The sequence below is a fragment of the Pseudomonas sp. 8209 genome (assembly GCF_028682105.1).
Classification (GTDB): Bacteria; Pseudomonadota; Gammaproteobacteria; order Pseudomonadales; family Pseudomonadaceae; genus Aquipseudomonas; species Aquipseudomonas palmensis.
In genome coordinates, this window is record NZ_JANIAH010000001.1 from 396,122 (window position 1) to 790,605 (window position 394,484).

Genomic DNA, 394,484 nt, shown 5'->3' on the forward strand with positions numbered 1-394,484 from the left:
ACTCGGCGGACACACCGGCCAAGGCGATAAAGCCGACCCCGGTGGCGACCGATAGGTTGAATCCCAGCAGATAGAGGAACCATGCTCCGCCCGTAAGTGCGAATGGCAGCGTGGCCATGATCAGCAGAGCCTCATCGAAGCGGGCGAACGTCAGATAGAGCAGCACGAAGATGATCAGCAGCGTGGCAGGCACCACCAGCTTGAGTCGTGCGTTGGCCCTTTCGAGAAATTCAAACTGTCCTGAATAGCTCAGGCTCATTCCGGGCTGCAACTTGACCTGCTCACTGACGATTCGGCGCAGATCGGCGACCACCGAGGCAATGTCTCGACCACGCACATCGATGTATACCCAACCCGAAGGTCGTGCGTTTTCGCTCTTGAGCATCGGTGGGCCATCCGTGACCTTGACCTTCGCCACTATGCCGAGGGTGATCTGGCTCCCTAGCGGGGTATAGATCGGCAATTGCTCCAAGGCGCCGACCGAATCACGCCACTCCCGTGGGTAGCGCACGCTGATCGGAAAACGGGCGAGCCCTTCAATGGTCTCCCCGACGTTTTCACCACCGATAGCACCGGCCACGATGGACTGCACATCGGCAATATTCAGCCCGTAGCGCGCGGCGGCTTTGCGGTCGATATCCACGTCGATGTAACGGCCACCGGTCAGGCGCTCAGCCAGAGCTGAACTGACACCAGGCACACCCTTGGCAACGCGCTCTACCGCCTGAGTAGCGGCGTCGATCTCCGTCAGGTTGGTGCCGGCAACTTTCACCCCGATGGGACTCTTGATCCCAGTGGCCAGCATGTCGATACGGTTGCGAATCGGTGGTATCCAGATATTCGTCAGTCCAGGGACTCGCACCACTCGATCCAGTTCTTCCACCAGTTTTTCCTGGGTCATGCCTGCACGCCATAGCTCGTGCGGTTTGAATTGAATGGTGGTTTCGAACATCTCTAGCGGCGCGGGGTCGGTGGCAGTTTCCGCGCGTCCCGCTTTACCGAAGACATGTTCGACTTCGGGCACGGTTTTGATCAGGCGGTCGGTCTGTTGCAGCAATTGCGCTGCTTTCTGTGCCGACAAGCCCGGCAAAGCCGAAGGCATATAGAGCAGATCACCCTCGTCCAGCGGCGGAAGAAACTCACCACCCAAGCGCGACATTGGCCATAGCGCACTGACAAAAATCAGTAGCGCCAACAGCAATGTGATCTTAGGTCGACGCAAGACCATATCCAAAGCCGGCTGATAGATTCGGATCAGCCAACGGTTTAACGGGTTCTGCTGCTCATTGGGTATTCGCCCTCGAATCCAGTAGCCCATCAGCACGGGCACCAGAGTCACAGACAATCCCGCCGCTGCGGCCATGGCGTAGGTCTTGGTGAACGCCAATGGGCCAAACAGCCGTCCTTCCTGAGCCTCAAGGGTGAATACCGGAATGAACGACAAGGTGATGATCAATAGGCAGAAGAAAAGTGCCGGGCCTACCTCTGCCGCTGCTTCAGTCATCACATGCCAATGACGCTCCCCCGTTAGCTCCTCATCCGGATTGGCTGCGTGCCAGGCCTCGATTTTCTTGTGGGCGTTTTCTATCATCACTACGGCAGCATCGACCATGGCACCAATGGCGATGGCTATTCCGCCCAAGGACATGATGTTGGCGTTGATACCCTGGTAACGCATAACGATGAAGGCAATCAATACACCAACCGGTAACGAGATAATCGCCACCAGGGATGAGCGCAGGTGCCAGAGGAAGATCCCGCACACCAAGGCGACGACGATGAACTCCTCGATCAGCTTGTGACTGAGATTATCGACAGCGCGGTCGATCAGCTTGCTGCGGTCGTAGGTGGTGACGATTTCCACACCAGCCGGCAGACTGCTTTTCAGTTCATCGAGCTTGGTCTTGACCGCTGCAATGGTTTCGCGAGCATTCTTGCCGCTACGCAAAATCACCACACCACCGACGGTCTCACCTTCGCCGTCGAGTTCGGAGATGCCCCTGCGCATTTCCGGCCCTAACTGAATCGTGGCGACATCACCCAGGGTAACCGGCACACCGCCTGAACCCAACTTAAGCGGGATCGCTCGAAAGTCATTAAGTGTCTTTAAATAGCCCGACGCCCGCACGATGAACTCGGTCTCTGCCATCTCCAACACGGCACCACCGGTTTCCTGGTTAGCTTTGCCGATAGCCTCGCTCACCTCGACTTGCGTGATGCCGAGGCTGGCCAGTTTGAGCGGATCGAGCTGCACCTGGTACTGCTTTACCATGCCTCCCACGGTAGCCACTTCCGCAACGTTGGGCAAAGTCTTGAGTTCGAACTTGAGGAACCAGTCCTGAAGAGCGCGAAGCTGTGCCAGGTCGTGTCCGCCACTGCGATCTACCAGTGCATATTGATAGATCCACCCCACCCCTGTCGCATCCGGCCCCAACGCCGGCTTGGCACTGGCAGGCAATCGACTTTGTATTTGGCTCAGGTATTCCAGCACCCGCGAACGGGCCCAATACAAGTCAGTGCCGTCTTCGAACAACACGTAAACGAAGCTATCACCAAAGAAGGAGTAACCACGTACCGTCTTGGCACCCGGCACCGAGAGCATGGTGGTGGCTAACGGATAGGTGACCTGGTTCTCGACAATCTGCGGCGCCTGGCCTGCGTAAGGTGTACGGATGATTACCTGTACATCAGAGAGATCGGGCAGCGCGTCTATAGGGGTGCTCTGCACCGACCAAATGCCCCAAGCCGTAACGAACAGTGTCGCCAGTAGCACTAGGATACGGTTGGCCACTGACCAACGAATCAGGGCCGCGATCATGGCTGGCTCCCCGATTTATCCAAGCGATCCACACGCAAACCATCATCGGTTTGAGTAACTCCGATACGAACCTTGTCACCCGTTTCAAGTCCCTGCATCAGTGCCGGTTTGGCAAGCGGGAAAGTCATCGTCATACCAGGCATGCCCAACGTCTTGAAAGGGCCATGGGCAAGAGTGACCTCTTTGTCGTTGATCTCAACAATCTGCCCATCCGCTTCATGTAAGCTGGAGCCTGCTGCACCTGGTGGTGACTCGTCCTCCGCCCCTATGACAACGCCCTTAAGGCTGGCCTCCGAGTCGAGCAGGAATTGGCCAGACGTAACCACCTTCTGACCTTCTTCCAAGCCCTTCAGGATCGCCGTTCTACCATCGCTTTCCTGCCCAAGTTGGATCTCCACAGGACGGTAGCGACCCGCGCCTGCGGCGAGCATCACCAGAGCACGTCGACCAGTGCGAATGACGGCCTCGCTTGGCACCCACAGGACACTCTGCTCGGTCGAGCGGTTCAGACGTACCTCCGCCGACAGACCTGGTCTCAGGTGACCGTCAGGATTGGGCAGCTCCACCCGCACACGAATTGTGCGACTGTCCGAGTTGGTCTCGGGCAAAATCGCGCTGACCTTGCCATTGAGTGTTGTTCCCGGAAAGGCAGGCAGGCGCGCTTCGACGGTCTGTCCTACGGTGAGAGTTCCGGCTTCCGATTCTGGAATGGCCACGGCCAGCCAGATACTGCTCAAGCCGTTCACACGTGCCAGAGTATCGCCAATCGCCACGGTCATGCCTGCACGAACATTCAATTCTTGCAGCACACCACCTATAGGGCTGGTGAGCGTCAAGTAAGGCTGAACCTTGCCACTACGCCCGACCTGAGTGATCAGTGCCGCTGGCATTCCCGTGAGCAGTAATCGTTGGCGGGCCGCAGCCAGTAGCTCAGCATCCCCGCTGCGTTTCAGGGCAAGGAACTCCGTCTGGGCGGCTGCCCACTCTGGCACTAGGATATCCGCCAATGCCGCGTTGGCCTTGAGCACGTCACCGGGAGCATGGGCGTAGACCCGCTCCACAAAACCACTGGTGCGAGCCTGAATCACCGCGACATCACGCTCGTTGAACGCCAGGATGCCTGTCACATTGAGGCTGGAATCCAGGACACCACGGGTGACGGTCGCAAAACGCAGCCCGAGATTTTGAGTCAAGCTCGGATCAATACTCACAGTTGCCCGATCCCCTGCACCGCTGGCGTACTGGGGAACCAACTGCATGTCCATGAAGGGGGATTTACCCGGCTTGTCGAATTTTTGTTGCGGGTACATGGGATCGTACCAATACAGGGCTTTCCGCTCGTTTGGAGAATTGAGGCTCTGCTCTGGAACGGTACTTGGCACTTCGCTCATGCGCAGATGAGCGAACCAGTACCCACCGGCTACACCCAATGCCAACGAGATGCCTATCACCAATGACCCACTCCATTTTTTTAGGCTCATTGGCTGGTCTCCCCATAAGCGAAATACAGGCGCGCACTGGTCAGCGCTCGTTGCTCCTCCACGTCGATCTGTTTGAGGCGCGCTTCGACGAGTTCACGTCGGGCGGCAACCACGGCGCTCAAATCGCCTTTGCCCGACCGATAACTCGCCATACTGAGTTCGACCTTTTCCTTGGCCAGAGGCAACAGGCTTTCCTGATTTCGACGTACCGCACGATTCAGGCGCTCATAGTCGGCCAGTTCGCTCTCCAATTGCTGAGTGTGCTCGCGTGACAGGGCTTCGCGCTCGGCCTCGAGCTGGCTGAGTTCAGCCTGCTTGGCAGCGATTTTGGGGGTTTGGCGCGAGTCAGGAAACAGAGGTAAATCCCAAGAAAATTGCACGCTGACCATATCGCCGAACTCACGGCCACGATGCTGGTAATCCACTTCCCAGCTCCAGTCCGACTGCTTCTCTGATACGGCTTCCCGAACCTTGGCCTGCGCTTCGCGGGTCATCGGTGCAAACGCAGCCAACTCGGGATGGTGTTGCAGCCTATGGGAGTAGCCTGAGGTGTCGACCGGCCATTCAGGAAAACTACCCACAGGCTTGTCGTTAGCGGCAGAACCAATCCAGCGTTTGAGAGCCGCTTGTGCTTGCGCTCTTTGGAGAGTCAGATCGTCCTGTTGTTCTGCCAGTTTGGCTGCTTCTTGTTTGGGTGTCACCGCGTCAGCAGGTTGAGCGCGGCCACCGGCAATCTGAGCCCGTACAGTATCGGCTAGCAGGAGATTTTCTTTGTAGAAGTCCTGAAACAGTGCATCTTTGCGCTCAACCGAGTAACTACTGATCCAGGCCAATGCCGTGGACTGGCGTACCTTCAGACGTTCGACTCGACGCTCCGCAGAGGCGCGATCAATAGCTGCATCGGCGACCTCAATCCGCGCTTTGCGCTTGTCGCTGTTGGGCATCTCCTGTCTGACCCCGACCATTTGCATGGTCATGAAGTCTTGGTCGATGCTCCAGCGATCCGGGCCCCCAATGGGATAGTTCTGCACGCCCATCAGCAGCTTGGGATCAGGTAATTCACCGGCTGGAATAGCTGCACTGCTGGCAGCTTGAATTTTGGCATCTTGTGCGGTCAGCGACGGCGCATTGTTTTCGGCCAGACGCAGAGCTTCATCGAGCGTCAATGGCGCAGCGAAGCTCGGCAATGCCAGCACGCTTGCCGCCAAGCCGGCCATAAGAGACCAGCCTGTGCAATTGCACTTGGAGTTCATGTTTACGATTCCTGTGATCATCCACTGCACGCGAAAAAATGGAACGCGCGCAGCTAGTCCATCCCGCTAATGCGGAATGAGGCTTAATGTTGGAAAGGAATCAAACGCGTGGCGGTCGCCATACCCCGGACGGGGTCTGTACAGGCAGAGAATCGCTGATGAGGGAAAGCACTACGGGGCTGAACACGGTCACAGGAGGCTTGAAGATTGAGACTTGCAACATACCGCCCGACTTGCACTCCTGGCCCGGCTTGCAAGGTTTGCCGTGTTCGACAGGGCTTTTCATGTCGTTGCAACAATCCATGCCCATGTCGTCCATCATAGCCATACCCATGGTCTTCATCGGGCAAGGTTCTGTCGGTGCCTGAACCCCCGCCATCCCACTGAGGGGAAGCGCCAGGCTGATCAAGAAGATGAGACAAAACCGCAGGTAGCGTTTCATGGTCTGGAGTGTATTCGCTGAAAATGGCTCTTACAATTGGGCACTGATCATCAAAAAAATGTCGTCAACCTCCAAAGCAGGCAATCAAGCCTTTTAAAAATTAAGCCAGTATTACGCGAAAAAAATTAACAATTTGGCCGAGACAGGCATTGCGAGGCAGTTCCGTAAGGGCTCTCTTGGAATCACGCCCCCCTATTGTCTGGGGTAGATGCCTGGAACAAGAGTTTTCGCTTCAGGCAGGGCCTCCCTATTCAAGGCTCGCTCGATAGTCCGCGTTGAGTATTTTCACTGAGGCACCTATGTGTATGCCTGTGCCTGCAGCTTGACCCCACCGCACACGTCAAGCCCGCTGGCGATATCCGGTAATGAGCAGCACTACACCAGGCACCAGAAAGCCGACCGCGGTGTAGCCAAAAGCAGCTTGCCCAGAGGCGCCGACTGCGGCGAACGCAGCGCCGATCGCAATCAGTGGCGCCGCAGCGTAGTAGAACGGTTTGGCTTTATTGGCCATATCTAACCTCCTGTTTGACATACTTTTTTATAACACATCAGTCCGCCGAAAGGCGCGGGCCTGGAGAGCTGTTGCCGTGGCAAACGAAGAACTGGCCGGGCCGCTGCGGCGGCGTGCAAGGACGACGGCAGTAGCGGCCCGCAGACAAGCATGCGGGCAAAAAGGAAGAAACCCGGGGATGAGCACGCTGGGGAGCAACAGGCCGTGGTACCGGGTTTGCGCAAAATGGCATCGAAATCAGCCACTCCCACCAGTCCTTTTGTGTTCCAGCCGGGTAAAGGCGGGATGTAGATCAGGCAGGCAGGTGTTACAATCAGGCACTTCAAGCTCGCGCTCAAGGCGCTGGGCATCCGTGAACGTCGGCAGTACGACACGCGCCACACCTACGCAACCATGTGCCTAATGGCTGGGATGAACCCTGCGTTCATCGCGAACCAACTCGGCCACAGCGTCGAGATGTTGCTCTCTACCTACGCAAAATGGATCAGCTCCTCCTCGGATTGGAAGGAGCTGGAGAAGCTGCCGTCCCGTATCTGACGGGCCCGAAATCGGCCCCAAAAGGTCGGCGGCACCTAAACACACCTCTGGACACCCCGCAGGATAAGCACTTGATTTCTACCGCTAACATCACCATGCAGTTTGGCGCCAAGCCCTTGTTCGAGAACGTCTCGGTCAAGTTCAACAATGGCAACCGCTACGGCCTGATCGGCGCCAACGGCTGTGGCAAGTCGACCTTCATGAAAATCCTCGGCGGCGACCTGGAGCCGTCGGCCGGCCAGGTGATGCTCGAGCCGAACGTGCGCCTGGGCAAGCTGCGCCAGGACCAGTTCGCCTACGAAGAATTCACCGTGATCGATACCGTGATCATGGGCCACGAGGAACTGTGGCGGGTCAAGGCCGAGCGCGATCGTATCTACTCGCTGCCGGAAATGACCGAAGACGACGGCATGGCCGTCGCCGAGCTGGAAACCGAATTCGCCGAGATGGACGGCTACACCGCCGAATCCCGCGCCGGTGAACTGCTGCTGGGCCTGGGTATTCCCCTCGAACAGCATTTCGGCCCCATGACCGAAGTCGCCCCAGGCTGGAAACTGCGTGTGCTGCTGGCCCAGGCACTGTTCTCCGACCCTGAAGTGCTGCTGCTCGACGAGCCGACCAACCACCTGGACATCAACACCATCCGCTGGCTGGAAAGCATCCTCACGGCGCGTAACAGCACCATGATCATCATTTCCCACGACCGTCACTTCCTCAACAGCGTGTGCACCCACATGGCTGACCTGGACTACGGCGAGCTGCGTCTGTTCCCGGGCAACTACGACGAGTACATGACCGCCGCCACCCAGTCGCGCGAGCAACTGCTGTCGGACAACGCCAAGAAGAAGGCCCAGATCGCCGAGCTGCAGACCTTCGTCAGCCGCTTCTCGGCCAACGCATCCAAGGCCAAGCAGGCCACCTCGCGCGCCAAGCAGATCGACAAGATCCAGCTGGCCGAGGTCAAGCCATCGAGCCGCGTCAGCCCGTTCATCCGCTTCGAGCAGACCAAGAAACTGCACCGCCAGGCCGTGACCATCGAGAAGATGTCCAAGGGCTTCGACGGCAAGACCCTGTTCAAGAACTTCAGCTTCACCGTCGAAGCCGGCGAGCGCGTGGCGATCATCGGCCCCAACGGTATCGGCAAGACCACCCTGCTGCGCACCCTGGTCGGCGAGCTGACCCCGGATGCCGGCGAGGTGAAATGGACCGAAAGCGCCGAAGTGGGCTACTACGCCCAGGACCACGCCCACGATTTCGAAGAGGACCTGAGCCTGTTCGACTGGATGGGCCAGTGGACGCAGGGCGAGCAGATCATCCGCGGCACTCTGGGGCGCATGCTGTTCTCCAACGACGAGATCCTCAAGTCGGTGAAGGTGATCTCCGGTGGCGAGCAAGGCCGCATGCTGTTCGGCAAGCTGATTCTGCAAAAGCCCAACGTACTGGTGATGGACGAACCGACCAACCACCTGGACATGGAATCGATCGAGGCGCTCAACCTGGCGCTGGAAAACTACCCGGGCACGCTGCTGTTCGTCAGCCACGATCGCGAGTTCGTGTCCTCGCTGGCCACCCGCATCATCGAGCTGAGCCCCAGCGGCGTGATCGACTTCAGCGGTACCTATGACGACTACCTGCGCAGCCAGGGTGTGTTGATCTAAACGTCGTACACAAGCTTCGCCGGCAAGGCCGGCTCCTGCAGGGTGCGTGGTTTTCGCGACCCGGGTGGGGGCCGGCCTTGCTGGCCACAGCTTGTTCGTTAGCCTGCTTTCTTTTCCTGCCCGCTCCCGCCATCATGGTCGCCTCCAACCGCTTGCCTGCGAACGAGCCCCATGTCTGCCCCGCCCCCTTCTGCTGCACTTAGTAACGAGTCGGTTACCCGACAGATACTGTCGATCGTCTTCTACACCTTCATCGCCTTCCTCTGCATCGGCCTGCCGATCGCGGTGCTGCCCAGCCACGTGCATGACACCCTGGGGTTCAGCGCGGTCATCGCCGGCATCACCATCGGCCTGCAATACCTGTCCACCCTGCTCAGCCGCCCCATGGCCGGACGCCTGGCCGACAGCCTGGGGACCAAGCGCGCGATCATCTACGGGCTGCTGGGCATCGCGCTGAGCGGCGTGCTGACCTGGGCATCGGCACTGGCCGTGCACCTGCCAGTGATGAGCCTGGCGGTGCTGCTGGCTGCACGGGTGGCCCTGGGCATCGCGCAGGGCCTGATTGGCGTGGGCACCCTGAGCTGGGGCATCGGCCAGGTGGGCGCCGAACACACCGCGCGGGTGATTTCCTGGAACGGTATCGCCTCCTATGGCGCCATCGCCATCGGTGCACCGCTGGGGGTGATCGTGGCCAGCGAACTGAACTTCGCCACCCTGGGCCTGAGCCTGACCGCGCTGGCGGCAGCGGCGCTACTGGTGATACGCAACAAGCCCTCGGTGCCGGTGGTGCGTGGCGTGCGCCTGCCGTTCTGGGCCGCCTTCGCGCGGGTGGCACCGTGCGGCGTGGGCCTTACCCTGGCCTCCATCGGCTATGGCACGCTGACCACCTTCGTCACGCTCTTCTATATAGAACGCGGCTGGAGCGGCGCCGCCCTGTGCCTGAGCGCCTTCGGCGTGTGCTTCATCCTGTCGCGGCTGATGTTCGTGAACGCGGTCAACCAGTGGGGCGGCTACCGCGTGGCAATTGCCTGCATGGGCGTCGAGGCCCTGGGGCTGGCATTGTTGTGGCTGGCGCCGTCACCGCTGCTGGCGTTGGTCGGCGCGGGGCTGAGCGGCTTCGGCCTGTCACTGGTGTACCCGGCACTGGGGGTCGAGGCGATCAAGCAGGTGCCCAGTTCCAGCCGCGGCGCCGGGCTGGGGGCCTACGCGGTGTTCTTCGACCTGGCCCTGGCGATTGCCGGCCCGGTGATGGGCGCCATCGCTGCGCACCTGGGCTACGCCTCGATCTTCTGTGTGGCGGCGCTGCTGTCACTGGCCGGCGTGGGCCTGACCCTGGTGCTGTTGCGCCGCGCCACGGCTCAGTGATCGACCGCACTCAGGCCGACACGCTCGGCGCCCCCCAGGGTGCGGGTGAAGAAGCGCGTGGCTTCGGCCTGCAACGACAGGTGTATGCCGGCGCGGTCCACCCCTTCGGCATCGGTGCACAGCGTGGCCATGTGCTGCAGCTGGGATGCGTCGCACGGGGCCATGAACACGAAGTGCCCGGCACCCGCCAGCAGTCGGTAGTTGGGGGTGATCGGCAGTTTGCGCGCCAGTGCCTGGGCATTCTTGTCGATGGCCAGCAACTGGTCGCGGTCGCCGCTGTAGATCAGCGCGGGCACCTTCACATCGGCCAGCGCGTGGCGTCCGAACATCAGGCTCAACGGCGCCATCAGCAGCAATGAACGCACCCTGGGGTCGGCGTGGGGCAGCAGGTCGTCACGGTCTGCCACCAGCACCCCGTGAGCCTTGCAGGCATCGGCGTCCAGCGGGTTCTGCTGGCAGTAGCGGCGCAGGCGTTGCAGGTCTGGTCGGGCACCGGACAGGATCAACGCCGTCTCGCCACCGGCCGAGTAACCGATCATGCCTACCTGCCCGTCGCTGACGTAAGGTGCAAGCAACGGATCGGCAAGGGTCGCGGTCAAGGCGGCACTGATCTGCAGGGGCCGGCCATAGAGGTTGCTCAGGGTGCCAAGCCGGCTGTGATCGCGGGCGTTGTCTCCCGGGTGCACCACCGCCACCACCACGAAGCCCCGGCGTGCCAGGGCGCTGGCCAGGTCATGCAGCGCCAGTGGCGTGCCGGTATTGCCATGGGACAACATCAGCAACGGGAAGCGGCCCATTACCACCGCGCCTTCTTCGGCCACGTGGACCCGATAGCCGTCGACCTGATGCCACCGGGCGGCGTCGCTGGATGGGTAGAACGCCAGCGCCTGCATCGGCTGGCCGTCCACCGGGTCGGTCACAGCCATGCGATGCAAGCCGACTCTCCAGTGCTGCGCGGGCTCGGCCTGCACCAGCAGGCAGCAGCCCCACAGCACCAGCATCAAAAATGTTCGAACCCACCGCATCGTTGCTCACCCTGCCCGGCCCGCACCTGTGACCGGTACTGGCAAGCATAGAGCGGGCCAGGCCGGGCTGGATGAAAGGTGCATGAAAAAGCCGACTTGCGGGGTGACCGCAAGTCGGCTTTTCGACAGGGGCTCAGGCAGCCGCGAACAGCTCGCTGTCGATCTGCGCCTGGGCGGCCTGCATGGCATTGCTGCGGTGCTCGTCGCCGTAGGCCAGGCCATGGGCGCGAACGAACTCGACGTCGGTGACGCCGATAAAGCCCAGGAACACCTTGAGGAATTCCTCGTGGGCCACACCGGTCGGCTGGCCGACGTGCAGGCCGCCGGAGGTCGACACCACGATCACCTTCTTGTTGCCGCACAGGCCTTCAGGCCCGGCTTCGGTGTAGCGGAAGGTCTGGCCGGCGACGGCAATGCGGTCGATCCAGGCCTTGAGCTGGGTCGGAACGGTGAAGTTGTACATGGGCGCCGCGATCACCACCGCATCGGCCGCCAGAAACTCCTGGAGGGTTTCACTGCTGAGCCTGGCTTCATGTTGCTGCGCCGCATCGCGCAGTTCGTCAGGCGTGCCGGCGGCAACCAGGGTCGCGGCCGAGAAATGGCTGATGGCATCGGCGGCCAGGTCCCGGTAGACCACCTGCGCCGAAGGTTCTGCCGCTTGCCAGGCGGCGACCACGCGCTGGCTGAGCTGGCGAGAAGCGGAGTTGTCGCCGAGGATGCTGGAATCGATGTGCAACAGTTTCATGGGGCTCTCCTGAATTAGGATCGGCTGGCGATCACGATGGGGAGGATGCTACCGGGATAGCCAATAGCTGATAAGATCGCAAATTCGCACTTCTTCGTCCCACTGGCAGGACAATGCCCATGACCGGCATGCAAGACCTCAACGATCTGTTCTATTTCGCCCGCGTGGTGGAGGCCGGCGGCTTCGCGGCGGCCGGGCGTCTGCTCGGTGTGCCCAAATCCAGGCTGTCGCGGCGCATTGCCGAACTGGAGGAGCGCCTGGGCACGCGTCTGCTGCAGCGCACCACCCGGCAACTCAAGCTCACCGCCGTGGGCGAGCGCTACCTGCGCCATTGCCAGGCCATGCTGCTGGAGGCCGAGATGGCCGACGAGGCGGTGGCCAGCATGACCAGCGAACCGCGCGGGCGCTTGCGGGTGTCGTGCCCGGTGGGCCTGGCCCATGAGTTCCTGCCCGGCGTGATCAGCGCATTTTTGCAGCAGTACCCGCAGGTACAGCTGGACATGGTGCTGCTCAACCGCCGCGTCGACCTGATCACCGAGGGCATCGACGTAGCCCTGCGTGTGCGCGACCTGGGCGACGAAGACCCGGCGCTGGTCACCCGTCGCCTGCGCCAGGCGCAGATGCTGCTGGTGGCCGCACCTGAGTTTGCCGCCCGGCACCCTGTCAGCTCCCCTGCCGACCTGGCCAGGGTGCCGGTACTGGGCGCGGTCGAGGCCGACCGCCTGGTGCACCTGCGCCTGCTCGACGAGCAGGGCCACAAGCAGGACCTGACCCTGGAAGCGCGCCTGGCCATCGACGACTTCGTGGTGCGCAAGGCCGCCACCCTGGCGGGCCTGGGCTTCACCACGCTGCCTATCATGCACTGCGAGGCCGAACTGCAGCGCGGCGAACTGGTACGCCTGCTGCCGGGCTGGTCACTGCCGGGCGGTTACCTGCAGGCGGTGTACCCGCACCGGCGCGGCGTGCTGCCGGCGGTCAGGGCGTGGATCGATCACCTGGTAGCCTCGTTCGAGGAATGCGGAGAGCGTTATGTCTGAGCGAAAAATGACCGAGGCACAGGTGGCGGCATTCTGCCTGGGCCTGCCCGGTGTGCAGGAAGATTACAAATGGGGTGGCGTGCGGGTGTTCTCGGTGGCCGGCAACAAGATGTTCGCGGTGATGGACCTGGCGGGTGCAGGCTTGTCGTTCAAGGTCGACACCGAGCTGTTCCTGGGCTACGTGGACCGCCCCGGGGTGCGACCGGCGCCGTACCTGGCGCGGGCACACTGGATCAGTGTGGCGCAGCCTTATGCGATGGGGCGTGGGGAACTGGAAGAGTTGCTGCGCCGCTCGCATCAACTGGTGGTGCGGCGATTGCCCAAGCGCGTACAGGTCGGGCTGCTGCTCTGAGGCCGATGGCTTTCGCCGGCAAGGCCGGCCCCTGAAGGCGCCGACCTTGCCGGCGAAAGCGCTCTAGAACCCGAACAATCGCCCGGCAAGAAACAGGTAGTCGGCCCAGAACACCTGATGCCCCAGCACGATCACCCAGAACACCAGCTGATAGGACAACTTGCGTGTCTTGTGCCGGAACACCTGCTGCGCCAGCAGCGCGCCTGGCCAGCCACCGACCAGTTCGCAGGCATGCAGCACCTTCTCGGGGGTACGCTGCCCCTGGCCGCGCGCCTGACGCTTGTCGTAGCCATACAGCCCGAAACAGCCAAGGCTCGCCAGCCCATAGGCCGCCAGCCACAACCAGTTGCCTGTGCCCACACCCAGCTTCAGTGCGCCCAGCACCGGCAGCAGGCACAGGGCCACGAATGCCAGCAACTTGAGGCGCAGGTGGCGCATGGGCGGGCGCGTTTCGATGCGGGCCATCTCAGCCGTGCGCCACGGCCCAGTCGACCCAGCCGAACTGCCAGGTCGCCAGGATCACCAGGCCAAATGCGATACGGTACCAGGCAAACACCGCGTAGCTGTGGCTGGCGATGAACTTGAGCAAGCCGCGCACCGCAATCATCGCGAAGATGAACGACACCACAAAGCCGATGGCGAACACCGGGAAGTCATCCGGCTGGAACAGGTCACGGTACTTGTAGCCCGAGAACACCGCCGCCCCGACCATGGTCGGCATCGCCAGAAAGAACGAGAACTCGGTGGCGGCCTTGCGCGACAGGCCGAACAACAGCCCGCCGATGATCGTCGAGCCCGACCGCGAAGTCCCTGGAATCATTGCCAGGCACTGCGCGCAGCCGATCTTCAGCGCATCGGTCCAGCGCATGTCATCGACCTCCTCGGCACGCACCACGTGCTGGCGGCGCTCGGCCCACAGCATGATCACCCCGCCCACCACCAGGGCCACCGCCACCGTGATCGGGTTGAACAGGTACTCATGGATCAGGTCGGCGAACAGCACGCCCAGCACCACGGCGGGCATGAAGGCGATCAGCAGGTTGAGGGTGAAGCGCTGGGCCCGGGCCTGGCGGGGCAGGCCCACCACCACGTCCAGGATCTTGCGGCGAAATTCCCACACCACCGCCAGGATCGCGCCCAGCTGGATGATGATGTTGAACGCCATCGCGCGTTCGCCGCCAAAGTCGATCAGGTCGGCGACCACGATCTGGTGACCGGTACTCGAAATGGGCAAAAATTCCGTCAGACCCTCGACGATGCCGAGAATCACAGCCTGCATGGCGGTCCAAAAATCCATCATTCCCCCGTAAGACATTGCCGCTGGCAGGTCTCATCATTCGTTATTTGATTGCCCGAAACCGGGCATATTACGGCGACACTCCGTCGCAAAACCGAAGGAAATGCTACCCCGGCCTTCAGAACTGCCCCGTGAAGGCCGAAATCCTAACAGAGCGCTCGTGCAAACGCTGCCGCTCGACGCGACAGCGCTCTACTAATCAATCACTTAGCCCTTGGTCGAGTAGGTTGTTTCGGTAAAGCGTGGTTGGATGCGGACAATAACAAGAACATAGGGTGACCTTCATGAAGACTTTACGCAGTATGTCGATCAGCCGTCGGCTGTGGCTCATCCTGGTGGTGGCGGTACTGATGCTGGTGACCCTGGGGCTGCTGATGCTGCGTCAGATCCACGGTGACCTGTACCAGGCAAAGGCCGAAAAGACCCGGCACGTGGTCGAAACCGCAGCCGGCGTGCTGGCCTATTACCAAGGGCTGGAAGCCAGCGGTACCCTTACCCGCGAGGCCGCCCAGCAACAGGCGCTGAGTGCGGTGCGCGGGTTGCGTTATGACCAGGACGACTACTTCTGGATCAACGACCTGGGCCCGAAGATGATCATGCACCCCATGAACCTCAAGCTCGAAGGCCAGGACCTCTCCGGCATTCGCGACCCGGACGGCTATGCGCTGTTCAACGAAATGGTCGCGTTGGCCAAGGCCCAGGGCGCCGGCAGCATCGACTACCGCTGGCCCAAGCCCGGTGCCAGCGAGCCGGTGGAAAAAACCTCGTACATCCAGCTGTTCAAACCCTGGGGCTGGGTGATCGGCTCTGGCGTGTACATCGACGACATGCACGCCGAGTTCGTGCGCCAGCTTCGCGACGCATCGCTGCTGGGGGTGGTCATCGCGGTGATAATGGCACTGGTGGTCATGCTGATCGCCCGCAGTATCACCCGCCCCTTGCAGGAAGCCGTGGATGCCATGGGCAACATCGCCAGCGGCGAAAGCGACCTGACCCGTCGCCTCGACACCCATGGGCAGGATGAAGTCACCCAGCTGGGCCTGCACTTCAACACCTTCACCGCCAAGCTGCAGCAGGTGGTGACCCAGTTGCAGGGCGCCGCCCAGGCCCTGGGCCATTCGGCCGGGGACGTAGGCAGCAACGCCGGCCAGGCGCACCAGCGCAGCGAACAACAGTCGCAGCAGATGGAACAGGTGGCCACCGCAATCAACGAGGTCAGTTATGCGGTGCAGGACGTGGCCAGGAACGCCGAGCACGCCTCCAGCGAGATGCAGGACGCCCAGCAGCGGGCCGAACAGGGCCGGCAAAGCATTCATGGCAGCCTGCTGAAAATCGACGAGCTGTCGGGCACCATCGACCAGGCGGTGCAGGTGATCCAGGCCCTGGCGGGCCAGAGCACGCGTATCGGCAGCGTGCTGGAGGTGATCCGTTCGATTGCCGAGCAGACCAACCTGCTGGCACTCAACGCCGCCATCGAGGCCGCGCGGGCGGGTGAACAGGGTCGCGGGTTCGCCGTGGTGGCCGACGAAGTGCGCCTGCTGGCGCAACGCACCCAGCAGTCGACGGCCGAGATCCAGCAGATGATCGAGCACCTTCAGGGCCAGTCCGAGGCTGCGGTCAAGGCGATCGATGCCAGCAGCCTGGCCTCGCGCGAGACGGTCGAACAGGCCAGCGAGGCCGGTGCCAGCCTGGATGCCATCAGCCAGGCACTGCACAACCTCAGCGCGCTGAATGCCTCGATTGCCAGTGCCACGCTGCAGCAGTCGCATGTGGTGGAAGAGATCAACCACAACGTCACCCAGACGGCCGAGCTGTCGCGTCAGACGGCCGTGGCGGCGCACCAGTCGAGCAGTGCCGGGGCCGCATTGAACCAGTTGAGCGAACAGCTGGGGCAGTTGCTGAGGCAGTTCCGGGTCTGACCGCAGCCTGCACCTCGCCGGCGGCCGACTTCTGCAAGGCTCGACATTGCCTCAGCAGGAGCCGGCCTTGGCGGCGAAGTGCTCACCCAAGGCTGGCACCTGACGTGCCACAAGGTACAATCGCCGCCCTGCCCCCCTTCAAGGAACGCCGATGTCCGGCCTGGAACTGTACGCTGCCGTGCTGGGCGTCATCGCTGTATGGCTCACGACCCGCCAGAACCCCTGGTGCTGGCCCATCGGCCTGCTGGTGGTGCTGCTCTACAGCTGGATCTTCTTCGACTTCAAGCTGTATTCGAACATGCTGCTGCAACTGGCGTTTGCCGTGTTCCAGCTCTATGGGTGGTGGCAGTGGACACGCCCCGGCGAGGATCGCCCGATCCGGCAGGTGACCTACCTGGGTACCGCGCCGCTGCTGTCGGGCCTGGGCGTGGGCCTGCTGGCCAGCCTGGCCCTCGGTGCGGCCATGGCGACCTGGACCGATGCTGCAGAGCCCTGGCTGGACGCCACCCTCACCGCCTTCAGCCTGGTGGCGCAGTTCTGGATGGCGCAAAAGCGCGTGCAATGCTGGCCGTTGTGGATGGTGCTGGACGTGATCTTCGTCGGCCTGTTCCTCTACAAAGGCATGTACATCACCGCCGCGCTGTATGCGCTGTTCACCCTGATCGCCCTGCAGGGCTGGCATAGCTGGCGACGTGACCCGGCCTTGGCCAGCCCATGAAGGTCCTGGTACTGGCGGGCCCGGAGTCCAGTGGCAAGAGCTGGCTGGGCGGCGAAATCCAGGCGCATTTCGGTGGCGAACTGGTAGGCGAGTACGTGCGCCACTTCATCGACGAGCAGCGACGCGACACCTGCTACGCCGACATCGACCCCATCGCCCGCGGGCAGCTGGTATGGGAGGATGCGGCCCGCGCGCGCCAGCCCGAGCTGCTGATACTCGATACGCACCTGCTGAGCAACATGCTGTGGAGCCGCGTACTGTTCAACGACTGCCCGGCGTGGCTGGAACAGGCGCTGCTGGCACGGCGCTACGACCTGCACCTGTTGCTCAGCCCCGCAGGCGTGCCCTGGGTCGGCGACGGCCAGCGCTGTCAGCCACGGCTGGAGGAGCGCCAGGCGTTCTTCGAGGCCAGCCGCCAATGGCTGCAACGGCATGGCCAACCCATGCAGGTCATCGAGGGCGATTGGGCATACCGCCAATCGACGGTACTGGCGGCCGTACAGGCACTGCTGGAAGGCAAGCCCCCGGCCTGCGCCACCGAGTGTTAACCCGGCGTTACACACCCGGCCACCTCAACCGCCGATCCAGAGCACTTGCGCCCAACACGCGGTGACGTGTTAAGCCAGTGATACACCCACCCTCGGGGCACGGCGGGCATCTGCGCTGCTGCAAGTCCTGCAAAAAGGACCAGCGGTTGTATCACCGGTGATACAGGTTTTCCGACCAGCCCCCGCCCCGTGCGCTATGCCCTTGATTCGCTGGCACAAAGCAAAAGCGGCACAGCTTCTGCTCTCCTTCTCGCAACGCTGATAGGGCCAGCGCACCGAAGAAGGAATCGCTGCCGTGGGGAATCACACCAACAAGCTGCTGAGTCTTTTCGTCATGGGCTGTGCGCTGGGCGCCAGCACCCTGAGCCTGCCGATACTGGCCGCCGGCGACGGCACCATCATCATCCAGCGCCAGGTTCAGCCGCGTTCGGCCGTTCGCCCGACCGGCACCCCCGACCCCCGCCCCATGACCGTCAATGCCAATCAGTCGCCACGCATCCTGAGCCAGACCAACGAGCTCAGCGATGGCGACTTTGCCGGTGTGGCCAGCGGTGCCAGTGTAAACCGGGTGTTGATGCCCGACGCGTCCGGCAACATCCGCGGCATGGGGGCGGTGCCCACCAGCCTGCCGGGCCTGCGTGGCGGCTCCGGCCCTGGCGCAGGGGGCGCCAACAGCATCTCCAATTCGGTCAACCAGAACGTGCAGCGTGGCCTTGCGCCGCTGCAGATCCTGACCGGGGGCCGTTGAGATGAACCACTCACTGCTGTTTCTGGCGCTGGCCTGCAGCGCGTCGGCCCTGGCGGCCCAACCGGTCAATGACAACGCCACCATCAACGCCAGCGGCCAGGGCTACAAGGGCAACGTGACCATCAACCAGGCGGCTGGCGACCAGCAGCAACAGAACAACAGCCGCGCCATCGCCATCAACCCCGATGCCACCGCCACCACCCAGGTGCGCCAGCGCATCGACACCCCTGCCAGCAGCGCGATCAATGCCCGCGCCAGCATCGGTGGCAACGCCTTCACCAACGGTAACGGGATGATTGGGATCAACCAGTCGGCCGGTGCCAACACACAACAAGTCAATGCCGTGCGGGTAAGCATCAGTGCCACCGCGCAGAGCATCGACGACAGCGTCCTCGACCAGCAGAACGTGGCGCTGTCAAACGGCTCAGGCTCGACAGGTCAAACCCCCGGCAGTCGCCAGGTCGCTACCAGCGATCAGGCCTTCACCGGCAGCCGTGGGGTGATCCAGTTGAACCAGAGCGCCGGGGTCGGGAACCGAATGGCCAACACCCTGAGCGTACGGGTTGCAGATTGACCCGAGCAGTTCACAACGCAGCACAACACAACACTTAACAACTAAAAACAATGCGGAGAAACACCATGAAACCCACAATGGCACTCAAGCCTCTGGTATTCGCACTCGCAGCGGTCATGGCAGTTGCTGCACAAGCGGGCGGAAACAACGGTGGTCACAACGGCGGACACAATGGCGGCAATAACGGCGGCAACAACAATTCCAGCGCGCTGCTCGCCCTGCTGGTAAACGCCGGCGCTGGCGCCACCGTGATCGATACCCAGGGCAATGGTGGTAACGGTGTGCTCAACGAGAACACCCGCAACAACGGCACCATGGACAACTCGGCAAACGGCTCTCAAGGCAACCTGGGCGCCAACGTGGCAGCCGGTGACGGCAACCAGCAAGACAACGTTGCCGCCATCGCCACCGCCGACGAACGCTTCATCTTCGGCAGTGCGGTTGCTGTTTCCAGCGCCACCCAGACCAACACCAGCAACATCGTCAACAACTTCTCTACCCAGAACAACGCCAATCTCACCAATTCGGCGAACAACAGCTCCGGCAACATCGGTGTCAACGTGACCGCCGGCGACTTCAACCAACAGAAAAACAACTTGGCAATCGCCGTGTCCGGCGGCCGTGTGGCCGTGGCCAGCGCAGCCGCCAACCAGTCCACCTCCGGCCTGAGCGTCAACAACAAGGCCGACCGTACCTACACCAAGGAAACCCTCGGTGGCGCCTTTGCCGCCTATGGCCAGTACGAAGGCGAAGGCCACGGCTACGTGGAACGCAAAGACGACAAACCCGGGCACAACGGTGGCTGGGATGATCGTGGCGGCAACAAACCACAGAAAGACAAGCTTACCTTCACCGAAGAAGGCAGCTTCGTACTCGGTGGCGTCTACACCTACCAGGTGCTCAAACCTACCGGCTGGGCCAACCCTGTGGTCAACAACGCCAACATGAGCAACTCGCTCAATGGCGTGTCGGGCAACGTGGGCGCCAACGTGTCGGCCGGCTCGGGCAACCAGCAGAGCAACTCGCTGTCCATCGCAGCAGGCTGCCGCGCCTGCCTGTAAGCTGAAAAAGGACGGGGCCCCCAGGGGCCCCTTTCCTGCCATCTACACGGTGCGAAGACCATGCGCATTGCCCTGCTTGCCGCATTGCTGTTTCTGGCCAGCCTGGCCGAGGCCGCACAGATGCCCATCGCTGCCCTGCCGGGCGGCAATGTCATTTACAAGCCCATCCAGAGCATTCGCGAACGACGCTTCGCCGACCTTGTACAACAGAAAACCGACTTCAGTTGCGGCGCCGCCGCCCTGGCCACCGTCCTCAAGCAAGCCTACTGGCTGGACGTCGACGAAGAACACATCATCGACGGCATGCTCGCCCACGCCGACCAGCAAGTGGTCAAGACCCAGGGCTTCTCCATGCTGGACATGAAGAAATACGTGGAAAGCATCGGCATGCGTGCCCGGGGCTATCGGATCCCGCCCGAGAGCCTGCAAAGCGTCACCATTCCGGTGGTGGTGCTGATGGACATTCGCGGCTACAAGCACTTCGTGGTGCTGCAACGCACCGAAAAGGACTGGGTGTACATCGGTGACCCGGTTCTGGGCCACAAACGCTACAAGTTCGATGATTTCGTCAAAGGCTGGAACGGCATCATCTTTGCCGTCATCGGCCCTGGCTATGACAAGGCCAACGCATTGCTCGACCCGCCACAACCCTTGACTGCAAAAAACAAGATCAACGGGTTCAGCCCGGTAGACGATGCGCAGTTGATGGATTTTGGTTTCATACAAAGTGATTTCTTCTAATCAGAAGGGGCATGAAGCTCCGGGGAGCACCCGATGAAGACTTCAACCTGGCTGGTTGCCGCCTGCCTGGCCGCCAGCTTGCCTGCCCATGCGCAGTTCAAGCCCATCGAGATCAAGGACCAGGAACTGTCCGAGCTGCGCGGACGCTATGTGATGCCAGGGCGCATCATCAGCTTTGGCGTGGTGATGAGCAGCACCTGGCAGAACGCCCGCGGCGACAGCATCGGCGCCACCGCCAGCATGCAAGTGCAGCAGTCCTCGTTCAAGCCGCAGTTCTATGTCTCGCTCGACACGCGCGATGGCAACGGCGCCCCGGTAACCCAGGGCAACGGTACCGTCACCGGCGGGGCCGGCCTTGGCACGACCCAGGGCGTTACCCAGTCGGTACGCGCGGCGGGCGACTACAACACGGCCTACAACAATGTCTCGATCAACGTGAAGGAAGCCAACAGTGCCCCGGCGGCGGGCCAGCCACAGGGTCAGTTGCTGGGTAGCGGGCAGACCATCACCGGCAGCAATGGCGCCGGCACGCTGAGCGTTTCCTCCACCGGCAAGGGCATCCAGCTGGGTATCCAGGCCAACAACAACCAGGGCAATACGGTGCAGCGCCTGGCCCAGGGCGGGCTGCTGCAGGCCACCACGCTCCTGGGCGGCAACAACGCCGTCAACAACATCACCCAGCTCAATGTGGTACTGCGCAACAACCTGCCTACTGCCGGGGCCTTGAACTGCAACCTGGATCAACTCAAGGGCCTTCGTATTTCCGGATATTGATCTACGCTCTGTCTCAATTCACCGCAGTTGGAAGGGACGGCTAACCCATGCATCGATCGTTTTCGTTGAAGGCAGTGGTCTGTGTGAGCACTCTGGCGTCTTCAGCGCTGCTGCAAGCGGCGCCAGATCCGCAAGTTGAGGCCCTGAAACAGGAGTTGCAGGCACTCAAGCAACGTTATGAATCCCAGCAGCAGGCACTGATGGTGCTCGAGCAGCGGGTCCGTCAGGTTGAAGATCAACCCGCGGCACCTCCTCAGCGCCTGACCCGCTCGCCAGCGGCCCCCACCCGGTCAGGCCAGGTGGCTACCGCATCCGGGGCGGCCCCCGGCACCGGCAGTTCCTACGGCGAAGCGCTCAAGGGCGACTCGGAACCTGCGCAGAGCGTGTCCAACCTGTACGACGAGGCCAGCGGCTTCTTCGGTGGCGGCAAGTTCAGCGTCGAGACCGGCATCACCTACGCCCGCTACGACACCCGCCAACTGATCCTCAACGGTTTCCTCGCGCTGGACTCGATTTTCCTGGGCAACATCAACCTGGACCGCATCAAGGCCGACAACTGGACCCTGGACCTGACTGCCCGCTACAACCTCGACCAGCGTTGGCAGTTCGATATCAACGCCCCCATCGTCTACCGCGAGTCCACCTACCAGTCCGGGGGCGCCGGCAACAACGCCCAGGGCGTGACCGAACAGACCGTCACCCGCGACCCGACCCTGGGGGATGTCAACTTCGGGGTGGCCTACAAGTTCCTCGACGAATCGGAAAACAGCCCCGATGCGGTGCTCACCCTGCGGGTCAAGGCGCCCACCGGCAAGGACCCGTTCGGCATCAAGCTGATCCAGGACCCGAACAACGACAGCCTCGCCTACCCCGAAGACCTGCCCACCGGCAACGGCGTATGGTCCATCAGCCCGGGCATCTCGCTGGTCAAGACGTTCGACCCGGCAGTACTGTTCGGCAGCCTGTCCTATACCCATACCCTGGAAGAGTCGTTCAGTGACGTCAGCTCCACGTCCGGGGTCAAGGTGCCGGGCAAGGTCAAGCTGGGCGACAGCTTCCAGATCGGCGCCGGTATCGCCTTTGCGCTGAACGAGAAGATGAGCATGTCGTTCTCGGTGTCCGACCTGATCGCGCGCAAATCCAAGATCAAGTCGGCCGAAACCGGCGACAGCTGGACCTCGGTGCCCAGCAGTGATGCCAACGCCGCCTATTTCAACGTGGGCATGACCCTGGCCGCCACCGACAACCTGACCATAGTGCCCAACCTGTCGATCGGCCTGACCGACGATGCGCCGGACTTCACCTTCAGCCTCAAATTCCCTTACTACTTCTGATCTGCGCCGACGCCATTCGCCAGCAAGGCTGGCTCCTACCTTCGGGTAGGAGCCAGCCTTGCTGGCGAATGGACGTAGCGTGGGATCTTCAGCGAATCTGATGCTTGTGCAGCAACCGGTAGAACGTAGGCCGCGACACCCCAAGCACCTTGGCCGCAATGCTGAGGTTGTCACTGTGACGATTGAGCACGTCACACAGCGCCTGGCGCTCGGCGCGGTGCTTGTAGTCTTCCAGGGTACCCATCGGCGTCATCTCGACCTGCGCGCCCTGCAACCCGAGGTCCTGGGCCTCGATCTGCCGCCCTTCGGCCAGCACCAGGCCGCGACGCACGCGGTTGGCCAGTTCGCGCACATTACCCGGCCAATCATGCTTGCCCATCGCCATCAGCGCGTCTTCGCTGAAGGTGCGCGGGCGCCGGCCGGTCTCCTGGCTGTAGAAACGCGAAAAGTGGCTGGCCAGCATCGACAGGTCGCCATGCCGGTCACGCAGCGGTGCTGTCACCACCTGCAGCACGTTGAGCCGGTAATACAGGTCTTCGCGAAAACGCCCGCTGGTGATCGCGCTCTCCAGGTCGACATGGGTGGCAGCCAGCACGCGCACGTCCACCGCAATCGGCTGGCTGCCGCCCACCCGTTCGATATGCTTTTCCTGCAGAAAACGCAGCAGGTTGGCCTGCAGTTCCAGCGGCAGGTCGCCGATCTCGTCGAGAAACAGCGTGCCGCCGTTGGCAGCCTCGATGCGCCCGACCTTGCGCTGGTGCGCGCCGGTGAAGGCGCCCTTTTCGTGGCCGAACAGCTCGGACTGGATCAGGTGTTCGGGAATCGCCCCGCAGTTGATCGCCACGAACGGTTTGTCGTGGCGCTGCGACTGCCGGTGCAGGGTGCGCGCCACCAGTTCCTTGCCGGTACCGCTCTCGCCTCGAATCAGCACCGGTGACTCGGTGGGCGCCAGCTTGCTCAGCAACTTGCGCAGTTCGCGGATCGGGCGGCTGTCACCCAGCAGTTCGTGCTCGGGCTCATCCACATGCAGGTTGCCCTTGCCGCGCAGGCGTGCCATGCCGAATGCGCGACCCAGGGTCACCTGCACGCGGGAGACATCGAATGGCAACGTATGGAAGTCAAAAAACCACTCGCACACAAAATCACCCACGTTCTGCGCGCGCAGCTCCTCGGCGCTGAGCACCGCGATCCACTCGGTACCGCTGCGGCTGATCAGGTCCTTGACCGCATCGGGGTGCTGCAGGTGGCTGGCGTGCAGGCGCAGCAACCCCACATCGCAAGGGTGCTCCAGGGCAGTGGCAAGGGTGCAGGTGCGCACGTCCCAACCTACGCTGCGCAGGCCTGGCAACAAGCGGTGGCAATCGTCACAAGGGTCAACGATCAGCAAGCGGCGGTTCGGTACCGGTTCCAGCATGACCTTTCCTTGGCGCCAATTATTGGAAATGTTAGTAGAAACAGCATGTTGTATGGCCCGTCTGTAACAGTAGCAACCAACGTCAGAATGCCCACTACCGTCCGTCTGCAAATACGGCCTTGCTTTCGGCTCGGTAGAATTTTCCTGTTAATTCAACGTCCCAGATGTTGCCAATGAATGCAGATTGTCAGCACCGATTAAAAAAACATTACTTGCAGTGTGACCTGACCCACTACTGCGTGCATCAGTACAAGTAACCTGCCGCAGGGAACACACCTTGCCGCAACTTTTTCAATGTTTGGGACCACAGAGAGACCGAACCCATGAACGCCCCGCTCCGTGTCAACGAAGCACTGCTGATTGCCGACCACGCCTTCGAACCTTTCCAGTGCGTCGCCTGGGATGTGCCTAACGGCACTGGCGAACTCAGCCTGGCGGTAATCGACCGGACCAGCACCCGTATCGGCAGCAAGCAAGTTCCAAGCAGCACCTATTCCGACCCGCAGCAATTGGCACACCTGATCGAGGAAGTGCGCGCCGAGTTGAGCCAGAAAGGTTATGACTTGCAGCCGTGGAGCATGCCGAAGTAACTTTCCGGCCTGCCCCGTTCATGCAAAAGTGCACCCACCGGGTGCACTTTTTTTGTTTGTGAAGTGTGCGCCGGCGGCTGCGGCAGTTGGCCGCAGTTTACGGCCCAAGTACTTGTTTCAACGCAAGTTGAACTGTTCCAGGTGTTGGTATTGCGCACCCAGTTCCAGCGCCATTTGCCTGGCGCGGCCCAGGCGAACCGGTGCGCTTTCCATGTCCACCAGCAGGCTGCTGCACGGCAGTGCCTCCAGCGCCGGCCAGGCCTTGAGCCGGCCATCGGTGAGGATCAGGCAGTGCTGCACCTCATTGGGGTAGCGCCGCTGGCGTTGGGTCAGCCATTGCCGGGCCTGCTGCAGTGCCTCGAGCAGTGGCGTGCCTCCGCCGGCGCCAAGCTCCGCCAGCCAGGGCTGCAGCGCAGCAGAGGCCTTCAGGCCGTGGCGCTGCCAGCGCGGTTCGCGGCCGCTGGCCGTTAGCAGGGCGAGCCTGGCGCGGGCCCGGTAGGCCTGGTCGAACAGTTCGGCCAGCAAACCCTTGGCCTTGCTCAATGCCTGGTAACGCCGGGTAGACGCCGACGCATCCACAATCACCAGCCAGAGCTGCGCCGGCGCTGCGGTGCGCTGCGCCCAGCACAGCTCGTCGCGCTGGCGCGGGCGGCCCTTGAGCAGGGTGGCAGGCCAGGCCACGCTGCCCTGCCCGGCTGCCCGGGCACGCCCGCGCGGGCCCCGGTCGAGCTTGCCTGCACGGGGCCTGGCATCCGCCGCCGGGTGCGAGCGCGGGCGGATGCTCAAGGCTTTTTTGGCCAGCGCGGTACCTCGCGCCGAGCGCCCACAGCCACCGGCTGGCCTGGCAGCTCACCCCACTGGCCACTGCCCTGGGGCTCGCTCGACGGGCTCGATTGCCCCTGGGGCTGAGCGTCGGGGCGAGGCGGTTGCTCGGCGGGCCGGTCATGGCGCCGATGGCGCAAGGCAAACTCTGCCACCGCCTCGATATCCTCGGCCTCGATGCCCGGTGCACTGCGCCAGGCCGCATGGGCACGGGCGGCACGCAACCAGACCAGGTCGGCGCGCAGGCCGTCGACCCCGGCCTCGAAGCAGCGCTGGGTGATCTGCGCCAGGGCCTGGTCATCCAGGGCAATCTGTTCCAGGCGTTCGCGTGCCTGCTGGCAGCGCTGGCGCAGCTCGGCCTGGGCATCGGCCCACTGCGCGCAGAACGCCTGCGGGTCGCTGTCGAAGTCCAGCCGGCGGCGGATGATCTGGCCTCGCGCCTCGGGCAGCGGCTGGCCCTGCAGGGCCACATTCAGGCCGAAACGGTCGAGCAACTGCGGACGCAGCTCGCCCTCCTCCGGGTTCATGGTGCCGATCAGCACGAAGCGCGCACTGTGCCGATGGGAAATGCCATCGCGCTCTACCCGGTTGGTGCCGCTGGCAGCCACATCCAGCAGCAGGTCGACCAGGTGATCGGGCAGCAGGTTGACCTCGTCGACGTACAGCACGCCGCCATCAGCCTTGGCCAGCACACCCGGCGAGAACTGCGCGCGGCCCTGCCCAAGCGCAGCATCCAGGTCCAGGGTGCCGACCAGGCGCTCCTCGGTGGCGCCCAGCGGCAAGGTCACGAAGGGCCCCTCGCCCAGCAGGTCGGCCAGGCCCCGGGCCAGGGTGCTCTTGGCCATGCCGCGCGGGCCTTCGATCAGCACGCCGCCGATCCTGGGGTCGATGGCCGTCAGGCACAGCGCCAGCTTCAGGTCGTGGGCGCCGACCACGGCGGCCAGCGGAAAATGTACGGGTTCGCTCATGTCTGGCTTATTCCTCTGCGTCCAGCAGTTGCTCTTCCAGGGCCTGGCGATACTCGCCCGGTGCCTGCCACAGCCCGCGCTGCTGGGCCTCCAGCAAACGTTCGGTGATGTCGCGCAGGGCCTCGGGGTTGTGCTGGCGGATAAACTCGCGGGTCGCGGCATCGAGCACATAGGCCTCGGCCAGCGACTGGTAATGATGATCGTCGATCAGGTGCGTGGTGGCATCGAAGGCGAACAGGTTGTCGACCGTCGCGGCCATCTCGAACGCGCCCTTGTAGCCATGGCGCTTGACCCCGTCGATCCACTTGGGGTTGAGCGCACGCGCACGGATCACCCGGTTCAGTTCTTCCTTGAGGGTGCGAATGCGCGGGCGATCCGGCTGGCTGTGATCGCCGTGGTAACTGGCAACGCCGGCGCCGGCCAGGCTTTCTGCCGCCGCGAGCATGCCGCCCTGGAACTGGTAGTAGTCATTGGAATCGAGCAGGTCGTGCTCATGGTTGTCCTGGTTCTGCAGCACCGCCTGCACCTGGCTCAGGCGCCGGGCAAAGGGTTCGCGCGCGGCGGTGCCGTCGTCCGAGGCGCCATAGGCATACGCGCCATGGTTGATGTAGACCTCGGCAAGGTCTTCACGGCTGTGCCACAGACGGCCGTCAATGGCGTTCTGCACCCCGGCGCCGTAGGCACCGGGCTTGGAGCCGAACACCCGCCAGCCCGCCTGGCGCTCGGCCTGCTCGGGGCTCAGACCAGCGGCCAGCAGTTCGGCACGCTCGCTGCGCACCTTGGCCGCCAGGGGGTTGAGGTCATCCGGCTCATCCAGTGCCGCCACGGCCTGCACCGCCGCGTCGAACAGCTTGATCAGGTTGCCGAACGCATCGCGGAAGAACCCCGAAACGCGCAGGGTCACGTCTACCCGTGGGCGATCCAGCAGGCTCACCGGCAGGATCTCGAAGTCGTCCACCCGCTGGCTGCCGCTGGCCCATACCGGTCGTACGCCGAGCAGGGCCATGGCCTGGGCGATGTCGTCGCCGCCGGTGCGCATGGTGGCCGTGCCCCATACCGACAGGCCGAGCTGGCGCAGGTGGTCGCCGTGGTCCTGCAGGTGGCGTTCCAGAATCAGGTTGGCCGAGGCGAAACCGATGCGCCATGCCGTGGCGGTGGGCAGGTTGCGCACATCCACGGTGTAGAAGTTGCGGCCGGTGGGCAGCACGTCCAGGCGCCCGCGGCTGGGCGCCCCGCTCGGCCCCGCCGGCACGAAACGCCCGTCCAGCGCCGCCAGCAGGCCCTGCATTTCGGCCGGGCCGCAGGCATCCAGCTGCGGCGCCACCTGGGCCCGCAGCGCCTGCAGCACGGCCTCGACGTCGGCGCTGTGCTGGTGGCTGGCCGGCGCCCCGTCGAGGGTCTGCTCGATCAGGCGGGCGGCATACAGTTCAAGCCGCTCGCGGGTGTCGCCGTTGGTCCGCCAGGCCTCGCTGCTCACCTGTGCCAGGCTCGGCGGCCGTGGCCCTTCCCAGGCAAGGCCCAGGTCGCAGTCCAGCGGGTCGAAGCCCAGCCCCAGGCCGCGGGCCAGGGCGCGCAGCAGGCTGGCATTGGGGCCGCGCCCATCACCACGTTCCACCCGCAGCAGGGCCAGCAGCGTGTCGATCCGCAGGCGACCGTCCGGCGATTGGCCGAACACATGCAGGCCGTCGCGAATCTGCGACTCCTTGAGGTCGCACAGATAGGTGTCCAGGCGCGGCAGCCACACCGCCGCATCGTCCAGCGCGCCTTCCAGTTGCAGCTCGCGGTCGATGTGGTTGTCGCGCACCAGGTTGAGGATGTCGCGCTGCAGTTCACGGGCCCGGCGCGGGTCCAGCAGTTGCGCCTCGTAGTACTCGTCGGCCAGCAGTTCCAGGTCGCGCAACGGCCCGTAGGTTTCGGCGCGGGTCAACGGCGGCATCAGGTGGTCGATGATCACCGCCTGGGTGCGGCGCTTGGCCTGTGCGCCCTCGCCCGGGTCGTTGACGATGAACGGGTAGATGTTCGGCAGCGGCCCCAGCAACGCGTCCGGCCAGCACCCGCCTGACAGGCCGACGCCCTTGCCCGGCAGCCACTCCAGGTTGCCGTGCTTGCCCACGTGGATCAGCGCATCGGCGGCATAGGCGTGGCGCAGCCAGAAGTAGAACGCCAGGTAGCCATGCGGCGGCACCAGGTCGGGGTCGTGGTACACCGCACTGGGGTCGACCTGATAACCGCGCGCCGGCTGGATACCGACGAAGGTCAGGCCAAGGCGCAGGCCGGCGACCATCATGCGCCCGCTGCGGAACATCGGGTCCTGCTCCGGCTCGCCCCAGCGCTCGCGCACCGCCTGCTGGTTGGCCTGGGGCAACAGGGCGAAGGCGGCGCGGTAATCGTCCAGCGCCATGCTCTGCGCACAAGGGCGCTGGTCGAGCGTGTCGAGGTCGTTGCTGACCCCGCCGAGCAGGGCCTGGATCAGCGCCGTGCCACTGTCTGGCAACGGCCCCACCGGGTAGCCCTGGGCCTGCATGGCGCGCAGGATGTTGAGCGCCGCCGCCGGGGTGTCCAGCCCCACACCGTTGCCGATGCGCCCGTCGCGGGTCGGGTAGTTGGCCAGAATCAGCGCAACGCGTTTTTGCGGGTTGCCCAGGCGCGCCAGCTCGCACCAGCGCCGGGCCAGTTCCGCAACAAAATCCATGCGCTCCAGGTGCGGCTTGTAGCACACCACGTCCGACTGGCTGCGTTCGCTGCGCCAGGCCAGGTCCTTGAAGCTGATCGGTCGGCTGATGATGCGTCCGTCCAGTTCCGGCAGGGCAATGTGCATGGCCAGGTCGCGGGCCCCCAGGCCCTGTTCGCTGGCCTCCCAGGCCGGCTGGTTGTCCTGTGCGCAGATGGCCTGCAGCACCGGGATGTCGCGCCGGAACGGGCGCAAATGCGGCTGCTGCGGGCTGGACTGGGCGAAGCCTGTGGTGTTGATGATCAGGGCCGCGTCGACCTGGTCCAGCCATTGCTCGACCTGGTCCAGGCAGGCTGCCTCCTTGAGGCTGGCCACGGCAATCGGCAGCGGGTTGAGCCCCGCGCCTTGCAGACGCTCGCAAAACGCATCGATGAACCCCGTGTTGGCGGCCTGCAGGTGCGAGCGGTAGAAGATGATCGGCGTCACGGGCTGGCCGGGCTGCCACAGGGCACGCCAGCTGTCCACGCTCGCCTGGGGGTGTTGCGGGTGATAGACACTGGTGCGCGGCAACTGCTGCGGCTCGTCCCAGTGGTAGTCGCGGCCCAGCCATTGGCTGGCCAGGCACTGGAACAGGTTCAGCGCATTGGCCTTGCCGCCCTGGCGCAGGTAGTGCCACAACCGTTCGGCCTGGGCAGGGGGCACCGTGCTCAGGCTGGTCAGCTCAGGGTCCGGGCGGTCGTCGCCCGGCACCAGGATCAGTTGCACGCCCCGCCCCGCCAGCGCCACCAGTTGCTCCACGCCATAGCGCCAGTAACCGATGCCGCCGTGCAGCGACACCAGGATGACCTTGGCATGGCGCAGCACTTCGTCCACATACAGGTCGACCGAAGCATGGTTCTGCACCTGCATCGGGTTGGCCAGGCGCAGGCTGGGGTAGTCGTCCGGCAACTGCTGGGCGGTTTCGGCCAGCAGTGCCAGGTGCGAATCACCGCTGCAGAGAATCACCAGGTCGGCGGGGGTCTGGCCGAGGTCGGCGATGCTGTCGTCCGGCACAAAGCCGCCGGGCTGGGTCCGCAGCAGGTGCATGGGTCAGGCGCCCAGTGCGGCGCGCAGGCTGGCTTCGAGTTGCACGGCGTCAAGGTCCTGGCCGATCAGCACCAGGCGCGTGGTACGTGGCTCGTCGCTGCGCCAGGCGCGGTCGAAGTGCTTGTCGAAGCGCGTACCCACGCCCTGCACCAGCAGACGCATCGGCTTGCCCGGAATGGCCGCGAAGCCCTTCACGCGCAGGATGCCGTGCTGCACCACCAGTTGGGTCAGGGCATCGAGCAGCAGGCTTTCGTCAGCCTGGGGCAACTCGATGGAGATGGAGTCGAAGGCATCATGGTCGTGATCGTCGTGGTCGTCATCGCCGTCATGGTGCGAATCGTGGTGGGTACGACGCGCGTCGATGTGCTGCTCGGACTCGGCACCCAGGCCCAGCAATACGTCCAACGGCAGGCGGCCGCTGCTGGCCTCCACCACCTTGACCGCAGGCGGCAGTTCCTCGGCCACCTCGGCGCGCACCCTGGCCAGGTCGTCGGCAGCGATCAGGTCAGCCTTGTTCAGCACCACCAGGTCGGCGCTGGCCAGCTGGTCGGCAAACAGTTCGTGCAGTGGGGACTCGTGGTCCAGGTTCGGGTCGAGCTTGCGCTGGGCGTCCACCTGGTCGGGGTAGGCAGCGAAGGTGCCGGCGGCCACGGCCGGGCTGTCGACCACGGTGATCACCGCATCGACTGTGCAGGCGTTGCGGATTTCCGGCCACTGGAAGGCTTGCACCAGCGGCTTGGGCAGCGCCAGGCCGCTGGTTTCGATGAGGATATGGTCCAGGTCGCCACGGCGCGCCACCAGCTCGCGCATCACCGGGAAGAACTCTTCCTGAACGGTGCAGCACAGGCAGCCGTTGGCCAGCTCGTAGACGCGCCCGCTGGCTTCTTCCTCGGTGCAGCCGATGCTGCACTGCTTGAGGATCTCGCCATCGATGCCCAGCTCGCCGAACTCGTTGACGATCACCGCGATGCGGCGGCCCTGGGCGTTGTCGAGCATGTGCCGCAGCAAGGTGGTCTTGCCCGAGCCGAGGAAGCCGGTAACGATGGTGACGGGGAGTTTGGCCAGTGTTTTCATGGGGGTGCCCTTGGCAGGATGGCGGGCATGCAGGACGAGAGCCGCAGGAGCCTTGCTGCCTGAGCGCATTCGCCACCGGATCACCCCGCCCGGTTGAAAGTCGGAAACTGTTCGAGGCAGGTCTCCTGGCTCGCGCTGTGCCGGCACGCCTGCCGGCAGCATCGACGCCTTCCCGCCCGGGGCAGTGGCACGGCCGATGCCGTTAACGCTTACAGTTGCGGGGGCAGCCACGGCTTGAACCGTATTCCCGTCTTAGCTGCAGCCAGGGCCGCAGAACCTCGAAGCGGCTAGGCTACGCAGTGGTCCGGGGCAGGTCAACCGCTGTATTGACGGATGCCGGCGCGCATGATTTGCTAGCCGCATTCGTTCGGGTGCCTTTTTACAAGGTGAAACGGGAAACCGGTGCGTCAGCCGCTTCTGCAAAGAAGCAGCGACAAATCCGGTGCTGCCCCCGCAACGGTAAGCGAGGAAAGCGTCTTTACCACTGTGCCAGCTGTGCGGCATGGGAAGGTGACGCCCTCAGGCTGAGCATGCTGCCAGCCCTCGCAAGCCCGGAGACCGGCCCGATACAGTCATGACAAACCCGCGGTGGGCGGGCGCTGTTGAACCCCTGGGCGAGCCTCGCGCAGGGGTTGGCCGCGCTTGCCTGTTGCCGATAGCCCCGACGACACGACAACAGCAAAAAGGAACGCGCCATGCCCATCAGTACCGCCAGCCAGCCCCTCGTCACCCCCACTACCCTCAGCCAGCGCCTGGCCGTCGCCATCGGTGCCTCGCTGCTGGGCCTTTGCCTGGTCTACTTCGCCGGCTTCTCGCACATCGAGGCGGTGCACAACGCTGCCCACGATACCCGCCACAGCGCCGCGTTCCCTTGCCATTGAGACCTGCCCCGATGATCAAGCGCATTGCCCGCACCGCAGGCTTTACCGGCCTGCTCGCCGCCCTGCTGCTGACCCTGCTGCAAAGCTTCTGGGTCGCACCGCTGATTCTGCAGGCCGAAACCTACGAGAACCCGGCACCGGCCGCCCAAGCCCATGAGCATGCCGACGCCGCGGGTGAAGGCCACCACCACGATGCCGAGGCCTGGTCGCCTGAAGACGGCTGGCAGCGCGTGCTGTCGACCACCGGTGGCAACCTGGTGGTGGCGGTCGGCTTTGCCCTGATCCTGGCTGCGCTGTACACCCTGCGTGCGCCGGGCCGTACCGCCACCGGCGCAGCCTGGGGGCTTGCCGGGTTCGCGGTATTCTGCCTGGCGCCCACCCTCGGGCTGCCGCCAGAGCTGCCGGGCACTGCCGCCGCAGACCTGGCGCAGCGTCAACTGTGGTGGGTGGGCGCCGCGGCTGCCACTGCTGCCGGCCTGGCCCTGATCGTGTTTGCCCACAACTGGCTGCTCAAGGCACTGGGTGTGGCATTGCTGGTTGTTCCGCACGTGATCGGTGCGCCGCAGCCGGAGGTGCACGAGAGCCTGGCGCCGCAAGCACTGGAGGCGCAGTTCAAGGTGGCGTCGCTGTTGACCAATGCCGCGTTCTGGCTGGCCCTGGGCCTGCTCAGTGCCTGGCTGTACCGTCGCCAGCCAGCCTGATGCAGTTGTATGCCGGGCTGGGCTGTCGTCGCGGCTGCCCGGCCCGCGAACTGGCCGCCCTGCTCCAGCAGACCCTGTTCGCCCATCACCTGCCCGCCTCTGCCCTCGCCGGGCTGGCCAGCATCGACCTCAAGGCCGACGAACCCGGCCTGCATGAACTGGCCAGGCAACTGGGGTTGCCGCTGGTGTTCTTTTCGGCCGCGCAACTGGCCCCCTTCGAAAGCCGCCTGAGCCACCGTTCGCCCACGGCGTTCGCCCTCAGCGGCTGCCATGGGGTGGCCGAAAGCGCCGCGCTGGCCCTGGCCGAGCAACGCGGCGGCGCCAATGCCGCACTGCGCCTGCCACGCACCGTGCAAGGCGCCGCCACCCTGGCATTGGCCTGGGCCCCGCCGTTTGACGGATAATGCCGCGCAATCTTTCCAAGGATTCATCATGACCGTCTATTTCATCGGTGCCGGCCCGGGCGACCCCGAGCTGATCACCGTCAAGGGCCAGCGCCTGATCCACAGCTGCCCGGTGATCATCTATGCCGGCTCGCTGGTGCCCGCCGCCGTGCTCGAAGGCCACCGCGCCGAAACCGTGATCAACAGCGCCGAACTGCACCTGGGGCAGATCATCGAGCTGATGCGCACGGCCCACGCCAACGGCCAGGATGTGGCCCGCGTACACAGCGGCGACCCTGGGCTGTACGGTGCGATCGGCGAACAGATCCGCCACCTGCGTGAACTGGGTATCCCGTTCCAGATCATCCCCGGCGTGACCGCCGTGGCTGCCAGTGCCGCCCTGCTCGAATGCGAGCTGACCCTGCCGGACATCGCCCAGAGCGTGATCCTGACGCGCTACGGCGATACCTCGCCGATGCCGCCGGGCGAATCGCTGGGGAGCCTGGCCAGCCACCAGGCAACCCTGGCCATTCACCTGGGGGTCAAGCACCTGGCCAGAATCGTCGAGGAACTGCGCCCGCATTACGGCAGCGACTGCCCGATCGCCGTGGTGCACCGCGCCACCTGGCCAGATCAGGATTGGGTGCTGGGCAGCCTGGACGACATCGTGCAACGGGTGCAGGCCAAGGGCTTTCGACGCACCGCACTGATCCTGGTGGGCCGGGTATTGGGCAGCGATACCTTCAGCGAGTCGGCGCTCTACCGCGCCGGGCATGCGCACCTGTACCGACCTTGACGGCCATTGACGGCGGCCCTCCCGGCCCGATGCCCGGCGCGTTCCCATGGGCGCGCCTGCCAATTCAACAGCCCCTGCAGGCGACAACCGGCCCAGACGATAGGAAATCGGCTACAGAACTTTCGAGCGCCTTGTAAGAAAAATCCTCTAATCGAACTGATTTCTTCCTCACTTCTATACTGGACGTACTCCTGCTGAGCGTTTCCACGTATCTTGGCCGCCTTGCCAGAGCCTGGGCAGGCGTCGCCCCGAACGGTTCGGGGCCTGGATCACCTCTCTGACAAGGAGTTGCGCGATGCCCAAAGTCTTGATCGTTGATGACCACACCACCATCCTCTTCGCCATCCGCACCCTGCTGGAGCGCGATGGCTACAACATCGTCGGTGAAGCCCGAGACGGCGCCAGTGCCGTCGAACTGGCGCGCAAGCTGCAGCCTGACGTGGTGATCCTCGATCTGGGGCTGCCACGCCTGGATGGCCTGAGCGTGCTGGAGCGGCTCAGCCAGTTGACCAACCCGCCACGTATCCTGGTACTGACCGGCCGCCCACCCCGGCTGTTCGCCCGCCGTTGCATCGAGTCCGGTGCTTCGGCATTCGTGCGCAAGGACGAAGACCTCGATATCCTGAGCGCCGCCCTCAAGGCCGTGCTCAACGGTTACTCCTACCTGCCCGATGCGTCACGCTTCAATGACCGGTCAAGCTCGGAACTCCAGCGCCTGGACAAGCTGTCCAACCGTGAGTTCGAGGTGCTGCGCCAGTTGGCCAAGGGCGCCAGCAACGGCGAAATCGCTACGGCGATGATCCTCAGCGCCAAGACCATCAGCACCTACAAGACCCGCATCATGGAAAAGCTCGGGGTGGTATCGCTGGTTGAGTTGATCGATGTGGCCAACCGCAACGCACTGACCTGAGCCGCCCATGACCAAGCGTTGCCTGCCTGCCCTGCTGCTCGCCTGCCTGGTGCAGTGGCTGGCGATAAGCGCCATGGCACAGGAGCCGGGGGTTGCCCGGCAACTGCTCGGGCGCTCGGTCAGCAGCAGTGCGCCACCCTCGCTGACCCTCGCCGAACGTCGGTGGCTCAAGCACAAGCAGGTGCTGCGCCTGGGCACCTCGGCGCCGGACTACCCGCCCTTCGACATCAATGTGAGCCAGCACGACTATGAAGGGGTCAGCGCCGACTTCGCCGGCCTGATCGGCGAGCAGTTGAAGATCCCGGTGCAGGTGCTGCAGTTCCCGAACCGTATCCAGGCCATCGCCGCCCTGCACAGTGGCCAGATCGACCTGCTGGGCAGCGCCAACGGCTACGAAGCCGCCGACAGCGCACTGGTGATGAGCCAGCCCTACGCCGACGACCAGCCGATCATCGCAACCCCCGTCGGCGTGACCCATGACCCTGACGACCCGCTCGACGGGCTGACGCTGTCGATGGTCGAACACTACCTGCCACCGTCGCTGGTACGCCAGCTCTACCCCCGGGCGAACCTGCAACTGTACGCCTCGACCATGTCGGCCCTGTCGGCGGTGGCACTGGGCCAGGCCGATGCATTCATCGGCGACGCGATCAGTTCCGACTACCTGATCGGCAAGAACTACCGCGAAAGCCTGCAGATCTCCCACTACGTCAAACCCCAGCGCTCTTCCTTCGGCTTTGCCCTGGTGCGCGAGAACACCGCGTTGCTGGACCTGGTGAACAAGGCATTGGGCAGCATCACCGACAGCGACCGGCTGAACGTGATGCGCCGCTGGACCAGCGGCGTGAGCAGCATCCTGCTCAACCGGGCGGACATCGCGCTGACCGACGAAGAGCGACACTGGATCGCGCAGCATCCCAGCGTGCGCGTGGTCATCAACAAGTACTTCGCGCCCCTGAGCTTCTTCGACGAAAACCAGCACTTTCGCGGCATCACCGCCGACGTGCTGGCGCAGATCAGCCTGCGCAGCGGGCTGAAGTTCCAGATCATCGAGACCGACTCGGTGCCCACCATGATCAGCATGGTCGAACAGGGCGAAGCCGAGGTCGTCGGCGCGCTCAACTATGGTGAGCAGCGCGCCAGAACCCTGGCCTTCACCCGGCCCTACCTGGCCAACCCGCGGGTGCTGGTGACCAGCGTGCGCGATACATCGATCCGCCACCCCGACCAGCTCGACGGCAAGCGCCTGGCGATCATTCGCGGTACACCGGTGAGCGCCGAACTGCGCCAGCGCTATCCCGCCATCAGCCTGATCGAAGTCGACGACCCGCTGGCACTGATGGAGTACGTGGCCCAGGGCCGCGCGGACGCGGCGCTCAGTTCGCAGATCAACGCCGCCTACTTCATCAGCCGCATGTTCAAGGACCGCCTGCGCATCGCCACCCTGCTGGACGACACCCCGGCCCTCGCCGCCTTCGCCACCGAACGTTCTTCGCCACTGCATGCGATATTGGAAAAATCCCTGCTCAGCATCCCGCCCGAGCAGATGACCCAGCTGGTCAATCGCTGGCGCATCAACGCCCTGATCAGCGACACGCCCTGGCGCAACTACCGCTCGCTGGTGCTGCAGATTCTGGGCATCGCGGTAGCGCTGGTGCTTGCCATAGCGTTGTGGAACCGTTACCTGCGCAAGCTGATGCAGCAACGCGCCGAGGCCGAGCAGGCCCTGCAACTGCAGCTGCGCATCAGCGAACACCTGCTCGAAGAGCTGCATGTGGCCAAGGAACAGGCCGACAGCGCCAACCACGCCAAGAGCACCTTCCTGACCACCATGAGCCACGAGATCCGCACCCCCATGAATGCGGTGATCGGCCTGCTCGAGCTTGCCCTGAAGGATGCCGCACAGGGCCGCACCGACGAGCACTCCCTGCAGGTGGCATTCGATTCGGCCAGCAGCCTGCTGGAGCTGATCGGCGACGTGCTGGACATCGCCCGCATCGAATCCGGACACATGAGCCTGGCGCCACAACCCACCGACCTGGGTGCGCTGGTACGCAGCACCGTGCAGGTGTTCGAAAGCAGCGCCCGTCTCAAGGACATCAGCCTGACCCAGGACCTGCAGCCCCCCGCCGCCCTGGTGGAGATCGACCCGCTGCGTTTTCGCCAGATCCTGTCCAACCTGCTGGGCAATGCCATCAAGTTCACCGAGCGCGGCGGCGTCAACGTGCGCCTGCAGTGCCAGCCCACACCGTGCGGCAAGCAGGTGCACATGCACCTGGCCGTCGAGGACAGCGGCATCGGCATCAGCCAGCCGGACCAGCAGCGCCTGTTCCACCCCTTCATCCAGGCCGGCAGCCAGCCGGCTCGCCAGGGCACCGGCCTGGGCCTGGTGATCAGCCGGACCCTGTGCGAACTGATGCAGGGCAGCCTGGAGCTGCACAGCACCCCGGGCCATGGCACCCAGGTCACGGTCAGCCTGCCGCTGATGCTGGCCAGCACTGCCAGTCAACCCGAGGAACCGGCCCAGGAGCCAACGGCGCAGGCCAGCCAGCGGCTGAACATCCTGGTGGTCGACGACTACCCCGCCAACCTCATGCTGCTGGAAAAGCAGCTGAGCGTGCTGGGCCATCGGGTGACCCAGGCCAGCGACGGCGCGGGCGGCCTGCAAGCCTGGCAGGCCGGGCGCTTCGACGCCGTGATCACCGACTGCAACATGCCCGGCATGGACGGCCACCAGCTGGCGCGCGAGATTCGTGCCCAGGAAGCCCAGGCGAATCGCCCGCCCTGCCTGATCCTGGGCCTGACCGCCAACGCCCAGGCCGACGAACGCGAGCGCTGCCTGGCGTCGGGCATGGATGACTGCCTGTTCAAGCCGATCGGCCTGGGCGCCTTGAGCCGTCACCTGTCGGGGGTGGATACCCCCGAGCCGCAGGCGCCACCCGAGCCCCGCGCCGAGGACAACAGCGGTTTCAACATCGACAACCTCAAGCACCTGACCCTGGGTGACCCACGGCTGATCAAGCGTCTGCTGACGGAGCTGGAGCGCAGCAGCGCCGAAGACCTCGAGGCGTTGCGTGCACTGGGCTCAGGCGCGAGTCGACAGCAACTGCGCAGCCTGTCGCACCGCATCAAGGGCGGCGCCAAGATGCTCAAGGCCCATGGCCTGGTGGGGCACTGCGATGCGCTGGAGCAGGCCTGTACCGGCAAGGCCCCGGACAAGGCCATCGAGGCGTTGCTGGCGGCACTGGAACAGAGCCTGAAGGATCTGCATGAACACCTGCAGCGATCCATTGCCGCCGGCTGAGATGAGGCTCAGTGCAGTTGCAGGGTCGAGTTGATCTGGCTGATGGCGTCCACCACGTGCTGCGAACCCTGCTGGATTTCCAGGATCACTTCCCCCGCCTCATTGGCCAGTTCCACCCCCAGCCCGGTGCGGCTGAGGCTCGACTGCATGCTGGCCACCGCATTGAGTGAAAGGTCGTGGTTCTGGCGCACCACATCGACGATCTCCAGGGTCGCCTTGCTGGTGCGTGCCGCCAGGCTGCGCACCTCGTCGGCCACCACGGCAAAGCCGCGGCCGTGCTCACCTGCCCGCGCCGCCTCGATGGCGGCGTTCAGGGCCAGCAGGTTGGTCTGGTCGGCAATGCTGCGGATGGTCTGCACGATCTGCCCGATCAGTTCCGACTGCTTGCTCACCGCATCGATGCTGCGGGCTGCGGCATTGAGCTCGCGGGAGATCTCCTCGATCACCTGCACCGTATGCTGCACCACCTCCGAGCCCTTGCGCGCGCAGGCATCGTTCTGCACCGAGGTGGCGTGGGCCGCTTCGGCCGCCGTCTGCTGGGTACACACCTGGTGGGTGATGTCGCTGGCGAACTTGACCACCTTGTACAGGCGACCACGGGTATCGAAGATCGGGTTGTAGGAAGCTTCCAGGTACACCATCTGCCCGAGTTTGTTCTTGCGCTCGAAACGATGGGAATGGTACTCGCCGCGATTGAGCGAGGCCCAGAATGCCTTGTAGGCGCTCGACTCGCTTTCGCTGCGGTGGCAGAACAGGCTGTGGTGCTGGCCAATGACCTCCTCGGCCCGGTAATGCATGGTCTTGAGGAAGTTCTCGTTGGCACGGATCACATTGCCTTCGGGGGTGAACTCGACCATCGCCATGGAACGGCTGATGGCATTGATCAGGCTGTCGCTCTCATGCTCCTCGACCACCCGCCGGGTGATGTCGGAGGCGACCTTGATCACGCTGGTGACCTGCTGGTTGGCGCCGAACACCGGCATGTAGCTGGCCTCCAGCCACACATCGTGCCCGGCCTTGTCGCGCCGCAGAAAGGTACCGCTGTGGGCCTCGCCCCGCGCCAGGTCGCGCCACAGGGTGCGGTACTCATCGCTCTTGACGTAGTCGGGCTCGCAGAAAATGCGGTGGTGCTTGCCGATGATCTCCTCGGCGGCATAGCCCAGGGTGGAGCAGAAACGCTCGTTGGCTTCGAGAATCACCCCGTCGGGGCTGAACTCGATCATGGCCATCGAGCGACCTATGGCCGCAAGCTTGGCATTGGAGTGGTGTAACGCTTGGGTGCAACGCTCGATTTCAGCCAGGTCAGACTTGCGATGGGCGTTAAACATTGGTTACCACTCCATTGGCGGTTTTTGCTCAGCATAGATGCACTTCTGTACCCTGCAAGCCAACTGCCATCACCGTTTATCACCCCACGTCAACTGCTTTCGCGCACCATCAGTTCGAAGCCCAGGTCCTGGGTGCGCGGCTGCCCGCCCTTGCCGTCGAGCAACGCCAGCAGCGCCTGCGCAGCCTGCCGCCCCACGGCAGCGCGCGGGGTGCGAATGGAGGTCAGGCGCGGTACCAGGTGAGCCGATGCCGGCAGGTCGTTGAAGCCCACCATCGCCACCTGCCCCGGCACCTCGATGCCCTGGCGCAAGGCCTGCAGAATCGCGCCCTGGGCCAGGTCGTCGTTGCAGAAGAACAGCCCGTCCACCTCCGGGTGACGCTCGAGCAACTGGCTGAACAGCTCGCCGCCCAGGCCGATGGATGACGGCTGCGGTGCGAGCATTTCCAGCGCCGGGTCATACAGCCCTGCATCGTCGAGCGCCTGGCGGAACCCGTCGGCGCGTTGCATCACCCGCGGATCGAGCTGCGCGGCAATGAAGCCCAGGCGCCGCCGTCCGCGTTCGATCAGGTGTCGGGCGGCCGCGCGCCCGGCCTGCTGCTGGGAAAACCCGACCGAAGTGGCCGTGTCCGGCCCACCCAGCTCCATCATGTGCACGCAGGGCACACCACTGGCGGCCAGCATCTGCTGCGACGCCTCGGTGCGGTCAAAACCGGTGAGCAGCATGCCGCACGGCTGGTAGGCCAGGTAGTTGCGAATCAGGTTCTCCTCTTCGGCCACGTCGTAGTGGAAGTTGCCGATCAGCACTTCAAGGCCGCGCGGGCGCATCACGTCGTGGATGGCTTCGAGGGTTTCGATGAACAGCTGGTTGGACAGCGACGGAATCAGCACCACCACCGACTGGCTCTGTGCCGACGCCAACGCGCGGGCTGCCGGGTTGGCGACATAGCCCAGCGCTGCGGCAGCATCCTTGACCTTCTGCACCAGTTCCGGGGCAACCGTGCTGATGCCGCGCAGGGCGCGCGAGGCGGTGATCGGGGAAACCCCGGAAAGCCTGGCCACTTCAGCCAGGGTGGGACGACCGGTAGTACGGGAGCCAATGCGGGTCATGGGGGCTTTTATTTTTCGGCTTGCAAAGAGAAGGGAACGGGCACTAAGGTAGCGCTGTCTCAGACGTCAGGCAATGCATAACTGCAGGTGCACGGCGATGAGCGCCCAGACTGCTTTTACAAAACCAATAACAACCGGGTGGGAAGCCGCCGAGGCGTTGTCAGCCTCGGCCAAAGATAGCGCTATCTCGCCCCGCAGGAGGTACCGATGAACTCTCCCCTGTCCGCTATTGTGGTGATGGGCGTGGCTGGCTGCGGCAAGAGCTGCGTCGGTTCTGCCATCGCCGATTGCAGCGGCGGCCGCCTGATCGAAGGCGATGCCTTTCACCCTGCCGCCAACATCCAGAAGATGAGCGCCGGCATTCCCCTTGACGATGACGACCGCGCTGGCTGGCTGATCCGCCTGGGCGAAGAGCTACAGGCCACCCTCAAGGCCGGCGAACGGCCGATCCTCACCTGCTCGGCGCTGAAAAAGCGCTACCGCGACGCCCTGCGCCACGCCGTACCCGACCTGGGCTTCGTGTTCCTCGAACTGACGCCCCAGGAAGCCGAACGCCGCGTGCTGGCACGCCCCGGCCACTTCATGCCAGCAAGCCTGATCGACAGCCAGTTCGCCGCCCTGGAGTCGCCGCGCGGCGAAACCCTGACCCTGACCCTGGACGCCACCCAACCCATCGCCCAGCTGGCCCGTCAGGTAGACACCTGGCTAAAGCCCTGCGGTGAGTCGGCACTGGCGCGAACTGCCTGATTTTCCGGCAGTTTTCCGGCTCACCAAAGATAGCGCTGTCTCGACTGCTGCACGCTGTAAAAGTTCCGCCCACAACAATGACAATACGAGGCACTGAACCATGTTCGGTCTGGCAACTGATACCTACCTCTTGCTTGATGCACTGGTGACCATCATCGGCCTGGTGCTGCTGATCACCCACTTCAAGGTGCACCCTTTCGTGGCGCTGACCCTGGCCGCGGGCTTTCTGGGCCTGACCTCCGGCATGCCGGTAGCCAAAGTGATGAAGTCGTTCCAGGACGGCTTCGGGGGCGTACTCGGCTTTGTCGGGATCGTGCTGGCACTGGGCACCATGCTCGGCAAGCTGATGGCCGATTCCGGCGGCGCCGACCAGATCGCGCAAACCCTGATTCGCGCCTTCGGCAAGCAGAAGGTGCACTGGGCCATGATGTTCGCCGCCTTCCTGGTGGGCATCCCGCTGTTCTTCGAAATCGGCTTCGTGCTGCTGATACCCCTGGTGTTCATCGTGGCCCGGCGCACCGGCGTATCGCTGATCAAGATCGGCATTCCACTGCTGGCCGGGCTGTCGGTGGTGCACGGGCTGGTGCCGCCGCACCCGGGCCCGCTGCTGGCCATCGGCGTGTTCGGCGCCGACATCGGCAAGACCATCTTCTACGGGCTGATCGTGGCGTTGCCCACGGCGATCATCGCCGGGCCGCTGTACGGCACGTTCATTTCGCGGTACATCCCCGGCTCGCCGTCCCAGGAGCTGATGGACCAGATCGCCCGCGAAGCCGAGCGCACGCAACTGCCCAGCTTCGCCATCACGCTGGTAACCATCCTGCTGCCGGTGTTCCTTATGCTGCTCAAGACCTTCGCCGACGTGGTACTGCCGGCCGAGCACATCTTTCGCCAGTGGATGGACCTGATCGGGCACCCGATCACGGCGCTGCTGGCCGCCCTGCTGCTGGCCTTCTACACCTTCGGCTCGGCCCAGGGCTTCAGCCGCCAGCAGATCATGAAGATGCTCGACCAGAGCCTGGCGCCTACGGCGGCAATCGTGCTGATCGTGGGGGCTGGGGGCGGCTTCAAGCAGATGCTGGTGGATACCGGTGTGGGCAACGTGATCGGTCAGATGGCGGTGCAGGCGCAGATCTCGCCGATCATGCTGGCCTGGCTGGTGGCGGCGGTGATTCGCATCGCCACGGGCTCGGCGACGGTGGCGACCATTACCGGTGCGGGTATCGTGGCCCCGGTGATCGGCATGATACCGGGCGTGAACCGCGAGCTGCTGGTGCTGGCCACGGGGGCCGGCTCACTGATCCTGTCGCATGTCAACGATGCGGGCTTCTGGCTGGTCAAGCAGTACTTCAACATGACCGTGGCCGAAACCTTCAAGACCTGGAGCATGATGGAAACCATCCTGTCGGTGGTGGGCATCATCTTCATCATGCTGTTGTCGCTGGTGGTCTGACGGCATCGCCGCAAAGCCAGCCCACAGGTTCTGGCTGTACCGCAGAACCCTGTGGAAGCTGGCTTGCCAGCGAAGATGCGCTAGAAGGCTGCCTTGAAGATCGCCTCGATCTCGGCCTGGCTGGCCCGCCGCGGGTTGGTCAGGCCGCAGGCATCCTTGAGCGCGTTGGCCGCCAGGGTCGGCACATCTGCCACCCGCGCACCCAGCACCTCCAGCCCCGGCGGGATCTCGATATCGTCGCTCAGTTGCACGATGGCCTGGATCGCCGCATCGGCACCCTGCGCCGCGTTCAGCCCCTCCACCGCCACGCCCATCGCCTGTGCCACATCACGCAGGCGCGCCGCGCTCACCGCCGCATTGAACCGCTGCACATGGGGCAGCAGCACCGCGTTGCACACCCCGTGCGGCAGGTCGTAGAAGCCACCGAGCTGATGCGCCATCGCATGCACGAACCCCAGCGAAGCATTGTTGAACGCCATGCCGGCGAGGAACTGCGCATAGGCCATGTTCTCCCGCGCGGTCAGGTCCTGCCCGTCGATCACCGCCTGGCGCAGGTTGCGGCTGATCAGCTCGATGGCCTTGAGTGCGCAGGCGTCGGTGATCGGCGTGGCCGCCGTGGATACATAGGCCTCGATGGCGTGGGTCAGTGCATCCATACCGGTGGCCGCCGTCAGCGACCTGGGCATGCCGACCATCAGCGCCGGGTCGTTCACCGACAGCAACGGGGTGACGTTGCGGTCGACGATGGCCATTTTCACGTGGCGCGCCTCGTCGGTGATGATGCAGAAGCGCGTCATCTCGCTGGCCGTACCGGCCGTGGTATTGATCGCGATCAGCGGCAATTGCGGCTTGGCGGAGCGGTCGACCCCTTCGTAGTCGCCGATGTGCCCGCCATTGGTGGCACACAGGGCAATGCCCTTGGCGCAGTCGTGGGGTGAACCGCCGCCCAGCGAAATCACGCAGTCGCAGTGCTCGCGCTTGAGCATCGCCAGGCCCTGCTCCACGTTGGCGATGCTCGGGTTGGGCTTGGCGCCGTCGAACACCACCGAGTCGATGTCACGCATCGCCAGCTGCTCGGCGATTCGCTGTGCCACGCCGGCCTTGGCCAGCCCGGTATCGGTGACGATCAACGCCTTGGCAAAGCCATAGCCGACAATGGCGGTCATGGCTTCGTCCAGGCAGTCGATGCCCATGATGTTGACGGCTGGGATGAAAAACGTGCTGCTCATGGCGGTATTCCTCAGGCTTTATATCTCTGCCTCAAGGATCCGCCCGTGGGCCGCAGGGCATGTTGATCCAGCGCAAAGTCAGCCAAGAAACAGCCGATAGGCCGGGTTGTCGGTCTCGTCCCAGTAGCGATAGCCCATGCCGTCTAGGGTGCCTGGCAACTGCGCCAGCTCATCGTCCGGCACCTGCAGCGCCACGAACACCCGCGCCTCGGCAGCCCCGTGGTTGCGGTAGTGGAACAGGCTGATGTTCCAGCGCTTGCCCAGGCGCTCCAGAAAGCCCAGCAAGGCGCCAGGACGCTCCGGGAACTCGAAGCGCAGCACCCGCTCGTCGAGCGAGGGGGCCGAGTGGCCGCCCACGGTGTGGCGGATATGCAACTTGGCCAGCTCGTTCTCGGTCAGGTCCAGCACCTCGTAGCCCTGCCCGGCCAGGCTGGCCAGCAACTGCGCGCGCGGGTCGGTGTGCGGATGGGTCTGCACGCCGACGAACAGGCGGGCCTCCTTGCCGGGCTGGTAGCGGTAGTTGAACTCGGTGATCTGGCGCTGGCCCAGGGCCTGGCAGAAGGCACGGAAGCTGCCCGGCTGCTCGGGGATGGTCACCGCGATGACCGCCTCGCGCTGCTCGCCCAGTTCGGCGCGTTCGGCCACATGGCGCAGGCGGTCGAAGTTGACGTTGGCACCGGAGTCGATTGCCACCAGGGTCTGGCCCGTCACGCCGCGGCTGGCCACGTACTTCTTGATCCCGGCCACCGCCAGCGCACCGGAAGGCTCGGTGATCGAGCGGGTGTCGTCGTAGATGTCCTTGATGGCCGCGCACAGCTCGTCGCTGCTGACCGTGACCACTTCGTCCACGTAATGCCGGCACACCTCGAAGCAATGCGCGCCGATCTGCGCCACCGCCACGCCGTCGGCGAAGGTGCCGACCTGGGGCAGCACCACCCTCTCGCCAGCGGCCAGCGCGGCCTGCAGGCAGTTAGAGTCATGCGGCTCGACGCCGATCACCTTTACCTGCGGGCGCAGGTACTTGACGTAGGCGGCGATGCCGGCGATCAGGCCGCCGCCGCCCACCGGCACGAAGATCGCGTCCAGCTCGCCCGGTTGCTGGCGCAGGATCTCCATGGCCACGGTGCCCTGCCCTGCAATCACGTCCGGGTCGTCGAACGGTGGCACGAACGTGGCGCCTTCGCTCTGGGCCAGTTGCAGCGCATGGGTCAGCGCCCGCGGGAAGCTGTCACCGTGCAGCACCACATTGCCGCCGCGCGAGCGCACCCCTTCGATCTTCAGCGCCGGAGTGGTGGTGGGCATCACGATGGTGGCGCGCATGCCCAGTTCACGGGCGGCCAGCGCCACGCCCTGGGCATGGTTGCCGGCGGACGCGGTGATCACCCCGCGCTCGCGCTGCTCGGTGCTCAGGCGACTGAGGCGGGTGTAGGCCCCGCGGATCTTGAAGGAAAAGGTCGGCTGCAGGTCTTCGCGCTTGAGCAGCACGTTGTTGCCCAGGGCCTCGGACAGTGCCCGGGCGGGCTGCAGGGGCGTCTCGATGGCCAGGTCATATACCGGTGCGGCAAGAATCCTTCGCACGTAGTCCGACAGCAGGCTGGTGGCGCTGGTCGAGGTGCTGGGGCAGACGGTAAGGCTGGTCATCGGTGACTCCTGGTTTTTTTTGAAGTGCCCAGGAGTCAGAAAGGAAAAACCCGCCTCCAAGGCGGGTTAGGTGCAAGGTGCTCGCTAGCCCGCCAATCTGATAATGGCGGTAATAATGCTGTGCGAAGGCAACGCTGCGAATAAGGTCATGGCAGCGAAACTAGCCCAGGGCCTTTTTCAAGTCAATCATTCATTTTGCGCTCGTGCAGGCTTGCACGCCGCGTTCGTGCGCCGATTCGGGCACGCCGAACACCCGGTCGAAGCCCCACTGGAACACGAAGGCGTACACGAAGAAGAACACGAACAGCGCAAGGTTGGTGCCCAGTGCCGCCCACAGGCTGATGTCCAGCCACCAGGCCACCACCGGCAGCAGGATCAGCACCAGCCCGCCCTCGAAGCCGATGGCATGCAGCAGGCGCCGTACGAAGGTGCGGCTGCGTCGGGCCTGACGTGCCTCCCAGAACTCGAACAGGTAGTTGTAGAGCATGTTCCAGCCCAGGGCCATGCCCGACATGATCACCGACAGCACGGTGGAATGGGCCATGCCCTCATCGAAGGCCAACGCCAGGGCCGGTGCGACACAGGCCACCGCGATGACTTCGTACAGAATGGCCTGGGTGATCTTGCGGGTAACGCCTTGCATGACGGGCTCCTTTCAACGGTATGCCGCGCAGGCTAGGCTGATTGAAGCCGGGTTTCAATGCTGAAGCGGTCAACTGTCGTCGGCCCGCTGGGGCCGGCAGACCGGCCAACACGCTGCCAGGCCATTGCGAGGCTCCCCGAATGGCCTGGCACAGGGCTCAATGGCCCTTGAGCTTGAGGTAGGACTGGTGCAGGTCGGACGCCCAGCCATCGAGCACTGCCTTCACATCGTCGGCCTTCATCACCTGGCTGTCGTTTTCCAGCGGCTTGCCACTGCCCTTGCGCACCACCTGGGCGAGCACCTTGTTGTTGCCGCCATCCAGAAACTGCGCCTCGGTGGCGATATCGGTCTCCTGGTCGCGGATGCCCGAGGCCGTGCTCACCGCTGCCGCCACCAGCGCCACCGGAATCACTTCGTATGCCTTCAGGCCCTCGGTCTTGCTGCTGACGGCCGTGATCGCCGGGCGTACCACGATCACCCCCGGGCCAGGGCCGGTGGCCAGCGGCAACGACTTGCCCAGCTCGCGCTTGAGCGCCTGGTCGTAGTAGTGGGTGATGCCTTGCAGGGTGCTCTGCGGAATCCGCGCGGTAGGCTGCGGCTTGGGATACAGCTGGCTGGGCTCGATGTATACGCTGGTGTAGCGGTCGAGCTTGAGGTTCGGGTCGATCCAGCGCATCACCGTGGCACCGGAGGGCGAGGTGGTCTGCTTGAGACGGCTGTAGTCCTTGAGGAACCCGGAGTACTCGTCGGGCTGCACGGTGCTGCTCGAACAACCGGCCAGGCCCAGCCCGGCCAGGCACAAGGTGCCGATGATCAATGCGTGTTTCATGCGGTCGCTCCAGTGGCGCCTGAAGAAAGGCTTCCTAGGTATAGGCTACAGTTGGCGGTGCATCCATCGACGTGAGGCAACATGGCATTCCACAAACTGGCCCATACCCACCCGCGCCTCAGCGCCGCCGCACTGGTCGGCTGCCTGGGCGGCGTGTTCATCCCGGCAGACAACCTGGTGCAACACATCCTGGCGGGCTGGAACCTCGGGGTCTGGCTGTACCTGCTGCTGGTGTTCTGGCTGACCCTGCGGGCAAAACCGGGCCAGGTGCGCAAGGTGGCCTGCATCGAGGACGAAAATGCCGGGCTGGTGCTGTTTACCGTGAGTATCGCGGCCATCGCCAGCCTTGCCGCAGTCACCCTGCAACTGGCCAGCAGCAAGGGCCTGACCGGCAGCACCCAGGCCCTGCACTACCTGTACACCGGCCTCACCGTGGCCGGCTCGTGGCTGCTGATCGGCACCATCTTCAGCCTGCACTATGCGCGCCTGTTCTACACCAGCACCGCCAAGCAGCCGCTGCTGCGCTTTCCAGACGAGGAGCGCAACCCCGATTACTGGGACTTCCACTACTTCTCGTTCACCCTCAGCGTCGCGGTGCAAACCTCCGATGTGGGCGTCGCCGGGCGTGAACTGCGCCGGGTGGTGCTGGCCCACTCGGTGATCGGTTTCGTGTTCAACACCGCGATTCTGGGTTTCACCATCAACATCGCCGCCGGCCTGCTCAGCTGAGCCCGCCGCTGGTCTGAAATACCCGTGGCGCCACCCTGCCCGCTTCAGCGGCCATGACAGCCTCACCCGCCGCAATGCGGACCACGCAAACGCTTGCGCAACCCACACATAGCAAAAAGCCATTGTGACGCAGGTCAAACATCCTGCAACGGGGCGCAAACAAGCGGCGGACAGCGGCCGCATCGGTGCTATGGTTAGGGTCTTGGCCTTCCCTGGGCAGCGTGTCCCGGGTACAGGCATGCTCAGCGAATCGGGGTCAGCTGTAAAAGGAGGCCGGCATGAACAAGCTCACGTTTCCCAACGCCTGCCAGATGATGCGCTGGCACTTCCATCCCCTGGGCTTTGAAGCCAGCATGGATGCACCGCGCAGCATGGTGGCGCGCGTGTTCGACCGCGCCACCGGCGAAACCCTGCTGGCGATTGCCGGCATTCCGTGCGCCACACTGATGGCGGCGTCGGATGTGGAGCGCATCATCGAAGCGGTGGAAGACGAGCTTGAAGCGTTCCAGCCCTCGTGTGCGCTGCGCTCGGCCTGACGCTGGCGCTCAGGCCTGCCCCACCGCCAGTCTCTCGATATCAGCCATGAAACGCTCGGCCGGCAGCGGCTGACCGAGCAGGTACCCTTGCAGCGAATCACACCCCAGACGGGTCAGGAAGTCCTGCTGGCGGTCGGTTTCCACCCCTTCGGCAACAATCCTCAACCCCAGTGCCTGCCCCAGCGCCACGATGGCCGACACGATCGCGGCATCGTCGCTGTCCTGTTCCAGGTCGCGCACGAAGCCACGGTCTATCTTCAGCTCGTTGGCCGGCAGGCGCTTCAAGTACATCAGGCTTGAGTAGCCGGTACCGAAATCGTCGATGGACAGGTCCACGCCCATGTCCGACAGGCGCTGCAACACCATCAGGCTCGCATCGGCGTCGTGCATGGCGGTGGTTTCGGTGATCTCCAGGGTCAGGCTGTTGGCCGGCAGGCGATGACGCTGCAAGGCCGACGCCACGCTGTCAACCAGCCCGGCATGGCAGAACTGGATGGCCGACAGGTTCACTGCAACCCGCCAGTTTTCATAGCCCTGGTCCATCCAGCTGCGCATCTGGCGGCAGGCCTCGTCCAGCACCCACTCGCCGATCGGGATGATCAACCCGGTTTTTTCCGCCAGCTGGATGAAGCGATCGGGCAGCAACATGCCGTGCTGCGGGTGCTCCCAGCGCAGCAGGGCCTCGGCACCGATAGGCTGGCGCCCCACCGCATCGAACTTGGGCTGGTAGAACAGGCGCAACTGGCGCTGCTCCAGCGCCATGCGCAGGTCCTGCAGCAACTGCAGCTGCAGGCGCGCGTTGCTGTTCATCGACACATCGAAAAAGCTGTAGGCGTTCTTGCCGGCGCTCTTGGCGTGGTACATGGCCGCGTCGGCATTGCGCAGCAGCTCCATCTGGTCTGCGCCGTTGCCGGGGTACAACACGATGCCGACGCTGGCGGAGATCTGCAGGCTCTGCTCGGCCACCCGGAACGGGCGCGACACCAGGTTGACCTGCTTGGCGGCCACCCCCACCGCGTCTTCAGGCTCGTCCAGTTCCACCAGCAGCACGAACTCGTCACCGCCGATGCGCGCCAGGGTGTCCTGGCTGTGCAGGTGGCCACGCAGGCGCATCGCCACCTCCTTGAGCAACTGGTCGCCGGTGTGATGGCCGAACGCGTCGTTGACCGGCTTGAACCCGTCCAGGTCGATGAACATCAGCGCAAAGCAGCCGCCCTGCTCGGCCACCTTGGCGATGGCCTGCTCGATGCGGTCGGTCAGCAGGCTGCGGTTGGGCAGCCCGGTGAGGGTGTCGTGCAGCGCCAGCTGGGTCAGCTCCTGGTTGGCCAGGGTCAGCGATTGCGCCAGCTCCGCAGTGCGCGCCTCCAGGCGTGCATCCAGCACCGAGGTCAGCAGCGCCACCGCCAGCACCGCCAGGGTGGTGATCAGCACCAGGTAGTCCAGGCCACTGCCGCTGAGCCCACCGTCCAGCGCGCCACAGAAGCTGCCGTCGGCAAAATTGGCCGCTGCCATGCCGGTGTAGTGCATGCCGACGATGGCAATGCCCATCACCACGGCGGCGCCGCCGCGAATCTGGCGTACATACGGGGTATTGCGGCGCAGGCGGAAGGCGATCCACAGTGCGGCCACCGACGCGCCTACTGCAATCAACAGCGAGGCGGCGAACAGCAGCGGGTCGTAGTCGATGCCCGGTTGCATCTGCATGGCGGCCATGCCGGTGTAATGCATGCTGCTGATGCCCGCGCCCATGATCAGCGCCCCCAGCGCCAACACGCGGCCCGGCAGGCTCGGCTGGCTCACCAGCCACAGTGCGAAGCCCGACGAAAGCACCGAGATCACCAGCGACAGCGCGGTGAGGCTCAGGTCGTAGCCCAGCTCGATGGGCAGGCTGAAGGCAAGCATGCCGATGAAGTGCATCGACCAGATCCCGGTGCCCAGGGCCAGAGCACCGCCGACCATCCACAGGTACGCGGCACGGCCCTTGGCGGTGGCGATGCGCCCGGTCAGGTCCAGCGCCGTGTAGGACGCCAGAATCGCCACGCACAGCGAAATCAGGACCAGCGAGGAGGAATAACTACCGTTGAGCATGAAGGTTCCAAGGCCCGGTTGACGGGCGCTGTCCCGGCCCGGTGAAAAACCGATGATTGTACTCAACCTTTAGCGAAACGCACGGAGTTTCCGAGGGATGGCGGGATGTTTTTGGCGAATGGCCATCAGGCTTTGGAACCGCGTCGCGGCCTTCGCCAGCAAGGCTGGCTCCTACAATCACACCGCGGCCTGTAGGCGCCGGCCTTGCCGGCGAACGCCTCGACGCACACTACCTGCCGATCGCGGTACGGTCTTCAGCAGCAAGGCTGGCTGCCTCCCAGCCACCCCCCAACGCCGCAATCAACTGCACGCTGGCCACCAGCCGGCCCTGCAGCAGGTTCAGCACGCTGCGTTCATTGCTCAACGCGGTGGTCTGCACGTTCACCACGTCCAGGTACCCGATCAGGCCCGCCTTGTACTGGTTCTCGGTCAGGCGCAGCGACTCGCGCGCCGACGCCAGCGCCTCATCGCGCACCTGCGCCTCATCGGCATACACCTTCAGCTGCACCAGGTAGTTTTCCACCTCCTGGAAGCCATCCAGCACGCTCTGACGGTACTGCGCCACAGTCTGGTCATACACGGCCTTGGTACGGTCGACCTCGGCCGAGCGCTTGCCGGCATCGAACAGGGTCACGGCCAACTGCGGCCCCACCGACCAGAATCGGTTCGGCAAGCTGATCCAGTCGCTGAAGCTGCTACTGCTGTAGCCACCGCTCATGCTCAGGGTCAGGTCCGGGAAGTACGCCGCCCGCGCCACGCCGATATTGGCGTTGGCCGCCATCACCTTGCGCTCGGCCGAGGCAATGTCGGGGCGGCGCTCCAGCAGCTGCGACGGCAGCGCCAGCGGGATCTGCGGCAAGGCCGGTATGGTGGTGCTCGGCGCCAGGGCAAATTCGGCCGGCGCCTTGCCCATCAGCACGGCAATCGCATTCTCGAACTGCGCCCGCTGCCAGATCAGGTCGATCAGGTCGGCCTGGGTGCTCTTGAGCTGGGTCTGTGCCTGGGCCACCGCGTCCTTGCCCGAAACCCCGGCGCGGTACTGGTTCTGGGTCATGGTCAGCGAACGCTGATAGGCCGCCAGCGTGGCCTCGAGCAGGCGCTTCTGCTCATCGATCACACGCAGCTGCAGGTAGTTCTGCACCAGCTCCGACTGCAGGCTCAGGCGTATCGCCGCCAGGTCCGCCAGGCTCGCCTCGGCACTTGCCTCGTTGGCGTTCAGGCCCTCACGCAGCTTGCCCCACAGGTCGGCTTCCCAGCTCACGCCCAGCTGGGCGCTGTACGTGTCGCGGATACCGCTGCTGTTGTTGCTCAGGCTCGAACTGCTGCTGCCGGTGCCCTGGCTGGAGCGGGTCTTGCCGGCGCTCAGGTCGAGGCTGGGAAACAGCGAAGCCCGGGCGCTGCGCACCAGGGTCTGGGCCTGGCGGTATTGCGCCTCGTACTGGGCCACCGTCTGGTTGTTGGCATTGAGCTGCTCGACCAGACCGTTGAGCTGCGCATCGCCGTACAGCTCCCACCAGGCGCCGCGCGCCAGGGCGTCGGAGGGGTTGGCCTGGGTCCAGCCCTCGGCGTACTTGAACGCCACCGGCTCCGGCGCCTGTGGCCGGTGGTAGTCGGGGCTCAGGGTACAGGCGCTGAGCATCGCCAGGCACAGGGCCGAGGTCAGCAGGCGCGAACCACGGGCCGCCAGCACGCGCTGCAGGGAAGGTGGACAAACATCGGCAGGTCGGGTCATAGCGGGGTTTCCAAAGCAGCGTCGGTACGCACGCCGCGCCAGTGATTGAAGCGATGGCGCAAGCGGTCCAGATAGAGGTAGACCACCGGGGTGGTGTAAAGCGTGAGGATCTGGCTGAACACCAGCCCGCCAATGATGGTCAGGCCCAGCGGCTGGCGCATCTCGGCGCCCTCGGCGGTGCTCAGCAGCAACGGCAAGGCGCCCAGGATCGCCGCCAGGGTGGTCATCAGGATCGGCCGCAGACGCAGCAGGCAGGCCCGACGAATCGACTCCTGCGGGCTGAGCCCTTCATGGCGCTCCAGCTGCAGGGCCAGGTCGATCATCAGAATCGCGTTCTTCTTCACCACCCCGATCAGCAGGAACAGCCCCAGCAGCGAGATCAGGCTGAATTCGCTGCCGACCACGTACAGCGTCAGCAGCGCCCCTACCCCGGCCGACGGCAGGGTCGAGAGGATGGTCAGCGGGTGAATGTAGCTTTCATACAGAATCCCCAGCACCAGGTACACCGCCAGCAAGGCGCCGAGGATCATCCAGGGCTGGCCCTCCTGGCTCTTGGTGAAGGCATCGCCGGTACCGCCAAGCTTGGCGATCACGTCCTCGGGCAGGCCGACCTTGGCCACCGCGCGCTCCACCGCGGCCAGCGCCACGTCCTGGCTGACGCCTTCTGCGAGGTCGAACGAGATGTCCTCGGAGGCGAACTGCCCCTCGTGGCTGACACGGTCCTCGGCCAGGCTGTTCTCGTAATGGGCAAAGGTCGACAGCGGCACGCGCGCGCCGTCGGCGGTGATCACCTGGACCTGCTCCAGGGTGCGCGGGTCCTGCGCATACTTGGGGTTGACCTCCATCACCACCTGGTACTGGTTGAGGCTGTCGTAGATGGTCGAGATCTGGCGCTGGCTGTAGGCGTTGTTGAGCACGGCGGTGACCATGTTCATGTCGATGCCCAGGCGCTTGGCCTGCTCGCGATCGACCACCAGGGTCACCTGCTGGGTGCCGCTGCCTTCGCGGGCGTCGATGGCCGTCAGCTCCGGCAGCGCCTTGAACGCCGCCACCACCTTCGGGTACCACTCGCGCAACGCCGTCAGCTCGCCACTTTGCAGGGTGTAGAGAAACTGCGAGCTGCTCTGCTCGCGGCCACCGCCAAACTGCAGGTCCTGGTCGGCCATCAGGAACAGCCGCCCGCCGGGTACCTTGGGCATCTCCTTGCGCAGGCGCTCGATGATCTTCTGCGCCGACTCCTTGCGCTCCTTGATCGGCTTGAGGCGCACCAGCACCATGGCGTTGTTGATGCCGCTGTTGCCGCCGATGAAACCGGCCACGCTCTGCACGGCCGGGTCCTTGAGCAAGGCGCGCCGGTAGATTTCCATCTTCGGCTGCATCACCGCGAACGACAGCCCGTCGTCACCCCGCACAAAGCCCATCAGCTGGCCGGTGTCCTGCTGCGGCATCAGGGTCTTGGGCACCACCACGTACAGCGCCACGTTGACCACGATGGTCACCAGCAGGCTCAGCAGCGTCAGGCGGCGATGGCGCAGCGCCCAGCCCAGGCTGCGGTCGTAGCCGGCCATCATGCGCTGGTTGAGACGCTCGCTCCAGCGCTGCAGGCGGGTCTGCTCGCCGGGGGCGTGAGGTTTGAGCCAGCGCGCGCAGAGCATCGGCGTGAGCGTCAGCGACACCACCAGCGACACCAGGATGGCCGCCGCCAGGGTGATGGAGAACTCGCGGAACAACGACTCGACGATGCCGCCCATGAACAGGATCGAGACGAACACCGCCACCAGCGAGGCGTTCATCGCCAGCAGCGTGAAGCCCACCTCCTTGGCGCCGAGGAAGGCCGCGGCCAGCGGCGCGACGCCTTCGTCGATATGCCGCGAGATGTTCTCCAGCACCACGATGGCGTCGTCCACCACCAGGCCGGTGGCCAGAATCAGCGCCATCAGCGACAGGTTGTTGAGCGAGAACCCGCACAGGTACATCACCGCGAAGGTGCCCACCAGCGACACCGGCACCGCCAGGGTCGGGATCAGCGAGGCGCGCAGGTTGCCCAGGAACAGGAACACCACCAGGATCACCAGCGCCACGGCGATCAGCAGCGTGTGTTCGGCCTCCTTGAGGGTGGCCTTGATCACCGGCGAGCGGTCCATGGCCACGTTCAGTTGCACGCTGGCCGGCATCAGGTCCTGCAACGCCGGCAACTGCTCCTTGATGCTCTCGATGGTCTTGATGATGTTGGCGCCGGTCTGGCGGTTGATCACCAGCAGCACCGCGTCCTTGTCATTGAAGAAGCCGCTGTTGTAGCGGTTCTCCACGCCATCGGTGACCTTGGACACGTGGCTCAGGCGCAGCACCGAGCCGTCCTGGTAGCGAATCACCAGCGGGCCGTAGTCCTTGGCTTTCTCCAGTTGATCGTTGGCCTGTACCTGCCAGCTGCGCTGGGTGTCCTCGATGAAGCCCTTGGGCCGGCGCACGTTGGCGTTGGCGATGGTCTGGCGCACATCGTCCAGGCTCACGCCGTACTGGTTGAGCAGTTGCGGCTCAAGCTCGATACGCACCGCCGGCAGCGAACTGCCGCCGATCTGCACCTCGCCCACACCCGGCACCTGGGACAGGCTCTGGGACAGGATGGTGGAGGCCAGGTCGTAGAGCTGGCCCTTCTGCAGTACATCGGAGGTCAGCGACAGCACCATGATCGGTGCCTGGGCCGGGTTGAACTTGTTGTAGGTGGGCATGCTCTTCATGCCGCTGGGCAGCAGGTTGCGCGTGGCATTGATGGCCGCCTGCACCTCGCGTGCGGCGCCATCGATGTCGCGCCCCATGTCGAAGCCCAGGATCACCCGCGTGGAGCCCTGGCTGGAACGGCTGGTCAGGGTGTTGACCCCGGCGATGCTGCCCAGCGAGCGTTCCAGCGGGGTTGCCACGGTGGAGGCCATCACCTCGGGGCTGGCCCCGGGCAGGCTGGCCGACACCACGATCACCGGGAAGTCCATCTGCGGCAGCGGCGCCACCGGCAGCAGGCCGAAGCTGACCCCGCCCAGCAGCATGATGGCCAGGCTCAGCAGCATGGTCGCCACCGGGCGACGGATAAACGGGCCGGAGAGGTTCATGCGTCGGCCTGTTGCGGGTCAGGCTGACGGCGCCAGCGACGCGCCAGGCGGTCGAAGTACAGGTAGATCACCGGCGTGGTGAACAGCGTCAGCACCTGGCTCACCAGCAGCCCGCCCACCATCACCAGCCCCAGCGGCTGGCGCAGCTCGGCGCCCGAGCCGGTGGCGAGCATCAGCGGGATGGCCCCGAACAGCGCCGCCAGGGTGGTCATCAGGATCGGCCGGAAGCGCAGCAGCGCCGCCTGGTAGATCGCCGTCTGCGGGTCCATGCCCTGGTTGCGTTCGGCCTCCAGGGCAAAGTCGATCATCATGATCGCGTTCTTCTTGACGATACCGATCAGCAGGATGATGCCGATGATCGCGATCATGCCCAGGTCGTTGCCACTGATCATCAAGGCCAGCAGCGCGCCCACTGCAGCCGAGGGCAGGGTCGAAAGGATGGTCACCGGGTGGATGTAGCTCTCGTAGAGCACGCCGAGCACGATATACATGGTCACCACCGCCGCCAGAATCAGCAGCAGGGTGCTCGACAGCGACGCCTGGAAGGCTTCGGCCGCGCCCTGGAAGCGGGTCTGCACGCCCAGCGGCATGCCGATCTGCTGCTGCACCTGTTCGATGACCTTGACGCCCTCGCCCAGCGACACGCCTTCGGCCAGGTTGAACGACATCATCACCGCCGGGAACTGGCCGATGTGGGCAATGGCCAGTTGCGCCTGGCGCTGCTCCACATGGGCCAGGCTCGACAGGCGCACCTGCGCGCCATCGGTGGTCTTGACGTAGATCTGGTCGAGCACCTTGGGCCCAAGGTCGGCCGCCGCAGCGGCCTGCAGCACCACGCGGTACTGGCTGGCCTGGGTATAGATGGTGGAGATCTGGCGCTGGCCGAAGGCGTCGTACAGCGCGTTGGTGATTTCCGACACGTTGATGCCCAGACGGCTGGCGGCGTCGCGGTCGATCACCAGAAACACCTGCAGGCCCTTGTCCTGCAGGTCGCTGGCCACATCGGTCAGCTCGGGGCGATCATGCAACGCATCCACCAGCTTGCCGCTCCACTGCGCGAGCAGGTCGGCATCCGGCGACGACAGGCTGAACTGGTACTGGGTGCGGCTGACGCGGTCTTCGATGCTCAGGTCCTGCACCGGCTGCATGAACAGGCGAATGCCCACCAGCTTGTCCAGTTGCGGTTGCAAACGGGTGATGACCTGCGAGGCAGTGATGTCGCGCTCGCCGTGGGGCTTGAGGTTGATCAGCAACCGGCCGCTGTTGAGCGTGGCGTTGTCGCCGTCGACGCCGATGTACGACGACAGGCTCTGCACGGCCGGGTCCTGCAGGATCACCGCGCTCAGTTCCTGCTGGCGCTGGCTCATGGCGGCGAACGAGATCGATTGCGGGGCTTCGGAAATACCCTGGATCACCCCGGTGTCCTGCACCGGGAAAAAGCCCTTAGGCACCGCCAGGTACAGCAGCACGGTCAGGCCCAGGGTCGCCACCGCCACCAGCAGGGTCAGCGGCTGGTGGCGCAGCACCCACTGCAGGCCGCGACCATAGTGGGCGATCATCCAGTCGATCCAGGCACCGCTGGCGCGGTAGAAGCGCCCCTGTTCCTCTTCCCTGGGCTCGCGCTTGAGCAGGCGCGCGCACATCATCGGCGTGAGGGTCAGCGACACCACCAGCGAGATCAGGATCGCCACCGCCAGGGTGATGGCGAACTCGCGGAACAACCGCCCCACCACGTCGGCCATGAACAGCAGCGGGATCAGTACCGCGATCAGCGAGAAGGTCAGCGAGATCAGGGTGAAGCCGATCTGCCGGGCGCCCTTGAGCGCGGCCTGCATCGGCGTCTCGCCCTCCTCGATATGCCGCGAGATGTTCTCCAGCATCACGATGGCATCGTCCACCACGAAGCCGGTGGCGATGGTCAGGGCCATCAGCGTGAGGTTGTTGATCGAGAACCCGGCCAGGTACATCACGCCGAAGGTGCCGATCAGCGACAGTGGCACGGCGATCGACGGGATGAGGGTGGCGCTGGCCCGGCGCAGGAACAGGAAGGTCACCAGCACCACCAGCACGATGGCGATCAGCAGCTCGTGCTGCACATCCTTGACCGAAGCACGGATGGTCTGGGTGCGGTCGGTGAGCACCACCACGTCCAGCCCCGCCGGCAGGTTGTCGGTGATCGACGGCAGCAGCGCCTTGATCCGGTCGACCACCTCGATGACGTTGGCCCCAGGCTGGCGCTGGATGTTCAGCAGCACTGCCTGGCTCTGGTTGGCCCAGGCCGCCAGGCGCTCGTTCTCGGCGCCGTCGACGATCTCGGCAACGTCCTTCAGGCGCAGCGGCGCACCGTTCTTGTAGGCCAGGATCAGGTTGGCGTATTCCTCGGGGGAGCGCAGCTGGTCGTTGGCGTCGAGCATCGAGACCCGCGTGGGGCCGTCGAAGTTGCCCTTGGGCTGGTTGACGTTGGAGGCGCCGATCAGGGTGCGCACGTCGGCCAGGTTCAGCCCGGCCGAGGCCAGCGCGTCAGGGTTGACCTTGATGCGTACCGCCTGGCGCTGGCCACCGGCGATGCTGACCATGCCCACACCGCTGATCTGTGCGATCTTCTGCGCCATGCGCGTGTCGACCAGGTCGTTGAGCTTGGGCAGCAGCATGGTCTTGCTGGTGATGGCCAGGGTCAGTACCGGGGTATCGGCCGGGTTGACCTTGTTGTACACCGGCGGCGCCGGCAGGTCGCTGGGCAACAGGTTGCTGGCCGCGTTGATCGCCGCCTGCACCTGCTGCTCGGCGACGTCCATGTTCATTTCGAGGCTGAAGCGCAGGGTCAGTACCGAGGCACCGCCCGAACTGGTCGAGGCCATCTGGGTAAGCCCGGGCATCTGCCCGAACTGGCGCTCCAGCGGCGCGGTGACCGCGCTGGTCATCACCTGCGGGCTGGCACCGGGGTACAGGGTAATGACCCGGATGGTCGGGTAATCGACCTGGGGCAAAGCCGCCACGGGCAGCAACGTGTAGGCGATCAGGCCGGCCAGCACGATGGCAAGCATGCTCAGCGTGGTGGCGACCGGGCGCAGGATGAACAGCCGCGAAAGGTTCATGCGCCAGCCTTGCCCTGCTCGCCCGGCGTGGCCGAGAGGTCTTTCTTGTCCTGGCCCTGCAGGTGCTGGCCTGGGGTGGCGGGCACGTCGCTGCTGTCGTTGACCACTTCCACCTCGCTGCCGTCACGCAGGCGGTCGGTGCCTTCGAGCACCACGCGCTCGCCTTTGGCCAGGCCTTCCTTGACCACCGTGAGGTCGCCGTCGCTGGCGCCGAGCTTGAGGCTGCGGATGGTCACCTTGTTGTCGCCGTCCATCACGTAGGCGAAGGTGCCGTTGGTGCCGAACTGCATCGCGGCCGATGGCGCCAGCACCACGTCCTTCAAGGTGTCGGCCAGCAGGCGCACGTTGACGAACTGGTTGGGGAACAGCATTTCATCCTGGTTTTCGAACCCGGCCTTGAACTTCAGGGTGCCGGTGGTGGTGTCGATCTGGTTGTCCAGGCTGCTCAGCACGCCCACCGAGAGCTGCTGGGTGTCGCCGCGGTCCCACGCCTGCACCGGCAGCTGGGCCCCGCTGCGGTAGCGCGACAGCACGGTGCTCAGCTCGGTTTCCGGCAGGGTGAAGACCACGGTGATCGGCTGGGTCTGGGTGATCACCACCAGTGCCGTGGTGTCGTTGGCCGCCACCAGGTTGCCGACGTCCAGCTGGCGCAGGCCCAGGCGCCCGCTGATGGGGGCACGAATCCTGGTGAAGTCGAGGTTGAGCCTGGCATCGCCCACCGCCGCCTGGTTGGTCTTGATGGTGCCCTGGTACTGGGCTACCAGCGCGGCCTGGGTATCGAGGGTCTGCTTGGCGATGCTGTCTTCGGCGAACAGGCCCTTGTAGCGCTCAAGGTCGATCTGGGCGTTTTTCAGCTGCGCCTGGTTCTGTGCCAGGGTGCCTTCGGCCTGCTGCAGGGCGATCTGGTAGCTGCGCGGGTCGATCTCTGCCAGCAGGTCGCCGGCCTTGACCCGCTGGCCTTCCTTGAAGTTGATCTTGACCAGCTCGCCGCCCACGCGGCTGCGCACGTTGACCGTGTTGGTCGCGGTCACGGTGCCCAGGGCCTTGTAGTACAGCGGGAAGTCGCCCACGGTGGCCGGCGCCACACGCACCGGTACCGGCCCGCCGAACGCGCCGAAACCTGGCCGCCCGCCCCCCGGCTTGCCTGCGCCCGGGGCCTTGGTCGCCGGCGATGAGGGCCAGAATACCCAGCACAGGCCGGCAATCAGCAGCAGGACCAGCAGGCTCAGCAGCCAGCGACGGGAGTGACGAGGACGGGCGGTTTGCATCGGTTGATCGGCCATTGTGCGGAAAGACTTCTCTTGAGGAGGCTGAACGATAAGCAGTAGAGCGGTTTTAGCAAAGCGCCTTTACCGGCTATTTACCTAGAGCTGACGTTGGCAAAGTGCTGAACTATAAATAAAAACGGCCTGGGCTAAGGCCAGGCCGTTACAACTTTTTTCAAATAACCTTTCTATTTCAGCACCGCCCCCCTGTGGGAGCTGGCTTGCCAGCGAAGGCATCCATGCGGTGCATGAAAACTCGCGGTGCCTGAATACGTTACTTCAGTACCGCCAGCGCCGCGTCGTAGTTCGGCTCTTCGGCGATTTCCTTGACCAGTTCGGCGTGCAGCACCTTGTCGTTTTCGTCCAGTACCACGACTGCACGGGCAGTCAGGCCCTTGAGCGGGCCGTCGGCGATGGCCACGCCGTAGTTCTGGATGAATTCGGCACCACGCAGGGTGGACAGGTTCTTGACGTTCTCCAGGCCTTCGGCGCCGCAGAAGCGTGCCTGGGCGAACGGCAGGTCGGCCGAGATGCACAGTACCACGGTGTTGGCCAGTTCGTTGGCCTTGGCGTTGAACTGACGCACCGAGGTGGCGCAGGTCGGGGTGTCGACGCTCGGGAAGATGTTCAGCACTTTACGCTTGCCGGCGAAGGAAGCCAGGGTCACGTCGGACAGGTCGCCCGCCACCAGGGAAAACGCAGGTGCCTGGGCACCGACTTTCGGCAGTTCGCCGTTGACCTGAACCGGGTTGCCTTTGAGAGTCACTTGAGCCATGAAAGAAGTCCTTATGCGGGGGTGAGTAAAGGACCAGAGTTAAGCATGAAAGTGCCCCGACACCTATGGGGCAGCGATAAATTGTTGAATATCCAGAGAGTTTTTGTGGACAAAGAGCGAGCAAGGGTGTGCACCCCTGCCCGCCCCCGGCCTCAGCCGACCAGCGAGTAGACGATGGCGCTGATGGCCACCAGGCCCACCACGACCACGAACACGTTGGACAGCGCGCCACTGTACTTGCGCATCGCCGGCACGCGGCGGATGGCGTACATCGGCATCAGGAACAGGATCGCCGCGATCACCGGGCCGCCGAACGACTCGATCATGCTCAGGATGCTGGGGTTGAGCGTGGCCACCACCCAGCAGATCACCAGCATGAAGGCTGCGGTGAACCGGTCCAGGGCCTTGGCGCCCGGCCGCTTGCCCGTCTTGAGCACCAGGCCCTTGAGGCCTTCGCTGGCACCGATGTAATGGCCCAGGAACGACTTGGCGATGGCGATGAAGGCAATCAGCGGTGCAGCGAACTCGATGGTCGGGTTGCTGAAGTGGTTGGCCAGGTACGACAGGATCGACAGGTTCTGCGCCTTGGCCTCGGCCAGTTGCGCCGGGTTCAGGGTGAGCACGCAGCTGAACACGAAGAACATCACCATCGCCACCATCAGCAGGTGCGCGCGCCGCAGGATCTGCCCGCTGCGCTCGTCGGCGTGCTCGCCGTAGCGGCGTTTCTGGTCCACGGCAAAGGCCGAAATGATCGGCGAGTGGTTGAACGAGAACACCATCACCGGAATCGCCAGCCACAGGGTGTGCACGAATGCCGACCCCGATGGCAGCTCGGTGGCGGTCGTGAGGATGCCGCCGTTCCAGTGCGGTATCAGGAACACCGCCAGCAATGCCAGGGCCACGATGAAGGGGTACACCAGCAGGCTCATGACCTTGACGGTGGCCTGCTCGCCGCAGCGCACGATGACCAGCAGGCCCAGGATCAGCACGAACGACAGCAGCACCCGCGGCGGCGGCGCCATGTGCAGTTGATGCTCCATGAAGCTGCTGACCGTGTTGGTCAGGGCCACGCTGTAGATCAGCAGGATGGGGAAGATGGCCAGGAAGTACAGCAAGGTGATGCAGGCGCCGGCGCTGAGGCCGAAATGCTCCTCCACCACTTCGGTGATGTCGGCACCGTCACGCCCCGAGAGCACGAAGCGGGTCAGGCCACGGTGTGCGTAGTAGGTCATCGGGAAGGCCAGCAGCGCGAGGATCAGCAGCGGCCAGAAGCCGCCGAGGCCGGCGTTGATTGGCAGGAACAGCGTGCCGGCACCGATGGCGGTACCGAACAGGCCCAGCATCCAGGTGGTGTCCTGCCGGGCCCAGCTACCTAGGGCGGCGGGGGTCGATTCGAAGCGTTGATCAACGCTCGGGGCCTGCTCATTCATCCGGGTGCAACTCCGCTCGCAAGACTGCAACATCGCTGGGAGTGGCCAAACAGACGCATCGGCGCACCCCAGCTGTAAAAGAGGGGCGCGATTGTGCGCGCTTTGGTTGCACTTGCAAAGCCCTTGCCGAGGAGTGGTTGCACCTGCCGGCAACGCAGCGCCGGTCAAGGCCGCCCCCACAAGGCCATCACTGTACGTGTGGGAGCGGGCTTGAGCCGCGACTGGTCGTTATGCGGTCTTGTGCACCGCCGCGAACGCTTCGGCCACCTGCTGCAGGTTGTCCGGGCGCACGCCCGACATGCACACCCGGCCGCTGTCGATCAGGTACACGCCGAACTCGTCACGCAGCCGGCGTACCTGCTCCACGCTGAAGCCGGTGTAGCTGAACATGCCGCGCTGGCTCAGGAAGAAGTCGAAGTTCTGACCCGGCAGCAGCACCGCCAGTGCATCCACCAGCGCCTGGCGCATGTCCAGGATACGCAGGCGCATCCCCTCCACTTCAGCCTGCCACTGGGCATTCAGGCCGGCATCGCCAAGCACCGTCGCAACCAGTTGCGCACCGAAGTTGGGCGGGCTGGAGTAGTTGCGGCGCACGGTCGCCTTGAGCTGGCCCAGCACGCTCTGCGCGGTGGCGCTGTCGTCACAGACCACCGACAGGCCGCCAACCCGCTCGCCATACAGCGAGAAGATCTTGGAGAACGAGTTGCTGACCAGGCACGGCACGCCGGCGCGGGCAAACTCGCGAATGGCGTAGGCGTCGGCGTCCAGGCCTTCACCGAAGCCCTGGTAGGCGATGTCGAGGAACGGAATCAGCTCGCGCGCCTTGACCACCTCGATCACCTGCTGCCATTGCGCCTGGTTCAGGTCGACCCCGGTCGGGTTGTGGCAGCACGGGTGCAGCAGCACGATGCTGTTGGCCGGCAGGGTCTGCAGGGTGGCGAGCATGCCGTCGAAGTCCAGGCCACGGGTGGCCGGGTCGAAGTACGGGTAGGTGTTGACCTTGAACCCGGCGCCTTCGAAGATCGCGCGGTGGTTGTCCCAGGTCGGGTCGCTGACCCATACCTGCGAGTCGGCGAAATAGCGCTTGAGGAAGTCGGCACCGACCTTCAGCGCACCCGAGCCGCCCACGGTCTGCACGGTGGCCACACGTGCGCCACCCACGGCCGGGTGATCGGCGCCGAACAGCAGCGCCTGGATCGCCTGGCGGTAGCTGCCCAGGCCTTCCATCGGCAGGTACAGCGAGGCTTCATGGGGCTGGTCGGCCAGGCGTTTTTCCGCCTCGCCCACTGCCGCCAGCTGTGGCACCACACCGGCGGCGTCGTAATACAGGCCGATGCTCAGGTTGACCTTGTTGGCACGCGGATCGGCCTTGAAGGTCTCCATCAGGGAGAGAATCGGATCGCCGGCATAGGCATCGACATGTTTGAACACAGCGTGCAGCTCCTTGGGTCTGGGCAAATCGTGAAAGACGCTGCCGAGGATACCTGTAGCCGCCGATTTGTGACATGACCCTGGATGCAACTGATCAGTGCAGCTGCGCATGCATCCGCCGGCGAAAAGGCCGCGGGTCACCCCTTGGCCAACACCTGCAACTGCTCGAACTCCTGCGCCGTCACGCTCACCCCGTCCCGCGCCGACGCCTCGCGCTCACGCAAGCGCCGCTCGCCGGGCATGCGGGTCAGGCCTACCGCCTGCATCTGTTCCACCAGTTCACGGCTGCGCTCGGCAAAACGGCTGCCTTCGGCCTTGGTCGGGTCGATCACGATCACCAGTTGCCCGGTCCACGGGGTCTTGGCGCCCGGGTGCTGCGACCAGTCGAACTCGAACGAGAAGTTGCCGCCGGTCAGCGCCGCGGCCAGCAACTCGACCATCATCGACAGCGCCGAGCCCTTGTGCCCGCCAAAGGGCAGCAAGGCACCGCCGTCGAGAATCGCCTGCGGATCGCAGGTCGGCTGCCCGTCGCGGTCCACGCCCATGCCTTCGGGCAACTGCTCGCCCTTGCGCGCGGCAATCTGCACGTCACCATGGGCCATGGCGCTGGTGGCCATGTCGAACACGATCGGCGCATGCCCGGCACAGGGTGCGGCGAACGCGATGGGGTTGGTACCGAACAGTGGCTTGCGCGCGCCGTGCGGCACCACGCAGGTCATGCTGTTGACCACGCTCAGGGCCACCAGGCCTTCTTCGGCAAAGGGCTCGACATCCGGCCACAGGGCCGCGAAGTGATGCGAGTTGTGTATCGCCAGCACAGCAATGCCGGCACTGCGGGCCTTTTCCACCAGCAGCGCCCGCGCCGCCTCGAGCGCCGGCTGGGCAAAACCGCCCCCGGCATCGACCCGTACGTAGCCGCTGGCCACGTCCTGCACCTGGGGCACCGCCGTGCCGTTGACCCAGCCACTGGCCAGGGTCGACACATAGGCGGGGATCCGGAATACCCCGTGGCTATGGGCGCCGTCGCGCTGGGCGCTGGCGCAGTTGGCGGCCAGCGTGCGGGCAACCGATTCGCTGGTGCCGTGGCGCACGAAAATCTGCTGCAACAGGCGCTCGAGGTCGGCCTGGGGCAAGTGGTGAACAGCTGCGGACATCTGAAGCTCCCTTGTTGGAATTGGTATGGGCGACAGCAGTGAGCGATAGCGGACTTTCCTCCGATTGACAGCAAACTGTCAAATATTGACTTGATGACAGAAAACATTCATTTTCTATTCCCAGCGCAACCGCCGTCGAGAATCGTCCGTGAGCCAACCGATCAAGCAACGCCTGGAAAACAGCCTGCAACATGCGGCGGCCTCGGGTCGCAAGATCGCCACGTACATGCTCGCCCATTTCACCGACCTGCCCTTCGAGACCTCGGCCAGCCTGGCGGCAAAAATCGGCGTCAGCGAATCGAGTGTCGGGCGTTTCTGCCGCTCGCTCGGCTACGAGCACCTCAAGGCCCTCAAGCACGATCTCAAGGACGACCTGGGCGATGGCCCATGGCTGGTCGGTGATCGGTTGCAAGAATTTCGCCAACAACAGGGCAAGGACGACATCGACCGCGCGCGCAGCCTCGAGCTGGAGGTCGCCGCCCTGGTGCGGGTCTACGAGTACAGCCGCACCGAGGCCTGGCACACCGTGGCCCGGCGCCTGGCCGAACGGCGTCGGGTATTCATTGCCGGGTTCCAGACCGAGCGCGGTATCGCCCAGTGCATGAGCCACCTGCTGCAATACCTGCGCGATGGCGTGCAGGTGGTGGACGGCAGCGCCGGGCACTTCGGCGAAGTGCTGCTCAGCGCCTCGCACGACTGCGCGCTGGTGGTGTTCGAGGCGCGCCGCTACTCGCGCCACGCCCTGGTGCTGTGTCGCAAGGCACGCGAAGCGGGCATCCCGGTAACACTGGTTACCGACACCTTCTGTGACTGGGCCGATGCCAACGCCGACGAGGTGTTTCGCATACCCACCGAATTCAATCTGTTCTGGGAGTCCACCGCGACGATGCTGTCGTGGGTACACCTGATGGTCAACGAGGTCTGCAAGAAGCTCGGGCCGGATGTTGAAAAACGCTTGGAAGCAACTGCCGCTCTACACAACGAATTCGTTGGCTACACGTCAACGAGCAAACAATAGCAAGAGTGCAATCAACCACGAGGTGTTTCATGAAACCCGTCCTCCGCTTTGCAGGCGCATGCGCGCTGCTGTTCGCCGGCATCACCTCGGCCCAGGCCGAAACCCTGAAGATCGCCACCGAAGGCGCCTACCCGCCGTTCAACTACGTCGACTCCAAGAACCAGCTGCACGGCTTTGACGTGGACATCGCCAAGGCCCTGTGCGAACAGATGAAGGTCGAGTGCACCGTGGTGGCCCAGGACTGGGAAGGCATCATCCCGGCGCTGATGGCCAAGAAGTACGACGCCGTGGTGGCCTCGATGATCAACACCGAAGAGCGCCGCAAGAAAATCGCCTTCACCAACCACTACTACAAGACGCCGCTGTCGGTCGCAGTGCCCAAGGACAGCGAGATCACCGACGCGCAGACCGACTTCAAGGGCTACACGGTGGGCGCGCAGTCCTCCTCCACCCAGGCGATCTACGCCGAAGACGTGTATGGCAAGGCCGGTGCCGACGTCAAGCTGTACCCGACCCTGGACGAAGCCAACGCGGACCTCGCCGCCGGGCGCCTGGACGGGGTGATTGCCGACAAGTTCCCGCTGCTCGAATGGCTGGGCAAGGCAGGCAAGGACTGCTGCAAGATCCTGGGTGACGTCAAGGGCACCACCGCCGATGCCTCGATCGCCGTGCGCAAGGAAGACGAGGCGCTGCGCGAGCGCCTGAACAAGGCCCTGGACGAGATCGTCGCCAACGGGACTTACCAGAAGATCTCCAGCAAATACTTCGACTTCGATATCTACCAGTAAGACCGCATTCGCTGGCAAGCCAGCTCCCACAGGGTTTTGCGTCAACCGCGACGCTGTGGGAGCCGGCTTGCCGGCGAAGAGGCCCTGTTGTCTTGCCGAGGGTTCGCGCATGATCGAACAACTGTCCCTGTTATCCTTTGCCAGCGGTGGCTGGGGCCAGGCCCTGCTGGCCGGCGCCCTGGTGACCATTTCCCTGGCCCTGGCCTGCCTGCCCATCGGCCTGCCGCTGGGCCTGGGCGTGGCGCTGGCCGCCCGCTCGAAAAAACGCTTTCCGCGCGCCTGGGCCACCGTGTTCTCCACGGTATTTCGCGGCCTGCCCGAACTGCTCACGCTGCTGATCATCTATTACGGCTGCCAGATCGCCGCGCAGAAGATCCTCACCGCCATGGGCTACGAGGGCGAGGTAATGATCAATACCTTCCTCGCCGCCATGATCGCCTTCAGCCTGGTGTTCGCCGCGTTTTCCAGTGAAATCTGGCTGGGCGCGTTCAAGACCATTCCCAAGGGCCAGTACGAGGCCTCGGCCGCGCTGGGCCTGAGCAAAACCACCACCTTCCGCAAGGTGGTGTTCCCGCAGCTGGTGCGCATCGCCCTGCCGGGCCTGTCGAACAACTGGCTGTCGCTGCTCAAGGACACCTCGCTGGTGTCGACCATCTCGCTGGTCGACCTGATGCGCCAGACCAACCTGGCCGTCAGCGTGACCAAGGAGCCGATGTTCTTCTACACCGTCGCCTGCCTGGGCTACCTGCTGTTCTCGGCGCTGTCGGGCCGGGTCTTCGCCTATATCGAACGCCACACCAGCCGTCACCTGCGGAGTGCACGCACATGAATCTCGATGCCCTGCTGGCGTTCTTCGTCGACCCCGACCTGCTCGAACGCTACGGCCCGCGCTTTATCGACGGGCTGCTGGTCACCGGCAAACTGGTGGCCATCTCCTTCACCCTGGGCGCCCTGCTGGGCCTGCTGCTGGCGCTGGCGCGGCTGTCGAACAACGTGCTGCTGCAACGCCTGAGCGCCGGCTACATCTACTTCTTCCGGGGCTCGCCGCTGCTGGCGCAGCTGTTTCTGCTGTACTACGGGTTGGGCTCGCTCAAGAGCTTCTGGCAGGACGTCGGCATGTGGTGGTTCTTCCGCGAAGCCTGGTACTGCACCCTGCTGGCCTTCACCCTGAACACCGCCGCCTACCAGGCCGAGATCTTTCGCGGCAGCCTGATGGCCGTGGCCCCAGGGCAATACGAGGCGGCCAGGGCACTGAGCCTGAAGCGCTCGACCACCTTCTTCAAGGTGATCCTGCCGCAGTCGCTGATCGTGGCCATCGGCCCGCTGGGCAACGAGCTGATTCTGATGATCAAGGCCAGTGCAATCGCCTCGCTGGTGACCATCTACGACCTGATGGGCGTGACCAAGCTGGCCTTCTCGCGCAGTTTCGACTTCCAGATCTACCTGTGGGCCGCGGTGCTCTACCTGCTGATCGTGGAGATCGTGCGCCGCAGCCTCAAACACATAGAAGCCCGACTGGGCCGCCACCTGCGCTGAACCGTAGCCGTAGAGGATTTTTTCATGCATTGCCAAACCATCGTTCTGGGCGCCGGTATCGTCGGTGTTTCCACGGCCCTGCACCTGCAAGCACGCGGGCGCAAGGTGATCCTGATCGACCGTGACGAACCGGGCAGCGGCACCAGCCACGGCAATGCCGGCCTGATCGAGCGCTCCAGCGTGATCCCCTATGCCTTCCCGCGCGAGCTGTCCAAGCTGCTGCGCTACGGCCTCAACCGCCAGCCCGACGTGCGCTACAGCTTCAGCTACCTGCCCAAGGCCGCGCCCTGGTTGCTGCAGTACTGGAAGAACTCTGCCCCGGCGCCCCTGGCCGAGGCCACCCGCGCCATGCTGCCGCTGGTGCAGCGCTGCGTCGAGGAACACGACGCACTGATCGAGGCCGCCGAACTGGGCGCCATGGTGCAGGCCAAGGGCTGGATCGAGGTGTACCGCACCCAGCCTGCCCTGGCCCAGGCCGTGGCCGATGCCCAGGCGCTCAAGCCCTACGGCCTGCAGTTCGAGATTCTCGACAAGCAGCAACTGCACGAGCGCGAACCGGACCTGAGCGCCAACGCCGTGGGCGGCATCCACTGGCTCGACCCCAAGACCGTGAGCAACCCCGGCGGCCTCACCCGCGGCTACGCGGCGCTGTTCGTCAAGCGCGGCGGGCAGTTCATCCAGGGCGATGCGCGCACCCTGCGCCAGGTGGCCAGCGAATGGCAGGTCGACACCCGCCAGGGCCCGGTCACTGCACCGGAGGCGGTGATCGCGCTGGGCCCGCAGGCCGGCGAGCTGTTCCGCCCGCTGGGCTACGACATCCCGCTGGAGGTCAAGCGCGGCTATCACGTACATTTTCATACCAAGGCCGGTGCTGCGCTCAAGCATTCACTGTGCGACGTGCAGGGCGGCTTCGTGCTGGCACCGATGGCCCAGGGCATTCGCCTGACCACCGGCATCGAGTTCGCCGCCAGCGACGATGCGGCCAACGAGGTCCAGTTGCAGCGCTGCGAAGCCATCGCCCGCCAGCTGTTCCCGCTGGGCGAGCGCACCCAGGACGCGCCGTGGCTGGGCCGACGCCCCTGCCTGCCGGACATGCGCCCGGTGATCGGCCCGGCGCCGCGGCACAAGGGCCTGTGGTTCAACTTCGGCCACGCCCACCACGGCCTCACCCTGGGCCCGGTATGCGGGCGCCTGCTGGCAGAAATGATCACCGGCGAAAACACCTTTACCGACCCGACGCCCTATGGCGCCGACCGCTTCGAACACTGAGATCGCGGAGAACAACAACATGACCGCACCACTGAGCCTTGCCGCTGCACGCCCCGACACGCACCCCGACCCGCGCAAGGTCGTGGTGAGCATCGACGGGCTGAACAAGTTCTATGGCGACTTTCACGTACTGCGCGACGTCGACCTCAAGGTGCGTGAAGGTGAGCGCATCGTGCTGTGCGGGCCGTCCGGCTCGGGCAAGTCGACGCTGATCCGCTGCATCAACCGCCTGGAGATCGCCGAAAAAGGCACCCTGCTGGTCAACGACACCGACCTGGCACTGACCACGCGCCAGGCCGCCGAGGTGCGCAGCGAGATCGGCATGGTGTTCCAGCACTTCAACCTGTTCCCGCACATGAGCGTGCTCGACAACTGCACCCTGGCGCCGATGAGCGTGCGCGGCCTGTCGCGCAAGGAGGCCGAGGAGCGGGCACGGTTCTACCTGAACAAGGTGGGCATCGAGAGCCAGGCGGGCAAGTATCCCAGCCAGCTGTCGGGCGGGCAGCAGCAGCGCGTGGCAATCGCCCGGGCGCTGTGCATGAAGCCAAAGATCATGCTGTTCGACGAGCCGACCTCGGCACTGGACCCGGAGATGGTCGCCGAAGTGCTGGATGTGCTGGTCAAGCTTGCCGACACCGGCATGACCATGCTGTGCGTGACACACGAAATGGGCTTTGCGCGACAGGTAGCCGAGCGCGTGCTGTTTCTGGACGGCGGGCAGATCATCGAGGATGCCCCGCCCGAGGCGTTCTTCAACAACCCGCAGAGTGATCGGGCCAAGGGCTTCCTGGCGCAGATTCTACACTGAAGCCGCTGGCCTTTCGCGGGTCACGCCCGCTCCCACAGGGGCTCACGCCGGCCTTGAGGGAGCGGGCTTGCCCCGCGAAGAGCCCACCAAGTACTACGCCTAGCGCGCCTGCATCTTCGACTTGATAAACCCGGCCACGAACGTCAGCACCGCGCCGCCGGCACCACCGCCGACAATGCTGCTGATGATCGCCGCCATGTCCAGCGACCCGCCAGCCCCCATGGCGGCCCCGGGCTCACCGGTGATCGCGGCCAGTATCTGGCCCACGATCACCCCGCCCACCCCGCCGAAGATCGAATTGAGCAACGGCCCCATGCTCTGCTTGCTCATGCCGGCGGCATTGCCGCCTACCACACCACTGATGACCTGAATGACCAGACTCACGATGTCCATGGCTATACCCCTGCGCAGCGCTGATTGAGTGACGGCTCAGCTGCGACTACGACTACAGGCACTACCGGCGGCATCGAGACGTCTCGATCCGATCAACGACAGCCAGCTGTTGCGGATACGCGAAGTATAGGACAGGTACACGCCCTGCCCTTGCCCCCTCACACGTCGAAGTTCATGCGCCGCAGCCGCGCATCGATGGCCGGCGCGTTGAGCGCGCGGTTGAACACCAGGGCCAGCAGCAGCGACAGCGGCACCAGCGTGGGCAAGGCCCCCAGCATGCCGACCAGCGCATTGGGCAGCATGTGCTGCAGGCGTGGCCCGTCCCGCAGCAGGGCGATCGGCGTGTCCGGGAACAACGCCAGCAGCGGCATCAGGCAGAAGGCCAGCACCACGGCGGCCAGCAGCCGATTGCCCGGGCCCTTGCCCATGAAGCGGTTCATGCGGTGCCACAGCATGTCCTTGAACAGCCAGGTGCACAGCAGCCCCACGCCCACCAGCATCACCCCGTTGATCGGGCTGGTGAACGGCAGCACCAGGTAATGCTTGAACATGGCCCACACCGTGGCCGGGCCATCGGCCCTGAACAGCACCTGCGGCCCACCGAACTTCACTTCCAGAAGCTTGCCCGCGCTGAAAAAGAACAGCACCAGCATCAGCAGGCTCAGCCGCCAGAGGTAACCCAGCGCGCGGCGCAGCACCAGCCTGGGCTCCAATTTGCTGCGCAGGGCCGTCTGCTGGTCCGAGGCGTTCTTGCGCAGCGCGAAGAAGCGATTGGCCTGCTCGGGGCTGACCGTGCCGTTTTTCACGTCCGACAGCTGGCTGACGTAATTCACGTGTCCAGACTCCTCGATCATGCGCCGGGCCACCGAACGCTCGCTGGCCAGGGCCACCTGTTCGATGTCTGCCGGGTTTTCCAACTGCTCGATCACCCTGTCGAAGTAGCTGGCGGCCAGCCCGTCATCGAATACCACATGCCGGTAGCGGCCAAGCATGTTGCAACGGATGCTGCGCCGTCCGGCACGCACCTGGGCCTGGCTGTAATAGCAGGTGCCGTCCACGCTCAGTACCAGGTCGCCCTTCTCGGGTGTGTTGTCCGGGTAATAGGGCGCGGCGAACCCTTCGGCAGCCCGCTCGATGGTTTCGGGCTCATCCCCCCACTCGTCGACGTAAGGCTTGAGCCAGGTATCGTTGGACTTCAGGTGCACCGAATTGCCGACCGCCTTGGCCGACACCTCCAGGGTGTAGCGGGTGCAGATGAACTTGTCGCCCAAACAGCCGCCGCAGGTCACCTGCCCCCCCATGCAGCCGCACGCCACAGAGCCGCCCACACAACTGGGGCAGTTGTCGCCGCCTGCGCCCATGCAGTAGGCACAACTGCCACTGCCGGTGCGGCCGGAGCCGCCACAGCCCCAGCACTGCGTGCGGCCCTTGCCGCTGCAACTGCTGCATCTTAGCTTGCAACTGCCGTTGCACGCGGTGCAGCGCTGCTTGCCGTAACCGCTGCAGGTGCCGCAGGTATGGCTGGTGTAGAGCGGGTCCAGGGCAAACAGCTTCACCTGCTGGCTGCGCAGAAAATGCGCGGGATTGCTGCCCAGCCCCTTGAGCACACGGTTCTTGTAATGCGCCGCGCCCCTGCCCAGCAGCACTTGACGCTGCTCGGCCATCGACTGCTCGAGCTGGTGTTCGCTCACCGAATTGATCCGCAGCCCCACCGAAGCCGACTCGCGGCGCACTTCGGTCACCAGGCTCCAGCGCCGGCTCACGCTCACCGCGCGCCCCTTGTCCTCGACCTGCTGCACGGTCAGCTCGAGATCGGAGGTGTCATAGCCGCATCCCTGCAGGCGGCTGCGCAGTGCTTGCTCCACGGTGCGGGTGAATGCCTGGGTCATCGTCTACTCCGTCTCAATGCGCGCGTCCTGTTTTCGCCTGCTGGCGTAACGCCACAGAATGCCACGCCGCCCCTGGCGTGCGCTACGCGTCACGTTTCGGTTATCAGCAATTCTTGTAGGAAACTGCCCAATATGTAGCCCTGTGCTACCATCCCGCGCAGCGGGTCACGCGCGCCATCAGTACAGGGAAGCACTCTTTGAAACACCACACCCCCTCACGTTTCAGCGCACTCGCCCTGGCCTGCTGGCTAATGGCCGGGCTCGCCTTCCAGGCATCCGGCGCGCTGGCCGACCAGTTGATCGGCACCCACCCCTCGGCTGCCGGCCCGATCAACCACATGGAAACCCCGCAGGGGAACGCCTACCTCACGCTGCCCCAGCGCAAGCTGCAGTTGCAGCTGCCAGCGCAGTGGCGCGAAACCAATGTGGAGGGCACCTACGACCTGCAGGGCGAAACCGCCGTGGTGCTCAGCTACCGCACGCCGCAATGCGACTCGCAAAGCGCGCTGGTGGTGTTGTCCGGCACCTCGGCGTGGGGGCCTTACCGCCTGGGCGGCTGTTCCGACATGCTGGCCTTGCAGCGCGCCGAAGACGGCAAAAGCCTGGTGGCGATGCAGCTCAACGGCACGCAGTCGGCGGCCTGGACCTACTCATCGCTCGACCGGCAGTTCCGCGGCCCGCTGCGGGTCGACCTGCCGAACCTGCTCAAGGGCCTGGCCAAGGCGACACCAGCCCCTGCCAGGGCCGCAGCGCCACGCCCTGCACCCGTCCAGCACGCCGTGGCCCCGACGCCCCCGCCGCAACCCAGGCCCGCGCCCGCGGTGGCCAGGGTCGAAGCCAAACCGCCAAAGCCTGCCCCGGCAGCAGCGCCATCGGCCGCGCCGCAGGTCACGCCCCAGGTCGCCACTGAAGTGGTCGACCGCGCCAAAACCGCAGCGCCGGCCCAGCGCCGGGTGACGCTCGACCTGACCTCCGAGCTGGAACACTAGCCGTGAACAGCCGCCTGTCGCCCGACCTGACGGGCCGGCCATGGCGCGGGTGGCTGCGCCGGCCTGTCGTGGCACGAGCGTCAACGCCCCGCCAGCAGCAACGCTTCGTGGACCGCCTGATGCTGGGGCTGACGCTGTGTTACCTGCTCGTCGAGATGGGCTTCAACGCACGCCTGCTGGATGTGGTGGGCGGGCTGGCCAGCCCCGCGCAGGTCGAGTCGATCGAAGTCTACGGACGCCTGATCGCCGGCACCGCCGTGGCCCTTCTGGGCCTGGGCTGGGTACTGAAAAAGGCCTGCAGCCAGTACTGGAGCCTGGGCCGCACGCTGGCCTGGTCTGCGCTGACGGTGGGCAGCTGCCTGCTGGTGGTGTTTTATGCGCAATTGGCCCTGATCAACCACCTGGTCGCCACCTCCACCCCGCAGGAGCGTGCCCGCGCCGTGCTGGGCGTGCCCATCAGCTACCTGTTGGTGCATCGCGAGTTCGGCCTGAAGGGGCTGGAGCTGGGCACCGACGACTACAAGCGCCCCGAGGGCAAGACCCTGCTGGCCACCCTGCCGATCCTGCTGCAGTCGGTCGATCGCCTCGAAGAGCGGGTGCGCCAGCAGGGCCTGGCCTTCTTCGAACTGTTCGCCGAAACCCGCCGCGGCCCGCTGGCCGACAACTACCAGCGTTACCGCGAGGCCCTGGCCGAGCTGGACGAGCTGTACGGCAACTACCGCCAGGGCAGCCAGCGCTACCTGGACGCCACCAGCCCGGCCGCCATCGCCCGGCATCAGCAGCAGGCCTGGGACGATTACGTGCAGACCCTCAAGCAGCGCAATCGCCGCCTGACCCCAGGCAACGTGCCGCGCCGGCACTGGCCGCAGGTGCGCCGCATGCTGGATGACAAGGGCATTCAGGTGAGTGACAACTGGCAACCCGGCGACCGCGCCGGCTTCAACCTGGCCGTGGCCAAGCGCGTGCAGGGCCATGCCAGCGGCGCCTACGGCACCGAGCTGTTCAAGCATATCCAGGGCGACTGGATCAAACCCGGCCTGTCGCGCCAGGGGTTCTTCGCCGACCCGGCGATCCAGCAGCGCTGGCGTAGCGCGCTGTACCTGCCCGACAGCCTGTCACTCAAGCCCGACTGGTCGCTCGACGCCTATGAACAGGCGATCTACCGCCCGACCCTACGCCTGGATGCCCAGCAACTGCTCGACGAACGCCTGGTCGAGCCGGCCCGCTATGGCGAGCGCAACGACAAGGCCGACATCGGCCGCGACAGCTACCGCGCCCTGATCGTGCCGATGATCGCCCTGCTGTTCTCGTTGCTGGGGGCCTTCACCCACCTGTTCAAATGCACCCTGTTCGCCCTGCGCGCCGTGCGCCCGGTGCCGCGTCGCGCCTACTGGGGTGCGCTGGCGGTGTACGCGGTGGTGGTGCTGGCGCTGCCGATGCCGTTCAGCAACAAGGTCACCGAACAGCCGCTGTTTCTCACCCTCAAGCAGCGAGGCGCCAGCACCCTGGGCGCCATGGGCTGGGTGATCGCCCACGGTGCGCAGTGGACCGCCCAGGTGCAGCCGCTGTTCTACCCGCTCAACGAAGCGATACGCCTGCACCTGCTGCAAGGCCTGAGCTACGGCTACCACGACAACGACTGATGACAGCGCCCCGCCACGGCCTGAAAGGAGCCCCACCTTGACCCGCTCGACCACCCTTACCCTTGTACTACTGGCTGGCAGCGTGCTGCTCGGCGGCTGCCAGAACTCGCAGATGGGCAGCACCGCACTGGGCGGTGCTGCCGGCTGCCTGGGCGGCGCGATCATTGCGGTCGGCACCGGCGGCAAGCCCGGTGTGGGCTGCGCCATTGGTGCCGCGCTGGGCGCCCCCAGTGGCTACTACATCGGCCGCCAGAAAGACCTGCAGCAGGCCCGGCAGGTGCAGGCCGACATCGAGCGCCAGTCTGCCGACGTAGCCGCCGTGCAGGTCAGTACCCGCCAGGTCGCGGTGCCGGCCGACGAACGCAATGCGGTGGGCGCCGCCAGCATCGATGCCGTCGACTCCATGCAGGTGAACGTACCCCAGGCCCTGGTCAACAAGCGCGACAAGCGCCTCAAGGAGCCCCTGGGCCGTGTCGGCAGCTACGTGTCCGGTGCCCGCAGCAAGGCCAATGTGGTGGTCACCACCCGCAGCAAGGGCGACTTCAACTACATCGTCAGAACCATCAAGAGCGGCTACAACGGCAAGGTCGCCACCGACAAGGTCACCTACCAGTACCGCGAGCAGACCCGCGGCACCCAGTCGGCGATTCAGGTCATGCACGACGCCCAGGCTTAAGCCTTCCAACTCCAGTGGAGAACAGCAAGCATGCAGGATTTCAAGATTCAACGCCCCGACCCGGATGGCCGCGCAAAGCCGCAGAGCAAGCCCCAAAGCCAACCGCAGCAGCCCGACAGCACCGACCACACGGCCTACTACAAGCCCCGCCACCGCCAGGCGCAGCAGAACCAGAGCACCTACACCCGCAGCAGCGACAACGGCCCGATGCTGGTCTACGTGCTGTACCTCATCAGCCTGCTGGTGGTGGTCACCGCGCCTGCCGGGCTGGTCTACGCCTACCAGAGCCGCGCTGGCGCCAATGACCTGGACCGCAGCCACTACACCTTCCAGATCCGCATGTTCTGGATCGGCCTGTTGCTGCTGGGGGTGGGCGTCATCGGCATACCCTTCGTGTTCGGCTGGTTCGTGCTGGTCGGCTGGGCTGTCTGGCTGCTGTACGCAATCACCACCGGCATGCGGCGCTGGCGCAAGGGCCAGCCGGCCAGCTGAGGCCTGGTTGCCTACGCCGAAAGTCGTACGTTAAATATAATGAACTACCAAGCACGCTAACAATTGACATTAATCCTTATAAAACAAGGTATTGGGTTGTATTCCTAGAAACAACATAAGTAAATTAGCCTGCCACAGGGTAAAGCCGTTTGACATATTTAACGGCTCTGGCAAGCTATGTCACAGGTTTCGACCGGGAGTCGTCCTTCCAGGCGCTCTCGGCAGTGCTCGAAACCTCAGGTAGCGTCAGCGGTTCCCGATGCGCCTGCACAACAATGACAGGCCGAGCCTGTCCCAAGGTGACATATGCCCAACAGCAACATTGGCAATAAGAATCAGACCCTGCGCAAGCCTGTCGTACTCATGACCATGGGTGCCCAGGAACGCAAGGGCCATGCCTACCAGGTAATGACCCACAAATACATCCAACCCCTGGTCGACCATGCCGGATGCGTGCCGGTTCTGGTTCCGACCTGCTGCGGTACCGAAGACCTCGAGCAGTACCTGGACATGGCCGACGGCGTGTACCTGACCGGTGCCGGCAGCAACATCGACCCGGCGCTGTATGGCCAGGAGAACGAAACCCCGGGCAAGGCCCAGGACCGCGACCGCGACCTGTTCGACCTGCCGCTGGTGCAACTGGCCATCGCCCGTGGCCTGCCTATCTTCGGTATCTGCCGCGGCATGCAGGAAATCAACGTGGCACTGGGCGGCGACATCTACCAGAAGGTCTATGCCGAGCCAGGCTTCAACGATCACCGGGAGAACCCCGATGATCCGGTTGATGTGCAGTACAGCCAGGTTCACAGCGTGCGCCTGGAAGCCGGCAGCTGGCTGCGCGAACTGCTGCAGAGCGATGAAATCCGCGTCAACTCGCTGCATGGCCAGGGCCTGAAGACCCTGGGTGAAGGCCTCGAGCCACTGGCACGTGCCGAAGACGGGCTGGTGGAAGCGATCCATGCACCAAGCCTGTCGCCGTTCCTGTTCGCGGTGCAATGGCACCCGGAATGGCAGGCGGCGCAGAACCCGGACTCGGTGAAGATGTTCGAAGCCTTCGGCCAGGCCTGCCGCCAGCAGGCAGCCAAGGGTCAGGCGGCGAAGAAGGTCGGCTCTACGGCCTGATTCGCGCCAACCGTTTCGCCGGCAAGGCCGGCTCCTGCCGCAGGAGCCGGCCTTGCCGGCGACGGGCCCGGCCTGTCACCTCACACCCCCAGCGCCTCGATCAGCAACTGCGCCGGCACCGGCAGTTCCACCCCCTTGCGCGTGACCACCTCATAGGGCTCGCTGCGCGAGTTCAATTCCAGCGGCAGTTGCGCCAGCATCCCATGCTCGAGCGCGATCCTGGCCGAGTCCCACGGCATCACCGCCACCAGCCCACGGTCCTGCAACAGCAACGTGAGCGTGGTAAAAGTTGATGAAGTTTCAATGGGATACAGCGGAAAGCTCAAACCCGCCTCACGAAATTCACGCTCCAGCGTCAAGCGCATCGGCATGTTCACCGGGAACACCACCCAGCGTGAATCGGCCAACGCCTCGAGCCTCAACTCGGCACACCCCACCAGCGGGTGCTGCAGATTGGCCACCACCACCAATTGCTCCTGATGCCTGGCCCGGCTCACATAGGCGCCCGGTCGCGGGCTCACGCTGGTTCGGCAGATCACCACATCCAGACGGCCCTGATCGAGCAAGCTGAGCAGGCGGTCGCTGGTGTCCTCGACGATCGATACCGACAGGTCCGGCTGGCTCTCGCGCAGACGCGCCAGGCCCTCCACCAGCATCGGTACCGCCCCCATGATCGACCCCACCGACAGCCGCCCGCCGTGGCCCTGCAGAATACCGATCATCTCTTCGCGCAGGTGCGCCAGGTCGGTATTGATCAGGCGCGCATAACGCACCACGCAGCGCCCCAGGTCATTGGCCTCCAGCCCCTTGCTGGTGCGCTCGAACAGCACCGCGCCCAGGGTCGATTCGATTTCATTGAGGGCCTTGGTCGCGCCCGGCTGGGTAATCGACAGGGCCTGGGCGGCCTTGTGGATCGAGCCCAGCTCGTCGAGGCTGATCAGCAGGCGCAACTGGCGCATGCGCAGGCGCGAAGCCATGGTAGTCAGGGGTGGCAGCATAGGTGATTACTTTTGGTTATCCCTCGGTCAACAGCTGTCATTAGGCAGCAAAGCCACGCAAATTTAAAGTGTCGGACAACAGCCCTCCCCACAAGAACAATCAGGAGTCAGCATGCGTCTGATCCAATTCGAAACCCCTGCAGCCGCGCGTCACGTCGGCGTCATCGAAGGCGACCTGATCCAGGTGGTACGCAATACCCGCACCATGCGTGAACTGGCCCTGGCCGCGATTCGCAACGCCCGCAGCCTGTGCGACGAAGTGCTCGCCCGCGGCCTGGACGCCACCGCCCACAGTTACGCCCAGGCCCTGGCCGACTGCCGGGTGCTGCCGCCGCTGGACCACGATGACCCCGCCCACTGCCTGATCAGCGGCACCGGCCTGACCCACCTGGGCAGCGCCTCGACCCGCGACAAGATGCACCAGCAGAAAATCGACGACAGCACCGCCCTGACCGACACCGCCCGCATCTTCCAGTGGGGCATCGAAGGCGGTCGCCCGCCCTCCGGCACCGCCGGTGTGCAGCCGGAATGGTTCTACAAGGGCGACGGCTCGATCGTGGTACGCCCCGGCCAGCCGTTCCAGAGCCCCGCCTTTGCCGAAGACAGCGGCGAAGAGCCCGAGCTGGCCGGCCTGTACGTGATCGGCGATGACGGCCAGCCCTACCGGGTAGGCTTCGCCATCGGCAACGAGTTCTCCGACCATGTGATGGAGCGGCGCAACTACCTGTACCTGGCCCACTCCAAGCTGCGCAACTGCTCCTACGGCCCCGAGTTGCGGGTCGGCGAGCTGCCCGCTCACCTGGGCGGCGTCAGCCGTATCCACCGCGGTGATAACCTGCTGTGGGAAAAGGAATTCCTCAGTGGCGAGGACAACATGTGCCATTCGCTGGAGAACCTGGAGTACCACCACTTCAAGTACACCCAGTTCCTGCGTCCGGGCGATGTGCACGTGCACTTCTTCGGCACCGCGACCCTGTCGTTCGCCGACCAGGTCAAGGCCGCGCCCGGCGACGTGTTCGAAATCAGCCTGCCCGAGTTCGGCGCCCCGCTGCGCAATGGCATCAGCGTGACGCCTTCGGCCATCTCACCCGGCGAGGTGAAAGCGCTCTGAACCGCAGGCGGCGCCCCGCGCGCCGCCGCGGCATTTCATAACAACCATAAGAGTGAGATGAGCATGAAAGACACCTCCTTGCAGGCCGCCCCGGCACCTGCCCTGGCTGCCACCGATGCCCAGCGGCCCACCACCGTGCGCTGGCGCATCTTCCTGATCCTGCTGTTGCTGGCCGCGATCAACTACATCGACCGCGCCTCGCTGTCGGTGGCGCTGCCGCTGATCTCGGCGGAATTCGAACTGACCCCGGCCATGGAAGGCCTGATTCTCAGCGCGTTCTTCTGGTCGTACGCACTGATGCAGATCCCCAGCGGCATGCTGCTGGACCGTTTCCAGGTGCGCAACATCATCGGTGCCGCCACCATTGGCTGGGGCGCCTTCCAGGCACTGGCCGGCGGCGCGCACAACTGGATCACCCTGCTGATCACCCGCGTCGGCCTGGGTGTGGCCGAATCGCCGATCATGCCGGCCGGGGCCAAGCTCAACGGCGCCTGGCTGACCCCCAACGAGCGTGGGCGTGGCGCCACCCTGGTGGACGGCGGCGCGCCGCTGGGCACCGCATTCGGTGCGATCATCATCGCCGGCCTGATCACCTGGTTCGACTCCTGGCGCATCGCCTTCGTGATCGCCGGGGTGGGCACCATCGTGGTCGGCATCTGGGCCTGGTGGTACATCCGCAACCACCCTTGCGAGCACCCCAAGGTCAACGCCGCCGAGCTGGACTACATCAACCAGGCCAACGCGGTGGCCAGCGACGGCAACGGGCGCAAGGCGATCCTCAAGGAGCTGCTCAAGAGCCGCTCGGTACTGGCCATGTTCGCCGGCTATGCCTGCTACAACAGCGTGTTCTACGGCCTGCTGACCTGGATGCCGAGCTACCTGCACCAGGCCCACAACCTGGACATCAAGGCCATGGGCGGCGCCACCTTCCTGATCTTCATGTGCGGCTTCGTCGGCGAGCTGATCGGCGGCTGGATCGCCGACAAGTGGAAAGCCAGCGGCGGCCAGCCCAACACCGTGATGCGCAGCATGTTCGCAGGCTCCGCCGCCGTGGCTGCCCTGTGCATCCTGCTGGTGGCCTACACCCCGGATGCCGCGCGGGTCATCGCCCTGCTGTGCGTCGCGCTGTTCTTCATCCGTTGGTGCGGCATGTACTGGTGCCTGCCGGCGATCCTGGGCGGCAAGTCCAAGGCCGGCATCCTGGGCGGCAGCATGAACTTCTGCGGCAACATGGTCGGCGTACTGGTGCCGATCCTGATCGGCCTGATCGTGCAGTTCACCGGCTCCTACTTCCTGGCCCTGATCTTCTTCGTGGTCATGGCCTTCGGCCTGATGCTGTTCTCCGGCCTGATCGACTATCGCGAGCGCGGCCTGGCGTAAGCCCGGCCCACGCCTCTGGAGATGACTGAGATGCAACTCATTACAACAACAGGCAGCGACAGCGCCGCCAATGCCGTGATCCGCCTCAACCCGCTGGACGACGTGCTGATCGCCCGCCAGCCCCTGCCCAAGGGCCTGCACCTGCAGGCCGAGCACATCGAGGTGCTGCAGGCCATCCCGGCCGGGCACAAGGTGGCGGTGCGCGCCATCGCCCCCGGCCAGCCGCTGCGCCGCTACGGGCAGATCATCGGCTTTGCCAGCCAGCCCATCGCCGCCGGCGAGCATGTGCACGTGCACAACCTGGCCATGGGCGACTTTGCCCGCGACTACGCCTTCGGCGTGGACGCCAGGGGCACACCGGCCACCACCGACGATACCTTCATGGGCATCGTGCGCGCCGACGGCCGGGTGGCCACGCGCAACTACATCGGCATCCTCACCTCGGTGAACTGCTCGGCCACCGTGGCACGCGCCATCGCCGACCATTTTCGCCGCGACATCCACCCCGAGGCGCTCGCGCCCTACCCCAACGTGGACGGCGTGGTGGCCCTGACCCACGGCGTGGGCTGCGCGGTCGACCCCGGCGGCGAGGCGCTGGCGATGCTGCAGCGCACCCTGGGCGGGTACGCGCTGCATGCCAACTTCGCCTCGGTGCTGATGATCGGCCTGGGCTGCGAGACCAACCAGATCCCCGACCTGCTGGCCGCCCAGGGCCTGAACAGCAGCCACACCCTGCGCACCTTCACCATCCAGGGCACCGGCGGCACCACGCGCACCATTGCCAGCGGCATCGCCCAGGTCAAGTCGCTGCTGGCCGAAGCCGATCAGGTGCGTCGCGAGCCGGTCAGCGTCAGGCACCTGACCGTCGGCCTGCAATGTGGCGGCTCCGACGGCTATTCGGGCATCACCGCCAACCCGGCACTGGGCAATGCGGTGGATCGCCTGGTGGCGGCCGGTGGCACCGCGATACTGTCCGAAACCCCGGAAATCTACGGCGCCGAGCACCTGCTCACGCGCCGTGCGGTCAGCCGCGAAGTGGGCGAAAAGCTGATCGCGCGCATCCACTGGTGGGAAGCCTACTGCGAGCGCATGGGCGCCGAACTGAACAACAACCCCTCGGCCGGCAACAAGGCCGGCGGGCTCACCACCATTCTCGAAAAATCCCTGGGCGCCGTGGCCAAGGCCGGCTCCAGCGACCTGATGGACGTCTACGAATACGCCGAACCGGTGCGTGCCCACGGCCTGGTGTTCATGGACACCCCCGGCTACGACCCGATCTCGGCCACCGGCCAGGTCGCCGGCGGCGCCAACCTGATCGCTTTCACCACCGGGCGCGGTTCGGCCTACGGCTGCGCACCGTCGCCCTCGATCAAGCTGGCCACCAACACCCGCCTGTGGGAAACCCAGGAAGACGACATGGACGTGAACTGCGGCGGCATCGCCGACGCCAGCACCACCATCGAGGAACGCGGCGAACACATCTACCGCCTGATGCTGCGCATTGCCTCGGGCGAGCGCAGCAAGAGCGAACAACATGGCTACGGCCAGAACGAATTCGTGCCCTGGCAGATCGGCGCCATCACCTGAGCCCCTGCCCTCAACCGACAAGGACCCCGCAATGACCTCTGTTCTCGGCCACAACTACATCGCCGGCCAGCGCAGCGCTGCCGGCACCACCGTATTGCAGAGCCTGGATGCGAGCACCGGCCAAGCGCTGGCGTGCACCTTCATCCAGGCCACTGCCGAAGAAGTGGACGCCGCCGCCAAGGCTGCCGCCAGCGCCTACCCGCAGTTCCGTACGCTGCCTGCGACGCGGCGCGCCGAATTTCTTGATGCCATCGCCGACGAGCTGGACGGCCTGGGCGATGACTTCATCGCCACGGTATGCCGCGAAACCGCCCTGCCCGCTGCACGCATCCAGGGCGAACGCGGGCGCACCAGCGGGCAGCTGCGCCTGTTCGCCAACGTGCTGCGCCGTGGCGACTTCCACGGGGCTCGCATCGACCGCGCGCTGCCCGAGCGCCAGCCACTGCCGCGCCCGGACCTGCGCCAGTACCGTATCGGCCTGGGGCCGGTGGCGGTGTTCGGCGCCAGCAACTTTCCGCTGGCCTTCTCCACGGCCGGCGGCGATACCGCCTCGGCGCTGGCCGCCGGCTGCCCGGTAGTGTTCAAGGCTCACAGCGGGCACATGGCCACCGCCGAATGGGTGGCCGATGCGATCCTGCGCGCTGCACAGCGCACCGGCATGCCGGCGGGGGTATTCAACATGATCTATGGCGCAGGCGTGGGGGAATGGCTGGTGCGCCACCCGGCGATCCAGGCGGTGGGCTTCACCGGCTCGCTCAAGGGCGGCAACGCCCTGTGCAAAATGGCCGCCGAGCGCCCGCAGCCGATCCCGGTGTTCGCCGAGATGTCGAGCATCAACCCCGTCATCCTGCTGCCACAGGCGCTACAGGTGCGTGGGGCGGCCATCGCCCGCGAGCTGACCGGTTCGGTGACCCTGGGCTGCGGGCAGTTCTGCACCAACCCCGGCCTGATCATCGGCGTGCGCTCGCCGGCGTTCAGTGACTTTGTGCACGCCTTCGTCGCACAGATGGCCGAACAGCCTGCACAGACCATGCTCAATGCCGGGGCACTGGCCAGTTATGCCAAGGGGCTGGAGCACCTGCACCGCCATCCTGGCCTCACGCACCTGGCAGGGGCCGCGCAGAACGGGCGCCAGGCGCAACCCCAGCTGTTCAAGGCCGATGTTAACTTGTTGCTGCAAGGTGATGATTTTCTTCAGGAAGAAGTGTTCGGCCCAGCCACCGTCGTTATCGAGGTAGAAGACGATGCGCAGCTGGCGCTGGCATTGCAAGGGCTGCGCGGACAACTGACCGCCACCCTGATCGGCGAGCAGGCCGAGTTGCTCGAATACCGCTGGCTGGGTGAGTTGCTGGTGGAAAAGGTCGGGCGGGTTCTGCTCAATGGCTATCCGACGGGGGTCGAGGTGTGCGATGCGATGGTGCATGGCGGACCGTACCCGGCCACGTCCGATGCCCGGGGCACCTCGGTGGGTTCACTGGCGATCGACCGGTTCCTGCGCCCGGTGTGCTTGCAGAACTACCCCGATGCACTGCTGCCCGAAGCGTTGCAGAATGCCAATCCGCTGGGAATCCAGCGGCTGGTCGATGGCGTCATGAGCCGCGAGGCTGTCGGCGCCTGATGCGGGCGCCTTCGCCGGCAAGGCCGGCTCCTGCACCTGCAGGGGCCAGCCTTCCCGGCGACTGGGGTCAACCCTTGTTGGCAGCCAGGCTGTCAACCAGCATTGCGCTCTGCGCATCGCTGGCTTCGATCATCAGCTGCTTCAGGCTCTTGTCGAAGCCCGGGAACGGCGCTTCGAAGTTGAACGTGGACTTGCCCAGCAGCCCGCCCACGTACTGGATACGCGCCGCGTCCCAGCTCACCTGCTTCTGACGGCCCAGGCGCGGGTCGCGCAGGAACACCAGTTGCACCGGGGTAACGCCCGAATAGTCCGCCTTGTCCAGATCGGCACCGGCCGCGATCAGCGCATTGGCCACGGTCTTGTCACGCTGCGTGATGCAGTAGTGCAAGGCAGTCTGGCCCGCGTAGTTCACCGCGTTGATGTCCTGGCTGGCGATCAGGCGCTGGCCCAGTTCCGGGCGCTCCTTGGTCAGGCTGTTGCTCTTGCACAGCTCGTGCAGCGGCGTGTTGCCGAACAGGTTGGCCGTCTTGGCATTGGACAAGGCCAGCAGCTGGTCGAAGTGCGCGTCCGAGCAATCGCGCCACGCGTTCTTCAGGCACATCATCAGCCGGGTATTGCCCTCTGCGGTGGTCTTGAGCGGGTCGGCGCCCAGGCTCACCAGCATGTCGTAGGCATTCTCGGCCACATAGTGGACCGGCAGCTCGGCTTCGGCGACCAGCGGCTTGTTCAGGTCGATGTCAGAGGCCTGCAGCAGGTACTTGAGCGACTCCACATCGGCCACGTAGCCGTCACGGGTAGACTTGCCGGCCAGCGCTTCCTTGAGCTTGTAGTGGTTGGGCGGCACGTCCTGGTACGGCACCAGCACCTGTACATCCAGCTCGCGGTAGATCACGGTCTTGCCGGTGTCCTGCCCCGCCGCGTAGGTTTCGCGTTTTTCGACGGTCTTTTCCGGCCAGTCGGGCGAGGCGAAGTACTGGATCGAATCGCCATCGCGCTGGCCATCCTTGTAGGCAGTGACCTTACGCAGACGGTAGGTGCCGTCGTCGAGCAGCACGAACTCCTCCTGCAGGCCCTCCAGCTTGCCCTGGTTGTAGTGCTTGCGCTCCTGCACCTGGCCGGTCGGGTAGAAGGTTTCCTGCACGCCATCGAGCTGGCCGCTGCCGTCCTTGTCATAGTTGGCGACCACGGCCGGCACCTGCTCGCCATTGACCACGCGCCAGGCCGATTGGGCCAGGGTGCGACCGTTCTGCTTGCTGCCCTCTTCGTGCACCGTGACCTGTTCGCGGGTCTGCAGGCCGCTGGCGCAGTCGAACTGGCTATCGGTCTGCTTCTTGCCGGCGATGACGATGCGCTGCTGCGGCTTTTTCTCGCCGCCGCTGCAATACACGGTCGTGGTGCCGGTCAGCTGGCCGTCATCGAGTTGCGCCTCGATGGCCACCGAGCCGTCGGCATTGTGGGTAACCCAGTCGCCCTGGACCTTGCCGTTCTTGACCTTGAACTCGGAGATCAGCGTGTCGCCTTCCTTCCAGATGATGGTGCCGGACACCGGCTCCTTGGTCTTCTTGTCCACATAGATGGCAGTGGGCTTGCCCTTGCTGCCCTTGGAGGTGGTGACCTCGTCCCACTGGTAACTCGACCCGCAGCCAGCCAGCAACGCGGCAATGCCTGATACAGCCAGTACTTTTTTCACAGAACGTCCTTGGAGTTGAATGTGGCGTGGGGAGTTACTTGATGCGGGTCAGGGTCATGCTGACCAGCTCACCGCCGTCCAGCACCACCAGGCGGTTGCCGTTGTCTTCGACGCGCGCGTTCATCACCGCGGTGCCGTTCTTGTCGCGGGCGACGACGGTGTCACCGTCACGCTTCCACTCGTCGATCTCGTACTTGTCGCCCAGCAGGGTGATGTAGTCCTCGTCCAGCTCTGCGGTACCCACGTTGCTCTTGAAGCCCATCACGCTGGCCTGCACGTTGAACTTGCCTTCGATGGCATCGCTGCCGCAGCCGGCCAGGGCGGCGAACAGCGAGGTGAGCACCAGCGTCTTGATGATTTTCATTAACCGAGTCCTTAGCACGTATCTGTCTTGTGGGTTGCACGCTGGCACTTTCATATCAACCTGCCAGCATGAGCAACCTATGACCCTGTCCTACAATTTAAGTTCACTTCATAAACAACTTTAGATTATTTACCTAACTATCTGTTTTAAAACAAAAGATTATGAAAATAGCCTGGGAACCCGGTGATTTGTTTGCTACGCAGATGAGCCCCGCCATGGCCTATGCTCATCAGCTTGACCCGGATCAACAGCCCGCCGCCCGTGCAGGTGCACCCTGCCCCATGAAGTTGCGCGTGTACCCCCTTGAGGAGAAACGACCATGGCCCGCATGAAAGCTGCAATCTTTGTCGAAAAGAACCGCATCGTGCTCGATGAAAAACCGATCCCCGAGGTCGGCCCCTCGGACGCCCTGATCCGCATCACCACCACCACCCTGTGCGGCACCGACGTGCATATCCTGCGCGGCGAGTACCCGGTGGAAAAGGGCCTGACCATCGGCCATGAACCGGTCGGCATCATCGAAAAGCTCGGCGCCCAGGTTAAGGGCTTCACCGAGGGCCAGCGCGTCATCGCCGGCGCCATCACCCCCAGCGGCCACAGCTATGCCTGCCTGTGTGGCTGTTCGTCCCAGGACGGCCCCGGCACGCCGCACGGTTTCAAGCCGGCCGGCGGCTGGAAGTTCGGCAACACCATCGACGGCTGCCAGGCCGAATACGTGCTGGTGCCGGACGCCATGGCCAACCTCTCGCCGATCCCGGACGGGCTGAGTGACGAACAGGTACTGATGTGCCCCGACATCATGTCTACCGGGTTCTCCGGGGCCGAGCGCGGCGGCGTGCGTATCGGCGACACGGTGGCAGTGTTCGCCCTGGGGCCGATCGGCCTGTGCGCGGTGGCCGGGGCCAAGCTGATGGGCGCCACCACCATCATCGGCGTCGACACCGTGCCCGCGCGTCTTTCGGTAGCCCGCCAGCTGGGCGCCACCCATGTGGTGGACTTCAAGCAGGGCAACGTGGTGGACCAGATCATGGCCCTCACCCACGGCCGTGGCGTAGACGTGAGCATCGAGGCGCTGGGCACCCAGTCGACCTTCGAGTCGGCGCTGCGCATCCTGCGCCCGGGCGGCACGCTGTCGAGCCTGGGGGTGTATTCCTCCGACCTGACCATTCCGCTGTCGGCCTTTGGCGCCGGGCTTGGCGACTACAGCATCGTCAGCACCCTGTGCCCCGGCGGCAAGGAGCGCATGCGCCGCCTGATGGAGGTGGTGGCCAGCGGCAGCGTCGACCTCAAGCCGCTGGTGACCCACCGCTACAAGCTCGACGACATCGAGGCGGCCTACGAACTGTTCGCGCACCAGCGCGACGGCGTGATGAAAGTCGCGATCACTCCATGAGCACCGCCATCAGGGCTGCATCGCCGGCAAGCCGCTGCTGAGCACCAGGCTGTCGCGGATCTGCCCCGACAGCGCATTGACCCCCGCCATCACCCCGGTGGCGGGGTTCTGCATCAGGCCCTGCCATTCCTCGTTGAGCGCCACATTGAGGATTACCCGCAGCTGCTCGACCATGGCCGGGCGCTCGCTTTCGTGCATCATCGCGCCGATGCCCGCCGAGGCCACCGAGATCAGCGCCCCCACCGCCTTGCCCACCGCAGCCGCCACCGCGCTGGCCGCGCCGCGCGGCACCAGCGTTGCTTCGAGCTGGGCGCTGGCGCGCTTGGCCACCGACGACAGGCCCGTGTCGGACGGCGCCTGGCCTGCCGCCACCGCAGCCTTCTGGATCTGCTCGTTCAACGCCAGGTAGGCCGGCAGGCTCAGCAGTGGCTGGGCCGTGATCAGCTGATGCACCGAGGCGTCGCGTGCGGCCGGCGGGCCGAGGGCGATGGCGGGAATGCGGTTCAGGTGCAGGGCGAACTGGTCGGGGGCGGCGCGGTAGCGCTGGCCGATACCTTGCAGCTGCTGGCCGAGCAGTTGCACGTACAGTTGGGTGGCGCGCTCGCGGATCAGCTGCGGGTTGATTTCCCTGGCCACCGGCTCCAGCACCCGTTCGCGGTACTGCTCCTGCAGGTAGAGCGCCAGGCGGTCCTCGCCGGGCGCGGTCTGCTGGTTCTTGCTGACCTTGTACCAGGCCACCTTGAGGGTCAGCCACTGCTGGGTCCAGTAGCCGGTGAACCACGGAATGAAGTCCGCCTCGGTACGCGCGTGCACTGCGTCTTTCCATACCTTCATGGAGCGTCGCGCATAGTCCTGGGCGGAACGGCTGGCGCCCTCGGAGGCATCGATGATGTCCCAATCGACACGTTGCCAGGCGGCCTGGGACAGCACCACCGGGGGTTGCGGCGCTGGTGTCGGCCGGGACCGGGCGCAACCGCCGATGGCCAGCAACAGTGCAAGGGTGCACAGGGCGAGCAGGATGCGCTGGTTCAAGGTCGGCCCCCCGGTGCAGTGAAGCGCTTGCCTGGAGTATAGCGAGCGGCACGGGAACCACGGCTGGCCTTGGTCGGCGCTGCTCGGTACCCTGTCGGCACCTGCACACATTCAAGGGAGCTTCCATGCGAGGTGAACTGCGAACCCCGGGCGAGCCGTTCAAGCGCCTGTTCATCGCCCTGCCCTGTACCGAGCAGCAATGCCGGGCCATCGGCAAATGGCGCAGCACACTGGGGATCACCCGTGGTCGTCCGGTGCCTGCGGCCAATTTTCACCTGACGCTGATGTTCCTTGGGGAAGTCGGCGTCTCGCGCCTGCCTGCGCTGTGCGACGCCATGGCGGCGGTGCCGCGCCCCGAAGGCCCGCTGCGCCTGGAGCTGGACCGGCTGGTCGCATGGCACCGCGCCGATGCACTGGTGCTGGAGCCCACGCAGACGCCGGTGGCCTTGCGTCAATGGGTGTATGCCCTGCAGCAGGCGTTGCTGCCGCTGGGCGTGGAAGACAGCGTGCGTGAGTTTCGTGCGCACCTGACGCTGGTGCGCGACTACCCGGGTGATGTACCGGAGACGCCGGAGCCACCGGCGTTCAGATTGAACATCGACGATTTCGTGTTGTTCGAGTCCAGTGGCGGCCGCTACAAGCCGATAGCGCAGTGGCCGCTGGCGTGAACCCCTGCCGACCGTGGTGTCGGCGCTGACTGGCAAGGAAGAGCATGTATTACTGGAACAAGGACAATTTCGAAGGCCTCAGGCGCATTGGCGAGGTCTATGCCTCCCGTGAAGGCTTTGCCGGTTTCTCGCGGTATTGCCTGCTGCGCGAACAGGGCCTGAAAAAGCCGGCGCTCAAGGCGCTGGACGAGTTTCTCGACGGTGCGCGTCAGCGGGAGGTGGGCCAGCAGCGGGCGATTGTCTGCGAGATTGCCGACCTTGCCTTCAGCAACAGTGGCGCGCATCAGTTGTTGTCGCATGCCTTGACCCGCTACCTCAGGCAGGTGCTGCGAGCCTGGTGCGACGAGGGCCCGGCGTTGGCCGAGCCTTATCGCTGGATGGGCAAGCTGACGGGCGAGTCGGCGTGGCTCCAGGCGGCACTGGCGCACGACCCGCAGGATCAGGTGGCGTTGCGGCAGTTGGCGCTGGATGAGCTGGGCGAGGTTGATTTCATGGTTCATCACCTGCATGAGTCGGTGTTTCTGGGTGACGTTACCGTTGCGGCGACGAAGCTTGCGCGTGCCAGTGCGCTGGCGCGGTTGATCGAGGCCGAGACGACCCGCAGTTACATTGATGGTGAAGTGTGCAGCCTGCGTGAAATGCTCGAGGCCTGGGCGCAGTATCAGGCGGGTGATCGGGCGGTGGGGTTTGCCCAGTGGTGCGAGGCGCAGGCGCATGAGTTCCGGTTCTTGAAGAGCTACTACTACACCGAATGAGGAGTGGCCCACCTCTATTGTAGGAGCCGGCCTTGCCGGCGAACGAGCGCCACGCGCTCGCCTCCCTAGAGATAAGCCTGCTCCCGCCCCGGGCTGCGCTCGAAATGCCGCTTGTACTCGCGGCTGAACTGCGACGTGCTCTGATACCCCACCCGATGCGCCACCTGCGCCACACCCAACCCCTCGCCTATCAACATCTGCTGCGCCTTGAGCAAACGCAACCGCTTGAGGTACTGGATCGGCGACAGCAACGTGCAGCGCTTGAAGTGCTCATGAAACGTCGAGGTACTCATGTTCGCCCGCCCCGCCAACGCCTCCACGCTCAACGGCTCGGCGTAATGCTCGCGCAAATGGCTGAGGGCTGCAGCGATGCGCGCAAAATGCCCCTGCTGCTCCACCAGCGCCCGCAGCACCCCGGCCTGCGGCCCGCGCAAGGCCACGTACAACACCTCGCGCACTCGCGCCGCCCCCATCACCCGGCTTTCCAGCGGGTCGTGCAGGCATCGCAGCAGCCGCTCCACGCTTTCGCGCATCGGCGCATCCAGCGCCGCTGATGTCATGGACTCGGGCGTCTGCGCCGCCACCACCTGGCCAGCCCCCAGCCCCATGCTCTGCACCAGTTCGCTCAGCACCGTGCGGTCGATCGCCACCGACACGCCCAGCAGGGGTTCATCTTCGGTGGCGAAGGTTTCGCACATGAACGGCACCGACAGTGCCTGCACCAGGTAGTGGCCAGCCCCATATTCCAGGGTGCGCGGCCCCAGCCGGGCCAGTTTGCTGCCCTGGGCCAGGATCATCAGGCTCGGTTCGTAGATCTGCGGGCTGCTCGCCACGTAGTGGCTCCAGGACAACACCTGCACCTGCGGCAGGTGGGTGTCGACCGGGCCCGGGCGGGTGGCAAGGGGTTGGATCAGGGCGCAAAGCGTGGCATTGGCATCGGCGTGGCAGGTGAGCTGCATGGGGTACCGCATCAGAGGATCAGACACGCGCATCATCGCAGATTCGCTGCCCACCGCCACTACCGCACGCCCGATCCCGGAGGATCAGGCATGACTATCGGAGCATTAACCCAGGATCAGGTAGGTCTTGCGTACCGTCTGGCGCACGTCCCAGGTGCCCTGGCTGTTGGCGGCAAAGTACAGCGCATCGCCGGCACCGAACGGGATAGGTTCGCCACCCTCGGGGGTGAAGCTGCCCTCGCCGCTGATGATGTAGCTGTACTCGGCCTGCACCACCTGGCGCCGGAAGCGCCCCGGCGTGCATTCCCACAAGCCGGTGCTGGCGCCCTGCCCGGCCAGCTCCTGGTGCAACGCGGTACGCGCCATGGCTACCGGCTCGCCCAGGGGGGCGCCGACTGCCGCGCTGGGGCCGAAGGCCGTGTCGTCTTCAAGGTGAATCAGTACAGGGTTCATGTGCAGTCCTCAGGATTTGTCTTCAAGCCCGGCCGGGGCCAGGCGGGCCAGCATGCAATCGAGACGGCCGGCGGTGTGGCCGGCCATTTCGGCGCGCTCCTTGCGTATCACGGCGTTGCGCACCAGCGAACCGCCCACATAACGCAGCGGCTCCGGCGGGAAGGCCTTGCAGTTGCGCCCCACCAGCGCACAGGTGCTCCAGGCATCCTTGCGCCCCAGGGCCAGGCTGGCCAGGATGCGCCCGCCCAGGCGGCTGGGGCCCACGCCGTTGCCGCTCCAGCCGATGCCGTAGTGGATGTTGCCCTGCTCGCCCAGGCCGCCGAAGGTCGGCAGGCTGTCGTAGGTGCGGTCGATGGGCCCCGACCAGGTATGGGTGATGCGCACGTCATCGAGCATCGGGTAGGTACGGCGCAGGTCGGCCTCGGTCAGCGCGATGCTGCCCGGGTCGTGGCTGAACACCGGCCCGATCCTGCCGCCGTAGGCTATCGCCCCGGTGCCCTTGCCGAAGGCGATACGGCCATCCACGGTGGTGCGGTAGTAGTCGACCATCAGTTGCGAATCGGTGATCGACTCGGCGCCGGTCCAGCCCATCTGTTCCAGGCGGGTCGCCACCGGCTCGGTGAGCACGATGGAACTGTTGACCGGGGTGATCAGGCGCGCCAGTTGCGGCAAGGCAGCCGCCCAGGCATTGGTGGCCAGCACCACCGAGCCGGCACGGATGCGCGCCTGCGGGGTCAGCACCTGCACCGGTGTGCCGGGCTGGATATCGCTGACCGCAGTACCCTCGGCAATCACCACCCCCGCCTCCAGCGCCACCCGGCGCATGCCGCGCACCAGGGCGCCGGGTTGCACGGTGGCGTTGCTGCGCTCGAACACGCCGGCCAGGTGCACCTTCGAGCCACAACGGCGCGCCACCTCGGCAGCCGGCACCCGCTCGAACGGCGTTACCCCAAGGCGGGCACAGGCGGCCAGCGTGGCGTTCCAGGTGTCGATGTGCGCGGGGCTGGTGGCCGTCCACAGCCAGCCCTTCTGGCGAAAGTGCGCGTCGATCTGGTGCTGCTGGCAGAACTCGCCCAGCTCGCTGATCGCGCGCTCGGCGCTGTGCCCCAGAAACAGCGCCTGCTCCGGGGTGCAGAAGCTCGCCAGGGTGCCCACCTTGGGCCACCACGACATCACGAAGCCGCCGTTGCGCCCCGAGGCGCCCCCGCCGCACACGTCCTGTTCCAGCACCATCACGCGGATATCCGGCTCATGCTCCTTGAGGGTCAGGGCGGTCCACAGGCCGACGAAGCCGCCACCGACGATCACCACATCGGCGTCGTGCTCACCCTGCAGCGCCGGGCCGGGTTTGAGGCTGGGCTCGGCGCTTTCCAGCCAGTAGCTGCGTTTGAGCGGTGCGCTGGGGGTCAGTTTCATGAGCGTGCCGCCCAGGCGTTGAAGCGCTGTTCGAGCAGTTCGCCGTGGTCGGCCCAGAAGCTTGCGTTCATCGGCAACTGGCCTTGCAGGTTGGGGCTGCCGGTGGGCAGCTCGCTGACCCGCTGCTCGCTCAGCAGGCCCAAGGCCTCGCGGTTGACCGGCCCGTAGGCGATCTGTTCGGCGTAGCCCTTCTGCTGCTCGGCCTTGAGGGTGTGGTTGATGAACTTCAGTGCTTCGTCGCGCTTCTTGGCCCCACGCGGAATGGCCCAGGCGTCCATGTCATAGATGCCGCCATTCCACACGATGCGCAGCGGGGTCTGGCTCTGCACCGCGCTGATCCGGCCGCTGTAGGCCGAGCTCATCACCACGTCGCCCGAGGCCAGGTATTGCGGCGGCTGGGCGCCGGCCTCCCACCACTGGATGCTCGACTTGATCTGGTCGAGCTTGGCGAAGGCGCGGTCCTGGCCTTCACGGGTGGCCAGCAGGGTGTAGACATCGGCCGCCGGCACGCCGTCGGCCAGCAGGGCGAATTCCAGGGTATACATGGCGCCCTTGCGCAGCCCGCGCTTGCCGGGGAATTTCTCCAGGTTCCAGAAGTCGTCCCAGCTGGTGGGGGCCACCTTGAGCTTGTCGGCGTTGTAGGCGATCACCGTCGACCACACGAAAAAGCCCACGCCGCACGGCTGTACCGCACCGGGCAGCAGTTGCGCGGCCACGGCCGGGTCCGGGGCGAACTCTTCGAGCAGGCCTTCTTCACAGGCGCGTGCCAGCTCGGGCATCTCCATCTCGACCACGTCCCACGAGACGCTGCCGGTATCGACCATCACCTTGACCTTGGCCATCTCGCCATTGAACTCGCCGGCCACGATGCGGGTGCCGGTCTGTGCCTGGTAGGTGTCATAGAAGGCCGCCACCTGTGCGGCCTTGTTGGCCCCGCCGTGGGACACCACGGTGAGGTCGGCCAGCGCCGATGTGCTGCACGCAGCGGCAGCGATCAGGGTGAGCGAAAAGGCCAGATTCTTGTGCATTGTTATGTTCTCCGGGTCGGGATGGCTCAGTAGGCCAAGTGTCGAGCCGCAGCCGGGTCGCCACAATCAGACGCAAACAAGATTCAGCCGCGCACCTTCATACGTTCGTACAAAGCCGTTCAAAGGCGTGCCATGCCCGGTTACACTGGCCGTCACCCTGCCCCGGAAGCTGCCCCATGGCCCTGTCTGTCAGCGACATCATCGCCCTGCCCGAACTGCGCACCCGCGTCATCAGCGGTGCCGGAGGGCTGGGCAAGCCGGTGCGCTGGGCCCACGTGTGCGAACTGGCCGACCCCAGCGAATGGCTGGGCGACGCCGACCTGCTGATGACCACCGGCATCGGCATACCCGCCGATGCCGATGCCCAGCGCGCGTACGTGGAAAACCTCGCGGCCGCTGGCCTGGCGGGCATGATGATCGGCGAGAACATGCAGGCCCCGGCCAACCTCGAGGCCTTGATGGAGCGGGCCGACGCCCTGGACTTTGCGGTGATGTTCACCCACTACGGCGTGCCCTTCGCCGCCGTCACGCGGGCCATCGTCGATGCCGGCCAGCAGGAGGAGCAGGCGCGCCGCAATGCCATCACCCGGGTCTACGAAAGTGCCCGCATGAGCATTCAGGGGCTGGGCCTGGGCGCACTGCTCAAGCGCCTGGAAAAGGACGTGCAGGCGCGCCTGACCCTGCTCGACGCCGCGTCGCTCGCGCCCTGGCGCGACGCACTGGGCGGCCTGCCGACAAGCCAGCGCCAATGGCTGGCAGCCCGCCAGCGCGACACCTCGGGCAACCGGCCGGTGGTGCAGCGCCATGCGCTGGAGGCGGGCGAGCTGCTGGTGATGGCGCTGCCGTCCCAGGCCGACTGCCTGCTGGTGGCCGAAGGTGACGGGCTGCTCGACTACGGCCTGTTGCACCATGTGGTGGCGGTGCTGGGCATCGAGCTGGAGCGCCTGCGGGTCGACAACGAGCGCAACCTGCGCCTGGGCTCCGAGCTGCTGGACGATCTGTTGCAGCAGCGTCTGCCGGCGCATCAGGCACAACAGCGCCTGGCCGCCTTCGACATCGGCGCCGAACAGGCCTGCCTGCTGCTCGGCCGCGCCGCCGGGGTGTCACCGGCGGCCTGCGACGAAGCCCTGCAACGCCAGGGTCGTCGCGTGCTGATTCGGGTTCAGGGCGATGACCTGATCGTGCTCGGCGCCGCCGAGTGCATCCCGCAGCTGCAGGCGCAACTGCAGGTGCCGCTGGGGGTGAGCAACCCGCTGGGCCACGCCGGGCGCAGTGTCGAGGCGCTGCGCGAGGCGCGCCTGGCACTGGCCCACACCAGCGCCGCGCAACCGCTGGTGACCTACGCCCAGGCCGGCGCCAGCGTACCGTGGCTGGCGCAGAGCCTGGATGAAGCCGAACGTACCTTCCGCAACGTACTGGGCCCGCTGGCCGACTACGACAGCCAGCAGAACACCCAGCTGCTGCACACCCTGCAGGTGTTTCTGCAACACAACCGCTCGTGGCTGGCGGCGGCCGCGCAGCTGCACGTGCACAAGCAGACGCTGGTGTACCGCATGCGCCGCATCGAAGAGATCACCGGCCGCTCGCTGGACAGTACCGAGGACGTGGCCACGCTGTGGTTCGCCCTGCGCGCGGCGCGCATGGCGGGGCTGGCCTGAGGGCTAGGCGGCAGACGCCCCAGCGTGCTGCCATGGCGCCCCCTTGGCAAAGGCCGCCTCCATCCAGTGCTTGAACGCCAGGGTAGTGGCCGTGGTGAAGCGCGCCGAAGGCCGCATCAGGTAGATGCCCGACGCCGAGTCCAGCTGCCACTGGGGCAGCACGCGCACCAGGCGCCCCTCGGCCAGGTCCTGGTGCATCATCCAGTCGCCACCGGCCAGAATCCCCACGCCGCAGCGCGCCGCCACCAGCAGTGCCTCGTTGTCATTGCTGATCAGGCTGCCCTGCACCCGCACCGTCTGCTGCCCGCCCTGCCCGTTCAGGCGCCAGTCGGGGAACGAACGCAAGCCGCTGAAACCCAGGCAATTGTGCCCGGCCAGGTCGGATGGCCGTTGCGGTGCGCCGTGACGATGCAGGTAGGCCGGCGCAGCACACAGGATGCGCGTGTGCTCGCACAGCTTGCGCGCCACCAGCCGGTTGTCGGCCAGCTCGCCGACGCGCACGGCCACGTCGAAGCCTTCGCCCACGATATCGACGAAGCGGTCGGCATAGTCGACGTCGACGGTCACCTCGGGGTAGGCCAGGGAAAACCCGGCCACCAGCGGGCTCAGCCAGCGCCGGCCCATCGCCCCCGGCAGCGCCACGCGTAGCCGCCCGCGCACCTGCGCCGCACCGTTGCAGGCCTCGAGTTCGGCCGTGCTGATCAGGCTGGCGGCATGCTGCAGGCGCTCCACCAGCCGCGTGCCCTCGTCGGTGAAGCGCAGTTGCCGGGTGGTTCGCTCCACCAGGCGGATACCCAGGCGCTGCTCCAGAGCCGCCAGGCGCTTGGACAGCACCGAGGCATGGCGTTGCAGCACCCGGCCGGCGGCAGCGAACGAGCCGTGCTCGTGCAGCGCCAGCAAGGTGGCAAATTCATCGGCCTGACGGCTGTCGAAAGGGTCCATCGGTGAGGTCGGCCTCGTGCGGGTCGGTCAGGGGATCAGCACGACCGCCCCCTGGGACCGGCCTTGCTCGATGGCAGCATGGGCGCTGGCCACGTCGGCCAGGGGGTAGCGTTGCCATATGTGCGGCTGGATGATACCCGCCGCCAGTGCATCCAGCACATCCTGCGCGCGCTGCTGGTACTCCTGGGGGCTGGCGGTATGTGCCGCCAGTGACGGCCGGGTGAGGAACAGCGAGCCCTTGGCGTTCAGCGTGCCCACCTCGACCGCAGGGGGCGCGCCGCTGGTGGCGCCGAACGACACCAGCGTGCCGCGCGGGCGCAGGCTGTCCAGCGACGCCTCCCAGCTCACCCGGCCGACCGAGTCGTAAACCACATCGACCTTGTGGCCCTGGGTCAGCTCGCTCACCTGGGCCGCCAACGTGGCCGCGTCAAACACCAGCACCGCATTGCAGCCGGCCGCCTTGGCGCGCTCGACGCTTTGCGCCCTGGACACCACACCAATCACATGGGCGCCCAGGTGCCTGGCCCACGGCACCATGATCTGCCCTACCGCCCCCGCCGCACCGTAGATCAGCACACGCGTGCCGGGGCCTACCGGGTAGCTCGCCTTGAGCAGGTACTGGGCGGTGATGCCCTTGAACAGCACGGCAGCCGCGTCTTCGAACGACACGGCAGCGGGCAGCCTGACCAGGCGCTCGGCCGGGTACAGGCGTGCACTGGCATAGCCACCCAGCGGCCCGGTGGCATAGGCCACACGGTCGCCCACGGCCACCTCGGTCACGCCCGCCCCCAGCGCCCGCACGGTGCCGGCACCTTCCAGGCCCAGCGCGGACGGCAAGGCAATCGGCACGGTGCCCTTGCGCTGGTTGATGTCCAGCGGGTTGACGCCGATCGCGGCCTGTTCAAGCCACACCTGGCCCGGGCCTGGCGCTTGCACGGCGCCGGCCTGAAGCTGCATCACCTCGGGGGCGCCTACCGCCTGGAGCGTGATTGAAGTCACCATGATGTTGCCTCTTGCAGTGGTTGAAGGTCTGCAAAGGCTAATTAGCGCACCCGCAAACGACAATACAGCGCCATTGCCGAACATATGTGCACCTGATGCAGCAATGCCAGGTGCCCTTCGCCCCCTACAGCGCCCGCACCAGCGCCGCTGCCACAATGCCTGCCGCAATCGCCGGCAGCGGCTTTTTCACCAGCAGCATCACCACCGCCGTGCTCAGCAGCGCCAGGCGTGCGCCGTTGTCGCCGTTCACCGCCAACGGCGTCAGCACCGCCACCAGCACCGAGCCGGACATCGCGCTGATGAACTGCTGCACGCGGTAGTTGATGGGCACGAACGACATCACGAACACACCCCCCCAACGGGTGGCCAGGGTCACCAGGCCCATGATCACCACCAGCAGCAGCGTGCCGGCGCCTGCAGTTTCAACGTTCATGCTTGTTCTCCATCCACACCACACCCAGAATGCCGCCCGCCAGCGCGCCCACCACCACGTGGCTGTTCTCCGGCAGGTACCAGTAGGCCAGCAGCGACGAACCGGCCGCCACGATCCAGATCATCAGCATGCGCAGGCTCTTGTGCCCGCCCAGCACCATCGCCAGCAGAAAGCAGCCCATCACCATGTCCAGGCCCAGGCTGACCGGGTCGTGGATCGCATTGCCGAAATGCAGCCCCAGCCAACTGCCCAGGCACCACGCCGACCACAGCGCGATACCGCCGCCCAGCACCAGGCCCAGGCCCGGCTTGCCGGCGTTCAATGCCTGCATGGCCATCGCCCAGTTGGCGTCGGACACCACCAGCATCACGCCGTAGCGCCGAGCGGTGGGCAGCTCGCGCAGCCAGGGGTACAGCGTGGCGCCCATCAGCAGGTGACGGGCATTGATGGCGAACACGGTGATAATCAGCGGCACCAGCGGTACCTGCTCGCCCCACAGTTCCAGCGCGGCGAACTGCGAGGCGCCGGCGAACACCAGTGCGCTCATCAGCAGGGTCGCCGCGTCCCCCAGCCCGGTCTGGGCTGCAGCGAGGCCGAAGGCCACACCGAACACCACGACGAACAGGGAAATCGGCAAGAGTTGCTTGAAGCCAGCCCAGACGTCGCTCCACGCAAGCCTGGATAGATGCTTCTCTACGGTTGACAAGGCACAGCCTCCTTCGTGTGGCGATCTTGTCATGCACCGGCCCGAAGGGGCGCATGCCGAACCGCTCGTTTTATAGTGACGCACGCGCGCGCTGGCGTGCGGGCGCTACTATGCCCGTACACACGCGCGTCACAAAGCCTGTTGTGCAGTTGTCGGCGAATTTACTCTCGCGTCGGTGCCTGGGGGCGCAAGGCGGCCTCGATGGCGGCGATGTCTATCTTGTCCATCTGCATCATCGCGTCGAAGGCACGCTTGGCCGCAGCCGGGTCGGGGTGAGTGATCGCGGCGGTCAGCGCGCGCGGGGTGATCTGCCACGACAGCCCCCACTTGTCCTTGCACCAGCCGCACACGCTGGCCTGGCCGCCGTTGCCGATGATCGCCTGCCACAGGCGGTCGGTCTCGGCCTGGTCGTCGGTGGCCACCTGGAACGAGAACGCCTCGCTGTGATGGAAGGCCGAGCCGCCATTGAGGCCCAGGCACGGGATGCCCATGACCGTGAATTCCACGGTCAGCACATCGCCCTGCTTGCCGGCAGGGAAGTCGCCGGGGGCACGGTGCACGGCGCCCACCGCGCTGTCGGGAAAGATGCTGGCGTAAAAGGTGGCAGCCTCCAGCGCCGCGCCGTCGTACCAGAGGCAGATCGTGTTCTTGCTGTTCATCGTGGTTCTCCACAGAAAAGCGACAGACCTCTGCAGTCTAGTCGCCCGCGGCGCAACCCTTGAGCCAGTCGATCAGTACCTGCACCCGCCGGGGCAACGGGTCGCGCGGCGGGTGAACCAGAAAGTAGTCATAGCGCCCCGGCTGGGAAAACCCGCCGAACGGCAGCACCAGCTCGCCCTGGTCGATACGCGCCTGCACCAGGCGCTGGCGGCCGATGGCGATACCGGCGTGGTGGATGGCCGCCGTCACGCACAGGTCCGACCGATCGAAGGTCAGGCCGCGCTGCGGCAAGGCGTCCAGCAGCCCCTGCTGGCCAGCCCACAGTTGCCACTCGGCATCGAACACCGCGTTCTCCCAGGCCAGTGCATCGTGCAGCAAGGTGCACTGGCGCAGATTGGCAGGGTTGTCGAACAGCTGGTGCAGCTCGGCATAGCGCGGGCTGCACACCGGGGCGATGGTCTCGCTCATCAGCGCATGGCTGACCAGGCCGGGAAACTCGCCATTGGCGTACAGCAGCGCCAGGTCGATGTTGTGCGTGCGAAAGTCGACCGCATCGTTGCCCACCCGCACGTCCAGCGCGATGTTCGGGTAGCGCTGGTGGAAGTCGGCCAGGCGCGGCACCAGCCAGCATTGCGCTGCGGACGGGCGCGCATACAACGCCACCGCCCCGCGCAGCTCGGCCTCGGGCGATGGCTCCAGGGCATCGCCCAGCTGCTCCATCACCCCCTGCAGTATCGCGAACACCCGCTCGCCCTCGGCTGTCAGGCGTATGCGCCGGGTCAGCCGCTCGAACAGGCGCAGCGCCAGGGCCTGCTCCAGGCGGGCGATACGGTGGCTCACCGCACTGGGGGTCAGGCACAGCTCCTCGGCTGCCTGGGCAAAGCTCAGGTGCCGCGCCGCCACCAGAAAGGTGTGCAGGTTGGCAAATTGCGAGCTGTTCAGGCGTGCGCTCAAACGCGGGGGCAGGTTCAGCATCGGGGCAGGTTCCGCTAGTGTCCGGCCAGCAGTGTACGGCCCTGCGCCAGATACGCCTGCATTTCATCGTCCGGCACCATGCTGCCTCCGGTGCCCCACACCAGGTGCGTGGCATTGGCCAGGCGCTGCGCGCTCAGGCCCAGGCGCTGGCGATAGCCCTGCCGTTCCCCGGTCACCCGCAGGAACCCCGGCAGCCCGGCCAGCGCCGAGGGTTCCAGGCGATGGCCCTCGATGGCTTCGAGTTGCGCCAGTTGCCGATACAGCTGCTCGTCGGGAACGGTGTAATAGCCGTCGATCAGGCGCTGCATGGAGCGCCCGACAAACCCGGACGGGCGCCCCACCGCCAGGCCGTCGGCGGCGGTGCGGTTGTCGATGCCGAAGTCGTACACGCTGACCTGCTCGTGCAGCCCGGTGTACACCCCCAGCAGCATGCAGGGCGAATGGGTCGGCTCGGCGAACACGCAGTGCACTGCGTCGGCGAAGATCTGCTTCAGACCGAATGCCACCCCGCCAGGGCCGCCACCAACGCCGCATGGCAGGTAGACGAACAGCGGGTGCTCGGCATCCACCCTAATGCCCGCCGCTTCAACCTGGCGTTGCAGGCGACGCGCCGCCACCGCGTAGCCGAGGAACAGGTTGATGGAGTTTTCGTCATCGACGAAATGGCAGCGCGGGTCGGCCTCGGCCTGCTGGCGCCCCTGCTCCACCGCCACGCTGTAGTCGGACGCATACTCGATCACCTCCACCCCACAACTGCGCAAGCGGTCCTTCTTCCACTGCCGGGCGTCGGCCGACATGTGCACGCTGGCCTTGAAGCCCAGGCGCGCACTCATGATGCCGATGGACAGGCCCAGGTTGCCGGTGGAGCCGACCGCCACGCTGTACTGGCCGAAAAATGCCCGCGCGCGGTCGCTGTCGAGGCTCGCGTAGTCATCCCCAGGCTGCAGGATGCCCGCCGCCAATGCGAGGTCTTCGGCGTGCTTGAGCACCTCGTAGATACCGCCACGCGCCTTGATCGAGCCGGAGATCGGCAGCAGGTTGTCGGCCTTGAGCCACAGCGCGCCCTGCACGGGTACCTGCGCTTCGGCGCACAGCGCGGCCTGCACCTGCGCCAACGGCAGCAGGGGCGACTCGATGATGCCCTTGCTCACCGCCGTCTGCGGGAAGGCCGAGGCAATGTAGCTGGCAAAACGTTCCAGCCGCGCGCTGGCGTCGTCCACATCGGCCAGGGTCAGCGGCACGTCGCCCAGCGCCTGCGCTGTCGGGGCCAGGCCCGGGTTGAACCAGGTGGTCGGTTGCAGGCGCACCAGGTCGGCGATCAAGGGGTGGCTGTGCTGCCACTGGTCCAGGGTCTTGTCGTGAATCATGCGGTTCTCCAGAAAAGTGACGGTAGTACGGGCAGGCTCATACCCAGTGCGACAGCAGCAGGGTCATGCCCAGGGCCACGACCGAAGCCAGCAGTGTCGCGGCAGTGAATTTTTTGAGCGCCTCGCCCAGCGACACGCCCAGGTATTCCTTGACCACCCAGAACGCCGAGTCGGTGACGGTAGTCCAGCCAATCGCGCCGGCGCCAATGGCAATGATCACGATCTCGCGGTTCTGCCCCGGCATCGCGTCCAGCAGCGGCAGCACCATGCCGGCGGCGCTGACCATTGCCACGGTGGCCGAGCCGACCGCCAGGTGCATCAGCCCGGCGACGAACCAGGCCAGCAGGATCGGGTTCAGGTCCCACTGCGACAGGGTGCTGGCCAGCACCTTGCCGACCCCGCTGTCGATCAGTACGCCATTGAAGGCACCGCCGGCACCGATGATCAACAGGATACTGGCCAGCGGGGTGAAGGAGCCGGCAGTCAGCGCCTGCAACCGCGCCATGCCCAGGCCACGGCGCAGGCCCAGCGCCCAGTAGGCGAAGCACACCGCGATGGCCAGGGCAGTGAGCGGGTTGCCGAGGAACATCATCAGCCGGTACAGCCCGGCCTCGGGCGCCAGGGTCATGCTGGCCAGGGTCTTGCCCACCATCAGCAGCAGCGGCAGCAGAATCACCAGCAGGGTCAGGCCCAGGCCCGGCATCGACTGGCCAGCGGCTGGCGTGGCGGCAGGCTCTGCCGCAGCCTGCGCGTCGGGCGCCGCGTGCCGCGGGCACACCAGCGTGGCCCATACCGGGCCGGCAATCACCGCGGTCGGCAGGCCGACGATCAGCCCGTACAGGATCACCTTGCCCACGTCGCCCCCCAGCAGCTGGGTGATGGCCATTGCCGCCGGGTGCGGCGGCAGCATGCAGTGCACGGTCATCAGCGATACGGCCAGTGGCAGGCCGACGTAGAGGATGTTGAGCCGGGTCTGGCGGGCCACCACGTAGATCAGTGGTATCAGCAACACGAAACCGACTTCGAAAAACACCGGTATGCCCACCACGAAGCCCACCAGCATCATGGCCCACGCCGTGCGCTGTTCACCCAGGGCGTCGAGCAGCGAGCGCGCAATGCGTTCGGCGCCGCCCGACACCTCCAGCAGTTTGCCCAGGATGCTGCCCAGGCCGATCACCGCCGCAAGAAAACCCAGGGTGCCGCCCATGCCCTTCTCGAACGAATCGGCGATGGCCGGCAGCGGCATGCCGGCCCCGGCGCCCACCACAAAACTGGCCAGCATCAGGGCCAGGAACGAGTGCACCCGAAACCTGACCACCAGCACCACGATCAGGCCGATGGCCGCCATCAATATCAGTAACAAACCTGCGTCTTCGTGCATGACTTCGCCTTTATTTGTTTTAGTGAGCGATTGCCGCGCAGGGCGCGGTCGGAGGCGATTAGGCGGCACGCAGGCAGGCCTTTACAAAGGATGGTTTTTCAGCGCACAGGTGATCTGAGGTCATCTGCCAGGGCCCTCGCCGGGCGGACACCTGAACCTTAAACCGCTATGATTCCCGCCATCACTCATGACCCCTTTGGCCGCTGGTAACCACCGCATGATCGAAGTCACCGAAGTTTCCATTGCGCAGCTGCGCGCCGCCCTCGAATCGGGCCAGACCACCTCGGTCGAGCTGGTGAAGGCCTACCTCGCCCGCATCGATGCCTACGACGGCGCAGACACGCCCACCGCGCTCAATGCGGTGGTGGTACGCAACCCCGAAGCCCTGCGCGAAGCCCAGGCATCCGACGAGCGTCGTGCCCAGGGCAAGCCCCTCGGCCCGCTCGACGGCATCCCCTACACCGCCAAGGACAGTTACCTGGTCAAGGGCATGACCGCCGCCTCCGGCAGCCCGGCCTTCGCCAACCTGGTGGCCTACCGCGACGCCTTCACCATCGAGCGCCTGCGCGGCGCCGGGGCGATCTGCCTGGGCAAGACCAACATGCCGCCCATGGCCAACGGCGGCATGCAGCGCGGCGTGTATGGCCGGGCCGAAAGCCCGTACAACGCCGCCTACCTCACCGCACCCTTCGCCTCGGGCTCGTCCAACGGCGCGGGCACGGCCACGGCGGCCAGCTTCGCCGCGTTCGGCCTGGCAGAGGAAACCTGGTCCAGCGGCCGCGGCCCGGCCTCCAACAATGGCCTGTGCGCCTACACCCCTTCGCGCGGGGTGATCTCGGTGCGCGGCAACTGGCCGCTGACGCCGACCATGGACGTGGTGGTGCCCTTCGCCCGCACCATGGCCGACCTGCTCGAAGTGCTCGACGTGGTGGTGGCCGAAGACCCCGATACCCGTGGCGACCTGTGGCGCCTGCAGCCCTGGGTGCCGATCCCCAGCGTGGCCTCGGTGCGCCCCGCCGCCTACCCGCAACTGGCGGCGGACAGCGCGGCGCTGGCCGGCAAGCGCTTCGGCATCCCGCGCATGTACATCAACAAGGACCCGGATGCCGGCACCTCGGACAGCCCCGGCATCGGCGGCCCGACCGGCCAGCGCATCAACACGCGGCCTTCGGTGATCGCACTGTGGGAGGCGGCGCGCAAGGCACTGGAAGCGGCCGGCGCCGAGGTGCTCGAAGTGGATTTCCCGCTGGTATCGAACTGCGAGGGCGACCGCCCAGGTGCCCCCACCGTGTTCAATCGGGGCCTGGTGTCCAAAGCATTCCTGCACCATGAACTGTGGGACCTGACGGCCTGGGCCTTCGACGACTTCCTGCAGGCCAACGGCGACCCGCAGCTCAACCGCCTGGTGGACGTGGACGGGCCGAAGATCTTCCCCCACGACCCCGGCACCCTGCCCAACCGCGAGGGCGACCTGGCGGCGGGCATGGACGAGTATGTGCGCATGGCCGAGCGCGGCATCACGCCGTGGGACCAGATCGCCACCCTGCCCGATGGCCTGCGCGGGCTGGAGCAGACGCGGCGCATCGACCTGGAAGACTGGATGGACAGGCTGGGGCTGGATGCGGTGCTGTTCCCGACGGTGGCCGATGTGGCCCCGGCCGATGCCGATGTGAACCCGGCCTCGGCGGATATTGCCTGGAGCAACGGGGTGTGGGTGGCCAACGGCAACCTGGCGATCCGTCACCTTGGGGTGCCGACGGTGACGGTGCCGATGGGGGTGATGGCGGACATCGGCATGCCGGTGGGGCTGACCTTCGCCGGGCGGGCGTATGATGACTCGGCGTTGCTGCGCCTGGCCTCGGCGTTCGAGGCTACGGGTTCAAAGCGCTTGATACCGCCGCGAACCCCGATGCTGGTGGGTGGCCGTTTATCTTGAGTTGATTGGTCTGGCCTCTTCGCCAGCAACGCTGGCTCCTACGGGTTTGGTAGGTCTGTAGGAGCCAGCCTTGCTGGCGAAGGGCACAACACAAAAAAGGGGGACGCCATCACGGCGCCCCCCTTTTTTGTCAGCCTGAACCCATCAGTTCCAGGGACGATCGCCGTTCTCGTCCTTGATGCGGGTCGGCAGGCCCATCACGTCCAGCGCCTTCAGGAACGGCTCGGCCGGCAGTTCCTCGACGTTGGCCATGCGCTGCACGTCCCACTCGCCACGGGCCACCAGCAGGGCCGCCGCCACCGGCGGCACGCCCGCGGTGTAGGAGATGCCCTGGCTGTCGGTCTCGGCATAGGCCTCTTCGTGATCAGCCACGTTGTAGATGAACACTTCGCGTGGCTGGCCGTCCTTGGTGCCCTTGACCAGGTCGCCAATGCAGGTCTTGCCGGTGTAGCCCGGCGCCAGCGAAGACGGATCCGGCAGCACGGCCTTGACCACCTTGAGCGGCACCACTTCCAGGCCCTCGGCGGTCTTCACCGGTTGCTCGGACAGCAGGCCCAGGTTCTTCAGTACGGTGAACACATTGATGTAGTGCTCGCCGAAGCTCATCCAGAAACGCACGTTCGGCACGTCGAGGTTCTTGGACAGCGAGTGCACTTCGTCATGGCCGGTCAGGTACAGGTTCTGCGAACCCACCACCGGCAGGTCGTCGGTACGCTTGACTTCGAACATGGTGTTGCTGGTCCACTGGCTGTTCTGCCAGCTCCACACCTGTCCGGTGAATTCACGGAAATTGATTTCCGGGTCGAAATTGGTGGCGAAGTACTTGCCATGGGAGCCGGCATTGACGTCGAGAATGTCGATCGAATCAATGCGGTCGAAATACTGTTGTTGCGCCAGTGCTGCATAGGCATTGACCACACCCGGGTCGAAGCCCACGCCAAGAATGGCGGTGATGTTCTTCTGCTGGCATTCCTCGAGGTGCTTCCACTCGTAGTTGCCATACCAGGGCGGCGTCTCGCAGATCTTGCCCGGTTCTTCGTGAATGGCGGTGTCCAGGTAGGCCACGCCGGTATCGATGCAGGCACGCAGCACCGACATGTTGAGGAAGGCGGAACCGACGTTGATCACGATCTGCGATTCGGTTTCGCGGATCAGCGCCTTGGTTGCCTCGACATCCAGTGCATTGAGCGAAAAGGCCGTGATGTCGGCGGGTACCTTCAGGCTACCCTTGGCCTTGACGCTGTCGATGATGGCCTGGCATTTGGAGATGTTGCGTGACGCGATGGCAATACGACCGAGTTCGTCGTTGTGCTGCGCGCACTTGTGGGCCACCACCTTGGCGACACCTCCTGCACCAATGATAAGAACGTTTTTCTTCAATTTCTTTATCTCTCCTTTCCGCCAGCTTACGAGAGGCTGGACAGGTAGTCGTCAAAACCAAATTCGCGAACCACCTCGACAGTACCGTCAAGTTGTTTCACTACGATGGATGGCATCTTCAAACCGTTGAACCAGTTTTTCTTGACCATGGTGTAGCCTGCCGCGTCGATGAACGACAGCCGATCGCCGATGGCCAGCGGACGATCGAATTGATACTCGCCGAAGATGTCCCCGGCCAGGCAGGATTTGCCGCATACCATGTAGGTGTGCTCACCCTCGCTGGGCGCCAGCTTGGCGTTGAGGCGATAGATCAGCAGGTCGAGCATGTGCGCCTCGATGGAGCTGTCGACCACGGCCAGGTGCTTGCCGTTGTACAGGGTGTCGAGCACGGTCACTTCCAGCGAAGCGCTCTGGGTGATCGCCGCTTCGCCCGGCTCCAGGTACACCTGCACGCCGTACTTCTGCGAGAACGCCTTCAGGCGCGCGCAGAATGCATCCAGTGCATAGTCTTCGCCGGTGAAGTGGATACCGCCGCCCAGGCTCACCCACTCGACCTTGTGCAGCAGCTCGCCGAAGCGCTCTTCGATGGTGTTGAGCATCTGGTCGAACAGGCCGAAATCGCCGTTCTCGCAGTTGTTGTGGAACATGAAGCCGGAGATCTGCGACATGACCGCATCGATCTTGACCGGGTCCCATTCGCCCAGGCGGCTGAACGGGCGCGCCGGGTCGGCCAGCAGGTAGTCCGAGCTGCTCACCTGCGGGTTGACGCGCAGGCCGCGCACCTTGCCTTCGGTGGCCTGGGCATAGCGCTGCAGCTGGCCGATGGAGTTGAAGATGATCTTGTCGCAGTTCTCGATCATCTCGTCGATTTCATCGTCGGCCCAGGCCACGCTGTAGGCGTGGGTCTCGCCTTCGAACTTCTGGCGGCCGAGCTTGAGCTCGTAGAGCGAGGACGAGGTGGTGCCGTCCATGTACTGCTGCATCAGGTCGAACACCGACCAGGTGGCGAAGCACTTGAGCGCCAGCAGGGCCTTGGCCCCGGACTGTTCGCGCACATAGGCGATCTTCTGCATGTTGTGCAGCAGCTTGGTTTTGTCGATGAGGTAGTACGGCGTCTTGATCATTTCGAGGCCCCCGGCAAGGCCGGCCAAAAAAAGGACACGCATTGTGCCTTCACTGCACGGGAATCGAAAGCTCGGAAGTGATTTTTGCCCGACGCGGATTTTTCGGGTGCACCCATCGCAGGTCGAACCCGCCCCCACACGGGAGCGGGCCTGGACGTCAGAAGTCCCAGCGAGTGCTGAACATCACGTTGCGCGGGTCACCGTAGTACGAGGAGTTATAGAAGCCGATGTTGGTGTAGTAGTACTTGTCGAACAGGTTGTAGACGTTGACCGACGCCGACAGGTGCTCGGTGAACTGGTAGCGCGCCATCAGGTCGACCAGCCAGTACGGGGTCTGGGTGAAGGTGTCATTGGTGCCCTTGGCGTAGTTGTTGAGGACCTGCCAGCCCTTGCCCTGCCAGCGTGCCCCACCACCCACCGTGAGCTTGTCGAGGCGCCCGCCAAGTTTGTAGGTGGTGTAGAGGTTGAGCTGATCTTCGGGCTCCCAGGTAGCTACCTTGGCCCCGCCCTGGTCGCGGCTGACCTTGTGCGTGTAGCCGGCCTGCACCTGCCAGCCGGGTGCCAGCTCCCCGGACACCTCTGCCTCGTAGCCCTTGGTTCTGGACTTGATGCCCATGTAGGCGTAGTCGATGTCGGGGTTGGTTGGCCTGGCGTTGTAGAACGTGTCGGCCTGCGGGCGGTTATCTTCGTGCACTTCGAAGTAGGCCAGGCTGGTGTTCAGGCGACCGTCGTAGAACTCACCCTTGATGCCCACCTCGTAGTTCTGGCCCTCGTTGGGCTCGAGCATCCTGTTGCGGCTGTCACGGTAGGCCGTCTGCGGCAGGAAGATATCGGTGTAGCTGGCATACGCAGAGAAGTTGCTATTGAGGTCGTACACCACCCCGGCATAGGGCACCAGCCGTCCGCTCTCCTGGCTGTCGCTGGTGCCGGTGACCTGAAAGTTTGCCAGGCGGCTGCCCAGCAGCAGCGAAAGGTCATCGGTGACACTGAAGCGCGCAGTCAGGTAGCCGCCACTTTGCCGGGTGGTTTCGTCGTTGCGCTTTGTCACCGAGCCCCAGTCCGGCTCGATGGCCTGGCCGTGCCAGCTCTCCAGATCGTATTCGTTGTCGAAGTAGGTGACGTTGTTGTAGTTGTCGCCCTTCCAGTGCGAGCTGGACACCGAGCCACCCACCACCAGTTGGTGTTCGCGCCCGAACAGGCTGAACGGCCCGGTGGCGTAGAGGTCGCCGCTGTCGCTGGTGGTTTCGCCGGTGTACTTGCGCGAATAGATCGACGACACGGTCGGGGTGTCGGGCGACACCGAACCCAGTGGCGCGTCATAACCATTGATCTGGTGGTTGTACTGCCCCTTGATGACCCAGTCATTGGCCAGGCGATGCTCCAGGGTGGCGAACAGCGTGCGCGAGTACTGCTCCCAACTGCTCCACTTGGCGCCATTGTTGAACGAACGCGGCAGGCTGATGGGGTTGCCCTGGGAGTCGTACACCGGACGGCTGCCCGACCAGCCCGAGCCCCTGGGGTCGCTGTCCTGGTAGTCGGCGCCCAGGGTCAGCAGGGTGTCTTCGTCCAGGTCCACTTCCAGGATGCCGTAGTACACGCTGGTCTTGCGCTCGTAATGGTCCATGAACGAGTGCTTGTCCTGATAGGCGGCCACCGCCCGGCCCCGCACGTTGCCACTGTCGGTCAGCGGGCCGCTGAGGTCGATCTCCGAGCGGTAGTTGTCCCAGGAGCCGGCGCCCAGGTCCACATGCCCCCTGAAGTCGGCCGTCGGCTTCTTGCGGATCAGGTTGATCGTGCCACCGGGGCCGCCCGCGCCGGTGAGCAGGCCGGTGGCGCCCTTGAGCACCTCGACCCGGTCATAGATCGCCATGTCGGTAAGGGTCTGCCCGGCCGAGTACTGCGCGTCACGCAGGGTCGGGATGCCGTCGTACTGGAAGTTGACGATGGAGAAGCCGCGCGAATAGTAGTTGGTACGTTCACTGTCGTAGGTCGACACGGTGATGCCGGGGGTGTGGCGCATCACATCGTCGATGGCGTTCAGGCCGAAATCGTCCATGGCCTGGCGCGTGACCACCGAGATCGACTGCGGGGTTTCCCGCGGGGTCAGCACCATGCGCGTGGCGGTGGCGATGGTGCCCGGCGTGTAGGAGCCGGTGCCTTCGGTGATGGTGCCCAGCTGGTTGGCGCTGACTTCGGTGGCCTGCAGCTCCAGCTGCGCACTGCCGGTGGCCAGCCTTGGCATTACCCGGTAGCCCTCGCCTTCGGGCATCGCCTGCAGGCCCTGGGGCGCGAGCAGTCGCTCCAGGCCCTCGGCGATGGCGTAGCTGCCGTCCAGGCCGCTGCTGTGGATGCCTTGGGTCAGGGCCGAGTCGACCGCTATCATCACCCCGGCCTGCTGGCCGAATGCGCCGAGCACGCGATCGAGGTTGCCGGCGTCGATATGGAAGGCGTGGGTGGCGTGGGCATCGGCGCCGGCCAGTACGCCCTGGCTGGCGCACACGAGGGAAAGCCCGAGGATGGCCGTGCGCAAGGCACCGGCAAGCGGAGTGAGGCGGCTGTGCATAAACAATTCCATGGGTTGAGGGTGTTGGCGATGCGCTGTTTTTCAGCGTCTTCCCTGGTCTTGATGCATGAGATGGAAAAAACTGCCGCCGCTGTTAAAAATAATCGTTCTCAGGCCACGACCACGTTTGCCCAGTAGCCGAACACCCGCTGTACCCGTATCGGCAACACACTGGCCAGCAGGTCGAGGCTGGCATCGGGCCGATCGAGGGAGAACGAACCCGACACCTGCAAGGCCGCCACCGCCGGATCGCAGCGCAGTACGCCGCGCCGGTAGCGGTCGAGATGGGCCAACACCCGGCCCAGTGGCATGCGCTCGGCAATCAGCAGGCCGTCAACCCAGGCCTGGGCGCCCGCGTCGAGGGGTTCGACACTGCCGACCTGCTGCCCGAACGCCACCTGCTGGCCGGCGCTCAAGGTCATGCGGGTGCTGCCGGGCCAGGCGATCGAGGCACTGCCTGCCAGCACCTGCACCTGGGTACCCGACACCCCGGGCAGGCCCTGGCTGACCACCAGCCGCGAGGCGGGCTCGGGGCGTACCCAGCCATTGGCGGTGCGCACCGCCAGCGAAGCACCTTGCCCCAGGGTGAGCATGACCCGCCCCAGGTTGAGCGCCAGCACGTCTGCGTGCGCATCCACGCCGGTGCGGGTATCCAGGGTCAGCTCCACCTCGCCAGACAACGCCACGTGATGACGCTCGCCGGTGGTGGTGCGGTAGTCACTGAACAGTTCCGGCAGCAGCACCCGCTCACGCACGCTCAGGCCAGCCGCCAGTACCACCCCCAGCCCGGCGAAGCCCTTGAGCACATTGCGCCGCGACGCAGTGCCACGTGCCTGCAGCAATCCGCGCGCGCCGGCGGCCGGTAACGTCCTGGTGCCCTGGCGCAGGTCATGGGTGAGCCCGGCAAGACGCTGCCAGGCCAGTTCATGCTGGGGGTTTTCATCGCGCCAGTGCTGGCAGGCCTGCTGCTCGGCCAGGCTGCTGACACCCGACTGCAGGGTGACCATCCACAGCATGGCCTGCTCTACCACGCCGGGGTCCAGCGGCTGGTTGTCGATCCGGGCGAAGCGGCTCATGCGCCGTAGACCGCCGCATAGCAGTGGCGGTAGGCCTTGAGCATGGCCTTTTGCACCACGTTCACCGTCAGGCCCTGGTGTTCGGCGATCTGCGCGTAGGTCAGGCCGTCAAGCTGTGACAGCAGGAAGATCTCGCGCACCTTGCTGCCCAGCCCATCGAGCACCTGGCCCACCGCATCCAGCGCCTCGAGCACCAGCAGGCGAGTTTCCGGGGACGGCACCAGCGCTGGTTCAAGATGGGCCAGCGACTCCATGTAGGCCTTCTCCAGCGCATGGCGCCGAAAGTACTGGATGCACAGGCGGCTGGCCACGGTGGTGAGGTAGGCGCGCGGCTCGCGGTACACCGGCGGTGCCTCGCTGCGCAGGATGCGCACGAAGGTGTCCTGCGCCAGGTCCAGCGCCTGCTCCCGGTTGCCCAGCTTGCGGCGCAGCATCTGCGTCAACCAGCTGTGGTGTTGAACGTAGAGTTCGCCCACCGCATGGTGGGTGCTGGAAAGTGGATGCATCGGCAGGGTTCCGGGACGCAGGCTGACGGGAGTCGTGCATGGTAATACTTCTCATTAGCTTGCGGTGGATTTTTATGATTGCCGCCGAAACAACCTGCTTCACCGACACTGGCAGGCCGGCGCTCAGGTGCAGTACTGTGCGAGGCAGCCAAAGGGAGGGCTGCATATGGATCAAGCGACACTCACCACCTTGTTGACCAAGCTCCGCAATTGCGACCTCGAGGGCGCGGCCGCCGACCTGCAGGCCCAGGCAGTGGCACTGGCGGCCCGAGGGGAAGAGGCACTGTCCGACTTCCTCGCCCGCTATGCCTTCCGCTCGTTGCAGGGCAAGCACAGCCCGGACAAGACATCGCCGGCGCTGGCCCAGGCACTGCACGACAGCGAACAGCACCTGCAGCGGCTTCACGACGAGCGCAAGGCGCTGCTCGACGACATCCACACCTACTTTCTGGAATTCGAGAAGATTGCCGTCAACCTGACCCCGGCACTGATCGAACCGGCGACCTTCAGTGAGCAGAACCGCGACAACCTGCCGTTCATCGAGGACTACCTGAGCGGTCGTCGCGAGGTGGTGGACGATCTCAACCTGCAGAGCGTGCTGAAAAAGCAGATCAAGTTCTACCTCAACCTCAACCTGCACGATGAACGCCCCACGTTGCAGGTCAGCTATCGCAAGACCCACATCCAGCCGGGCAAATCCTGGCGGTTCGTGGAGCTGAGCCAGCAGGCCGGGCAACGCAGCGAACAGTTGAACCGGCTGGTGCAACTGGATACCGAGTGCGATGCGGTGCAGCGCCAGGTATCACGCCTGAAATGGGAGCTGCGCTGCAACGAGGACACCGGCAACCAGCAGGTGGCCGACTTCCAGAAGAAACTGGGGTTGTTCATGGCCAGTGTGGCTGCACAGGCCTGAGGCCGACCGGGTGGCGGCACCGGCCCGGCGCCCCCGCCCGGCCATTCGCGGATCAGCCCAGGCGGCCCCAGACCTGCACCAGCCCCACCAGGTGCACCACCCCGAACCCCAGGCACACCAGCGAGCTCACCACGATGAAGCGCTGGCTGCGCCCGGTATTGGCCAGCACGAAGGGCCCGGCGATACCGCGCAGCAGGTACACCAGCGTGATCGCGCACAACGCCGGCAGCAGCAACGGCAGCGGCGCGATCACGCCCGCCCCCGACAATGCAAAGGCCGCCCAGCTCAGCAGCACCAGCGCAATCGCTGCCGTGACCACCGCCGGAAAGGTCCGGCCCGCCTCCGCCGCCCGGATGAAGCGCTCACCCGCCCCGAACAGGCGATACCAGGACGGCCCCGCGATGATCGTACCCACGTGCAGCACGGCCGCCAGCGCGCTGAGCGCCGCGGCAATCACCAGCGCCAGATTGTATTCACCTGCCATAACGGTTCTTCCTTGTAGGAGCCGGCGTTGCCGGCGAAGCGGGCAACGCGTTACTTGGCCGAACCCTGCATGTACGTCGCAAAGTTGTTGATATGGTCGTCCAGGTTGTCTTCGAGCATCATCCGGTACTGGTCGCAGAAGTACGTGAGCATCGCCTCGCGTGCCTGCGCCATTTCTTCCCCCGACTTGAAGTTGCGCGCACTCACCCAGGCATTGAACCGGGTGGTGCCGAACATCATCGAGGCACTCACCTTGCCCAGGTCCTGGACCTGCCCGAGCTGCTCGTTGGACAGCTCTATATGGGCGTCGGCGCGGTCGTAGAACGAGTCGTCAGCATTTTGCGGCATTGCGTGTCCCTTTCTCATCACGTCTGGTTATTGCAGCCCCCTCCTGCCGTCCGGCCAACCGTCGGCGAGTGGATATCTGCGCGAAGCTGATTATGCTTCAAACGAGCGGGCAGCGCTGCGAGGTGTCTGTGCGCATTGCGTAGTCCGATGACATCAGCCCCAGGGCTTGGGTGAAGTGGCAGTGGGTGTTCCGGCCTACAACAACAATCCGGAGAAAACTCATGGCGACAATCGACAGCACTTCCACAGGCAGTGCGCCCAGGCGCGGGATCACCAAAGAGGAACGCAAGGTCATCTTTGCCTCGTCCCTGGGCACCGTGTTCGAGTGGTACGACTTCTATCTGTATGGCTCCCTGGCGGCGATCATCGCCAAGCACTTCTTTGCCGGGGTCAACGAAACCACTGCCTTCATCTTCGCCCTGCTCGCCTTCGCCGCCGGGTTTGCGGTAAGGCCGTTCGGCGCCATCGTGTTCGGCCGCCTGGGCGACATGATCGGACGCAAGCACACCTTCCTCATCACCATCGTGATCATGGGCGTGTCCACCGCGGTGGTGGGCCTGTTGCCCAGCTACTCGAGCATCGGCGTGGCGGCCCCGGTGATCCTGATCACCCTGCGCCTGCTGCAAGGCCTGGCGCTGGGCGGTGAATACGGCGGCGCCGCCACCTACGTGGCCGAGCACGCACCGCCCGGCAAGCGCGGCTTCTTCACCTCGTGGATCCAGACCACCGCCACGCTGGGGCTGTTCCTGTCGCTGCTGGTGATTCTGGCGTGCCGTACCGTGCTGGGCACCGAGGCGTTCGAGGCGTGGGGCTGGCGCATACCATTCCTGCTGTCGATTCTGCTGCTGATCGTGTCGGTGTACATCCGCCTGCAACTGAGCGAGTCGCCGGTATTCAACCGGATGAAGGCCGAAGGCAAGGCATCCAAGGCACCGCTGACCGAGTCGTTCGCACGCTGGGACAACCTCAAGGTGGTGATCATGTCGCTGCTCGGCGGTACCGCCGGCCAGGCGGTGGTGTGGTACACCGGGCAGTTCTATGCGCTGTTCTTTCTGTTGCAGACGCTCAAGATCGACCCGCAGACCGCCAACCTGCTGATTGCCGGTTCGCTGCTGATCGGCACGCCGTTCTTCGTCATCTTCGGCAGCCTGTCCGACCGCATCGGGCGCAAGGGCATCATCATGGCCGGCTGCATCCTGGCGGCGCTGACCTACTTCCCGATCTTTCATGCGCTGACCCAGTACGGCAACCCCGACGTGTTCAGTGCCCAGGCACGCAACCCGGTGACGGTGGTCGCCGACCCGGCGCAGTGTTCGTTCCAGTTCGACCCGGTGGGCAAGGCGCGCTTCACCAGTTCGTGCGACGTGGCCAAGAGCGTGCTGGCCAAGCGCGCGACCCCCTACGTGAACGAAAAGGCCGAGCCCGGCAGCGTGGCGCAGGTGCGCATCGGCAGCACGGTGGTGCCCAGCTTCGACGGCAGCCGCCTGCCGGCCGCCGACTTCAAGACGCAGAACGATGCCTTCGCCGCCACCCTGGGCGCGGCCCTGAAGGACGCCGGCTACCCGGAAAAGGCCGACCCGAACAAGACCAACTACCCCATGGTGCTGTTGCTGCTGACCATCCTGGTGATCTACGTGACCATGGTCTACGGGCCGATCGCCGCGTGGCTGGTGGAGCTGTTCCCGGCGCGTATCCGCTACACCTCGATGTCGCTGCCCTACCATATCGGCAACGGCTGGTTCGGCGGCTTCCTGCCCACGGTGGCGTTCGCCATGGTCGCGGCCACGGGGGATATCTACTACGGGCTGTGGTACCCGATCGTGATCGCGGTGATGACCGCCATCCTGGGTACCTTCTTCCTGCCCGAGACCAAGGACCGCGACATCAACCACAGCTGAAACCGCCCGCCCTCCCGGGTGCCGGGAGGGCGCGGTGCAGCCTACTGCGAGAGGTGCCGGATCATCGCCACCGTCAGGTACAGGCGCGGCGCGATGCTGGACAGATCGATGTATTCATCGTCGGCGTGCAACCCGGCCCCGACCACGCCCATGGTTTCGAGCACCGCCGGCGTGGCGCTGCCGGGCACATAGGCATAGCCGGCGTCGGTGCCAAAACGCATGGCGATGGGTTCCAGGCTGCGATCGATCTGGCCATACAGCTGCTGGGCAGTGCTGGCCAGGGCGGCGGAGCCTTCATTTCTGGCCAGCGGCGGGCGCCCCTTGCGCAGGGTCAGCGTGACCTGCGTGTCGGCGATGAGCCGGGCCTGGCTGATACGTTGCGCGTCGGCCAGCACGCGGTCGCTTTCGGACAGGTCGGCATAGCGCATGTCGGCTTCGGCGGTGGCCAGCGCCGGGATGATGTTGGCTTTCTCGCCGGCCTTGGCCAGGGTCCAGTTGACCGTGGTGCCTTTGGCCGGGTCGCCCAGGTCCTTGAGCTGCACCACCTGGTGCGCCAGCTCGGTCAAGGCGTTGCGCCCGTCTTCAGGGGCGGAGCCGGCGTGTGCCGAGCGACCGCGCACTTCCAGCAGCAGCTGGTTGATGCCGTTGGTGGCCACCGTCACCGCGTCCTTGTTCGGGGGCTCGTAGGAGAAGACGTAGTCATGCTTGCGCGCAAGCTCAGCAATGATCTGCCGGGAGCCGAGCGAGCCCATTTCTTCATCGGGGTTGAACAGCACGGTCAGGGTGGCGTAATCGTTGAAGCGCACATCCTGCAGCAGCTTGATCGCATGCAGGATCATCGCCACCCCGCCCTTCGCGTCGGCCACCCCGGGGCCATAGGCACGCTCGCCCTCGATGAGAAACGGGCGCCTGGCGGCGGTGCCGGGGCCGAACACGGTGTCGTAATGCACCATCAGCATGAAGCGCTTGCTGCCGCTGCCCTTGAAGGTGCCGACGATGTTGTTGCCCACCGAGGGCGTGGCGGCGCTGGTCTGCACCGTGGCGCCCAGGGCTTCCAGGCGCTTGACCAGCAATGCGCCGATGTCGGTGAGGCCTTGCTGGGTGCCGGTACCGGTGTCCACCGATACCAGGGTTTTGAGGGTATCCAGGTAGCTCGACTGCTCGGCCTTGGCTTTTTCCAGCAGGTCCTGGGCGGGGGAAGCGATGGCGCCGGTACAGGCGAAGGACAGGCAGAGCGCCAGGGCGCTGGCGTAGGGAGGGCGAAACAACGGCATAGGGCGGGGCCTCGGTGCAGGGTGGCAAAAGGGTGTGTTGCATGACGGGCAAGGGATCAGCTTAGACTGTCGGCCCTGTATTGCGAGCAACCGGGTTGGACCTTCCATGACACACCAGTACCAGGGCAGCTGCCTGTGCGGCGCCATCCGTTATCAGCTCAGCGCGCCCCTCAAGGCGGTTTCGCACTGCCATTGCAGCCAGTGCCGCAAGGGCCACGGGGCGGCGTTCGCCAGCTACGCCAGCGTCAGGCGCGACGACCTGCAACTGCTGCAGGGAGGCGAGCGGCTCAAGTCGTACGCATCGTCCGAGTCGGTGGCGCGCCAGTTCTGTGGCGACTGCGGTTCATCGCTGTTCTGGTCGCGCTCACAGGGGGACCATGCCGACTGGATCTCGGTTGCGCTGGGCACCCTGGACTCACCCCTGACGTTCGACAGGCAGCGCCATGTGGAGGTGGCTTCGAAGGCGCCGTGGTACGTAATCGAGGACCATTGGCCACAGGGTCGATAGGGTCTTTTGCACTGCCCGCGACAGGCTGGCCCAGGTTTGCGACAGCCGGCTGAAACGCTTCGCGCAAGCACTGCGAAAAACCGATTCAAACGCTTACAATCGCCGCTTTCCGTGCACTTCATGCAGGCCCGCTCGCCATGGCGCTAGACCCACCCACGATGCTCACCATCACGATCGCCCTCGCCGCGGCCGCCGCGCTGTACCTGGCGATCGAGTGGCGCAGCGTGCGTGAACCCTCGCTGCTGTTCTGGAGCGCCGGGTTCGCCACCATCACCGTGGGCTGTACCCTCGCGCTGCTGCGCAGCAGCGGCCTGCTGCTGATCGGTATCTGGTTCGCCAATGGCCTGCTGGTGACGGCGCACTGGCTGTTCCTGCTGGGTGTCGGGCGTTTCACGCAAACCCAGCTGTCGCGGGGCTGGTACCTGGTCTTCGTGGTATGGCTCGCGCTGCTGGTGGTACCCGAGGAGCCGCAATGGTCCAAGCTGATGCTGCTGGTCAACTCGCTGCTGGTGGCGCTGCTGGCGCTCAAGGCCAGTGCACTGCTGCGCCCGCATGGCAAGTCGTTGAGCGTGGGGGCGGTGCAACTGCGCTACGTGCTGCTGATGCACGGCCTGTTCTACGTGGCCAAGGCGATCACGGCGGTGGGGCCCGGCACGCTGATCGACCTGGCGGCGTTCCGCGGCCAGATCATCCAGATCTCGCTGGTGGAAGGCGCCATGGCAATCATGCTGATTGCGCTGTCGATGACCGGCACCGAGCGCTACCGGCGAGAAAAACGCATCGCCCGCCTGGCCGCCCGTGACCCGCTGACGGCCCTGTACAACCGCCGCGCCCTGGAAGTCCGTGCGCCGCGCCTGCTCGAAGACGTGTCGGCCACGCGGCCCGGAGCGTTGCTGCTGATTGATATCGACAACTTCAAGCTGGTCAACGACCTGTTCGGGCATAGCGCCGGTGACCGCCTGCTGGTCGACCTAAGCGAGATGATCCGCGCGGTGCTGCCCACCGGCGCCCTGGCGGCGCGACTGGGTGGCGATGAGTTCGTGATTCTGCTCAACAACGCCCCCACCGAACGTATCCTGGCGCTGGGCGGCGCCTTGCGCGAGCAGTTCCGGCAGGCCGCCGCGCAGCTGTTCCCCACGCCTGCGCCAGTGACCCTGAGCATCGGCGCCAACCTGTTCGACCAGCCGCCGGGCAGCCTCACTGCCCTGATCGAACAAAGCGACAGCGCGCTCTACGCCTCCAAGCGCGGTGGACGTGACAGTATTCGCGTGGTGGACCGCACCGCAGCCGCTGGCGAATCCCTGCACACGCCTTGAGGCCGAACCAATGGATAAGGTGAACAGCAGCATGATCGCCACAACAGCACTCGAACCCTCGCACTGGCCGCTGTACCGCGACCTGCGCCTGCAGTCACTGCAGGACTCGCCGGATGCGTTCGGCAGCACCTACGGCTCGGAGGCCACGCGCACCGATGAAGACTGGTCGGCGCGCTTGCAGGCGGCGGCAAGCTCCGGCCAGGGCCGTGCGTTTGTTGCGCTGGAGGGCGAAGCGCCCTGTGGGCTGGTGTGGTGCAAGCTGGCCGGTGCAGGGCCCGGCGTTGCCGAGATATTCCAGATGTGGGTCGACCCGGCCTGCCGCGGGCGCGGCGCCGGACGGGCACTGCTGCAGGCAGCGCTGGACTGGGCCCGCCGCCACGACATGCAGCGGGTACGGCTGGGGGTCACGATTCAGGACAGCCCTGCCATGCACCTGTACACCGCGCTGGGCTTCAAGCCGATTGGGCCACCCGAACCGCTGCGCGCGGGCAGCGCGCTGATGTCCCAGGGCATGGAGCTGGTACTGGATACCGTGCAGGCCCGCAACGACTGACACCGCGCGCCCCTGGCAGAACAGGACCCCGAAACCTAATCGGCAGCAAACAGCTGCTGTTGCCGCGCATACGCCACCAGGCGCTCCTCCAGCTGGTCGGGGTCGAGGTAGAAGCGACTGTCCAGTGCATCCAGCGCGGCCTCGCAGGCCAGGTCGGGCTCATCGGCATAGGTGGGCATGCGCAACTGACGCTCGCCCTGCTCGGCAGGCACTGCCTGGGCGCCGAACAACAGGCCCTTGGCCTCCTCCAGCAGCGCGAGGGTCTGCAACGCGCCGAGTTCGCGTAGCCCCGCGCACGCGCTGGCGTAGTGATCGCCCGAGGAGTTGCCGAAGTACTGGTCGAAACCGCCGTTGTACACCTCGCCCTGCAGCACGTTGACCGCGTAATAGTGCTGCTCGGCCAGTGCCAGCCCGGCAAAGCCCTGGGGCGTGCGGAACACCCGGTCGACCAGCGCAGACCAGTACAGCGCCTGCGGGCTGGCCAGGTACTGCTTGCGCTCCTGGGCGTAGCGCTTGCCGTTCTCGATGTTCTCCCGGTAGCCGCCCTTGCAGGGCATGCACAACCCGCCGGTGCGCGCTGCGGTGCTTGCCAGGATCACGTTGCCGCAGACGCGGCAGGGTTGGTTGTCGCTCATGCGCACCCCATGGTCATTGCGTGGTGAGGGCGCGCCCCTTGCGCGTCGCGCCCAACGTGGCGCACATGCTACAGCGTGCCGGCCTGCGCGATCCAATCGCCTTGGCGCATGGGTTTGGTTTACCCTCGGTGCCGACACCTTGCCCACCCTCGCCCACCCCATGCATTACCGCTTCGAGGCCAAGATGAACCGCATCCCTACCTTCACCACCGCGCGCCTGCAGCTCACGCCCCTGCAATTGAGCGACGCTGCGGCGATCCAGCAACTATTCCCGCAGTGGGAGGTGGTGCGTTATCTCGACAGCCGCGTGCCTTGGCCGTACCCGGACGACGGCGCACTGACGTATGTGCGCGACCTGGCGCTGCCCGCCATGGCGCGTGGCGAGGAATGGCACTGGATGATCCGCCTGGTGCAGAACCCGCTGCAGTGCATCGGCAGCGTGTCGCTGCACGATACCCCCGGCAACCACCGCGGTTTCTGGCTGGCGCCGCAGTGGCAAGGCAAGGGCTACATGCGCGAGGTGTGCGAGGTGATCAACCGCTTCTGGTTCGACACCTTGAATCGCCCGACCCTGCAGGTGCCCAAGGCCGTGAGCAACCTGGCGTCACGGCGCATATCGCTGCGCGAGGGCATGCACCTGCTGCACGTGCAGCCCGGCAATTTCGTCAGTGGGCCGATGCCCCAGGAAACCTGGGAGCTGACGCAGGATGAATGGCGCAAGCGCCGCGGCGACGCCAGCCCCGCAACGCAACCCGCTGGCGAGCTGGAAGCCACCCTGCACTACCTGGAGCAACGCCTGCTGCAGCAGGACGTACGCAGCAACACGGCCTTGCTGTCGACGCTGCTGGCCGATGACTTCATGGAGATTGGCGCCAGCGGCAAGGCCTGGCACAAGGCGGATGTGCTCTCCAGCCTGCCCGTCCAGGCATTCAGGGTGCGCACGATCAGCGATTTTCAGGTACGCCCCCTGGCGCCGGACGTTGCGCTGGTGACCTATACCTGCCACAGCGACACCGCGTCGCTGCGCAGCTCGGTATGGCGCAGGCTCGATGGCCATTGGCAGATGACCTTTCATCAAGGCACCCCGGCCGCGTAATGCCGCAAACGGTGCGGCCCCACCCGCGCCGTTTGCCTGCGGCGCCCATGCGCGGCATCATCTGCCGCCCCTGTACAGCGAGCCACCTCGATGACCGATTACCGCGGGCTGATGCTCGAAGACACCCGGCAAGGCGCCAGCGACGCTGCGCTTGCACAGCTGGAGGCCAGCCTTGGCGCGCCCCTGCCGGCTGACTACCGTGAATTTCTCACGACCTGCAACGGCGCCTACCTCGAGTACGACGTGGCGGTCACCCTGGCCAGCGGCGAACGCGAGCTGATGAGCTTCTCGCTGTACGGGCTGGACCTGGACGGCGAATGGGAGTCGAACCCCTACGAGCTGGAACGCGCACGCCAGCGCCCTGGCTACCCTGCCCACGGCCTGCTGCCGATCGGGCGTGACGGCGGCGCCAGCCTGTTGCTGCTGGACCTGCGCGAGGGGCGCCAGCAGGTGGCCGCGATGGTCGCCGCCCTGCCCGCCTGGACCGGCCGCCGCCAGCAAGGCGACGAATACGTGGTGCTGGCCGAAAGTTTCAACGACTACCTGGCCCTGCTGCATGTGGCCGAAGAGACCATCGTCAACCATATCGACAGCTTCATCATCAGCCAGGACAGTGTGCAGGCCACCCTCGCCTGGCTCGATTCCGGCAGCCGCGGCTGGCGCGAACGCCACCGTGAGCGCTGGAACGCACGGGTAAGCGACTGGCCAATATGACTCCCAGGGAAACACCGCAATGAAGCTGACCAGTCAGATCCGCCCCTACGACAACCAATGGCCCGAGCGCTACCTGGCCGCCAGGGCAGGCATCGCCCAGGGTTTTGGCAGTGAACTGATCGACATCCATCATGTGGGCAGCACGGGCGTACCCGGCCTTGCCGCCAAGCCGGAGATCGACGTGCTGGTGGTGGTCCAGGCGCATCGGGAAACCGCAGCACGCCACGCCCACATGCAGGCTCTGGGGTACGTGCGCGGCTCCGACCTGTCGCCGGGCCACCACTTCTACCGTCGTGATGTCGACGGTATCCGTACCCACAAGGTGCACGTGTGTGCCCAGGGCCACCCACAGATTGCCTGGATGCTGCGCTTTCGCGACCTGCTGCGCAGCGATGACGACCTTCGCCAGCGCTACCAGGCGTTGAAGCTTGAGCTTGAAGCAACCAATCGTGACGGTATCGGCGAGTACCTGGCCGGCAAGGCGCCATTCATCGAGGCCGCGATGCGTGGCCAGGTGCCGTCGCAGGGCGGCGTCTAACGGGCATATCCGCAATCAGTGGCTATGCTTTGCGCGTGATCCACGCACGTTGCGTCATGCGTTGTTCCGCTCATTCAGCCATTACATGGAATGCAGGCTTATGAAATCGATTCGCTCCCTCGCCCACGCCGTTGCCCTCGCCTCACTCATGACCACTGCCAGCTTTGCGGCCCACGCCGCCGAACTGCCGCTGGGCAGCGAAGCACTGCAAGACCACATCAGCACCCAGGTGCTGGCCGTGGACCCGGGCAACTACCGGGTCACGATCGAAGGCCCGAACAACAGCCAGGTGCCTATCCAGCTAAGCGACCAGGCAAAGGACCTGCACAACCTGAAGGTGGGCGACAAGGTCGACATCACGGTGACCCGTGCCGTGGCCTATGTGCTCAACACCAGTGAGGGCGGCGCGCCGAAGGTCACCGACGAGGCCGGCACCGTGCGCGCCACCAAGGACAACCCCAACCCGGGCGGCGAAGCTTTCCGCCAGGTGCGCGTCACCTCCAAGATCACCGCCATCGACCTCGACGCCCATGAAGTGACCCTGCTGCCGCCCCAGGGCAAGGTGAAGGTGGTGAAGGTCGAGGACCCCGAACTGCAGGCGCGCATGAAGAACCTCAAGGTCGGCCAGACGGTCGACGTGGTGTACACCGAAGTGCTGACCGTGAAAACCTCGCGCCCGTGAGGTATGCTCGCCGAGTCGACTGACTCGAACGGCTCTGGCGCGCCGTTCCCGGCCGGATTTCCCCGGCCAGGAACGCACCGCCCACCACCCGATGGCCAGCCGCGCCTGCCACGGGTATTCCATTGGAACACCCCCCTTTTTCACGTCGCTTGACCGTTGCACAGGGGAACCGGGATGAACGCAAAAACAGTGCCTGGCCGCTTGTCATGGGGCCTGCCCTGCCTGCTTGCATTCGCCCTGCTGCTGACCGGCGGCTGCGCCGGCAAGACGGCCGCCAATCGCTATGCCGCCCAGGGTTCCAACTGCTACGCAAAGGCGGTGCCCAGCACTGGCGAAGGCGGCCTGGCCTGGGGCTCGACCCTGGGCCAGGCCCGCAAGAAATCCATGGACAACTGCATGCGCTACGCCAGCCGCTCCGGTGGCACGCCCAGGACCTGCCAGGTGGTACTGGCCCAGTGCAAGGGCCAGTAACGCATCGGCAAGGCGAACCTGTTTGAACGGACGACGCCCCATCGCACCACGTCTTCACTGCTAGGCTGGATTGATACCCACTGCCCAGGTCAGCCCCATGCCCTACTCCCCCGCCGCATTGCAGATGCTCGAACAGCTCGGCATACCGTTGAACGCGGTGATCGAGCGCCATCTGCAGGAGTTCGTCGAAGCCAGCCTGCTGCAGTGGGCCGAGACCGGCCAGGACAACCGAAAGCACGAACTGATCGCCGTGGGCGCTCAGGCCTGGCGCCAGTTGAAAGCGGCTGCCGGTGCCGAGGGCGTGGCGCTTTACCTGGTGTCGGCCTTCAGAAGCGTCGAACGGCAGAAGAGCATCATCCAGCGCAAGCTGGACAAGGGGCAGAGCATCGAGCAGATCCTTGCGGTCTCGGCCCCGCCGTTCTTCAGCGAGCATCACACCGGGCGTGCCGTCGACATAGGCACCCCCGGCTGCACCGACCTGGAGCCCGAATTCGAAGCGACACCGGCATTCAGATGGTTGACCCGCAACGCAGCGACCTATGGCTTCGAGCTGTCGTACCCGCCCGACAATGGCGCAGGCTACGTGTATGAGCCCTGGCACTGGCGCCATGTAGCCAGCTGATTCAGGCGGGCTGCGACGTCGCCGCCCGTGCAACCAGGCGCCGGTGGGCCCACACAGCCACCAGCAGCACCAGGGCACCGGCCACCAGCGCCACACCGAAGCCGGCCCGTGCACCGCTGCCATCCACCACCGGCCCCGATACCGCCGCCCCCACGGCCACACCGATGTTCAAGCCGGCCAGCAGCCAGGTCATGCCCTCGGTCAGACGATGTTCGGGCACCAGCCGCTCGACCAGGGTCATGGCCACGATCAGGGTCGGCGCAAAGAACAGCCCCGCCACCAGCACCGCCACACCCAGGCCCGGCAGGCTGGCGACCAGCAACAGCGGCAGGGTCGTGGCAGCGGTTGCCAGCCCACCCAGCAACAGCAGGCGCGGCAAGGGCACCTGCAGCTTGAGCGCACCGAACAGCAGCCCCGCCACGCACGACCCCACGGCATAGGCCGACAGCACCAGGCTGGCCGCCGCCGGCTGGCCGCGTTGCTCGGCAAAGGCCACGCTGACGATATCCACGGTGCCGACGATCATGCCCATCGCCACCATCAGCAGGGTCAGCAGGCGCACGTTGGCCAGGCGGATCACCGAGCCCGAACGATCCCCGGCAGCTTCCCGGGGCTGGATCGGCGGCTCGGTACTGCGCTGGACGACCAGGGCGAACACACCCAGCACCAGCAACAGTGCGGCCGCAAGCAGGCCCGCCTGGGGCAGTACCACCACCGCCAGGCCCACCGACAGCGGCGGCCCGGCAATGAAGCTGACCTCATCGAACACCGTCTCCAGCGAATACGCCGTCTGCAACTGCGGCTGGCCACGGTACAGGGCCGTCCAGCGCGCGCGCACCATCGCCGACACGCTCGGCATGCACCCTGCCAGCACCGCCCCGATGAACAGCGCCCAGTCGCCAGCCCGTTGCCAGGTGCTGGCCAGCACCAGCAGCAGGCCGAGGAGGCTGATGGCGGTGGCCGCAGGCAACACGCGGCGTTGCCCGAGGCGATCCACCAGGCGCGATACCTGTGGCGACAACAGCGCATAGCTCAGCACGAAGGCCGCCGCCACTGCCCCGGCCAGTGCGTAGCTGCCACGCAATTGCGACAGCAAGGTGATGATGCCGATGCCTGTCATCGGCAGTGCGGTACGCGCCAGCAGCCCGGCCAGGGCAAAGCCCAGGGCGCCCGGCGCGGCAAAAAGGTCTCGATAAGGGTTGGCCATCTGATGCTCCAGGGCGGTGAATTGGCCGCTGACACGGCAGCGCGACAAGTTACATACGGAATGTATGTATAAAAAGCGTATATTCATACGCACCGAATGTAAATAATCATACGCACCGTATGTAAGGAGACACGCCCATGGCTCGCCGCACCCGTGCCGAAATGGAAGAAACCCGCGCCACCTTGATCGCCACCGCCCGCAGCGTGTTCAGCGAACGCGGCTATGCCGATACCTCGATGGATGACCTGACCGCCCAGGCCGGGCTGACCCGCGGCGCGTTGTATCACCACTTCGGCGACAAGCAGGGGCTGCTGGCGGCCGTGGTGGCGTCGATCGACGCCGAGATGGATGCACGCCTGCAGGCGCTCTCCGACACTGCCCAGACGCCCTGGGAAGGCTTTCGCCAGCGGTGCCGGGCCTATCTGGAAATGGCGCTGGAGCCGGATTACCAGCGCATCGTGCTGCGCGATGCCCCAGCCGTGCTGGGGGGCACCTCGACGGACGCGCAACGCCATTGCATCGCGTCGATCCAGGCACTGCTGGAACGGTTGATCGAACAAGGCGTGGTGGCCGAGGCCGACCCGCAGGCCCTGGCCTCGCTGGTCTACGGCAGCCTGGCCGAGGCTGCGGTGTGGATCGCCCAGGGTGATGACGGCGATGCGCGACTGGCGCGCAGCACCGGCGCACTGGAACTGCTGCTGCGCGGGCTGCTGGCCAAACCATAGGGCATCAAGGCCACGCGAGGGTGGCCCGATTGGGGTGACAGCGGCGCACTAGCCCCACTGCAGGTTGAACACCATGAAGTTAAGCACCACCCACACCACCAGCGCCAGATGAGTGAGCTGCAGGCCCTCCTGGCGTATCCAGTAGCCGAACCACAGCCCCCCGAGCAGCATGGCGAAAAGAAAGCCCAGGGCTGCGCTAAGCGCCAGGTTCAACCAGGGCCGGGCTGCGTCCAGGCCGCTGCCCAGCAGCAGGTGGTAGCAGCCCGCCCAGGCGGCCAGCACCGCCCCCGCCTGCAGCAGCACGACGACCATCAATGCCGCCCGGTGCACGGCGGGCGAGTGGATGGCCCGCGAGCACAGGGGCAGGTCGATCGCCGGTGCCTGGCGCAGGGGCGCCATCGACAGCGTGCCCCCGACGGCCGCCGCCGAACTGGCAAAGGCCTGCAGGTTGTTGACCAGGGCGATGCTCAACCACAGGGTGAACCCTGCGGCCAGTACCATCTGAAACATCAGCAGTGAAGTTGCAGTATCCACGAAGCGGTCCTCATCAGTTGTTCAGGGTGTTTGCGCTCAGCGTCCTGCCGGCAGGCGCGCGCCAGGCCAGGGCCTTGTACAGGTCCACGGCGTTGCCATAGGAGGCGGCCTGTGCCCGCGCGATGTCCTGGCGCAGACGCAACAGGTCGCGCTGGCTGTCCTTGACCGCCAGGTAGCTGCCCGAACCTGCGCCATAGCGCTGCTGGGCGATGGCGAACGCCGCCTCGCCATGCCGCGCCGCCTGCACCAGGCCGAGCAGGTGGCGCTGGTGCTCGGCCAACTGCGTGACTGCGCCCTCCACCTCTTCCACCGCCACCAGCAGCACCTGTTCGAAGTGCGCCGCCTCGCCCTGGGCCAGCGCCTGGGTACCGCGAAGGCGCGCCCGCACCGAGCCCAGGTCGAACGCTGGCCAGGTCAGGCCGGGCGTCAGCTCGAACGCCCGCGCCGCACTGCCCAGGTCGCCGTCACGCAAGGCAAAGAAGCCGATGAACCCACCCAGGTTCAAACGTGGGTACAGGTCGGCAGTGGCAGCGCCCACATCCTGCACACGGGCAGCCAGCAGCCGTTCGGCCTGGACCACATCGGGCCGGTTGCGGATCAGCTGATCCACATCCCCCAGTGGCAGCTGGCGCGCCAATGGCATCGGCGGCATGTCACCCAGCGCGATGGCAAAGCTGCCGGGGCGCTGGCCTGTGAGCACCTGCAGCCGGTACAGGCGCCGCTGCAACTGGCTGCGCAGTGGCGCCACAGTCGATTGCGCCAGCAGCAGGTTGCTCTGCGCGCTCTCCAGCGCTTCGGGCAGGCCGGCGCCGGCGTGCAACTGCGCCTGGGTCAACTGCACGGTCTCCTGCCAGCTGCGCACCGCTTCTTCGGCCAGCAGCCCTTGCTGGCGTAGCCCCTGGGCCTCGAAGTAGGCCTGGGCCACCTGGGCCGCGATGCTCAACTGCACCTGCTCCAGGTCGGCCGCGGAGGCCTGCGCACGGGATTGGGCGGCGCGCTCCAGGTGATCGAGGCGGCCGAACAGGTCAAGCTCCCACTGCAGGTCCAGCCCCGCCCGCCACGATTCGGACAGGCTGCGGGCCGGCGGCTGCCCCTGCCTGGCCTGCTGAGCCAGGCTGCGCTGGTAGCTCGCGCTGCTGGTCACCGTCGGCAGGCGCTCCAGCGCCTGTTCATCCACATGGGCACGGGCCAGCAGCAGGCTGGCACGCGCCTGCTCGATGGCGTGGTTGTGGGCCAGGGCGGTTGCGATCAGGCGTTCCAGCTGCGGGTCGTCGAAAAAGGTCCACCAGGCTGACGTCGGCTGCACCGGCGTCGCAGCGAAGGCCTGCGCCTGCGGGCTGACCACATGAATGGGCGCCACCTCGGGGGCGTGATATTGCGGCCCGACGCTACAGGCGGCCTGCAACGCCACGGCGCCCAGCAACAGCGGATAACGGCTGAACCCCTTCATGGCCTTGCCTCCCTGTGCCCAAGCGCAAGGCCCTGCTCGGCCTCCTCCAGTTGCTGCTTGCGCGGGCTGTGCACGCGATGGTCACGGGCCAGCCAGGCATACACCGTGGGCAGCACGAACAAGGTGAACAGCGTGCCTATCAACATGCCGCAGACAATGACCACACCCAGGCCGAAACGGCTGTTGGCACCGGCGCCGCTGGCGAACAGCAGCGGCATCACGCCGAAGGTCATCGCGGCGGTGGTCATCAGTACCGGGCGCAGGCGAATCTGCGCGGCGCGGATGATCGCCCCGGCACGGTCGAGGTTCTCGCGCAGCTGGATCTCGTTGGCGAACTCCACCATCAGAATGCCGTGCTTGCTGATCAGCCCGATCAGGGTCACCAGCCCGATCTGCGTGTAGATATTCAGGGTGGCCCAGCCCAGTGCGAGCGGCAGCAGTGCGCCGCAGATCGACAGCGGCACGGTGACCAGGATGATCAGCGGGTCCACCAGGCTTTCGTACTGGGCCGCGAGCACCAGGTAGATGACCACCATCGCGGCGAGAAACGCCAGCACCAGTGCATTGCCTTCCTGCACATACTGGCGCGACTCGGACTGCCAGTCATGGCTGAACTCCGGCGGCAGTTCGCTGGCCAGCGCCTGCAGAAACGCCACCGCCTGCCCCTGGGAAACCCCCGGTGCCGGGATGGCCTGCAGCGTGCTCGCATTCTGCTGGTCGAACTGCAGCAGCCGGTTGGGCTCGACCGTCATCTGCAGCCGCACCACGGCAGACAACGGCACCAGTTGCCCCGCTTCGCTGCGCACATACTGGCGCTCGAGGGCCTGGGGCGTCAGGCGCTGATCCTGGGTGCTCTGCGGGATCACGTCATACGAGCGGCCATACAGCGCGAAGCGGTTGATGTACTGCTCGCCCACCAGCACGGCCAGGGAGTCGCCGAGGGCCTGCATGCCGATGCCCAGGCTGGCGGCCTTGGCGCGGTCGACCGTCACCTTGACCACCGGGTTGTTGTAGTCCAGGTCGCTGTCCACCACCGCGAACAGGCCGCTGTCGCGGGCACGCTGCTTGAGGGTTTCCATGGTCTGGTACAGCACCGGGTAGTCCTGCGCGCTGCGCAGCACCATCTGCACCGGCAAGCCACCGCTGGAGCCTGGCAGCGAGGCCACCTGGAAGGCAAAGATGCTGCTGCCCTCCACTTCGCTCACGGCCTGCTGCAGGTCGGCCTGGACCTGATCGGCCGAGCGCTCGCGGGCCTGCCACAGGCTGAGGTTGATACCGCCGAAGCTGCTGGCCGGCCCGTCGGTGCCGTTGATGATCCAGGTGTCGGTGGTTTCCGGCAGGCTGTGCATCACCTGGTCGAGCTTGCTGGCGAAGCGCTCGGCATAGTCGAGGCTGGCGTACTGCGGCGACTTGATGGCGGTGAGCACGGCGGCCTGGTCCTCGGGTGGCGCCAGCTCGCGTTGCGGCTGCAGGTACAGCCACGGCAGGCTCAGGCACACCAGCAAGGCGACGCCGCCGCTGACCCAGCGACGCGACAGCGAGTGCGCCAGTGCCCGCCCGTAGGCGCTGGCCAGCCCGCCGAACACCTTCTCGGCAAGCCTGGCCATGCGCCCCTCCTGCTGGCCGGGCTTGAGCAGCAGCGAGCTCATCACCGGCGACAGGGTCAGGGCCACCACCCCCGAGACGATCACCGCCCCGGCCAGGGTCAGGGCGAACTCGCGAAACAGCGTGCCGGTGAGCCCGCCGATCAGGCCGATAGGGGCATACACGGCGGCCAGCGTGAGGGTCATGGCGATCACCGGCCCGGCGATCTCGCGGGCACCGACCAGCGCGGCGGCCACCGGCGTCTGGCCCTCCTCGATATGGCGGTGCACGTTCTCCACCACCACGATCGCGTCGTCCACCACCAGCCCGATGGCCAGCACCATCGCCAGCAGGGTCAGCAGGTTGAGGCTGAAGCCGAACGCCAGCATCAGCCCGGCCGCGCCGAGCATCGACAGCGGGATCGCCAGCACCGGGATGGCCACGCTGCGCAACGAGCCCAGGCACAGCCAGATCACCAGCACCACGATCACGATCGCCTCGACCAGCGTGTGCAGCACTTCCTGGATCGAGGCCTCGATAAAGCGTGCAGTCTCGTAGGCCAGCGCCACGTTGACCCCTGGCGGCAGGGTCTGCTGGATCTGTGGCAGCAGCTTGCGAATGCCGTCGACGATCACCAGCGGGTTGCCCGCAGGCGTCGGGAACAGGCCCAGGTGCACCGCCGGGCGGCCATCCATGGTGGCGCTGGTCTGGGTGGCCGCGGCGCCCAGTTCGACCGTGCCCACATCGCGCAGGCGCACCAGCGCCGTGCCGTCATTGCGAATCACCAGGTCGCGAAAGGCCTCGACACTGGTCAGGTCGGTATCGATGCGTATGTCGGCCAGCACGAACTGGCCGCGTACCTGCCCGGGCGTGGCCTGGTAGTTGTTGCTGCGCACGGCATCGGCCACCTCGGCGGCGGTCACGCCGCGCCCGGCCATGCGTTCGCTGTCCAGCCACAGGCGCATGGCCAGGGTCTGGCCACCGAAGGTCTGGATCTTGGCCACGCCGTCGATGCCGGAAAGCTGCGGCTCGACCACTCGCGACAGGTAGTCGCTGAGTTCGGGAATCGACAGCGTGTCGCTGGCAAAACCCACATAGGCCACGGCGGTGGAATCCCCGGCCGACAGCTCGACCACCGGGTCGTAGGCCTTGTCCGGCAGGCGGTAGCGCACCTGGTTGACCTTGGCCATGGTCTCGCTCAGCGCCTGGGTCGAGTCGCGGTTCAGCTCCATGCGCAGGGTCACCAGGCTGCGGCCCTGCACCGACGACGAAGACAGGTAGTCGATGCCTTCCACCGACGACACCGCCTGGGTGATCGGCTGGGTCACGAAGCCCTGCATCAGTTCGGCCGATGCACCCGGGTATTCGGTGCTGACGGTAATGGTGGCGGTTTCCAGCAACGGGTACTGGCGGATGGGCAGCTTGCCCAGGGCGAACAGGCCGGCCAGCACGATCAGGCTGCTGACCACCAGGGCCAGCACCGGGCGACGCACAAAACTGTCGGTGAACCTCATGAGGCGTCGCCCCCGTCGGCGTTGTGCAGCGTGTCATTGGCCACCTGCTCCACCTGCATGCCGTCACTGAGCTTGAGCTGGCCCGAGACCACCACGCGGTCGCCCGCCTTGAGCCCGGAGGTGACTTCCACCTGGCCCTTCCAGCGCTCGCCGGTGGTCACCTGCACGCGGTGCACGCTCAGGCCGCGTTCCGGGTCGTGGGTGGCAATGAACACGGTCTGGCCGTAGGCGGTATAGGTGATGGCGGTTTCCGGCACGGCCATCACCCGGGTCGGCTGCGCCGCCGCGAGCTGCACGCTGGCGTACATGCCGGCCTGCAACTGCCCGTCCGGGTTGGCCAGGGTGGCCTGCACCCATACTGCGCGCGCCTTGCCCACCATCGGGTCGATGGCGTTGATGCGCGCCGCAAAGGTCTTTTGCGGCAGTGCATCCACCGCCAGGGCTGCGGTCTGCCCCACCTGCAAGCCCGGGGCGGCATGCTCGGCCAGCGAGAAGTTCACCCGCAGTTGCGTGGCGTCCACCAGGCTGGCCACGGCGTCACCGGCATTCAGGTACTGGCCTTGATGCACGCGACGGATGCCCAGCTTGCCGGCAAAGGGGGCCCGGATCGCCTTCTGCGCAATCCGTGCATCGACCTGCTGCAGTTCGCCCTCGGCCATCTGCACGGCGGCGGTGGCGTTGTCGAGTTGCTCCTGGGTAGTGACATTGGCGGTGCGCAGCTTGCCGATGCGCTGATGCAGGGTGCGGGCATTGCGCAGCTGTGCGCTCAGGCGCACCCTGTCGGCCTGCTCGGGGGCATCGTTGAGCTGCACCAGCAGTTGCCCGGCCTTGACCCTTTGCCCCGACTCGAAGGCGATGCGCGTGATGCGCCCGGTGGTTTCCGCGGCCACCTGCACCTGGTGGGCGGCTTCCAGCTCGCCGGCCGCGAAGGTCTGGCGGGGCGCCTCACGCGAGGTGACGGTGGCCAGCGCGACCTTGGTCACCGGCCACGCCGCAGTGGCGTGCGCCGTCGAGTCCTTTCTGGTCAGCAGCATGACGACGGCCAGCACGCACACAACAGCGGCGCCCCCTCCCAACAGCATCCTCTTGCCCATCTTTGCTCCGCTCATCGGTGTGGTGTGTTCGCTGCACAGCGCATCCCGTGCCGACGGCTGGCATCGGCACGGCAAAGCGGTTGCAGGAAAGATCGGGCCGGACTATAAAACCTCAACTTAACTTGAGGTCAACACACGTGGCGGCAGAAAAGACGATGGATGGTGCGCGCTCGCTCACCATCGGCGAGGTGGCCAGGCGCAGTGGCGTGCCGATTTCCACCTTGCACTTCTACGAGTCCAAGGGGTTGATCGCCAGCACGCGCAATGCCGGCAACCAGCGGCGATTTCCAGCGTTGGTGCTGCGCAGCATCGCGATCATCAAGGTGGCGCAGCGCACCGGGATTCCGCTGGAAGAGATCAAGCACGCGATGAGCCGCTACCCACCCAACAGCAAATTGACGGCGGCGCAGTGGGGTGAGATGTCATCGGCCTGGCGCGAGAACCTGAATGCGCGCATCCGGACGCTGGAGGCATTGAGAGACAGCCTGGACAACTGCATCGGTTGTGGCTGCCTGTCGCTGGATGATTGCCCGTTGCGCAACCCGGGGGATGCGCTGGGGCAGGATGGACCGGGGCCGAGGATTCTGGAAGGGGCTGCCGGGGGGTAGGCGCAAGGGTTGCGGGTGGTGTGGCTGATGCACCGTGCACGCAGGTTCTGCGACCGCTTCGCGCTCGTTCGCCAGCAATGCTGGCTCCTACAGCCCTGGGGCTTCTGCCCGAAGGGCGTAGGAGCGGGCCTTGCCCGCGAACTGGCGCGCAGCGCCAGCAAAACCTGCGAACGCGATCTGGCTGATGCATCGCACACGCAGGTTCTGCGACCGCTTCGCGCTCGTTCGCCAGCAATGCTGGCTCCTACAGCCCTGTGGCTTCTGCCCGAAGGGCGTAGGAGCGGGCCTTGCCCGCGAACTGGCGCGCAGCGCCAGCAAAACCTGCAAACGCGATCTGGCTGATGCATCGCGCACGATCGTCGGCCAGCAGCAGCCCACCTGCACGCCTGTGGTTTCAAACGGAGCGACAGCGCTCCATCAATCGATCCATATGGAGCGCAGTCACTCCATATAACCAAGCCCCGCTGCGGCCAGTTTCGCCACCTCAAGGGTGCCGCCCGGCGGTTGATGGTCTTCGAGCAGCCAGCTGACCGACAGGCCCGTCCACGCGAGCACCCACTGCAACAACCGACGAGGTTCCATGCCGCTGGCCTTGGCGACGATCTCGACCCGGTGCGCGAAGCGCCCCGGTACCAGCGCCTGCTCACCATCGGGATTGCAGAAAATGTTCGCGTAATCGAAGCCCCGCTCGCCATACAGCCCCTTGGGGTCGATGGCGAGCCAGCCGGCTGCGCCGAAATCGAGCACGTTGCCGTGGTGGATGTCGCCATGCAGTACCCCCACATCGCGCGGCGCGGCCAGCAGTTCGCGGGCGGTGCTGGCGCAGTGCAGCAGAAGACCGCCGTGCCTGTCGGCCCCGTGCCACAACCCCTCGAACCACTGCTCCAGTGGCACCAGAGCGGGCATGGGCGTGGCGCGCGGTGCGTGCAGGCGGGCGGCAACCGCGCAAAGAATGCGCGTGGCCTGCTCGTCGTGCCCGTCCTTGACCATCTGCGTCAGTGCATCCGTACCTTGCGCGCGCACCATAAGAAGGGCTTGGCCGTCGTGAGCCAGTACCGGCGCTGCCCCCTCGCCCTGCCACCACGCCATGAGCAGGCTGCCCGCCTGTTCTTCGGCAACGTGCGAAATCTTCAGCATCGCTGGCCTGCCCTGCTGGCGCACCGGCAGCAGGGTGCCGTTCAGCGAGTCGAACGGCTCGCCATCAACAGTCAGTTGCCAGCGCTTGAGATAGTCGTCAAACATGCCGTGGCCTGGGTAGCGAGGCGATCATCTGGTCAAAGGCCTCCAGCGCATAGCGCCCTTCCAGGCGCTGCAACGTGGGCAACTGCGCGGGCAAACCGAATTGCACCCTGCCGGGCAGCACCTGCTCGATGGCGCCGTACCAGTTCAGCACTGCTTCCTGCAGGCGCACGTGCAGCTCGAACCTGCTGCGCCGACGCGTGCTGTCGGCCCGGGCCCGCTCCCGTGCCAGCTGTGGGTCGATGCGCGCAACCAGGTAGGCGTCGGCAAAGCCGATGCGCCCTTGAGCGAAGGTCTGGCGGGTGGCGTCCAGTTCCACCTGCCAGTCGCGCTCACTGGCCTCGCCGATCTGCCACAGGCTCCAGATGTAATGCAGCTTGAGCGGGTCGCTGTCGCATACGGCCCGCGAACGGCGCTGCTCCATGGCCAGCGCCGCCTGCCAGCGATCGACGTTGCGTTCGGCCCAGAACCCAGCCGCCCCGAGCGGATCTGCCGCGCGATCGGGCTCGTTCTCAAAACGCCCGTTTTCGGCAATCAACTGTTGCTCGGCGTGACTTGTGCACCAGGTGGTCTTGCCACTGGCGCTGATACCTTCGACTACCACAATCATTGCAACTGCCACTCCGTTGAACAGGGCTTGCTGCAAAGCCCAAAACCGGCCGACATCATACAAGCCGCCGAGCGTGTGCAATACACAGGTGCGTGCACCACCCCATCCGCAGGATAAGAAGAACTGATAAGGCATGAGGCCTAATCATTGGATCTGATACGGCTCACCGTTCAAGAATGCGCACCTGTTCTGCTCCCCCTGCCTTCTGGAGAAATACATGTCGTTTGTCGTGCCTGTTCTTGACCCGCAGATTGCAGAGATAGCACCGGGGTTCCGTGCCATGAGCATCTGCGTCAAAGCCACGCCGATCACCCGGCCCGAGGTGGCGACCAACGCCCTGACGCAGGCCTGTGAGGCGGTCACAGCCGGCGCCCCGGACTGGGCAGAGGCGCACCTTGCGGCATGGGCAAACACCTTCCGGCTGTTCGGCGCCAAGCCGCAGCGCACGCCGTGCTCGGCCGAGGCACTGCGCAAGCGCGTGCTGCGCGACGCCGTGCTGCCGAGCATCGACCCCATTGTCGACCTGTACAACGCCATCAGCCTCAGGTTCGCCGTGCCGGTCGGCGGCGAGAATTTCGCTGCCTACATAGGTGTGCCGCGTTTGACCGTTGCCACCGGTACGGAGCTGTTCGACACCATCAAGGACGGCAGCGCCGCCAACGAATCGCCCGACAAGGGTGAAGTGATCTGGCGCGACGACCTGGGTGTGACGTGTCGGCGCTGGAACTGGCGCCAGGGAACCCGAACGCGCCTGGACGCCGATGCAGAACAGATGTGGTTCATCCTCGAAAGCCTGCCTGCAATGCCCCTGGAGGCACTGCAAGCCGCGGCTGACGAACTGGGCACCGGGCTTTTGCAGATGATGCCGGGTGCCACGATCGACCGGCAGTTGATCGAACTCTACTGAGTTGTGCGCGCCGAGGGTCAGAGCCGGTGAACCCTGATCTCGACCCCCTCCTCGGGGTCGGGCACCCGAAAGTGGCTGGTGATCAGATCGAACTCGGCGTCGGTCGCGGCGAACTCATGCTCGGCGCGGCCGTTGCGAAGGTGCAGCCTGGCCCGGCAAGTTTCATCGCTTGCCTCGATGTAGTGAACGCAGTGCGGCACCTGTGCGGCGTCGGCCAGGGCGCGCAGCCATTGGCGATCGGCAGGCGTGTTGGCCGGAAAGTCCAGCACCACGCTGGTGCCCGCCCTGAGCATGTCGGTAACCAGCGGCCCCATCACCGCCCGCACCTGGCGGGCAAGGCGCACGTAGTCGGCCACCGAGTGGATCTGCTGCGGGTACAGCCTGGAGAGCCAGTGATCCTCGCTCAGCAAGATCGCCGCGTGTTCGGTTGCCAGGGCCTTGGCCAGTGTCGACTTGCCGGAGGCGATCTTGCCGCACATCAGATGAAGCGTCGGGGTGGCCATGGCGTTGTCCTGATTGATGAGCCGCCATGATGCCGTGCCGGCGCTTGCCCCCACAACAGTGGAACGCGCTCAGAGGTTCATGCCGATGGCCAGCCGGTTGAACGCATTCATCAACGCCACGGCCAAGGTCAGGTCGGAAATCTCGACGTCGGAAAAATGGGCTTTCAAGGGCTCGTACAACGCATCGGGTGCGCCCTTTTCGCTGACGTGGGTCAGCGTCTCGGCCCAGGCCAGTGCGGCGCGCTCGCGCTCGTTGAACAGCCCACTGATGCGCCAGCCGGCCAGGCAATCGAGCTTGGCTTGCGCCACCTCGCTGTCACGCAGGGTTTGCGAATGCTTGCCCAGGCAGAAGGCGCAGCCGTTGATCTGCGAAATGCGCAGGTACACCAGTTCGATCAATGGCAGGCCCAGGGAACTGGCGGCCAGTGCGTTGTTGGTGGCGAGCAGGCCTTGGTAGGCCTCAGGCGACAGGGAAGCGAACGGCAGTCTGAGTTGGCTCATGGTGAAACTCCAGTGAAGTGAAAGGGATCAGGCGCAAACCTGTGGGTTGAACAAGGGCTCCAGCGCCAGGCGAGCGCGGCCGGCGTCGATTGCGCTACGCACCGCCTGCTCGCTGCCCACCAGGCCCTGCAGGTAGGTGAAGTGCAGGTCGAACAGCCCGAGGGTGTTGAGTACATGGCGCAGGTACGGCGTGAGAAAGTCTGGTTGGCGCGCCGCCTCGCCCTGGTGAATGCCACCGGAGCCCACCAGCACGTACACCGGGCGGTCGCGCAGCAAACCGACCTTGCCCTGCGGGCCGGCACTGAAGGTGCGGTGAATGCGCAGCACGTAGTCGATCCACAGCTTGAGCGCGGCCGGCAGCATGAAGTTGTGCATGGGCGTTGCAATCAGCAGCACATCGCTGCGCTCCAGTTCCTGGATCAACGCCTCGGACACCGCGAAAGTGGGTGCGTCGAATGGCGTGCGGGTGGTCAGGGCGCGGGCGTAATCGGTATCGAGCGGGGGCAGCGGGCTCGCGCCCAGATCACGCTCGATCAGTTGCAGCCCGGGGTGGCGCCGGCGCAAGGTGGCCACCAGCTCCAGCGCCAGTTGATTGGCATGGGACACCGCCCCCTGCGGGCTGGCGTTGAGCAGCAGTATGTTGTTCATTGCGGGCTCCCCGGCTTAAGGCTTTGGGTAAAGTGCATGCCACGGGCCAGCAACCCCTGGCGAAAATAGAAGCGCTGGGCCAGCGGCATGTGCAGGCCGGTATCCAGCACGAAGTGATCGCAACCGCGCTGCAGCGCCTCGTCACGCACGGCGCTCAGCAACTGCGCGCCCAGGCCGCCGCGTTGCAGGTCGGGGCTTACCACCAGGTCATCGACATAGATGAAGCGCCCGTACAACAGGTTTTCCAGCGGGCGGTAGCCTGCCAGGCCCACCACCTGTTCACCCTCCCATGCTGCCAGCAAGCGATAGCCTTGGGCGGCCTGGCGCTGCAGTTGCGCCACATAGGCGGCCAGGTCAGTGAGGTGCGGGCGCAGTACACGCATCAGTTCAAAGCTGGCTTCAAAGGCTGCGTGGCTTTCGAGGTGTTGAAGGGTGTAGGCCATGGTCGTCGTCCGCTTTTCAAGAGCGCCCACTTTAAGCAAGCAATGGCTTAAGCTACAGGGCCGAAAAATGAATAAACGACTAGGCCAAGATGCTTTCCTTCGAACTGGACCGCAGCCAGCAGGCGCCGATCTATCGCCAGCTCTACCAGCGCTTTCGCGAATCCATCGCCGACGGCCGCCTGCGCCCAGGTGATCGCGTGCCGGCCGTTCGCGCCCTGGCCGCCGAGCTGAACCTGGCGCGGGGCACCGTGGAGGCGGCCTACCAGTTGTTGATCGGCGAAGGCTACCTGATGGCGCGCGGCGCCGCCGGCACGGTGGTCACCCCGCAACTGACCCCGGTTGCCCCACCCCAGCTAGGCCATGGCCTGGCCGCCAGCACCTACCCGACCACCCATTCCGGCGAGCTGCCACTGCCCTTGCAGATGGGCCTGCCGGCCCTGGACGCCTTCCCGCGCAAGCTGTGGACCCGGCTGGCCGGCCGGCAACTGCGTCAAGGCGGCCTGGAAAGCCTGGTGTACCCGGACCCACGCGGCCACGCACCGCTACGGGCGGCGATTGCCACTTACCTGGGCATCTCGCGGGGCATCACCTGCCGCCCCGAGCAGGTGTTCGTGTGCGCCGGCTATCGCGCCTGCCTCGACCTGATTTGCCATACGCTGATGCAGCCGGGCGACCGCTGCTGGCTCGAGGAACCCGGCTACTTCATGGCCCGCAACGCCCTGCAGGAAGCCGGCGCGCAGCTGGTGCCCGTCAGCGTGGACGACCAGGGCCTGGATGTGGAACAGGGCATCGCCCGCGCGGTGGATGCGCGCTTTGCCGTGGTCACCCCCACCCACCAGAGCCCGCTGGGCGTGTCGCTGTCGCTGCCGCGCCGGCTGGCGCTGCTGGCGTGGGCCAACCGGCAAGGCAGCTGGATCATCGAGGACGACTACGACAGCGAATACCGTTATCGCGGCAAGCCCCTGCCCGCCCTCAAGAGCCTCGACCAGCAGGGCCGCGTGCTCTACACCGGCACCTTCAGCAAGGTGCTGTTCCCCGGATTGCGTCTGGCCTACCTGGTGGTGCCGGCGCAGCAATGCGAGGCCTTCGCCCGCCAGGCCGACCGGCTGCACAACCACTGCCCTCACCTGCTGCAGGCCACCGCGGCGGCGTTTATCAACGAAGGCCACTTTGCGCGGCACCTGAACAAGATGCGCAATCTGTACGCCCGGCGCCGGCAATGGCTGATCGAGGCATTGCAGCAGCAGTTGGGCGAGCGTTTGCTGATCGATACCCAGGCAGGCGGCATGCACCTGGTAGCCGGTTTGCCCGGCGTGGACGATGTAAAACTGGCCAAGCGCGCACGGGCCGCCGGGCTGGCGGTGGAGCCGCTATCGCAGTGGTACCTGGCAGGTGCGCCCAGGCACGGGCTGGTAATGGGGTTTACCAATGTTGCCAGTGCGCAGCAGGCGGCGATGGTGGCGCGGGAACTGGCTCGGCTTGCATAGGGGCAGCAACCCCTATCAGAGCAAACCCGGCTAGGCACGACGAGGGGGCAAAGGCGGATGCTATTGCTCACCGCATCTTCAGGAGGTTTTGTTCGGTGACCGACTCAAGCAACAGCCATGCCTACGCAAAACGGTTCGACGCCGTACTCGCCTATATAGATACCTGCCTCGAGGGCGATCTCTCGGTGAATGCACTGAGCCGCGTCGCCAACTTCTCGGTGTTTCATTTTCACCGGCAATTCACGGCGTATGTAGGCGTGCCGGTTGCACAGTATGTGCAGTTGATGAGGCTTCGGCGCGCTGCGCATCAACTGGTCGGTTCACCGGGTCAGTCCGTGCTGGAGACAGCACTGGGTGCTGGCTTCGAAAGCCCCGAGGCCTTTTCAAGGGCGTTCAGGCGCGCCTTTGGCATGGCGCCGAGTGCGTTCGCCAAGGCACCGAGCTGGCAGGTCTGGAATGCGGTCTTCGTTGTCCCTCACTTTTCCAGGAGTATCACCATGCAGATCCGTATCGTGACGTTCGCCGAAACCCGCGTGGCGGCGCTTGAACATTGCGGGGCGCCCGGCCTCGTCAGTCAAAGCGTCAGTCGTTTTCGTCAGTGGCGCATGCAGAGCGGTCAGTCGCCAGTGGCCGTGAGCCGCTCGTTTGGCATCCCCTATGACAATCCCGATACCACGCCCGCAGAGGCCTTCAGGTTCGCGATTTGCGGCGAGATAGGCGAGGCCGTGCTGCCCAATGAATTCGGCGTGCATGAACGGGTCATCCCGGCAGGGCGTTGCGCCGTGATTCGCCATACGGGGTCGCCTGACTACATCGGAGAATCCATCTACCCGCTTTACCGCGACTGGCTACCCTCCAGTAACGAAGAGCTTCGGGATCACCCATTGTTCTTCCATTACCTGAGCGTGTTTCCCGAAACACCGCAGGATCAATGGCAGACGGATATCTACGTTCCGTTGAAATAGGCGAAGCTGGCATGTGAAACGGGTTGCCGTTCGGTGGGTGAGTTGCCGGCCGAGCGGCAGTGGTGCCAAAAGCGGACCGTGCGAGCCGATGTCTGAGCCACCGGCCTTCGAAAGTCGTAAATCATCAAACCGGCAGGATGCGCGTCCAGTAACGGGTAATCTGCTGAATTCGGATGGGTAACGAACGGGCGATAGTGTTCAATGTCAGCTCGATGTTGCCAAGCGAGTACGAGCCCGACACCCGCAAGTGGCTGACCTCCGAGGCGCAGCCCAGATAGCCGGGGCAATAGCGCTGCAACTCGTTGATGAGTGTATCCAGCCTCCAGCCCTCCACTACCAGCCGCCCCTGAGCCCAGGCCTCTTCGCCTTTTTTCAATGGCTGCGTGGCAAACAGTCGCTGACGATCAAATGTCACCGATTGCCCTTGCTCGATCACGACCTCGCCTTCAGCCTGCTCAGGACGGACCGCAACGGCATGCTGGTAGACGCTGAGACGTGTCAGCCCGTCGAGTTGGCGCACGGCGAAGCGAGTGCCCAATGCGCGCAGATCACCCTGTGCACTGCGCACCAGCAACGGACGTGAGTCCTTGCCGGTGGTTACATGGACCTCCCCCGCCCGAAGCACCAGCAAGCGCGTGCTGGCATTGAACAGTACATCCAGCGCGGTATCGGTATCCAATACCAGCAGGGTGCCGTCGGCAAGAGCCGCTTGGCGCTGTTCTCCGGTGCGCGTTCTGAGGTCGGCCATCCATCTGGGCGCAACGTCATATCCCTGCCATGCCAATGAACTGGCGCCGGCGCCCAGCAACAGCCCCTTGAGTAGCGTGCGGCGATTCGGGCCGCTTTCGCGCAGCGTGGACTTTTCCATGACGTTCCAGGCCAACTGCTGCGGCATGCCGCCCAGGCGCGCCTGCAATTCGGTCAACTGCTGCCATGCCCATTCATGCTCCGCCCTCCGGCAGTGCCAGCGTTGCCACTGCGCGCGCAGCGCCGCGTCTTCAGGGTTCGCGCACAGCTGCGCGAACCACTGCGCCGCATGGCGAAGTGCTTGGCGCTGGGCGTCGGTGGTCACCACGGATTGTCCACCAGGTACAGGAGGCAGCGTTCGGTGGCCCGGGCCATGTACTTGGTTACCGAGCTGGCGGACACCTGCAGGTGCTCGGCGATTTGAGGGTAGGTCAGCCCTTGCACTTGCGACATCAGGAACGCCGTTTTGGCCTTCACGCCCAGGCCGTCAAGCATGCGATCCAGCTCCAGAAGTGTCTGGAGCAACGAAAGCTGTTCTTCGGCAGAAATCTCGAACGACTCGGGCTGCGCGGCGAGCACTTCCAGATAGGCACGCTCCACCGACTGACGGCGAAAACTGTCGATCATTACCCGCTTGGCGATGGTTACCAGAAAATGCCGAGGCTCATTGAGCATGGCCGCCCGGGGTTCACGGCGCTCGGCGAGCAGCACGCGAACAAAGGTGTCCTGGGCGAAGTCTGCCGCCGCCTGGGAACACCCGGTACGCTTGCGCAGCCAACTGATGAGCCAGGGTTGATGGTCGTTGTAGAGGGTCGCGATAAGGTTGCCAGACGGCATATCCAGGCCAAACAGTGAATAAGAATTAATCGCAATATAGTGAAATGATGGCCTGAGAGCAATCGACTTCTGGCCGTGAAAATCAGGCCAGGAAAAAATTTCGAAACGCGTTGTCACTTTCCTCTCGGCTACGCGACTCCTTTTGCAGACACCTCACAAAATGCCAACAACCGCATCAGGAGTAAGCATGCAGCATCCCCTTCCAGGCTTCTGCACCGCCACGTTGAACACCCCAAGCGCGCTATGCCTTGCCCTACTTGGCGCATCGTTGTTGATGGCCACTCCAGCACTTGGCCACGCGGCTGAAGGCCAGGTAACAGCCCGTACGCTGCATCAGCAGGAATTTGCCATTGAAGCCGGGGCGCTGGCCACTGTGCTGAACAGCTTTGCCACCGAAGCAGGCGTGGTGCTGTCGTTCGACAACGGGCTGACCGAAGGCAAGCAGAGCCGGGGCATCAATGGCCGCTACAGCATCGACCAGGGCTTTGCCGTGTTGCTGAGCGGGTCCGGGTTGCAGGCGGTTGCAGGTGGGGACAACAGCTATGTGCTGCTGCCGGCTGCACCGTCGGGTTCATTGCAATTGGACGCGACCAACGTGACAGGCTCGGGGCTGGGCGCCATCACCGAGGATTCGGGGTCGTACACCACAGGTAACACCACCACAGCGACGCGGATGAATCTCTCGCTGCGCGAAACGCCGCAGTCGATCAGCGTCGTCACGCGTCAGCAGATGGACGACCAGAACATGCAGTCCCTGGAAGACGTTGCAAGGGCAGCCACGGGCATCAGCACGGTCAAGGGGTTCGGCACTGAGCGTCCGCTTTACTACTCGCGAGGGTTCCAGGTCGACGACCTGCAATTCGACGGCCTGCCGAGCAGCGTCACGGAAAGCTTCTCGATGGACGTCATGTCGGTGAACAACATGGCCATGTATGACCGGGTGGAGATTGTCCGAGGCGCAAATGGCCTGATGCAAGGGGCAGGTAATCCGTCTGCGGCCATCAACATGGTTCGCAAGCGACCGACACGTGAATACCGGCTCAAGGCAGAGATCGGTGCTGGCTCGTGGGACAACTACCGCACGCAACTCGACGTTGGCGGCCCCTTGAACGCAGAGGGCACCGTGCGTGGCCGTACGGTCCTGATGTACAACAGTCGAAACAGCTATCAGGACTACGCTGACAAGGACAACCAACTGTTCTACGCCATCGGCGAAGTCGACCTGAATGACTCGACCACGGTTGCAGTGGGGGCGTCCTTCCAGCAGGACAACAGTGGCGGCTACGATTGGGGCGGTTTGCCTACCCACCTGGATGGCAGCTCATACAACTTCTCGCGGTCGAAGTCGTTCGCTGGAAAGTGGGCGTACCTGGACAAGATCAACCGCAACGTCTTTGCCGATATCAAGCACAGCTTCAATGAGGACTGGAACCTCACCGTCGCCACCAACCTGATTTGGTCCAATTCGGATTTTCTCGCTCAGGTTGGGTACCACACCAGGGACACCGACTCGACGATGCAGTACTGGCCGAACAGCGCCCGCTACGATGATGAACAGATCAATCTCGACGCGGCGCTCAACGGTGCGTTCAACCTGCTGGGGCGCAAGCATGAGGTGGTGATCGGTACCAACTTGCGGCGTGACAGGCTGCAATACGTCACAGGCTCGTCCAGCGTGAACCCTATCGTCGACATTCTGGACTTCGATACCTCCACATTCCCGAAACCGCAGATAGTCGGCAGCCTGACGCCCAGTCGACATGTGCGCAAGGACAAGGGGATCTATGCAGCCACTCGCCTGAACCCATTCGATGATCTGCACGTGATTCTGGGCAGCCGCTTGAGTTGGGTCGACTACGACACCCAGGGCCCGTGGGAGACGGACCGCTTCAGGGAAAACCGCAAGATCATCCCCTACGGCGGCATCGTCTACGACGTCAATGACACTACCTCGGTGTATGCCAGCTATACCGAGATCTACAAGATGCAGAGCAACTACAGCGTCGACAACAAACTGCTCGAACCCACAACGGGCAGCAACTACGAAGTGGGCGTAAAAAACGAACTGTTCGATGGCAGGCTCAATACCTCCCTGGCGCTGTTCCAGGTGGATCAGACAGGCCTTGCGCAGGTCGTGCCCGAGGCTGGGCGCGTGTGTGGGCCCACGCGCGATTCGCGGTGCTACACCGAGGGCGCCAAAGTACGAAACCGCGGGTTCGATGCCGAGGTCTCGGGCGAGTTGATGCCCGGGTGGAATGCCTCCATGGGCTACACCTACAGCCATCCAGAATACGTGGCGGGTAGCAGGAAGGGTGACACCTATGGCACAGAGAACTCGCCACAGCGACTGTTCAAGGCCGCCACCACCTACCAGTTGCCAGGTAGCCTGGACCAATGGCGAGTCGGAACCAGCGTGTACCATCAGAGCAAGCTGTACCTGAACAGTATTTCGCAGAGTGCCTACAACCTTGTGGACTTGAATGCCAACTTCCGGATCGACCAGAACCTGAGCGTTCAGTTGAACCTCAACAACGTTTTCGACGAGAAGTACTACACCGCGATTTTCAGCCAGGACACCGGAAACTATTACGGCGAACCCCGCAACTTTGCCGTCACGCTGCGCTACGAGAACTAGCCGTGAGCAGTGGTCGATAGGGCGATTTCAAGCGGCTGTAACGGCCGCTTGGACGGACCCTGTGCTCACCAGTATCTTCATGTTGAACGGCCAGGGAGTTCGTGCGGGGTGAGCCGGGTGGTGGGCGAGCGAAGTAACAGCTCCCCACGACCAGTCGCTTGCATCGAACTGGATCAGAAAGCCACCGAACGCTGACAGGCCGACGTCGCCACGATCTTCCCGCGCTTTAGCACCATCAACCGTGTGGGCAGGTCGAGAATCACGTCACCCACCGAATGCGTCTCCAGCAACACCACGTCAGCAGGCGCACCCGGCACCAACCCATAATCCTTCAACCCCAGCGCTTTCGCCGGATGGGTAGTGAGCATCGACAGTACCGTGGCCTGGTCATCCGCCCCGCCCAGGTGACAGGCCGGAATCGCCAATTGCGCGATGTTGAGCAAGTCGCCGGTGCCAAACGGGGTGAATGCGTTGCGAATATTGTTGGTGGCAAGGCACACATTCACGCCGCCATCACGCAGGGCCCGCACCGGCGTCAGGGTACGGCGCACGTCATGGCTGTCGCCGCGCGCACCGAGGTGCAAGTCGGTGGCGGGCAGGCACATGACGCTGATGCCAGCCTCGCGAATCAAGGCAATGATCTCCCGCTGTTTGTGCGGCGCCACGGCACCCAGGCTGGTCAGGTGACCGACGCATACGCGCCCTTGATAGCCTTGCTCGATGGTCTTGCGCGCCAGGTACTCAATGGTCATGTGTTCGGCGTTGTCGGCGAAGTCCTGATGGAAGTCGATGTCCTTGCCGTAGCGCCTGGCCAGGTTGAATACATAGTCGATGTGGTCATGGGCCGAGTCGTCGTTGTAGGGAATGCCGCCCACTACATCTGCGCCCTTCTCCATGGCCTCAACCATCATTGCCTGCATGCCCGGTAGTTTCAGTATTCCCTCCTGCGGGAAGGCCACCACCTGGATGTCGATGACGTCGCGCAGCTTGTCGCGCAGTTCCAGCACCACATCAAAGCCGGTGAAGCCTTGCACCGGGTCGAATTCGGCGTGGGCGCGTACGTGGGTAGTGCCGGACTGCACCAACGCACGTAGTGCTTGAGTGGAGCGCGCGAGAATGTCGTCGCGAGTCAACGTGGGTTTGAGCTCGGCGGTAACCGCTATCGCCTCCTTCAACGTGCCGGAGCGATTGGCCTTGCGGTGCATGATGTTGGCTTTTTCCAGGTGCAGGTGCCCTTCGACAAAGCCCGGGATCAGTACGTTGCCGTGGCCCTGGATTTCCTGCACGGCCTGCACTGAAATTGTCGGCGCGATCTCGACAATCTTGCCGTGGTGCACCGCTACGTCCATCAGCGGTTTTGTATCGTCGATGCGCACATTGCGAAAGATCAGATCCATGACGTTGGCCCTCTATGATGCTGCCCCAGGGCGCATCGGTAAAAAACGAACCATGGGCAGTTCAACCGTTGGAACAGCCGTTACCCATCACTCGGTATTCAAGAATGTGTTTCTGGCCCTTGGAGTCTTCATACGTCATGAGCACAGGTACCACGGCGCAGACGTGCGCGACTTCGCTGATGGAAATGACGCGGGCGATGTCCAGGTGCTGGGCGTAGCTGTATTGCTCAACCGGTATCGGTTCGTCGGCCATCGTCGCAGCACAGAAAAAGCCCGCTATCAGTACAGGTAACGCCTTCATGTTCAGAGGCCCTTCTCCACATTTTCAAGAACATGGAGCCCGGCAGCCATGCAGCGCCGGGTCCATCGGTGGGGTGATCAGAACGGTTTGGTCGGCAGGTACTTGCCATCCAGGGTGATCACCGCGCGGGAGCCGCCGTCTGGGTCATCGACCTTCTTGACGTCCAGTTTGAAGTTGATGGCGCTGATGATGCCGTCGCCGAACTTCTCGTGAACCAGCGCCTTGAGCGTGGTGCCGTAGACCTGAATCATTTCGTAGAAGCGGTAGATGGTTGGGTCGGTAGGAATGCCGTTGCCGATGCTGCCGCGCAGCGGGATGCTTTGCAGCAGGAGCACGGCATCGGCGTCGAGGCCCAGGGTGTCGGCAACCACCTGGGCTGCGTTGGCCGGCAGCGGGTGCTGACCAAGCAAGGCGGCGGTGACAAAAGCTTCGTGCAGGCCGGTGCCTTCGGCAATCTGAGCGAACGACAGGTCTTTGCGGGCCTTGGCCAACAGGATGACGTCGGTCAGGGCAAGGCGAGTGTCTTGGCTGATTTGTGATTGGATCATGGGGATATCTCCGTGGGTAGAAACGAGGGCTAGTGGGTAGCAACGCAAGCGCTAGGGCTTTCGGCCAGCGACACGAACTTGCCGGTGCGGCTGTCGAAGGCCTGGATGCAGCCGCTTTCGATGTCGTAGACCCAGCCATGCAACGTCACGCGCTTTTCTTCCAGCGCGAGGCGTACCGAGGGGTGTGTCTGGATATTGGCCAACTGCGCGATGACGTTTTCACGCACCATCGAGGCGACCTTGGCATGCTGGTCGACATGCTGGCGGGCCTCGTTGACCACCCGACCGGAATCGGCGTAGCGCAACCAGCCGGCCACGGCGGGCATGTTGTCCAGGCATTTGCAGGTGGCGATGGCGGTCATGGCGCCGCAGTCGGAATGCCCACAGATCACGATGTCGCTGACTTTCAAGGCTGCGACCGCGTACTCCACCGAGGCGGACACACCGCCTGGCTCAGGGCCGTAGGACGGCACGATGTTGCCCGCATTGCGGATGACGAACAGGTCGCCCGGCTCACGCTGTGTGACCAGCTCCGGCACCAGCCGGCTGTCGGAGCAGGAGATGAACAGCGCCCGCGGGCTCTGCTGGTTGGCCAGGTCTTTGAACAGGCCGGCACGTTCAGGAAAGGCATTGCGCTGGAATTTAAGGAAACCGTCGATGATGTCTTGCATGGTTGACTCCGTTGGTTCGCGATGCGATGAGGCAAAGGTTACGGAGGCCGTTCAATAAGGTAAAAGTCTCATATATGATTATCTTCATCAGATAAACTTATAGGCACAGGCATGCTGGCGCGCCATATTCAGTATTTTCTTGCGGTCGCCGAACATCAGGGCTTTACCAGTGCCGCGGCGGCACTGCATGTTTCGCAGCCCGCGCTGTCGCAGCAAGTGCGCCAGCTGGAGGAAAGCCTCGGGGCGCAGTTGTTCGATCGCTCAGGGCGCAAAACACGCCTGACCGATGCCGGGCAGGTGTACCTGCGTTATGCATTGCGGGCGGCGCAGGAGCTGCGCGAAGGCAAGCGGGCGATGCATGATGTGGGCGATCTCAGTCGAGGAACGCTGCGCATAGCGGTGACGCCAACCTTCACGACCTACCTGGTCGGGCCGTTGGTGGAAGCCTTTCACAGCCGTTACCCGAACATCACGCTGAACGTGCATGAACTGGCCCAGGAGCAGATGGAGAACCTGCTGCTGAGGGACGAACTGGATGTGGGGATTGCGTTTGATGAGGTGCATGCGCCAGACATCGAAGCCTATCCGCTGCTGGTTGAAACGCTTGCCCTGGTCGTTGGTAGCCGACATCCGCTGGCCGGGGCGCGGGCTGTCGGCCTGGAGACGCTGAATGCGCAGTCGCTGATTCTGCTCAGCAAAGCGTTCGCCACCCGCGAACAGATCGACCGCTATTGCAACCAGCACGGCATTCGCCCGCGCGTGGTGATGGAGGCCAATGTAATTGGTGCGTTGATTGAGGTAGTGCGCAGAACCACGCTGTCGACCTTGCTGCCCGCCGCCATAGCGCAGGAGCACCCAGAGTTGGTGTCTGTCGAGTTGGGGCCGCATCGGCTAGAGCGCACAGCGGTCTTGATGCAGCGCAAGAATGTCTATCAATCCGCGGCTGCCCGGGCGTTTATGGCGCTGGCCAAGGAAGTGGCCGGTGATCTGACGACCAAGACAGATGAGTAGCAGAATACGAAGGGCTTTCAGCGTGCCCGCAACCTCTTCCATGTCGCAATGTACCAACGCCTGGCTCGGTACGCAGTACTTGCCCTGCCAGGGCTGCTAAAGTGGCTTATCCATAGGGTTCCGAGGGCTATCGTGTATGTCCGATGCAAGCGAGCTTGTCAATGACAGTGAGGTGTACAGAACCCTTCTGGAGTCGACCAAGGCGATTCCCTGGAAGATTGACTGGGCCTCAATGAAGTTCACCTACATCGGCCCTCAGATCGAGGCGTTGCTGGGCTGGAGCCCTGAAAGTTGGGTGAGCGTGGAAGACTGGGCCATGCGCATGCATGCAGAAGATCGCGAGCATGTGGTGAACTTCTGCGTGACGCAATCCAAGGCTGGTGTGGACCACGAGGCGGACTACCGAGCGCTGACCAAGGACAACGGCTATGTGTGGATCCGCGACGTTGTGCACGTGGTGCGCAATGACAGGGGCGAAGTCGAAGCACTGATCGGCTTCATGTTCGACATCAGCGAACGCAAGAAGACCGAAGACCAGTTGCTGAGTTTGCAGAAGGAACTGGAGGTGCTCTCGTTCAAGGACGGCCTGACGAATATCGCCAACCGTCGTCGCTTCGACAGCTGTTTCGAGTTGGAGTGGGAACGTGCGCGCCGCGAGCGCCGGCCATTGTCGCTGCTGTTGTTGGACGTCGATTTTTTCAAGCAGTACAACGATTTGTACGGCCATATTCAAGGCGACAAATGTTTGATAGCGATTGCCCAGACGCTGAGTTTGGCGTTGGATGGCCCACGCGACCTTGTGGCTCGCTATGGCGGCGAAGAATTTATCGTGCTGCTGCCCGAAGCCGATGCCGAGGTGGCGCGTAAAGTGGCTGAGCGCTGCCAGCGGTTGATCCAAAAGCAGTCCATCGTGCATGCGCTATCGCCACATGACCACCGCCTGACTGTCAGCATAGGCGCGGGTTCGATGGCGCCAGGCGAGTGGGACAGGCCTACAGACTTCATCAAAGCCGTGGACCAGCAGCTCTATGCGGCTAAAAACAACGGACGGCACCGCATTGAGTATGTGCAGTTGGAGGGGTTGTCGGGCTGTTCAGCAGTTGAAGGTGCAGAAGAACAAACAACTGCCCGTCCTTCATAGAGGGTCATCAGCAGCCACGGTGATGCTGGAGAAAACGCAGCGGCGAGTGCGATTCGAGATTACTGGGCAAACACGGTCTCGGCCGTCGCTAACGGACCCAAGGCTGCCGGTGGTTAACGGCAGCAATTGGCCATAAGCGGACTGTAGACAGATAGCTGGCATTCCTACGCTGGCATTCTAGTAATCTCACAACGCTAAAAAGGAACATTCATGTTGGTCATTCAAATTGATCGGGATAGCGTGCATGCAGGGGATGATCTGGAAAGTCACAGGACATCAATCAGGCTTGATCCTGCAGTAACACTGCGCGCTTTGTTCGAAGCGATCCAAGGTATGGGTTACCTGCCTGACATCAGTGGAGGCAAGGCGACGTGGATTATTTGTTCGTCTGGCAAACACATAGGTGTTTTAGCTCAGCAATGGCCAGAAACTAAATTGTTAATCCCCGCCGAGAGCCTCCTGAGTCAGTATTTTGGGGATACCGAACCTCGCCTTCTGTTCAGATATTGGTGCCAGGCAGATCCAGACCATGTCTTTTCACAGATCAAAGCTGGAAATGAACCGCCGTCTCGATTTTAGGACTGGCGGAGGCTACCTACTGATCCAGAAGCTAATATGCCTGCTTTGGGTTGTGGCGGTCTGTTGCAAAGGTGGGCACCGATCTATAGCTGCATCCTTTCGGGTTTGCTAGCCCGAGTACCTTAGGACGTGCAAGCGTCCATCCGTCTCAGCTGACACCTTTTTGCACCCGCTGTTTCGTTTTATGACGGCTGTACGCAGGGCGCATTCGTGCGCGCTGGGTTCCTGGAGTCCCGGTCTACCATCCTGCTTACGGCCGTCACCCTTTGTCGTCGGGTGTTATGGCGACTGTACGCGGGGCGCATTCATGCGCGCCGGGGTCCTTGATCCCTGGTCTGCTAACCCGCGTACAGCTGCCTCCCTTTCGTTCCACGGGCCGCACACGCGGCCTACCGACCGTCCCCATTGTTACTGTTTCCCCAACAATGCTTTTCGACCTTGAGCATTTATCCGCCCCGCCTCGCCCGCCTAAACTGGCCACCGTTTTCAGGCAGCCCTACCGCGCCGACTCCGCAAAGGCCACCCCAACGCCAACACCCTTTCCCAGAGCCTTCGGCGCCCCCCGTATCGAATGATCGCGCACGCCCTTGCGCGCTGATCGCCACGCCCCACGGGTTCGACCTTTACCGCTGCCGACTGAATGCCTTGACCCCTGCGCAGAGCCTGCGTGCACTTTCCATTGACTAACGGAACGTATGAAAAAAATGACGGATGACCATCAACCGCAAACTCGGAAGTTTGCACTCGGCACCACCGCAAGGGTGCTGTTTGCCCTGCTGGTGCTGCTCGTATCGCTGGCGATGATCTACGGCGGCTTCAAACTGGTAGCACTCGATGGCTCGCCTTACTACCTGATCGCAGGCGTTGCATACCTGCTGCTGGCAGCGCTGATGTTCCTGCGCAAAAGCGCCAGCATCGCCCTTTCGGTAGCCATCGCCCTGGCAACCTGTGTGTGGGCATTCTACGAAGTCGGCCAGTTCAGCTACTGGGAGCTGCTGCCACGCCTGGTAGTACCGGCAATCATCCTGACCCTCAGCCTGTGGGTCGGCGCAGCCTTGCCCGGTACCTCGGCAAGCACCCGACGCCTGGCCAACCGCTTCGGCTTTGCGGTGTTCGCGGGGCTGATCGCGACCTTCGTGGCGGCGTTCTATCCGCACGGTGCAATCTCCACCCCGCTCGCCTCCACGGCCAAGCCTGCGCCAACCGAAGCCCCCGCCGCGCCGGAAAACTGGGAGTTCTTCGGCCGCAACGCCTCGGGCACGCGCTTTGCGCCGTTCAGCCAGATCACCCCGGCGAACGTCAAGGACCTGCAAGTGGCCTGGATCTACCGCACCGGCCGCAGAACCACGGGCGCCGGTGCCGGCGTGGACGAGAACACCCCGCTGCAGATCGGCAACGTGCTGTATTCATGCACGCCAGAAAACCTGATCACCGCCCTCGACGCCGACACGGGCAAGCCGATCTGGAAGTTCGACCCGCACGCGCGCAGCGCCGAGCACGTGACGTGCCGCGGCGTGGGCTACCACGACATCGACAAGGACGACAGCCTGAGCACCGAGGTCAAGGCCTCGTATGGCGAGCAGCAGTGCCGCCAGCGCATCCTGGTGTCGTCGGTCGACGCCCGCCTGTTTGCCCTGGACGCACACACCGGCACCCTGTGCCCGAGCTTTGGCGACAACGGTTATGTCGACCTGAAAAAAGGCATGGGCCCCACCGAGAACAGCAAGCGCTACCACCCCACCTCCCTGCCCGTGGTAATGGGCCACCTCACCGTGGTCGGCGGCTGGGTGCGCGACATCGTCGCCAAGGAGCCGTCGGGCGCCGTGCGTGCCTTCGACGTGGTGACCGGTGCGCTGGTGTGGGCCTGGGACATCGGTGCGCCTGAAGGCCAGGACGCAACCGCCAGCGACCACCAGTTCACCCTGGAAACCCCCAACGTGTGGACCGTGCCCACCTACGACAAGGCACTGAACCTGGTGTACCTGCCCACCGGCAACGGCCCGCCCGACTACTGGGGTGGCGACCGCAACCAGGCCAAGGAAAAGTACGGCTCGGCCGTGGTGGCCGTCGATGCCTCGACCGGCAAGGCCAAGTGGGTGTACCAGACTGTGCACCACGACGTGTGGGACTACGACCTGCCCTCGCAACCGGTGCTGTACGACATCAAGAACGCCCAGGGCGAAAAGACCCCGGTGCTGATCCAGACCACCAAGACCGGCAACATCTTCGTGCTGGACCGCCGCACCGGCCAGCCGGTGACTGAAGTTCAGGAGCTGCCCGTACCGACATCCCCCGCCGCCGAAGGCGAACACCTGGCACCGACCCAACCGCACTCGGTGGGCATGCCGGTGATTGGTGCCGAGCCCCTGACCGAGAAGTCCATGTGGGGCGTGAGCACCTTCGACCAGCTGTACTGCCGCATCATGTTCAAGGACTCGGTGTATGTGGGCCCCTTCACCCCGCCGACCGAAAAGCCCTACATCGAATGGCCGGGCCTGCTGGGTGGCATGAACTGGGGTGGCATCTCCATCGACGAAAACACCGGCATGATGTTCGTCAACGACATGCGCGTACCGCTGCGCATGGCGCTGGTCACCAAGGAAAACACCAGCAAGTTCAAGGTTTCCACCGATGAGGTGCCGGGCTTCATGGGTACGATTCGCCCACAAGTGGCGGGCATCTATGGCGGGGTAAAAATCGACATCCTGCAATCCCCCCTGGGCGTGCCGTGCAACACCCCGCCGTTCGGCAGCATGAGCGCCATCGACCTGAACACCCAGAAACTGGTGTGGCAGGTACCGCTGGGCACCGTGCAGGACACCGGCCCCCTGGGCCTCAAGACCCACCTGCCGATCCCGCTGGGCATGCCGACGCTGGGCGGCCCTACCTCGACCGCCTCGGGGCTGGTGTTCTTAGCCGGCACCCAGGACTACTACCTGCGGGCTCTGGACTCGGCCACCGGCAAGGAGGTGTGGAAAGCCCGCCTGCCGGTAGGTGCAGTGGCAGCGCCGTTGATCTACCAGTCGCCGGCGACCGGCAAGCAGTATGTGGTGATCTCGGCGGGCGGCATGAGCCATTCGCCTGATGTGGGCGACTACATCATTGCCTATGCGTTGCCCGACGGTACTGGACAGCAGTAACACGCTGGTGGAAGCCGTATGAAAATAATCCCCGGTTTCGGGGATTATTTTTGCCTGATGGAACGCTAGAGAGAGGCGCCGTCGCACGGCTGCCGGGCCTGCGCGCAGACTTCCCAGCCACCACCCAGCGCCTTGTAGATGCCCACAACCGCCAGGCGTTGTCGGGTACGTGCAGCGGTCAGGGCGCGTCGGCTGGCGTAATCGGCGCGCTCGGCCTCAAGCACATCCAGGTAGACGCCCTCGCCCTCCGAGAACCGCGCCCGGGCAAGCCGCGCCGCCTCGCCGTTGGCCGCCGATTCGAGCAATCGCAGCCTCAGGGTATTGCTCGCAGCCCCGTGGGCCTTGAAGGCATCATCGGTTTCCTGCAACGCGCGCAATACCGTCTGGTCGTACACGATCAACGCCTCCCTGGCGCGTGCCTCGCTGGCGGCAATGCGGGCACGTACACGCCCGGTGTCCAGCAGCGACCAGCGAATCATCGGGCCGATAAAGCTCGACAACGCGCCCGCGCCACTCATCCCGTCGAGGCTTCCGGTGACCACACCGATGGAGCCCTGCACCTGCACCTCAGGATAGAGGCCCGCCGTCTCGACCCCGATTTGCGCCGTGGCGGCCGCAAGGGCGCGTTCTGCCGCGGCAATGTCGGAGCGTCTCCAGAGCAACGCAGTGGGCTCGCCGACGGCGATCGTGCGCAGGGCCAGCGCCTGCTCCCCAGGCTCGGCGGCCGGTGGTGTGAACCGCTGCGGCGGCTCGCCCAGCAGGATCGCCAGGGCGTTGACCGAGGCATCACGCCGACGCTCCAGCTCGGGCACGCTCACCTCGACCGAGCGCAACAGGGCCTCGGCCCGCAGCCGGTCGAACTCGGTGGCCGCCCCGGCGTTCACCTGGCGTTCGACCATGCTCAGGCTGTCGCGCTGGCTTTGGCGGGTATCGGCGGCAACCGCCAACTCGGCCTCGATGCCCCGCAGCTCGAACCAGGTGGCCGCCACCTCGGCCGCCACACTCGCCTGCACCCCGCGCAGCAACGCCTCGCGCGAACCGGCCTGGGCGCGTGCGGCCTCCACCGAGCGGCGCACGCGGCCGAACAGGTCGATTTCCCAGGACGCATCGACCGCCCCCCGATAGGTTTCGTTCTGCCGCGACTGGCCAGCCGGTGTCTGCACTTCGCTCCAGCGGCGGTTCTCGTAGCTGAGCGCAGGGCCGCCACGCGGAAGGAAACCCTGGCGGCTTTCGCGCAACATCGCCCTGGCTTCTTCGAGCCGCACGGCTGCAATCGCGATGTCATGGTTGGCGGCAAGCGCCCGCTGCACCAGCCCGGTCAATGCGGGCTCGTCAAAGGCACCCCACCACCGGGCCTCGACGCTGCCGGGGCCAAGCCCGGCAGGCAGCTCATCGAAGCGTGCGGGAAGCTGCGCTGCCGGCAGCGACGGCGCAACGTAGTCGGGGCCCACTGCAGCACACCCGGCCAGCAGCATGAGGGTGGCCAGGGGCGCCAGAACAGCTCGATAGCAAAGGCTCATGAACGGCGCTCCTCCAGGGCAGGCTGGGCTGTGGGCGTGTGCCGCTCGAAGCGGGCCGCCAGGCCACGGATCACCACATAGAAAACAGGGGTCAGGAACAACCCGAACAGCGTCACCCCGAGCATGCCGGCAAACACCGCCACCCCCATGGCCTGGCGCATCTCGGCACCTGCGCCGCTGGCAAGCACCAGCGGCACGACGCCAGCGACGAAGGCCAGGGACGTCATCACGATCGGGCGCAGGCGCAACCGGCATGCCTCCACAACCGCCTCCAGCACACTCGCCCCCCGCGCTTCCAGGGTGCGGGCGAACTCGACGATGAGGATCGCGTTCTTGGCGGCCAGGCCCACCAGCACGATCAACCCGATCTGCACGAACACGTTGTTGTCGCCCTCCATCAGCCACACCCCGATGATCGCGCTCAACAGGCACATCGGCACAATCAGCAGCACCGCCAGGGGCAGCAGCCAGCTGTTGTACTGCGCCGCTAGAATCAGGTAGGCCAGCAACACACACAGCGGGAAGATGAACAGCGCCGAATCGCCGGCCAGCTTCTGCTGGTAGGTCAGGTCCGTCCATTCGAAGGTCATGCCTTCAGGCAGCATTTCCCCAGCCAGACGCTCCATCAGCGCAACCGCCTGCCCTGAACTCACGCCCGGCATCGCGCCCCCCGAAATGTCCGCCGAGGGGTAGCCGTTGTAGTGAATCACCCGGTCCGGGCCGGAGCTTGGCGTAACGCTGACAAACGCCGACAACGGCAGCATGGCCCCGGCCGCATTGCGCACCTGCAGGCGGCCGATGGCTTCGGCCTGCATGCGGTGGTCCGTGTCGGCCTGCGCCGTGACCTTGTAGGTGCGGCCAAAGCGGTTGAAGTCGTTGACGTACAGCGAACCCAGGTACACCTGCAGCGCCTCGAACACATCGGTCAGGCGCACGCCCTGGCTCTTGACCTGGGCCCGGTCGATGACCACGTCGAGCTGCGGTGCATTGATATCGAGGCTGGTCATCAGCCCGGCCAACTGCCCCGACTCGGTGGCCTTCATCATCAGGATGCGGGTGTGCTGCACCAGGGCCTCCAGCCCCGCGCCGCTGCGGTCCTCGACCTGCATCTTGAAGCCGCCGGTGGCACCCAGGCCCGGCACCGGGGGTGGCGGGAACACCCCAAGAAAACCATCGGGAATACCCGCGAACCTGGCCTGCAGGCGCCCGGCGATGGCGGTTGCAGCCAGGTCCGGCGAGGCACGCTCCTTGAACGGGTCGAGCATGATGAACATCACCGCGGCGTTGGGCACGTTGACGAAACCGTTGATCGAAAGCCCCGGGAACGCCACCACGCTTTCGACGCCCGGCTCGGCCAGGGCCAGCTGTGACATCTGCCTGGCCACCGCTTCGGTGCGGTCCAGCGACGACGCGTTGGGCAACTGGGCGATGGCCACCAGGTAGTACTTGTCCTGCATCGGTACAAAGCCCGGTGGCACGGCATTGAAGCCGAACGCGGTCAACCCCAGCAGGCCGACGTACACCACAAGCACCAGGCCGCTGAGCCGGACCACCTTGCGCACCGTGTTGCCATAGGCCTGCGGTGCACGCTGGAACGGCCGGCCGAGGGTGCCGAGCAACCGCCGGGCACGCCCGCGCAGGCTGCGGGGGTCGGGCGTATCGCCGTGCTGGCGTGGCTGCAGCAGCAACCCGGCGAGTGCGGGGCTGAGGGTCAGCGAATTGACCGCCGACAGAATCGTCGAGATGGCAATGGTGAGCGCGAACTGGCGATAGAACTCGCCCTGCAGGCCGCTGAGGAACGCCGTGGGGATGAACACCGCAGCCAGCACCGAGGTGATCGCGATGATGGGCCCGGTCACCTCGTCCATGGCAAGCCTGGCGGCCTGGGCCGGCGCCTCGCCGTTCTCGATATGACGCTCGACGTTCTCCACCACCACGATGGCATCGTCCACCACAATCCCGATCGATAGCACCAGGCCGAACAACGACAGGGTGTTGAGCGAAAAGCCCATCAGGTGCATGACCGCAAAGGTGCCCACCAGCGACACCGGCACCGCCATCAGCGGGATGAGCGACGCGCGCCAGTTGTGCAGAAACAGCACCACCACGATCACCACCAGCATGATCGCCTCCAGCAAGGTGATGGCCACCGACTCCAGCGAGGCCTGCACGAACACCGTGGGGTCATAGGCAATGCGCGAGGTGAGCCCCGCCGGGAAGTTCGCCTCCAGCCGCTGCATGGTTTCGCGCACCGCCTGGGCAACGTCCAGGGCATTGGCGCCCGGGCTCTGGATGATCTGCAGCGCAACGGCCGGTTCGCCATCGAGCAGGCTGCGTAGTGCGTAAGAGTCGGCGCCCATCTCGATGCGGGCCACATCGCGCAGGCGCGTGACCTGACCGTCGTCGCCGGTGCGAATGATGATGTCGCCAAACTGCTGCTCATCGGTCAGCCGCCCCAGGGTGTTCACGGTTACCTGGAACGCGGCGGTGGCGTTGGGCGCCTGGCCGACCGACCCCGCCGCCACCTGCACGTTCTGCTCGCGCACCGCTTCGATCACCTCGCCTGCGGTGAGCCCGCGCGCGGCGATCAGGTCCGGGTCGAGCCACAGCCGCATGCTGTACTCCCCGGCGCCCCACACCAGCACATCGCTGATGCCGGGCAGGCGCGACAGTTCATCACGCACCTGAAGGTAGGCGTAGTTGGACATGTAGAGCGGGTCGTAGCGTTTGTCGGGAGACAGCAGGTGAACCACCATCAGCATGTCCGGCGAGGTCTTCTGGGTGACCACGCCCTGGTGCTGCACCTCTGCCGGCAGGCGCGGCAGAACCCGCGAAACGCGGTTCTGCACCTGGATCTGCGCAATATCGGCATTGGTGCCCTGGGCGAAAGTGATGGTCAGTACCATCCGGCCATCGGTGGCAGACTGCGACGCCATGTACAGCATGCCCTCGACCCCGGTAATCGCCTGCTCCAGTGGCGCGGCCACGGTTTGTGCGATTACCTGGGGGTTGGCCCCCGGATAGGACGCCGTCACCTGCACGGTCGGCGGCGTGACCGCCGGGTACTCGCTCAGCGGTAGCTGGAAGAAGGCGACGATGCCGGCAATCATCATCAGTATCGAGAGGACGATGGCAAAAATGGGACGATCGATGAAGAAGCGCGGGAATGTCATTGCGCCGCCCCCAGGGTTTGCTGCGCCTTGACGGGCGAACCCTCGATCGAGGTGGGCTGCGGCGTAACCTGCATGTCCGGGCGCACCAGGCCCTTGACCACGATGCGCTCGCCGGGCTGCAGGCCTTTTTCGATCACGCGCAGGCCCTCCACCATCGGGCCGAGTTCGACCGGGCGGTACTGGGTCTTGTCGTCCTTGCCCACTACCAGTACGTAGCGGCGGCCCTGATCGGTCGAAATCGATTGGTCCGAGATCAGCACCCTGGCCTGTGGCGTGCCGGTCTCAAGCTTCACCTTGGCAAACAAACCGGGCGTCAGCTGCCCGTCGGGGTTGTCGACCACCGCGCGAACACGCAGCGTGCCGGTGTTGCGATCGGCGGCGTTGGCCAGAAAATCGACGCGGCCGGGCCGCGCGTACTGCTTGTCGGTGGTCAGCGCCACACTCACCTTCGCCGCCTGCGCGCCCGCGCCAGGCCGGCTTGATGCGAGCGAGCGCAGGTACGTGCGCTCGTCCACATCGAAGTACACATGCAGGGGGTCGACAGAGACGATGGTGGTCAGTGGCGTCACCCCATTGGTGACGTAGTTGCCTTCGGTGACCAGGGTTTGCCCTACACGCCCACTGATCGGTGCGGTGACCCGCGTGAAGCTCAGGTCGAGCTTTGCAGCGTCCAGCGCGGCCTTTGCGGCATCGACCTGGGCCTGGCCCGCATCGAGCGCCGCAATCGCGCTGTCGAGCCGGTCCCGCGCAACGACCTTTTGCGCATACAGTTGCCGGGCTCGGGCATGGTCTGCCTGGGCCAGCAGCCACGCCGCCCGGGCCTCCTGCAGGCGTGCGGTGGCGGCGTCGAGCGCGGCCTGGAAGGGCCGTGGATCGATGACAAAGAGCTGGCTGCCCTTCTCTACCATGCGGCCCTCGGGCACGCTCACCGCCTGAATATAGCCGGCCACCCGCGGGCGCAGTTCGACCCGCTTGATCGCGGTCAGCGACCCGGTGAATTCGGCATGGGGCGTTACCGGGCGCACGATCACCTCGGCTACCGGAACACTGGGAGGCTTGGCGGGTTCAGTCGCGGGTGCCGTCTCCTTGCACCCGACGCTGGTGAGCGCGACGCTTAGCGCCGCAGTGAAAAGGGTTACGCGTTTGACGTTCATCACATGGCCTTTCGCACGAGTGTCGACCTGCTTTGCGGGGGCAAAGCAACGTTCGCGTACTTATCCGACTTGCCACGTCTGGAAGGTCAAGGGTTTTCTGACATTGGCCATACCCTGGCGTCAGAGCCACACAATCCGGTCCTTACCCATGCTCTTGGCCACGTACAGGGCACGATCGGCCCGTTTCAAGGTGTCCTCGTAAGCGTGGTCCTCGGGCAGCATGGCCGTTGCGCCAATGCTCACGGTGACCACCGTGTCGCCTGCCCAATAGCGGCTCAGCTCTTTGCGAAAGCGCTCATGCAGACGCTCGGCAAGCTGCAGCGCCTGCTCGCGCTCGGTATTGGGCAGGCCCACCACAAACTCGTCGCCACCCAGGCGGCAGGCGAAATCCGTTGCGCGCAGCGCGCAACGACATATCTCGGCCACCGCCTGGATGATCTGATCGCCGGCGTGGTGCCCCTGGGTATCATTGATTTTCTTGAGGTTGTCCAGATCGAACAGGAACACCGACGTCGGCACGCGATAGCGTGTCAGGGACTCGTGGTGCAGTTTCAGGTCATGTTCGAGCTTTCTGCGGTTGAACAGACCGGTGAGCTGGTCGGTATCGCTCAGTTCCCTGAGCCTGACTTCCAGTGTGTGCCGTTCGGAGATATTGCTGGCGACCCACAGCACGACCTCCTCTTCGTCCACCCTGAAGTTCAGGGCCTGGATGCGCCCTTCGAACCATATGGGATGTTTGGGGCCCTCATCGGGCAGGCCCTTCACGTCCCTGTTGCTCAGCTCGTACTCGGCGACCAGCAGGTTTCCCGTGGCCAGTGCCCGGGCAATCTGCTCCAGAAACCAGTTCGCCTTGTCGGCATTGATCAGGTCTGAAATATACAGGCCGATCAGGCCGGACCCATCGTGGTAATAACGCGCGTCGCGGCCACCAAACACCGCAACGTACTTGCCACTGCGCGACAGAATGAAGGCAGGGTCGGGCAGCGCATCAAGAATCAGGGCCATCTGTGCGGTGTCGATCATGAAGCACTTCTTCTGTGCCGATTGATGAATGGCGTAACGGTAGCCAACAATACCATTACGCCATCATCCGCAACATGGGCCTTGCGGATGCCACCAACGCCGCACGGCGCTTGCGACAGAAACGTTATCGCGTGTGCTGTGCCAAGCGTTTCCGGCCCCCTGCCCTACCTACAGCCCCTAGATCGACACCAACACATCGCACTGCGATTCGCTCAGCACGTGCTTGGTGACGCTGCCCACCAGCAGCTCTTCCAGCGCGCTTTCGCCCTGCTTGCCGACCACGATCAGGTCGCAGTCCAGCTCCTGCTCGGTTTCCACGATCCGCCAGGCTGCGTCGCCGTGTGCAATGATCTGCCGAGCATTGGGCAGGCCGGCGGCTTCGCTCAGGGCCGCAAGTTGCTCCACGGCATCCTTCTTGATGGCGTTGCGGTAGTGCGTGAGGGTGTCCTGGTCGATGTAGGCAAAGCGCATGCTGCCCTCGAAGGGCGCTTCGAACGCGTGCATCAGAATGATTTCGGCCTGCGGGGCCACGGCTTTTGCCAGCTCGATGGCACGCAGCGACGAAGGCGAAAAATCAACCGGCACCAGCACGCGGCGGTACGCCTCGCGCGGGGCCTGTTTGACCACCAGCATCGGGCAGTGCATGCGGCTCAGCATGCGCTGCACGGTGGAGCCCAGCAGGCGGCGCGCCAGGTTCTGCCCCTTGGCCCCGCATACCAGCAGGTTGGTGTGTTTGTCTTGCACCACACGGGTGATTTCGGTAGCCACCGAACCGGGCGCGACCTGTGTGCCAGCGGAGATGGCGTAGCGGTGGAACAGCATGGCAGCCACTGCACGCAGGTTTTCGCCGGCACTTTCCAGCACGCGATTCAACAGGTTGTCATCGGGTACCACAACCTGCTTGAGGCGCTCGTAAGGCGCGGGGTTGGCAACGTAGAGCAGGTCCAGCGCGGCATGCTGCACCTGGCTCAGGAGTGCGGCCCGCTCTGCTGCGTTGCGCGCAGAAGTGGACAAATCGGTGGCAACCAGTACGTGCTTCAACGGGCTCATGTGGGGCTCCTTATGCAATGTGGCGCAAGCGGATCGAGGCGTTGGCCTGCTGTCGATCCGCTCCTTTCGTGCCGCCATGGTCTCCCGAACCCCATAGGCAGCAGCTTGATTTGCGTCAACCTCAAGGCCAGGCATCTGGCTGCGGCAACAAACTGCAACATGTGGGCAGGGTTCATCAGTGTGCAGCCTGGTTTGTCCTGAACTTGGGAGGGAGGCAAAAACCCGGCAGAGCCGGATGGATGCTTTAAGATCGTGCAGTGTTGAAGGCAGCTGACATCGTTCAGCTTTCGACGCGCTCAACACTCAACAGCAATGAGCCAAGGGGAGAACAACATGGCAGTGGATAAAGCTTGCCCGGTGGTGCTGCGCAGCCGTGAAACGTTGGAGGTTCTGGCGTTCGCGCATCCGTTGGCGGGCCTGCAGTTGGTCAAGGGAAGTGTGGAGCCAGGTGAGCCGAGTGAAGACGCTGCTGTACGAGAACTGTTCGAGGAAGCCGGAATTAATGGCACGGTGGGACGAAATCTTGGCGTGTGGCGCGCTGAGGTAACCGGGCATGTGTGGGCATTTCATGAGTGTCACGTCACCCACGAGCTTCCCGACACCTGGGTTCACTTTACCCAGGATGACGGAGGGCACGCGTTCAGGTTTTTCTGGCATCCACTCCATAGCGAGCCATCCGACGCATGGCACCCACTCTACAAGGATGCATTGAGCTTCCTTCGACTTGGCCTCACTGAAGCACCCGTGCCCGGCTAGGCGCCATGTCGGCTATTGGCCGAGCACAAACGGGCGGTAGACACGCTGATGGCAAAGTAAACAACGTCAACTACGCTGCTCGCAGTTGCCGCGTAATAGCCGGATCGAGTCCATCTTGTGGCGCCCTGCTACTTCAAACGTCGGCACCTTGGGAGGATTGATGAGTTGCTTACCCCGTCACGGCAGAGTCTCCTGCTCGCGTTGCCACACCGAGAGTGCGCCAGCATTCGATGTAGCCACTCGCACCGAGGGCGAGTGGCGTATTACGGCAAACCCGCTGGCATGGGGCAGTACTACGCCAGAGGTGGTTGTGCTGGGCTTCTCCAAGGGCCCCACTCAGGCGGGGGCACTTGCCAGCACACCTCACGACGACATCGCCTACAAGGGCAGTCGTCTCAATGTGGGCAAGATTCTGGCCCACGTGGGCCTTATCCCCGCCGCCCCGCCTGACAGGCTCAAGCAACAGGTGGACCGCCTTATTGCGGACAACAACGGGCGCTTTCATTTCGCATCGCTCATCCGTTGCACCGTAGAGCGCCACGACCGCAAGGCTGGTACCTGGAAAGGATCAGGCGGCGGGATGCTGGACAAGTTCATTGCCAGCCCGTTCGGCAAGTCGGTGGCCAGCAACTGTACAACGGCCTTTCTTCGCGACCTGCCGCAAGAGACCCGACTGATCGTGATGTTCGGCCTGGGCACGGGGATGAACTATGTCGCGTCTGCCTACGCGCTGTTGCGCCATGCCCGCCCCGGCGCATGGAAGATGATCAACGCCGTGGCCTACACAGACGGCAGAATCACCGTGGTGCATGTCGAGCACTTTGCGGCGCAAGGCGCCTTGATCCCCAACTGGCTTGGGGAAAGGGATCACCCGAGAAGCAGGCTTGGCCTGCTCTCGAAAGCGGCTGTTCAAGCATCAGGGGTCGGCAACTTCAGCGGGGGGAATGGGCATGGCTGATCAACCGGTGCTGGCGGGCAAACACTTCCAGGCGATTCTGGCAAGCGCACCGCTGAACCAGGCGACGTTCCTTTGCCAGGGTTCGAGCAGCATGCTGTTCGAGCACGGTACCAGGCTCTATCGCCTCACGCTCGAAGGTTGCGGCCACAATTTTCTTGCCCGGCAGTGGGCCCAGGGCAACCGTAATGTCGTCGAGGTCATTCACGACTATGGCGCCGTGGGTCCCTCTGACGCTTCACTCAGGGGAAGCGAAAACGAGTTCTACTGGCTGGCCGAAGTGGAAAGGTTGATAAGCGTGGATGAGGCCAGCGAGCCGTTACTTGCCAGCCTGCTGTCGGGGTTGCTCGACGACAATGATGATCTGCCGGCCAACGCCGTGCTTGCTGAACAGTGCCTGGCCTTGGCCGGTGAGCATCCCGCGCTGGCGGGGGTGTTGATCACACTCGCCAGGGCGGCGGAATTTGCGCAGCGCCATGAATGTGACGTGGATGCCAAGCTCGACAACCTGATGCGCCGCCCCGCTACCGGGGAGCTGGTGTGGACTGACCCGCTGGGCGGGTGTTTCTATGCGCCGTAGATCAGCAATGAAGTGCTGATTTGGGCTATCGAATCTCAGCGATCTGCAAGGCCGCACACGCGGCCCCCTCAAGATTGACGTCAGCCCATGCGCCGGGCTGCTAGCAAGGCTGAACCGCCATTCGGTTACTGACCTTGCGCCCCAGCACCAGCACCGTGACAAACCCGCAGCCCACCAGTGCCGTGGCCAGGCTCAGCAGCACCGAGCTGCCCATCTGGTCGACGATGCGCCCGCCAAAGAACGACCCCAGCGCAATGATCACCTGAAACAAAGCCACGAACAGCGGCATGCCACGCTCGACATCCTTGGGCGCCACCACGAACATCCAGATGCTGGCGCAGGCCGGAAAGGCACCGAAGGCAAAGCCCCACAGCGCGATCAGCATCACCGCACCGGTCATGCCGGTGGCGAAGTAAGGGAACAGCGCCGTGCTGACGGCAATCATCAGCGCCACCAGCATCAGCGTGTAACGCACGCTGCGGTTGGCGGCAAACCCGGCGAAGACATTCCCCAGCACCCCGGCCACGCCATACAGCAACAGCAGCGAGCCAATGGTCGGCCCATCGAAGCCGGCGCTTTGCTTGAAAAACGGTGCCACGTAGGTGTACGCGGCAAAGTGCGCCAGGCCGATCAGCAACACCGCAATCAGGCCGACCCGGGCTTGCGGATTGATGAACAGTGCCGGCAGGTCACTGATGCGAATGGCCTTGTCGGGGTTGAGCCGCGGCAGCAGGAACACCTGGGCCAGCAGCACCGGTACACCCACCAGCGCGGTCACCAGGAAGGTCATGCGCCAGCCCATCAGGCCGCTGAGCCAGGTGCCGACGGGCACGCCCAGCACGGTGGCCAGGGTCACACCCACCATGATGATCGAGGTGGCCTGGGCTACCCCAACACCCTTGGGGGCCAGGCGGCCGCTGAGGGCGATGGCCGTGGCCCAGAACCCGCCGATGCTCACCCCCAGCAGCACACGGCCGAACAGCAGCAGGCTGAAGTCGGTGGCGTAGGCCACCACCGCATTGGCGATGATCATGATCAGGGTCAGGCCGATCAGCAGGTAGCGCCGGTCCATCGCGCCGATGCCCACCGACAGCAAGGGCGCGGCGAGTGCGGCCATGATGCCGGGCAGCGTCACCATCAGGCCGGCATGACCGGCACTGATGCCCAGGTCGCTGGCGACATCGTTGAGTACGCCCACCGGCAGAAATTCGCTGGTCACCAGGGCAAAGGCGCCCACCGCGACCGAGAGAATCGCCAGCCACTGCTGTTTGACGCTCTGTTGATTGTGTTCGGGAAGGCCGCTAGGGGCCTGGCTTGCGCTTGGCATGGTGCTGGGTTCCATGGGGGAAATGACGCCTTGAGCAGGCGCGGGAAGCGGGGAAAAATCGAAGGCGATTATACAAGCGGGTTTTGCCGCGCCGACAGGCGGGCCCTTTGATAGTAATCATCAGCGCTATCGATGAAAGGCCCGTAGTAGAGCAACTGCTGCAGGCCCATGCAAGCTTGGCCCAGCTTGCCGGGCATGCCAAGCCCCGGTACCTGACGCAACATCCGCCAAGGCCCTGCCCAGCGCCTCAAATAATTTGAACCGCCTCTGGGCGAACTCGCCTAATGATCAGCATGTGGATGATCCCACAGGCAACGTGCCAATACCGGCAAGCGCTATCAGAGGTGGTCAACGTGGCTAAGGACGAGAAGAAAAGCAAAGACGGGTCTTCAAAAGCCAGCAAGGATTTGAAAGACAAGAAGTCATCATCGGCAAAGAAATCAGCTGCGGCATCGGCTCTTTCCAAAGCCTCTGAAAAGAAAGAAAAGAAAGACAAGAAAAAAGATGCCGAACCCAAGAAATCTGCAAAAAAATCGGACAGCAAGCCAGAGAAGGCCAAGAAGTCGGACAAGGCAGATAAACCTGCGAAAAAGAAAAAGTGACGGTTGCGATTGGCCAGGGCTTCATGCCCTGGCCTTCTCACGCTGAATCGCGCTCCCGTCACTGAGAGATGATCGCCTTGGGTCCAGCGCCCTACAGCGACTCAAGAAACGCCCGAATCGCCGCCCGTTCCTTCGCCCCCAGCGTTACATAGCGCTGCCGGGCCACTTGCGCTTCACCTCCATGCCACACGATGGCTTCCTCCAGCGTGCGCGCTCGGCCGTCGTGCAGGTAGCCACTGCCGGGGTTGATCCGCTCACCCAACCCAAGCCCCCACAGCGCAGGGGTGCGCCACTCGCGGCCATTGGCGAGAAAGTCCTCACGGCCATCGGCCAACCCCTCGCCCATGTCGTGCAACAACAAATCGGTGTACGGCGCGATCCGTTGCTGGCTCAGCGCCGGGTACAGCGGGTGTGTGCCCGTGACCAGTTCGGGCCGGTGACAGGCCGTGCAGCCAATCGCGGCAAACAGTTTTTTACCCTGCACAACCGCAGGCTCGGCCTGCTGCCGGCGCGCAGGCACGGCCAGGTGGGCGAGGTAGAAATGCAGGTCACCAAGCTGCATCGCGTCCAGCTCCGGCTCGCCGCCGTGGGGCGCCTGCGCGCAGGCCTGTTGGGCAGGGGTGCAGTTCTGCTCAGGAGCCAGCGTGGAGGTGATGCCCAGGTCGCCCAGCATGGCGTGGGCGATCTGTTGGCGCAGGTCGGGCTGGTTGGCCTTGAGGCCAAAGCGGCCCGCCTCGGCACGCTGTCGCTCCACACTCCACACCTGATTGACGCGCCCGGTCACGCCGTCGGGCTTGGCTTCAGCCGCCATGGCCTGCAGCGTGCTGGCCTCGATGGCCTCCAGCAAACCGAGGCCGAATACCGGCGAGCCCACCCGCGCCGAGGTCAACACCCCGTCCAGTGGCCCATAGGCCAGCTCGCGCAGTTCGACACGCGGCGTGCGCAGCATCACGGTTTCGCCATCGCCCAGCGGCACCGCGTGTTCCTGCCAGTACACATGGGCCCGCCCTTCCCCCGGCACGCCGGGCACACCTTGGTCGTTGAGCTGGTCGCCATACACAGGATGAGGCTTCGGCCCGCCGTGGGCATCGCGGCCCGGCACGGACAGGCGCAGCAACAGGCTGCGCATCGCCTCCCCCTGCTGCGGCGCCTGGCCACGACCGTTCTTGGGGTGGCAGGCGATGCACGACACCCGGTTGTACAACGGCCCGAGCCCATCCACCGCTTCATCGCGAGACGGTGCGACCACCCACGCCTGCCGGAACAGGCTGCGCCCTCGAAAGAAGCGCTCCAGCTGGCCTTCGTCCAGCCCGGCGAAGGGCTGGGCGTAGGCTTCACGGTTGACCGCGGTGTGGGTGACATCGGCGCTGGCGAGCGCGCTCACCAGCAAACCGATCGACAGCCCGGCGATGCGCACAACGGTCACTGACCCAGCCCCTCCAGCAACCGCGCCGCCTCTGCCCGCTGCAGCGCGGCCTGGAACTGCCAGGTGATCTCGGTACGGCCCAATGCATCCTGGTCGGTTGCCGGCTCGTGGGCCATGCCCTTGTCCTGACGTGCCGCGAACAGGCCCAGCAACGGCTTGGCCTCGGCTTGCCCGGCAGTCAGTGGCGGCGCGGTCAACAACTGACGTATGGCGGCTACGTCATGCCCCGCCGCTTCGGCCGCGTGCAGCCGCGTCCAGAGTTCGTTCAGCGCCTCGTGGGGCAGGCCCAGCCATTGGGTGAACAGCGAACTGATCAGCGCCAGGCGTTCGCGCGAGCTGCCGTTGCCGTAGTCATAGGCGCCGTGCCCTGCGGCAACGAACGGGTCGTGGTACTGCGCGGGCAGCTGCGCATACACGCTCGGGCGCACCGGCAGCTTGCGAATGTCGGCATCGGCCAGCAGCGCCTGCCCGGCGTCGGACAACACGTACCGTGCGAACGCCCGGGCACCGGCCGGCGCCTGGGTGCTTGCGGTAATGGCGATGAATGCCGGGTTGAGCCCACCGTGGGCCGGGTACACGAAGTCCACCGGCTCGCCGTTGGCCTTGGCCGAAGCGACGAAGAAGTCGATCGACAAGCCAACCGCTGCCCGCCCGCTGGTGACCTCGTCACTCACCAGCGTACCGCCGCGCGTGACCAGCCGCGCCTGCCCGGCCAGTTCGCTCCACAGCGCCCAGCCGCGCTCCCAGCCATAGGCGCGCAGCACGATATCCAGCAGCACCGGGGCAAACCCTACCCGGCCCGGGTCGGGCAGCGCCACCCGCCCGCGCAAGCGAGCGTCGAGCAGGTCGGGCCAGTCCTTGGGCGTGGGCACGCCCAGCTCGGCCAGCGACGCGGTGTTGATGGCAAAGCCGTAACCTGCCAGCTCGGTCGCCTGGTACAGGTTTTTTTGATCACGCAACGCCAGGCCGCCGATCTGCGCCGGCAGGCCCTCCAGGCTGATACCCAGCGGCTGCCAACTGCCCGCCTTCGCCAGCCGGGTGAAGTTGCCCGGCGACGGCGCCCAGTACACATCCACCCCGCCCTGTCTGGCTTGCAGCAGGTAGGGCAAGGCATCGAAGCCCTGGCGCCAGAGGACCTGCACGCGATACTCCGGGTGGGCCTGGGCGAAGCCATCCTCCACCCGCGTCATCACCTCCTCGGGGTAGCTGGTCATCACCACCACGCTTTGCGGGGCCGCGCTCAGCAGGCCGCTGAACGCCAGCAGCAGGCCCGCCAGCCAGCAGTTACAGCGGCACATTGAATTGCACGAAGTATTGACGGCCCATTTCCGGGTAGCCCTCGCTGTACTCGTACAGGCGGTCGAACAGGTTGCGCACGCCGCCCTCGATCAGCACGTCGTTGCTGAAGCGGTAGCCGGTCTTGAGGTTGTACACCGCGTAGCCCGGTGCCATCTGGGTGGCGTCGGAGGTGTTGTAGCGACGCGAGGCCGCCTCCACGCTGGCGGTGTGCTTCCAGGCGTCGAGGTTCCACGAGGCCGAGCCGAACAGGCTGTGGCGCGGGGTGTCGGTGGGGTGCAGGTCGCGGTCGCTGCGGTTCTCGCGGTCGAGGAAGGTGTAGTTGGCTGCCAGCTCCCACTCGCCCAGGTCGCCGTTGATGCCCAGCTCCACCCCCTGGTTGCGCGCCTTGGCGATGTTCTGGAACTGGCCGCAGGGCGCGGCGCAGTTGTCCTGCGCGGGCACAGTGACCTTCTGGATGGAGTCTTCGATATTGGCCACGAACAGCGCCGCGTCCAGCTGCCATTGCGGGGCAACCTGGCCGCTGTAGCCGAACTCGTAGTGCGTGGCGCGTTCGGACTTCAGGTCCGGGCTGGGGATGACCGTACCGAAGCGGGTCGAGTAGCGGTCCTTGATGGTCGCAAAGCGGCTTTTGCGCGCCACGGTGAGGCGCAGTTGGCCGTTGTCATCGGTGCCCAGCAGCGGGTTGGTGTTGGCGAACAGGCCGAGCTGCGCGTTGACCGCGTCGTTGCTGCCGGTGGGTTCGTCGTACAGCACGGCCTGCTTGGGCGAGCTGGCGGTGGTGCCGTAGTTTTCGGCATCCAGGCTCTTGCGGTAGTTGTAGGAAACGCCGCCCACCACGCTGAAAATCTCGTTCAGGCGCAGGGTGTCTTCCAGGGCAATCGACTGGGTCTGGTCGCGAAAGTGGGTTTGCGGGCTGTCGCCATCGCGGGAGCGGTGCACGTCATCCTTGAAGTGGTAGGCGATGCCCAGGCGGTTGTTTTCGGTCAGGGCCAGGTCGGCTTCCACCGAGAAGCCGGTGCTCTCGTCGTCGTACTTGCTCGGGAAGCCCTTCTGCAGGTTACCCACCACGCCGTTGCGGTAGGCGAAGCTTTCCAGCGAGTTCTTGAAGGTGTCGTGGTACACGCGGGTTTTCAGAAAGTGCTCGCCAAAGCCGGTTTTGGTGGCGATGAACACACTGGTGTTGTCCGAGCGCGGCCACTCCCACCAGCGTGCGCGCTGGCCGGTCGGCGGCAGCTTGCCGGCATAGGTGGGCTGGCCCTTTCTGCCCTCCTGCTGAACGTAGCCGAGCACGTATTCATCGGTTTCGTTGGGGGTGAAGCCCAGCTTGAAGCTGAACTTGGTGTCGCGGTGGTCGCTGTTCTCGCGCCGGCCGGTGCCTTGCTGGTTGTTGGTGGGTTTGAAGTCGTCGGGCAGCAGGGTGTAGTCGTAATCCACATACGACACCCCGCCCTGCATCCACCACGCGCCCTGGTTGGAACCCACGTTGGCGTAGGTGCGGTAGGCGTTCACGTTGCCGTGATCGGTCAGCTCAAGCCCCCCGCCCACTTCGCCTTCGAATTCCTGCACCGGGCGCCGGGTAACCAGGTTGATCGCCCCGCCCAGGGTGTTGGGGCCGTACAGCAGCGAGGCAAAGCCCTTGTCCACCTGGATGCGCGACAGGTCGTAGGTGGTGAAGCGGCCCAGGTCGATGTTGCCGTCATAGGGCACGTAGGTGGGGATGCCGTCGATATACACCGGCACCTGCAGGCGGTCGAAGCCGCGCACGAACACCACCTGCTCGGCGCGACCGCCGATATAGCCTAGGTTGACGCCGGGGGCCAGGGTGAGCGCGCTGGCGACGGTTTCGCGGTCGTGCAGGCGAATGTCCTTCAGGTCGATGACCGAGCCACCGGTGGACAGGGTTTCGTCCTGGGGCGCGGAGATCTGGATTTCACCGAGGGTGAAGGTGTTTTTCTGCTCCGCGAGGGCGGATTCACCTCCCAGGGCTGCGACGGCAACCATCAGGGCGTGCGGTGTTAGCGGCTTCATTGCTGCTCCTGTGTCGGCCTTGACGTAGGCGGCGCCCGGGCGACGTTGTGTATTATTTTATATAGCGACCGACGGTTTTTCTGATCACGACCTCCCCAGGAGGTGATCAGCCGGTGGGTGCTATAGGGGGAAAGCGGGATGGCGGGTGGGCCAAACGGCAGGAATGCTAGCGTTGTTCACAGGACGTTACAACGCTGTACACAAAAATATATAGCGAATTGACCAACCCAGAAGCGGGGCTTCTAGCGGCTTTGCGCTCGACGGCAAGGTGTCAGCGGAGTGCCGGCAAGCGCATCGAACCCCTACCCCTCAGGCACGCGCTACATCGTCTGTCGAGGGATGGCATAAATACGTACAAGTTCCTCGTTGCAGGCGTGGTCAAGGAACCTGCTCTCTAGAAAAAGGAAGCTCTCAACGAAGCCGCAGGTCGTGAACAGCTGCTTGACCTTGGTCATTTCCATTGAGTCCGTTTCAGGTTGATTCTTGATAAGCGTTTGGCGAAGTGCGCCGGCTGCAGTACTTGGGTATATGAAGAGTTGGGGCACCAACGTGGAGCCACCGCTGGCATCGAAGCGTGTGAAGGTGATGGCAGTCAGCTCTAACTGCCTTTGATTGCTGCGGGCGAGTGCACGTACGGTATTCAATACGAAAACAGCAAGCCCCAACAGAAAATCCGAGATGTCTTTTTTCTCGAGTTTTCTTTGTAATTTTTTTAATCTGCTGTCCCGTGAAATGATGGGGTATTCTTCAAAATCGTCGAACGCGCCCGCCATGGAACGCAGATCATTGTAGGCTTCTTTTTTTATTATCTTTGCGTACAACCCGTGTAACTTCATCTATTTGAATCTCAGCATATGTATTTTTAATGTAAAACACCGGGGCGCGGCATTGCATATTCAATCCACGCGAACAACTAATCGGGCTCTGCCCACTAAATCGCCCTACCACGGATCATAGTACCGATACCGGTTATAATGCAGCCTGGCCTCACGGTCGTAACCAACGAAAACTGCCACACGTTCTATTTAGTGTTGATTGAGGATTTGATTTTTTGCCTAGAAGCCTCCACGTCCCCAAAAACCGGATCGACAATAGAAACTCCTTCTTCAGCAAGGAACCTATCGACTTCACGATCAATAATCCCTAAAAAAACACGATAACTAGCTTCGGCAAAAAAACGACCCTGATAAAAAATAGAAAGCCTTTCTCCTTTAATCTTAAATAATAACGCAAAAGATGAATCAACTCCGATAAATTCAAAAGATTTTGTGCTTTTCAATTTCACCAAGCCATCAATTAAGGAGGTAATTGACAAATATATCATCATCCGAAGTCTTGAATCATCCTTGGAGTCTATACCTTGATCGCCAGAGGAAAGCCTTATATCCCCCATGTCAAATCCTTCTGGCTCACCGCCCTCTTCGGATCTCGAAATGTAGAACTCCATAACTATTAGCCTCCTCTAACAGGAAAAACCGTAATTGCCCTATTTCCATCATGAGAGTCGAATACACCTCGAACCCGGAGCGCTTGGTTCAGCTTGCCATTGTCGGCATAGGCAAAGCGCTCGTTCTGCGACTGGTCACCCTGACTGGCGGTATGCGCGCCAGCCGTCCCATGGGGTCAAAACGCGGATCATCACAACACTGGCCACCCTACCAACAGGGCATTTTTCGCATATTTTCGATGAACACTAGGCGCCCTTCATCGCCTACTAAGCTTTTTAGCTTGTTCAAGAAACCATCCATATCTCTCGCGATCAAATCGAAGGCACCCCGCCCATGCTCTCCCGAGCGCTGCAAAATCCCAAAATATTCGCAAGAAGATAATAGCTCTTCATACAATGGGCGTTCAATCCACTTATCATCAGGTAAGAATAACGACAAAGCTGAGGGTGATGGTTTCTCAATACTTCTGTGCCGAGAAATAACAATATATTTTTTTAAAGCTACAATATAGCTTTCATGCTTCATTACCATTTCACAAAAAGCACCCCCGCTGTCCTTAAAAAAGAAATTTGGCAGCCCTCCATTTCTCCTTTGCCTTGGGGGATAAATGGTATCCGGAGAGTTAAAACAATAGCATTCATCAAGCAGCGAATTTAGTACTTTTCGCGATGCAGCATCTGCATTAAACCCTAACGCCCCACTCATGCCACGCGCCATAACAACTGAAAACTCATCATCTTCATTTGCTGGCAGCGAAGATATAAGTTCGTTGGCTCCTTTCTTGAAGTCCTTGAACCTTGACCGATGCACCAAAACCTCAAACATCTTATTCACCCTGGATAAGTAAACACTATAGTTTGCCCTTTCTTATTTCGCGCATGCACATGCGGTCCATCATGATGATCGGGAAACCTTTCCCCCACCATGTCAGGATGCCCATCTGGGTGGGCAAAACTAGTGATTCATCATATTTTCCTTCGCGCCCCAACGTAGTTCCTTTAACGCACAGGCATGTGTAGTTTTTACCTTTACTCGTATCCTTAAACCGGGTAACCGGAATGTTCTCTGCTTGCTGCAACTGCCTGCCTAACAATAGGGTGATCGTCGCCCGACAGCTTGATAAACACACTTTCCTCTGCCTCTCTCTTCATTGCGACACTATGTCTCGTGTTGCAATTCTTGCTGCGGGACAAAAAACCAATCAGCCAAAAAGAAATTGTACTGCCCTAAATTATGCATCCTTCATAACCTGGATATTTATTGGCAACGTCCGGCCAGACTTCATGATTCGCCTATTCGATCACACCCCTACTGTTACCAATAGCAACAGAACTTTCAACTAGACCAATAAATTCTTCTGCAGAACTAATCATTTTCGATCCTGGTATTTGAGTAATACTTAGGTCGATAGAGCGCCCAATTGGGCTCTTTGTGCTTCCCTCTCATCACACTTCCATGCTCGTCAAGATCGTGATCGCTCCAAATACCAGCAGCACTTGCTGAAGGACAACTACCGCACCGTTACGCGCTTAAAAAACCTACAGAAATTATGCAATTTTTATCTCATTGGTTTGCGCTACGCAGTGGTTGAGAAAGTCCTTCCATACATCACCTAGGGATTCGATTAATTTCGATGACGTACACACCCCTATTGCTGCATAGATATAATGCAACATCTAACCGCAGCCATATGCTGCCTACCTGCTCTAAAACCCTAAACCACTAAATGCATTTCAATAACCACTAGTCAGATTTTCTCTATCTTAGGGAACATTGAACTATACCAATAGCAGCCTGGACTTTTTAGCCATCCACCATGCCTCCCCTTTGATAACACCGCCAAAGGCACAAGATCAACACCATAGCGATAAAGCAATGCAATCAACTCTCGAACATTGTTGACGGTGATTTTTCTACCATCCAGTTTTATATTTAAATTTCGACCGTCCCCTACGCACCCCTTGAAGGCCTGAACATCTTTCAACCCGTAGAAAAAACGATCTTCATCATTTCTGGACAAGAATTTCGGAAGAGCAATTTCAACAATCATTAAGTTAGCGCCTTTTACCGCCTGGATAGACGTTTTCATAACCGCCATTAGGCATCTGAAGATCCCAATGAGGCCCACCATGCGCGCTAGAACCTCGGCCTGTAGGAACCCATACGTTTTCATCTTTGTCTAGCCACCCAGAACCTCGTCCATCATCAAGCCTTACCCACGTTTCTCCTCGTTTGCACTCGCAAAACCCCTCCCGTTCCCCTGGCTTCCCTGGTGCTTTCGAGCCTTCGAAATCGTGCGCATCGTTTGGAGGCTTCCGAACTTGATACTTGTTCTTCGCCAGTCCCAGCGAATCCATCCAACCCACTGGATTTGGCGCATATTGATAGAGATTGAGTCCACCCAAGTAACTAATCGGGTCTTGGCTAAGGAATCGCCCAAACCCCGGATCATAGTACCGATACCGGTTGTAGTGCAGGCCAGTCTCCCGGTCGTGATACTGCCCCTGAAACCGTATTGGGTTACTTAGCCCAACCTGCCTTGCCCAGCCCGACCGCTCCTCATGCACCTCCCCCCACGCCTTGTACTGCCCCGCCCACGCCACCGCCCCATGGTGGTCAGTCAGTTCCATCGGCGTGCCCAGGTGATCGCACTGGTACCACGCAATCGCATCAAACGCCTGCGGCTGCATGTGCGTGTGCCACAACGGGTCCTGGTCGAAGTCGTAACTGCGCTGGCTCCAGTCCGGCTGCTTGTGCAGCCGCACCGGCCCCCTGCGCAGGGCCTGGGCCACCGGCACAAAGCTTCCCGGCTCATACAGGTAATGCACCGTGCGGCCCGTATCGCCTTCATCACGCGGCGGGGAGCTTTCCCACGCCAGTGTGTCGCCGTCCCAGCCAAACAGCGTGAAGCCACAGTCCAGCTCACGCTGGCGCTTGGCCCGTTCAAGCTGATTCCAGCCCGTGCCGGCCTGCGGCTTGTTCGAATAATGCGCAACCGAGTGTTTGTGCAATCGCCGCCCGAGGGCGTCATAGCTGTACTCGACCTTGAGCTTGTCGTCACTGTGGCTATCGTGGATATCGGTCAGTTGCCCGGCAGCATCGGGCTAACCGTCCGGCCGGGTTCCAGGCCTGGGTCTGCATTAGCCTGTTGCCCTGATGGCGCACCACTTCACGGTGCAGGTCATCGCACTCGTAGCTGAGTATTTCGTGATGGTCGAGCTTCATGACCGTGCGATCGTAGGCAAGCTCTCGGCTGCGACTAATCAGTCAGGTGAGTCGTACGTTCGGCCAGTCACGCAGGTCAATATTGCGTTGACCGCACTACCAACAAGGCATATCCCGCATATTTTCGATAAACACTAGACGCCCATGATCACCCACCAAGCGTTCTAATCTGTTAAGAAAATAATCCATATCATGGGAAATCAAATCAAACGCCCCCCACCCGTGCTCTTCCGAGTGCTGTAAAATCCCAAAGTACTCGCACGAAGACAGCAAGTGTTTATATAGTTCATTTTCGAGGCGACCACCATCCCTCATAAACTCAGCCAGCATGGAAGGCAGAGGCACTTCAATATGCTTATGCCGGGAAATGATATTATATTTTTTTAAACTCAATACATAGCGCTCATGCTCCACCAACAAACCATTGAACGCACCACCTTTATCTTTGAAAAAATAATCTGGCATTCCACCCTCACGCCGTTCTCTTGGGTGGAAAATGGTATCAGGAGCATCAAGGCAATAGCACTCGAAAACTAACGCATTCAGGATACTTCGCGCCACTGGACTAACGTTAAATCCCAACAACCCATTTGCACCACGAGCCATAACAACAGCAAACTCATCCTCATCACTCGCTGGCAAAAAAGATATAAGATCACTGCCTCCTTTCTTGAAATATTTTAATTTCGATCTGTGAACCAAGATATCCAACATTTTCCCAATCACCCTGGATAAGTAATCACTAACGTTCAGATTACCCGCTTCTTCATGGAACCACTGCAGCTTGCTTGCCGAGTTGATCGCCTGGATCAGCTTGCCATTGCCGTCATAGGCAAAGCGCTCGGTCTGCTACTGATCACTTAGCCGGTCAGCCAGCTAATCGGGTAGAAGCAACCCGTTAAGGCGTACCAATGAGCCCATACCGAACGCTTTCAACACGCACCCAATCACAAATTAATTTAAGTCGACTATTATTCTCGCAGTGTATCGTTACAGCTGCGACATCATCCACGACATCAAATGAAATTTCACAAACTACGTTTGCATGCCCCCACTCACTAAAGCTCACGCACCTACTCCCTATAAATGACAGCTCAATGCAGACCTGATCGTACTTCTCCGGCCACTTGGCTGGACTTTTTCTAAGTTTATTTTGAGTAAGAAACTTAACTGAGACCCTTGGCTCATCTCGCTTAAAGTTAATCTCAGAAATCTCTGAACCTGCAAAATCTGGCACCTCCCCATACATTGAGGTCAAGGCTTGCGGATTCATTACTTTAGAATAATTCATTTTATTTATTATTCCGACAGCCAAAATAATAGTAGTCATCCATGCCCTCTACAGCTCCTGTTCGAGTGTCACTTGCAGATCGCACATTGTGATGGGACGGCTGATCCCCTACACCTCCTGCACCATAATTGTGACCTGCCGAATGATCCTGAATAACGAAATCCTTTCCATTCACCCGATAAGTTAGTTCTCTAGTCATAATTGGTTTTTATCTTCGCTTAAAACCCACTTACCATTTGAGTCGGTAAGCGGCACCATTTTTGGCCGGCTGGATGCTGGTTTTTAGGAATGCCTAACTGTCGACGCACTTCCCGCAAACTCGCACGTCTGGTATGAGCGCATGCAAGACCCAGTGGATCATCGTAGCTAACTGGATTTAAAGCATACTGGTGGAGATTGATCCCGCCTGCATAGCTAATAGGATCTTGGCTAAGAAATCGCCCAACCCCCGGATCATAGTACCGATACCGGTTGTAATTGCAGCCCAGTCTCCCGGTCGTGATACTGCCCCTCAAACCGTATCGGATTGCTCAGCCCAATCTGCCTTGCCCACCCCGAGCGCTCCTCTATTACCTCCCCCCACGCCTTGTACTGCCCCGCCCACGCCATCTCGCCATTGTGGTCGGTCAGCTCCATTGGCGTGCCCAGGTGATCGCACTGGTACCACGCAAGCGCGTCAAACGCCTGCGGCGGCATGTGCGTTTGCCACAGCGGGTCCTGGTCGAAGTCGTAACTGCGCTGGCTCCAGTCCGGCTGCTTGTGCAGGCGCACCGGCCCCCTGCGCAGGGCCTGGGCCACCGGCACAAAGCTGCCCGGCTCATACAGGTAATGCACCGTGCGGCCCGTATCGCCTTCATCACGCGGCGGGGAGCTTTCCCACGCCAGTGTGTCGCTGGTTCCAGCCCGTGCCGGCCTGCGGCTTGTTCGAATAATGCGCAACCGAATGTATATACTGAGACTAAGGTTTTTCGGTCAATCAACCTCTACCCAGCAAGCAGTATCAAGAACCGATAGTGACGAATACCTCTCCAGTGCCCTCATCATATATACGCCGCGCCACTGCATACTCCGCACCAAACTCTTTCAATATCTTTGAGTTCCAGCTTTCAGAAACTATCAGCGCAACCTCCATAGCTTGCTCCTGAGAAAGCTCATCAAAAACGCCTGTTATCTCAAGCAGATTCATCCAAAATTGAGCTTTTTCTAAGCTTTTGCTCCTGCGCAAGTGACCCTGATATATCTCAAAATCAAATAATTCTTCAACAAACACCTTTCCATCAAAAAGCTTGAAAGATGGCCAAAAAAATCGTGCAAACCAAACAATGAAATCTGATTCCAGACTGTGGCTTACATAAATTGCCCGCAGGTAATCGACCCCTGTTACAACACGATCTTCATTAGCTTTTACGAAAGACGCATAATCAAAAGATGTAATGTTATTCACTTTGTCTTCCCTTTAGGGTATTCGTCTGGTTCAGGATCGCGTACGCGCCCCTTATCTATAAATACACGACCGTCTTGTCTAGTATTTTTTGTTGCTTCTTTAATATTCGGCCTAGGAATATTCCCGTGATCTTTGCCCGAGCCACGGTACTGCTTCCACGTACCGTCCCCGTAGTGTGTCGTGTACTGGCCATCAACACCCGGACGCTCAATAATCGAGTGTGGCCTTCCTTCTGCTGCTTCCATTGGCCGCGGCGGTTTGTTTCGAGACTTACATGCCTTTTCACAACCTTCCAACCCCAATGGGTCTACCCAACCCACAGGGTTTGGCGCGTACTGGTGCAGATTCAGCCCACCCGCATAACTAATCGGGTCGTTGCTAACAAACCGCCCAACCCCCGGATCATAGTACCGGTACCGGTTGTAATGCAGCCCAGTCTCCCGGTCGTGATACTGGCCCTGAAACCGTAGCGGGTTACTCAGCCCTACCTGCCTTGCCCAGCCCGACCGCTCCTCACGCACCTCCCCCCACGCCTTGTACTGCCCCGCCCACGCCATCTCGCCATTGTGGTCGGTCAGCTCCATTGGCGTGCCCAGGTGATCGCACTGGTACCACGCAAGCGCATCAAACCCCTGCGGCTGCATGTGCGTTTGCCACAACGGGTCCTGGTCGAAGTCGTAGTGGCGGCCGCTCCAGTCCGGCTGCTTGTGCAGCCGCACCGGCCCCCTGCGCAGGGCCTGGGCCACCGGCACAAAGCTGCCCGGCTCATACAGGTAATGCACCGTGCGGCCCGTATCGCCTTCATCACGCGGCGGGGCGCTTTCCCACGCCAGTGTGTCGCCGTCCCAGCCAAACAGCGTGAAGCCACAGTCCAGCTCACGCTGGCGCTTGGCCCGTTCAAGCTGATTCCAGCCCGTGCCGGCCTGCGGCTTGTTCGAATAATGCGCAACCGAGTGTTTGTGCAGTCGCCGGCCGAGTGCGTCATAGCTGTACTCGACCTTGAGCTTGTCGTCGCTGTAGCTCTGCAGCCGATCGAACAGGTCCCAGTTGAACTGCGCACGCACGCCGTTGTGCAGCCGTTCGGCCAGGTTGCCGCGCGCGTCGTAGGTATAATGGATGCCGGCGTACTCGCGCAGCAGGTTGTCCATCAACCTGTTGCGTTTCGGGGCCTGGTCCAGCGGGCGGTTGAGCTGCTGCGTCTTCTCGTCCAGCAGGTTACCCGCCGGGTCGAAGGCGAATGTCTCCACCCCCAGGCGACTGGTGGCCTGCAACAGGCGACCGACAGGGTCGTATTGGTAGGCCAACTGACCACGTCGGCTGTCTTGAATGTCGGTGAGTTGCCCGGCGCCATCGTACTGGTACTGACGCTTGAGCAACGTGGACTTGCCGTCGTGGCTGCCTAGCAGTTGCTCCTGCAGCCGTCCGGCCGGGTCCCAGGCCTGGGTCTGCATCAGCTTGTTGCCCTGACGGCGCGCCACTTCACGGTGCAGGTCATCGCGCTCGTAGCTGAGCATGTCGTGCTGGTCGAGCTTCATGCCCAGCAGGTGGCCGCTGCCGTAGGTCAGCCAACTGACCGTGTGGCCATCGGGGCGTACGGTCGCGATGCGCTGGTTGAGCACGTCGTACTCGTGCGTCCACACCGCCACCACCGGCTGCTGCAACCCCAGGTAATGCTGATGCTCGCGGGTCAGATTGCCCGCCTCGTCATGGAACCACTGCAACTGGCTTGCCGCGTTGATCGCCTGGATCAGCCTGCCGTTGCCGTCATAGGCAAAGCGCTCGGTCTGGGACTGATCGCCCAGCCTGGCGGTACGCTCGGCCAGCCGCCCCATGGGGTCGAAACGCAGGTCGATGCGGCGCTGGCCGACCTGGGTCGAGGCCAGGCGACCGCTGTACGGGTGGTATTGATAACGGGTGGTCAGGCCATCGAAGCCGGTCTCCTGCAACAGGCGACCGACCGGGTCGTACACGAAGCTCGCCTGGCTGGTGTTTTCGTTTTCCAGGCCGATCAGCCGGCCCAGTTTGTCCCAGCGGTAGCGCAGGGTGTGCTCGTTGGCGTCGACGCGCTCGGCCAGAAGCCCGGCGCCGGAATAGGTCCAGGTGGTGCAGCGGTCGAGCGCGTCGAGGTACGCCAGCAGACGGCCTTCGGCATCACGCTCGAAGCGCTCTTCGGTGTTGTCGGGGTGGGTGACCCTGGACAGTTGCCCGGCCTTGTACTCATAGGCGGTCTTGTTGCCCGCTGCGTCGGCGAACTGCACCAGCTGGCCGAAGTCGTTGTAGGCCCACTGGCTGGCTTTGCCGGAGCAGTCGGTGTATTCGAGCAACTGCCCGGCGTCGTTGTAGGCCAGCGCCTTCTGGTTGCCGTTGGCGTCCTTGATCGCACTTACCAGGCCGCTTGGGGTGTAGGCAAATTCGGTCTTGTTGCCCAGCGGGTCGACCGTCTCTACCAGGTTACCGCGCTCGTCGTAGTCGCGCAGCCAAAGGCCACCCTCGGCATCGCGGATCTTAATCAGCTGGTCATGGTCGTCGTAGGCGTAATGCAGCGTGCTGTGGTCGGGACGGATGTGCTGCAGCAGGTTGCTACGCTCATCAAAGCTGTAGCGGTCCTGGCTACCGTCGGGGTGCACGTGGCGGATGATGTTCTTGCGTGCATCACGGAACAGCCATTGCTCGCGGCCATCGGGATGTACGACGCGGTAGGTATAGCCAAGGGTGTCGTAGTAGTACCAGGTTTCCTGGCCGTGGGCGTCGGTGACGTAGGTCAGGCGGATGTTCGGGTCCCACGCCAGACGGGTCTCGAAGCTGCCGTCATCCGCCCATTCATGAATCGCCTTGGCGTGCGGGCCTGTGCCATCCCACTCGAGGTTGAGGCCACGGTCGGTGCGGTCGGTGTAACGGGTGATCAGATGATGCTGGTACTCATAGTGCCAAGCGGCACCGTTTTCATCCTGAGCCGCTACCAGGTCACCCGCGCCGTCGTAGTGATAGGCGCACAGTTGGCGCAGCGGCTTGCCATCGACCACCTGCCACACGCCCTGGATATGCCCCTGCTCATTCAGCAGGGTGCCCAGTTGCAGGTGCACCTTGCTCGGGTCGTCGTCCTGGTAGGTGTTGATATCGGACAGCACCGGCTGGCCGTTGTGGCGATGCTCGTAATGCAGCATGGCACCGGCACCGCTGCGCAGGCGAATGTGGGTCAGGTAAAAGCGCTCGCCGACCTGGGCATAGGTTTCGAACCGATCCTGGCCCCGCACCAGGGTCAGCTGCTGTGCACGGGTGCGCTTGAGGGTCAGGTATTCGATGGGGTCGTGGTGCCAGGTGTCGACCTCGAGCCACGGGAAGTCGTGGCTGCGTCCATCGCTGTCATGCAGCACCAGCCCCTTGTCGACCACATCGATGCAGGTGGTGAACTCGGTGATCCAGCGTGCGCCTATGGTGCCGCTATCCAGCGCGTCGAGCCGCGAGTTGTAGACCCGGGCCCAATCCACCGGGAACGGGCCGGACAACGCGAAGTCCTGATGAACGACGGTCTCGTCGCCGAGCACATGGCCGATGCTGTGGCCGGTACAGGGACAGATACCATTCTTGTCGGTATTGGGGGCCTTTTTGGCCCTGACCTGGCGGCTGACCACCTCGGTCGGGCCTTCACTGTGGATGTGCCGCGCCTGCTGGGTGACCCCGGGGCGAATGCTGGTGGCAACGCCGCGCCTGGCGGGGTGTGCCAGCACGGTTTCCAGCAGGCGGCTCAGCAACCAGGCAATGCTGTTTTGCATGTCAGGGGCGCCCAGGGCTTCGAGGCGATCCGGCACCGACGCGGCCAACCCGTCGAGCGTGTGTACCAGCGGGCGCAGCAGGCTTTCCAGCGCCTCGCCGAAGTGGCTGGCGACATGGTTGTAGGCCGCCTTGAGGTTGCCCTCGGAGGCATTGGCCAAGGCCGACAGCGCCAGGCGCCAGGCGTCAGTGCTCAGCAGCGAGTCGTACAGCGCCGCCTGGGTCATCTGGGTGCGTGACAACTGGTGGCTGGCTGCGGCGTCGAGCTGGCCCCGGGCAGCGGCTTCTATGGCCCTGGCCAGCGTGGTGAACAACAGGCGCGCGGTGTCGGCGGCCTCGCCGAGCATGGCCGGCAACTGGGCCAGCGCCTCGCGTACGTAGTGTTCCAGGGCGCCGCGGATGTTGGCATGCAGGTGGCCGTCGATGATCTCCAGGATCACCGCGCCGATGTTCGCCCCCGGGCGACGGCGCAGGGTCTGGCGGGTCAATTGCAGCACCGGGCGCAGCACCATGCGCGCCTTGGTCAGGCCTGGGGGAAACGGCACTACGCCGATCAGGTTGATGCCCAGGCTGACCCAGTCGAGCGGGTCGGGGGACGGGCTTTCCAGCAGCGTGAGAATGTCGATCAGTACATCCACACCGGCCAGGGCATTACAGACCACCGGCACATTTTCGCCGGCCTGGCGCAGCAGTTGCAGGTTCACGAGGCCGTAGGTGATCTCGCGCAGCCAGTGGTCGACAGAGGCGGCGGCAGCGCCGAGGTCTTCACTGAGCAGGGTTTCGAGTGGGGCAATCGCAATCTGGATCTCACGCTCGCTGGGCGTGGACGCTGTGGGGGAAGCAGACATCGGGAATAGCCTTCCTAGGCAGGGGCGAAGCGCCCTGGGTGGTCCATGAAGGCAAAAGGGTACGAGGGCAAGGAATGCTCAGATATGGAGAAACTTCCTGGAGTTGTGTGGGATGTGTCACATAAAGATGTAGATGCCGCGGATATACACTGGCACCGGCAGGCGGTCGAAGCCGCGCACGAACACTACCTGCTTGGCGCGACCGCCGATGTAGCCCAGGTTGACGCCGGGGGCCCGGGTGAACGTGCTGGCGACAGTTAAGACAGTACTTTTCGTACAGTGCCTAGAGCGCCCCATCCAGCACGTCACCTACTTCCCATTGACTTGCGTTGCCTACCTCCAATGTTTGGAACTTATGTGGCAGGTGCTGACAGCTCGAGCGCTGCATTTATCGTCACTTCAGTTTTCTACAAAGCCAAGCTCCCCATTGCGCGGCTATGTGCGTTTCCGATCTGGCATCTCGCCCACATACCAGTGGCCTCCATTGGGGAAGTCCAACGTCACAGACTGTTTGGACAACACTGGCCTCTGTCTATACTTTGTCTTGTAGGCGGGTTGCTCCGTAGGATTGTCTGAGTTGAGCCATTTCTTAATGGAAGCGTCGGTAGAATTCAGCTCAATCAGACAGAAGTCAAAATCTGAATTATTTGTCAATTTGAATAGAAGATTTTTTGGATCTTCAGGTGGCGCAGTTAAGGAATCGGCGGTCGTCGCTATAAACCTTCCGCCGGGGTAGAGAACGAAGTCATAAATGGTTTGGGGCGAATTCAATGGGGATTTTGTACCCGTGGTGGGGTCGTTGAATTTTTGGTAGTGAAAATAATTGATCTTACCCTCCATTTCGTTTTGGAGTTGTACGCTGTAGGATGTTGCGCTGGAGATTTTTGCACTCATGATCGATGCTCCCAGGATAGCCACGCGGCTTTGTGTTCCTGGATAGCTTGCTACGTCATTTTGCTTGTCACAACTGTCAACTTTGCCAGTTGCATCGAGCCGATCCAGCCTTGCTGCCTTAGCAATAATGCAAAGCATCCGGCCCCCGCTTCAGGGGCGTTGCGCATGGGGGTGTAGAGCGTGCTGAAGCCCACCCCCGTGAACCTTGCGAGCTCGCAGGCAATCCAGCGAACGGGCCTCGCGCACTGCTACTGCGCCACCCGAACATCAGATGGCAGCTCCACTCAAAAAGGGAGGGTGTTGCAACGGCAATCACCCTCCTCTGTTCGACGCATGCACTACTTAAAAATGCTGACGACGCGAGAGCTGAACTAGGGTCATTTGAGTTCTGTACAGCACCCAAGCTCCCCGTTGCGCTGCCAGGGGAAAAGGTCAGTCTTCGCTTTTTGCTACGCTCACCGCCCATACGCTTCCATCGATTACCGCCACACTAGTTGACCTTCCTGGACGTAGCAGCCATGCGTACCATTTAGAGGGGTCGCCACGGCGAGGTTCGTAGTCGATCCAGCGCCGTAGTACCCCCCCTGGAAACTGCTTCGGTCCTGTATTCACCTCCCCAACCATTTGGTTGTATCTATCGATTATTGACTCGCGCTGAGATTGAACGTCTTTGTCACTTTCGTCCCCCGGAATGTCCTCCAGCGCGGCTATTACCCAGTCGGGATAAGGGGGCTCACCGTATACGCGGAGCAACCCGACAGGAAAACCTGAATTATTTGTAAATTTGAATCGAAGAAGTTTTGGATCTTCAAGCTGCGTTTGGTAGGACTCGGCGGTCGTCGCTATAAACTTTCCGCCGGGGTAGAGATTGAAGTCATAAGTAGTTTGGGGCGATGTTAATGCGGATTTTGTACCCGAGGCGGGGTCGCCGAACTTTTGGTAGTGGAAATAATTGATCTTACCTTCCATTTCGTTTTGGAGTTGTACGCTGAAGGATGTTGCACTCATGATCGATGCTCCCAGGAAAGGCACTCGGCTATGTGCTCCTGGATAGCTTGCTACGTCATTTTGCTTGTCACAACTGTCAACTTTGCCAGTTGCATCGAGCGGATCCAGCCTTGCTGCCTGAGCAATAATGCACAAGCATCCGGCTCCCGCTTCATGGGGGGTGCGCATACCGCTGTAGAACGCCTTGAATCCCCACCCCAACCCCGCTAATCTTGCGACGTCGCTGTCAATCCAGCGACCGGGCGTCGCGGCCCGCTAATGCAAAAGGCGCAACTGCGCCACCTGAACATCAGATGGCGGTTCCACTCAAAAAGGGAGCTGCACAATGGTCAAAACCGTCTCCAATCCCCCGCTTACTACTCAACCCCGCAAACGCATCTACACCGCCTTCGGCTGTTGCAACGGTAATCACCCGCCCCTGTTTTCCGTCTGCGAAGGCATCGAGCTGGAAGACGCCCTGGTTCACCTGTCGCTCCAGATCCAATGCGCCAAGGACACCACCGCCCAAGCCTGCGAACGCGCCGACGAGCAGTTCAAGACGCTGCTGATCGCCGCACAGCAATCGCTGGAAATGAGCACCGTACTGATCGACACCGTGCTGGACGGCATGGAAGCAAACGCGGCACCCGAGTAACGACGCAACACACGGGCCGCACACGCGGCCTACCGAGCTCGCTCCGCCCACCAAAACCCCACCTGCCCCCCACATCACGCACTCTCCCCTTGCTGTCCACGGCCCTCTGGCACTAGGATGCGACAAATTCTCAAATGCACCTGGCTATCATGCTGAGGTTTTCCGTGTCGTCGCCATCCACTTCCCGCACCCCTCATGCCGATGTTCGTGCGCTGTACATCAACCATCACGCCTGGTTGCTGGGCTGGTTGCGCAAGCGCATGCGCCACGGCGACCACGCGGCGGACCTGGCCCACGACATCTTCGTGCACATCCTCGGCAAGCCGGAGCAGCTGCAGCAGTTGCGTCAGCCGCGTGCCTGGTTGAGCACCGTGGCCCACGGGCTGCTGGTGGATCGCGTGCGCCGCCAGCGGGTCGAGCGGGCGTATCTGGAGGCCATCGCACACCTGCCCGAAGCCGAGGTGCCGTCGCCCGAGTCGCAGCTGATACTGCTGGAAACCCTGGCCCGTGTGGACGCCTTGCTCAACGGCCTGCCGCCCAAGGTGCGCATGGCCTTTCTGCTGTCGCGCCTGGAGGGCCTGAGCTACAAGGAGATCGCCGAGCGCCTGGCGGTAAGCCTGAGTTCGGTGGAGAAGTACATGGCCAGCGCCATTCGCCATTGCTACCTGGCCCAGCGATGAGCCGCCCGCCATTGCCCGAACTCCCCGACAACGTGCTGGACCAGGCCATCGGCTGGCTGGTGCGCATCGAGTCCGACGGCGCCAACCCGCAACTGCTGGAGGCCTGCCAACGCTGGCGTCAGGCGCACGCGCTGCATGAGGTGGCCTGGCAAGCGCTGCAGAAAAGCGATGCCACCTTCCAGGGCCTGGCCGCATTGCCCGGCTCGGTGGCGCGGGACACGCTGCAACGCCTGCAAGGCGGTCGTCACAGCCGACGCCAGGCGCTCAAGCTGCTGGGCGTGGGGCTGCTGGCCAGCGGCGTTACCGGCTGGTCGATGCGTGACAGCACGCTGGTGCCCTGGGGCGCGGACTACGCCACCGAGGTGGGCGAGCGCCGTCAGTTCGTGCTGGATGACGGCACCCGCCTGCAACTGAACACAGCCAGTGCAGTGGACGTGCAGTTCACCGCCCAGCGCCGGTTGATCGTGCTGCGGCGCGGCGAAATCTTTATCGACACCGGCAAGGACGCCGCCACGGCGGGCGGGCGTCGCAGCTTCTGGGTCAGCACGCGGCATGCACAGTTGCAGGCCATCGGTACGGCCTTTGCGGTGCGTGATGAAGCCAGCGGCACGCGGTTGCGGGTCGAGGATGGGGTGGTGGCGATTCAGGGCAAGGGCCAGCCGGTGATGGTTGCCGCCGGGGAGCAATACCTGATCGATGCAAACGGCAGCCAGCGGGTCGAAACCAGCCCCCTCAATGCCAGCGCCTGGGCGCGCGGGCAACTGGTGGCCAAGCGCATGCAACTGCGCGAGCTGACCGCAGAACTGGCGCGCTATCGCCACGGCTGGCTGCGCTGCGACCCGGCCATCGCGCACCTGGAGGTGTCGGGCGTGTTCCAGCTCGATGACATCGACCAGGCCCTCAGCGCCCTGAGCGATTCGCTGCCGGTGCGGGTGGAACGCTTTACCCCGTTATGGACCCGTATCGTCGCCCGGTAAGGCTGATGAGAAGAAATCTCAAAAACTTTTACGGGTTTTGCCACCCTCTTCGACAGACAGGCAATACACCTCGTCATTCGAAAGGAGCACGCCGTCCATGTCTTCTGCTTTTATCCCCACCCGGCCTTTGCAGCGCAGCGTGCTGGCACTGACCCTGCGCAGTATGTTGCTGGCCGGTGCCACCAGCGTGTCGCTGGCCAGTGCGGCCGCGCAGGCCGCCGAGGCAAGCAGCCGCCACTACGAGCTGGCGGCAGGCCCGCTGGAAGAGTCGCTCAACAGCTTTGCCCAGGTGGCCGGCATCAGCCTGCCGTTCGACCCGGCGCTGGTGCAGGGCAAGCGCGCCCCGGCACTGCGTGGGGACTATGCCGTGCAGGATGGCCTCGAACGCCTGCTGGCCGGCAGCGGCCTCACGGTTACCCGCACCGCCAGCGGCAATTACCTGCTGATTGCCCGTAGCCAAAGCGCAGATGCCCTGGAACTGGGCGCCACCACCATCAGCGGCCTGGGCCTGGGCTCGACCACGGAGCACAGCGGTTCGTACACCACCGGCGCCATGCAGACCGCCACCAAGCTGCCGCTGTCGCTGCGCGAAACACCGCAGTCGGTCACGGTGATTACCCGCCAGCGCATGGACGACCAGGGCATGCGCAGCCTCGACGACGTGGTGCAGGCCACGCCCGGGCTGCGCCTGTCGGCCGCGCGCCCGGCCAACAGCGAGTTCTTCGCCCGCGGCTTCCCCATCACCAACCTGATGTTCGACGGCCTACCCACCACCTACAACGCAGACTGGGTGGCCACCGCCGACCTGGCCCCCTATGACCGCGTCGAAGTGGTGCGCGGCGCCACCGGCATGATGCAAGGGGCCGGCAACCCGTCGGCCGCCATCAACATGGTGCGCAAGCGCCCTACCCAGGCGTTCCAGGCCAGCGTGACCGGCAGCGCCGGCAGCTGGGACAACTACCGCAGCGAGCTGGATGTGTCCGGCCCGCTGAACGACAGCGCCAGCGTGCGTGGCCGCATCGTCGGCGCGTACAACGACAAGGGCAGCTATCAGGATTACGCCGGGCGCGAGCGCGGGGTGTTCTACGGCATCAGCGAGTTCGACCTCACCGACAGCACCACCCTGACCGTGGGCGCGTCCGACCAGAACGACAATAACAACCTCAACTGGGGCGGCCTGCCGGTGAACCCCGATGGCAGCCACATGGGCTTTTCTCGCTCCAAGACCTTCGGCTACAGCTGGTCGCACCAGGACGTCGAGAACAAGACGGTGTTCGTCGAGCTCGACCAGCGCTACGACAACGACTGGCGCCTTCACCTGGGCGCGTCGAAAAACTGGTCCGAATTCAAGATGATGGGCGGCGTGCTGGAGCGCAACAACGACGCCACCTACCGCCAGCGCATCTTCAACCAGAACCGCGACTTCGATCAGTTCACCTACGATGTCTACGCCACAGGCCCGTTCACACTGCTGGGGCGCGAGCATGAACTGGTGGTCGGCGCCAGCAAGCGCCAGCTCAAGACCGAAGCCACCGGCGGCACGGTGTTCGTCGATGTGCCGGACATCAACCGCTTCAACCCGGGCGGGCTGGCCAGACCGAACGTGCCGGACATCTACTCCATCGACGACAAAGTCGATCAGGAAGGCCTCTACCTCACCACGCGCTGGAACCTGGCCGACCCGCTGAAGGTGATACTCGGTGCGCGCCTGGACTGGTACGACGCCACGGCCATCTATGACCAGATCAACGACCAGTACTACACCTCGGGCAAGACCAAGGTGGTGCGCAACGTCACCCGTTATGCCGGGGTTATCTATGACCTGGACGACAACCATTCGGTGTATGCCAGCTACACCGATATCTTTCAGCCGCAGACCGAGAAGGACGGCCAAGGCAAAGGCATCGAGCCTATTACCGGCGAAAACTACGAAGTGGGTATCAAGGGTGAGTATTTTGGCGGCGCGCTGAATGCCAGTGCTTCGCTGTTCCAGATCGACCAGCTCAACCGCGCGGCCGAGGTGGCGGATGCAAGCCTGTGCAAGGTCATCCCGGTGGGTAGCTACGGGTGCTATGAAGCGGCCGGCAAGGTGCGCAGCCAGGGCATCGAGTTCGAGATCAATGGTGCGCTGACGCCCAACTGGCAAGTGGGCGCCGGCTATACGTTCGCCCAGGCCAAGTACGAGAAGGATGCCGACAAGGCCAAGGAAGGCCGGCTGTTCGACACCGACCTGCCGCGTCATATGTTCAAGGCCAGTACCACGTACCAGTTGCAGGGTGATCTGAAGCAGTGGCGTGTGGGGGCCAACCTCTATAGCCAGAGCGCGACCTTCAACAAGGGCAGCAATGTGTTCGGCAACTACCATGTCGAGCAGGAGGCGTATGCGCTGGTCGGGTTGATGGCGGGTTACCAGGTCAACAAGCATCTGGACACGCAGTTGAACATCAACAACGTGTTCGACAAGAAGTACTACCAGGGCATCGCCAGCAACTCCACATGGAGCCCATATGACGTGTTTGGCGACCCGCGCAACTTGATGGTTACGGCGAAGTACAGCTTCTGATGATGCGCCGGGGTCAGCGTGATTGCCGGCGTATGCAGATTGACTGATGCACCGTGCATTCAGGCGTTGCGACCGCTTCGCGCTCGATTCGCGGGTCAAGCCCGCTCCCACGCCCTGCGGGCAGAAGCGGATTATGCATGGCTCGATGATCTGTTTCGGGCCGCCAGGCCGTAGGAGCGGGCCTTGCCCCGCGATCTGGTGCGTAGCACCAGCAAAACCTGCACATGCGGTTCGCCTGACACACCGCGTACTCAGGCCTTGCGACCGCTTTGCGCTCGTTCGCCGGCAACGCCGGCTCCTACACCCTGCGGGCAGATTCTGCCTCTGGTCGCCAGGGCGTAGGAGCGGGCCTTGCCCCGCGATCTGGTGCGCAGCGCCAGTAAAACCTGCACGTGCGGTTTGCCTGATACACCGCGCACTCAGGCGTTGCGACCGCTTCGCGCTCGTTCGCCGGCAACGCCGGCTCCTACGCCCTTCGGGCAGACTCCGCCTCTGGCCGCCAGGCCGTAGGAGCAGACTTGACCCGCGATCTGGCGCGCAGTGCCAGCAAAACCTGCACATGCAGTTTGCCTGATACACCGCGTACTCAGGCCTTGCGACCGCTTCGCGCTCGTTCGCCGGCAACGCCGGCTCCTACGCCCTTCGGGCAGACTCCGCCTCTGGCCGCCAGGCCGTAGGAGCGGGCCTTGACCCGCGATCTGGTGCGTAGCGCCAGCAAAACCTGCACATGCAGTTCGCCTGATACACCGCGCACTCAGGCGTTGCGCTCGATTCGCGGGTCAAGGCCCGCTCCCACGCCCTGCGGGCAGAAGCGGATTATGCATGGCTCGATGATCTGTTTCGGGCCGCCAGGCCGTGGGAGCGGGCCTTGCCCCGCGATCTGGTGCGTAGCGCCAGCAAAACCTGCACATGCGGTCTGCCTGATACACCGCGCCCTCAGGCGTTGCGACCGCGTTGTGCTCGTTCGCCGGCAACGCCGGCTCCTACGGCCTGCGGGCAGACTCCGCTTCTGGCCGCCAGGCCGTGGGAGCGGGCTTGACCCGCGATCTGGCGCGCAGCGCCAGCAAAATTTGCACATGCAGTTCGCGTGATACACCGTGCATGTAGGCCTCGGGCAGACTCCGCCTCTGACCGCCAGGCCGTAGGAGCGGGCCTTGACCCGCGATCTGGTGCGCAGCACCAGCAAAACCTGCACATGCAGTTCGCGTGATACACCGTGCATGTAGACCTCGGGCAGACTCCGCCTCTGGCCGCCAGGCCGTAGGAGCGGGCCTTGACCCGCGATCTGGTGCGCAGCACCAGCAAAACCTGTGCACGCGCCCTCAAAGCCTCCCCACGCACAACGCTCACGCTTGCAGCGCAACCTTTAGTAAACTCGCCCCACCGGCAATACCGGCAAGGCTCTGCAGAACACCTGCAACCTCCCCGCCACCGCACCGCTTTCAAGCATCTACAGGCCCAGCAGAACCATGAACCGCCAAAAGAAGATCAAGCAGATACTCAAGGCCAACGCCAAGAAGGCCAGCGCCAAGCTGGCCCCCAAAAGCAAACCCAAATACATCTGCAAGGCCGACCGACTGAAGCTGGCTGCAGAAGCCGCCGAAACCCCGACCCCCGCCGCCGAAAGCTGAGCCACACCTGTCACGCAGCGCCCGCCTGCTGCGTTATCCACTCGATGAACGCCTGCACCTGCGCCCGCTTCAAGGCCTCTTTGCGCGTTACCAGGTAGTACGCAAATCGCGACGGCCACGGCCTGTCCAGCGCCACCACCAGCCTGCCGTTGTGCAGATCTTCCTGGGCATGGTTGTCCTGCACCAAGGCAATGCCCTGCCCGCTCGCCGCCGCGCGCAGCAGCAACAGGTCTTCATCGTAACTGGCACCGCGCTGGCTACGGCTGTCAGCCTCCACGCCATGCGCTTGCAGCCACAGCGGCCAATCCGCTCGCTCGGTGTCGTGCAGCAACGGGTAGTTCAGGCAATCCTGCGGGCTGTTGATCGGCGGCCCCTCGGCCAGCAGCCGAGGGCTGGCCACCGGTAGCAGCACCGGCGCCATCAGCGGGATCGACTCCAGCCCCGGGTACTGGCCCAGGCCATGGCGCAGCGCAATGTCGATGCGCTCGCGCTGGAAATCCACCAGCCTTGCCGACGCCTCCACCCGCACTTCGATGTCAGGATGCCGGGCACTGAAGTCACCCAGGCGCGGCACCAGCCAGGTGGACGCGAACGACGGCACGGTGCTGATGGTAAGCGTTTGCTCGTGGGTGAACGACTCAAGTTCGAGTAGCGCGTTCTCGATCTGCCCAAAGCCCCGCGACAACCCGGGGAAAAGACGTGCGCCGGCATCGCTGAGCTGCACCCCATGCCGCCCCCGCACCAGCAGCGTGACGCCCAGGCGGTCTTCCAGCTGGCGGATCTGCTGGCTGATGGCGCCGGGGGTGACGCCCATGTGCTCGGCCGCCGCCTTGAGGCTGCACAGCCGTGCAGCTTCGGTAAAGGCGCGCAGCGCCAGCAAGGGTAGAACGGCGCCCATGGCGTATTCCTTGGTTTAGAAAATCTAACGTCAAAGCGCAGGACTAATCGTTTTTGTCCCAGGCAATCACTCACTAGCATGGCACCCACACCACGCAACAAGCATTAGTCTGCCTGAGGTATGTGCCCTGTGTCCGATCCTGATCTGATTCTCTACACCGACAGTTCGCCAAACGGCTTCAAGATCACCATCGCCCTGGAAGAAATGGGCCTGCCCTACAGCCTGCGCCATGTGCGCATCGATGAGGGCGAGCACCAGCGGCCCGAGTTTCTTGCGCTCAACCCGCACGGTCGCATTCCGGTGCTGATCGACCGCGCCACCGGCATCACCCTGTTCGAGTCCGCCGCCATCCTGCTGTACCTGGCGGACAAGAGCGGCCAGTTGCTTGGCCACGACGCTCCCGAGCGCTGGGCATGCATCACCTGGCTGATGTTTCACAGCGCCAGCATGGGGCCGTTGCTGGGCCAGCGCGTGCACTTCGAATGCTTCGACAGCGTGCCCAACCCTGCCGCCATCCAGCGTTACAGGACCCTCACCGAAGCCACCTTCGTCACCCTCGATCAGCATCTGGCGCAGGTAGAGCAGCGCCCTGCGGTGCAACGCGGCATTCGCCTGCCCGCCCCTGCCACCGGCCCATGACCCCCGACACCAAGGAACAGGCATGAACACCATGACCCACCCCACTGCACCCGTCGTCACCTGCGGCGCGAACGCCGAAGCCTTCGCCCACCACCCCGGCTACCGGCGCATGTTCGCCGCCGATCACCTGACACTGGGCATCTTTCTGCCACTGCGCTTCTACCAGGGCGACATGGCGGTGCTTCACGCCCAGGCGCAGCATGTGAGCGAGATCGAGCGCCTGGGCTTTGCTGCCGTATGGGTGCGCGACGTGCCCTTGTTCGACCCGGCCTTCGGCGATGCCGGCCAGGTGTTCGACCCCTTCGTGTACCTGGGCTACCTGGCCGCCCATACCCGGCACATCGCGCTGGTCACCGGCAGCGCCATCTTCACCTTGCGCCACCCCATCGACCTGGCCAAGTCTGCCGCCAGCCTCGATCGCCTGTCGGGCGGCCGGTTGGTGATGGGCATCGCGTCGGGGGACAGGGCCGTGGAGTTCCCCGCCTACGGCCTGGCCCATGACCAGCGCGGTGAGCGCTTTGCCCACAGCGTGGACTACTTTCGGCAATTGCTGGCGCAGGGCCCTGCGACCATCCGCTCGCCGCTGGGCCAGATGAACGGCACGCAGCTACTGCCACAACCGGTCACCGGGCGCATTCCGCTGATCGTGACGGGGTCGTCGCGTCAATCCCTGCAGTGGCTGGGTGAGCAGGCCGATGGCTGGCTGACCTACCCGGACGCCACCCACACGGCGCAGGGCCCGCTTCGCCTGGCAGAAAAGGTTCGGGCGTGGCGCTCGCAGATCCCCAACGGCGGGTTTCGCCCGCACATGACCAACGAGTGGATCGATCTGGACGAAGACCCCGACTTCCCGCGCACGCCGTTGCAAGGTGGGTATGTGCTCAAGACCGGGCGCAACGGGCTGATCGCGTTGCTTGGCGAATGGAAGGCAGCGGGCGTCAATCATGCGGCGCTGGGCATTCAGATGGCCCGGCGGCCGGTTGACGAGGTCATTCAGGAATTGGCCGAAGAAGTGTTGCCGCTGTTCCCCACCTTGCAAGGGCCAGCGCCGCTGGCCCAGGGGTGGTAGCACTTATCTGGCGCAGGGGTAGCCCGTTTCGACAGCCGAGGCCACCGCCTCGGCAAAGTCCAGTTGCGGGTTGAGCGCGGCCACCAGGTCGGCGGTCAACGGGGTGTGGTCGTAGAGTTGCTGCACCGCCGCCAATGGCACGGCCTGCTCGTAGTACCACTGGGCAAACTCCACGTAGCCACTGGCCGGTTCGATCAACAGCGCCAGAAACTCCACCGAGCCATCGTCGAGGTGGTCCGTTGTGACGTTCGGCGCTGCCACCTTCTGCCAGGCTGCGTCGTCAGGGCTTCTCCAGTAGCAGTAGCTCAGCCAGTCCATGCTGAAGGCCGCTTCGTTGAGAAAGGCGGCAAAGGCCGGCGGCACTTGTTGCTGTACGGCCTCGACGAGACGGCTGTCGCCGGCTAACGGGGATTCATGCGCAATCCCCTTGATGGCCGCGCCGAACGGCCCGAAGTGCACAAACCATTCATCGCCCGAGCCATTGCGCATCGACGCCATTTCCTCACCGTCGAACCAGCTCGCGTTGTAGCTGAAATAGCGGTACTCCCATTCGGGGGAGACGATGGCATCGAGCATGGCCAGGGCCTTGGCGCGCTGGCGCAGCGTGGCGATGTCCGGGAGTGTTGCGGGGTCAAGGGGAATCAAGGCGGGCATGAGTGCTTCCGAAGGTCGACGAATTGGGGTGGCGATGGTGATTCAAGCCAGGCTGACAGTGCCCGCTTCTCCCGTGCGTGTGTCATATGCGACCAGGGCTTGCCGGGTGGCGTCGGCAGTGCAAACGCGCTCGCCATTCGGGTTCCAGACCGCGGACTGGCCTGCACCGATGAAGTTGTCGGCGGGGCCTACGCAGTTGGCCATGATCACGGTCATGCCATGCTTGCGGGCCATTGCCGGGTAATGGTTGCAGGCCAGGTCCACGCCCTTCTGCGACTTGGCCACGCTGGCCAGGTACACCTGGGCATCTGCCGCGGCGGCCTGGTCTGCATGGGCGGGTTGCAAGGATTCATAGCAGATCGCGGGCACCAGAACATGCCCGCCCTGGCGGAACACCTGCTGCTGGGTACCAGGCGTGAAGAATGGCAGTTCATCGGCGTGCAGAAGCTGCTTGGAGTACACCGCGCGTGGCAGCCCTGGCTGGAAGGCGATCATGCTGATCTGGGTGCCCTCCCTCCCCTGGGTTGGCGCACCCACAGCGATGAGCAGGGTGTAGCGATCACTCAAGGCCTGGAATGCATCGAGGCGGCTGTCGGTGGGCGCCATCGCCAGGGCACCGGCCAGTTCGGGTTCGTAGCCGGTCAGCGAAAGTTCGGGGAAGACCACCGCATCGGCTCCCTGGCTTGCGGCGGCGTGGATAGCGTCGATGTGTTGGGCGAGGTTCTTTTCGACATCGCCCGGGGTGGCCGAGATTTGCGCAGCGATCAGCTTCATTCGAGTCTCATGTCCCTTTGTCGACGCGGGCCTATGCTGCACCAACATCGTTACCTTGGAAAGTGTGCGGTGTCGCATCGCAGGTTCTGCTGGCACTGCGCGCCAGATCGCGGGGCAAGGCCCGCTCCTACAGGCTGGGCACCTGCAACCCGACCTTCACCCGGTCCAGCGCCACAATGGTCTTGAACCAGGTGACATTGGCGTTCTCGGCAAACAACCGCCGCGCCAACGCCTGGTACTCCTGCATGCTGGCCACGGTCAGCACCAGCACGAAATCCACCTCGCCAGTGACGTAGTAGCACTGCTGCACTTCAGGCACCGCAAAGTGCGCCTTCATGGCCTCCAGCGCATCGAGGCTGGTGCGCTCGGCCATCACCTCCACGATGATGGTGATCGGCCGACCCACCGCAGTAGGGTCGACGACGGCGACATTGGCGGTGATGACGCCCCGCTCCTCCATGCGCTTGATGCGCCGTTGCACCGCCGCGGTGGACAGGTTGACCTGCTCGGCCACCAACCGTAGCGGCACGGTGTTGTCGCGCTGCACCAGGTCAAGAATGGCGCGGTCGAACTTGTCCAGCGGCTCAGCCGCTACATCGTGAATGGACATGGAAACCCTGCGAGAAATTTTCTCGAAAACTACCAGAAATCCGCGCCCCTTTATCTGACAGCGAGAAATATTATCGAGCCCCAGCCTGCAGCCGCAGCCCTGGTCGGGACTCACACAGGATATTGCTCGCATGCTCGCACTGTTTCATCTGTCGCCCGTGCTGCTGGTCACGGCGATGCTGGTGGTGCTGCGCCGCCCACCCGTGCACGCCGCCATCGCCGGTACGCTACTGGTAATGGTGCTGTGGCTGGTCGGTGCTGCCGATACGTGGCGCCTGGGCAGCCTGGTGGCGGCGGCTCAGGACACTGCCGTGCTGTTTGCCAGCACCGCGTTCGTGATCGTACCGGGGCTGGCCTTCGTGATCTTCATCGAGCGCCTGGGCGTGAACCTGGCATTCAGCCAGTGGGTACGCTCGCTCGGGCTCGGGCGCGGCGACCAGGTGGTGTTCATCGTGCTCGGGCTGGCCCCGTTGCTCGAAGCAATGACCGGCTTTGGCGTGTCGTTGATCGCCACCGTGCCGCTGCTGCTCAGCCTGTTCGACCGCCGGGTGGCGCTGCGTATCGCGTTGGCCGGCATGGCGATCATGCCGTGGGGCACGCTGGGCCTGGCATCGGTGATCGGCGCTTCCCTGGCCCATCTGGACGCTGCGGCGCTGGCAGCCACCTCGGCACTGACCAGCGCACCGGTGTTTCTCGCGCTCGGGGCGATGGCACTGTACCTGGCCGAGGTTCGCACCTTGCGCGAATGGATGGTGCTGGGCGCTGGCTGGCTGGTATTCGTGGGGGTGCTCTATAGCAGCAGCCGCGGGTTGGGGCCGGAGGTAGCCGGCGTGGCGGCGGGCCTGGTGAGCGCAGCCGTCGTACTGGCCAGCGGGCTGTGGCGCCTGCACAACCACGGCGGCACACGCGGGGCGCGACAATGGCCGCGCCAGGCGTGGCCTTACCTGGTGCTGATCACCAGCATCGTCGCACTCAAGGCGCTGTGGGCCATCACCGGCTGGCAGAACCTGTGGGTCGTCCAGGGCGCGCAGGTCACCTGGAAGCCGCTCGCCTCGCCGGGCGTGGCACTGATCCTGGTGCTGGTGGGCCTGGGGTTTCACGCGCGAAGCGCACCGTCCCTGCCGGTGCCGGGCACCCGCATCGGCACCGCACTGCTGGCCCGGGCGAAGCGGCCCCTGCTGACGATCTTCTTTTTTCTCGCCATGTCGCAGTTGATGGTCAAGGCCGGCTTTCTGGCGGGCCTGATGCAGCTGCTGACCGGCCTGGCACCGGCCGCCGCCTCGTTGCTGGTCGCCCTGCTGGGCGGGTTGTCCGGCTACATGACCGGCTCGAACGTGGGCGGCAATGCGATCTTCATGCCCGCCATCGCCATGCTGCCCGAACACGGCCGCCTGTTGCTCGCGGCGGTGCAGAACAGCGCGGCGGGGCATGCGGCGCTGGGCTCGCTGTCGATCGTGATGCTGATCCTGGGCCTGGCCAGAACCAGCGCCAGTGAAGAAGGCGAACTGGTGCGCTTCGGCTTTGCGCTGGTGTGCCTCAACACCGCACTGGTCGCGCTGGCTGCGGTGTTGCTGAGCGTCTGGCTGGGCTAGTCAGGCAACCACCATCACCACCAGCACCACCCCCAGCAGGGCCAGGTAGCACTTCACATGCAGCGCGTCGGGCATGCGCCCGATCCACGGCGCGGCCAGGCGAATGCCGCACCACGAGCCCAGCACCAGCACGGCCAGGGCACGCACATCGATATAGCCGGCAAACCAGGGCCCCAGCACTTCGGTGCGCCACGCAAGCACGGCGTAGGCGGCAGTACCGGCAATCGCCATCGGCAGCGACAGCGGGTTGGCCGACGCCGTCGCCACGGCCATGCTCGCCCCACGCCTGCGCATCAGCGGCACGCTCATCACGCTGCCGCCTACACCCAGGAATGCGGCCACGGCGCCCATGCCGACACCGATCACGGCGCTGGCTCGACGGCCCAGCGGGCGCATGCCATCGCTTGTGCTCACGGTAAACCCCGGGCGCAACACGGCATCAAGAATGGTCAGGCCAAGGTAGCCGATGAACAGCCAGCGTATCCACGCCCCTTGCACCTGCGTGGCGGCCCATGCGCCCAGCACTGCACCCAGCGCAACGTAACCCAGCAACGGCCGCACCACAGGCCACTGCAAGGTGCGCGCACGGGCATGGCGCAAGGTCGAAAGGCCTGCGCCGAAGATCATCGCCGCCGTGGAGGTGGCCACGGCGATATGCATCGCGGCCTCGCCGATGGCCGACCCCGGCGCATGGCTCACACTGATAAGGGTGAACAGCAGCGGCACCGCCACAAAGCCGCCACCAAAGCCGAACAGCACAGTCGTCACACCGGCTACCACACCGAACGCACACAGCAGAAACCAGAACATGCATCGCTTCCAACACAAGGGGGGAGCCACACGTTAACGGCCAGACATGTGGCCAGCCCTCGCGAATTGGCCAATAATCCTCGCGTTCCGGCCAAGGTGCTTCACATGCTCAATATTCCGCTCGCCAGCGTCGACGCCGTCGCCCGCCCGGTGCTCGCCATCGGTACCGACTACCCGCCCGACACACTGCTGCCCACCCATGTGCATCGGCGCGCACAGTTTCTGTATGGCATGAGTGGCCTGATGGAGGTCCAAACCCAGGACGGCAGCTGGGTGATTCCGCCCGGTAGCGGGGTGTGGATACCCGCCGGCAAGCCGCACCAGGTGCTGATGCGCGGGGTGAGCACCCGCAGCCTGTACATAGAGCCGGCGCAGCCGGTGCGTGATACCTCGCAGTGCCAGGCCCTGGTGGTCTCGCCCCTGCTCCACCACCTGTTGCTGGCCACGGCGCACGTACCCGCACTGTATGAAACACGCGGTCGCGACGGGCATCTGATTCAGTTGGTACTGCACGAGCTGCGCAGCGCGCCGAGCCTGGCGCTGTTCGCACCCTTGCCAAACGACCCGCGGCTGGCCGAACTATGTCGCAACTTCCTGCGCCAACCCCGCATCGACACCAGCGCCGAGTCCTGGGCAAGTGCCCTGCATTGCAGTGCAAGAACCTTCAGCCGCCTGTTCCGCCAGCAAACCGGGCTTTCATTCGGCACCTGGCGCCAGCAGGCCTGCCTGATGGCTGCCGTCACCCGCCTGGCGGCCGGCGCCTCGGTCACACGGGTCGCGCTGGAGCTGGGCTACGACAGCCCCAGCGCCTTTTCCAGCATGTTCCACCGTCAATTGGGCGCCCCGCCCAGTGTTTACCTGGCCACGCTCGACCAGTGCGGCCCAGGGCACGCGGTGGTCTAACTCAGGTATTCAGGGCCGGCTTTGGGCCCAGGCGCCAGCCCAGGTTCATGCCGGCCGCCGCCAGCAATATGGCCAGCGCCCCGGCTGCCTGCAGCGCGCTGAGGGGGTGATCGAAGGCCAGCCAGTCGACCAGGATGGCCACCGCCGGGTACAGAAACGACAGGGCGCCGATCAGCGCCGTGGGCAGTTTCTGGATGGCGCCGTACAGCAGGGTCGACATCAGCCCGGTATGCACCGCGCCAATGGTCAGCAGGTAGGCCCAGGCCTGGGGCTGTGCGGTCATGTCCGGCACCTGCGCCCAGGGCCAGAGCATGGCCGCGCCCACCAGCAGTTGCACCAGCACGATCAGGTGCGGCGGCACGCCCTGCAGGCGCTTGGCGATGATCGCCGCAATCGCGTACAGCAAGGCCGACGCCAGCGCGAGCATCACACCTATCAGGTAGTTTTCCCCGGCCGCCCCCGTCTTGGCCGTCACAATCAGCAGCATGCCGACAAACGCCAGGCCCAACCAGCCGGCACCACTGGCCGAAATCCGCTCGCCGAACAGCAGCACGCCCAGCCCCACCAGCATGAAGGGTTGCGTGTGGTAGACCACCGTGGCCACCGCGATGGAGGCCTGGCTGTAGGCGCTGAACAGCAGCAGCCAGTTGCAGGCCAGCGCAACGCCACCCAGCAGCATCCACCCCCACTGCGCGCGGGTCGGGCGCAGCGTGCCAAACACCCCCAGCGCCCAGCACGCCAGGGCCATCACGGCGGCGCCGAACAGGCAGCGCCAGAACACCATCGACGAAGGCGACTGGCCCGACTGCACCACGAACCAGCCGACAGTGCCAGAAATGCACATGGCGGTGACCATTTCGAGGGTGCCGCGTGAACGTGCATTCATGGCGCGCGGTGTCCCGTCGAGGTAAAAACAGAAGGCTGTGTCATCGAACAAAATCCATCAAAACGAACGAGTGGGTGCCATAATGTCCGCCGCCCTCTCTCCCAGTCAATTTATAACGAACAAATGACCATTATATCGAACGATGCGCCGATCATGATTCTGGCCCAGGCCATCAGGCGCGAGCGCTTGCAGTCGGGGATGTCCGTCAGCGATCTGGCGCGCCGCGCCGGCGTGGCCAAATCCACGCTGTCGCAGCTGGAGTCCGGCCTTGGCAACCCCAGCATCGAGACCCTGTGGGCGCTGGCCACGGCACTGGGCATTCAGGTCACGCGGTTCTTCGAGCAGCCGGCGCAGACGGTCACGGTGATTCGCGCAGGCGAAGGTGCGGCGCTCAAGGCCGACGACGCCGACTACGCGGCGACCCTGCTCGCCGACTGCCCGCCCGGCATACGCCGGGACCTGTACCGCGTGCATGCCCAGCCCGGGCAGCCGCACCATTCCCAGGCGCACCCGGCGGGCACTTTCGAGCATGTATTCGTGTGCCAGGGGGCCGCCAGCGCAGGCCCGGCCAGTGCACCGGTGCTGTTGCATGCCGGCGACTACCTGCGCTACCCGGCCAACCAGCCCCATGTGTTCGAAGCCTTGGAGCCCGATACCGTTGCTGTCATGCTGATCGAGCACAGCTGAAGCAACTGCCTGCCCTATCCCTCAGGACCCCCACCCCCATGACCAACCACAGAATCGAGCTGTCAAACGGATGGATCGCCGAGTTTGCCAACCAGGGCGAGTTCCGCATGGATGCCGAAGGCTGGAACCTGGTGCTGCACGGGCCGCAGGGGCAATCCATCCAGTACTTCAATGACCAGATCGTGCTGGTGAACGATGACGACGGCACGCAGGCCAAGGCGTGCCTGCAGCTGTCGGAGGACGGCGTCTACGGTTACCTGAGCACCTCGGTGGGCACCGGCTGGGTGATCGACTTTGCCCGCGGCATGCTTGCCCCGCACCGGGTGGATATTCGTCACTATCACGACGGCTACGACGAGAGCATCGCATTGACCGAGCAGCCGGCCTTCCAGCGTGCACGCCAGTACATTCAGGTGAAGGGGCGATTCGTGTACCTCACCTTCCCGTTCATCCGCGAGGCGGAGTTCCCCAAGGTGTGGGAGCAGTATGTGGCGATCCGTCGGCGCCAGCTGGACGAGCTGTACTTTCGCAATTGAACCCTGCCGCGTGCCGGCGCCTTAGGCACCTGCCGCAGCCAGGTTGCCGGGGTCGCCCTCGGCCAACAGCTGCGCCATGCGTTCACGCGCCGCTGCGTTCGGCAACACCCCGGTGGTCATGCCTTCCAGCACGGTTTCGCCCTGCGCGTTGACGATGCTCAACTGCGCCCGCCCATGCCCGCGCTCGTCCTTGTCCACGATCAGCCAGTGGCAGGTGATTGCATCGCCGGCATACACCGGCCGCTTGAACTCGAAGCTCATGCTGGTCGCCAGCCAGCCGATCTGCCCGCCGATCTCGGTCACCAGGCTGGCCGTCAGCAGGCCATGGGAAATGATCGACCTGAACCTGCGCAGTTCGGCCGAGGCGGCATCGTAGTGCACGGGGTTGTAGTCCCGCGAAAGCTGCGCAAAGCAGCGGATGTCCTCATCGGTGAAGCACCGGCTCACGCTCAGTTGCGCCCCCACCTCCAGGCCCTGTACGGCCCGTGCTCTCAAGCTCTTCATGGCACTCCCCCTGTTCGATTGCCGCGTACATTCTGCCTACCTGGGTAGCTGCCCGCCCAGCAGCACCAGCGCGATGATGACCATCGCCGCCCCCGACACCCGGCTGACCCACAGCGCCGCCGCAGGCCGCGCGCCCAGCACGGCCTGCGATCCAAAGCCCACCAGCAGGTAGATCACCCCGCAGCTGAGCGCATGCACCAGCCCCAGCGCCACGATCTGCAGCGGTACCGGCCACGGCGCCGTGGCGTCGGTGAACTGTGGCAGCAATGCCAGAAACAGCAGGAACACCTTGGGGTTCAGGCCGCTCACACACAGGCCCTTCACCGCCCAGCGCTGCCACGCACCGGCTACCTGCACCTGGTCCGCCTGGGGCACAGTCGGGTGGCGCAGCATGCCGATGCCCAACCATAGCAGGTACCCGGCCCCGGCCACCGTCAGCACCGACAGCGCAAACGGATGCCCCGCCACCAGCGTGCCCACCCCGGCGGCGACGATCAGTGTCGCGATCAGATGCCCCGACAACAGCCCGGCCACGGCGGGCAATACCACCCGCCCCTTCAGCCCGGCCGATATCGCATAGGCCCAGTCCGCACCCGGCGTGATGATGAACAACATCGACACCGCCCAGAACGCCACGAAAACACTCAGGGTCATGGCGCTACCCACGCCAGGGGTTGATCCACGGTTGGCTGCATCGTCCTGCTCCACAAGCAAATTGGTGCAGGGAACAATAATGAAATCTTGCTAGAATTTTCTTTCGAAGATAATCGCGACATAGGCCAATAGGGGAAGATCCTTCCAGATGGACCGCATCGACCGGAACATTCTTGCCGAACTGCAAAAAGACGGGCGCCTTTCGATCACCGAACTGGCCGAGCGGGTGGGGTTGAGCCTCTCCCCCTGCCACCGACGGGTGCGTGCCCTGGAAGAATCGGGGGTGCTGCTGGGCTATCGGGCGAAACTGGACCCCATTGCCCTGGGCCTGACCTTTTCCGCCATGGTCTTCGTCACCCTTCGCGAGGGCGATCGCACGGCGGTCGAGGCGTTCGAGAACGCGCTGGTGACGTTGCCACAGGTGGTGGATGCGCAGCGCCTGTTCGGCGAGCCGGACTACCTGCTGCACGTGATCACCCAGGACCTGCCGGCCTTCCAGCGGCTCTATGATGAAAGCCTGTCGTCGCTGCCCAACGTGCAGCGGCTCACCTCCACCCTGGTGATGAAGCGCGTGGTGCAGGACCGGCCCTTGCCGTTGTAACCTCGCCGCCCGCCTTCACCCTCACTCAGGAGCACCACTATCCACCGCGCACCCAACGAACCCTGGCAAGGCGACCTGTGGCTGGCCACCGACTACTGCCTGGTGGCCGGGCAGGTCGGGCAAACCCAGGCCCACGCCCACTATGCCCACCAGGTACTGATCGCCTGCGCTGCCCCGGTGCAGGCGTCGATCCAGGGCCAGGTCGAGTGCGGGCCGCTGCTGCTCATTGCCTCCGGGCAGCCGCATGCGATTCTCAGCGAGCAACCGGCGATCACGCTGTTTGCCGAGCCATTGGCTTTCGAACTGCCGGTGCTGCGCCAGCTCTGCGAAGACGCCGGCGCAGACCTGGAGGGCCTGAACCAACGCTTGCGCGCCCTGCCCCGGCGCCCTTTGCATCCGCGCCTGGCCACCGCCTTGCAACGGGTACGTGCACTGGATGAAAACACCCTGCCCGCCGCGCAGCTGGCCAGTGAGGCGGCGCTGTCGCTCAGCCAGCTGGAGCGCCTGTTCAGCGGTCAACTGGGGCTGTCGGTGCGCCGCCTGGTGTTGTGGCAACGCCTGCGCGTGGCCTTGCAGCTGGCACTGGGCGGTAGCAGCCTGACCGAGGCAGCCACCTGCGCAGGCTTTGCCGACTCGGCCCACCTGTCACGCAGCGTGCGCCAGCAGTTCGGCATCCGTGCCGACCGTACCCTGCGCCACCTGCGCCTAAGGCTGCTGGACTAGCGCACGGCTCAGGGCATCGGGCAGTACGGCAGGTGGATGCTCGGGCTGGTCGCGGCGAAAGGGTTGGCGCAACTGCGCGCCGTAGCCCACCGGGTAGTCCGGAAAGTCGCCGATACCCAGGTCGTCGTCCGCCAGGTGATAGTGCGGCAGGTGCAAGGCGGTACCCAGCAGGCGGTCCCAAACGCTGAAGAACAGCGCGAAGTTCACATCCCCCGTGGTGCCGTACTTGAGGTGATGCAGCCGGTGCACCGGCGCCCAGGCAAACACATGGCGCAGCCAGCCGATGCGCATGTCGACGTTACTGTGCTGCAACAGCAGCTGGATGGATATGCTGAACGCCAGCAAGGCCGCCACATCCAGCGGCAACCCGCACAGCAGCAAGGGCAAGGTGCCGCCCAGCGCTTCGAGCATCTGGTGCAGCGGGTGCTTCATCAGCCCGTTGAAGCCGTACATTCGGGTCACGCTGTGATGCACGGCGTGCAGGCGCCACAGCAACGGCAGGCGGTGGCTGGCGTAATGCACCAGGGTGATGCCCAGGTCTGCCACCGGCAACGCCAGCAACAGCTGCAGCGCCAGCGGCCAGTCGCTCGGCCACAGGCCGGTATCGGGCAGCACCAGGGCAATCAGGGGGATGGCGGCAATGCCGGCCACGTTGAGCGCCTCGTTCACCCCCGCGTGAATCACGTCCCGGGTGCCATCGCCCTGGCTTACATTCCAACGCTCGCGATAGGGCCACAGCCGCTCGCACAGCAGCGACACGCCAATCGCCAGCAACAGCAGAACCGGCAACCAGCCAAGGCTTGCGCCCTCGTCCAGCAGCCACACGGCCGAGCCGATGAATCCAAGGAAAAATACAGGGGCGTACAGGGTTCGCATCGTGAAACTCCAGGCAGGTCAGAGCCTGGAGTTTCGTGTAGCCGCAGCCTGCTCCGCTTGAACAAACGGCGCATCTTCAGCCTGGGGGGAAAGGCCGCTCAGCCCTGGCAGAAGCGAATGCGATTGCCGAACGGGTCGTACACCTCAAGCACCTTGCCCCAGCCCTGCTCGACGATGTCCGGGCGGCCATAGCCGTAGCGCTTGGCAAGCAGCTCGTCGCGCAATTGCTCGATGTTGTGCATGGGGATGAACACCGTCGAGCCAGGGCTCGCGTCGCCGTGGTGCTCGGACAGGTGCAGTTGCAGCCCATTGCGTACGATGCCCAGGTACAGCGGTAGGTCGGCTTCGAAGCGGTGTTCGAACTCCACGCTGAAGCCCAGGAAGTCGAGGTAGAACTCGCGCGCCTTGGCTTCGTCGAACATGCGCAGGATGGGGATAGGCTTGTCGAAGCTCACTTCGCTTGCAGGGGTGGCGGGGGCAAGCAGGGCCGAGGCGGTGTTCCAGTCCTTGTAGCCCAACTGCTGCGCCACCAGCTCCAGTGCGCCGGAGTGGGTCAGCGGCGGGTTCTGCGCCTGCAGGGCGGTACGCAGACGCTTGGCCATCTGTTTGGCCTGTTCGATCGAGATCATCATGTGCTCCTGGTGCCGAGGCAGTGTGGGGCTCGCGTTGCCAGGCCTCGACGTTCAAGAGAATGATCGCGTCAGGGGTAACTGCAATGCTTTCACCTTTCCCAACGGGAGCGAGCGGCGGGCAGCATCGGCCCGCGCCGATCATACACAGCCAGGGTGGCACATGGAAAGGCGGCCCTCAGCGCGTTGGCGATTCCCCGCGCCCGATGCGCTTGCCGCCCTGCTGCCCCACCTCCTGCGCCTGGCCGTCGCGCTGCTTGCCCTGGCGCGCCTGGCCCACCAGCCGCGCGATCAGCGGGCCTTCGGGCAAATGACGCCAGAAGCGCCCCGGCATGTGCTGGCGCATGGCATCGGGGTTGACCCGTGCCGGGTTGAAGGTGTGCCGGTAATAGGTGCGCCACAGCTCGGCGCCAGGGTCGTCGGCGTGGCAGGCCCACTGGCGCCATTGCTCGGGGCAGTGCCGTCGGTAGTCCAGGGTGCTGCCATCGAAACGGATGCCATCGCGTGGCGTCGCGATCAGCCAGCGCTGGCGGCCCAGCCGGTCGGCAAAGTGGCCGCTGGCGCTTTGCAGAATGTCGTGGGCCGGTTCATGGAAGGCCACCAGGTCCAGTTGCAGTTGCTCGGCCAGTGCCGCCGGCAATGGCACGAAGCGCACGAAGGCATGCAGGTGATGGGCCTCGCGGCTGACCTGCTTGATGCGCCGCTGCAGCTCGCTGCCCAGCCGGTCGCCCGCCAGCATGGCGGTGCGGTCGCCATGGGCCACGCGCCACAGCACTTCATACAGCAGGTTCCAGCGCTGCTCGCCACGGTAGCGGGCGGCCTGCTCAAGTTGATCCAGCAAGGCGGCCGGCACCCGTGTGCGAAACGGCCCGGGGCCCTGCGGCAATACCGCCGGCACCGCCAGCAGATCGTGCACCGGGCCGTGCGCCCACACCACCTCGGTGGGGTCGATGCCGTGGCCCAGCAGCACGCGGGCCTGGTCGCGCCAGGTGTCGAAGTGCTCGTCGCAGTCCAGCGCGATCATCCCCACAACCCCATCTGCACCGGTGCCTGCGGCTCGCGCAGGCGTTCGCGCAGCAGGCCGCTGCGGGTTTCCGACTGGGGCGGGCGGTAGTCGCTGGTGACGATGAACGGGCGCGCCTTGTCCAGCACGCAGCGCAGCTGGATCAGGTCGTCATAGCGAATGCGCCGTTCACGGCGCAGCGCCACCAGGCGTTGCACGCTGCGCAGCCCGATGCCGGGAATGCGCGCCAGCAGCGCCGGTTCGGCGCGGTTCACATCCAGCGGAAACACCTCGCGGTTGGCCAGGGCCCAGGCCAGCTTGGGGTCGATGTCCAGCGCCAGGTTGCCCGCGCCGCCCAGCAGTTCGCCGGCCTTGTAGCCATAGCCGCGCATGAGAAAGTCCGCCTGGTACAGGCGGTGCTCGCGCAGCAGCGGCGGCGCGGCCAGGGGTACGCTGGTGGGGCTGTCGGGGATCGGGCTGAACGCCGAGTAATACACACGCCGCAGGCCATAACCCTGGTACAGCGATTCGGCATTGCCCAGGATGGTGTGGTCGTCGGTGGCATCGGCGCCCACGATCATCTGGGTGCTCTGCCCGGCAGGGGTGAAGCGCGGTGCGTTGACTTCACCGGCCACCGCCTGCTGGCCGTGGTGGATGGTGCCCATGGCCTGGCGAATGGTACGCACCTGCTTCTCCGGCGCCAGGCGCTGCAGGCTGGCTTCGGTGGGCAGCTCGATGTTCACGCTGAGGCGGTCGGCCAGCCGCCCGGCCTGCTCGATCAGCAGCGGGTCGGCGTCGGGGATGGTCTTGAGGTGGATGTAGCCGCGAAAGTTGTGCTCTTCGCGCAGCAGCTGCGCCACGCGAATCAACTGTTCCATGGTGTAGTCGGCGGAGCGGATGATGCCCGAGCTGAGGAACAGCCCGCTGATGCAGTTGCGCCGGTAGAAATCCAGGGTCAGGCGCACCACCTCCTCAGGCGTGAAGCGTGCCCGCGGCACGTTGCTGGAGCGGCGGTTGACGCAGTACTGGCAGTCGTACAGGCAGAAGTTGGTCAGCAGCACCTTGAGCAGCGACACGCAGCGCCCGTCGGGGGTGTAGCTGTGGCAGATGCCCATGCCATCGGTGGCGCCCAGGCCGTCGCGACCGCGCGAGCTGCGCTTGGGGGCGCCGCTGCTGGCGCACGAGGCGTCGTACTTGGCGGCATCGGCCAGGATGCCGAGCTTGGCGATGAGCTGCATGGGGTCCACCTCGATACTGATTATCCATACAGTATTCGCAGATCGCCACGCATGCAAGCGCAGCCTGTCGACCGGGCCGCTGCGGCCTTCATGAAAAAATCTTCATGAACGCTGCACCCCGCTAACCGGGGAACCTCGGCGCACCCTCGCCCGCCTGCGGACAACCGGCCTTGAGGCACCGCAGCAGCTTGCGTAGGATCGCCGTTCATTCACGCCATCGCGCCCGTTCACTGCCTGCTCCCAGGCCGGTGGTGTATCCGTTTTCCGCAAGAGCCTGCACATGCCCCAGCCTATCCCCCTCAAGGACCACGAGAAAGAAACGCACCTGGTCAACCGCAGGCTGATCGCGTGTGCGCTGCTGGTACTGGTGCTGGTGGCGGTGCTGGTGGGGCGGCTGTACGTGCTGCAGGTGGTGCAGCACGACTACCATGCCGCCGTGTCGCAGAACAACCGCGTGCACGTGCTGCCCATCGCCCCCGAGCGCGGGCTGATCTACGACCGCAACGGCGAGGTGCTGGCCGACAACAAGCCCAGCTTCAACCTCACCATGACCCGCGAGCGTGCTGGCGACACGCCCAGGGTGCTCGACAGCCTGGTGCAGATCCTGGGCCTGGGCGAGGAGGACCGCCAGGGCTTCGAGAAGGACCTGCGCCGTGGCCGCAAGCCGTTCGAGCCGGTGACGCTGATGTTCGGCCTGAGCGAAGAGCAGATCGCCCTGATCGCGGTCAACCAGTTCCGTCTGCCGGGGCTGGACGTGGAGCCGCAGTTCATTCGTGAATACCCCATGGGCGCGCACTTTGCCCACTCGGTGGGCTACGTGGGGCGCATCAACGAGAAAGAAGCCAAGAACCTCGATGCCACCGAGTACCGTGGCACCCAGTCCATCGGCAAGACCGGCATCGAGCACTTCTACGAGGCCCAGCTGCACGGCCAGGTGGGCTACGAAGAGGTCGAGACCAACGCCCAGGGCCGCATCATGCGCGTGCTGCGCCACCACGACCCGGTGCCCGGCAAGAACATCACCCTGAGCCTGGACGCGCACCTGCAGCTGGCCGCCGAAAAGGCCCTGGGCGATCGCCGTGGTTCGGTGGTGGCGCTGGACCCGGCCACCGGCGAGGTGCTGGCGATGGTCAGCAACCCCAGCTTCGATCCCAACCTGTTCGTCAAGGGCATCAGCTTCAGGCAGTACGCCGAGCTGCGCGATTCCATCGACCGGCCGCTGTTCAACCGCGTGCTGCGCGGCCTGTACGCCCCGGGCTCGACGATCAAGCCCGAGGTGGCCATCGCCGGCCTCGACAGCGGCGTGATCACCCCGGCCAGCCGGGTGTTCGACCCCGGCTACTACGAGCTGCCCAACTACGACCACAAGTACCGCAACTGGAACCGCAGCGGCGACGGCTGGGTGGACATGTACAGCGCCATCATGCGTTCCAACGACACCTACTTCTACGACCTGGCGCACAAGCTGGGGGTCGAGCGCCTGCACGACTACATGAGCGAATTCGGCCTGGGCCAGAAGGTCTCGCTGGACATGTTCGAAGAGTCACCCGGCCTGATGCCCTCACCCGCCTGGAAGCGCGCCAACCGGCGCCAGGCCTGGTACCCCGGCGAAACCCTGATCCTGGGCATCGGCCAGGGCTACATGCAGGTCACCCCGCTGCAACTGGCGCAGGCCACCAGCCTGCTGGCCAGCAAGGGCGTGTGGCACCGCCCGCACCTGGCCATGAGCATCGGCGACGAGCCGCCGGTAGACCCCAACCCCATGCCCGACATCGTGCTGCATGACCGCCACGCCTGGGACCAGGTCAACCAGGGCATGCAGATGGTCATGCACGCCCCGCGCGGCATCGCCCGCGCCGCCGCTGCCGGGGCGCAGTACCGCATCGCCGGCAAGAGCGGCACCGCGCAGGTGGTGGCGATCAAGCAGGGGGAACGCTACAACCGCGACAAGACCCTGGAGCGCCACCGCGACAACGCGTTGTTCGTGGGCTTTGCCCCCGCCGACCACCCGAGCATCGCCATCGCGGTGATGATCGAGAACGGCGAGGCCGGTGGGCGCGTGGCCGGGCCGGTGGTCCGGGAAATCATGGACGCCTACCTGCTGGACGAACAAGGCCACCTCAAGCCCCAGTACGCCGGCAACGCAGCACCCGCCGCGGTGCCCCATACCTGAAAGCGCAGCGCCCTGATCGTGCCGACAGCATCTGATTGCATTTGCAATCAGATTGCAGTATCCCTTGCGCTTCTGCCAAGGACCGATCATGGAGCTGCCCCGTGGATTCACTGCCTGCCATCCCCCCTGCCCGACTGGCCGCCCACGCCTGCATTCGCAGCATCGAGGCCGGCCTGCCGTCGACCGGCGCAGCGTCGCACTCGCCACTGTTGCAGATTTTGCAGACCGTGCACCGCATCGAGCACGACCCGGCCGTGGCGGGCAACCTGTGGGTGATCAATGATCGCGCCGACAGCGCGAGCGAGGTGGTCAGCCCCTGGGGCATCTGGTTTCGCCAGCAGGCGCCCAGCCGCGAACGCCCGCTGATCTACCTCACCCAGTCGCCGAGCTCGGCCCGCGTGTCGATGCTGGCCGAGCAGATCGGCCACCGCGGCATCGTGTTCAACGACCTGGAATCGGCCGCCTCGCGCTGGCCCAAGGGCGCGCACCCGTGGCTGCCGTTGTGGCTGTCGGCCAACGCCCAGTGCCGCCCGTACGACCCCGCCAGCGCTGCCGAGGCCCAGGCCATCCTGCTGGCGGCGCTGGACGAGCTGTACGTACAGGGGCGCCACGGCTTCTACTACATGACCCTGCACGACCAGCCGCCGGCAGCCGATGAACCGGCACACGACGATTGCAGCGATGCATTCCTGGGCATGTACCCGTTGCAGCCCACCAGCGCTGCCCGCCCCCAGGTACGCCTGCTGGGCGCCGGCGCCATGCTCCGGGAGGTACGCGCCGCCGCGGTGCTGCTCGACACGCACTGGGGCATCGCCAGCCAGTTGTGGAGTTGCCCCAGCTACACGCGCCTGGCCCGTGACAGCGACGATGCCGCGCGCTGGAACCGCCTGCACCCCGAGGCCGCGCCACGCAAGAGCTACCTGCAGTACTGCCTGATGTCGGCCAGCACGCCGGTGATCGCCGTGACCGGCTATGCCCAGCACATCGCCGACCAGCTTGCCCCGCATGTCACGGCGCCCTTCACCGCACTGGGCGCCGACAGCCTGGCGCCGGGCAACTGCCTGGATCGGCGCTGGATAGCCTTCAGCGCGTTGCAGGCACTGGCCGGCCAGGGCCTGTTCGACACCCAGGCGCTACCCGCCGCACAGGCCCGGCTGGGCCTAGGCGAATGACGCCCGGGCCTTGAAGCTCGACTGTTCCAGCGCCTGGGCGAACAGCGCCTGTTGCTCGGGCGTGAACTGGCTCAGAAACAGCTCGTCCACTGCCTGCTTGTACACCGCCCACATGCGCTTGCGCAGCGCCTTGCCGCTGTCGGTGATGCACGCCAGGGCGCCGCGCCCGTCGCCCGCGACCTTCTTGCGCACCACATGCCCTTCGGCCTCCAGACGGTCGACCAGTCGGGTCAGGTTGTAACGCTCGATGGCCATCACATCGGCCAGCTCGTGCATGCGCCGGCAGCCATCTGGGCCGCTCTCGATGCCCCACAGCGCGTCATACCAGGCGTACACGGGCAGGCCCTGGTCGGCCAGGCGGCGTTCGATTTCGCGAATCAGGTTGCGGTGGGCGCGAATGAAGCTGAACCAGAGGTCAGCGGTGGGTGCAGCCATGAGGGTTCCTCGGATCAAAGTTATTGCATTTGCAATCATACGGGGCGCACACCTAGAATCAATTGCAAATGCAACTACTACCCGGCAGGCCTGCCGGCACTGCCCGCCACAACCCCGCAGGAGGATTACCGATGCAACAGCAGCCCACTCTGTTGAACGACCCAGATCCCGAGCAGACCCAGGAATGGCTTGAGTCCCTGGCCACCGTTGTCGAGGTGGAGGGGCGCTCGCGTGCGCACTTCCTGATCGACCAGATGCTGGACCTGGACGTGTCGCTGCACGGCGACTTTCGTGGCCGCGTCAACACCCCCTACGTCAACACCATCGGCCCCGAGCGCGAACTGCCCTACCCCGGCGACCTGGCCACCGAGCAGCGCCTGAATGCCTATATCCGCTGGAACGCACTGGCCATGGTGCTGCGCGCCGGCAAGCATTCGGGGGTGGGCGGGCATATCGCCACCTACGCCTCGGCGGCGGTGCTGTATGACGTGGGCTTCGATCATTTCTTTCGCGGGCGCACCGCGCAGTTTGCCGGCGACATGGTGTACATCCAGGGCCACTCGGCGCCGGGTATCTATGGCCGGGCCTACCTCGAAGGGCGCCTGAGCGAGGCGCAGCTGGACAACTTTCGCCGCGAGACCGACCGCGATGGCGTGTCGTCCTACCCGCACCCGCGGCTGATGCCCGAGTTCTGGCAGTTTCCCACCGTGTCCATGGGCCTGGGGCCGATCACCGCGGCCTACCAGGCGCGCTTCATGCGCTACCTCGAAGACCGCGACCTCACCCCACGCCAGGGCCGCAAGGTGTGGGCGTTTCTCGGTGACGGCGAAATGGATCAGCCCGAGTCGCTGGCGGCCATCTCGCTGGCCGGGCGCGAAAAACTCGACAACCTGATCTTCGTGGTCAACTGCAACCTGCAGCGCCTGGACGGCCCGGTACGTGGCAACGCCAAGGTGATCCAGGAGTTCGAGAGCCTGTACCGTGCTGCCGGCTGGAACGTGATCAAGGTGGTGTGGGGCAGCGGCTGGGATGCGCTGCTGGCCAGGGATAGCAGCGGCATCCTGCGCCAGCGCATGATGGAGTGCGTGGACGGCGAGTATCAGACCTACAAGTCGCAGAACGGCGCCTACGTGCGCGAGCACTTCTTCGGCAAGTACCCGGAACTGCTGGCGATGGTCAGCGACCTGAGCGATGACGACATCTGGAAGCTGGCTCGCGGCGGGCACGACCCGGTCAAGGTGTACAACGCCTACGCGGCGGCCGTGCGTCACACGGGGCGGCCAACGGTGATCCTGGCCAAGACCGTCAAGGGCTTCGGCATGGGCGAAGCCGGCGAAGGCCAGAACATCAACCACCAGTTGAAGAAGATGGGCGACGAGGCGGTCAAGGCCTTCCGCGACCGCTTCGGCCTGGACCTGAGTGATGAGCGCCTCGGCGAGATCCCCTACCTCAAGCCCGCCCCCGACAGCGCCGATGCGCGCTACCTGCAGGTGGCCCGTGATCGCCTGGGCGGGCATGTGCCGGCGCGCCAGGCCAGGGTCGAGCCGTTGCAGGTGCCGGCCCTGGAGGCCTTCGACAGCCAGCTCAAGGGCACCGGTGACCGTGCCATCTCCACCACCATGGCGTTCGTGCGCATTCTCGGCACCCTGCTCAAGGACCCGCAGGTCGGCCGCCTCGTCGTACCGATCGTGCCCGACGAATCACGCACCTTCGGCATGGAGGGGCTGTTCCGCCAGATCGGCATCCACTCCCATGTGGGCCAGCTGTACACGCCGCAGGATGCCGGCACGCTCAGCTACTACAAGGAGAGCACCGACGGCCAGATCATGCAGGAAGGGCTCAACGAGTCCGGCGCCACCTCGTCGTGGATTGCCGCCAGCACCGCCTACGCCAACCATGGCGTGATGACCCTGCCGTTCTACATCTTCTATTCGATGTTCGGCTTCCAGCGAGTGGGCGACCTGCTGTGGGCGGCGGGCGATGCGCGCGCACGGGGGTTTCTGCTGGGCGCCACCAGCGGGCGTACCACGTTGATGGGCGAAGGCTTGCAGCATGACGACGGGCACAGCCACGTGATGTCGGCCACCGTGCCCTGCTGCGTCTCCTACGACCCCACCTATGCCTACGAACTGGCGGTAATCATCCAGGACGGCATGCGCCGCATGTATGCCGAGCAGGAGGACGTGTACTACTACATCACCGTGCTCAACGAGAACTACGCCCACCCCGCCATGCCCGAAGGCGCCGAGCAAGGCATTCTCAAGGGACTGTACCGCCTGCCGGTGGAAAAACCGCCGCAGGGCGAGCGGCATGTGCAGTTGATGGGCAGCGGTTCGATTCTGAATGAGGTGCTGGCGGCGGCGGAGATTCTGCAGCGTGATTTCGGCGTCAGCAGCGAGGTGTGGAGCGCCACCAGCCTGACCGAGGTGCGGCGCGAGGCGCAGGCGGTGGAGCGCTGGAACCTGCTGCACCCGCTGCAGGCGCCGAAGACGCCATACATCGAAACGCTGCTGCAGGGGCATGCGGGGCCGGTGGTGGTGGCCACGGACTACATGAAGATCCATGCCGACCAGATCCGGCCGTGGGTGAGCGGGAGGCGTTTCGTGGCGTTGGGCACCGACGGCTTCGGCCAGTCGGACACACGCGAGGCGCTGCGCCGGCATTTCGAGGTGGACCGCCAGTTCATCGTGCTGGCGGCGCTGAATGCGCTGGCGGCGGACGGGGTGATCGAGCGCGAGGTGGTGGCCGGCGCGATCGAAGCGCTGGGCATCGACCCTGGCAAGGTTGATCCGGCTTCAGTCTGATAGATCGCGGCGTGCCCATCGCGGGTCAAGCCCGCTCCCACAAAGGCCATGAAGATCCCTGTGGGAGCGGGCTTGACCCGCGATGGGCTCACCTTGCCTGCGGCGCCTTACTGCCCCGCCCCCAGCTCATCCTGGGTCAGTATCGCCTTGGCCAGGTCTTCGTCACTGGCCTGCAACCCAGGGTTCTGCTGACGGATACGCTGCAGCATCGACTCCAGGTACACACCGCGAATTTCGCCGCCGCTGGCGATGAACGTCGAAGCATCATCGCGCGCCGGAATCACCAGCTTGTCGTCCTTGAAGGTCGAGTACAACGAGGCGGAAACCCCGGCGGAGGTGGCGACATCGCGACCATCCACACGGGCCAGGGCCGTGCCCAAAGGCAGGCAGAGCACAAGGGAAGAAACCAGCAGTAAACGGCGCATGACGATGCCTCCGTGATGGGGGGAACCTACATTCATTAGGATAGGCCCCCCAGGCCAAGAGTTCCCGCCAATATCCCTACCCGCCCACCGAAGCCCGCCATGCTGGCTATATTGAAACCCTGGTCCCCATTCCCGAGCGTGACGAGAGGTGAACATGTACACCATTGGCTATGCAGCGCAGCACCGCGAAGCACCGCTGGCACCCTTCAAGTTCGAACGCCGCGCCCTGCGCCCCAACGACGTGGCGATGCAGATCTTGTACTGCGGCGTATGCCACTCCGACCTGCACCAGGCCCGCGACGACTGGGGTTTCAGCCGCTACCCGATCGTGCCCGGCCACGAGATCGTCGGGCGCGTGACCGAGGTTGGCAGCCAGGTCACCCGCTACAAGGTCGGTGACGCCGTGGCGGTGGGCTGCATGGTCGACTCCTGCCAGCAGTGCGACCAGTGCCGCAAGGGCGAGGAACAGCTGTGCCGCGAGAACAACACGCAAACCTACAACAGCCTGGACCGCATCACCCGCGAACCCACCTACGGCGGCTATTCCAAGCACCTTGTAGTGCGCGAGGAGTTCGTGCTGCGCGTGCCCGACGGCCTAGACCTGGCCAAGGCCGCGCCGCTGCTGTGCGCCGGCATCACCACCTATTCGCCGCTGCGCACCTGGAATGCCGGGCCCGGCAGCCGCGTCGCGGTCATCGGCCTGGGCGGGCTGGGGCACATGGCGGTGAAGCTGGCGGCGGGCCTGGGTGCCGACGTCACGGTGCTCAGCCGCACCCCCGACAAACTCGATGATGCGCGGGCGCTGGGCGCCGACAAGCTGCTGGTGTCGTCCGACGCCAAGGCCATGGCCGCCGCGCGCTCCAGCTTCGACCTGATCATCGACACGGTGCCGGTGCGCCATGACGTGTCGCCCTACATGTCGCTGCTGGACGTGGACGGCACCCTGGTGATCGTCGGCCAGGTGGGGCCGATCGACGAACAACTGACCGTGCCGTTCATCCTCGGCCGGCGGCGCCTGGCCGGCTCGCCGATTGGCGGGATTGCGCAAACCCAGGAGATGCTCGACTTCTGCGCGAAGAAGAACATTCTGCCGGAGTGTGAAATGATCCGCATGGACCAGATCAACGAGGCGTTCGAACGCATGCAGCGCTCCGATGTGCGCTACCGCTTCGTGATCGACATGGCCTCGCTCGACGACACCACCGGCGCCTGACGCGCCTCACTCCCCTACCGAACCACAAGGGCCTCCCATGCTGCAGATACTCGGCAAAGCTTCCTCCATCAATGTACGCAAGGTGCTATGGGCCTGCACCGAGCTGGGTATCGCCTTCGAGCGCGAGGACTGGGGCTCGGGCTTCAGGTCCACCTTCAGCCCGCAGTTCCTGGCCCTCAACCCCAACGCCATGGTGCCGGTGATCAAGGACGGCGACTTCGTGCTGTGGGAGTCCAACAGCATCCTGCGCTACTTGGCCAACCAGTACCACGGGCAGCACCTCTACCCCGCCGAGCCCCGGGTGCGCGCACGGGTGGACCAGTGGATGGACTGGCAGGCCACCGACCTCAACAAGTCCTGGACCTACCCCTTCCTGTCGCTGGTGCGCCATTCCCCCGACCATCAGGACCCCGAGGCACTGGCGGCGGCATGCAGGCAGTGGACCACCAACCTGCAGATCCTCGACCGCCAGCTCGAATCGACCGGCGCCTACGTCAGTGGCCAGGACTTTTCACTGGCGGACATCGCCATCGGCCTGTCGGTCAATCGCTGGTTCGAAACCCCGCTGGAGCATCCGGATTTTGCAGCGGTTCGGGCATACTACGAGCGTCTGACCGAACGCGAAGGGTTTGTCATCCATGGAAGAAACGGTACCCCGTAACGCCACCGTCACCACCGAAACCTCGGTGCGCCGCCGCTCGCTGCTGGCCGGCTGCAGCGCCCACGCGGTGCACGACGGGCTCACCGACGTGATCTACGTGCTGCTGCCGCTGTGGCAGGCGCAGTTCGGCCTCAGCCTGGCCCAGGTGGGCCTGTTGCGCGGGGCCTATTCCGGGATGATGGCCGGTTTTCAGCTGCTGGCCAGCCGCGCGGCCCGGCGCTTTGGCCGCGAGCGCCTGCTGGTGGGCGGCACGCTGCTGGCCGGCGTGGCCTACCTGGTCGCCGGCCAGGCCACCGGCCTGGGTGTGCTGCTGGTGGCGCTGATGCTGGGCGGGCTGGGCGCCAGTACCCAGCACCCGCTGGCCTCCTCGATGATCACCGACAGCCACGCGGCGGGCGGCGGGGTCAAGCAGGCGCTGTCGCACTACAACTTCGCGGGCGATATCGGCAAGGCGGTCATTCCGGGCCTGATGGGCGTGCTGCTGGTGGCCGTCAGCTGGCGTACCGGTGCAACGCTGCTGGGCGTGCTGGGTGTGGCTGCGGCGGTATTGCTGTGGTGGCTGATCCCCTCCCGGGCCCAGGCCCTGGCGGCGGGCGGCAAGGCGCCGAAGCTGGCCACAGGAAACGGCTCGCCGGGCGGCCTGCGTGCCCTGCTGATGCTGGGCATGCTCGACAGCGCGGTGCGCATGGGGTTTCTGACCTTCCTGCCGTTTCTGCTCAGGCTCAAGGGCGCCGGCACCGCCGGTATCGGCCTGGCGCTGACGCTGCTGTTCGTGGGCGGAGCCTTCGGCAAGCTGCTGTGCGGCTACCTGGGCGCACGCATCGGCCTGCTGAAAACCGTCTCGCTCACCGAAGCGGGGACTGCACTGTTGATCGTGCTGGCGGTGGTGCTGCCGTATTCGGCCACGCTGGTGATGCTGCCGTTGCTGGGCCTGGCGCTGAACGGCACCTCGTCGGTGCTGTATGGCGTGGTGCCGGAGCTGGCGGCTGCCGGCAAGCACGAGCAGGCCTTCGCGCTGTTCTACACCGGCACCATCGGTGGCGGCGCGCTGGCACCGGTGGTGTTCGGGCGGCTGGGGGACGTTACCGGGGTGCCCACGGCGGTGGTGGTGCTGGCGGCCACGCTGCTGCTCACGCTGCCGCTGGCGTGGCGGGTGAACAAGGGCTTGGTGGCAGAATAGAAAAGAAGGCGCGGGAGTCTCGGCGCCTTCCTGGTTCTGTGCGGGGTGTGGCGGGGGTTACAGGGGGGAGATGGTACCCAGTGCTCCGATTGCGAAGGCCAATACCAGAAAGCCGAATACAAAAATTGCCATCTTGCCCATGGGAGCTCCTAACTGAGGGGGTGCGGCTGTCGAAGGCCACATTGTCTGCCCCCTTCTGATCTGGAAACAGATGCAGCTAGCGAGGCAAAAAGCGGATCAGATGAGTTCGGCTCAAAAGCCCAGGCTGGGCGCAACCGTCTACCGCGCCCACCGCCTCGCCCCCGCCACACACAGGATCACCCCCACCGTCACCCCCAGCATACCCGGGCTGACCTGCTCGCCCAGCAACCCCGCCGCCAAGGCCAGGCCAAAGAACGGCTGCAGCAGCTGCAACTGCCCCACCGCCGCAATCCCGCCCTGGGCCAGGCCGCGGTACCAGAACACGAAACCGATCAGCATGCTGAACAGCGACACATACCCCAGGCTCACCCACGCCGGCAGGCTGATACCCGCGAACGTCGACGGCGCCAGGTACCAGGTCAGCACCAGCATCACCGGCAACGACACCAGCAGCGCCCAGCAGATCACCTGCCAACCGCCCAGCGCCCGCGACAACCGCGCCCCCTCGGCATAACCCAGGCCGCACACCACCACCGCCAGCAGCATCAGCAGGTCACCCTGGGGCGACGCCGCCAAGCCCTGCGACAACGCAAAGCCCACCACCATCAAGCACCCCAGCACCGAAAACAGCCAGAACACCGGGCGCGGGCGCTCGCCCCCGCGCAGCACGCCAAACACCGCGGTGGCCAGCGGCAGCATGCCGATGAACACGATCGAATGCGCCGAGGTCACGTACTGCAAGGCCAGCGCGGTCAGCAGCGGAAACCCCACCACCACCCCAAGCGACACCACGATCAAGGGCATTACCTGAGCCCGGGTCGGGCGCGGTTGCCTGAGCAGCATCAGCAAGGCCAGCGCCAGTACACCGGCAATGGCGGCACGCGCCACGGTGAGGAACACCGGGTCGAATTCCAGCACCGCCAGGCGCGTGGCCGGCAAGGAGCCGCTGAAAATCACCACGCCGATCAGGCCGTTGATCCAGCCACGGGTGGCGTCGTCCAGGGTACGAGGTTTGAGAGTCTGTTCCATTGAAGTCACGCTCGACAGGTTGCAGGGGTAAGGGCACGCTTGCCAAAAACCATGCTAGGGCCGACGATCAGCACAATCAAAAAATCGTCATGGATACATCTGCACATGCCTCGTTCGCGCTACAAGGCCCTGGTCGACACCTTTGCCGCCGACATTCGTGACGGCAGGCTCGCCCCTGGCACCCGCCTGCCCACCCACCGTCACCTGGCCGCGACCCATGGCCTGGCCCTGGTCACCGCGTCACGGGTTTATGCCGAACTCGAGCAGATGGGCCTGGTGAGCGGCGAGACCGGGCGCGGCACCTTCGTGCGCGAAACCTCGCTGCCGCCCGACCTGGGCGTCGACCAGCAGGTGGTGGCCGCCGGCATGGCCGACCTGAACTTCAACTACCCGGCATTGCCCGGCCAGGCCGACCTGCTGCGCAGCGGCTTGCGCCAGCTGGCACTGAGCGGCGACCTGGAAGCGCTGCTGCGCTACCAGCCCCATGCCGGGCGCGCCCATGAACGCGCCTGCATCGCCCGGCACCTGCTCGGTTGCGGGCTAGAGGTGAATCCAGAGCAGGTACTGATCGTCAGCGGCGCCCAGCATGGGTTGGCCGTGGTGCTGATGGCCCTGCTGCAGCCCGGCGACGTGATCGCGGTCGACGCCCTCACCTACTCCGGGTTCAAGGTGCTGGCCGAGGCGTTGCGCCTCGAGATGCTGCCGATTCCGGTCACGCCCCACGGGCCGGACCTCGGCGCCCTGCAGCGGCTGTGCCGCAGCCGCCCGGTACGCGCGGTGTACAGCATGCCCACGCTGCACAACCCGCTGGGCTGGGTGATGAGCCTGGAGCAGCGCGAACAACTGGTGTCGATTGCCCGCACCCACAACCTGCACCTGATCGAGGACGCCGCCTACGCCTTCCTGGCCGACGACGCGCCGCCGCCCCTGGCCCAGCTGGCACCGGAGCGCACGCTGTACGTGTCAGGCCTGTCGAAGAACATCGCCACCGGCCTGCGCGTGGGCTTCATTGCCGCGCCGCCGCACCAGGTTGCCGCGCTGGAGCGCTCCATTCGCGCCACCACCTGGAACACCCCCGGGGTGATGACCGCCATTGCCTGCGCCTGGATCGAAGACGGCACGGTGGAGCGCCTGGAAGCCGAGAAGCGCGCCGATGCCCAGGCCCGGCAGGCCATCGCCCGCGAAGTACTGGCGGGCATGCCCTGCGTCACCCACCCCACTTCGTACTTTCTGTGGCTACCGCTGGCCGATGACGGCCGCGCCGAACAGATCGCCGCCGCCCTGATGCGCGAACAGGTGGCGGTGTCCACCGCGCAGCCCTTCGCCACCACCAGTCACGTGCCGCGTGCACTCAGGCTGGCGCTGGGCTCGGTGGACCTGGACACGCTGCGCGCGGCGCTGGCGAAGGTACGCTGGGTGGTGCAGGCGTACTCCTGAAGCCCACGCCTCAGAAGTCGTAGCGTGCACTCATGCCCAGGGTGCGCGGCGTACCCAGCACCCCGGTGTAGGCGCCGTTGGGCGAGTTCCATAGGGTGGTGTAGTAGGTCTTGTCGAAGGCGTTCTTCAGCCACAGCGACACGTCCCACTGGCCCTGGCCCCAGTCGCCGCGCACCCCCGCCGACAGGTTGACCAGCGCATACCCCGGCAACTGCGCCAGGCGCGAATCGTCCACCGTGCCCACCGCCTGCGAGCGCCAGGCGTAGTTGCCGTTCACGTAGGGTTGCAGGCCGTTGTCCAGGCCCCACTGGTAGCTGGCGCTGGTGTTGGCAATCCATTTGGCCGCGCCCACCACGTTATGCCCGCTGAGGTCGCAGGCGGCCGGGGCGCCGGGGCGCAAGGCCACCTCCGCCGGGCATGGGGCGTTGTCGTAGGACAGGTAGCGCACATCGTTCCACGAGCCGTTCAGGCTCAGGGTCAGGCCACGGCTCACCCGCCAGGTACTGTCCAGCTCAAGGCCACGGCTGCGCACGCTGCCGGCGTTGGTCAGGTAGCTGGTGAGGTTGGCGTCGTCGTAGGCGTTGGTCTGGTAGCCGTGCACAATCGTCCAGAACAGGTTGGCATTGAGTTGCAGGCGCTGGCCCAGCAGCGTGGTCTTGATGCCCAGTTCGGCGTCGTTGGCCCGTTCGCTGCCGATCAGCAGCGAGTCGGCGCCGGCCACCGGGGCGCTGGCCACGCTGAGGTTGACCCCGCCGGACTTCTCCCCGTGGGACAACGAGCCATACGCCAGCACCTGGTCGTTCACCCGCCAGGCCAGGCTGGCCAGCGCCGACGGGCTGAAGCTGTAAAGGCTCAGGTCGCCCGAATCATAGGCGCCGACACGCCCCTGCCTTACCGCTGCCGCCGCGCCCGTCACGCTCGCGCCACCCACCGGGGCATCGCGCGTCACCCTGGCCTGCTTGCGCTCGTAGGTACCGCGCAGGCCCAGGCTCAGGTCCAGGCGCGGGGTCAGGTGCCAGGTGCCCTGGGCAAAGGTGGCGAAGCTGTCGGTGTCGATGCTGCCGTGGCCCACGCTGTTCACATCGTTCAATGCGCCCTGCGGGGTGCCGTTCCAGGTGTCGGCCAGCGGCCCGTATTCGGTGAACACGCGGTTTCGCATCTGCTGGCCGAAGTAATAGCCGCCCACCACGTAATCGAACCGCTCACCCAGCGGCGAGGCCAGGCGCAGCTCTTGCGAATACTGCTTGTCGCGGGCCGACTGGCCGACGTTGTGCATCACGTCCACGTTCAGTTCGTCGTCGTTGCGCGGGGTGAAGTCCCACCAGCGGTAGGCGCTGATCGACGTCAGCGTGAAGCCATCGGCCAGCCCCCAGTTCGCCTCCAGCGAGGTGCCGCCCTGGAACACCGTGACACGCTGGTCGGCATCGAGGTTGACCCTGCGCCCGTCGACCAGCGTCGCGCCCACCGCCTGGGCCCGCTGTTCATAGCGGTTGACCCCGTTGATGGTCGGCCCGGTGCTGAACAGCGAGCGCGTGCCGGCGCTGGAGTGCTCCTCGTTGTAGTCGCCGATCCAGCGCAGGCTGAAGTCTTCCTGCGGCTTGAACAGCAACTGCCCGCGAAAGCCCTGGCGTCGGCCGCCGCCCAGGGTGTCGCCGTCGAACCGGTTCTCCACGTAGCCGTTCTCGTCGGTGCGGTAGGCCGCCACCCGCCCGGCCAGCGTGTCGGTCAACGGCCCCGACACACCGCCCTGCACCTGCCGGTAGCCGTCCTCGCCCAGCGACGTCGACACGTTGCCCTGCGGGGTGAAGGTGGGCTGGCGGGTGGCGATGTTGAGCACCCCGGCCGTGGTGTTCTTGCCGAACAGGGTGCCTTGCGGGCCGCGCAGCAAGGCGATCTGCTCGATGTCCAGCAGGTCGAACACGGCCATGCCGGGGCGGCCCAGGTAGACGTTGTCGAGGTAGATCCCGGCGCTGCCCTCCAGGCCGTCACTGGCCGGGTTGTTCCCCAGCCCGCGAATCGACAGGCTCGACTGGCGCGGGTTCATGAACGCCACGTTGACGCTGGGCATGGCCTGTTGCAGGTCCTGCAGGCGATACAGGCGCTGCGCCTCCAGGGCCTGGGCGCCCAGCACGCTCATGGGGGTGGGCACGTGCTGCGCCTCTTCGCTGCGCCGGCGCGCCTCGACCGTCACCGGGGCAAGGGTCGGGGCGTCGGTGGGGGTAGGTTCAGTGGCTGACGCAGGCAGTGACAGCAGGCCCAGTGCGGCCAGGCACAGGGGGCGTGGATAAGGCAGCTTCATCATCGATTCCTTTGGGGGTATGGCGGTACCTCGCTGCGCGTGGTGTGCGTGAGCGTGAGGGTGGGTGCTGGTGCGCTGTGTTCAGGCTTTCAGCCAGGGAATGTCGTCGCGCTGGTAACGGTGCGCGCGGAAGATCGCGTTGTTCTCGCCCGGCAGGTAGCGGCGCGAGGCCGCATCGGGGTAGGCGGCAAAATGCGGGTTGATGTACTCCCACACCACCTCGCCGGCCGGCGTCACTTCGAACAGGCGGCCGAAGTTGGCCTCGGTGATCAGCGTGTTGCCATTGTGCAGGCGCTGCGCACCGCCCATGAACGGGGTGAAGAAGGCGTAGCCGGGGGTATCGGCGTACTGCCATTCGATGCGCCGGGTCAGCGGGTCGATCTCCAGGATGCGCGAGTGCGGCATCGACACGTGGGGCCGCGAAATACCGTTGTCGAACACCAGGATGCGGCCGTTCTCCAGCTCGCTAGGGCAATGCTGCTGCGCCACCAGATCGTGGCCCAGACGCCACAGCACCTCGCCGCTGCCGCGTTGCACGGCGATCACCGACGACACGCTGCGCAGGCTGAGGATCACCTTGCCATCGCGACCCGGGGTCACCGCGTTGGTCATGGGCCAGTGGTAGCGCTCGAAGGTGTCGTGCAGCGGGTAGTCCTCGGGGCGCAGGTGCTCCCAGCTGCGCCACTCCCACACCACCTGGCCCTGGCGATCCACCTCCTTGACCACATCGGCATAGATCACCCCGCCCGCCGCCTCGCTGCCGGGAATACCGCCCACCACGCGGCTGGCCAGCTCGGGGCTCAGGGGCTCGACCGTGGTGTACAGCAGGTGGCCGTTGTCCAGCCACTGGGCATCGTGGTGGTGCAGCAGGTCGGTGTGCTGCCACACCACCTCGCCTTGCGCGGTGACTTCACTGAAGGCGCCGCCGTGCCACACCGACCAGCCGGGGAACAGCTCGGGGGAGTCGGGGTGGTTGCCGTTGTAGCCCAGGTTGCCGTTGGGCAGTATCACCGCGTCGCGACCGGGGCGCTGGGGCAGCTTCCAGCGGTGTACCACTTCGCCGTCCAGGTCGATCAGGAACACGTTGCCGTCGGCGGTCTGCGGTGCGAACAGGGTATAACCCCCGGCGCTGCGGGCGTGGTCCACGGCAACCAGGCCGGTCCTGTGGCGTTTGAGGGTCGGGGTGTGCAGGGCAGTCATGACGTTTCTCCGGGTGAGTGATGCCCTGCCGACGGCAGGTCGGCATGGCAGGTCGAGTTGAGGTGTTTAGTCAGGTTGTGGCAGCAAACTGTTGAAACGGCTATCGAATACCTGTTCAACCTGCAGCGGTTTTGGGATCAGGCGCTCGGCGGCGAAGGCATCGGCCAGGCGTTGCTGCAAGGCGATGATCGAAGGGTCGATGGGCACATAGCGCAGGTGCTGGTGCGCCAGCATCTCGCGCACCAGCTCAAGGGGCAGACGCGTGCTGCCTGCCAGCGCCTGGGCCCAGGCATCCGGGTGGGCGGTGGCCCAGGCCTGCGCCCTGGCCAGGCGCACCATCAGCTCGCCCAGCTGTCGAGCACGCTGCGGGTCGGCCAGGGCCTGGCCGCTGGCGACCGTGAAGTTAAGGCCGGTCTCGGGCCAGGCCGAGCCGTCCACCAGCACCCGGGCGCCGTGGGCGGTGGCCTGCCCGACAAAGGGGTACCACACCGCCCAGGCGTCCAGATGGTCACTGGCAAAGGCGTTTTGCGCATCGATGGGGCTGGCGTAGGCGATCTTCACCTCGCGAGGGCTCAGCCCGGCCTGGCGCAGCGCGGCCAGCAGCAGGTAGTGGCCGCTGGAGCCCTTGGCCACCGCCACGCGCCGGCCCTTGAGGTCGGCCACCTGTTGCACCGTCGAGCCTTGTGGCAGCAGCAGCGCATTGTTGTTCTGGGCGCCGTCGGCCACGCCGATGATACGGATGTCGAAACCGCCGGCCTGGGCAAACACCGGCGGCGCATTGCCCACCACCCCCACATCCACCGCCCCGGCACTCAGCGCCTCGAGCAAGGCCGGGCCGGCCGGGAACGGGTGCCAGCTCAGGGGCAAGGTAGGAGTCTGGGCCTCCCCGGCGGCCTGCAGCAGGGTTTGTACCAGCCCGCTCTGGTCGCCGACCCGCAGCGCGGCAGGTGCGGCGCTGACGGCCTGGGCCAGCACCATGCCGGCGCACAGCGCCACGGCGCGCAAGGTGGTGCAGCGGGCGTGCAGGTGCTTGGCAGCAGCAGCGAATAACGGCATTGTCGTCCCCTTGTTTCGTGTTGAACCCAGTATGTCGAGGCCCCCCGTGCAACTCCATGCCAAACACCCCTCCTTTGCTGCCACGCCACCCGCGCCCCGCGCGGTGGTGGTGCTGGGTTTCGACGATGCGTTGCTGCTCAATGCGGCCGGCCCGCTGGAGGTGTTCGGCGCCGTGCCGCGCCTGCTGGCCGGCGCGTTCGCACAGCACCCGCCCTATCGCCTGGTACTGGCCTCGCCCGAGGGCGGCCTGATCAGCACGGTGTCGGGCATCGAGGTGATGACCCGTTCACTGGCGCAGCTGGACCTGGAGCTGCGCGACATCGACACCCTGATCGTGGCCGGCGGCCCTGGGGTGGCCGCACTGGAAGCAGACCCGCGCGCGTGCGACTGGCTGCGCCGGCGCCATGGGCAGATTCGCCGGCTGTGCTCGGTGGGCACCGGCACCTTCGCGCTGGCGGCTGCGGGCCTGCTCGATGGCCGTCGGGTGGTGACCCACTGGAAGTTCAATGACGAGTTGCAGGCGCGCTACCCCAGCGTGCAGTGCCAGCCCGACGCGCTGTACCTGAACGACGCCAACCTGTGGACCTGCGGCGGCGCCACGGCGGGCATCGACCTGGCGCTGGCACTGGTGGAGCAGGACCTGGGCCCCCACGCGGCCCTGGCGCTGGCACGCTACTTCACGGTGTTTCTGTGGCGCTCGGCCGGGCAACCGCAGCTCAGTGCCTCGTTGCAGGCACAGTCCAACGCGCTGCGCACCGCACCGGATGTGCGCCTGGCCCGGCTGCATGCCTGGATCGCCGCCAACCTGGATGGCGACCTGCGGGTGGAGCGCCTGGCCGAGCAGTTCGGCATGAGCCCGCGGCATTTTGCCCGGGCCTATGTGGCGGCCACGGGTGACACGCCGGCCCAGGCGGTGGAAACATTGCGCCTTGAAGCGGCGTGCCGCCTGCTGGAGACCACCCGCGAGCCGATCAAGCGCATTGCCGAAACCGTCGGCTTCGGCCGCGAAGAACGCATGCGCCGGGTGTTTCAGAAAGAGCTGGGCACCAGCCCGCTGGGTTATCGTACCCAGGCCAGGGCCCCGCAACCGGGCGTGCCCGTGCCGGTGGCCGGCCAGACCGGCTACCGCCATGTGGAGCGGCCGGGCATCGCGCTGGAGCATCTGGCGCAGTAGATTCGGATTGTCGAGAACGGAGTGATCATGAAAGTTCTGTATACCCTGCTTGCCCTGCTGGCGTTGAGCGGACTGGGTGGCACCGCCTATGCCAAGGCACCGGCCGCAGAGGCGGCGCGCGAGTTCGTGGTCAAGAGCCAGGCCGGGGCCAACCTGGGGCCGATTGCGCTGTCGGCGGCCATGCGCACCAACACCTACGGCCTGCTGACTGCGCAGGTCGGCAGCCAGCAAGCGGAAAAGAGCGTGACGGCAGCCATCAAGGGGCTGCTGCCCAAGTACCAGCCGCAGTGGGACCAGCACCTGGTCGAGGCCTACAGCCAGTCGTTTTCGGCGAAGGAGCTGGCGTCACTGGCCAGCGAAGGTCGCGAATCCAAGTATGCCGACAAGGTGATGACCAAGCAGCCAGACATCGGCAAGGCCATGCAGGCCAGTGCCAGGCCGGTGCTGATCGAGCTGGTGACCGAGGCGTTGAAGGTGGCGGTGGCGGCGCATCCGGTGAAGTGAGGGGCGTAGTTGCCTGCTGGTGCTGCGCACCCGATCGCGGGTCAAGCCCGCTCCCACAGGTTTGCGCTGCTTCTGTGGGAGCGGGCTTGGCCCGCGATCGAGCGCAAAGCGCTCGCATGGCTCAAATCACACGGGTAGTGCCCCTTCCAACCATAGGCCCCTCATCGCAACGCCTCACGCACACATTCAATGGCTTCACCTACCGAGCGCCCCTGCACCGCTGGCGGGTCTTCGCGCTCACCGAACTCGCGCCACACGAACAGGGTCAGCTCCGCGCCATCGGTGAGCGACTGGCAGCCGGCCCCGGCATAGGTCTGCAGCAGCCGATAGCGCTCATCCTTCCAGAACAGCGCCTCCACCCAGTCGTACACCGGGATGAAGTGAAAGTGAATCGGGTACCCCGGCATATGCCCGTACCGGCTGATATACAGCCACTTGGGCTGCAACTGGCGCTCCATCACCGCCTGCGTCCTGGCCATCAGCCCGCCCATCTCAGCCAGCGCCGCGTCGGGCAGTTGCGCCAGTGAATCGACCGACTGGCGCGACCCCAACATCAGATAACCCGGCAACGCCGAAGACAGATGGTGGTTGAGTACCCAGTGCGCGGTTTCGTGAACGATGAACTCAGCGGGGATCTTCAACGCGCCTTCACCTCGGCCAGCGCCTCGCGCAGTGCCTGTGCATCGGCCAATTCCTGCTTGGCCGTCACGCGCCCGTGCTCCAGTTGCAGCAACAGCACCGTGCCCTCGGCGCCCGGGTAACGCGAGGCCACCCGCCCCTCGCGGTCCAGCAGCACGCGGTAGCTGTAGTCGCGCATGGCCGGGATGGCGAACAGCTTGGCGATCAGCGCCGGCATGCGCTGCACGTCGGCGACAAACACACCCTTGCGCGCCTCCAGGTAGCCCTTGGGCTGCCCCTCCAGCACCGCCTTGACCAGCTTGCCACCCTCCATGCTGCGCGCCACCAGCACCAGGGCAGTGTCGTCGTTGAGGGTATACGGCTGCTCGAACTGGTCGAGCAGGGTCCACGGGGCCACGCGCTCGCCCACCTCAAGCGCCTGGGCAACGATGGGCATCAGGCCCAGCAACAGCACGATCAGCACTCTCACACCACACCTCGTTCATTGGGCTTCGACAAGCCGGCGACTATAGCGCGACTCAGGCAGGCGAAGACATCGCCCGCGCCACCGCATAAAGTGACGCTTTTTTCCGGGAGGTATGGATGAACGCGCCCACTGACCACCCCCTCACCGCCCGCGAGGTGTGCCAGCAGCTACGTGACGCCGCCCTGGGGCTGGCCAGCGTGCAGTACCTGCAGGCGCAACCGGCCAGTGGCGTGATGCAGGTGCAGATCGACGGCTGGCAGTTGAGCCTGGATGTCGAACACGGCCACCTGCACCACTGCCAGCGCTGCCAGAGCCCGGATGGCCGGGTGTACGAGCCTGGCCTGCGCTACGGCACCGACCCGGTCTACCTGCTCAGCACCTGGGAACTGGCCCGGATCGAGCGCCTGCTCGGCGCCTAGCGCTGCGCCATCGCATGGCGCGCGCACTGTTCGTAGTAGGTCTGCTTGATGGCTGGCGGCTTGAGCCGCGAGCGGCTGTTGTAGGTCTGTTCGGTAATGCCCATGGCCGTCATGCGCATCCACGGCTTGGGGAACTTGCGCGATTGCAGACGCTTGCGCGCGGCATACAGCGTGACCCCGGACAGCTTGGACTGCTGCGCACCGGCGGCAATCTCCGAACCCCAGCTGCACACGAAGCGATCATTCTTGTTCAGCGCCTTGGCGTGCGTCGCCAGCGAGAAGGTGGCCAGTGCGCACACGGCCACGGTCATCACGAAACCTCGCATGAAGTCATCCTAACCCGTTGAAAGGCGGCGAGTTTGCCAAGGATGAAAAGGCGCCGGGGCCAGCAAATTGCCTTATGTGTCCTCCAGCAGTTGCAGCAGGCCCAGTGCATCGCCTACCGCAGCGCCGCTGGCGGTGTTGTCGAAGATGCACCAGCACTCCACGCCGGTCTGCAGGGCTTGGCGTATGTCCTGGGCCAGCAGTGCCAGGCGTTCGTGCCCATAGGCGCTGTGATAGAGGCGTGGCGAGCCGTGCAGGCGCCAATAGCGCAAACCGGCCCAGCCACCTGGCTGCACGGCACCGATGGGGCTGGGGTCGGCCCCCACCTGGGCAATGCGCCAGCGGTCGAGCAGCGCCCCGGCGTCGGCCCAGGAGGCATGGCGCGGCTCGAACGCCACGGCGCCGGCGTAGCGCTCACGCAGTGCACCGAAGAACGCCTGCGCCACCTGCGGCTCGCAGGCCAGCGATGGCGGGGTCTGCACCAGCAGGCATCCCAGGCGCTCGCCCAGCTGCGTGCACTGCTGCACAAACGCATCCAGCAACCCGGCGCAGTCATGCAGGCGTTGCACATGGGTGATCTGCTTGGGCACCTTGACCGAGAATGCGAAGCCTGGCGGTACCGCCTGAGCCCAGCGCGCATAGGTGGCGGGCTGGTGCGGGCGGTAGAACGAGCTGTTGATTTCCACGGCCGGCAGGCGCGACGCATAACGCTGCAGGTGCGTGCCCTGCTCGGCGAACGCCGGCCAGTACGCGCGCGGCAGACTCCAGCCGGCACAGCCGATGCGTAACAAGGGGCTCATCGAGCGGCCTTGAGTTCGATCCAGGTGGGTGCATGGTCGCTGGCATGCGCTTCGTTGCGCACCCAGGCGTCGACCCCGGCGTTTTTCAGGCGCCTGGCCAGCGGCGGGTTGAGCAGCAGGTGGTCGATGCGCAGCCCCGAGTTCTTCTGCCAGTGCTGGCGAAAATAGTCCCAGAAGGTGTACACCCGCTCGTCCGGGTACAGGTGGCGGATCGCGTCCGTCCAGCCCTGGGCCAGCAGGCGCTGGTAGCATTCGCGGCTTTCGGGCTGCAGCAGCGCGTCCTTGAGCCAGGAGCGCGGGTTGTAGATATCCAGGTCGGTGGGCACCACATTGAAGTCGCCGGCCAGCAGCACCGGGTGCTCGCTGTTCACCAGGCCCTGGGCGTGGGCGATCAGGCGTTCGAACCAGGCCAGCTTGTAGTCGAACTTGGGCCCCGGTTGCGGGTTGCCATTGGGCAGGTACAGGCAGCCGACCTGAATGCCCAGCACCGCCGCTTCGAGATACCGGCTTTGCGTATCGTCCTCGCTTCCCGGCAAGCCGCGGCGCACCTCCAGCGGTTGCGCGTCACGGGCCAGAATCGCCACGCCGTTCCACGACGCCTGGCCATGGTGCAGGCAGCCATAGCCGAGGGCTTCGAAGTCAGCCACAGGGAACGCGCTGTCTACCGCCTTGAGCTCCTGCAGGCAGGCGATGTCGGGCTGTTCCCGCTCCAGCCAGGCCAGCAGGTTGGGCAGCCGCGCCCGCAGGCCGTTGATGTTGAATGTGGCGATCTTCAGCGTTTTCATCCGCACCTCCCTGGCGATCAGGTATCCGGGTCGTCGACCTTGGCCTCCACGGCCGCTTCGATGGCGTGCGTGTTCGCCTCGTCGGCCATGGCCTTGAGCGCCAGCCAGTCGTCCCATTCGATGGCACCGTCGTCCAGCAGTGCCTGGGCCAGGCTGACCAGGGCCTGGTGGTAGGCATCCGGCGATTCCAGCCGGTAACTCTGATCGTCCAGCACGGCATACCAGGCTTTGAGTTCAGGCGTATTGCGGTCAACCGACATGGCATTGTCCTCTGGGTCACTCAGCTCTAGTGAGTGCAGGGCGTGGCCGAACGTTCAGTTGCAGTGCACAGGCGGTCAGTCGGCCGCCACCACCTGATTGCGCCCCTGGGCCTTGGCACGGTACATCGCCTGGTCGGCGCTGTTGAGCAGGGTGTGCAGGTCGCTGTGCGCCGCACTGGCCACCGCCACGCCGAAGCTGGCCGTCATGCCCTGGCGACCATCGCTGTGGTGCACGAACTGCAATTGGGCGATGGCTTGCGCCAACTGTTCGGCGATGCCCAGCGCCGTGTCCATCGGGGTGTCGGCCAGCAGCACCGCGAACTCCTCGCCGCCCAGCCGACCGTACACGTCGGTGTCGCGGAACGAGGCCTTGATCACCCCGCCGATCTGGCGCAGCACCTCGTCGCCGACCTGATGACCGTAGGTGTCGTTGATGCGCTTGAAGTGGTCGATGTCCAGCATCAGTGCGCACAGCGGGCGCTGCTCGCGCTGGCTGTGGGAGTACAACTGCTGGGCATGTTCGAAGAACGCCCGGCGGTTCTTCAGGCCGGTCAGCTCATCGGTTTGCGCCGCGCTGCTGGCGATGTGGTGCGCGCGTTCCATCTCGTGGGTCAGGCATAACGCCTTCTCCAGCGCCGCGCAGAGCTTGCCGGTGGCACGCAGCATGAACGAGGAAAACACCAGCACCGCCAGGGCCATGCCGGTCTGCAGCTGCGAAGGCTGAAACAGCAGCCACAGCGTGCAGGGCAGCAGCACCAGGCCGATGGCGGCCAGGGTCATCGAGCGGTAGGCGTAATAGCAGGATACCGCGCTGCCCGACATGCCCACGGCGAACAACAGCACGATCGCCTGGGCCAGCAGGCTGTCGTGCGGCATCACCGCCAGCGCCCCCAGGCCCCACACGCCGGCACTGAACACCAGGGTGACCCAGTATCTGCGTTCCCAGCGCGATGGGGTATGGCTGGTCTCGGGGCTGCGGTAGTAAGCGGTGAACAGCACGATGCGCGACAGGGTCGCCACGCTCAGCACGCCGATCCAGCTCAACGCGACGTTGTGTTCGATGTAGTCCCAGCACAGCCAGCACAGCATCACTGCGCCAAGAAAGCTGCCGTATACCGCGGTCAGCGACTGACGGAACAGCAACTGCAAACGGTCGGTACGGGCCAGTTGCGCCACAGTGGCATCAGGGTGCGAAAAGGGATGATCCATTGGCTATGCCCGCTATGGTGAAGCGCTGGTAAGCCGCATTGTGGCACTGTGCGATCATCTCGAACAGCCGGCTGTCGGCTGGGGCGCGCACGTGCGATTGAATGTTCAGAGGGTCGAGGATAGCCTGTGCGCACGGCGGCCATGCCGACGTCTGACGCCAGGAGTGCACCATTGGTCTTGAACCTCGATATTCGCAGCTATCAGGCTGAAAGCGCTCATCACCAGCATGACTTCACGCAACTGGTGCTGCCCATCTGCGGGCGCATGGAAATCGACGTGGATGGCCGTGGCGGCAGCATCGACAATGCCCTGGCGGCGCTGGTGCGACCCGGTTCGCAGCACGCGCAGCTGGCGCAGCCCGGCAGTCGCTTCCTGGTGCTCGACTGTGCCCCCGATGCACTGCACGGCCAGCCGTTCACGGCGCTGGCGCAACGCACCTACGTCGCCATCCCGCCCGCCACCCGGCGCCTGATCGAATATGCCGAGCTCATCGGCCGTGACCAGCTGGCGGCCACTGCAACGCACCTGGCGCCCTTGCTGCTGGCGTCGCTGGCCGCCCTGCCGGTGCAGCCGAACCCCGGCCTCAACCGCCTGATTGCCCAGGTACACGCCCAACCAGCCGCCGCCTGGAGCAACGAACGCATGGCCCATGTCGCGGGCATGAGCCTCAGCCAACTGCATCAGCGCTTTCGCGAGCTGCATGACTGCACCCCGCAGGGCTGGCTGACCCGCGTAAGGATCGAGCAGGCGCAGCGCTGGCTGGGCGACAGCCACCTGCCGATTGCCGAGATCGCCCTGCGCAGCGGCTTCAGCGACCAGGCCGCCCTTACCCGCGCCATGCAGCGGGTGGGCGGCATCACCCCCGCCGCCTACCGCAGGCGCCAGCAACAGCCTGGGTAAAAAAACCCGCAGTCGGCGCCAATACCACCACTGGCAAAACCCGCATGCTGGGCACCTTTCACGGCAGGGGTGGTGCGATGTTCGCTGATCGTTCGTTGGTAAAGGGGCTTGGCTACGGCGTGGCGGCCGGGGTGTGCTGGGGCGTGATCTTCCTGGGCCCCGAACTCACCCCAGGGTTGAGCGGGGTGCAGTTCGCGGTACTGCGGTTCCTGTGTTACGGGCTGTTTTCGCTGGTGCTGCTGATGCCGCGCCTGCACCGGGTATGCGCGCAGCTCACCCGTGCCGACTGGGTCTCGCTGTTCTGGCTGAGCCTGGTGGGCAACCTGGTGTACTACTCGCTGGTGGGCAGCGGCGTGCAACTGGTCGGCATCGCCACCACCTCGTTGATCGTCGGTCTGATCCCGGTGCTGGTGACCCTGGCGGGGCGCCATGACGCCAACGCGGTGCCTGTGCGGCGGCTGATCCCCTCGCTGACGCTGGCGATGGCCGGAGTGGCCCTGATCTGCCTCGATGCGTTGCACAGCGGCGCCGACACCCGCACCAGCAGCGGCCAGGTGATAGCCGGCCTGCTGTGCGCCGTGGGCGCGCTGGTGAGCTGGAGCTGGTACGCGGTGGCCAATGCCCGTCGGCTGGCCCTGGTCGGCGGCGTGTCCTCCCACGACTGGGCCTTGCTCACGGGCCTGATGACCGGCGCACAGGCGCTGGTGCTGGCGATTCCGGTGCTGGACCCTGAAGTGGCGGCCCATGGCGCGGCAACCTGGGTTCACTTCGTGCTGGTGGCCGCGGGCGTGGCGCTGCTATCGTCGGTGGTCGGCGGCGCCTTCTGGAACCAGGCCAGCCGGCTGCTGCCGCTGGCGCTCAGCGGCCAGGTGCTGGTGGTGGAAACCCTGGCGGCGCTGCTGTTCGGCTTTCTGTGGGAACAGCGGCTGCCCGGTGCGCTGGAGCTGGTTGCTATTGCGCTGCTGGTCGGTGGCGTGGTCTGGTGCCTGAACTGCCACCGCAGTGATACTGCCAGTGCCACCGCAACCTCCTCCTGAACCAATGGACTGTGAAATGCTCACCATCAGACCCGCTACCAGCGCCGATGCCCAAGTGGCCTACGACATACGTCGGGAGGCAGTCCGTCATCACTGCATCGGGGCCTACCCGGCAGAACAGATGCTGGCCTGGACGGCGGGCACGGCCGAGGATGGCTACGCCAGCCTTATGGCCAGTCACTTCTACATGGGGTGCATCGAAGGTGAGCCGGTGGCAACCGGCATGCTGGATGTGAATGCCCATGAAATCGGGGCGATCTTCGTGTTGCCGGGGTACATGCAGCAAGGCCTGGGCAAACAGATGCTGGCGTTTCTTGAAGCGCTGGCGCGCAACCTGGGGCTGGCGCAGGTGAACCTGGACGCCACGCTGAACGCAGCAGCCTTCTATCGACAGTGTGGTTATGTGGGCGAAGCGACAGCGCTCTATCACTCACCCCGGGGCATCGACCTGGCGTGTGTGCCCATGACCAAGGTACTGGTGTAGGTCGGCGCCGGCCTCTCGCGGGTCAAGCCCCCTCCCACAAGGATGGCGGTGTGCCTTGTGGGAGCGGGCTTGACCCGCGATGCTGTCACTTCGTCCCGAACATCGCCGTCCAGTAGATCCCCGCATCGCTCTTGGGGTCCACCGCATAAGCCGCGCCCAGCTCCTTGAACTGCGGGTTCATCAGGTTGGCGCAATGCCCGGCACTGGCCAGCCAGCCATCGACCACCTTGCGCACGTTGTCCTGCCCGGCGGCAATGTTTTCCCCGATCAGCTGATAGCTGTAGCCCTGCAACTCGGCGCGGTCGCCCGGCATGCGCCCGTCACGGTCGCGGTGGTCGAAGAAATTGCCGTTGGCCATGGCCCGCGTATGGCCCTGTGAGGCCTCTGCCAGGGTGGTATTCCAGGCCAGCGGCGCGCTGGCCGCATAGGCCTGGGCGCCGCACTGGCGCGGCTGGGCCCGCGCACTGTTGATCGCGTCGAGCAGCTTCTGCCCCTCCACCTGCGACTCCGCCAGCTTGGCACTGAGCAGTGGGCGCGCCAGCACGATGCGCCAGTCACGCCCTTCGCGGCTCACGCCCACATCGACGAACTGCGGGTCGAGCACCACCTTGCAGAAGCTCTCCTGGATCGCCTTCATCGCTGCCGCTGCATCGCGCGGCCCCGACAGGCTGATGGCCTGCACGCTGACCATCGGGTACGAGGCCTTCACCAGCGCCTGTTGCAAGTCACCGACACCGTTGGCCGGGAGCACCAGGCGCGGGTCGCTGGCCAGCGGCGGCAGCTCCAGCGACACCTGCTCGGCACAACGTTGCGACTGGCTGCGATAGCCATTGATCGACTCGACCAGTTGCGTCTCGTCGCTCGCCACCGCCAGCGTGGTGACAAGCATACCCAGCGCCAACGCGCCCAGACGCAGCCTGGATGATAAGTCGTGCATGTAACTCTCCCTTGAACAAACTGCGCCCATGATGCGGGATTTTGTGTTGCTTTCGTAGCACCACGGGATGCGACGCATTATCAATACCTGCCTGTGCGCCGCTATCGAGCTTGGATGCGCAGTGCCGGCCGGCGTTCCTTGCCCTGCGCACAAATCCACCGGTTGACGCCCCTACCCTCACACCAGCCGCAGGCTGGCAGCGGCTTGCGCGCCCGTGTCGCCAAGGCGCTGCTGCACGAATGCCCTGGCCTGGCGGGTGAGTTGATCCAGATGACGGTCGCGCTGCTTTTCGGCGTCCACCATGGCCCGCTTGCCGTGCTGCTTGAGCAGGTAGGCGTGAATCTGCTGGACCTCAAGGGTGCGGTAGATCGGCGCCACGTCGAGCACCGCCAGCAGCCCCTCGGTGGCGTGATCGCGGGTGTTCATCAATACCTGCGGCCCGCGTGCCCCCAGCACCTGAAAGCCCATCGCCTCGAAATACGCCACCTTGCCCACGGCGCAGGCCAGCTCCACGTGCGGGTAGCGCTCGCGCACCTGCCCCAGCAGGGCCCGGGCGATGCCCTGGCGCCGATGCCCGGCCAGTACCGCCATGTACGCCACCGCACAGGCCTGGGGGTCGTCCTGCACCGGCAGGTACAGCACGAACCCCAGCAGCCGCGAGGGGTCCTGCTCGTCGGTGGCCACCAGCAACTCCACCGGGATGCCGCGCGCGCCACTCAGGGCCTCCAGGTACAGGTGCACCTCATAGCCGATGCCGTACTGGTAGAGGCTGTACAGCGGGTTGCTCGGCGGCAGGGCCACGCTGCTGATGTCGGTCAGGTAGTCGACCACCATCTGCAGGATCTGGCCCTTGATCGGTTCGTCGGGGGGTGTTTGCAGCAGGGTGATGACAGGCATGCGGCGTCTGGCTCCGGAAACAGGGTGACCTTGCGGTCCTGGCGGGGATTCTACAGGTCTGCGCGGCCCCGCCCTACCCCGCGCTCAAGCCCCACAGCACATGCAACACATGGCCGGTGGCACGCTCCACCTCGCCGCTGCGGTGCGCGATGCCCAGCTGGCGCCACAGCAGCGGCTGCAACGGGCGCATCACGATGCGCGCATCGGCCAGCGGCGTGGAGCCCTCGTTGGGCAGCAGGGTGGCGCCGTAGCCGGCAGCCACCAGGCTCTTGATCGCATCGTTGTAGTTGAGCTGGATGCGCGGCGCCGGCTGCTGGCCGGCCGCGTTGAACCACTCCGAGGTCAGGCGTGACAGCCCGGTGCTGCTGTCGTTGAGAATCAGCGGCTGGGTCGCCAGCCACTCGGGCGTGACCTGCGCCGGGCAGTCCCAGCGTGCCGGCAGGTACGCCATGACCGGGTCGCGCCGCCAGGGCTCGATGCTCAGCCCCTTCACCGGGCTTTGCGGCAGGGCCACCAGGCCGATGTCCAGCGAGCCCTCGGCGAGCTTGTTGAGCGTTTCGCGCGAGGTCAGCACCGCCACCTGCACATCGATGCCGGGGTGTGCATGGCCCAGGGTTTCCAGCGCCTGGGGCATCAGTTGCGCAATCGCCCCGGTGGACGCCCCCAATCGCACGCGCCCGGCCAGGCCCAGCACCTGGCGCTGCACATCGTCCAGTGCCTGCTGCGCGTCGGCCAGCAGGCGGCGGGCGCGCTCCACCAGGGTTTCGCCGATGGCGGTGGGCTGCACGTTGCCACGGGTGCGCGAAAGCAGGGTGCCGCCCACCCGTGCTTCAAGCTCGGCGACATGCAGGCTGACCGTGGGCGGCGCCAGGTTGAGCACCCGCGCGGCTTCGGCGAACGACCCCAGGTCGGCAATCGCCACCAGGGTACGCAAACGGTCCAGGCTGATTTCACGCATGGGTGTTGCTCCTTCAGTAAAACTGAACCTGACATTTGCCAAATTCAACTTTTCCTATCTTAACCGCGCATCGAAGATAAGCCCTGACCTTTTTCACGTGCGAGCACACTCATGGCCACACCCGTTGTATTCATCGATGGCGACCAGGGCACCACCGGGTTGCAGATCCACCAGCGCCTGCAGGGCCGAACCGACCTGCAGTTGCTGACCCTGCCCGCCGAACACAGAAAGAGCCCGCAGCACCGCGCCGAGGCGATCAACGCCTGCGACATCGCCATGCTGTGCCTGCCCGACGATGCCGCGCGCGAAGCGGTGGCCAGCATCCGCAACCCGGCGGTGCGGGTGATCGACGCCAGTTCCGCGCACCGTACCCACCCGGAGTGGGTCTATGGTTTCGCCCAGATGAGCCCGCAGCAGGCCGAGCGCATTGCATCAGCCAAGCGGGTGAGCAACCCCGGGTGCTACCCGACCGGGGCCATCGGCCTGCTCAAGCCGTTGATCGATGCCGGCCTGTTGCCGCAGGACTACCCTGCCAGCCTGCATGCCGTGTCGGGCTACTCGGGCACCGGGCGCGCCGGTGTCGAGCTGTACGAGGGGCCGGATGCGGCCGGGGCGCCGGCATACCAGGCGTATGGGCTGGGGCTTGCGCACAAGCACGTGCCGGAGATCCAGCAGTACAGCGGGCTGGGCCAGCGGCCGATGTTCATGCCGGCCTATGGTGCGTTCCGCCAGGGCATCGTGCTGACCATCCCGGTGCAACTGCGGCTGCTGGCCCCGGGTGTTACCGGGGAGCGCTTGCATGTGTGCCTGGCCGAGCACTATGCGCAATTGCAGCACGTCGAGGTGCTTTCGTTGCAGCAGGCCAAGGCGCTGACGTACCTGGACCCGCAGGTGATGAACGGCACCGACGACCTGCGCCTGATGGTGTTCGAGAATGGCGAGCAGGTGCTGTTGGCGGCGGTGTTCGACAACCTGGGCAAGGGCGCGGCGGGGGCGGCGGTGCAGAATCTGGACCTGATGATGGGGGGTGAGTGAGGGGCACTTCCCTGGCGATTGGCGCGGTGGCCTCGCAGCAAAAGCCTGCATTGTGCATGTAGGCCCTGCGACCGCTTCGCGCTCGTTCGCCGGCAACGCCGGCTCCTACGCCCTGCGGGCAGACTCCGCTTCTCGCCGCCAGGCCGTAGGAGCGGGCCTTGCCCCGCGATCTGGTGCGCAACGCCAGTAAAACTGAACACGCGATCTGCCTGATACATCGTGCATTCAGGCGCTGCGACCGCTTCGCGCTCGATTCGCGGGTCAAGCCCGCTCCCACGCCCTGCGGGCAGATGCTGCCTCTGGCCGCCAGGCCGTGGGAGCGGGCCTTGCCCGCGATCTGGTGCGCAGCGCCAGTAAAACCTGCACACGCGGTTCGCCTGACACACCGCGCACTCAGGCGTTGCGACCGCTTCGCGCTCGCTCGCCGGCAACGCCGGCTCCTACGCCCTGCGGGCAGACTCCGCCTCTGGCCGCCAGGCCGTGGGAGCGGGCTTGACCCGCGATCTGGTGCGCAGCGCCAGCAAAACCTGCCCACGCGGTTTTTCTGCCCACTCCGTTGCCAACCTCGCCCCACCAAGGCACTCTGCCATCGCTCGGCTGTTGCGCACCCTCGGCAATAAGGACCATTGCAATGACCTCACCCGATTTTCGGCCCAAGCCCGTCCACCAGCTGATCAGGGAGGACAGGCAAAGCCCGGTCAATCGCTTCTGGATCCCCGCCTACCAGCGCGGCTACCGCTGGAAACCCGAGCAGGTGCAGCAACTGCTGGAAGACATCCTCGAGTTCGCCTACCGCAAGAACCCGCAGAACGACGACTTCTACTGCCTGCAGCCGCTGGTGCTCAAGGCCCGCGACAACGGCCAGTATGAAGTGGTCGACGGCCAGCAGCGCCTCACCACGCTGCTGCTGATTCTGCGTTTCTTCAACCAGCGGCTCACCGAAAGACACCGCGCACCGGTGTTCGAACTCAGCTACGAAACCCGCCCGCACCTGCCGGATTTTCTGGTCGAGCCCTCGGCCGAGCAGGCCCGCGGCAATGTCGATTTCTTCCACCTGTACCAGGCCATGCACAGCATCGAGCACTGGTTCGATCAGCACGACAACGAAGTCGACGACTTCAAGTCCACCCTGCTCAACCGCACCAAGGTCATCTGGTACGAGCTGGCCGCCAGCGAGAACCCGGTGGACGCCTTCACGCGCCTGAACATCGGCAAGATCCCCCTGACCGACGACGAGCTGATCCGTGCGCTGTTTCTCAAGCGCAACGCCGACGACGCCTCGGGCGAAACGCCCCAGCAACTGCGCATCGCCCACGAATGGGATCAACTCGAAAAGGCCCTGCAGAACGACGCGCTCTGGTACTTCCTGAACGAGCAGCCAAGCACCGGGCAGAACCGCATCGGCTTCCTGTTCCAGCTGGTAGCCCGGCTGGAAGGCGCAAGCGCGCCAGCCCGACAGCGCTACTCCGTGTTCCATCACTACAGTCGCCGGCTGGCTGCCCCCGACGCCTCGGCGCAACCGCTATGGCAGCAGGTCAAGAACACCTGCATGCTGCTGGAGGAATGGTTCGAGGACCGCCGGCTCTACCACATCATCGGTTTTCTGGTGCAGCAGGGTGTCGCCGTGGCCGAGCTGTTCGCACTGTCGCAAGGCCTGCCCAAGAGCCAGTTCGAACAGCGCCTGCGCCAGCGCGTGTTCATGCAACTGACCGGCTCGCCCCTGCCCCAGCCGGCTACCCGCGACGCCATTACCGATGCGCTCTCGCCATTCCTCGCCGGCCTGGACTACTCACAGCGGGACAGATCGGCCATTCGCGCGACCCTGCTGCTGTTCAACCTCGCCAGCCTGCTGCAGAACCCGCAATCGAACGTGCGCTTCCAGTTCGACAGCTTCAAGAAGGAGCGCTGGGACATCGAACATGTGCGCTCGGTCACCGCCCACCGCTTCAACGGCGCCGAGGAAAAACAGCAATGGCTGCAGCGCTGCCTGCCGCACCTGCCGGACAAGACCGAAACCCGGCCTCTGCGCGAGGCCCTGGAGGCATTCATTGGCGACCCCAAGGGTGCAGACGATGAAGCTTTCAACGCGCTCCACCAGGCAGTGCTGGAGGCGTTCGGCGAAAACCAGGAGGTCGACGACAGCATCGGCAACCTCACGCTGCTCGACCAGAAGACCAACCGCAGCTACAAGAACGCGATCTTCGCGGTCAAGCGCGAGCGCCTGCTGGCCCTGGACCAGGGCGGCGTGTTCGTGCCGCTGTGCACGCGCAACCTGTTCCTCAAATGCTACAGCCCTGACGTCAAGCACCTGCTGTTCTGGGGCGAACAGGACCGCAAGGGCTACGCGCTTGCGCTCTTGCACACCCTGATAGCCTTCTTCGCCGACCCGCAGGAGCAGCACGCATGAGCGCCAACAGCCAGATCATCTTCGGCCAGCTGTTCGAGCGCTACGCCGGCACCCGCATCCCGCTGATCCAGCGCGACTACGCCCAGGGCAGGGCCGATACCGAAGAGGTGCGCAGCGAGTTCCTCGGTGCCCTGGCCCGCGCCCTGGCACTGCCGCCCGACGACCCGAGCCTGCCGCTGAACCTGGACTTCGTCTACGGCACGCTGAACCCCCAGCGCCAGTTCGTCCCGCTCGACGGCCAGCAGCGCCTGACCACACTGTTTCTGCTGCACTGGTACCTGGCGCAACGCGACGGTGAGCTGGCAGCCTTCACCCAGCTGTTCTGCAACGCCAACGGCAGCGCCCGATTCGCCTACAGCGTCAGGCCCAGCAGCAGCGAGTTCTTCGACGCCCTCAGCCAGCATGCGCCCTCGCCCGCGCTGGGTGCCGACGACTCGCTGATCGAGCACCTCACCGACCAGCACTGGTACTTTCGCCACTGGCGCCTGGACCCCACCATCCAGTCATGCCTGACCATGCTGCAGGCCATCCACGAGCGCTTTCACAACGCCGCCACCGCCCGTTTTGCCCGCCTGATCGATGTGCAGCGGCCGGTGATCAGCTTCCAGATCCTCGACCTGGACGACTTCGGCCTGGCCGACGACCTGTACATCAAGATGAACGCCCGCGGCATGCCGCTGACCGCCTTCGAGACGTTCAAGGCGCGCTATGAACGGCACCTGCACACCCAGTTCGACGGTCACACCCGGCAGATGCACGGCAAGCCGGTCAGCACCGCGACCTTCTTCGCCTGGCGCATGGACACGCGTTGGGCGGATTTTTTCTGGAACTTCAGCAACGCCCGCAATGACGCCACGGCCCCCGCGACCATGCGCCTGTTCGACCAGGCGGTGATGAACCTGTTGCAGATGGTCGCCGCGGCCACCCGCGCGCCCGAGGCGCCGGGCTACGAAGCCGACCTGCTCAAGCTGCGCAACCGCCAGCAGCGCCTGAGCTACCAGGTATACGAGGACAACGGCTGGCTCGATGATGCGTTTTCCGAAACCCTGATGCTGCTGCTCGAAGCCTGGAGCGAGGGGCCCGGCAGTTTCGCCACCCAGTTGCCCACGGCGCACTACTTCGACGAGGTCGCCTTCTTCAACCACGCCATCAGCGACCAGCCACTGAACTACACCCGCCTGGTGCAGTTCTGCGGCTATGCGATGTTCCTGCGCCGCCATGGCAGCAGCCAACCGCAGGCATTTGGCGAGTGGATGCGACTGGTGGTCAACCTGTCGGTCAATGCCAGCTACGACGGGCCGGACGATGTAAAGCGCAGCGTCAGCGGGCTCGGCGAAATGCTGGAGCAGGCGCTGGACATCCTCGCGCACTTTGCCAGCGTCGACAGGCCCGTCAGCGGCTTTCGCGGTACCCAGGTGCGCGAGGAAATCACCAAGGCGAAACTGATCGTCGCCGACAGCCAATGGCGGCCGCTGCTCGAACACGCCGAGCAGCACGGCTACTTCCAGGGCCAGATCGATTTTCTGCTCGACCACAGCAGCGCCGCCTGGGCGCTGCAAAGCCACGCGCATGCCACCTGGCAGGAACACTTTGCCAGCAGCCTTGCGCTGGCCGAGCAGATGTTCGACGACCACGGCCTACGCGCAATCGACGACTTCCTCTGGGAGCGCGCGCTGTTGAGCGAGGGTGATTACCTGCTCAAACGCGGCTACAACCATTCGTTCCTTGGCGACGGTCTCACGGGCCCTGGCACCTGGAAACGCCTGCTGGCCAATGAAGACGGCATGCGCGTGACGCTATTCTGCCTCTGGAACCGACTGGACGAAACCCGCCCGCTGCCGGCCCAGTTGCAACGCATCATCGACCAGGCCCGGGTGCGGGAGCCGTGGCGCCAGGTGCTGATCCAGACCCCCTCGGCCCTCGGGTATTGCGCGTTGCGCCAACTGCGCTTCGAACGCGACCAGGTGTACCTGCTGGCCAGGGAACGCATGAGTGGCAGCCATGCCGAGCTGTTCAGCTTCGCCCTGCATCAACGGCTGCAAACCCCGCAGCGGCTGGCGCAACTGGCACCGCTGTCGGTCGAAGGCTACGTGCCGGTTTCCGGCAGTGCCGACGAACCCTACTTCTACCTGCTGCACAGGCACAGCCCGCAGGTGCACACCCATCTCTATGTCACCTCCACGCCGCATGGCTTCCTGCTGCAGATCGATGTCGATGAACTGCTCGGGCGCGACGCCCTGGCCCATGCCCTGCAGCAGGACTTCGACTTTGTCGTCGAGGCCGGCTACCTGCAGAGCCACTGCCCCCGCGACACGGTCGAACAGCGGCTGGTCGCGCTGGCCGGCGTGTTGGCAGCCTGAGGCACGCGGACTGCCCGCCGCCCTCCAAGTGGTCGGTTGATGCCCGCGCCCTGCCCCTATGCTTGGGCAGGTCGCGAGGCATGCAGCCTTGCCATCAACGAGGACCATCAGCGATGACCAGCAGTACCGCATCACTCGCCATCCGCCCCATCCAGCCCACCGACTTCGAGGCCTGGCTGCCGCTCTGGCTGGCCTATCAGGACTTCTACCAGGTCGACCTGGGCGAAGCCGTCAACGCCACCACCTTCAAGCGCTTTCTGGACCCCGACGAGCCCGTGTTCGCCGCAGTGGCCGAGTACGACGGCGAGCTGGTCGGCATGGTCACCTGGGTCATCCACCGCTCCACCTGGTCGACCACCCACTACTGCTACCTCGAAGACCTCTACGTCGCCCCGCAGATGCGCGGCCAGGGTACCGGCGAGCACCTGATCGCCTGGGTCAAGGCCGCCGCCGACCAGCAGCAGTGCACACGCCTGTACTGGCACACCCACCAGACCAACCATCGCGCCCAGCAGCTGTACAACCGTGTGGCCGTCAACCCCGGCACGATCCTCTACCAGATCGCGCTGTAACCTTCCCCCGTTCAAGGGCAGGCATGGACAGCCGGGCCCTGGCAGGTCAGCATGCCGGCCTGCCCTTCTTCACTGCACAGACGTCATGGCCCACAGTTTTCAACTCGACACCCTGAAGATCCGCCTGGCCGCCGCCGAGCTGGCCCCGCTGGAGCTGCGCGTGCGGGTACAGCGCGCCCTGCGCGAACTCATTCTTGCCGGCGAACTGCCGCCGGGTTGCCGCCTGCCCGCCACCCGCACCCTGGCCAGTTCCCTGGGACTGTCTCGCGACACCGTGGAGATGGCCTATGTGCAACTGCAGCTGGAGGGCTGCATCTGCCGCCGCCCAGGCTCGGGCAGCTATGTGGCCGAGCACCTGGGGCCGCGTCTGCTGGGTGCACGCCCCCCGCGCACCGGCGCGCCGCAGCACGCGCCTGCCACCGTCGGCCTCAGCGCCCGTGGCGCGGCGATCCTGGCCAGCGGCGGGGTCAGCGACCAGCAGCAGGTCAAGGCCTTCGCCACCGGCCTGCCCGAGACGCGCAACTTCCCCCTCGACACCTGGGACCGCCTGCAACGCCAGGCCCAGAAGGACTACCGCGCCCAGGTGCTGCTGCATGGCGACCCGCTGGGTGCCGCGCCGCTGCGCCAGGCCATCGCCCGCTACCTGAACCTGGAACGCGGCGCCAGGGTGCACGCCGACCAGGTGCTGGTGCTGAGCAGCGCGCGCCAGGCGCTGTACCTGTGCGCGCAGGTGCTGGCCGACCCCGGCGGGCCGATCCTGCTCGAAGACCCGGGTTACTTTGGCGCGCGCAAGGCCTTCGAGATGGCCCAACTGCAGGTGGTGCCCGTGGCCGTGGATGAGCACGGCCTGCGCACCGACCTGCTGCGTGCCGACCGCAGCGGCGCCAACACCGTCTACGTCACCCCGTCGCACCAGTACCCCACCGGCGTCACCCTGGCCCTGGAGCGCCGCCTGGACCTGATTGCCTGGGCCGCCGAGCGCAACGGCTGGATCATCGAGGACGACTACGACAGCCAGTTCCACTACGACGGCCTGCCCACCGCCTGCGTGCAGGGCCTGGACAACGCGCAGCGCACGATCTACCTGGGCACCTTCGCCAAGTCGCTGTACCCCGGCCTGCGCATGGGTTTCATGGTGCTGCCGCCGGCCCTGGTCGCGCCCATGAGCCACGCGCGCAGCATGCTCGACGGGCACACCCCGCAGCTGGCCCAGTTGACCCTGGCGCGGTTTATCGAAGACGGCCATTTCGCCGCGCACATTCGCGCCATGCGCACGCTGTATGCCGTGCGCCGCGAGGCCATGGCCCAGGCCCTGCACCAGCACCTGGGCGGCATCGCCAGCGCGCAGCTGCCACCGGGCGGCCTGCAGATGCTGTGCCGCCTGGAGCATGGCTGGAGCGAGGCCGAGACGATCCGCCAGGCCGCGCGGGCGGGCATCCACCTGCCCGGCCTCAGCCGCCTGTACGCCACGCCGCCGGCACAGGGCGGCTGGCTGCTGGGCTTCGCAGCGCTCACCCCGCACCAGATCGGCAGTGCCGTGGCACGCCTGGCCAAGGCCCTGCGCCCCGGCGTGCGCAGCGGTCTGGCGCAGGCCAGCGAGGTGGACTGATCGGGCCACCCCTGGCGCGGATACGCTCGGCACCCCAGCCCATCCCGCAAGGACCTGCCCATGAACCGAACCGCTTCGCGCCTGCACCCGCGTGACCTCGTCTCACCCACCCTGGCCGCCCTGATCAGCGTCATGGTCAACTATGGCGGCACCTTCGTGCTGGTGTTCCAGGCCGCGCAACTGGGCAACCTGACCGCCGCGCAAACCGCCTCGTGGGTGTGGTCGGTGAGCATCGGCGTGGGCCTGACCGGGGCCTGGCTGAGCTGGCGCTACCGCGCGCCGATCATCACCGCCTGGTCCACCCCGGGCGTGGCGTTCCTGGCCACGGTCATGCCGTTCACACCCTATGGCGAGGTGATCGGCGCTTACGTGCTGTGCGCCATCGGCTTCATCCTGCTGGGGCTGTCGGGGGTGTTCGAGCGGCTGGTGCGCTGGATACCGGCCGGCATCGCCGCCGGGCTGCTGGCAGGCATCCTGCTGCAGTTCGGGGTCAACGCCTTCGGCGGGGCCAGCGCCGACCCGCTGCTGGTGATCGTGCTGGTGCTCACCTACGCCGTGCTGCGCCGCTTCACCTCGCGCTTTGCCGTGGTCGGGGTGCTGGTGGCGGGCCTGGCCATGCTGCTGGCCCAGCAGCGCCTGGACCTGCACGGCGTGCACCTGAGCATGGCGCTGCCGGTGTTCGAAACCCCGCAGCTCAGCCTTGGCGCGCTGTTCGGCGTGGCGCTGCCGCTGTTCGTCATCACCCTCACCGGGCAGTACATGCCGGGCATGCTGCTGCTGCGCAACGACGGCTACACCACCAGCGCCAACCCGATCATCACGGTCACCGGGCTGGGGTCGCTGCTGATGGCGCCGTTTGGCGCCCATGCGTTCAACGTGGCCGCCATCACCGCAGCCATCTGCACCGGCAAGGACGCGCACCCCGACCCGGCCAGACGCTACCTCGCCGGCATCGCCTGCGGGGTGTTCTACGTCACCGTGGGGGTTTTCGGCGTGACCCTGGCCAGCCTGTTCATGGTGCTGCCGCGCACCTTCGTCACCACCCTCGCCGGGCTGGCCCTGCTGGGCGCCATCGGTGGCAGCCTGGCCAGCGCGATGGGCGATGCGCGTACCCGCGAGACCGCGCTGATCACCTTTCTGGCCACCGCCGCCAATGTCACCCTGCTGGGTATCGGCGGCGCGTTCTGGGGGTTGCTGACCGGCCTGCTGGTGCATGCGCTGATGCACGCCGGCCGCCCGCTCAGCCCAGCCGTGGCGAGTGCGCCAGCAGCCCCTGGGTGTACGCAGCCTGGGGGTGGTCCAGTACATCCTGCGCCGGCCCCTGCTCGACAATCCGCCCTTCCCTGACCACCACCACGCGGTCGGCGATGGCGCGCACCACGCCCAGGTCGTGGGTGACGAACAGCAGGGTCATGCCCTCGCCCTGCAACTGCTTGAGCAGCGCCAGGATCGCCGCCTGCACCGACACGTCCAGGGCCGAGGTCACCTCGTCGCAGATCAGCACCGAAGGCTCGCACACCAGCGCGCGGGCAATCGCCACGCGCTGGCGCTCGCCACCCGACAGATGATGCGGGTACTTGTGCGCCGCATCCGGGGGCAGCGCGACCCGTGCCAGCGCCGCGTCGATACGCGCCCGGCAGGCCGCGCCCTTGAGGCCGAAGAAGTGCTCCAGGGGCGCTTGCAGGCACTGCGCCACGGTCTGGCGCGGGTTCAGGGCGCGGTACGGGTTCTGGAAGATGTACTGGATACGGTGGCGCGTGACCGCAGGCCGCTGGCGCGCCAGCAGGCTCAGCGGCTGCCCGTCGAAGGTCAGCTCGGCCTGGGCGGTATCGCCCAGCCCCGCCAGGGTGCGCGCCAGGCTGGTCTTGCCCGAGCCCGACTCGCCCACCACCGCCAGGCATTCGCCCTTGTACAGGTCCAGCGACAGGTCGAACAGCACCTGGCGGTCGTAGCTCAGGTTGAGGTCGCGCAGGCTCAGCAGCGGCGTGTCAGCGCAGCTGAGCACCGTTGCCGGCACCACCGCCGGCGCGGCCACGGCGGTCAGTTGCGGGTGCAGGCAGGCGACCTGCTGCGCGCTGTCCAGCGCATTCAGCGAAGGCTCCAGCGGGGTGCAGGCAGCGCTGCGGCGCGCGCACCGCGGGGCGAAGGCGCAGCCTTGCGGGCGCTGGCCGGGCGCCGGGGCATGGCCGGCAATCGCCTGCAACGGGCGCTGGCGGGCCACGTCCGGAATCGCCGCCAGCAGGCCCAGGGTGTACGGGTGCGCGGGCCGCGCGAACAGGCGTTCGCGCTGCGCCACCTCGACGATGCGCCCGGCGTACATCACCATCACGCGGTCGACCAGGTCCTTGATCACGGCCAGGTCGTGGGACACGTACACCGCCGCCACCCCCTGCTCCTTGCACAGCCTGCGCAGGGTTTGCAGGATGTGCGCCTGGGTGCCGACGTCGAGGGCGGTGGTGGGTTCGTCGAGCACGATCAGGCGCGGGCGCAGCACGAAGGCCAGGGCCAGCATCACCCGTTGCTGCTGGCCGCCGGACAGTTGATGGGGGAAGCGCCTGAGAAACTCGCGATCGCCGGGCAGGCCGACGTCCACCAGGGTCTGCTGCAGGCGGTCGGCCTGGGCCGCGCGGGCAAGCAGGGGCTCGTGGGCCAGCAGGGTTTCGCGCAGCAGGTTGCCGATGCGCAGCGCCGGGTTGAGGGCCATGGCCGGGTCTTGCGCAACATAGCCGATCAGCCCGCCGCGGGCACGGCGCAGGGCATCGCCCTTGAGCTCGAGCAGCGAGGCGCCGGCAATGTCGATGCGCCCGCCGGCAATCTGCGCACCGCGCCGGGCATGGGCCAGCAGCGCGGTGGCCAGGGTGGTCTTGCCCGAGCCGGACTCGCCGACAAGGCCGAGGATTTCACCGGGGGCCAGGCTGAAGTGGATGTGGTCGATGATATCGGCGCCGCTGACGAGTTCGACCCGCAGGTTCTCGACCCGCAACGCTTCGCCGGCAACGCCGGCTCCTACAGACGGTGCAAAACCTGTAGGCGCCGGCGTTGCCGGCGAAGAGGCCATCAAGGCATGCGCATTCATTTGCGTTCTCCCGCACTGTGCCGGGCAATGCCCTCGGCCAGAATATTGGTGCCGTAGGCGAACACCCCGATCAGCAGCGCCGGTGCCAGCACCGCCCACGGCTGCACCAGCAGCCCGGCCTGGTTCTCGTTGATCATCAGCCCCCAGTCCGCCGCCGGCGGCGCCACGCCGTAACCCAGAAAGCTCAGGCCCGACAACATGCCCACGCCCCAGGTCAGCATGTTGCCAAAGTGCACCAGCAGCGGCGTGAGCACGTTGGGCAGGATCTCGCGAAGCAGAATCCGCGTGCGCGAAAAGCCCATCATCTGCGCCGCCTCCACGAACTCCTGGCTGGCCACCGCCACCGCACTGCCGCGCGCCAGGCGGATCACGCCGGGGGTAAAGGCAATCGCCACGGTCATCACGATCAGCCACGGCGCGCGGCCCAGCATCGACACGATCAGCAGCACCAGGATCAGGTCCGGAAACGCCAGCCACACATCTGCCAGCCAGGTGATGGCCTGGTCCAGGCGCTGGCGCGACAACCCGGCCAGCAGCCCCAGCGCCGTGCCCAGCACCAGCGCAATGGCAGCGGCCGCCAGCGACATCCACAGGATCGACACACCGCCACCGAGCAACCGCGACACCACGTCGTGGCCCAGAAAATCATGCCCCAACGGCGCCTCGCCGCTGGGCGGCCCGTACACCCCGCCAACCATGTCGGTAGGCGCATGCGGCGCCAGCCACGGGCCCAGCAGCGCCAGCAGCACGATGGCCAGGGTCACCAGCCCACCCCGACGAATTTGCGGCTCACGCCAGACACTTGCACTGAACATGCTCTCTTCCTCTCAAGGGGCCTTGGCTGCCGGGCGTCGCCACCAACTCTGGATGCCGCGACGGTTGCGCTGGATCAGCGTGGCCCGCCGCGCGGTGCGCAGCCTGGGGGTCAGCAGCACGGTGAGCAGGTCGGCCAGCAGGTTGATCGCCACCACGCCCAGGGTGATCACCAGCACCACGCCCTGGATCAGCGGCAGGTCGCGCATCTGGATCGCGGTGTTGAGCTGGGTGCCGATGCCGGGGTAGCTGAAGATCACCTCGGCCAGCAGCGCGCCGCCGATCAGGGTGCGCAAGGTCAGGGCCACGCCCTGCACTGCCGGCACCAGCGCGTTGGGCAAGGTGTGGCGCCACACGATGCGCCATTCGGGCACCCCGCGCAGGCGCGCCGCACTCACGTAGTCGGATTCCAGCGCCTCGATCATCGAGGCGCGTACCAGCCGCGCCAGGTACGGCAGCGACGACAGGCTCAGGGCCAGGATCGGCAGCAGCAGAAACTCCAGCTGCTGCCACAGGTGCTTGTCCGGGTCGAGGATCGACACCGCCGGCAGCAGGCTGAACTGCGGCATGGAAAACAGCAGCACCAGCCCGATGGCCAGCAGAAAACCCGGGGTGGCCTTGAGAAAGATCAGCGCCGACAGCGCCCAGCGGTCCAGGCGGCTGTCACGCCGCAGCGCCAGGCTCACGCCGATGCTCAACGCCAGCGGCACCACCACCAGCAGCACGCCGCCCAGCAGCGCCAGGGTATTGCCAAAGCGCGCGAGAATGATGCCGGCCACCGGTTGGTTCGAATCCAGCGAGATGCCCAGGTCGCCGTGCAGCACCTGCCCCAGCCAGCTCAGGTACTGCAGCAGGATCGGCCGGTTCAGGCCCAGTTGCTCGCGCAGGGTCTGGATGCTCTCCAGCGGCGCGTCGGGGCCCAGGATCACCCGCGCCGGGTCCGAGGGCAGCGCCTGGGTGGCGATGAACACCACCAGGCTGATGACCCAGGCGGTGAGCAGGCCGTAGCCCAGGCGCCCGATGAACCAGGGCAGCCAGGCCGGCAGTCGATGAGAGGTTGCGCACGGTTCAGGCATGGTTCAACCACAGGCTGTCAAAGCGCCAGGAGGCGAAGGTGGTCTGTTCGCCGTGCAGGCCGCCGACCTTGTTCGAGGCGGCGTCCAGCACGTCGGTGAAGCCCCAGATCAGCAGGCCGCCGCGCTGGTGCTGAATGGCCTGCGCCTCGTGCACCAGCTGCTTGCGCTGCGCCAGATCCGGCTGGCCGAGGGCCTGGGTGAACAGCGCACTGAAGCGCTCGTCACGGAAGTTGCTGCGGTTGTAGATCGCCAGCGGTGCATCGTTGTGCAGGCCGGTGGCCAGAAAGCCGCGGGCCGGTGTCGAGCCGGGCGACATCAGCCACTGCTCCTTCTGCGGGCCGTTGAATACCGAGGCGTCCACCGGCGTGACCTTGACCTGGACCCCGGCCTTCTTCGCCTGCTGGGCGAACACCAGGGCAGCGTTGATTTCGTTGGCGGTGGTGGTCAGCTCTATGCGCAGGTCGGTCTGCCCGGCCTGGCGCAGCAGCGAACGGGCCTGGTCCAGATCGAAGGGGCGCTGGGCGATGGCATGGTTGTAGGTGGGGTCGGTTGGCGAATACAGGTCGTTGGCGATGCGCCCGAAACCGTTGAGGCCACGGCCCACCAGCTCCTGGCGGTCGGCCAGCAGGCGGAAGGCCTGGCGCACCCGCTCGTCCTGGAACGGCGCCTTGGCGGTGTTGAGGTTGAAGCCACTGAACGAGGTGGTGGGCGACACCACCAGTTGCAGGCGCGGGTCGGCCTTGAGCAAGGCACTGTGCTCGGCCTGCACGCCGCTGGCGATGTCGATCTGCCCGGCACGCAGGGCGGCCACGCGCGATACCTGGTCCTTGAATTCGATGATCTCCAGCTCGTCGGCATATGGCTGGTTGGGCTTGTAGTAGTTTTCGAAACGGCTGAACAGCGCACGCTGGCCCGGCACGAAACGTTTGAGCCGGTACGGGCCGGCGCCCACCGGGTTGCTGACCGGGTCGTAGTCGGTGGGCACGATGCCGCCGAAGGCAATCAGGGTCTCGTCCAGCGGGAAGAAGCTGCGGCCCTGCTTGAAGCGGATCTCGATGGTGCGCTCGTCGAGCTTGCGCAGCGCCTGGCGGTCGATGGCGCCCACCAGCCCGGCAAATGGCGAGGCAAGTTTCGGGTCGGTCAGGCGCAGGATCGAGAACAGCATGTCGTCGGCGCCGATGCTCTTGCCGTGGTGGAACTCCAGCCCCGGCTTGATGCGAATGGTCCAGGCGCTGGCATCGGCATTGGGCTCGGCAAATTCGGCCAGGCCCAGGCGCGTGCTGACGTCGTCGTTCCATTCCCAGAACTTGCTGTACAGCGCCCAGCCGCGAATGATCCCGCCACCGGAAGGCTTGTGTGCATCCAGGTTGCCGGCCTGGTCGCCGTCGATGATGCCGACGCGCAGGCGCCCGCCGTGCACCGGGGTGCCCGGGCGTGCGCTGGCCGCCGCGCTGCTGGCAGGCCCGCCGGCATCGCAGCCGCCCAGCAGGCTGGAGGCCAGCAGCAGGCCGCCGCCGACGGCCAGGCTGTTGCCGAGGAAGATCCGGCGCGAGAATTCATGAGGCATGGGCAGCTCCTTAGGCCGGCTCGGCAGCGGTGCGCGCACCCAGGCGCGGGATCTCGAACCCGTGGTCCAGTTCCAGCAGCGGGAACAGCAGGTCGGCCACCCGGTGCGCTTCATCGATCAGCGGAAAGCCCGAGAGAATGAACGCCGAGGTGCCCTGCTGCTGGTACTCGCGAATGCGCTCGGCCACCTGCTCGGCACTGCCCACCAGGTAGGTGCCGGACGACGGGCCGAGGATGTCGAAGCCGAACAGGCTGGGGCCGGTCCACACGTTGGGGTAGATCTCAAGCTCGCGCGCAGTGGGCAGGCGCCCGTCGCGGATGCTCTGCACGTTGCGCTGCACCTGCGGGTTGTCGCTGTGGAAGGTGTCCAGGGTCTGGCCCGGCGGCAGGCGGCGCTCGATGGCGGCGCGGGCGGTGGCCAGGGAGGTCTGTTGCAGCAGCTTCTCGGCATGCGCCCAGGCTTGGGCCTCGGTCTCGCGCACGATGACCTGCAGGCGCGTGCCGTAGGTCAGTTCGCGGCCGAACTTCGCCGCCTCGGCGGCCACGCGGCGGAACTTGTCGCCCAGCCGGGGCGGGGTGTCGGCAAAGCTCAGGTACACGTCCAGCAGTTGCACCGAATGCGCCACGCCCACGTCCGAGGTGCCGGCGCCCCACAGGGGTACCGCCAGGCGCTGCGGCGGGTGCCAGCCGCCCAGCGGATGGCGCGCCGCCGCAGCCGGGCGTGGCGCGAGCTTCACGTACTGGCCGTCGAAACCGGCGGTGTCGCCGGCATAGATGCGCTGGAAGGCGCGCCAGTATTCCAGGCTGAACTGGTAGCGCTCATCGTGCGGGTAATGCACACCCAGGGTGGCCAGGCCCGCGTCGCTGCCATTGACCACGTTGAACAGCAGGCGGCCGTTGGAGAACTCGTCGAAGGTCAGCGCCCACTTGGCCAGCACCGCCGGCGACAGCTCGCCCGGGTGCTGCGCCACCAGAAAGCGCAGGCGCTCGGTGGCATCGATCAGTGCCGCCGACACCGCCAGGCTCTCGTTGGGGCTTGAACCCAGCAGGGCGCCGTAGAACCCCAGGCGGTCACTGGCCACCGCCAGTTGCCTGAGGTGGGCGAAATCGGTTTTCCAGCGCCCCTGGGGCTCCCACGGGTAGGGGCCGTCGGGGCTGGTGAGGTACCACAGGATCTTGATGGCCATGGCAGGTTCCTCAGGCGCGTGGGCGGTCGATGGCCGGGACCAGGCCCAGCGCGTGGGCGCGGTCGATCAGCTTGCTCATGTTCCATTGCTGGGTGAGCACGCCGGGGCCGTAGGGGCGCGAGCCGCCGATGGACTCGGCCAGCAGTTGCAGTTGCGCGCCCTCCTCCAGCAGCAGGATGAATTCGGCAGTGGCGCGCAGGCCCTGGCGCCCCCACACGGTCGCACCGCCGTTGGCTTCGAGAATCGCCGGGGTGTAGGGGTTCTCGGCCAGGCGCTCGAGAATGAAGTCGACCTCGTCCTGGCGCCGGTCGATGTACACCGGCAGCTCGCGGGCCAGCTGGTAGCGCTGCACCGGCACGTAGTGGAACGGCAGGCTGCGCTGGGTCTGCGCCCAGGCGCCCAGGTACGGGGTGTGCACGTGGGACACCGTGGTGATGCCGGCGTCTTCGCGAAAAAGCCGGGTGTAGCGGCCCAGCCCGCCCTTGCCCTGGCCATGCACCAGGTTGCCGGCAAAGTCGCTGACCGTGGCCTGCAGCGGCTTGCGGTAGTCCCACGGGCCTGGGTAGTTGACCGACACCAGCAGCTCGCGGCCCGGTACGCGCTCGATGAAGCCCACGGTGCCGGCGGCGGTGATGGTGTTGGTTTCGCGGAACACGGTGAAGGCCTGTTCGGCCTCGTGCAGCACCTGCTCGATGAAGGCCTTGAGGTCGGCGTCGATCAGGTGCTCGGTGGTCAGTACGGTCATGGCGGACTCCTTGGGTCAGGCGCGGGCGCGCCGGGCCAGCAGTTGATGGGCAGCTTGCAGTGGACGCGGGTCGACCCAGTCGGCGAGGTTGAAATCGGCTTCGAGAAAGCCATGCAGGTTGAGGAAGGTCTTCTGGATGTCCAGGTAGCCCAGGCGCTGGGCCGAGAGGTCCGGGGCCAGGGTGGTGTGGAAGTCGCCACGGTAGGCTTCGTCCACGCCCTGGGCGCCGGCGCGGGTCTCGTCCTGCAGGATGCGCAGTAGTGCCTCGCGGTTGTGGCTGGCCCAGTCGGCGGCGCGCAGGGTCTGCGCGAGGAAGCGCACCACCAGCTCGAAGTGGTTGTCCAGCAGGCTCTGGTGCACGGTGATCGGCCGTGGCGTGCCGTTGTTGATGCGGTAACGCGGGTCGCTGATCTGGTCCAGGTCGATGCCCACCACCAGGCCCAGGCGGCGCGCTGCATCGGCAGCGGCGGCGCCCTTGACGTACACCGCGTCGACCTCGCCACGGGCCAGGTAGTCCAGCCCCGACCACAGGCGCTGCAGGCCCTGCTCGGGGGTGGGGGCGTCGTCCTGGTTGTGCAGCGCCACTTCCACCAGTTCGACATCGTCGAAGCTCAGGCCGGCCAGGCTCAGCGCGCCCTTGTAGCCATGCAGGCTCATGGCGCGGGCGATGCTGCCCGGGCGGTTGTCGCCCCAGGCCGGCAGCGCCAGGCGCTTGCCCTTGAGGTCCCGGGCGCTGCGGATGCCGGAGTCGGGGCGTACCAGGACGGTCTGCCATTCCTCGATCCAGGTCAGGCCGATCAGGCGGCTGGGCGAACCGGCGGCGCGGGCGGCCAAGGCCGGCACGTTGCCGCCCTCGCGAAACAGCCCGGGCAACTGGTGATCGTAGTGGTGATGGCCGAGCTGGCGGGCCTCCTGCAGGGTCTCCACCGGCAGGCCGTCGGCGGCGAATTCCTCGCCCAGCCAGCCCAGGGTGTAGGCGATGCCGGAGGCGGTCGGCACCGGGCAGCGGGTGAACCAGATCTGTTCGAGGGCCGGTGCGGCAGGCAACGGCAAGGTAGCGGCGATTGACATGGGCATGTTCCATCAAGCGAAGGTAGCCATGCCATTGCAGCGCCCGTGCCAACTCACCAACTCATTGTTTTTGTTGGTTTTTTAGAGACCTTCTGAACACCGGCTGCTGGCCTGGCAGCAGTGTTGCAGCTGCCCTGCTGCTGCCAGAGCAACAATCGGCGCCCCGCTGCTGCCCCAGCAGCACCCCGCCGCCCGTACCTGGCCGCAGTCCTTGTGGCACAAGGCTTTGCGGCGTGTGGCACAGAACCTGCTCAAGGGTCTGAAACCTGTTCATTCAAGGAAGCCCCCGCATGAGTACCCCGCCCCGCCGCCTGGAAAGCGCCGCCCAGGCCATCTCCGCCGCCCATGAAATCGCCGGCCAGATCGCCGAGCTGGCCCGCGACCGGCACAACAACCGCCAGTTGCCGCGTCGCCAGGCCCAGCTGCTGTCCGACAGCGGCCTGACCGCCATCGGCGTGCCCGCGCAGTTCGGCGGGCTGGGCGCTTCGGTACAGACCATCGTCGAGACCGTGCGCATCGTGTCCGCCGCCGATGGCGGTGTCGGGCAACTGCTGCAGATTCACAACGTGATGCTGCGCGGTGTGCTCAGCGGCTACCCGGATGAAGTGCGCGAGCGCCTGATCGCCGACCTGCTCGCCGGCAAGCGCCTGGGCAACGCCCTGGCCGAGGTCGGCGGCAAGAACAAGTTCGCCCTCAAGACCCGCATCGAGCGCCGCGAAGACGGCAAGCTGGTGCTCAACGGCAGCAAGTTCTACTCCACCGGCTCGTACCTGGCCGAATGGATCTCACTGACCGCCGCCAGCGACGACGGCGGCGCCGGGGTGCTGCTGCACCGCGACACGCCGGGCCTGACCCTGCTCGACGACTGGGACGCCTTCGGCCAGAACAACTCGGTGAGCGGCACGGTGCAGTTCGACAACATCGAGCTGGACGAGCGCTATGTGCTGCGCCGCCAGGGCCCGATGAAGCGCACCGGGCTGACCTTCCCGCAGATACTGCACGCGGCCATCGACACCGGCATCGCCGCCGGCGCCCTGCAGGCCGGCATCGACTACCTCAACCAGCACGCGCGCCCGTGGGTGGAGAGCGAGGTGGAGCGCGCCAGCGAAGAGCCGCACATCATCCGCCAGGTCGGTGAATACGCCGTGGCCCTGCGCGCCGCCGAATCGCTGCTGCGCGATGCCGCACGGACCTTCGATGCGCACGAGTTGGCCCCCGACGACAAGGCCCTGCAGGACGAGCTGATTCTCTCGGTAGCCACCGCGCGGGCGCACTCGGATGCCGCCTCGCTGAAGATCTCCAGCGACATCTTCTCGCTGCTGGGGGCCAGCGCCTCGCTGAGCAAATGGAACCTGGACCGCTTCTGGCGCAATGCGCGGGTGCACACCACCCACGACCCGATCCGCTGGCGCCTGCACCACGTGGGCAACTACTACCTCAACGGCATCGACCCGGGCGAATACACCGCCATTCTCGCCGCCAGGCAGAGCGCGGGCGCCAGCCGCTGAACACCGGGCGCGGGGCCTGCCCTGCGCCTGCTTTCCCCTTTGCCTCGAGTTTTCCATGAGCCCTCGACACCCGCTGCTGCGCAGCCTGGCGATCTACCGCGAAATGCCCTGGCGTTTCGCCCTGGTCGCCGGGCTGTTCGTTTTCATCAACCTGGGGCTGGTCTGGCAGCAATGGCTGATCGGCCATGCGCTGAACGACGTGAGTGCCGGCGCCGCCGTGGTGCGCCTGGCCGATGGCAGCCTGGATGCACGCCTGGCCTGGCACTGGTTCTGGCTGATAGGCGCGGTGGCGCTGGGCCGCGCGGTGTTGCAGTACGCCGCGGCCATCGGCTCGCTGGTGCTCGGCCAGGCGCTGCTCACGCGCCTGCGCGAGCGCCTGCTGGCCCAGGTGCAGGCCCTGCACCTGGGCTACCACTGGCAGCACGGCATGGGCGAGATGGTCACCCGCACCACCCGCGATGCGGACAAGGTGCGCGATGCCCTGATCAGCTTCTGGCGCCAACTGGTGGAAACCCCGTTGGTGGTGCTGGCCACCGTCGGCCTGCTGGCCTGGTACGACCCGTGGCTGGCCCTGGGGCCGCTGCTGCTGACCGTGCTCGGGCTGGGCATCTTCGTGCACCAGACCGAGCGCCTGGTGGCACTGGACCGTGCCGTGGGCGCCGCCTACGACCGGGTCAACCAGGACCTGGCCGAAGGCATCGGCGCGGTACGGGTGATCAAGTCGTTCGGCCTGCAGGCCCAGCGCATCCAGGGCTTTGCCGCGCAGGTGCAGGTGTTTGCCGGGCATGCACGCCAGGCGCTGGCCTACGCCAGCTCGCGCATACCGCTGCCGCAGGCGGTGGTGGCGCTGGGGCATGTGTGGATCCTGGTGGTCGGTGCGCAGCTGGTGGCCCAGGGGCGCATCGGCATCGGCGAGCTGGTGACCTCGCTGCTGATCGCCACCACCCTGGTGTTTCGCATCGAAGGCATCGGCCGGGTGATGCAGACCTTCGCCGACGCGCGCGCCTCGGCCGAGCGTATCTGGCAGTTGCTCGATGCGCCGGTACACATCGTCAGCGGTCAGCAGTCGCTGCCCCCGGGGCCGCTGGGCCTGAAGCTGGAGGCTGTCGGCGTGGCAGCGCCCGGCGGTGGGCAGGCGGTGCTCAGCCAGTGCTCGTTGCAGATAGAACCCGGCGAGGTGGTCGCGCTGGTGGGCGCCACCGGCACCGGCAAGAGCCTGCTGGCCAGCCTGCTGCCGCGCCTGACCGAGGCCGACCAGGGCCGCGTGCTGCTGGGCAGCGCTGCACGGGGCTGGCACGACGTGCGCACCCTGGCGCTGGATGAACTGCGCCGGCGCGTGCATGTGCTGCCCCAGGAGAGCTTTCTGTTCGCCGACAGCCTGGCTGCCAACCTGCGCCTGGGTGCGCCCACGGCCAGCGACGCGCAACTGCTCGATGCACTGCGCCAGGCCAGCGCCGAGGACGTGCTGGCGCGCCTGCCCCAGGGCCTGGACACGCCGCTGGGCGACCGTGGCGTGACCCTCTCGGGCGGCCAGCGCCAGCGCCTGTGCCTGGCCCGCGCCCTGCTGGCGGCCCCCGACATCCTGTGCCTGGACGACGCCACCAGCGCGCTGGACGCGATCAGTGAACAGCGTGTGCTCGACACCCTGCGCCAGCGCCGCAGCGATGGGCATGCGCCGACCCTGCTGCTGATCGCCAGCAAGCTGAGCACCGTGCAACTGGCCGACCGCGTGCTGCTGCTGAGCAGTACCGGCATTGCCGACAGCGGCAGCCATACGCAGCTGCTGCACCGCAACCCGACCTACCGTGAACTGCTGGGGATCGAGCATGGCTAAGCCGCAAGCGGGCACTGCCCTGAGCGATATCGAGATAGAAGAATTGCTGGCAAGAAAGGCCCTGGACCGCAGCATGTTCCGGCGCCTGCTGCCCCTGCTGCGCCCGGTGCGCCGGCAGATCGGCTGGGTGATCGGCCTGGAACTGGTGCTGGTGTTCACCGTGTTCCTGCGCCCGTGGTTCGTGCGCGAGCTGCTCGATCACGGGCTGATCCATGACGGCAACGCCTGGCTGCTGGACCCGCCGCTGGTGCTGTGGCTGGGCGCGGGCCTGGCGGCAAGCTGGCTGGGGCGCTTCGTGCTGGCGGGGCTGTCGCAGTACATCGCCGGCAGCGCCGCGATCAGCGTGCTCAACGACCTGCGCGTGCGGGTGTTTGCGCACGTGCAGGCGCTGAGCGTGGGCTACTTCGACCGCACCCGCGCCGGGCGCATCATTTCGCGGGCCGACCGCGACGTGGACGCGCTTGAGCCGCTGCTGATCCAGGGCCCGCCCGAGCTGCTCGGCGCCCTGCTGCGCTGCAGCCTGGCGGCGGTGATGCTGTGGCTGATCGAGCCGCTGTTCTTCTTCAGCCTGATCGGCAGCGTGCCGTTGCTGCTGCTCGCCACCTGGGGCTTCAAGCGTATCGCCCAGCGCAACTGGGCGAAGGTCGCGGAAAACCGCAGCCGCTTCACCGCCCACCTGGTGGAGAGCGTCAGCGGCGTGCGCCTGCTGCAGCAGACCGGCCGGCAGCAGACCAACCTGCAGCGTTACCAGGGCCTGCTGGACGACTTCAACCGCGCGCTGATTCTGGGCAGCCTGCGCTCGGGCTGGTTCGCGCCGTTCACCGCGCTGCTGGCCGCGATGGGCATGGCGGTGCTGGTGCTGGTGGGTGGCTACGGGCTGGCCGAGGGTTCGGTGACGGTAGGCCAGGTGGGTGAAAGCCTGTTCTACGTGATGCTGTTTCTGGGGCCGTTGCAGGAGCTGACCGACCTGTTCGAGCGCTATGCCACCGGTTCGGCTTCGGCGCAGCGGATCTTTCTGCTGCTGGACACCGCGCCGCAGATTCTCGACCCGCAGGTGCCCGTGGCGTTGCCCAGGGCGCGTGGCGAGGTGCGCTTCGAGCAGGTGCGCTTTGCCTATGAGCGTCAGGCGCCAACGCCGGTGATCGACGGGCTGGACCTGCACATACGGGCGGGCGAGGTGCTGGCATTGGTCGGGCCGTCGGGGCATGGCAAGAGCACGCTGGTGCAGTTGCTCACGCGCTTCTATGACGTGGACGGCGGCGCGGTGAAGCTCGATGGCATCGATGTTCGCCAGTTGAGCCAGCAGCAGTTGCGCCGGCACGTGGGTGTGGTGCTGCAGGACAACGTGCTGTTTGCCGGCAGCATCCTCGACAACCTGCGCCTGGCAGCACCGGGGGCGGACGATGCGACGCTGATCGCTGCGGCCCGCGAGCTGGGCGCCGATGAAGTGCTGGAGCGCCTGCCGCACCAGTACGCGACCCAGGTGGGGGCGCTGGGCGCGCACCTGAGCCATGGGCAGCGTCAGCTGGTGTGCCTGGTGCGGGCGTACCTGGCAGACCCCGCGGTGCTGGTGCTGGACGAAGCCACCTCGGCGGTGGACGTGCATACCGAGCGGCGTATCCAGCGGGCGTTGCGTCGGCTGTGCGAGGGGCGCACGGCGATCATCATCGCGCATCGGCTGGCGACCATTCGCGAGGCGGACCGCATCGTGGTGATCGGCCAGGGCCGCCTGGTGGAGCAAGGGCCGCATGCGCAGTTGCTGGCCAGGGGTGGGGCGTATGCGGCGCTGCATCGCAGCTATGCGCGGGCCGGTTAGGGCCAATCGCGGGTCAAGCCCGCTCCCACAGGGGGGGCATTGCTCTGGTGCTGCAACCGCCGCACCCACTGCTGCTGCACTGCTGCCCTGGCAGCAGTGCAGCAGCCCACCCCCCGCAAAATCGGGCCCGCACCGCGTGGCATGACGGTTGCACCACCTCTGGCACATTCACCGAGGAACAGCCATGAGCACCGAATTCTTCTGGCGCCTACCCCTGGGCACCGACGGGCCGCAATTGAGCACCGACCGGCACAACCGTGGCAGCTTCAGCCACCAGCACGGCCATATCGCACCCGGCCGGCTGGCAGACGGCCGCCCCGACGGCTTCACCTATATCGACTACATCGCACAGGTGGCCAAGGCTGCCGAACTGGCCGGCTTCGAAGGCGCCCTGCTGCCCACCGGCCCCGAACCCTGGATCGTGGCCGCCGCACTGGCCCGCGAAACCCGCCGCCTGCGCTTTCTGATCGCCTTCCAGGCCGCCTGGACCCTGCCCGCCTACGCCGCACAGCAGGCCGCCATCCTGCAGCACCTGAGCCACGACCGCCTGGACTGGAACATCATCACCGGCGGCAACCCCGCCAGCCAGCGCGCCCAGGGCGACTTTCTCGACCACGACCAGCGCTACCGGCGCACCGGCGAATTTCTCGACATCATCGACGGCCTGTGGCGCAACGAGCACTTCAGCTACCAGGGCGAGGTCTATCAACTGGACGACGGCGCCCTGCCCGAGCACCTGGGCCATGTGCGCAAGCCGGGGGTGTACTTCTCCGGCTTCTCCGACCCGGCCCTGGACGTGGCTGCACGCCACGCCGATGTGTACCTGAACTGGGCCGAGCCGATCGAGCAGCTCAAGCCGCACATCGAGCGCGTGCGCGAGCTGGCCGACAGGCAGGGCCGCACGGTGCGCTTCGGCCTGCGCGTGGACCTGTTCGCCCGCGAAACCGAAGAGGCAGCCTGGCGCGACCTGCGCCGCCAGTTCGACAGGCTCGACGGCAGGCCCAGCGCCCTCTCCAGCACCTTCAGCACTGCCAGCGACTCGGTCGGCGGCGCCCGCCAGAGCGCCTATCACCAGAACATCCAGCGCTTCGACGACCTGATTCTGGGGCCAAACCTGTGGGCCGGTTTCGCCAAGGCCAAGCCCGGCCCCACCGTGGGCCTGGTGGGCAGCCACCAGAACATCGCCGAACGCCTGGCCGAGTACCGCGACGCCGGCTTCTCGACCTTCATCCTGGCCGGCAACCCGCACCTGGAAGAAGCCCTGCGCATCGGCCAGGAAGTGCTGCCGCTGGTGCAACAACAACCCATCAAGGACCCGATGCCCCTATGACCACCCCTCTCGATACCCTCTGGTACACCCACAGCCCGGTGCCGACCGGCCTTGGCATCGCCGTGCAGACCGGGCGCCTGGCCGAGGCGTTCCAGCCGCTGGGCACCTCGATCCAGTCGCTGCGCGAGTCCAGCGAGCGCGAAGTGCGCGAAGCCCACTACGACCATCACCTGCCCAACTCGGTGCGCCACGGCGGCAACATTCCGGCGATCTGGGCCTACGCCAGCGGCGTGCAGACCCGCGTGCTGGGGCTGAGCTGGGCCGATGAGGTGCAGTTGATCCTGACCACCGAGGACAGCGGCGTGAAAAGCGTGCGCGACCTCAAGAACCGCCGCTTCGGCCTGCCCAAGTGGGCCAACGTGCAGATCGACTTCACCCGCGCCCAGGCCCTGCGCGGGCTGGAAAACGCGCTCAGGCTCGAAGGCCTGGACGTGGCCGATGTGGAACTGGTGGACTACCCCTACGGCGGCACCCACAGCGACGAGCAGGTCACCCATGTGCATGGCGCCACGGTGACCCTGGGCATGAACCGGGTGAGCCGGCGCAACAACGAACTGATCGGGCTGCTGCGCGGCGACATCGACGCGATCTTCCTCAAGGGGGCCTCGGCCTTGCAACTGGCCCACGAGTTCGGCCTGCGGGTGGTGATCGACACCGGCTCGCACCCCGACCCGCTGATCCGTTCCAACAACGGCACGCCGCGCACCCTGACTGTTGACCTGAACCTGCTGCAACAGCATTTCGGCGCGTGCACGCGCATCGTCGACGTGGTGCTGCGTACCGAGCAGTGGGCCTGGGCCAACCCCGATGAAACCCGGCGCTACCTGGCGCGCGAGCTCAACACCAGCGAGTACTGGGTGGCGGCGGCGTATGGCGAGGACGCGCACCGGCGCCTGCGGACCACGCTGGACAGTCGCTCGATCGAGGCGCTGCAGGATTTCACCGATTTTCTGCATCGGTGGCATTTCATTGCGCGGCGCTTCGATGTGCGCGACTGGATCGATTTCAGTGTGCTGGAGGCGGTGATCGGGTCGACGTCGCGGGTGGCCACCTGAAAATAGTGTCGCCCCATTCGCCAGCAAGGCTGGCTCCTACATAGGCCTCGCCCCCTGTAGGAGCCAGCCTTGCTGGCGAAGCTTTTCAAACCGGTTGCTGCTGCAGCAGCAGGCATTCCACAGCCCCCTGCTGCACCGCTAGCAACCCACTCCGAAACATCCGATAAAACCCATGTAAATCAACAGCTTGCAAACATGGCACAAACCCTGCTCTAGCCCCGTATCAGCCACACTCGGGGAGCCACACCATGCATCAGCTTCATCCACTGGCCAGGGGCATCGGCCTGGGCCTGCTGCTCGCAGGCACCAGCACCGCCCACGCCGACGACAGCACCACGCCGGCACTCAAGACCGTCACCGTCACCGCACAACACCGCGAAGAAACCCTGCAGGAAGTGCCGGTGGCGGTCAGCGCGGTCCAGGGCACCAGCATCACCGCCGACGGCGTGCGCGCCATGGGCGACATCACCACCTTCATCCCCAACGCCTCGGCCAAGAACCCCGATGGCGATGGCCGCCCGCGCTGGTACATCCGCGGCCTGGGCACCGGCGACACCGGCGCCGCCACGGTCTACCCGGTGGGCATCTATGCCGACGACGTCTACCTCAACGCCCCCGTCGCCGGCGGCGGCCCGCTGTTCGACCTGGAGCGCATCGAGGTGCTGCGCGGCCCTCAGGGCACCCTGTACGGCAAGAACACCACGGCGGGGGCAGTCAACGTGATCTCGAAAAAGCCCACCTTCGACACCGACGGCTTCGGCACCATCGGCTTTGGCAGCAAGAACGAACGCATCCTCAACGGCGCCCTGGGCGGCACCCTGGTGGACGAACGCCTGGCCGGCCGGGTGTCGCTGTATTCCGAGGAGCGCGACGGCTTCACCCACAACCTGACCAACGACCAGACCTATGGCGACGTCAACAAGAAGGCCGTGCGCGTGCAGTTCCTGGCCAGGCTCAACCCGGACCTGGAGGCGCTGTGGAAGCTCCACGGGCGCCAGTTCAAGGGCGATGGCAGCAGCGGTTCGCTGCCGCTGGGCACCTATTACAACGTCGGCTACCAGCGCCCCCAGGGGCGGCGCATCGAGCTGAACGTGGACGAGCACTCCAAACTCGACCACGACGGCACCTCGCTGACCCTGAACTGGGACATCGGCGACTACCGGCTGACCTCCATCACCGCCTACGACTCTATCCGCCAGCAGTCGCTGACCGACGCCGACTACACCCCCTACGAGGTCAACGGCGCGAGCGACACCGACAACCGCTACGAGCAGTACTCGCAGGAATTTCGCCTGGCCTCCCCGCAGCAGGAAACCCTGCGCTGGATGCTCGGCACCCATTACTTTCACGAAACCCTCGACAGCACCGACCGGCGTTTCGTGACCCCGGGCCCGACGCCCAACGGCAGCGGCTCCAACCAGATCGGCGGGGTCGACCTGAGCAGCCTCGACTACACCCACAAGACCGACAGCTACGCGCTGTTCGGCAACCTGGCCTATGACCTGAGCGACAACTTCACCGTGACCGGCGGGCTGCGCTGGACCACCGAGAAAAAGAGCATCGACCTGGACCTGGCCCAGCTCACCCGCACCAGCGCCAACGGCCCGCTGGTGCCGCTGGGCGCTGCGGGCGCCAACGGCAACCGCGACGAGAGCAAGCGCTGGGACGCCTGGACCTACGATGTGACGCCCGAGTACCGCATCAACGACAACCTGCGGGTGTTCTTTCGCTATGCCCACGGCTTTCGCTCCGGCGGCTTCAACACCGGCCTGTCGAGCAACCTGGCGCAGCTGACCACGGTCGACCCGGAACAGCTCGATGCCTACGAGCTGGGCCTGAAATCGGAGTGGTTCGACCACCGCCTGACGGTCAACGCCAACCTGTTCTACTACGACTACCAGGACATCCAGGTCAACCTGCTGACGGTCAACAGCGGCGTGCTCACCACCGCGCTCACCAACGGTGCCAAGGGCAAGGTCAAGGGCGCGGAGCTGGAGATCGAGGGCCAGCCCACCGACTACCTGCACCTGCGCGCGGCGGTGTCGTTCCTGGACACCGAGTACACCGACTTCAAGAACGTCAACCCCACCACCGGCGAGGTGACCGCCGACTACAGCGGCAACAGCTTCGTGCGCTCGCCGCGCAACGTGGTGTCGCTGGGCGCCGACTACACCATCCCGCTGGCGATCGGCGGCAAGCTGGTGGCCGGCGCCGACGTGAGTTTTCGCGACAAGGAGTACTTTCTGGCCAACCGCCAGAGCAGCGCCGAGCCGACCCTCAGCCAGCCCCACTACACCCTGGCCAACAGCCGCCTGACCTGGTTCAGCGCGGATGAAAAGCTCAGCGTGACCGGCTTCGTCAACAACCTCACCGACCGCCGCTACCAGGTGCACGGCCGGCCCAACGGCCCCCAGGGCCAGTACGTGCTGACCTACGGCGACCCGCGCACGGTCGGCGTCAGCGTCACCAGCCGATTCTGATCGACCGCGCCGGCGGCAGGCTGCCGGCGCACTTCAACTGCCTTGCAAGGAGTACACCCCATGTTGCGTCCCACCCCCTTGGCCGGCGCCATCGCGCTGGTCATCGGCAGCGTTGCCGTGCCCGAATGCTCTGCCCAGGCCGCACCCGGCGCGGATGACAAGCTCGATACCGTGGTCGTGGTCGGCACCCGCCGCAGCGACGTCACCGCGCTGCAAAGCGCAGCCCCGGTGGATGTGCTGAGCGCCGAGAAGCTGCAGGACACCGGCGCCAGCGACCTGTCCGGTGCGCTGACCGCCCTGTCGCCCTCGTTCAGCTTCCCGCAATCGCCCCAGGGCGCGTTCGCCGGCTCCATCGCCCAGGGCGCCTCGCTGCGCGGCCTGGCGTCGGACCAGGTGCTGGTGCTGGTCAACGGCAAGCGCCGCCATACCAGCGCCAACGTGACCCGCCAGGGCCTGGCCAACGGGCGTGGCGCAGCGGCCGTGGACCTGAGCCTGATCCCGCTCAGCGCGGTGTCGCGGGTGGAGATCCTGCGCGACGGCGCCGCCGCCCAGTACGGCTCGGACGCCATCGCCGGGGTGATCAACATCGTGCTCAAGGAGAACGACGACGGCGGCAACGTGGGCTATCGCTTCGGCGGCTACGACAAGGGCGACGGCCTGCAGCGCAAGCTCAGCGGCTGGAAGGGCCTGGCCCTGCCCAACGATGGCTTCCTGACCCTGAGCTTCGATGCCGGCAGCCAGGACCCGGCCAGCGACACCAACCCCGACAACCGGATCTTCTACCCCGGCAGCACTAGCACCGATACCCCGCGCGAGCAGAACAACCGCTACCGCACCTGGCGCTGGGGCTCGGGCAATGTCTCGGACCAGTACAACCTGGTGGCCAACAGCGAAATCGGCCTGGGCGAAGGACTGACCGCCTATGGCTTTGCCACCTATGCGCACAAGAACACCGACGCCGACGGCTTCTTCGACCCGCCCACCACCCTGGCCCGCAACTACGGCAGCGATGCGCTGCGCCGCTACCCGGACGGGCGCCTGCCGGTCACCCGCTACAACCTGCAAGACTATGCCGTGACCGGCGGCCTGCGCTGGGAGGACGAAACCCTGGGCACGTTCGACCTGGCTGCCAACTACGGCAACGACACGTTGAAGTCCACCGACCGCAACGCCATCAACCCCAGCTGGGGCACGGCCAGCCCGTCGAGCATCTACACCGGCGAGCGCGAGAACCAACAGACCAACCTGACCCTGGACTGGGTGCGCGACTTCCCCACCGACCTGCTGGCCAGGCCGCTGACCCTATCGGCGGGCCTGGCCTGGCGCAAGGAGAACTACCACCTGGGCGCCGGCGAGGCGGCCGGCTGGCAGAACGGGCCGCTGTTCGGCAGCCTGGACCCGGTCAGCGGGCGGCCGATCCCCGGTTACTACTCGGGCATCACCAACGTCGATGCCGCGTCGCTGGAGCGCAAGGTGTTCGGCGCCTATGTCGACCTCGAAGGGCAGCTCACCGACAAGTTCCAGGCCGGCGTGGCGCTGCGCTCGGAGCATTACTCGGACTTTGGCGACACCACCAACGGCAAGCTGTCGCTGCGCTACGACTTCACCCCGCAGATCGCCGCACGCGGCAGCCTCAGCACCGGCTACCGCGCCCCCTCGCTGGTGCAGAGCGGGCTGTCCTCGTTCAGCGTGCAGGTGGTGGAGCAGCCACCTGGCAGCGGCAACTGGGTCGAGGTGCAGCAGCGCACCCTGCGTGCCGACAGCCCCGAGGCCGCGCTGCTGGGCGGGCGCGCGCTCAAGCCCGAAGAGTCGACCAACTACTCCCTGGGCCTGGTGTGGCGCCCGCTGGCCAACGCCTCGGTGACTGTGGACGCCTACCGCATCGACATCGACAACCGCATCACCCTGTCCGACCAGTTGCCGGCCAGCGTGGTGGGGCCGATCTTCGCCGGTACGCCGTATGCCAACATCCAGAGTGCGGCGTTCTATACCAACATTGCCGACACCCGCACCGACGGCATCGAGCTGGCCGGCCAGTACCAGTGGGACCTGGCGCAGTACGGCCGGCTGGACCTGAACGCCGGCTTCGCCAAGACCCGCACGCGCATCACCGAACTGCGCGATGCCGGCGGCATTGCCGGCAACCAGATCGTCGGGCGCGCCACCCAGGGCCTGATCGAGCACGGCACCCCCGACACCAAGCTGACCCTCAGCGCCAACTGGCTGTACCAGAACTGGGGCGTGACCCTGACCCAGCGCCGCTACGGTGAATGGCAGAGCCTCAATGCCAGCAACCCCGACCTGGACCAGACCTTCAGCGCGCAGTGGATCACCGACCTGGACCTGAGCTACCGCTTCGACCAGGGGCTGAAGGTCTCGGTGGGTGCGATCAACCTGTTCGACAGCCACCCCGACAAACTCGAAGGCCAGACCCTGTACGGGGTGCAGAAGTACTCGATCACCTCGCCCGAGGGCGCCCAGGGCGCGTTCTACTACACCAGCCTGAGTTACGACTTCTGAGTTTTGTCCGACAATAAAATTGAGCTGGATCAACGTTTGGCGTGATGTATGGCACTTGGCCTTCATCCACTGCGACAGCGCTTCTATAGTGTGGCGGGAACCACGTTCCCCCCACTCTAAGGAGCGTTCATGCTGCGCGTACTTTCACTGGAAAACCTCACCGTCACCCGCAAACTGGCACTGGGCTTCGGGCTGATGCTGGCCCTGGCGGTGTGGTTGGCCGCCACCGGCCTCAAGGGGTTGCACAACGACAAGACTTCGTTCGAGCGGATCAACCGACTGAGCACCCTGTTCGACGAAACGGTGTTTGCCCGCGAGGCCAACTACCAGTACGCGCTGGCGCCCCAGGCCGCCCACCTGGACACCCACCAGACCCACCAGCAGGCCTTGCACAGCGCACTGAACGCGGTGCTCGAGGACGTGCAGCGCGGCGCCTGGCCCGCCGAAGACCTGCAGACCGTGCAGCAACTGGCCGACGGCCTGCAGGGCTACATCACCACCCACCAGGCCGCCCTGGCCCTGGACCCGCCCGACAGCGCCCGGGTGGTGCAGGCCAACGCCCTGCTGGCCGACCTGCAGGGCAGCATCAACGTGCTGTACAAGAAGGAAGAGGAGCGCGCTGCCGCCAGCGTGGCCACGGTGGTCTCGATTCTACTGGGCGTGACCGTCGCGACCCTGGTGCTGGGCACCCTGATCGCCTGGCTGATCGGCCGGCAGATCGTGCGCCCGCTGCGCCAGAGCCTGGAGGCGGCCGAGCGCATCGCCCACGGCGACCTCACCGTGCAGCTGGACAGCCATCGGCGTGACGAACTGGGCCAGCTGCTGCGCGCCATCGGCGACATGAGCCAGCGTCTGCGCGAGGTGATCACGCGCATTGGTCACGGCTCCTCGCAACTGGCGGTATCGGCCAGCCAGCTGGCCACCATCACCACCCAGACCCAGGCCGGCACCGACAGCCAGCGCAGCGACACCGACCGGGTCGCCACCGCCATGAACCAGATGACCTCGATGGTGCAGGCCGTGGCGCGCAACTCCGAAGACGCGGCCCAGGCGGCCCGCCAGGCCGACGAGGAAGCCAGCGGCGCCTCGGGCATCTCGCGCAATGCCATCGTGCAGATCGAGGCGCTGGCCGGCGAGGTCGGGGTGTCGGCCGAGTCGATGAGCCGCCTGCACCAGGAAATCGACCGTATCGCCAGCGTGCTCGGGGTGATCAAGGCCGTGGCCGGGCAGACCAACCTGCTGGCGCTCAATGCCGCCATCGAGGCGGCGCGTGCCGGCGAGGCCGGGCGCGGCTTCGCAGTGGTGGCCGACGAGGTGCGCAGCCTGGCCCAGCGTACCCAGCAGTCTTCCGAGGAGATCGAGCACCTGATCGGCGAGTTGCAGCGCATTGCCAACGAGAGTACGCAGATCATGCAGTCCAGCGTGGAGCAGACCCAGTCGACCGTGACCGGGGTGCGCAACACCGGCGATGCGCTGGCGGCGATCACCCGGCAGGTCTCGGACATCCAGCAGATGAGCCTGCGCATCGCCAGCGCCGCCGAAGAACAGACCACGGTGGTCGAGGAAATCACCCGCAACGTGCTGCATGTGCGCGAAACCGCCGACCAGTCGGCACTGGCCAGCAGCGAGATCGCCAGCTCCAGCGTCGAACTGGCGCGCCTGGGCAGCGACCTGCAGAGCCTGGTGGTGCATTTTCGCACCTGACGGCTCGCGGCACGGGCTGCGGCGCAGGGCGCGGGCAGGTGAAGGGGGAAAACGGATTGACTCCGTTTCCTGGCTGACCCAAGCTTGCCCCACCCCGCCTGCCCGGATGCCGCATGTCAAAACCGCGCCTCTATACACTGCTCAGCCTGCTCGTGCTGCTCGTCATCGGGCTGGGCTACGGCTGGCTGGGTGACGCCCCGGCCCCCGCGCCGGCCCCCAGCCATGGCTACACCAAGGCGCTGACCATGGCCCATGAAGGGCAGCCGGGGGCGGCGCGGGTGCTGTACCAGCAACTGGCGCGCGCCGACCTGTCGGGCATTCGCCGCGCCAGCCTGCATGCCGAGCTGCCCAACTACCCTTCGCCGCTGGCGCTGAAGCTGGCCGACCAGGACCTGAGCCACGACGACCCGCTGGTGCGCCGCGCGGCGATCGCCAGCATCAGCGCGCTGGTGCCGGCGCCGCAGCGCAGCGTGCTGCTGGGGCCGATGCTCGAAGACCCCGAGCAGAGCGTGCGCTTTGCCGCGGTCGATGCGCTGCTGGGGCTGGGCCCGGACGATGTCGGCCTGTACTACGGCCCGCTGCAGCAGGCACTGGAGCAGTACCAGCAGGCCTTGCTCAAGCAGCTCGACGATGCCGCCGCCCAGGTGCACCTGGCCCGGCTGTACGTGCACGAGGGCCATGACGACGAGGCGGCGCAGGCACTGGAGCGAGCGCTGGCGCTGGCCCCCGACGACCTCGAGGCACTGGCGGCCAAGGTGCGCCTGCTCGACAGCCAGGGCCACGCCGATGCCTCCCGCGAGCTGCTGGCCCAGGCGCTCAAGCGCCACCCCGACTCGGCCTTCCTGCAACACGAGCTGGGCCTGTGGCTGATGCGCCACGACCAGCACGAATACGCGCTGCTGGCGTTCGACCGGGCCCTGGCGCTGGACCCGGACAACGCCGAGTATCGCTATACCCTGGCGTTGACCCTGCACAGCCTGGAGCAGGTCGAGGTGGCGCAGAAGCAGCTCGAAACCCTGCTCGCCCGCCAGCCGGCCAACCGCAAGGCGCGGGTGCTGCTGATCGGCTACTGGAAAGAGACCGGCCAGCTGCAGAACGTGCAGGTGCTGCTGGCCCAGCTGGAGCAGCAGAACCCGGACGATCCGCTGGTGCAGCAAGGCCTCTGAGGCCCCTCGTCCGGGCTCCCGCAAGCGTTTTGAACCCCGCCGAAAGTGGCGTGTCCAGTGATAGTGCATGGATAAAAAGGCAATCGCCTGGCTGTGCGTTATCAAAGGAGATCGCCCGTGAACAATTCGGTGCCAAACGGCGAACGCGCACTGATACTTGCCCCGCCCACCCTCAGCCGCCTGGCGCTGAACCTGTTCGACGAAGCCGGCATACAGGCGCTGGCCACCCGCGACCTGGACGAGATGGCCGATGCCCTGGGCCAGGGCGCGGGGCTGGCCATCATCGCCGACGAGTCCCTGGGCGGCTTCGTGCAGTCGCCCGTGCACAACTACCTGCGTACCCAGCCCGCCTGGTCGGACCTGCCGGTGGTGCTGCTGACCAGCCCGGCCCGGGCGCCGGACGCCGACCTGCACACGGCGCTGGGCAACCTGTTCCTGCTGGCATGCCCGTTCCAGCCCAGCGGCCTGCTGGCCCTGACCCGCGCTTCGCTGCGCGCCCGCCGTCGCCAGTACCAGGCCCAGTACAGCGCGGCCCGCCTGCAGGACCTGGAGCAACGGGTGGAAGAGCAACTGCGCCACCTGCGCGAAGACGAACAACAGCTGCGCCACACGCAGAAGATGGAAGCCATCGGCCAGTTGGCCGGCGGTGTAGCCCACGACTTCAACAACCTGCTTACCGGCATCGGCGGCAGCGTGGAGCTGATCCGCCGGCGCCTTGCCCAGGGCCGCCAGGAAGACCTGCCCAAGCTTATCGACATGAGCCTGGGGGCGGTGCAGCGCGCCGCCAGCATGACCCACCGGCTGCTGGCATTCTCCAGCCGTCAGCCGCTGGATGCGGGCCCGGTCAGCCTGGCCAGCCTGCTGGACGGCGACCAGCTGCGCGCCCTGCTGACCCCACAGATCGACCTGCAGGTCAGCCTCGACGCCGACCTGTGGCACATCGAGGTGGACGCGCAGCAGTTGCGCGAAGCCATCGACAACCTGCTGAGCAACGCCCGTGATGCCATGCCCAACGGCGGTGAGCTGCGCATCCACGCCGGCAACCGCCGCCAGGGCAAGCCGTTGCCTGGCGGGCATCCGCTGGCCAGCGGCGACTATGTGCTGCTGAGCGTGCACGACAACGGCTGCGGCATGCCGCAAAGCAGCGTGGACCGCGCCTTCGACCCCTTCTTCACCACCAAGCCCATCGGCCAGGGCACCGGGCTGGGCCTGTCGATGGTGTATGGCTTCAGTCGCCAGTCACAGGGGCACGTGGCGCTGTACAGCAGCATCGGCCATGGCACCCAGGTCGAGCTCTACCTGCCGCGTCATGTGGGGGATGTACAGGGCGCGCCAGCGCCCGCCCCCGGCCCGCCGCCGGAGGCCAATGGCAGCAACCGCGTGCTGATCGTGGAGGACGACCACACGGTGCGCCAGCTGGTCCACGAGACCCTCGCCGAGCAGGGCTACCAGTGCTGCGAGGTGGCCGACGCCAGCCTGGCACTGTCGGTTCTGCGCTCCGACCGGCCGATCGACCTGCTGATCAGCGATGTGGGGCTGCCGGGGATGAACGGGCGCCAGCTGGCGGAGATCGCGCGCAAGCTGCGCCCGGGGCTGAAGGTGCTGTTCATCACCGGCTACGCCGAAAACGCCACCTCGTGCCGGGGCTTTCTCGACCCGGGCATGCAGATGATCAACAAGCCATTCAAGTTCACCCAGCTGACGCGCAAGGTGGCGCAGATGCTCGGCCCGGGCAACGCCCCATGAGCCTGCCCCAGCCCCCGCCGGTGGCCGGCCGGCAGGTCACCGAGCACGCCGTGCGGGTGCTTACGGTGAATGTGCACAAGGGCTTCAGCGCGTTCAACCGGCGTTATGTGCTGCCCGAGCTACGCGAGGCCGTGCGCAGCCAGGACGCCGACCTGGTGTTTCTGCAGGAGGTGCTGGGCAGCCACCGTGGCCATGCCAGCCGCCACCCGGACTGGTCCCACGTGCCGCAGTACGAGTTCCTGGCCGACAGCCTGTGGCCGCAGTACGCCTACGGGCGCAACGCGGTGTACCCGGACGGCGAGCACGGCAATGCGCTGCTGTCCAAGTTCGCCATCCGGCATTACGAAAACCTCGATGTGAGCGTGACCGGCAGCGAGCGCCGCGGCCTGCTCCACGCCGTGCTCGATGTACCCGGCCAGCGTCCGCTGCACACCGTGTGTGCGCACCTGGGGCTGGACGAGCGCCAGCGCGTCAAGCAGTTGCGCCTGCTGTGCCGGCTGCTGGACAGCCTGCCCGCCGAAGCGCCGGTGATCGTGGCGGGCGACTTCAATGACTGGCGCCAGCGCGCCGACCAGCACCTGGCCGGCTGCGGCCTGGTGGAGGTGTTCACCCAGGCCCACGGGCGCCCCGCACGCAGCTTTCCGGCGCGCTGGCCGCTGCTGTGCCTGGACCGTATCTATGTGCGCAACGTCCAGGCCCGGCAACCCCGGGTGATGGGGCGCAAACCCTGGTCGCACCTGTCAGACCACTTGCCGCTGTTCGTGGAGGTACTGCTATGAAGGCCGACTGGCGCGAGGATAACGAGGTGCAATTGCTGATCAATGGCGAGGCGTACTTCCCGGCCGCCTTCGAGGCGATTGCCAATGCCAGGGAGCAGGTGCTGCTGGAGACCTTCATCATTTTCGAAGACAAGGTCGGCAAGCAGCTGCAACAGGTATTGATCGAGGCAGCGCAACGCGGCGTGCAGGTGGAGGTGCTGGTGGACGGTTATGGCACCGCCGACCTGAGCAACGCCTTTCTGCTGGCGCTGAGCCAGGCCGGTGTGCACCTGCAGGCGTTCGACCCGAGCCCGCGGCGGCTGGGGCTGCGCACCAACCTGTTCCGCCGCCTGCACCGCAAGATCCTGGTGATCGACGGGCACACTGCCTTTGTCGGCGGAATCAACTACAGCGCCGACCACCTGGCCGACTTCGGGCCGATGGCCAAGCAGGACTACGCCGTGCGGGTACGGGGGCCGATCGTGGCCGACCTGCAGCAGGCCACCCTGACCCTGCTCGACGCCCAGCGCGCCCGCCCTGTGCGGCCCCGGGGCTGGTGGCGCCGGGCGCCGCCGATCAGTGCCGACAGCGTGCAGGCGCGCATGTGCCTGTGCATCCGCGACAACGCCGAGCACCCCACCGACATCGAGCAGCACTACATGCGCGCCATCGTCACCGCGCGCGAACGGATCATCATCGCCAACGCCTATTTCTTCCCCGGCTACCGGATGCTGCGGGCCCTGCGCAATGCGGCCCGGCGTGGCGTGGACGTCACCCTGATCCTGCAGGGCATGCCCGACATGCCGCTGGTGCGGCTGTGCTCGCGCATGCTCTACAACTACCTGCTGCGCGACGGCGTGCGCATTCACGAGTACTGCGAGCGCCCGCTGCACGGCAAGGTCGCGGTGGTGGACCGCGAGTGGTCCACGGTTGGGTCGAGCAACCTCGACCCGCTGAGCCTGTCGCTGAACCTCGAGGCCAACCTGGTGATCCGCGACCAGGCCTTCAACCAGCTGCTGGGCGAGCACCTGCAGGCGCTGGCCCACAGCCAATGCAAGCCGGTGACCCTGCAACGGGTGCTGCGCGGCTACTGGTGGCGCGCGCCGCTGATCTTCATGGCGTTCCACTTCACCCGGCTGTTCCCGGCCATCGTCGGCTGGCTGCCTGCGCACCAGCCCCGGCTCAAGCCGCTGCAGCCGCCAGCGGCGCTCCAGGAGCCGCTGTCATGAAGCTTTCCGGCACACACTGGCAATGGGCGCGCCGGGCCCTGACCCTGGCGTTCTTCATCCTGATACCGACATTGCTGTTCATGTTGCTGCGCAACCAGGACTGGGGCGAGGTGCGTCACGCCCTGGTGTCCTACCCGCCCGGGGTGTTGCTGCTGGGCGGGGCGATTGCGGCGTGCAGCTTCGTGCTGTTCAGCTGCTATGACCTGCTGGGGCGGCGCTACACCGGCCACCAGCTGCCGGCGCGCCAGGTCGTGCCGCTGGCCTTCGTGTGCTACGCGTTCAACCTGAACCTGAGTGCCTGGGTGGGCGGGGTTGCCCTGCGCTATCGCCTGTATTCGCGCCTGGGCCTGGATGTACCGACCATCAGCCGCCTGCTCGGGCTGGGCCTGGTGACCAACTGGCTGGGCTACCTGCTGGTGGCCGGCAGCCTGTTCGCCTGTGGCCTGCCGCGCCTGCCGGCGGGGATGGAGATCGGCACCGGCGGGCTGCGCGTGATCGGTGTGCTGATGCTGCTGGCCGCTGCGGCCTACCTGGGCGCCTGCGCGTTCGCCAGGCGCCGCAGCTGGCAGGTGCGCGGGCAGGTGCTCACGCTGCCGGGCATCCGCCTGGCACTGCTGCAGGCCGTCATGGGGGCATGCAACTGGCTGCTGATGGGGCTGGTGATCTACACCCTGCTGCCGGACATGGTGGGCTACCCGAGCATCGTCGGGGTGCTGATGATCAGCAGCATTGCCGGGGTGATCACGCATATTCCGGCAGGCCTGGGGGTGCTGGAGACGGTGTTCATCACCCTGCTGCAGGGCCAGTACGCCAAGGGCACCCTGCTGGCGGCGCTGATTGCCTACCGCGTACTGTACTTTCTGCTGCCGCTGCTGGTGGCCTGCGTCGTCTACCTGCTGCTGGAGCGCGTGGCCAGTCAGGGCGCCGGCGTGCCGGCCCCCGGCCCGCGCGACTCGGCGCGCTGAAGCATGGCCTTGACCTTGCGCTGCAGGCGGTCCAGCGGGAACGGCTTGGTCAGCAGTTCCACCCCCGCCTCGAGGGTGTCGCGCTGGGCGATGGCTTCGTCGGTGTAGCCGGTGATGAACAGTATGTTCTGCTGCGGGTTGTGCCGGCGCACCTCGCTGGCCACCTGGCGCCCACTGAAACCGCCGGGCAGGCCGATGTCGGTGATCAGCAGGTCGACCGGCGGGCCGGCCAGGCACGCCGCCAGGCCTGAACGGCCATCCACGGCCTCGATCACGTCGTAGCCTTCCTGTTGCAGCACCTCCTTGATCAGCATGCGCAGGGTCGGTTCGTCATCGATCAGCAGGATCCGCCCCTTGCCCGGCACGCTGGCCTTGGCCGGCACCGGTACGCTGGCCGCAGACTGGCTGTCGGCGCCACAGTAGCGTGGCAGCACCAGCCTGATGCGGGTGCCGCCGGTATCGGACGCCTCGATCCACACCCGCCCGCCCGACTGACGCACGAAACCGTACACCATCGACAGGCCCAGGCCGGTGCCCTGGCCCACGGGCTTGGTGGTGAAGAAGGGTTCGAAGGCGCGCTCCATCACCTGGGGGCTCATGCCCTGGCCATCGTCCTCGACCGTCAGCGAGCAGTAGTCGCCAGGGGGCAGGCCGTCCCTGCCTGCGACCCGGGCATCGTAGCGTTCGTTGCCGGTACTGATGGTCAGGCGCCCGCCGGCGCGCATCGCATCGCGTGCGTTGATGCACAGGTTGAGCAAGGCGTTTTCCAGCTGGTTGGCGTCCACCAGGGTGCGCCACAGCTGCGGCTCGACCTTCAGCTGCAGGGCGATGTCCGGGCCCAGGGTCTGGCGGATCAGGGCGTCCATGCCGTGCACCAGGGCATTGAGGTCTGCCGGGCGCGGGTCGAGGGGCTGGCGCCGGGCGAACGCCAGCAGGCGGTGGGTGAGCACCGCCGCGCGCTGGGACGCCTCCTTGGCGGCGGCGATGTAGCGATCCAGGCCGTCCAGCTGGCCACTGCCGATACGCCGCTCGATCATTTCCAGGCTGCCGCTGATACCGGTCAGCAGGTTGTTGAAGTCGTGCGCCATGCCGGCGGTCAACTGGCCCACGGCATCCATCTTCTGGCTCTGGCGCAGCAGTTCCTCGGCTTGCACCAGGGCCGCGGCGCGCTCCTGGTCCAGGGTGATGTCGTGGCCGATGGCGGTATAGATGCCGGTGCTGGGCACGATCGACCAGTTGAACCAGCGGTAGTGGCCGTCGCGGTGACGGTAGCGGCACTTGAAGCCCTGCACGGTCTGCCCGGCCCGCAGTTGCTGGTGCACCGCTTCGATGCCCGGCCGGTCGTCGACATGGCACAGCTCCAGCACCGGCCTGCCGATGAACGAATCGTCCCAGCCCAGCAGCTCGCGACCGCAGGCATTGATGGCGTAGATCTGCAGGTCTTCGCGCACCAGCATCATGATGTCGCTGGACAGCTCCCAGATGCGCTCGTGGTCTGCGGTCTGCTCCATGATCTTCTGTTCGAAGGCATCGGCGCGTTCGCGCCACACCTGCTCGTTTCTGACCGTCTCGGTGGTTTCGAACACGGTGTTCAGAAAGCCCGCCACCTGGCCGGACTCGTCGCGCACCGGGCTGTAGCAGAAGGTGAAGTACGCCCGCTCCACGTCCCCGTTGCGGTCGGTATCGAGCGCGAAGTTTTCCATGAACACCGCTTCGCCGGCGTAGGCCCGCTGCGCCAGGGCGCTGATATCGTCCCACACGTCGCTCCAGATCACGCTCAGCGGCTTGCCCAGCGGCGCCGGCTTGGCGCCGAGCAAGGGCACGAACGCGTCGTTGTGGATGCTGATCAGCTCGGGGCCCCACACCAGGCAACCCGGAAACTTGGAAGCCAGCAGCATGTCCACGGCGATGCGCAGCGAAGCCTGCCATTGCGGCGCCGGCCCCAGGGCGGTGCGGCTCCAGTCGAACTGGCGTACCGCATCGCTCATGCCGCCCGACAGGTTCGGGGCCGCTTCAGAGTGGGGGGTGTGCATGATCGGGTGCGCTTCCTTGGGGCTCAAGGCTCGGACTGCTCGCCGATATCTTCGTTCCAGAGCTGGGGGTGGTCCTCGATGAATCTGCGCATCAGGCCGGTGCAGGTGGCGTCATGCAGCACCTGCAGGTTCACGCCACGGCTCTGCAGCAGGTCCTCCTCGCCCAGGAAGGTGTGGTGCTCGCCGATCACCACCTGCTTGATGCCGTACAGCAGGATGGCGCCGCTGCACATGGCGCAGGGTGACAGGGTGGTATAGAGGGTGGCGTCGGCGTACACGCTGGCCGGCTGGCGCCCGGCATCTTCGAGCGCGCTCATTTCACCATGCAGTATCGCGCTGCCCTGTTGCACCCGTCGGTTGTGGCCGCGTCCGATGATCCTGCCCTGGTGCACGATCACCGAGCCGATGGGAATGCCACCTTCTGCCAGGCTCTTCTGCGCTTCGTCGATGGCGGCCTGCATGAACGGGTCGGTGTGTGTGGACATGATGACGGTGACTCCTGTGACAGCGGCTGTATGGGTGGAAACTAGCACAACGCCCTGGGCGATGGCGGGTTTTGCGGCCGCGACTATGCTCTATAGGTTTGCTTCGCCCCACCCCTCCCCGCGCCCGATCACCAGAGGAACGCTGCAATGAGCAAGAAAGTACTGGTAGTGCTGACCAATACCGCCAGGTATCCGAGCCTCAAGCGCGCCACCGGGCTGTGGCTGGGCGAAGCCGTGCACTTCGTTGCGGTGATCGAGAAGGCCGGCTACAAGGTGGACTATGTGAGCCCCGCCGGCGGCTACGTGCCGATCGACCCGCACAGCCTGAGCATGGCCCCGGACCTGGATTGGCAGTGGTACGACGACAAGGCGTTCATGAACCGCCTGGGCGCCACCCTGGCCCCTGACCAGGTCAAGGCGCAGGACTACCACGCGATCTATTTCACCGGCGGCCACGGGGTGATCTGGGACTTCCCCGACAACACGGCATTGCAGGGCCTGGCGCGCCAGATCTTCGAGGCCGGCGGCGTGGTGGCCTCGGTGTGCCATGGCGCGGTCGGCCTGCTCAACATCAAGCTCAGTGACAACACCCTGCTGCTCAAGGACCGCGAGGTTACCGGGTTCTCCAACGTCGAGGAACAACTGGTCGAACTGGACAAGGTGGTGCCGTTTCTGACCGAGAACGAACTGGCCGCGCGCGGTGGCCTGTACAGCAAGGCCGAGGACCCCTGGCAGGAATACGTGGTGCGCGACCAGCGCGAGGGGCGCCTGATCACCGGGCAGAACCCCGCCTCCTCGGCCGCTGTCGCACGCCAGGTGCTGGCAGTACTGGCCGCATCGAAGGCAGGCTAGCCCCCCGGAGCGTCGACGAATAGCACGGCCAATGTCGTCGCGTCTTACAAGGGCAAACTACGCCCCTCACTTATGCTGAACGGCATCCGCTCAAGATGCCCGCGCGCCCCTGCGGCCCGCTCTGTCAACATAGGTGAATCATGCCCCGTCACAAATTTCGCGCTGGCCGTGTGCTGCTGGAACTGCTGGTCATCCTGTTGATCGGCCTGACCCCTGTGGGGTGCGGCCTGTTGATCATGAGCTGGCAGGTGGAAAAGATGCTGGCCGAGTCGACCCTGGTCTCGATCCAGCACACCCAGCAGGACATCGATCGCATCCTCGACTCGCTGCACAATGCCAGCAACAAGGTGCTCAACCTGGCGGACTTCCCCTGCCCGCGGGCCCTGCCCAGCCTGCGTACCGAAGTGGTGATGCGCCCCGAGCTGCGCTCGCTGGTGCTGGTGCGCGAGAACCGGGCCTACTGCAGCACGGTGCACGGCGAATACCAGCTACTGGTCGACCCGGGCAGCTTCTTCAACCAGCGCCTGCGCCTGGAGCCGGGCAACGATGTGACCCCGGACTCGGCCATCCTGTATTACCGCCTGCAGGAGTACCCGCTCGGCGTGCTGGCCCTGGTCGACGCCAAGACCCTGCAAGCCACGATGCAGCGGGTAAAGGCCAGCGCCAATCTGGTGCTGCAGTTCGGTGACGATTACCTGTGGAGCGAGGGCAGCACCTTCGACGACGTGCTGCCCGATCACTCCGAACAGCATGTCCGCGTGCTGTCCGCCAGTTACGGGTACACCATCCATGGCGGCTACCCGGACGGCCATATCTGGCAGGCGATGCTGTCCAACGCCCAGGCCATCATCCCGTCGTTGCTGCTGGTGGGCGTCATGACCTCGGCAGCGGTGTACTGGACGCTGTTTCGCAACCGCCGCGCGCCATCGGTGCGTCGTTACGGTTGAGGCCGGCGCAGGCACAAAAAAAGGCCATCGAGGCATGCTCGATGGCCTTTTTGCATACGCGCCGCGTTTACTCGGCGGTCAGTACACCGCGGCGAACCTGGTCGCGCTCGATGGATTCGAACAGGGCCTTGAAGTTACCCTCGCCGAAGCCGTCGTCACCCTTGCGCTGGATGAACTCGAAGAACACCGGGCCCATCAGGGTTTCGGAGAAGATCTGCAGCAGCAGGCGCTTGTCGCCCGCCTCGGACGAGCCGTCCAGCAGAATGCCCCGCGACTGCAGCTCGCCCACCGGCTCGCCGTGGTTCGGCAGACGGCCTTCGAGCATTTCGTAGTAGGTATCCGGCGGCGCGGTCATGAAACGCATGCCGAGCTTTTTCAGCGCGTCCCAGCTCTTGATCAGGTCGTCGGTGAGGAAGGCGACGTGCTGGATGCCCTCGCCGTTGAACTGCATCAGGAACTCTTCGATCTGGCCGGCGCCCTTGGAGGACTCCTCGTTCAGCGGGATACGGATCATCGCGTCGGGGGCGGTCATGGCCTTGGAGGTCAGGCCGGTGTACTCACCCTTGATGTCGAAGTAGCGGATCTCGCGGAAGTTGAACAGCTTCTCGTAGAAGCCGGCCCAGTAGGCCATGCGCCCGCGATACACGTTGTGGGTCAGGTGGTCGATGATCTTGAGGCCGGCGCCGACCGGGTTGCGGTCCACGCCTTCGATCCACTTGAAGTCGATGTCGTAGATCGAGCTGCCTTCCTCGAAACGGTCGATCAGGTACAGCGGCGCGCCGCCGATACCCTTGATCGCCGGCAGGCGCAGTTCCATCGGCCCGGTCTCGATCTCGACCGGCTGGGCACCCAGCTCCAGGGCACGAGCATAGGCTTCATGGGCATTGCGCACACGGAAGGCCATGCCGCACACCGACGGACCATGCTCGGCGGCAAAGTAGGACGCCACGCTCTTGGGTTCGTTGTTCAGGATCAGGTTGATGCCGCCCTGACGGTACAGGTGCACGTCCTTGGAGCGGTGGCTGGCGACCTTGGTGAAGCCCATGATCTGGAAGATCGGCTCCAGGGTACCCGGGACAGGTGCGGCCAGTTCAATGAACTCGAAGCCCATCAGGCCCATCGGGTTTTCGAAGATATCTGCCATGTTCGTTTCCTCATCATCAAAGCGTTCAAATCACAGGGGTAGCTTGCTGTCGATGTGGAGCGAACGTGGCGGCGCGCAGGAGATGCCCCTCACACTGCGGGCGAGGTAGTCACCATAAATCAGTTTGAACCCATGACACTTCATATGGGACCTATTCTCGGCCGTCTGATCCTCCAGTGGCGAAGGACCTTATTATTGTATGCGTAACGCGATTCTACAGGGCGTAAGAAAAATTGTAAGTACTTTAGTGCCCGGGCCTGCCGACAGCGGCAGCCTCCCCTGCAGTACATCAGGCTGACGCCTCAGCTGTATACGGGCCGATGAACGGCTATGCTGTGCGCTCAGGGGTACCAGGGAAACCCTGCCCTTGAAATCATCCGCGCTCATCCCGCACAGGTAGCCACCATGCCCCTCACGAAAAAACGCCCCGGTCGCTGGACCCTGCGAGCCCTGCTGCCATGGCTGGTGGGGGCGATACCGGTGGTGTCCGGCGTGCTGATCATGCACTGGCAGGCACAGCGTGAGCTCGAGGCCAGGGCCGTGAACACGGCCGCCCTGGTCACCGGGCACTTCGAACGCATCCTCGACAACATCGCCGGCGCCGCCCAGGCCCTGCTGCCCCTGACCCGCCAACCCTGCGCAGAGGCCACGCTGGCGCTGCGCGAACAGGTGACACGCGGCTCGTTCGTACGCTCCAGCAACCTGTTTCGTGACAATGACCTGTACTGCAGTTCGCTATTTGGCAACTTCAGCGAGCCGGTGGATGCCAAGGACTATGTCGATGGCAGCCTGTGGCTGATGAACGGCAACTCGGTGACGCCCGGCCATGCACTGCTGGCCTACCGGCTCAGCAAGGGCAACGACGGCGCCATCACCACCGTCGATGGCGACCACCTGAGCAGCGCCCTGGAGCTGCTCGACCAGGGCACCACCCTGGTGCTGCAGGTAGGCCCCAACTGGATGGGCGAAGACGGCGTGGTGCACCAGGGCCCGCCCCCGGTGTTTGCCGTGGCGCCGACGCAGCAGGCCTCGCAGCGCTATCGTTTTTCGGTGCACAGCGGTTATGCCGCTGGCGAGCCCTGGCGCCTGATGCGCGCCGAGTACCCGGGGCTGTTCGGCCTGGTAACCCTGCTGGGCGTGATGGCCGGCGCGGCCTGCCGCTGGCAGCTGCGCAGGGCCAGTTCGCCACGGGTGGAGCTGCAACGGGCACTGGAGGCCGACGAGTTCATCCCGTACTTCCAGCCGGTGGTGCGCGAGGGTGACTACCGCTGGGCCGGCGCCGAGGTGCTGATGCGCTGGCAGCACCCGCGCGAAGGCATGGTGCGCCCTGACCTGTTCATTCCCTATGCCGAGCACAGCGGCCAGATCGTGCCCATGACCCGGCGCCTGATGCAGCGCGTGGCCGAAGGCCTGGCGCCCCACGCCGAGACCTTTGGCGACGGCTTTCATGTGGGCATCAACATCACTGCCGATCACTGCCAGGACATGGCCCTGTATGACGACTGCCGCGATTTTCTCGCCGCCTTCCCGCCTGGCCGGGTGATCCTGACCCTGGAACTGACCGAGCGCAAGCTGGTGGTACCCAGCGACACCACCGAGCAACTGTTCGCAAGGCTGCAGGCCCTGGGGGTGATGATCGCCATCGATGATTTCGGCACCGGCCAGTCGAGCCTGGGCTACCTGCGCCAGTTCAAGGTCGACTACCTGAAGATCGACCAGAGCTTCGTGGCCATGATCGGCGTCGATGCCCTGTCGCTGCATATCCTCGACAGCATCATCGAGCTGTCGGGCAAGCTGGGCCTGGGCATCGTCGCCGAGGGCGTGGAGACCATCGCCCAGCGCGACTACCTGGCCCGGCACCGGGTGGACTTCCAGCAGGGCTACCTGTTCGCCCGGCCGATGCCGTTGGCCGAGTTCGTGGCTGCATTGGGCACACAGCCGGTTGCCCAGGTGACGCGCCCCTGAGATCATGCGCGCTCACCACTTCCCTACCCCTTCGTGCTCCCGAGGCCCCCTTGTCCAGAGGCATCGTTTCATCGGTCATGGCGTCGTGTCTGTTCGCCCTGATGTACTACTACACCTCCCTGCTCACCCCCCTCGACGGCGAGGAAATCTTCGGTTGGCGCATGCTGCTGACCCTGCCGTGCATCACGCTGTTCATGCTGCTGTCCAAGGACTGGCCACTGGCAATCGGCGTACTGCAGCGCATCCGGCGCAAACCGCTGCTGTTGCTGGGGCTGGTGGGTACCTCGACATTGATGGGGCTGCAGCTGTGGGTGTTCCTGTGGGCACCGCTGCACGGGCGCAGCATGGAGGTGTCGCTGGGGTACTTCCTGCTGCCGCTGACCATGGTGCTGACCGGGCGGGTGGTGTACGGCGAGCGCCTGTCACGCCTGCAGAAGGTCGCCGTGGCCTGCGCCGTGGTGGGGGTGGGGCATGAACTGATACGCCATGGCTCGTTCGCCTGGGAAACCCTGCTGGTGGCCGGCGGCTACCCGTTCTACTTCATCTTGCGGCGCAAGTTGCGCACCGATCACCTGGGCGGGCTGTGGGCCGACATGTGCCTGATGATGCCGCCCTCGGTGTACTTCATCGTGCAGGGCCCGCTGAGCGCAGCCGACCTGCTGGCCCACCCGCAGCTCTATGTGCTGATCCCGATCCTGGGCGTGATCAGCGCCCTGGCGCTGGTCACCTACGTGATGGCCAGCCGTCTGCTGGCGTTCAGCCTGTTCGGCCTGCTCAGCTATGTGGAACCGGTGCTGCTGGTGGCGGTGGCCCTGATCCTGGGCGAGAGCATCGCCCCGGATCAGTGGCTGACCTACCTGCCGATCTGGCTGGCAGTGGTGGTGCTGGTGCTCGAGGGGGTCAGGCACCTGCTGCGTCAGCGGCGGCGTTCGGTGTAAGCCGTACCTGCCGCACCCGGCGCTCCTGCACGGCCTCGACGGTCATCAGCCAGTCGCCCCAGGTCAGTTGATCGCCCACCCGCGGCAGGCGGTCGAGCAGGCTCATGACCAGGCCGGCGAGGGTCTGGTAGTCCTCGGTGGGCTTGGCCGCAAAGCCGATCTGCGCCTGGATCTGGCGCAGGTTCAGCGCGCCGTTGACCAGGTAGCCGTCCGGCGCCTGCACGATGCCCGGCCCTTCGACTTCACTGGCATCGGGCAGCTCGCCGGCGATGGACTCGAGGATATCGGTCATGGTCAGCACGCCGGTGAAGTCGCCGAATTCGTTGACCACGAAGGCGATGTGGGTCGACTGGCTGCGCATCTGCTCCAGCGCGTTGAGGATGCTGAAACTCTCCAGCAGGTTCAGCGGCGTGCGCGCCAGGCGCTCCAGGTCCGGCTCGTGACCGGCCAGCAGCTCCCTGAGCAGCTCCTTCTTGTGCACGAAGCCCAGCGGCTCCTCCACCCGCCCCTGGCGAATCAGCGGCAGGCGCGAGTAGGACGAATGCATCAGCGCGGTACGGATCGCCTCCGGCGGTTGCGCCAGGTCGATGAAGTCGACTTTGGCGCGCACCGTCATCAGCGTTCTGATGGGGCGTTCGGCCAGGTTCAGCACGCCGCTGATCATCACCCGTTCGCGGCGGTCGAACAGCACCTGTTCATCGCCATCCTCGACCAGGTCGGCGATGTCCTCACCCACCTCGTCGGCCTGCAACCGGCGCCCGCCCAGCATGCGCATCACCGCGTGGGCGGTGCGCTCGCGCAATGGCCGGTGCTGTTGCAGGCTGCGCTTGCGCCGGGCGCGGGCCAGCTGGTTGAACAGCTCGATCAGGATCGAGAAGCCGATTGCCGCGTACAGGTACCCCTTGGGTATATGAAAGCCCAGGCCCTCGGCGGTGAGGCTGAAGCCGATCATCATCAGAAAGCCCAGGCACAGCATGATCACAGTGGGGTGGGCGTTGACGAAGCGGGTCAGCGGCTTGCTCGCGACGATCATGATGCCGATGGAGAAGATCACCGCGATCATCATGATCGACAGGTGCTCGACCATGCCCACGGCGGTAATCACCGCGTCCAGCGAGAACACTGCATCGAGTACCACGATCTGCGCCACGATCGGCCAGAACGCCGAATGGCGCGCCGGGCCCTGATGGTGGGCGACATGCCCTTCGAGACGCTCGTGCAACTCCATGGTGGCCTTGAACAGCAGGAACACACCGCCGAACAGCATGATCAGGTCACGGCCCGAGAAGCTCTTGTCGAACACCTCGAACAGCGGCGCGGTCAGCGTCACCATCCACGAGATGCTGGCCAGCAGGCCCAGGCGCATGATCAGCGCCAGCGACAGGCCGATCACCCGCGCGCGGTCGCGCTGATGGGGCGGCAGCTTGTCGGCGAGAATCGCGATGAACACCAGGTTGTCGATACCCAGTACCAGCTCGAGCACGATCAGCGTGGCAAGGCCCAGCCAGGCCGTGGGGTCGGCTAGCCATTCCATGGGCAGGTACTCAGGCGGGAAACGTCACGGGGACGGGAAAGGGAGGATGGCCAGGACGGCCGGGTACTGGGAGGCTCCGAGAACGAAGTCATATCAACCTTGGGTCAATTAGGGACGGTGATCCTACAATTTCAGCTGACTTTTCTCACAGCGTGAAATTATTTCAATCTGTGGCAAAACACGCGCTGCGGCACAGGGCAATTTCCTTCAATACCCCACCGACCTTCCCGCCTACCCTCGCTGCACCCTCCCCCTCAAGGATCTGCCGCATGAGCCTCAGCCTTTCCATGGCCGCCTTCGCCCTGGCCGCCTCCATTTCCCCTGGCCCGGTCAACATCGTTGCCCTGGGCGCCGGCGCACGGCATGGCTTGCGCCCGGCCATGCGCCACGTTACCGGCGCCACCCTGGGGTTCATACTGCTGCTGGTACTGATCGGCCTGGGCCTGCACGAGGTGCTGCGCCACTGGCCAGGCCTTGCCGTTGCCCTGCACTGGGCCGGGGTGCTGTTTCTGCTGTACATGGCATGGAAACTGGCCCGCGACGACGGCGCGCTCGGTGAAGGGCGTGATACCCACGCACCCAGCCTGCTGCGCGGCGCTGCCATGCAATGGCTCAACCCCAAGGCCTGGCTGGCCTGCGTGGCGGGCATCGGCGCCTTCGTGGGCCAGGGCGAAACCGCCCTGCTGGGCCAGTTCAGCCTGATCTACCTGGTGATCTGCTACCTCTCGCTGGGCAGCTGGGCGCTGGCCGGCAGCCTGATCCGCAGCTACCTCGACAACCCGCGGCGCCTGCGCCTGTTCAATCGCAGCCTGGCCGCCCTGCTGGTGCTGAGTGCGCTGTACCTGATGCAGGGGTCTGTATGAAAAAGACGAAGGTCAGGCTGTTTTCAACGCAGCATCACCGAGTATCAAGGCTTTTCGTACAGCGCCTAGGCTGAGCGGTAATGCCCGGGCGTCGCAGCCAGGTGCTGCTTGAATGCCCGTTGCAGATGCGCCTGGTCGGCAAACCCGGCCTCCAGCGCCACCTCGGCGATCAGCCGGCCCTGGCGCAACTGGGCGCGGGCGTACTGCACGCGGCAGTCCAGCACAAAGCCGTGCGGGGTCAGGCCGTAATGCTGCTTGAAGGTGCGGATCAGATACGAGGTGGACAAGCCGGCCGCCTGGCTGATGTCTTCGAGCTTGAGCGGTTCGGTGCAATGTGCGCGAATGAATGCCGCCGCCCGCTCCAGTCGCGCATCCGGCCTGGCCAGCGGCGGTGGCGCTGCCTCCAGCTGCTGGCGCAGGTCGCCGAAGAACGCTTCGGCAGCCGCCGCCTTGCACGCCGCGCCACGCTGGTTGTCGATGAGCACGTCGTACAACTGCAACAGGGCCTCGAACAGGGCCGGGGCGGTACTCAGGGTGGCAGCGACTGGTGCGAAGCCAAGCCGGGTCAGCCACGGCATGTCCACGTAAAGCATCAGGTACGACCACGGCTGGTCGGCGATCGGGTTGCAGGCGTGCACCACACCAGGGTTCATCATCACCACCGTGCCGGTCTCGACCTCGCGCCAGGTGTGCCCGCTGAGGTAGGAGCTACGCCCGGCAGTGATCGCACCGATGGAAAACCCGGCATGGGAATGGCGCGCATAGCAGACCTTGCGACCGTCTGCGACCCCGCGCGCCTCGATGAAGGGCAACGCCGGGTCACGCCAGAAATACGAGGTGGTGGTCATCGCGTGCGGGCCTGTGGGCAGTGGAACAACGCGCACTCTATCAGGCTTCAGGGCGTGCCACTGCCCCTTGCGCACCGCTCGTCGCCGCTTGCGCGCCCTGATAAGCTGCCGCGCAGACCGTTCAAGGAAGACCCGCATGAGCAGCAAGCACTTCACCGAAACCAGCAAATTTCTCAGCTACGTGCTGCGTCACGCCCCCGAATCCATCGATCTGCAACTGGACAGCGAAGGCTGGGGCGATGTCGATGCACTGATTGCCGGCGCCGCTCGCCAGGGCCGCGCGCTGGACCTGGCGCACCTGCAGGCGGTGGCGGCCAGCAGCGACAAGAAACGCTTCGGCCTGTCGGACGATGGCCGCAGGATTCGCGCCGTACAGGGGCACTCGACAGCGACGGTCGAGCTCCAGTACGCGCCCAAGGCGCCGCCTGCCGAGCTGTACCACGGTACGGCAACGCGCTTTCTCGACTCGATTGCCCAACAGGGCCTGATCGCCGGCAACCGTCACCACGTGCACCTGTCCCACGACCCCGCCACGGCCATTGCGGTCGGCCAGCGTTACGGCTCACCGGTACTGCTGCACATCGATGCAGCGGCAATGCACGCCCAGGGCCTGGCGTTCTTCCAGGCCGACAATGGCGTATGGCTGACGGCCCACGTGCCGGTGGCGTTCATTCGACAGCCCGGTTAAACCGGCGAGTCGGCGTCGTGCACCACCACCAGCAACTGCGCCTGCACCGCCCCGACCGAGCGTAGCCGGTGCGGTGTCTGGGCATTGAAGTGCAGCGCATCGCCGCGCTCGAGCAACACCCGCTCGTGCATGAAGTCCACTTCCACCTGCCCTTCGTGCACGAACAGGAACTCTTCGCCCAGGTGCTCCTTGAACGTCGAGTCGCTGAAGTCCGCCGGCGGGCAGATGATGAACGGCAGCAGGCTGCGCTGGCCGATATGCTGGGCCAGCACCGCGTAGCCCGGCCCTTCGGCGCTGCCGGACAACGCCTGGCGCTCACCCCGGCGTACCAGGCTGTAGCGCGCCTGCGCAGGCTGGTCTTCGGCGAACAGTTCTTCCACGTTCACGTTCAACGCCCGCGCCAGTTTCAGCGCCGCCGCAATCGAAGGGGTGTTCAGACCCCGCTCCACCTTGGACAGGTAGCTCTTGGTCATGGCCGTTTTCTCGGCCAGCGTCTCAAGCGTCAGCCCAAGTTTTTTTCTTAATACTTTCAATCGGATAGACATTTAACGCCGCTATTCCCGGTGCAATGGGCAACCTTTCCCTTGCCAATGACACTTTGTGTCATATAGCCTTGTTTGTGTCATGAGGTTGACCACCCCGCTCACCTTCCAAGCAACCGGGGCAGGCCAGCCCTGACGTCCGATCCGCCACCGAGGAAACCCCAATGGCCAAGACATTAGCACTCCCCAAGGACCAACTGGTCAAGCAGGCCCTGGAACAGATGCAGGGCTCGCTTGCCGATAATACGTGGACTGTGCGTGAAAAGCTGGCGCTGACCTGCCGAATCCTGTTCGACAACGGCCACGACTCCGGCCTGGCCGGGCAGATCAGTGCCCGCGGCCCGCAACCGGGCACCTTCTACACCCAGCAACTGGGGCTGGGCTTCGATGAAATCACCGCCAGCAACCTGCTATTGGTCAACGAGGACCTGGAGGTGCTCGAAGGCAGCGGCATGCCCAACCCGGCCAATCGCTTTCACAGCTGGGTGTACCGCGCACGCCCGGATGTGAACTGCATCATCCACACCCACCCGACCCACATCGCCGCATTGTCGATGCTCGAGGTACCGTTGCAGGTGTCGCACATGGACCTCTGCCCGCTGTACGAAGACTGCGCGTTTCTCGAAGGCTGGCCCGGGGTGCCGGTGGGCAACGAGGAAGGCGAGCTGATCAGCGCGGCGCTGGGCGACAAGCGCGCCATCCTGCTCTCGCACCACGGCCAGCTGTCGACCGGCGCCAGCATCGAGGAAGCCTGTGTGATCGCGCAGTTGATCGAGCGCGCGGCGCGCCTGCAGTTGCTGGCGATGTCAGCCGGCCAGATCAAGCCCATCGAGCCGGTGCTGGGGCGCGAAGCGCACGACTGGATCGCCCGCCCCAAGCGCCACGGTGCGGCGTTCGCCTACTATGCCCGGCAGTGCCTGCGTCAGCATGCCGATTGCCTGAACTGAACCTGTTTTCTGCGGAGTGTTTTTTCATGTCCACGACTTTTCACGGCATCATCGGCTACACCATCACCCCGTTCAGCGCCGACGGCACCCAGCTTGACCTGGCGGCCCTGGGCCGCTCCATCGATCGGCTGATCGAAGGTGGGGTACAGGCCATCGCACCCCTGGGCAGCACGGGCGAAGGCGCCTACCTGAGCGACCGCGAGTGGGACCAGGTGGCCGAGTTCAGCCTGGCGCACATTGGCGGGCGGGTACCGACCATTGTCAGCGTCTCGGACCTGACCACCGCCAGTGCCATGCGCCGTGCGCGCTTTGCCGAGGCCCATGGGGCAGATGCGGTGATGGTATTGCCGGCGGCCTACTGGAAGCTGAGCGAAGCCGAGATCCTGCAGCACTACCAGAGCATCGGCGACTGCATCGGCGTGCCGATCATGCTCTACAACAACCCGGCCACCAGCGGCACCGACCTGTCGGTGGAGCTGATCATGCGCATCGTGCGCCAGGTCGAGAACGTGACCATGGTCAAGGAGAGTACCGGCGACATCCAGCGCATGCACAAACTGCAGCAGTTGGGCGAAGGCCAGGTGCCGTTCTACAACGGCTGCAACCCGTTGGCCCTGGAAGCGTTCGTGGCCGGTGCCACGGGCTGGTGCACGGCGGCAGCCAACCTGATTCCGGCGCTCAACCAGCAGCTGTACCAGGCCGTGCTGGGTAACGACCTTGAGGCGGCGCGGGCGCTGTTCTACCGGCAGTTGCCATTGCTGGAGTTCATCCTCAAGGGCGGCTTGCCGGCGACGGTGAAGGCAGGGTTGGCGTTGACCGGGCTGGAGGTGGGCGAGCCGCGCAGGCCGGTGTTCGGGCTGGATGACACCGGGCGTGAGCGGTTGCGCGGGTTGCTCGAACAGATGGGGTAAGGCCTTCTCACGGCCTCGGCGCACGGTATCGCCACGGCCAACAGGGCATGCATCGTCAGCCCTGTTGGCTCGGCTTCAGGGCGCTACAACCGCCAATCCAGGCTCACCGTCAGCGTGCGCGGATCACCCCAGTACACCCCGTTGTAGAACCCCACGTTGTTGTAGTACCTGGTATCCAGCAGGTTCTTCACGTTCAAGGACGCCGACAGGTGTTCGTCGAACTCGTAACGGGACATCAACCCCACCACCGTGTAGGACCGCTGGCGAATGTCAGCCGCCGCCGTGATGATCCGGCCATCGCTGCCTCGCCCCACCGGACGATTGCCGCTGCGGTAGATGTCGCTCTGCCAATCCACCGACCCACCCACGGTCAACCTGTCCATCACCCTGTAGGTGCTGTTCCAGCGCACCATGTTCAACGGCTGGGTGGTGTTGCGCCGCTTGTGCTCGGCATCCAGCGAGTGGGTGTAGCTGTAGCCCAGGGTCATGTTCCACCCCGCCATCACCTCGCCAGCGACCTCTGCCTCGAAGCCCTCCACGGTATTGCCCTTGCCGCCGGACTTGTAATACTGCTCGCCGTTGGGCCCTACCGGAATGGAATCGTCCACCTCGGCCACGTTGTCCTGCTTGCTGCGAAACACCGCCGTCGACAGGTTCAGGCGCTCGTCCAGCAGGCTGCCCTTCAGGCCCACCTCGTAGTTGCTGCCCACCACCGGTTCCAGGTACTTGTCGTCGACATCCTTGTAGTTCTGCGGCTTGAAGATGTCGGTGTAGCTGGCGTACACGGTGTATTGGTCGGTGATGTCGTACAGAACGCCCGCATAGGGTGTCCACACGTCATTGTGGGTGCGGCTGGAGCGCGGGTTCTCCACCACCTGCCCCGCCGCATCGAATGCCCATGAGCGCCCCGTGACCTTCCAGCTGCCGTAGCGGCTGCCCAGCACCAGGTGCAGTGCATCGGTGACGTTCAGCCGGGTGGCGACATAGCCGGCCTTCTGCTGCGTGGTATCGCGCGAACCATCCAGGTTGGTCACGGTATCGGCGAACTTGTCTACCCCGCCCAGGTACTTCCAGTCGGGGATGGTCGTGTAGCCGGGCGGCAGGTCCAGGGGCCGCTTGAGCGGCGCGCTGTTGCGCCGCTGCGACTCGCCATAGCCGATCATGAATTCGTGCTCGCGCCCCAGCAGCGCAAAGGGCCCACCCAGGTTGAGGTCGGCAGCGCTCATTTTCTCGTCGCCGATGAAGTGGCTGACCCAGGCATTCATGCCGCTGCGGTCGGCCTCGGGGAAGCCCTGGCCACCGAAGTACACCTTGCCGTCGGTTTCGCTCTGGCGGTAGGTGTAGGCCGCCTTGAGGTGCCAGTCGCCGCCCAGGCGCTGGTCGAGGGTGGCGAACACGGTCTCGTCCTTGAGCGGCCACGAACTCCACGGCGCCGAGATGTTGTTCGAACGCGGCAGCTTGGCCTTGCCACCGGAGGCGTTCCAGTACGGCACGGTGCCCCACGAGGCACCCTGTACATGCTTGTTCTGGTAGTCGTACCCCACCGCCAGCACGGTGTCGTCGCTCAGGTCGCCCTCGAGAATGCCGTAGGCCACCTCGCGCTGGGTCTGGTAGCGGTCGCGAAACGAATGGGCATCGCGGTAGGCCAGCACGCTGCGCCCGCGCAGACGGCCGTCGAAGGCCAGCGGCCCGCCCACGTCGACATAGCTGTAGTAGTTGTCGTAGCTGCCGCCACGCAGGCCGGTTTTCACCGCCAGTTCATGGGTGGGGCGCTTGCGCATCATGTTGATGGTGCCCGACGGGTCGCCGGCGCCGGTGGTCAGCCCGGTGGCGCCACGCACCACTTCGATGCGGTCGTAGATGATGGTGTCCGAGTCGGACTTGAGCCCCGAGAAGGTGTTGAGCATGCCGTCGATCTGGAAGTTGTCGATGGCATAGCCGCGCGAGTTGTAGGTGGGGCGCTCGGAGTCGTTGCGCTGCACCACCACGCCCGTCACCTGGCCCATGGCTTCGGAAAGGTTGTCGAGCTGGAAGTCGTCCAGCTGCTGGCGGGTCAGCACCGACATCGACTGCGGGGTGTCCTTGATCGACAGGTTCAGGCGGGTGGCGGTGCTCATGCTGCCGGTGGTGTAGGCCCCGGTGTTTTCGGTGGTGCTGCCCAGGCCCTGGGCATTCACGTTGGTCGAACCCAGCTCCAGCGCCTGGGGGGCGGCGTCGGGCAGAGGTTCGTTGTCAGCCAGTGCGACGGCGCTGCAGGCGGTGCCGCACAGGCCCAGTGTCAACGTCATGGAACGGGTAATCGGCGCGAACATCGCGGCCTTCTCCTTGTTTACGACGGGAAATTCCGTTTAGAAGTACACAGCGGGACATCATCGGATCACCCTTAATACGAATGCTTATCGATTTAATTTAGGCATGAAAAAGGCGATCCGAAGATCGCCTTTTTTACCCGCCGGATGCGCTACGGCATCACAGGTGGCGTGTACTGCAACGTGGTGCCCAGCGCCCAGAGCAAGAACAGCACCAGCGGCACGTGCACCAGCAACTGCACGAACGAGAAGCCGATCAGGTCGCGCGCCTTGAGCCCCAGCACGCCCAGCAGCGGCAGCATGTAGAACGGGTTGATCAGGTTGGGCAGCGCCTCGGCGGCGTTGTAGATCTGCACCGCCCAGCCCAGGTGGTACTGCAGGTCGTTGGCCACCAGCATCACGTAGGGCGCCTCGATGATCCACTTGCCGCCACCGGAGGGAATGAAGAAGCCCAGCACCGCAGAGTACACGCCCATCAGCAAGGCGTAGGTGTCATGCGAGGCGATCTGCACGAAGAAGGTGGAGATATGGTGCGCCAGGGTTTGCGCGTCCACGCCCTTGACCTGGGTGAGGATGGCCGCGATCGAGCCGTACAGCGGGAACTGGATCAGTACCCCGGTGGTGGTCGGCACCGCACGGCCCACCGCATCCAGGAAGCTGCGCGGGCGCCAGTGCAGCAAGGCGCCGAGCATGATGAACAGAAAGTTGTAGGTATTGAGCCCCGAGATCGCGGTGATGGCCGGCTTGGTCGAGAACTCGTGGTACAGCCAGCCAGCCGCCAGGGCCACCAGCAGCAGGGTCAGCACCGGGCTGTATTCCAGCCATTCACCTGGGCGCGTGCGCTGCGCCGGTGGTGGTGCGCTGAAGCTGGGGTCGATGCCACAGGCCTGGGCATCGCGGGCACTCTGCGGGCCGGGTGCAGTGGCGTAGGCCACGATCAGCGACACGATGACCAGCGCCGCCAGCATCACGCCCGACTGCCAGAGGAAGATGGTTTCGGTGAACGGGATCACCCCGGTGATCGCCAGGATCGACGGCGGCAGGCTGGCCGGGTTGGCTTGCAGCTGCGCGGCCGACGAGGACAGGCCCAGCGCCCATACGGCGCCCAGGCCCAGGTAGGCGGCGGCACCGGCGGCGCGGTAGTCCATCTTCAGGTCGGTACGGCGCGCCAGGGCGCGTACCAGCAGGCCGCCGAACACCAGCGACAGGCCCCAGTTGAGCAGCGAGGCGACCATCGAGATCAGCGCCACCCAGCACACGGCCGAACGGCCGTTCTTCGGAATGCGCGCCAGGCGGTCGATGAGTTTCACCGCCGGCGGCGAGCTGGCCACCACATAGCCGCCGATGACCACGAAGGCCATCTGCATGGTGAAGGGGATCAGGCTCCAGAACCCGTCACCGAAGGCGGTGGCGGTATCGAGGGGTTTGGCGCCCATGGCCAGGGCGGCCAGTGACACCAGCACCACGGCCAGGGCGGCGAACACCCAGGAGTCGGGGAACCAGCGTTCGGCCCAGTTGGAGCAACGCAGGGCAAAGCGGGCGGAGCGGCTGTCTTGGAGTTCGGCGGCCACGGGATTTTCCTTCTTATTGATTTTTTTTGAACGGCTGAAGGCCCCTTCGCCGGCAAGGCCGGCTCCTGCACAGGAATGCGTGGTTCCCTGCAGGAGCCGGCCTTGCCGGCGAAGAGGCCAGCACAGGCAAGGCGGTTATCAGCCTAGAACGTCATCTCTTTCACATCATCGGCCACGATCAGCTTGCCGGCGGTCTTGGCGACGATCTCTTCCACGCTCACCCCCGGCGCTGTCTCGCGCAGGATGAACGCGCCATTCTCGATCTCAAGATAGGCCAGGTCGGTCAGCACCTTGCGGATGCAGCCGGCACCGGTCAGCGGCAGGCTGCAACGCGACAGCAGCTTGGACTCGCCGTCCTTGGAGGCATGGGTCATGGTGACGATGATGTTCTCGGCACCAGCCACCAGGTCCATCGCCCCGCCCATGCCCTTGACCAGTTTGCCCGGGATCATCCAGGAGGCGATGTTGCCCTCCACGTCCACCTCGAACGCCCCCAGCACGGTGAGGTCGACATGGCCGCCACGGATCATCGCGAAGGACTCGGCCGAGTTGAAGATCGACGCGCCGGTGCGGGCGGTCACGGTCTGCTTGCCGGCGTTGATCATGTCGGCGTCCAGCTGCGCTTCGGTGGGGAATTCCCCCATGCCCAGCAGGCCGTTCTCCGATTGCAGCATCACGTCCATATCCGCCGGGACGTAGTTGGCCACCAGGGTCGGGATGCCGATGCCAAGGTTGACGTAGTAGCCGTCCTTGAGTTCACGGGCGACACGTTGTGCCATTTGTTCGCGGGTAAGTGCCATGCTCAGGTTCTCTTTGTTGTTCTGCGCGGGGTCGGGTCAGGCTTTGACGGTGCGTTTTTCGATACGCTTCTCGAACGTGCCGACGATGACCCGGTCGACGTAGATGCCCGGGGTATGGATCTCGGTAGGCAGCAGCACGCCTGGCTCGACGATCTCCTCGACCTCCACCACGGTGATCTTGCCGGCGGTGGCGGCCAGCGGGTTGAAGTTCTGCGCGGTGTTGCGGTACACCACGTTGCCGTAGTGGTCGGCCTTCCAGCCCTTGACGATGGCGAAGTCACCGGTGATGGCTTCTTCGAGGATGTACTTGCGCCCGTTGAATTCGCGCACTTCCTTGCCTTCGGCCACCGGGGTGCCGTAGCCGGTGGCGGTGAAGAAGGCCGGGATGCCGGCGCCGCCGGCGCGCATCTTCTCGGCCAGGGTGCCTTGCGGGGTAAGTTCCACTTCCAGCTCGCCGCTGAGCAGCTGACGCTCGAACTCGGCATTTTCGCCCACATACGAGGCGACCATCTTGCGGATCTGGTGGTCTTCGAGCAGCACGCCCAGGCCAAAGCCGTCGACGCCACAGTTGTTGGACACCACGGTCAGGCCGCGCACGCCGCGGCGCTTGATCTCGGCAATGAGGTTTTCAGGGATGCCGCACAGGCCGAAGCCGCCTGCCAGTACGGTCATGTTGTCGGCAAGGCCTTCGAGGGCCTCTTCATAGGTCGCTACGCGCTTGTCCAGTCCGGCCATGCTGATTCGCCTTTTGTAGTTGTAGAACCGACGAGGGTCGTCGGAGAGCGTCTGGGGCCATCTTCACCCTTGGCCACTCATTTGTTAATTTTGTTTTTTTGATGGATTGATTGGTTATTCAAATCAATGTCGACGCGGGTAGGCTTGACCCGCCACAAAACCCTAAAGGACAGTAGACCACCCTCCCCACTTTGCAGGAGCCTTCCATGCGTACGCTCGAACTCGGCGACTCCACCGTACCCGTCATCGGCCAGGGCACCTGGTACATGGGCGAAGACCCCGGCCAGCAGAAAGCCGAGGTCGCCGCCCTGCAGCACGGCATCGACCTGGGCCTGACGTTGATCGACACCGCCGAAATGTATGCCGAGGGCGGCGCCGAGCGGGTGGTGGGCCAGGCCATCCAGGGGCGTCGCGAGCAGGTCTGCGTGGTCAGCAAGGTGTACCCGCACAACGCCAGCCGCAGCGGCATCCCCGCCGCCTGCGAGCGCAGCCTGCAGCGCCTGGGCACCGACCATATCGACCTGTACCTGCTGCACTGGCGCGGCCAGTACCCGCTGGAGGAAACCGTCGAAGCCTTCGAGCGCCTGCGCGAGGCCGGCAAGATCCGGCGCTGGGGCGTGTCCAACTTCGATACCGATGACCTGCGCGAGCTGGACAACCCGGCCTGCGCCACCAACCAGGTGCTGTACAACCCCGAGCAGCGCGGCATCGAGTTCGACCTGCTGCCCTACAGCCACAAGCGCCACTTGCCAACCATGGCCTACTGCCCGCTGGCCCAGGCCGGACGCCTGCTCAAAAACGCGACCCTCAACCAGATCGCCGAACGCCATGGCGCCACCGCGGCCCAGGTGGCGCTGGCCTGGGTAACCCGTGAAGACGGCGTGATCGCGATCCCCAAGGCGGTGGACAAGCGCCATGTGCAGCTCAATGCCGCCGCGGCCAGCCTGACCTTGAGCAGCGAAGACCTGCGCGCCATCGACCGCGCCTTCCCGCCGCCCACCCGCAAGCAGCGCCTGGCGATGGTGTGATCAGCGAAAGTCGCGGCTGCGCACATCCAGCCCGTGCAACAGCGGGCTGAGGTCTTCCAGGCGCTTCGCGATCAGGTGGCGCACGCCGTCGGCGCATTCGAGCGTACCCATCACCCGCAGCAGCTGCGAGCCCACCAGCACCCGGCGCTGACGCTCGGCCAGCTCGCGCCACACCACCACGTTGACCATGCCGAACTCATCCTCCAGGGTCACGAAGGTCACGCCGCTGGCAGTGCCTGGCCGCTGGCGCCCGGTGACCAGCCCCGCCACGCTCACCGCATCGCCGTGTTCGGCCCCCTCCAGGGCCTGCGAACTGCGACAGCCCAGGCCATTCAGGCGTCGGCGCAGCAGGCTCAGCGGGTGCGGGCCCAATGTGGTGCCGACGCTGGCATAGTCGGCAAACAGGTCCTCGCCCACGCTGGGCACCGGCAGGTTCACCGGCGCTTCACGGGGCGGCTCCACCCCGGCGAACAGCGGCAGTTGCGCCTGCACCGCCGCCACTTCCCAGCGTGCCTGATAACGGTGCCCGGCCAGGGCGCCCAGGGCCCCGGCATCGGCCAGCAGCGCCCGCGCCCGCGCATCCAGGCCGGCACGCAGGCACAGGTCGGCCACATCGCCGAACGCCCGCTGCGCCCTGGCCTGTGCCAGGCGCAGGGCATCGTCCTGGCGAAAGCCGCGCACCTGGCGCAGGCCAAGGCGCAGCGCCAGTTCATCGCCGCCCACCGGCTCCAGGCTGCAGTCCCACTGGCTGTGCTGCACATCCACCGGGCGAATCTGGATGCGGTGGCGGCGCGCGTCCTGCAGGATCTGGTCCGGGCTGTAGAAGCCCATCGGCCAGCTGTTGATCAGCGCACAGGCGAAGATCGCCGGCTCGTGGCACTTGAGCCAGCAACTGGCGTAGGTCAGCAAGGCAAAGCTGGCCGCGTGGGACTCGGGGAACCCGTAGCTGCCAAAGCCCTTGATCTGCTCGAAGATGCGCTCGGCGAACTCGACGCTGTAGCCGTTGTTCAGCATGCCCCGGGTCAGCCGCTCGCGGTGTGGCTCCAGGCCGCCGTGACGTTTCCAGGCGGCCATCGAACGGCGCAACTGGTCGGCCTCGCCCGCCGTATAGTCGGCAGCCACCATGGCCAGCTCCATCACCTGTTCCTGAAACAGCGGCACACCCAGGGTGCGCTCGAACACCTTCTTCAGCGCATCCGACGGGTAGGTCACCTGCTCCTGCTTGTTACGCCGGCGCAGGTACGGGTGCACCATGTCGCCCTGGATCGGCCCGGGGCGCACGATGGCCACCTCGATCACCAGGTCGTAGAACTCGCGTGGCTTGAGCCGCGGCAGCATGGCCATCTGCGCCCGTGACTCGATCTGGAACACCCCCACGGTATCGGCACGGCCGATCATGTCGTAGGTGGGGACATCGTCCGGCGGCAGGGTCGCGATGGTCAGCTCGCGCCCGCGGTGGTAGCGCACCAGGTCGAAGCAGCGGCGCAAGGCGCTGAGCATGCCCAGGGCCAGGATATCGACCTTGAGCAGGCCGACCATGTCCAGGTCGTCCTTGTCCCACTGGATCACCGTGCGTTCGTCCATGGCGGCGTTTTCCACCGGCACCAGGGTGTCCAGTGGCTGCTCGGAAATCACGAAGCCACCAGGGTGCTGCGACAGGTGCCGGGGGAAGCCGATCAGCTCGCCGGTCAAGGTCAGCACCCGGTGCAGCAGCGGGCTGTCGGGGTCGAAACCGGCTTCGCGCAACCGCTCCGGCGGCGGGATGCGGTCGGTCCAGCGCCCGCAGCAATCGGCCAGGGCGTTGATCTGGTCGGGCGGCAGCCCCAGCACCCGGGCAATGTCGCGCACCGCCCCGGCGGCATGGTAGGTGCTGGCCACGGCCGTCAGGGCGGCGCGGTGGCGGCCATAGCGGTTGAACACGTATTGCAGCACCTCTTCGCGCCGTTCGTGCTCGAAGTCCACGTCGATGTCCGGCGGCTCGTCGCGCTCACGCGATAAAAAGCGCTCGAACAGCAGGTGCGTGCGGGTCGGGTCCAGCTCGGTGATGCCCAGCACGAAGCACACCACCGAGTTGGCTGCCGAGCCCCGGCCCTGGCACAGGATGCCCTGGCCACGGGCAAAATGAACGATGTCGTAGACGGTCAGGAAGTAGCTCTCGTAACCCAGCTCGGCGATCAGTGCCAGTTCGTGTTCGAGGGTCTGGCGCACGGCCGGCTCGATTCCCCCCGGCCAGCGCCACGGCACCTGGCGTTCGCACAGCGTGCGCAGCCAGCCGGTCGGCGTGTACCCCTCGGGCACTACTTCGCGCGGGTACTGGTAGCGCAACTGGCCGAGGTCGAAGGTGCAGCGCCGGGCAATCTCCAGGGTGGCCTCAAGCAGGTGGGCCGGGTACAGCTCGGCCAGCTGCGCCAGGGGCCGCAGGTGCCGCTCGCCATTGGCGAACAGGTGCTGCCCGGCACCGGCCACGGTGCTGTGATGGCGCAGCGCGCTCATGCAGTCCTGCAGCGCGCGCCGCCCACGCGCATGCATGTGCACGTCGCCACAGGCCACGGTGCGCAGGTTCAGGCTCGCGGCCAACCCCTGCAGTTGTTGCAGGCGCTGATGGTCGTCGGCACCGCGATGCAGTTGCACCGCCAGCCACAGGCGCTCGCCGAACACCTCGCGCAGCCACAGGCCGGGGCCGGCCTGCAACGGCTCGTCCGGCACCCACAGCGCCAGCAGGCCGTGCAACGGGCCGGCGAAGTCTTCGCGCAGCAGCTGGTATTCGCCCTTTTTCGCCCGGCGCCGCGCCAGGGTGATGAGCCGACACAGGTGCTGGTAGCCGCTCAGGTTTTCGACCAGCAGCACCAGCCTGGGGCCGTCGTGCACCCGCACCTCGCTGCCGACGATCAGCTTGAGGCCCGTCTCCCTGGCTGCCTGCCAGGCGCGCACGATACCGGCCAGGGTGCATTCGTCGGTGATCGCCAGGGCCTGGTAGCCCTGCTGGTGCGCCCGCTCGAACAGCTCGCGGGCACTCGAGGCCCCGCGCTGGAAGGTGAAGTTCGACAGGCAGTGCAGCTCGGCATAGCCCACGCTCATGCGAACCAGCCCTGCAGCCACAACGGCCCGCCTTCGCCCAGTGGCCGGTAGGCCCAGCCGCGCTGGCCAGCCGGGGTTTCGACCAGGTAGTAGTCACGCCGCACATCGCCGCCATCCCACCAGCCAGATTCGATCCGCTCGGGCCCGGCCAGCAGGCGCAGGCCCTCGGGCGCCAAGGCCTGCGGCTCGGCCAGCAGCCAGCCCGGGCGCGGCGGCCCGCCCGGCGCACGGGCCAGCGGCGGGGCGCCGCCTGCCGCCTGCCAGGCGCACTCGGGGCGGTGGTCGGCAAAAGCCTGCACAGCCCGCACGCTCTCATCGCCCAGGCGTGCACGCAAACGCTCGCGCAACTGCTCCCAGCCCTGTTGCTGCTGGGGCCGCGCATTGAACAGCTCGCCCGGTTGCGGCACGAACGCCGGCAGGTCGTCGGCCACCAGGCGCACGCTGCGCACCGGTGCGGGCAGGCTCAACTGCTCCAGGCGCCCGCGTGCCAGCTCGAACAGCATGCCCGCCTCGCGTTCGGCGGCCAGCAGGCCGACCACCACCGGCGTGGCGACGCCCCGGGCATGTTCCAGGTGCAGGGTAAAACGCTGCACGCCGCCGTCACGGCTGGCCAGGAATGCCGCCAGGTCGGCAATCAGCCGGCGCAACGGAAACAACAGCGCCTGGTGCGACTCCACATCGAAGTTGAGTTCCAGCCGCGCCTCGAACCGGTCCGGCGGTCGGTAGCACGCCAGCGCCATGGGGCGCAGGCCCAGCAGGCGATCCAGGTGCACCTGCACGCTGGCGGCAAAACGCCTGGCCAGGGTATCGCGCGGCAACCCCAGCACCTGCCCAAGGTCGCGCAGGCCCATGCGCGACAAGGCCGTGGCGGCCTCCACCGGCAGGCCGATGCGGTCCACGGGCATCTGCGCAAGGGCGGCGCGGGTGGCCTGGGGGTCGTTCAGTGCCAGCCCGTCATGGGCGTTGGCCAGCATGCGCGCCGCCACCGGGTTGCTGGCCAGCACGATGCGATGACGCAGCCCCAGCTCGCCCAGCTCCTTGCGCAGGCGGGCCTCGAACAGCGGCCAGGGCCCGAACAGGCCCAGGCTGGATTCGACTTCGAGCAACACGGTGCGTGGGTAATGCAGGCTGACCTGCGAACTGAACTGGTAGGCCCAGGCGGCCAGCAATTGCTGCAACTGCTCGACCGCCGCCGGGTCATGCTCGACGCAGGTAAAACTGCTGGCCAGCGCCTGCGCGGTGCTCAGGCTCTGCCCGGCGCGCAGCCCCAGGGCCCGGGCCGCCGGGTTGACCGCCTGCAACACGCGCCGCTGCGCCGGGCCGCTGAGCAGCACCAGCGGCGCCTGGGGGTCGTCGCGACCGCGCAGCACGCTGTCGAGTGCCAGTTGCGGCAGCAGGATGCAGGCCCACAGCATCGCCCATCACCCTCGCCCGGCCATGGCGATCGGGGTGGCCGGGGCCAGCCCGCCACGGCACTTGAGCACCCGCCACTGCGCCGGGTGCAGGTCGACGGCAATGCGCAGCGCGGCCGGCGACGGGTTGAGTGCCGCCTGCTGCGGGCGGCAGGCAAAGGCCAGGGTCTGGCCGGTTTCGGCAGCCACCTGCAGGCGGCGCAGGGCGCGGTCGTCGACCTGCTGCGGCCAGCACAGCACCGCGCCGCAACTGCCCGAGCGCAGGCACTGCTCGGCGGCCCACAGGGCCTCGACGCGGGAGGCCTGGATCAGCGACAGCCAGCGCAGGTCGACACCGGCTGCCAGCCAGGCGGGCGGGTACGGAATGAACGGCGGCGCCACCAGCACCACCCGTTCGCCGCTGGCAGTCAGGCGCGCCAGGCTCGGCCAGAGCAGGTGCAGCTCGCCGGCGCCCTCGGCAGCCAGCAGCAGTTCGCTGAGCGCACCCGGTGGCCAGCCGCCGCCGGGCAGCACCGCGTCCAGCGCGGCATGCCCGGTGGGTTGCAGGCCCCGGGGCTGGGCCAGCGGGCGCCCCTTCCAGACCCGACGCTCGTCGAGCAGCCCGTCGAGGCTGACCACCGCGCCCATCAGTCGCGCCTCAACAGGCCGCAGAACACCCCTTCGATCACGAAGTCGCGTTCGGGCCCCACGTCTATCGGTGCATAGGCCGGGTTGCGCGGCAGCAGGCGGTAGTGCGCGCCTGCGCGCTGGAAGCGCTTGATGGTGACCTCCCCATCGAGCCGGGCCACCACGATCTGCCCGTCGCGGGCATCGGGCTGCTGGTGAATGCCCACCAGGTCGCCGTCGAAGATACCGTCGTCGATCATCGAGTCGCCGCGCACCTTCAGCAGGTAGGTGGGGGTACGGCTGAACAGGTGCGCATCGAGCATCAGCTGTTCGTGGATGTCCACGTCGGGCCCGATCGGGCGGCCGGCGGCCACCTGGCCCAGTACCGGGATCTCCAGCACCTCGGGGCGGCGCAGCGCACCGGCCAGGCGGATGCTGCGCGCCTGGTTGGGGGTGACCTCGATCAAGCCGGCCTCGCACAGCGCCTGGATGTGCTTGCGCGCCACGCTGCGCGAGGCAAAACCGAAGGCCTGGGCGATGTCGGCCAGGCTCGGGGGCTGCCCTTGCTGCGCGATGCGGTCGCGGATGAAGGTCAGGATGGCGGCACGTTTGGGCGATAGTCTGTTCATGGAGCACATTTGTACTCTTTTCGGGTTTATCTGACCAGCCCCGCTGATCGCCACGGCAAAATGGTTATGATGGCCCGCCGTGCAATGGAAACCGCGCCCCATGCTTGAAGCCCTGCTGTTCGACCTCGATGGCACCCTGACCGACACCGATACCCTGCATTTGCAGGCACTGCAGCAGTTGCTGCGTGAGCAGGGCCGCGAACTGAGCGAGGCCGAGTTCGACGCCCACGTCAGTGGCCGGGCCAACGCCGACATGTGCCGCTACCTGTTCCCCGGGCGCCCGGTGGCCGAGCATGAGGCATTCGCCGACCGCAAGGAGGCGCGCTTTCGTGCGCTGTCGCCGACCTTGCAGCCCACTGCCGGCCTCGAACGCCTGCTGGCGCATGCCGAGCGCCGTGGCATCGGCATGGCCGTGGTCACCAATGCGCCACGGGCCAATGCGCAGCACATGCTGGTAGCCATGGGCCTGGCCGAGCGCTTCGAGCATGTGCTGGTGGCCGAGGAACTGGCACGGGCCAAGCCCGATCCCCTGCCCTACCTCACCGGCCTGGAGCGCCTGGGGGCCAGGGCAGACCATGCGCTGGCGTTCGAGGATTCGGTGCCGGGCGTGACGGCAGCGAGCCGCGCGGGGATCCTTACCGTGGGCCTGTCGACCAGCCAGGCGCCACAGCTGCTGCTGGAGGCCGGTGCGCAGCTGGTGGTGAAGAACTTCGACGATGAGCGCCTGTGGCAACTGATTGCGCAGATGAGCGGCTGAAGCCACCCACCGCGCCGGTTTCGCCAGCCAGGCTGGCACGCGCACCATCGGGGGTCACCTTCGAGCGGTGCACGCTCGCTGTCGGTGCACCCCTGTGCCGGCCAATTCACAAAACATGACCAACGGGTCACATTTATCCCGCCCCTCTCCTACACTGTTCAATCGACCTGATACCGTCCGGAAAACTCGATCGAAAATAGTCGAAACTTCTGCAAACCCGGTAGGTCAGCAACTAAGTAGGCCAACGACTCTGGTTACCCAGGCGCAGCCCACCCCCCACTCGTCAGCACGCCATCGGCAGGAGCGCCGGCTGGCGTAGCGCTTGCACGTGTGTCCGGGGCGTTTCACCGCATCACATGACATAGCGAGAACAACAGTACAGACATGCAGCGGGTGGGATACGCCCGCAGAACAAGGGACGGAGACAAGTATGATCAGCGCCGCTGTCGAACCTCATGCAGAGCATTTCAACCCGGATACCAGCGCGCAGGTGCGTGCTGCCCAGATCGTCACGACAGCCAAGGCCCCTGCCCTCGATACCCGGCGCAACCCGAACAAGCGCAAGGTGCTGTTCGTGACCTCGGAAATCGCCGACCTGGTCAAGACCGGCGGCCTGGGCGACGTCTCCGCCGCCCTGCCCCGCGCCATGCGCCACCTGCACGATGTACGCGTGCTGATCCCCGGCTACCCGCAGGTACTCGAAAGCGACAACCCGATCCACCTGGTGGGCGAGCTGGGCGGCCATGCCGCACTGCCCCCGTGCAAGATCGGGCGCATGGACCTGGCCGACGGCCTGGTCATCTATGTACTGATCTGCCCCGAGCTGTACCAGCGCGAAGGCACCCCCTACGGCGCCAACAATGGCCGTGACTGGCCCGACAACCATATCCGCTTCGCCCGCCTGGGCCTGGCCGCCGCTGAAATCGCCGCGGGCGAGGGCATGGTGCACTGGAAGCCCGATCTGGTGCACGCCCACGACTGGCCTGCCGGCCTGGCCCCGGCCTACATGCACTGGCGCGGCCTGAACACCCCCACCCTGTTCACCATCCACAACCTGGCCTACCAGGGTGTGGTCAGCCGCGGCTGCTGCCCGGAACTGGCGATTCCCGAACACGCCCTGCAACAGGAAGGCATGGAGTTCTACGGAAAGCTGTCGTTTCTCAAGGCCGGCCTGGCCTACTCCAGCCACATCACCACGGTCAGCGCCACCTATGCCCGGGAAATCACCACCCCGGCCTTCGGCTGCGGGCTCGACGGTTTTCTTGGCAGCAAGGCGCAGCAGGGCCTGCTCAGCGGCATCCCCAACGGCATCGACGAAAGCTGGGATTCGGCCACCGACACCCACCTGACCCACCGCTTCAGCATCAACGACTGGGAAGGCAAGGCGGCCAACAGCAGCCAGGTGCGCGAGCTGTTCGAGCTGGAGCCCTCCACCGGCCCGCTGTTCGCCGTGGTCTCGCGCCTGGTGTACCAGAAGGGCCTGGACCTGACCCTGGGGGTGGCCGAGTACATCGTCGAACAGGGCGGCCAGATCGCCATCATCGGCCGCGGTGAACCGGAGGAAGAACAAGCCATGCGCGAGCTGGCCAGCCGCTTCCCGGGCCGCGTGGGGGTGCGCATCGGCTTCAACGAGACCGACGCACGGCGCATGTTCGCCGGCAGCGACTTTCTGCTGATGCCCTCGCGCTACGAGCCCTGCGGCCTGAGCCAGATGTACGCGCAGCGCTTCGGCTCGCTGCCGGTGGCGCGCAACACCGGCGGCCTGGCCGACACCATCGAGAATGGCGTCACCGGCTTTCTGTTCGACGAATCGAGCGTGGAGAGCTACCGCGAAGCACTCTCGCGGGCCTTCTACGTATACGGCAAGAAACACCTGCTCAATGCCATGCGCTGCCTGGCCATGACCCAGCCATTCAACTGGTGTCAGGCCGTGGAACCCTATGCCCACCTGTACGAGGAACTGGTGACGCGCGCCACGCTCAACGCAGGCTGAGGAGAACTGCCGTATGCCCTTCAGGTCACAGGAACACGCGACCCACGGGGCCGTGATGCTGGACAGCCACACCACCCGCTTCGCCCTCTGGGCGCCCGATGCCCGGCAGGTGGAGGTGGAATGTGAAAACGCCGCCCCGCAACCCATGCAGCGCAGTGACGACGGCTGGTTCGTGCTGCGCCTGCCCTGCCCGGCCGGTACGCGCTATCGCTACCGTATCGACGGCGACCTGTCGGTCGCCGACCCGGCCAGCCGTGCCCAGCCCGACGGCGTGCACGGCCCCAGCCAGGTGCTGGGCACCGAATATGCCTGGCAACACCCCGACTGGCAGGGCCGCCCGTGGCACGAGGCAGTCATCTATGAAGTGCACGTGGGCCTGCTGGGCGGTTACGCCGGCGTGGCCAGGCACCTGCCGCGCCTGGCCGCGCTGGGCGTGACCGCCATCGAGCTGATGCCCATCGGGCAGTTTCCCGGCCAGCGCAACTGGGGCTATGACGGCGTGCTGCCGTTCGCCCCGCAAGCGAGCTATGGCACCGCGCAGCAACTCAAGGCGCTGATCGACCAGGCCCACGCGCTGGGGCTGATGGTGCTGCTGGATGTGGTGTACAACCACTTCGGCCCCGACGGCAATTACCTGCACCGTTATGCCCAGGGCTTCTTTCGCGAAGACCGGCATACGCCCTGGGGCGCGGCCATCGATTTTCGTCGCCGCCAGGTGCGCGACTTCTTCATCGAGAACGCCCTGATGTGGCTGCACGACTACCGCTTCGACGGCCTGCGCCTGGATGCGGTGCACGCCATCGACGACCCTGACTTTCTGCATGAACTGGCCCGCCGCGTGCGCGCCAGCACCGCACCGGGCCGGCAGGTGTGGCTCACCCTCGAGAACGAGCGCAACCAGGCGCACCTGCTTCAGGAGGGCTACGACGCCCAGTGGAACGACGATGGCCACAACGCCCTGCACGTGCTGCTGACCGGCGAGCAGGAAGGCTACTACGTCGATTACCGCGAGGCGCCGCTGAACAAGCTGGCGCGTTGCCTGAGCCAGGGGTTCGTGTTCCAGGGCCAGCCGGACCGCAACGGCGAGCCGCGTGGCGAAGCCAGCGGCCACCTGCCGCCCAGTGCCTTCGTGCTGTTTCTGCAGAACCATGACCAGATCGGCAACCGCGCGCTGGGCGAGCGGCTCGAGCGCCTGTGCCCGCCCCAGGCCCTGCGCGCCGCCACCGGGCTGCTGTTGCTGGCACCGATGATCCCGCTGCTGTTCATGGGCGATGACTGGGGGTGCCGCCAGCCCTTCCTGTTCTTCACCGATCACCACGACGACCTTGCCACCGCCGTGCGCGAAGGCCGACGCGCCGAGTTCAAGGGGTTCAAGGCCTTCGCCGACCCCGAGCAACGGGCGCGCATCCCCGACCCGAACGCCGCCCAGACCTTCCTCGACTCGCAACCGCAATGGGGCGAGGACAGCGAGCAATGGGTGGCGCTGTACCGTCGCCTGCTGTACCTGCGCCACCAGCACATCATCCCGCGCCTGCCGGGCACCCGCGCCCTGGGCGCCCAGGTGGTCGACGGCCAGGGCGTGAGCGCCCGCTGGCAACTGGGCGATGGCAGCGAGCTGCGCATCGACCTCAACCTCGGCCAGCAGCCACTGGCCCTGGACCTGCCGGCCCGCGAGCGGCACCTGTTCGAAAGTTGCGAACTGCCCCCGGGCCCACCCTGCCTGCCGCCGTTGAGCTGCGTGGTGAGCCTGACCCCTTTCTGCCCCACGGAGCCTGTGCATGCCTGACCTACCCTTGCTGCAACTGGCCGAACGCGCTGGCCTGGCGGTGGACTGGATCGACGCCAACGGGCGCGCCCAGCGTGTCAGCGAACCGGTCCTGCGGCGCATCCTGGCCGCCCTTGGCCACCCGGCCGCCGACGACATCGCCATCGCCAACAGCCTCAAGGCCCTGGAAAAAGCCCACGATTCCCGTCACCTGCCGCCACTGCTGACGGTCGACCAGCACCAGCCGCTGGACCTGTCGCGCTACTTCGCGGCCAACAGCCGCTGCGAGGTGCAGCACGAGGACGGCACCCGCCAGCAGCTGCAGCTGGATGCCCAGGCCCTGCTGCCGCCAGGGCTGCCACTGGGGTATCACCAGCTGCATATCGACGCCACCACCTTCACCCTGGCCGTGGCCCCGGCGCAGTGCTACAGCCTGGCCGATGCGCTGGGCACCCCGCACCCACGGTGCTGGGGCCTGAGTGCCCAGCTGTACAGCCTGCGCCGCCCGGGCGACGGCGGGCTGGGCGACTGCCTGGCACTGGAGGGCCTGGCACGCAGCGCCGCCGAGCGTGGCGCCACGGCCCTGGCCATCAGCCCGGTGCACGCCATGTTCACCCGCAACCACCCCAGCTACAGCCCCTATTCGCCGTCCAGCCGGCTGTTTCTGAACAGCCTGTATGCCAGCCCCCAGGCGGTGATCGACGAGCGCACGGTGCGCATCACGGTCCAGGCCCTGGGCCTTGAGGCCCAGCTCGAACAGCTCGAAGGCCTGCCGTTGATCGACTGGCCACGGGCGGCCGGGGCACGCCAGCAGATATTGCAGGCGCTGTACCAGGGCTTTATCAAGGGCGAGCAACCGCAGCGCGCCGACTTCGACAGCTTTCGCCGCGCCGGCGGCCAGGCGCTGGAAGACCACTGCCGCTTCGAAGCGCTGCTCGATGCCGCCGCCGAACGCGGCGAAAGCCAGGACTGGCGCCAGTGGCCGGCCGCCTGGCTCGACCCGCGCAGCGCCGAGATTGCCGCGTTTGCCGCCGACCACGTCGAGCAGATCGGCTTCTATGCCTTCTGCCAGTGGCTGATCGCGCGCAGCCTGGAGCGTGCCCAGGAAGCGGCGCGCGGCAGCGGCATGGCGGTGGGCCTGATCGCCGACCTGGCAGTGGGGGCCGACGGTACCGGCAGCCAGGCCTGGAGCCGCCAGGACGAGCTGCTGGCCGAGCTGCACGTCGGCGCCCCGCCCGACATCCTCAACCGATCAGGGCAAAGCTGGGGCATCTGCGCGTTCTCCCCCGAGGGCCTGCGCCGCAACGGCTACCGCGCCTTCATCGAGATGCTGCGGGCCAACTTCGCCCACGCCGGGGGCCTGCGCATCGACCATGTGATGGGCCTGCAGCGCCTGTGGCTGATCCCCCAGGGCGCCGCCCCCAGCGAAGGCGCCTACCTGCACTACCCACTGGACGACCTGCTGCGCCTGCTGGCCCTGGAGTCGGTGCGCCACAAGGCCATCGTGCTCGGCGAAGACCTGGGCACGGTGCCCGAAGGCCTGCGCGAAAAGCTCGCGACCCGCGCGATCCTGGGCATGCGTGTGCTGCTGTTCGAGCAGGACCCGCCCGGGCAGTTCACCCCCATCCTCGACTGGCCCGACAATGCCCTGGCCACCACCAGCACCCACGACCTGCCCCCGCTGGCAGGCTGGCTGCAGGCCCGCGACATCGACTGGGGCCAACGCCTGGGGGCGATCGACGCGATCACCGAGCGCGACTGGCGCGACAGCCGCCAGCATGAAATCCAGGGCCTGCGTCGCCTGCTGCACAGCAGCTACGGCGACACCAGCAGCGAAGCCGACACCCTGATCGACGCCAGCCTGCGCCTGCTCGGGCATACCCGCGCGCCGCTGGTGCTGGTACCGCTGGAAGACCTGCTGGGCGTGGACGAACAACCCAACCTGCCCGGCACCGTCGACACCCACCCCAACTGGCGCCGCCGCTTCGCGTTGCCCGCCGCACAGCTGCTGGACGACAGCGATGCGGCGCGACGCCTCGAGCTGCTGGCCCAGGCCCGTGAACAAGCCTTCGAGCGTGACCGATGAACAGCCTCACCGCCACACTGCGCCTGCAATTTCATGCCGACTTCAGCCTCGACGATGCGGTGCCGCTGGTGCCCTACTTCGCCCGGCTGGGCATCAGCCACCTGTACGCCTCGCCCCTGTTGCAGGCGCGGCCCGGTTCGCGCCACGGCTACGACGTGGTCGACCCGACCCGGGTGAGCCCCGAACTGGGCGGCGAGGCGGCGCTGGAACGCCTGGTGGCCGCGCTACGCCAGCACGGCATGGGCCTGATCCTGGACATCGTGTCCAACCACATGGCCGTGGGCGGCGCACACAACCCCTGGTGGCAGGACCTGCTGGCCTGGGGCCGGCGCAGCCCCTACGCCGAGTTCTTCGACATCCAGTGGCATTCGCCCGACCCGTTGCTCAAAGGCCAGTTGCTGTTGCCGTTCCTGGCCAGCGACTATGGCGCAGTGCTGCAGGCCGGGGAAATCCCGCTGCGTTTCGACGCCCGCCACGGGCGCTTTCACATCGAGCACCACGAACACCGCTTCCCGATCAGCCCGCCGGACTATGCGCGCATCCTGTGCGTCAGCGGCCACCCCGAGCTGAGCGAGCTGGGGGCACGCTTTGCCGCCTTCGAGGGCCAGCGCCACGCCCCGGCCAACGTCGAGGCGGTGCACCAGGCCCTGGCCGAACTGGCCCGCGAGCCGCGCATCGGCCAGGCCATCGAACAGGTGCTGGCCGCCTTCGACGGGCGCACCCCCAGCGGTTTCGAGCACCTGCATCAACTGCTCGAACAGCAGCACTACCGCCTGGCCAGCTGGCGCACCGCCGGTGACGACATCAACTGGCGGCGCTTTTTCGACGTCAACGAGCTGGGCGGCCTGCGCGTGGAGCGCCCGGCGGTGTTCGAGGCCACCCATGCCAAGGTGTTCGAGCTGATCGAGCGCGGCCTGGTCGACGGCCTGCGCATCGACCACATCGATGGCCTGGCCGACCCGCGCGGTTACTGCCGCAAGCTGCGCCGACGCGTCGACGGCCTGCTCTCACGCCGGCCGCTGAGCGCTGCGCTCGAGCACTTTCCGATCTACGTGGAGAAGATCCTCGGCCCCGGCGAGCGCCTGCACGACGACTGGCGGGTGGACGGCAGCACCGGCTACGAATTCATGAACCAGGTCTCGCTGCTGCAGCATGACCCGCAGGGCGAAGCCGAACTGACCGCGCTGTGGCACGACCTGAGCGAGCGCCCGGCGTTCGTCGAGGAACTGCGCCTGGCCCGCCAGCTGGTGCTCAATGCCAGCCTGGCCGGCGACTTCGAATCGGTGGCCCAGGCCCTGCTGCAGGTGGCGCGCAACGACATCATGAGCCGCGACCTGACCCTGGGCGCCATCCGCCGCGCGTTGCAGGCGCTGGTGGAGCACTACCCGGTATACCGCACCTACATCAATGCCTGCGGGCGCCCGGCGATGGACGAGGGGTTCTTCCAGCAGGCCCTGGCCGATGCGCGTTCGAGCCTGGGCGAAGCCGACTGGCCGCTGCTGGACCACCTGCAGCGCTGGCTGGGCGGCCAGCCCTGGCGCGAGCTGGGCCCGGGGCGGGCGCGCAAGCAGTTGCGCCACGCCTGCGTGCGCTTCCAGCAGCTGACCTCGCCCACCGCTGCCAAGGCCGTCGAAGACACCGCCTTCTATCGCTCGGCGGTGCTGTTGTCGCGCAACGACGTGGGCTTCGACGCCGAGCGCTTCAGCGCGCCGGCCGAGGCCTTCCATGCCAGTTGCCAGCAACGCCTGGCGCACTTCCCCGACAACCTGCTGGCCACCGCCACCCATGACCACAAGCGTGGCGAAGATTGCCGCGCACGCCTGGCGGTGATCAGCGAACGCAGCCACTGGTTCTGCCAGCGCGTGGAGCTGTGGCGTGAACTGGCCTCGCCCCTGCGCACACAACTGGCCGATGGCGTGGCACCGAGTGCCGGCGATGAACTGCTGCTGTACCAGACCCTGCTCAGCAGTTGGCCGATGACGCTGCGCTGCGATGACACCCAGGCCTTGCGCGGCTACGCCGAACGCCTGCGCCAATGGCAGCGCAAAGCCCTGCGCGAGGCCAAGCTGCGCAGCAGCTGGAGCGCCCCCAACGAGGCCTACGAGCAGGCCTGCGCACGCTTCATCGACGCCCTGCTGCTGGAGCCGCAATGTCAGCAGCTGCGCCAGTCGGTGGCCGAGGCGGCGCAGGCCCTGGCCTGCCCGGGCGCGCTCAACAGCCTGGTGCAGAGCCTGCTGCGCATGACCGTGCCGGGGGTGCCCGACCTGTACCAGGGCAACGAATTCTGGGACCTGAGCCTGGTCGACCCGGACAACCGCCGCGCGGTGGACTACGCCGCGCGCCGCCAGGCCCTGGACGACAGCCTGCCCCCCGCCGAACTGCTCGGGCACTGGCAGGACGGGCGGGTCAAGCAGGCCCTGATCGCCCAGGTGCTGGAGCAGCGCCGGGCCTACCCAGAGCTGTTTCGCCACGGCCGCTACCAACCCCTGGAGGTACGCGGCAAACACGCCGAGCGGGTGCTCGCCTTTGCCCGTATCGGCGAGGCGCAACGCGCGGTGGTGGTGGTGCCGCGGCTGGCCTCGGGCCTGCTGGGCAACGCCACGCAACCCTTGATCCCGGCACAGAACTGGGACGATACCCGTGTGCTTTTACCGTTCGCCTTGTGCGCTGCCAATTGCACGGGACTTTTCGCCCAGGGCGCAGTCACACCCTCTAACGAGCTGTGGCTGAGCACTGCGCTCAAAGCCTTCCCCGTCAATCTCTTCATAGAACAGACTGAGTCATCAGGAGCGTCGAGATGAGTGCTGAGGAAAAACGTATCCGCGAATTCGCCTACCAGATCTGGGAGTCGGAAGGTAAACCCGAAGGCCAGGAGGAGCGCCACTGGGAGATGGCGCGCAAGTTGGCCGAAGCCGAGGCCATTGCGCCCAAGGCCGCCCCGCGCAAGCCCCGTACCACCCCGCCAGGCGCACCGCCGGTAGCCCCTGGCGCCAAGCCAAAGCCCGGCGCCGCCGCGTCCAAGGCCAAGCCACCGGCCCCTGCGGCCAAGCCCGACCCGGCAAAGAAGCCGCGTACCGCGAAGAAGCCCGCCACGCCCTGACGCCGCCGTACCTTGCGTCACTACCGCCCCGGGGCAGCGCAACGCTGCCCCGGCGCCCAGTGCGTCGCCTTTCGCCCCCCAAGGATCGCTACAAGGATTGCCATGACCCAGCCCAAGTCCAAACACAACACCCAGCCCGACGCCATTGAACCTTCGCGCATCCGCGAGGGCCTGCCCTTCCCCCTGGGCGCCACCTGGGACGGCCTGGGTGTGAACTTCGCACTGTTTTCGGCCAACGCCACCAAGGTCGAACTGTGCCTGTTCGACGCCAGCGGCGAACATGAGCTCGAGCGCATCGAACTGCCCGAGTACACCGACGAGATCTACCACGGCTACCTGCCCGACGCGCACCCGGGGCAGATCTACGGCTATCGCGTGTACGGCCCCTACGAGCCGCAGAACGGGCACCGTTTCAACCCCAACAAGCTGCTGATCGACCCGTATGCCAAGCAGCTGGTCGGCGAGCTGCGCTGGTCCGAGGCGTTGTTCGGCTACACCATCGGCCACCCCGATGGCGACCTCAGTTTCGACGAGCGCGACAGTGCGCCGTTCGTGCCCAAGTGCAAGGTCATCGACCCGGCCTACACCTGGGGCCGCGACCAGCGCGTGGGCGTGCCGTGGGACCGTACCGTGTTCTACGAAGCGCACGTGCGCGGCATCAGCATGCGTCACCCGGCGGTGCCGGAAGCGGCGCGCGGTACCTTCGCCGGGCTGATGAACGACGAGCTGCTGGGGCACATCAAGGGCCTGGGCGTCAGCTCCATCGAGCTGCTGCCGATCCACGCCTTCGTCAACGACCAGCACCTGCTGCAAAAGGGCCTGAACAACTACTGGGGCTACAACAGCATCGCCTTCTTCGCGCCCCACCCGCGCTACCTGGCCAACGGCAAGATCGCCGAGTTCAAGGAGATGGTCGCGCACCTGCACGACGCCGGCCTGGAGGTGATTCTGGACGTGGTCTACAACCACACCGCCGAAGGCAACGAGCAGGGCCCCACGCTGTCGATGCGCGGTATCGACAACGCCTCGTACTACCGCCTGATGCCCGACGACAAGCGCTACTACATCAACGACTCGGGCACCGGCAACACCCTGGACCTGAGCCACCCCTGCGTACTGCAACTGGTCACCGACTCGCTGCGCTACTGGGCAGGCGAGATGCACGTTGATGGCTTTCGCTTCGACCTGGCGACCATCCTGGGCCGCTACCACGAAGGCTTCGACGAGCGGCACAGCTTTCTGGTGGCCTGTCGCCAGGACCCGCTGCTGAGCCAGGTCAAGCTGATTGCCGAACCCTGGGACTGCGGCCCCGGTGGCTACCAGGTGGGCAACTTCGCGCCGGGCTGGGCCGAATGGAACGACCGCTTTCGCGACACCGTGCGCGCCTTCTGGAAAGGCGACGAAGGCCAGCTGGCCGACTTTGCCGCGCGCATGACCGCCTCCGGCGAGTTGTTCAACCGCCGCGGCCGGCGCCCCTATGCCTCGGTCAACTTCATCACCGCCCACGACGGCTTCACCCTGCGCGACCTGGTGTCGTACAACGACAAGCACAACGAGGACAACGACGAGAACAACCAGGACGGCAGCAACAACAACATCTCCTGGAACCACGGGGTCGAGGGGCCCACCGACGACCCCGAGATCAACAGCCTGCGCCAGCGCCAGATGCGCAACTTCTTCGCCACCCTGCTGCTGGCCCAGGGCACGCCGATGATCGTGGCCGGCGACGAGTTCAGCCGCACCCAGCACGGCAACAACAACGCCTACTGCCAGGACAGCGAGATCGGCTGGATCAACTGGGACCTGGACGAGCAAGGCAGCGCCCTGCTCAAGTTCGTCAAGCGTCTGACCAAGCTGCGCCTGGCCTACCCGATCCTGCGCCGCAGCCGCTTCCTGGTGGGCGACTACAACGAGGCGATCGGGGTCAAGGACGTGACCTGGCTCGCGCCGGACGCCAGCGAGATGAGCGTGGAACAGTGGGAAGACCCGCAAGGGCGCTGCCTGGGCATGCTCATGGACGGGCGCGCGCAGGTCAGCGGCATCCTGCGCCCGGGGGCAGACGCCACCTTGCTGCTGATCGTCAACGCGCACCACGACGGCGTGGACTTCACCCTGCCCGACGTGCCCGAGGGCGAGTACTGGAACTGCCTGATCGACACCGACCGGCCGCAGCTGCGCAAGGCCCAGCGCCTGGAATTCGGCAGCGTGTTCAACGTCACCGGACGCTCGTTGCTGCTGTTGGAGCTGCAACGGGACGAGGACGCCTGACGCTTTAGCAATCATTCGAAATAGCCAGCCGCGTTGTCATTCGCAACGCGGCTATGCCCATTCAGTAACCGCTATTTTTCAACCGCTTACCCCCTCCAACACAGCCATCACAAAATAATCACACTATCTTGACGCCTGCCTGTGACTCTCCTTAGCTACACCTAGAACCACCGTGTTCAACTTCATTCCGGGCCTCTGGCACGCGGCTTTGCGCGCGCCATGGGGCAGGTTTGCTGGTTTGGGTCGCTCTCTGTTCCTGCCTTACAGCCCGTGACATCAGGCCAGACCTTTGGCTGTAACACACAGAGGAGATCGGCCATGAAAAGCGCACCCTGCCCTTCGGGGCTCGAGTATGTTTTCTACGCACTGTCGACGTCGCTGCTGCTGGCAACCCCGCTGGAAAGCCTGGCGGCGGGGCTGGAAGACGACGACCCGATGTTCAACCCGGCACACGGCCTGGCGCTGCCGTCGCTGGTCCCGGCCAGCGTGTCGGGGCTGAGCCTGGGTACGCTGGGGGCGTTTTCCGAACGCCTGGCAGAGCGCACGGCGGTGTTCGGCGACGAAGGCATTGCCAGCCAGTGGGCGCAGTTCTTTCCCACCCCGGTCAGGACCGCCCCGCAACGCCTGGATGCCCCCAACCAGAACCTGCAGATCGCCCCCGACCTGTTCGTGCGGGAAACCGCCGGCGGCAACACCCACCGCGCCGGGATCTTCATGGGCCACAGCAACCTGCAGGGCGGCCTGGACAATCGCCGGCCACAGCTGGGCGACAAGCAGAACGCCGTGCGCCTGGAAGGGCAAAGCCTGGGCATGTACTGGAGCCTGCAGCATGACCAGGGCTGGCATGTGGATGCGGTGGCCATGGGCACCCGTTTCGACGCCAGCGGGCGCGGCAGCGACGGCGAACGTCTCGATGGCAACGGCCACGCGCTGACCTTCTCGGTGGAGGGCGGCTTCCCCATCGGCCTGGGCAAGCACTGGGTGATCGAGCCCCAGGCGCAGTTGATCAACCAGCAGTACTACCCCGGCAACGACGCCCAGGCCCAGACCCTGCAGGCCTATGACAGCCAGCCGAGCTGGACCGGTCGGGTGGGGGCGAAGCTGTCGGCCCGCTACGAGGTGCGCGGCATGCCCATCGAACCCTATGTGCGCACCAACGTGTGGTACGACTTCTCGAACGCCGACACGGTGAGCCTGGACAAGGTCGACAAGATCAGCAGCGGACGCAACGCCACCACCGTGGAGGTGGGCCTGGGCCTGGTGGCACGGGTGACGCCCAAGGTGGCGCTGTTTGTCAGTGCCGATTACAGCAGCGACGTGGACGACAACGACTTGAACGGGTTGATCGGCAACCTGGGGGTGCGTGTGCGCTGGTGAGCGGCGCTGAATGCATCGCGGGTCAGGCCCGCGATGCGACGCGCATACCCCCGTCAACCTGAGGTTGACAGCTTATGTATACTGGCCGGCCATGCCCTCGCCAAGGACACCCCAGCGCATGACCGAAAACAGCTTCGCCTTTCGCCTCAAGGAACTGCTCGAACACCACAAGCTGACGCTGCAGGCGGTAGGCACGGCCCTGGGGATCTCGCGCACCGCCGTGCACAAATGGACCCGCGGCGGCGAGATCGACTATGCCAACCTGCGCAAGCTGGCCGACTTTCTCAAGGTCAACTGGATCTGGCTGCGCTACGGCGAAGAAGCCCTGCAGGACGTGCAGCAGACCCAGGTGGTGGAGCTGCCGATGACCGACCTGCGCCGGCGCTACACCGCCGAGATCATGGAGAGCGAAACCCGCATGAAGCTGGCCCAGGAAGGCGCCCGCATCGTGACCTGGGAATGGAACCTGATCAGCGACGAACTCACCTACTCGCCCAACGTCGAGGCCGTGTACGGCTGGCAGGTGATCCGCAACGAAGACTTCTGGGTGCACCTGCCCCCCGAAGACGTCGAGATGCTGCAGGCGCTGTACAGCAAGACCCTGCTCGAAGGCGAAGGCTGCGAGTGCGACTTTCGCATCTATCGCCCCGACGGCGAGATGCGCTGGATCGCCTCCCGCGCCACGGTGGTGCGCGACAGCGCCGGGCGCGCGGTGAAGATGGTCGGCATCAGCATGGACAACACCGAGCGCAAGGTCGCCGAAGAGCAACTGCGCAACAGCGAGGAACGTTTTCGCGCCATCTTCGAACTGGCCTGGGGCGCGCTGGCCTACATCGACCCGGACGGCACCTGGCAGCGGGTCAACGGCAGCTTCTGCGAGCTGCTGGGCTACAGCGCCGAAACGCTGTACGGCATGACCTTCCAGCAACTGACCCACCCCGACGACCTGGCCGCCAACCTGCAGTTGCTGCAGCGCCTGCTGGCCGGCGAGATCGAGCGCTACGAAGTGGAAAAGCGCGTGCGCCACAAGCAGGGCCACTACATCTGGGTACGTGCACGTACCGCCCTGCAGCGCCGCCAGGACGGCCAGCCGCAGCATCTGATCAGCGTGTTCGAGGACATCGGCGCCGAACGCCAGGAACGCGAACGCCTGCAGGCACGTATCGAGGCGCTTGAAGCACAGCGCGGGGCTTCGCAGGCATGAGCCGCTTCGTGGGGGTGTTTCACTTGCGAAGCCGGCATGCCGTGGACAGGGGCTTCAAGGTGCACGCGCTACACAGCGACAATCATGCCGATGCGCACCTTGAAGCGGGCGACATACGCAATGAACAGGGCTACCAGGACGATCAGACCTGCGACTTCACCGTGATCGAGATTGCCAGCACTGCCCAGGCGCCCCGGCGCCTGAGCTGGCTGGAGCGCATCACGGGCAAGCTGCATGCATGACCCCATCCCTGATCTGACTGCGGGGCGCACATGAGCCGCTTTGTCGCTGTGTTTCACCACTGGCATATCACCAAACGCAACCTTGGCTTCGAGGTGCACAGCCTGGCAGGTCGCGATCAGGCACAGGCGCACCGCGAAGCCTGCGCACGGTTGGCCGATCAGGAAGTGAGCGATATCGTGCGCTGCGCCTTCACCCTGGTTGAGATCGGCGCGCATGAACACGTTGCGCGCCCGCTGAGCTGGCGCGAGCGCATCACCGGGCGTTTCGAGGGGCGTGGCTAGAGGCAGGTGGCCAACGCCGCCATGCGCCGCTGGGCCAATGCATCGTCCTTGAGGGTGTAGAACTTGACCACCGTGCCGCCGGCTTCGGCGCGCACATCGGCGAAGTATTCGGCATCGCGTGTCGACACCGTGGCCCCGCCGTTGGGGCCGGCGTCGAGGTAGCCGCTGGCATCCACGCCGAAGACGGCTTCGTCCTGCCAACCGAACTGGATGCACTCGGCCACCAGCGGCTCGGCCTTGGCCGAGGTGAAGGTCTTGTGCGGTGCGCCCTGGCGAGCCTGGTTCATCGTCGACGAGGCGCATCCGGCCAGCACCAGTGCCGTACCCAATAGCATTGCTGCGCGCATGGTTGTCTCTCCCGTTGGTTGTGTGTCGGCAGTACCGGGCTCTTCGCTGGCCCTGCAGAAGCTGGCCTTGCCAGCGAAGAGGCCTGGCCTGCTGATTGAAAAAGGAGCGACTGTAGCATTGCCCCGGCCCCCGGTGAGAGAATGCCGCGCAGAAAAACGGACCCTCCCCCTGTGCCAAGGAACAGCACCATCCGAATCCTCTCGCTCGCCCTCATCGTCTCCACCCTCGCCCTCACCAGCTGCGGCACCATGATGCGCGGTGGGTACTGCGCCGAATGTGCATCCCCAGGCATGTACCGGGGCGTGCGCAACAACTTCTCGTTCCTGTTCAGCGCCACCTCGGCGCAGTTCTGCTGGCCGCTGATCGTGTGCCCGCTGGCGTTTATCGTCACCGCGCCCGTGGATATCGTGATCGATACCGCGATGATCCCCGCCGACCTCTCGCGCTGAGTGCCAAACAATCGAATCCCTCTATAGGTTCATCGACAAGGTCGATTAGTCACAAATTAAGTAAGGGCATAAACTGCCCCCGAATGCGCGCAATTCACCCACGATAGAAAGGGTCTTGGCGCGCACCCTCTGTGACTAGCCTGCATACCACTTACCGATCCTGACGCTGATCTCGGCGGGCCTGCGCGTGCGCGGCCGATTCTGGAGCTCGTTTGTACAAGGAGATAACCATGGGACTGGGCAGAAGACAGTTCTTCAAGCTGTGCACCGTCGGCGCTGCCACCGCCACTGCGGCCAGCCTGGGCTTCGCCCCGGGCATGGCCCAGGCCACCCAATCACGCCAGTACAAGCTGCTGCGCGCCAAGGAAACCCGCAACAACTGCACCTACTGCTCGGTGGGTTGCGGCGTGCTGATGTACAGCCTGGGCGACGGCGCCAAGAACGCCAAGGCGCGTATCTTCCACATCGAAGGCGACCCCGATCACCCGGTCAGCCGCGGCTCGCTGTGCCCCAAGGGCGCGGGCCTGGTGGACTACATCCACAGCGAACAACGCCTGCTCTACCCCGAATACCGCGCCCCTGGCTCGGACAAATGGCAGCGCATCAGCTGGGATCACGCCATCGAGCGCATCGCACGCCTGATGAAGGACGACCGTGACGCCAACTTCATCGAGAAGAACGACAAGGGCACCACGGTCAACCGCTGGCTGAGCACCGGCATGCTGTGCAGCTCGGCCGCCAGCAGCGAAACCGGCTCGCTGGACCAGCGCTTCACCCGCGCCCTGGGCATCCTGGGCACCGACAGCCAGGCCCGTGTGTGCCACGCCCCTACCGTCTCGGCCCTGGCGCCGACCTTCGGGCGCGGCGCCATGACCAACAACTGGGTCGACATCAAGAACGCCAACGTGGTGCTGATCATGGGCGGCAACCCCGCCGAGGCGCACCCGGTGGGCTTCAAGTGGGTGATCGAGGCCAAGATCCGCAATGGCGCCAAGGTCATCGTGGTGGACCCGCGCTTCAACCGCAGCGCCGCCGTGGCCGACATCTACTCGCCGATTCGCGCCGGCTCCGACGTGACCTTCCTGATGGGCGTGGTCAACTACCTGATCACCCACGACAAGATCCAGCACGACTACGTGCGCGCCTACACCAACGCCAGCCTGATCGTGCGCGAGGACTACAGCTTCGACGACGGCCTGTTCAGCGGCTACGACCCGGCCAAGCGCAGCTACGACCGCAGCTCCTGGACCTACGAGCTGGACGCCGACGGCTTCGCCAGGCGCGACATGACCCTGAGCCACCCGCGCTGCGTGTGGAACCTGCTCAAGGCCCACGTCAGCCGCTACACCCCGGACATGGTCACCAACGTCTGCGGCACGCCCAAGGCCGACTTCCTGCAGATCTGCGAGATCCTCGGCACCACCAGTGCCCCGGACAAGACCGCCACCTTCCTCTACGCCCTGGGCTGGACCCACCACACCAACGGCGCGCAGATGATCCGAGGCTCGGGCATGATCCAGCTGCTGCTGGGCAACATCGGCATGGCCGGTGGCGGGGTCAACGCCCTGCGCGGCCACTCCAACATCCAGGGCTACACCGACCTGGGCCTGCTCTCGCTGCGCCTGCCCGGCTACATGAACCTGCCATCGGATGCGCAGACCGACCTGGCCACCTACCTCAAGCAGACCACGCCCAGCGCGGTGCTGCCCGACCAGGTCAACTACTACAAGCACACCCCCAAGTTCTTCGTCAGCCTGATGAAGAGCCTGTGGGGCGACAAGGCCACCAAGGACAACGACTGGGGCTTCGACTGGCTGCCCAAGTGGGACGACAGCTACGACGTGCTCAACTACAGCAACCGCATGTACGAGGGCAAGGTCAACGGCTACATCGCCCAGGGCTTCAACCCGGTGGCGGCGTTCCCGGACAAGAACAAGGCCCAGGCCGCGCTGGAGAAACTCAAGTTCCTGGTGATCATCGACCCGCTGGCCACCGAGACCTCGAGCTTCTGGCAGAACCACGGCGAGGAGCACGACGTGGACACCGCGGCGATCCAGACCGAAGTGTTCCGCCTGCCCTCCTCGTGCTTTGCCGAGGAAGACGGCTCGATCGTCAACTCCGGGCGCTGGCTGCAATGGCACTGGGCCGGCGCTGCGCCGCCGGGCGAGGCCTGGCACGACGGCAAGATCCTCGGCCACCTGTTCCTGAAGATCCGCGAGCTGTACGAGAAGGAAGGCGGTGCCAACCCCGCGCCGATCCTCAACATGGCCTGGGACTACGCCGACCCGTTCGACCCCAAGCCCGAGGAAGTGGCCAAGGAATCCAACGGCCGCGCCCTGGCCGACCTGCACGACGAACAGGGCAACCTGATTCTGCGCAAGGGCCAGTTGCTCGACGACTTCTCGCAGCTGCGCGACGACGGCACCACTGCCAGCTTCAACTGGATCTTCGCCGGCTCCTGGACCGAAAAGGGCAACCAGATGGCACGGCGCGACAACGCCGACAGCGGCCTGGGCTGCACCCCGGGCTGGGCCTGGGCGTGGCCGCAGAACCGGCGCATTCTCTACAACCGCGCCTCGGCCGACCCCCAGGGCAAGCCGTGGGACCCCAAGCGCAAGCTGATCGGCTGGGACGGGGCGCGCTGGAGCGGCGTGGACGTGCCGGACTTCGCCGTCACCGCTGCACCGGGCAGCAACACCAACCCGTTCATCATGCTGCCCGAGGGCCTGGGCCGGCTGTTCTCGGTGGGCGCGATGAACGACGGGCCGTTCCCCGAACACTACGAGCCCACCGAAAGCCCGCTGGCGAACAACCCGCTGCACCCGAACGTGACCTACAGCCCCACCGCGCGGGTGTACGAAAGCGATCGCAAGCGCATGGGCAGCCGCGAGCAGTTCCCGTATGTGGCCACCACCTACTCGATCACCGAGCTGTTCCGCCACTGGACCAAGCATGCGCGGCTCAACGCCATCGTGCAGCCCGAGCAGTTCATCGAGATCGGCGAGAAGCTGGCCGCCGACAAGGGCATCGTGCAGGGCGACCTGGTGCGCGTCAGCACCCAGCGTGGCTACATCAAGGCCAAGGCTGTGGTGACCAAGCGCATCCGCCGCCTGGCCATCGACGGGCAGGACGTCGATACCATCGGCATCCCCTGCCACTGGGGCTATGAAGGCACCACGCGCAAGGGCTTTCTGGCCAATACCCTGACCCCGGGGGTGGGCGATTCCAATACCCACACGCCGGAATACAAGGCGTTTCTCGTGAACATCGAAAAGGCCTGAGGGAGCGAACTTCATGTCCATGCAATCCCAAGACATCATCAAGCGCTCGGCCACCAACGTGCTGACCCCGGCGCCGCGTGCGCGCGACCACCAGGCCGAAGTGGCCAAGCTGATCGACGTGAGCATCTGCATCGGCTGCAAGGCCTGCCAGGTGGCCTGCAACGAGTGGAACGACCTGCGCGACGAGGTCGGCCACAACGTCGGCGTGTACGACAACCCGGCCGACCTGTCGGCCGAAACCTGGACGCTGATGCGCTTCGATGAAGTCGAAGATGAAAGCGGCAAGCTCGAATGGCTGATCCGCAAGGACGGCTGCATGCACTGCGCCGACCCGGGCTGCCTGAAGGCCTGCCCGCAACCGGGGGCGATCATCCAGTACGCCAACGGCATCGTCGACTTCCAGTCCGACCACTGCATCGGCTGCGGCTACTGCATCGCCGGCTGCCCGTTCGATGTGCCGCGCATCAGCAAGAAGGACAACAAGGCCTACAAGTGCACCCTGTGCGTGGACCGCGTGTCGGTCGGCCAGGAGCCGGCCTGCGTCAAGACCTGCCCCACCGGTGCGATCAACTTCGGCAGCAAGCAGGACATGCTGCACCAGGCCAGCGAGCGCGTGACCGAGTTGCAGGGCCGCGGCTTTGCCGGCGCCGGCATCTACGACCCGCAGGGCGTGGGCGGCACCCACGTGGTGTACGTGCTGCAGCACGCCGACAAGCCGCACCTGTACCACAAGCTGCCCACCGACCCGCGCATCAGCAGCGCCATCCATGGCTGGAAGGGCTGGCTCAAGCCGGTGGCGGCCGTGGCCTTCTTCGCTACCCTGGCCGGCACCCTGTTCCACTACGTAGGCGTGGGGCCGAACGAGGTCAACGAGGTCGAGGAAGCCGACGAGAAACACGAGGAGGACACCCACGCATGAACAAGGACAAACTGATCCTGCGCACCCGCTTCATCGAGCGTGCCAGCCACTGGGTAATGGTGCTGTGCTTCCTTGCCGTGGCCCTGTCGGGGCTGTCGTGGTTCTTCCCGTCGCTCAACGGGCTCAACGCCGTGTTCGGCACCCCGCAGCTGGCGCGCATCCTGCACCCGTTCTTCGGGGTGGTGGTGTTCCTGCTGCTGGCGTTCCTGTTCGTGCGCTTCGTCAAGTACAACCTGCCCGAACGTGAAGACCTTGCGTGGTTCAGGAACGTGCGCCAGGTGCTGGCCGGCGAGCACGAGCCGGCGCTGCAGATCGGCAAGTACAACGCCGGGCAGAAGATCCTGTTCTGGGGAATCATGGGCCTGATCAGCGTGCTGCTGGTCAGTGGCGTGGTGATCTGGCGGCCGTACTTCGCGCCGTGGTTCAGCATCCCGTCGATTCGCATCGGCCTGCTGGTACACGCCATTGCCGGCATCTGCCTGATCCTGCTGATCATCGGCCATGCGTACCTGGCGTTCTGGGTCAAGGGTTCGATTCGCGGCATGGTCACCGGGTATGTGAGCCGCAGCTGGGCCAAGACCCACCATGACCGCTGGTACCGGCAGATCAGCAACAAGCAGAGCGGGAGTGGCAAGCAGCAATGAACAGCATCCAGATGACCCCTGCCGAGCAGCGTAGCGCCGGCGTTGGCGAAATACCTGCCGTGCTGCTGCCGACCCTGGGCGAGCGCTACCGCCAGCGCGCCACCCGCCTGCGTCAGCTGGCCGAGGGGCACCCGATGGCCGACTACCTGCGGTTCGTGGCACAGGTGGCCGATGCCCAGCAGCAACTGCTCGAACGCCTGCCGCTGCCGGCAACGCTGGTGAGCAGCCTGGCCGGGCGGGTAGCCGCCGGCAAGGCGCCGCTGGCCTGGGCCAGCCTGCCGCGCGATGCCTACTGGCAGCAACTGTTGCGCGGGCTTGGCGAGCACATCGAACACGCCACCCTGCAGGGCCTGTGCGCGCAGGGCGAGGCCGCCCTGGACGTGGCGGCCGATGCGTTGCTGGCAGGCCGCTTCAGCGAGATCGACAGCGGTCAGGCGCTGTTTCTGTGGGCCGCCCTGTCGCTGTACTTCACCCAGCTGGCGGCGCACCTGCCCGCCATCGGCAATGCCGGCGTGGGCGAGCAGCGCCAGCATTGCCCGGTGTGCACCGGGGCGCCGGTGGCCAGCGTGATCATGACCGGTGCCCAGGCCGGGCTGCGCTACCTGCACTGCGGGTTGTGCGAGAGCCGCTGGCACATGGTGCGGCTCAAGTGCAGCAACTGCGAAGAGACCGGCAGCCTGGACTACTGGTCGCTGGATACCCATGAAACCGCGATCAAGGCCGAGAGCTGCGACGACTGCCACAGCTACCTGAAGGTGTTCTACCCCGAGCACGAGCGCGACCTTGAGCTGGTGGCCGATGACCTGGCCTCGATCGCGCTGGATGCCGAGGTGGAACGCCAGGGGTTCGATCGCAGCGGCGTGAACCCGTTTCTGTTCCCGGGCTAGAGCGGGTACTGCATCAGCCAGTGTGATTTGCCCCAGGCCTGGAACTGCTCGAGGTACTGCCACCCCCGCTTGTGGTAGTACTCGGCGCGGTCGTGGGTGTGCAGGTAGAGGTGCGTGTGCCCCAGGGCCCTGGCCTTGGTGCAGATGCCCTCGATCAGCGTTTCGGCCAGGCCTTGGCCGCGGGCTTGCGGGCTGACGAACACGCAGGCCAGCCACGGGCTCAGGTCGGGCCGCAGGGGCAGGTCGTCGCGGGCCAGTGAAGCGCTGCCCAGCAGGTTGCCGTCATCCAGCGCCAGCAGGCTGTACAGGCTGCCGTCAGCCTGGCCATGGGCGAACTCCTGTTGCCATTGGGCCAGCGGTACATCGGCGTACTCGTAGGCGAACTGCTCGTGCAGCCAGCGGGCCAGGGTATCGCTGTGGTGTGGGTGGTTGCTGAGCCAGTCGATCATGGGTGTGCTCTGGGCGTTGGGGGATGCAAAGGTACACCGAATTGGATGAGGGGTGTGGCCACCTGCATCTACACTTGTCAGTGCCACCGCACCTTCCCGGAGGACCGCGCCATGCCCCACTCTGACGTCCTGATCATCGGCGCCGGGCCCACCGGCCTGGTCCTGGCCCTGTGGCTGAGCAAGCTGGGCATCTCGGTACGTATCCTCGACAGGACCAGCGCCGCCGGCACCACCTCCCGCGCGCTCGCCGTGCAAGCCCGCACCCTGGAGCTGTACCGCCAGCTGGACCTGGCCGACGCGGTCGTTGGCGCCGGCCACCAGGTGCCCGCCGCCAACCTCTGGGTCAAGGGCGAGCCCGCCGCACGCCTGCCTTTGGACAGCATCGGCGCCAACCTCACGCCCTACCCCTTTCTCGAAATCTACCCGCAGGACCAGCACGAGAACCTGCTGATCGAGCGCCTGCGCGGCCTTGGCGTGGAGGTCGAACGCAGCACCGAACTGCTCGGTTTCACCCAGCACGACACCACCGTCAGCGCACGCCTGCGCCTGCCCGACGGCAGCGAGCAAGACTGCGAGACGCATTACCTGGCCGGCTGCGACGGCGCCCATTCGGCCGTGCGCAACGGCCTGCATGTCGACTTCCCCGGCGGCACCTACCAGCAGCTGTTCTACGTGGCCGACGTGGATGCCAGCGGCCCGCCCATGAACGGCGAGCTGCACGTGGACCTGGACGAGGCGGACTTTCTGGCGGTGTTCCCGCTGGCCGGCGCAGGCCGCGCGCGGTTGATCGGCACGGTGCGCGACGCACGCGCCGAACACCCCGAGCAACTGCGTTTCGAGGATGTCAGCCAACGCGCCATCGAGCACCTGCAACTGCAGGTGCTCAAGGTCAACTGGTTTTCCACCTACCGCGTACACCATCGCGTGGCCGGGCATTTCCGCCAGCAGCGCGCCTTCCTGCTCGGCGACGCCGCGCACGTGCACAGCCCGGCCGGCGGCCAGGGCATGAACACCGGCATCGGCGATGCAATCAACCTGGCCTGGAAGCTGTGCAGCGTACTCAAGGGCAAGGCCCACGACGACCTGCTCGACAGCTACCCGGTCGAGCGCATGGCCTTCGCCCGGCGCCTGGTGGCCACCACCGACCAGGTGTTCACCTTCGCTACCGCCGATGGCAGCATCGCCAACCTGTTGCGTACGCGCCTGGCACCGGTGCTGATACCGCGCATGGCGGCATTCGCCAAGGCGCGCAGCCTGCTGTTTCGCACGGTCTCGCAGCTGGGCCTGAACTACCGCCTGATGCCGCTGAGCTTCGGCAGCGCCGGCCATGTGCAGGGCGGCGACCGCCTGCCCTGGGTGGTCACGCAGGAACACGACAATTTCAGCGCGCTGTCGCACCTGGGCTGGCAGGTACACGTGTACGGCCTGGCCAGCAAGGAACTGAGCGCCTGGTGCGCCGCACGCCAGCTGCCACTGCAGGTTTACCCCTGGTCGGCCGCCTGCACGGCCGCCGGCCTGGCACGCAACGCGCTGTACCTGCTGCGCCCCGACAGCTACGTGGCGCTGGCCGAACCCTCGGCCTCCACCGCCGCCGTGGAGCGCTACTTCAGCGAGCGGGGCCTGCGCCCCTGGTGAGGTGCTTACGCCGGTTTGTCGGCGCCCAGCACCCCGGCATAGCGGTAGGTGGTCACGCAACACAGCACCAGGCCGCTGACCGCGACCGCGCCGCCCACCAGGCCGATGTCGCCAAGGCCCATGTGGGTGCTGACCAGGCTGCCCAGCAACGCCCCGCCACCGATGCCCACGTTGTACAGCCCCGAGAACATGGCCATGGCCACGTCGGTGGCATCGGAAGCCAGCACCAGCACCTTCGATTGCAGGGCCAGGCTGAAACACATGATCGCCATGCCCCACACCATGCTCAGCGCGCAGAGCAGGGTCGGGTTGACTGCCAGCGGGGCCAGCAGCAACAGGCTCAGGGCGATGGCGCCGATGGCGCCAATCGCGAACCCCCGCGGGAAACGCTCGCTGTAGCGACTGAACAGAATCGAGCCGAAGATGCCCGCCCCGCCATACAGCAACAGTAGGATGGTGGTCATCTCGCCGCTCATCGCCGCGACCTGCTGGCTGAACGGCTCGATGTAGCTGTAGGCGGTGAACTGCGCGGTGATGCCCAGCACCACCAACGCATACACCGAGAGCAGCGCCGGCCGCTTGAGCAGCATCGGCAGGCTGCGCAGCGAACCGGAGTTCTGGCTGGGCAGGCGCGGCAGCGAGCGCATCAGCCAAAGCAACGTCAGTACCGAGACCCCGGCGATGCCCATGAAGGTGGTGCGCCAGCCCAGCGCCTCGCCCACCACTCGCCCCAGCGGAATGCCCAGCACCATGGCCAGGGTGGTGCCGGTGGCCAGCACCCCGAGGGCCTTGGCCTGCTTGCCCGGCGGCGCCACCCGCACCGCCAGCGACGCGGTGATGGCCCAGAACACCGCGTGGGCCAGTGCGATACCGATGCGGCTGAACAGCAGCATGCCGAAGCTGGTGGCCATGCTCGACAGCACATGGCTGGCAATGAACAGCACGAACAGGAACGCCAGCAGCTTGCGTCGCTCGATGTTGCGGGTCATCAGCATCATCGGCAGCGAGGCCAGCGACACCACCCAGGCATAGATGGTCAGCATCAGCCCGACCTGGGCGGTGGGCATGTCGAAGCTGCGGCCGATATCGCTGAGCAGGGCCACCGGCACGAACTCGGTGGTGTTGAAGATGAATGCAGCCAGGGCCAGCGCGAAAACGCTGAGCCAGCTGCCATTACGGGTATCTGCGGGGTTGTTCATCGGACGGGGCAAGGCTCCGGGGCGGGCGCGTCAGACGCGACCCTGGGTTCAATGAAACCTGCGCGGCAAAAGGCGCGCAGGCAAAAGCCACCCCTGGGCCGGCGGCCTGGGTGTTGCGCTGCAGAAGGTTGTTATAGGTAGGTGCGGGTCGCAGGCCCGATGGTACGTCATGCGTCGGGGGGCGACAATAACGCTCGCCGCGCCGCGCCGGCCCCACCGATGAAACTTGCCACGGACATGCAGTGTCTTTGTCATGAGCCCGTAGTAGTGCAAAGCCTGACAAGGGCTGCAGCATTGTCCGATGGTCAGGGTTTACCGACACACGCCTAATCGGGGTCCCTTGAGTACCGGATCTGCCAGGAGGCCGTATGCGCCTAGTTTCGCAACTGCTCCAACGTCTCAGACAAAAAGGCCTGCGTCGCGCCTTGCGCCCGCTGTGGCAACGCCACGTGTTCCAGCACTGGCAACTGGTGTGGCTGGACCGCGACCCGTTGGCCAGGGTGCCTCGACAACGCACCCGCCCCTGCCCTCCCGTGCGGCTCGTCCAGATCACCCCGAGCAATACCGACGCGTTCGCGCGCCATTTCCCCGGCCAGTTGCAGGCCATGAACGACCTTGCACGCGAAGGCCACACCGGCCACATGTACCTGGACGAAGCCGGTGACGCGGTGGCGATGGTGTGGGCCAGCACCCGTGACTATCACGACCGGCACTACTACGGCTGCACCTTCCCGGTACAGCCCGGCGAATACTTCCAGTTCGCCGGCGAAGTCGAGCGCGCCTACTTCGGCACCGGCCTGTCCACGCGGGTACAGACCGAGCTGTGGGAGGCCATGCTCGCCAAAGGCTGCACGCGCATCGTGGTGGTGGTGGCGCTGGACAACGCACAGGCAGTCAAGATGCACCTGCACCTGGACTACCACGAACAGGGTCGCATCACCCACGCGTACAGGTTCTTCGGGCGCTGGTACTTCTCCCGCGTGACCCACTACAGCGGCTCGCGCCTGGCCCACCTGGCCCCGCGGGCCAGACGCAAGGCCGACAGCGAGCCGGCGCCGCAGCTGCACGACACCGACGCCTGAGCGCCTACGCCCCGGGTTGCAAGGTCATGCAGCGCGCATGACCTTCAGCTTACCAGGGCTGTAGAGAAGGCCGATGGCATGCAACTGCCGGTGGACGCCTAATCGGAGCTCCTGGAATAAAACCTGTCGGAGTTCTCATGCAATTGATCGAAATCGCCCACCAGCGCATCAGACAAAAAGGCTTGCTGCGTGCGCTTCGCCCGCTGTGGCGCCGCTACATCTTCTCGCACTGGCAACTGGTGTGGTTGCAGCGCAGCCCCCTTGCGCCCGTCGCCGCGCAACGCAGGCGCACCTGCCCGCCAGTGCACCTGGTAGCGATAACACCCCACAATACCGAGGCCTTCAGCCGTTACTTCCCTGGCCAGGTGCAGGCCATGACCGACCTCGCCGAACAGGGCCACACCGGCCACATGTACGTGGACAGCCACGGCAACGCGGTGGCGATGGTGTGGGCCAGCACCCGCGATTACCACGACCGCCATTACTACGGCTGCACCTTCCCGGTGCAGCCGGGCGAATACTTCCAGTTTGCCGGGGAAGTCGACCGCGCCTACTTCGGTACAGGCCTGTCGACCCAGGCCCAGCTCGACCTGTGGTCCGCCATGCTGGCCAAGGGGTGTACGCGCATCGTCAATGTGGTGGCGCTGGACAACGTGCAGGCGGTGAAGATGCACCTGCAGCTGGATTATCAGGAACAGGGTCGCATCACCCACGCCTACAGAGTGTTCGGTTGCTGGCGGTTCTCGCGCACCACCCACTACAGCGGCAAGCGCCTCGCTCACCTGGCGCCGCGGGCCCGGCCACGGGCCCCTGACACCTTCATCGCCTGAGCAGAACCGCGCCTTGATTCAGGCGCCATTAAATCGTCAAAAAAGCGTCAGACCTTTCCGATCAACTGCTCTATGCCGGTAACCTCCGGTGTAGAGCGGTTCACCCTTGTTACACATATTTTGAAACAACCGCTGCGATGGCTTTTTGACACGCCGTCAAAACGCTGGGCTATACCATGAAAAAGATTTCATCAAACCCACCGTTTCATCCGCCCTATCCGGCAAGGAGGCACCATGGGTGCTTTGCAGAACCTGCGCGACAAGATCAGAAGAAAAGGCCTTCGCCGCGTCGCCAGAACCCTCTGGGAACGCCATGTGTTCTATCACTGGGAACTGCTGTGGATGGAGCGCGACCTGGTCAGTGCGGTACCGCCGCACAACCTGCGACCGCACAAGCCGGTGCGCCTGGTGACCATCACCGAGGACAACGCCGTCGCCTTTGCCCGCCACTTCGGCGACCGTGTGCAGACCATGGCCGAGCTTGCCCGCGAAGGCCACACCGGGCACATGTACCTGGACGATGCCGACAATGCGGTGGCGTTCATCTGGGGCAGCAAGCGCGACTACCTGGACCGTCACTATTACGGCTGCACCTTCCCGGTCAAGGAGGGCGAGTTCTTCGAGTTCGGCGGCGAGATGACCCCGTCGTACTTCGGCACCAGGCTGTCGGTGGATGCCCAGGTCAACCTGTGGGCGGCCATGCAGGCCCAGGGCTGCAACAAGGTGGTGGACGTGGTCGAGACGCACAACGTACCGGCCATGAAGCTGCACCTGCGCATGGGTTATCACGAACAGGGGCGCGTGGCGCACGTGTACTGCCTGTTCGGGCGCTGGAAGTTCTTCCGCGAGACCACCTACAGCGGTTCACGCCTGGAACAGCTGCGCAAGCCGCGGGCAGTCAAGACAGCCGCTGCACCGGCATGAACCTGGCAGCCCCTGCGCCCGCGCTGCGGGTGCAGGGGCCTGCTCGACACCCCTGCTCAACCCCGCATCTACCCGCCCTGCGCGGCGCTTGACCGTACCTGGAGCGCATGCAAGCATCCGCTGGCCATAACGCCCACGAATGCAGTTCAGAGACGAATGACCCGGGATGAAGATGCCATTGCAGATCCACGCATTGAAGACGCTCGCCTGGCAGGCCGGGTGCTGCACGGAACGACGATGGCGCGAGAGAGTCTAGGCATTGGCATTACCAATGCCTGCTCACTGCCGACATGAGACCCCGACCATGAATGCCCCCGCCTCCCCTGCGCCCGAAACCGGCCGCTGCCAACGCCTCAAGGCCGCCAGCCGCCGCGAGCACGACAGTGTCGATACGCTGGTGCTGGGCGTTCGACCGTTCGAGAGCCGCGAGCGCTATGCATTGTTTCTGCAAGTGCAGCACCGCTTTCATGGCAGCCTTCAAGCCTTGTATGGCGATGCGCAGTTGAACCGCACATTGCCCGGGCTGGCGGCGCTGTCGCGGTTCGAGGCAGTGCAGGCCGACCTGCGCGACCTTGGCCTGCCGGTGCCCGGTGTACCGGCACCTGTGCAGCTGTCTGCGCCAGCTGAAGCACTGGGCTGGCTGTACTGCAGCGAGGGCTCGAACCTGGGGGCGGCGTTTCTGTTCAGGCAGACCCAGCAACTGGGGCTGGACGCGGAGCGTGGCGCCCGGCATCTGGCGCCGCACCCGGACGGGCGTGCGCTGCAGTGGCGCCAGTTCGTGGGGTTGATCGATGCACTGGTGCTGAGTGAGGAACAGGAGCGCCAGGCGGTGGATGGGGCGCTGGCGGCGTTCGAGTTCTATCGCAGCAGCGTGCGCGACATTTTCGGCTGAGGCCTGTAGCGACGTCTTCGCCGGCTCCTGCAGGAGTCACGATGATCCTGCAGGAGCCGGCCTTGCCGGCGATCGAGTGCGCAGCGCTCGCTAACCCTGCTCGGTCATCGCCTGCGGCTGATGCTCGATACGCGCCCGCTTGCGGTAGAACGCGATGCCCAGGATCAACGCCGTCACCGCCGCCGTCATCAAGGTCTCGTAGCGGTAGTCGGGGCTGAACAGCATGTAGCCCAGCACCAGCGAAATCACCACGATCACCAGCCAGGTCAGCCACGGGAACAGCCACATCTTGAACGCCAGCTCGGTGCCCTCGCGCTCGACGATGGCACGCATGCGCAGCTGCGACACGGCAATCACCAGGTACACCAGCAGCGCGATGGCCCCGGTGGTCGACAGCAGGAAGCCGAACACCTTGCCCGGGAAGGCGAAGTTCACGAAGCAACCGACAAACCCGGCCAGGGTCGACAACAGCACCGCCACGGTGGGCACGCCACTGCCGGAAATACGCTTGGTCAGCGGGTGCGCCTCACCCCGTGCGCCCAGTGAATAGAGCATGCGCGAAGCGGTATACAGCCCCGAGTTCATGCAACTGGTGACCGCCACCAGCACCACCACGTCGATCAGAAACTTGGCACCCGGCACGTTGAGGATTTCCAGCGCGCGCTGGAACGAACCCACCTGCAGCAGGCGCGGGTCATTCCACGGCACCAGCGCGACGATGAAGAAGATCGAGAACACGTAGAAGATCGCGATGCGGTACACCACCAGGTTGGTGGCGCGGCGGATCTTGTCTTTCGGGTTGGCGGTTTCGTCGGCGGCAATGGTGACGATCTCGGCACCGAAGAACGAGAAGATGGTCACCAGCACGCCGGCCAGCACGGCGCCGAAGCCGTTGGGCATGAAGCCGCCATTGGACCACAGGTTCTCGACGCCCGAGGTCTGCGCCAGCGGCCATACACCGCTCACCCCCATCAGGCACACCACCAAAAAGCCGATGATCGCCACCACCTTGACCAGGGCGAACCAGTACTCGAACTTGCCGAAGTTCTTCACGCTGATCAGGTTGCTGCACGACAGTACGATCATGATCAGGAAGGCAAAGGCCCAGGACGGCACGTCGGGGTACCAGGCGTGCAGGATGTCGGCACCGGCGATTGCCTCGACCGGAATGATCAGTACCCAGAACCACCAGTACAGCCAGCCGATGGTGAAGCCAGCCCATGGCCCGATGGCCCGCCCGGCGTAGGTGGAGAACGAGCCGCTGTTGGGGTCGGCGATGGCCATTTCGCCGAGCATGCGCATCACCAGCAGCACCAGCAGGCCGGTAATCATGTAGGAGATGAGGATGGCCGGACCGGCCTTGGCGATGGCGTTGGACGAACCGATGAACAAACCGGCGCCGATGATGCCGGCGATGGAGATCATCGAGACCTGACGCGAGGTCAGGCCGTGCTTGAGCGAGCGTTGCGGTTTTTCTTGTAGGGACGACATGGTTGCCTCTCTGGCCAATGCCTGCTGCACCTGGTTGCGCGATGACCGCGCAGGTCAGGCCAAGGTCTTCATGGAAAGTGTGCGGCAGCAGAAATGTAAGGAGCCGTTATTGTTTTTTGGGCATCAAACGTAATGTAACGGGTACTGATCGGCCTCTTTTCGATAAGTTTCGGACGCACTTTTCCCGGTCCCTCGGGGCATCGAAACTAGCAGTTGAAATGATTGACGCAGGTCAGTATTAATCTGCGAACAGGCTGCTTACAAACGACCTTTTATCACCACATGATTCCTCCATGGAATGAACTCAGTCCTTTTCATCTGCCCGGTGCCCTCGATGTCCAAGCGTTTGATGCCCTCCACCACCACCCTGCAATGCTTCGAAGCGGCGGCCCGCCACCTGAGCTTCACCCGCGCCGCGCAGGAGCTGCACCTGACCCAGAGCGCGGTGAGCAAGCAGGTGGCGCAACTCGAGGAGATGCTCTGCCACAACCTGTTCCAACGCGTGCGCCGGCGCCTGCACCTGACCCCTGCAGGCTCGCTGTACCTGGCCGAGGTGAACAAGATCCTCACCCAGCTGGACATCTCCAGCCGCTACATCCTGACCTACGGCGGCGAGACCCAGGTGCTGACCGTGGCCACCCAACCCACCTTCGGCGCACGCTGGCTGGTGCCCAACCTGCACGGTTTCAGCCGGCAGCACCCGAACATCCATCTGGACATCAAGAGCGAGCTGGAACCCTTCGACCTGCTCAACAACAAGGCCGACATCGCGTTTTTCTTCGGCCAGGGCACCTGGCCGGGGGCCACCTGCATCGAGCTGTTCCATGAAGAGGTGGTGCCGGTGTGTCACCCCGAGCTGATCGCGGCAGCGCTGCCACGCAGCGCCGAAGACCTCGCCCGCCACCCCTTGCTGCAATGCACCTCGCGCCCGGAGGCCTGGCACGAGTGGTTCCTGCAGCAGGACCTGCAGTCCCAGCACAGCTACCACGGGCCGCGCTTCGACACCTTCTACCTGTGCATCCGCGCGGCCCAGGCCGGCTGCGGCATCGCCCTGGTGCCACGCTACCTGGTGGCCGAAGAACTGGCCGAGGGCAAGCTGGTGGTGGCCTGGGCGCACACCATGCCCAGCGAGGGCGCGCACTTCATCGCCCATGCCGAGCATGCGGCGCAGGTGCCGAAGGTGAAGGCGTTCATCGAGTGGATACAGGGCAGGATCACGATTTGACGGAATGATTGCTCGACTTTATTTCGCTTGTGGCGTTTGCCGGATGTTGGCTTAGATATATAAAAACTTCCGTCACCCAGGTACTTGCCCATGACGCACGAAACAATCAGCCGATCTCTTTCCATTGTGCATCCCATTACACTTTCACACGGGCGCAATGCCCAGGTGTGGGATACCGATGGCAAGCACTACATCGACTTCGTGGGCGGTATCGGCGTACTCAACCTGGGGCATTGCAACCCGGCGATCGTCAGCGCCATCCAGCATCAGGCCACGCAACTGACCCATGCGGCGTTCAACGCCGTCCCGCACGGGCCCTATGTGCAGTTCATGCAACGCCTGGAAGCGTTCGTGCCACTGAGCTACCCGATGGCAGGCATGCTCACCAACAGTGGCGCCGAGGCGGCGGAGAACGCCCTGAAGGTGGCGCGCGCCGCCACCGGGCGTACGGCGGTGGTGGCCTTCGATGGCGGCTTCCACGGACGTACCCTGGCCACGCTCAACCTCAATGGCAAGGTGGCGCCCTACAAGCAGAAGGTCGGCGTGCTGCCCGGCCCGGTGTTCCACCTGCCCTACCCCAGCGCCGACAACGGCGTGACCGGCGAGCAGGCGATGCAGGCGCTGGAGCGCCTGTTCAGCGTCGAGATCGACGTCAACGAAGTGGCCTGCTTCATCTTCGAGCCGGTGCAGGGCGAAGCCGGCTTCCTGGCAATGGACCCCACCTTTGCCCAGGCCCTGCGCACGTTCTGCGATGCACACGGCATCCTGATCATCATCGACGAGATCCAGTCGGGCTTTGGCCGCACCGGCCAGCGCTTCGGCTTCCCGCGGCTGGGCATCGAGCCGGATCTGCTGCTGTTGGGCAAGAGCATTGCCGGCGGCGTGCCGCTGGGAGCGGTGGTAGGCCGGCGCGAGCTGATGGCCAGCCTGCCCAAGGGTGGCCTGGGCGGCACCTATTCGGGCAACCCGCTGGCCTGTGCGGCAGGGTTGGCGACCCTGGAACTGATGAGCGATGCCAACCTGGCGACCTGGGGCGAGCTGCAGGAGCGCGCCATCGTCGGGCGTTATGAAGCGTGGAAGGCCAGCGGGTTGACGCCGTACCTCGGGCGACTGACCGGTGTGGGCGCCATGCGCGGCATCGAGCTGGTCACGCCACAAGGCAAGCCGGCCACCGCACAACTGGCCGAGGTGCTGGAGAAGGCACGCGCGGCCGGGCTGCTGCTGATGCCGGCGGGCAAGGCGCGGCACATCATCAGGTTGCTGGCGCCTTTGACCGCCGAGGCAGACGTGCTGGAGCGCGGGCTGGATATCCTGGAGCGCTGCCTGGCAGAACTGTCATGAGCAAGTGCTTTTGCCCAGCGCAATCAGGCTTTATCCTGCATCGTTTCGCACGCTGGCCCTGGGAGTCCCAATGTACATCGATGTACCGCGCCGCCTGGTGTTCTTCGACAAGGACGACACCGTTCGCCCGCCCTGCCTCGTGCAGTACCATCCCGACACCGGCACCCTGAGCCGGCCGGCTTTCGCCCAGCCCGACGACAGCGTGTGGGACATCGCGCGCGACCAACGCCGCATCGCGCTGAGCGGGGTCAAGTGGCTGGTGGTGCGCGGGGCCAGCCGCTCGCGGCTGAACCTTGTGCACGACGGCGCGCCGCTGCATGCAACCCAGAACCTGCTATCGTACTGGGCACGCTTCGACCCCAGCGCCCGCTACGCGCTGGTCAGCGTGGCCAATGGCAAGAAACGCCCGGTGATCATCGACCTGGACAGCGGTGAACACAGCGACCCGGTGGAGCGTGACGTGGACGCCAGGTTCGGCAGCATCGACCCGCTGCAGGGCAGGCTCTGGGCCCCCGACGAGCGTGCCCGCAATGGCGTGCTGACGGTCGATTGCGCCAGCGGCGAAATCGGCAGGGTCAGCGTGCCGCTGGAGGCAAAGGTGCGCAGCCTGCGCTTTTCCCGCGACGGGCAGTACCTGTTCGTGACCGGGGAGAACAACCAGCTGCTGTGCTGCGACCGCGAGGGCGCAACGGTATGGACCAAGGACGTCAGTGCGTATGGCCATGTCGGCTCGGGCCGGATCCTGTTCAACGAATCCGGCAGCCACCTGTGCCTGCCGACCTCGCCCACCGACAGCTCCACGCTCGCCGGCGATCTCATCATCGCAACCGCCACCGGCCATACCGAGACCACCATCATGCCCAAGGCGCGACTGGCCGCTGACTGGTTTGGCGACCACGTGCTGAGCCATCGTGGCGAGGTGGTGGACTTCTTCACCGGCGCCATCGTGGCCAAGCTGGACCTGGCCAACCCCTGCTGATCGTCACCTGACCCGCCCCTTCAACGGCCCCCGCCGCCCCGTGTGCTAGCGTCTATGGGTGGCCTGCGCCTTGCGCACGGCCACGCCCATAAGAAATCAAGACCTGACCGACTGATGACGGGTGAGCCATGCAACTGCGAATCAACCAGACGACCTACGAGGTCGATGCTGACGCGGACACGCCCCTGCTGTGGGTAATCCGCGATGACCTGGGCCTGACCGGTACCAAGTACGGCTGCGGCCTGGCCCAGTGCGGCGCCTGCTCGGTGCTGGTGGACGGCGCCGTGGTGCGTGCCTGCGTGACCCCGGTGGCCGGCGTGGTGGGGCGCGAAATCACCACCATCGAAGCCGTGGAGGCCGACGCCGTGGGCAAGCGCGTGGTCAGCGCCTGGGTCAAGCACCAGGTGGCCCAGTGCGGTTACTGCCAGTCGGGCCAGGTGATGGCGGCCACTGCCCTGCTCAAGCACACCCCGCACCCGAGCGATGCCCAGATTGCTGCCGCAATGGTCAACCTGTGCCGTTGCGGCACCTACAACGCCATCCATGCCGCCGTGCACGACGTGGCCGCCGCGCAGGAGAACGCCTGATGAACGACAGCCTGCGCGTTACCGGCGTGGCCCAGCCCTTCCCTGTGGGTGAGCCGGTCAATATCTCGCGCCGCAGCTTCTTGCTGGCAAGCGCCGGCACGGCAGTGGGCGCACTGGTGCTGGGCTTCGGCCTGCCCCTGGGCCTGAGCCGTGTGCAGGCCGCCACGGGCAACGCAGCGGCGCCCGGCACCCAGGTGCCGGCCTTCCTGGAGATCCGCCCGGACGGCCGCATCCGCCTGCTCAGCCCGTTCATGGAGGGCGGCCAGGGCATCTTCACGGCCATGGCGCAGATCGTGGGCGAAGAGCTCGATGCCGACCCCGCCACCTTTTTGATCGACAGCGCACCGCCCGGCGAGCAGTACGTGGTGATGGACAACGGCATGCGTATCACCGGCGGCAGCATGTCGGTGCGCACCAGCTACCCGACCATGCGCCGCCTCGGCGCCCTGGCCCGCGCCATGCTCCTGCAGGCCGCTGCCGAGCGCCTGGGCGTGCCGGTGGGCGACCTGAGCACCGAGCCCGGCCGGGTGATACACGCCGCGTCGGGGCGCACGCTGGGCTATGGCGAACTGGCAGGCCAGGCCATGGACCTGCCCGTGCCAGACCCTGCCAGCGTGACGCTGCGCGACCCCAGCCAGTTCCGCTGGATCGGCAAGCCGGTGCAACGGGTGGACGCCTATGACAAGTCCACCGGCAAGGCCGTGTACAGCATCGACGTGAAGGTCGACGGCATGCTGCATGCCGCGGTGCAGCATGCACCGCGCCTGGGCATGCGCGTGGGCGAGCTGCGCAACGAGGCGCAGGTGAAAGCCATGAAGGGCGTGCATTCGGTGCATCGGCTGCCCGGTGCGGTGGCCGTGGTGGCCGAGCGCTGGTGGCACGCCAAGCGCGCGGTGGAGGCCGTGCAGGTGCAGTGGCTGGAGGCATCGGCCGACTCGAAGGTGCGCCAGATGCCTGCGGACTTTTCCAGTGACGCCTTTCGCGACCAGTTGGCCGCGGCCACCGGCCCGGCCCGCGACGAGGAGAATGAAGGCGACTTCGGCAAAGCCTTTGCCAACGCCGCCACCCAGGTGGAGGCCACCTACCACAACCAGTTCCTCAACCATGCACAGCTGGAGCCGCCTTCGGCCCTGGCGCGCTTCAACCCCGACGGCACGCTGGAGGTGTGGCTGCCCAACCAGGCGCCCGACATGTTCCGCGCCGACATGGCCAAGCGCACCGGCCTGGACCCGTCACAGATCACCCTGCACTCGCCGCTGCTGGGCGGCTTTTTCGGCCGCCACTTCCTGTACGACAGCGCCAACCCCTACCCTCAGGCGATCCTGCTGGCCAAGGCAGTCGGGCGCCCGGTCAAGCTGATCTGGAGCCGCGAAGAGGAGTTTCTGCGTGACGCGCTGCGCCCCATGGCCGTGGTCAAGTTCCGCGCCGCACTCGACGCCCAGGGCCTGCCGGTGGCCATCGAGGCAGTCAGCGCCACCGAAGGCCCCACCGAAGCCATCGCCGGCAAGCAGGGCGAGAAAATCGACCCCACGGCACTCGAAGGGCTGTCGGGCAAGGCCTACGCCATCCCCAGCAAACGTATCGCCCAGGTCTATGTGAAAGGCCCGGCGATGCTCGGTTACTGGCGTTCGGTGGGCAACTCGCTGAATGACTTCTTCTATGAGGCGTTCCTCGATGAGCTGGCCGACAAGGGCAAGCAGGACCCGTTCGAACTGCGCCTGCACCTGCTGCGCGACAACCAGCGCCTGACCAACCTGCTGCAGGCGGTGGGCGATCTGTCCGGTGGCTGGAAGCGTGGCCCGTTCACCGCCGAGGACGGCTCGCGGCGCGCTCGGGGTGTGGCCATGGCCTCGCCGTTCGGCTCGGAGGCGGCGGTGATCGCCGAGGTGTCCATCGAGCAGGGCCAGGTGAAGGTGCACGATATCTGGGAGGCCATCGACCCCGGCAGCATCGTCAACCCGGCGATCATCGAGGCGCAGGTCAATGGCGCGGTGTCGCTGGGGCTGTCGCAGGCACTGGTGGAGGAAGCGGTGTACGTGAATAGCCAGCCGCGCGCACGCAACTATGACCTGTACCCGATCCTGTCGGCGCAGCGCATGGCGCGGGTACATGTACGCATCGTCGAGAGCGGCGCGAAGATGGGCGGTATCGGCGAGCCGCCATTGCCGGCGGTGGCCCCGGCGGTGGCCAATGCGGTGGCGCACCTGACCGGCCAGCGCATCCGCAGCATGCCGCTGTCGCGCTACACCTTCAGCTAGGCCTCGATCAGGGACATCGCGCACATGACCAAGAGTCGACTCGCAACAACGCTGGGCTGTTTCGCGCTGCTGTGCCTCGTCATCGCAGCCGTGCTGGCCTGGTACGTGACCCGCACGCCGGCGTCGCCCTTCGCTGCCCAGGCCAGTGCCGCACCGCCAGACCCGGCCCTGGTGCAACGCGGCGAGTACGTGGCGCGGCTGGGCGACTGCGTGGCCTGCCACAGCCTGCCAGAGGCGGCGCCGTTTACCGGCGGGCTGAAGATGGCCACCCCGCTGGGCGCGATCTACGCCACCAACATCACCGCCGACCGCGCCACCGGCATCGGCGCCTACAGCCTGGCCGACTTCGACCGCGCCGTGCGCCATGGGGTGACCCCGGACGGTCGCCGGCTGTACCCGGCCATGCCCTACCCCTCGTATGCCAAGCTCAGTGACGACGATATCCGCGCGCTGTATGCCTTCTTCATGCACGGGGTGAGCCCGGCGGCGCAGGCCAACAAGCCCAGCGAAATCCCCTGGCCACTGAACCTGCGCTGGCCGATTGCGCTGTGGAACGGCCTGTTCACCGACCCCGCGCCCTACCCGGCCAAGCCGGACCAGGATGCGCAGTGGAACCGCGGTGCCTACATCGTGCAGGGGCCGGGCCACTGCGGCAGTTGCCATACGCCGCGCGGCCTGGCCTTCAACGAGAAGGGCCTGAACGAGGCCAGCAAGACGTATCTGGCCGGCGGGCTGCTGGATGGCTGGTATGCGCCGAGCCTGCGCAACGACCCCAACACCGGGCTCGGGCGCTGGAACGAGGCGGATATCGTCAGCTTCCTCAAGCACGGGCGCAACCGGCACGCGGTGGTGTACGGCTCGATGACCGAGGCGTTCAACAACTCCACGCAGTTCATGAGCGACGAAGACCTGGGCGCGATCGCGCACTACCTCAAGTCGCTGCCCGGCGACCCCAGCCGCGACGGGCCGGCATGGCAGTACCAGGCGAGCGAGCTGTCGGCCGCATCCTCGGCCCCCGGCGCGCATACCTACGTGAGCCGCTGCGCGACCTGCCATGGCCTGGACGGGCGCGGCCAGGCCGAGTGGATGCCACCCCTGGCCGGCGCCACCTCGGCACTGGCCGGGGAGGACGCATCGGCCATCAACATCACCTTGAACGGCTCGCAGCGCATCGTCGCCGCGGACGTGCCGGACGCCTACCGCATGCCGGCATTTCGCGAACAGCTGTCGGACCGGGAAATTGCCGAGGTGCTGAGTTTTGTGCGCAGCACCTGGGGCAATCACGGTGGCGCGGTAGAGGCCAAGGCGGTGGGCAAGCTGCGCGAGCACACCGGGCCGGCCAGCAGCAACCCGATCATCTTGCAGATGCGTTGAGCATCACAACCAGGAAGCCCCCATGCCATTGCAACGCCTGTCGAGGACACCCCATGGAAAGCATTGACCTGCTGGTGCTGCGAACTGCCCGGGAGTGGCTTGCCGGCGGCGAGCGCTGCCTGCTGGCCACCGTGGTGCGCACCTGGGGCTCGTCGCCGCGACCGGCGGGCTCGATGATGGTGCTCAGGCAGGACGGGCGCGCGGTGGGCAGTGTGTCGGGCGGGTGCATCGAGGACGACCTGATTGACCGGTACAGCAGCCTCCATGGCGGGCCGGGGGTGCCAGGCGGCGCGCCACAGGTGGTGCGCTACGGCGTGAGTGCGGACGAGGCGCACCGGTTCGGCCTGCCATGTGGCGGCACCCTGGAACTGGTGCTGGAGTTCGCACCCTGCGCGCAGGCGCTGGGCCGTTTGCTGGCGCTGCTTGATGAGGGAGTACTGATGCGCCGCGAGCTTGACCTGGCCTCGGGCGAGGTGACGGTGCAGGCCGACCAGCCCCATGCACCGTTCAGCTTCGATGGGCAGCGGCTGAGCAACCCGCTGGGGCCGGCTTACCGGATGCTGCTGATCGGCGCCGGTGTGCTGGCCGAGTACGTGGCGGTGATGGCGCTGTTCAACGGGTTCAAGGTGTCGGTGTGTGATCCGCGGCCCGAGCACATGGACGTGTGGACGGTCGCCGGGGTAGAGAAGCTGATGGGCATGCCGGACGACGTGGTGCGCGCGTTTGCGGTGGATGCTCGCACCTGCGTGATTGCCCTGAGCCATGACCCCAGGCTGGATGACCTGGCGCTGATCGAAGCGCTGCGCGGGCCGGCGATGTACATCGGGGCGATTGGCTCGCGGCGCAACAGCGAGAGCCGCCGCCAGCGCTTGATCGGGCATTTTGGCCAGACGCCGGAATCGCTGCGGCGCCTGCATGGGCCCATCGGGCTCTACATCGCCAGCAAGACCCCAGGGGAGATTGCGGTGAGCGTGATGGCCGAGGTGCTGGCGGTGAAGAACGGCGTACCCCTGCCCGGCGCTGTCGGCGCGGGGCCGACCCAGCCCCAGGTGGAGCACCCGCCACTGACTCAGGCATCGTGTTGTGCGCACCCAGGGTGACTGCATCGCCCTGGTGCTGGCTGCAGGCCGTGCCAGGCGCTTTGGCAGCGACAAGCGCCTGGCACGGCTGGCGTCGGGGCAAACGCTGCTGGCAGCCACGCTGGCACGGGCACTGGAGGCGTTCGACGACGTCCGGGTGGTACTCAGGCCCGGGGACGATCCCGCGACCCTGGCAATTGACGGGCGGGTACGGGTTCTGTGGGCCGAGCAGGCCGACCAGGGCATGGGCAGCAGCCTGGCAGCCGGGGTGCGTGCGCTGGAACAGTCACCGGCCCCGGCCGTGGCGGTGTTGCTGGGCGATATGCCGTGGGTGCAGGCGCAGACGCTCAAGCAGTTGAAGGCCCTGTGCAACGCCCGGCAGATCGTGCTGCCGCTGCATCACGGGGTGCGTGGGCATCCGGTGATCTTCGGTCGACAGTTCTGGCCGGCCCTCGCATGCCTGCAGGGCGATCAGGGCGGCAAGGACATCGTGCGCGGCGCGCACGACGCCTGCGTCCAGGTGCCGGTGGAGGATGCGGGCATCCTCAGGGATGTGGATCAGCCGCGGGACATCCCTGCTGGCTCGAGGTGAGCGACGCCACCCGCGGGCAACTGCCGCTGCACGCTGGCGCCGCGCTCAAAGCGCCGCATAGACAAGGGCTGACAGCCGGCCGGGGCGCGGATCGATCATGCTGTGGCCGCCCGAGGTCGTGGTGACGAAACCGAAACTCACGCGCCGCTCGGGGTCGGCAAAGCTGATCGGGCCGCCAAGCCCGATATGGCCGAAGGTGTCCGGGCCCATGGCGTGGGTAGCCGCCGGGTCGATTTGCTGCTCCAGCATGCAGCCCAGCCCGTAGCGCATTGGCCGCATCCATACCCGATCCATGCCATGACTGTGCTCTCGGGTGAATTCGTCGAGCAGTTCAGGGCCGATGAAGTGGCCCGCCAGCAGCGCACTGTAGAAACCGGCCAGGCCGTGAGCGGTGGCATGGCCACACACCCCGGGTTGCCGATAGGCCCACCAGCGCGGGTCACTGGTGCGCCGGGGCACCATGCCGGGGTTGGTGAAGGCGAATGTGGCGATATGCGAGGGCTCGCTCTTCACCACCGTGCGCAGCGCTTGCGAGTAGGGGTCGCCAACGCGCCCGGAGGCACTGTCGAAGCGAGCGATACGGTGAAACTGCGTCTCGTCCACGCCAAGGTGCACGTCCAGGCCGTGGGGGTCCAGCATCTGTTCATGGATGAAGGCGCAGGGGTCGCGCCCGTCCACCCGACGAATCAGCTCGCCCAGAATCCAGCCAAAGGTGGTGGTGCCGTAGCCCAGGTCGGTGCCCGGTTCCCACCACAGCGGCTCGTCTTCCAGCACCCGCACCATGTGCTCCCAGTCATACATCATCGGGTTATGGTCGGGGCCCCGCAGCGCCGGCAGGCCGGCGGTGTGGTTCATCACCTGACGCACACTGACCCTGGCCTTGCCGTTGCGGGCGAACTCGGGCCAGTAGCGGGCCACCGGCGCATCCAGTTCCAGCCGGCCCGCCTCGACCAGCATCAGGATGGCCACTGCCACATAGGGTTTTACAACACAGAAGGTGTTGGCCAGCGTGTCGTGCGTCCAGGGCCTGCCGCCCTCCTGGTCCGCCACACCGGCCCACAGGTCGACGACCCGCTCCCCGTCCACCTGCACACAGAGCCCGGCACCCCGCTCCTGCGGATCATCGAACATCGCTTCGAAGGCCTGCCGGACCGCCTCGAAGGGCTGGGCACATATCCCTTGCGCTTTCATGCCTCGTCTTCCTCGTCGTTGAAATGTTGCCCTGTAACCGAGCGACGTTGCTGCGTAGCAGACCTGCCAGGCGACAATGATTGTCTCGGCGCCTGACAGACCCGAACGCATTACTGTTGGCTCGTGAACCTGACTATCGACTGCGCCCCCTGGGGCGCCCCCTCAAACACACAGGTTGATGGAACGTTCATCCACGCGAGCGCGTGTGCGTGTGTGCCAGGGAATAACGATTCGCGCGTTTATAGGTGCCGAAGTCATTGAACCGAACACCGGCCTCGGCCATGACTTGATGCGCATAAGGCGCGGTCATCTGGCGCAGGTAGAACGGGTCCCTGACAACGAAGTGGTGAATACTGTGGGTGCTGCCGAAGTTGAAGCAGAACAATTGGAACGGCCATAGCCACCAGGCGTTCATGACCTGAGTTTGCTGCAGCGCATTGCGCGGTGCCACATCACCGTAATAGTGCATGTTCGAACTGATGAAAAACAGGCAGAACTGCCGGATCAGGTTGGGCGCGACCAGAATCACGACCACACTGTTGACCACGTCCATCACCGCCAGTGTGGTCGCGGAACTGTGCACCTCGTGCCCGCTGACCGCGCCAAGCCAGGCATACAGGTGGTAGCCGAGAAACACATACCAGCAACCCCAGTACAACAGCCCGAAGGGTGTATTGAGCCGGACGATCTTGACCAGCAAGCGGACTTTCTCCCGCCAGCCTGGGGCAAATACCGCATTGAGAAAACCGAAGATGAACCCGTCCACCAGTTTCAACAACCGCAGTACACCCCAGGGGCTGCCACTGGTGGTGATCCAGGCTTCCACATCCGTCTCGGTGCCTGACTCTTTATGGTGATGAAAGTGCAAACTTCGCCTTAACCAGGGGCTGGGCATTCCCGGCCGAGCCAACCAGCATAAAAACATCATGGCATTGTGCGCCAGCGGCTGTTTTCTGAAATAAAGACGATGAATCAGATCGTGTTCTATTTCATGAATGAACGAGGTCAGCAGCGCGTTGATCAGAATGCAGCCCCAGGCAGGAATGGACCCCTGCAGGTAGAGCCCCCCACTCACCACCATGCCGATCAGCGACACCGCCATGACACCTGCGCCCAGCGCATTCTGATGTTGCAGGATCGGATAGCGCTGGCGCAGGTAATTACCATGTTCGGTAATACGCCGGGTAACATGATCAATCTTTTGCTGATCGGTAGTGGGGCGTTCAAGTTCCATTGCTGCCTCCAAGACTTTCATACCTCATCCTCTGTTTGTGTCGGACAATCCCCCGCCAGGACAAACCGGCCGCGTCAATTGTTCGGGCTATACAACGGGTAGGTGAATGCATGCGCGCATTATATGAACGCAAATCGACTGTTTGCGTGAAGCTTGTTAAGATCCTTTCAAGCTTCAAAATGATAAGGCAAGTAAAAGTCTTTGCAACTGTGTATTTTGGGTGGGTTCAGCGTGACAGTTACCTGTAAGGATTTTTAATTTAGTTACAGGTTGTACAGTTATAAAACGACGCCGTACAAGTATTGCCAAGGAGGCACCATGAGATTGCATCGCATCAGATATTGCCGGCTCGCCTCACCGAAACCCGATGCCAGCGTACCCAGCCCAGCCAGCCCCGATGCCTTCGACGCGGTGTTTTACGATGCCCCTGCAGACACGGCCACCCACCGCGCAGGCTTTGAAAAGCTGCTGCGTTACCTGCAGTGCGGGGATACCGTGATCGTGGACAGCATGGCCTCGCTTTCGGCCAATACCGAGCAGTTGTGCAACTTCATTCGCCGCTTGATCGAAAAACAGGTCACGCTCAAGTTTGTGGATGAAAACCTGACATTCCGAGATGACGGCCGTGAAGTTGCGGGCCCCATTGTCGCGGCCATGGAGTTGCTTGCAGAGTTCGAGCGCGCGGCACTGCGCGAAAAACAGGCCGCCGGTATTGCAACTGCAAGAAATCGGGGTTCCTACCGAGGTCGAAAGAAGAAACTGTCCGACAATCAGGTTGTAAGTTTAATTGAGCGCGCCCGCGCGGGAGAAAGTAAATCCCGGCTGGCGCGTGATTTCGATATCAGTCGCCAGACGTTATATCGGTATTTGAAATCGACTTAGGGCTCTTCAGAAGAAGAGCCCTGGGTAACATTGTCCCAGGCCCACTCACGCCCACAGATACGACTGTACGTAGCGCTGGAACACCAGCTCGTCGATGAGACAGCGCGCCGTCGCTTCGGTCGGGAAGCCCTTTTCGAAGGGCTGGTTGGCCTGTTCTTCGTACCGGCTGCTTCCTTGCCCGAATGCCTGAGGGTGGGGTGACAAAAGGCGATGATCAGAAACCTAGCAGAGGACGCGGCATCGACCAGAACGCCGCTATTTATTGCGACACACCTTGACACACCATTTGGTAACGATTCTCATATGTATTATTTTTATCACTACCACTGGAACCCTTCATGTCGCGCCCTACCCCGCCGCATTGCTCCGGCCTGCCCCGCAATCTGTTGGCCATGGCCATCTGCATGGGCACCCTGACCCCCGCCCTGGCCGATGACAGCTCTTCGACACCGCAGCCAGCCAAGGCTGCGACCCTGGAGCTGGGCGCCACCGAAATCCTCAACACTCAACTGGGCAGTACCACCGAAGGCACCCAGTCATACACCACCGGCGCCATGTCGACGGCGACCAAGTTGCCGCTGACCCTGCGCGAAACGCCCCAGGCCGTTACCGTGATTACCCGCCAGCGCATGGACGACCAGGCCATGACCAGCATCAACGACGTGGTCAAGGCCACCCCGGGGCTGTTCCTCGACTTCTCCAGCGGCCCTGGCCGGCAGACGTATTCGGCGCGCGGTTTCGATATCGACAACCTGATGTACGACGGCATCCCCAGTGGCTACCAGGGCTGGACCGTGGGCGCCCAGCCGAACCTGGCGATGTTCGACCGGGTGGAGGTGGTGCGCGGCGCCACCGGGCTGGTGACCGGTGCGGGCAACCCTTCGGCTGCCATCAACCTGGTGCGCAAGCGCCCGCTGGCCGAACAGAAGGTCACCCTCACCGGTGCGGCCGGCAGCTGGGACGACTACCGCGGCGAGGTCGATGCCTCCAGCCCGCTCAACGACAGCGGCACCCTGCGCGGTCGGGTGGTGACGTCCTACCGCGACAGCAACAGCTTCGTCGATGGCGTGGACGAGACCCACGGCCTGTTCTACGCCATCACCGAGGCGGACCTGAGCGACGACACCACCCTGACCCTCGGCTTCTCCAACCAGAAGGACAAGACCAACTACTTCTGGGGCGCCTCGATGGTCGGCCTGGACGGCCATCACCTGAACCTGCCGCGCTCGTACAACCCGGGTACCCCCTGGGAGAACAAGGACCAGGAGATCAACACCGTCTTTGCCGAGGTACGCCAGCGCCTGGCCAACGACTGGAAGCTGCAGGTCAACGCCAACTATTCCGAGCAGAACGCGCTGTTCTCCGGCTCGTACCAGTCGCGCTGGGTCAACAACACGCTGGCACGCACCGTGTACCAGTCGGCCCACGATGAAAACCAGGCCGGCGTGGATGCCTTTGTCAGCGGGCCCTTCGAGGCGCTGGGGCGCACCCATGAACTGGTGGTGGGTGCCAGCAAGCGCATCTACGACATGACCACCCACAACTATGCCCCCTACGACCCCAACTGGCCGATCAATGCAGGCAAGCCGAACTTCACCCACACCGGCAACAGCCGCGAAGTGACCACCCAGGACGGCGTGTACCTGACCACCCGCCTGAGCCTGGCCGACCCGCTCAAGCTGATCCTGGGCGGGCGCCTGGACTGGTATGACTACGACAACCGCGATGGCGACGGCGACTACAAGGTCACCCGCAACGTCACCCGCTATGCCGGGCTGATCTACGACCTGGACGAGCATCACTCGGTCTACGTCAGCTACAGCGACATCTTCACCCCGCAGAGCAGCAAGGGCACCTCCGGCACCCCGGTCAAGCCGATCGTGGGCAAGAACTACGAGGTGGGCATCAAGGGCGAGTACTTCGAGGGTGCGCTCAACGCCAGCCTGGCGCTGTTTCGCATCGACCAGGAAAACCGCGCGGTGCAGGTGTTCGTGCCGAACTGCCCGCAGACCGAATGCTACGAGGCCTCGGGCGAGATCCGCAGCCAGGGTATCGACTTCGAGCTGCAGGGTGCGCTGACCGAGAACTGGCAGGTGGGCGGTGGCTACACCTATGCCCGCGTGCACACCCTCAAGGACGCCGCCAACCCGCAGAACGTCAACCAGCGCTTTGACACCGACACGCCCGAGCACCTGTTCAAGCTGACCACCACCTACCGCTTCCAGGGCCCGCTGGAGAAACTGCGCGTGGGTGGCAACGTGTCGTGGCAGAGCCGCCTGTACAACGACGTGGCGCTGGCCAACGGTGGCAGCTATCGCCTGGAACAGGGTGGCTACGCCGTCACCGATCTGATGGCCGGCTACCGGCTGACCCGCAACCTGGACCTGCAGCTGAACGCCAACAACGTGTTCGACCGCAAGTACTACTCGTCCATCTCCAACTCGACCAGCTACGGCGGCGACACCTACGGCACACCGCGCAACATGATGCTCACGGCCAAGTACAGTTTCTGATGTGAAGTGGCGCAGGGATGCGCCGTGTCGTGACCCGCACCAACGCCACCCGGGCTGACGCGCCGGAGCGCTTCGCCCTGACAGACCGCCGGGGTAGGATGGCGCATGAACAGAACAATGCGTATCTACATTACCGGCGCCTCCTGTGCCGGCGTGACCACCCTGGGTCACAACCTGGCCTGCTCGCTGAACCTGCGGCATGTCGATGTCGATGACTTCTACTGGCTGCCCACCAACCCGCCCTTCACTACCAAGCGACCACCCGCCGAACGCGTCTGCCTGATCGAACAGGCACTCGGTGATCAGGGCTGGGTACTGACCGGCTCGTTCGATGGCTGGGGTGATGCGCTGATCGCGCATGTCGACCTGATCGTGTTCGTGATCACGCCGACACCTGTTCGCCTGGAACGACTGGCAGCACGAGAACAGCAGCGCTTTGGCAATCGCATCGCGCCCGGTGGTGACATGCATGCCATTCACCTGGCCTTTCGCGAATGGGCTTCCCAGTATGACGACCCGGCGTTTTCCAGCCGAAGCCGTGTGCGGCACGAGGCGTGGCTTTCAAGGCAGACAGCGCCCGTCCTGCGAGTCGACGGTGAGCGCAGCGCTGAAGACATGCTGGCGAACACCCTGCGCGCCGTGGCGCGAGGCCCGCACACCACTGGCCATCGAGGCCTGGCGGATAACCGGTAGGCGTTCGGCCAGTAAGGCCATACGGCTTGTCCGGGGGGTATGCTCCAGCGACAGGCGCTGCCCCGTGTGTTGCCACGGCAATCACACTCCCCGGTTTTGCGTGCGCCAAGACATCAAGCTCGAAGATGCGCTGGTCTACCTGTCGATCATGATCCAGTGTGTTGATTTTGCTATTAGATAAATTTACAACTCTATCGTGCACTGGCTAGAATCAAGTAAACTTTAAAAAACCATGCCCTGGGCGAGCTCATGAAAAGTATCAACATTGCATATATCCTGTTCGGCTCCGTGCTTTCTTTAAAAGTGATGGCGAGCGGGCTAGACGTCGAGCACACACTAATTGAGCATCGCTGGTACACTTTCGAAGACGTGATAGAAAAGAGAAAAATATACAACAGGGTGGATATTTCGCGAGGGTACATCGAATACTATTTCGAGGGTGATGAATATAAACCCAAGCAGCCAGAAGAGAAATTGACGCCCCGTCAAAAATTCTATTCCAACCATGGCAGCGTTGGAACCTACGCGGCTGCTGATTATGAGACCGCGCTAGACAAGGAGTGCATAGATGTTGTCTCCGGTTCTTTAGGATCATTTATAGGGGACTATGAAAATTCCAAAAGACCTGACAGACAAAAATACAAGCGTACCGTTGTTGGCATAAAATCCTTAATGTACAAAGGCCCTGAGTATAACTTCAAGAGCCCTTCATCCTGGTCGCCTGCAGCGTTGCCCAAGAACAACAAAAGTCTTCTTTGTGAAATTTATGAAGTCAAGAGCAAAGAAAGTGATGTGAAATACATTGTTTATGCTGCTTCAGTGGCAACCGCTATGTTTGACGAAATTCATACGGCCCCATTGCCAGGTAAAAAGGTCGAGTAATTAAAGGACTTCGCACTCATGCTGCGGCCCACTGCTGCGGCATTGGCCGAATGCGGCCGTTCGTGAATGGCTGCTATGGGTCGATTGCTGCCGCACGTAGACTGAACAGATGTCAACCCTGACCCTATTCGCCGTCATCGAACCGCTGGGGTAAGCTTCGCGCCAGAGGCTTTACCCACCAAGGAGAATAAACGGCGATGGGCTTGTTCAGTCGATTGTTCGGCGATCGCTTCACACAACCCCCACCCGATGAACCAAGGTTGAGCGATGCCGCGATTATGCGTGAGCTTTATCCATTCGGTGCGCAACTGAAAACGTTCACCCAGGCCCTGTTGGCGCGGCTGCCTGAAAAGGAACGTGCGCGTCTCGTGAGAAGGGTGTCGCGCTATTACAACCTAGGTGAAGACCCGGCCACCGCGTTGGTCAGTGGTCTTTTGGACGCTGATAAAGGCCAGTTACTCAATAATCTGGTTCTAATGGCCGTGGACGTGCACGGCTTCGATGATTTCAAGTACCTGGCACCGAAACTGATTGAAGCCAGCGGCATTGACCAGATTTATGCCTACAAGCTGGAAGAGACGCCATCACTGATGCAAGTGCTGATCGATTTCGATCAATGGCTGACCGGGTTCGGGAAGCGCTTTCTGCATGTGGATACAGGCGGCGCCGATTATGTGGGTTGCATCATTGAGCAAGATTGCGTCGAAAACCTGATCTCGCTGGCTAAGCAGGCTGGCATCGACGCACGGCTCGATCCCTTTTGAGACACGTTGGCTGACCGCTATCGGCCAATAGCGGCCGTTCTGGAATGGCAGGAAACGACCGATAACTGCCTTCGATACGCGACTTTCGCCCACCAGCGGCTCGATTGTAAGAATATGGCGGAGAGCTGCAAAACCGCCTACGCTTATAGAATGATTCCTCGAACGCCTTGCCCATCTGGTGGTATAGAGCCGAGAGATCTGACTTCCTTTGACCGTCCGCTTAACACCCACCCGGACCAACCCGCGCCTATCGCCAGCAACTGCCCCCTGAGTCCGGTCCACACGACCAGCAGTACGGCGCAACGGGTAAAAGCCAGACCCAGTCCCCCCACCTGCCGTTCAAAAGCGACCGATGCCGCAGCACCTCTGGAAACGGGGGCGCTGTTCACGTTCTGCCATGAGGTCAATCCGTATGTATCGGCCGAGCACGATTCCTTACCAGCAGCATCGAGGGTTCAGCCGAACCTTCACTCAGGGGCATTTGAGCCTTGGATTATTCTTTCCCATGGAGGCGTTCGACGGGGACACTCCGAGCATGCTCAACCAGGTCACACTGGCTAAACAAGCCGAGGCGCTGGGCTTCTGCGCGCTCTGGTTTCGCGACGTGCCGCTTCGCGACCCTGGCTTCGGCGATGTCGGCCAAGTCTTCGACCCCTGGGTTTACCTGGGTTATATGGCCGCCCATACCTCGGAGATTGCACTTGGCACCGCCTCCATCGCCATCCCGCTGCACCATCCCCTGCACACGGCCAAGGCGTCTGCCAGCGTAGATCAGTTGAGCACTGGTCGCTTGATTCTGGGGGTTGCTTCGGGAGATCGGCCAGTGGAGTTTTCGGCATTTGGCGTCGATCCCGAAAGGCGTGGAGAGATCTTTCGAGAACACTACGAAGTGATTCGCCGCGCCCACAGCACCAGTTTTGAGCCCATCCACTGGAGCACTGGTGAAATGCAAGGCGCAGACCTGATTCCGAAACCGACCACCCAATTCATTCCAATGCTCGTGACCGGCAACAGTCGCCAGTCACTGGATTGGATCGCGCGTGAGAGCAACGGATGGATCAACTATCCACGCATTCCGAACATGCAGCGGCTGGTCGTGGAAGATTGGCGACTGGAGGTCACGAAACAATGTGGTTCTGTGTATAAGCCCTTTACTCAGTCGCTGTACATCGATCTCGATGAGAATCCGTCAACGCCACCCACACGTATCCATTTGGGGTTCAGACTTGGACGTTACCATCTACGTTTTTTGCTGGAGTCGCTTGAGGAAATCGGCGTGGACCACGTCATTCTCAATCTCAAATACGGCAAGCGCCCTGCGGTGGAAGTTATTGAGGAATTGGGTACGCACATCGTTGCGCAGTTCGGAGTGCAGCCGCGTCAGGCAGCTCATTGAACATCGGTCACTGCTACGCCGACGAATGCTCACTTGACGAAACCATAAGGTGTCACGGCGCGGATGACCTCCGGTTCTATATCAATGATGGAGATCTTCGCGCCATGAGCGACCGGTGCCCGGCAAACAATCTACCCTACCCAGCCTAAACCCGTGATGAGCACGTTGCCTTGCAGATTCTGTGCGGCTTCCACGCCGTCCCTGGACACGATCTGCGCGCGTATCCTTTCACTTATACCGAGCGCGCAAGCATGGCATGAATCCTGGACACGGCACTTTAGCCATGACATTTATCTTCAATACAAGTGTTTTGATTGATCACCGCCCGGAACAGCAGCAGGCCCAGGCTATCCTGATTTTCACAAAATACATCGTGGGCCTCCCAGTACTGACTGGAGCTTCCTATTGGGTTTGCTTAGCTGGGTAGCTTGGCCGCAAGGACGTCAACCTTCTCGATTGATGGCGGTTCGGCAAATAGCTCGGCAGCGTTTGCCATAAGCGCCGCCGCGACCTTGCCCGAAAGATGAGCCTGCCGGCCCGCTTCATCCGGGAATGCGTCAAAGATGCCAAAGGTGGACGGCCCCAAGCGGATTCCAAACCAGGCTGTAGTGGCTGGCTCCTCCTCCACTAACCGAAGGCCACCCAAAAGAAAGCTCTCTACATCCTTTTCTTTCCCGGGTTTTGCTTTTAGGCGAACGAACAACGCTACTTTGACCATGATGTGGCTCCTGTTGTTACGATGCGGCTGGCGCTTTCAGATCGCGATAGCTAAGAGGGGCATCCGAGACTCTTAACTATGGTCGACGATACCAGGATTACAAACCCAAATAGACCAAGGGTAGCGGCGAGTAGCGCACGAGCAGTGAGAACGACGTAGTGGGCAGCATGTAACCGCAAGTCAGCCACTTGCTCACTTGGTCCCACCCTCTGGTCTGATAATGATGATTCAACGATATCTGAAATTTAGAAAAACATAAGAGATCATGGTTGCTGTCAGGCCGACCAATATGTACTCGACGCGGGGTAAAAACACGACTAACCCGCCCAAAGAAAACACTATCAACGTGTTTTGTAGGATGTATTTCCTTATTCTACTCACGGCTATGAAATAGCCATATTGCTTACCTAGGAAAAACAAGGCCATGCCGGTGATCGACATAATCTGGAAATCGCGTATCGCAATGTCGTTCAGGATCGCATGCCTAATCAAATTTGCCAGAAGTGCCAGCCCCATAAAAAGAAAAAGGTGCGAGTAGATTAAGGCGTGCCCACTCATCCTGCTTTGATGTTTTTTCAGCAAGTAAAAACTATCAAAATAGATCCACCAGATACTGCAAATCATGATAAATCCGGTGATGGCCGCCATCACATTATAATAACCCCATTGAATGTTAGATAAGCCTCCGGAAAGGCTAATAATTGACTCCCCCAATAAGATTAGGGTGAGTAGGCCTATGCGCTCAACCAAGTGCTCTGTGTGTGCTGGCAACGGTTTTAGTTTAGTCCAGAAAAATACAGGAAACAGAATATCAAGAACAATCCCAATATAAGCAACAAGGTAACGCAAGGGCGGGTCAAAAATAACGGATGAAAGGCTAATAACTGCGCTAACTAATAGGGCGAAGCCAAGCCTTGAGGAAAGTTCGCCGCGAGAATCGAGTTTACTAATGGATGAAATATACATAACACTGATGATTGCACGTATACCAAAATAGCAGACAATAATGAGCGGGTAGTTCACTTCCAAGTCTTCCCCGATCCGTGCCGATAGCACAATGAGCAGGAGCATTATGAATAATGTTGCCAAACGGTGAAGATTGCTGTCTGTATCGAACCTGTTGGAATAAATCGTGTGACTGGACCAGATCCACCACAACGGCACAAAAAGCAGTAAGAATGTCCATAATTGCTTATGTTCAAAGTGCCCATCATGAACATGTCCGAGAGTGTGCGTAACTTGACCTATCGTAACAACGAAAGTCAGGTCAAAAAACAACTCCAACCATGTGGCGTGTCGATTTTCTTCATAATACTTCAAAGATTTCATTAGTTGCCGGCTCCGTGCCCACCTCTTTAATGTAAAAGGAAGCTAACGTTGGTTTTTCCCCGGCTCCGATGTGGGTGATGCCAAGCCGATTTGGCTCTCTAGCGATTTCGTCCACGCACTAACAAAAGCTCAATCATCTGACTCATCCCGATGAACTCTGGAACTCCGTCATACCGAAGCCCGTCAATGTAAAACGCTGGGGTGCCATTCACGCCGCTGCGTACACCGCCATTGAAATCGGCTTGTATTTTGGGAATGTAAGTATCCTCTTGCATTGCAAGATCGAATTCCTCCCTGGAAAGGCCGTGTTTGAGAACGATGGCGCGATACAGCGGCAGGCCCAATCGATCCTGATTTTCGTACAATCCGTCGTGGGCCTCCCAGAAGAATCCTCGACTCCCGGCATACTCAGCGGTGACCGCTGCACCCAATGCATGGGGGTGAGCGGTGGTCAGAGGGAAGTTACGGAACACAAACAGCAAGTCATCGCGAAAATGCTGTTGCAGATTCTTGACCATCCAATAAGCTTCACCGCAATAGGGACATTCATAGTCGCCAAATTCGACCAAGGTGACCTTGGCATGCGCACTTCCCTGGCGATGGTCGTCGGCACTTACCGGGACTTTGAGAGTGGCCATCTAATCACCTGTTAATTTTTGGTTGGCGTGCTTTGTGGCGAATTCGCCAAAGCATCCAGCGCATCCAGAATACCGTCCGCACCAGGGTTGATTGCCATCGGGGAGACGTAGCTCCAGGCAACCATCCCGTCCTTGTCAATCACGAACAGCGCACGCTTACAAACCCCGAGCTGGGACTCGTACGCTCCATACTGTCGTGCCACAGCCCCTTTGGGCTCGAAATCGGCCAGCAGGCTGAAGTGAAAATTCCGATCTTTGGCAAAGGCCTGATGACACCAGGCGCTGTCAACCGAGATACCCAGTAGCGCCGCACCGTATTCTCTGAATGTGGGTAGCAACTGGTTGTACAAAGTCAGTTGGTCACCACACACCGAAGTCCAGTCAGCGGGATAAAACGCCAATATCACGGTATTTCCCTTTAGCTCACGCAGCGACAACTGTTGATCAGGGGTTGCTTGAAGAGTGAAGTCGGGCGCGACAGTGCCGGCCGGCAGCGGCCCCTGAACCCGGTCGCCATTGGTTTTTTGTGCATCATCGAACTCTAAAGTATTCATAGCTTGAACCTTGATAGATGGGTGGTTGGGACGTGCTCAGTGGGATGCGACGTGCCCGGCGGGATAACTCCATCCACCATCAAGGGGTTCAAAAAAAGACAACGCTACCTCGATCTCAGCCTGAGCCTGAGTGATTTCGGCAGCGAAACGTTCACGTTCCGCATCAAGGAACACAAGAAGATCCGCCGTGTAATCGCGGAATTGGATTAGGCCAGGTTGGCAGGGGAATGGTCAGATTCGCTCTGGCTCACCAATGACTATAGTCGTTGATGACGCTTACCGTAGTAGCTGAACGATTTTTCGCTACCCTCCAGTGCCAACAACACTCACGCGCTTATCTTGCTGCCATTTCAGGCGGCGTTTTAACACGATGATTTTGGCAGCTATTTCGCCACTTCAGACAAATTTACATCTGCTTTCTGGACGACAACTGCTGCCCCTTACGACAAGCAGAAATCGACCAGAGGCAGACACTGAAACCGCCTTCAGGTCTACAGAATGAAGGTTGCTATGGGAAATGCTCTGGACAAACGAGTCGTTGTCATTAGTGCCGGCATCGTGGGCGCTTCGCTGGCGTAACACCTGGCTGATAAAGGCGCGAATATCACAGCAAAGCTCGGTCGGCAATCGACGCCCGAGCCTCTCAAATCCAGCTCACCGAGCCAGGTCGTCAGGTGCTGGCCTCGCTGGAGCAAGCCGCTCGTGAAGAAGTCGTGTTGATGTTGCAAGGCTTGCCTGAGCGCCAGCAAGAACAATTGATCCAAGCCATGAGACAGATCCAGACTCAATTGGGCGACGGTGATCATTCCTACATCCTGCGCGATTCACAAGCGGGCGATATGGGTATCGTTGTTCAGCAACAAGCGCAACTCTATGCCCGCGAATACGGTTGGAATATGGAGTTCGAAGCGCTGGTGGCGGAAATCGTCGCCAACTACCTTCGTGAGTTCGACCCGTCCTGCGAGCGATGCTGGATCGCGGAAAAAGAGGGCACAGTTATCGGTTCGGTCTTTGTCGTCAAACATGACCAGACGACCGCCAAGCTGCGGATGCTCTACGTTGACGCGAGCGCCAGGGGCATGGGAATCGGCAATCGGTTGCTGGAAGAGAGTATTCGGTTTGCGCGGCTCGCGGGCTACAAGCACATGATCCTCTGGACAACCAGTGTGCTTGTCGATGCCCGAAAGCTCTATCAGAAAGCAGGTTTCCATTTGGTCGAAGAAGAACAGGTACACAGCTTCGGAAAAGACCTCGTCAGCCAGACTTGGGCTCGGGAACTGTAAGTGTCGGGAGCACTGGCCGCGAGGGATCGAAATCTGCCAGTGCTGAACGGCTGCAATGGGTCGGGAGCGGTCAGTCCGGAGCGGCGGCTTTCGACCCATTGCAGCCGTTTAGACAAAGCAGTGGATGCCACGACCTACGCTGCTCACTGATCGGCTAAGCATAGATACTGATGTAACTGCTCTCCAAGAACCTCGAACGCCTGAGCGATCCTGTTAATTTTGCGCAGGTCATTGTGCATTGCGATCCACACCTCAACCTCAAAGCCAAAATCGTGTGGTAGCACATGTACCAGTCGGTGCGATTTTGCGATTTGAGTCGGGCAGAGCCCGAAGCCTAAGCCCGCTCTCAGAGCGGCCAGCTGAGCAAGGTGATGATCAGAGGCAATGGCGAAATGCTGGTCGGCATCGCACAGACCAGAGTCGATAAACCGACGCAAATCCGCTGAGCGTCTGTCTGGCCCGATCAGCGGTCGCTGGCGCAGCGACAGCAGGGAGGTTGGGTTACCGTAGCGCTCCAGGCACCCGGCACTGGCATGGATGCCAATCTGCAAACTGCCGACACGCCGCACCGTGATATCCGCTTCATTGGGCCGCATCAGCCGCACCGCAATATCCGATTGCAGCCTGGCGATGTCTTCAAGGGCATCGCTTATGCTCAGCTCAAGTTTGAGTCCGACGTGTTCGTAATGGAAAGGGTGCAGCAGGTCGGGCAAGACTTCGACGCCAAGCAACTCGCCACAGGTCAGCCGGACTGTACCGTGATCCATCGACGCTTCAGAGCTGGCCATGCGGTTGAAGGTTTGCGCGGCCAGATCCATGGCCTCCACATGTTCGATCAGGCGCTGCGCTCCGGCAGTAGGCGTCAGTCCTTGAGGTGTGCGGGTGAACAGACTCACACCGAGAGCGTGTTCAAGACAGTCGAGGCGCCGGCGCGCAGTGGCCTGGGCGATACCCAGCAGCTTCGCCGCGCCGCTCAGGCTACCAGAGCGCAACACGGCGAGAAATACACGCTGGCTTTCCCATTCAATACCGCTCATACATTCTTGGCCAACAGTTGCTCCTAATTTGATCTTCTGCCAGAGCCCGTGAAAAGCGATCATTCGCCCACATTTTTCCGGGCGTCATTGTAAGGAACTAACGCATGAGAATCACCGGTCAGTGCCGATGTGGGCAAGTCACCCTTGAGATCGTGGCGCGGCAATTGCCGCCGCTGTATGCCTGCCACTGTTTGAACTGCCAGCGCTGGAGCGGCAGTGCGTTTGGTCTGCACATGCTGAGCGCGGCTTCGGCTGTTCAGGTGTCTGGCGAAACGGCGATCTTTGAGCATGAACACCAAGGTCAAACGTCTACCCAACATGCCTGCGGTACATGTCATACCCGGCTGTTCAACGAGACGACGGCAGCACCCGGCATGCGAGTGGTACGGGCCGGCATCCTGGAAGGGGCTGAGCGCTTCGAGCCGGTTGCGCATATCTGGACTCGGCGCAAGCAGCCATGGCTGGTGCTGCCGGGAGCAATCGCACAATGGCAGGAGAGCCCCACGCCAGAAGCATTTGCCGCCGCATTAGGGTAAGAGCTTGCTCTTCCATAAGTGAAGATGTCGCTCGCCGAGCGGCAAATTATCAGGGTTGACTACGTCCGCTTTGGGTCGTAAGCGGTCTTTCACCCAAGACCGCATACGGCCAGAATCTCTAGCTGCCGCAACAGACTGCAACGTATTGGTCAGCCTCAAGCGCAGGCCGCTCTGCGCGCCTTAAACCTTTGAATTCAAAAGCAAGCCAGATCGTCAAAATGAATGCATCAGTACTCAGACGGTAACGCCTCCTCCTTCCCTCTGCCAGAAACTTGAATCCCCACCCCAACCCCGTTAACCTTGCTCAGTCGCTGTAAATCCAGCGTCCAGGTTTGGTCACCTGAGATAAATCAAGGCGCACAAAGCGCCGCATCCGAATCAGTGGCGCTTTTTTGTGTCTGCTGTTTCGTGTTATGGCGGCTGTGCGTGGGGCGCATTCGTGCGCGCCGGGTTCCTTGATTCCCGGTTGACCAACCTGCGTACAGCCGCCACCCATCGTTTGGTCACGATGCTGGTCGGCTCCACCAATCAAGGAGCTGCACAATGACAAAAATCGTCCCTGATCCCCCACTCCCCAACACCCCGCGCAAACCCGCCTACACCTCCTTCGGCTGTTGCCACGGCGATCACCCTCCCCTGTTTTCCGTGCGCGAAGACATCAAGCTCGAAGATGCGCTGGTCTACCTGTCGATCATGATCCAGTGTGCAAGGGACACCACCGCACAAGCCTGCGAACGCGCCGATGAGCAGTTCAAAAGCCTGCTGATGGCCTCGCAACATTCGCTGGAATTGAGCAACGCATTGATCGAGTCGGTGCTTGATGGCATGGAGGCCAAAGCGGTCAGTAGTTGATGACGCAACACACGGGCCGCACACGCGGCCTATCGAAAGCCAAGAGGTGCGAGCGACTGCGTTCGGCCTTATCTCAAAGAGTGCCAAGGCCGCCCAATATGGCCCACCCGCTCATCCCACTCAGCTTCAGATGGCAGCCGACTGCCTCAACCTGCGACTCAACCCAGGCGTCTTACCCGTAACACGCTTGAACGCCCGACTGAACGCTGCCTGAGACGTATAGCCCAAACGCTGCGCGACCTCTTCAATTGGCAACCTTTCCAGCGTCAGCCACTGGCTGGCAAGCCGCATTCGCACTTCGGTGACGTAGCGCAGCGGGGTCATGCCAATCGTCAGTTGAAAACGCTCCGCAAAGACCGAGCGGGACGTATTGCATTGCTCCGCCAACTGCTCGACGGTCCAGTCGCGGCCCGGTTGTTGATGCAGCGCCAGCAGTGCACCGGCCAGGCGCGGATCGCGCAGGGCGGCAACCAGGCCGGAGGCGTTACCGCAGGCGCACTCGACCCAACCTCGAACGACCATGGCGGCGACCACGTCGGCCAATCGCGCGAGGATGCCGGCGAAACCGATGCGTGCGGCGCTGACCTCGCGCTCCATGGTGGTGAGAATAGGCACCAGCCCGGGGTAACGCTGGCCGCCGGCGTCAATCAGCATCAGGCCCGGCATCAGCTTGCCAAGGCCATGCAGGCTGCCCAATTCGAACTCCATGCAGCCACTGAACAAAAGCGTGGTCGGCATGGCGCCGGCCTCGGTTCCGGTGTCCACCGCGCTGACGGCGTCGCCCAGCGGCTCGCCGTCCAGAAGGTCGATTTGCTGCACGGGCACGTGTGTATCCGAGAGCAATTGATGGGCCGCGCCATGGGAGATGAAGACGGCGTTACCGGCGCACAGCGCATAGGTTGTGCCGTCTTCCATGCGCAGCACCGCGTTGCCGACCGCCAGGAAGTGGAACCAGGCATGCCCGGGTTTGGCAGCGAAGCCCAAGCCGAAGGCCGGGCCCGCCTGGATACGCCGGTAGTCGACACCGCGCAGGCGCATGCCGCGCAACAGCTCGTTGATGAGATCGTAAGAGAAGGCAGAGGGGTCCGTCGGCATGATTCAGGTGTTCTGGTCAAAAAATCGAGTTTTTCGATCATAGATCATCCGGGTTCTCGCGCCTAGACTGCGGGTCGCAATTGAAGATTGGGAGATCCGTGCAATGACTGACCTTGTTTGCAATGCCGTACCCGACAGCCGTCCCGGCGCCGGGCCGGATGCAGAACCTGCAACCCCCGCGTGGATGGCCGTGTTCTCGTTGGCCATGGGCGTGTTCGGCTTGCTGACCGCGGAGTACCTTCCGGCCAGCCTGTTGACGCCGATGGCGACCGAGCTGGGGGTATCCGAAGCGCTGGCTGGCCAGGCGGTAACGGTGACAGCCGTGGTGGCGCTGTTCGCCGGCCTGTTGGTGCCAGGCCTGACTCGCAGTATCGATCGCCGCTGGGTGTTGCTGGGTTTTTCCACGTTGATGATCGCGTCCAATCTGTTGGTCGCCGTTTCCTCCAGTTTCGTGGTGCTGTTGCTGATGCGTATCTTGCTGGGCATCGCGCTTGGCGGGTTCTGGAGCATGGCGGCGGCGGTGGCGATGCGTCTGGTGCCGGGGGCTTTGTTGCCGCGAGCGCTCTCGATCATTTTCAGTGGCATCGCCATCGGGACGGTGGTTGCGGTTCCGCTGGGTAGTTATCTGGGTGGGCTATATGGCTGGCGCAGCGCGTTCTTTGCAGCGGCGGCGGTGGGCGTGGTGACCCTGGCGTTCCAGTCAATCACGCTGCCGAGCCTTGCGCCGCGCCGCCCGGCACGCCTGCGCACGGTGCTTGAAGTATTGCTGCGCCCAGGCATTGCCATGGGGATGTTCGGTTGTGTGCTGGTGCACAGCGGCCACTTCGCGATGTTCACGTATGTTCGGCCATTCCTCGAAGGCACGACCGGCATTGGCCCGCAGGGGCTGTCGCTGATGTTGCTGGGTTTTGGTGTGGCGAACTTTGTCGGCACCCTGGTGGCCGGGTGGATGCTTGCTCGTTACCCGCTGGCCACCCTGGTGTCGATGCCCGCGCTGGTGGGCGTTGCGGCACTGGCGCTGGTTCTGTTGCCGGCGTCGGTGCCAGGGCAGGCCGTACTGCTGGCGGTGTGGGGCCTGGCCTTTGGCGGTGTGCCGGTGGCGTGGTCGAACTGGGTCGCCAACGCGGTCCCTGACCAGGCGGAAAGCGCCGGGGGCATGGTGGTAGCGTCGGTACAGTCGGCCATCGCCACAGGCGCAGCCGCGGGTGGGGCAATGTTCAGCCTCGGTGGCAGCGCAGGCGTATTCGTGGCGGCGGCCGTGCTGATGCTGCTGGCCGCGGTGCTGATTGCACTGCGGGTGCGAGTACCTTCGGTAGAGGGCGCTGTGCTGAACCGGTCGGCACGCCACTGATGATTCAGCTCTGCGGCGCCGATCCGCGATAGCGCCTTGCGCGCCGCCCTCCCCTTGGTCGATACACACCAGGCGACACGGCAGCGAAGAGTCGGTCAGCGGCCCTGGGGGCTATCTGCGAGCCAGTAATAGTCTGGCCAGTAAGGCCAGACATGGCGGTCGCGATGCACATGCTTGAGCGACAGGGTCTGGCCCGGGTGAAAGTGATCAGCCGGGTACTGACCTGACAACAGAACGGTGCGCGTTGTTGCGATCAGCGACTGGCAATAGTCACGCGTGGCTTTGTCGGCCCCCAGCACCTGACTGTGCGCAATTGAAAAGCCGAAGGCCGTCATCGGATGCCCGTCATTTTTCAGCCGGGTGAAGACAGGGGTCGGCTGCCGATACTCGGCAACGGGAACGATCTTGCCACCCAGTTGGCAGGCGAACTCCTGGGCCATCAGCGGTGGGCAGACAAGCAGCAGCAGGCACAGTTTGAGCTTCATGTTCACGTCACAGTTCAAGTGTCCGGCCCCGCGCGTGGCGACTGACAGGCCCAAGCCACGCAGTCTAAGCCCGGCCATGGCGTGTGACCACACCGGGTGCCCCTCACCCGGTGTGCGTCAGGCTCGCCTCAGTAGATATACGCCAACCTGAACTGCAGCGAATGGTCGGTCATCGGCCCCGAGCGCACGTCCACATCCCGCCAGTACTGCCCCATTACCTGCCACTGCTTGCCCAGCATGGTGGTCGCCGACAGGCCGACCGTGCCGTTGTTGTGGCTGGTTTCCAGGGTCTGCCCGTCCAGCGTCTCGCGCGAGCCCCAGTTGTGCCGGTACGACAGCGCCACCGAGGTGGCCGGGGTGAAGTTGTAGCGCAGGTGGTTGTGCAGCTGGATCAGCGGGTCACGGTGCGCACCGGTGTCGCGCTGCTCCTGGTAGAACTCGGTCTCGGCGATCACGTCCCACGTCCAGCGTTCGTTGAAGCCGTGCACATAGCCCACCTGGAAGTCCGCCGCCCAGCGGTTGCCGCTCAGGGCAAAGCCCTGGTTCTTGTCGGCGCCGGTGGGCGCGGTGACGAACAGCGACCAGCCCAGGTGGCGGTTGCGCTCCATGTCGGCCAGGCTCCACACCGTGGCGCCGAAGGTGATGTCGCCCAGGCCGCTGTTCTTCTGGCCGGTGGCGCCGATTTCCTGATGGCCGTAGGGGATGATGATCTGCGGGTCCCAGATCAGGCCGGTGTTGAAGAACTCGGTGAAGTGCACCAGACGCAGCACGCCCACGGTCAGGTCCAGGTCGAGGTTGTCGGCGGCGCGCTTGCCGCCCATGTACGAGCGGTCGATGCGCGGGTTCTGCTGGTACAGCAAGGCCAGGTCGGTGCCCGGTGGCAGCGCGGCATAGTCGCCGGAGTCGGGGCGTACATCGGCCAGCGCGGGGCTGGCGCACAGGGCAAGGAACAGCGAGCACGGCAATGCGCCGCCTTTGTGCAAAAGCGCTTTCATGGGGGTCACCTGTCTACCGATTAATTGTTATTGGAACGGGTTGAGGCTGCCCCGCTCGCACGCATGGCGAGCGGGGTCGAGGGGTGGCTTACTGCGCCGCAGTGGCGTCGGCGGCGGCGCGCAGGTCAAGGCTGCGCTTGATGATGTATTGCTGGATCAGTTGCATCTGCGGCATGTCCAGCACCCCGGCAAAGCTCGGCATGCCCTTGCTCATGAACGCACCGCTGACGATGCCGACGAAGGCCTGGTGCTTGTCCGGGCTCAGGTAGCGCAGGTCGGGGATCACCCCGCCGCTGGCGGCGTTGAGGCCGTGGCAGGCGCCGCACATGCCGTTGAACAGGGTGCGGCCCTGGGCGATTTCATCCGCCGAGGCGGTCAGCGCGGGCACTTGCGGTGGTAGCACCGGCGCCTTGCGCGGCGGCGGCAGTTCGCCCTTGGCGCCAAGCTTGAACACCAGCACGCGGGACTCTGGCTGGACCTTGCCCTTGTCGGTCAGGCCGCCTGCGATCAGCGGCATGATGCCGCCCCAGCCGGCCATGAACGCCACGTACTGCTCGCCCTTGACCTCATAGGTGACCGGCCCGCCGAGCACGCCGGAGTTGGCGCGGTGCTCCCACAGCTGCTTGCCCTTGTCGGCGCTGAAGGCCATGACGCGGCCGTCCGAGGTGCCCTGGAACACCAGGTTGCCGGCGGTGCTGAGGGTGCCGCCGTTGCCGGACTCGACATAGTCGTGGGTCCAGGCGGCCTGCTGTTTGACCGGGTCCCAGGCAATCAGGTGCCCGCGCCAGGCGCTGCGGATCTGGTTGAACACCTTCGGGTCTTCCGGCAGGTCGGGCACGTCCAGGCCGAAGTTCACCACCGACTTGGTCGGCAGGAACAGTGGCTTGTCGGCGGCCTTGAGTTCGGCCACGGTGTCCTGGGCCGGAATGTACACATAGCCGGTGTTGGGGTTGTACGACATCGGGTGCCAGCTGTGGCCGCCGAGGAAGCTTGGCTGTATCACCTTCGGCGCCTTGGCGTAGTCGGCCTGGTCGGTGAGGATGGGGCGCCCGGTCTTGGGGTCCAGGCCGCTGGCCCAGTTCACCTGCACGAAGTTGTTGCCCGAGATGAACTCGCCGTTGGTGCGGTCGATCACGTAGAAGAACCCGTTCTTGGGTGCCTGCATCAGCACCTTGCGGGTCTTGCCGTCGATCTGGATGTCGGCCAGCACGATCTGCTGGGTGGCGGTGAAATCCCAGCGATCGCCGGGCGTCACCTGGAAGTGCCACACGTATTCGCCGGTTTCCGGGCGCAGCGCGACGATCGACGACAGGTACAGGTTGTCGCCCTCGCCCTGGCTGCGGAACTGGTAGTTCCACGGCGAGCCGTTGCCGGTGCCCACGTACAGCAGGTCCAGCTCGGGGTCGTAGGACATCGAGTCCCAAACGGTGCCGCCACCGCCCCACTTGACCCAGCCATTGCCCTTCCAGGTTTTCATGGCCTTGGCCATGGCCTCGTTTTCCGGTGGCAGCGCCGGGTCGCCGGGCACGGTGAAGAAGCGCCAGGCCTGCTTGCCGGTATCGGCATCGTAGGCGGTGATATAGCCGCGCACGCCGAACTCGGCGCCGCCGTTGCCGATCAGCACCTTGCCTTTGACGATGCGCGGGGCGCCGGTGATGGTGTAGCTCTTGTTGGGGTCCAGAACGGTGTCGACGCTCCACACCTCCTTGCCGGTGGCCGCATCGAGGGCGATCAGGCGCCCATCGAAGCTGCCCACGTAGACCTTGCCCTGCCACACGGCCACACCGCGGTTGACCACGTCGCAGCAGCCCTGGCTGAGTTTTTCCATGGGGATCTTGGGGTCGTACTTCCACAGCGGCTTGCCGCTGGCGGCGTCGAAGGCATACACGATGCTGAAGGCACCGGTGGTGTACATCACGCCGTCGACCACGATGGGGGTGGCTTCGGTACCGCGATCGATGTCGAGCTTCTGCGTCCAGGCCAGGCCAAGCCCGGCGACGTTCTGGTCGTTGATGCGGGTCAGCGGGCTGAAGCGTTGTTCGTCGTAGGTACGCCCGTGGGCGAGCCAGTTGGCGGCGTCCTGGTTGGCGTTGAGCAGTCGGTTGGCGTCGATGTTGCCGGGCGTGCCGGCGTGGGCGAGCGTTGACACGTAGAGCACGGCAAGCGGCATCAAGCGTTTCATTTTTTATTGTTATCCCGTTCTGGGTGGATCAATGAGTGGCGTGGCAGGCCATGACGGGATTAGAGCAAAGTCGGAGGGGGTAAAGCGCTTGCGTGTGTGCCAGGTATTTTTGTGTGCGTGCCATATTGGTTTGCAGGCCCGGCCCCTTGGCCTGTAGGAGCCGGCCTTGCCGGCGAAGAGGACATGGCACGCTGGCCAGTCATGCCCCTTCGCCGGCAATGCCGGCTCCTACAGGCGAACAAGGTCAGGCCGGGCGCTTGAGCACCAGCGTCAGGATGTCGTAGCTGGCCACCAGCTCACCCAGCTGGTTGGTCACTTCCACATCCCACGCCACCACCCCTTGCGGCTGGCCCAGCGGGCTGGATTTGCCCTGGTCGATCTTGCGCTTGCAGGTCAGGCGCGCCTGGATGGTGTCGCCAATTCCCACCGGGCTGATGAAACGCAGGGTGTCCAGGCCATAGTTGGCCAGCACCGGCCCCTCGCCCGGCGACACGAACAGCCCCGCCGCCGCCGACAGCACGAAGTAGCCATGCGCAATGCGCTTGCCGAACTGCGATTGCCTGGCCGCAATGTCGTCGAAGTGCATGTAGAAATGATCCCCCGACAGGCAGCCGAAGTTCACCAGGTCCGCTTCGGTCACGGTACGCCGATGGGTCAGCAGCGACTCGCCGATGCGCAGCTCTTCGAAGTGACGACGGAACGGGTGCACCTTGCTCTCGTACACCTGGGCACCGCGCACATACTCGCCGGTCACCGCCATCAGCATGCTCGGCGAACCCTGCACTGCCGCACGCTGCAGGTAGTGCTTGACCGCCCGCAGCCCGCCCAGCTCTTCGCCGCCACCGGCACGCCCAGGGCCGCCGTGCTTGAGCTGCGGCAAGGGCGAACCGTGCCCGGTGGACTCCGCCGCCGCCTCGCTGTCGAGGATCAGCAACCGACCGTGCCAGGCTGCAGCCACCGGAATGGCCTTGGCTGCCACCTCGCGGTCGGCGGTCACCAGGCTGGCCACCAGGCTGCCCTTGCCGCGCGCGGCCAGCGCCAGCGCTTCATCCAGATCGTCGTAGGCCATCAGCGTGCTCACCGGGCCGAAGGCCTCGATGTCGTGGGCACCGCCATCGGCGTGCGGGTCGCGTGCCTGCAGCAGGGTCGGCGCAAAGAACGCCCCTTCGCTCACGCCCTCGCCCCGAGGCTCGAAACCATCGCTGGCACCGAACAGCTGGTCGCAGCTCTGCAGCAGACTGCGCACCCGCTCGCCCACATCGCGCTGCTGGTCATGGGAAGCCAGCGCGCCCATGCGCACGCCCTCCACCGACGGGTCGCCCACCACCACCTTGCTCAGGCGCTCGCGCAGGCGCGTGGCCACGGCGTCCAGGTGCTTGGCCGGCACGATGGCGCGGCGGATGGCGGTGCACTTCTGCCCCGCCTTGGTGGTCATCTCGCGCACCACTTCCTTGATGTACAGGTCGAACTCGGCATCGTCCGGCTTCACGTCCGGGCCCAGGATCGCGCAGTTGAGCGAGTCGGCCTCGGCGGTGAACGGCACCGAGTGGCGGATCAGGTTCGGGGTCACCCGCAGCTTGGCCGCGGTGTCGGCAGAACCGGTGAAGGTCACCACGTCCTGGCCTTGCAGGCGGTCGAGCAGGTCGCCGGTGCTGCCCACCACCAGTTGCAGGCTGCCGGCCGGCAGCAGGCCGGACTCATCCATCAGGCGCACCACCGCCTCGGTCAGGTAGCTGGTGGAGGTGGCCGGCTTGACGATGCACGGCATGCCGGCCAGAAAGGTCGGTGCGAACTTTTCAAGCATGCCCCAGATCGGGAAGTTGAACGCGTTGATGTGCACCGCAAGCCCCGCACGCGGCACCAGGATGTGGCTGCCGGCGAAGGTGCCCTGCTTGCCCAGCGGGATGGCCGGGCCTTCGTGCAGCAGGTTGCCCGAGGGCAGTTCGCGGCTGCCGATGCCGGCATAGGCGAACAGCGTGGCGTTGCCGCCCTCGATGTCGATCCAGCTGTCGGCGCGGGTTGCGCCGCTGTGGTGGGACAGTGCGTAGAGCTGTTCCTTGCGCTCGGCCAGGTACAGCGCCAGGGCCTTGAGCCGCGCGGCACGCTGCTGGAAGTCCATCGCCATCAGGCTGCGCAGGCCCTCACGGCGCGCATGCTCGATGGCTTCGGCAAAGTCGGGCCGCTCTTCATGGCTGTACGCCAATACGTGCCCGTCCAGGGCGCTGCGCAGCGGCTGCGCGCCATGCTGGCCGAGCCAGCGGCCGGCGATGAAGCTTTGCAAGGTTGGGGCAACAGACATGAGGTGTCCTCCGGTTCTTTTAAGGGGCGCGCTTACCACAGCGCCAGGGTGTAGCCGATGATCAGGCGGTTCTCGTCCAGGCTGTTGGTCAAGCCGTTGCCTGAGCGGAAGGTGACGTTGCGCCAGCGCAGGCTGACGTTCTTCAACGGGCCGCTCTGCACCACGTAGGTGATGTCGGTGTCGCGTTCGCGCTCGCGGCCGTTGTCCACGGTCGCGGTCCTGGCATGACGCCCGTCGGTGTAGCGGGTCATGAAACTCAGGCCCGGAATGCCCAGGGCGACGAAGTCGTAGTCGTAGCGCAGTTGCCAGGAGTCGAGCCCGGCACGGGTGTAGGTGTTGTAGGTCACCAGGTTGACGGTGTACGGGTCGCCGCCGTTGAGGAACGGGAAGGCGCTGTCGCCCGACATCTGCTGGAAGGTGGCACTGACCTTGTGCGCGCCGCTGGCCAGGGTGAACATGCCGTTGAAGTTGCGGTTGTCGATGCGCCCTGCCCGCTCGGCGCCGTCGCCACGGCTGTCGAAATAGCGCAGGTCGCTGCGCAGGCTCAGGCCCTCGCCCAGCGGTTGGGTGTGCACCAGGCCGACGAACTGCTGACGGTAGATCTGATCGAGCTTGGCGTAGTAGTAGGTCAGGTTCAGTTGCGGGGTGAAGGCATAGGTGCCGCCACCAAAATCGAAGCGGTCGCTGCTGGCCGCGCCGTAGCCGATGTCGTCGCGGCTGGAGGAATCGCGCAGGTTGGCCTTGGTCAGCCGCCCGGCGTTGAACGTCAGGCCGTCGATCTCCTGGCTGGTCAGCAGGCCGCCCTGAAAGCTGGCGGCCAGCAGGCGGGTGTCGTTGTATACCACCACCGGCAGGATCGGCTGCAAGGTACCCAGGCGCAGCACGCTCTTTGAGGCGCGCAGCTTGGCGGTCAGGCCCAGCTCGCTGTAGTCGTCGGCCGGTTCCAGGCTGTCGGGCCCGAACGGCAGCAGCCCGGTGCCGCGCCGATCACGGCTGGAGTCGAGCTTGATGCCCAGTTGCCCCATGGCGTCGACGCCTACCCCGATCGGGCCATCGGTGAAGCCGGACTCGAACTTCACGGTAAAGCCCTGGGCCCACTCCTCGGCCTTGGATTGCGGCGCGTTGCTCTGGCGAAAATCGCGATTGATGTAGTGGTTGCGCAACTCGACCTTGGCATGGCTGTCGTCGATGAAGTCGGCCAGGGCCGGCGCGGCGACCAGGGGCAAGGCAAAGCCGGCCAGCAGCGAAGCCGGCATGAAGCGAATGTGGTTCATTATTTTTATACCCGACAATCGTTTTGGTTTATTAGTGTTTGCTTGCGCCTGCGGCACCGATGCCGGTCATCGAGCGGATGAACTGCGCCAGGTAGCGGCCGCGTTCCTGCGCTGCCCGCTCCGAGGTGTCGGTGACCGAGAACACCCAGGCGCCCAGGAACGCCAGGCTCATGGAGAACAGCGCCGGGTTGCTGTAGGGGAACAGCGCCGTTTCGTTGTGCAGCACGTTGACCCACACCGCCGGGCTGAGCACCAGCAGCACGATGGCCGAGACCAGCCCGCTCATGCTGCCGATCACCGCGCCACGGGTGGTCAGGCCCTTCCAGTACATCGAGAGGAACAGCACCGGGAAATTCACCGAGGCGGCAATCGCCAGCACCAGCCCGGACAGGAACGCGATGTTCTGCGACTCGAACATCAGGCCCAGGATGATCGCCAGCACGCCGATGGCCAGGGTGGCGATTCGCGACACGCGCATCTCTTGCTTCTCGGTGGCCTGGCCCTTGCGGATCACGCAGGCGTACAGGTCATGGGACACCGCCGAGGCGCCGGACAACGCCAGCCCGGCCACCACCGCCAGGATGGTGGCGAAGGCCACGGCCGAGATGAAGCCCAGGAACAGGTTGCCGCCCACGGCCTGGGCCAGGTGCACGGCGATCATGTTGCCGCCGCCGATGATCGCGCCGTTGACGTCGCGGTAGCTTGCGTCGGTGCCGACCATCACGATGGCGCCGAAGCCCACCATGATCAGCAGCAGGTAGAAGTAGCCGATGAAACCGGTGGCGTAGAACACGCTCTTGCGCGCTTGCTTGGCGTCACTCACGGTGAAGAAGCGCATCAGGATATGCGGCAGCCCGGCGGTGCCGAACATCATGCCCAGGCCCAGGGAAATCGCGTCGATGGGGTTGGACAGCAGCCCGCCCGGGGCCATGATCGCGGTGCCCTTGGCGTGCACCTCGGTGGCGGCGCTGAACATCGCCTCGGTGCTGAAACCAAAGTGCTTGAGCACCATGAACGCCATGAAGCTGGTGCCCGAGAGCAGCAGCACAGCCTTGATGATCTGTACCCAGGTGGTGGCGAGCATGCCGCCGAAGGTCACGTAGAACACCATCAGCACGCCCACCAGCATCACCGCATACAGGTAGCTGATGCCGAACAGCAGCTCGATCAGCTTGCCGGCGCCGACCATCTGCGCCACCAGGTACATCAGTGCCACGGTCAGGGTGCCCAGGGCCGAGGTCAGGCGTACCGGGGTCTGGTCCAGGCGGTACGACACCACGTCGGCGAAGGTGTACTTGCCCAGGTTGCGCAGGCGCTCGGCAATCAGGAACAGGATGATCGGCCAGCCGGCCAGCACGCCCAGGGCGTACAGCAGGCCGTCATAGCCGTTGAGGAACATCATCGCGGAAATGCCCAGGAACGAGGCGGCGCTGATCATGTCGCCGGCGATGGCCAGGCCGTTCTGAAAGCCGGTGAGGCCGCCGCCTGCGGTGTAGAAGTCACTGGCCGAACGGGTGCGCTGTGCGGCCCAGCGGGTGATGCCCAGGGTGAACACGACGAACAGCAGGAACATGCTGATGGCTGTCCAGTTCATTTCGCGCACTCCTGGCGGACCTTGTCGTTGAGCGGGTCGAGCACGTTGTTGGCGCGGTACACGTAGATCCCGGTGAGGCCGAAGGACACCAGCACCACCAGCACGCCGACCAGCATGCCGACGGTGGTCACGCCGCCGCTGAGCGATTGCCCCAGGGTGCTGGGGGAGAACGCCACCAGCAGCACGAAGCCGTAGTAGATGACCAGCATGGCCAGGGTCAGCGACCAGTTCAGGCGCTGCTTGCGCCGTACCAGTTGCTTGAAGTCGGGGTGCTTGCAGATGCTGTCGATGTCTTCGGGGGTCATTGGGGCGCTCTCTTGGTGTTGTTGTTTTAGTTTTCAGGGCACACAGGTGTTGCGGTGTTCGGGCGGGCCTCATCGCGGGTCAAGCCCGCTCCCACAGGGTCTGCACTCTCCTCAAGACCGGTGCTGTACCTGTGGGAGCGGGCTTGACCCGCGATTGAGTCGACGCGGTATCAGACCTGATCGAAGTCCAGCACCACCCTGTCGCTGACCGGGTACGTCTGGCACGACAGCACATACCCCGCCGCCACTTCGTAGTCCTCCAGGGCGTGGTTGCTGTCCATCTCCACCTCCCCTTCGATGACCTTGCACTTGCAGGTCGAGCACACCCCGGCCTTGCACGAGTACGGCAGCTCGGCGCCGATGGCATTGCCGGCATCCAGCACGCTGACGGTGTTGCGCGGCAGGTCGAAGGCCAGCGCCCGACCGTCGCTGATCACGGTGATCTGGCTGACGGCGGCGTCCAGCTGGCGCGCCGCCTCGCGGGCTTCACGCTTGCGTTCGTCGCCCGCCGCTGCAAACAGCTCGAAATGGATCTTCTCCCCCGCCATGCCATTGGCCTTGAGGCTGTCGCGCACGGTCTCGGTCATCGCCTGCGGGCCGCAGATGAAGGCGGCGTCCAGCGCCCTGGGGTCGAGCCAGCGCGAGAACAGCTGACCGCACTTGTCGGCGTCGATGCGCCCGTTGTACAGGTCCACGTCCTGCTGCTCGCGGCTGAACACGAAGATCAGGTTCAGGCGTTGCAGGTAGCGGTTCTTCAGGTCTTCGAGCTTGTCGCGAAACAGCGCGCCGGAGCTTGAGCGGTTGCCGTAGAGCAAGGTGAAGCGACTGTCGGGTTCGCGCTCCAGGGTGGTCTTGATGATCGACAGGATCGGCGTGATGCCGCTGCCCGCCGCCACCGCCAGGTAGTTGCCGCGACGGGTCGGGTCCAGTGGCACATGGAAGCTGCCCGAAGGCGGCATCACTTCGAGGCGGTGGCCGACCTTGAGCACCTCGTTGGCAAACGCCGAGAAGCGCCCGCCGGCCACGCGCTTGATCGCCACGCGCAGCTCGCCGTCTTCCACGCCGCTGCAGATCGAGTACGAACGGCGCACTTCCTCGTCGTCCAGTTGCGTGCGCATCACCAGGTACTGGCCCTGGGTGAAACGGAAATCGTCCTGCAGGTGCGCCGGCACCTCGAAGGCAATCGACACCGCATCGCGGGTCTCGGCGCGCACATCCTTGATGGTCAGGCTGTGAAATTGACTCATGCTGTTCTCCCGCTGCACGGCGCCAGCGCGCTCAGATGCATTTGAAATAGTCGAAAGGTTCCAGGCACTCGCGGCACCGGTACAGGGCCTTGCAGGCCGTGGAGCCGAACTGGCTGAGCAGCTCGGTGTGGCTGCTGGCGCACACCGGGCACAGCACCTGCGGGCTTTCGCCCAGCAGGCTGCGCTTGCTGGCACTGCCCACGGGCGGCGCGATGCCATAGGCACGCAGGCGCTCGCGCCCCTGCTCGGTGATCCAGTCGGTGCTCCAGGCCGGCGTCAGGCGCCGCTCCAGGCACGGCGCGGCGAACCCTGCCTGCTCCAGCGCCTGGCGAATATCGCCCTCGATCACCTCGGTGGCCGGGCAGCCCGAATAGGTCGGCGTGACCACAAGGTGCAGGTGGCCGGCCTGCCAGTGCAGGTCGCGCACTATCCCGAGGTCGACCACGCTGACCACCGGCACTTCCGGGTCCATCACCTGCTCCAGCACCGTCCAGGCGTGGCTCAGGTCATCGGCCCGCAGTGCCCGCGCACCGTGGTCGCTGGCGATCAGCTCACCAGGTTGCATCGGGGTAGGCCCGTGGCAAAAACTGCATTTCGGCCAGCAGGATGCCCAGGTGCTCGGTGTGCATGCCGGTACGCCCGCTGAGGTAGAAGTGGCTGGCCGCAGGCGGCAGCGGCAGTTCGACCGAGGCGAAGGTGGCCTCGACCTGGTGCAGCCATGCCGCGCCGACCTGCGCCGGGTCGGCGCCGATGCCCGCTGCGGCCAGGCGGGTTTCAGCCTCGCTGCCGCTGGCCAACTCCACGGTGAAGCGCCACACCTGCGTGATGGCCGCGAGCATGCGCCGGCGACTTTCGTCGGTGCCGCCACCCAGGCGCTGCACCCATTCACTGGAGCGACGCAGGTGGTAGGTAACCTCCTTGAGCGCCTTGGCGGCGATGCCGGCGATGCGCAGGTCGGTGGAGTCGCACAGGCCCTTGAGCACCTGCAGGTGCCAGGCGTCGAACAGGAACTGCTTGGCCATGGTCACGGCGAAATCGCCGTTGGGCTGCTCCACCAGCAGCAGGTTGCGGTAGGCGCGCTCGTCGCGGCGAAACGCCAGGTCGTCGGCATCGCGGCCGTCGGCCAGCAGCTCGGCGGCGTAGTCCAGCCAGTTGCGCGCCTGGCCCACCAGGTCCAGGCCGACGTTCATCAGCGCCAGCTCTTCCTCGATGGCCGGCGCCTTGCCGCACCACTCGCACAGGCGCTGGCCCTGGATCAGGGCGCTGTCGCCCAGCAGCAGCAGGTAATGGATCAGATCGTCTTGGGTGCTGTTCATGGTCGACCTCACATGTGTCCGACTTCGTCGGGCAGCTCGTAGAAGCTGGCGTGCCGGTAGACCTTGTCGTCGGCCGGGTCGAACAGCGGGTCCTTCTCGTCCGGCGAGGAGGCCACGATCAGCGCCGAGGGCACCACCCACAGGCTTACGCCTTCGCTGCGGCGGGTGTACAGCTCGCGGGCGTTCTCGATGGCCATGGCGTCGTCGGCGGCATGCACACTGCCCACATGCTTGTGGTTCAGGCCGTGCTTGCTGCGCACGAACACTTCGTAGAGGGTCCAGACAGACATCGTGTATCTCCCATCAGTCGCCGGTTCAGGCGGCGTTCTTGTTCTGTTGTTTGCGGGCGTAGGCGACGGCGGCTTCACGCACCCAGGCGCCGCTTTCGATGGCATTGCGCCGGGTGGCCAGGCGTTCCTGGTTGCACGGGCCGTTGCCCTTGAGCACGTCGAAGAATTCCTGCCACTGGATGGCGCCGAAATCGTAGTGGCCGCGCTCGGCGTTCCACTTCAGGTCGGGGTCGGGGGCGGTGCAGCCCAGCAGTTCGAGCTGCGGGATGGTCTGGTCGACGAAGCGCTGGCGCAGTTCGTCGTTGCTCTGGCGCTTGATCTTCCAGGCCATCGACTGCGCGCTGTTGGGCGAGTTGTCGTCGCTGGGGCCGAACATCATCAGCGCCGGCCACCACAGGCGGTTGATCGCGTCCTGCACCATGTCCTTCTGGGCCTGGGTGCCGTGGCGCATCATGGTCAGCAGAATCTCGTAGCCCTGGCGCTGGTGAAAGCTCTCTTCCTTGCAGATGCGCACCATGGCCCGTGCGTAGGGGCCGTAGGAGGTGCGCTGCAGCACCACCTGGTTGACGATGGCGGCGCCATCCACCAGCCAGCCCACCGCGCCCATGTCGGCCCAGTTGAGGGTCGGGTAGTTGAAGATGCTGGAGTACTTGGCCTTGCCGCTGTGCAGCTTGGCGATCTCTTCGTCGCGATCGGCGCCCAGGGTTTCCATGGCGCTGTACAGGTACAGGCCGTGGCCGGCTTCGTCCTGGATCTTGGCCATCAGCTGCAGCTTGCGCTTGAGGGTCGGGGCACGGGTGACCCAGTTGCCCTCGGGCAGCATGCCGACGATCTCGGAGTGGGCGTGCTGGGAAATCTGGCGGATGAGGGTCTGACGGTAGGCGTCGGGCATCCAGTTCTTGGCTTCGATCTTGATTTCGGCGTCGATCTTTTCCTGGAAGGCACGTTCCTGGGGCGACATCTCGTCCAGGGACTTGATGCGTTTGACGCCGGTTTCGACAAGCTGTGCGTACATGTTCGGGCTCCCGCCTCAAGGCTGGTTGGGCATGGGAGTATTTATAAGCGATACACAATTCAATATCAAACAGCTTTTTAGTGTATCTAATGTTTTTTTGTATCGCTTTGCTCTGAAAGCGGACCGCTACGCGCTCCATCGCGGGTCAAGCCCGCTCCCACAGGAACACGCTTTACCCAAGAACAAAAAAAAGCCCCGACCAGGTCGGGGCTTCGGCAGCCATCAGCTATCAGCTGGCCAGACGCTTGTCGTACACATGACAGGCCTTGCCTTCCGAACGTTTCAGCGTGCCCAACGGCTGCAGCACAATGCGCGTGCTGATGCCGATGTAGGTCTTGATCTGCTTGCCCAGCTCGGCAGTCAGCAGCCTGCGCTGCGCCTCGTCGTAGTGCTGGCATTCGGCACGCAGTTCCACGTGCACATCCACCGTGTCGAGATTTCCATCACGATACAGATAAATCTCATAGCACTCTGAAAACTGTTTTATTTTCAGAACCTGTTCCTCGACCTGGGTCGGGAACACGTTGACCCCACGCACGATCAGCATGTCGTCGCTGCGCCCGGTGATCTTGTCGATGCGCCGCATTGGCCGCGCGGTGCCGGGCAACAGTCGCGTCAGGTCGCGGGTGCGGTAGCGGATCATCGGCAGCGCCTCCTTGCTCAGCGAGGTGAACACCAGCTCGCCCATCTGCCCGTCGGGCAGCACCGCACCGGTCACCGGGTCGATGATTTCGGGGTAGAAGTGGTCTTCCCAGAGGGTCGGCCCGTCCTTGGTCTCGGCGCACTCCATGGCCACGCCCGGGCCCATGATTTCCGACAGCCCGTAGATATCCAGCGCGGTGATGCCCATGCGCTGCTCGATGGAGCGGCGCAGCTCGTCGGTCCACGGCTCGGCACCGAAGATCCCCAGGCGCAGCGCCAGCTTGTGCGGGTCCAGCCCCTGACGCTCGATCTCGTCGGCCAGGTTGAGCATGTACGAGGGCGTGACCATGATGATGTCCGGCTGAAAGTCGTTGATCAGCTGCACCTGCTTCTCGGTCTGCCCGCCCGACATCGGGATCACCGTGCAGCCCAGGCGTTCGGCGCCGTAATGCGCGCCCAGCCCGCCGGTGAACAGCCCGTAGCCGTACGACACATGCACCTTGTCGCCCTTGCGCCCGCCCGCGGCGCGGATCGAGCGCGCCACCACGTTGGCCCAGGTGTCGATATCGTTCTGCGTGTAGCCCACCACCGTCGGCTTGCCGGTGGTGCCGCTGGAGGCGTGCACCCGCACCACGTCATGCATGGGCACGGCGAACATGCCGTAGGGGTAGTTGTCGCGCAGGTCGGTCTTGGTGGTGAACGGGAATCGGGCCAGGTCGTCCAGCGAACGCACCTCGTCGGGGTGCACCCCCAACTGGTCGAAGCGCTGGCGGTACAGCGGCACGTTCTGGTAGGCGTGGGACAGGCTCCAGCGCAGGCGGTCAAGCTGGTGCTGGCGCAGTTCGTCGATGCTGGCGGTCTCCAGCGGGTCGAGTACAGCAGTGTTCAAGGCGGCCATGTTCATGTGTTCACTCTGATTCTTTTTATGGTTCAGCCCCTGACGGGCCCGAGTGTGGGAGCTGCACGGCTCCCGCTGTATTGCCGGCTCAGGTTCGCTCGATGATCATCGCGATACCCTGCCCCACGCCGATGCACATCGTGCACAGCGCGTACCGCCCGCCGCGCTGCTCCAGTTCCACCAGTGCGGTGGTCACCAGGCGAGCGCCGCTCATGCCCAGCGGATGCCCCAGGGCGATGGCGCCGCCATTGGGGTTGACCCGCGGGTCGTCGTCAGCCAGCCCGAGCTCGCGCAGCACCGCCAGGCCCTGCGCGGCGAAGGCTTCGTTCAGCTCGATGACATCCATGTCGGCCAGGTTCAGGTTGGCCAGTTCCAGTACCTTGCGCGTGGCCGGCACCGGGCCGATGCCCATGATGCGCGGCTCGACGCCGGCCGTGGCCATCGCCACCACCCGCCCACGGGCCTTGAGCCCGAAGCGCGCAGCCTGCGCCGGGCTTGCCAGCAGCAGCGCACAGGCACCGTCGTTGACCCCCGAGGCATTGCCCGCCGTGACACTGCCGCCCTCGCGAAACGGCGTACCCAGGCGTTGCAGCATCTGCAGCGTGGTGTCGCCACGCGGGTGTTCGTCGTGCTCGACGCGCCTGGGCTCGCCTTTGCGCTGGGCAATCGACACCGGCACGATCTCCTGCGCCAGGCGCCCGCTGGCCTGGGCAGCCGCCGCACGTTGCTGGCTGCGCAGGGCGAAGGCGTCCTGGTCGGCACGGGAAATGCCGAACTGTGCGGCGACGTTTTCGGCAGTCTCCGGCATCGAGTCGATACCATACGCCTTTTCCATCGCGGCGTTGACGAAGCGCCAGCCAATGGTGGTGTCGTACAGTTGCGCCTGGCGCGAGAAGGCCTGTTCGGCCTTGCCCATCACCAGCGGTGCGCGCGACATCGACTCCACCCCGCCCACCAGCAGCAGGCCGGCTTCGCCACTGCGGATCGAGCGTGCGCCCAGGCCGATGGCGTCCATGCCCGAGCCGCACAGGCGGTTGACCGTGGTGCCCGGCACTTCTATCGGCAGGCCGGCCAGCAGCGCCGACATGCGCGCCACGTTGCGATTGTCTTCGCCGGCCTGGTTGGCGCAGCCGAACAGCACGTCGTCCACCTGTGACCAGTCCACCTGCGGGTGGCGCGCCATCAGCGCACGCAGCGGCACCGCGCCCAGGTCGTCGGCACGTACCGTGCTCAGCGCGCCGGCATAGCGCCCGATGGGGGTGCGCACGGCGTCGATGATAAGGGCGTCATTCATCTGCGGTCTCCTGGGCAAGCACTGTGCCTTGCACCTTGTAAGATTTGCCATGGAACAGCGCGATCAGCTGCCCGTTCTGGTTTTCCACACGCACGTCGTAGTTGCCGGTGCGTCCACCACGGCTCTGCTCGACGCAACTTGCATTGAGCGTGTCGCCCATCAGTGCCGGGGCGATGTAGTCGATGCTGCAGCCCAGGCCGATGGTGACCTGGTTGTAGGTGTTGCAGGCCACGGCAAACGCCGAGTCGGCCAGGGTGAAGATGTAGCCGCCATGGCAGGTGCCATGGCCCTGGATCATGTCGGCGCGCACCGGCATGCTCAGGCGCGCCCTGCCCGGCGCGACGCTCAGCAGTTGCATGCCCAGCGCGAGGCTGGCGCGGTCACGGGCGAGCATGGCCTGGGCACATTGGCTGGCAAGCTCGGTGGCGTTCAGGTCAGTCATGCAATGCCCTCCCCTCGGCGACCGTGCGCCGCAGCAGCAGTGATGGCCGGTAGCGGCTTTCGCCGTAGGCGGCCTGCAGATTGTCGAGTACCGCCAGCACCTGCGTCGGGCCGATGGCGTCGGCCCAGGCCAGCGGGCCTTGGGGGTAGTTCACGCCCTTGCGCATGGCCAGGTCGACATCCGCCGCCGTGGCCACGCCCTGCAGCACCGCGTCGGCGGCTTCGTTGGCAAGCATGGCCACGGTGCGCATCACCAGCAGCCCCGGCACGTCGGCCAGCGGGCTGACCACCAGGCCCGCGGCCTGCAGCAAGGCCACAGCCTGGTCGCGGGCAGCGGGGGTGGTGTCGGCGGACCAGCTGATGCCGATGCGCCCAGCGGTGGCGTAGTCCAGCGCCAGGTCGAACAGCACGAGGTTGTGCAAGCCTTCGTCGCGGGCACGCTGGCTGGCTAGGCGACCGTCGGTCAGGGCCAGCACGGCGTCGCCCACGCGTATGACTGCGTGCCCGCATCGCGGGTCAAGCCCGCTCCCACAACGACCGGTGGGCGCGGGCTCGACCCGCGACGGGGCCCGCGACACCTTGATGCCGTGCGCCTCGATACGCGCCAGCAAGCCCTGCGCAATGCCCAGGTCGCCTTCGACTTCACAGGCCTCGATGCGCAAACCACTGCGCAGCTCGCTGACCACCGGGCGCGCGGCCGAGGGCCCATAGTCATAGAACCCCTGCCCGCTCTTGCGTCCCAGCCGGCCGGCATCCACCAGCGCCGCCTGGATCAGCGACGGCTGGAAGCGCATGTCGCCGTAATAGGCATCGAACACCGAACAGGTGACCGCGTAGTTGACGTCATGCCCGATCAGGTCGGTCAGCTCGAACGCACCCATGCGAAAGCCGCCGGCCTCGCGCATCAGCGCATCCAGCGTGGCGCACTCGGCCGCCCCCTCCTGCAACAGGCGCAGGCTTTCGGCATAGAACGGACGCGCCACGCGGTTGACGATGAAGCCCGGGCTGGAGCTGGCATGCACCGGCGCCTTGCCCCAGGCCCTGGCCGTTGCATACAAGCTGGCCGCTACCTGCGGCGCCGTGGCCAGCCCCGAGACGATCTCGACCAGCGCCATGACCGGCGCGGGGTTGAAGAAGTGCACACCCACGACCCGCTCGGGCCGCGCCAGGCCGGCCGCGATGCGGGTGATCGACAGCGACGAGGTGTTGCTGGCCAGCACGCAGTCGGCCGTGCAGATTGCTTCCAGGCGAGCGAACAGCTCGCGCTTGGCGTCGAGGTTCTCGACGATGGCCTCGATCACCAGCCCAGCGTCCGCCAGCTCGTCGAGCGCCTGCACCGCGTGCAGGCGCGCCAGGGTGGCCTCGCGCTGCGCGGGGTCGAGCTTGCCCTTCTCCACCCGCTTGCCCAGTTGCACACCCAGCCCCTCGATGGCCGCGCTCGCCGCCCCCGGGCGGCTGTCGTGCAGCAGCACCGGATGCCCGGCCTGCGCCGCCACCTGGGCAATGCCGGCGCCCATGGCCCCGGCACCGATCACCGCCACCACAACGCTTGTGTCCAGTGCGCTCATGCTCAGCACCCCTTGAACACGGGGGCGCGCTTGGCCATGAAGGCGGCCACGCCCTCGCGGTAGTCCTCGCTGCGCCCGGCCAGGCGTTGCAGGTCGCGCTCCAGGTCCAGTTGCTGGTCAAGGCTGTTGTCCAGGCTGGCATTGAGCCCGCGCTTGATCAGTGCCAGGCCCGAGGTGGGCTGTGTCGCCAGCTGTCGCGCCAGGCCCAGGGCCTCGTCGCGCAGGGCCTCGTCGTCGACGCAGCGGTAGATCAGCCCCCACTGCTCGGCCTGCTCGGCCGACAGCTTGTTGCCCAGCAGCGCCAGGGCCTTGGCCCGCGCCACGCCGACCAGCCGCGGCAGGAACCAGGTACCGCCCGAGTCGGGCACCAGGCCGAGTTTGCAGAACGCCTGGATGAAGCTGGCCGACCGCGCCGCCAGCACCAGGTCGCAGGCCAGCGGGATGTTCGCCCCGGCGCCGGCGGCCACGCCGTTGACCGCGCAGATCACCGGCAGCGGTAAATCGCGCAGGGCGCGAATCAGCGGGTTGTAGAATTTTTCGATGGACTCGCCCAGGTCGGGCATCTGCGCACCGGGCGCGACGTTGCGGTCGGACAGGTCCTGCCCGGCACAGAAGCCGCGCCCTTCACCGGTAAGCAGCAGCACACGCACCTGGGCATTGGCGCGTACCTGCTTGAGCGCCTCCTTCACTTCGGCGTGCATCTGCGCGTTGAAGCTGTTGAGTTGCTCGGGACGGTTCAGGCGCAGAAAGGCCACGCCGTCGTCTATGTCGAAAAGAATGTGCTCGAAGGTCATGACCAGTACCGCTCGCAAGGTTGAAGTAAAAGGGGCCGGCGCACTCAGCGGCCGGTGAACACCGGGGCGCGTTTTTCGCGAAAGGCACTGATGCCCTCGCGCCGGTCATCGGTGGCGGCCAGCACGGTGAAGGTGTGGCGCTCGAAACGCAGGCCGCTGGCAAGGTCGGTGTCCATGGCCTTGAGCAGCGATTCCTTGGCCAGGCGCACGGCCAGCGGGGCCTTGCGCGCGATGGCCTGGGCGATCTGCACGGCGCGCTCGACGGTGAATTCGGGTTGGGTGATTTCGCTGACCAGGCCGGCCTGTTGCGCGGTGCGCGCATCGATGGGCTCGCCGGTGAGCACCATCTGCATGGCCATGGACTTGCCCACCGCGCGCAGCAGACGCTGGGTACCGCCGGCGCCAGGCATGATGCCCAGGTTGATTTCCGGCTGGCCGAAACGCGCATCCACGCCCGCCACGATGATGTCGGCGTGCATCGCCAGCTCGCAGCCACCGCCCAGGGCAAAGCCGTTGACGGCCGCCACCAGGGGCTTGCTGAAGCGGCTGATCTGCTGCCAACAGGCAACACGCGGGTCGTTGAGGATGCCCACCGCATCGCGCTCGGCCATCTCGTTGATGTCGGCGCCGGCGGCAAACGCCTTGCGGCTGCCGGTGAGCACCACGGCGCGGCAGCTGTCGTCACACTCCAGGCGCTCGAGTTCGGCTGCCAGCTCGCCGAGCAGGCGGGTGTTGAGGGCATTGAGCACCTCGGGGCGGTGCAGCGTCACCAGGCAGATGCCGGCGTGGGAGTTATCAAGCAACAGGGTGTCAGGCATGACGGTCACCGCACGGGCCAGTCGAGGCTGGCTGTTATTGTTGGGTCGAGGCCGATTGCGGCAAAGTATAGCCACAATACGATACACAAAATCAACATTACTGTGACTAGTATGTGTCTGTTTGTTTTCCATGCGTGCCAAACAAACCCAGCAAACACTGCGCTTATAGCGAGTAAAGCGCCAAGAAGCGATACATCGAAGCATTGCAAACAAGTAACAATACGTTATATTCGCTGTCATCCCCGTCCACAGGAAACCGACATGACCTGCTACAGCCTTGGCGGAATCACCCCGGTCATCGACCCCAGCGCCTACGTGCACCCTTCGGCGGTGCTGATTGGCGACGTGATCGTCGGCCCCGACTGCTATGTAGGCCCGCTGGCCAGCCTGCGCGGCGATTTCGGACGCATCATTCTCGAACAGGGCGCCAACCTGCAGGACACCTGCGTGATGCACGGCTTCCCCGACAGCGACACGGTGATCGAGCGCAACGGGCACGTGGGCCACGGCGCCGTGCTGCACGGTTGCCGCATCGGTGCCGATGCGCTGGTGGGCATGAATGCGGTGGTCATGGACGGCGCCGTGATCGGTGCCTGCTCGATCGTCGGTGCCACCGCCTTCGTCAAGGCCGGCTTCGACTGCCCGCCCCGCTCGCTGGTGGTGGGCTCGCCGGCCCAGGTCAAACGCAGCCTGAGCGACGCTGAAGTGCACTGGAAGCAGGGCGGCACGGGCGAGTACCACGCACTGACCCGGCGCTGCCTGGAGCAGATGGTGGAATGCAGCCCCTTGAGCCAACCCGAACAGGACCGCAGACGTGTCAGCGACAGTACGTTCCGCCCGAAAAACCACACGGCCTGAAGTGCCGGCGGCAACGCTGGCCTTGAAGGACAAACGGCAGTTATATTCCGGGGTTTCACCCAGCGGATCCTCCATGTCGTCGCTCGCGCCCCTCAATCAGCTCGTCACCCGTTTCCAGGAACAGATCCCGATCCGTGCCAGTTCGCTGATCGTCACCCTGTATGGCGATGCCATCGAACCCCACGGCGGCACCGTGTGGCTGGGCAGCCTGATCCAGTTGCTCGAGCCCTTCGGTATCAACGAGCGGCTGATCCGCACCTCGATGTTCCGCCTGACCAAGGAAGGCTGGCTGACCGCCGAAAAGGTCGGCCGGCGCAGCTACTACAGCCTCACCGGTGCCGGGCGGCGGCGTTTCGACAAGGCCTTCAAGCGGGTGTACAGCTCGGTGGTGCCGCAGTGGGATGGCTCCTGGCACCTGGCGATGCTCACCCAGCTGTCTGCCGACAAGCGCAAGCAGGTGCGCGAAGAGCTCGAATGGCAGGGCTTTGGCGCCATCTCGCCGGTGGTGCTGGCCAGCCCGCGGGCCGACCGCACCGACATCAACGCCACCCTGCTGGACCTGGACGCGCTGGAAGACACCATCCTGTTCGAGACCACCGGCCAGGACGTGATGGCCTCCCGCGCCTTGCGTGCCCAGGTGCGCGAAAGCTGGCGTATCGAGGAGCTGGGGGCGCAGTACAGCGAGTTCATCCAGCTGTTTCGCCCGGTGTGGCAAGCGCTGCGCGAGCAGGACAGCCTGCAGCCGATGGACTGCTTCATGGTGCGCCTGCTGCTGATTCACGAGTACCGCAAGCTGCTGCTGCGCGACCCGCACCTGCCCGACGAACTGCTGCCGGGCGACTGGGAGGGCCGCGCCGCACGCCAGCTGTGCCGCAACCTGTATCGACTGACCTGTGCCCCGGCCGAACAGTGGCTGAGCAGTGCGATGGAAACCGCAGACGGCCCGCTGCCCGATGCCAGCGAAAACTTCTACCGGCGCTTCGGCGGGCTGCGCTAACCTGCAGCGCGTGCCCCCAGCCATCACATGCACCCTAACAACAATGCCAGGTGTGAGGTGTGACCCATGAATACCGCTACTGCCCAGCAGCACTTCCAGCAATGGCTGGCCGACATCAACCATGCCTGCGGCGAGTTCGACGGTGCCGCGCTGGGGGATGCGTTCAGCGGTGAGATTCGCCCCCGCCAGCTGGGCGCCCTGCGCTTCAGTCACGTGAGCAGCTCTCACGCGCGGCTGCTGCGCACGCCGCGCGAGGTGCAGCGCAGCAGCGAACACAAGTACTTTGCGGTGTTCCAGCTCAAGGGCATGGCCAACATGGCCCAGGACGACGCCCGCGAAGTGCTGATGCCGGGGGACATCCTGCTGATCGACAGTGCACGCCCCAGCGACTTCACCTTTGGCGATGCCTCCCAGCAGATCTCGCTGATACTGCCCCACGACCGGGTCGACCAGCTGCTGCGCTTCACCCCGGTGGAGATCGGGCGCAAGATCCCGGCCGGCTCGCCGGTCGCCCTGCTCGCCCAGCAGATGCTGTTGTCCTCGACCCAGCTGGACGAGGTGAGCCTGGCCGAAAGCGAAGCGGTGATCGATGCGCTGATCAGCCTGATGCGCCCGGCACTGTGCGGCAGCGACAGCAACCCCGACCCGCATGAACGCATCTTTCGCAAAAGCCTGGCGCTGATCGAGACGCACATTGCCGACGAGGCACTGTGCCCGGAGATGATCGCGCGGGACATCGGCGTGTCGATGCGCGGGCTGTACCGGGTGTTCGCCAAGAAGGGCCTGGTGATCGCGCAGTACATCAAGAACCGGCGCCTGGACATCTGCGCCGAAACCCTGCGCAACCCGCAGTCGACCCTCAAGCTGTCGGCGCTGGGGTACACCTGGGGCTTCTCCAACAGCAGCTACTTCACCACCGCGTTCAAGCAGCGCTTCGGCGTGTCCCCCGGCGAGTACCGCAAGCGCTACAGCTGAGCGCCTGCGGCCTGCCAGCCGCCTCAGTGGCGGATGCACACCGACTTGGTCTCGGTGAAGGCGTCCAGCCAGTCGACGCCGAAATCACGCCCGGTACCGGATTGCTTGAAGCCGCCAAACGGCATGTTGGCATCGATCAGGGTGTGGCTGTTGACCCATACGGTGCCGGCCTCGATGCGCGGGGTGAGGTCCATGGCCGACTTGAGGCTGGTGGTCCACAGGCTGGCGGTCAGGCCATAGTCGCTGTCGTTGGCGCGGGCCAGCGCTTCTTCCACATCGGCCACGCGGGTCAGGCTCAGCACCGGGCCGAACACTTCGCTGCGGGTCAGGCGCAGGTTGTCGTCGGGGTTGAGGATCAATGACGGGCTGACGTAGTAGCCATTGGCATCCGGCGCGCTGGCACCGCTGATGATCTGCGCGCCCTGCTCGCGGGCATCGGCCAGGTAGGCCTGCACCGACTGCTGGTGCGCGCCGGAAGCCAGGGCGTTGATCTGCGCGCTGGGGTCCAGGCCCGGGCCTACGCTCAACCCCTTGATCGCCTGCTCGAAGTCCGCTGCCAGGCGGTCGAACAGCGGCGCCTCGACATAGATACGCGAACTGGCGGCGCACACCTGCCCCTGGTTGAGGAAGCTGCCCATCATCAGGCCTTCGATCACCTGCTGCGGATCGGCGTCGGCCAGCACGATGGCCGGGTTCTTGCCACCCAGCTCCAGTGACAGGCGCGTCAGGCGGTCGACCGCCGAACGGGCAATGTGCTTGCCGGTGGCGGTAGAGCCGGTAAAGCTGATCTTCGCCACCCGCGGGTGGCTGGTGAGGGCGCTGCCGCATACGCTGCCGCTGCCGGTGATCAGGTTGAACACGCCGTCCGGGATGCCGGCCTCGGTGGCCAGCTCGGCCATGCGCATCAGGGTCAACGGGGTGATCTCGGAGGGCTTGATGACGATCGAGCAGCCGGCCGCCAGGGCGGGCATCACCTTCCACATGCCGATCATCAGCGGGAAGTTCCACGGCACGATGCCAGCCACCACGCCGACCGGCTCCTTGCGCGTATAGGCGGTGTAGCGGGCGCCTTCAGGCACCGGGATCGACACATCCAGGGTGCGCCCGCAGATCTTGGTGGTGAGGCCGGCGGTGTAGCGCATCCAGTTCAGGGTACTGCCGACTTCGAAGGCGCGGGCGATGTTGATCGACTTGCCTTGTTCCAGGGTTTCGAGCTGGGCCAGCTCTTCACCGTGCTGTTCGAGCAAGTCGGCGTAGCGCAGCAGGATACGCTCGCGCTCGGCCGGGGCGCGGCGCGCCCACACGCCACTGACGAACGCCCGATGCGCCGATTGCACGGCCTGGTCGACATCCTCGGCGCTGGCATCGGGGGTCACGGCAATGGGTTGGCCGTTGGCCGGGTTGAAGACGGTAAGGGTCTGGCTGGAGGTGGACGGCCGCCAGCCGCCATTGATGTACAGGCCGTGTTGGCGTCCGAGAAAACGCTGGACACTGGCTAGCAGGGGTACGGTGCCGGCAGTCATGAACACTCCTTTTGTTATGGTTGGGAACATCCCAGGAGAGTGTATGGCGCCGCCGCAGGCGGGATGTTTCGCTGGCTGCCAGGGAGGTTGGCGGGTGTGCCAATGTGGTGGGTGGTGTGGCTGTTCGCCAGCAAGGCTGGCTCCTACAGGAGCAGGCCTTGCTGGCGAATGGGTGCGGGTCAGCGCAGGCGGGTACGGATCCGGTGGCACACGTTGAGCACCTGCTCCACCTCGCCCTCGCCCAGGTCGATCTTGCACGCCATGTTGCTGAACACCTGCGCCGCCTCGGCCTTGAGCTCACGGCCCTTGTCGGTCAGCAGCAGGTTGCGTCGGCGTCGGTCGCTGGGGTCCAGGTACACGGTGATGAACCCCGCATCCGCCAGGCGCTTGACGATTGGCGTCAACGTGCCCAGGTCGAACAGGGTGAGCTCGCTCAAGGCGCTGATCGACACATCATCCTTGCCCCACAACCCGGCCATCACCAGCAGTTGCGGGTAGGTGACGCCACGTCGCTTGAGCGGTTCGGCATAGTCCCGAACCATGGCGTTGGCTGTCGAATACAGCGAGAAACACAGCATCTTGTCGAAGTCGAACGTCGGGTCAAGCATGCACACCTCCCGCGACGCGGCTGTAGTGATGCACCGCGTCGACCAGTACTGCAACCGCCTCTGGCGAAGTGGCCGGCGAAATGCCCTGCCCCAGGTTGAACACATGGCCGAAACCGGCCGCCGGTGGTCCGAACGTCTGCAGGGTGCGTCGCACCTCGCGGCGAATGCTCGCCTCGTCTGCCAGCAGCACGGCCGGGTCGAGGTTGCCCTGCAGCGCCACGCAGTTGCCCACCAGCTGGCGTGCCAGCGCCAGGTCACACGTCCAGTCCAGGCCCAGCGCATCGGCGCCGCTGTCGGCCAGCGGGCTGAGCCACTGGGCGCCACCGCGGGTATGCACGATGGAGGGAATGCGCACGCCATGCTGGGTCTTGTGCAGGCGCGCCAGCACTTCACGCAGGTAATACAGGGAGAAACGCCGATAGGCAGCGTCGGCCAGCACACCGCCGAAGCTGTCCACCAGCATCACCGCCTGGGCGCCGGACTCGATCTGTGCATTGAGGTCGGCAGCCACCGCGTGACCGAGCACCTTGAGCAACCGGTGCAGCAGTTCCGGGCGACGGTACAGCATCTTCTTGATCAACTGGCAGTCGCCCGGCGGGCCACCCTCGACCATGTAGCAGGCCAGGGTCCAGGGGCTTGCGGCAAAGCCCACCACCGGCACCTTGCCCTCCAGCTCGTGACGCACCAGGGCAAGGGTCTGGTAGGTGTGCTCCAGCGCCTCGGGTTCGGGTACGCGCAGGCGCTCGATGGCCGCCTCGTCACGCAAGGGGTGACGAAAGCGCGGGCCATCGCCGTTCACGCAGTACAGGCCCAGCCCCATGGCGTCGGGCAGGCTGAGCATGTCGGCGAACACCACGGCGGCGTCCAGGCTGAAACGGCGCAGCGGTTGCAGGCTGGCCTCGGTGGCCAGGTCCGGGTTCTTCACCAGGTCCAGGTACGAGCCGGCCCTGGCACGCAGGGCACGATGCTCGGGCAGGTAGCGGCCGGCCTGGCGCATCAGCCAGACGGGCGTATGCGCCGTGGGTTGGCGCAGCAAGGCCTTGATAAACGTATTATTGTGCAAGGACGGGTAACTCATGCTGGTTCGCGAAATTCACTGCACAGCTCATGACTGGCGCCGCGGGGCGGCATCGGCAATCGTGCTGCGCAAGGCGTGGAGCGTGGCGCGGTAATCGGGCTGGGAAAAGATCGCCGTACCGGCCACGAACATGTCGGCGCCGGCCGCAGCGACCTGGCCGATGGTGTGAAGGTTGACCCCGCCATCCACTTCCAGGCGGATGTCACGGCCACTGGCATCGATCAGCTTGCGCGCTGCTTCGATCTTGGGCAAGACCGCCGGGATGAACGACTGCCCGCCGAAGCCGGGGTTGACAGACATCAGCAACAACAGGTCGAGCTTGTCGAACACATACTTGCATTCCTCCAGCCCTGTGGCCGGATTGAAGGCCAGGCCCGCCTTGCACCCCAGATCCTTGATCAGTTGCAGGGAGCGGTCCAGGTGAACGGTGGCCTCGGGGTGAATCGAGATGTAGTCGGCACCCGCCTCGGCAAATGCCTGGATCATCGGGTCCACGGGGGTGACCATCAGGTGCACATCCAGCGGCGCGGTGATGCCGTAGCTGCGCAGCGCCTTGCAGAACTGCGGCCCCATGGTCAGGTTGGGTACGTAGTGGTTGTCCATCACGTCGATGTGGATGACGTCGGCACCGGCAGCCAGAACCCGCTCGGCTTCCTCGCCCAACCGGGCAAAATCGGCCGCCAGCATCGACGGGGCAATCCAGAACTCTTTCACACGCCTACTCCGTTACTCATTGGCTATTCGTCGCACCGGGCCCTGCTCGTTTTGCGCAAGGGCGGTGTTGATCTGTGCGATCAGGCTGTCACTTGCCGCTTCGAGATGAAAATGGTGCCCGCCATCATGCCAGTGCACACGGCTGGCCCAGGGCAACGCTTTTTTGCGCTTGTCGAATTCCGGGCCGGCAAACAGGCCCTGGCGCCCGAGCATCACATGCAGCGGGCAACTGATCTGGCGCAGGAAGTCGCAGGCCTGACGCTCGGTCAGCTGCATCGGTTCGGGCAGCACCAGCCGCGGGTCGTGACGCCAGCGGTAGCCATCCCCCACGCTGAGCAGGTCGCGCATGGCCAGCAGGCGTGCCGAGGCCGGCGAGAGCAGGCCGTCGATACTGTTGCGCCGCTCGTTGACCGCCGCCTCGACGCTGCTGAACTGCACGCTGTCGGGGGCCGAGAACCCGTGCAGGCGGGTGCGCAGGGCCAGGCGCATCAGGCGATGGGCCTTTTTCAGGTGCTCCACGGTGTCTTCTTCGGCGATGGTGAACGGAGCGCCCATGCCATCGAGGAAGATCATGCTGTCGATGGACTTGTTCATCGCCCCCAGGATCGACGCGATGCCGCTGCCCATGGAATGGCCGATCACCGAAAAGCGCTTCCAGCCCATGCACTCGACCAGGGTATTCATGTCGTCGGCATGTTCCCACAGATAGTAGCCACTGTCGGCACGCCGATGGTCCGAGCGTCCGTGCCCGGCGAGGTCCGGTGCCACCACGAAGCAATCCTTCAGGTACGGCGCCACCTGTTCGAACGAGGCGGCGTTGTCCAGCCAGCCATGCACGGCCAATACCGGATGAGCCCCCTCCTCGCCCCAGACCCGCAGGGCAAACGTCTGCCCGTTGACGTCCAGGGTCTGGTCCCTGCCTTTATTGCCAAGACGCATGTAGATACTCCCTGCGTAAGCACTGTTTCGAGGTAACGGGCAACACCCGCAGCGCCTGTCAGCCGGCGGCCGCCAGCTGCGCCGAGCGTGCCGTGTGTTGCAACTGCTTGAGGTCGAACTTGCCGTTGGCGGTGCGCGGCAAGGTGAGCTCGATACTGATTGCCAGTGGCACCTTGTGCGGCTCGAGCCCGGCGCGGCAGCGTTCGAGCAACTGCTCGGCGCTGAGCGTGACGCCCTGGCTCAAGGTCACGAAAGCCCACAGCCCTTCGCCGGCCGCAGCATCCTCGACACCGACCACCGCTGCCGCGTCGATGCCTGCCATGGCATAGAAGAAGTCTTCCACTTCCGCCGGGCTGACCTTCATGCCGCGGGACTTGATCACGTGGTCCATCCGGCCTTCGAAATACAGGTAGCCGTCTTCGTCCAGGTGGCAGTAGTCGCCGGTATGCAGCACGCTCTCCCCGGGATAGGGGCCGGGCTTGAGCTTTTTCGCCGTGGCCTGCGGGTTGCGCCAGTAGCCGGCCATGACCGTGGCACCGCGAATCACCAACTGGCCCACCTGGTGGGCCTGGTCGATGCGCTGGCCGTGCTCGTCGATCAGCCACAACTCGGTGTTGGGAATGGCGATGCCGACGCTGCCCGGCTTGCTGTCGATGTCCTCTGGCGGCAGGTAGGTGCAGCGCTTGCACTCGGTCAGGCCGTACATGGAGAAGATCTGCGCCTGCGGAAACAGCGCCTTCATCTGCGCAATGTGCGGCGGCTTGAGCGCCGCGCCGGTATTGGTGACCATGCGCACGTGCTCGAAACTGGCGTTGCGCTTGCTCGCGTACTCATGCAGCAGCATGAGCATGGTGGGCACGAACGGGATGACCGTGATCTGGTACTGGCGGATCTTCTTGATCAGGAAGATCGGCCAGGTGAATTCCTTTTCCAATACCAGGGTGGCGCCCGCGCTCAGCGCCATGATCATCTGGTACAGGCCATAGTCGAACGACAGCGGCAACGAGCAGAGCACGTGGTCGCTGTCGTTGTAGCCCAGGTAGGTGTGCAGCGACGACAGCGCCGCGAGCATGTTGCGATGGGTCAGCATCACGCCCTTGGGCTCGCCGGTGGACCCGGAGGTATAGATGATCGCGGCCAGGTCCAGGTCCAGCGTGCCGCAAGGCACCGGAGCTCCGTTGCCCTGCATCAGCACACCCTCGAAGGTGCGTGTCAGCGCCGAGTCGGCCTCGCCGTCCAGCAGCACGATGGTGCGCAGGTACGGCAGGCTCGGGGTGTCCACCGACAGGCTGGCGAACTTCTCCGAGGTGGTGATCAGCACCGAGGCCTCGGCGTCCCGCACGATGTAGTCAAGGCCGTCGGCGTGGGTCTCCAGGCCGACATTGACCACCACGCCACCGGCCTTGAGCACACCCCAGAAGGCACAGATGGTTTCTACCCGGTTGCCCAGGCACAGCACCACCCGCTCCTGACGCTGCAGGCCACAGGCCTGCAAGCCCGAGGCCAGCCGCGAACTGGAATCGTCGAGGTCGGCATAGGTGTAGGTTTCATCGGCATAGATGACTGCCGCCTTGCGCGGGTACAGGCCGTTGCTGGCCTCCAGTACCTGCTGCAGGAGCACGCTAGACCGGCTCATACTGTACCTCTGGCTGGCCTTGCGAGGCGGTTTCGGGGGCGTTCTGGCGGTTGGCGTCGATGTACTGCGCCAGCGTCGTCACGGTATTGAAGTGCCCGGGGGCAATGGTGTCGGGGTTGACGAAGAAGCCTTCGATCTCGTCCTCCAGGCTGACCAGCAGCTCCATCGAGGTGAGCGAGTCGAGCCCCAGGTGGTCACGCAGGTGCGAGTCGGCACGCACCTCGGTACTGGCTGGCAGCTTGAGCACCACCCGCAGGATCTCGATCAGTTGCGCCTGCGTGGCGCCGCTGGCCGTCACGCCGGGTGCGCTGCTGGCGACAGGTGCGCTGGCCGGGGCGGCGAGCATGTCGTCCAGCGCCACGTCGGCGTGGCTGTCGCGGATCTCCAGCGCGGTCTGACGGGCCCTGGCCAGGAACAGGCGGCCGTGGCTGACGATCACCTCGGCCGGGTGACCATGGCTGTGGAACAGGGTGGGCGAGGCCGTGGGGCCATAGGCACCGGAGGCCGTCACCGCCAGCAGGTCGCCTTCGCTCAGGGTCTCGATGCGCACGTCACGCCCCAGCAGGTCGTCGGGGCTGCACAGCGGGCCGGAGATATGGTACTCGCGCAGCGGTGCGCCATTGCTGCCGGTGGCGTGCACGATGCGAAAATTGCGCTTGAGCACCTGGCCGCTGCCCGCCGCGGCACCGTGGCAGTTGGTGCCGCCGTCGGTCACGGCGAAGGTCTTGCCGTGGTTGTGCTTGATGTTGTCGACGGTGACCAGCAGCGCGCCGCATTTGCCGGCCACGAAACGGCCGGACTCGACGATGATGCGGGTACGCGGGAACTGGCGATGGAAACTGTCGAACAGCGGCGCCAGCAGCTGCTTGAGCTGACGGGTGTCGAGTTCCTTTTCGTTCTCGTAGTACTTGATGCCCAGGCCGCCGCCGACGTCGACCATGCTCAGGTCCAGGTCGTAGCGAAGGGTGAGGTTGCGGTACAGGTCGAGGATGTAGCTGGCATTGTCATACACCGACTGGGCGTCGAGGATCTTGGTGCCGTTGTAGACGTGAATGCCCTTGATATGCAGGTTGGGCAGCGCCAGGTACTGGCCGAAATTGGCCACTGCGGTGTCTTCCTCGATACCGAAGTGGGTCGGGCGCCCGCCCATCTTCCAGGGCGAGCCCGAGGCCGAGAAATTGGGATTGATGCGAATGGCCACCGGTGCGGTACAGCCCAGCGAGCCGGCCAGGGCAGAGAGCGCGCGCAGTTCGGTTTCGGATTCGACGACGATGGCGAACACCCCCACTTCCAGCGCCCGGCGGTGTTCCTCGGGCTTCTTGTAGGGGCCCAGGAAAATGATGTCCTGGGGTGCAACGCCCGCCTTCAGGGCGATTTCCAGCTCGCCCAGCGAACAGACCTCGGTGTTGCCGCCGTACGAACGGATCAGCTTCACCAGCGACAGATTCGGATTGACCTTGAGCGCGTAGAAGATATCCACGCAGTCGGGCAAGGCGTCGCGCAGTTCATTGAAACTGCTGCGCAGCACCGCCTCGTCATACAGGTAGGTAGGCGTACCGAATGCGTGCGCGGGATGCGCACCTGCGTCGTCCCGTTAGCCCTGGCGCGTTAAGTGTCGTATCGGATCGCGCAACGCCTGCAACAACGACAGAAAGCCCCTGCCTGCAAAACTTTGCGCGCAAAGTTTGTGAAATTCTCTACTGCGTTTCGCGGTGATGTCAAGATAATTCCAATGAACCCTGGCTGCGGCCGATGGTCACCCCGTTGACGGCGATTTAGGCCGCATAACAGCGTTCAAATGTCGCACCTGTTACAGATCAGTAGCGCTTTTGCCCAATGAATACAGGGCTTTTATCTGATCCGTATATAAGGCCTGTTTCTGAGTCTGTTTTGTCTGCGGCAGGCTTTCTAGAGTCAGCGCCTGTGCTCGTCCCGTCGGGGGGTGGGCTAGGAAGGAAACGCGGATAAACAGCCATGAGTACTCATCAACAGGCACAGGCCTACAACTACAAGGTGGTCCGGCAGTTCGTGGTCATGACGGTGGTGTGGGGCATCGTCGGCATGGCCATGGGCGTATGGATCGCCTCGCAACTGGTCTGGCCGGAGCTCAACCTGGACCTGCCCTGGACCACCTTCGGCCGCCTGCGCCCCCTGCACACCAGCCTGGTGATCTTCGGTTTCGCCGGCAGCGCGCAATTTGCCGCCAGCTACTACGCGGTGCAGCGCACCTGCCAGGTACGCCTCTACAGCGACTGGCTGACGGCCTTCACCTTCTGGGGCTGGCAGGCAACCATCGTGATCATGCTGCTGAGCCTGCCCCTGGGCCTTACCACCACCAAGGAATACGCCGAGATCGAATTCACCGGCGCGGTGTGGATGGCGATCGTGTGGGTGGCCTATGGCGTGGTGTTCTTCGGCACCCTGCTGCGCCGCAAGGGCACGCACATCTATGTCGGCAACTGGTTCTTCGGGGCCTTCATCGTGGTCATCGCGATGCTGCACGTGGTCAACCACCTGTCGATTCCGGTCAGCTGGTTCAAGTCCTACCCGGTGTACGCGGGGGCCACCGATGCGATGGTGCAGTGGTGGTACGGCCACAACGCGGTCGGCTTCTTCCTGACCACCGGCTTCCTGGGGATGATGTACTACTTCGTGCCCAAGCAGGTCGGCAAGCCGGTGTATTCCTACCGCCTGTCGATCGTGCACTTCTGGGCGCTGATCACCCTGTACATCTGGGCAGGCCCCCACCACCTGCACTACACCGCCCTGCCCGACTGGGCGCAGTCGCTGGGCATGGCGATGTCGATCATCCTGCTGGCCCCGAGCTGGGGCGGCATGATCAACGGCATGATGACCCTCTCGGGCGCCTGGCATAAGCTGCGCAGCGACCCGATCCTGCGTTTCCTGGTGCTGTCGCTGGCGTTCTACGGCATGTCGACCTTCGAAGGGCCGATGATGGCGATCAAGACCGTCAACGCCCTGTCGCACTACACCGACTGGACCATCGGCCACGTGCATGCGGGTGCGCTGGGCTGGGTGGCGATGATCACCTTCGGCGCGCTGTACCACATGATTCCCAAGGTGTTCGGCCGCGAGAAGATGTACAGCATCGGGCTGATCAACCTGCACTTCTGGCTGGCCACCATCGGTACCGTGCTGTACATCGCCTCGATGTGGGTCAACGGCATCACCCAGGGCCTGATGTGGCGCGCGATCAACGACGACGGCACCCTCACCTACTCGTTCGTGGAGGCACTGGTGGCCAGCCACCCGGGCTTCATCGTGCGCTTCGTCGGTGGCGTGTGCTTCCTGAGCGGGATGCTGCTGATGGCCTGGAACACCTGGCGCACGGTACGCGTGGCAGACCCGAAACTGGCACTGGACAACGCGCAGATGGCGTAAGGGGCAGCGAATGAACGGCTGGGCATATGGGTTGTACTGCGTGACCGGACTGGTGTTCTTCTACCTGATCACCAGCGCCTGCCTCAGGCGCCATAGCGACCAGGTGGATGACCAGGCAAGCCTCATACCCTTTGCCGATGACCCGGTGGTGGCGCGCCGGGTCGAGCAGGCCATCGGGCGACCGGTGCCTGCCGAGGCACCGGAGGCCTTGCTGAAGGCTTGAGGGGGGTGCTGCACCGGCATGTCCGCAAGAGCGGGTTGATTCGCTCTTGCGGCTTGGCCTATTGATGACTGACCCAGTAAACCGCCGTCACGACCACCAGTACAATCAGGCAGAGTATCGCCCACGCATCGACACTGCTGTCCGGCTTGCTTGCCTTGCTTGGATTTCCCATTGCATTGCCTCTTGTTGTGGTTATGGGAATGCACTGCACCTGATGCAGTTAAGTCCAGCAATGCCCTTTGCTCAAGCAGGGTTTTTGTACAGCTCGTCGGTTAGTAGTCCATCGCGTCCTTCAGGAACGGGTATCGATACCCTGGCGCCTTGCCAACGGCGCTGAACCCCTTGAAATCCAGCCCATAGTCGCCCTGCTGTTCAAGCGTGAGCCAGCGCCGCGCCTTGACCGCATCGATCAGCTGAAGCACCGGCACCGGCCGCGGCCGGGCGAGCAACTGACCGATCGGCACGCCCTGCGCATCATCGTGCAGCAGCACCATGGCCCACCCGCCCAGAGAAAAGTGCCCGCCCATCAACACGCTCAATCGACCCTCGATTCGCGCCTGCAGGGCCTGCGGCGAACTGTTCACCGCACTGAACAGCACATCCCGGCCCGGCACCCGCCCGGCCTCCTCGAATGCCTGCATCGCGCCAAACGCCATCTCGTCATTGGCCGACCACACCAGCTGCGTACGCGGATAACGCGCACCCAGCAACTGCGCCTGCTCATAGGCGCGCTGGCGACTCCATTCCCCATACACCAGCTGGCGCAGGTGCACACCGGGCAACTCGGCCAACGCCCGGTGCATGCCCTGCTCACGCAACTGCGCTGCCGGGGTGTGCTTCAACCCAGAGAACGCCAGCAGGTCCACGCCCTGCTCTAGGGCAGCGGGCGGCAACTGCTCGACCAGCGTCTTGAGCATGCGGTAGCCGGCCTCCTCGTCGTTGCCGGTCAGGGTGCCGAGGACCGGCGGATAACGGTCCGGATACTCGTGCACCTGCCGCGCCTGGTCGACCGTCAGGCCGTTGTTGACCAGAAACAGCCTGACCCCGCTGCCGCGCGACAGGCGGATGATCTCCGGCGCCACGTACTGCTCGTTGACCAGCACCAGGTAGTCCGGCCGCTGCGGCCCCTGGAGCGCCTGTCGCGCCTGATGCAACACACGCTGGCGATCACGCCCGCTGTACTCGACACGCAGGGACATGCCCAGGTTCTGCGCGGCGCCTTGCATGAAACGCGAGTAACTGACCCAGAAGGTCTCGTCGGCATTGCCCGGATTGAGAAACACCACCGAGGCCGCCTGGGCGCCACTCACCAGCGACAGGCCCAGCCACACCGACAGGCACAAGGCCTTGAGCATTCGAGTACGCTCCTGCAACGCAAAGCGCCGAGTATAACCGCGACGGCACGGGCAACGCTCAGGTGACAGCCAAACGCTAGCCAGTCTCACTTAGTCCATATAGTTCTTTTCATATGCAAAAACATCACTTTTGCGCATAAACGCAAACTGCTATCTTGCCTCGGCTCCGCCCCGGAGTGCGCGGCCGTGCGCGCGATTAGCTGCAAGCAGCCTGAGAACAGGACCCCTATGTACGTATACGACGAGTACGATCAGCGGATCATCGAGGACCGCGTCAAGCAGTTCCGAGACCAGACCCGACGCTACCTGGCCGGTGAGCTGAGCGAAGAAGAGTTCCGCCCCCTGCGCCTGCAAAATGGCCTCTATATTCAACGTTTTGCCCCGATGTTGCGGGTAGCCGTGCCCTACGGCCAGCTGACGTCGCGCCAGACCCGGATGCTGGCCAAAATCGCTCGCGACTACGACAAGGGCTACGCGCACATCAGTACCCGGCAGAACGTGCAGTACAACTGGCCAGCCCTGGAGGACATCCCCGAGATCCTCGCCGAGCTGGCCACGGTGCAGATGCACGCGATCCAGACCAGCGGCAACTGCCTGCGCAACGTCACCACCGACCAGTTCGCCGGCGTTGCCGCCGACGAAGTGATCGACCCGCGCCCATGGTGTGAAATCGTGCGTCAGTGGACCACCTTCCACCCCGAGTTCGCGTACCTGCCGCGCAAGTTCAAGATCGCCATCAATGGCTCGGCCAGCGACCGTGCGGCCATCGAAGTGCACGACATCGGCCTGGAGCCGGTGCACAACGCGGCCGGCGAACTGGGCTTTCGCGTGCTGGTCGGCGGCGGCCTGGGCCGTACCCCGGTGGTGGGCGCCTTCATCAACGAATTTCTGCCCTGGCAGGACCTGCTCAGCTACCTGGACGCGATCCTGCGCGTGTACAACCGTTACGGTCGCCGTGACAACAAGTACAAGGCGCGCATCAAGATCCTGGTCAAGGCCCTCACGCCGGAGGTGTTCGCCCAGAAGGTCGACGCCGAAATGGAGCACCTGCGCGGCGGCAGCACCACCCTGACCGATGCCGAAGTGCATCGCGTGGCCAAGCACTTCGTCGACCCCGACTACCTGGCGCTGGACAACCTCGACAGCCAGCTGGCCGAGCTCGACCAGCAGCACCCGGGCTTCGCCCGCTGGCGCACGCGCAATACCCTGGCGCACAAGAAGCCGGGCTATGTGGCCGTTACCCTGTCGCTCAAGCCGACCGGCGTGGCGCCGGGCGACCTGACCGACAAGCAGCTGGACGCGGTGGCCGACCTTGCCGAACGCTACAGCTTCGGTCAGTTGCGCACCTCCCACGAGCAGAACATCATCCTGGCCGACGTCGAGCAGCGCCAGCTGCACGCGCTGTGGCTGGAGCTGCGTGAAAACGGCTTCGCCACGCCGAACATCGGCCTGCTGACCGACATCATCTGCTGCCCGGGTGGCGACTTCTGCTCGCTGGCCAACGCCAAGTCGATCCCGATCGCCGAATCCATCCAGCGCCGCTTCGACGACCTGGACTACCTGTTCGACATCGGCGAACTGGACCTGAACATCTCCGGCTGCATGAACGCCTGCGGCCACCACCACGTCGGCCATATCGGCATTCTCGGGGTGGACAAGAAGGGCGAGGAGTTCTACCAGGTGTCCCTGGGTGGCAGCGCCAGCCGCGACGCCAGCCTGGGCAAGATCCTCGGCCCCTCGTTCGCCCAGGACGACATGCCGGACGTGATCGAGAAGCTGATCGATGTGTACGTCGAGAAACGTACTGAAGACGAGCGCTTCATCGACACCTACCAACGTATTGGCATCGACCCTTTCAAGGAGCGCGTCTATGCAGCGAATCATTAAGGGCAACCAGATCGTCGACGAAACCTGGCACCTGCTGCCCAAGGACGTCACCCTGGACGAACTGACCAACTGCGACGACTACATCGTGCCGCTGCACCTGTGGCGCGAGCACGCCCATGCCCTCAAGGCCCGCGACGGCGGCCTGGGCGTGTGGCTGGATGCCGACGAGGAAGCCGAGGAAATCGGCGATGACGTGGCCAGCTTCCAGGTCATCGCGTTGAACTTCCCGGCCTTCACCGACGGGCGCAACTACTCCAATGCGCGCCTGCTGCGTGACCGCTACAAGTTCACCGGCGAGCTGCGTGCCATCGGCGACGTGCTGCGCGACCAGCTGTTCTACATGAAGCGTTGCGGTTTCGACGCCTTCGCCCTGCGGGCCGACAAGGACCCGGTCGAAGCGCTGCAGAGCCTGCAGGACTTCTCGGTGACCTACCAGGCCGCCACCGACGAGCCGCAGCCGCTGTTCCGTCGACGCTGAACACCGCCCCATGAAAAAGGCCCCTTGCGGGGCCTTTTTTTGTGGCG

At 65.0% G+C, this 394,484-nt stretch carries 347 protein-coding genes, 10 pseudogenes and 2 riboswitches (1 of these 359 cut by a window edge); of the genes and pseudogenes, 173 read left to right on the forward strand and 184 right to left on the reverse strand.

The genetic code is table 11. The features are described from left to right. The 5 genes from NP552_RS01735 to NP552_RS01755 form a co-directional block, all read right to left on the reverse strand. Positions 1-2,818: the 5' portion of an efflux RND transporter permease subunit gene (locus tag NP552_RS01735; protein WP_058540155.1), read on the reverse strand. The gene continues 341 nt to the left of window position 1, outside the view; the window shows 2,818 of its 3,159 coding nt (coding positions 1-2,818); it begins with the start codon at positions 2,816-2,818; its stop codon lies off the left edge, out of view. Then, positions 2,815-4,299: an efflux RND transporter periplasmic adaptor subunit gene (locus NP552_RS01740; RefSeq protein ID WP_274096336.1), complete on the reverse strand. Its 1,485-nt coding sequence runs from the start codon at positions 4,297-4,299 to the stop codon at positions 2,815-2,817. Before NP552_RS01740 ends, NP552_RS01735 begins: the two co-directional genes overlap by 4 nt. Beyond that, positions 4,296-5,552: a TolC family protein gene (locus tag NP552_RS01745; protein ID WP_043861473.1), complete on the reverse strand. Its 1,257-nt coding sequence runs from the start codon at positions 5,550-5,552 to the stop codon at positions 4,296-4,298. Before NP552_RS01745 ends, NP552_RS01740 begins: the two co-directional genes overlap by 4 nt. 100 nt (positions 5,553-5,652) lie before the next feature. After that, complete coding sequence (locus tag NP552_RS01750; RefSeq protein WP_054914555.1) at positions 5,653-5,994, reverse strand: hypothetical protein; 342 nt, start codon at positions 5,992-5,994, stop codon at positions 5,653-5,655. A 340-nt stretch (positions 5,995-6,334) separates the two neighbouring features. Further along, positions 6,335-6,505, reverse strand: a complete 171-nt coding sequence (locus NP552_RS01755; protein WP_167400192.1) for a hypothetical protein — start codon at positions 6,503-6,505, stop codon at positions 6,335-6,337. Positions 6,506-6,730: 225 nt separating this feature from the next. Between NP552_RS01755 and NP552_RS25920 the strand changes: the two are divergent. The 3 genes and pseudogenes from NP552_RS25920 to NP552_RS01765 all read left to right on the forward strand — a co-directional run bounded on the left by NP552_RS25920 (position 6,731) and on the right by NP552_RS01765 (position 10,065). Then, a pseudogene (locus NP552_RS25920) lies at positions 6,731-7,042 on the forward strand (integrase). A 71-nt stretch (positions 7,043-7,113) separates the two neighbouring features. Continuing rightward, the gene (locus NP552_RS01760) at positions 7,114-8,700 is read left to right on the forward strand and encodes an ABC-F family ATPase (RefSeq protein ID WP_043861471.1); all 1,587 of its coding nucleotides are present in this window, start codon (positions 7,114-7,116) and stop codon (positions 8,698-8,700) included. 171 nt (positions 8,701-8,871) lie between these two features. Then, the gene (locus NP552_RS01765; RefSeq protein ID WP_078480394.1) at positions 8,872-10,065 is read left to right on the forward strand and encodes an MFS transporter; all 1,194 of its coding nucleotides are present in this window, start codon (positions 8,872-8,874) and stop codon (positions 10,063-10,065) included. On the opposite strand, the gene NP552_RS01770 is transcribed toward NP552_RS01765, so the two are convergent. Both NP552_RS01770 and NP552_RS01775 read right to left on the reverse strand, forming a co-directional pair. Beyond that, positions 10,059-11,090, reverse strand: a complete 1,032-nt coding sequence (locus NP552_RS01770) for an alpha/beta hydrolase family protein (protein ID WP_078480393.1) — start codon at positions 11,088-11,090, stop codon at positions 10,059-10,061. The two genes, NP552_RS01765 and NP552_RS01770, sit on opposite strands and share 7 nt — an antisense overlap. Positions 11,091-11,223: 133 nt before the next feature. Beyond that, positions 11,224-11,835, reverse strand: coding sequence for an FMN-dependent NADH-azoreductase (locus tag NP552_RS01775; RefSeq protein ID WP_078480392.1), 612 nt, complete (start codon positions 11,833-11,835; stop codon positions 11,224-11,226). A gap of 128 nt (positions 11,836-11,963) precedes the next feature. On the opposite strand from NP552_RS01775, the gene NP552_RS01780 reads away from it, so the two are divergent. Together NP552_RS01780 and NP552_RS01785 are read left to right on the forward strand one after the other, a co-directional pair. Next, a complete protein-coding gene (locus NP552_RS01780; protein ID WP_043861502.1) occupies positions 11,964-12,872 on the forward strand; it encodes a LysR substrate-binding domain-containing protein in 909 nt (302 codons plus the stop codon). Beyond that, positions 12,865-13,224: an MmcQ/YjbR family DNA-binding protein gene (locus NP552_RS01785; RefSeq protein ID WP_043861467.1), complete on the forward strand. Its 360-nt coding sequence runs from the start codon at positions 12,865-12,867 to the stop codon at positions 13,222-13,224. Before NP552_RS01780 ends, NP552_RS01785 begins: the two co-directional genes overlap by 8 nt. A 63-nt stretch (positions 13,225-13,287) precedes the next feature. Here NP552_RS01785 and NP552_RS01790 read toward each other — a convergent pair whose 3' ends face one another. Together NP552_RS01790 and NP552_RS01795 are read right to left on the reverse strand one after the other, a co-directional pair. Further along, positions 13,288-13,689 (reverse strand): DUF1294 domain-containing protein, encoded by a 402-nt coding sequence (locus NP552_RS01790; RefSeq protein ID WP_236066268.1) that lies wholly within the window; start codon positions 13,687-13,689, stop codon positions 13,288-13,290. Position 13,690: 1 nt separating this feature from the next. Then, positions 13,691-14,521, reverse strand: coding sequence for an undecaprenyl-diphosphate phosphatase (locus tag NP552_RS01795; RefSeq protein WP_054914658.1), 831 nt, complete (start codon positions 14,519-14,521; stop codon positions 13,691-13,693). Positions 14,522-14,805: 284 nt separating this feature from the next. Between NP552_RS01795 and NP552_RS01800 the strand changes: the two genes are divergently transcribed. The 9 genes from NP552_RS01800 (at position 14,806) to NP552_RS01840 (ending at position 22,938) form a co-directional block, all read left to right on the forward strand. Next, on the forward strand, positions 14,806-16,440 hold the full coding sequence (locus NP552_RS01800; RefSeq protein ID WP_274096337.1) for a methyl-accepting chemotaxis protein: 1,635 nt from the start codon (positions 14,806-14,808) through the stop codon (positions 16,438-16,440). A gap of 151 nt (positions 16,441-16,591) precedes the next feature. Continuing rightward, entirely contained in the window at positions 16,592-17,158 is a 567-nt protein-coding gene (gene pnuC / locus NP552_RS01805; RefSeq protein WP_043861465.1) for a nicotinamide riboside transporter PnuC, read from the forward strand. After that, entirely contained in the window at positions 17,155-17,706 is a 552-nt protein-coding gene (locus NP552_RS01810; protein ID WP_054914561.1) for an AAA family ATPase, read from the forward strand. Before pnuC ends, NP552_RS01810 begins: the two co-directional genes overlap by 4 nt. Before the next feature lie 295 nt (positions 17,707-18,001). Beyond that, positions 18,002-18,454, forward strand: coding sequence for a hypothetical protein (locus NP552_RS01815; protein WP_373870424.1), 453 nt, complete (start codon positions 18,002-18,004; stop codon positions 18,452-18,454). A 1-nt stretch (position 18,455) separates the two neighbouring features. Continuing rightward, positions 18,456-19,028, forward strand: a complete 573-nt coding sequence (locus NP552_RS01820; RefSeq protein ID WP_058540149.1) for a hypothetical protein — start codon at positions 18,456-18,458, stop codon at positions 19,026-19,028. A gap of 65 nt (positions 19,029-19,093) precedes the next feature. Then, positions 19,094-20,089 carry a hypothetical protein gene (locus NP552_RS01825; protein ID WP_043861462.1) on the forward strand — a complete coding sequence of 332 codons (996 nt, stop codon included), beginning with the start codon at positions 19,094-19,096 and terminating at the stop codon, positions 20,087-20,089. A 60-nt stretch (positions 20,090-20,149) separates the two neighbouring features. Beyond that, positions 20,150-20,830: a C39 family peptidase gene (locus NP552_RS01830; protein WP_043861461.1), complete on the forward strand. Its 681-nt coding sequence runs from the start codon at positions 20,150-20,152 to the stop codon at positions 20,828-20,830. Between the two features lie 33 nt (positions 20,831-20,863). After that, a complete protein-coding gene (locus NP552_RS01835) occupies positions 20,864-21,604 on the forward strand; it encodes a hypothetical protein (RefSeq protein ID WP_058540148.1) in 741 nt (246 codons plus the stop codon). Between the two features lie 47 nt (positions 21,605-21,651). Beyond that, positions 21,652-22,938, forward strand: a complete 1,287-nt coding sequence (locus NP552_RS01840; RefSeq protein ID WP_043861459.1) for a hypothetical protein — start codon at positions 21,652-21,654, stop codon at positions 22,936-22,938. Between the two features lie 88 nt (positions 22,939-23,026). Here NP552_RS01840 and NP552_RS01845 read toward each other — a convergent pair whose 3' ends face one another. Continuing rightward, positions 23,027-24,352: a sigma-54 dependent transcriptional regulator gene (locus NP552_RS01845; RefSeq protein WP_043861458.1), complete on the reverse strand. Its 1,326-nt coding sequence runs from the start codon at positions 24,350-24,352 to the stop codon at positions 23,027-23,029. Positions 24,353-24,675: 323 nt separating this feature from the next. On the opposite strand from NP552_RS01845, the gene NP552_RS01850 reads away from it, so the two are divergent. Further along, positions 24,676-24,942, forward strand: coding sequence for a hypothetical protein (locus NP552_RS01850; protein ID WP_054914565.1), 267 nt, complete (start codon positions 24,676-24,678; stop codon positions 24,940-24,942). 117 nt (positions 24,943-25,059) lie between these two features. On the opposite strand, the gene NP552_RS01855 is transcribed toward NP552_RS01850, so the two are convergent. The 4 genes from NP552_RS01855 to cobW form a co-directional block, all read right to left on the reverse strand. Continuing rightward, on the reverse strand, positions 25,060-25,623 hold the full coding sequence (locus tag NP552_RS01855) for a vWA domain-containing protein (RefSeq protein ID WP_058540516.1): 564 nt from the start codon (positions 25,621-25,623) through the stop codon (positions 25,060-25,062). Between the two features lie 101 nt (positions 25,624-25,724). After that, on the reverse strand, positions 25,725-26,732 hold the full coding sequence (locus NP552_RS01860; protein WP_043861456.1) for an ATP-binding protein: 1,008 nt from the start codon (positions 26,730-26,732) through the stop codon (positions 25,725-25,727). 7 nt (positions 26,733-26,739) lie between these two features. After that, positions 26,740-30,489 carry a cobaltochelatase subunit CobN gene (cobN, locus tag NP552_RS01865; protein ID WP_274096338.1) on the reverse strand — a complete coding sequence of 1,250 codons (3,750 nt, stop codon included), beginning with the start codon at positions 30,487-30,489 and terminating at the stop codon, positions 26,740-26,742. A gap of 3 nt (positions 30,490-30,492) precedes the next feature. Further along, positions 30,493-31,563, reverse strand: a complete 1,071-nt coding sequence (gene cobW, locus NP552_RS01870) for a cobalamin biosynthesis protein CobW (RefSeq protein ID WP_043861454.1) — start codon at positions 31,561-31,563, stop codon at positions 30,493-30,495. 98 nt (positions 31,564-31,661) lie between these two features. Beyond that, positions 31,662-31,859, reverse strand: a riboswitch (cobalamin riboswitch). Between the two features lie 56 nt (positions 31,860-31,915). Next, positions 31,916-32,144: riboswitch (cobalamin riboswitch) on the forward strand. A 114-nt stretch (positions 32,145-32,258) separates the two neighbouring features. Between cobW and NP552_RS01875 the strand changes: the two genes are divergently transcribed. The 6 genes from NP552_RS01875 to NP552_RS01900 all read left to right on the forward strand — a co-directional run bounded on the left by NP552_RS01875 (position 32,259) and on the right by NP552_RS01900 (position 38,538). Beyond that, the gene (locus tag NP552_RS01875) at positions 32,259-32,444 is read left to right on the forward strand and encodes a CbtB domain-containing protein (RefSeq protein WP_043861453.1); all 186 of its coding nucleotides are present in this window, start codon (positions 32,259-32,261) and stop codon (positions 32,442-32,444) included. An 11-nt stretch (positions 32,445-32,455) separates the two neighbouring features. Beyond that, positions 32,456-33,145: a CbtA family protein gene (locus tag NP552_RS01880; RefSeq protein ID WP_274096339.1), complete on the forward strand. Its 690-nt coding sequence runs from the start codon at positions 32,456-32,458 to the stop codon at positions 33,143-33,145. Further along, the gene (locus tag NP552_RS01885) at positions 33,145-33,549 is read left to right on the forward strand and encodes a cobalamin biosynthesis protein (protein WP_054914569.1); all 405 of its coding nucleotides are present in this window, start codon (positions 33,145-33,147) and stop codon (positions 33,547-33,549) included. The genes NP552_RS01880 and NP552_RS01885 overlap by 1 nt, the downstream gene beginning before the upstream one ends. A 28-nt stretch (positions 33,550-33,577) precedes the next feature. Then, positions 33,578-34,324, forward strand: coding sequence for a precorrin-4 C(11)-methyltransferase (gene cobM / locus NP552_RS01890; RefSeq protein ID WP_043861450.1), 747 nt, complete (start codon positions 33,578-33,580; stop codon positions 34,322-34,324). A 295-nt stretch (positions 34,325-34,619) separates the two neighbouring features. Then, complete coding sequence (locus NP552_RS01895; RefSeq protein WP_043861449.1) at positions 34,620-35,234, forward strand: response regulator transcription factor; 615 nt, start codon at positions 34,620-34,622, stop codon at positions 35,232-35,234. A gap of 7 nt (positions 35,235-35,241) precedes the next feature. Next, the gene (locus tag NP552_RS01900) at positions 35,242-38,538 is read left to right on the forward strand and encodes a transporter substrate-binding domain-containing protein (protein WP_274096340.1); all 3,297 of its coding nucleotides are present in this window, start codon (positions 35,242-35,244) and stop codon (positions 38,536-38,538) included. An 8-nt stretch (positions 38,539-38,546) separates the two neighbouring features. Here the strand turns inward: NP552_RS01900 and NP552_RS25975 are convergent, their stop codons facing one another. The 3 genes and pseudogenes from NP552_RS25975 to NP552_RS01910 form a co-directional block, all read right to left on the reverse strand. Continuing rightward, a complete protein-coding gene (locus NP552_RS25975) occupies positions 38,547-39,086 on the reverse strand; it encodes a methyl-accepting chemotaxis protein (RefSeq protein WP_373870429.1) in 540 nt (179 codons plus the stop codon). Then, positions 39,084-39,866 (reverse strand): annotated as a pseudogene (locus NP552_RS25980) (PAS domain-containing protein); the annotation flags it as partial. The pseudogene NP552_RS25980 and the gene NP552_RS25975, both read right to left, overlap by 3 nt. A gap of 89 nt (positions 39,867-39,955) precedes the next feature. Next, positions 39,956-40,975 (reverse strand): LacI family DNA-binding transcriptional regulator, encoded by a 1,020-nt coding sequence (locus NP552_RS01910; RefSeq protein WP_054914573.1) that lies wholly within the window; start codon positions 40,973-40,975, stop codon positions 39,956-39,958. A 207-nt stretch (positions 40,976-41,182) separates the two neighbouring features. Here NP552_RS01910 and NP552_RS01915 point away from each other — a divergent pair, with 207 nt between their 5' ends. Beyond that, positions 41,183-41,722, forward strand: coding sequence for a gluconokinase (locus NP552_RS01915; RefSeq protein ID WP_043861445.1), 540 nt, complete (start codon positions 41,183-41,185; stop codon positions 41,720-41,722). Positions 41,723-41,822: 100 nt separating this feature from the next. Further along, positions 41,823-43,175 carry a GntP family permease gene (locus tag NP552_RS01920; RefSeq protein WP_043861444.1) on the forward strand — a complete coding sequence of 451 codons (1,353 nt, stop codon included), beginning with the start codon at positions 41,823-41,825 and terminating at the stop codon, positions 43,173-43,175. A gap of 80 nt (positions 43,176-43,255) precedes the next feature. On the opposite strand, the gene yiaY is transcribed toward NP552_RS01920, so the two are convergent. The 4 genes from yiaY to NP552_RS01940 form a co-directional block, all read right to left on the reverse strand. Next, entirely contained in the window at positions 43,256-44,404 is a 1,149-nt protein-coding gene (yiaY, locus tag NP552_RS01925; RefSeq protein ID WP_054914574.1) for an L-threonine dehydrogenase, read from the reverse strand. A gap of 78 nt (positions 44,405-44,482) precedes the next feature. Further along, on the reverse strand, positions 44,483-46,045 hold the full coding sequence (gene ilvA, locus NP552_RS01930; RefSeq protein WP_274096341.1) for a threonine ammonia-lyase, biosynthetic: 1,563 nt from the start codon (positions 46,043-46,045) through the stop codon (positions 44,483-44,485). 190 nt (positions 46,046-46,235) lie between these two features. Further along, positions 46,236-46,688 carry a PACE efflux transporter gene (locus NP552_RS01935; RefSeq protein WP_043861441.1) on the reverse strand — a complete coding sequence of 151 codons (453 nt, stop codon included), beginning with the start codon at positions 46,686-46,688 and terminating at the stop codon, positions 46,236-46,238. 157 nt (positions 46,689-46,845) lie between these two features. Next, complete coding sequence (locus tag NP552_RS01940; protein WP_043861440.1) at positions 46,846-47,517, reverse strand: DUF3313 domain-containing protein; 672 nt, start codon at positions 47,515-47,517, stop codon at positions 46,846-46,848. 81 nt (positions 47,518-47,598) lie between these two features. Here NP552_RS01940 and NP552_RS01945 point away from each other — a divergent pair, with 81 nt between their 5' ends. Further along, positions 47,599-48,246 (forward strand): DUF1345 domain-containing protein, encoded by a 648-nt coding sequence (locus tag NP552_RS01945; protein ID WP_054914577.1) that lies wholly within the window; start codon positions 47,599-47,601, stop codon positions 48,244-48,246. Between the two features lie 278 nt (positions 48,247-48,524). After that, complete coding sequence (locus tag NP552_RS01950) at positions 48,525-48,782, forward strand: DUF1652 domain-containing protein (protein ID WP_043861439.1); 258 nt, start codon at positions 48,525-48,527, stop codon at positions 48,780-48,782. Between the two features lie 9 nt (positions 48,783-48,791). Here the strand turns inward: NP552_RS01950 and NP552_RS01955 are convergent, their stop codons facing one another. From NP552_RS01955 to NP552_RS01995, 9 genes are all read right to left on the reverse strand, one after another. Then, positions 48,792-50,870 carry a putative bifunctional diguanylate cyclase/phosphodiesterase gene (locus NP552_RS01955; RefSeq protein ID WP_058540139.1) on the reverse strand — a complete coding sequence of 693 codons (2,079 nt, stop codon included), beginning with the start codon at positions 50,868-50,870 and terminating at the stop codon, positions 48,792-48,794. A 229-nt stretch (positions 50,871-51,099) separates the two neighbouring features. Then, positions 51,100-52,602 (reverse strand): efflux transporter outer membrane subunit, encoded by a 1,503-nt coding sequence (locus NP552_RS01960; RefSeq protein WP_253087152.1) that lies wholly within the window; start codon positions 52,600-52,602, stop codon positions 51,100-51,102. Beyond that, entirely contained in the window at positions 52,599-55,706 is a 3,108-nt protein-coding gene (locus NP552_RS01965) for an efflux RND transporter permease subunit (protein ID WP_274096342.1), read from the reverse strand. Before NP552_RS01965 ends, NP552_RS01960 begins: the two co-directional genes overlap by 4 nt. Next, a complete protein-coding gene (locus tag NP552_RS01970) occupies positions 55,703-58,801 on the reverse strand; it encodes an MdtB/MuxB family multidrug efflux RND transporter permease subunit (protein WP_255001167.1) in 3,099 nt (1,032 codons plus the stop codon). The genes NP552_RS01965 and NP552_RS01970 overlap by 4 nt, the downstream gene beginning before the upstream one ends. After that, complete coding sequence (locus NP552_RS01975; RefSeq protein ID WP_078480367.1) at positions 58,798-60,084, reverse strand: MdtA/MuxA family multidrug efflux RND transporter periplasmic adaptor subunit; 1,287 nt, start codon at positions 60,082-60,084, stop codon at positions 58,798-58,800. Before NP552_RS01975 ends, NP552_RS01970 begins: the two co-directional genes overlap by 4 nt. 256 nt (positions 60,085-60,340) lie before the next feature. Continuing rightward, positions 60,341-60,841 (reverse strand): thiol peroxidase, encoded by a 501-nt coding sequence (gene tpx, locus NP552_RS01980; protein WP_043861433.1) that lies wholly within the window; start codon positions 60,839-60,841, stop codon positions 60,341-60,343. Between the two features lie 152 nt (positions 60,842-60,993). Further along, on the reverse strand, positions 60,994-62,271 hold the full coding sequence (locus tag NP552_RS01985) for a serine/threonine transporter (RefSeq protein ID WP_043861432.1): 1,278 nt from the start codon (positions 62,269-62,271) through the stop codon (positions 60,994-60,996). Between the two features lie 228 nt (positions 62,272-62,499). Then, positions 62,500-63,702 carry an amino acid aminotransferase gene (locus tag NP552_RS01990; protein WP_043861431.1) on the reverse strand — a complete coding sequence of 401 codons (1,203 nt, stop codon included), beginning with the start codon at positions 63,700-63,702 and terminating at the stop codon, positions 62,500-62,502. A gap of 137 nt (positions 63,703-63,839) precedes the next feature. Next, positions 63,840-64,856 (reverse strand): Ldh family oxidoreductase, encoded by a 1,017-nt coding sequence (locus NP552_RS01995; RefSeq protein WP_058540136.1) that lies wholly within the window; start codon positions 64,854-64,856, stop codon positions 63,840-63,842. Positions 64,857-65,004: 148 nt separating this feature from the next. Between NP552_RS01995 and NP552_RS02000 the strand changes: the two genes are divergently transcribed. The 6 genes from NP552_RS02000 to NP552_RS02025 all read left to right on the forward strand — a co-directional run bounded on the left by NP552_RS02000 (position 65,005) and on the right by NP552_RS02025 (position 70,275). Beyond that, a complete protein-coding gene (locus NP552_RS02000; protein ID WP_043861429.1) occupies positions 65,005-65,874 on the forward strand; it encodes a MurR/RpiR family transcriptional regulator in 870 nt (289 codons plus the stop codon). Positions 65,875-65,903: 29 nt separating this feature from the next. Then, positions 65,904-66,662 carry an ABC transporter substrate-binding protein gene (locus NP552_RS02005; RefSeq protein ID WP_054914583.1) on the forward strand — a complete coding sequence of 253 codons (759 nt, stop codon included), beginning with the start codon at positions 65,904-65,906 and terminating at the stop codon, positions 66,660-66,662. A 109-nt stretch (positions 66,663-66,771) separates the two neighbouring features. Beyond that, positions 66,772-67,491 carry an ABC transporter permease gene (locus NP552_RS02010; protein ID WP_043861427.1) on the forward strand — a complete coding sequence of 240 codons (720 nt, stop codon included), beginning with the start codon at positions 66,772-66,774 and terminating at the stop codon, positions 67,489-67,491. After that, on the forward strand, positions 67,488-68,198 hold the full coding sequence (locus NP552_RS02015) for an ABC transporter permease (protein WP_043861426.1): 711 nt from the start codon (positions 67,488-67,490) through the stop codon (positions 68,196-68,198). Before NP552_RS02010 ends, NP552_RS02015 begins: the two co-directional genes overlap by 4 nt. A gap of 24 nt (positions 68,199-68,222) precedes the next feature. Further along, positions 68,223-69,467, forward strand: a complete 1,245-nt coding sequence (locus NP552_RS02020) for an NAD(P)/FAD-dependent oxidoreductase (RefSeq protein ID WP_274096343.1) — start codon at positions 68,223-68,225, stop codon at positions 69,465-69,467. 19 nt (positions 69,468-69,486) lie between these two features. Beyond that, a complete protein-coding gene (locus NP552_RS02025) occupies positions 69,487-70,275 on the forward strand; it encodes an amino acid ABC transporter ATP-binding protein (RefSeq protein WP_043861496.1) in 789 nt (262 codons plus the stop codon). A gap of 99 nt (positions 70,276-70,374) precedes the next feature. On the opposite strand, the gene NP552_RS02030 is transcribed toward NP552_RS02025, so the two are convergent. Continuing rightward, the gene (locus tag NP552_RS02030; protein WP_054914585.1) at positions 70,375-70,668 is read right to left on the reverse strand and encodes a hypothetical protein; all 294 of its coding nucleotides are present in this window, start codon (positions 70,666-70,668) and stop codon (positions 70,375-70,377) included. Between the two features lie 158 nt (positions 70,669-70,826). Then, positions 70,827-72,557, reverse strand: coding sequence for a zinc finger-like domain-containing protein (locus NP552_RS02035; RefSeq protein WP_196933107.1), 1,731 nt, complete (start codon positions 72,555-72,557; stop codon positions 70,827-70,829). 197 nt (positions 72,558-72,754) lie between these two features. Between NP552_RS02035 and NP552_RS02040 the strand changes: the two genes are divergently transcribed. The 5 genes from NP552_RS02040 (at position 72,755) to NP552_RS02060 (ending at position 77,479) form a co-directional block, all read left to right on the forward strand. Continuing rightward, complete coding sequence (locus NP552_RS02040) at positions 72,755-73,546, forward strand: hypothetical protein (RefSeq protein WP_274096344.1); 792 nt, start codon at positions 72,755-72,757, stop codon at positions 73,544-73,546. A gap of 2 nt (positions 73,547-73,548) precedes the next feature. Next, positions 73,549-75,189, forward strand: a complete 1,641-nt coding sequence (locus tag NP552_RS02045) for a hypothetical protein (RefSeq protein ID WP_274096345.1) — start codon at positions 73,549-73,551, stop codon at positions 75,187-75,189. A gap of 37 nt (positions 75,190-75,226) precedes the next feature. Further along, positions 75,227-75,865, forward strand: a complete 639-nt coding sequence (locus NP552_RS02050; protein ID WP_058540130.1) for a glycine zipper domain-containing protein — start codon at positions 75,227-75,229, stop codon at positions 75,863-75,865. A gap of 30 nt (positions 75,866-75,895) precedes the next feature. Beyond that, entirely contained in the window at positions 75,896-76,357 is a 462-nt protein-coding gene (locus NP552_RS02055; RefSeq protein WP_054914589.1) for a DUF4870 family protein, read from the forward strand. A 306-nt stretch (positions 76,358-76,663) separates the two neighbouring features. Next, positions 76,664-77,479, forward strand: coding sequence for a gamma-glutamyl-gamma-aminobutyrate hydrolase family protein (locus tag NP552_RS02060; RefSeq protein WP_043861344.1), 816 nt, complete (start codon positions 76,664-76,666; stop codon positions 77,477-77,479). Positions 77,480-77,559: 80 nt separating this feature from the next. Here the strand turns inward: NP552_RS02060 and NP552_RS02065 are convergent, their stop codons facing one another. Then, positions 77,560-78,477, reverse strand: a complete 918-nt coding sequence (locus NP552_RS02065) for a LysR family transcriptional regulator (protein ID WP_043861345.1) — start codon at positions 78,475-78,477, stop codon at positions 77,560-77,562. Positions 78,478-78,589: 112 nt separating this feature from the next. Between NP552_RS02065 and araD1 the strand changes: the two genes are divergently transcribed. The 4 genes from araD1 (at position 78,590) to NP552_RS02085 (ending at position 84,173) form a co-directional block, all read left to right on the forward strand. Then, positions 78,590-79,588 (forward strand): AraD1 family protein, encoded by a 999-nt coding sequence (araD1, locus tag NP552_RS02070; RefSeq protein ID WP_054914591.1) that lies wholly within the window; start codon positions 78,590-78,592, stop codon positions 79,586-79,588. A gap of 63 nt (positions 79,589-79,651) precedes the next feature. Beyond that, positions 79,652-80,968, forward strand: coding sequence for an MFS transporter (locus NP552_RS02075; protein WP_371917302.1), 1,317 nt, complete (start codon positions 79,652-79,654; stop codon positions 80,966-80,968). 30 nt (positions 80,969-80,998) lie between these two features. Beyond that, complete coding sequence (locus NP552_RS02080) at positions 80,999-82,555, forward strand: UxaA family hydrolase (RefSeq protein WP_274096346.1); 1,557 nt, start codon at positions 80,999-81,001, stop codon at positions 82,553-82,555. A 31-nt stretch (positions 82,556-82,586) separates the two neighbouring features. Beyond that, positions 82,587-84,173: an aldehyde dehydrogenase (NADP(+)) gene (locus NP552_RS02085; protein ID WP_274096347.1), complete on the forward strand. Its 1,587-nt coding sequence runs from the start codon at positions 82,587-82,589 to the stop codon at positions 84,171-84,173. Positions 84,174-84,240: 67 nt separating this feature from the next. On the opposite strand, the gene NP552_RS02090 is transcribed toward NP552_RS02085, so the two are convergent. Next, a complete protein-coding gene (locus NP552_RS02090) occupies positions 84,241-85,863 on the reverse strand; it encodes an ankyrin repeat domain-containing protein (protein ID WP_146095009.1) in 1,623 nt (540 codons plus the stop codon). A 34-nt stretch (positions 85,864-85,897) separates the two neighbouring features. Next, positions 85,898-86,227 carry a hypothetical protein gene (locus NP552_RS02095; protein WP_043861351.1) on the reverse strand — a complete coding sequence of 110 codons (330 nt, stop codon included), beginning with the start codon at positions 86,225-86,227 and terminating at the stop codon, positions 85,898-85,900. 319 nt (positions 86,228-86,546) lie between these two features. Here NP552_RS02095 and NP552_RS02100 point away from each other — a divergent pair, with 319 nt between their 5' ends. Beyond that, positions 86,547-87,620: an NAD(P)-dependent alcohol dehydrogenase gene (locus NP552_RS02100; RefSeq protein ID WP_043861352.1), complete on the forward strand. Its 1,074-nt coding sequence runs from the start codon at positions 86,547-86,549 to the stop codon at positions 87,618-87,620. A 9-nt stretch (positions 87,621-87,629) separates the two neighbouring features. On the opposite strand, the gene NP552_RS02105 is transcribed toward NP552_RS02100, so the two are convergent. Beyond that, positions 87,630-88,652, reverse strand: a complete 1,023-nt coding sequence (locus NP552_RS02105; RefSeq protein ID WP_054914596.1) for a hypothetical protein — start codon at positions 88,650-88,652, stop codon at positions 87,630-87,632. 125 nt (positions 88,653-88,777) lie between these two features. On the opposite strand from NP552_RS02105, the gene thpR reads away from it, so the two are divergent. Beyond that, the gene (gene thpR, locus NP552_RS02110) at positions 88,778-89,320 is read left to right on the forward strand and encodes an RNA 2',3'-cyclic phosphodiesterase (RefSeq protein ID WP_043861354.1); all 543 of its coding nucleotides are present in this window, start codon (positions 88,778-88,780) and stop codon (positions 89,318-89,320) included. Between the two features lie 44 nt (positions 89,321-89,364). After that, positions 89,365-90,075, forward strand: coding sequence for a hypothetical protein (locus NP552_RS02115; protein ID WP_054914597.1), 711 nt, complete (start codon positions 89,365-89,367; stop codon positions 90,073-90,075). A 65-nt stretch (positions 90,076-90,140) separates the two neighbouring features. On the opposite strand, the gene NP552_RS02120 is transcribed toward NP552_RS02115, so the two are convergent. The 4 genes from NP552_RS02120 to NP552_RS02135 form a co-directional block, all read right to left on the reverse strand. After that, entirely contained in the window at positions 90,141-91,034 is an 894-nt protein-coding gene (locus NP552_RS02120) for an AraC family transcriptional regulator (RefSeq protein ID WP_054914598.1), read from the reverse strand. 105 nt (positions 91,035-91,139) lie between these two features. Next, positions 91,140-91,487, reverse strand: coding sequence for a cupin domain-containing protein (locus NP552_RS02125; protein WP_043861356.1), 348 nt, complete (start codon positions 91,485-91,487; stop codon positions 91,140-91,142). Positions 91,488-91,496: 9 nt separating this feature from the next. Beyond that, entirely contained in the window at positions 91,497-92,903 is a 1,407-nt protein-coding gene (locus tag NP552_RS02130; RefSeq protein WP_054914599.1) for an NAD(P)/FAD-dependent oxidoreductase, read from the reverse strand. After that, complete coding sequence (locus NP552_RS02135; protein ID WP_043861358.1) at positions 92,900-93,931, reverse strand: ABC transporter substrate-binding protein; 1,032 nt, start codon at positions 93,929-93,931, stop codon at positions 92,900-92,902. The genes NP552_RS02130 and NP552_RS02135 overlap by 4 nt, the downstream gene beginning before the upstream one ends. A gap of 176 nt (positions 93,932-94,107) precedes the next feature. Here NP552_RS02135 and NP552_RS02140 point away from each other — a divergent pair, with 176 nt between their 5' ends. Then, a complete protein-coding gene (locus NP552_RS02140) occupies positions 94,108-95,589 on the forward strand; it encodes a PucR family transcriptional regulator (protein ID WP_274096348.1) in 1,482 nt (493 codons plus the stop codon). A 3-nt stretch (positions 95,590-95,592) separates the two neighbouring features. Here NP552_RS02140 and NP552_RS02145 read toward each other — a convergent pair whose 3' ends face one another. The 8 genes from NP552_RS02145 to NP552_RS02180 form a co-directional block, all read right to left on the reverse strand. After that, positions 95,593-96,531, reverse strand: a complete 939-nt coding sequence (locus NP552_RS02145; protein WP_274096349.1) for a LysR family transcriptional regulator — start codon at positions 96,529-96,531, stop codon at positions 95,593-95,595. Between the two features lie 27 nt (positions 96,532-96,558). Continuing rightward, a complete protein-coding gene (locus tag NP552_RS02150; RefSeq protein ID WP_054914602.1) occupies positions 96,559-97,533 on the reverse strand; it encodes a quinone oxidoreductase family protein in 975 nt (324 codons plus the stop codon). A gap of 124 nt (positions 97,534-97,657) precedes the next feature. Further along, positions 97,658-97,966 (reverse strand): AzlD domain-containing protein, encoded by a 309-nt coding sequence (locus NP552_RS02155; protein WP_043861362.1) that lies wholly within the window; start codon positions 97,964-97,966, stop codon positions 97,658-97,660. Beyond that, positions 97,956-98,672 carry an AzlC family ABC transporter permease gene (locus NP552_RS02160; RefSeq protein WP_043861363.1) on the reverse strand — a complete coding sequence of 239 codons (717 nt, stop codon included), beginning with the start codon at positions 98,670-98,672 and terminating at the stop codon, positions 97,956-97,958. Before NP552_RS02160 ends, NP552_RS02155 begins: the two co-directional genes overlap by 11 nt. A gap of 161 nt (positions 98,673-98,833) precedes the next feature. After that, positions 98,834-99,331, reverse strand: coding sequence for a VOC family protein (locus NP552_RS02165; RefSeq protein WP_058540117.1), 498 nt, complete (start codon positions 99,329-99,331; stop codon positions 98,834-98,836). A gap of 37 nt (positions 99,332-99,368) precedes the next feature. After that, positions 99,369-100,307 carry a DNA-binding transcriptional regulator DsdC gene (gene dsdC / locus NP552_RS02170; RefSeq protein WP_054914605.1) on the reverse strand — a complete coding sequence of 313 codons (939 nt, stop codon included), beginning with the start codon at positions 100,305-100,307 and terminating at the stop codon, positions 99,369-99,371. Between the two features lie 14 nt (positions 100,308-100,321). After that, entirely contained in the window at positions 100,322-101,674 is a 1,353-nt protein-coding gene (locus NP552_RS02175) for a D-serine ammonia-lyase (protein WP_274096350.1), read from the reverse strand. Positions 101,675-101,711: 37 nt separating this feature from the next. Further along, positions 101,712-103,055, reverse strand: a complete 1,344-nt coding sequence (locus tag NP552_RS02180) for a GntT/GntP/DsdX family permease (RefSeq protein WP_210014905.1) — start codon at positions 103,053-103,055, stop codon at positions 101,712-101,714. 217 nt (positions 103,056-103,272) lie between these two features. On the opposite strand from NP552_RS02180, the gene NP552_RS02185 reads away from it, so the two are divergent. After that, on the forward strand, positions 103,273-104,991 hold the full coding sequence (locus tag NP552_RS02185; RefSeq protein ID WP_058540113.1) for an amidase: 1,719 nt from the start codon (positions 103,273-103,275) through the stop codon (positions 104,989-104,991). 144 nt (positions 104,992-105,135) lie between these two features. Here the strand turns inward: NP552_RS02185 and NP552_RS02190 are convergent, their stop codons facing one another. From NP552_RS02190 to NP552_RS02210, 5 genes are all read right to left on the reverse strand, one after another. Next, complete coding sequence (locus tag NP552_RS02190; RefSeq protein ID WP_043861369.1) at positions 105,136-106,371, reverse strand: saccharopine dehydrogenase family protein; 1,236 nt, start codon at positions 106,369-106,371, stop codon at positions 105,136-105,138. A 26-nt stretch (positions 106,372-106,397) separates the two neighbouring features. Beyond that, positions 106,398-107,495, reverse strand: a complete 1,098-nt coding sequence (nspC, locus tag NP552_RS02195; RefSeq protein ID WP_043861418.1) for a carboxynorspermidine decarboxylase — start codon at positions 107,493-107,495, stop codon at positions 106,398-106,400. A 157-nt stretch (positions 107,496-107,652) separates the two neighbouring features. Continuing rightward, entirely contained in the window at positions 107,653-110,058 is a 2,406-nt protein-coding gene (locus tag NP552_RS02200; protein WP_274096351.1) for a TonB-dependent siderophore receptor, read from the reverse strand. A 110-nt stretch (positions 110,059-110,168) separates the two neighbouring features. Then, positions 110,169-111,134, reverse strand: coding sequence for a DUF4880 domain-containing protein (locus NP552_RS02205; RefSeq protein WP_274096352.1), 966 nt, complete (start codon positions 111,132-111,134; stop codon positions 110,169-110,171). Beyond that, entirely contained in the window at positions 111,131-111,640 is a 510-nt protein-coding gene (locus tag NP552_RS02210; protein WP_043861372.1) for a sigma-70 family RNA polymerase sigma factor, read from the reverse strand. The genes NP552_RS02205 and NP552_RS02210 overlap by 4 nt, the downstream gene beginning before the upstream one ends. Positions 111,641-111,806: 166 nt before the next feature. Between NP552_RS02210 and NP552_RS02215 the strand changes: the two genes are divergently transcribed. Beyond that, positions 111,807-112,553, forward strand: coding sequence for a hypothetical protein (locus NP552_RS02215; protein ID WP_058540110.1), 747 nt, complete (start codon positions 111,807-111,809; stop codon positions 112,551-112,553). Positions 112,554-112,605: 52 nt separating this feature from the next. Here the strand turns inward: NP552_RS02215 and NP552_RS02220 are convergent, their stop codons facing one another. Beyond that, a complete protein-coding gene (locus tag NP552_RS02220) occupies positions 112,606-113,037 on the reverse strand; it encodes a hypothetical protein (RefSeq protein WP_043861374.1) in 432 nt (143 codons plus the stop codon). Positions 113,038-113,087: 50 nt separating this feature from the next. Next, complete coding sequence (locus NP552_RS02225; RefSeq protein WP_043861375.1) at positions 113,088-113,384, reverse strand: DUF3144 domain-containing protein; 297 nt, start codon at positions 113,382-113,384, stop codon at positions 113,088-113,090. A gap of 221 nt (positions 113,385-113,605) precedes the next feature. On the opposite strand from NP552_RS02225, the gene NP552_RS02230 reads away from it, so the two are divergent. Next, the gene (locus tag NP552_RS02230; protein WP_274096353.1) at positions 113,606-115,282 is read left to right on the forward strand and encodes an MFS transporter; all 1,677 of its coding nucleotides are present in this window, start codon (positions 113,606-113,608) and stop codon (positions 115,280-115,282) included. 41 nt (positions 115,283-115,323) lie between these two features. On the opposite strand, the gene NP552_RS02235 is transcribed toward NP552_RS02230, so the two are convergent. Beyond that, complete coding sequence (locus NP552_RS02235; protein ID WP_274096354.1) at positions 115,324-116,556, reverse strand: M20/M25/M40 family metallo-hydrolase; 1,233 nt, start codon at positions 116,554-116,556, stop codon at positions 115,324-115,326. Between the two features lie 106 nt (positions 116,557-116,662). Here NP552_RS02235 and NP552_RS02240 point away from each other — a divergent pair, with 106 nt between their 5' ends. The 3 genes from NP552_RS02240 (at position 116,663) to NP552_RS02250 (ending at position 118,933) form a co-directional block, all read left to right on the forward strand. Then, on the forward strand, positions 116,663-117,064 hold the full coding sequence (locus NP552_RS02240) for a GFA family protein (RefSeq protein ID WP_253087135.1): 402 nt from the start codon (positions 116,663-116,665) through the stop codon (positions 117,062-117,064). Between the two features lie 137 nt (positions 117,065-117,201). Beyond that, the gene (locus NP552_RS02245; protein WP_274096355.1) at positions 117,202-118,380 is read left to right on the forward strand and encodes a GGDEF domain-containing protein; all 1,179 of its coding nucleotides are present in this window, start codon (positions 117,202-117,204) and stop codon (positions 118,378-118,380) included. 31 nt (positions 118,381-118,411) lie between these two features. Continuing rightward, positions 118,412-118,933, forward strand: coding sequence for a GNAT family N-acetyltransferase (locus NP552_RS02250; RefSeq protein ID WP_043861419.1), 522 nt, complete (start codon positions 118,412-118,414; stop codon positions 118,931-118,933). Between the two features lie 35 nt (positions 118,934-118,968). Here the strand turns inward: NP552_RS02250 and NP552_RS02255 are convergent, their stop codons facing one another. Continuing rightward, positions 118,969-119,568: a DMP19 family protein gene (locus NP552_RS02255; protein ID WP_274096356.1), complete on the reverse strand. Its 600-nt coding sequence runs from the start codon at positions 119,566-119,568 to the stop codon at positions 118,969-118,971. Between the two features lie 184 nt (positions 119,569-119,752). Between NP552_RS02255 and NP552_RS02260 the strand changes: the two are divergent. The 7 genes and pseudogenes from NP552_RS02260 to NP552_RS02290 form a co-directional block, all read left to right on the forward strand. Beyond that, a pseudogene (locus NP552_RS02260) lies at positions 119,753-120,295 on the forward strand (GNAT family N-acetyltransferase); the annotation flags it as partial. A gap of 69 nt (positions 120,296-120,364) precedes the next feature. Next, on the forward strand, positions 120,365-120,664 hold the full coding sequence (locus NP552_RS02265; protein WP_255001320.1) for a nuclear transport factor 2 family protein: 300 nt from the start codon (positions 120,365-120,367) through the stop codon (positions 120,662-120,664). Between the two features lie 90 nt (positions 120,665-120,754). Continuing rightward, positions 120,755-121,378 carry an SMI1/KNR4 family protein gene (locus tag NP552_RS02270; protein WP_054914615.1) on the forward strand — a complete coding sequence of 208 codons (624 nt, stop codon included), beginning with the start codon at positions 120,755-120,757 and terminating at the stop codon, positions 121,376-121,378. 19 nt (positions 121,379-121,397) lie between these two features. Continuing rightward, entirely contained in the window at positions 121,398-121,916 is a 519-nt protein-coding gene (locus NP552_RS02275) for a GrpB family protein (RefSeq protein WP_054914616.1), read from the forward strand. 100 nt (positions 121,917-122,016) lie between these two features. After that, complete coding sequence (locus NP552_RS02280) at positions 122,017-122,598, forward strand: hypothetical protein (RefSeq protein WP_100632819.1); 582 nt, start codon at positions 122,017-122,019, stop codon at positions 122,596-122,598. A gap of 174 nt (positions 122,599-122,772) precedes the next feature. Beyond that, positions 122,773-123,069 (forward strand): hypothetical protein, encoded by a 297-nt coding sequence (locus NP552_RS02285; protein WP_088514983.1) that lies wholly within the window; start codon positions 122,773-122,775, stop codon positions 123,067-123,069. A gap of 97 nt (positions 123,070-123,166) precedes the next feature. Further along, positions 123,167-123,691: a M15 family metallopeptidase gene (locus tag NP552_RS02290; RefSeq protein WP_274096357.1), complete on the forward strand. Its 525-nt coding sequence runs from the start codon at positions 123,167-123,169 to the stop codon at positions 123,689-123,691. A 1-nt stretch (position 123,692) separates the two neighbouring features. On the opposite strand, the gene NP552_RS02295 is transcribed toward NP552_RS02290, so the two are convergent. Then, complete coding sequence (locus NP552_RS02295; protein ID WP_274096358.1) at positions 123,693-124,898, reverse strand: MFS transporter; 1,206 nt, start codon at positions 124,896-124,898, stop codon at positions 123,693-123,695. A gap of 137 nt (positions 124,899-125,035) precedes the next feature. Between NP552_RS02295 and NP552_RS02300 the strand changes: the two genes are divergently transcribed. Further along, positions 125,036-125,623, forward strand: coding sequence for a TetR/AcrR family transcriptional regulator (locus tag NP552_RS02300; protein ID WP_274096359.1), 588 nt, complete (start codon positions 125,036-125,038; stop codon positions 125,621-125,623). Between the two features lie 48 nt (positions 125,624-125,671). On the opposite strand, the gene NP552_RS02305 is transcribed toward NP552_RS02300, so the two are convergent. The 4 genes from NP552_RS02305 to NP552_RS02320 are packed head-to-tail and all read right to left on the reverse strand — an operon-like array spanning position 125,672 to position 131,799. Next, positions 125,672-126,157, reverse strand: coding sequence for a DUF2165 family protein (locus NP552_RS02305; RefSeq protein WP_123752552.1), 486 nt, complete (start codon positions 126,155-126,157; stop codon positions 125,672-125,674). A 13-nt stretch (positions 126,158-126,170) separates the two neighbouring features. Beyond that, positions 126,171-127,607: an efflux transporter outer membrane subunit gene (locus NP552_RS02310; protein ID WP_213605686.1), complete on the reverse strand. Its 1,437-nt coding sequence runs from the start codon at positions 127,605-127,607 to the stop codon at positions 126,171-126,173. Beyond that, the gene (locus NP552_RS02315; RefSeq protein WP_088514989.1) at positions 127,604-130,705 is read right to left on the reverse strand and encodes a MexW/MexI family multidrug efflux RND transporter permease subunit; all 3,102 of its coding nucleotides are present in this window, start codon (positions 130,703-130,705) and stop codon (positions 127,604-127,606) included. Before NP552_RS02315 ends, NP552_RS02310 begins: the two co-directional genes overlap by 4 nt. Then, positions 130,702-131,799 carry an efflux RND transporter periplasmic adaptor subunit gene (locus tag NP552_RS02320; RefSeq protein WP_078480324.1) on the reverse strand — a complete coding sequence of 366 codons (1,098 nt, stop codon included), beginning with the start codon at positions 131,797-131,799 and terminating at the stop codon, positions 130,702-130,704. The genes NP552_RS02315 and NP552_RS02320 overlap by 4 nt, the downstream gene beginning before the upstream one ends. Before the next feature lie 155 nt (positions 131,800-131,954). Between NP552_RS02320 and soxR the strand changes: the two genes are divergently transcribed. Together soxR and NP552_RS02330 are read left to right on the forward strand one after the other, a co-directional pair. Next, positions 131,955-132,407 (forward strand): redox-sensitive transcriptional activator SoxR, encoded by a 453-nt coding sequence (gene soxR, locus NP552_RS02325; protein ID WP_058540094.1) that lies wholly within the window; start codon positions 131,955-131,957, stop codon positions 132,405-132,407. A 130-nt stretch (positions 132,408-132,537) separates the two neighbouring features. Then, on the forward strand, positions 132,538-132,861 hold the full coding sequence (locus NP552_RS02330; RefSeq protein ID WP_274096361.1) for a hypothetical protein: 324 nt from the start codon (positions 132,538-132,540) through the stop codon (positions 132,859-132,861). On the opposite strand, the gene NP552_RS02335 is transcribed toward NP552_RS02330, so the two are convergent. Both NP552_RS02335 and NP552_RS02340 read right to left on the reverse strand, forming a co-directional pair. Continuing rightward, positions 132,849-133,649 carry an aminoglycoside phosphotransferase family protein gene (locus tag NP552_RS02335; RefSeq protein WP_210015376.1) on the reverse strand — a complete coding sequence of 267 codons (801 nt, stop codon included), beginning with the start codon at positions 133,647-133,649 and terminating at the stop codon, positions 132,849-132,851. The genes NP552_RS02330 and NP552_RS02335 overlap by 13 nt on opposite strands. Continuing rightward, positions 133,642-134,256 (reverse strand): hypothetical protein, encoded by a 615-nt coding sequence (locus tag NP552_RS02340; RefSeq protein WP_210015377.1) that lies wholly within the window; start codon positions 134,254-134,256, stop codon positions 133,642-133,644. Before NP552_RS02340 ends, NP552_RS02335 begins: the two co-directional genes overlap by 8 nt. Positions 134,257-134,473: 217 nt before the next feature. Between NP552_RS02340 and NP552_RS02345 the strand changes: the two genes are divergently transcribed. Continuing rightward, the gene (locus NP552_RS02345; protein WP_210015378.1) at positions 134,474-135,163 is read left to right on the forward strand and encodes a B3/B4 domain-containing protein; all 690 of its coding nucleotides are present in this window, start codon (positions 134,474-134,476) and stop codon (positions 135,161-135,163) included. Positions 135,164-135,180: 17 nt separating this feature from the next. Here the strand turns inward: NP552_RS02345 and NP552_RS02350 are convergent, their stop codons facing one another. From NP552_RS02350 to NP552_RS02365, 4 genes are all read right to left on the reverse strand, one after another. Beyond that, entirely contained in the window at positions 135,181-135,666 is a 486-nt protein-coding gene (locus NP552_RS02350; protein ID WP_210015379.1) for an AAA family ATPase, read from the reverse strand. A 69-nt stretch (positions 135,667-135,735) separates the two neighbouring features. Next, positions 135,736-136,167 (reverse strand): carboxymuconolactone decarboxylase family protein, encoded by a 432-nt coding sequence (locus tag NP552_RS02355; RefSeq protein WP_043861401.1) that lies wholly within the window; start codon positions 136,165-136,167, stop codon positions 135,736-135,738. Positions 136,168-136,194: 27 nt separating this feature from the next. After that, positions 136,195-136,815 (reverse strand): FMN-dependent NADH-azoreductase, encoded by a 621-nt coding sequence (locus NP552_RS02360; RefSeq protein ID WP_123752546.1) that lies wholly within the window; start codon positions 136,813-136,815, stop codon positions 136,195-136,197. Then, positions 136,812-137,258 carry a GNAT family N-acetyltransferase gene (locus tag NP552_RS02365; RefSeq protein ID WP_100632830.1) on the reverse strand — a complete coding sequence of 149 codons (447 nt, stop codon included), beginning with the start codon at positions 137,256-137,258 and terminating at the stop codon, positions 136,812-136,814. Before NP552_RS02365 ends, NP552_RS02360 begins: the two co-directional genes overlap by 4 nt. An 89-nt stretch (positions 137,259-137,347) precedes the next feature. Between NP552_RS02365 and pdxR (NP552_RS02370) the strand changes: the two genes are divergently transcribed. Together pdxR (NP552_RS02370) and NP552_RS02375 are read left to right on the forward strand one after the other, a co-directional pair. After that, positions 137,348-138,745, forward strand: a complete 1,398-nt coding sequence (pdxR, locus tag NP552_RS02370) for a MocR-like pyridoxine biosynthesis transcription factor PdxR (RefSeq protein WP_274096362.1) — start codon at positions 137,348-137,350, stop codon at positions 138,743-138,745. A 95-nt stretch (positions 138,746-138,840) separates the two neighbouring features. Continuing rightward, a complete protein-coding gene (locus NP552_RS02375; RefSeq protein ID WP_274096363.1) occupies positions 138,841-139,710 on the forward strand; it encodes an AraC family transcriptional regulator in 870 nt (289 codons plus the stop codon). 124 nt (positions 139,711-139,834) lie between these two features. On the opposite strand, the gene NP552_RS02380 is transcribed toward NP552_RS02375, so the two are convergent. Then, on the reverse strand, positions 139,835-140,782 hold the full coding sequence (locus NP552_RS02380) for a FecR domain-containing protein (RefSeq protein ID WP_116055385.1): 948 nt from the start codon (positions 140,780-140,782) through the stop codon (positions 139,835-139,837). After that, positions 140,779-141,294: a sigma-70 family RNA polymerase sigma factor gene (locus tag NP552_RS02385; RefSeq protein ID WP_054914633.1), complete on the reverse strand. Its 516-nt coding sequence runs from the start codon at positions 141,292-141,294 to the stop codon at positions 140,779-140,781. The genes NP552_RS02380 and NP552_RS02385 overlap by 4 nt, the downstream gene beginning before the upstream one ends. Positions 141,295-141,481: 187 nt before the next feature. On the opposite strand from NP552_RS02385, the gene NP552_RS02390 reads away from it, so the two are divergent. Next, the gene (locus tag NP552_RS02390) at positions 141,482-143,929 is read left to right on the forward strand and encodes a TonB-dependent siderophore receptor (protein ID WP_274096364.1); all 2,448 of its coding nucleotides are present in this window, start codon (positions 141,482-141,484) and stop codon (positions 143,927-143,929) included. Positions 143,930-144,102: 173 nt separating this feature from the next. On the opposite strand, the gene NP552_RS02395 is transcribed toward NP552_RS02390, so the two are convergent. The 4 genes from NP552_RS02395 to NP552_RS02410 form a co-directional block, all read right to left on the reverse strand. Continuing rightward, complete coding sequence (locus tag NP552_RS02395; RefSeq protein ID WP_078480314.1) at positions 144,103-145,326, reverse strand: amidohydrolase family protein; 1,224 nt, start codon at positions 145,324-145,326, stop codon at positions 144,103-144,105. A gap of 61 nt (positions 145,327-145,387) precedes the next feature. Then, the gene (locus tag NP552_RS02400; protein ID WP_043861409.1) at positions 145,388-145,627 is read right to left on the reverse strand and encodes a DUF2790 domain-containing protein; all 240 of its coding nucleotides are present in this window, start codon (positions 145,625-145,627) and stop codon (positions 145,388-145,390) included. Positions 145,628-145,704: 77 nt separating this feature from the next. Beyond that, the gene (cynS, locus tag NP552_RS02405; protein WP_043861410.1) at positions 145,705-146,175 is read right to left on the reverse strand and encodes a cyanase; all 471 of its coding nucleotides are present in this window, start codon (positions 146,173-146,175) and stop codon (positions 145,705-145,707) included. A 29-nt stretch (positions 146,176-146,204) separates the two neighbouring features. Beyond that, on the reverse strand, positions 146,205-146,846 hold the full coding sequence (locus NP552_RS02410; RefSeq protein ID WP_274096365.1) for a carbonic anhydrase: 642 nt from the start codon (positions 146,844-146,846) through the stop codon (positions 146,205-146,207). 111 nt (positions 146,847-146,957) lie between these two features. Between NP552_RS02410 and cynR the strand changes: the two genes are divergently transcribed. The 4 genes from cynR to NP552_RS02430 all read left to right on the forward strand — a co-directional run bounded on the left by cynR (position 146,958) and on the right by NP552_RS02430 (position 152,717). Further along, positions 146,958-147,857 carry a transcriptional regulator CynR gene (gene cynR / locus NP552_RS02415; protein WP_058540083.1) on the forward strand — a complete coding sequence of 300 codons (900 nt, stop codon included), beginning with the start codon at positions 146,958-146,960 and terminating at the stop codon, positions 147,855-147,857. A gap of 136 nt (positions 147,858-147,993) precedes the next feature. Continuing rightward, the gene (locus tag NP552_RS02420) at positions 147,994-148,998 is read left to right on the forward strand and encodes a sensor domain-containing diguanylate cyclase (RefSeq protein WP_081315089.1); all 1,005 of its coding nucleotides are present in this window, start codon (positions 147,994-147,996) and stop codon (positions 148,996-148,998) included. A 210-nt stretch (positions 148,999-149,208) separates the two neighbouring features. After that, on the forward strand, positions 149,209-149,577 hold the full coding sequence (locus NP552_RS02425) for a hypothetical protein (protein WP_078480310.1): 369 nt from the start codon (positions 149,209-149,211) through the stop codon (positions 149,575-149,577). 704 nt (positions 149,578-150,281) lie between these two features. Further along, positions 150,282-152,717: a membrane-bound PQQ-dependent dehydrogenase, glucose/quinate/shikimate family gene (locus NP552_RS02430; RefSeq protein WP_274096437.1), complete on the forward strand. Its 2,436-nt coding sequence runs from the start codon at positions 150,282-150,284 to the stop codon at positions 152,715-152,717. 65 nt (positions 152,718-152,782) lie between these two features. On the opposite strand, the gene NP552_RS02435 is transcribed toward NP552_RS02430, so the two are convergent. The 5 genes from NP552_RS02435 to NP552_RS02455 form a co-directional block, all read right to left on the reverse strand. Beyond that, complete coding sequence (locus NP552_RS02435; protein WP_274096366.1) at positions 152,783-154,237, reverse strand: efflux transporter outer membrane subunit; 1,455 nt, start codon at positions 154,235-154,237, stop codon at positions 152,783-152,785. Continuing rightward, on the reverse strand, positions 154,234-157,410 hold the full coding sequence (locus tag NP552_RS02440) for an efflux RND transporter permease subunit (protein WP_210015143.1): 3,177 nt from the start codon (positions 157,408-157,410) through the stop codon (positions 154,234-154,236). The genes NP552_RS02435 and NP552_RS02440 overlap by 4 nt, the downstream gene beginning before the upstream one ends. Further along, complete coding sequence (locus NP552_RS02445; protein WP_104572329.1) at positions 157,407-158,564, reverse strand: efflux RND transporter periplasmic adaptor subunit; 1,158 nt, start codon at positions 158,562-158,564, stop codon at positions 157,407-157,409. The genes NP552_RS02440 and NP552_RS02445 overlap by 4 nt, the downstream gene beginning before the upstream one ends. Positions 158,565-158,684: 120 nt before the next feature. Next, positions 158,685-159,587: a GGDEF domain-containing protein gene (locus tag NP552_RS02450; protein ID WP_196932422.1), complete on the reverse strand. Its 903-nt coding sequence runs from the start codon at positions 159,585-159,587 to the stop codon at positions 158,685-158,687. Between the two features lie 177 nt (positions 159,588-159,764). Further along, positions 159,765-160,637, reverse strand: a complete 873-nt coding sequence (locus tag NP552_RS02455; RefSeq protein WP_274096367.1) for a universal stress protein — start codon at positions 160,635-160,637, stop codon at positions 159,765-159,767. A 333-nt stretch (positions 160,638-160,970) separates the two neighbouring features. On the opposite strand from NP552_RS02455, the gene NP552_RS02460 reads away from it, so the two are divergent. The 3 genes from NP552_RS02460 (at position 160,971) to NP552_RS02470 (ending at position 162,928) form a co-directional block, all read left to right on the forward strand. After that, entirely contained in the window at positions 160,971-161,393 is a 423-nt protein-coding gene (locus NP552_RS02460) for an NUDIX hydrolase (RefSeq protein WP_104572328.1), read from the forward strand. Positions 161,394-161,703: 310 nt separating this feature from the next. After that, positions 161,704-162,351, forward strand: coding sequence for a hypothetical protein (locus NP552_RS02465; RefSeq protein WP_196932420.1), 648 nt, complete (start codon positions 161,704-161,706; stop codon positions 162,349-162,351). Then, positions 162,344-162,928 (forward strand): hypothetical protein, encoded by a 585-nt coding sequence (locus tag NP552_RS02470; RefSeq protein WP_143516649.1) that lies wholly within the window; start codon positions 162,344-162,346, stop codon positions 162,926-162,928. The genes NP552_RS02465 and NP552_RS02470 overlap by 8 nt, the downstream gene beginning before the upstream one ends. Positions 162,929-163,028: 100 nt before the next feature. On the opposite strand, the gene NP552_RS02475 is transcribed toward NP552_RS02470, so the two are convergent. Beyond that, the gene (locus NP552_RS02475; RefSeq protein ID WP_043859956.1) at positions 163,029-164,255 is read right to left on the reverse strand and encodes an MFS transporter; all 1,227 of its coding nucleotides are present in this window, start codon (positions 164,253-164,255) and stop codon (positions 163,029-163,031) included. Positions 164,256-164,608: 353 nt separating this feature from the next. Between NP552_RS02475 and NP552_RS02480 the strand changes: the two genes are divergently transcribed. Next, positions 164,609-164,857, forward strand: coding sequence for a hypothetical protein (locus NP552_RS02480; protein WP_231390615.1), 249 nt, complete (start codon positions 164,609-164,611; stop codon positions 164,855-164,857). A 91-nt stretch (positions 164,858-164,948) separates the two neighbouring features. Here NP552_RS02480 and NP552_RS02485 read toward each other — a convergent pair whose 3' ends face one another. The 16 genes and pseudogenes from NP552_RS02485 to NP552_RS02560 form a co-directional block, all read right to left on the reverse strand. Next, positions 164,949-166,283, reverse strand: coding sequence for a di-heme oxidoreductase family protein (locus NP552_RS02485; protein WP_058540075.1), 1,335 nt, complete (start codon positions 166,281-166,283; stop codon positions 164,949-164,951). Continuing rightward, entirely contained in the window at positions 166,280-167,581 is a 1,302-nt protein-coding gene (locus NP552_RS02490; protein ID WP_058540074.1) for an ABC transporter substrate-binding protein, read from the reverse strand. Before NP552_RS02490 ends, NP552_RS02485 begins: the two co-directional genes overlap by 4 nt. Continuing rightward, positions 167,568-169,610 carry a TonB-dependent receptor plug domain-containing protein gene (locus tag NP552_RS02495; RefSeq protein ID WP_274096368.1) on the reverse strand — a complete coding sequence of 681 codons (2,043 nt, stop codon included), beginning with the start codon at positions 169,608-169,610 and terminating at the stop codon, positions 167,568-167,570. The genes NP552_RS02490 and NP552_RS02495 overlap by 14 nt, the downstream gene beginning before the upstream one ends. A 320-nt stretch (positions 169,611-169,930) precedes the next feature. Then, entirely contained in the window at positions 169,931-170,446 is a 516-nt protein-coding gene (locus NP552_RS02500; RefSeq protein WP_274096369.1) for a hypothetical protein, read from the reverse strand. A gap of 185 nt (positions 170,447-170,631) precedes the next feature. Continuing rightward, positions 170,632-171,057 (reverse strand): hypothetical protein, encoded by a 426-nt coding sequence (locus tag NP552_RS02505; protein WP_274096370.1) that lies wholly within the window; start codon positions 171,055-171,057, stop codon positions 170,632-170,634. Between the two features lie 208 nt (positions 171,058-171,265). After that, on the reverse strand, positions 171,266-171,883 hold the full coding sequence (locus NP552_RS02510) for a hypothetical protein (RefSeq protein ID WP_157811416.1): 618 nt from the start codon (positions 171,881-171,883) through the stop codon (positions 171,266-171,268). 922 nt (positions 171,884-172,805) lie between these two features. Continuing rightward, complete coding sequence (locus NP552_RS02515; protein WP_157811417.1) at positions 172,806-173,108, reverse strand: hypothetical protein; 303 nt, start codon at positions 173,106-173,108, stop codon at positions 172,806-172,808. Between the two features lie 4 nt (positions 173,109-173,112). Continuing rightward, positions 173,113-174,283 (reverse strand): annotated as a pseudogene (locus tag NP552_RS02525) (RHS repeat domain-containing protein); the annotation flags it as partial. 96 nt (positions 174,284-174,379) lie between these two features. Further along, positions 174,380-174,997, reverse strand: a complete 618-nt coding sequence (locus tag NP552_RS02530; protein WP_274096371.1) for a hypothetical protein — start codon at positions 174,995-174,997, stop codon at positions 174,380-174,382. Positions 174,998-175,181: 184 nt separating this feature from the next. After that, positions 175,182-175,613: an immunity 50 family protein gene (locus NP552_RS02535; protein ID WP_274096372.1), complete on the reverse strand. Its 432-nt coding sequence runs from the start codon at positions 175,611-175,613 to the stop codon at positions 175,182-175,184. Next, entirely contained in the window at positions 175,576-175,773 is a 198-nt protein-coding gene (locus tag NP552_RS25985) for an HNH/endonuclease VII fold putative polymorphic toxin (RefSeq protein WP_177333038.1), read from the reverse strand. Before NP552_RS25985 ends, NP552_RS02535 begins: the two co-directional genes overlap by 38 nt. Before the next feature lie 142 nt (positions 175,774-175,915). After that, positions 175,916-176,520 (reverse strand): annotated as a pseudogene (locus tag NP552_RS02540) (RHS repeat-associated core domain-containing protein); the annotation flags it as partial. 54 nt (positions 176,521-176,574) lie between these two features. Next, a complete protein-coding gene (locus NP552_RS02545; protein ID WP_274096373.1) occupies positions 176,575-177,018 on the reverse strand; it encodes a hypothetical protein in 444 nt (147 codons plus the stop codon). Then, positions 177,015-181,637 carry an RHS repeat-associated core domain-containing protein gene (locus NP552_RS02550; protein WP_274096374.1) on the reverse strand — a complete coding sequence of 1,541 codons (4,623 nt, stop codon included), beginning with the start codon at positions 181,635-181,637 and terminating at the stop codon, positions 177,015-177,017. Before NP552_RS02550 ends, NP552_RS02545 begins: the two co-directional genes overlap by 4 nt. A 435-nt stretch (positions 181,638-182,072) precedes the next feature. Next, complete coding sequence (locus NP552_RS02555; RefSeq protein WP_148071514.1) at positions 182,073-182,669, reverse strand: hypothetical protein; 597 nt, start codon at positions 182,667-182,669, stop codon at positions 182,073-182,075. Between the two features lie 294 nt (positions 182,670-182,963). Beyond that, positions 182,964-183,539, reverse strand: a complete 576-nt coding sequence (locus NP552_RS02560) for a hypothetical protein (protein ID WP_213605701.1) — start codon at positions 183,537-183,539, stop codon at positions 182,964-182,966. A 325-nt stretch (positions 183,540-183,864) separates the two neighbouring features. On the opposite strand from NP552_RS02560, the gene NP552_RS02565 reads away from it, so the two are divergent. The 5 genes from NP552_RS02565 to NP552_RS02585 all read left to right on the forward strand — a co-directional run bounded on the left by NP552_RS02565 (position 183,865) and on the right by NP552_RS02585 (position 190,024). Then, positions 183,865-184,173 carry a DUF6124 family protein gene (locus tag NP552_RS02565; RefSeq protein ID WP_054915325.1) on the forward strand — a complete coding sequence of 103 codons (309 nt, stop codon included), beginning with the start codon at positions 183,865-183,867 and terminating at the stop codon, positions 184,171-184,173. A gap of 149 nt (positions 184,174-184,322) precedes the next feature. Continuing rightward, positions 184,323-184,853 carry a sigma-70 family RNA polymerase sigma factor gene (locus NP552_RS02570; RefSeq protein WP_054915459.1) on the forward strand — a complete coding sequence of 177 codons (531 nt, stop codon included), beginning with the start codon at positions 184,323-184,325 and terminating at the stop codon, positions 184,851-184,853. Next, positions 184,850-185,830, forward strand: coding sequence for a FecR domain-containing protein (locus tag NP552_RS02575; RefSeq protein ID WP_058540715.1), 981 nt, complete (start codon positions 184,850-184,852; stop codon positions 185,828-185,830). Before NP552_RS02570 ends, NP552_RS02575 begins: the two co-directional genes overlap by 4 nt. A gap of 97 nt (positions 185,831-185,927) precedes the next feature. Continuing rightward, the gene (locus NP552_RS02580) at positions 185,928-188,393 is read left to right on the forward strand and encodes a TonB-dependent siderophore receptor (RefSeq protein ID WP_274096375.1); all 2,466 of its coding nucleotides are present in this window, start codon (positions 185,928-185,930) and stop codon (positions 188,391-188,393) included. 1,469 nt (positions 188,394-189,862) lie between these two features. Then, on the forward strand, positions 189,863-190,024 hold the full coding sequence (locus NP552_RS02585) for a DUF2986 domain-containing protein (RefSeq protein ID WP_116054368.1): 162 nt from the start codon (positions 189,863-189,865) through the stop codon (positions 190,022-190,024). A gap of 10 nt (positions 190,025-190,034) precedes the next feature. Here the strand turns inward: NP552_RS02585 and gcvA (NP552_RS02590) are convergent, their stop codons facing one another. Then, positions 190,035-190,922, reverse strand: coding sequence for a transcriptional regulator GcvA (gene gcvA, locus NP552_RS02590; protein ID WP_274096376.1), 888 nt, complete (start codon positions 190,920-190,922; stop codon positions 190,035-190,037). 120 nt (positions 190,923-191,042) lie between these two features. Between gcvA (NP552_RS02590) and NP552_RS02595 the strand changes: the two genes are divergently transcribed. Together NP552_RS02595 and NP552_RS02600 are read left to right on the forward strand one after the other, a co-directional pair. Then, a complete protein-coding gene (locus NP552_RS02595; protein WP_443201021.1) occupies positions 191,043-191,561 on the forward strand; it encodes a glutathione S-transferase family protein in 519 nt (172 codons plus the stop codon). A gap of 22 nt (positions 191,562-191,583) precedes the next feature. Then, positions 191,584-192,630 carry an LLM class oxidoreductase gene (locus tag NP552_RS02600; RefSeq protein ID WP_274096378.1) on the forward strand — a complete coding sequence of 349 codons (1,047 nt, stop codon included), beginning with the start codon at positions 191,584-191,586 and terminating at the stop codon, positions 192,628-192,630. Positions 192,631-192,633: 3 nt separating this feature from the next. On the opposite strand, the gene NP552_RS02605 is transcribed toward NP552_RS02600, so the two are convergent. The 3 genes from NP552_RS02605 to NP552_RS02615 form a co-directional block, all read right to left on the reverse strand. Next, complete coding sequence (locus NP552_RS02605) at positions 192,634-193,284, reverse strand: hypothetical protein (RefSeq protein WP_274096379.1); 651 nt, start codon at positions 193,282-193,284, stop codon at positions 192,634-192,636. Positions 193,285-193,326: 42 nt separating this feature from the next. Further along, complete coding sequence (locus tag NP552_RS02610) at positions 193,327-194,058, reverse strand: carbon-nitrogen hydrolase family protein (RefSeq protein ID WP_274096380.1); 732 nt, start codon at positions 194,056-194,058, stop codon at positions 193,327-193,329. A gap of 127 nt (positions 194,059-194,185) precedes the next feature. Next, positions 194,186-194,668, reverse strand: coding sequence for an Lrp/AsnC family transcriptional regulator (locus tag NP552_RS02615; protein ID WP_274096381.1), 483 nt, complete (start codon positions 194,666-194,668; stop codon positions 194,186-194,188). Positions 194,669-194,798: 130 nt separating this feature from the next. Here NP552_RS02615 and NP552_RS02620 point away from each other — a divergent pair, with 130 nt between their 5' ends. After that, complete coding sequence (locus NP552_RS02620; RefSeq protein WP_274096382.1) at positions 194,799-196,259, forward strand: transporter; 1,461 nt, start codon at positions 194,799-194,801, stop codon at positions 196,257-196,259. Here the strand turns inward: NP552_RS02620 and NP552_RS02625 are convergent, their stop codons facing one another. Next, on the reverse strand, positions 196,260-197,069 hold the full coding sequence (locus NP552_RS02625; RefSeq protein ID WP_058540707.1) for a sulfite exporter TauE/SafE family protein: 810 nt from the start codon (positions 197,067-197,069) through the stop codon (positions 196,260-196,262). A gap of 105 nt (positions 197,070-197,174) precedes the next feature. Here NP552_RS02625 and NP552_RS02630 point away from each other — a divergent pair, with 105 nt between their 5' ends. After that, a complete protein-coding gene (locus NP552_RS02630; RefSeq protein WP_274096383.1) occupies positions 197,175-197,972 on the forward strand; it encodes an AraC family transcriptional regulator in 798 nt (265 codons plus the stop codon). A 1-nt stretch (position 197,973) separates the two neighbouring features. Here NP552_RS02630 and NP552_RS02635 read toward each other — a convergent pair whose 3' ends face one another. Continuing rightward, positions 197,974-198,858: a DMT family transporter gene (locus NP552_RS02635; RefSeq protein ID WP_274096384.1), complete on the reverse strand. Its 885-nt coding sequence runs from the start codon at positions 198,856-198,858 to the stop codon at positions 197,974-197,976. 123 nt (positions 198,859-198,981) lie between these two features. Here NP552_RS02635 and NP552_RS02640 point away from each other — a divergent pair, with 123 nt between their 5' ends. Both NP552_RS02640 and NP552_RS02645 read left to right on the forward strand, forming a co-directional pair. After that, positions 198,982-199,545 (forward strand): helix-turn-helix domain-containing protein, encoded by a 564-nt coding sequence (locus NP552_RS02640; RefSeq protein WP_054915334.1) that lies wholly within the window; start codon positions 198,982-198,984, stop codon positions 199,543-199,545. Positions 199,546-199,583: 38 nt separating this feature from the next. Further along, positions 199,584-200,081 (forward strand): hypothetical protein, encoded by a 498-nt coding sequence (locus NP552_RS02645; RefSeq protein ID WP_043860528.1) that lies wholly within the window; start codon positions 199,584-199,586, stop codon positions 200,079-200,081. A 21-nt stretch (positions 200,082-200,102) separates the two neighbouring features. Here the strand turns inward: NP552_RS02645 and NP552_RS02650 are convergent, their stop codons facing one another. Beyond that, entirely contained in the window at positions 200,103-200,585 is a 483-nt protein-coding gene (locus tag NP552_RS02650; RefSeq protein WP_274096385.1) for a MaoC family dehydratase, read from the reverse strand. Positions 200,586-200,621: 36 nt separating this feature from the next. Next, positions 200,622-201,239, reverse strand: a complete 618-nt coding sequence (locus tag NP552_RS02655; protein ID WP_043860545.1) for a LysE family translocator — start codon at positions 201,237-201,239, stop codon at positions 200,622-200,624. Between the two features lie 148 nt (positions 201,240-201,387). Here NP552_RS02655 and NP552_RS02660 point away from each other — a divergent pair, with 148 nt between their 5' ends. Both NP552_RS02660 and NP552_RS02665 read left to right on the forward strand, forming a co-directional pair. Beyond that, positions 201,388-201,840: an Lrp/AsnC family transcriptional regulator gene (locus NP552_RS02660; protein WP_253087011.1), complete on the forward strand. Its 453-nt coding sequence runs from the start codon at positions 201,388-201,390 to the stop codon at positions 201,838-201,840. A gap of 102 nt (positions 201,841-201,942) precedes the next feature. Continuing rightward, positions 201,943-202,563 carry a helix-turn-helix transcriptional regulator gene (locus NP552_RS02665; RefSeq protein WP_229589228.1) on the forward strand — a complete coding sequence of 207 codons (621 nt, stop codon included), beginning with the start codon at positions 201,943-201,945 and terminating at the stop codon, positions 202,561-202,563. On the opposite strand, the gene NP552_RS02670 is transcribed toward NP552_RS02665, so the two are convergent. The 4 genes from NP552_RS02670 to NP552_RS02685 all read right to left on the reverse strand — a co-directional run bounded on the left by NP552_RS02670 (position 202,546) and on the right by NP552_RS02685 (position 206,309). Further along, positions 202,546-203,439: a sterol desaturase family protein gene (locus NP552_RS02670; protein WP_043860532.1), complete on the reverse strand. Its 894-nt coding sequence runs from the start codon at positions 203,437-203,439 to the stop codon at positions 202,546-202,548. The two genes, NP552_RS02665 and NP552_RS02670, sit on opposite strands and share 18 nt — an antisense overlap. 98 nt (positions 203,440-203,537) lie before the next feature. Next, positions 203,538-204,068 (reverse strand): glyoxalase superfamily protein, encoded by a 531-nt coding sequence (locus tag NP552_RS02675; protein WP_100633977.1) that lies wholly within the window; start codon positions 204,066-204,068, stop codon positions 203,538-203,540. A 178-nt stretch (positions 204,069-204,246) separates the two neighbouring features. Next, on the reverse strand, positions 204,247-205,092 hold the full coding sequence (locus tag NP552_RS02680) for a TIGR03915 family putative DNA repair protein (RefSeq protein WP_043860534.1): 846 nt from the start codon (positions 205,090-205,092) through the stop codon (positions 204,247-204,249). Continuing rightward, positions 205,089-206,309: a putative DNA modification/repair radical SAM protein gene (locus NP552_RS02685; protein WP_054915341.1), complete on the reverse strand. Its 1,221-nt coding sequence runs from the start codon at positions 206,307-206,309 to the stop codon at positions 205,089-205,091. Before NP552_RS02685 ends, NP552_RS02680 begins: the two co-directional genes overlap by 4 nt. Before the next feature lie 280 nt (positions 206,310-206,589). Between NP552_RS02685 and mrdA the strand changes: the two genes are divergently transcribed. Next, positions 206,590-208,482: a penicillin-binding protein 2 gene (gene mrdA, locus NP552_RS02690; RefSeq protein ID WP_274096386.1), complete on the forward strand. Its 1,893-nt coding sequence runs from the start codon at positions 206,590-206,592 to the stop codon at positions 208,480-208,482. Positions 208,483-208,583: 101 nt separating this feature from the next. Further along, the gene (locus NP552_RS02695; RefSeq protein WP_274096387.1) at positions 208,584-209,654 is read left to right on the forward strand and encodes a transketolase-like TK C-terminal-containing protein; all 1,071 of its coding nucleotides are present in this window, start codon (positions 208,584-208,586) and stop codon (positions 209,652-209,654) included. On the opposite strand, the gene NP552_RS02700 is transcribed toward NP552_RS02695, so the two are convergent. After that, positions 209,643-210,089, reverse strand: a complete 447-nt coding sequence (locus NP552_RS02700; RefSeq protein ID WP_058540700.1) for a MarR family winged helix-turn-helix transcriptional regulator — start codon at positions 210,087-210,089, stop codon at positions 209,643-209,645. The genes NP552_RS02695 and NP552_RS02700 overlap by 12 nt on opposite strands. Before the next feature lie 131 nt (positions 210,090-210,220). On the opposite strand from NP552_RS02700, the gene aceE reads away from it, so the two are divergent. Continuing rightward, positions 210,221-212,893: a pyruvate dehydrogenase (acetyl-transferring), homodimeric type gene (aceE, locus tag NP552_RS02705; RefSeq protein ID WP_274096388.1), complete on the forward strand. Its 2,673-nt coding sequence runs from the start codon at positions 210,221-210,223 to the stop codon at positions 212,891-212,893. 107 nt (positions 212,894-213,000) lie between these two features. Here aceE and NP552_RS02710 read toward each other — a convergent pair whose 3' ends face one another. After that, entirely contained in the window at positions 213,001-213,318 is a 318-nt protein-coding gene (locus NP552_RS02710; protein ID WP_043860539.1) for a DUF2388 domain-containing protein, read from the reverse strand. Between the two features lie 154 nt (positions 213,319-213,472). On the opposite strand from NP552_RS02710, the gene NP552_RS02715 reads away from it, so the two are divergent. The 3 genes from NP552_RS02715 to NP552_RS02725 are packed head-to-tail and all read left to right on the forward strand — an operon-like array spanning position 213,473 to position 216,372. Beyond that, complete coding sequence (locus tag NP552_RS02715) at positions 213,473-214,531, forward strand: NAD(P)-dependent alcohol dehydrogenase (RefSeq protein WP_058540721.1); 1,059 nt, start codon at positions 213,473-213,475, stop codon at positions 214,529-214,531. Positions 214,532-214,568: 37 nt separating this feature from the next. Continuing rightward, the gene (locus NP552_RS02720) at positions 214,569-215,192 is read left to right on the forward strand and encodes a glutathione S-transferase family protein (protein WP_043860541.1); all 624 of its coding nucleotides are present in this window, start codon (positions 214,569-214,571) and stop codon (positions 215,190-215,192) included. Then, a complete protein-coding gene (locus tag NP552_RS02725) occupies positions 215,170-216,372 on the forward strand; it encodes an MFS transporter (RefSeq protein ID WP_078480128.1) in 1,203 nt (400 codons plus the stop codon). Before NP552_RS02720 ends, NP552_RS02725 begins: the two co-directional genes overlap by 23 nt. A 279-nt stretch (positions 216,373-216,651) precedes the next feature. Here the strand turns inward: NP552_RS02725 and NP552_RS02730 are convergent, their stop codons facing one another. Then, on the reverse strand, positions 216,652-217,542 hold the full coding sequence (locus tag NP552_RS02730) for a DMT family transporter (RefSeq protein WP_054915345.1): 891 nt from the start codon (positions 217,540-217,542) through the stop codon (positions 216,652-216,654). 105 nt (positions 217,543-217,647) lie between these two features. On the opposite strand from NP552_RS02730, the gene NP552_RS02735 reads away from it, so the two are divergent. Next, entirely contained in the window at positions 217,648-218,979 is a 1,332-nt protein-coding gene (locus NP552_RS02735) for an aminotransferase-like domain-containing protein (RefSeq protein ID WP_274096389.1), read from the forward strand. Between the two features lie 10 nt (positions 218,980-218,989). Here NP552_RS02735 and NP552_RS02740 read toward each other — a convergent pair whose 3' ends face one another. The 3 genes from NP552_RS02740 to NP552_RS02750 form a co-directional block, all read right to left on the reverse strand. Then, positions 218,990-221,278 (reverse strand): TonB-dependent receptor, encoded by a 2,289-nt coding sequence (locus NP552_RS02740; protein WP_274096390.1) that lies wholly within the window; start codon positions 221,276-221,278, stop codon positions 218,990-218,992. Between the two features lie 81 nt (positions 221,279-221,359). Further along, the gene (locus tag NP552_RS02745; protein WP_043860506.1) at positions 221,360-222,478 is read right to left on the reverse strand and encodes an aryl-sulfate sulfotransferase; all 1,119 of its coding nucleotides are present in this window, start codon (positions 222,476-222,478) and stop codon (positions 221,360-221,362) included. A gap of 66 nt (positions 222,479-222,544) precedes the next feature. Next, positions 222,545-223,534, reverse strand: a complete 990-nt coding sequence (locus NP552_RS02750) for an ABC transporter substrate-binding protein (protein WP_274096391.1) — start codon at positions 223,532-223,534, stop codon at positions 222,545-222,547. 46 nt (positions 223,535-223,580) lie between these two features. Here NP552_RS02750 and NP552_RS02755 point away from each other — a divergent pair, with 46 nt between their 5' ends. Together NP552_RS02755 and NP552_RS02760 are read left to right on the forward strand one after the other, a co-directional pair. Next, the gene (locus tag NP552_RS02755) at positions 223,581-224,708 is read left to right on the forward strand and encodes a GlxA family transcriptional regulator (protein WP_236171670.1); all 1,128 of its coding nucleotides are present in this window, start codon (positions 223,581-223,583) and stop codon (positions 224,706-224,708) included. Positions 224,709-224,735: 27 nt separating this feature from the next. Then, complete coding sequence (locus NP552_RS02760) at positions 224,736-225,212, forward strand: hypothetical protein (protein ID WP_253087003.1); 477 nt, start codon at positions 224,736-224,738, stop codon at positions 225,210-225,212. A 161-nt stretch (positions 225,213-225,373) separates the two neighbouring features. Here the strand turns inward: NP552_RS02760 and NP552_RS02765 are convergent, their stop codons facing one another. Together NP552_RS02765 and NP552_RS02770 are read right to left on the reverse strand one after the other, a co-directional pair. Then, positions 225,374-225,853, reverse strand: a complete 480-nt coding sequence (locus NP552_RS02765; RefSeq protein WP_123752519.1) for an HIT family protein — start codon at positions 225,851-225,853, stop codon at positions 225,374-225,376. Further along, on the reverse strand, positions 225,850-226,320 hold the full coding sequence (locus NP552_RS02770; RefSeq protein ID WP_054915351.1) for a hypothetical protein: 471 nt from the start codon (positions 226,318-226,320) through the stop codon (positions 225,850-225,852). The genes NP552_RS02765 and NP552_RS02770 overlap by 4 nt, the downstream gene beginning before the upstream one ends. A gap of 113 nt (positions 226,321-226,433) precedes the next feature. On the opposite strand from NP552_RS02770, the gene NP552_RS02775 reads away from it, so the two are divergent. After that, on the forward strand, positions 226,434-226,736 hold the full coding sequence (locus tag NP552_RS02775) for a DUF7693 family protein (RefSeq protein ID WP_274096392.1): 303 nt from the start codon (positions 226,434-226,436) through the stop codon (positions 226,734-226,736). On the opposite strand, the gene NP552_RS02780 is transcribed toward NP552_RS02775, so the two are convergent. From NP552_RS02780 to NP552_RS02800, 5 genes are all read right to left on the reverse strand, one after another. Further along, positions 226,733-227,062: a hypothetical protein gene (locus NP552_RS02780; RefSeq protein ID WP_043860501.1), complete on the reverse strand. Its 330-nt coding sequence runs from the start codon at positions 227,060-227,062 to the stop codon at positions 226,733-226,735. The two genes, NP552_RS02775 and NP552_RS02780, sit on opposite strands and share 4 nt — an antisense overlap. Before the next feature lie 72 nt (positions 227,063-227,134). Beyond that, the gene (locus NP552_RS02785) at positions 227,135-227,860 is read right to left on the reverse strand and encodes a DUF72 domain-containing protein (protein ID WP_274096393.1); all 726 of its coding nucleotides are present in this window, start codon (positions 227,858-227,860) and stop codon (positions 227,135-227,137) included. Then, the gene (gene xth, locus NP552_RS02790) at positions 227,857-228,645 is read right to left on the reverse strand and encodes an exodeoxyribonuclease III (RefSeq protein WP_043860499.1); all 789 of its coding nucleotides are present in this window, start codon (positions 228,643-228,645) and stop codon (positions 227,857-227,859) included. The genes NP552_RS02785 and xth overlap by 4 nt, the downstream gene beginning before the upstream one ends. A gap of 17 nt (positions 228,646-228,662) precedes the next feature. Continuing rightward, complete coding sequence (locus tag NP552_RS02795) at positions 228,663-228,905, reverse strand: hypothetical protein (RefSeq protein ID WP_054915353.1); 243 nt, start codon at positions 228,903-228,905, stop codon at positions 228,663-228,665. A 75-nt stretch (positions 228,906-228,980) separates the two neighbouring features. After that, entirely contained in the window at positions 228,981-230,114 is a 1,134-nt protein-coding gene (locus NP552_RS02800; protein WP_043860497.1) for a GGDEF domain-containing protein, read from the reverse strand. A gap of 171 nt (positions 230,115-230,285) precedes the next feature. Here NP552_RS02800 and NP552_RS02805 point away from each other — a divergent pair, with 171 nt between their 5' ends. The 3 genes from NP552_RS02805 to NP552_RS02815 all read left to right on the forward strand — a co-directional run bounded on the left by NP552_RS02805 (position 230,286) and on the right by NP552_RS02815 (position 232,535). Next, positions 230,286-231,014: an AraC family transcriptional regulator gene (locus NP552_RS02805; protein ID WP_196932393.1), complete on the forward strand. Its 729-nt coding sequence runs from the start codon at positions 230,286-230,288 to the stop codon at positions 231,012-231,014. A 77-nt stretch (positions 231,015-231,091) separates the two neighbouring features. Further along, entirely contained in the window at positions 231,092-232,051 is a 960-nt protein-coding gene (locus NP552_RS02810; protein ID WP_274096394.1) for a DMT family transporter, read from the forward strand. Between the two features lie 16 nt (positions 232,052-232,067). Continuing rightward, the gene (locus NP552_RS02815) at positions 232,068-232,535 is read left to right on the forward strand and encodes a GNAT family N-acetyltransferase (RefSeq protein WP_274096395.1); all 468 of its coding nucleotides are present in this window, start codon (positions 232,068-232,070) and stop codon (positions 232,533-232,535) included. Between the two features lie 85 nt (positions 232,536-232,620). Here the strand turns inward: NP552_RS02815 and NP552_RS02820 are convergent, their stop codons facing one another. The 3 genes from NP552_RS02820 to NP552_RS02830 all read right to left on the reverse strand — a co-directional run bounded on the left by NP552_RS02820 (position 232,621) and on the right by NP552_RS02830 (position 235,327). After that, positions 232,621-233,472 (reverse strand): CAP domain-containing protein, encoded by an 852-nt coding sequence (locus NP552_RS02820; protein ID WP_043860494.1) that lies wholly within the window; start codon positions 233,470-233,472, stop codon positions 232,621-232,623. A gap of 177 nt (positions 233,473-233,649) precedes the next feature. Further along, a complete protein-coding gene (locus tag NP552_RS02825) occupies positions 233,650-234,369 on the reverse strand; it encodes a GNAT family N-acetyltransferase (protein ID WP_043860493.1) in 720 nt (239 codons plus the stop codon). 73 nt (positions 234,370-234,442) lie between these two features. Beyond that, positions 234,443-235,327, reverse strand: coding sequence for a LysR family transcriptional regulator (locus NP552_RS02830; protein ID WP_100633951.1), 885 nt, complete (start codon positions 235,325-235,327; stop codon positions 234,443-234,445). Between the two features lie 111 nt (positions 235,328-235,438). On the opposite strand from NP552_RS02830, the gene argC reads away from it, so the two are divergent. The 6 genes from argC (at position 235,439) to NP552_RS02860 (ending at position 244,657) form a co-directional block, all read left to right on the forward strand. Next, positions 235,439-236,362, forward strand: a complete 924-nt coding sequence (gene argC / locus NP552_RS02835; protein WP_274096396.1) for an N-acetyl-gamma-glutamyl-phosphate reductase — start codon at positions 235,439-235,441, stop codon at positions 236,360-236,362. A 631-nt stretch (positions 236,363-236,993) separates the two neighbouring features. Further along, the gene (locus tag NP552_RS02840; RefSeq protein ID WP_274096397.1) at positions 236,994-238,769 is read left to right on the forward strand and encodes a DUF262 domain-containing protein; all 1,776 of its coding nucleotides are present in this window, start codon (positions 236,994-236,996) and stop codon (positions 238,767-238,769) included. Beyond that, a complete protein-coding gene (locus NP552_RS02845; RefSeq protein WP_274096398.1) occupies positions 238,766-241,129 on the forward strand; it encodes a DUF262 domain-containing protein in 2,364 nt (787 codons plus the stop codon). The genes NP552_RS02840 and NP552_RS02845 overlap by 4 nt, the downstream gene beginning before the upstream one ends. 113 nt (positions 241,130-241,242) lie before the next feature. Further along, the gene (locus NP552_RS02850) at positions 241,243-241,701 is read left to right on the forward strand and encodes a GNAT family N-acetyltransferase (RefSeq protein WP_054915360.1); all 459 of its coding nucleotides are present in this window, start codon (positions 241,243-241,245) and stop codon (positions 241,699-241,701) included. Positions 241,702-241,786: 85 nt separating this feature from the next. After that, entirely contained in the window at positions 241,787-243,310 is a 1,524-nt protein-coding gene (gene pdxR, locus NP552_RS02855) for a MocR-like pyridoxine biosynthesis transcription factor PdxR (RefSeq protein ID WP_043860488.1), read from the forward strand. Positions 243,311-243,370: 60 nt separating this feature from the next. Beyond that, positions 243,371-244,657 (forward strand): benzoate/H(+) symporter BenE family transporter, encoded by a 1,287-nt coding sequence (locus tag NP552_RS02860; protein ID WP_274096399.1) that lies wholly within the window; start codon positions 243,371-243,373, stop codon positions 244,655-244,657. On the opposite strand, the gene NP552_RS02865 is transcribed toward NP552_RS02860, so the two are convergent. Genes NP552_RS02865 through NP552_RS02895 form a run of 7 tightly spaced genes read right to left on the reverse strand, consistent with a single transcriptional unit; the run spans position 244,551 to position 252,844 of the window. After that, positions 244,551-246,386 (reverse strand): dipeptide ABC transporter ATP-binding protein, encoded by a 1,836-nt coding sequence (locus NP552_RS02865; RefSeq protein WP_274096400.1) that lies wholly within the window; start codon positions 246,384-246,386, stop codon positions 244,551-244,553. The two genes, NP552_RS02860 and NP552_RS02865, sit on opposite strands and share 107 nt — an antisense overlap. Continuing rightward, entirely contained in the window at positions 246,383-247,201 is an 819-nt protein-coding gene (locus tag NP552_RS02870) for an ABC transporter permease (protein ID WP_043860485.1), read from the reverse strand. Before NP552_RS02870 ends, NP552_RS02865 begins: the two co-directional genes overlap by 4 nt. Positions 247,202-247,213: 12 nt before the next feature. After that, positions 247,214-248,275 (reverse strand): ABC transporter permease, encoded by a 1,062-nt coding sequence (locus NP552_RS02875; protein WP_043860484.1) that lies wholly within the window; start codon positions 248,273-248,275, stop codon positions 247,214-247,216. Then, on the reverse strand, positions 248,268-249,842 hold the full coding sequence (locus NP552_RS02880; RefSeq protein ID WP_274096401.1) for an ABC transporter substrate-binding protein: 1,575 nt from the start codon (positions 249,840-249,842) through the stop codon (positions 248,268-248,270). The genes NP552_RS02875 and NP552_RS02880 overlap by 8 nt, the downstream gene beginning before the upstream one ends. 10 nt (positions 249,843-249,852) lie before the next feature. Then, positions 249,853-251,028, reverse strand: coding sequence for an LLM class flavin-dependent oxidoreductase (locus NP552_RS02885; protein WP_274096402.1), 1,176 nt, complete (start codon positions 251,026-251,028; stop codon positions 249,853-249,855). 10 nt (positions 251,029-251,038) lie between these two features. Further along, positions 251,039-251,773 (reverse strand): class II aldolase/adducin family protein, encoded by a 735-nt coding sequence (locus NP552_RS02890; protein WP_043860481.1) that lies wholly within the window; start codon positions 251,771-251,773, stop codon positions 251,039-251,041. Positions 251,774-251,788: 15 nt separating this feature from the next. Next, a complete protein-coding gene (locus NP552_RS02895) occupies positions 251,789-252,844 on the reverse strand; it encodes an ABC transporter substrate-binding protein (protein WP_054915367.1) in 1,056 nt (351 codons plus the stop codon). 290 nt (positions 252,845-253,134) lie between these two features. Here NP552_RS02895 and NP552_RS02900 point away from each other — a divergent pair, with 290 nt between their 5' ends. From NP552_RS02900 to NP552_RS02960, 14 genes and pseudogenes are all read left to right on the forward strand, one after another. After that, on the forward strand, positions 253,135-254,352 hold the full coding sequence (locus NP552_RS02900) for an acyl-CoA dehydrogenase family protein (protein WP_274096403.1): 1,218 nt from the start codon (positions 253,135-253,137) through the stop codon (positions 254,350-254,352). A gap of 55 nt (positions 254,353-254,407) precedes the next feature. Then, positions 254,408-256,186: an ABC transporter ATP-binding protein gene (locus tag NP552_RS02905; RefSeq protein WP_274096404.1), complete on the forward strand. Its 1,779-nt coding sequence runs from the start codon at positions 254,408-254,410 to the stop codon at positions 256,184-256,186. Further along, entirely contained in the window at positions 256,179-258,002 is a 1,824-nt protein-coding gene (locus tag NP552_RS02910; RefSeq protein WP_054915370.1) for an ABC transporter ATP-binding protein, read from the forward strand. The genes NP552_RS02905 and NP552_RS02910 overlap by 8 nt, the downstream gene beginning before the upstream one ends. A 184-nt stretch (positions 258,003-258,186) precedes the next feature. After that, positions 258,187-259,332 (forward strand): LLM class flavin-dependent oxidoreductase, encoded by a 1,146-nt coding sequence (locus NP552_RS02915; protein ID WP_274096405.1) that lies wholly within the window; start codon positions 258,187-258,189, stop codon positions 259,330-259,332. After that, positions 259,329-260,387, forward strand: coding sequence for an ABC transporter substrate-binding protein (locus NP552_RS02920; RefSeq protein ID WP_043862916.1), 1,059 nt, complete (start codon positions 259,329-259,331; stop codon positions 260,385-260,387). The genes NP552_RS02915 and NP552_RS02920 overlap by 4 nt, the downstream gene beginning before the upstream one ends. A gap of 248 nt (positions 260,388-260,635) precedes the next feature. Further along, positions 260,636-262,867: a TonB-dependent receptor gene (locus tag NP552_RS02925; protein WP_274096406.1), complete on the forward strand. Its 2,232-nt coding sequence runs from the start codon at positions 260,636-260,638 to the stop codon at positions 262,865-262,867. A 60-nt stretch (positions 262,868-262,927) separates the two neighbouring features. Then, entirely contained in the window at positions 262,928-265,387 is a 2,460-nt protein-coding gene (locus tag NP552_RS02930) for a TonB-dependent receptor plug domain-containing protein (protein WP_058540677.1), read from the forward strand. A 195-nt stretch (positions 265,388-265,582) separates the two neighbouring features. Continuing rightward, positions 265,583-266,236: pseudogene (locus NP552_RS25990) on the forward strand (HAMP domain-containing protein); the annotation flags it as partial. A 285-nt stretch (positions 266,237-266,521) separates the two neighbouring features. Continuing rightward, a pseudogene (locus tag NP552_RS25995) lies at positions 266,522-267,091 on the forward strand (methyl-accepting chemotaxis protein); the annotation flags it as partial. Between the two features lie 113 nt (positions 267,092-267,204). Next, positions 267,205-268,257, forward strand: a complete 1,053-nt coding sequence (locus NP552_RS02940; RefSeq protein ID WP_054915374.1) for a tetratricopeptide repeat protein — start codon at positions 267,205-267,207, stop codon at positions 268,255-268,257. A gap of 117 nt (positions 268,258-268,374) precedes the next feature. Continuing rightward, entirely contained in the window at positions 268,375-270,003 is a 1,629-nt protein-coding gene (locus NP552_RS02945) for a response regulator (RefSeq protein WP_274096407.1), read from the forward strand. Continuing rightward, complete coding sequence (locus NP552_RS02950) at positions 270,000-270,782, forward strand: endonuclease/exonuclease/phosphatase family protein (RefSeq protein ID WP_274096408.1); 783 nt, start codon at positions 270,000-270,002, stop codon at positions 270,780-270,782. The genes NP552_RS02945 and NP552_RS02950 overlap by 4 nt, the downstream gene beginning before the upstream one ends. Beyond that, positions 270,779-271,990, forward strand: coding sequence for a cardiolipin synthase ClsB (gene clsB / locus NP552_RS02955; RefSeq protein WP_054915377.1), 1,212 nt, complete (start codon positions 270,779-270,781; stop codon positions 271,988-271,990). The genes NP552_RS02950 and clsB overlap by 4 nt, the downstream gene beginning before the upstream one ends. Beyond that, positions 271,987-272,955: a lysylphosphatidylglycerol synthase domain-containing protein gene (locus NP552_RS02960; protein WP_274096409.1), complete on the forward strand. Its 969-nt coding sequence runs from the start codon at positions 271,987-271,989 to the stop codon at positions 272,953-272,955. The genes clsB and NP552_RS02960 overlap by 4 nt, the downstream gene beginning before the upstream one ends. Here NP552_RS02960 and NP552_RS02965 read toward each other — a convergent pair. Both NP552_RS02965 and NP552_RS02970 read right to left on the reverse strand, forming a co-directional pair. Beyond that, the gene (locus NP552_RS02965) at positions 272,907-274,988 is read right to left on the reverse strand and encodes an ATP-binding protein (RefSeq protein ID WP_058540719.1); all 2,082 of its coding nucleotides are present in this window, start codon (positions 274,986-274,988) and stop codon (positions 272,907-272,909) included. The genes NP552_RS02960 and NP552_RS02965 overlap by 49 nt on opposite strands. A gap of 23 nt (positions 274,989-275,011) precedes the next feature. Beyond that, positions 275,012-275,473, reverse strand: coding sequence for a nucleoside deaminase (locus tag NP552_RS02970; protein ID WP_274096410.1), 462 nt, complete (start codon positions 275,471-275,473; stop codon positions 275,012-275,014). Positions 275,474-275,620: 147 nt separating this feature from the next. On the opposite strand from NP552_RS02970, the gene NP552_RS02975 reads away from it, so the two are divergent. Continuing rightward, complete coding sequence (locus NP552_RS02975; protein WP_043862926.1) at positions 275,621-276,325, forward strand: type 1 glutamine amidotransferase domain-containing protein; 705 nt, start codon at positions 275,621-275,623, stop codon at positions 276,323-276,325. Positions 276,326-276,465: 140 nt separating this feature from the next. Next, positions 276,466-277,272, forward strand: coding sequence for a CSS-motif domain-containing protein (locus NP552_RS02980; RefSeq protein WP_043862927.1), 807 nt, complete (start codon positions 276,466-276,468; stop codon positions 277,270-277,272). Between the two features lie 67 nt (positions 277,273-277,339). Here the strand turns inward: NP552_RS02980 and hppD are convergent, their stop codons facing one another. Then, positions 277,340-278,416, reverse strand: a complete 1,077-nt coding sequence (gene hppD, locus NP552_RS02985) for a 4-hydroxyphenylpyruvate dioxygenase (RefSeq protein WP_054915379.1) — start codon at positions 278,414-278,416, stop codon at positions 277,340-277,342. A gap of 405 nt (positions 278,417-278,821) precedes the next feature. Between hppD and NP552_RS02990 the strand changes: the two genes are divergently transcribed. Both NP552_RS02990 and rarD read left to right on the forward strand, forming a co-directional pair. Beyond that, a complete protein-coding gene (locus NP552_RS02990; protein WP_173925067.1) occupies positions 278,822-280,381 on the forward strand; it encodes an EAL domain-containing protein in 1,560 nt (519 codons plus the stop codon). A 50-nt stretch (positions 280,382-280,431) separates the two neighbouring features. Continuing rightward, positions 280,432-281,319, forward strand: a complete 888-nt coding sequence (rarD, locus tag NP552_RS02995; protein WP_274096411.1) for an EamA family transporter RarD — start codon at positions 280,432-280,434, stop codon at positions 281,317-281,319. On the opposite strand, the gene NP552_RS03000 is transcribed toward rarD, so the two are convergent. After that, positions 281,282-282,853: a TerC family protein gene (locus tag NP552_RS03000; protein ID WP_043862931.1), complete on the reverse strand. Its 1,572-nt coding sequence runs from the start codon at positions 282,851-282,853 to the stop codon at positions 281,282-281,284. The genes rarD and NP552_RS03000 overlap by 38 nt on opposite strands. 269 nt (positions 282,854-283,122) lie before the next feature. Here NP552_RS03000 and NP552_RS03005 point away from each other — a divergent pair, with 269 nt between their 5' ends. After that, entirely contained in the window at positions 283,123-283,716 is a 594-nt protein-coding gene (locus NP552_RS03005) for a LysE family translocator (protein ID WP_054915382.1), read from the forward strand. A gap of 65 nt (positions 283,717-283,781) precedes the next feature. On the opposite strand, the gene NP552_RS03010 is transcribed toward NP552_RS03005, so the two are convergent. After that, positions 283,782-284,564, reverse strand: coding sequence for an AraC family transcriptional regulator (locus NP552_RS03010; protein WP_088515382.1), 783 nt, complete (start codon positions 284,562-284,564; stop codon positions 283,782-283,784). 136 nt (positions 284,565-284,700) lie between these two features. Between NP552_RS03010 and NP552_RS03015 the strand changes: the two genes are divergently transcribed. Continuing rightward, positions 284,701-285,252, forward strand: a complete 552-nt coding sequence (locus NP552_RS03015; RefSeq protein ID WP_274096412.1) for an RNA 2'-phosphotransferase — start codon at positions 284,701-284,703, stop codon at positions 285,250-285,252. Here NP552_RS03015 and NP552_RS03020 read toward each other — a convergent pair. Next, complete coding sequence (locus NP552_RS03020; protein WP_043862935.1) at positions 285,249-285,797, reverse strand: helix-turn-helix domain-containing protein; 549 nt, start codon at positions 285,795-285,797, stop codon at positions 285,249-285,251. The two genes, NP552_RS03015 and NP552_RS03020, sit on opposite strands and share 4 nt — an antisense overlap. Positions 285,798-285,958: 161 nt before the next feature. Here NP552_RS03020 and NP552_RS03025 point away from each other — a divergent pair, with 161 nt between their 5' ends. Next, positions 285,959-286,741: an aldolase gene (locus NP552_RS03025; RefSeq protein WP_043862936.1), complete on the forward strand. Its 783-nt coding sequence runs from the start codon at positions 285,959-285,961 to the stop codon at positions 286,739-286,741. Positions 286,742-286,767: 26 nt separating this feature from the next. After that, positions 286,768-287,652: a dihydrodipicolinate synthase family protein gene (locus tag NP552_RS03030; protein WP_058540669.1), complete on the forward strand. Its 885-nt coding sequence runs from the start codon at positions 286,768-286,770 to the stop codon at positions 287,650-287,652. Positions 287,653-287,735: 83 nt separating this feature from the next. Here the strand turns inward: NP552_RS03030 and NP552_RS03035 are convergent, their stop codons facing one another. The 4 genes from NP552_RS03035 to NP552_RS03050 all read right to left on the reverse strand — a co-directional run bounded on the left by NP552_RS03035 (position 287,736) and on the right by NP552_RS03050 (position 293,067). Next, entirely contained in the window at positions 287,736-289,964 is a 2,229-nt protein-coding gene (locus tag NP552_RS03035) for a TonB-dependent siderophore receptor (protein WP_274096413.1), read from the reverse strand. A gap of 149 nt (positions 289,965-290,113) precedes the next feature. Next, a complete protein-coding gene (locus NP552_RS03040; protein ID WP_043862939.1) occupies positions 290,114-291,532 on the reverse strand; it encodes a short-chain fatty acid transporter in 1,419 nt (472 codons plus the stop codon). Between the two features lie 143 nt (positions 291,533-291,675). Continuing rightward, positions 291,676-292,332, reverse strand: a complete 657-nt coding sequence (locus tag NP552_RS03045; RefSeq protein ID WP_054915387.1) for a CoA transferase subunit B — start codon at positions 292,330-292,332, stop codon at positions 291,676-291,678. Between the two features lie 36 nt (positions 292,333-292,368). Beyond that, positions 292,369-293,067 carry a CoA transferase subunit A gene (locus NP552_RS03050; RefSeq protein ID WP_043862941.1) on the reverse strand — a complete coding sequence of 233 codons (699 nt, stop codon included), beginning with the start codon at positions 293,065-293,067 and terminating at the stop codon, positions 292,369-292,371. Positions 293,068-293,273: 206 nt separating this feature from the next. On the opposite strand from NP552_RS03050, the gene NP552_RS03055 reads away from it, so the two are divergent. Beyond that, positions 293,274-294,095 carry an aldo/keto reductase gene (locus NP552_RS03055; RefSeq protein WP_043862942.1) on the forward strand — a complete coding sequence of 274 codons (822 nt, stop codon included), beginning with the start codon at positions 293,274-293,276 and terminating at the stop codon, positions 294,093-294,095. Here the strand turns inward: NP552_RS03055 and NP552_RS03060 are convergent, their stop codons facing one another. Genes NP552_RS03060 through lexA form a run of 4 tightly spaced genes read right to left on the reverse strand, consistent with a single transcriptional unit; the run spans position 294,096 to position 299,820 of the window. Further along, on the reverse strand, positions 294,096-297,194 hold the full coding sequence (locus tag NP552_RS03060) for an error-prone DNA polymerase (protein ID WP_218278986.1): 3,099 nt from the start codon (positions 297,192-297,194) through the stop codon (positions 294,096-294,098). Next, the gene (locus NP552_RS03065) at positions 297,170-298,588 is read right to left on the reverse strand and encodes a Y-family DNA polymerase (protein WP_078480165.1); all 1,419 of its coding nucleotides are present in this window, start codon (positions 298,586-298,588) and stop codon (positions 297,170-297,172) included. The genes NP552_RS03060 and NP552_RS03065 overlap by 25 nt, the downstream gene beginning before the upstream one ends. Positions 298,589-298,594: 6 nt before the next feature. Continuing rightward, a complete protein-coding gene (gene imuA, locus NP552_RS03070) occupies positions 298,595-299,212 on the reverse strand; it encodes a translesion DNA synthesis-associated protein ImuA (RefSeq protein ID WP_043862945.1) in 618 nt (205 codons plus the stop codon). Next, positions 299,212-299,820 (reverse strand): transcriptional repressor LexA, encoded by a 609-nt coding sequence (gene lexA / locus NP552_RS03075; RefSeq protein ID WP_123752707.1) that lies wholly within the window; start codon positions 299,818-299,820, stop codon positions 299,212-299,214. Before lexA ends, imuA begins: the two co-directional genes overlap by 1 nt. 100 nt (positions 299,821-299,920) lie before the next feature. Between lexA and NP552_RS03080 the strand changes: the two genes are divergently transcribed. From NP552_RS03080 to NP552_RS03130, 11 genes are all read left to right on the forward strand, one after another. Further along, positions 299,921-300,577, forward strand: coding sequence for an HAD family hydrolase (locus NP552_RS03080; RefSeq protein WP_210014753.1), 657 nt, complete (start codon positions 299,921-299,923; stop codon positions 300,575-300,577). 430 nt (positions 300,578-301,007) lie between these two features. Then, positions 301,008-302,570 (forward strand): glycogen synthase GlgA, encoded by a 1,563-nt coding sequence (glgA, locus tag NP552_RS03085; RefSeq protein WP_058541106.1) that lies wholly within the window; start codon positions 301,008-301,010, stop codon positions 302,568-302,570. Between the two features lie 13 nt (positions 302,571-302,583). After that, entirely contained in the window at positions 302,584-304,356 is a 1,773-nt protein-coding gene (gene treZ, locus NP552_RS03090) for a malto-oligosyltrehalose trehalohydrolase (protein ID WP_274096414.1), read from the forward strand. Continuing rightward, the gene (gene malQ / locus NP552_RS03095; RefSeq protein WP_274096415.1) at positions 304,349-306,421 is read left to right on the forward strand and encodes a 4-alpha-glucanotransferase; all 2,073 of its coding nucleotides are present in this window, start codon (positions 304,349-304,351) and stop codon (positions 306,419-306,421) included. The genes treZ and malQ overlap by 8 nt, the downstream gene beginning before the upstream one ends. After that, entirely contained in the window at positions 306,418-309,222 is a 2,805-nt protein-coding gene (locus NP552_RS03100; protein ID WP_274096416.1) for a malto-oligosyltrehalose synthase, read from the forward strand. The genes malQ and NP552_RS03100 overlap by 4 nt, the downstream gene beginning before the upstream one ends. Continuing rightward, positions 309,219-309,521 carry a DUF2934 domain-containing protein gene (locus tag NP552_RS03105; protein ID WP_043862952.1) on the forward strand — a complete coding sequence of 101 codons (303 nt, stop codon included), beginning with the start codon at positions 309,219-309,221 and terminating at the stop codon, positions 309,519-309,521. The genes NP552_RS03100 and NP552_RS03105 overlap by 4 nt, the downstream gene beginning before the upstream one ends. Before the next feature lie 102 nt (positions 309,522-309,623). Next, the gene (glgX, locus tag NP552_RS03110) at positions 309,624-311,789 is read left to right on the forward strand and encodes a glycogen debranching protein GlgX (protein ID WP_043862953.1); all 2,166 of its coding nucleotides are present in this window, start codon (positions 309,624-309,626) and stop codon (positions 311,787-311,789) included. Positions 311,790-312,107: 318 nt separating this feature from the next. After that, positions 312,108-313,166, forward strand: coding sequence for an autotransporter outer membrane beta-barrel domain-containing protein (locus NP552_RS03115; protein ID WP_043862954.1), 1,059 nt, complete (start codon positions 312,108-312,110; stop codon positions 313,164-313,166). A 118-nt stretch (positions 313,167-313,284) separates the two neighbouring features. Continuing rightward, positions 313,285-314,370, forward strand: coding sequence for a helix-turn-helix domain-containing protein (locus tag NP552_RS03120; RefSeq protein WP_043862955.1), 1,086 nt, complete (start codon positions 313,285-313,287; stop codon positions 314,368-314,370). 59 nt (positions 314,371-314,429) lie between these two features. Then, positions 314,430-314,612 (forward strand): hypothetical protein, encoded by a 183-nt coding sequence (locus NP552_RS03125; protein WP_147303881.1) that lies wholly within the window; start codon positions 314,430-314,432, stop codon positions 314,610-314,612. 30 nt (positions 314,613-314,642) lie between these two features. Then, complete coding sequence (locus NP552_RS03130) at positions 314,643-314,894, forward strand: hypothetical protein (protein WP_043862957.1); 252 nt, start codon at positions 314,643-314,645, stop codon at positions 314,892-314,894. Here the strand turns inward: NP552_RS03130 and NP552_RS03135 are convergent. Beyond that, positions 314,891-315,241: a hypothetical protein gene (locus NP552_RS03135; RefSeq protein ID WP_100633894.1), complete on the reverse strand. Its 351-nt coding sequence runs from the start codon at positions 315,239-315,241 to the stop codon at positions 314,891-314,893. The two genes, NP552_RS03130 and NP552_RS03135, sit on opposite strands and share 4 nt — an antisense overlap. Positions 315,242-315,412: 171 nt before the next feature. Between NP552_RS03135 and NP552_RS03140 the strand changes: the two genes are divergently transcribed. From NP552_RS03140 to fdhE, 5 genes are all read left to right on the forward strand, one after another. Continuing rightward, the gene (locus NP552_RS03140) at positions 315,413-315,691 is read left to right on the forward strand and encodes a YceK/YidQ family lipoprotein (protein WP_116054465.1); all 279 of its coding nucleotides are present in this window, start codon (positions 315,413-315,415) and stop codon (positions 315,689-315,691) included. A gap of 230 nt (positions 315,692-315,921) precedes the next feature. After that, positions 315,922-318,972: a formate dehydrogenase-N subunit alpha gene (fdnG, locus tag NP552_RS03145; RefSeq protein WP_236176887.1), complete on the forward strand. Its 3,051-nt coding sequence runs from the start codon at positions 315,922-315,924 to the stop codon at positions 318,970-318,972. Between the two features lie 19 nt (positions 318,973-318,991). Continuing rightward, positions 318,992-319,891 carry a formate dehydrogenase subunit beta gene (gene fdxH, locus NP552_RS03150; protein ID WP_274096439.1) on the forward strand — a complete coding sequence of 300 codons (900 nt, stop codon included), beginning with the start codon at positions 318,992-318,994 and terminating at the stop codon, positions 319,889-319,891. Next, entirely contained in the window at positions 319,888-320,535 is a 648-nt protein-coding gene (locus tag NP552_RS03155; protein ID WP_043862960.1) for a formate dehydrogenase subunit gamma, read from the forward strand. Before fdxH ends, NP552_RS03155 begins: the two co-directional genes overlap by 4 nt. Continuing rightward, positions 320,532-321,422: a formate dehydrogenase accessory protein FdhE gene (gene fdhE, locus NP552_RS03160; RefSeq protein WP_043862961.1), complete on the forward strand. Its 891-nt coding sequence runs from the start codon at positions 320,532-320,534 to the stop codon at positions 321,420-321,422. The genes NP552_RS03155 and fdhE overlap by 4 nt, the downstream gene beginning before the upstream one ends. On the opposite strand, the gene NP552_RS03165 is transcribed toward fdhE, so the two are convergent. Beyond that, positions 321,419-321,871 (reverse strand): GNAT family N-acetyltransferase, encoded by a 453-nt coding sequence (locus NP552_RS03165; RefSeq protein WP_100633888.1) that lies wholly within the window; start codon positions 321,869-321,871, stop codon positions 321,419-321,421. The genes fdhE and NP552_RS03165 overlap by 4 nt on opposite strands. A gap of 111 nt (positions 321,872-321,982) precedes the next feature. On the opposite strand from NP552_RS03165, the gene NP552_RS03170 reads away from it, so the two are divergent. Beyond that, a complete protein-coding gene (locus tag NP552_RS03170) occupies positions 321,983-323,506 on the forward strand; it encodes an FAD-dependent oxidoreductase (protein ID WP_274096417.1) in 1,524 nt (507 codons plus the stop codon). A gap of 5 nt (positions 323,507-323,511) precedes the next feature. On the opposite strand, the gene NP552_RS03175 is transcribed toward NP552_RS03170, so the two are convergent. Further along, complete coding sequence (locus NP552_RS03175; RefSeq protein WP_043862964.1) at positions 323,512-324,705, reverse strand: sugar transporter; 1,194 nt, start codon at positions 324,703-324,705, stop codon at positions 323,512-323,514. A 368-nt stretch (positions 324,706-325,073) separates the two neighbouring features. Here NP552_RS03175 and NP552_RS03180 point away from each other — a divergent pair, with 368 nt between their 5' ends. From NP552_RS03180 to NP552_RS03195, 4 genes are all read left to right on the forward strand, one after another. Further along, positions 325,074-325,787, forward strand: coding sequence for a GNAT family N-acetyltransferase (locus NP552_RS03180; protein WP_229589264.1), 714 nt, complete (start codon positions 325,074-325,076; stop codon positions 325,785-325,787). Positions 325,788-325,924: 137 nt separating this feature from the next. After that, positions 325,925-326,617, forward strand: coding sequence for a hypothetical protein (locus NP552_RS03185; RefSeq protein WP_054915399.1), 693 nt, complete (start codon positions 325,925-325,927; stop codon positions 326,615-326,617). A gap of 234 nt (positions 326,618-326,851) precedes the next feature. Beyond that, positions 326,852-327,541: an N-acetyltransferase gene (locus NP552_RS03190; protein ID WP_104573074.1), complete on the forward strand. Its 690-nt coding sequence runs from the start codon at positions 326,852-326,854 to the stop codon at positions 327,539-327,541. A 304-nt stretch (positions 327,542-327,845) separates the two neighbouring features. After that, positions 327,846-328,433, forward strand: a complete 588-nt coding sequence (locus tag NP552_RS03195; RefSeq protein WP_274096418.1) for a biliverdin-producing heme oxygenase — start codon at positions 327,846-327,848, stop codon at positions 328,431-328,433. A 90-nt stretch (positions 328,434-328,523) separates the two neighbouring features. Here NP552_RS03195 and NP552_RS03200 read toward each other — a convergent pair whose 3' ends face one another. Then, on the reverse strand, positions 328,524-329,924 hold the full coding sequence (locus tag NP552_RS03200) for an amino acid permease (protein WP_054915402.1): 1,401 nt from the start codon (positions 329,922-329,924) through the stop codon (positions 328,524-328,526). A gap of 334 nt (positions 329,925-330,258) precedes the next feature. Between NP552_RS03200 and gcvA (NP552_RS03205) the strand changes: the two genes are divergently transcribed. The 8 genes from gcvA (NP552_RS03205) (at position 330,259) to NP552_RS03240 (ending at position 339,359) form a co-directional block, all read left to right on the forward strand. Then, a complete protein-coding gene (gene gcvA, locus NP552_RS03205) occupies positions 330,259-331,149 on the forward strand; it encodes a transcriptional regulator GcvA (protein WP_274096419.1) in 891 nt (296 codons plus the stop codon). Positions 331,150-331,239: 90 nt separating this feature from the next. Continuing rightward, positions 331,240-332,490 carry a 2-aminoadipate transaminase gene (locus tag NP552_RS03210; protein ID WP_274096420.1) on the forward strand — a complete coding sequence of 417 codons (1,251 nt, stop codon included), beginning with the start codon at positions 331,240-331,242 and terminating at the stop codon, positions 332,488-332,490. Positions 332,491-332,560: 70 nt separating this feature from the next. Further along, positions 332,561-333,469 carry a YncE family protein gene (locus NP552_RS03215; RefSeq protein ID WP_274096421.1) on the forward strand — a complete coding sequence of 303 codons (909 nt, stop codon included), beginning with the start codon at positions 332,561-332,563 and terminating at the stop codon, positions 333,467-333,469. A 128-nt stretch (positions 333,470-333,597) separates the two neighbouring features. Next, positions 333,598-334,056, forward strand: a complete 459-nt coding sequence (locus NP552_RS03220; protein WP_043862972.1) for a (2Fe-2S)-binding protein — start codon at positions 333,598-333,600, stop codon at positions 334,054-334,056. After that, positions 334,056-336,314 carry a xanthine dehydrogenase family protein molybdopterin-binding subunit gene (locus tag NP552_RS03225; RefSeq protein ID WP_274096422.1) on the forward strand — a complete coding sequence of 753 codons (2,259 nt, stop codon included), beginning with the start codon at positions 334,056-334,058 and terminating at the stop codon, positions 336,312-336,314. Before NP552_RS03220 ends, NP552_RS03225 begins: the two co-directional genes overlap by 1 nt. Positions 336,315-336,338: 24 nt before the next feature. Continuing rightward, positions 336,339-337,688, forward strand: a complete 1,350-nt coding sequence (locus NP552_RS03230; RefSeq protein ID WP_274096423.1) for a c-type cytochrome — start codon at positions 336,339-336,341, stop codon at positions 337,686-337,688. Between the two features lie 53 nt (positions 337,689-337,741). Continuing rightward, positions 337,742-338,788, forward strand: coding sequence for an XdhC family protein (locus tag NP552_RS03235; RefSeq protein WP_274096424.1), 1,047 nt, complete (start codon positions 337,742-337,744; stop codon positions 338,786-338,788). Further along, positions 338,772-339,359: a nucleotidyltransferase family protein gene (locus tag NP552_RS03240; RefSeq protein WP_274096425.1), complete on the forward strand. Its 588-nt coding sequence runs from the start codon at positions 338,772-338,774 to the stop codon at positions 339,357-339,359. Before NP552_RS03235 ends, NP552_RS03240 begins: the two co-directional genes overlap by 17 nt. 45 nt (positions 339,360-339,404) lie before the next feature. Here NP552_RS03240 and NP552_RS03245 read toward each other — a convergent pair whose 3' ends face one another. Beyond that, positions 339,405-340,550, reverse strand: coding sequence for a serine hydrolase domain-containing protein (locus NP552_RS03245; protein ID WP_274096426.1), 1,146 nt, complete (start codon positions 340,548-340,550; stop codon positions 339,405-339,407). Positions 340,551-340,737: 187 nt separating this feature from the next. Next, complete coding sequence (locus tag NP552_RS03250; RefSeq protein ID WP_043862977.1) at positions 340,738-341,805, reverse strand: fatty acid desaturase; 1,068 nt, start codon at positions 341,803-341,805, stop codon at positions 340,738-340,740. Between the two features lie 297 nt (positions 341,806-342,102). Here NP552_RS03250 and NP552_RS03255 point away from each other — a divergent pair, with 297 nt between their 5' ends. From NP552_RS03255 to NP552_RS03280, 6 genes are all read left to right on the forward strand, one after another. Continuing rightward, positions 342,103-342,666, forward strand: coding sequence for a recombinase family protein (locus NP552_RS03255; protein ID WP_043862978.1), 564 nt, complete (start codon positions 342,103-342,105; stop codon positions 342,664-342,666). A gap of 338 nt (positions 342,667-343,004) precedes the next feature. Further along, entirely contained in the window at positions 343,005-345,179 is a 2,175-nt protein-coding gene (locus tag NP552_RS03260; RefSeq protein ID WP_274096427.1) for a TonB-dependent siderophore receptor, read from the forward strand. Between the two features lie 117 nt (positions 345,180-345,296). Then, positions 345,297-345,872 carry an ATP-binding protein gene (locus tag NP552_RS03265; RefSeq protein WP_274096440.1) on the forward strand — a complete coding sequence of 192 codons (576 nt, stop codon included), beginning with the start codon at positions 345,297-345,299 and terminating at the stop codon, positions 345,870-345,872. Between the two features lie 249 nt (positions 345,873-346,121). After that, the gene (locus NP552_RS03270) at positions 346,122-346,754 is read left to right on the forward strand and encodes a hypothetical protein (RefSeq protein WP_043862985.1); all 633 of its coding nucleotides are present in this window, start codon (positions 346,122-346,124) and stop codon (positions 346,752-346,754) included. A 197-nt stretch (positions 346,755-346,951) separates the two neighbouring features. Next, on the forward strand, positions 346,952-347,518 hold the full coding sequence (locus NP552_RS03275) for a DUF6630 family protein (RefSeq protein WP_123752480.1): 567 nt from the start codon (positions 346,952-346,954) through the stop codon (positions 347,516-347,518). Between the two features lie 412 nt (positions 347,519-347,930). Further along, the gene (locus NP552_RS03280) at positions 347,931-348,914 is read left to right on the forward strand and encodes an LLM class oxidoreductase (RefSeq protein WP_043862986.1); all 984 of its coding nucleotides are present in this window, start codon (positions 347,931-347,933) and stop codon (positions 348,912-348,914) included. Between the two features lie 38 nt (positions 348,915-348,952). Here the strand turns inward: NP552_RS03280 and NP552_RS03285 are convergent. The 5 genes and pseudogenes from NP552_RS03285 to NP552_RS03305 all read right to left on the reverse strand — a co-directional run. Beyond that, positions 348,953-349,135 (reverse strand): annotated as a pseudogene (locus NP552_RS03285) (monovalent cation:proton antiporter-2 (CPA2) family protein); the annotation flags it as partial. Positions 349,136-349,329: 194 nt separating this feature from the next. Further along, on the reverse strand, positions 349,330-349,632 hold the full coding sequence (locus NP552_RS03290; RefSeq protein ID WP_043862987.1) for a putative quinol monooxygenase: 303 nt from the start codon (positions 349,630-349,632) through the stop codon (positions 349,330-349,332). 228 nt (positions 349,633-349,860) lie between these two features. After that, entirely contained in the window at positions 349,861-350,961 is a 1,101-nt protein-coding gene (locus NP552_RS03295; RefSeq protein WP_229589278.1) for a low temperature requirement protein A, read from the reverse strand. A 98-nt stretch (positions 350,962-351,059) separates the two neighbouring features. Further along, positions 351,060-351,599: a DsbA family protein gene (locus NP552_RS03300; protein WP_012051936.1), complete on the reverse strand. Its 540-nt coding sequence runs from the start codon at positions 351,597-351,599 to the stop codon at positions 351,060-351,062. Positions 351,600-351,610: 11 nt separating this feature from the next. After that, complete coding sequence (locus NP552_RS03305; protein ID WP_043862990.1) at positions 351,611-352,153, reverse strand: redoxin domain-containing protein; 543 nt, start codon at positions 352,151-352,153, stop codon at positions 351,611-351,613. A gap of 611 nt (positions 352,154-352,764) precedes the next feature. Between NP552_RS03305 and NP552_RS03310 the strand changes: the two are divergent. Further along, a pseudogene (locus NP552_RS03310) lies at positions 352,765-353,436 on the forward strand (GNAT family N-acetyltransferase); the annotation flags it as partial. A gap of 143 nt (positions 353,437-353,579) precedes the next feature. Here NP552_RS03310 and NP552_RS03315 read toward each other — a convergent pair. Beyond that, positions 353,580-354,536 (reverse strand): LysR family transcriptional regulator, encoded by a 957-nt coding sequence (locus NP552_RS03315; RefSeq protein ID WP_274096428.1) that lies wholly within the window; start codon positions 354,534-354,536, stop codon positions 353,580-353,582. 41 nt (positions 354,537-354,577) lie between these two features. Here NP552_RS03315 and NP552_RS03320 point away from each other — a divergent pair, with 41 nt between their 5' ends. Next, a complete protein-coding gene (locus tag NP552_RS03320; RefSeq protein ID WP_012051932.1) occupies positions 354,578-355,009 on the forward strand; it encodes a GFA family protein in 432 nt (143 codons plus the stop codon). A 543-nt stretch (positions 355,010-355,552) separates the two neighbouring features. Continuing rightward, on the forward strand, positions 355,553-355,861 hold the full coding sequence (locus NP552_RS03325) for a DUF3077 domain-containing protein (RefSeq protein WP_213605773.1): 309 nt from the start codon (positions 355,553-355,555) through the stop codon (positions 355,859-355,861). A gap of 126 nt (positions 355,862-355,987) precedes the next feature. On the opposite strand, the gene NP552_RS03330 is transcribed toward NP552_RS03325, so the two are convergent. Next, complete coding sequence (locus tag NP552_RS03330) at positions 355,988-356,956, reverse strand: AraC family transcriptional regulator (protein WP_274096429.1); 969 nt, start codon at positions 356,954-356,956, stop codon at positions 355,988-355,990. Positions 356,957-357,059: 103 nt separating this feature from the next. On the opposite strand from NP552_RS03330, the gene NP552_RS03335 reads away from it, so the two are divergent. After that, positions 357,060-358,307, forward strand: a complete 1,248-nt coding sequence (locus tag NP552_RS03335) for an MFS transporter (protein ID WP_104573055.1) — start codon at positions 357,060-357,062, stop codon at positions 358,305-358,307. Positions 358,308-358,402: 95 nt separating this feature from the next. Here NP552_RS03335 and NP552_RS03340 read toward each other — a convergent pair whose 3' ends face one another. The 18 genes and pseudogenes from NP552_RS03340 to paaF all read right to left on the reverse strand — a co-directional run bounded on the left by NP552_RS03340 (position 358,403) and on the right by paaF (position 377,764). Next, positions 358,403-358,792: a hypothetical protein gene (locus NP552_RS03340; protein WP_274096430.1), complete on the reverse strand. Its 390-nt coding sequence runs from the start codon at positions 358,790-358,792 to the stop codon at positions 358,403-358,405. 128 nt (positions 358,793-358,920) lie between these two features. Next, positions 358,921-359,787, reverse strand: coding sequence for a transporter (locus NP552_RS03345; protein ID WP_043862995.1), 867 nt, complete (start codon positions 359,785-359,787; stop codon positions 358,921-358,923). Positions 359,788-359,875: 88 nt separating this feature from the next. Next, positions 359,876-361,969, reverse strand: coding sequence for a PQQ-dependent dehydrogenase, methanol/ethanol family (locus NP552_RS03350; protein ID WP_054915430.1), 2,094 nt, complete (start codon positions 361,967-361,969; stop codon positions 359,876-359,878). 244 nt (positions 361,970-362,213) lie between these two features. After that, positions 362,214-364,268: a phenylacetic acid degradation bifunctional protein PaaZ gene (gene paaZ / locus NP552_RS03355; protein ID WP_274096431.1), complete on the reverse strand. Its 2,055-nt coding sequence runs from the start codon at positions 364,266-364,268 to the stop codon at positions 362,214-362,216. Positions 364,269-364,300: 32 nt separating this feature from the next. Next, a complete protein-coding gene (locus NP552_RS03360; protein WP_043862998.1) occupies positions 364,301-365,542 on the reverse strand; it encodes an OprD family porin in 1,242 nt (413 codons plus the stop codon). Between the two features lie 31 nt (positions 365,543-365,573). Then, positions 365,574-367,142 (reverse strand): annotated as a pseudogene (locus NP552_RS03365) (cation acetate symporter); the annotation flags it as partial. After that, positions 367,133-367,441, reverse strand: a complete 309-nt coding sequence (locus NP552_RS03370; protein ID WP_043863000.1) for a DUF485 domain-containing protein — start codon at positions 367,439-367,441, stop codon at positions 367,133-367,135. The pseudogene NP552_RS03365 and the gene NP552_RS03370, both read right to left, overlap by 10 nt. A 170-nt stretch (positions 367,442-367,611) precedes the next feature. Further along, on the reverse strand, positions 367,612-368,688 hold the full coding sequence (gene paaE / locus NP552_RS03375; protein WP_258659218.1) for a 1,2-phenylacetyl-CoA epoxidase subunit PaaE: 1,077 nt from the start codon (positions 368,686-368,688) through the stop codon (positions 367,612-367,614). A gap of 31 nt (positions 368,689-368,719) precedes the next feature. Beyond that, positions 368,720-369,253 (reverse strand): 1,2-phenylacetyl-CoA epoxidase subunit PaaD, encoded by a 534-nt coding sequence (gene paaD / locus NP552_RS03380; RefSeq protein ID WP_054915435.1) that lies wholly within the window; start codon positions 369,251-369,253, stop codon positions 368,720-368,722. After that, complete coding sequence (gene paaC / locus NP552_RS03385) at positions 369,240-370,004, reverse strand: 1,2-phenylacetyl-CoA epoxidase subunit PaaC (RefSeq protein ID WP_088515418.1); 765 nt, start codon at positions 370,002-370,004, stop codon at positions 369,240-369,242. Before paaC ends, paaD begins: the two co-directional genes overlap by 14 nt. A gap of 8 nt (positions 370,005-370,012) precedes the next feature. Next, complete coding sequence (gene paaB / locus NP552_RS03390; protein WP_043863004.1) at positions 370,013-370,294, reverse strand: 1,2-phenylacetyl-CoA epoxidase subunit PaaB; 282 nt, start codon at positions 370,292-370,294, stop codon at positions 370,013-370,015. A gap of 25 nt (positions 370,295-370,319) precedes the next feature. Next, entirely contained in the window at positions 370,320-371,309 is a 990-nt protein-coding gene (gene paaA, locus NP552_RS03395; RefSeq protein WP_054915436.1) for a 1,2-phenylacetyl-CoA epoxidase subunit PaaA, read from the reverse strand. Positions 371,310-371,538: 229 nt separating this feature from the next. Further along, positions 371,539-372,855: a phenylacetate--CoA ligase PaaK gene (gene paaK / locus NP552_RS03400; protein ID WP_054915437.1), complete on the reverse strand. Its 1,317-nt coding sequence runs from the start codon at positions 372,853-372,855 to the stop codon at positions 371,539-371,541. An 82-nt stretch (positions 372,856-372,937) separates the two neighbouring features. Beyond that, positions 372,938-374,143 (reverse strand): 3-oxoadipyl-CoA thiolase, encoded by a 1,206-nt coding sequence (pcaF, locus tag NP552_RS03405; RefSeq protein WP_123752470.1) that lies wholly within the window; start codon positions 374,141-374,143, stop codon positions 372,938-372,940. Next, positions 374,136-374,585, reverse strand: a complete 450-nt coding sequence (gene paaI, locus NP552_RS03410; RefSeq protein WP_043863008.1) for a hydroxyphenylacetyl-CoA thioesterase PaaI — start codon at positions 374,583-374,585, stop codon at positions 374,136-374,138. The genes pcaF and paaI overlap by 8 nt, the downstream gene beginning before the upstream one ends. Next, positions 374,578-376,152 (reverse strand): 3-hydroxyacyl-CoA dehydrogenase PaaH, encoded by a 1,575-nt coding sequence (paaH, locus tag NP552_RS03415; protein WP_274096432.1) that lies wholly within the window; start codon positions 376,150-376,152, stop codon positions 374,578-374,580. The genes paaI and paaH overlap by 8 nt, the downstream gene beginning before the upstream one ends. 2 nt (positions 376,153-376,154) lie before the next feature. After that, positions 376,155-376,946, reverse strand: a complete 792-nt coding sequence (gene paaG / locus NP552_RS03420; protein WP_043863010.1) for a 2-(1,2-epoxy-1,2-dihydrophenyl)acetyl-CoA isomerase PaaG — start codon at positions 376,944-376,946, stop codon at positions 376,155-376,157. Positions 376,947-376,990: 44 nt separating this feature from the next. Further along, entirely contained in the window at positions 376,991-377,764 is a 774-nt protein-coding gene (gene paaF / locus NP552_RS03425) for a 2,3-dehydroadipyl-CoA hydratase PaaF (protein WP_274096433.1), read from the reverse strand. Positions 377,765-378,025: 261 nt separating this feature from the next. Here paaF and paaY point away from each other — a divergent pair, with 261 nt between their 5' ends. From paaY to feaR, 3 genes are all read left to right on the forward strand, one after another. Further along, positions 378,026-378,622: a phenylacetic acid degradation protein PaaY gene (gene paaY / locus NP552_RS03430; RefSeq protein ID WP_043863012.1), complete on the forward strand. Its 597-nt coding sequence runs from the start codon at positions 378,026-378,028 to the stop codon at positions 378,620-378,622. Positions 378,623-378,695: 73 nt separating this feature from the next. Next, positions 378,696-379,619, forward strand: coding sequence for a phenylacetic acid degradation operon negative regulatory protein PaaX (paaX, locus tag NP552_RS03435; protein ID WP_054915441.1), 924 nt, complete (start codon positions 378,696-378,698; stop codon positions 379,617-379,619). Between the two features lie 66 nt (positions 379,620-379,685). Further along, positions 379,686-380,594: a transcriptional regulator FeaR gene (gene feaR, locus NP552_RS03440; protein ID WP_043863014.1), complete on the forward strand. Its 909-nt coding sequence runs from the start codon at positions 379,686-379,688 to the stop codon at positions 380,592-380,594. A gap of 23 nt (positions 380,595-380,617) precedes the next feature. Here feaR and NP552_RS03445 read toward each other — a convergent pair whose 3' ends face one another. The 7 genes from NP552_RS03445 to NP552_RS03475 form a co-directional block, all read right to left on the reverse strand. Continuing rightward, positions 380,618-382,117, reverse strand: a complete 1,500-nt coding sequence (locus NP552_RS03445; RefSeq protein ID WP_058541132.1) for an aldehyde dehydrogenase family protein — start codon at positions 382,115-382,117, stop codon at positions 380,618-380,620. A 179-nt stretch (positions 382,118-382,296) separates the two neighbouring features. Beyond that, on the reverse strand, positions 382,297-382,725 hold the full coding sequence (locus tag NP552_RS03450; RefSeq protein WP_043863016.1) for a MarR family winged helix-turn-helix transcriptional regulator: 429 nt from the start codon (positions 382,723-382,725) through the stop codon (positions 382,297-382,299). Further along, positions 382,718-383,803 carry a uroporphyrinogen decarboxylase gene (gene hemE, locus NP552_RS03455; protein ID WP_100633847.1) on the reverse strand — a complete coding sequence of 362 codons (1,086 nt, stop codon included), beginning with the start codon at positions 383,801-383,803 and terminating at the stop codon, positions 382,718-382,720. The genes NP552_RS03450 and hemE overlap by 8 nt, the downstream gene beginning before the upstream one ends. Positions 383,804-383,830: 27 nt before the next feature. Then, positions 383,831-384,517 (reverse strand): ribulose-phosphate 3-epimerase, encoded by a 687-nt coding sequence (gene rpe, locus NP552_RS03460; RefSeq protein ID WP_043863018.1) that lies wholly within the window; start codon positions 384,515-384,517, stop codon positions 383,831-383,833. Between the two features lie 12 nt (positions 384,518-384,529). Beyond that, entirely contained in the window at positions 384,530-385,456 is a 927-nt protein-coding gene (locus NP552_RS03465; RefSeq protein WP_043863019.1) for an alpha/beta fold hydrolase, read from the reverse strand. A gap of 58 nt (positions 385,457-385,514) precedes the next feature. Continuing rightward, entirely contained in the window at positions 385,515-387,092 is a 1,578-nt protein-coding gene (locus tag NP552_RS03470) for a class I adenylate-forming enzyme family protein (RefSeq protein ID WP_104573048.1), read from the reverse strand. Continuing rightward, on the reverse strand, positions 387,079-388,620 hold the full coding sequence (locus tag NP552_RS03475) for a phosphopantetheine-binding protein (RefSeq protein ID WP_274096434.1): 1,542 nt from the start codon (positions 388,618-388,620) through the stop codon (positions 387,079-387,081). Before NP552_RS03475 ends, NP552_RS03470 begins: the two co-directional genes overlap by 14 nt. A gap of 446 nt (positions 388,621-389,066) precedes the next feature. On the opposite strand from NP552_RS03475, the gene ccoN reads away from it, so the two are divergent. Beyond that, positions 389,067-390,494 carry a cytochrome-c oxidase, cbb3-type subunit I gene (gene ccoN / locus NP552_RS03480; protein WP_043863022.1) on the forward strand — a complete coding sequence of 476 codons (1,428 nt, stop codon included), beginning with the start codon at positions 389,067-389,069 and terminating at the stop codon, positions 390,492-390,494. A gap of 10 nt (positions 390,495-390,504) precedes the next feature. Then, a complete protein-coding gene (locus tag NP552_RS03485; protein WP_054915446.1) occupies positions 390,505-390,717 on the forward strand; it encodes a hypothetical protein in 213 nt (70 codons plus the stop codon). Positions 390,718-390,989: 272 nt separating this feature from the next. Here NP552_RS03485 and NP552_RS03490 read toward each other — a convergent pair whose 3' ends face one another. Beyond that, a complete protein-coding gene (locus NP552_RS03490; RefSeq protein WP_058541135.1) occupies positions 390,990-392,072 on the reverse strand; it encodes an ABC transporter substrate-binding protein in 1,083 nt (360 codons plus the stop codon). Positions 392,073-392,300: 228 nt separating this feature from the next. Between NP552_RS03490 and NP552_RS03495 the strand changes: the two genes are divergently transcribed. Together NP552_RS03495 and NP552_RS03500 are read left to right on the forward strand one after the other, a co-directional pair. Continuing rightward, positions 392,301-393,959 carry a nitrite/sulfite reductase gene (locus tag NP552_RS03495; RefSeq protein ID WP_043859916.1) on the forward strand — a complete coding sequence of 553 codons (1,659 nt, stop codon included), beginning with the start codon at positions 392,301-392,303 and terminating at the stop codon, positions 393,957-393,959. Continuing rightward, complete coding sequence (locus tag NP552_RS03500; protein WP_043859917.1) at positions 393,943-394,437, forward strand: DUF934 domain-containing protein; 495 nt, start codon at positions 393,943-393,945, stop codon at positions 394,435-394,437. Before NP552_RS03495 ends, NP552_RS03500 begins: the two co-directional genes overlap by 17 nt. Positions 394,438-394,484: the final 47 nt, after the last annotated feature.

Bases quoted from the DNA above. Each gene is read 5' to 3' on its own strand.
- NP552_RS01740 (WP_274096336.1), bottom strand. From the start codon at position 4,299: ATGAGCCTAAAAAAATGGAGTGGGTCATTGGTGATAGGCATCTCGTTG.
- NP552_RS01745 (WP_043861473.1), bottom strand. From the start codon at position 5,552: ATGAACTCCAAGTGCAATTGCACAGGCTGGTCTCTTATGGCCGGCTTG.
- NP552_RS01750 (WP_054914555.1), bottom strand. From the start codon at position 5,994: ATGAAACGCTACCTGCGGTTTTGTCTCATCTTCTTGATCAGCCTGGCG.
- NP552_RS01755 (WP_167400192.1), bottom strand. From the start codon at position 6,505: ATGGCCAATAAAGCCAAACCGTTCTACTACGCTGCGGCGCCACTGATT.
- NP552_RS01765 (WP_078480394.1), top strand. From the start codon at position 8,872: ATGTCTGCCCCGCCCCCTTCTGCTGCACTTAGTAACGAGTCGGTTACC.
- NP552_RS01770 (WP_078480393.1), bottom strand. From the start codon at position 11,090: ATGCGGTGGGTTCGAACATTTTTGATGCTGGTGCTGTGGGGCTGCTGC.
- NP552_RS01775 (WP_078480392.1), bottom strand. From the start codon at position 11,835: ATGAAACTGTTGCACATCGATTCCAGCATCCTCGGCGACAACTCCGCT.
- NP552_RS01780 (WP_043861502.1), top strand. From the start codon at position 11,964: ATGCAAGACCTCAACGATCTGTTCTATTTCGCCCGCGTGGTGGAGGCC.
- NP552_RS01785 (WP_043861467.1), top strand. From the start codon at position 12,865: ATGTCTGAGCGAAAAATGACCGAGGCACAGGTGGCGGCATTCTGCCTG.
- NP552_RS01790 (WP_236066268.1), bottom strand. From the start codon at position 13,689: ATGGCCCGCATCGAAACGCGCCCGCCCATGCGCCACCTGCGCCTCAAG.
- NP552_RS01795 (WP_054914658.1), bottom strand. From the start codon at position 14,521: ATGGATTTTTGGACCGCCATGCAGGCTGTGATTCTCGGCATCGTCGAG.
- NP552_RS01800 (WP_274096337.1), top strand. From the start codon at position 14,806: ATGAAGACTTTACGCAGTATGTCGATCAGCCGTCGGCTGTGGCTCATC.
- pnuC (WP_043861465.1), top strand. From the start codon at position 16,592: ATGTCCGGCCTGGAACTGTACGCTGCCGTGCTGGGCGTCATCGCTGTA.
- NP552_RS01810 (WP_054914561.1), top strand. From the start codon at position 17,155: ATGAAGGTCCTGGTACTGGCGGGCCCGGAGTCCAGTGGCAAGAGCTGG.
- NP552_RS01820 (WP_058540149.1), top strand. From the start codon at position 18,456: ATGAACCACTCACTGCTGTTTCTGGCGCTGGCCTGCAGCGCGTCGGCC.
- NP552_RS01825 (WP_043861462.1), top strand. From the start codon at position 19,094: ATGAAACCCACAATGGCACTCAAGCCTCTGGTATTCGCACTCGCAGCG.
- NP552_RS01830 (WP_043861461.1), top strand. From the start codon at position 20,150: ATGCGCATTGCCCTGCTTGCCGCATTGCTGTTTCTGGCCAGCCTGGCC.
- NP552_RS01835 (WP_058540148.1), top strand. From the start codon at position 20,864: ATGAAGACTTCAACCTGGCTGGTTGCCGCCTGCCTGGCCGCCAGCTTG.
- NP552_RS01840 (WP_043861459.1), top strand. From the start codon at position 21,652: ATGCATCGATCGTTTTCGTTGAAGGCAGTGGTCTGTGTGAGCACTCTG.
- NP552_RS01845 (WP_043861458.1), bottom strand. From the start codon at position 24,352: ATGCTGGAACCGGTACCGAACCGCCGCTTGCTGATCGTTGACCCTTGT.
- NP552_RS01850 (WP_054914565.1), top strand. From the start codon at position 24,676: ATGAACGCCCCGCTCCGTGTCAACGAAGCACTGCTGATTGCCGACCAC.
- NP552_RS01860 (WP_043861456.1), bottom strand. From the start codon at position 26,732: ATGAGCGAACCCGTACATTTTCCGCTGGCCGCCGTGGTCGGCGCCCAC.
- cobN (WP_274096338.1), bottom strand. From the start codon at position 30,489: ATGCACCTGCTGCGGACCCAGCCCGGCGGCTTTGTGCCGGACGACAGC.
- cobW (WP_043861454.1), bottom strand. From the start codon at position 31,563: ATGAAAACACTGGCCAAACTCCCCGTCACCATCGTTACCGGCTTCCTC.
- NP552_RS01875 (WP_043861453.1), top strand. From the start codon at position 32,259: ATGCCCATCAGTACCGCCAGCCAGCCCCTCGTCACCCCCACTACCCTC.
- NP552_RS01880 (WP_274096339.1), top strand. From the start codon at position 32,456: ATGATCAAGCGCATTGCCCGCACCGCAGGCTTTACCGGCCTGCTCGCC.
- NP552_RS01885 (WP_054914569.1), top strand. From the start codon at position 33,145: ATGCAGTTGTATGCCGGGCTGGGCTGTCGTCGCGGCTGCCCGGCCCGC.
- cobM (WP_043861450.1), top strand. From the start codon at position 33,578: ATGACCGTCTATTTCATCGGTGCCGGCCCGGGCGACCCCGAGCTGATC.
- NP552_RS01895 (WP_043861449.1), top strand. From the start codon at position 34,620: ATGCCCAAAGTCTTGATCGTTGATGACCACACCACCATCCTCTTCGCC.
- NP552_RS01900 (WP_274096340.1), top strand. From the start codon at position 35,242: ATGACCAAGCGTTGCCTGCCTGCCCTGCTGCTCGCCTGCCTGGTGCAG.
- NP552_RS01910 (WP_054914573.1), bottom strand. From the start codon at position 40,975: ATGACCCGCATTGGCTCCCGTACTACCGGTCGTCCCACCCTGGCTGAA.
- NP552_RS01915 (WP_043861445.1), top strand. From the start codon at position 41,183: ATGAACTCTCCCCTGTCCGCTATTGTGGTGATGGGCGTGGCTGGCTGC.
- NP552_RS01920 (WP_043861444.1), top strand. From the start codon at position 41,823: ATGTTCGGTCTGGCAACTGATACCTACCTCTTGCTTGATGCACTGGTG.
- yiaY (WP_054914574.1), bottom strand. From the start codon at position 44,404: ATGAGCAGCACGTTTTTCATCCCAGCCGTCAACATCATGGGCATCGAC.
- ilvA (WP_274096341.1), bottom strand. From the start codon at position 46,045: ATGACCAGCCTTACCGTCTGCCCCAGCACCTCGACCAGCGCCACCAGC.
- NP552_RS01935 (WP_043861441.1), bottom strand. From the start codon at position 46,688: ATGCAAGGCGTTACCCGCAAGATCACCCAGGCCATTCTGTACGAAGTC.
- NP552_RS01940 (WP_043861440.1), bottom strand. From the start codon at position 47,517: ATGAAACACGCATTGATCATCGGCACCTTGTGCCTGGCCGGGCTGGGC.
- NP552_RS01945 (WP_054914577.1), top strand. From the start codon at position 47,599: ATGGCATTCCACAAACTGGCCCATACCCACCCGCGCCTCAGCGCCGCC.
- NP552_RS01950 (WP_043861439.1), top strand. From the start codon at position 48,525: ATGAACAAGCTCACGTTTCCCAACGCCTGCCAGATGATGCGCTGGCAC.
- NP552_RS01955 (WP_058540139.1), bottom strand. From the start codon at position 50,870: ATGCTCAACGGTAGTTATTCCTCCTCGCTGGTCCTGATTTCGCTGTGC.
- NP552_RS01960 (WP_253087152.1), bottom strand. From the start codon at position 52,602: ATGACCCGACCTGCCGATGTTTGTCCACCTTCCCTGCAGCGCGTGCTG.
- NP552_RS01965 (WP_274096342.1), bottom strand. From the start codon at position 55,706: ATGAACCTCTCCGGCCCGTTTATCCGTCGCCCGGTGGCGACCATGCTG.
- NP552_RS01970 (WP_255001167.1), bottom strand. From the start codon at position 58,801: ATGAACCTTTCGCGGCTGTTCATCCTGCGCCCGGTCGCCACCACGCTG.
- NP552_RS01975 (WP_078480367.1), bottom strand. From the start codon at position 60,084: ATGGCCGATCAACCGATGCAAACCGCCCGTCCTCGTCACTCCCGTCGC.
- tpx (WP_043861433.1), bottom strand. From the start codon at position 60,841: ATGGCTCAAGTGACTCTCAAAGGCAACCCGGTTCAGGTCAACGGCGAA.
- NP552_RS01985 (WP_043861432.1), bottom strand. From the start codon at position 62,271: ATGAATGAGCAGGCCCCGAGCGTTGATCAACGCTTCGAATCGACCCCC.
- NP552_RS01995 (WP_058540136.1), bottom strand. From the start codon at position 64,856: ATGTCCGCAGCTGTTCACCACTTGCCCCAGGCCGACCTCGAGCGCCTG.
- NP552_RS02005 (WP_054914583.1), top strand. From the start codon at position 65,904: ATGAAACCCGTCCTCCGCTTTGCAGGCGCATGCGCGCTGCTGTTCGCC.
- NP552_RS02010 (WP_043861427.1), top strand. From the start codon at position 66,772: ATGATCGAACAACTGTCCCTGTTATCCTTTGCCAGCGGTGGCTGGGGC.
- NP552_RS02015 (WP_043861426.1), top strand. From the start codon at position 67,488: ATGAATCTCGATGCCCTGCTGGCGTTCTTCGTCGACCCCGACCTGCTC.
- NP552_RS02020 (WP_274096343.1), top strand. From the start codon at position 68,223: ATGCATTGCCAAACCATCGTTCTGGGCGCCGGTATCGTCGGTGTTTCC.
- NP552_RS02025 (WP_043861496.1), top strand. From the start codon at position 69,487: ATGACCGCACCACTGAGCCTTGCCGCTGCACGCCCCGACACGCACCCC.
- NP552_RS02030 (WP_054914585.1), bottom strand. From the start codon at position 70,668: ATGGACATCGTGAGTCTGGTCATTCAGGTCATCAGTGGTGTGGTAGGC.
- NP552_RS02035 (WP_196933107.1), bottom strand. From the start codon at position 72,557: ATGACCCAGGCATTCACCCGCACCGTGGAGCAAGCACTGCGCAGCCGC.
- NP552_RS02055 (WP_054914589.1), top strand. From the start codon at position 75,896: ATGCAGGATTTCAAGATTCAACGCCCCGACCCGGATGGCCGCGCAAAG.
- NP552_RS02060 (WP_043861344.1), top strand. From the start codon at position 76,664: ATGCCCAACAGCAACATTGGCAATAAGAATCAGACCCTGCGCAAGCCT.
- NP552_RS02065 (WP_043861345.1), bottom strand. From the start codon at position 78,477: ATGCTGCCACCCCTGACTACCATGGCTTCGCGCCTGCGCATGCGCCAG.
- araD1 (WP_054914591.1), top strand. From the start codon at position 78,590: ATGCGTCTGATCCAATTCGAAACCCCTGCAGCCGCGCGTCACGTCGGC.
- NP552_RS02075 (WP_371917302.1), top strand. From the start codon at position 79,652: ATGAAAGACACCTCCTTGCAGGCCGCCCCGGCACCTGCCCTGGCTGCC.
- NP552_RS02080 (WP_274096346.1), top strand. From the start codon at position 80,999: ATGCAACTCATTACAACAACAGGCAGCGACAGCGCCGCCAATGCCGTG.
- NP552_RS02085 (WP_274096347.1), top strand. From the start codon at position 82,587: ATGACCTCTGTTCTCGGCCACAACTACATCGCCGGCCAGCGCAGCGCT.
- NP552_RS02095 (WP_043861351.1), bottom strand. From the start codon at position 86,227: ATGAAAATCATCAAGACGCTGGTGCTCACCTCGCTGTTCGCCGCCCTG.
- NP552_RS02100 (WP_043861352.1), top strand. From the start codon at position 86,547: ATGGCCCGCATGAAAGCTGCAATCTTTGTCGAAAAGAACCGCATCGTG.
- thpR (WP_043861354.1), top strand. From the start codon at position 88,778: ATGCGAGGTGAACTGCGAACCCCGGGCGAGCCGTTCAAGCGCCTGTTC.
- NP552_RS02115 (WP_054914597.1), top strand. From the start codon at position 89,365: ATGTATTACTGGAACAAGGACAATTTCGAAGGCCTCAGGCGCATTGGC.
- NP552_RS02120 (WP_054914598.1), bottom strand. From the start codon at position 91,034: ATGCAGCTCACCTGCCACGCCGATGCCAATGCCACGCTTTGCGCCCTG.
- NP552_RS02125 (WP_043861356.1), bottom strand. From the start codon at position 91,487: ATGAACCCTGTACTGATTCACCTTGAAGACGACACGGCCTTCGGCCCC.
- NP552_RS02130 (WP_054914599.1), bottom strand. From the start codon at position 92,903: ATGAAACTGACCCCCAGCGCACCGCTCAAACGCAGCTACTGGCTGGAA.
- NP552_RS02135 (WP_043861358.1), bottom strand. From the start codon at position 93,931: ATGCACAAGAATCTGGCCTTTTCGCTCACCCTGATCGCTGCCGCTGCG.
- NP552_RS02140 (WP_274096348.1), top strand. From the start codon at position 94,108: ATGGCCCTGTCTGTCAGCGACATCATCGCCCTGCCCGAACTGCGCACC.
- NP552_RS02145 (WP_274096349.1), bottom strand. From the start codon at position 96,531: ATGGACCCTTTCGACAGCCGTCAGGCCGATGAATTTGCCACCTTGCTG.
- NP552_RS02150 (WP_054914602.1), bottom strand. From the start codon at position 97,533: ATGGTGACTTCAATCACGCTCCAGGCGGTAGGCGCCCCCGAGGTGATG.
- NP552_RS02155 (WP_043861362.1), bottom strand. From the start codon at position 97,966: ATGAACGTTGAAACTGCAGGCGCCGGCACGCTGCTGCTGGTGGTGATC.
- NP552_RS02165 (WP_058540117.1), bottom strand. From the start codon at position 99,331: ATGAACAGCAAGAACACGATCTGCCTCTGGTACGACGGCGCGGCGCTG.
- dsdC (WP_054914605.1), bottom strand. From the start codon at position 100,307: ATGCTGAACCTGCCCCCGCGTTTGAGCGCACGCCTGAACAGCTCGCAA.
- NP552_RS02175 (WP_274096350.1), bottom strand. From the start codon at position 101,674: ATGATTCACGACAAGACCCTGGACCAGTGGCAGCACAGCCACCCCTTG.
- NP552_RS02180 (WP_210014905.1), bottom strand. From the start codon at position 103,055: ATGCACGAAGACGCAGGTTTGTTACTGATATTGATGGCGGCCATCGGC.
- NP552_RS02185 (WP_058540113.1), top strand. From the start codon at position 103,273: ATGATCGAAGTCACCGAAGTTTCCATTGCGCAGCTGCGCGCCGCCCTC.
- nspC (WP_043861418.1), bottom strand. From the start codon at position 107,495: ATGATCAAGACGCCGTACTACCTCATCGACAAAACCAAGCTGCTGCAC.
- NP552_RS02200 (WP_274096351.1), bottom strand. From the start codon at position 110,058: ATGCACAGCCGCCTCACTCCGCTTGCCGGTGCCTTGCGCACGGCCATC.
- NP552_RS02205 (WP_274096352.1), bottom strand. From the start codon at position 111,134: ATGAGCCGCTTCGCCCGGATCGACAACCAGCCGCTGGACCCCGGCGTG.
- NP552_RS02210 (WP_043861372.1), bottom strand. From the start codon at position 111,640: ATGCATCCACTTTCCAGCACCCACCATGCGGTGGGCGAACTCTACGTT.
- NP552_RS02215 (WP_058540110.1), top strand. From the start codon at position 111,807: ATGGATCAAGCGACACTCACCACCTTGTTGACCAAGCTCCGCAATTGC.
- NP552_RS02220 (WP_043861374.1), bottom strand. From the start codon at position 113,037: ATGGCAGGTGAATACAATCTGGCGCTGGTGATTGCCGCGGCGCTCAGC.
- NP552_RS02225 (WP_043861375.1), bottom strand. From the start codon at position 113,384: ATGCCGCAAAATGCTGACGACTCGTTCTACGACCGCGCCGACGCCCAT.
- NP552_RS02230 (WP_274096353.1), top strand. From the start codon at position 113,606: ATGGCGACAATCGACAGCACTTCCACAGGCAGTGCGCCCAGGCGCGGG.
- NP552_RS02235 (WP_274096354.1), bottom strand. From the start codon at position 116,556: ATGCCGTTGTTTCGCCCTCCCTACGCCAGCGCCCTGGCGCTCTGCCTG.
- NP552_RS02240 (WP_253087135.1), top strand. From the start codon at position 116,663: ATGACACACCAGTACCAGGGCAGCTGCCTGTGCGGCGCCATCCGTTAT.
- NP552_RS02245 (WP_274096355.1), top strand. From the start codon at position 117,202: ATGGCGCTAGACCCACCCACGATGCTCACCATCACGATCGCCCTCGCC.
- NP552_RS02250 (WP_043861419.1), top strand. From the start codon at position 118,412: ATGATCGCCACAACAGCACTCGAACCCTCGCACTGGCCGCTGTACCGC.
- NP552_RS02255 (WP_274096356.1), bottom strand. From the start codon at position 119,568: ATGAGCGACAACCAACCCTGCCGCGTCTGCGGCAACGTGATCCTGGCA.
- NP552_RS02270 (WP_054914615.1), top strand. From the start codon at position 120,755: ATGACCGATTACCGCGGGCTGATGCTCGAAGACACCCGGCAAGGCGCC.
- NP552_RS02275 (WP_054914616.1), top strand. From the start codon at position 121,398: ATGAAGCTGACCAGTCAGATCCGCCCCTACGACAACCAATGGCCCGAG.
- NP552_RS02280 (WP_100632819.1), top strand. From the start codon at position 122,017: ATGAAATCGATTCGCTCCCTCGCCCACGCCGTTGCCCTCGCCTCACTC.
- NP552_RS02285 (WP_088514983.1), top strand. From the start codon at position 122,773: ATGAACGCAAAAACAGTGCCTGGCCGCTTGTCATGGGGCCTGCCCTGC.
- NP552_RS02290 (WP_274096357.1), top strand. From the start codon at position 123,167: ATGCCCTACTCCCCCGCCGCATTGCAGATGCTCGAACAGCTCGGCATA.
- NP552_RS02295 (WP_274096358.1), bottom strand. From the start codon at position 124,898: ATGGCCAACCCTTATCGAGACCTTTTTGCCGCGCCGGGCGCCCTGGGC.
- NP552_RS02300 (WP_274096359.1), top strand. From the start codon at position 125,036: ATGGCTCGCCGCACCCGTGCCGAAATGGAAGAAACCCGCGCCACCTTG.
- NP552_RS02310 (WP_213605686.1), bottom strand. From the start codon at position 127,607: ATGAAGGGGTTCAGCCGTTATCCGCTGTTGCTGGGCGCCGTGGCGTTG.
- NP552_RS02315 (WP_088514989.1), bottom strand. From the start codon at position 130,705: ATGAGGTTCACCGACAGTTTTGTGCGTCGCCCGGTGCTGGCCCTGGTG.
- NP552_RS02320 (WP_078480324.1), bottom strand. From the start codon at position 131,799: ATGGGCAAGAGGATGCTGTTGGGAGGGGGCGCCGCTGTTGTGTGCGTG.
- soxR (WP_058540094.1), top strand. From the start codon at position 131,955: ATGGATGGTGCGCGCTCGCTCACCATCGGCGAGGTGGCCAGGCGCAGT.
- NP552_RS02335 (WP_210015376.1), bottom strand. From the start codon at position 133,649: ATGTTTGACGACTATCTCAAGCGCTGGCAACTGACTGTTGATGGCGAG.
- NP552_RS02340 (WP_210015377.1), bottom strand. From the start codon at position 134,256: ATGATTGTGGTAGTCGAAGGTATCAGCGCCAGTGGCAAGACCACCTGG.
- NP552_RS02345 (WP_210015378.1), top strand. From the start codon at position 134,474: ATGTCGTTTGTCGTGCCTGTTCTTGACCCGCAGATTGCAGAGATAGCA.
- NP552_RS02350 (WP_210015379.1), bottom strand. From the start codon at position 135,666: ATGGCCACCCCGACGCTTCATCTGATGTGCGGCAAGATCGCCTCCGGC.
- NP552_RS02355 (WP_043861401.1), bottom strand. From the start codon at position 136,167: ATGAGCCAACTCAGACTGCCGTTCGCTTCCCTGTCGCCTGAGGCCTAC.
- NP552_RS02360 (WP_123752546.1), bottom strand. From the start codon at position 136,815: ATGAACAACATACTGCTGCTCAACGCCAGCCCGCAGGGGGCGGTGTCC.
- NP552_RS02365 (WP_100632830.1), bottom strand. From the start codon at position 137,258: ATGGCCTACACCCTTCAACACCTCGAAAGCCACGCAGCCTTTGAAGCC.
- pdxR (WP_274096362.1), top strand. From the start codon at position 137,348: ATGCTTTCCTTCGAACTGGACCGCAGCCAGCAGGCGCCGATCTATCGC.
- NP552_RS02385 (WP_054914633.1), bottom strand. From the start codon at position 141,294: ATGCCGTCTGGCAACCTTATCGCGACCCTCTACAACGACCATCAACCC.
- NP552_RS02390 (WP_274096364.1), top strand. From the start codon at position 141,482: ATGCAGCATCCCCTTCCAGGCTTCTGCACCGCCACGTTGAACACCCCA.
- NP552_RS02395 (WP_078480314.1), bottom strand. From the start codon at position 145,326: ATGGATCTGATCTTTCGCAATGTGCGCATCGACGATACAAAACCGCTG.
- NP552_RS02400 (WP_043861409.1), bottom strand. From the start codon at position 145,627: ATGAAGGCGTTACCTGTACTGATAGCGGGCTTTTTCTGTGCTGCGACG.
- cynS (WP_043861410.1), bottom strand. From the start codon at position 146,175: ATGATCCAATCACAAATCAGCCAAGACACTCGCCTTGCCCTGACCGAC.
- NP552_RS02410 (WP_274096365.1), bottom strand. From the start codon at position 146,846: ATGCAAGACATCATCGACGGTTTCCTTAAATTCCAGCGCAATGCCTTT.
- cynR (WP_058540083.1), top strand. From the start codon at position 146,958: ATGCTGGCGCGCCATATTCAGTATTTTCTTGCGGTCGCCGAACATCAG.
- NP552_RS02420 (WP_081315089.1), top strand. From the start codon at position 147,994: ATGTCCGATGCAAGCGAGCTTGTCAATGACAGTGAGGTGTACAGAACC.
- NP552_RS02425 (WP_078480310.1), top strand. From the start codon at position 149,209: ATGTTGGTCATTCAAATTGATCGGGATAGCGTGCATGCAGGGGATGAT.
- NP552_RS02430 (WP_274096437.1), top strand. From the start codon at position 150,282: ATGACGGATGACCATCAACCGCAAACTCGGAAGTTTGCACTCGGCACC.
- NP552_RS02435 (WP_274096366.1), bottom strand. From the start codon at position 154,237: ATGAGCCTTTGCTATCGAGCTGTTCTGGCGCCCCTGGCCACCCTCATG.
- NP552_RS02440 (WP_210015143.1), bottom strand. From the start codon at position 157,410: ATGACATTCCCGCGCTTCTTCATCGATCGTCCCATTTTTGCCATCGTC.
- NP552_RS02445 (WP_104572329.1), bottom strand. From the start codon at position 158,564: ATGAACGTCAAACGCGTAACCCTTTTCACTGCGGCGCTAAGCGTCGCG.
- NP552_RS02450 (WP_196932422.1), bottom strand. From the start codon at position 159,587: ATGATCGACACCGCACAGATGGCCCTGATTCTTGATGCGCTGCCCGAC.
- NP552_RS02455 (WP_274096367.1), bottom strand. From the start codon at position 160,637: ATGAGCCCGTTGAAGCACGTACTGGTTGCCACCGATTTGTCCACTTCT.
- NP552_RS02460 (WP_104572328.1), top strand. From the start codon at position 160,971: ATGGCAGTGGATAAAGCTTGCCCGGTGGTGCTGCGCAGCCGTGAAACG.
- NP552_RS02470 (WP_143516649.1), top strand. From the start codon at position 162,344: ATGGCTGATCAACCGGTGCTGGCGGGCAAACACTTCCAGGCGATTCTG.
- NP552_RS02475 (WP_043859956.1), bottom strand. From the start codon at position 164,255: ATGCCAAGCGCAAGCCAGGCCCCTAGCGGCCTTCCCGAACACAATCAA.
- NP552_RS02490 (WP_058540074.1), bottom strand. From the start codon at position 167,581: ATGTGCCGCTGTAACTGCTGGCTGGCGGGCCTGCTGCTGGCGTTCAGC.
- NP552_RS02495 (WP_274096368.1), bottom strand. From the start codon at position 169,610: ATGAAGCCGCTAACACCGCACGCCCTGATGGTTGCCGTCGCAGCCCTG.
- NP552_RS02500 (WP_274096369.1), bottom strand. From the start codon at position 170,446: ATGAAGTTACACGGGTTGTACGCAAAGATAATAAAAAAAGAAGCCTAC.
- NP552_RS02505 (WP_274096370.1), bottom strand. From the start codon at position 171,057: ATGGAGTTCTACATTTCGAGATCCGAAGAGGGCGGTGAGCCAGAAGGA.
- NP552_RS02510 (WP_157811416.1), bottom strand. From the start codon at position 171,883: ATGTTTGAGGTTTTGGTGCATCGGTCAAGGTTCAAGGACTTCAAGAAA.
- NP552_RS02515 (WP_157811417.1), bottom strand. From the start codon at position 173,108: ATGATTGTTGAAATTGCTCTTCCGAAATTCTTGTCCAGAAATGATGAA.
- NP552_RS02530 (WP_274096371.1), bottom strand. From the start codon at position 174,997: ATGTTGGATATCTTGGTTCACAGATCGAAATTAAAATATTTCAAGAAA.
- NP552_RS02535 (WP_274096372.1), bottom strand. From the start codon at position 175,613: ATGACTACTATTATTTTGGCTGTCGGAATAATAAATAAAATGAATTAT.
- NP552_RS25985 (WP_177333038.1), bottom strand. From the start codon at position 175,773: ATGACTAGAGAACTAACTTATCGGGTGAATGGAAAGGATTTCGTTATT.
- NP552_RS02550 (WP_274096374.1), bottom strand. From the start codon at position 181,637: ATGTCTGCTTCCCCCACAGCGTCCACGCCCAGCGAGCGTGAGATCCAG.
- NP552_RS02555 (WP_148071514.1), bottom strand. From the start codon at position 182,669: ATGCTTTGCATTATTGCTAAGGCAGCAAGGCTGGATCGGCTCGATGCA.
- NP552_RS02560 (WP_213605701.1), bottom strand. From the start codon at position 183,539: ATGAGTGCAACATCCTTCAGCGTACAACTCCAAAACGAAATGGAAGGT.
- NP552_RS02565 (WP_054915325.1), top strand. From the start codon at position 183,865: ATGGTCAAAACCGTCTCCAATCCCCCGCTTACTACTCAACCCCGCAAA.
- NP552_RS02570 (WP_054915459.1), top strand. From the start codon at position 184,323: ATGCTGAGGTTTTCCGTGTCGTCGCCATCCACTTCCCGCACCCCTCAT.
- NP552_RS02575 (WP_058540715.1), top strand. From the start codon at position 184,850: ATGAGCCGCCCGCCATTGCCCGAACTCCCCGACAACGTGCTGGACCAG.
- NP552_RS02580 (WP_274096375.1), top strand. From the start codon at position 185,928: ATGTCTTCTGCTTTTATCCCCACCCGGCCTTTGCAGCGCAGCGTGCTG.
- NP552_RS02585 (WP_116054368.1), top strand. From the start codon at position 189,863: ATGAACCGCCAAAAGAAGATCAAGCAGATACTCAAGGCCAACGCCAAG.
- gcvA (WP_274096376.1), bottom strand. From the start codon at position 190,922: ATGGGCGCCGTTCTACCCTTGCTGGCGCTGCGCGCCTTTACCGAAGCT.
- NP552_RS02595 (WP_443201021.1), top strand. From the start codon at position 191,043: ATGTGCCCTGTGTCCGATCCTGATCTGATTCTCTACACCGACAGTTCG.
- NP552_RS02600 (WP_274096378.1), top strand. From the start codon at position 191,584: ATGAACACCATGACCCACCCCACTGCACCCGTCGTCACCTGCGGCGCG.
- NP552_RS02605 (WP_274096379.1), bottom strand. From the start codon at position 193,284: ATGCCCGCCTTGATTCCCCTTGACCCCGCAACACTCCCGGACATCGCC.
- NP552_RS02610 (WP_274096380.1), bottom strand. From the start codon at position 194,058: ATGAAGCTGATCGCTGCGCAAATCTCGGCCACCCCGGGCGATGTCGAA.
- NP552_RS02615 (WP_274096381.1), bottom strand. From the start codon at position 194,668: ATGTCCATTCACGATGTAGCGGCTGAGCCGCTGGACAAGTTCGACCGC.
- NP552_RS02620 (WP_274096382.1), top strand. From the start codon at position 194,799: ATGCTCGCACTGTTTCATCTGTCGCCCGTGCTGCTGGTCACGGCGATG.
- NP552_RS02625 (WP_058540707.1), bottom strand. From the start codon at position 197,069: ATGTTCTGGTTTCTGCTGTGTGCGTTCGGTGTGGTAGCCGGTGTGACG.
- NP552_RS02630 (WP_274096383.1), top strand. From the start codon at position 197,175: ATGCTCAATATTCCGCTCGCCAGCGTCGACGCCGTCGCCCGCCCGGTG.
- NP552_RS02635 (WP_274096384.1), bottom strand. From the start codon at position 198,858: ATGAATGCACGTTCACGCGGCACCCTCGAAATGGTCACCGCCATGTGC.
- NP552_RS02640 (WP_054915334.1), top strand. From the start codon at position 198,982: ATGACCATTATATCGAACGATGCGCCGATCATGATTCTGGCCCAGGCC.
- NP552_RS02645 (WP_043860528.1), top strand. From the start codon at position 199,584: ATGACCAACCACAGAATCGAGCTGTCAAACGGATGGATCGCCGAGTTT.
- NP552_RS02650 (WP_274096385.1), bottom strand. From the start codon at position 200,585: ATGAAGAGCTTGAGAGCACGGGCCGTACAGGGCCTGGAGGTGGGGGCG.
- NP552_RS02655 (WP_043860545.1), bottom strand. From the start codon at position 201,239: ATGACCCTGAGTGTTTTCGTGGCGTTCTGGGCGGTGTCGATGTTGTTC.
- NP552_RS02660 (WP_253087011.1), top strand. From the start codon at position 201,388: ATGGACCGCATCGACCGGAACATTCTTGCCGAACTGCAAAAAGACGGG.
- NP552_RS02670 (WP_043860532.1), bottom strand. From the start codon at position 203,439: ATGCGAACCCTGTACGCCCCTGTATTTTTCCTTGGATTCATCGGCTCG.
- NP552_RS02675 (WP_100633977.1), bottom strand. From the start codon at position 204,068: ATGATCTCGATCGAACAGGCCAAACAGATGGCCAAGCGTCTGCGTACC.
- NP552_RS02680 (WP_043860534.1), bottom strand. From the start codon at position 205,092: ATGATCGCGCTGGACTGCGACGAGCACTTCGACACCTGGCGCGACCAG.
- NP552_RS02685 (WP_054915341.1), bottom strand. From the start codon at position 206,309: ATGCAGCTCATCGCCAAGCTCGGCATCCTGGCCGATGCCGCCAAGTAC.
- mrdA (WP_274096386.1), top strand. From the start codon at position 206,590: ATGCCCCAGCCTATCCCCCTCAAGGACCACGAGAAAGAAACGCACCTG.
- NP552_RS02700 (WP_058540700.1), bottom strand. From the start codon at position 210,089: ATGGCTGCACCCACCGCTGACCTCTGGTTCAGCTTCATTCGCGCCCAC.
- aceE (WP_274096388.1), top strand. From the start codon at position 210,221: ATGCAACAGCAGCCCACTCTGTTGAACGACCCAGATCCCGAGCAGACC.
- NP552_RS02710 (WP_043860539.1), bottom strand. From the start codon at position 213,318: ATGCGCCGTTTACTGCTGGTTTCTTCCCTTGTGCTCTGCCTGCCTTTG.
- NP552_RS02715 (WP_058540721.1), top strand. From the start codon at position 213,473: ATGTACACCATTGGCTATGCAGCGCAGCACCGCGAAGCACCGCTGGCA.
- NP552_RS02720 (WP_043860541.1), top strand. From the start codon at position 214,569: ATGCTGCAGATACTCGGCAAAGCTTCCTCCATCAATGTACGCAAGGTG.
- NP552_RS02725 (WP_078480128.1), top strand. From the start codon at position 215,170: ATGGAAGAAACGGTACCCCGTAACGCCACCGTCACCACCGAAACCTCG.
- NP552_RS02730 (WP_054915345.1), bottom strand. From the start codon at position 217,542: ATGGAACAGACTCTCAAACCTCGTACCCTGGACGACGCCACCCGTGGC.
- NP552_RS02735 (WP_274096389.1), top strand. From the start codon at position 217,648: ATGCCTCGTTCGCGCTACAAGGCCCTGGTCGACACCTTTGCCGCCGAC.
- NP552_RS02740 (WP_274096390.1), bottom strand. From the start codon at position 221,278: ATGAAGCTGCCTTATCCACGCCCCCTGTGCCTGGCCGCACTGGGCCTG.
- NP552_RS02745 (WP_043860506.1), bottom strand. From the start codon at position 222,478: ATGACTGCCCTGCACACCCCGACCCTCAAACGCCACAGGACCGGCCTG.
- NP552_RS02750 (WP_274096391.1), bottom strand. From the start codon at position 223,534: ATGCCGTTATTCGCTGCTGCTGCCAAGCACCTGCACGCCCGCTGCACC.
- NP552_RS02760 (WP_253087003.1), top strand. From the start codon at position 224,736: ATGAAAGTTCTGTATACCCTGCTTGCCCTGCTGGCGTTGAGCGGACTG.
- NP552_RS02775 (WP_274096392.1), top strand. From the start codon at position 226,434: ATGAACGCGCCCACTGACCACCCCCTCACCGCCCGCGAGGTGTGCCAG.
- NP552_RS02780 (WP_043860501.1), bottom strand. From the start codon at position 227,062: ATGCGAGGTTTCGTGATGACCGTGGCCGTGTGCGCACTGGCCACCTTC.
- NP552_RS02785 (WP_274096393.1), bottom strand. From the start codon at position 227,860: ATGAGCCCCTTGTTACGCATCGGCTGTGCCGGCTGGAGTCTGCCGCGC.
- xth (WP_043860499.1), bottom strand. From the start codon at position 228,645: ATGAAAACGCTGAAGATCGCCACATTCAACATCAACGGCCTGCGGGCG.
- NP552_RS02795 (WP_054915353.1), bottom strand. From the start codon at position 228,905: ATGTCGGTTGACCGCAATACGCCTGAACTCAAAGCCTGGTATGCCGTG.
- NP552_RS02800 (WP_043860497.1), bottom strand. From the start codon at position 230,114: ATGGATCATCCCTTTTCGCACCCTGATGCCACTGTGGCGCAACTGGCC.
- NP552_RS02810 (WP_274096394.1), top strand. From the start codon at position 231,092: ATGTTCGCTGATCGTTCGTTGGTAAAGGGGCTTGGCTACGGCGTGGCG.
- NP552_RS02815 (WP_274096395.1), top strand. From the start codon at position 232,068: ATGCTCACCATCAGACCCGCTACCAGCGCCGATGCCCAAGTGGCCTAC.
- NP552_RS02820 (WP_043860494.1), bottom strand. From the start codon at position 233,472: ATGCACGACTTATCATCCAGGCTGCGTCTGGGCGCGTTGGCGCTGGGT.
- NP552_RS02825 (WP_043860493.1), bottom strand. From the start codon at position 234,369: ATGCCTGTCATCACCCTGCTGCAAACACCCCCCGACGAACCGATCAAG.
- NP552_RS02830 (WP_100633951.1), bottom strand. From the start codon at position 235,327: ATGCGTGAAATCAGCCTGGACCGTTTGCGTACCCTGGTGGCGATTGCC.
- argC (WP_274096396.1), top strand. From the start codon at position 235,439: ATGGCCACACCCGTTGTATTCATCGATGGCGACCAGGGCACCACCGGG.
- NP552_RS02840 (WP_274096397.1), top strand. From the start codon at position 236,994: ATGACCTCACCCGATTTTCGGCCCAAGCCCGTCCACCAGCTGATCAGG.
- NP552_RS02845 (WP_274096398.1), top strand. From the start codon at position 238,766: ATGAGCGCCAACAGCCAGATCATCTTCGGCCAGCTGTTCGAGCGCTAC.
- NP552_RS02850 (WP_054915360.1), top strand. From the start codon at position 241,243: ATGACCAGCAGTACCGCATCACTCGCCATCCGCCCCATCCAGCCCACC.
- pdxR (WP_043860488.1), top strand. From the start codon at position 241,787: ATGGCCCACAGTTTTCAACTCGACACCCTGAAGATCCGCCTGGCCGCC.
- NP552_RS02860 (WP_274096399.1), top strand. From the start codon at position 243,371: ATGAACCGAACCGCTTCGCGCCTGCACCCGCGTGACCTCGTCTCACCC.
- NP552_RS02865 (WP_274096400.1), bottom strand. From the start codon at position 246,386: ATGAATGCGCATGCCTTGATGGCCTCTTCGCCGGCAACGCCGGCGCCT.
- NP552_RS02870 (WP_043860485.1), bottom strand. From the start codon at position 247,201: ATGTTCAGTGCAAGTGTCTGGCGTGAGCCGCAAATTCGTCGGGGTGGG.
- NP552_RS02875 (WP_043860484.1), bottom strand. From the start codon at position 248,275: ATGCCTGAACCGTGCGCAACCTCTCATCGACTGCCGGCCTGGCTGCCC.
- NP552_RS02880 (WP_274096401.1), bottom strand. From the start codon at position 249,842: ATGCCTCATGAATTCTCGCGCCGGATCTTCCTCGGCAACAGCCTGGCC.
- NP552_RS02885 (WP_274096402.1), bottom strand. From the start codon at position 251,028: ATGGCCATCAAGATCCTGTGGTACCTCACCAGCCCCGACGGCCCCTAC.
- NP552_RS02890 (WP_043860481.1), bottom strand. From the start codon at position 251,773: ATGACCGTACTGACCACCGAGCACCTGATCGACGCCGACCTCAAGGCC.
- NP552_RS02895 (WP_054915367.1), bottom strand. From the start codon at position 252,844: ATGTCAATCGCCGCTACCTTGCCGTTGCCTGCCGCACCGGCCCTCGAA.
- NP552_RS02900 (WP_274096403.1), top strand. From the start codon at position 253,135: ATGAGTACCCCGCCCCGCCGCCTGGAAAGCGCCGCCCAGGCCATCTCC.
- NP552_RS02905 (WP_274096404.1), top strand. From the start codon at position 254,408: ATGAGCCCTCGACACCCGCTGCTGCGCAGCCTGGCGATCTACCGCGAA.
- NP552_RS02910 (WP_054915370.1), top strand. From the start codon at position 256,179: ATGGCTAAGCCGCAAGCGGGCACTGCCCTGAGCGATATCGAGATAGAA.
- NP552_RS02915 (WP_274096405.1), top strand. From the start codon at position 258,187: ATGAGCACCGAATTCTTCTGGCGCCTACCCCTGGGCACCGACGGGCCG.
- NP552_RS02920 (WP_043862916.1), top strand. From the start codon at position 259,329: ATGACCACCCCTCTCGATACCCTCTGGTACACCCACAGCCCGGTGCCG.
- NP552_RS02925 (WP_274096406.1), top strand. From the start codon at position 260,636: ATGCATCAGCTTCATCCACTGGCCAGGGGCATCGGCCTGGGCCTGCTG.
- NP552_RS02930 (WP_058540677.1), top strand. From the start codon at position 262,928: ATGTTGCGTCCCACCCCCTTGGCCGGCGCCATCGCGCTGGTCATCGGC.
- NP552_RS02940 (WP_054915374.1), top strand. From the start codon at position 267,205: ATGTCAAAACCGCGCCTCTATACACTGCTCAGCCTGCTCGTGCTGCTC.
- NP552_RS02950 (WP_274096408.1), top strand. From the start codon at position 270,000: ATGAGCCTGCCCCAGCCCCCGCCGGTGGCCGGCCGGCAGGTCACCGAG.
- clsB (WP_054915377.1), top strand. From the start codon at position 270,779: ATGAAGGCCGACTGGCGCGAGGATAACGAGGTGCAATTGCTGATCAAT.
- NP552_RS02960 (WP_274096409.1), top strand. From the start codon at position 271,987: ATGAAGCTTTCCGGCACACACTGGCAATGGGCGCGCCGGGCCCTGACC.
- NP552_RS02965 (WP_058540719.1), bottom strand. From the start codon at position 274,988: ATGCACACCCCCCACTCTGAAGCGGCCCCGAACCTGTCGGGCGGCATG.
- NP552_RS02970 (WP_274096410.1), bottom strand. From the start codon at position 275,473: ATGTCCACACACACCGACCCGTTCATGCAGGCCGCCATCGACGAAGCG.
- NP552_RS02975 (WP_043862926.1), top strand. From the start codon at position 275,621: ATGAGCAAGAAAGTACTGGTAGTGCTGACCAATACCGCCAGGTATCCG.
- NP552_RS02980 (WP_043862927.1), top strand. From the start codon at position 276,466: ATGCCCCGTCACAAATTTCGCGCTGGCCGTGTGCTGCTGGAACTGCTG.
- hppD (WP_054915379.1), bottom strand. From the start codon at position 278,416: ATGGCAGATATCTTCGAAAACCCGATGGGCCTGATGGGCTTCGAGTTC.
- NP552_RS02990 (WP_173925067.1), top strand. From the start codon at position 278,822: ATGCCCCTCACGAAAAAACGCCCCGGTCGCTGGACCCTGCGAGCCCTG.
- NP552_RS03000 (WP_043862931.1), bottom strand. From the start codon at position 282,853: ATGGAATGGCTAGCCGACCCCACGGCCTGGCTGGGCCTTGCCACGCTG.
- NP552_RS03005 (WP_054915382.1), top strand. From the start codon at position 283,123: ATGAGCCTCAGCCTTTCCATGGCCGCCTTCGCCCTGGCCGCCTCCATT.
- NP552_RS03010 (WP_088515382.1), bottom strand. From the start codon at position 284,564: ATGACCACCACCTCGTATTTCTGGCGTGACCCGGCGTTGCCCTTCATC.
- NP552_RS03015 (WP_274096412.1), top strand. From the start codon at position 284,701: ATGAGCAGCAAGCACTTCACCGAAACCAGCAAATTTCTCAGCTACGTG.
- NP552_RS03020 (WP_043862935.1), bottom strand. From the start codon at position 285,797: ATGTCTATCCGATTGAAAGTATTAAGAAAAAAACTTGGGCTGACGCTT.
- NP552_RS03025 (WP_043862936.1), top strand. From the start codon at position 285,959: ATGGCCAAGACATTAGCACTCCCCAAGGACCAACTGGTCAAGCAGGCC.
- NP552_RS03030 (WP_058540669.1), top strand. From the start codon at position 286,768: ATGTCCACGACTTTTCACGGCATCATCGGCTACACCATCACCCCGTTC.
- NP552_RS03035 (WP_274096413.1), bottom strand. From the start codon at position 289,964: ATGTTCGCGCCGATTACCCGTTCCATGACGTTGACACTGGGCCTGTGC.
- NP552_RS03045 (WP_054915387.1), bottom strand. From the start codon at position 292,332: ATGGCACTTACCCGCGAACAAATGGCACAACGTGTCGCCCGTGAACTC.
- NP552_RS03050 (WP_043862941.1), bottom strand. From the start codon at position 293,067: ATGGCCGGACTGGACAAGCGCGTAGCGACCTATGAAGAGGCCCTCGAA.
- NP552_RS03055 (WP_043862942.1), top strand. From the start codon at position 293,274: ATGCGTACGCTCGAACTCGGCGACTCCACCGTACCCGTCATCGGCCAG.
- NP552_RS03065 (WP_078480165.1), bottom strand. From the start codon at position 298,588: ATGCTGTGGGCCTGCATCCTGCTGCCGCAACTGGCACTCGACAGCGTG.
- imuA (WP_043862945.1), bottom strand. From the start codon at position 299,212: ATGGGCGCGGTGGTCAGCCTCGACGGGCTGCTCGACGAGCGTCGGGTC.
- lexA (WP_123752707.1), bottom strand. From the start codon at position 299,820: ATGAACAGACTATCGCCCAAACGTGCCGCCATCCTGACCTTCATCCGC.
- NP552_RS03080 (WP_210014753.1), top strand. From the start codon at position 299,921: ATGCTTGAAGCCCTGCTGTTCGACCTCGATGGCACCCTGACCGACACC.
- glgA (WP_058541106.1), top strand. From the start codon at position 301,008: ATGATCAGCGCCGCTGTCGAACCTCATGCAGAGCATTTCAACCCGGAT.
- treZ (WP_274096414.1), top strand. From the start codon at position 302,584: ATGCCCTTCAGGTCACAGGAACACGCGACCCACGGGGCCGTGATGCTG.
- malQ (WP_274096415.1), top strand. From the start codon at position 304,349: ATGCCTGACCTACCCTTGCTGCAACTGGCCGAACGCGCTGGCCTGGCG.
- NP552_RS03100 (WP_274096416.1), top strand. From the start codon at position 306,418: ATGAACAGCCTCACCGCCACACTGCGCCTGCAATTTCATGCCGACTTC.
- NP552_RS03105 (WP_043862952.1), top strand. From the start codon at position 309,219: ATGAGTGCTGAGGAAAAACGTATCCGCGAATTCGCCTACCAGATCTGG.
- glgX (WP_043862953.1), top strand. From the start codon at position 309,624: ATGACCCAGCCCAAGTCCAAACACAACACCCAGCCCGACGCCATTGAA.
- NP552_RS03115 (WP_043862954.1), top strand. From the start codon at position 312,108: ATGAAAAGCGCACCCTGCCCTTCGGGGCTCGAGTATGTTTTCTACGCA.
- NP552_RS03120 (WP_043862955.1), top strand. From the start codon at position 313,285: ATGACCGAAAACAGCTTCGCCTTTCGCCTCAAGGAACTGCTCGAACAC.
- NP552_RS03130 (WP_043862957.1), top strand. From the start codon at position 314,643: ATGAGCCGCTTTGTCGCTGTGTTTCACCACTGGCATATCACCAAACGC.
- NP552_RS03135 (WP_100633894.1), bottom strand. From the start codon at position 315,241: ATGCGCGCAGCAATGCTATTGGGTACGGCACTGGTGCTGGCCGGATGC.
- fdnG (WP_236176887.1), top strand. From the start codon at position 315,922: ATGGGACTGGGCAGAAGACAGTTCTTCAAGCTGTGCACCGTCGGCGCT.
- fdxH (WP_274096439.1), top strand. From the start codon at position 318,992: ATGCAATCCCAAGACATCATCAAGCGCTCGGCCACCAACGTGCTGACC.
- NP552_RS03155 (WP_043862960.1), top strand. From the start codon at position 319,888: ATGAACAAGGACAAACTGATCCTGCGCACCCGCTTCATCGAGCGTGCC.
- fdhE (WP_043862961.1), top strand. From the start codon at position 320,532: ATGAACAGCATCCAGATGACCCCTGCCGAGCAGCGTAGCGCCGGCGTT.
- NP552_RS03165 (WP_100633888.1), bottom strand. From the start codon at position 321,871: ATGATCGACTGGCTCAGCAACCACCCACACCACAGCGATACCCTGGCC.
- NP552_RS03170 (WP_274096417.1), top strand. From the start codon at position 321,983: ATGCCCCACTCTGACGTCCTGATCATCGGCGCCGGGCCCACCGGCCTG.
- NP552_RS03175 (WP_043862964.1), bottom strand. From the start codon at position 324,705: ATGAACAACCCCGCAGATACCCGTAATGGCAGCTGGCTCAGCGTTTTC.
- NP552_RS03180 (WP_229589264.1), top strand. From the start codon at position 325,074: ATGCGCCTAGTTTCGCAACTGCTCCAACGTCTCAGACAAAAAGGCCTG.
- NP552_RS03185 (WP_054915399.1), top strand. From the start codon at position 325,925: ATGCAATTGATCGAAATCGCCCACCAGCGCATCAGACAAAAAGGCTTG.
- NP552_RS03190 (WP_104573074.1), top strand. From the start codon at position 326,852: ATGGGTGCTTTGCAGAACCTGCGCGACAAGATCAGAAGAAAAGGCCTT.
- NP552_RS03195 (WP_274096418.1), top strand. From the start codon at position 327,846: ATGAATGCCCCCGCCTCCCCTGCGCCCGAAACCGGCCGCTGCCAACGC.
- NP552_RS03200 (WP_054915402.1), bottom strand. From the start codon at position 329,924: ATGTCGTCCCTACAAGAAAAACCGCAACGCTCGCTCAAGCACGGCCTG.
- gcvA (WP_274096419.1), top strand. From the start codon at position 330,259: ATGTCCAAGCGTTTGATGCCCTCCACCACCACCCTGCAATGCTTCGAA.
- NP552_RS03210 (WP_274096420.1), top strand. From the start codon at position 331,240: ATGACGCACGAAACAATCAGCCGATCTCTTTCCATTGTGCATCCCATT.
- NP552_RS03215 (WP_274096421.1), top strand. From the start codon at position 332,561: ATGTACATCGATGTACCGCGCCGCCTGGTGTTCTTCGACAAGGACGAC.
- NP552_RS03220 (WP_043862972.1), top strand. From the start codon at position 333,598: ATGCAACTGCGAATCAACCAGACGACCTACGAGGTCGATGCTGACGCG.
- NP552_RS03225 (WP_274096422.1), top strand. From the start codon at position 334,056: ATGAACGACAGCCTGCGCGTTACCGGCGTGGCCCAGCCCTTCCCTGTG.
- NP552_RS03230 (WP_274096423.1), top strand. From the start codon at position 336,339: ATGACCAAGAGTCGACTCGCAACAACGCTGGGCTGTTTCGCGCTGCTG.
- NP552_RS03235 (WP_274096424.1), top strand. From the start codon at position 337,742: ATGGAAAGCATTGACCTGCTGGTGCTGCGAACTGCCCGGGAGTGGCTT.
- NP552_RS03245 (WP_274096426.1), bottom strand. From the start codon at position 340,550: ATGAAAGCGCAAGGGATATGTGCCCAGCCCTTCGAGGCGGTCCGGCAG.
- NP552_RS03250 (WP_043862977.1), bottom strand. From the start codon at position 341,805: ATGAAAGTCTTGGAGGCAGCAATGGAACTTGAACGCCCCACTACCGAT.
- NP552_RS03255 (WP_043862978.1), top strand. From the start codon at position 342,103: ATGAGATTGCATCGCATCAGATATTGCCGGCTCGCCTCACCGAAACCC.
- NP552_RS03260 (WP_274096427.1), top strand. From the start codon at position 343,005: ATGTCGCGCCCTACCCCGCCGCATTGCTCCGGCCTGCCCCGCAATCTG.
- NP552_RS03265 (WP_274096440.1), top strand. From the start codon at position 345,297: ATGCGTATCTACATTACCGGCGCCTCCTGTGCCGGCGTGACCACCCTG.
- NP552_RS03270 (WP_043862985.1), top strand. From the start codon at position 346,122: ATGAAAAGTATCAACATTGCATATATCCTGTTCGGCTCCGTGCTTTCT.
- NP552_RS03275 (WP_123752480.1), top strand. From the start codon at position 346,952: ATGGGCTTGTTCAGTCGATTGTTCGGCGATCGCTTCACACAACCCCCA.
- NP552_RS03280 (WP_043862986.1), top strand. From the start codon at position 347,931: ATGTATCGGCCGAGCACGATTCCTTACCAGCAGCATCGAGGGTTCAGC.
- NP552_RS03290 (WP_043862987.1), bottom strand. From the start codon at position 349,632: ATGGTCAAAGTAGCGTTGTTCGTTCGCCTAAAAGCAAAACCCGGGAAA.
- NP552_RS03295 (WP_229589278.1), bottom strand. From the start codon at position 350,961: ATGAAATCTTTGAAGTATTATGAAGAAAATCGACACGCCACATGGTTG.
- NP552_RS03300 (WP_012051936.1), bottom strand. From the start codon at position 351,599: ATGGCCACTCTCAAAGTCCCGGTAAGTGCCGACGACCATCGCCAGGGA.
- NP552_RS03305 (WP_043862990.1), bottom strand. From the start codon at position 352,153: ATGAATACTTTAGAGTTCGATGATGCACAAAAAACCAATGGCGACCGG.
- NP552_RS03315 (WP_274096428.1), bottom strand. From the start codon at position 354,536: ATGATCGCTTTTCACGGGCTCTGGCAGAAGATCAAATTAGGAGCAACT.
- NP552_RS03320 (WP_012051932.1), top strand. From the start codon at position 354,578: ATGAGAATCACCGGTCAGTGCCGATGTGGGCAAGTCACCCTTGAGATC.
- NP552_RS03325 (WP_213605773.1), top strand. From the start codon at position 355,553: ATGACAAAAATCGTCCCTGATCCCCCACTCCCCAACACCCCGCGCAAA.
- NP552_RS03330 (WP_274096429.1), bottom strand. From the start codon at position 356,956: ATGCCGACGGACCCCTCTGCCTTCTCTTACGATCTCATCAACGAGCTG.
- NP552_RS03335 (WP_104573055.1), top strand. From the start codon at position 357,060: ATGACTGACCTTGTTTGCAATGCCGTACCCGACAGCCGTCCCGGCGCC.
- NP552_RS03340 (WP_274096430.1), bottom strand. From the start codon at position 358,792: ATGAAGCTCAAACTGTGCCTGCTGCTGCTTGTCTGCCCACCGCTGATG.
- NP552_RS03345 (WP_043862995.1), bottom strand. From the start codon at position 359,787: ATGAAAGCGCTTTTGCACAAAGGCGGCGCATTGCCGTGCTCGCTGTTC.
- NP552_RS03350 (WP_054915430.1), bottom strand. From the start codon at position 361,969: ATGAAACGCTTGATGCCGCTTGCCGTGCTCTACGTGTCAACGCTCGCC.
- paaZ (WP_274096431.1), bottom strand. From the start codon at position 364,268: ATGTCTGTTGCCCCAACCTTGCAAAGCTTCATCGCCGGCCGCTGGCTC.
- NP552_RS03360 (WP_043862998.1), bottom strand. From the start codon at position 365,542: ATGAACCACATTCGCTTCATGCCGGCTTCGCTGCTGGCCGGCTTTGCC.
- NP552_RS03370 (WP_043863000.1), bottom strand. From the start codon at position 367,441: ATGACCCCCGAAGACATCGACAGCATCTGCAAGCACCCCGACTTCAAG.
- paaE (WP_258659218.1), bottom strand. From the start codon at position 368,688: ATGAGTCAATTTCACAGCCTGACCATCAAGGATGTGCGCGCCGAGACC.
- paaD (WP_054915435.1), bottom strand. From the start codon at position 369,253: ATGCAACCTGGTGAGCTGATCGCCAGCGACCACGGTGCGCGGGCACTG.
- paaC (WP_088515418.1), bottom strand. From the start codon at position 370,004: ATGAACAGCACCCAAGACGATCTGATCCATTACCTGCTGCTGCTGGGC.
- paaB (WP_043863004.1), bottom strand. From the start codon at position 370,294: ATGTCTGTCTGGACCCTCTACGAAGTGTTCGTGCGCAGCAAGCACGGC.
- paaA (WP_054915436.1), bottom strand. From the start codon at position 371,309: ATGTACGCACAGCTTGTCGAAACCGGCGTCAAACGCATCAAGTCCCTG.
- paaK (WP_054915437.1), bottom strand. From the start codon at position 372,855: ATGAACATGGCCGCCTTGAACACTGCTGTACTCGACCCGCTGGAGACC.
- pcaF (WP_123752470.1), bottom strand. From the start codon at position 374,143: ATGAATGACGCCCTTATCATCGACGCCGTGCGCACCCCCATCGGGCGC.
- paaI (WP_043863008.1), bottom strand. From the start codon at position 374,585: ATGACTGACCTGAACGCCACCGAGCTTGCCAGCCAATGTGCCCAGGCC.
- paaH (WP_274096432.1), bottom strand. From the start codon at position 376,152: ATGAGCGCACTGGACACAAGCGTTGTGGTGGCGGTGATCGGTGCCGGG.
- paaG (WP_043863010.1), bottom strand. From the start codon at position 376,946: ATGACCTTCGAGCACATTCTTTTCGACATAGACGACGGCGTGGCCTTT.
- paaF (WP_274096433.1), bottom strand. From the start codon at position 377,764: ATGCCTGACACCCTGTTGCTTGATAACTCCCACGCCGGCATCTGCCTG.
- paaY (WP_043863012.1), top strand. From the start codon at position 378,026: ATGACCTGCTACAGCCTTGGCGGAATCACCCCGGTCATCGACCCCAGC.
- paaX (WP_054915441.1), top strand. From the start codon at position 378,696: ATGTCGTCGCTCGCGCCCCTCAATCAGCTCGTCACCCGTTTCCAGGAA.
- feaR (WP_043863014.1), top strand. From the start codon at position 379,686: ATGAATACCGCTACTGCCCAGCAGCACTTCCAGCAATGGCTGGCCGAC.
- NP552_RS03445 (WP_058541132.1), bottom strand. From the start codon at position 382,117: ATGACTGCCGGCACCGTACCCCTGCTAGCCAGTGTCCAGCGTTTTCTC.
- NP552_RS03450 (WP_043863016.1), bottom strand. From the start codon at position 382,725: ATGCTTGACCCGACGTTCGACTTCGACAAGATGCTGTGTTTCTCGCTG.
- hemE (WP_100633847.1), bottom strand. From the start codon at position 383,803: ATGAGTTACCCGTCCTTGCACAATAATACGTTTATCAAGGCCTTGCTG.
- NP552_RS03465 (WP_043863019.1), bottom strand. From the start codon at position 385,456: ATGCGTCTTGGCAATAAAGGCAGGGACCAGACCCTGGACGTCAACGGG.
- NP552_RS03470 (WP_104573048.1), bottom strand. From the start codon at position 387,092: ATGAGCCGGTCTAGCGTGCTCCTGCAGCAGGTACTGGAGGCCAGCAAC.
- ccoN (WP_043863022.1), top strand. From the start codon at position 389,067: ATGAGTACTCATCAACAGGCACAGGCCTACAACTACAAGGTGGTCCGG.
- NP552_RS03485 (WP_054915446.1), top strand. From the start codon at position 390,505: ATGAACGGCTGGGCATATGGGTTGTACTGCGTGACCGGACTGGTGTTC.
- NP552_RS03490 (WP_058541135.1), bottom strand. From the start codon at position 392,072: ATGCTCAAGGCCTTGTGCCTGTCGGTGTGGCTGGGCCTGTCGCTGGTG.
- NP552_RS03495 (WP_043859916.1), top strand. From the start codon at position 392,301: ATGTACGTATACGACGAGTACGATCAGCGGATCATCGAGGACCGCGTC.
- NP552_RS03500 (WP_043859917.1), top strand. From the start codon at position 393,943: ATGCAGCGAATCATTAAGGGCAACCAGATCGTCGACGAAACCTGGCAC.